General features: G+C 65.3%; 404 protein-coding genes, 2 tRNA genes, 1 other RNA gene and 1 pseudogene (2 of these 408 only partly in view). 235 read left to right on the forward strand and 173 right to left on the reverse strand.

Annotated features, from left to right (window positions below; translation table 11 throughout):
* The 9 genes from rpoB to C8C94_RS20685 all read left to right on the forward strand — a co-directional run.
* Positions 1-2,133: the 3' portion of a DNA-directed RNA polymerase subunit beta gene (gene rpoB, locus C8C94_RS20645; RefSeq protein WP_055398512.1), read on the forward strand. Its footprint begins 1,980 nt before the window's first position; 2,133 of the gene's 4,113 nt are visible here — the last part of the coding sequence; its start codon lies beyond the left edge, outside the window; it ends in the stop codon at positions 2,131-2,133.
* 21 nt (positions 2,134-2,154) lie between these two features.
* Entirely contained in the window at positions 2,155-6,390 is a 4,236-nt protein-coding gene (gene rpoC, locus C8C94_RS20650) for a DNA-directed RNA polymerase subunit beta' (RefSeq protein WP_055398513.1), read from the forward strand.
* A gap of 156 nt (positions 6,391-6,546) precedes the next feature.
* Positions 6,547-7,131, forward strand: coding sequence for a LemA family protein (locus tag C8C94_RS20655; protein ID WP_121422027.1), 585 nt, complete (start codon positions 6,547-6,549; stop codon positions 7,129-7,131).
* Between the two features lie 172 nt (positions 7,132-7,303).
* The gene (gene rsmB / locus C8C94_RS20660) at positions 7,304-8,632 is read left to right on the forward strand and encodes a 16S rRNA (cytosine(967)-C(5))-methyltransferase RsmB (RefSeq protein WP_121422028.1); all 1,329 of its coding nucleotides are present in this window, start codon (positions 7,304-7,306) and stop codon (positions 8,630-8,632) included.
* A 61-nt stretch (positions 8,633-8,693) separates the two neighbouring features.
* Positions 8,694-9,251, forward strand: a complete 558-nt coding sequence (locus C8C94_RS20665) for a DUF4390 domain-containing protein (RefSeq protein ID WP_121422029.1) — start codon at positions 8,694-8,696, stop codon at positions 9,249-9,251.
* Entirely contained in the window at positions 9,248-11,545 is a 2,298-nt protein-coding gene (locus tag C8C94_RS20670; RefSeq protein WP_121422030.1) for an ATP-binding protein, read from the forward strand. The genes C8C94_RS20665 and C8C94_RS20670 overlap by 4 nt, the downstream gene beginning before the upstream one ends.
* A 39-nt stretch (positions 11,546-11,584) precedes the next feature.
* Positions 11,585-12,268 carry a response regulator gene (locus C8C94_RS20675; RefSeq protein WP_121422031.1) on the forward strand — a complete coding sequence of 228 codons (684 nt, stop codon included), beginning with the start codon at positions 11,585-11,587 and terminating at the stop codon, positions 12,266-12,268.
* 66 nt (positions 12,269-12,334) lie between these two features.
* Positions 12,335-12,410 (forward strand) — tRNA-Phe (locus tag C8C94_RS20680).
* Positions 12,411-12,633: 223 nt separating this feature from the next.
* Positions 12,634-13,890 (forward strand): Hsp70 family protein, encoded by a 1,257-nt coding sequence (locus C8C94_RS20685; RefSeq protein ID WP_121422032.1) that lies wholly within the window; start codon positions 12,634-12,636, stop codon positions 13,888-13,890.
* Between the two features lie 133 nt (positions 13,891-14,023).
* Here the strand turns inward: C8C94_RS20685 and rsmI are convergent, their stop codons facing one another.
* Positions 14,024-14,983 (reverse strand): 16S rRNA (cytidine(1402)-2'-O)-methyltransferase, encoded by a 960-nt coding sequence (gene rsmI / locus C8C94_RS20690; protein ID WP_121422033.1) that lies wholly within the window; start codon positions 14,981-14,983, stop codon positions 14,024-14,026.
* Between rsmI and C8C94_RS20695 the strand changes: the two genes are divergently transcribed.
* The 3 genes from C8C94_RS20695 (at position 14,983) to C8C94_RS20705 (ending at position 16,764) form a co-directional block, all read left to right on the forward strand.
* Complete coding sequence (locus C8C94_RS20695) at positions 14,983-15,393, forward strand: YraN family protein (RefSeq protein ID WP_121422034.1); 411 nt, start codon at positions 14,983-14,985, stop codon at positions 15,391-15,393. The two genes, rsmI and C8C94_RS20695, sit on opposite strands and share 1 nt — an antisense overlap.
* Positions 15,394-15,493: 100 nt before the next feature.
* Positions 15,494-16,096: an SIS domain-containing protein gene (locus C8C94_RS20700; RefSeq protein WP_121422035.1), complete on the forward strand. Its 603-nt coding sequence runs from the start codon at positions 15,494-15,496 to the stop codon at positions 16,094-16,096.
* The gene (locus C8C94_RS20705) at positions 16,093-16,764 is read left to right on the forward strand and encodes a BON domain-containing protein (RefSeq protein ID WP_055398400.1); all 672 of its coding nucleotides are present in this window, start codon (positions 16,093-16,095) and stop codon (positions 16,762-16,764) included. Before C8C94_RS20700 ends, C8C94_RS20705 begins: the two co-directional genes overlap by 4 nt.
* 223 nt (positions 16,765-16,987) lie before the next feature.
* On the opposite strand, the gene C8C94_RS20715 is transcribed toward C8C94_RS20705, so the two are convergent.
* From C8C94_RS20715 to C8C94_RS20730, 4 genes are all read right to left on the reverse strand, one after another.
* The gene (locus tag C8C94_RS20715; protein WP_055398401.1) at positions 16,988-17,902 is read right to left on the reverse strand and encodes an NAD(P)-dependent oxidoreductase; all 915 of its coding nucleotides are present in this window, start codon (positions 17,900-17,902) and stop codon (positions 16,988-16,990) included.
* Positions 17,903-18,117: 215 nt separating this feature from the next.
* Complete coding sequence (locus C8C94_RS20720; RefSeq protein WP_121422036.1) at positions 18,118-19,254, reverse strand: PilT/PilU family type 4a pilus ATPase; 1,137 nt, start codon at positions 19,252-19,254, stop codon at positions 18,118-18,120.
* A 61-nt stretch (positions 19,255-19,315) separates the two neighbouring features.
* Positions 19,316-19,951 carry a Crp/Fnr family transcriptional regulator gene (locus C8C94_RS20725; RefSeq protein ID WP_055398403.1) on the reverse strand — a complete coding sequence of 212 codons (636 nt, stop codon included), beginning with the start codon at positions 19,949-19,951 and terminating at the stop codon, positions 19,316-19,318.
* A gap of 67 nt (positions 19,952-20,018) precedes the next feature.
* Positions 20,019-21,062: a type IV pilus twitching motility protein PilT gene (locus tag C8C94_RS20730; protein WP_055398404.1), complete on the reverse strand. Its 1,044-nt coding sequence runs from the start codon at positions 21,060-21,062 to the stop codon at positions 20,019-20,021.
* A gap of 37 nt (positions 21,063-21,099) precedes the next feature.
* On the opposite strand from C8C94_RS20730, the gene C8C94_RS20735 reads away from it, so the two are divergent.
* Entirely contained in the window at positions 21,100-21,819 is a 720-nt protein-coding gene (locus C8C94_RS20735) for a YggS family pyridoxal phosphate-dependent enzyme (RefSeq protein ID WP_121422037.1), read from the forward strand.
* Between the two features lie 6 nt (positions 21,820-21,825).
* Here C8C94_RS20735 and ltaE read toward each other — a convergent pair whose 3' ends face one another.
* The 3 genes from ltaE to C8C94_RS20750 form a co-directional block, all read right to left on the reverse strand.
* Positions 21,826-22,896 carry a low-specificity L-threonine aldolase gene (gene ltaE, locus C8C94_RS20740; protein ID WP_121422038.1) on the reverse strand — a complete coding sequence of 357 codons (1,071 nt, stop codon included), beginning with the start codon at positions 22,894-22,896 and terminating at the stop codon, positions 21,826-21,828.
* Positions 22,897-23,005: 109 nt separating this feature from the next.
* Entirely contained in the window at positions 23,006-24,253 is a 1,248-nt protein-coding gene (locus tag C8C94_RS20745) for a branched-chain amino acid ABC transporter substrate-binding protein (protein WP_121422039.1), read from the reverse strand.
* A gap of 54 nt (positions 24,254-24,307) precedes the next feature.
* Positions 24,308-24,958, reverse strand: coding sequence for a TetR/AcrR family transcriptional regulator (locus tag C8C94_RS20750; protein WP_063459232.1), 651 nt, complete (start codon positions 24,956-24,958; stop codon positions 24,308-24,310).
* 144 nt (positions 24,959-25,102) lie between these two features.
* On the opposite strand from C8C94_RS20750, the gene C8C94_RS20755 reads away from it, so the two are divergent.
* Entirely contained in the window at positions 25,103-26,713 is a 1,611-nt protein-coding gene (locus C8C94_RS20755; RefSeq protein ID WP_121422040.1) for an AMP-binding protein, read from the forward strand.
* 87 nt (positions 26,714-26,800) lie between these two features.
* Positions 26,801-30,073, forward strand: a complete 3,273-nt coding sequence (locus C8C94_RS20760) for a carboxyl transferase domain-containing protein (protein WP_121423011.1) — start codon at positions 26,801-26,803, stop codon at positions 30,071-30,073.
* 28 nt (positions 30,074-30,101) lie between these two features.
* On the opposite strand, the gene C8C94_RS20765 is transcribed toward C8C94_RS20760, so the two are convergent.
* Both C8C94_RS20765 and C8C94_RS20770 read right to left on the reverse strand, forming a co-directional pair.
* Positions 30,102-30,713, reverse strand: a complete 612-nt coding sequence (locus C8C94_RS20765) for a LysE family translocator (RefSeq protein WP_121422041.1) — start codon at positions 30,711-30,713, stop codon at positions 30,102-30,104.
* Positions 30,714-30,811: 98 nt separating this feature from the next.
* A complete protein-coding gene (locus tag C8C94_RS20770) occupies positions 30,812-31,618 on the reverse strand; it encodes an AraC family transcriptional regulator (RefSeq protein ID WP_121422042.1) in 807 nt (268 codons plus the stop codon).
* Positions 31,619-31,708: 90 nt separating this feature from the next.
* Here C8C94_RS20770 and C8C94_RS20775 point away from each other — a divergent pair, with 90 nt between their 5' ends.
* Complete coding sequence (locus C8C94_RS20775) at positions 31,709-32,848, forward strand: aminotransferase class V-fold PLP-dependent enzyme (protein ID WP_108498063.1); 1,140 nt, start codon at positions 31,709-31,711, stop codon at positions 32,846-32,848.
* Between the two features lie 33 nt (positions 32,849-32,881).
* Entirely contained in the window at positions 32,882-34,177 is a 1,296-nt protein-coding gene (locus tag C8C94_RS20780) for a DUF445 domain-containing protein (protein ID WP_121422043.1), read from the forward strand.
* 508 nt (positions 34,178-34,685) lie between these two features.
* Here the strand turns inward: C8C94_RS20780 and C8C94_RS20785 are convergent.
* The 4 genes from C8C94_RS20785 to purU form a co-directional block, all read right to left on the reverse strand.
* The gene (locus C8C94_RS20785) at positions 34,686-35,213 is read right to left on the reverse strand and encodes a hypothetical protein (RefSeq protein ID WP_121422044.1); all 528 of its coding nucleotides are present in this window, start codon (positions 35,211-35,213) and stop codon (positions 34,686-34,688) included.
* Between the two features lie 200 nt (positions 35,214-35,413).
* On the reverse strand, positions 35,414-36,919 hold the full coding sequence (locus C8C94_RS20790; RefSeq protein ID WP_121422045.1) for an FAD-linked oxidase C-terminal domain-containing protein: 1,506 nt from the start codon (positions 36,917-36,919) through the stop codon (positions 35,414-35,416).
* Positions 36,920-37,187: 268 nt separating this feature from the next.
* On the reverse strand, positions 37,188-38,096 hold the full coding sequence (locus C8C94_RS20795; RefSeq protein WP_055398416.1) for a LysR substrate-binding domain-containing protein: 909 nt from the start codon (positions 38,094-38,096) through the stop codon (positions 37,188-37,190).
* 13 nt (positions 38,097-38,109) lie between these two features.
* Positions 38,110-38,958 carry a formyltetrahydrofolate deformylase gene (gene purU, locus C8C94_RS20800; protein ID WP_121422046.1) on the reverse strand — a complete coding sequence of 283 codons (849 nt, stop codon included), beginning with the start codon at positions 38,956-38,958 and terminating at the stop codon, positions 38,110-38,112.
* A gap of 52 nt (positions 38,959-39,010) precedes the next feature.
* Between purU and C8C94_RS20805 the strand changes: the two genes are divergently transcribed.
* Complete coding sequence (locus tag C8C94_RS20805; RefSeq protein WP_199731312.1) at positions 39,011-41,323, forward strand: bifunctional diguanylate cyclase/phosphodiesterase; 2,313 nt, start codon at positions 39,011-39,013, stop codon at positions 41,321-41,323.
* Position 41,324: 1 nt separating this feature from the next.
* On the opposite strand, the gene C8C94_RS20810 is transcribed toward C8C94_RS20805, so the two are convergent.
* Complete coding sequence (locus tag C8C94_RS20810; protein ID WP_121422047.1) at positions 41,325-42,209, reverse strand: ChaN family lipoprotein; 885 nt, start codon at positions 42,207-42,209, stop codon at positions 41,325-41,327.
* Positions 42,210-42,282: 73 nt separating this feature from the next.
* Here C8C94_RS20810 and C8C94_RS20815 point away from each other — a divergent pair, with 73 nt between their 5' ends.
* From C8C94_RS20815 to C8C94_RS20910, 20 genes are all read left to right on the forward strand, one after another.
* Positions 42,283-44,268: a type IV pili methyl-accepting chemotaxis transducer N-terminal domain-containing protein gene (locus C8C94_RS20815; RefSeq protein ID WP_121422048.1), complete on the forward strand. Its 1,986-nt coding sequence runs from the start codon at positions 42,283-42,285 to the stop codon at positions 44,266-44,268.
* On the forward strand, positions 44,265-45,041 hold the full coding sequence (locus C8C94_RS20820; RefSeq protein WP_233573532.1) for a response regulator: 777 nt from the start codon (positions 44,265-44,267) through the stop codon (positions 45,039-45,041). The genes C8C94_RS20815 and C8C94_RS20820 overlap by 4 nt, the downstream gene beginning before the upstream one ends.
* 383 nt (positions 45,042-45,424) lie before the next feature.
* Positions 45,425-46,717, forward strand: a complete 1,293-nt coding sequence (locus C8C94_RS20825; RefSeq protein WP_055398425.1) for a nitrate/nitrite transporter — start codon at positions 45,425-45,427, stop codon at positions 46,715-46,717.
* 24 nt (positions 46,718-46,741) lie between these two features.
* Positions 46,742-48,160 (forward strand): MFS transporter, encoded by a 1,419-nt coding sequence (locus tag C8C94_RS20830; protein ID WP_121422049.1) that lies wholly within the window; start codon positions 46,742-46,744, stop codon positions 48,158-48,160.
* 37 nt (positions 48,161-48,197) lie between these two features.
* Positions 48,198-52,001: a nitrate reductase subunit alpha gene (locus C8C94_RS20835; protein ID WP_121422050.1), complete on the forward strand. Its 3,804-nt coding sequence runs from the start codon at positions 48,198-48,200 to the stop codon at positions 51,999-52,001.
* A 23-nt stretch (positions 52,002-52,024) separates the two neighbouring features.
* On the forward strand, positions 52,025-53,548 hold the full coding sequence (narH, locus tag C8C94_RS20840) for a nitrate reductase subunit beta (protein WP_121422051.1): 1,524 nt from the start codon (positions 52,025-52,027) through the stop codon (positions 53,546-53,548).
* 22 nt (positions 53,549-53,570) lie between these two features.
* Positions 53,571-54,272, forward strand: a complete 702-nt coding sequence (gene narJ / locus C8C94_RS20845) for a nitrate reductase molybdenum cofactor assembly chaperone (protein ID WP_121422052.1) — start codon at positions 53,571-53,573, stop codon at positions 54,270-54,272.
* Positions 54,269-55,003 carry a respiratory nitrate reductase subunit gamma gene (narI, locus tag C8C94_RS20850; protein WP_055398430.1) on the forward strand — a complete coding sequence of 245 codons (735 nt, stop codon included), beginning with the start codon at positions 54,269-54,271 and terminating at the stop codon, positions 55,001-55,003. Before narJ ends, narI begins: the two co-directional genes overlap by 4 nt.
* Positions 55,004-55,160: 157 nt before the next feature.
* Entirely contained in the window at positions 55,161-55,967 is an 807-nt protein-coding gene (locus tag C8C94_RS20855; protein WP_121422053.1) for a peptidylprolyl isomerase, read from the forward strand.
* A gap of 27 nt (positions 55,968-55,994) precedes the next feature.
* Positions 55,995-56,675: a carbonic anhydrase gene (locus C8C94_RS20860; protein ID WP_121422054.1), complete on the forward strand. Its 681-nt coding sequence runs from the start codon at positions 55,995-55,997 to the stop codon at positions 56,673-56,675.
* Between the two features lie 96 nt (positions 56,676-56,771).
* Positions 56,772-59,216, forward strand: a complete 2,445-nt coding sequence (locus tag C8C94_RS20865; RefSeq protein ID WP_121422055.1) for an adenosylcobalamin-dependent ribonucleoside-diphosphate reductase — start codon at positions 56,772-56,774, stop codon at positions 59,214-59,216.
* Entirely contained in the window at positions 59,213-60,544 is a 1,332-nt protein-coding gene (locus C8C94_RS20870; RefSeq protein ID WP_233573533.1) for an NnrS family protein, read from the forward strand. The genes C8C94_RS20865 and C8C94_RS20870 overlap by 4 nt, the downstream gene beginning before the upstream one ends.
* A gap of 24 nt (positions 60,545-60,568) precedes the next feature.
* Positions 60,569-61,240, forward strand: coding sequence for a nitroreductase (locus C8C94_RS20875; protein ID WP_121422056.1), 672 nt, complete (start codon positions 60,569-60,571; stop codon positions 61,238-61,240).
* A 47-nt stretch (positions 61,241-61,287) separates the two neighbouring features.
* Positions 61,288-61,701: a hypothetical protein gene (locus C8C94_RS20880; protein ID WP_055398435.1), complete on the forward strand. Its 414-nt coding sequence runs from the start codon at positions 61,288-61,290 to the stop codon at positions 61,699-61,701.
* 7 nt (positions 61,702-61,708) lie between these two features.
* Positions 61,709-62,272 (forward strand): hemerythrin domain-containing protein, encoded by a 564-nt coding sequence (locus C8C94_RS20885; protein WP_233573534.1) that lies wholly within the window; start codon positions 61,709-61,711, stop codon positions 62,270-62,272.
* Positions 62,273-62,463: 191 nt separating this feature from the next.
* Positions 62,464-64,680 (forward strand): glycosyltransferase family 41 protein, encoded by a 2,217-nt coding sequence (locus C8C94_RS20890; RefSeq protein ID WP_121422058.1) that lies wholly within the window; start codon positions 62,464-62,466, stop codon positions 64,678-64,680.
* Positions 64,681-64,750: 70 nt separating this feature from the next.
* Positions 64,751-66,151, forward strand: a complete 1,401-nt coding sequence (locus tag C8C94_RS20895) for a UDP-glucose/GDP-mannose dehydrogenase family protein (protein WP_121422059.1) — start codon at positions 64,751-64,753, stop codon at positions 66,149-66,151.
* Entirely contained in the window at positions 66,148-67,098 is a 951-nt protein-coding gene (locus C8C94_RS20900) for a UDP-glucuronic acid decarboxylase family protein (RefSeq protein ID WP_121422060.1), read from the forward strand. Before C8C94_RS20895 ends, C8C94_RS20900 begins: the two co-directional genes overlap by 4 nt.
* 132 nt (positions 67,099-67,230) lie before the next feature.
* On the forward strand, positions 67,231-68,298 hold the full coding sequence (locus C8C94_RS20905; RefSeq protein WP_121422061.1) for an AbrB family transcriptional regulator: 1,068 nt from the start codon (positions 67,231-67,233) through the stop codon (positions 68,296-68,298).
* A 177-nt stretch (positions 68,299-68,475) separates the two neighbouring features.
* Complete coding sequence (locus C8C94_RS20910; RefSeq protein ID WP_233573535.1) at positions 68,476-70,827, forward strand: tetratricopeptide repeat protein; 2,352 nt, start codon at positions 68,476-68,478, stop codon at positions 70,825-70,827.
* Between the two features lie 92 nt (positions 70,828-70,919).
* Here C8C94_RS20910 and C8C94_RS20915 read toward each other — a convergent pair whose 3' ends face one another.
* From C8C94_RS20915 to C8C94_RS20925, 3 genes are all read right to left on the reverse strand, one after another.
* Positions 70,920-71,219, reverse strand: coding sequence for a DUF3567 domain-containing protein (locus C8C94_RS20915; protein WP_055392879.1), 300 nt, complete (start codon positions 71,217-71,219; stop codon positions 70,920-70,922).
* Between the two features lie 194 nt (positions 71,220-71,413).
* Positions 71,414-72,580, reverse strand: a complete 1,167-nt coding sequence (locus C8C94_RS20920) for a DUF3108 domain-containing protein (protein ID WP_121422063.1) — start codon at positions 72,578-72,580, stop codon at positions 71,414-71,416.
* 20 nt (positions 72,581-72,600) lie between these two features.
* On the reverse strand, positions 72,601-73,383 hold the full coding sequence (locus C8C94_RS20925; protein WP_055396937.1) for an IclR family transcriptional regulator: 783 nt from the start codon (positions 73,381-73,383) through the stop codon (positions 72,601-72,603).
* 103 nt (positions 73,384-73,486) lie between these two features.
* Between C8C94_RS20925 and C8C94_RS20930 the strand changes: the two genes are divergently transcribed.
* The gene (locus C8C94_RS20930; protein ID WP_121422064.1) at positions 73,487-74,494 is read left to right on the forward strand and encodes a fumarylacetoacetate hydrolase family protein; all 1,008 of its coding nucleotides are present in this window, start codon (positions 73,487-73,489) and stop codon (positions 74,492-74,494) included.
* Between the two features lie 204 nt (positions 74,495-74,698).
* Positions 74,699-75,679, forward strand: a complete 981-nt coding sequence (locus tag C8C94_RS20935) for a tripartite tricarboxylate transporter substrate binding protein (RefSeq protein ID WP_121422065.1) — start codon at positions 74,699-74,701, stop codon at positions 75,677-75,679.
* A 120-nt stretch (positions 75,680-75,799) separates the two neighbouring features.
* On the opposite strand, the gene C8C94_RS20940 is transcribed toward C8C94_RS20935, so the two are convergent.
* From C8C94_RS20940 to C8C94_RS20950, 3 genes are all read right to left on the reverse strand, one after another.
* Positions 75,800-76,213 carry a VOC family protein gene (locus C8C94_RS20940; protein WP_121422066.1) on the reverse strand — a complete coding sequence of 138 codons (414 nt, stop codon included), beginning with the start codon at positions 76,211-76,213 and terminating at the stop codon, positions 75,800-75,802.
* Positions 76,214-76,356: 143 nt separating this feature from the next.
* Entirely contained in the window at positions 76,357-77,379 is a 1,023-nt protein-coding gene (locus C8C94_RS20945; protein WP_121422067.1) for a zinc-binding alcohol dehydrogenase family protein, read from the reverse strand.
* Positions 77,380-77,444: 65 nt separating this feature from the next.
* Complete coding sequence (locus C8C94_RS20950; RefSeq protein WP_121422068.1) at positions 77,445-78,584, reverse strand: alkene reductase; 1,140 nt, start codon at positions 78,582-78,584, stop codon at positions 77,445-77,447.
* A gap of 132 nt (positions 78,585-78,716) precedes the next feature.
* On the opposite strand from C8C94_RS20950, the gene C8C94_RS20955 reads away from it, so the two are divergent.
* From C8C94_RS20955 to C8C94_RS20975, 5 genes are all read left to right on the forward strand, one after another.
* Positions 78,717-79,640, forward strand: coding sequence for a LysR family transcriptional regulator (locus C8C94_RS20955; protein WP_121422069.1), 924 nt, complete (start codon positions 78,717-78,719; stop codon positions 79,638-79,640).
* 194 nt (positions 79,641-79,834) lie between these two features.
* Positions 79,835-80,560: an alpha/beta fold hydrolase gene (locus C8C94_RS20960; RefSeq protein ID WP_121422070.1), complete on the forward strand. Its 726-nt coding sequence runs from the start codon at positions 79,835-79,837 to the stop codon at positions 80,558-80,560.
* 122 nt (positions 80,561-80,682) lie between these two features.
* On the forward strand, positions 80,683-81,846 hold the full coding sequence (locus C8C94_RS20965) for an iron-containing alcohol dehydrogenase (RefSeq protein WP_121422071.1): 1,164 nt from the start codon (positions 80,683-80,685) through the stop codon (positions 81,844-81,846).
* A 164-nt stretch (positions 81,847-82,010) separates the two neighbouring features.
* Positions 82,011-83,102, forward strand: a complete 1,092-nt coding sequence (locus tag C8C94_RS20970; RefSeq protein WP_233573536.1) for an alpha/beta fold hydrolase — start codon at positions 82,011-82,013, stop codon at positions 83,100-83,102.
* 144 nt (positions 83,103-83,246) lie between these two features.
* Positions 83,247-83,927 carry a type 1 glutamine amidotransferase domain-containing protein gene (locus C8C94_RS20975; RefSeq protein WP_121422073.1) on the forward strand — a complete coding sequence of 227 codons (681 nt, stop codon included), beginning with the start codon at positions 83,247-83,249 and terminating at the stop codon, positions 83,925-83,927.
* Positions 83,928-84,105: 178 nt separating this feature from the next.
* Here the strand turns inward: C8C94_RS20975 and C8C94_RS20980 are convergent, their stop codons facing one another.
* The gene (locus C8C94_RS20980) at positions 84,106-85,008 is read right to left on the reverse strand and encodes a LysR family transcriptional regulator (protein ID WP_121422074.1); all 903 of its coding nucleotides are present in this window, start codon (positions 85,006-85,008) and stop codon (positions 84,106-84,108) included.
* A 180-nt stretch (positions 85,009-85,188) separates the two neighbouring features.
* Between C8C94_RS20980 and C8C94_RS20985 the strand changes: the two genes are divergently transcribed.
* The 5 genes and pseudogenes from C8C94_RS20985 (at position 85,189) to C8C94_RS21005 (ending at position 90,868) form a co-directional block, all read left to right on the forward strand.
* Positions 85,189-85,917, forward strand: a complete 729-nt coding sequence (locus C8C94_RS20985) for a pirin family protein (protein ID WP_121423015.1) — start codon at positions 85,189-85,191, stop codon at positions 85,915-85,917.
* 132 nt (positions 85,918-86,049) lie between these two features.
* A complete protein-coding gene (locus C8C94_RS20990) occupies positions 86,050-86,742 on the forward strand; it encodes a hydrolase (RefSeq protein ID WP_121422075.1) in 693 nt (230 codons plus the stop codon).
* Between the two features lie 160 nt (positions 86,743-86,902).
* Positions 86,903-88,804 (forward strand): annotated as a pseudogene (locus C8C94_RS20995) (amidohydrolase).
* Positions 88,801-89,214, forward strand: a complete 414-nt coding sequence (locus C8C94_RS21000; protein ID WP_370449753.1) for a DoxX family protein — start codon at positions 88,801-88,803, stop codon at positions 89,212-89,214. The pseudogene C8C94_RS20995 and the gene C8C94_RS21000 overlap by 4 nt, the downstream one beginning before the upstream one ends.
* Positions 89,207-90,868, forward strand: a complete 1,662-nt coding sequence (locus C8C94_RS21005) for an MFS transporter (RefSeq protein ID WP_121422076.1) — start codon at positions 89,207-89,209, stop codon at positions 90,866-90,868. Before C8C94_RS21000 ends, C8C94_RS21005 begins: the two co-directional genes overlap by 8 nt.
* Before the next feature lie 94 nt (positions 90,869-90,962).
* On the opposite strand, the gene C8C94_RS21010 is transcribed toward C8C94_RS21005, so the two are convergent.
* On the reverse strand, positions 90,963-93,059 hold the full coding sequence (locus C8C94_RS21010) for a molybdopterin-dependent oxidoreductase (RefSeq protein WP_121422077.1): 2,097 nt from the start codon (positions 93,057-93,059) through the stop codon (positions 90,963-90,965).
* A 130-nt stretch (positions 93,060-93,189) separates the two neighbouring features.
* Here C8C94_RS21010 and C8C94_RS21015 point away from each other — a divergent pair, with 130 nt between their 5' ends.
* A complete protein-coding gene (locus C8C94_RS21015; protein ID WP_121422078.1) occupies positions 93,190-94,338 on the forward strand; it encodes an ABC transporter substrate-binding protein in 1,149 nt (382 codons plus the stop codon).
* Positions 94,339-94,392: 54 nt separating this feature from the next.
* Here C8C94_RS21015 and argE read toward each other — a convergent pair whose 3' ends face one another.
* Complete coding sequence (gene argE / locus C8C94_RS21020; protein WP_121422079.1) at positions 94,393-95,553, reverse strand: acetylornithine deacetylase; 1,161 nt, start codon at positions 95,551-95,553, stop codon at positions 94,393-94,395.
* A gap of 77 nt (positions 95,554-95,630) precedes the next feature.
* Between argE and C8C94_RS21025 the strand changes: the two genes are divergently transcribed.
* From C8C94_RS21025 to C8C94_RS21040, 4 genes are all read left to right on the forward strand, one after another.
* On the forward strand, positions 95,631-96,842 hold the full coding sequence (locus C8C94_RS21025) for a M20 aminoacylase family protein (protein WP_121422080.1): 1,212 nt from the start codon (positions 95,631-95,633) through the stop codon (positions 96,840-96,842).
* 87 nt (positions 96,843-96,929) lie between these two features.
* A complete protein-coding gene (locus tag C8C94_RS21030; protein WP_121422081.1) occupies positions 96,930-98,027 on the forward strand; it encodes a M14 family metallopeptidase in 1,098 nt (365 codons plus the stop codon).
* Between the two features lie 204 nt (positions 98,028-98,231).
* Positions 98,232-99,272 (forward strand): LuxR C-terminal-related transcriptional regulator, encoded by a 1,041-nt coding sequence (locus C8C94_RS21035; RefSeq protein ID WP_121422082.1) that lies wholly within the window; start codon positions 98,232-98,234, stop codon positions 99,270-99,272.
* Positions 99,273-99,444: 172 nt separating this feature from the next.
* On the forward strand, positions 99,445-101,091 hold the full coding sequence (locus C8C94_RS21040; RefSeq protein WP_121422083.1) for a tannase/feruloyl esterase family alpha/beta hydrolase: 1,647 nt from the start codon (positions 99,445-99,447) through the stop codon (positions 101,089-101,091).
* Positions 101,092-101,155: 64 nt separating this feature from the next.
* On the opposite strand, the gene C8C94_RS21045 is transcribed toward C8C94_RS21040, so the two are convergent.
* The gene (locus tag C8C94_RS21045; protein WP_121423017.1) at positions 101,156-101,623 is read right to left on the reverse strand and encodes a nuclear transport factor 2 family protein; all 468 of its coding nucleotides are present in this window, start codon (positions 101,621-101,623) and stop codon (positions 101,156-101,158) included.
* 99 nt (positions 101,624-101,722) lie between these two features.
* On the opposite strand from C8C94_RS21045, the gene C8C94_RS21050 reads away from it, so the two are divergent.
* Positions 101,723-102,307, forward strand: a complete 585-nt coding sequence (locus C8C94_RS21050; protein ID WP_121422084.1) for a TetR/AcrR family transcriptional regulator — start codon at positions 101,723-101,725, stop codon at positions 102,305-102,307.
* Between the two features lie 27 nt (positions 102,308-102,334).
* Here the strand turns inward: C8C94_RS21050 and C8C94_RS21055 are convergent, their stop codons facing one another.
* A complete protein-coding gene (locus tag C8C94_RS21055; RefSeq protein ID WP_121422085.1) occupies positions 102,335-102,715 on the reverse strand; it encodes a tautomerase family protein in 381 nt (126 codons plus the stop codon).
* An 87-nt stretch (positions 102,716-102,802) separates the two neighbouring features.
* Between C8C94_RS21055 and C8C94_RS21060 the strand changes: the two genes are divergently transcribed.
* Positions 102,803-103,660 (forward strand): LysR family transcriptional regulator, encoded by an 858-nt coding sequence (locus C8C94_RS21060; RefSeq protein ID WP_121422086.1) that lies wholly within the window; start codon positions 102,803-102,805, stop codon positions 103,658-103,660.
* 37 nt (positions 103,661-103,697) lie between these two features.
* Here the strand turns inward: C8C94_RS21060 and C8C94_RS21065 are convergent, their stop codons facing one another.
* Both C8C94_RS21065 and C8C94_RS21070 read right to left on the reverse strand, forming a co-directional pair.
* Positions 103,698-104,294 carry a DUF922 domain-containing Zn-dependent protease gene (locus C8C94_RS21065; protein ID WP_233573537.1) on the reverse strand — a complete coding sequence of 199 codons (597 nt, stop codon included), beginning with the start codon at positions 104,292-104,294 and terminating at the stop codon, positions 103,698-103,700.
* Positions 104,291-105,925 (reverse strand): wax ester/triacylglycerol synthase family O-acyltransferase, encoded by a 1,635-nt coding sequence (locus C8C94_RS21070; RefSeq protein WP_121422087.1) that lies wholly within the window; start codon positions 105,923-105,925, stop codon positions 104,291-104,293. Before C8C94_RS21070 ends, C8C94_RS21065 begins: the two co-directional genes overlap by 4 nt.
* A 149-nt stretch (positions 105,926-106,074) precedes the next feature.
* Between C8C94_RS21070 and C8C94_RS21075 the strand changes: the two genes are divergently transcribed.
* Positions 106,075-106,329 (forward strand): acyl-CoA-binding protein, encoded by a 255-nt coding sequence (locus tag C8C94_RS21075; RefSeq protein WP_055397012.1) that lies wholly within the window; start codon positions 106,075-106,077, stop codon positions 106,327-106,329.
* A gap of 62 nt (positions 106,330-106,391) precedes the next feature.
* On the opposite strand, the gene C8C94_RS21080 is transcribed toward C8C94_RS21075, so the two are convergent.
* Complete coding sequence (locus C8C94_RS21080; protein ID WP_121422088.1) at positions 106,392-107,312, reverse strand: hydroxymethylglutaryl-CoA lyase; 921 nt, start codon at positions 107,310-107,312, stop codon at positions 106,392-106,394.
* Positions 107,313-107,523: 211 nt separating this feature from the next.
* Between C8C94_RS21080 and C8C94_RS21085 the strand changes: the two genes are divergently transcribed.
* A complete protein-coding gene (locus tag C8C94_RS21085; RefSeq protein ID WP_121422089.1) occupies positions 107,524-108,585 on the forward strand; it encodes an ornithine cyclodeaminase in 1,062 nt (353 codons plus the stop codon).
* A gap of 21 nt (positions 108,586-108,606) precedes the next feature.
* Here C8C94_RS21085 and C8C94_RS21090 read toward each other — a convergent pair whose 3' ends face one another.
* Genes C8C94_RS21090 through C8C94_RS21100 form a run of 3 tightly spaced genes read right to left on the reverse strand, consistent with a single transcriptional unit; the run spans position 108,607 to position 110,901 of the window.
* Complete coding sequence (locus C8C94_RS21090) at positions 108,607-109,311, reverse strand: nitroreductase (RefSeq protein ID WP_121422090.1); 705 nt, start codon at positions 109,309-109,311, stop codon at positions 108,607-108,609.
* A 17-nt stretch (positions 109,312-109,328) separates the two neighbouring features.
* Positions 109,329-109,736, reverse strand: a complete 408-nt coding sequence (locus C8C94_RS21095; RefSeq protein WP_121422091.1) for a polyhydroxyalkanoic acid system family protein — start codon at positions 109,734-109,736, stop codon at positions 109,329-109,331.
* The gene (locus C8C94_RS21100; RefSeq protein WP_121422092.1) at positions 109,729-110,901 is read right to left on the reverse strand and encodes an aminopeptidase; all 1,173 of its coding nucleotides are present in this window, start codon (positions 110,899-110,901) and stop codon (positions 109,729-109,731) included. The genes C8C94_RS21095 and C8C94_RS21100 overlap by 8 nt, the downstream gene beginning before the upstream one ends.
* Before the next feature lie 73 nt (positions 110,902-110,974).
* Between C8C94_RS21100 and C8C94_RS21105 the strand changes: the two genes are divergently transcribed.
* Positions 110,975-111,640, forward strand: coding sequence for a DNA-3-methyladenine glycosylase I (locus C8C94_RS21105; protein ID WP_121422093.1), 666 nt, complete (start codon positions 110,975-110,977; stop codon positions 111,638-111,640).
* 4 nt (positions 111,641-111,644) lie between these two features.
* Here the strand turns inward: C8C94_RS21105 and C8C94_RS21110 are convergent, their stop codons facing one another.
* Genes C8C94_RS21110 through phnF form a run of 5 tightly spaced genes read right to left on the reverse strand, consistent with a single transcriptional unit; the run spans position 111,645 to position 115,411 of the window.
* Positions 111,645-112,844, reverse strand: coding sequence for an MFS transporter (locus C8C94_RS21110; RefSeq protein WP_121422094.1), 1,200 nt, complete (start codon positions 112,842-112,844; stop codon positions 111,645-111,647).
* Positions 112,845-112,883: 39 nt separating this feature from the next.
* The gene (gene arsC / locus C8C94_RS21115) at positions 112,884-113,306 is read right to left on the reverse strand and encodes an arsenate reductase (glutaredoxin) (protein ID WP_121422095.1); all 423 of its coding nucleotides are present in this window, start codon (positions 113,304-113,306) and stop codon (positions 112,884-112,886) included.
* Complete coding sequence (gene phnN, locus C8C94_RS21120; RefSeq protein WP_121422096.1) at positions 113,303-113,917, reverse strand: phosphonate metabolism protein/1,5-bisphosphokinase (PRPP-forming) PhnN; 615 nt, start codon at positions 113,915-113,917, stop codon at positions 113,303-113,305. The genes arsC and phnN overlap by 4 nt, the downstream gene beginning before the upstream one ends.
* Complete coding sequence (locus C8C94_RS21125; RefSeq protein WP_121422097.1) at positions 113,914-114,642, reverse strand: DUF1045 domain-containing protein; 729 nt, start codon at positions 114,640-114,642, stop codon at positions 113,914-113,916. Before C8C94_RS21125 ends, phnN begins: the two co-directional genes overlap by 4 nt.
* Complete coding sequence (gene phnF / locus C8C94_RS21130) at positions 114,629-115,411, reverse strand: phosphonate metabolism transcriptional regulator PhnF (RefSeq protein ID WP_121422098.1); 783 nt, start codon at positions 115,409-115,411, stop codon at positions 114,629-114,631. Before phnF ends, C8C94_RS21125 begins: the two co-directional genes overlap by 14 nt.
* 75 nt (positions 115,412-115,486) lie before the next feature.
* Here phnF and phnG point away from each other — a divergent pair, with 75 nt between their 5' ends.
* From phnG to C8C94_RS21190, 12 genes are all read left to right on the forward strand, one after another.
* The gene (gene phnG / locus C8C94_RS21135; RefSeq protein ID WP_121422099.1) at positions 115,487-115,999 is read left to right on the forward strand and encodes a phosphonate C-P lyase system protein PhnG; all 513 of its coding nucleotides are present in this window, start codon (positions 115,487-115,489) and stop codon (positions 115,997-115,999) included.
* On the forward strand, positions 115,996-116,634 hold the full coding sequence (gene phnH / locus C8C94_RS21140) for a phosphonate C-P lyase system protein PhnH (RefSeq protein WP_121422100.1): 639 nt from the start codon (positions 115,996-115,998) through the stop codon (positions 116,632-116,634). The genes phnG and phnH overlap by 4 nt, the downstream gene beginning before the upstream one ends.
* Before the next feature lie 2 nt (positions 116,635-116,636).
* A complete protein-coding gene (locus C8C94_RS21145; RefSeq protein ID WP_121422101.1) occupies positions 116,637-117,740 on the forward strand; it encodes a carbon-phosphorus lyase complex subunit PhnI in 1,104 nt (367 codons plus the stop codon).
* On the forward strand, positions 117,737-118,657 hold the full coding sequence (locus tag C8C94_RS21150; protein WP_121422102.1) for an alpha-D-ribose 1-methylphosphonate 5-phosphate C-P-lyase PhnJ: 921 nt from the start codon (positions 117,737-117,739) through the stop codon (positions 118,655-118,657). The genes C8C94_RS21145 and C8C94_RS21150 overlap by 4 nt, the downstream gene beginning before the upstream one ends.
* The gene (locus tag C8C94_RS21155) at positions 118,654-119,115 is read left to right on the forward strand and encodes a GNAT family N-acetyltransferase (protein ID WP_121422103.1); all 462 of its coding nucleotides are present in this window, start codon (positions 118,654-118,656) and stop codon (positions 119,113-119,115) included. Before C8C94_RS21150 ends, C8C94_RS21155 begins: the two co-directional genes overlap by 4 nt.
* On the forward strand, positions 119,112-119,900 hold the full coding sequence (gene phnK / locus C8C94_RS21160; protein WP_121422104.1) for a phosphonate C-P lyase system protein PhnK: 789 nt from the start codon (positions 119,112-119,114) through the stop codon (positions 119,898-119,900). Before C8C94_RS21155 ends, phnK begins: the two co-directional genes overlap by 4 nt.
* A complete protein-coding gene (gene phnL / locus C8C94_RS21165; protein ID WP_121422105.1) occupies positions 119,897-120,628 on the forward strand; it encodes a phosphonate C-P lyase system protein PhnL in 732 nt (243 codons plus the stop codon). Before phnK ends, phnL begins: the two co-directional genes overlap by 4 nt.
* A complete protein-coding gene (locus C8C94_RS21170) occupies positions 120,625-121,779 on the forward strand; it encodes an alpha-D-ribose 1-methylphosphonate 5-triphosphate diphosphatase (RefSeq protein WP_121422106.1) in 1,155 nt (384 codons plus the stop codon). The genes phnL and C8C94_RS21170 overlap by 4 nt, the downstream gene beginning before the upstream one ends.
* A 112-nt stretch (positions 121,780-121,891) precedes the next feature.
* Complete coding sequence (gene phnC / locus C8C94_RS21175) at positions 121,892-122,752, forward strand: phosphonate ABC transporter ATP-binding protein (protein WP_121422107.1); 861 nt, start codon at positions 121,892-121,894, stop codon at positions 122,750-122,752.
* 46 nt (positions 122,753-122,798) lie between these two features.
* The gene (gene phnD, locus C8C94_RS21180) at positions 122,799-123,746 is read left to right on the forward strand and encodes a phosphonate ABC transporter substrate-binding protein (protein ID WP_055399982.1); all 948 of its coding nucleotides are present in this window, start codon (positions 122,799-122,801) and stop codon (positions 123,744-123,746) included.
* A gap of 34 nt (positions 123,747-123,780) precedes the next feature.
* Positions 123,781-124,587, forward strand: coding sequence for a phosphonate ABC transporter, permease protein PhnE (phnE, locus tag C8C94_RS21185; protein WP_121422108.1), 807 nt, complete (start codon positions 123,781-123,783; stop codon positions 124,585-124,587).
* A gap of 13 nt (positions 124,588-124,600) precedes the next feature.
* A complete protein-coding gene (locus C8C94_RS21190; protein ID WP_121422109.1) occupies positions 124,601-125,185 on the forward strand; it encodes a phosphonate degradation HD-domain oxygenase in 585 nt (194 codons plus the stop codon).
* Positions 125,186-125,221: 36 nt separating this feature from the next.
* Here C8C94_RS21190 and C8C94_RS21195 read toward each other — a convergent pair whose 3' ends face one another.
* Positions 125,222-125,683, reverse strand: coding sequence for an Lrp/AsnC family transcriptional regulator (locus tag C8C94_RS21195; RefSeq protein WP_055399988.1), 462 nt, complete (start codon positions 125,681-125,683; stop codon positions 125,222-125,224).
* 97 nt (positions 125,684-125,780) lie between these two features.
* On the opposite strand from C8C94_RS21195, the gene C8C94_RS21200 reads away from it, so the two are divergent.
* Entirely contained in the window at positions 125,781-126,749 is a 969-nt protein-coding gene (locus C8C94_RS21200) for an EamA family transporter (RefSeq protein WP_121422110.1), read from the forward strand.
* Here the strand turns inward: C8C94_RS21200 and C8C94_RS21205 are convergent.
* From C8C94_RS21205 to C8C94_RS21230, 6 genes are read right to left on the reverse strand one after another with little or no spacing between them, the layout of a single operon-like run.
* A complete protein-coding gene (locus C8C94_RS21205) occupies positions 126,694-127,092 on the reverse strand; it encodes a RidA family protein (protein WP_055400021.1) in 399 nt (132 codons plus the stop codon). The genes C8C94_RS21200 and C8C94_RS21205 overlap by 56 nt on opposite strands.
* Entirely contained in the window at positions 127,092-128,747 is a 1,656-nt protein-coding gene (locus tag C8C94_RS21210; protein ID WP_121422111.1) for an AMP-binding protein, read from the reverse strand. Before C8C94_RS21210 ends, C8C94_RS21205 begins: the two co-directional genes overlap by 1 nt.
* A gap of 5 nt (positions 128,748-128,752) precedes the next feature.
* Positions 128,753-129,949: an acyl-CoA dehydrogenase family protein gene (locus tag C8C94_RS21215; RefSeq protein WP_121422112.1), complete on the reverse strand. Its 1,197-nt coding sequence runs from the start codon at positions 129,947-129,949 to the stop codon at positions 128,753-128,755.
* A 4-nt stretch (positions 129,950-129,953) separates the two neighbouring features.
* The gene (locus tag C8C94_RS21220; protein ID WP_121422113.1) at positions 129,954-130,808 is read right to left on the reverse strand and encodes an enoyl-CoA hydratase family protein; all 855 of its coding nucleotides are present in this window, start codon (positions 130,806-130,808) and stop codon (positions 129,954-129,956) included.
* Positions 130,805-131,296: a MarR family winged helix-turn-helix transcriptional regulator gene (locus C8C94_RS21225; RefSeq protein WP_121422114.1), complete on the reverse strand. Its 492-nt coding sequence runs from the start codon at positions 131,294-131,296 to the stop codon at positions 130,805-130,807. Before C8C94_RS21225 ends, C8C94_RS21220 begins: the two co-directional genes overlap by 4 nt.
* A 6-nt stretch (positions 131,297-131,302) precedes the next feature.
* Positions 131,303-133,654 carry a bifunctional salicylyl-CoA 5-hydroxylase/oxidoreductase gene (locus tag C8C94_RS21230; RefSeq protein WP_121422115.1) on the reverse strand — a complete coding sequence of 784 codons (2,352 nt, stop codon included), beginning with the start codon at positions 133,652-133,654 and terminating at the stop codon, positions 131,303-131,305.
* A 113-nt stretch (positions 133,655-133,767) separates the two neighbouring features.
* Here C8C94_RS21230 and C8C94_RS21235 point away from each other — a divergent pair, with 113 nt between their 5' ends.
* The 3 genes from C8C94_RS21235 to C8C94_RS21245 all read left to right on the forward strand — a co-directional run bounded on the left by C8C94_RS21235 (position 133,768) and on the right by C8C94_RS21245 (position 135,878).
* The gene (locus C8C94_RS21235; protein ID WP_121423019.1) at positions 133,768-135,036 is read left to right on the forward strand and encodes a class I SAM-dependent methyltransferase; all 1,269 of its coding nucleotides are present in this window, start codon (positions 133,768-133,770) and stop codon (positions 135,034-135,036) included.
* A 29-nt stretch (positions 135,037-135,065) separates the two neighbouring features.
* Positions 135,066-135,389 carry a DUF1840 domain-containing protein gene (locus C8C94_RS21240; protein WP_121422116.1) on the forward strand — a complete coding sequence of 108 codons (324 nt, stop codon included), beginning with the start codon at positions 135,066-135,068 and terminating at the stop codon, positions 135,387-135,389.
* Between the two features lie 99 nt (positions 135,390-135,488).
* Positions 135,489-135,878, forward strand: a complete 390-nt coding sequence (locus tag C8C94_RS21245) for a nuclear transport factor 2 family protein (protein ID WP_055400003.1) — start codon at positions 135,489-135,491, stop codon at positions 135,876-135,878.
* A 28-nt stretch (positions 135,879-135,906) separates the two neighbouring features.
* Here C8C94_RS21245 and C8C94_RS21250 read toward each other — a convergent pair whose 3' ends face one another.
* From C8C94_RS21250 to C8C94_RS21290, 9 genes are all read right to left on the reverse strand, one after another.
* Positions 135,907-136,935, reverse strand: coding sequence for a tripartite tricarboxylate transporter substrate binding protein (locus C8C94_RS21250; RefSeq protein WP_121423020.1), 1,029 nt, complete (start codon positions 136,933-136,935; stop codon positions 135,907-135,909).
* A gap of 181 nt (positions 136,936-137,116) precedes the next feature.
* A complete protein-coding gene (locus C8C94_RS21255; protein ID WP_121422117.1) occupies positions 137,117-138,103 on the reverse strand; it encodes a tripartite tricarboxylate transporter substrate-binding protein in 987 nt (328 codons plus the stop codon).
* Between the two features lie 412 nt (positions 138,104-138,515).
* On the reverse strand, positions 138,516-139,763 hold the full coding sequence (locus C8C94_RS21260) for a phenylacetate--CoA ligase family protein (protein WP_121422118.1): 1,248 nt from the start codon (positions 139,761-139,763) through the stop codon (positions 138,516-138,518).
* A gap of 224 nt (positions 139,764-139,987) precedes the next feature.
* Entirely contained in the window at positions 139,988-140,800 is an 813-nt protein-coding gene (locus C8C94_RS21265) for an ABC transporter ATP-binding protein (RefSeq protein WP_055400025.1), read from the reverse strand.
* A gap of 221 nt (positions 140,801-141,021) precedes the next feature.
* Entirely contained in the window at positions 141,022-142,350 is a 1,329-nt protein-coding gene (locus C8C94_RS21270) for an ABC transporter substrate-binding protein (protein WP_121422119.1), read from the reverse strand.
* A gap of 52 nt (positions 142,351-142,402) precedes the next feature.
* Complete coding sequence (locus C8C94_RS21275) at positions 142,403-143,479, reverse strand: branched-chain amino acid ABC transporter permease (protein WP_121422120.1); 1,077 nt, start codon at positions 143,477-143,479, stop codon at positions 142,403-142,405.
* Between the two features lie 28 nt (positions 143,480-143,507).
* Positions 143,508-144,437, reverse strand: coding sequence for a branched-chain amino acid ABC transporter permease (locus C8C94_RS21280; RefSeq protein WP_055400015.1), 930 nt, complete (start codon positions 144,435-144,437; stop codon positions 143,508-143,510).
* A gap of 16 nt (positions 144,438-144,453) precedes the next feature.
* Positions 144,454-145,239: an ABC transporter ATP-binding protein gene (locus C8C94_RS21285; protein ID WP_055400027.1), complete on the reverse strand. Its 786-nt coding sequence runs from the start codon at positions 145,237-145,239 to the stop codon at positions 144,454-144,456.
* A 38-nt stretch (positions 145,240-145,277) separates the two neighbouring features.
* Entirely contained in the window at positions 145,278-147,224 is a 1,947-nt protein-coding gene (locus tag C8C94_RS21290; RefSeq protein WP_121422121.1) for a long-chain fatty acid--CoA ligase, read from the reverse strand.
* A gap of 243 nt (positions 147,225-147,467) precedes the next feature.
* Between C8C94_RS21290 and C8C94_RS21295 the strand changes: the two genes are divergently transcribed.
* The gene (locus tag C8C94_RS21295) at positions 147,468-149,231 is read left to right on the forward strand and encodes an ExeA family protein (protein ID WP_121422122.1); all 1,764 of its coding nucleotides are present in this window, start codon (positions 147,468-147,470) and stop codon (positions 149,229-149,231) included.
* A 2-nt stretch (positions 149,232-149,233) separates the two neighbouring features.
* Entirely contained in the window at positions 149,234-150,064 is an 831-nt protein-coding gene (locus tag C8C94_RS21300; protein ID WP_121422123.1) for a general secretion pathway protein GspB, read from the forward strand.
* 182 nt (positions 150,065-150,246) lie between these two features.
* On the opposite strand, the gene C8C94_RS21305 is transcribed toward C8C94_RS21300, so the two are convergent.
* The gene (locus C8C94_RS21305) at positions 150,247-151,425 is read right to left on the reverse strand and encodes an ABC transporter substrate-binding protein (protein WP_121422124.1); all 1,179 of its coding nucleotides are present in this window, start codon (positions 151,423-151,425) and stop codon (positions 150,247-150,249) included.
* A 178-nt stretch (positions 151,426-151,603) separates the two neighbouring features.
* Here C8C94_RS21305 and C8C94_RS21310 point away from each other — a divergent pair, with 178 nt between their 5' ends.
* Entirely contained in the window at positions 151,604-152,326 is a 723-nt protein-coding gene (locus C8C94_RS21310; RefSeq protein ID WP_176889117.1) for a Crp/Fnr family transcriptional regulator, read from the forward strand.
* Positions 152,327-152,349: 23 nt separating this feature from the next.
* On the opposite strand, the gene C8C94_RS21315 is transcribed toward C8C94_RS21310, so the two are convergent.
* Positions 152,350-154,053 carry a methyl-accepting chemotaxis protein gene (locus C8C94_RS21315; RefSeq protein ID WP_121422125.1) on the reverse strand — a complete coding sequence of 568 codons (1,704 nt, stop codon included), beginning with the start codon at positions 154,051-154,053 and terminating at the stop codon, positions 152,350-152,352.
* 396 nt (positions 154,054-154,449) lie between these two features.
* Between C8C94_RS21315 and C8C94_RS21320 the strand changes: the two genes are divergently transcribed.
* The 6 genes from C8C94_RS21320 to C8C94_RS21345 all read left to right on the forward strand — a co-directional run bounded on the left by C8C94_RS21320 (position 154,450) and on the right by C8C94_RS21345 (position 161,904).
* A complete protein-coding gene (locus C8C94_RS21320) occupies positions 154,450-155,346 on the forward strand; it encodes a DUF4394 domain-containing protein (RefSeq protein WP_121422126.1) in 897 nt (298 codons plus the stop codon).
* A complete protein-coding gene (locus tag C8C94_RS21325) occupies positions 155,343-155,999 on the forward strand; it encodes a methylamine utilization protein (protein ID WP_199731314.1) in 657 nt (218 codons plus the stop codon). Before C8C94_RS21320 ends, C8C94_RS21325 begins: the two co-directional genes overlap by 4 nt.
* Entirely contained in the window at positions 155,996-158,365 is a 2,370-nt protein-coding gene (locus C8C94_RS21330) for a bifunctional diguanylate cyclase/phosphodiesterase (protein ID WP_199731315.1), read from the forward strand. The genes C8C94_RS21325 and C8C94_RS21330 overlap by 4 nt, the downstream gene beginning before the upstream one ends.
* Positions 158,366-158,684: 319 nt before the next feature.
* Positions 158,685-159,512, forward strand: coding sequence for a pseudouridine synthase (locus C8C94_RS21335; RefSeq protein WP_121423022.1), 828 nt, complete (start codon positions 158,685-158,687; stop codon positions 159,510-159,512).
* A 55-nt stretch (positions 159,513-159,567) separates the two neighbouring features.
* Entirely contained in the window at positions 159,568-160,833 is a 1,266-nt protein-coding gene (locus C8C94_RS21340) for a triacylglycerol lipase (protein ID WP_121422127.1), read from the forward strand.
* Positions 160,834-160,968: 135 nt separating this feature from the next.
* Positions 160,969-161,904 (forward strand): hypothetical protein, encoded by a 936-nt coding sequence (locus tag C8C94_RS21345; protein ID WP_055400141.1) that lies wholly within the window; start codon positions 160,969-160,971, stop codon positions 161,902-161,904.
* Between the two features lie 266 nt (positions 161,905-162,170).
* On the opposite strand, the gene aqpZ is transcribed toward C8C94_RS21345, so the two are convergent.
* Entirely contained in the window at positions 162,171-162,866 is a 696-nt protein-coding gene (gene aqpZ, locus C8C94_RS21350; RefSeq protein ID WP_055400143.1) for an aquaporin Z, read from the reverse strand.
* A 322-nt stretch (positions 162,867-163,188) separates the two neighbouring features.
* On the opposite strand from aqpZ, the gene htpG reads away from it, so the two are divergent.
* Both htpG and C8C94_RS21360 read left to right on the forward strand, forming a co-directional pair.
* Entirely contained in the window at positions 163,189-165,165 is a 1,977-nt protein-coding gene (gene htpG / locus C8C94_RS21355) for a molecular chaperone HtpG (RefSeq protein ID WP_055400145.1), read from the forward strand.
* An 80-nt stretch (positions 165,166-165,245) separates the two neighbouring features.
* Positions 165,246-166,487 carry an ISL3 family transposase gene (locus C8C94_RS21360; RefSeq protein WP_121419550.1) on the forward strand — a complete coding sequence of 414 codons (1,242 nt, stop codon included), beginning with the start codon at positions 165,246-165,248 and terminating at the stop codon, positions 166,485-166,487.
* 172 nt (positions 166,488-166,659) lie between these two features.
* Here C8C94_RS21360 and C8C94_RS21365 read toward each other — a convergent pair whose 3' ends face one another.
* Positions 166,660-166,968 carry a hypothetical protein gene (locus C8C94_RS21365; RefSeq protein ID WP_055400148.1) on the reverse strand — a complete coding sequence of 103 codons (309 nt, stop codon included), beginning with the start codon at positions 166,966-166,968 and terminating at the stop codon, positions 166,660-166,662.
* A 470-nt stretch (positions 166,969-167,438) separates the two neighbouring features.
* Between C8C94_RS21365 and C8C94_RS21370 the strand changes: the two genes are divergently transcribed.
* Complete coding sequence (locus tag C8C94_RS21370; protein WP_233573538.1) at positions 167,439-170,723, forward strand: IPTL-CTERM sorting domain-containing protein; 3,285 nt, start codon at positions 167,439-167,441, stop codon at positions 170,721-170,723.
* A 143-nt stretch (positions 170,724-170,866) separates the two neighbouring features.
* Here C8C94_RS21370 and C8C94_RS21375 read toward each other — a convergent pair whose 3' ends face one another.
* The 10 genes from C8C94_RS21375 to C8C94_RS21420 all read right to left on the reverse strand — a co-directional run bounded on the left by C8C94_RS21375 (position 170,867) and on the right by C8C94_RS21420 (position 179,781).
* Positions 170,867-171,580 carry a response regulator transcription factor gene (locus C8C94_RS21375; protein WP_055400168.1) on the reverse strand — a complete coding sequence of 238 codons (714 nt, stop codon included), beginning with the start codon at positions 171,578-171,580 and terminating at the stop codon, positions 170,867-170,869.
* 208 nt (positions 171,581-171,788) lie between these two features.
* Positions 171,789-172,847: a serine/threonine protein kinase gene (locus C8C94_RS21380; RefSeq protein ID WP_121422129.1), complete on the reverse strand. Its 1,059-nt coding sequence runs from the start codon at positions 172,845-172,847 to the stop codon at positions 171,789-171,791.
* A 44-nt stretch (positions 172,848-172,891) separates the two neighbouring features.
* On the reverse strand, positions 172,892-173,986 hold the full coding sequence (locus C8C94_RS21385) for a DUF2855 family protein (RefSeq protein WP_121422130.1): 1,095 nt from the start codon (positions 173,984-173,986) through the stop codon (positions 172,892-172,894).
* Positions 173,987-174,071: 85 nt separating this feature from the next.
* A complete protein-coding gene (locus C8C94_RS21390) occupies positions 174,072-175,508 on the reverse strand; it encodes a bifunctional serine/threonine-protein kinase/universal stress protein (protein ID WP_121422131.1) in 1,437 nt (478 codons plus the stop codon).
* Entirely contained in the window at positions 175,505-176,263 is a 759-nt protein-coding gene (locus C8C94_RS21395; protein WP_121422132.1) for a metallophosphoesterase, read from the reverse strand. Before C8C94_RS21395 ends, C8C94_RS21390 begins: the two co-directional genes overlap by 4 nt.
* Positions 176,264-176,397: 134 nt before the next feature.
* Entirely contained in the window at positions 176,398-176,784 is a 387-nt protein-coding gene (locus tag C8C94_RS21400; protein ID WP_121422133.1) for a DUF1304 domain-containing protein, read from the reverse strand.
* A 3-nt stretch (positions 176,785-176,787) separates the two neighbouring features.
* The gene (locus C8C94_RS21405; protein ID WP_121423023.1) at positions 176,788-177,204 is read right to left on the reverse strand and encodes an organic hydroperoxide resistance protein; all 417 of its coding nucleotides are present in this window, start codon (positions 177,202-177,204) and stop codon (positions 176,788-176,790) included.
* Between the two features lie 72 nt (positions 177,205-177,276).
* Positions 177,277-177,741: a MarR family winged helix-turn-helix transcriptional regulator gene (locus tag C8C94_RS21410; RefSeq protein WP_121422134.1), complete on the reverse strand. Its 465-nt coding sequence runs from the start codon at positions 177,739-177,741 to the stop codon at positions 177,277-177,279.
* A 270-nt stretch (positions 177,742-178,011) separates the two neighbouring features.
* Complete coding sequence (locus C8C94_RS21415; protein WP_121422135.1) at positions 178,012-178,845, reverse strand: crotonase/enoyl-CoA hydratase family protein; 834 nt, start codon at positions 178,843-178,845, stop codon at positions 178,012-178,014.
* Positions 178,846-178,932: 87 nt separating this feature from the next.
* The gene (locus tag C8C94_RS21420) at positions 178,933-179,781 is read right to left on the reverse strand and encodes a 3-hydroxybutyryl-CoA dehydrogenase (RefSeq protein WP_121422136.1); all 849 of its coding nucleotides are present in this window, start codon (positions 179,779-179,781) and stop codon (positions 178,933-178,935) included.
* A 129-nt stretch (positions 179,782-179,910) separates the two neighbouring features.
* On the opposite strand from C8C94_RS21420, the gene C8C94_RS21425 reads away from it, so the two are divergent.
* Positions 179,911-181,500 (forward strand): GMC family oxidoreductase, encoded by a 1,590-nt coding sequence (locus C8C94_RS21425; RefSeq protein WP_121422137.1) that lies wholly within the window; start codon positions 179,911-179,913, stop codon positions 181,498-181,500.
* A 188-nt stretch (positions 181,501-181,688) separates the two neighbouring features.
* Positions 181,689-182,426, forward strand: a complete 738-nt coding sequence (locus tag C8C94_RS21430; RefSeq protein ID WP_121422138.1) for a hypothetical protein — start codon at positions 181,689-181,691, stop codon at positions 182,424-182,426.
* A 27-nt stretch (positions 182,427-182,453) separates the two neighbouring features.
* On the opposite strand, the gene C8C94_RS21435 is transcribed toward C8C94_RS21430, so the two are convergent.
* The 3 genes from C8C94_RS21435 to C8C94_RS21445 are packed head-to-tail and all read right to left on the reverse strand — an operon-like array spanning position 182,454 to position 185,166.
* Complete coding sequence (locus tag C8C94_RS21435; protein ID WP_199731317.1) at positions 182,454-183,806, reverse strand: GAF domain-containing protein; 1,353 nt, start codon at positions 183,804-183,806, stop codon at positions 182,454-182,456.
* Positions 183,803-184,318: a hypothetical protein gene (locus tag C8C94_RS21440; RefSeq protein ID WP_121422140.1), complete on the reverse strand. Its 516-nt coding sequence runs from the start codon at positions 184,316-184,318 to the stop codon at positions 183,803-183,805. The genes C8C94_RS21435 and C8C94_RS21440 overlap by 4 nt, the downstream gene beginning before the upstream one ends.
* Positions 184,315-185,166, reverse strand: a complete 852-nt coding sequence (locus C8C94_RS21445) for an ABC transporter permease (RefSeq protein WP_121422141.1) — start codon at positions 185,164-185,166, stop codon at positions 184,315-184,317. The genes C8C94_RS21440 and C8C94_RS21445 overlap by 4 nt, the downstream gene beginning before the upstream one ends.
* Positions 185,167-185,256: 90 nt before the next feature.
* On the opposite strand from C8C94_RS21445, the gene C8C94_RS21450 reads away from it, so the two are divergent.
* From C8C94_RS21450 to cynS, 6 genes are all read left to right on the forward strand, one after another.
* Positions 185,257-186,465: a PAS domain-containing sensor histidine kinase gene (locus C8C94_RS21450; RefSeq protein WP_121422142.1), complete on the forward strand. Its 1,209-nt coding sequence runs from the start codon at positions 185,257-185,259 to the stop codon at positions 186,463-186,465.
* Positions 186,462-187,157: a response regulator transcription factor gene (locus tag C8C94_RS21455; RefSeq protein ID WP_121422143.1), complete on the forward strand. Its 696-nt coding sequence runs from the start codon at positions 186,462-186,464 to the stop codon at positions 187,155-187,157. Before C8C94_RS21450 ends, C8C94_RS21455 begins: the two co-directional genes overlap by 4 nt.
* A gap of 146 nt (positions 187,158-187,303) precedes the next feature.
* Positions 187,304-188,710, forward strand: a complete 1,407-nt coding sequence (locus C8C94_RS21460; protein WP_121422144.1) for a CmpA/NrtA family ABC transporter substrate-binding protein — start codon at positions 187,304-187,306, stop codon at positions 188,708-188,710.
* Position 188,711: 1 nt separating this feature from the next.
* Entirely contained in the window at positions 188,712-189,581 is an 870-nt protein-coding gene (gene ntrB / locus C8C94_RS21465) for a nitrate ABC transporter permease (RefSeq protein WP_099731375.1), read from the forward strand.
* Positions 189,571-190,455 carry an ABC transporter ATP-binding protein gene (locus C8C94_RS21470; protein ID WP_121422145.1) on the forward strand — a complete coding sequence of 295 codons (885 nt, stop codon included), beginning with the start codon at positions 189,571-189,573 and terminating at the stop codon, positions 190,453-190,455. The genes ntrB and C8C94_RS21470 overlap by 11 nt, the downstream gene beginning before the upstream one ends.
* Positions 190,456-190,569: 114 nt before the next feature.
* On the forward strand, positions 190,570-191,013 hold the full coding sequence (gene cynS, locus C8C94_RS21475; protein WP_121422146.1) for a cyanase: 444 nt from the start codon (positions 190,570-190,572) through the stop codon (positions 191,011-191,013).
* A 271-nt stretch (positions 191,014-191,284) separates the two neighbouring features.
* Here cynS and C8C94_RS21480 read toward each other — a convergent pair whose 3' ends face one another.
* The 8 genes from C8C94_RS21480 to C8C94_RS21515 all read right to left on the reverse strand — a co-directional run bounded on the left by C8C94_RS21480 (position 191,285) and on the right by C8C94_RS21515 (position 199,414).
* A complete protein-coding gene (locus C8C94_RS21480; protein ID WP_121422147.1) occupies positions 191,285-192,055 on the reverse strand; it encodes an anti-sigma factor domain-containing protein in 771 nt (256 codons plus the stop codon).
* Positions 192,052-192,618, reverse strand: a complete 567-nt coding sequence (locus tag C8C94_RS21485) for a sigma-70 family RNA polymerase sigma factor (protein WP_121422148.1) — start codon at positions 192,616-192,618, stop codon at positions 192,052-192,054. Before C8C94_RS21485 ends, C8C94_RS21480 begins: the two co-directional genes overlap by 4 nt.
* A gap of 107 nt (positions 192,619-192,725) precedes the next feature.
* Positions 192,726-193,304, reverse strand: coding sequence for a DUF3455 domain-containing protein (locus tag C8C94_RS21490; RefSeq protein WP_055396334.1), 579 nt, complete (start codon positions 193,302-193,304; stop codon positions 192,726-192,728).
* Positions 193,305-193,461: 157 nt separating this feature from the next.
* Positions 193,462-194,787: an FAD-dependent oxidoreductase gene (locus C8C94_RS21495; RefSeq protein WP_121422149.1), complete on the reverse strand. Its 1,326-nt coding sequence runs from the start codon at positions 194,785-194,787 to the stop codon at positions 193,462-193,464.
* Positions 194,784-195,941, reverse strand: coding sequence for an acyl-CoA dehydrogenase family protein (locus C8C94_RS21500; protein WP_121422150.1), 1,158 nt, complete (start codon positions 195,939-195,941; stop codon positions 194,784-194,786). The genes C8C94_RS21495 and C8C94_RS21500 overlap by 4 nt, the downstream gene beginning before the upstream one ends.
* A 43-nt stretch (positions 195,942-195,984) precedes the next feature.
* Positions 195,985-196,554: an OsmC family protein gene (locus tag C8C94_RS21505; protein ID WP_008905298.1), complete on the reverse strand. Its 570-nt coding sequence runs from the start codon at positions 196,552-196,554 to the stop codon at positions 195,985-195,987.
* Positions 196,555-196,640: 86 nt separating this feature from the next.
* Entirely contained in the window at positions 196,641-197,552 is a 912-nt protein-coding gene (locus C8C94_RS21510; protein ID WP_056745584.1) for a sulfurtransferase, read from the reverse strand.
* 233 nt (positions 197,553-197,785) lie between these two features.
* Entirely contained in the window at positions 197,786-199,414 is a 1,629-nt protein-coding gene (locus tag C8C94_RS21515) for a sigma-54-dependent Fis family transcriptional regulator (protein ID WP_233573539.1), read from the reverse strand.
* Between the two features lie 108 nt (positions 199,415-199,522).
* Between C8C94_RS21515 and purT the strand changes: the two genes are divergently transcribed.
* The gene (gene purT / locus C8C94_RS21520; RefSeq protein ID WP_121422152.1) at positions 199,523-200,725 is read left to right on the forward strand and encodes a formate-dependent phosphoribosylglycinamide formyltransferase; all 1,203 of its coding nucleotides are present in this window, start codon (positions 199,523-199,525) and stop codon (positions 200,723-200,725) included.
* A gap of 64 nt (positions 200,726-200,789) precedes the next feature.
* Positions 200,790-203,201 carry a bifunctional diguanylate cyclase/phosphodiesterase gene (locus C8C94_RS21525; RefSeq protein ID WP_121422153.1) on the forward strand — a complete coding sequence of 804 codons (2,412 nt, stop codon included), beginning with the start codon at positions 200,790-200,792 and terminating at the stop codon, positions 203,199-203,201.
* On the opposite strand, the gene C8C94_RS21530 is transcribed toward C8C94_RS21525, so the two are convergent.
* From C8C94_RS21530 to C8C94_RS21545, 4 genes are all read right to left on the reverse strand, one after another.
* Positions 203,176-204,111: an ATP-binding cassette domain-containing protein gene (locus tag C8C94_RS21530; RefSeq protein WP_121422154.1), complete on the reverse strand. Its 936-nt coding sequence runs from the start codon at positions 204,109-204,111 to the stop codon at positions 203,176-203,178. The two genes, C8C94_RS21525 and C8C94_RS21530, sit on opposite strands and share 26 nt — an antisense overlap.
* Positions 204,112-204,228: 117 nt before the next feature.
* Entirely contained in the window at positions 204,229-205,365 is a 1,137-nt protein-coding gene (locus C8C94_RS21535; protein WP_121422155.1) for a GGDEF domain-containing protein, read from the reverse strand.
* A 24-nt stretch (positions 205,366-205,389) separates the two neighbouring features.
* On the reverse strand, positions 205,390-206,871 hold the full coding sequence (locus C8C94_RS21540; protein ID WP_055396354.1) for an AMP nucleosidase: 1,482 nt from the start codon (positions 206,869-206,871) through the stop codon (positions 205,390-205,392).
* A gap of 68 nt (positions 206,872-206,939) precedes the next feature.
* A complete protein-coding gene (locus C8C94_RS21545; protein ID WP_121422156.1) occupies positions 206,940-209,012 on the reverse strand; it encodes a bifunctional diguanylate cyclase/phosphodiesterase in 2,073 nt (690 codons plus the stop codon).
* A 164-nt stretch (positions 209,013-209,176) separates the two neighbouring features.
* Here C8C94_RS21545 and C8C94_RS21550 point away from each other — a divergent pair, with 164 nt between their 5' ends.
* From C8C94_RS21550 to C8C94_RS21570, 5 genes are all read left to right on the forward strand, one after another.
* Positions 209,177-210,457, forward strand: coding sequence for a DUF4010 domain-containing protein (locus tag C8C94_RS21550; protein ID WP_121422157.1), 1,281 nt, complete (start codon positions 209,177-209,179; stop codon positions 210,455-210,457).
* Positions 210,458-210,490: 33 nt separating this feature from the next.
* On the forward strand, positions 210,491-211,894 hold the full coding sequence (gene dbpA / locus C8C94_RS21555) for an ATP-dependent RNA helicase DbpA (RefSeq protein WP_121422158.1): 1,404 nt from the start codon (positions 210,491-210,493) through the stop codon (positions 211,892-211,894).
* Between the two features lie 389 nt (positions 211,895-212,283).
* Complete coding sequence (locus C8C94_RS21560) at positions 212,284-213,027, forward strand: GntR family transcriptional regulator (protein WP_121422159.1); 744 nt, start codon at positions 212,284-212,286, stop codon at positions 213,025-213,027.
* Positions 213,028-213,147: 120 nt separating this feature from the next.
* Positions 213,148-214,158, forward strand: coding sequence for a tripartite tricarboxylate transporter substrate binding protein (locus tag C8C94_RS21565; protein WP_121422160.1), 1,011 nt, complete (start codon positions 213,148-213,150; stop codon positions 214,156-214,158).
* A gap of 3 nt (positions 214,159-214,161) precedes the next feature.
* Positions 214,162-214,980: an amidohydrolase gene (locus C8C94_RS21570; RefSeq protein WP_121422161.1), complete on the forward strand. Its 819-nt coding sequence runs from the start codon at positions 214,162-214,164 to the stop codon at positions 214,978-214,980.
* Between the two features lie 54 nt (positions 214,981-215,034).
* On the opposite strand, the gene C8C94_RS21575 is transcribed toward C8C94_RS21570, so the two are convergent.
* The 4 genes from C8C94_RS21575 to C8C94_RS21590 all read right to left on the reverse strand — a co-directional run bounded on the left by C8C94_RS21575 (position 215,035) and on the right by C8C94_RS21590 (position 218,569).
* Positions 215,035-215,724 carry an ankyrin repeat domain-containing protein gene (locus tag C8C94_RS21575; RefSeq protein ID WP_121422162.1) on the reverse strand — a complete coding sequence of 230 codons (690 nt, stop codon included), beginning with the start codon at positions 215,722-215,724 and terminating at the stop codon, positions 215,035-215,037.
* Between the two features lie 41 nt (positions 215,725-215,765).
* Positions 215,766-216,260, reverse strand: a complete 495-nt coding sequence (locus tag C8C94_RS21580) for a heme-binding protein (RefSeq protein ID WP_121423024.1) — start codon at positions 216,258-216,260, stop codon at positions 215,766-215,768.
* 139 nt (positions 216,261-216,399) lie between these two features.
* Positions 216,400-217,032, reverse strand: coding sequence for a response regulator transcription factor (locus tag C8C94_RS21585; protein ID WP_121422163.1), 633 nt, complete (start codon positions 217,030-217,032; stop codon positions 216,400-216,402).
* Positions 217,022-218,569: a sensor histidine kinase gene (locus C8C94_RS21590; RefSeq protein WP_121422164.1), complete on the reverse strand. Its 1,548-nt coding sequence runs from the start codon at positions 218,567-218,569 to the stop codon at positions 217,022-217,024. The genes C8C94_RS21585 and C8C94_RS21590 overlap by 11 nt, the downstream gene beginning before the upstream one ends.
* 146 nt (positions 218,570-218,715) lie before the next feature.
* On the opposite strand from C8C94_RS21590, the gene C8C94_RS21595 reads away from it, so the two are divergent.
* Together C8C94_RS21595 and dtd are read left to right on the forward strand one after the other, a co-directional pair.
* Complete coding sequence (locus tag C8C94_RS21595; RefSeq protein ID WP_121422165.1) at positions 218,716-219,666, forward strand: cation diffusion facilitator family transporter; 951 nt, start codon at positions 218,716-218,718, stop codon at positions 219,664-219,666.
* The gene (gene dtd, locus C8C94_RS21600; RefSeq protein ID WP_121422166.1) at positions 219,663-220,115 is read left to right on the forward strand and encodes a D-aminoacyl-tRNA deacylase; all 453 of its coding nucleotides are present in this window, start codon (positions 219,663-219,665) and stop codon (positions 220,113-220,115) included. Before C8C94_RS21595 ends, dtd begins: the two co-directional genes overlap by 4 nt.
* 40 nt (positions 220,116-220,155) lie before the next feature.
* Here dtd and C8C94_RS21605 read toward each other — a convergent pair whose 3' ends face one another.
* The 5 genes from C8C94_RS21605 to C8C94_RS21625 all read right to left on the reverse strand — a co-directional run bounded on the left by C8C94_RS21605 (position 220,156) and on the right by C8C94_RS21625 (position 225,791).
* Positions 220,156-221,373: an MFS transporter gene (locus tag C8C94_RS21605; protein ID WP_121422167.1), complete on the reverse strand. Its 1,218-nt coding sequence runs from the start codon at positions 221,371-221,373 to the stop codon at positions 220,156-220,158.
* Between the two features lie 83 nt (positions 221,374-221,456).
* Positions 221,457-222,197, reverse strand: a complete 741-nt coding sequence (locus C8C94_RS21610) for a sulfite exporter TauE/SafE family protein (RefSeq protein ID WP_121422168.1) — start codon at positions 222,195-222,197, stop codon at positions 221,457-221,459.
* A 123-nt stretch (positions 222,198-222,320) separates the two neighbouring features.
* The gene (locus tag C8C94_RS21615) at positions 222,321-224,123 is read right to left on the reverse strand and encodes a hypothetical protein (protein ID WP_121422169.1); all 1,803 of its coding nucleotides are present in this window, start codon (positions 224,121-224,123) and stop codon (positions 222,321-222,323) included.
* A 187-nt stretch (positions 224,124-224,310) separates the two neighbouring features.
* The gene (gene ybeY / locus C8C94_RS21620; RefSeq protein ID WP_121422170.1) at positions 224,311-224,772 is read right to left on the reverse strand and encodes an rRNA maturation RNase YbeY; all 462 of its coding nucleotides are present in this window, start codon (positions 224,770-224,772) and stop codon (positions 224,311-224,313) included.
* A gap of 62 nt (positions 224,773-224,834) precedes the next feature.
* Complete coding sequence (locus C8C94_RS21625; protein WP_055396485.1) at positions 224,835-225,791, reverse strand: PhoH family protein; 957 nt, start codon at positions 225,789-225,791, stop codon at positions 224,835-224,837.
* 47 nt (positions 225,792-225,838) lie between these two features.
* Between C8C94_RS21625 and ruvA the strand changes: the two genes are divergently transcribed.
* From ruvA to C8C94_RS21655, 6 genes are all read left to right on the forward strand, one after another.
* Entirely contained in the window at positions 225,839-226,414 is a 576-nt protein-coding gene (ruvA, locus tag C8C94_RS21630) for a Holliday junction branch migration protein RuvA (RefSeq protein ID WP_121422171.1), read from the forward strand.
* Between the two features lie 71 nt (positions 226,415-226,485).
* Positions 226,486-228,408: a trypsin-like peptidase domain-containing protein gene (locus tag C8C94_RS21635; RefSeq protein WP_233573541.1), complete on the forward strand. Its 1,923-nt coding sequence runs from the start codon at positions 226,486-226,488 to the stop codon at positions 228,406-228,408.
* Between the two features lie 9 nt (positions 228,409-228,417).
* Positions 228,418-229,476 carry a Holliday junction branch migration DNA helicase RuvB gene (gene ruvB, locus C8C94_RS21640; RefSeq protein WP_055396394.1) on the forward strand — a complete coding sequence of 353 codons (1,059 nt, stop codon included), beginning with the start codon at positions 228,418-228,420 and terminating at the stop codon, positions 229,474-229,476.
* 35 nt (positions 229,477-229,511) lie between these two features.
* Positions 229,512-230,798, forward strand: a complete 1,287-nt coding sequence (locus C8C94_RS21645) for an efflux RND transporter periplasmic adaptor subunit (RefSeq protein ID WP_121423026.1) — start codon at positions 229,512-229,514, stop codon at positions 230,796-230,798.
* A 6-nt stretch (positions 230,799-230,804) separates the two neighbouring features.
* Positions 230,805-232,043 carry an ABC transporter permease gene (locus C8C94_RS21650; RefSeq protein WP_121422172.1) on the forward strand — a complete coding sequence of 413 codons (1,239 nt, stop codon included), beginning with the start codon at positions 230,805-230,807 and terminating at the stop codon, positions 232,041-232,043.
* A complete protein-coding gene (locus C8C94_RS21655) occupies positions 232,043-232,780 on the forward strand; it encodes an ABC transporter ATP-binding protein (protein ID WP_121422173.1) in 738 nt (245 codons plus the stop codon). The genes C8C94_RS21650 and C8C94_RS21655 overlap by 1 nt, the downstream gene beginning before the upstream one ends.
* A gap of 106 nt (positions 232,781-232,886) precedes the next feature.
* Here C8C94_RS21655 and C8C94_RS21660 read toward each other — a convergent pair whose 3' ends face one another.
* Complete coding sequence (locus tag C8C94_RS21660; RefSeq protein ID WP_233573542.1) at positions 232,887-234,731, reverse strand: lysoplasmalogenase family protein; 1,845 nt, start codon at positions 234,729-234,731, stop codon at positions 232,887-232,889.
* Positions 234,732-235,068: 337 nt separating this feature from the next.
* Here C8C94_RS21660 and C8C94_RS21665 point away from each other — a divergent pair, with 337 nt between their 5' ends.
* Together C8C94_RS21665 and C8C94_RS21670 are read left to right on the forward strand one after the other, a co-directional pair.
* On the forward strand, positions 235,069-236,454 hold the full coding sequence (locus C8C94_RS21665; protein ID WP_121422174.1) for an ATP-binding cassette domain-containing protein: 1,386 nt from the start codon (positions 235,069-235,071) through the stop codon (positions 236,452-236,454).
* Positions 236,455-236,480: 26 nt separating this feature from the next.
* A complete protein-coding gene (locus C8C94_RS21670; protein ID WP_055396404.1) occupies positions 236,481-236,885 on the forward strand; it encodes a hypothetical protein in 405 nt (134 codons plus the stop codon).
* A 20-nt stretch (positions 236,886-236,905) separates the two neighbouring features.
* Here the strand turns inward: C8C94_RS21670 and C8C94_RS21675 are convergent, their stop codons facing one another.
* Genes C8C94_RS21675 through C8C94_RS21700 form a run of 6 tightly spaced genes read right to left on the reverse strand, consistent with a single transcriptional unit; the run spans position 236,906 to position 241,544 of the window.
* Entirely contained in the window at positions 236,906-238,072 is a 1,167-nt protein-coding gene (locus C8C94_RS21675; RefSeq protein WP_121422175.1) for a DSD1 family PLP-dependent enzyme, read from the reverse strand.
* On the reverse strand, positions 238,056-238,697 hold the full coding sequence (locus tag C8C94_RS21680) for a histidine phosphatase family protein (protein WP_056059569.1): 642 nt from the start codon (positions 238,695-238,697) through the stop codon (positions 238,056-238,058). The genes C8C94_RS21675 and C8C94_RS21680 overlap by 17 nt, the downstream gene beginning before the upstream one ends.
* Positions 238,698-238,720: 23 nt before the next feature.
* The gene (locus C8C94_RS21685; RefSeq protein ID WP_121422176.1) at positions 238,721-239,332 is read right to left on the reverse strand and encodes a DUF4136 domain-containing protein; all 612 of its coding nucleotides are present in this window, start codon (positions 239,330-239,332) and stop codon (positions 238,721-238,723) included.
* 55 nt (positions 239,333-239,387) lie between these two features.
* On the reverse strand, positions 239,388-240,356 hold the full coding sequence (gene ttcA, locus C8C94_RS21690) for a tRNA 2-thiocytidine(32) synthetase TtcA (RefSeq protein WP_199731319.1): 969 nt from the start codon (positions 240,354-240,356) through the stop codon (positions 239,388-239,390).
* A 4-nt stretch (positions 240,357-240,360) separates the two neighbouring features.
* On the reverse strand, positions 240,361-240,732 hold the full coding sequence (locus C8C94_RS21695; protein ID WP_008907163.1) for a dihydroneopterin aldolase: 372 nt from the start codon (positions 240,730-240,732) through the stop codon (positions 240,361-240,363).
* Positions 240,733-240,758: 26 nt separating this feature from the next.
* The gene (locus C8C94_RS21700; RefSeq protein ID WP_121422177.1) at positions 240,759-241,544 is read right to left on the reverse strand and encodes an SDR family oxidoreductase; all 786 of its coding nucleotides are present in this window, start codon (positions 241,542-241,544) and stop codon (positions 240,759-240,761) included.
* A 15-nt stretch (positions 241,545-241,559) separates the two neighbouring features.
* On the opposite strand from C8C94_RS21700, the gene C8C94_RS21705 reads away from it, so the two are divergent.
* Positions 241,560-242,678 carry a class I SAM-dependent methyltransferase gene (locus C8C94_RS21705; RefSeq protein ID WP_121422178.1) on the forward strand — a complete coding sequence of 373 codons (1,119 nt, stop codon included), beginning with the start codon at positions 241,560-241,562 and terminating at the stop codon, positions 242,676-242,678.
* Positions 242,679-242,832: 154 nt separating this feature from the next.
* On the opposite strand, the gene eutC is transcribed toward C8C94_RS21705, so the two are convergent.
* The 6 genes from eutC to C8C94_RS21735 are packed head-to-tail and all read right to left on the reverse strand — an operon-like array spanning position 242,833 to position 249,659.
* Positions 242,833-243,690, reverse strand: coding sequence for an ethanolamine ammonia-lyase subunit EutC (gene eutC, locus C8C94_RS21710; protein WP_121423027.1), 858 nt, complete (start codon positions 243,688-243,690; stop codon positions 242,833-242,835).
* Positions 243,687-245,096, reverse strand: coding sequence for an ethanolamine ammonia-lyase subunit EutB (locus C8C94_RS21715; protein ID WP_121422179.1), 1,410 nt, complete (start codon positions 245,094-245,096; stop codon positions 243,687-243,689). The genes eutC and C8C94_RS21715 overlap by 4 nt, the downstream gene beginning before the upstream one ends.
* Positions 245,097-245,122: 26 nt before the next feature.
* The gene (locus tag C8C94_RS21720) at positions 245,123-245,899 is read right to left on the reverse strand and encodes a DeoR/GlpR family DNA-binding transcription regulator (protein WP_121422180.1); all 777 of its coding nucleotides are present in this window, start codon (positions 245,897-245,899) and stop codon (positions 245,123-245,125) included.
* 10 nt (positions 245,900-245,909) lie between these two features.
* Positions 245,910-247,577, reverse strand: coding sequence for an ABC transporter permease subunit (locus C8C94_RS21725; RefSeq protein WP_121422181.1), 1,668 nt, complete (start codon positions 247,575-247,577; stop codon positions 245,910-245,912).
* Positions 247,574-248,581 carry an ABC transporter ATP-binding protein gene (locus tag C8C94_RS21730; RefSeq protein ID WP_121422182.1) on the reverse strand — a complete coding sequence of 336 codons (1,008 nt, stop codon included), beginning with the start codon at positions 248,579-248,581 and terminating at the stop codon, positions 247,574-247,576. Before C8C94_RS21730 ends, C8C94_RS21725 begins: the two co-directional genes overlap by 4 nt.
* Before the next feature lie 52 nt (positions 248,582-248,633).
* Positions 248,634-249,659: an ABC transporter substrate-binding protein gene (locus tag C8C94_RS21735; RefSeq protein WP_121422183.1), complete on the reverse strand. Its 1,026-nt coding sequence runs from the start codon at positions 249,657-249,659 to the stop codon at positions 248,634-248,636.
* Positions 249,660-249,876: 217 nt separating this feature from the next.
* On the opposite strand from C8C94_RS21735, the gene hisN reads away from it, so the two are divergent.
* Positions 249,877-250,683: a histidinol-phosphatase gene (gene hisN / locus C8C94_RS21740; protein WP_121422184.1), complete on the forward strand. Its 807-nt coding sequence runs from the start codon at positions 249,877-249,879 to the stop codon at positions 250,681-250,683.
* Positions 250,684-250,715: 32 nt separating this feature from the next.
* On the forward strand, positions 250,716-250,910 hold the full coding sequence (locus C8C94_RS21745; protein ID WP_121422185.1) for a DUF2905 domain-containing protein: 195 nt from the start codon (positions 250,716-250,718) through the stop codon (positions 250,908-250,910).
* A gap of 18 nt (positions 250,911-250,928) precedes the next feature.
* On the opposite strand, the gene otsA is transcribed toward C8C94_RS21745, so the two are convergent.
* The 3 genes from otsA to otsB are packed head-to-tail and all read right to left on the reverse strand — an operon-like array spanning position 250,929 to position 254,893.
* Entirely contained in the window at positions 250,929-252,305 is a 1,377-nt protein-coding gene (gene otsA, locus C8C94_RS21750) for an alpha,alpha-trehalose-phosphate synthase (UDP-forming) (RefSeq protein ID WP_121422186.1), read from the reverse strand.
* A gap of 48 nt (positions 252,306-252,353) precedes the next feature.
* Positions 252,354-254,159 carry a glycoside hydrolase family 15 protein gene (locus C8C94_RS21755; protein ID WP_121422187.1) on the reverse strand — a complete coding sequence of 602 codons (1,806 nt, stop codon included), beginning with the start codon at positions 254,157-254,159 and terminating at the stop codon, positions 252,354-252,356.
* Positions 254,156-254,893, reverse strand: coding sequence for a trehalose-phosphatase (gene otsB / locus C8C94_RS21760; RefSeq protein WP_121422188.1), 738 nt, complete (start codon positions 254,891-254,893; stop codon positions 254,156-254,158). Before otsB ends, C8C94_RS21755 begins: the two co-directional genes overlap by 4 nt.
* Positions 254,894-255,125: 232 nt before the next feature.
* On the opposite strand from otsB, the gene trxC reads away from it, so the two are divergent.
* Positions 255,126-255,563, forward strand: a complete 438-nt coding sequence (gene trxC / locus C8C94_RS21765; protein ID WP_121422189.1) for a thioredoxin TrxC — start codon at positions 255,126-255,128, stop codon at positions 255,561-255,563.
* A gap of 14 nt (positions 255,564-255,577) precedes the next feature.
* Here the strand turns inward: trxC and C8C94_RS21770 are convergent, their stop codons facing one another.
* Genes C8C94_RS21770 through C8C94_RS21785 form a run of 4 tightly spaced genes read right to left on the reverse strand, consistent with a single transcriptional unit; the run spans position 255,578 to position 257,968 of the window.
* Positions 255,578-256,051 (reverse strand): DoxX family protein, encoded by a 474-nt coding sequence (locus C8C94_RS21770; RefSeq protein ID WP_055396428.1) that lies wholly within the window; start codon positions 256,049-256,051, stop codon positions 255,578-255,580.
* On the reverse strand, positions 256,051-256,833 hold the full coding sequence (locus C8C94_RS21775; RefSeq protein WP_121422190.1) for a DNA-binding domain-containing protein: 783 nt from the start codon (positions 256,831-256,833) through the stop codon (positions 256,051-256,053). The genes C8C94_RS21770 and C8C94_RS21775 overlap by 1 nt, the downstream gene beginning before the upstream one ends.
* Positions 256,824-257,672 (reverse strand): DUF692 domain-containing protein, encoded by an 849-nt coding sequence (locus C8C94_RS21780; protein ID WP_121422191.1) that lies wholly within the window; start codon positions 257,670-257,672, stop codon positions 256,824-256,826. Before C8C94_RS21780 ends, C8C94_RS21775 begins: the two co-directional genes overlap by 10 nt.
* Before the next feature lie 2 nt (positions 257,673-257,674).
* A complete protein-coding gene (locus tag C8C94_RS21785; protein ID WP_121422192.1) occupies positions 257,675-257,968 on the reverse strand; it encodes a DUF2282 domain-containing protein in 294 nt (97 codons plus the stop codon).
* A 212-nt stretch (positions 257,969-258,180) separates the two neighbouring features.
* Here C8C94_RS21785 and C8C94_RS21790 point away from each other — a divergent pair, with 212 nt between their 5' ends.
* Positions 258,181-258,726: a sigma-70 family RNA polymerase sigma factor gene (locus C8C94_RS21790; RefSeq protein ID WP_121422193.1), complete on the forward strand. Its 546-nt coding sequence runs from the start codon at positions 258,181-258,183 to the stop codon at positions 258,724-258,726.
* Entirely contained in the window at positions 258,723-259,364 is a 642-nt protein-coding gene (locus C8C94_RS21795) for an NrsF family protein (RefSeq protein WP_121422194.1), read from the forward strand. Before C8C94_RS21790 ends, C8C94_RS21795 begins: the two co-directional genes overlap by 4 nt.
* A gap of 35 nt (positions 259,365-259,399) precedes the next feature.
* On the opposite strand, the gene C8C94_RS21800 is transcribed toward C8C94_RS21795, so the two are convergent.
* Positions 259,400-259,858: a GNAT family N-acetyltransferase gene (locus tag C8C94_RS21800; RefSeq protein WP_121422195.1), complete on the reverse strand. Its 459-nt coding sequence runs from the start codon at positions 259,856-259,858 to the stop codon at positions 259,400-259,402.
* 129 nt (positions 259,859-259,987) lie between these two features.
* Entirely contained in the window at positions 259,988-261,241 is a 1,254-nt protein-coding gene (locus tag C8C94_RS21805; RefSeq protein ID WP_121422196.1) for a multifunctional CCA addition/repair protein, read from the reverse strand.
* Between the two features lie 45 nt (positions 261,242-261,286).
* On the opposite strand from C8C94_RS21805, the gene C8C94_RS21810 reads away from it, so the two are divergent.
* Entirely contained in the window at positions 261,287-261,742 is a 456-nt protein-coding gene (locus C8C94_RS21810) for a hypothetical protein (protein ID WP_121422197.1), read from the forward strand.
* Between the two features lie 305 nt (positions 261,743-262,047).
* On the forward strand, positions 262,048-262,275 hold the full coding sequence (locus C8C94_RS21815; RefSeq protein ID WP_121422198.1) for a hypothetical protein: 228 nt from the start codon (positions 262,048-262,050) through the stop codon (positions 262,273-262,275).
* Between the two features lie 44 nt (positions 262,276-262,319).
* Here C8C94_RS21815 and C8C94_RS21820 read toward each other — a convergent pair whose 3' ends face one another.
* The 3 genes from C8C94_RS21820 to C8C94_RS21830 form a co-directional block, all read right to left on the reverse strand.
* Positions 262,320-262,628 carry an NIPSNAP family protein gene (locus C8C94_RS21820; RefSeq protein WP_121422199.1) on the reverse strand — a complete coding sequence of 103 codons (309 nt, stop codon included), beginning with the start codon at positions 262,626-262,628 and terminating at the stop codon, positions 262,320-262,322.
* An 8-nt stretch (positions 262,629-262,636) separates the two neighbouring features.
* A complete protein-coding gene (locus C8C94_RS21825; RefSeq protein ID WP_121422200.1) occupies positions 262,637-263,329 on the reverse strand; it encodes a glutathione S-transferase family protein in 693 nt (230 codons plus the stop codon).
* Between the two features lie 126 nt (positions 263,330-263,455).
* Positions 263,456-264,028: a 5-formyltetrahydrofolate cyclo-ligase gene (locus C8C94_RS21830; RefSeq protein WP_121422201.1), complete on the reverse strand. Its 573-nt coding sequence runs from the start codon at positions 264,026-264,028 to the stop codon at positions 263,456-263,458.
* 14 nt (positions 264,029-264,042) lie between these two features.
* On the opposite strand from C8C94_RS21830, the gene C8C94_RS21835 reads away from it, so the two are divergent.
* Positions 264,043-266,028 (forward strand): lytic transglycosylase domain-containing protein, encoded by a 1,986-nt coding sequence (locus C8C94_RS21835; RefSeq protein WP_121422202.1) that lies wholly within the window; start codon positions 264,043-264,045, stop codon positions 266,026-266,028.
* Positions 266,029-266,119: 91 nt separating this feature from the next.
* Positions 266,120-266,719, forward strand: coding sequence for a DUF4124 domain-containing protein (locus tag C8C94_RS21840; RefSeq protein ID WP_121422203.1), 600 nt, complete (start codon positions 266,120-266,122; stop codon positions 266,717-266,719).
* Between the two features lie 137 nt (positions 266,720-266,856).
* Here the strand turns inward: C8C94_RS21840 and C8C94_RS21845 are convergent, their stop codons facing one another.
* The 11 genes from C8C94_RS21845 to C8C94_RS21895 all read right to left on the reverse strand — a co-directional run bounded on the left by C8C94_RS21845 (position 266,857) and on the right by C8C94_RS21895 (position 282,112).
* Positions 266,857-267,789: an MBL fold metallo-hydrolase gene (locus C8C94_RS21845; RefSeq protein ID WP_121422204.1), complete on the reverse strand. Its 933-nt coding sequence runs from the start codon at positions 267,787-267,789 to the stop codon at positions 266,857-266,859.
* Positions 267,790-267,951: 162 nt separating this feature from the next.
* Positions 267,952-270,006: a hypothetical protein gene (locus C8C94_RS21850; protein ID WP_121422205.1), complete on the reverse strand. Its 2,055-nt coding sequence runs from the start codon at positions 270,004-270,006 to the stop codon at positions 267,952-267,954.
* A 463-nt stretch (positions 270,007-270,469) separates the two neighbouring features.
* Positions 270,470-272,689 carry a hypothetical protein gene (locus C8C94_RS21855; protein ID WP_147433291.1) on the reverse strand — a complete coding sequence of 740 codons (2,220 nt, stop codon included), beginning with the start codon at positions 272,687-272,689 and terminating at the stop codon, positions 270,470-270,472.
* Positions 272,690-273,042: 353 nt separating this feature from the next.
* Complete coding sequence (gene rbsD, locus C8C94_RS21860; RefSeq protein WP_121422207.1) at positions 273,043-273,432, reverse strand: D-ribose pyranase; 390 nt, start codon at positions 273,430-273,432, stop codon at positions 273,043-273,045.
* Entirely contained in the window at positions 273,429-274,373 is a 945-nt protein-coding gene (gene rbsK / locus C8C94_RS21865; protein WP_121422208.1) for a ribokinase, read from the reverse strand. The genes rbsD and rbsK overlap by 4 nt, the downstream gene beginning before the upstream one ends.
* Positions 274,370-275,392: a LacI family DNA-binding transcriptional regulator gene (locus C8C94_RS21870; RefSeq protein WP_121422209.1), complete on the reverse strand. Its 1,023-nt coding sequence runs from the start codon at positions 275,390-275,392 to the stop codon at positions 274,370-274,372. The genes rbsK and C8C94_RS21870 overlap by 4 nt, the downstream gene beginning before the upstream one ends.
* A 58-nt stretch (positions 275,393-275,450) precedes the next feature.
* Entirely contained in the window at positions 275,451-276,443 is a 993-nt protein-coding gene (locus C8C94_RS21875; protein WP_121422210.1) for an ABC transporter permease, read from the reverse strand.
* On the reverse strand, positions 276,440-278,104 hold the full coding sequence (locus C8C94_RS21880) for a sugar ABC transporter ATP-binding protein (protein WP_121422211.1): 1,665 nt from the start codon (positions 278,102-278,104) through the stop codon (positions 276,440-276,442). Before C8C94_RS21880 ends, C8C94_RS21875 begins: the two co-directional genes overlap by 4 nt.
* Positions 278,105-278,191: 87 nt before the next feature.
* A complete protein-coding gene (locus C8C94_RS21885; protein WP_121422212.1) occupies positions 278,192-279,145 on the reverse strand; it encodes a sugar ABC transporter substrate-binding protein in 954 nt (317 codons plus the stop codon).
* A 466-nt stretch (positions 279,146-279,611) separates the two neighbouring features.
* Entirely contained in the window at positions 279,612-281,294 is a 1,683-nt protein-coding gene (locus C8C94_RS21890) for an AMP-binding protein (protein WP_099731323.1), read from the reverse strand.
* A 74-nt stretch (positions 281,295-281,368) separates the two neighbouring features.
* Positions 281,369-282,112 carry a hypothetical protein gene (locus tag C8C94_RS21895; protein ID WP_121422213.1) on the reverse strand — a complete coding sequence of 248 codons (744 nt, stop codon included), beginning with the start codon at positions 282,110-282,112 and terminating at the stop codon, positions 281,369-281,371.
* Between the two features lie 97 nt (positions 282,113-282,209).
* Here C8C94_RS21895 and C8C94_RS21900 point away from each other — a divergent pair, with 97 nt between their 5' ends.
* The gene (locus tag C8C94_RS21900; RefSeq protein ID WP_121422214.1) at positions 282,210-283,100 is read left to right on the forward strand and encodes a triacylglycerol lipase; all 891 of its coding nucleotides are present in this window, start codon (positions 282,210-282,212) and stop codon (positions 283,098-283,100) included.
* Between the two features lie 944 nt (positions 283,101-284,044).
* Here the strand turns inward: C8C94_RS21900 and phhA are convergent.
* The 5 genes from phhA to C8C94_RS21925 all read right to left on the reverse strand — a co-directional run bounded on the left by phhA (position 284,045) and on the right by C8C94_RS21925 (position 289,225).
* A complete protein-coding gene (gene phhA, locus C8C94_RS21905; protein WP_121423028.1) occupies positions 284,045-284,884 on the reverse strand; it encodes a phenylalanine 4-monooxygenase in 840 nt (279 codons plus the stop codon).
* 65 nt (positions 284,885-284,949) lie between these two features.
* Complete coding sequence (locus C8C94_RS21910) at positions 284,950-285,918, reverse strand: tripartite tricarboxylate transporter substrate binding protein (RefSeq protein ID WP_121422215.1); 969 nt, start codon at positions 285,916-285,918, stop codon at positions 284,950-284,952.
* A gap of 73 nt (positions 285,919-285,991) precedes the next feature.
* Positions 285,992-287,104, reverse strand: a complete 1,113-nt coding sequence (hppD, locus tag C8C94_RS21915; protein WP_056059508.1) for a 4-hydroxyphenylpyruvate dioxygenase — start codon at positions 287,102-287,104, stop codon at positions 285,992-285,994.
* A gap of 186 nt (positions 287,105-287,290) precedes the next feature.
* On the reverse strand, positions 287,291-288,280 hold the full coding sequence (locus tag C8C94_RS21920; protein ID WP_121422216.1) for a lipase secretion chaperone: 990 nt from the start codon (positions 288,278-288,280) through the stop codon (positions 287,291-287,293).
* Positions 288,281-288,283: 3 nt separating this feature from the next.
* Positions 288,284-289,225, reverse strand: coding sequence for a triacylglycerol lipase (locus tag C8C94_RS21925; protein ID WP_055396875.1), 942 nt, complete (start codon positions 289,223-289,225; stop codon positions 288,284-288,286).
* A gap of 166 nt (positions 289,226-289,391) precedes the next feature.
* Here C8C94_RS21925 and C8C94_RS21930 point away from each other — a divergent pair, with 166 nt between their 5' ends.
* The 6 genes from C8C94_RS21930 to fabB all read left to right on the forward strand — a co-directional run bounded on the left by C8C94_RS21930 (position 289,392) and on the right by fabB (position 295,355).
* Positions 289,392-289,874 (forward strand): Lrp/AsnC family transcriptional regulator, encoded by a 483-nt coding sequence (locus C8C94_RS21930; RefSeq protein WP_055396873.1) that lies wholly within the window; start codon positions 289,392-289,394, stop codon positions 289,872-289,874.
* Between the two features lie 221 nt (positions 289,875-290,095).
* A complete protein-coding gene (locus C8C94_RS21935) occupies positions 290,096-290,833 on the forward strand; it encodes a GNAT family N-acetyltransferase (RefSeq protein WP_055396871.1) in 738 nt (245 codons plus the stop codon).
* A gap of 114 nt (positions 290,834-290,947) precedes the next feature.
* A complete protein-coding gene (locus tag C8C94_RS21940) occupies positions 290,948-291,832 on the forward strand; it encodes an HlyC/CorC family transporter (RefSeq protein ID WP_055396869.1) in 885 nt (294 codons plus the stop codon).
* A complete protein-coding gene (gene lnt / locus C8C94_RS21945) occupies positions 291,832-293,454 on the forward strand; it encodes an apolipoprotein N-acyltransferase (protein WP_121422217.1) in 1,623 nt (540 codons plus the stop codon). The genes C8C94_RS21940 and lnt overlap by 1 nt, the downstream gene beginning before the upstream one ends.
* Positions 293,455-293,613: 159 nt before the next feature.
* Positions 293,614-294,135 carry a 3-hydroxyacyl-[acyl-carrier-protein] dehydratase FabA gene (gene fabA / locus C8C94_RS21950; RefSeq protein WP_008907199.1) on the forward strand — a complete coding sequence of 174 codons (522 nt, stop codon included), beginning with the start codon at positions 293,614-293,616 and terminating at the stop codon, positions 294,133-294,135.
* Positions 294,132-295,355 carry a beta-ketoacyl-ACP synthase I gene (gene fabB, locus C8C94_RS21955; protein ID WP_121422218.1) on the forward strand — a complete coding sequence of 408 codons (1,224 nt, stop codon included), beginning with the start codon at positions 294,132-294,134 and terminating at the stop codon, positions 295,353-295,355. The genes fabA and fabB overlap by 4 nt, the downstream gene beginning before the upstream one ends.
* A gap of 160 nt (positions 295,356-295,515) precedes the next feature.
* On the opposite strand, the gene C8C94_RS21960 is transcribed toward fabB, so the two are convergent.
* On the reverse strand, positions 295,516-296,433 hold the full coding sequence (locus C8C94_RS21960) for a LysR family transcriptional regulator (RefSeq protein WP_010462640.1): 918 nt from the start codon (positions 296,431-296,433) through the stop codon (positions 295,516-295,518).
* A gap of 214 nt (positions 296,434-296,647) precedes the next feature.
* Between C8C94_RS21960 and C8C94_RS21965 the strand changes: the two genes are divergently transcribed.
* The 7 genes from C8C94_RS21965 to C8C94_RS21995 all read left to right on the forward strand — a co-directional run bounded on the left by C8C94_RS21965 (position 296,648) and on the right by C8C94_RS21995 (position 304,299).
* The gene (locus tag C8C94_RS21965; RefSeq protein WP_121422219.1) at positions 296,648-297,724 is read left to right on the forward strand and encodes an asparaginase; all 1,077 of its coding nucleotides are present in this window, start codon (positions 296,648-296,650) and stop codon (positions 297,722-297,724) included.
* Between the two features lie 460 nt (positions 297,725-298,184).
* Complete coding sequence (gene glyQ, locus C8C94_RS21970; protein WP_010462637.1) at positions 298,185-299,090, forward strand: glycine--tRNA ligase subunit alpha; 906 nt, start codon at positions 298,185-298,187, stop codon at positions 299,088-299,090.
* Positions 299,091-299,111: 21 nt separating this feature from the next.
* Complete coding sequence (glyS, locus tag C8C94_RS21975) at positions 299,112-301,253, forward strand: glycine--tRNA ligase subunit beta (RefSeq protein ID WP_121422220.1); 2,142 nt, start codon at positions 299,112-299,114, stop codon at positions 301,251-301,253.
* Positions 301,254-301,305: 52 nt separating this feature from the next.
* Complete coding sequence (gene gmhB, locus C8C94_RS21980; protein WP_121422221.1) at positions 301,306-301,917, forward strand: D-glycero-beta-D-manno-heptose 1,7-bisphosphate 7-phosphatase; 612 nt, start codon at positions 301,306-301,308, stop codon at positions 301,915-301,917.
* Positions 301,918-301,982: 65 nt separating this feature from the next.
* Positions 301,983-302,759, forward strand: coding sequence for a 1-acyl-sn-glycerol-3-phosphate acyltransferase (locus tag C8C94_RS21985; RefSeq protein WP_121422222.1), 777 nt, complete (start codon positions 301,983-301,985; stop codon positions 302,757-302,759).
* A gap of 11 nt (positions 302,760-302,770) precedes the next feature.
* Entirely contained in the window at positions 302,771-303,739 is a 969-nt protein-coding gene (locus C8C94_RS21990) for a M48 family metallopeptidase (protein ID WP_121422223.1), read from the forward strand.
* Positions 303,740-303,876: 137 nt separating this feature from the next.
* Positions 303,877-304,299 (forward strand): rhodanese-like domain-containing protein, encoded by a 423-nt coding sequence (locus C8C94_RS21995; protein WP_121422224.1) that lies wholly within the window; start codon positions 303,877-303,879, stop codon positions 304,297-304,299.
* Positions 304,300-304,496: 197 nt separating this feature from the next.
* Here C8C94_RS21995 and lysM read toward each other — a convergent pair whose 3' ends face one another.
* Positions 304,497-304,982 (reverse strand): peptidoglycan-binding protein LysM, encoded by a 486-nt coding sequence (gene lysM, locus C8C94_RS22000; protein WP_055396847.1) that lies wholly within the window; start codon positions 304,980-304,982, stop codon positions 304,497-304,499.
* Between the two features lie 179 nt (positions 304,983-305,161).
* Between lysM and C8C94_RS22005 the strand changes: the two genes are divergently transcribed.
* On the forward strand, positions 305,162-305,929 hold the full coding sequence (locus C8C94_RS22005; protein WP_055396845.1) for a type III pantothenate kinase: 768 nt from the start codon (positions 305,162-305,164) through the stop codon (positions 305,927-305,929).
* Between the two features lie 192 nt (positions 305,930-306,121).
* Here the strand turns inward: C8C94_RS22005 and C8C94_RS22010 are convergent, their stop codons facing one another.
* From C8C94_RS22010 to C8C94_RS22020, 3 genes are all read right to left on the reverse strand, one after another.
* A complete protein-coding gene (locus C8C94_RS22010) occupies positions 306,122-306,898 on the reverse strand; it encodes a hypothetical protein (RefSeq protein WP_121422225.1) in 777 nt (258 codons plus the stop codon).
* Between the two features lie 56 nt (positions 306,899-306,954).
* Positions 306,955-307,617: a TetR/AcrR family transcriptional regulator gene (locus tag C8C94_RS22015; RefSeq protein ID WP_121422226.1), complete on the reverse strand. Its 663-nt coding sequence runs from the start codon at positions 307,615-307,617 to the stop codon at positions 306,955-306,957.
* 229 nt (positions 307,618-307,846) lie between these two features.
* Positions 307,847-308,452, reverse strand: coding sequence for a phasin family protein (locus C8C94_RS22020; protein WP_055396839.1), 606 nt, complete (start codon positions 308,450-308,452; stop codon positions 307,847-307,849).
* A gap of 227 nt (positions 308,453-308,679) precedes the next feature.
* On the opposite strand from C8C94_RS22020, the gene C8C94_RS22025 reads away from it, so the two are divergent.
* The 55 genes from C8C94_RS22025 (at position 308,680) to C8C94_RS22295 (ending at position 367,754) form a co-directional block, all read left to right on the forward strand.
* Complete coding sequence (locus tag C8C94_RS22025) at positions 308,680-310,665, forward strand: SDR family oxidoreductase (protein ID WP_121422227.1); 1,986 nt, start codon at positions 308,680-308,682, stop codon at positions 310,663-310,665.
* A 111-nt stretch (positions 310,666-310,776) separates the two neighbouring features.
* Positions 310,777-311,871: a dTDP-glucose 4,6-dehydratase gene (rfbB, locus tag C8C94_RS22030; RefSeq protein ID WP_121422228.1), complete on the forward strand. Its 1,095-nt coding sequence runs from the start codon at positions 310,777-310,779 to the stop codon at positions 311,869-311,871.
* Complete coding sequence (rfbD, locus tag C8C94_RS22035) at positions 311,868-312,758, forward strand: dTDP-4-dehydrorhamnose reductase (protein WP_121422229.1); 891 nt, start codon at positions 311,868-311,870, stop codon at positions 312,756-312,758. Before rfbB ends, rfbD begins: the two co-directional genes overlap by 4 nt.
* A 14-nt stretch (positions 312,759-312,772) precedes the next feature.
* Entirely contained in the window at positions 312,773-313,657 is an 885-nt protein-coding gene (rfbA, locus tag C8C94_RS22040; protein WP_055396830.1) for a glucose-1-phosphate thymidylyltransferase RfbA, read from the forward strand.
* Positions 313,658-313,663: 6 nt separating this feature from the next.
* Entirely contained in the window at positions 313,664-314,209 is a 546-nt protein-coding gene (gene rfbC, locus C8C94_RS22045; protein WP_121422230.1) for a dTDP-4-dehydrorhamnose 3,5-epimerase, read from the forward strand.
* A complete protein-coding gene (locus C8C94_RS22050; protein ID WP_121422231.1) occupies positions 314,206-315,399 on the forward strand; it encodes a DUF1972 domain-containing protein in 1,194 nt (397 codons plus the stop codon). The genes rfbC and C8C94_RS22050 overlap by 4 nt, the downstream gene beginning before the upstream one ends.
* Positions 315,400-315,467: 68 nt before the next feature.
* A complete protein-coding gene (locus tag C8C94_RS22055) occupies positions 315,468-316,406 on the forward strand; it encodes a glycosyltransferase family 2 protein (RefSeq protein WP_233573543.1) in 939 nt (312 codons plus the stop codon).
* A 72-nt stretch (positions 316,407-316,478) separates the two neighbouring features.
* Complete coding sequence (locus C8C94_RS22060) at positions 316,479-318,197, forward strand: GspE/PulE family protein (protein WP_199731331.1); 1,719 nt, start codon at positions 316,479-316,481, stop codon at positions 318,195-318,197.
* Positions 318,190-319,398 carry a type II secretion system F family protein gene (locus C8C94_RS22065; protein ID WP_121422233.1) on the forward strand — a complete coding sequence of 403 codons (1,209 nt, stop codon included), beginning with the start codon at positions 318,190-318,192 and terminating at the stop codon, positions 319,396-319,398. The genes C8C94_RS22060 and C8C94_RS22065 overlap by 8 nt, the downstream gene beginning before the upstream one ends.
* A gap of 26 nt (positions 319,399-319,424) precedes the next feature.
* Entirely contained in the window at positions 319,425-319,868 is a 444-nt protein-coding gene (gspG, locus tag C8C94_RS22070; protein ID WP_055396821.1) for a type II secretion system major pseudopilin GspG, read from the forward strand.
* A 50-nt stretch (positions 319,869-319,918) separates the two neighbouring features.
* Positions 319,919-320,413 carry a GspH/FimT family pseudopilin gene (locus tag C8C94_RS22075; protein ID WP_121422234.1) on the forward strand — a complete coding sequence of 165 codons (495 nt, stop codon included), beginning with the start codon at positions 319,919-319,921 and terminating at the stop codon, positions 320,411-320,413.
* On the forward strand, positions 320,410-320,862 hold the full coding sequence (locus C8C94_RS22080) for a prepilin-type N-terminal cleavage/methylation domain-containing protein (protein WP_055396819.1): 453 nt from the start codon (positions 320,410-320,412) through the stop codon (positions 320,860-320,862). The genes C8C94_RS22075 and C8C94_RS22080 overlap by 4 nt, the downstream gene beginning before the upstream one ends.
* Positions 320,859-321,470 (forward strand): prepilin-type N-terminal cleavage/methylation domain-containing protein, encoded by a 612-nt coding sequence (locus C8C94_RS22085; protein WP_121422235.1) that lies wholly within the window; start codon positions 320,859-320,861, stop codon positions 321,468-321,470. Before C8C94_RS22080 ends, C8C94_RS22085 begins: the two co-directional genes overlap by 4 nt.
* Positions 321,470-322,384 carry a general secretion pathway protein GspK gene (locus C8C94_RS22090; RefSeq protein WP_121422236.1) on the forward strand — a complete coding sequence of 305 codons (915 nt, stop codon included), beginning with the start codon at positions 321,470-321,472 and terminating at the stop codon, positions 322,382-322,384. The genes C8C94_RS22085 and C8C94_RS22090 overlap by 1 nt, the downstream gene beginning before the upstream one ends.
* Entirely contained in the window at positions 322,381-323,382 is a 1,002-nt protein-coding gene (locus C8C94_RS22095) for a PilN domain-containing protein (protein ID WP_121422237.1), read from the forward strand. The genes C8C94_RS22090 and C8C94_RS22095 overlap by 4 nt, the downstream gene beginning before the upstream one ends.
* Positions 323,379-323,933, forward strand: coding sequence for a type II secretion system protein GspM (gspM, locus tag C8C94_RS22100; RefSeq protein ID WP_199727039.1), 555 nt, complete (start codon positions 323,379-323,381; stop codon positions 323,931-323,933). Before C8C94_RS22095 ends, gspM begins: the two co-directional genes overlap by 4 nt.
* Positions 323,930-324,433, forward strand: a complete 504-nt coding sequence (locus C8C94_RS25940; protein ID WP_228897412.1) for a hypothetical protein — start codon at positions 323,930-323,932, stop codon at positions 324,431-324,433. Before gspM ends, C8C94_RS25940 begins: the two co-directional genes overlap by 4 nt.
* Positions 324,434-324,469: 36 nt before the next feature.
* Positions 324,470-326,863 (forward strand): type II secretion system secretin GspD, encoded by a 2,394-nt coding sequence (gene gspD / locus C8C94_RS22110; RefSeq protein ID WP_121422238.1) that lies wholly within the window; start codon positions 324,470-324,472, stop codon positions 326,861-326,863.
* A gap of 74 nt (positions 326,864-326,937) precedes the next feature.
* Positions 326,938-327,390 carry a hypothetical protein gene (locus tag C8C94_RS22115; RefSeq protein ID WP_121422239.1) on the forward strand — a complete coding sequence of 151 codons (453 nt, stop codon included), beginning with the start codon at positions 326,938-326,940 and terminating at the stop codon, positions 327,388-327,390.
* A 172-nt stretch (positions 327,391-327,562) separates the two neighbouring features.
* Positions 327,563-328,507, forward strand: coding sequence for a hypothetical protein (locus C8C94_RS22120; RefSeq protein ID WP_121422240.1), 945 nt, complete (start codon positions 327,563-327,565; stop codon positions 328,505-328,507).
* Positions 328,508-328,533: 26 nt separating this feature from the next.
* On the forward strand, positions 328,534-329,748 hold the full coding sequence (locus C8C94_RS22125; RefSeq protein WP_147433292.1) for a VCBS repeat-containing protein: 1,215 nt from the start codon (positions 328,534-328,536) through the stop codon (positions 329,746-329,748).
* Positions 329,729-330,667: a peptidyl-prolyl cis-trans isomerase gene (locus C8C94_RS22130; RefSeq protein ID WP_233573544.1), complete on the forward strand. Its 939-nt coding sequence runs from the start codon at positions 329,729-329,731 to the stop codon at positions 330,665-330,667. The genes C8C94_RS22125 and C8C94_RS22130 overlap by 20 nt, the downstream gene beginning before the upstream one ends.
* Before the next feature lie 182 nt (positions 330,668-330,849).
* Entirely contained in the window at positions 330,850-331,806 is a 957-nt protein-coding gene (locus tag C8C94_RS22135; RefSeq protein ID WP_233573545.1) for a glycosyltransferase family 2 protein, read from the forward strand.
* A gap of 2 nt (positions 331,807-331,808) precedes the next feature.
* Positions 331,809-333,032, forward strand: a complete 1,224-nt coding sequence (locus tag C8C94_RS22140) for a glycosyltransferase family 4 protein (protein ID WP_121422243.1) — start codon at positions 331,809-331,811, stop codon at positions 333,030-333,032.
* Positions 333,032-333,952 carry an NAD-dependent epimerase/dehydratase family protein gene (locus C8C94_RS22145; protein WP_121422244.1) on the forward strand — a complete coding sequence of 307 codons (921 nt, stop codon included), beginning with the start codon at positions 333,032-333,034 and terminating at the stop codon, positions 333,950-333,952. Before C8C94_RS22140 ends, C8C94_RS22145 begins: the two co-directional genes overlap by 1 nt.
* Positions 333,949-334,773 carry an ABC transporter permease gene (locus C8C94_RS22150; RefSeq protein ID WP_233573547.1) on the forward strand — a complete coding sequence of 275 codons (825 nt, stop codon included), beginning with the start codon at positions 333,949-333,951 and terminating at the stop codon, positions 334,771-334,773. The genes C8C94_RS22145 and C8C94_RS22150 overlap by 4 nt, the downstream gene beginning before the upstream one ends.
* A 4-nt stretch (positions 334,774-334,777) precedes the next feature.
* Positions 334,778-336,001, forward strand: coding sequence for an ABC transporter ATP-binding protein (locus tag C8C94_RS22155; protein WP_121422246.1), 1,224 nt, complete (start codon positions 334,778-334,780; stop codon positions 335,999-336,001).
* Complete coding sequence (locus tag C8C94_RS22160; protein WP_199727037.1) at positions 335,998-336,897, forward strand: lysophospholipid acyltransferase family protein; 900 nt, start codon at positions 335,998-336,000, stop codon at positions 336,895-336,897. Before C8C94_RS22155 ends, C8C94_RS22160 begins: the two co-directional genes overlap by 4 nt.
* Complete coding sequence (locus C8C94_RS22165) at positions 336,894-337,910, forward strand: bifunctional 2-polyprenyl-6-hydroxyphenol methylase/3-demethylubiquinol 3-O-methyltransferase UbiG (protein ID WP_121422248.1); 1,017 nt, start codon at positions 336,894-336,896, stop codon at positions 337,908-337,910. Before C8C94_RS22160 ends, C8C94_RS22165 begins: the two co-directional genes overlap by 4 nt.
* Positions 337,911-337,912: 2 nt before the next feature.
* Entirely contained in the window at positions 337,913-338,563 is a 651-nt protein-coding gene (locus C8C94_RS22170) for a DapH/DapD/GlmU-related protein (RefSeq protein WP_228897400.1), read from the forward strand.
* A 74-nt stretch (positions 338,564-338,637) separates the two neighbouring features.
* Positions 338,638-339,261, forward strand: coding sequence for a lytic transglycosylase domain-containing protein (locus tag C8C94_RS22175; RefSeq protein WP_370449755.1), 624 nt, complete (start codon positions 338,638-338,640; stop codon positions 339,259-339,261).
* Between the two features lie 220 nt (positions 339,262-339,481).
* Positions 339,482-340,585, forward strand: coding sequence for a glycosyltransferase family 4 protein (locus C8C94_RS22180; protein WP_029413975.1), 1,104 nt, complete (start codon positions 339,482-339,484; stop codon positions 340,583-340,585).
* 84 nt (positions 340,586-340,669) lie between these two features.
* The gene (gene argB / locus C8C94_RS22185; protein WP_055396782.1) at positions 340,670-341,560 is read left to right on the forward strand and encodes an acetylglutamate kinase; all 891 of its coding nucleotides are present in this window, start codon (positions 340,670-340,672) and stop codon (positions 341,558-341,560) included.
* Between the two features lie 173 nt (positions 341,561-341,733).
* A complete protein-coding gene (locus tag C8C94_RS22190; protein ID WP_055396780.1) occupies positions 341,734-342,426 on the forward strand; it encodes a response regulator transcription factor in 693 nt (230 codons plus the stop codon).
* 90 nt (positions 342,427-342,516) lie between these two features.
* The gene (locus C8C94_RS22195) at positions 342,517-343,968 is read left to right on the forward strand and encodes a sensor histidine kinase (protein ID WP_121422250.1); all 1,452 of its coding nucleotides are present in this window, start codon (positions 342,517-342,519) and stop codon (positions 343,966-343,968) included.
* A gap of 177 nt (positions 343,969-344,145) precedes the next feature.
* Complete coding sequence (slmA, locus tag C8C94_RS22200) at positions 344,146-344,808, forward strand: nucleoid occlusion factor SlmA (RefSeq protein WP_121422251.1); 663 nt, start codon at positions 344,146-344,148, stop codon at positions 344,806-344,808.
* A gap of 185 nt (positions 344,809-344,993) precedes the next feature.
* The gene (locus C8C94_RS22205) at positions 344,994-345,722 is read left to right on the forward strand and encodes a TetR/AcrR family transcriptional regulator (protein ID WP_121422252.1); all 729 of its coding nucleotides are present in this window, start codon (positions 344,994-344,996) and stop codon (positions 345,720-345,722) included.
* 4 nt (positions 345,723-345,726) lie between these two features.
* Complete coding sequence (locus C8C94_RS22210; protein WP_121422253.1) at positions 345,727-347,523, forward strand: acyl-CoA dehydrogenase C-terminal domain-containing protein; 1,797 nt, start codon at positions 345,727-345,729, stop codon at positions 347,521-347,523.
* A 45-nt stretch (positions 347,524-347,568) separates the two neighbouring features.
* Positions 347,569-348,006 (forward strand): DUF2147 domain-containing protein, encoded by a 438-nt coding sequence (locus C8C94_RS22215; RefSeq protein ID WP_056745869.1) that lies wholly within the window; start codon positions 347,569-347,571, stop codon positions 348,004-348,006.
* Positions 348,007-348,073: 67 nt separating this feature from the next.
* Entirely contained in the window at positions 348,074-350,476 is a 2,403-nt protein-coding gene (locus tag C8C94_RS22220) for a 3-hydroxyacyl-CoA dehydrogenase/enoyl-CoA hydratase family protein (protein ID WP_121422254.1), read from the forward strand.
* Between the two features lie 32 nt (positions 350,477-350,508).
* On the forward strand, positions 350,509-351,018 hold the full coding sequence (locus tag C8C94_RS22225; protein ID WP_056059404.1) for a DUF4442 domain-containing protein: 510 nt from the start codon (positions 350,509-350,511) through the stop codon (positions 351,016-351,018).
* A 12-nt stretch (positions 351,019-351,030) separates the two neighbouring features.
* Positions 351,031-352,230 carry an acetyl-CoA C-acyltransferase gene (locus tag C8C94_RS22230; protein ID WP_116748882.1) on the forward strand — a complete coding sequence of 400 codons (1,200 nt, stop codon included), beginning with the start codon at positions 351,031-351,033 and terminating at the stop codon, positions 352,228-352,230.
* Between the two features lie 289 nt (positions 352,231-352,519).
* Positions 352,520-353,410 carry an alpha/beta fold hydrolase gene (locus C8C94_RS22235; RefSeq protein WP_121422255.1) on the forward strand — a complete coding sequence of 297 codons (891 nt, stop codon included), beginning with the start codon at positions 352,520-352,522 and terminating at the stop codon, positions 353,408-353,410.
* A 27-nt stretch (positions 353,411-353,437) separates the two neighbouring features.
* Complete coding sequence (locus C8C94_RS22240) at positions 353,438-354,310, forward strand: acyl-CoA thioesterase II (protein ID WP_121422256.1); 873 nt, start codon at positions 353,438-353,440, stop codon at positions 354,308-354,310.
* Between the two features lie 74 nt (positions 354,311-354,384).
* Positions 354,385-355,161 carry an enoyl-CoA hydratase gene (locus tag C8C94_RS22245; RefSeq protein WP_056745366.1) on the forward strand — a complete coding sequence of 259 codons (777 nt, stop codon included), beginning with the start codon at positions 354,385-354,387 and terminating at the stop codon, positions 355,159-355,161.
* Positions 355,162-356,240: 1,079 nt separating this feature from the next.
* Positions 356,241-356,978, forward strand: coding sequence for a TetR/AcrR family transcriptional regulator (locus tag C8C94_RS22250; protein WP_121422257.1), 738 nt, complete (start codon positions 356,241-356,243; stop codon positions 356,976-356,978).
* A gap of 28 nt (positions 356,979-357,006) precedes the next feature.
* Positions 357,007-357,936, forward strand: coding sequence for an SDR family oxidoreductase (locus tag C8C94_RS22255; RefSeq protein ID WP_121422258.1), 930 nt, complete (start codon positions 357,007-357,009; stop codon positions 357,934-357,936).
* Entirely contained in the window at positions 357,933-359,546 is a 1,614-nt protein-coding gene (locus C8C94_RS22260; RefSeq protein ID WP_121422259.1) for an acyl-CoA carboxylase subunit beta, read from the forward strand. The genes C8C94_RS22255 and C8C94_RS22260 overlap by 4 nt, the downstream gene beginning before the upstream one ends.
* A 23-nt stretch (positions 359,547-359,569) precedes the next feature.
* Positions 359,570-360,700: a DNA alkylation repair protein gene (locus tag C8C94_RS22265; RefSeq protein WP_121422260.1), complete on the forward strand. Its 1,131-nt coding sequence runs from the start codon at positions 359,570-359,572 to the stop codon at positions 360,698-360,700.
* A 53-nt stretch (positions 360,701-360,753) separates the two neighbouring features.
* Positions 360,754-361,929, forward strand: coding sequence for an acyl-CoA dehydrogenase family protein (locus C8C94_RS22270; RefSeq protein WP_121422261.1), 1,176 nt, complete (start codon positions 360,754-360,756; stop codon positions 361,927-361,929).
* 190 nt (positions 361,930-362,119) lie between these two features.
* Positions 362,120-362,932 carry an enoyl-CoA hydratase/isomerase family protein gene (locus C8C94_RS22275; RefSeq protein WP_121422262.1) on the forward strand — a complete coding sequence of 271 codons (813 nt, stop codon included), beginning with the start codon at positions 362,120-362,122 and terminating at the stop codon, positions 362,930-362,932.
* A gap of 109 nt (positions 362,933-363,041) precedes the next feature.
* Complete coding sequence (locus C8C94_RS22280; RefSeq protein ID WP_121422263.1) at positions 363,042-364,976, forward strand: biotin carboxylase N-terminal domain-containing protein; 1,935 nt, start codon at positions 363,042-363,044, stop codon at positions 364,974-364,976.
* The gene (locus C8C94_RS22285; protein ID WP_121422264.1) at positions 364,973-366,145 is read left to right on the forward strand and encodes an acyl-CoA dehydrogenase family protein; all 1,173 of its coding nucleotides are present in this window, start codon (positions 364,973-364,975) and stop codon (positions 366,143-366,145) included. The genes C8C94_RS22280 and C8C94_RS22285 overlap by 4 nt, the downstream gene beginning before the upstream one ends.
* A 14-nt stretch (positions 366,146-366,159) precedes the next feature.
* Complete coding sequence (locus C8C94_RS22290; protein WP_121422265.1) at positions 366,160-367,041, forward strand: 3-keto-5-aminohexanoate cleavage protein; 882 nt, start codon at positions 366,160-366,162, stop codon at positions 367,039-367,041.
* Positions 367,042-367,058: 17 nt separating this feature from the next.
* Positions 367,059-367,754, forward strand: a complete 696-nt coding sequence (locus tag C8C94_RS22295) for a DUF1643 domain-containing protein (RefSeq protein ID WP_147433293.1) — start codon at positions 367,059-367,061, stop codon at positions 367,752-367,754.
* Between the two features lie 133 nt (positions 367,755-367,887).
* Here C8C94_RS22295 and C8C94_RS22300 read toward each other — a convergent pair whose 3' ends face one another.
* Complete coding sequence (locus C8C94_RS22300; protein ID WP_121423033.1) at positions 367,888-370,059, reverse strand: 3-hydroxyacyl-CoA dehydrogenase NAD-binding domain-containing protein; 2,172 nt, start codon at positions 370,057-370,059, stop codon at positions 367,888-367,890.
* 182 nt (positions 370,060-370,241) lie between these two features.
* The gene (locus tag C8C94_RS22305; protein ID WP_121422267.1) at positions 370,242-371,447 is read right to left on the reverse strand and encodes an acetyl-CoA C-acetyltransferase; all 1,206 of its coding nucleotides are present in this window, start codon (positions 371,445-371,447) and stop codon (positions 370,242-370,244) included.
* A 145-nt stretch (positions 371,448-371,592) separates the two neighbouring features.
* Between C8C94_RS22305 and C8C94_RS22310 the strand changes: the two genes are divergently transcribed.
* Positions 371,593-371,895 (forward strand): hypothetical protein, encoded by a 303-nt coding sequence (locus tag C8C94_RS22310; protein ID WP_225581100.1) that lies wholly within the window; start codon positions 371,593-371,595, stop codon positions 371,893-371,895.
* Positions 371,896-371,979: 84 nt separating this feature from the next.
* Here C8C94_RS22310 and C8C94_RS22315 read toward each other — a convergent pair whose 3' ends face one another.
* The 7 genes from C8C94_RS22315 to C8C94_RS22345 form a co-directional block, all read right to left on the reverse strand.
* Complete coding sequence (locus C8C94_RS22315) at positions 371,980-373,143, reverse strand: acyl-CoA dehydrogenase family protein (RefSeq protein ID WP_121422268.1); 1,164 nt, start codon at positions 373,141-373,143, stop codon at positions 371,980-371,982.
* 127 nt (positions 373,144-373,270) lie between these two features.
* Positions 373,271-374,437: an ABC transporter substrate-binding protein gene (locus tag C8C94_RS22320; protein WP_057229165.1), complete on the reverse strand. Its 1,167-nt coding sequence runs from the start codon at positions 374,435-374,437 to the stop codon at positions 373,271-373,273.
* Positions 374,438-374,556: 119 nt separating this feature from the next.
* The gene (locus C8C94_RS22325; protein ID WP_121422269.1) at positions 374,557-376,413 is read right to left on the reverse strand and encodes a long-chain fatty acid--CoA ligase; all 1,857 of its coding nucleotides are present in this window, start codon (positions 376,411-376,413) and stop codon (positions 374,557-374,559) included.
* A gap of 6 nt (positions 376,414-376,419) precedes the next feature.
* A complete protein-coding gene (locus C8C94_RS22330) occupies positions 376,420-377,241 on the reverse strand; it encodes an ABC transporter ATP-binding protein (protein WP_121422270.1) in 822 nt (273 codons plus the stop codon).
* Positions 377,238-378,077: an ABC transporter ATP-binding protein gene (locus tag C8C94_RS22335; RefSeq protein WP_121423034.1), complete on the reverse strand. Its 840-nt coding sequence runs from the start codon at positions 378,075-378,077 to the stop codon at positions 377,238-377,240. Before C8C94_RS22335 ends, C8C94_RS22330 begins: the two co-directional genes overlap by 4 nt.
* A gap of 210 nt (positions 378,078-378,287) precedes the next feature.
* Complete coding sequence (locus C8C94_RS22340; RefSeq protein WP_121422271.1) at positions 378,288-379,364, reverse strand: branched-chain amino acid ABC transporter permease; 1,077 nt, start codon at positions 379,362-379,364, stop codon at positions 378,288-378,290.
* A gap of 270 nt (positions 379,365-379,634) precedes the next feature.
* Complete coding sequence (locus tag C8C94_RS22345; RefSeq protein ID WP_121422272.1) at positions 379,635-380,510, reverse strand: branched-chain amino acid ABC transporter permease; 876 nt, start codon at positions 380,508-380,510, stop codon at positions 379,635-379,637.
* A 635-nt stretch (positions 380,511-381,145) separates the two neighbouring features.
* On the opposite strand from C8C94_RS22345, the gene C8C94_RS22355 reads away from it, so the two are divergent.
* On the forward strand, positions 381,146-381,634 hold the full coding sequence (locus C8C94_RS22355) for a thioesterase family protein (RefSeq protein ID WP_055393746.1): 489 nt from the start codon (positions 381,146-381,148) through the stop codon (positions 381,632-381,634).
* Positions 381,635-381,810: 176 nt separating this feature from the next.
* Positions 381,811-382,374 carry a polymer-forming cytoskeletal protein gene (locus C8C94_RS22360; protein WP_055393748.1) on the forward strand — a complete coding sequence of 188 codons (564 nt, stop codon included), beginning with the start codon at positions 381,811-381,813 and terminating at the stop codon, positions 382,372-382,374.
* Between the two features lie 63 nt (positions 382,375-382,437).
* On the opposite strand, the gene C8C94_RS22365 is transcribed toward C8C94_RS22360, so the two are convergent.
* The gene (locus C8C94_RS22365; RefSeq protein WP_121422273.1) at positions 382,438-382,860 is read right to left on the reverse strand and encodes an acyl-CoA thioesterase; all 423 of its coding nucleotides are present in this window, start codon (positions 382,858-382,860) and stop codon (positions 382,438-382,440) included.
* 131 nt (positions 382,861-382,991) lie between these two features.
* On the opposite strand from C8C94_RS22365, the gene C8C94_RS22370 reads away from it, so the two are divergent.
* Positions 382,992-384,851 (forward strand): ABC transporter ATP-binding protein/permease, encoded by a 1,860-nt coding sequence (locus tag C8C94_RS22370; protein ID WP_121422274.1) that lies wholly within the window; start codon positions 382,992-382,994, stop codon positions 384,849-384,851.
* A 138-nt stretch (positions 384,852-384,989) separates the two neighbouring features.
* Entirely contained in the window at positions 384,990-385,922 is a 933-nt protein-coding gene (locus tag C8C94_RS22375) for a 2-hydroxyacid dehydrogenase (RefSeq protein WP_121422275.1), read from the forward strand.
* Positions 385,923-385,988: 66 nt separating this feature from the next.
* On the opposite strand, the gene C8C94_RS22380 is transcribed toward C8C94_RS22375, so the two are convergent.
* Entirely contained in the window at positions 385,989-387,230 is a 1,242-nt protein-coding gene (locus C8C94_RS22380; RefSeq protein ID WP_121419550.1) for an ISL3 family transposase, read from the reverse strand.
* A 138-nt stretch (positions 387,231-387,368) separates the two neighbouring features.
* Here C8C94_RS22380 and C8C94_RS22385 point away from each other — a divergent pair, with 138 nt between their 5' ends.
* The gene (locus C8C94_RS22385) at positions 387,369-387,725 is read left to right on the forward strand and encodes a nucleotide pyrophosphohydrolase (RefSeq protein ID WP_199731334.1); all 357 of its coding nucleotides are present in this window, start codon (positions 387,369-387,371) and stop codon (positions 387,723-387,725) included.
* A 147-nt stretch (positions 387,726-387,872) separates the two neighbouring features.
* Here C8C94_RS22385 and C8C94_RS22390 read toward each other — a convergent pair whose 3' ends face one another.
* From C8C94_RS22390 to C8C94_RS22400, 3 genes are read right to left on the reverse strand one after another with little or no spacing between them, the layout of a single operon-like run.
* The gene (locus C8C94_RS22390) at positions 387,873-388,910 is read right to left on the reverse strand and encodes a DctP family TRAP transporter solute-binding subunit (RefSeq protein WP_121422276.1); all 1,038 of its coding nucleotides are present in this window, start codon (positions 388,908-388,910) and stop codon (positions 387,873-387,875) included.
* 40 nt (positions 388,911-388,950) lie between these two features.
* Positions 388,951-390,249, reverse strand: coding sequence for a TRAP transporter large permease (locus C8C94_RS22395; RefSeq protein WP_121422277.1), 1,299 nt, complete (start codon positions 390,247-390,249; stop codon positions 388,951-388,953).
* Positions 390,246-390,803: a TRAP transporter small permease gene (locus tag C8C94_RS22400; RefSeq protein ID WP_121422278.1), complete on the reverse strand. Its 558-nt coding sequence runs from the start codon at positions 390,801-390,803 to the stop codon at positions 390,246-390,248. Before C8C94_RS22400 ends, C8C94_RS22395 begins: the two co-directional genes overlap by 4 nt.
* 261 nt (positions 390,804-391,064) lie before the next feature.
* Between C8C94_RS22400 and C8C94_RS22405 the strand changes: the two genes are divergently transcribed.
* The 6 genes from C8C94_RS22405 to C8C94_RS22430 all read left to right on the forward strand — a co-directional run bounded on the left by C8C94_RS22405 (position 391,065) and on the right by C8C94_RS22430 (position 396,412).
* Positions 391,065-391,997 (forward strand): LysR family transcriptional regulator, encoded by a 933-nt coding sequence (locus C8C94_RS22405; RefSeq protein ID WP_055400828.1) that lies wholly within the window; start codon positions 391,065-391,067, stop codon positions 391,995-391,997.
* Between the two features lie 192 nt (positions 391,998-392,189).
* A complete protein-coding gene (locus C8C94_RS22410; protein ID WP_121422279.1) occupies positions 392,190-393,086 on the forward strand; it encodes an amino acid ABC transporter substrate-binding protein in 897 nt (298 codons plus the stop codon).
* 114 nt (positions 393,087-393,200) lie between these two features.
* A complete protein-coding gene (locus tag C8C94_RS22415; protein ID WP_121422280.1) occupies positions 393,201-394,100 on the forward strand; it encodes an amino acid ABC transporter substrate-binding protein in 900 nt (299 codons plus the stop codon).
* A 108-nt stretch (positions 394,101-394,208) separates the two neighbouring features.
* Positions 394,209-394,967, forward strand: coding sequence for an amino acid ABC transporter permease (locus tag C8C94_RS22420; protein ID WP_055400823.1), 759 nt, complete (start codon positions 394,209-394,211; stop codon positions 394,965-394,967).
* A 1-nt stretch (position 394,968) separates the two neighbouring features.
* A complete protein-coding gene (locus C8C94_RS22425; protein ID WP_055400821.1) occupies positions 394,969-395,634 on the forward strand; it encodes an amino acid ABC transporter permease in 666 nt (221 codons plus the stop codon).
* Between the two features lie 40 nt (positions 395,635-395,674).
* Positions 395,675-396,412, forward strand: coding sequence for an amino acid ABC transporter ATP-binding protein (locus tag C8C94_RS22430; protein ID WP_055400819.1), 738 nt, complete (start codon positions 395,675-395,677; stop codon positions 396,410-396,412).
* A 107-nt stretch (positions 396,413-396,519) separates the two neighbouring features.
* Here the strand turns inward: C8C94_RS22430 and C8C94_RS22435 are convergent, their stop codons facing one another.
* Positions 396,520-397,440: a MurR/RpiR family transcriptional regulator gene (locus C8C94_RS22435; protein WP_121422281.1), complete on the reverse strand. Its 921-nt coding sequence runs from the start codon at positions 397,438-397,440 to the stop codon at positions 396,520-396,522.
* 99 nt (positions 397,441-397,539) lie between these two features.
* Between C8C94_RS22435 and C8C94_RS22440 the strand changes: the two genes are divergently transcribed.
* From C8C94_RS22440 to C8C94_RS22465, 6 genes are all read left to right on the forward strand, one after another.
* Positions 397,540-398,721, forward strand: a complete 1,182-nt coding sequence (locus tag C8C94_RS22440) for a M20 family metallopeptidase (RefSeq protein WP_121422282.1) — start codon at positions 397,540-397,542, stop codon at positions 398,719-398,721.
* A 46-nt stretch (positions 398,722-398,767) separates the two neighbouring features.
* Positions 398,768-399,757 carry a tripartite tricarboxylate transporter substrate binding protein gene (locus C8C94_RS22445; RefSeq protein WP_055400813.1) on the forward strand — a complete coding sequence of 330 codons (990 nt, stop codon included), beginning with the start codon at positions 398,768-398,770 and terminating at the stop codon, positions 399,755-399,757.
* 98 nt (positions 399,758-399,855) lie between these two features.
* Positions 399,856-400,923, forward strand: a complete 1,068-nt coding sequence (gene pyrC / locus C8C94_RS22450; RefSeq protein WP_370449756.1) for a dihydroorotase — start codon at positions 399,856-399,858, stop codon at positions 400,921-400,923.
* On the forward strand, positions 400,908-401,678 hold the full coding sequence (locus C8C94_RS22455) for a DUF3025 domain-containing protein (RefSeq protein ID WP_121422283.1): 771 nt from the start codon (positions 400,908-400,910) through the stop codon (positions 401,676-401,678). The genes pyrC and C8C94_RS22455 overlap by 16 nt, the downstream gene beginning before the upstream one ends.
* A gap of 193 nt (positions 401,679-401,871) precedes the next feature.
* Positions 401,872-402,753 carry a protease HtpX gene (gene htpX, locus C8C94_RS22460; RefSeq protein ID WP_010462430.1) on the forward strand — a complete coding sequence of 294 codons (882 nt, stop codon included), beginning with the start codon at positions 401,872-401,874 and terminating at the stop codon, positions 402,751-402,753.
* 195 nt (positions 402,754-402,948) lie between these two features.
* The gene (locus tag C8C94_RS22465; protein ID WP_121422284.1) at positions 402,949-404,517 is read left to right on the forward strand and encodes a methyl-accepting chemotaxis protein; all 1,569 of its coding nucleotides are present in this window, start codon (positions 402,949-402,951) and stop codon (positions 404,515-404,517) included.
* Between the two features lie 43 nt (positions 404,518-404,560).
* Here C8C94_RS22465 and C8C94_RS22470 read toward each other — a convergent pair whose 3' ends face one another.
* Positions 404,561-405,640, reverse strand: coding sequence for a GlxA family transcriptional regulator (locus C8C94_RS22470; RefSeq protein ID WP_121422285.1), 1,080 nt, complete (start codon positions 405,638-405,640; stop codon positions 404,561-404,563).
* A gap of 126 nt (positions 405,641-405,766) precedes the next feature.
* Between C8C94_RS22470 and C8C94_RS22475 the strand changes: the two genes are divergently transcribed.
* On the forward strand, positions 405,767-407,110 hold the full coding sequence (locus C8C94_RS22475) for an amidohydrolase (RefSeq protein ID WP_121422286.1): 1,344 nt from the start codon (positions 405,767-405,769) through the stop codon (positions 407,108-407,110).
* Positions 407,111-407,140: 30 nt separating this feature from the next.
* On the opposite strand, the gene C8C94_RS22480 is transcribed toward C8C94_RS22475, so the two are convergent.
* From C8C94_RS22480 to C8C94_RS22530, 12 genes are all read right to left on the reverse strand, one after another.
* A complete protein-coding gene (locus C8C94_RS22480; protein WP_121422287.1) occupies positions 407,141-407,683 on the reverse strand; it encodes a VUT family protein in 543 nt (180 codons plus the stop codon).
* Complete coding sequence (locus tag C8C94_RS22485) at positions 407,680-409,398, reverse strand: NAD(P)/FAD-dependent oxidoreductase (RefSeq protein WP_121422288.1); 1,719 nt, start codon at positions 409,396-409,398, stop codon at positions 407,680-407,682. The genes C8C94_RS22480 and C8C94_RS22485 overlap by 4 nt, the downstream gene beginning before the upstream one ends.
* A gap of 177 nt (positions 409,399-409,575) precedes the next feature.
* Entirely contained in the window at positions 409,576-410,652 is a 1,077-nt protein-coding gene (locus tag C8C94_RS22490) for a lysylphosphatidylglycerol synthase domain-containing protein (RefSeq protein ID WP_121422289.1), read from the reverse strand.
* A gap of 21 nt (positions 410,653-410,673) precedes the next feature.
* A complete protein-coding gene (gene clsB / locus C8C94_RS22495) occupies positions 410,674-411,912 on the reverse strand; it encodes a cardiolipin synthase ClsB (RefSeq protein ID WP_121422290.1) in 1,239 nt (412 codons plus the stop codon).
* Positions 411,909-412,682 carry an endonuclease/exonuclease/phosphatase family protein gene (locus tag C8C94_RS22500; protein ID WP_121422291.1) on the reverse strand — a complete coding sequence of 258 codons (774 nt, stop codon included), beginning with the start codon at positions 412,680-412,682 and terminating at the stop codon, positions 411,909-411,911. The genes clsB and C8C94_RS22500 overlap by 4 nt, the downstream gene beginning before the upstream one ends.
* Before the next feature lie 218 nt (positions 412,683-412,900).
* Complete coding sequence (gene cysK / locus C8C94_RS22505) at positions 412,901-413,818, reverse strand: cysteine synthase A (protein WP_055399638.1); 918 nt, start codon at positions 413,816-413,818, stop codon at positions 412,901-412,903.
* 233 nt (positions 413,819-414,051) lie between these two features.
* On the reverse strand, positions 414,052-415,110 hold the full coding sequence (rtcA, locus tag C8C94_RS22510; RefSeq protein WP_121422292.1) for an RNA 3'-terminal phosphate cyclase: 1,059 nt from the start codon (positions 415,108-415,110) through the stop codon (positions 414,052-414,054).
* Positions 415,111-415,114: 4 nt separating this feature from the next.
* Entirely contained in the window at positions 415,115-415,750 is a 636-nt protein-coding gene (locus C8C94_RS25510) for a hypothetical protein (protein WP_147433294.1), read from the reverse strand.
* A gap of 3 nt (positions 415,751-415,753) precedes the next feature.
* Positions 415,754-416,980: an RtcB family protein gene (locus C8C94_RS22515; RefSeq protein ID WP_121422293.1), complete on the reverse strand. Its 1,227-nt coding sequence runs from the start codon at positions 416,978-416,980 to the stop codon at positions 415,754-415,756.
* Positions 416,981-417,002: 22 nt separating this feature from the next.
* A complete protein-coding gene (locus C8C94_RS22520; RefSeq protein WP_233573548.1) occupies positions 417,003-417,749 on the reverse strand; it encodes a hypothetical protein in 747 nt (248 codons plus the stop codon).
* A 24-nt stretch (positions 417,750-417,773) separates the two neighbouring features.
* Positions 417,774-418,913 (reverse strand): slipin family protein, encoded by a 1,140-nt coding sequence (locus C8C94_RS22525; RefSeq protein ID WP_121423038.1) that lies wholly within the window; start codon positions 418,911-418,913, stop codon positions 417,774-417,776.
* Between the two features lie 313 nt (positions 418,914-419,226).
* Positions 419,227-419,290: transfer RNA gene (locus tag C8C94_RS22530), tRNA-OTHER, on the reverse strand.
* A gap of 347 nt (positions 419,291-419,637) precedes the next feature.
* On the opposite strand from C8C94_RS22530, the gene rtcR reads away from it, so the two are divergent.
* Complete coding sequence (gene rtcR, locus C8C94_RS22535) at positions 419,638-421,296, forward strand: RNA repair transcriptional activator RtcR (protein ID WP_121422294.1); 1,659 nt, start codon at positions 419,638-419,640, stop codon at positions 421,294-421,296.
* 112 nt (positions 421,297-421,408) lie between these two features.
* On the opposite strand, the gene C8C94_RS25515 is transcribed toward rtcR, so the two are convergent.
* Positions 421,409-421,705, reverse strand: coding sequence for a hypothetical protein (locus C8C94_RS25515; RefSeq protein ID WP_147433295.1), 297 nt, complete (start codon positions 421,703-421,705; stop codon positions 421,409-421,411).
* A gap of 47 nt (positions 421,706-421,752) precedes the next feature.
* Positions 421,753-422,418 carry a peptidoglycan recognition family protein gene (locus C8C94_RS22540; RefSeq protein ID WP_158603839.1) on the reverse strand — a complete coding sequence of 222 codons (666 nt, stop codon included), beginning with the start codon at positions 422,416-422,418 and terminating at the stop codon, positions 421,753-421,755.
* Positions 422,419-422,714: 296 nt separating this feature from the next.
* On the opposite strand from C8C94_RS22540, the gene rnpB reads away from it, so the two are divergent.
* Positions 422,715-423,054, forward strand: an RNA gene (rnpB, locus tag C8C94_RS22545) — RNase P RNA component class A.
* A 110-nt stretch (positions 423,055-423,164) separates the two neighbouring features.
* On the opposite strand, the gene C8C94_RS22550 is transcribed toward rnpB, so the two are convergent.
* The 6 genes from C8C94_RS22550 to C8C94_RS22575 all read right to left on the reverse strand — a co-directional run bounded on the left by C8C94_RS22550 (position 423,165) and on the right by C8C94_RS22575 (position 429,781).
* On the reverse strand, positions 423,165-424,397 hold the full coding sequence (locus tag C8C94_RS22550) for a M48 family metallopeptidase (protein WP_121422296.1): 1,233 nt from the start codon (positions 424,395-424,397) through the stop codon (positions 423,165-423,167).
* Positions 424,398-424,399: 2 nt separating this feature from the next.
* Complete coding sequence (locus C8C94_RS22555) at positions 424,400-425,668, reverse strand: YjgN family protein (protein WP_055399620.1); 1,269 nt, start codon at positions 425,666-425,668, stop codon at positions 424,400-424,402.
* A 371-nt stretch (positions 425,669-426,039) separates the two neighbouring features.
* On the reverse strand, positions 426,040-426,825 hold the full coding sequence (locus C8C94_RS22560) for an rRNA pseudouridine synthase (RefSeq protein WP_121422298.1): 786 nt from the start codon (positions 426,823-426,825) through the stop codon (positions 426,040-426,042).
* A gap of 158 nt (positions 426,826-426,983) precedes the next feature.
* Complete coding sequence (locus C8C94_RS22565) at positions 426,984-428,657, reverse strand: MBL fold metallo-hydrolase (RefSeq protein WP_121422299.1); 1,674 nt, start codon at positions 428,655-428,657, stop codon at positions 426,984-426,986.
* A gap of 95 nt (positions 428,658-428,752) precedes the next feature.
* The gene (locus C8C94_RS22570; RefSeq protein WP_147433296.1) at positions 428,753-429,022 is read right to left on the reverse strand and encodes a hypothetical protein; all 270 of its coding nucleotides are present in this window, start codon (positions 429,020-429,022) and stop codon (positions 428,753-428,755) included.
* 54 nt (positions 429,023-429,076) lie between these two features.
* Complete coding sequence (locus tag C8C94_RS22575) at positions 429,077-429,781, reverse strand: glutathione S-transferase N-terminal domain-containing protein (protein WP_121422301.1); 705 nt, start codon at positions 429,779-429,781, stop codon at positions 429,077-429,079.
* Positions 429,782-429,897: 116 nt separating this feature from the next.
* Between C8C94_RS22575 and dapF the strand changes: the two genes are divergently transcribed.
* The 21 genes from dapF to murC form a co-directional block, all read left to right on the forward strand.
* Positions 429,898-430,779, forward strand: coding sequence for a diaminopimelate epimerase (gene dapF / locus C8C94_RS22580; RefSeq protein WP_121422302.1), 882 nt, complete (start codon positions 429,898-429,900; stop codon positions 430,777-430,779).
* On the forward strand, positions 430,776-431,465 hold the full coding sequence (locus C8C94_RS22585; protein ID WP_055399608.1) for a DUF484 family protein: 690 nt from the start codon (positions 430,776-430,778) through the stop codon (positions 431,463-431,465). Before dapF ends, C8C94_RS22585 begins: the two co-directional genes overlap by 4 nt.
* Before the next feature lie 45 nt (positions 431,466-431,510).
* A complete protein-coding gene (locus C8C94_RS22590) occupies positions 431,511-432,488 on the forward strand; it encodes a tyrosine recombinase XerC (RefSeq protein ID WP_121422303.1) in 978 nt (325 codons plus the stop codon).
* Between the two features lie 190 nt (positions 432,489-432,678).
* Positions 432,679-433,350, forward strand: a complete 672-nt coding sequence (gene lepB / locus C8C94_RS22595; RefSeq protein ID WP_121422304.1) for a signal peptidase I — start codon at positions 432,679-432,681, stop codon at positions 433,348-433,350.
* Positions 433,351-433,428: 78 nt separating this feature from the next.
* On the forward strand, positions 433,429-434,661 hold the full coding sequence (locus tag C8C94_RS22600) for a class I SAM-dependent rRNA methyltransferase (RefSeq protein WP_121422305.1): 1,233 nt from the start codon (positions 433,429-433,431) through the stop codon (positions 434,659-434,661).
* Between the two features lie 126 nt (positions 434,662-434,787).
* Complete coding sequence (locus C8C94_RS22605) at positions 434,788-435,849, forward strand: GTP-binding protein (protein WP_121422306.1); 1,062 nt, start codon at positions 434,788-434,790, stop codon at positions 435,847-435,849.
* 181 nt (positions 435,850-436,030) lie between these two features.
* Positions 436,031-436,828, forward strand: a complete 798-nt coding sequence (gene dksA / locus C8C94_RS22610; protein ID WP_082437502.1) for an RNA polymerase-binding protein DksA — start codon at positions 436,031-436,033, stop codon at positions 436,826-436,828.
* A 43-nt stretch (positions 436,829-436,871) separates the two neighbouring features.
* Complete coding sequence (locus tag C8C94_RS22615; RefSeq protein ID WP_121422307.1) at positions 436,872-438,635, forward strand: STAS domain-containing protein; 1,764 nt, start codon at positions 436,872-436,874, stop codon at positions 438,633-438,635.
* A gap of 181 nt (positions 438,636-438,816) precedes the next feature.
* Positions 438,817-439,383 (forward strand): ATP-dependent protease subunit HslV, encoded by a 567-nt coding sequence (gene hslV, locus C8C94_RS22620; protein ID WP_055399580.1) that lies wholly within the window; start codon positions 438,817-438,819, stop codon positions 439,381-439,383.
* A gap of 107 nt (positions 439,384-439,490) precedes the next feature.
* Positions 439,491-440,816: an ATP-dependent protease ATPase subunit HslU gene (hslU, locus tag C8C94_RS22625; protein ID WP_121422308.1), complete on the forward strand. Its 1,326-nt coding sequence runs from the start codon at positions 439,491-439,493 to the stop codon at positions 440,814-440,816.
* Positions 440,817-441,069: 253 nt separating this feature from the next.
* Complete coding sequence (mraZ, locus tag C8C94_RS22630) at positions 441,070-441,498, forward strand: division/cell wall cluster transcriptional repressor MraZ (protein ID WP_008903734.1); 429 nt, start codon at positions 441,070-441,072, stop codon at positions 441,496-441,498.
* A gap of 8 nt (positions 441,499-441,506) precedes the next feature.
* The gene (rsmH, locus tag C8C94_RS22635; protein ID WP_055399576.1) at positions 441,507-442,433 is read left to right on the forward strand and encodes a 16S rRNA (cytosine(1402)-N(4))-methyltransferase RsmH; all 927 of its coding nucleotides are present in this window, start codon (positions 441,507-441,509) and stop codon (positions 442,431-442,433) included.
* A gap of 1 nt (position 442,434) precedes the next feature.
* On the forward strand, positions 442,435-442,755 hold the full coding sequence (gene ftsL / locus C8C94_RS22640; protein WP_055399574.1) for a cell division protein FtsL: 321 nt from the start codon (positions 442,435-442,437) through the stop codon (positions 442,753-442,755).
* On the forward strand, positions 442,752-444,497 hold the full coding sequence (locus C8C94_RS22645) for a penicillin-binding protein 2 (RefSeq protein ID WP_121422309.1): 1,746 nt from the start codon (positions 442,752-442,754) through the stop codon (positions 444,495-444,497). The genes ftsL and C8C94_RS22645 overlap by 4 nt, the downstream gene beginning before the upstream one ends.
* Positions 444,494-445,999: a UDP-N-acetylmuramoyl-L-alanyl-D-glutamate--2,6-diaminopimelate ligase gene (locus C8C94_RS22650; protein WP_121422310.1), complete on the forward strand. Its 1,506-nt coding sequence runs from the start codon at positions 444,494-444,496 to the stop codon at positions 445,997-445,999. Before C8C94_RS22645 ends, C8C94_RS22650 begins: the two co-directional genes overlap by 4 nt.
* Positions 445,996-447,459 (forward strand): UDP-N-acetylmuramoyl-tripeptide--D-alanyl-D-alanine ligase, encoded by a 1,464-nt coding sequence (gene murF / locus C8C94_RS22655; protein WP_121422311.1) that lies wholly within the window; start codon positions 445,996-445,998, stop codon positions 447,457-447,459. The genes C8C94_RS22650 and murF overlap by 4 nt, the downstream gene beginning before the upstream one ends.
* A 51-nt stretch (positions 447,460-447,510) precedes the next feature.
* Entirely contained in the window at positions 447,511-448,689 is a 1,179-nt protein-coding gene (gene mraY / locus C8C94_RS22660; RefSeq protein ID WP_055399566.1) for a phospho-N-acetylmuramoyl-pentapeptide-transferase, read from the forward strand.
* Positions 448,686-450,722 (forward strand): UDP-N-acetylmuramoyl-L-alanine--D-glutamate ligase, encoded by a 2,037-nt coding sequence (gene murD, locus C8C94_RS22665; RefSeq protein ID WP_370449757.1) that lies wholly within the window; start codon positions 448,686-448,688, stop codon positions 450,720-450,722. The genes mraY and murD overlap by 4 nt, the downstream gene beginning before the upstream one ends.
* On the forward strand, positions 450,719-451,993 hold the full coding sequence (gene ftsW, locus C8C94_RS22670) for a putative lipid II flippase FtsW (RefSeq protein WP_055399564.1): 1,275 nt from the start codon (positions 450,719-450,721) through the stop codon (positions 451,991-451,993). Before murD ends, ftsW begins: the two co-directional genes overlap by 4 nt.
* Before the next feature lie 49 nt (positions 451,994-452,042).
* Positions 452,043-453,221, forward strand: a complete 1,179-nt coding sequence (gene murG / locus C8C94_RS22675) for an undecaprenyldiphospho-muramoylpentapeptide beta-N-acetylglucosaminyltransferase (RefSeq protein ID WP_370449758.1) — start codon at positions 452,043-452,045, stop codon at positions 453,219-453,221.
* Positions 453,218-454,077, forward strand: the 5' portion of a protein-coding gene (gene murC / locus C8C94_RS22680) for a UDP-N-acetylmuramate--L-alanine ligase (protein ID WP_055399560.1). Its footprint extends 574 nt past the window's final position; only the first 860 of its 1,434 coding nucleotides appear in the window; its start codon is at positions 453,218-453,220; its stop codon lies off the right edge, out of view. The genes murG and murC overlap by 4 nt, the downstream gene beginning before the upstream one ends.

Below are 454,077 nucleotides of genomic sequence, written 5' to 3' on the forward strand. Positions count from 1 at the left end.
ATGGACGTGTCGCCCGCGCAGATCGTGTCGGTCGCGGCTTCGCTGGTGCCCTTCCTGGAACACGATGATGCGAACCGCGCGCTGATGGGCGCCAACATGTCGCGCCAGGCCGTGCCAGTGCTGCGTCCTGAAAAGCCGCTGGTGGGCACGGGCATCGAGCGCGTGGCTGCCGTGGACTCGGGCACCGTCGTGACGGCGACCCGTGGCGGTGTGGTGGACTATGTGGATGCGACCCGTATCGTGATCCGCGTCAACGATGCCGAAGCCGTGGCCGGTGAAGTGGGTGTGGACATCTACAACCTCATCAAGTACCAGCGTTCCAACCAGAACACCAATATCCACCAGCGCCCCATCGTCAAGAAGGGCGACATGCTGGTCAAGGGTGACGTGATCGCCGACGGCGCATCGACGGACTTCGGCGAAATCGCCATCGGCCAGAACATGCTGATCGCGTTCATGCCTTGGAACGGCTACAACTTCGAAGATTCGATCCTGATCTCCGAACGCGTGGTGGCCGAAGACCGCTATACCTCGATCCACATCGAGGAACTCGTGGTCATGGCGCGTGACACGAAGCTGGGCGCTGAAGAAATCACGCGCGACATTCCGAACCTGTCTGAGCAGCAACTGAACCGCCTGGACGAGTCCGGCATCATCTACGTGGGCGCCGAAGTGCAGCCTGGCGATACGCTGGTCGGCAAGGTCACGCCCAAGGGCGAAACGACGCTCACGCCTGAAGAGAAGCTGCTGCGCGCCATCTTCGGCGAGAAGGCTTCCGACGTGAAGGATACCTCGCTGCGCGTGGACCAGGGCTCGTCGGGCACCGTGATCGACGTGCAGGTCTTCACCCGCGAAGGCATCCAGCGCGACAAGCGCGCCCAGCAGATCATCGACGATGAACTCAAGCGCTTCCGCCTGGACCTGAACGACCAGCTGCGCATCGTGGAGGCTGACGCCTTCGACCGTATCGAAAAGCTGCTGAACGGCCGTGTGGCCAACGGCGGCCCGCAGAAGTTGGCCAAGGGCACGAAGATCGACAAGGCCTACCTGTCTTCCGTCGAGAAGTTCCACTGGTTCGACATCCGCCCGGCTGAAGACGAAGTAGCTACGCAACTTGAGTCCATCAAGAACGCGCTGGAGCAGACGCGCCACAGCTTCGACCTGGCTTTTGAAGAAAAGCGCAAGAAGCTCACGCAAGGCGACGAGTTGCCAGCTGGAGTGCTGAAGATGGTCAAGGTGTACTTGGCCGTCAAGCGCCGTCTGCAGCCAGGTGACAAGATGGCCGGCCGCCACGGTAACAAGGGTGTGGTCTCCAAGATCGTTCCGGTCGAAGACATGCCTTACATGGCTGACGGCACACCTGCCGATATCGTTCTGAACCCGCTGGGCGTGCCCTCGCGGATGAACATTGGTCAGGTGCTGGAAGTCCACCTGGGCTGGGCCGGCAAGGGCATTGGCCAACGCATCGGCAACATGCTGCAGGAACAGGCCAAGGCCGCCGACATGCGCAAGTTCCTCGAAGAGGTGTACAACTCGCGCGGCCGCACGGAAGACCTGTCGCTGCTCAGCGATGACGACGTGATGGCCATGGCTGCCAACCTGACCAACGGTGTGCCTTATGCGACGCCCGTGTTCGATGGTGCTTCGGAAGAAGAAATCAAGGACATGCTCAAGATCGCCTACCCAGACGACATTGCAGAGCGCAAGGGCCTCACGCCCACCCGCACGCAGGCGTACCTGTTCGATGGCCGTACGGGCGAGCGCTTTGAGCGTCCGACCACCATTGGTTACATGCACTACCTGAAGCTGCACCATTTGGTGGACGACAAGATGCATGCCCGCTCGACCGGTCCTTACTCGCTCGTCACGCAGCAGCCGCTGGGTGGTAAGGCGCAGTTTGGTGGCCAGCGTTTCGGGGAAATGGAAGTGTGGGCGCTGGAAGCATACGGCGCCGCCTACGTCCTGCAGGAAATGCTGACCGTGAAGTCCGACGACGTGGTGGGCCGTACCAAGGTGTACGAATCCATTGTCAAGGGCGAACACGCCATCGAAGCCGGCATGCCGGAATCGTTCAACGTGCTGGTCAAGGAAATCCGTTCGCTGGGCCTGGACATCGAGCTGGAACGCTCCTAAGCAGAAAAGGAAAGAGTCACTATGAAATCGCTACTCGACCTGTTCAAGCAATTCACGCCGGACGAGCATTTCGATGCCATCCGCATCGGCATGGCTTCTCCCGAAAAGATCCGTTCGTGGTCTTTTGGCGAAGTGAAGAAGCCCGAAACCATCAACTACCGCACTTTCAAGCCCGAGCGCGACGGCCTGTTCTGCGCCAAGATTTTTGGTCCCATCAAGGACTACGAATGCCTGTGCGGCAAGTACAAGCGCCTCAAGCACCGCGGCGTGATCTGCGAGAAGTGCGGCGTTGAGGTCACGCAGACCAAGGTGCGCCGCGAGCGCATGGGCCACATCGACCTGGCCGCGCCCTGCGCCCACATCTGGTTCCTGAAGTCGCTGCCATCGCGTCTGGGCCTGGTGCTGGACATGACGCTGCGCGACATTGAGCGCGTGCTGTACTTTGAAGCTTATGTGGTGACCGACCCCGGCATGACGCCGCTGAAGAAGTTCAGCATCATGTCCGAGGACGACTACGACGCCAAGCGCAAGGAATACGGCGATGAATTCATCGCCAAGATGGGCGCTGAGGGTATCAAGGACCTGCTGGAATCCATCGACATCGACATGTCGATTGAGCGCCTGCGTGGCGACCTCACCGGCTCTGAAGTCAAGGTCAAGAAGAACGCCAAGCGCCTGAAGGTGCTGGAAGCGTTCAAGAAGTCGGGCATCAAGCCCGAGTGGATGGTGCTCGAAGTGCTGCCCGTGCTGCCACCGGACCTGCGTCCGCTGGTGCCGCTGGACGGCGGCCGCTTTGCGACCTCCGACCTGAACGACCTGTACCGCCGCGTCATCAACCGCAACTCGCGTCTGCGCCGCCTGCTGGAGCTGAAGGCCCCTGAAATCATCGCCCGCAACGAAAAGCGGATGCTGCAGGAAGCTGTTGACTCGCTGCTGGACAACGGCCGCCGTGGCAAGGCCATGACGGGCGCCAACAAGCGCGCGCTGAAGTCGCTGGCCGACATGATCAAGGGCAAGTCCGGCCGTTTCCGCCAGAACTTGCTGGGCAAGCGCGTGGACTACTCCGGTCGTTCCGTGATTACCGTGGGCCCAACGCTCAAGCTGCACCAGTGCGGCCTGCCCAAGCTGATGGCGCTGGAGCTGTTCAAGCCTTTCATCTTCTCGCGCCTCGAAGCCATGGGCATCGCGACGACGATCAAGGCCGCCAAGAAGGAAGTCGAATCCGGCACCCCCGTGGTGTGGGACATCCTGGAAGAGGTGATCAAAGAGCACCCCGTGATGCTGAACCGTGCGCCTACGCTGCACCGTTTGGGTATCCAGGCCTTTGAGCCCATCCTGATCGAAGGCAAGGCCATTCAGCTGCACCCCCTCGTTTGCGCGGCCTTCAACGCCGACTTCGACGGTGACCAGATGGCTGTCCACGTCCCGCTGTCGGTGGAAGCGCAGATGGAAGCCCGCACGCTGATGCTGGCCTCCAACAACGTGCTGTTCCCTGCGTCGGGCGAACCCTCCATCGTTCCTTCGCAGGACGTGGTGCTGGGCCTGTACTACGCCACCCGCGATCGCATCAACGGCAAGGGTGAAGGCTTGGTGTTTGCCGATACCGGAGAAGTGCAACGTGCTCTGGACGCTGGCGAGGTCGAACTGGCCGCCAAGATCACGGTGCGCATGACCGAGTGGACCAAGAACAAGGAAACGGGCGAATTCGTTCCGTCCACCTCGCTCGTGGAAACCACGGCCGGCCGTGCGCTGCTGTCCGAGATTCTTCCCAAGGGCCTGCCGTTCTCCAACATGAACAAGGCGCTCAAGAAGAAGGAAATCTCGCGCCTGATCAACGTCTCGTTCCGCAAGTGCGGTCTGAAGGAAACGGTCGTGTTCGCCGACAAGCTGCTGCAAAACGGCTTCCGTCTGGCCACGCGCGCCGGCATCTCGATCGCCATTGATGACATGCTGGTGCCGCCACAAAAGGCCGGCATCATCGAGCGTTCCGAGAAGGAAGTGAAGGAGATCGAACAGCAGTATGTGTCCGGTCTGGTCACCTCTGGCGAGCGCTACAACAAGGTGGTGGACATCTGGGGCAAGGCCGGCGACGAAGTGTCCAAGGTGATGATGGCCCAGTTGTCCAAGCAGAAGGTCATGGACCGCCACGGCAAGGAAGTGGACCAGGAGTCCTTCAACTCCATCTACATGATGGCCGACTCTGGCGCTCGCGGTTCTGCAGCCCAGATTCGTCAGGTGGCCGGTATGCGGGGTCTGATGGCCAAGCCAGACGGTTCGATCATCGAAACGCCTATCACCGCGAACTTCCGCGAAGGTCTAAACGTGCTGGAGTACTTCATCTCCACCCACGGTGCCCGTAAGGGTCTGGCCGACACGGCGCTGAAGACCGCCAACTCGGGTTACCTGACCCGCCGTCTGGTGGACGTGACGCAGGATCTGGTGGTGACCGAAGAAGATTGTGGCACTTCCAATGGCTCGCTGATGCGCGCCATCGTCGAAGGCGGTGAAGTGATCGAATCGCTGCGCGACCGTATCCTGGGCCGCACGGCGGCTGAAGACGTGCTGCACCCCGAGAACCGCTCGGTGCTGGTCTCGGCGGGTGTCATGCTCGACGAAGACCTCATCGAAGAACTCGAAGCGGCTGGCGTGGACGAAGTGAAGGTTCGCACGGCACTGACCTGCGAAACCCGCTACGGCCTGTGCGCCAAGTGCTATGGCCGCGACTTGGGCCGTGGCGGCCTGATCAACCTCGGCGAAGCCGTGGGTGTGATTGCTGCCCAGTCCATCGGTGAACCCGGCACGCAGCTGACCATGCGCACGTTCCACATCGGTGGTGCCGCATCGCGCGCTGCCATCGCATCGAGCGTGGAAGCCAAGTCCAACGGCGTGATCGGCTTCAACGCCACGATGCGCTACGTGAGCAACACCAAGGGTGAGCTGGTGGTGATTGCGCGTTCGGGTGAAATCATCATCCACGACGAGCATGGCCGCGAGCGCGAACGCCACAAGGTGCCTTACGGTGCAACGCTGACGGTGAAGGCCGACCAGACCATCAAGGCTGGCACTATCCTCGCCAACTGGGATCCGCTGACGCGCCCCATCATCACCGAGTTCGCCGGTCAGACCAAGTTCGAGAACGTCGAAGAAGGTCTCACGGTGGCCAAGCAGGTCGACGAAGTGACCGGCCTGTCCACGCTGGTGGTGATCGATCCGAAGCGCCGTGGCGCTGCCAAGGTCGTGCGCCCGCAGGTGAAGCTGATCGACGCCCAGGGCAACGAAGTGAAGATCCCTGGCACCGACCACTCGGTGACCATCGGCTTCCAGGTCGGCGCTCTGATCCAGGTGCGCGACGGCCAGGATGTGGGCCCCGGCGAAGTGCTGGCGCGTATTCCGGTCGAAGGTCAGAAGACCCGCGACATTACCGGCGGTCTGCCCCGTGTGGCCGAGCTGTTCGAAGCCCGTACGCCGAAGGACAAGGGCACGCTGGCCGAGATGACAGGTACCGTGTCGTTCGGCAAGGAAACCAAGGGCAAGGTCCGCCTGCAGATCACCGACCCTGAAGGCCATGTGTTCGAAGAACTCGTGCCCAAGGAAAAGAACATCCTGGTGCACGAAGGCCAGGTGGTGAACAAGGGCGAATCAATTGTGGACGGCCCGGCCGACCCACAAGACATCCTGCGTTTGCTGGGTATCGAAGAGCTGTCGCGCTACATCGTTGATGAAGTGCAGGATGTGTACCGCTTGCAGGGTGTGAAGATCAACGACAAGCACATCGAGGTGATCGTTCGCCAGATGCTGCGCCGCGTCGTGGTCGAGAACGTTGGCGAGTCCAACTACATCGCCGGTGAACAGATCGAGCGTTCCGAGATCCTCAACACCAACGATGCGTTGCAGGCCGAAGGCAAGATCCCCGCGACCTACAGCAACCTGCTGCTGGGTATCACCAAGGCTTCGCTGTCGACCGACTCGTTCATCTCGGCCGCTTCCTTCCAGGAAACGACCCGCGTGCTCACCGAGGCTGCCATCATGGGCAAGCGCGACGAGCTGCGTGGCCTGAAGGAAAACGTGATCGTGGGTCGCCTGATCCCGGCCGGTACCGGCATGGCCTATCACCAGGCACGCAAGGCCAAGGACGCCATGGACGACGCTGAGCGCCGCGCCATTGCCGAAGCCGAAGCCGCCGAGATGGAAGCCCAGGGTGAAGCAACGGAAGTCGAGGGCAGCACCTCCACCGCGACCGACGCAGCCGCTGACTAAGCCTTCGGGCCGCCTCTGAAAAGCTCCCGTCCTGTCCCTGGCAGGCCGGGAGCTTTTTTCTGGAACCCGCACTTCGATCTTTCGTAGTCTTCGCCTTTCTCCCTCATTTCCTTATCGGGCCGTAACGCGTGGTGCACGCGAGGACGGCAACTGTGCATGTGGTCATCGCCCCTTTTCTGGATTGTTTTTGCCATTGCCGCTTTTTGGGCGCTGGGCGCCTACAACCGCCTGATGCGGCTGCGCTCGGCCGTTGTGCAGGCGTTTGGCAGCTTTGACGCTCACATGGTGCGCCAGCTGTCTTTGATGGGTGAGTATGGTGCGGCGCAAGCCGTACAGCAGGCCCCCTCGGCAGGTGGCACGGAGCCAGAGATGGCGGCACTGCAAGGCGCCACCACCCAGCTGAGCGCATCCTTGGCCATGGCGCGGGCGCGTCCCTTGCAGCCAGACGCGGTGGCCGCCTTGGCGGCAGCGCGCGAGGTGCTCCATGCGTCCTGGCAGAAGGCCACACACAACAGTGGGCAAGCGACCCGCGCGCAGACGTCTGTGGCTACCGCCGCTGCGGACGCGCCGCCCGTGTCCCCATCTCTGTGGCAGGTTCGGTGGGACGAGCATGTTCTGCAGAACGACCAGGCGATGCGTGTTTTCAACGAAGCGGTGTTGCACTACAACGCTGCCATTGCCCAGTTTCCAGCCAACCTGCTGGCCTGGGTGTTCGGATTCAAGGCCGCCCGCAGGCTGTAGAAAGGTTGCCAGGACCACAATGAACCCACCCGCACCACGACAACAACCCCCACGCCCTGCGTCCCGCCCCGGGCCTAACAAGCGAGCCGACCGAGCCAACAATGCGCCAGCCCGTGACCGGACGCTTTCCGGCCCGGGCGGCGCCAGTCGCCCGGGGACGGGCGGTCAGCCCGTGGCGCTATGGCAACAGTTGGAGGCTGTGGCCAGTGCCTTGCAGGCCATTCGCTCCGGGCAGTCGGGCACCGCAGCACTGGCGGCGGTAGACACAGCTCTGCGCCCTGGGGTGCAGTCTCTCCTGTTTCAGGTGCTGCGCCAGGCCGGACGGGCGGAGGCGTTGCGCCGCCAGATGGTTGCACGCACGCCTCCACCGGCCCCGGATGCGCTGTTGTGTACGGCGCTGGCGCTGTGCTGGAACCCTGAGGAGTCGCCGTACGAGCCGTTCACCTTGGTGAACCAGGTGGTGGAAGCGGCCAAACGCAGCGCGTCCACGCGTGCGCAGGCTTCATTCCTCAACGGTTGCTTGCGCCGCTTTCTGCGCGAACGCGAAGCGCTGGTTGCCCGCACCGATGGCGATCCGCTGGCCCGTTGGAACCATCCGGTGTGGTGGGTCGAGCGCCTGCGCAAGGACCATCCCCACCACTGGGAGCAGATTCTGCAGGCCAACAATACCCACGCACCGATGACGCTGCGAGTCAATGCACAAAAAAGCACTCTAGCGCTTTACCAGAAAGCGCTGGAAGCTATCAATTTGGAAGCAATTCCGTCTGGGAGTGTAGGACTGGTGTTGCAGCACCCCGTGCCCGTGCAATCGCTGCCGGGGTTTGAAGAGGGCTGGGTCTCGGTGCAGGATGCCGCAGCCCAGATGGCTGCGCCCCTGTTGCTTGAAGGTCTGGACCTCACCCGGCCTGTGCGGGTGCTCGACGCCTGTGCGGCGCCCGGGGGTAAAACCGCCCACCTTCTGGAGTGGGCAGGCGTTGGTGCGCCGATACAGGTCACTGCGCTGGAGATCGATGCCACCCGCAGCGCGCGCATTGGTGAGACCTTGCAGCGCCTGGGGCTGCGCGCCCAAGTGGTGGTGGCTGATGCGGCGCATCCGCAAGACTGGTGGCAGCAGCATTGCGATGGTGCGCAGTTCGATGCCATCTTGCTGGATGCGCCCTGCACGGCCTCGGGCATCGTGCGCCGCCATCCGGATGTGCGCTGGCTGCGCCGCGAGAGCGATATTGCGCAGCTTGCAGGCCTGCAGGCCCGGTTGCTCAAGACCCTGTGGCCCCTGTTGCGCCCTGGCGGACGGCTGCTGTATTGCACGTGTTCCGTGTTCCGTGCCGAAGGCGACGACCAGGTGCAAACGTTTCTTGCACACAACACCGATGCGCAATTGCTGCCGTCGCCGGGTCATTTAATCCCCGCCAACGGGGACAAGCCCGGAGCTGTCCCGGACAATCAGTCGGGTGACCACGACGGATTTTTTTACGCACTGTTGCAAAAATCGCCGCAATGAGTTCCGTGGGGCTCGTTGGGTGGCGATCTGTGCGCTCTTTCTCTTGGTGGCATGGGCCGCAATGGTGCAGTCGGCTATCGCTGGTCAGCCGGTGGACCCCGAGGTGGGCGAACTTCGGCTGGACCGTGCCGAGGATGGCCTCTACCTCAGCACCACACTGCAATTTGTGCTGCCGGAGCTTGCCGAGGATGCGCTGTACAAGGGCATTCCTATGTTCTTCGTGGCCGAGGCCCAGGTTTTGCGAGACCGCTGGTACTGGTCTGACCGCCAAGTGGCTGAAACCACCCGCTATCTGCGGCTAAGTTACCAGCCGTTGACGCGACGTTGGCGTCTGAACATCTCCCCGGTACCTTTCACCAACAGTGGCCTGGGTGTGGTTTTGGGGCAGAATTTTGACAGTTATGCCGATGCGTTGTCGGCCATTCAGCGCATTTCGCGATGGAAGATCGCTGAACGCGATGTCATTGAGTCAGATGCCGTCCATACGGTCAATTTCCGGTTTCGGCTTGACATGTCGCAGTTGCCCCGACCCTTCCAGATCGGGGCCGTGGGGCGCTCGGGCTGGAATCTCCTGGTGTCCCGCAGCCAACGCCTGACTGCAGAGACCGTCGCCAAGTGAGCCCTCCAGAGTCTTCCCAGACGGGAGCTTCCGCGTCGGCCCATGCCGCCGCACGCCAGTCGCGCGCCGTGCGCTGGGCCGTGGGGGTTGGGGCCGCCATCATGTCGGCTATCGGCATGGTGCTGTTGTTCCTGCTCACCCTGGCCACCAACAACCGCGCGCTGTACGAGCGCAACTACGCTTGGCTCTTTGGCGTGAACGTTTTGGTGGCCGTGCTGCTGCTGGCCGTGCTTGTGTGGGTGGCGGTGCGCCTGGGCATGCGCTTGCGCAAAGGGCGCTTTGGCAGTCGACTGCTGGTCAAGCTTGCGGCCATCTTTGCGCTGGTGGGGCTGATGCCGGGGCTGCTGATCTATGTGGTGTCCTACCAGTTTGTCACGCGTTCCATTGAGAGCTGGTTCGATGTGAAAGTGGAGGGCGCTCTTTCAGCGGGGGTGAACCTGGCCCGTGTGTCGCTGGATTCACTGGCCGCCGACATGGCCTCAAAAGCGCGCAATGCCAGTGCCCAAGTGGCGCAGGTGCCTGATGCTGCGGCTGGTCTGGTGCTGGAGCGCATCCGCGACCAGCTGGGAGCCACCGATGTCGTGCTCTGGAATGCTGCGGGCCAGGCGGTAGCCAGTGCAGGTCAATCGCGCTTTAGCCTGAACCCTGACCGGCCCGGCGTGGCGTTGCTGCGCACCGTGCGGCAGCAGCGCGCCACCGCGCAGATCGAGGGCCTGGACGATATTTCGGACCCTGCCGCGGCACAGAATGCGCGCGTCAAAGTGCTGGCGCTGGTCAGCAGCCCCAGCGTCGGCTTGCTCGTGGAGCCCCGATACCTGCAGGCCACGTTGCCCCTGCCGCCTGCGCTGGTGGCCAACGCCATTGCCGTGCAGGAGGCCAACCGCGAATACCAGGAGCGAGCCCTGGCCCGTGGGGGGCTGCGGCGCATGTATGTGGGCACGCTTACGCTGAGCCTGTTCCTGGCTGTCTTTGGTGCCGTTTTGCTGGCGGTGCTGCTGGGCAACCAGCTGGCCCGCCCGCTGCTGGTGCTGGCCGAGGGGGTGCGCGAGGTGGCTGCTGGCAATCTCAGCCCCAAGGCTGCATTGCAGGGCAAGGATGAGCTGGGTGGACTCACACGCTCTTTTGCACTGATGACCCAGCAGTTGTCCGACGCCCGCCATGCCGTGGAGCAGAGCATGGGCGAGGTCGATGCCGCACGCGCCAACCTGCAGACCATCCTGGACAACCTCACGGCGGGGGTGATCGTGCTGGATGCCCAAGGTTTGATCCGATCGTCCAATCCGGGGGCCACCCGCATCCTGCGGGCACCGATGGCGGCCTATGAGGGGCGACCCCTGTCGGAAGTGCCAGGGCTCGCCGAGTTTGCGGCGTCGGTGCAAGGGCACTTCGACGCTTTCCTGGGCGACCACGAACGCCATGGACTGGACCACTGGCAGCAGCCTTTTGAGCTGCATGCGTCTTCTGGCGGCGTCGGGCAACACGCTACCAGCCTCGTCGCGCGGGGTGCCGAACTGCCCGATTCGGCCAGACTGTTGGTTTTTGACGACATTTCGGAAATTGTTTCTGCCCAGCGCGCGCAGGCTTGGGGTGAGGTGGCGCGGCGCCTGGCGCACGAAATCAAGAACCCGCTCACCCCCATCCAGCTGTCTGCGGAGCGGCTGGAAATGAAGCTCTCTGGCAAGCTGCCCGGCCCTGAACAGGCCATCCTCGCCAAGTCCGTCAAGACCATCGTGGACCAGGTCGATGCGATGAAGCGGCTGGTCAACGAATTCCGCGATTACGCACGCCTGCCTGCTGCAGAACTCCATGCACTGGACCTCAATGCCCTGGTGGCCGACGTGCTCCATCTTTACGGCGAAGAGAACGCCGCCGTGCGCGTAGAAGCCGAGCTGGACCCTCGTTGCCCCTCTATCGCAGGCGATGCGCAGCAGCTGCGGCAGGTTGTGCACAACCTGCTGCAAAACGCGCAAGACGCCACCGAGCAGGCGCGCGCTGGAACCTCGGAGCCCGTGCCTCCGGTACGCATCAGCACTCGCTGGAGTGAGTCCTCGCGCCGCGTGCGGCTCACGGTTTCTGACAGCGGGGGGGGCTTTCCTGCGCACATCCTGCAGCGCGCCTTCGAGCCCTACGTCACCACCAAGCCCCGGGGCACCGGCCTGGGTCTGGCCGTGGTCAAAAAGATTGCCGATGAGCACGGTGCGCGCATTGACTTGTCGAATCGGACCGAAGATGGCGTATTGCGGGGGGCCCAAGTGTCGTTATCATTCGCCCCTGAACCAGCGGTGGCGTCATAACAACACCGCCCCGCAGTACCCCAAGGCGCTTCAACACACATGGCAAACATTCTGGTGGTCGACGATGAGCTCGGCATTCGTGATCTGCTGTCGGAAATCCTGAACGACGAAGGTCACAGCGTAGACCTCGCAGAAAACGCCACCCAGGCGCGCACGGCCCGGGCAGGCAACACCTACGACCTCGTGCTGCTCGATATCTGGATGCCGGACACCGACGGGGTTTCGTTGCTCAAGGAATGGGCAACAGCGGGCGTGCTGACCATGCCCGTGATCATGATGAGTGGCCACGCCACCATCGACACCGCCGTAGAGGCCACCCGGATCGGCGCCTTCTCGTTTCTTGAAAAACCCATCACCCTGCAAAAGCTGCTCAAGGCGGTGGAGCAGGGCCTGGCACGCAACGCTGCCCACCAGTCCGCCCCGGTGGCTGCGGCCCCAGCGCCCGTCCATACCCCGGCCGACCCCACGTTTTCGCAACTGCCTGCTGTGTCGGCCATCATGGCTGGCGTCGAGGCTGGCCCGCACGCGCACCAGGGGTTTGACCTGGACCGCCCCCTGCGCGAAGCGCGCGATGGTTTTGAAAAAGCCTATTTCGAATTCCACCTGGCCCGCGAAGGCGGTTCCATGACGCGCGTGGCCGAAAAGACGGGCCTGGAGCGCACGCACCTTTATCGCAAGCTGCGCCAGCTGGGGGTCGATCTCGGCCGGGGCAAACGCGGGTAGGCTTGCAAGAAATTATTGGCGGTTTCGCCAAAACAGCCTTTTTTTCTGGTTATAATTTGAGGCTCAGGCCCGGTAGCTCAGTCGGTAGAGCAGAGGATTGAAAATCCTTGTGTCGGTGGTTCGATTCCGCCCCAGGCCACCAAATAAAAGCCCTTGATTTTTGCTAATCAAGGGCTTTTTCCATTGTGCATGCGGTGTCCACGGCGCTGGGTCGTGCCTCGGAGGGGCTTTGGACGGGTCTCCTGTCGCGCCACCAAGCTGCCCAGAGCATTCTTCTCGCCGCAGCGCCGCATCCGATGTTTGCGTTCACCGAGGCTGTGGCCGGTGTGCGTTGAACACTTCCTCATCGCTTCGACACTTCACCCATGCCCCTCCTGAAGGACACCACCCTCGGTATCGACTTTGGCACTTCCAACTCCGCGATGGCCGTGCGCCAGGGGTCGGGTTTGGCGCGGATGATTGCGCTGGAAGGGAGTGCGCACACACTGCCCACCGCACTGTTCTTCAACGCAGAGGATCACCGCACGCACTTTGGTCGCGATGCCGTGGGCCAGTATCTGGCAGGCACCGAGGGGCGCCTGATGCGGTCGCTCAAGAGCCTGCTCGGTAGTGCGCTGCTGCAGGACAAGACGGCGGTGCACAACAAGATGGTGAGCTACCAGGACATCATCAGCCTCTTCTTGCGCATGCTGGTGCAAAAGGCGCGCGATGAGCTGGGCGGCATGCCTGCCCGTGTGGTGATGGGGCGGCCGGTGCATTTTGTGGATGGGGATGCCGACCGCGATCAGCAGGCGGAAGATGCGTTGCGCCAGGCTGCGCTGGATGCGGGGTTTGCCGAGGTGTCGTTCCAGCTGGAGCCGATTGCCGCAGCGCTGGACTACGAGCAGCGTATCGCGCACGAGTCGCTGGTGCTGGTGGTGGACATTGGGGGAGGTACCTCGGACTTCACAGTGGTGCGGTTGGGGCCGGAGCGCATGGCGCGTGCCGAGCGCGGCAGCGATGTGCTGGCCACCACCGGCGTGCACGTGGGTGGCACCGACTTTGACCGGCGGCTGAGCCTGGACCTGTTGATGCCCTTGCTCGGGTTTCGGCACACCGGGCCCACGGGGCGCGAGGTGCCCAGCCGGGTGTTTTTTGACCTGTCCACCTGGCACCTGATCCAGTGGCTGTACTCGCCGCGTGCACTGCGCGATGCGCAGAACCTGCGCACCGACTATTCCGATGCACGGCTGCACGCGCGGCTCATGCGGGTGCTGCACGAGCGCCTGGGGCACCGCATGGCCAACACGGTGGAGCAGGCCAAGATTGCGGCCTCGCTGGCCGATGCCGAAGCGCCCATGCCGCTGGACTGGATCGAGGCCGGGCTGGGCGCCGCCGTCACTCCCGAGGGGCTGGCGCAGTTTCTGTTGCAACCCCTCGAACAGGTGGTCGCCTGCGCGCAGGAATGTGTGCAGCTGGCGGGCCTGGGTGTGCAGGGGCTGGATGCGATCTATCTCACCGGGGGCTCGTCGGCCCTGCGGCCGCTGCGGCAGGCGCTCAAAGCGGCGTTTCCCGACACTCCCCAGGTGGAAGGCGATTTGTTTGGCGGGGTGGCGGCCGGGTTGGCGGTGTCAGGGCGATAGATCTGGAGGGGGGGGGCGGCACCAGGGCCGGTGGTGGATTCGCTGTGGCGGATGAAATGCTATTAAAAATATAGCTATCAGCGCTTGTCCATCAAGCGCCAGGTGCCAATTTGGCCCGAAACCCGAGGTGTTATCAGCTCCCGGCGTCGCCTGCTTCGTCCTCATCTTCCCCGCTCGCGCCGCTGCGCTTCCACGCCAGGGCCGTGTCGTACAGCACATTGCGTGATGCACCCGTGATCTCGGCAGCCAGGCGCACGGCGGTTTTCAGCGGCAGCTCCTGCACCAGCAGGCGCAACACCCGCAGGCTGGCGCCATCGTCGCTGGCCACCGCCACCGGGTGCAGCAGCACCACAAACTCGCCGCGCGAGCGCTGGGGTGCGCCGTCCAGCCAGGCTGTCAGCTCCCGGGCGGGCCGCGTGGTCACGTCCTCGAACTGCTTGGTCAGCTCCCGTGCCAGCGTTACCGGACGATCACCCAGCACCGCCAGGGCCTGGGCCAGCTCGTTGATGCGGTGGGGGGCTTCAAGCAGCACCACGCAGCGCGGCTCCAGGGCCAGCTGCTGCGCAATCACCGTGGCGCGTTCGGCGTTCTTCACGGGTAGAAACCCTGCGAACACAAAACCGCCATGTTCAGTGCTGTGGGCCACTGCGCCTGCCACGCTCAGCGCTGTGGTGATGCTGCTGGCGCCGGGTAGGGGCACGGCCCGCAGGCCCGCCGCCTGCACGGCGGCCACGAGCCGGGCGCCAGGGTCACTCACGCCGGGCGTGCCGGCGTCACTCACGTAGACCACGCGCTGGCCCAGCTGCAGCCGCTGCACCACGTTCTGCGCGGCCTCCGCCTCGTTGTGCTGGTGCACCGCCAGCAGCTGTGCGGCGCCCTTGTCGATGCCGTAGGCGCGCAGCATGGACTGCGTGTGGCGCGTGTCTTCGCAGGCCACGGTGTCGGCCATTTGCAGCACGTGCAGCGCGCGCAGGGTGATGTCGGCCAGGTTGCCGATGGGCGTGGCCACCACATACAAGGCGCCCTCGGGATAATGCTGCGCAGCCGCCGCTTCGCGCGCGGCGCCCTGGGCTGAAGCGAAAGATGCGCTCAATGAAATTCCTTGGAAAGAGAAAACCGGCGGGGGGCTCTGGCCCGGCTGCCCCCGCCGCCACCACGCGCGAACGCGGCAATGTGGCGGAGGACCAGGCCTTGGCCCATCTGCAGGCGGCTGGCCTGCAACTGGTGGTGCGCAATTATCGGACGCCCGGACGCGGCGGTGGCGAGATTGATCTGGTCATGCGCGAGCGCGACGGCACGCTGGTGTTTGTCGAAGTGCGCAGCCGGGCGGGCAGTGCGTTTGGCGGCGCGGGGGCCAGCATCGGTGCCACCAAGCAGCAGCGCATCATTTTTGCGGCCCGGCACTACCTGCTGCGCCTGCCGTCGCCGCCGCCCTGCCGGTTTGATGTGGTGCTGGTCGAGGCTTCGGTGCAGTGGCTCAAGGCGGCCTTTGATGCGCAGTGACCCCATCCGTTCCCTGTCCCCCATTCGGGCTCCAAAGCAATGCCAGTGACTACGGTTTGCTACAAAAGCTGTAACACGCGGCGGGTATCATCGAGCCCTCATGCTTGAGCAACGCATCCAACAGCATTTCATCGACAGCGCCGACCTGAAGTACCAGGCCGCGCAGGTTTTGAGCCATCCCATCGCCGCCGCCGTGCAGGCCGTCCTGGCCTGTGTGACCAGCGGCGGCAAGGTGCTGGCCTGTGGCAACGGCCCCTCGGCCGCCGAGGCGCAGCAGTTCGCTGCGTTTTGCGTGGCGGGTTTCGAGCGCGAACGCCCCGAGCTGGCAGCGCTGGCCCTGACCTCGGACAGCACGCTGCTGACGGCCGCCACAGGAGGCAGTCACGACGCCGCCCAGCAGTTTGCCCGCCAGGTGCGTGCGCTCGGCCAGGCCGGTGACGTGCTGCTGGCACTGTCGGTGTCCGGCAACGACGCCAACCTGCTGGCCGCTGCCGAAGCCGCCCACGAGCGCGACATGACCGTGGTGGTGCTGACCGGCCGCACCGGCGGCAAGCTTGCCGCCATGCTGCGCGAAACCGACGTGTTGATCAGCGTGCCCCACGACCGCGCAGCGCGCGTGCGCGAAGTCCATGCCCTGGTGCTGCATTGCCTGAGCGATGGTGTGGACGCCCAGTTACTTGGTGAACAGGAGAATCCGCTATGAAGCAAACAACCATGAACCGTACCCAGCGCACGGTGTGCACCGTGCTGGCCGCTGCCGCCCTCGCTGCAGGCCTGTCGGCCTGCGCGCCGCTGATCGTCGGGGGCGCCGTGGTGGGTGGCGTGATGGCCGTGGACCGCCGCACGGCGGGCACCCAGATCGAGGATGAAGGCATCGAACTGCGCGCGGCCAACCGTATCCGCGAGACGTTTGGCGACCGCGTGCACGTGAACGTGACGAGCTACAACCGCCAGGCCCTGCTGACCGGCGAAGTCCCCAATGCGCAGGAGCGCCAGGCCGTCGAGCAATTGGTGTCGCAGGTGGAGAACGTGCGCTCGGTGGTGAACGACCTGACCATCACCACCTTCTCCAGCACCCTGAGCCAGCGTTCCAACGACACCTTCATCACCGGCAAGGTCCGCGCCAGCCTTGTGGACGCGCAGGACATCTCGGCCAATTCCTTCAAGGTGGTGACCGAGCGCAACGTTGTCTACCTGATGGGCCGTGTGTCGCAGCGCGAAGCCAACCGGGCCACCGAGATTGCGCGCGGGGTGAGCGGCGTGAGCAAGGTGGTGCGTGTGTTCGAGATTGTCTCGGAAGAAGAACTGCGCCGCATCGCTCCGCAGCCTGCACCCGTCACCACGGATGACACCAAGCCCTCTGGGGGCTGAAGGCCGTTTAGCAGGCTTGGCGGCCAGCACAGCCAACCACCCGTGCAGCAAAAATCCCGGCCCGCATCCTGCGGCCCGGGATTTTTTCTTGGGGATTTTGCCCCGCGCGCTGCGGCGTGAAACCGGCGCTGCACAAGCCAGCGCGCCCGTGGAACCGGCTTTGCCGGGCCACCGGGTGCGTCCCCCCTCAGGGGGGAAGGCGCGAAGCGACTCAGGGGGGAGCCTATTTCAACCGCTGGATGAGGGACGATGTATCCCAGCGGTTGCCCCCCATTTTCTGCACATCGGCATAAAACTGGTCCACCAGGGCCGTCACCGGCACGCGTGAACCGTTGCGCTTGGCCTCATCGAGCACCAGGCCCAGGTCCTTGCGCATCCAGTCCACGGCAAAGCCAAAGTCGAACTTGCCGTCCACCATGGTCTTGCCACGGTTGTCCATCTGCCAGCTTTGGGCGGCGCCTTTGCCGATCACGTCGAGGACCTGTTTCATGTCCAGCCCCGCGTTCTGGCCAAAGGCCACGGCCTCGGACAGGGCCTGCACCAGCCCGGCAATACAGATCTGGTTGACCATCTTGGCCAGCTGGCCCGAGCCACTGGCACCCAGCAGCGTAAAGGCACGCGAGAACGCCATGGCTACGGGTTGGGCTGCCTCGAAGGCTGCGGCATCGCCGCCGCACATTACGGTGAGCAGGCCGTTCTGCGCGCCAGCCTGGCCGCCCGACACGGGGGCATCCACAAACTGCAGGCCCAACGCCTGGGCGGCTGCGTACAGCTCGCGCGCCACCTCGGCCGATGCCGTGGTGTGGTCCACAAAAATCGCACCCGGCTTCATGCCCGCAAAGGCGCCGTCCGCACCCAGCGTCACAGAGCGCAGGTCATCGTCGTTGCCCACGCAGCAGAACACGATGTCTGCCCCGGCAGCGGCCTCGCGCGGCGTTGCAGCATGTTTTGGGGCCTTGGCGCTTGCGTACTCTGCGCACCAAGCTATTGATTTGGTAGCAGTGCGGTTGTAAACCGTGACTTCATGCCCGGCCAGGGCAAGGTGCCCTGCCATCGGGTAGCCCATCACGCCCAGGCCCAGAAAGGCGACCTTGCGGGAAGGGGTGGCGTCGTAGTTGCGGGGGTTGGTGCTTGGCATGGGCGGTGGGCAGAAAAAGGGTGAAACGAAAAACCGGGGGAGGAAACCGACGAACGCGGGGGCAAAGGCGCGTGCCGAAAGCCCTGAGCCTCAAGCGCCCCAAGACGCATGCCAAGGGCGAGGCCTCGCCAGTGCCACCGTGGAACGGGCTTTGCCCGGCCACTGGTGGCGTCCCCCTCGGGGGAAGGCGCCGCAGGCGACTCAGGGGGGCTTCGTCAGACTATCGCGAAATGCTCGGTGCCCGAAGCCAGGTCTGGCGACTTGGCGCGCTGGCTGTTGAGCTTGATCTGCAGGCGCAGGTCATTGAGCGAGTCGGCGTTGCGCAGCGCGTCTTCGTAGCTGATCACGTGTGCCTCGTACAGGTCGAACAGCGCCTGGTCAAAGGTCTGCATGCCCAGGTTGCGGCTCTTTTTCATGATCTCCTTGATCTCGGAGACATCGCCCTTGAAGATCAGGTCGGAGATCAGCGGCGTGTTCAGCATGATCTCCACCGCAGCCGCACGGCCCTTGCCGTCCTGCTTGGGGATCAGGCGCTGCGAGACCATGGCGCGCAGGTTCAGCGACAAATCCATCAGCAGCTGCGCGCGGCGCTCTTCAGGGAAGAAGTTGATGATGCGGTCCAGCGCCTGGTTGGCGCTGTTGGCGTGCAGCGTGGCCAGGCACAGGTGGCCGGTTTCGGCAAAGGCCACGGCATGTTCCATGGTCTCGCGGTCGCGGATTTCGCCCATCAGGATCACGTCGGGCGCCTGGCGCAGCGTGTTCTTGAGGGCCGCTTCCCAGCTGTCGGTATCCAGCCCCACTTCGCGCTGCGTGACCACGCAGTTCTTGTGTGGGTGCACGAATTCCACCGGGTCTTCCACCGTGATGATGTGGCCGAACGAGTTCTCGTTGCGCCAGTCCACCATGGCGGCCAGCGTGGTCGATTTGCCCGAGCCCGTGGCACCCACCAGGATGCACAGGCCGCGCTTGGTCATCGTTACTTCCTTGAGCACCTGCGGCACGCCCAGGCCGTCGATGGTGGGCAGCGTGAGCGGAATCGTCCGCATCACCATGCCCACGTGTCCTTGCTGGATGAAGGCGTTGACGCGAAAGCGGCCGATGCCGGAGGGCGAGATGGCGAAGTTGCACTCCTTGGTGCGTTCAAAGTCGGCCACCTGCTTGTCGCTCATGATGGCTCGCGCCAGCGTGAGCGTGTGGTTGGGGGAGAGGGGCTGGGGCGACACCTTGGTCACCTTGCCATCCACCTTGATGGCGGGTGGAAAGTCTGCGGTGATGAACAAGTCGCTGCCGTTGCGGCCCACCATCAACTTGAGCAGGTCATTGATGAATTTACTGGCCTGATCGCGTTCCATCAGAAGTTCTCCCGGGGCTGTTCGTCGGCTGGACGATCATTGATCTTGTCGTGGCGCATCATTACTTGTGGTTGTCGCTCAGGCGCGCACTCACCACACGCAGGCGCAGCGACAGCTTGCGGGCCAGCAGTGCAATCAGGCTGGCTGCAAGCTGCGGGTCCTTGGTCATCATGTCGTCCATGGCTTCGGCGCTCAGCACGGCGATCTCGCAGTCAGTGAGCGTGGTGCAGGCCGAAAAGCGGATGCCGCTGTCGAGCAACGACATCTCTCCCAGGATGTCACCGGGCCGCGTCTCGGCCAGGCGCAATTGCTCGCCCCAGGGCTGCACACGGTCCACGGCGATAGTGCCCGTGAGCAGCACCACCATGAAATTGCCGTACTCGTCCTGGCGGATCACATCGCGGTTGGACGGGATGGCCGCAAATTCGAAGAAGCGCTCCATGCGCTCCACGGCGTCCTTGTCCAGGTGCGCCATGTACTTGTCCTTGGCCCACAGCCCTTGCAGCAGCTTGCCGCCTCGGCTGGTGGGCAGGCGTTTGGCGCCTACTTCCACGGCACGTGCCTCCCAGGGCACCAGCATCGAATCGTCTACGCCCTGGCCAGCAAAGGCCGTGGAGAACAGCACGGAATCCGTGTGGTCCTCCGCAGGCTTGCCGCCCCGGGTTTTCATTTTCAGAAGGCTCAGAATGCCTTTCATATCGGGCTCCGGTATGCGGCGCCTGCCGGGGCCGCAAAGTCGTTCATGGGTGTGTGCTGCGCGGGACTCAGCCAGGGAAGTTCTCGGGGATCTTGGCCTTGCTGCGGGCCTCGGCCGGGCTGATGATGTTGCGGCGCACGAGGTCGGTGAGGTTCTGGTCCAGCGTCTGCATGCCCACGCTGTTGCTGGTCTGGATGGTGGAGTACATCTGCGCCACCTTGGCCTCGCGGATCAGGTTGCGGATGGCGCTGGTGCCCAGCATGATCTCGTGCGCGGCCACGCGGCCCGAGCCGTCCTTGGTTTTGCACAGTGTCTGCGAGATCACGGCCTGCAGCGATTCGGACAACATCGCACGCACCATTTCCTTTTCTTCGGCCGGGAACACGTCGATGATCCGGTCAATCGTCTTGGCAGCGCTGGAGGTGTGCAGTGTGCCAAACACCAAGTGGCCCGTTTCCGCCGCCGTCATGGCCAGGCGGATGGTTTCGAGGTCGCGCATTTCACCCACCAGAATGGCGTCTGGGTCTTCGCGCAGTGCGGACTTCAGCGCCGCAGCGAACGACAGCGTCATCGGCCCCACTTCGCGCTGGTTGATCAGGCACTTCTTGGATTCGTGCACGAACTCGATCGGGTCTTCCACCGTGAGGATGTGGCCGTATTCGGTTTCGTTGAGGTAGTTCACCATGGCCGCGAGCGTGGTGGATTTGCCCGAGCCCGTAGGTCCGGTCACCAGCACCAGGCCGCGCGGCTTGAGGGCCAGGTCGCCGAAGATCTTGGGTGCGTTGAGCTGCTCCAGCGTCAGGATCTTGCTTGGAATGGTCCGGAACACGGCGGCGGCGCCCCGGTTCTGGTTGAAGGCGTTGACGCGAAAACGTGCCAGGCCTTCGATTTCAAACGAGAAGTCGACTTCCAGAAACTCTTCATACGTCTTGCGCTGCGCGTCGCTCATGATGTCGTACACCATGGCATGCACCGTCTTGTGGTCCAGCGCATCGACGTTGATGCGCCGCACATCGCCGTGGACCCGGATCATGGGCGGCAGGCCTGCGGAGAGGTGCAGGTCGGAGGCCTTGTTCTTGACGCTGAACGCGAGCAGTTGGGTAATGTCCACGGAATCCCTCTATCGTTTGGTACGCTTGCCAAACATTATGACCACGATTGCTAACAACCTCCAACAGGTTCTGGGCAGGATGGCGCAGGCGTGCAAAGCCGCCGGGCGCGATCCGGCCAGCGTTTCCTTGCTGGCCGTTTCCAAGACCTTTGGCGCCGATGCGGTGCTGGAGGCCGTGGCCGCCGGCCAGCGCGACTTCGGCGAAAACTACATCCAGGAAGGCGTGGACAAGATTGCGGCAGTGCGCGCCGCCTTGCCCGATGTGGCGCTGCAGTGGCACTGCATAGGCCCCATTCAGAGCAACAAGACCCGCCTGGTGGCCGAGCACTTTGATTGGGTGCATACGGTGGACCGGCTCAAGATCGCCGAGCGCCTGTCGGCCCAGCGGCCCGATCACCTGCCGCCGCTGCAGATATGTATCCAGGTCAATATCGATGGAGGCCCCACCAAGTCAGGGGTGGCTCCTGCTGAAACGCTGGAGTTGGTGCGGGCTGTCGCAAAACTGCCACGGCTGGTGGTGCGGGGGCTCATGAGCATTCCGGACCATGCTCCTGAATTTGAAGCGCAACTGGCAATCCACACCAGCGCCAAGAGGCTTTTTGACCAAATATCTGCCTTGGGCGAACCGGGCCTGGGGAAGTTCGACACCCTGTCCCTGGGCATGACGGCCGATCTGGAGGCCGCCATCCAGGCGGGCAGCACGCTGGTGCGTGTGGGCACCGGTGTGTTTGGTGGACGGGCCTACCCCGCCGCTTGAACGGGTTCAGCCCGGCAGCGTGAAGCGCGCCACGCAGTCCAGCGCCGCTGTCGCATCCGCCTCACTCACATCCAAGTGCGTCACCCAGCGCAGCCGGGTGGCGCCGCCATACAGGCTGCTGGTCACGCGCACGCCGTGCTGCGCCAGCCAGCCGGTGAAGGCTGGGGCCACCTCCGCGTGCAGGTCGGTAAAGAGGATGTTGGTCTGCCACGGCAGCACGGTGAGCTTGCCCTGCAGCACGGGGTGGCTGCGGTTGGCTTCGGTCAGCCCTTGGGCCAGCCGGTCCAGGCGGGCGTGGTCTTCCGCCAGGCGCCGCACATGGTGCTGCAGCGCGTAGTGGCCGGCAGCCGCCAGCACACCCGCCTGCCGCATGCCACCGCCCAGGATCTTGCGGGTGCGGCGCGCCTGCCGGATGAAGTCGCGCGAGCCCAGCACCAGCGAGCCCACGGGCGCGCCCAGGCCCTTGCTCAGGCACAGCGATGCGGAATCAAAGTGGCTGCACAGCGCGCGCGCTTCCGCATACACATCGGTGCCGTTGCGCGCGGCATTGGCCGTGGCGGCGTTGAACATGCGTGCGCCGTCCAGGTGCATGGCCAGCCCCCGGCTGCGCGCCAGTTGGGCCACCTCGGCGATGTAGGCGGGCGGCAGCACCTGGCCACCGGTGGTGTTCTCCAGTACCACGAGGCGGGTGCGGGCAAAGTGCGGGTCGTCGGGCTTGATGGCGGCCGCGATGTCGGCAATGCGCAAGGTGCCGTCGGGCTGCGTTTCCACGGGCTGGGGCTGGATGGAGCCCAGCACCGCCATGCCGCCCGCCTCCCAGCGGTAGGTGTGCCAGCTCTGGCCCACGATGGCCTCGTCGCCGCGCTGGCAGTGGCCCCACAGCGCGATCAGGTTGGTCTGCGTGCCCGAGGGGGCGAACAGCGCGGCCTCAAAACCCAGCAGCTCGGCGGCATGGTCCTGCAGTGCGTTCACTGAAGGGTCGTCGGCAAACACATCGTCGCCCAGCGGGGCCTTGAACATGGCCTCGCGCATGGCGGGCGTGGGCTGGGTGACGGTGTCGCTGCGAAAGTCGGGCATGGGCGCGGTCCTTGTGGGTCGGGTCAATGAATGCAATGACCGGCCATGGTAGCGGCGGCCTGTGGCGGTTGCCGCTGTGGGGATTTCGGCGCCCTTCGGCGCCGTGGCATCAAGGCCGCGTCATCTTGCACTCGGTGCCTTGGGCTATTTCATTGCCGGTGTAGGCCGCATCGGTGCGAAAGCCATAGTTGGTGCCTTCCCAGCCCACCTTCACGGCCTTGCCGTCCACCGGTGCGATGGTGTTGACCACCTGGGGTAGCAGCAGCTGGTGGTCTTCGCCGCGCATGCGCACGGGGCCCACCACCGAATCAATCGTCAGGTCTTCCAGCGCGCGAGCCACTTTCACCGGGTCGGTGGACTGTGCCTTGTTGATGGCGGCGGCGAGGAAGCGCGGCGTCATCTCGATGCGTGGCGCGAGGAAGTCCTTGCCCGTCTTGGCCTTGTAGGTCTTGGCCAGCGCGTCCACCTTGGGGGTGTCGGCTTGGCCGGGGTGCCATTCGGCCACCCAGGTCAACTGGCCCTGCTTGGCCTGCGACACCGCCAGCACCGTGCCGGGGATGGAGCCCGCGCTGTGGTTGAAGTAGCGCAGGTTGTATCCCGCGTCGCCTGCCGCCTTCAGCAGCAGTGTCATGTCCTGCCCCCAGTTGCCGGTGATGACCGAGTCGGCCTCAGTGCTCTTGACCTTGGCGAGGTAGGGCGCAAAGTCCTTCACGCGGCCGATGGGGTGCAGTGCCTCGCCCACAAACTGGATGTCGGGCCGCGCCAGGCCCACCATCTCGCGGCCATAGTGCGCCCACTGCTTGCCGTGCGCGTAGTCCTGGTTCAGCAGGTACACCTTCTTGATGTCCGGCTGCTTCTTGATGTAGTTGGCGATGGCCTTCATCTTCATGGCCGTGTTGGCCTCGAACTGGAAGTGCCAGAAGTTGCAGGCCTTGCCCGTGAGCTCGGGGTCGATGGAGGAGTGGTTCAGCACCAGGATCTCCTTGCCCGGGTTGCGCTGGTTGTGGCGCGCTGCCGCCTGCACCAGTGCTGTGACCACGGAGGAGCCCGAGCCGCCCGTCACGATGGCCTTGGCCCCCTGGTCAATGGCGGCCTGCAGCGCGCTTTGGCTCTCTTGCGCCGAGAGCTTGCTGTCGAACTGCAGCAGCTGCAGCTTGGTGCCCTTGAGCACGCCGCCCTTGGCGTTGATGTCCTCGATGGCGTACTGCGTGTGCGTGAGCATCAGCTCGCCCACATTGGCGAACGGGCCCGACAGCGGGTCGATGTAGGCAACCTTGAAAGTCTCCTGCGCGCTGGCGGCTGTGCCGATCAGCAGGGCCGCCGCAGCTGCCAGGGGGGTGAGGAACACGGTTTTCATGGGTTTTGTCTCCGGTGGTTGTTGTGCTTGGATGTAGGGGCGCTGCGGTGCGCGTCAGGCTGGGTTGCGCTTGCGGGTGCGCCGCAGCCCGAGCACGCGCCAGGCCAGCTGCGCCAGCTCCTGCGCCACCTCGTCTTGCGATAGGCGGCCGTCAGGGCGGTACCAGTTGTAGAGAAAGCCGGGCAGGCTGCAGGCGGCCAGGGCGGTGATCTTGGTGTCGTTGAACTCGAACATGCCGTCGTCGCGTCCCTGTTCGAGCAGCGCGCACAGCCGGTCATAGAAGTGGTTCGCCAAATCCTTCTGCGCCGCCAGGTACTCGGGCCGGTACACCTGCGGCTCGCGGTACGGGAAGAAGGCCGAGGGGTGGTGCTCCAGCGTGGCGCGGATCAGCCGCTCGATGCCTTCCGTCACCTTCACATGGGCAGGCCGGTCATCGTCCGCCGCAAAGTCCATCGCAGTGAAACACGCCACGGCAGGCGCCCACGACAGCGTCTCGAAGATCTCCTGCTTGTTGCGAAAGTAGTAGTACACAAAGGGCTTGGTCACGCCCAGCTGCTGCACGATCTGCTCAATGGTGGTGTTGGCGTAGCCCTGCGCATCAAACAGCGCCTCGGCCGCACGCAGGATGCGCTCGCGCTTCTCGTCCGACCCGGCCGTGGCGGCCTTCTGGCGGCCGCTGGCCTGCACGGGGGGCTGCTGGTTCATCGGTGTCCTTTGCGCGACGTTGAAGTTATACCCATGGGTAGCATTGTTCTACCGAGCGGTATATATTGGCAAGACGCTGGCGGGTGTGAGCACCTAGCAAAAACCCCAAGAACCAGCGATTCCAGACACCTTGGAGACAACGCCATGCCTTCTGCCGCACCGCAGCTGCCGCTGCACGAACACCTGCGCCGCCACGCGCGCGAAACGCCCGACCGCATCGCCTACCTCTGGTACGGCCAGCCCCTCACGTGGGCGCAGCTTGATGCGGCCAGTGATGCATTTGCCGCGCGCCTGCAGGCGCTGGGTGTGGCCAAGGGCGAGCCCGTGGCACTGTTCATGAATAACTGCCCCCAGTACGTGATGGCGCACTACGGCATCCAGAAGATCGGCGCCATCGTCTGTCCTTGCGGGCCGCTGAACAAGGAGCATGAGCTGGAGTACCAGCTCACCGACCTGCAGGCGCGCGTGATCGTCGCGGCCGATGTGCTGCTGCCCGTGGTGGACAAGGTGCGCGCCAAGACCGCGCTGCAGCAGGTGTTTGTGGTGCGCTATGCCGAGCTGCTGCCCGAGGGCTCGCCCAGCATCGACGTACCCGCCGAGCTGCTGGCCATGCGCGCCGCCATGGCGCCTGCTCCCACGGGCTGCGAAGACTTCCTGGCCGCCACCCGCACCGGTGCGCGGCCCGCGCCCGTGGCGTTGTCGATGGATGACATCTCGCTCATGACCTACACCTCGGGCACCACCGGGTTACCGAAGGGCGCCATGCTGAGCTACGGCAACGCCACGTTCAAGACCGCCGCATCGGCGGACTGCAATGGCATGACACCGCACGAAACGCTGCTGGCCGTGGCGCCGCTGTACCACATCGCCGGCATGGTGATGGGCGTGAACCTGCCGGTCTACACCGGCGCCACCGCCGTGCTGCTGTACCGTTTTGACCCGCTGGGCGTGGCCCAGGCGCTGGAGCGCCACCGCGTGACCTGGTGGTACAGCATCGCGCCCATGAATGGCGCGCTCATGCAGGTGCCCGGCGCACGCGAGATGGACTGGAGCGCGCTGCGCCGCAACCCGGTCACCAGCTTTGGCATCACCTTCACCGAGGCGCTGGCCCAGCAGTGGCAGCAGTTCGCACCCAACTGCATTGCGCACGAGGCGGCCTACGGGCTGTCCGAAACGCACACCGTGGACACCGCCATGCCGGTGGACGCGATCCGCTGGGGCACCCAGGGCAAGCCCGTGCCGGGCAACACCCTGCGCATCGTCGACCCCGACACCGGCGCACCGCTGGCCGTTGGCGAGGTGGGCGAGATCACCATCCACGGCCCCGGCAACTTCAAGGGCTACTGGAACAAGCCCGAGGCCACGGCCAAGACCCTGCGTGACGGCTGGGTCTACACCGGCGACATGGGCAAGATCGATGCGGACAGCTACCTCACCTTCATCGGCCGGTTCAAGGAAATGATCAAGGTTTCGGGCTACAGCGTGTTCCCCGAAGAGGTCGAGACCCTGCTCATCAAGCACCCCGCCGTGGCCCAGGCCGCCGTGATTGGCGTGCCCGATGCGGAAAAGGGCGAGGTGGTGCGCGCCTTCATCGTCAAGAAGTCCGGCCAGGAGGTGGACGCCGCCGGCTTGGTGGCCTGGTGCCGCGAGAACATGGCGCCCTACAAAGCCCCGCGCGAGGTGCGTTTCATCGACGCACTGCCCGCCACGGGCGCTGGCAAAGTGCTGCGCCGCCTGCTTCGGGATATTGCGTGATTGAATGAGAAATTGGCTGCTGGCGCCTGATGAATATGCGCTGGTAGCTATACAAAACATAGCGACTGCCCTATGCCATCTTCTGTTCTGTTCACCAAAGTGCTGGTTGCCAACCGTGGCGAGATCGCACTGCGCACTGTGCGCGCCCTGCACGACCTGGGCATTGCCAGCGTGGCCGTGTATGCCGACGATGACGCCACCAGCCCCCATGTTCACGCAGCCAGTGCGGCCGTGGCACTGGGCGCCACCGGCCCGGCGGCGTACCTGGACGGTGCGCGCCTCATCGCCATTGCGAAGGCGCAGGGCTGCGATGCCGTGCACCCGGGCTACGGCTTCTTGAGCGAGCGCGCCGACTTCGCCCGCGCGTGCGCCGACGCCGGGTTGCGCTTCATCGGCCCCACGCCCGCACAGCTGGCGCTGTTCGGCGACAAGGCGCAGGCCCGTGCGCTGGCGCAGCAGCAGGGCGTGCCGCTCATGCCCGGCACGCAGGCGGCGGTGACGCTGCAGGAGGCGCAGGCCTTCTTCGCGCAGCACGCCCATGCTGGCATCGTCATCAAGGCCATCGGTGGCGGCGGCGGGCGGGGCATGCGCGCGGTGGCGTCGGCCGATGACTTGCCCGCTGCCTACGCGCGCTGTCGCAGCGAGGCGCAGGCCGCCTTTGGTGTGGACGGTGTGTACGTGGAGCGCCTGATGGGCAACGCCCGCCATATCGAGGTGCAGGTGCTGGGCGACGGGCGCGAGGTGATCGCGCTGGGCGAGCGCGAGTGCACGCTGCAGCGGCGCTTTCAGAAGGTGGTGGAGATCGCGCCCAGCCCTTCGCTGCCCGCAGTGTTGCGCGAGCGGATCACCACCGCCGCACTGTCCATGGCGCGGGCGGTGCAGTACGAAGGCCTGGGCACCTTCGAGTTTCTGGTGGACTTGGCGTCGAGCGACCTGCCGTTTGTCTTCATCGAATGCAACCCACGCCTGCAGGTGGAGCACACCATCACCGAAGAGGTCACCGGCGTGGACCTGGTGCAGGCGCAGATTGCGCTGGCCGCGGGCCGCACGTTGCAGGACATCGGCCTCGACCCTGCCGCACCGCCTGCCGTGTTGGGCTTTGCCGTGCAGTGGCGCATCAACGCCGAGACGCTGGACGCACAGGGCAACGCCACCCCCGGCAGCGGCACGCTCAGCCGCTTCGACCTGCCCGCAGGCCCCGGAGTGCGCGTGGACACACACGGCGCAGCGGGCGCCACGCCGTCGCCGCACTACGACACGCTGCTGGCCAAGCTCATCGTGCACACGCGCAGCCCGCGTTTTGCCGATGCGCTGCGCCGCTCGCAGCGCGCGCTGGCCGAGTGCCGCATCGACGGTGTGGCCACCAACCTCGCGCTGCTGCAGGCGCTGGCAACACGGCCCGAAATGGAGAGCCAGCAGGTGCACACACGCTGGCTGGAATCCGTGCTGCCTGCATTGCTGGATGCTTCCAAAAACATAGCTGCTAGCGCTTATCCATCAAGCGCTAGCGGCCAAAAAGACTCAAATTCCTCAATGCCCGTACCCGAAGGCGCTGTGCTGGCCCCCATGCCCGCGCGCTTGGTGCAGCTGAGCGTGGCCGAGGGCGATGTGGTCGCCGCAGGCGCCGAGCTGGCCGTGCTTGAAGCCATGAAGATGGAGCATGTGCTGCTGGCCCCACACGCGGGCCGCGTCGGCGCGCTGCTGGCCGTGGCCGGTGGCTACGTCGCGCAGGGGCAGCCGCTGCTGGTGCTGGACGCGGTGGATGAGGCGGCCGATGTCGAAGTGCAGGGCAGCGCTGCGCACGACCCCGACCACATCCGCGCCGACCTGCAACGCGTGATCGACCGCCACGCCTTCACGCTCGACGCGGCGCGCCCCGACGCCATGGCCAAGCGCCACGCGCAAGGTGGCCGCTCTGCGCGCGAGAACATTGCCGACCTGTGCGACGACGGCAGCTTCATCGAATATGGCGCCCTCGCCATCGCCGCGCAGGCGCGCCGCCGCAGCAAGGAGGACCTCATCGCCAACACGCCCGCCGATGGAATGGTCACGGGCATTGGCGGCATCAACGGCGCACTGTTTGGCGAGGAGAAATCCCGCGCCGTGGTCATGTCGTACGACGCCACCGTGCTCGCAGGCACCCAGGGCGCGCGCAATCATGCCAAGACCGACCGCATGCTCGGCATCGCGCTGGCGCAGAAGCTGCCGGTGGTGCTGTTCGCCGAGGGCGGCGGCGGGCGCCCGGGCGACACCGACATGCCCGTGGTGGCGGGGCTGCATGTGCACACCTTCGCCAGCTACGCCGCGCTGTCGGGCCAGGTGCCGGTGATCGGCATTGCCGCAGGCCGCTGCTTTGCGGGCAACGCGGCGCTGCTGGGCTGCAGCGACGTCATCATTGCCACACGCGCCAGCAACATCGGCATGGGCGGCCCGGCCATGATCGAAGGCGGCGGGCTGGGCGTGTTCAAGCCCGAGCAGATCGGCCCGAGCCGCGTGCAGCATGCCAACGGCGTGATCGACGTGCTGGTCGATGACGAGGCTGGAGCGGTGCAGGCCGCGCGCGACTACCTGTCGTTCTTCCAGGGCCGCACATCGCAGTGGTCCGCACCCGACCAGCGCCTGCTGCGCGCTGTGGTGCCCGAGAACCGCCTGCGCGTGTACGACACCCGCATGGCGATGGCAGGCCTGGTGGACGAGGGCAGCCTGCTGCTGCTGCGCACTGGCTTTGGCGCGGGCATCCACACCGCACTCGCGCGCATCGAAGGCCGCCCCGTGGGCCTGCTGGCCAACAACCCGCAACACCTGGGCGGCGCCATCGACGCCGATGCGGCCGACAAGGGCGCGCGCTTCATGCAGCTGTGCAACGCGCATGGTCTGCCCATCGTGAGCCTGGTGGACACGCCCGGCTTCATGGTCGGCCCCGAGGTCGAAGCCACGGCCCAGGTGCGCCACGTGAGCCGCCTGTTCGTCACCGCCGCCAGCCTGCGCGTGCCTACCTTCAGCGTGGTGCTGCGCAAGGGCTACGGCCTGGGCGCCATGGGCATGACGGCCGGGGGCTTCCATGCGCCCGTGTTCACCGTGGCCTGGCCCACGGGCGAGTTCGGCGCCATGGGGCTCGAAGGCGCCGTGCGCCTCGGCTTTCGCAAGGAGCTGGAGGCGCTGCCCGAGGGCGCCGAGCGCGATGCGCTGTTTGCCAAGCTGCTGGCCAAGTCCTACGCCAATGGGGAGGCGATGCACATGGCGGCCACGCTGGAGATCGACGCGGTGATCGACCCGGCGGACACGCGGGCCTGGCTGGCGCGGGGGTTGGCATCGGCGCAGGTGGCTCCGCTGGGTCCACGTTGTATCGATACCTGGTGAAGCAGCACGGCACCTGGCACGGTGGTGCCTATCGGTGCATCAGGGCGAGCTTTGCGCCGAGCCCGACAAACGCGGCCGCAAAGCCGCGGCGCAGCCACACCAGCGTGCCGGGGCGCTGCAGCACCTGGTCACGAAACCGGGCGGCAAAGACGCCATAGCCCAAGAACACCACAAAGGTCATGGCCATGAAGACCAGCGAGAGCTGGACCATGCGCCACGCGGGCTGCGCTTCACCCGGTGCGATGAACTGCGGCAGAAAGGTGAGGAAGAACAGCGACAGCTTGGGGTTAAGCAGGTTGATCAGCATGGCTTCCGCGATACGCCCACTGGTTGTGCGTGCGGGCGCGTCAGTGCGAACCTCCAGTGTGGCGGGCGAGCGCCACGTGGCCCAGCCCATGTAGACCAGGTAGGCGACCCCCGCGAAGCGCAGGACTTCGAATGCCGTGGCGCTGGCGTTGAGGAGCGCGGCCAGCCCGGTGATCGCCGCCAGCAGGTGCGGCACGATGCCGAGCGTGCAGCCCAGCGCCGTCACGGCGGCGGCCCGCGCGCCGCCCGAGAGTCCGGCCGCCACGGTCAGCAGGGTTCCTGGCCCCGGCGAGACGACCACGATGAGCGAGGTGATGAGAAATTCGATGCCCATGGCGAGAGGCCGCGCGGCGGCGGCGTGAAGTGGCGATGCCCGCAGCATCCGCCAACCCCCGCACAACGGTCTTGAACGAAATTGCAGGGGCCGGGCTGTCAGCCGCGTGCGCGAACGTAGGCGCCCGGTGTGATGCCAAAGCTGCGCGTGAAAAGGCGCGTCAGGTGGCTTTGGTCGGCAAAGCCACTCGCTGCGGCGACATCGGCGAGGGGCGTACCCGCACCCATCAGATGGCGCGCAAGCTGCAGTCGGCGCTGCAGCAGGTAGGCGTGTGGCGTGAGGCCCGTGGCCTGGGCAAATTGGCGCACAAGCTGGTAGCGGCTCAAACTTGCTGCATCGGCCAGTTGCGCGAGACTCCAGGGCGCGGTGGGATCGTCGTCCATCATGGTGCGAGCCCTGGTGATGGTCGCGGCGGATTGTTGGTGGCCCTTCGGCCGCAGCAGGCCGCCCAGCACCTGCAACAAGCATTCCTCCACATGCAGCGCTGCGGCCGAGTGGTTGGGGCGGTGGGTGGCCGCGTCGAACAGCGCCAGTACCTGGGCCGCCAGCCGCGCATCGCGCATCGTCGGAGCATGGAATTCGAAAGCGGAGCCGAGCGGGCCCGGATGCACCTCGGCCGCCAATGGCGCCACCAGGGCAGGCTCCAGGTAGAGCATGCGCCAGGCGCGTCCACGCTCGTCCAGCGGCATGCCATCGTGGACTTCGCCGGGGTTGACCGTGATGGTGTCGCCTGGGCCCGATTCCACAATCCCCCGGCCGCTGGCCGATTTCTGCGCACCCCGCTCGATCACGCCGAGGCCGAACTGCAAGTGCATGTGCCTGCCGAAGACGAGGCGGGAGTCGGCCTGCATTGCTTCGATGCCGGGCAGTGCGGTGGGCAGGAATCGGAAGGGTTTTTGCTGCATGGCGCGCGGCCTTGGGGTGGCGCGGGGCCATGATAAGCTGACCTGATCGTCCCTTTTTCCTAGCCCAGTTTCACACGCGGAGACTCCTCTATGCCCGGCCTTTTGCCCGATATCGACCCTGATGGTTTGCTCGAATTTTCGGTGGTCTACACCGACCGCGCGCTCAACCACATGTCCAAGCGCTTCACCGGCGTGGTGCAGGACATCCTGGGCACGCTCAAAGAGGTCTACCACGCCCACACCGCCGTGCTGGTGCCCGGCAGCGGCACCTTCGGCATGGAGGCCGTGGCGCGCCAGTTTGCCAACAAGGAAAAGGTGCTCATCGTGCGCAACGGTTGGTTCAGCTACCGCTGGACGCAGATCTTTGATGCCGACAAGGGCTTGGGGGGTGGTTCCGTGGTGTGCAAGGCGCGCCAGCAGGGCAGTGGCCCGCAGGCGCCCTGGGCACCATGCCCCGCTGAAGAAGTCGCCGCTACCATCCGCGCTGAAAAGCCCAAGGTGGTGTTTGCGCCCCATGTGGAAACGGCCAGCGGCATCATCCTTTCGGACGACTACATCCGCACGCTGACGGCAGCTGCGCATGAGGTGGGCGCGCTGTTTGTGCTGGACTGCGTAGCGTCGGGCGCGATGTGGGTGGACATGCAGGCCACGGGCGTGGATGTACTCATCAGCGCACCGCAAAAGGGCTGGAGCGGATCGCCTTGCTGCGCCATGGTGATGCTGTCCGAGCGTGCGCGCGAAGCCATCGAGGGCACCACGAGCAGCAGCTTCTCGTGCGACCTCAAGAAGTGGATGCAGATTGCCGAGGGCTACGAAAAGGGCCAGCACGCGTACCACACCACCATGCCCACGGATGCACTGGTGCGCCTGCGCGAGGTGATGGCCGAGACGCGTGAATACGGATTTGCCAAGGTGCGTGACGAGCAGATCGAACTGGGCGCCAAGGTGCGCGCGCTGCTCGAATCGCGTGGCTTTCCCAGCGTGGCGGCAGACGGCTTCAAGGCGCCCGGCGTGGTGGTGAGCTACACCACCGACCCCGGCATCCAGAACGGCAAGAAGTTCATGGAAGTGGGCCTGCAGACGGCTGCGGGTGTGCCGCTGCAGTGCGATGAGGGGCCGGACTTCAAGACCTTCCGCATTGGCCTGTTTGGCCTGGAGAAGTGGCACAACGTGGACCGCACCGTGGGCCACTTGTCAAAGGCGCTGGACCAGATTGCGGCGGCGGCCTAACGGGTTGCGGTCTAGGTCGGCGGGCTTGCCCGGATGAAGCCAGAGACTGACAGCGCAACCGTCGCCCTGCGGCGTGCCAAACGGCAGGCGCTGGGACTGTTGCTGCTGGTGACGGCCGTGTTCATCGCCACCAGCGTGGTGGAGCGCGGCCTGCTGCTCAACTGCATCAAGGCCATGGCCGAGGCCGCCATGGTGGGCGCGCTGGCCGACTGGTTTGCGGTGGTGGCGCTGTTCCGGCGCCCGCTGGGCCTGCCCATTCCGCACACGGCGGTCATTGCGCGCAACCAGGCGCGCATCGGCCGCAACCTCGCCACCTTTGTGCGCGACAAGTTCCTGGATGTGCCCTCGCTGGTGTCTCTGATCCGCCGGCACGACCCCGCCGAGCGGCTGGCGCAGTGGCTCACTGCGCCGGGCAACGCCGCGCTGCTGGGCCACCAGGCCACGCGCCTGGCATCGGCTGCGCTGGAGATGGTGCAGGACGCGCAGGTGGAGCGCTTCATCCACAAGGCCGCGCGTGCCTTGATCGGGCAGGTGGACATGTCGCGTGCGTTGGCAGCGGTGCTCGACACCCTGACCCACAACGGCCGTCACCAGGCGCTGCTGGACGACGTGCTGGCCAAGCTCATCGAACTGCTGCAGAACGAGCAGACCCGTACCTGGGTCGCGCAGTCCATCGTGGCCTGGCTCAAGAAGGACCACCCGCGCACCGAGAAGTTATTACCCAGCGACTGGCTGGGCGACAAGGGCTCGGCCCTGCTGGCCCGCGCGCTGGAGAGCCTGATGGCCGATGTGGCCGCCAACCCGCAGCACGCACTGCGTGCGCAGTTTGATGTGGCGGTGCAGCGCTTTATCGAGCGCCTGCGCAGCGACCCGGAATGGTCGCGCAAGGGCGAAGAAGTCCGTACCTGGCTGCAGACCGATGCCACCGTGGGCGGCTATGTGCAGGCGTTGTGGCTGGATCTGCGCGGAGCGCTGCAGCGTGATTTGGCCGATGCCGATTCGGTGGTGGCGCGGCAGGTGGGCAAGCTGGGGTTGTGGCTGGGGGAGTCGCTGGCGGGGGATGCGGCGCTCAGGCAATCGTTCAATGACCGGCTTGAGCGGTGGGTGGAGGGACTGGCGCCGGATGTGTCGGCGTTTATTGCGCAGCACATTGAGGACACCGTGCGGCGATGGGATACCGAGGAGATGACGCAGCTGGTCGAGCTGAACATTGGGAAGGATTTGCAGTACATCCGTATCAACGGCACCGTGGTGGGCGGGTTGATCGGGCTGGTGCTGTTTGCGGTGTCGCACGCGGGGGAGATTTGGCGGGCGGTGGTGGGCAGCTGACCACTCGTTCGGGCTGAGCCTGTCGAAGCCAGGGCGTGCTGGTTCGAAAAGCATGCTGGTGTTGAGGGCGGAGGCCGGGACTCGCCCCGGCGGGCGAGGTACTTGTTCTTTGCTTCGTCAAAGAAAAGTACCCAAAAGAAAGGCGCCCCCCAGTCTGCGACCCCTTCGCTGTGCGAAGGGGCAAACCTGCGTCGGGGCGGCTGCGGGGTGCGCCGTGGAACTCGCTTTGCTGCTGCGCAGCGCCGCTCGGACAACCACGGCGAGTCAGTTCACGAGGCATGCGCGCTCCGACGCGCATGCTCACCCCGCAACCGCCCCGCCGCAGGCGCAGCCAGCAGGGGGCGAACAGCCACACTGGCCATTGCTTCGCTCGGCCTCGCGGTCGCGGCGCGAGGCGCCCGTGTTTGTTCTGACTGCTACCGACCAAGGGCAGCTGGCGCAATTGAGAAAAGCAACTACTACGTGGAGGAACCCCTTACCAGGGCACCTCCAGTGATCGATCTGAATCTCAGCTCTTGCGCTTTGCTTTGAGAGACGCCGTTTTGGGCCAGGTGTCACCCTGATCAAGACTCATGGAGCTTTCCCAGGAGAAGGAGTCTGGAGTGATCTCGAAGAAGCGGATTTTTGTGAGCACACGGTGCCCGTTAGGTAGGGTGGCGATGGCATCAAGGAGCATTTCGCCGTCCCTGCATATCCCATGCCACTCAGTAGGTACTGCTGGTTGAAGTGCCTGTAGGCCGACGATCTCCCAACGCTTTGTAGTTTCAGAATATGTTCGCAGGGTGACGAATGATGAGACAGGCGCGCCGGTCGGACCAAGCGCCTTGAAATCGTCCATGATCATCCTGCCCTCATTCAGATGAACGGCATTCCACAAGGCCGAGTAGTTGAGCGCAGGAGTTCCATCCTCCTTGTATCGCGTCGCCTCGACATTCCAATGGCCAATGAGGAAATCAAACTCCTTTGCTTCGGGTGCCGGGCCTTGAAGATAGCGCAGCACTTCTGGTGGCACGTTTTGAACTTGTGGATTGGTCATACGAGGAAGTTGGTCGTGAGATGAATAAGGCTTAGCGCAATGCGTCCTACGGTGTCGCGAGATGCTCTTCGCATGCCTTCTCTTGAACGTAGCTTGAGCCTGAGCTAGTGCCTCAAAAATTTGCAAAGACACTGGCACAAATTTACAGCAAGCCCCACACGCCCGTTTTGCACTTTCTCTGAGCCAAAGGCGGCCACCCTTCAAAACCTCGGCAAATCCGGATGCTTGATCGCCCCTCCGCGCACCAGCATCTTCCCGTACTCCGCACACCGGTTCAGCGTCGGGATCACCTTCCCCGGGTTCAGCAACCCCGCCGGGTCAAACGCATGCTTGAGCCCGAACATCTGCGCGCTCTCCTCCGCAGAAAACTGCACGCACATGCTGTTGAGTTTCTCCACACCCACACCATGTTCACCCGTCACGGTGCCGCCCATGGCCACGCTGGTTTCCAGAATCTCCGCGCCAAACAGTTCGCAGCGGTGCAACTGGTCGGCGTCGTTCGCATCGAAGAGGATCAGCGGGTGCAGGTTGCCGTCGCCCGCGTGGAACACGTTGGCACAGCGCAGCTGGTATTTCTTTTCCATCTCCTGGATGGCCAGCAGGATGTCGGCCAGGCGCTTGCGCGGGATGGTGGAGTCCATGCACATGTAGTCGGGGCTGATGCGGCCGCTGGCGGGGAAGGCGTTCTTGCGACCGCTCCAGAAGCGCAGGCGCTCGGCTTCGTCGTTGCTGACCGAAATGGCGGTGGCGCCTGCAGCGCGCAGCACGTCGCTCATGCGGCCAATTTCTTCCTCTACCTCTTCGGGTGTGCCGTCGCTCTCGCACAGCAGGATGGCTTCCGCAGTCAGGTCGTAGCCCGCGTGCACAAAGTCTTCGACGGCGGCGGTCATGGGCTTGTCCATCATCTCCAGCCCGGCGGGGATGATGCCGGCCGCGATGACCGCGGCCACCGCGTCGCCCGCTTTGCGCACGTCGTCAAAGCTGGCCATGATGCAGCGCGCCAGCTGGGGCTTGGGGATGAGCTTGACCGTCACTTCGGTGGTCACGGCCAGCATGCCCTCGCTGCCGATCACGGCGGCCAGCAGGTCGTAGCCGGGGGCGTCGAGTGCCTCGCTGCCGAACTCCACCGGTTCGCCTTCCACCGTGAAGCCCTTCACCTTGAGCACGTTGTGCACCGTCAGGCCGTATTTCAGGCAGTGCACGCCGCCCGAGTTCTCGGCCACGTTGCCGCCGATGGTGCAGGCGATCTGGCTGCTGGGGTCGGGGGCGTAGTAGAGGTTGTAGGGTGCCGCCGCCTCGCTGATCGCCAGGTTGCGCACGCCACACTGCACCACGGCCGTGCGGCTTTCGGGGTTGATGTCGAGGATGCGGTTGAACTTGGCCAGCGACATCGTCACGCCCAGGGCGTGCGGCATGGCGCCGCCCGACAGGCCCGTGCCCGCACCGCGCGCCACCACCGGCACCTGCAGCCGGTGACACACCTGCAGCACTGCCTGCACCTCGTCATACGTTTCGGGCAGGCACACCACCAGCGGGCGCTGGCGGTAGGCGGTGAGGCCGTCGCATTCGTAGGGCGTGGTGTCCTCGTTGTGCCAGAGCAGTGCGTGGGCGGGCAGCACGCGGCCCAGGGCCTGGACAACCTCGGCCTGGCGCGCGGCGCGTTCGGCGGGTGTTGGGAGCGGGGCGGAAGAAGTGGCGGTGATCATGGCAGCCACTGTAGGGGATGGGGACGGGCGGGGTGTGAGGTTTTCTGCAGGTGTTTGTGAAAAACACCGAGTCGCTCACTAATTGATAGCTTCTAGCGCTTGATGGACAAGCGCTGGGGCTGATTTTTTCCTGAATTTGGTGGAGGAGGGCGCGGCTCGGGTGAGGGCAGCCGAGCAAGGGCCGCCCTGCAGCGAGGGCTGCGTCCCCCTTCCGGCGCAGCCGAGAGAACGGGGAAGGCGCCAAAGGCGACTCAGGGGAATGCCTCGACTACGCCATGGTTTTGCGCAGCCACTCGGCAAACGCCGCGCATTCCCACCGGTCCATGGTGCCGGTGCGCCAGCACAGGTAGTGGGCGTGGGGGCTGGCAGTGTCGGTGTCAAACAGGCGCACCAGCGTGCCGTTCTCCAGCCACGGTGCGCCGAGTTTGAGGCGCACCAGTGCCACGCCCATGCCGGCGGCAGCGCCGTCACACATCAGGCCGATGTCGTTGAACTGCGAGCCCTCGCTGGGCTCGGCCCAGTCGAGGCCCGTGGCGGCAAACCAGGTGCGCCAGGGCTCCAGCGGGCTGCGCAGCAGGGGCACGCCCTCCAGGTCTTCGGGGCGGTCAAAGGGCCCGTGCTCGCGCACGAACGCGGGCGAGGCCAGGGGCGTGACCACGTCGCGGGCCAATTCCACATGCTCCACGTCGGCATAGTGGCCGGGGCCAAAGCGCACCATCAGGTCTGCATCCTCGGCCACCACGTCCAGCAGCGGGATGGACACCTGCAGGGCCAGGTCGATCTCGGGGTAGGCCTCGGTGAACTGGCGCAGGCGGGGGATGAGGATGGTGCGCGCAAACGTGGGGGTGACTGCCAGCTTGAGCCGCCGGCGCCCGGGCGCGGCCGCCTGGCCGGGGAACCGCTGCAGCGCACCCAGACCCTCGCGCACGTGGGCCAGGTAGGCGCTGCCCTCGGTGGTGAGCGAAAAATCGGCCCGGCCAAACAGCCGCACGCCCAGGATCTGCTCCAGCTGCTTGACGCGGTGGCTGACCGCGCTGGGCGTCACGCAAAGCTCGTCAGCCGTCTGCGTCACGCTGCGCAGGCGGGCCAGAGCCTCAAACGTCAGCAGGCACTGGATGGGCGGAATGCGCCGGGCTGCGCTGCTGAGGAAGGAGGAGGACGGGGCTGCCGTGGCCATGGGGCAGAACGGGTTAGCGGAAGACGACGGTCTTGTGGCCGTTGAGCAGCACGCGGTGCTCGCTGTGCCACTTCACGGCGCGGGCCAGCACCTGGCTTTCGGTGTCGCGGCCCCGGGCCGTGAGGTCTTCCACGGTGTCGGTGTGGTCGGCGCGGGCCACGTCCTGCTCGATGATCGGGCCTTCGTCCAGGTCGGCCGTCACATAGTGGGCCGTGGCGCCGATCAGCTTCACGCCCCGGTCATGCGCCTGGTAATAGGGCTTGGCGCCCTTGAAGCTGGGCAGGAAGCTGTGGTGGATGTTGATGGCCCGACCGGCCAACTTTTGACATAGGTCAAGAGAAAGTATCTGCATGTAACGGGCCAATACCACCAACTCGGCCCCTTCGCCCTCGATAATCTCAAGCTGCTTGGCTTCGGCCTGGGCTTTGATGCTGCCCGTCAGCGGGATATGGTGGAACGGCACGTTGTAGCTGGCCGCCAGCTGGTAGAAGTCGCGGTGGTTGCTGATGATGGCGCGGATGTCGATGGGCAGCAGGCCACTCTTCCAGCGGAACAGCAGGTCGTTGAGGCAGTGGCCCTCCTTGCTGACCATGAGCACGGTTTTCATGGGCGCAGCTGTTGCGTGCAGGCGCCAATGCATGTTGTAGGGTTCTGCAAACGTGGCCAGGCGGGCCTTGAGCGTTGCGTGATCGTGCTGGTCGCAGGCAAACTGAACGCGCATGAAGAACAGGCCGGTGGCGTGGTCGTTGTACTGCGCGGCTTCTTCGATGTTGCCGCTGTGCTCCAGCAAAAAGCCCGAAACGGCATGCACCAGCCCCAGGCGGTCGGGGCAGGACAGGGTAAGGATGTAGGCGTTGGTCATAGCGGTGCGATTGTCGCAGCATGGCCTGAGCGCTTGTCGAACAGGGAAATCAATGACCAATCCGGGCGATGCGTCGCGTATTGTCCCCTGGCGGGGAATGCTGCTGTACCTGGTGCTGGGGGTGGCCTGGGTGTTTGTGGGCGACGCGCTGCTGGCCCGGTGGGTGAGCGACCCGGTGCTGCTCACGCGCTTTCAGACCTGGAAGGGCTGGGGCTATGTGCTGCTGACCAGTGGCCTGGCCTGGTGCATGCTGCGCAGCATGCGCCGCGCCGAAAAGGTGCGCGTGGCCATGGCCAGGGAGTTGTCGCAGATCGTGCGCCACGTGCCCGCTGGCATTGCGCGTGTGGCGCCAGACGGGCGGTTCCTGTGGGCCAACAACCGCCTGTGTGATCTGCTCGGTGCGCCGCTGGCGCGGGTGTGTACCCTGAACTTTCGCGACGTGATGCTGGCGGCCGACCGTGACTGGGCGGCGGCCCAGTTGTCGCGCCTGCTGGCGGGCGAGATCGACCACTACGTGGGCGAACGCGAATGCCTGCGACCGGGCGATGGGCGCAAGGTGGCCGTGCTGTGCACGGTAACGCTGGTCCCCGAGGCCGATGCCGAGCCCGCCCACCTGGTCTGCGTGGTGCAGGACCTGGACGAGATCAAGGCCGCCCGCGCCGCACTCAAGAACAGCGAGGCCCGCCAGCGGCTGGCCGCCACGGTGGTGGACAACACCATCGAGGGCGTGGTGGTGACCGATGCGCAAAGCCGCATCCTGTCGGCCAACGCCGCCGTCACCCGCCTGCTGGGCTATACCGAGGAGGAACTGCTGGGCCAGACGCCGCGCGTCTTCAAGTCGGGCCGGCACGACAAGGCGTTTTACGACGCCATGTGGGGCACATTGCGCCAGACGGGCCATTGGCAGGGCGAGATCTGGAACCGCCGCAAGAACGGTGAGGTGTTTCCGGAGCACATGTCGCTGTCGGCCGTGCGCGACCCCGCCGGCCAGATCACGCACTACGTGTGCATGTTCACCGACATTTCTGAAGAAAAGGTGCAACAGCAGCGGCTGGAGTTCCTGGCGCACAACGATGCGCTCACGGGGCTTTCCAACCGCGCGTGGTTCGGCCACCAGCTGGAGCAGGCTGTGCTGGAGGCGCGAGCCAGTGGCGAGCACATCGCTGTGCTGCTGCTCAACCTCGACCGTTTCAAGGACGTGAACGACAGCTACGGCCATGCCACCGGTGACGAGGTGCTCAAGCACATCGCGCGGCAGGTGCAGTCAGCCTTACGGCCGGGCGACGTGATGGGGCGGCTGGCGGGCGACGAGCTGGCCGTGGTGGCGCGCCACCTGCGCCATGCCGACGGTGCCGCTGCCGTGGCGCGGCACCTGATCACAGCCGTGGCCGAGCCCTGGCGTTCGCCCGATGGCTTTGAAGTGGTGGCGGGTGTCAGCGTGGGCATCTGCATGTTCCCCGAGCACGCGAACACCACCGAACTGCTACTGCAGGGCGCCCATGCGGCGGTCTATGGCGCCAAGGCACGGGGCCGGGGGGCGTGGTGCTTCTTCCACGAGGCGATGACCCAGGCCGCGCGCGAGCGGCTGGCGCTGGAGTCGCGCCTGCGCCTGGCGCTGGCGCAGGGCCACCTGCAGATGTACTACCAGCCGCAGGTGGACATTGCCACCGGCCGCATCCAGGGCGCCGAGGCGCTGGTGCGCTGGAACGACCCGGTGGAGGGCCTGATCTCGCCCGCGCGCTTTATCCCTGTGGCCGAAACCTCGGGCGTCATCGGCCCGCTGGGCGAATGGGTACTGCGCGAGGTTTGCCGCCAGGGCCAGGCCTGGCGCCAGGCAGGCCTGCCCGACCTCACGCTCGCCGTGAACGTGTCGCCGCGCCAGTTCCACCTGACGGACCTGGCCGGTTGCGCGTCGGGCGCGCTGGCCGATTCGGGCTTTCCGCCCGAGCTGCTGGAGCTGGAGATCACCGAAACCGCCCTGGCCGAGCGCACCGAAGAGGCGCGCCAGGTGCTGATGCGTCTGCGCGCGCTGGGCCTGCGCATTGCGGTGGATGACTTTGGCACAGGGTATTCGTCGCTCGCGCAGCTCAAGCGCTTTCCGATTGACGTGCTCAAGATCGACCAGGGTTTCATCCGCGACATTCCGCAAAGCGAGGACGACATGGCCATCAGCGCCGCCATCATCGCCATGGGGCACAGCATGGGGCTGTCGGTGCTGGCCGAGGGGGTGGAGACCGACGGCCAGTTGGCCTTCTTGCGAGAGCGGGGCTGTGATGCGTACCAGGGCTACCTGTGCAGTCGGCCCGTGCCCGCCGATGACTTCGCAGCGCTGCTGCGGGCACAGCCCGTGACTGTGGCACCGTAGGTCACGGTGCTGGGCGCGCCGGGCGCCACTTCTCGCGCAGTTCTGCACAGGCATCGCGGGGTGGCAGGGCAGGGGTTTCAATCACCGCTTCCGCGTCGCCTGGTTTGTTTGCTCCATTTTTGATAGCTGTTTGTGATTGCCCAGATTGCGCCAGGGCCACTTTTGACACCAAACCGGCTGGCCAGTGGGTGGGCACTCCCAGGCTGCGCAGCACATGGCCGCCCCCGGCCACCAGCAGCACCGTCTGCCCGGGGCGCAGGGCCTGCTGGGCGGTGCGCGCCATGCTCGCGTCGCGGGCGATCTGGATGCGGGCCATGGGGGCAATTTGCGATTCCGGCAGCAGGCCGCAGTGGCCCTCGCGCAGCGCCTGGTGTTGCTGTGCCAGTGCGGGGGCGGGCAGGTGCTGGTCCCAGCGGGCCTCGCCCATCGCGGCGCGCATCTGGGCGCGCGGCAGGTTGCCACCCAGCACCGGCACGCCAGCGGCCACGGCGGCCATCACCACGGGGCCATAGGCCTTCCACGGCCAGGCGGCGTCGTTCCATTGCAGGGCGGCCTGGGCCTGGGCGTCGGTGGCGTCGCGCGGCAGGGCCTGCGTGCTGTGGCCGCTCTCGGCCATCTCCATCACCACGGCCGCCAACTGGCCTTTTGCGGCCAGCCACAACACGGTCTCGCGCTGCAGGCGCTGGTGGTCGGGCGCATCGTGCTGTTCGCCGAGCAACAGCACATCAGTGGGGAGCAGAGCCTGCAGGCGGTCGGGCCACGCGGCGAGTGGGGTGCTGGGGGGCGTGGTGCCCGTGCTGGCACAGCCAGTCAGTGCTCCCGTGGCTATCAGGGCTCCGGCCAGCAGCAGGCGGGCACAGAGGTGGGGGTCGGGTGGTCGTTGCATGGCGCCATGCTACGCGGGTGAGACTTGACCCAGGTCAAGAGTCGGCGCAAGCTCGGTGCCTACACTGCCCTGCATGCGCACCAAGCCCACCCTGTCCACCAAGCTCCTGGCCATGGGCGCGGGTTTTTTGCTGGTGGCGCTGGCCTCCATCAGCCTCACGCTGTGGGTAACCTGGAAGCTCGAAGGCGGCGCCGCCGCAGTCAACGAGGCCGGCCGCCTGCGCATGAACATGCTGCGCATGGTGCTGGTACTGCAGACCGAGCCCGCCGAGGCGGTGCAGGAGCGTGCCCGCCTGTTCGACGCCAGCCTGGACCTGCTGCGCACGGGCGACCCCTCACGCCCGCTGTTTGTGCCCTGGAGCGATGAGACCCGCGACCGCTTTGAATCCATCCGCACCCAGTGGGCCCAGGCGCGCAGCGGCTGGGTGACCCCATTGCCCCCCGATCGCGCGCAGATCTTGGCGCAAGCCGATGCGTTTGTGCAGCAGGTCGATGGTTTTGTGGATGCCATCGAGATCCAGATTGCAGGCTGGACGGCGGCGCTGCACCTGTTCCAGCTGTTCATGATGGCGCTGGCCATTGTTGCCGCCGTGACCTTCATGGCCGCAAGCTATCTGCTGGTCATCAACCCCGTGGCGCGCCTGCAGCAGGCCCAGGCCCGGCTGCGCCAGGGCGAGCTCGGCACCCGCCTGCCGGTGGAAACGGATGACGAATTTGGCCAGCTGTCGGCGGGCTTCAACCTCATGGCGCACGCCTTGCAGGCATCACACGACGAACTGGAGCACAAGGTGCGCCAGAAGACCGCCAGCATCGCCGTGCAGAACCAGCGCCTGGCCGCGCTCTACGAAGTCAGCGCGCTGGCCTCCACGGCCGGCAGCCTGGAGCTGCTGGCTCAGGGCTTTGTGCAGCAGATCCGCCGCGTGGCCGGGGCCGATGCTGCGGCGGTGCGCTGGTCCAACGAGGCCAATGAACGTTATGTGCTGCTGGCCGGTGACGGCCTGCCGCGCACCATGGCCGAGGGCGAGCATTGCTTGCACACCGGCAGTTGCCTCTGCGGCCAGCCGCAGGCCCAGGCGCGCACGCGGGTGATTCCCATCACGCCATCAACCACTGTCGTCTTGCCACATTGCCGCGAGGCGGGTTATGAAACCATGGTGACCATTCCGGTGCAGATGCAGCAGCGCTTGCTGGGTGAGGTGGACCTGTTCTTCCGTTCGCCCATTGAGCTGACCGATGAACTGCGCGATTTGCTCGAAGCCATGACGCGCCACCTGGCCAGCGCCATGGAAGGCCTGCGCGCCACGGCCCTGGAGCGCGAAGCCGCCGTGGCCGAAGAGCGCAGCATGCTGGCGCGCGAGCTGCACGACTCCATCGCCCAGTCGCTGGCCTTCCTCAAGATCCAGACGCAGCTGCTGCGCGACGCCGTGAACCGTGGCGACGAGGCCAAACGCGACCGCAGCATCAGCGAGCTGGATGTCGGCGTGCGCGAGTGTTATTCCGACGTGCGTGAGCTGCTTGTGCACTTTCGCACCCGCACCAGCGATGAGGATATTGAATCGGCCCTGCGCGCCACGTTGTCCAAGTTCGAGCACCAGACCGGCATGGCCACCACGCTGGGCATGGTGGGCCATGGCCTGCCGCTGGCGCCCGACCTGCAGATCCAGGTGCTGCACATGGTGCAGGAAGCGTTGTCGAACGTGCGCAAGCATTCGGGCGCCACGCGGGTGGACCTGCTCGTGCACCGGCATCCGCGCTGGCGCTTTGAGGTGCAGGACAACGGCAAGGGCTTCGACGTGGCCACCGTGCCACCCGATTCGCTGCATGTGGGCCTTGGCATCATGCGCGAGCGCGCCCACCGCGTGGGTGCCGTGCTGCAGGTTGAATCCACCCCGGGCCAGGGCACGCGCGTGTGCATCGAGCTGCCCACGGTGACCGCTGCCACCACCATGCCCTCCCAGTCTGCACCTCCGTCCGCAGCGGCCATAGCCCCCCAAGGCGCGGCTTCTGGCGAAGAACTCACACCCGCCGTGGCCGCAGGCCGGGTGGCCACCACCGCATGACCCCTACCACCGCCATCCCCTTGGGTCCCCCCGCCGGTGCGGGCCCCCAACCCCCCGCAGAGCCGCCTGTGACGCTGCTGGTGGTGGACGACCACACGCTCTTCCGCCGGGGGCTGATTGCACTGTTGGGGCAGGACGCGGGCCTGCTGGTGGTGGGTGAGGCGGGCGATGCCGCCGAGGCCCTGCGCCTGGCGCCGGAGCTGTTGCCCCAGGTGATCCTGCTGGACAACCACCTGCCCGGCGTGATGGGCGTGGACGCCATCCGGGGCCTGCGCGAAGTCTCGCCCTCCTCGCGCGTGCTCATGCTCACCGTCAGCGAAGACGGGCAGGACCTGGCCGCCGCACTGCGCAACGGCGCGCAAGGCTACCTGCTCAAGACCATCGACGGCGATCTTTTGGCCCAGGCCATCCGCCGCGCGGCCCGGGGCGAGCCCGTGGTGAGCCCCGAACTCATGGGCAAACTGGTGGCCGCGTTCCAGTCGCAAGGGGTGGCCGAAGCGGCAGCGCTCATCGCCCCAGCCGGGCCTGCCGGGGCGGGTGCGTCCACGCAGCCGCCCGAGGCTGCCAACAACGGCGCCGCGCCCCTGTCCCCGCGTGAGGAAGACGTGCTGCGCGAGATCGCGCGCGGTGCCAGCAACAAGGAAATCGCGCGCACACTCGACATCGCCGAGACCACGGTCAAGATCCATGTGCAGCACATCCTGCGCAAGCTGGGCCTGAGTTCGCGCGTGCAGGCGGCGGTCTACGCCTCAGACCGGCAGCGCGCGGAGTAGCGGGCTCGCTGCGCGCACGGCCGTGCGGTCGCTTGCGCGTGGTGTTTGCTATAATTTTAATAGCTATTGGCGCTTTCCTATCAAGCGCTACCAGCGGTTTGTACTGAAATTTTGCTGTGCACAGCCCGTCGCCGCTGCAGCATTGCTCCCATGGCCCTTGGTGCGCCGACCCTATCCTGCATTTCCTCTCACGAACCGGCCCGCAGCTGCACGCGCCTGCCTGGTCATCCATCCATAGTTCTTTCGGACGATGAGTCGGTGCGGTGGCGTAGGCCCGGACTAGTCCTTCTGCCGCGCCCCGGGTGTCCTTGCGAAGGATAGGCAGTGCGTGCCCAAAGCGGGACGATACCGCCAACCACAGAGAGAAGAAGAGGAACCGCGCAATGGCACATACCCCTTTGCCCCCGGGCGACAGCCCACAGCGCACCCGCCAGGCTTGGTCGGTGCTGATCGTCAGCACCTTCGCCTTCACGGTCTGTTTCATGGTGTGGATGATGTTCGGCGTCATCGGCATCCCTATCAAGAAGATGCTCAACCTGAACTCCACGCAGTTCGGGTTGCTCATGTCCATGCCTGTGCTCACGGGCTCGCTGGTGCGGGTGCCGTTGGGCATCTGGACCGACAAGTTCGGCGGCCGCATCGTGATGGCCGCCGTGATGGCCACCACCGTGCCCGCCATCTGGCTGATGGGCTACGCCACGGAATACTGGCACTTCCTCACCATCGGCCTGTTTGTGGGCTTGGCGGGGGGCTCGTTCTCGGTGGGTACGCCCTATGTGGCGCGCTGGTTCCCCAAGCACCGCCAGGGCACGGCCATGGGTGTGTATGGCGCGGGCAACTCGGGCGCGGCGGTGAACAAGTTCGTGGCCCCGGTGTTGCTGGTGGCGTTTGGCTGGACCATGGTGCCGCAGGTGTATGCGGCCATCATGCTCGGCACGCTGGTGCTGTTCTGGTTGTTCAGCTACAGCGACCCGGCCCACCTGGTGCCCAGCAACGTCAAGTTCACCGACCAGCTCAAGGCGCTGAAGGACCCCAAGGTCCTCAAGTACTGCCAGTACTACAGCATTGTGTTTGGCGGCTATGTGGCGCTGTCGCTGTGGATGGTGCAGTACTATGTGGGCGAATTTGGCCTGGACATCCGCGTGGCGGCACTGCTGGCCGCGTGCTTCTCGCTGCCCGGCGGTGTGCTGCGCGCCATCGGCGGCATGCTGTCTGACAAGTACGGCGCCCACAGCGTGACCTGGTGGGTGATGTGGGTGAGCTGGATCTGCCTGTTTTTGCTGAGCTATCCGCAGACCGACTTCACCATCGTCACCGTCAACGGCCCCAAGACCTTTCACATCGGCCTGAATGTGTACCTGTTCACGGGCCTCATGTTTCTGCTGGGCATTGCCTGGGCCTTTGGCAAGGCCAGTGTCTTCAAGTACATCAGCGACGACTACCCCCAGAACATCGGTGCCATCAGCGGCATCGTGGGCCTGGCCGGTGGCATGGGCGGCTTCATCCTGCCCATCCTGTTCGGCGCGCTGATGGACCTCACCGGCATCCGCTCCAGCGCTTTCATGCTGATGTATGGCGTGGTGTGGGTCTCGCTCATCTGGATGTACTTCACCGAAGTGCGTCGCACCGATCTGATGGCCACGCAGGCAGCACCGGCTGCTGCGGCTGGCCGCTGAACTTTCACTTTCCAAGGAAACACCATGTCTGCCACACCCGCCAGTAGGCGCCAGGGGCGTCTGCTCACCCTCTGGGCTCCTGAGGACAAATCGTTCTGGGAGCGCGAAGGCGAAGCCATCGCCAAGCTCAACCTGTGGATCTCGGTGCCCGCGCTGTTCCTGGCCTTTGCCATCTGGCAGGTGTGGAGCGTGGTCGCCGTGAGCCTGCCGGGCCTCGGATTCAAGTATTCGACCAACCAGCTGTTCTGGCTGGCCGCAGCGCCCGCGCTCAGCGGCGCCACGCTGCGTATCTTCTATTCGTTCATGGTGCCGCTGGTGGGTGGACGCCGCTGGACGGCGATCTCCACTGCCAGCTTGCTGATCCCTGCGATTGGCATCGGCTTTGCGGTGCAGGACAACACCACGACCTATCCCACCATGCTCATCCTGGCGCTGCTGTGCGGCCTGGGCGGCGGCAACTTCAGCTCCAGCATGGCCAACATCAGCTTCTTCTTTCCGAAGGAGCGCAAGGGCTCGGCCCTGGGTGTGAACGCGGGCCTGGGCAACCTGGGGGTGTCGGTGGTGCAATTTCTGAGCCCGCTGGTCGTCACGGCCGGCATCTTCGGCATCTTTGGTGGCGAAGGCCAGACCATCGTCAAGAACGGCCAGACCGTGCAGGTGTGGACGCAGAACGCCGCTTTCATCTGGGTGCCATGGATTGCGCTGACGGCGCTGGCCGCGTGGTTCGGCATGAACGACATCGCCGATGCCAAGGCTTCCTTTGCCGCGCAGGCCGCCATCTTCAAGCGCAAGCACAACTGGCTGATGTGCGTGTTGTACCTCGGCACCTTCGGCTCGTTCATCGGCTATGCAGCGGGCTTTCCGCTGCTCATCAAGAGCCAGTTCCCTGGCGTGAATCCGCTGGCCTACGCCTGGCTGGGCCCGCTGGTGGGCGCCGTGATCCGCCCCTTTGGTGGTTGGCTGGCCGACAAGCTCGGTGGTGCGCGTGTCACGCTGTGGAATTTCATCGTCATGGCCGTGGCCGTGATGGGTGTGACGTTCTTCCTGCCCTCCGGTGGCCCTGGCGGCAACGAAGGCCAGTTTGCAGGTTTCTTCGTGTGCTTCCTGGTGCTGTTCCTCACCACCGGCATCGGCAACGGCTCGACCTTCCGCATGATCCCCGTGATCTTCCTGACCGAAGCCATGCGCGGCGTGGACAAGCACAACGCCGCCGCTGTGGCCAGCGCCAACAAGGAGGGCAATACCCTGGGCGCGGCGACGCTGGGCTTCACCGCCGCCATGGCCGCCTACGGCGGGTTCTTTATCCCCAAGAGCTATGGCAGCTCCATCGCGCTGACCGGCAGCCCCCACGCTGCACTGTGGACGTTCTTCGCCTTCTATCTCGTTTGCATCGTGATCACCTGGTGGACCTACGCACGCAAGCACGCCGAGATGCCTTGCTAGTCAACCCCAGAACAGAAATCAGAAAAGGAGCCCTTCGATGAGCCATTTCCTCGATCGCCTTTCGTACTTCTCGCAGCCCCGCGAGACCTTTGCCCAAGGCCATGGCGAAACCAACGGTGAAGACCGCACCTGGGAAGACGCCTACCGCGACCGCTGGGCGCACGACAAGATCGTGCGCAGCACCCACGGCGTGAACTGCACGGGCTCCTGTTCGTGGAAGATCTACGTCAAGGGCGGCATCGTGACCTGGGAAACCCAGCAAACCGACTACCCCCGCACCCGCCCTGATCTGCCCAACCATGAGCCCCGTGGCTGCGCACGCGGCGCCAGCTACAGCTGGTACCTGTACAGCGCCAACCGCGTGAAGTACCCCATGGTGCGTGGCCGCCTGCTCAAGCACTGGCGCGCCGCCATCGCCCTGGCCAAGAGCCCTGTGGACGCCTGGGCCAGCATCGTCGAGAACGACGCCTCCAAGCGCGAATGGCAAAAGCAGCGCGGCCTGGGCGGCTTTGTGCGCAGCACCTGGGAAGAAGTCAACCAGATGATTGCCGCCGCCAACGTGTACACCATCAAGAAACACGGCCCTGACCGCATCATCGGCTTCTCGCCCATCCCGGCGATGTCGATGATTTCGTACGCAGCGGGTTCGCGCTACCTGAGCCTGATCGGCGGCGTGTGCATGAGCTTCTACGACTGGTACTGCGATCTGCCCCCCAGCAGCCCGCAGGTGTGGGGCGAGCAGACCGACGTGCCCGAGTCGGCCGACTGGTACAACAGCTCGTTCATCATTGCCTGGGGCTCCAACGTGCCCCAGACGCGCACGCCCGACGCCCACTTTCTGACCGAGGTGCGCTACAAGGGCACCAAGGTCGTGTCCATCACGCCCGACTATTCCGAAGTGGCCAAGCTCGGCGATTTGTGGATGCACCCCAAGCAGGGGACGGATGCCGCCGTGGCCATGGCCATGGGGCACGTGATCCTCAAGGAGTTCTACTTCAAGGACGGGGGCAAGGGCCGCAGCACCTACTTTGACGACTACGCGCGCCGCTACACCGATCTGCCATTGCTGGTGGTGCTCAAGGAAAAGACACTGCCCGATGGCCGCACGGTGATGGTGCCCGACCGCTATGTGCGCGCCAGCGACTTCCCCGGCCAGCTCGACCAGTCCAACAACCCCGACTGGAAAACCGTGGGCTACGACGAGCTGGGCCAGGTCACGCTGCCCAATGGTTCCATCGGCTTTCGCTGGGGGGCGGACGGCCGCCCCGACCAGGGCCTGTGGAACCTGGAGAACAAGGAAGCACGCACCGGCAACACCGTCAAGCTCAAGCTGTCGGTGATCGAAGATGGCGAGCAGGCCCACGACATTGCCGATGTCGCCTTCCCGTACTTTGGCGGCGTGGCAACGCCCAACTTCACGGCCAACGAACAAGGTGGCGACGTGATGGTGCGCCGCGTGCCGGTGTCCCACCTGGAGCTGGCCGGTCACGAAGCCCAGGGCCGCGTGATGGTGGCCACCGTGTTCGACCTGCTGGCGGGCAACTACGGCATTGACCGAGGCCTACCGGGCGAAGAGCCCGGTGGCGGTTACGACGCCGACCGCCCCTACACCCCTGCCTGGCAAGAGGCCATCACCGGCGTGCCGCGCGAGCAGATCATCACCGTGGCGCGCCAGTTTGCCGACAACGCCGACAAGACGCATGGCAAGTCCATGGTGATCATCGGCGCGGCCATGAACCACTGGTACCACAGTGACATGAACTACCGGGGCATCATCAACATGCTGATGCTGTGCGGCTGTATTGGCCAAAGCGGTGGCGGCTGGGCGCACTATGTGGGCCAGGAAAAGCTGCGCCCACAGACGGGCTGGACGGCGCTGGCCTTTGCGCTGGACTGGATCCGCCCACCGCGCCAGATGAACAGCACCAGCTTCTTCTACGCCCACACCGACCAGTGGCGCTACGAGAAACTGGGCATGGAGGAAATCCTCTCGCCCCTGGCTGACAAGAAGGCCTACCACGGCGCGCAGATCGACTACAACGTGCGCGCCGAGCGCATGGGCTGGCTGCCATCAGCGCCCCAGCTCAAGACCAACCCCATGCAGGTGGCCAAGGATGCCGCTGCAGCGGGTATGGACGCGAAGGATTACGTCGTCAAGTCTCTGAAGGACGGTACGCTCACGATGAGCTGCGAGGACCCGGACCATCCGTCCAACTGGCCGCGCAACATGTTCGTGTGGCGCTCCAACATCCTGGGCTCGTCGGGCAAGGGGCATGAATACTTCCTCAAGCACCTGCTGGGCACCACCCACGGCGTGCAGGGCAAGGATCTGGGCAAGGACGAAGCCAAGCCCGAGGAAGTGCAGTGGCACACCAACGCACCCGAAGGCAAGCTGGACCTGCTGGTCACGCTCGACTTCCGCATGAGCACGACCTGCCTGTATTCGGACATCGTGCTGCCCACGGCCACCTGGTATGAGAAGAACGACCTCAACACCAGCGACATGCACCCCTTCATCCACCCGCTGTCCACCGCAGTGGACCCTGCCTGGCAGGCCAAGAGCGACTGGGAGATCTACAAGGGCTTCGCCAAGGCCGTGAGCGAGGTCAGCGTGGGCCACCTGGGCGTGGAAAAGGACGTGGTGCTCACGCCCATCATGCACGACACGGCGGGTGAAATGGCCCAGCCCTACGGCGTGCGTGACTGGAAGCGGGGCGAGTGCGAACTGATCCCCGGCAAGACGGCGCCGCAGGTCACCGTTGTCGAGCGCGATTACCCCAACCTCTACAAGCGCTTCACCGCCCTAGGCCCATTGATGGACAAGGCAGGCAACGGCGGCAAGGGCATCGGCTGGAACACGCAGACCGAAGTCGGCCAACTGGGCGACCTGAACGGCCGCGTGAAGGAAGAGGGCGTGACGCAGGGCATGCCCCGCATCGTGACCGACATCGACGCCACCGAAGTGGTGATGATGCTGGCGCCCGAAACCAACGGCCACGTGGCCTGCAAGGCCTGGGAAGCCCTGGGCAAGCAGACTGGGCGCGACCACGTGCACCTCGCGCTGCACCGCGAAGACGAGAAGATCCGCTTCCGCGATATCCAGGCGCAGCCGCGCAAGATCATCAGCTCGCCCACCTGGTCCGGTCTGGAAAGCGAAAAGGTCAGCTACAACGCCGGCTACACCAACGTGCACGAGTACATCCCATGGCGCACCCTCACGGGCCGCCAGCAGTTCTACCAAGACCACCCGTGGATGCGTGACTTTGGCGAAGGCTTTGTGAGCTACCGCCCACCGGTGCACCTCAAGACGCTGGAAGAAGTGGAAGGCAAGAAGCCCAACGGCAACCGCGAGATCGCGCTGAATTTCATCACGCCGCACCAGAAGTGGGGCATCCACAGCACGTACAGCGACAACCTGATGATGCTCACGCTCAACCGGGGTGGCTCGGTGGTGTGGCTGAGCGAGGACGACGCGAAGGTCGCTGGCATCGTGGACAACGACTGGGTCGAACTCTTCAATGCCAACGGTGCCATTGCAGCCCGTGCGGTGGTGAGCCAGCGTGTAAACCCCGGCATGGTGATGATGTACCACTCGCAAGAGAAGATCATCAACACCCCCGGCTCCGAGATCACCGGCACGCGCGGCGGCATCCACAACTCGGTCACGCGCATTGTGCTCAAGCCCACCCACATGATTGGCGGCTATGCGCAGTTGAGCTACGGCTTCAACTACTACGGAACCATTGGTACCAACCGCGACGAGTTCGTGCTGGTGCGCAAGATGGACCGCGTGGACTGGCTCGACGACGAGCCCGTGTCCAGCACGGCAGCCCACGCCTGAAGCCGAAGACAAGGAGAAACACGATGAAAATTCGCGCACAAATCGGCATGGTGCTGAACCTGGACAAGTGCATTGGTTGCCACACCTGTTCCGTCACCTGCAAGAACGTCTGGACCAGCCGCCCCGGGGTGGAATACGCCTGGTTCAACAACGTCGAAACCAAGCCCGGCATCGGCTATCCCAAGGAGTGGGAAAACCAGGACAAGTGGAACGGCGGCTGGGTGCGCAACCCTGACGGCTCCATCGCCCCCCGTCAGGGCGGCAAGTGGAAGCTGCTCATGCGCATCTTCGCCAACCCCAACCTGCCCCAGATCGACGACTACTACGAGCCCTTCACGTTCGACTACGACCACCTGCAGTCGGCGCCTGAAACGAAGGCCGCACCCACGGCCCGCCCGCGCAGCCTGATCACCGGCAAACGCATGGAGAAGATCGAGTGGGGCCCGAACTGGGAAGAAATCCTGGGCGGCGAGTTCAGCAAGCGCAGCAAGGACAAGAACTTCGACGATGTGCAAAAGGACATCTACGGCCAGTTCGAAAACACCTTCATGATGTACCTGCCGCGCCTGTGCGAGCACTGCCTGAACCCGGCGTGCGTGGCATCGTGCCCCTCGGGCTCGATCTACAAGCGCGAGGAAGACGGCATCGTGCTGATCGACCAGGACAAATGCCGTGGCTGGCGCATGTGCGTCAGCGGTTGCCCTTACAAGAAAATCTATTACAACTGGCAGTCGGGCAAGGCCGAGAAGTGCATCTTCTGCTACCCCCGCATCGAAGCGGGCCAGCCCACCGTGTGCTCGGAAACCTGCGTGGGCCGCATCCGCTACCTGGGTGTGCTGCTGTATGACGCAGACCGCATCCAGGAAGCTGCCAGCGTGGAGCGCGACCGCGACCTGTACCAGGCGCAGCTCGACATCTTCCTGGACCCGAACGACCCGGACGTGATCAAGCAAGCCCGCATCGACGGCATCCCGGACAGCTGGATGGACGCCGCGCGCAACAGCCCCGTCTACAAGATGGCCGTGCAGTGGAAGGTGGCCCTGCCGCTGCACCCTGAGTACCGCACGCTGCCCATGGTCTGGTATGTGCCACCGCTCTCGCCCATCACGGCCGCTGCCAACGCGGGCCATGTGGGCGTGAATGGCGATATCCCCGATGTGTCGCAGCTGCGCATCCCCGTGCAGTACCTGGCCAACCTGCTCACCGCTGGCGATACCGGCCCTGTGGTGCGGGCGCTGGAGCGCATGCTGGCCATGCGCACCTACCAGCGCGACAAGCACGTGGAGCAGCGCCAGAACCTGGCCGTGCTCAAGCAGGCCGGCCTGTCGATGGCCGAGGTCGAGGAGATGTACCACGTGATGGCGATTGCCAATTACGAGGACCGTTTCGTCATCCCATCGGCCCACCGCGAGTACGCCGAAAACGCGTTCGACATCCGGGGCGGCTGCGGCTTCTCGTTTGGCAACGGGTGCTCGGATGGCGCCACCGAGACCAGCATGTTCGGTGGCAAGAAGCCCCGCACGATCCCGATCAAGGCCACGGTCTGATTGCACACAGGAAGGAATCACCATGTTCAAGAAGAACCCGACCTCTTTGCGCCTGACCCTGCGCGCCCTGGGCTACCTGCTGAGCTACCCCGATGCGCAGTTGCGCAGCGTGATGCCGCAGCTGATCGACGCGCTGCAGGCCGAGCAAGCCCTGACGGCTGATCGCATGGATGAGCTGAAGGCAGTGTGCGAGCACCTGGCTGCACTCGATCCGCTGGAAGCCGAGGCCCGCTACGTGGACAACTTCGACCGGGGCCGCCAGACCTCGCTGCACCTGTTCGAGCATGTGCATGGCGACTCGCGCGACCGGGGGCCTGCGCTCATCGATCTGCTGCAGACCTACGACAAAGCAGGTCTGAAGTTTGAAGCCGAAGAGCTGCCCGACCACCTGCCGGTGGTGCTGGAGTTCGCCTCCACCCAGCCGCCCGAAGTGGCCAAGGAGTTCCTGGGCGAAATGGCCCACATCCTGAACGCGCTGTTCAGTGCGCTGGTGGCAAGAAGCAGCCCCTATGCCAGCGTGATTGCTGCGGTGCTCGAAGTGTCGGGCCAGCGCGTGCAGTCGGTGGCGCTCACCCCCGAGCCGCCCATGGACGAGGTCTGGGCCGAGCCCGAAGCGTTTGGCGGTTGCAGCACCCAGGGCCAGGCCAAGCCTGACCAGCCGCAGCCCATGCATTTTGTTCGTACTCCCCGCGCCGAGCGGGCACCAGAAGGAGTCTCCGTATGACCGCCTGGCTTGACACCCTCTTGTTTGGCATCTATCCCTACATTTGCCTGGCCGTCTTTTTCATTGGTAGCTGGGCGCGGTTTGACCGCGACCAGTACACCTGGAAAAGCGATTCGTCGCAGCTGCTGCGCACCGGCAGCCTGCGCTGGGGCAGCAACCTGTTCCATATCGGTGTGCTGTTCCTGTTCTTTGGCCATACCGTGGGCATGCTCACGCCGCACTTCCTGTACGAAGGCTTTATCACTGCAGGTGCCAAGCAGATCATGGCGATGGTGACGGGCGGTATCGCGGGCGTGCTGGGCTTCATTGGCCTGTCCATCCTGCTGCACCGGCGCCTGTCGGATGACCGCATCCGCGCCACGTCCAAGACCAGCGACATCCTGATCCTGGTGCTGCTGTGGCTGCAACTGGCGCTGGGCTTGGCCACCATTCCGCTGTCGGCGCAGCATCTGGACGGCTCCATGATGATGAAGCTGGCCGAGTGGGGTCAGCGCGTGGTGACCTTCCGCAGCGGCGGCGTCGAGCTGCTGGCCGAAGCGGGTTGGATCTTTAAGGCCCACATGTTCCTGGGCATGACGATCTTCCTGGTCTTCCCGTTCACCCGCCTGGTGCATGTGTGGAGCGGCTTTGGCACGCTGGCCTATGTGCTGCGCCCCTACCAGGTGGTGCGTGCGCGCCGCCTGAACCTGCCACCCGGTCACACGCAGTCGCAAGACCGCCGTGGTGTTTGAGTTCGTATCGCATAAGGAGCACACCATGAGCGGATGTGGAACCGGTAGCTGCGGTTGCAGCACCAGTGCAACCAGTCAGAGCGCCCCCCAAAGCGTGCTTTCCCCCGAGCAAACGGCCGCTTACGAGGCGCTGTCTGCCACGGTAGGGGCGACTGTCATGGCAGACACGCCCGCCATGGCGGCCCCTCAGCCCACGGGGCTGGCCCCGGTGGCGCGCATCAACGGCGTGGCATTGAATTCAACGGCCGACTGGCTGGATGACGAAGCCTTGCGCCAGCGTGCCTGCACTGAACTGTTGCGCCAAGCGGCCCAGCAGGCGGGTTTGCTTTCAGCAGACGATGTGCCCGGCGTCGAGGGAGCTATCAGCACCGAGGCCTCCAACGCCATCGAGCAGCTGCTGGAGCGAGAGCTACCCATCCCCGACCCATCGGAAGAAGCCTGCCGCCGCTACCACGACGCCCACCCAGCGGCACACGCCCAGGGCGAGCGGGCCCAGCTGCGCCACGTGCTTTTTGCCGTGACGCCGGGCGTGGATGTGAAGCAACTGCGTCTGCGTGCCGAGGCCATGTTGATTGACTTGCGCTGTGCAGACGATGGTGGCGCCAAGTTTGCCGAGGCGGCTGCGCAGTGGTCCAACTGCCCCAGCGGCCAGCAAGGCGGCGACCTGGGCTGGCTGACCCGCGCCGACTGTGCCCCCGAGTTCGCCCGCGAGGTGTTTGGCAGCGCCGAGATCGGTGTGCTGGCACGCCTGGTGCACAGCCGGTTTGGCCTGCATGTGGTGGAGGTGGTGGCGCGCGATCCGGGGCAGCAGCCTTCGTTCGAAGAGGTGCGCCAGGCCATCGCCCTCACGCTGCGCCAGCAGGCCTGGGTGAACGCATTGAGGCAGTACCTGCAATTGCTGGCGGGCGCTGCCGTGGTGGAGGGCGTGGCACTGGACGCGGCCGATTCTCCGCTTGTACAGTAGTCGCATTGCACGCCATCTGATCGCACCATGCCCGACGAGCTGCTTGATCGCCTGCGTCGTTTTCACGACGACGCCTTTCCCCAGTACCGCGAACAGTTCCAGACGCTGGTGGACGAGGGGCAGCACCCCACCACGTTGTTCATCGGCTGTTCCGACTCGCGCCTGGTGCCCTACCTGTTGACCGGCGCGGGCCCGGGGGAGCTTTTCCTGGTGCGCAACGTGGGTGCGTTCATCCCGCCGTATGACGGATCTCACGGCCACCATGGCACCACGGCAGCCATTGAGTTTGCAGTGCTCAACCTGCAGGTGCGCCGCATCGTGGTGTGCGGCCACAGTCACTGTGGGGCTATCAAGGCGATGTATGGTGAGGTTTCGCCCGAAGCGCCCAACCTGAACCGCTGGCTGGACCTGGGGCGCGAGGCCCTGTTGCCCATGCAGGCGGGCCCCGAGGTGCTGCGCCGCACTGAGCAACGCGCCGTGGTGCTGCAGCTCGAACGCCTCATGGAGTACCCGATGGTGCGCAGCCGTGTGCAGTCAGGGCAGATCAGCCTGCACGGCTGGCACTACGTGATCGAGGAAGGAGAAGTCCATGTGTTTGATGTCAAGACGGGCGGTTTTGTGCCGGCCTCGCTGGCGGACAACAGCGGCACCGGCCCCTACCACCCTTACGTGGAGCATGATGGGCAAGTTCTTCTGGACGAGCTTTGACCTTGTCCGGCATTCTCGCGGCAGATCCGTGAGGAATGAGGCCCTCTTGATGGAACGCAAGACCTCACTGGCGTGAAACCCAAATCATCGGCCCCCATGAAACGCGAACCTCAGCCCCCCCTCAAGCCCACCTCGTCCCCGCAGCCCATCAGCCTGGATGTGCTGCGCGAGAAATACCTCAAACCTGGCGAAACCACCGCCGACGAGCTGTACCAGCGTGTGGCGCGGGCTCTGGCCTCGGTCGAAAAACCGGAGCTGCGCGACAAGTACGAAGCCTTGTTCCTCGCCAACCTGAAGGCGGGCGCCATCGGCGCGGGCCGCATCATGAGCGCGGCAGGCACCGACATACAGGCCACCCTCATCAACTGCTTTGTGCAGCCCGTGGGTGACTGCATCCAGGGCGTGGATGACGAAGGCTTTCCGGGCATCTACGAAGCGTTGCGTGAGGCGGCCGAGACCATGCGCCGTGGTGGGGGCGTGGGCTACGATTTTTCCCGCATACGTCCCAAGGGCGCACAGGTGAAGGCCACCGCCTCCATGGCATCGGGGCCGTGCAGCTACATGAACGTGTTCGATCAGTCCTGCTCCACCGTGGAGAGCGCGGGAGCGCGGCGGGGGGCGCAGATGGGCGTGCTGCGCATCGACCATCCCGATGTGCACGAGTTCATCACGGCCAAGCGCACGCCAGGGCGCTGGAATAACTTCAATGTGTCGGTGGGCGTGTCGGACGAGTTCATTGCAGCCGTGCAGAACAACGCACAGTGGGAGCTGGTGCACAAGGCTCGCCCCGGCGCTGCGTTGCTCGCCCAGGGCGCCCACCAGCGTGAAGACGGCCAGTGGGTGTATGCCACCGTGCCCGCGCGCGAGCTGTGGGACACCATCATGAAGTCGGCCTACGACTTTGCTGAGCCCGGTATCCTGTTCCTGGGGCGCATCAACGAAGACAACAACCTGCACTATTGCGAAGACATCGCGGCGACCAATCCCTGTGGTGAGCAACCGCTGCCGTCGTACGGTTGTTGTGACCTGGGCCCCATCATCCTCACCCGCTTTGTGCGCCACCCCTTTGGTTTTGGCGGCGTGGCGGCGTTTGACTTTGACGCGTTCACCAAAGCCGTGGCGCTGCAGGTGCGCGCGCTCGACAACGTGCTCGATGTGACCTACTGGCCGCTGCCGCAGCAGCGCGACGAGGCCATGGCCAAGCGCCGCATTGGTGTGGGCTTTACCGGCATGGGCAACACACTGGCCATGCTGTGCCTGCGCTACGACCTGCCCGAGGGCCGCACCATGGCTGCGCGGATTGCCGAGTACATGCGCGACGCAGCGTATGCCGCATCGGTGGACCTGGCGCGTGAGAAAGGAGTGTTTCCGAAGTTCGATGCCAACGGCTATCTGGCCGAAGGCACGTTTGCCAGCCGCCTGCCGGAGTCGCTCCAAGCTGCCATCCGCCAGCATGGCATCCGCAATAGCCATCTGCTCTCCATCGCACCCACGGGCACCGTGAGCCTGGCCTTTGCCGACAACGCTTCCAACGGCATCGAGCCGCCGTTTTCGTGGATGTACAAGCGCAAGAAGCGCGAGTCCGACGGCAGCACGACCGAATACGCGGTGGAAGACCATGCCTGGCGCCTGTACCGTGAGCTGGGCGGGGATGTGGAGGCGTTGCCGGACTATTTCGTCTCGGCCCTCGCCATGCCCGCCGAAGGCCACATCGCCATGATGGAGGCCGTGCAGCCCTTTGTGGACACGGCCATCTCCAAGACTGTCAACATCCCTGCCGACTACCCCTACGAAGGGTTCAAGGACCTGTACCTTCAGGCTTGGCGCGCCAAGCTCAAGGGCCTGGCCACCTACCGACCCAACGCCATCCTGGGGTCGGTGCTGGAGACCCACGCTGCACCTGCGCCCACGCTTGCTGCTGCGCCCATGGTGCCACCCGCACCCCCGGTGGATCCCATGCGCACCGTCATCGAAAGCCGCCCCCAAGGCGGTCTCTCTGCCGTGGCGGAGAAGCTCGAATACTGGACGCAAGAGGGGCACAAGACCCTGTACCTCATCGTGTCCTTCCTGCCCGTGCCCACGGGCGTGGGCAACGGTACGGTGGACCGCGCCATCGAGTTCTTCATGCCCGTGGGCCAGAGCGGCGAGTCGCAGCAGTGGATCACGTCCAGCATGCGCATGTTGTCGCTCGCAGCGCGTGGCGGCTTTTTGGAGCGGGCGCTGTCGGACATGCGCAAGGTCGCCTGGGACCGCGGCCCCGTGCGCCTGGGCACCCATCGCAAGGACGACGGCACGCTGGTGCCCATGTGGCACGACTCCGAGGTGGCGGCCATGGCCTATGCCATCCAGAACATCCTGGCGCGCCGCGTGGCCGACCCGGTACAGCAGCAGCTGCCGCTGGATGAGCCTGCACCGCCCCCGGTGGCAGTGCCCCAGGCCATGGCGGGCAAGAAATGCAGCGAGTGTGGCGCCCACGCCGTGATCCGCAAGGATGGTTGCGACTACTGCACGCAGTGCGGGCATCTGGGGACCTGCGGGTGACCTCTCGCCCCGTCATCCCCCTGCGCACCGCGTCGGGAAAACCGTCGCCGGAGATGCTGGCGTCGCTGGACAGGCAATGGCGCTGGCGCTATCTGATGCTGGCACCGCACCGGTTGGGGTTTTTCCTGGCCATGGTGGTGCTGGTGGTGTCAGGGGGGTGGTGGGCGTTGGTGCAGGTGGCGCGGTCCAGCGGTGGGTGGGGGCTTTACTATGCAGTGTCTCCCACACTGGTGCACTCGGCCGTGATGGCGTTCGGATTCATTCCCCTGTTCTTTTCCGGCTTCCTGTTCACAGCAGGCCCTAAATGGCTCGGGGTGGAGCCTTTGCCAGTGGAGGCGATTCGCGCACCGCTGGTGGCGCAGGCGGTGGGGTGGCTGTTGTGGCTGGCGGGCGCGCACCTGTGGGTGGGCATGGCGCTGGTCGGGTTGGCGATGGCGACGGCGGGCCTCGTCTGGATGACCGCGCAGTTCTGGGGGCGTGTGCGGCGCAGCCAGGCCGAGGACCAGTTGCATGCTCGCACCATCGCCTGGGCTTGTACGCTGGGATGCATCAGCCTTGTTGGGCTGTGGCTGGGGCTGGCCGTGGGCACCCATGCGCTCGCACGTGCCTGGGTCTTCACCGGCCTGTGGGGGTTTGTAGTGGTGGTGTATGTCACGGTGGCGCACCGCATGATTCCATTTTTCACCTCCAGTGCCATGCCCATGGTGCAGGCTTGGCGGCCTTTCTGGGTGCTGTGGCTGATGCTGGCGGCCGCCGTGCTGCAGGTGCTGGCGGTGTGGCTGGATTGGCTAGGGTTGCCTGCCAGCGCTGCGGGGCCGGCCTGGGGGGTGGTACACGGCACGCTGCAGTTGGTGATCGGGGGCGTGCTGGTCTGGCTGGCCTGTGTCTGGGGGCTGGTACAAAGCCTCAAGAACAGGTTGCTGGCCATGCTGCATATCGGTTTCCTGTGGCTCGGCCTTGCCTTTCTGCTCGGAGGGCTTTCGCGGTGGCTGGCGTGGGGCTATGGCATGGGAACCCTGGGCCTGGGAGCGCTGCATGCCCTGACCATGGGCTGCCTGGCATCGCTGATGCTGGCCATGGTGACGCGGGTGTCGTGTGGGCACAGTGGCCGTGCGCTGGTTGCTGACCACACGGCGTGGACATTGTTCTGGCTGCTGCAGGTGGCTACCGTGTTGCGCATTGCGGCAGAAGTGCCGGGCGTTTTTGGCATGGCGTGGGTGTGGGTGCTGCCGGTGGCGGCTTTCCTGTGGGCCGCCACCATGGGCGTATGGGGTGTGCGGCTGGGCCGGTGGTACGGTTGCCTGCGGGCCGACGGCCGGCCGGGCTGAAGAAGCTTCTTTCAAGGACCTGTGATGGCTGTCATTCCCTGGCCTTTGCACCATGCCCCCCGGCAGGTGCCAACGGCTGCGCTCCCGCCAGACGATACCGCCGCCATGGCCGCCGCGCTGATCCACTCGCGCCAGACCATCCTGCCTAAACGCCTGGCTGCTCCCGGACCCAGTGCGGGGGAACTGGCCCAGATTCTCAGCGCTGCGGCCCACGCGCCGGACCACGGCCAATTGACGCCCTGGCGTTTTGTGCTGGTGCCCGCCGCCGCGCGGCCGGCGTTGGCCGACGTGTTTGCGCAGGCTCTGTGCGAACGAGATCCTGCCGCCACGCCCGAGCAGGCCGAGCAGGCCCGCGAAAAGGCCTACCGTGCCCCGGTACTCATGCTGGTGGTGGTAGATAGCCAGTGCGGCGACCCCGCCATCGACCTGTCAGAGCGCTTGGTGTCCGCTGGCTGCGCAGTGCAGAACATGTTGCTCATGGCCACTGCACAGGGCTTCGGATCGGCCCTCACCAGCGGCAAGGCCCTCAAGTCCCCCGGATTGCGCGGCTTGTTCCAGCTGGACGCCTGGGAGCAGGCGCTGTGTTTTGTCAGCATTGGCACCGTGCAATCGCGCAAGGCGGCGCGTGCTCGACCTGTAGTAGACAGCTATGTGAGCACGCTAGACCCGCACAAGGGCGTGGTGCCAGGCTTCTGAGAAGACCAAGCCTCCCTCGCAGCATCTTTAATTCATCGAAATTTTTTATGAACATTTCCAGCTTCGACGATCTACTTGAGGCGGCACGCATGCAGCCTGAACCCCAGCGGCTCCTGTTCGTGTTTGCTGCCGTTGAATTGCCCGACGATGCCACCCCCGCGCAGCGGGCCCGGTTTGAAGCCGGGCAGGGCGGCGCGCTGGTGCCACTGATGTGCGTGGACAAGACGCCACAGGAGCTGCCTTCGTTCGACGCGCTGGTCGGTGAGGCCAGCCAGTTCACGGCCCCTGGCCACGACTGGGCCATGGTGTTCGCAGCCGCCATGTCGGGCACCCTGAACAAGGCGCCCACCAGCGCCGATGCCGAGGCGCCTTTGCAGCGCATGGTGGATGCGATCAAGGGCGGTGCGCATGGTGCCTACATCCCCTTCGACCGCCAGGGCCAGCCCGTGCGCTTTGGGTGAGGCGAGGATGGCGTCCACTTCTGCACCTGCTCGCCACGTTCCTGGCTTCAGCGCACCTGCAGTCGGGTTCGAAGAGCCCTTCGCCATGCTGGAGGCCTGCCACGAGCGCGTGCAGCGCACGCTGACACTGCTGGACCGCCTGCGTGAACATGTCCGCCAGCAAGGTGCCGATGAGAGCGCGCGCCAGGCCGCGCGCGATGTGTTGCGCTACTTTGATGTCGCTGCGCCATTGCACCATGAGGATGAGGAGCTCCATGTCTTCCCGCTGTTGCTGGCCCAGGCTGCACCGGAGATGAGGACTCTGGTGCAGCGGCTGCAACAGGACCATGTCGACATGGTGGCTGACTGGGCGGCGGCGCGAGTTCCGCTACAAGCGCTGGCGCAGGGGGAAATCGAAGGCTTCTCGGAATCGGCAGAGGCGATTTTTGATCGATTTGCGGCGCGCTATGCGAGCCATATCCACCACGAGGAGCGCCAGGCCTACCCAGCGGCGCTGCATCTTTTGGAGCCCGCTGTGCTGGGCAGGATGGGACAAGAAATGGCACACCGGCGGGGCGCGCCTGAGCGCTGAAAAGCTCCGCCAGTGCGCTCAGCGCGCCCAGAAAGAGGAGGCCACAGTACCCGCTTTCCATGGCGGTTTGCTTTGCGGTGGACTTGGCTGTTGTCCCTGGAGCCGCCCGGCTGGCGCTGGATGGCGGTTCGGTGCCGCGCAGGTGTTTACCATGGCGGGATGTCAATCTCTCATCTGTATCGGGAAGCACCTTGACCGACACAAAGAAACCCCATTTCGGGCAGTCCTTCAAGCCTGGTGCCATACCAGCCAGCCAGCCCAGTTTTAAATTCGGAATCAACTATGGAACGGGCTTGGTTGCGGGCGTTAGATCTGTGGAGTCGCCCCTCCCCGATGATGCGACGGCGTGCAACACCCGGGGCAATGAATGGCTGATGGCCAACCGGCCCGCAGACGCTATTCGCGCCTACGACCGGGCCATCGCTCTCAAGCCCGACTACGTTGACCCCTACTTCAATCGTGGCAACGCGCTGCTACGCCTGCAGCGCAATCAGGACGCGCTGGCTTCGTTCGATCAGGCCATTGCACTCTCGCCTGGGTTGGGGCTCGCACATTACAACCGGGGAACGGTCCTGCAAACCTTGGATCGGTTGCCGGAGGCCATGGAAAGCTACCGCAAGGTGCTGGCGATAGATCCTGCGAATGTGCAGGCGCGTTTCAATCTGGGCTGCATTCACCTGCAGATGAAGCAGTTTGATGAAACCCTGGAGTGCATGGACCAGGTGATCGAACGCGCACCCGAGATACCGGAGCCGCACAACAACCGGGGCACGGCTTTGCTGAGGCTGGGCCGGTATGCAGAAGCGGTTGCTGCCTTCAGCCGGGCGCTGGAGATCAACCCGCAGTCCGCCGAGGCGTACAACAACCGTGGCGAGGCGCAACTGCAACTGAGAAATCTGGAAAGCGCACTGGCGGACGTTAGCCGCGCGATCGAGCTTCGGCCCCAGCAGGGGGAGTCCAGATTCCTCATGGGTCGGCTTTTGCGGGAGATGAAGCGGTACGACGAGGCTTTGCAGCAGTTCTATCTGGCCCAGCGGCTGCCCGCTCCTTTGGCGATGCTGCAAAGCGAGATCGTTACCGCCAAGGTCCATGGCTGTATTTGGCAAAACCTGGAGGAAGAACTGCTTCAGCTCCAACAGGACATCCGGGCTAGGCAGCCTGTCCTTGAGCCATTCTCTGCCCTGTCCGTGTTCGACCAGCCTGCCCTCCACAAAGAGATTGCAAGCCGTCTTGTAGAACGCGATATGCCTGGCTCTGCAGCGTTGGGCGCGATTCCTGTTCGTGCGAGGGGCGATAAGATTCGCATCGGTTACTACTCTGCAGATTTTCGCAATCACCCCTCGGCGTACTTGATTGCAGAGCTGATTGAAGTGCATGACCGCGAGCGATTTGAATTGTTCGCGTTTTCGGTCAGTCCCCAGGTGCACGACAGCATGCGCGAGCGACTGGTGGTGGCCTTTGACCATTTTCTGGATGTGCGTGAGCGTACCGATCTTGATATTGCACAGCTTTCACGAGAGCTTGGTATCGACATCGCTGTGGATCTGATGGGCTTTACGCAAGCGACGCGTTTGAGATGTTTTTCCTACCGGTGTGCACCCGTTCAGGTCAGCTACCTGGCGTACCCTGGCACCATCGGCGCCAGTTACATGGACTATGTGATCGCCGACAAGGTGGTGATTCCTCCCCATGCCCAGGCCGACTTCACTGAAAAAGTGGTCTATCTGCCGCACAGCTACCAGGTCAACGACTCCCAGCGGAAAGTAGCTGACCGGACATTTTCCCGCGACGAACTGGGTTTGCCCGCCACTGGTTTTGTGTTTTGCTGCTTCAACAACAACTTCAAGATCCTCCCACCCACGTTTGACGGCTGGATGCGCATCCTCCATGCCGTTGAAGGCAGCGTCTTGTGGCTGCTGGAAGACAACCCGATTGCGGCGCGGAATCTGCGCCGAGAGGCGCAGGCCCGGGGGATTTCTGCAGACCGCCTCGTGTTTGCCAGCCGCGTGCCCATGGACCAGCATCTCGCCCGCCAGCGGATGGCCGACCTCTTCCTTGATACGCTGCCCTACAACGCGCACACCACCGCGAGCGATGCCTTGTGGGTAGGGCTGCCGGTTCTGACGTGTTCAGGACAATCGTTTGCGAGCCGAGTGGCGGCGAGCCTGTTGCATGCCGTGGGGTTGCCCGAGCTTGTCACCCAGACGCAGTCTGCATTTGAGGCCCGAGCCATAGAGCTTGCCCGCGATGTGGCGCAACTCAGGAGCATTCGGGACAAGCTGGAGGAACAGGGGCCCCAGTCGCCATTGTTCAATGCCCGGCTCTTTGCGCGGCATATCGAGTCGGCATACACCACAATGGTCGAACGCGCTCACCAGGGGCTGCCTCCCGATGTGATTGAGGTGTGAAACTTCACGGCGCCCTTCGCGTGGGCGCGAGCCCCATGCCTTGGATTTTTCAGTTTTTTTGCCCCCTTCCATGAATCTCACCTTGTTCGGAACCGGTTATGTGGGGCTCGTTACCGGCGTATGCCTTGCGGAGCTGGGCAATGATGTCCTGTGCATCGACACGGATGCCGAAAAAATTGCCACACTGCAGCGCGCAGAGGTTCCAATCTACGAGCCAGGGCTGCAGGAGTTGATCGTCGGCAATGTCCGCGCCGGCAGGCTGGCGTTTTCCACCGACATGGCGCGCGGTGTTGCCCACGGTGACGTGCAGTTCATCGCGGTGGGCACGCCCTCTGCGGACGATGGCAGTGCGGACCTGAGTCATGTGTTCGAGGTGGCGGGTGCCATCGCGACCCACATGACCAGCTTCAAGGTGATCGTCAACAAATCTACCGTGCCTGTGGGCGCGGGCGAAGCGGTGCACAAGGCCGTTGCTACTGTGCTTGCCCAGCGCTGGCCCGGTGCCCATCCAGCACCTGGCTTTGCGGTGGTCTCGAACCCGGAGTTCCTCAAAGAGGGCAGCGCGATCAACGACTTCATGCGGCCTGACCGGATCATCGTTGGATTGGGTGAGTCGCCTGAAGAACAGCGCGCTGGTGATCTCATGCGTGCGTTGTACCGCCCGTTCGGGCATGGCCATGATCGCGTTATCTGCATGGACCGCCGCAGCGCAGAGTTCACAAAGTACGCCGCCAACGCCATGCTCGCCACGCGCATCAGTTTCATGAATGAAATGGCCAATCTGGCAGATCGTCTGGGGGTGGATATCGAACCTGTGCGGGTGGGTATTGGCGCTGATCCGCGCATTGGTGACAGCTTTCTTTATCCCGGCGTTGGTTACGGTGGCAGTTGTTTTCCCAAGGACGTGACAGCGTTGCAGCGCATGGGCGATGACGTCGGGCTCCCGCTGCGGTTGTTGGCGGCGGTGGCGCAGGTCAATGAAGGACAGAAGCGGCAGCTGGTGGATAGGCTGGTGCAGCGGCTCGGCCCGGATTTCTCGGGCCAACGGCTTGCGCTGTGGGGGCTGGCCTTCAAACCCAATACCGACGACATGCGCGAGGCTCCCAGCAGGGTGCTGGTGCGCGAACTGCTGGAGCGTGGTGCGGTGCTGCAGGTGTTCGACCCGGTGGCTATGCAGGAGGCTCGCCGATGCCTGCAAGACGATTTGCAGGATCGGCCCGACCTGCTGGAGCGTATCCGTTATGCCCAAAGTCCTATGGATGCGGCGCGCGATGCCGACGCATTGTTGATCGTGACCGAATGGCAGGTGTTTCGCAGTCCCGACTTCGATGCCCTGCGGGCAGTCCTGCGGCAGCCGCTGGTCGTGGATGGGCGCAACCTCTACGAGCCTCGGTCCATGCGTGCTTTGGGGTTCGACTATCTGACGGTGGGGCGGAATGCGGTGGATGCACCTGGGGCCACCACACCATGAAGAAGGCTAAGTCAATCCTGGTGACCGGGGGCGCGGGCTTCCTCGGCTCTCATTTGTGCGAGCGTTTGTTGCAAGATGGTCATGGGGTGCTGTGCGTGGATGACTTTTCCACGGGCTCCGAAAAGAACATTGCCCACCTCCAGACTTCGCCGCGTTTTCGTTGGCTTCGGCACGATGTCACCCAGCCGCTGGCCGCTGAGGTGGACGAAATCTACAACCTCGCCTGCCCCGCATCGCCAGTGCACTACCAGGCCGACCCCGTGCGGACCCTGCGTACCAGCGTGATGGGGGCGCTGAACCTGCTGGAGCTGGCCCGCCAGTGCAGGGCCGTCATTCTTCAGGCTTCCACCAGCGAGGTGTATGGCGACCCCAGCGTGCACCCACAGCCGGAGTCCTACTGGGGCAACGTCAATCCCATTGGCGTGCGGGCCTGCTATGACGAGGGAAAGCGCTGTGCGGAGACCCTGTTTTTCGATTACCGGCGCCAGCATGGCGTGCGCACGAAGGTGGTGCGGCTGTTCAATACCTATGGCCCCCGCATGCGCCCGGACGATGGCAGGGTGGTCTCCAACTTCATCGTGCAGGCGTTGCGCGGCGCTGACCTGACCGTATACGGCTCAGGGGACCAGACCCGCAGCTTCTGCTACGTGGACGACATGGTGGAAGCACTGGTGCGCATGATGGCAACGCCGGACGAAGTGGCGGGGCCTGTCAACTTGGGGAATCCTGGGGAATTCACCATCCTGGAACTCGCCCTGAAGGTCCTTGCTCACACGGGGGCCGCCGCCCGGATCACCCACCACCCCCTGCCGGGAGATGACCCCCGGCAGCGGCAGCCCGACATCGCGCTGGCGCACCAACTGCTGGGCGGCTGGGAGCCCCGTGTGGATCTTGATGCTGGATTGCGCCAGACCATTGCTTACTTCAGAGGCGCTGGTGCCCCCTGAACCTGAAAGGCAAAGGGATGCGGCTTTTCACGTTGTCTCCCTTTCCCATTTGGACTGGTCGCCAGGTCGAAAGTGTCGGTATGGTGGCTGCAGGGTGTACTGGCCATCGACTGATGCCGTCTCACTTTCACCATGCCTGTGAATTCTTTCTTTCGCGTTCTTGTAACGCTTGTTCTGGCCCTTGCCGCCGCAGTCGGCTGCGTGGCTCTGCACACGCCCTTGCCCTGGATGATCGGCCCGTTGCTGGCGACTTCCGTCGTGTCGATCGCTGGCGGCCCTACGCAGAGCTGGGGGCCACTGCGCAATGCCGGGCAGTGGACCATTGGCGCAGCGCTGGGCCTTTATTTCACACCCCAGGTGGCGGCGCTGATCAGCGGGCTGTGGTGGGCCATCGTGCTGGGCATCGTGTGGGCGCTTTTTCTCGGCTGGCTGTTTGGTGCCTGGCTGTACAGGCTGCATGCACCGCGCATGCACGGAGTGCCTGCACCCATGCTGCGCGCCACCAGTTACTTCGCCGGTGCAATTGGTGCTGCGTCCGAGATGACCTTGCTGTCCGAGCGCGAGAACGCACGCACCGACTTGGTTGCAGCGAGCCACAGCCTGCGCTTGCTGATCGTCACCGTGACGATTCCCTTTGCCTTGCAGTGGAGCGGTCTGCATGGCCTGGACATTCTGCCGCCCACCGTGCGGGCGGTGGACTGGCCCGGCTTGGCGCTGATGGCGCTGCTGACGGGTGCTGGTGCCCTGGTGATGGACCGGCTGGGCCGTGCCAACCCCTGGTTTATGGGCGCCATGCTCGTGTCCATGGTGCTCACGATGGCGGGCATCAGCCTGTCCGCCGTGCCGGCGGCCATGGTGAACGCAGCGCAACTGGTGATCGGTGTGAGTCTCGGAGTGCGCTTTCGGGCTGACTTCCTGCGCACGGCTCCCCGGTGGCTTGTATCCGTAGCTGCCGGTACGCTGGTGTTGATGGGGGCGTGCACGTTGTTCGCGGGCCTGCTGGCCTGGGCCACGGGGTTGCCCTGGGTCACCTTGCTGCTGGGTACTTCGCCGGGCGGGATCACGGAGATGGCGATTACCGCCAAGGTGCTGCAATTGGGCGTGCCCGTGGTCACAGCGTTTCAGGTATGCCGGTTGATGGCGGTGCTGATGCTGGTAGGCCCGCTATATCGGCGTATTTATCCGGCAGCGGCGATCTGACCGAGGGGGCGCTCGCGTCACAATCTCCCTTTTATTGGCGCTGGAGGGTTGTCCTGGTGACGGCCGTTCCGCGTTTCTATCCGCTGCACACCCTGGATCATGAGCATTCACTACAACTTCGGAATACGCCCTCCCCAAGTGACAAAAGCCCAACTGGCTGCGTGGTTGGACCAGGCCATGCGAGCACACCAGGAGGGCGCTATTGCGCAGGCCAACCAGCTCTACAACACCATTTTGAAGAATGACCCCAAAAACGTTGGCGCCCTGCACATGCAAGGCGTTTTGGCGTACCAAGCGGGTCACTTGCAAATTGCGGTGGACCTGATCGGCCAGGCCATCAAGCTGGCTCCGGATGATGCTGCGCCGCACATCAATCGTGGGCTGGCTTTGAGCGCTTTGAAGCGCCATGACGAAGCACTGGCGCATTTTGAGCGTGCCACCAGCCTGCGCCCAGATTTCGCAGAAGCCTACGTCAACCGGGGGATCACGCTCAAGGAGTTGTCGCGGCCCGAAGACGCCATCGCAAGCTACGACCGGGCCATCGCCCTTCAGCCCAGACTGGCTGCCGCCCATAACAACAAGGGTAATGCCCTGCGCCAGGTGGAGCGGCTGGACGAGGCGCTGAAATGTTATGAACAGGCCTTTGCCCTGGACGGCCAGGATGTGGACGCGTGCCAGAACATGGGCATGCTGCACGCCGATGCCGGCCGTTCGGACGAGGCCCTGAAATGTTTCGATCAGGTTATTGCACTGAGGCCTCAGCACGCCGAAGCGCATAACGGCAAGGGGGCGATCCTGGCGCAAAAGGAGCAGTGGACGCAGGCCATTGCGCACTTCGAGGCCGCCATTCAGGGCAATGACAAACTGGTTCAAGCCCACAAGAACCTGGGGGTCGCGCAGCGCAGCCTTTTCCAACTGTCCAATGCGGTACAGGCTTTTCAGAAGGCTGCCCAACTGAGCCCACTCGACGTGGAGATCCTGGCGTTTCTAGCCCTTTCGTTGCTGGAGGCGGGGCGGTATGCAGAAGCACTTGCCGTCTACGACCAGGCGATTCGGTTGGCGCCTGAAAGGCCAGACCTGTACTACAACCGCGCAAACCTGTACGTCAGGTTCAATCGCCATGGGGACGCTGTCACGGACTACATGACGGTGTATGGCATCAAGCCAGACATTCAATATCTGGCGGGGTATCTAGCGAGCAACAGACTCAAAACAGGCGATTGGAGTCACCTGGCGAACGATATGGCGCAATGTGAGCGGGGCATCCGGGCCGACGAGCTGGTCGTGCAGCCCTTCATCGCCCTTTCGTTGTTCGACTCGCCCGAGCTGCACAAACAGGCAGCGCGAACTTCCGTGAAGCAGGAGTTTCCCGAATCCACTGTGCTAGGCGCCATCCCTGTGCACGCTGGCCGGAGCAAGATCCGGGTCGGTTACTACTCTGCGGATTTCCACGGCCACGCCACTTCGTATCTGATAGCGCAGCTTTTCGAAGTCCATGACCGTGAACGCTTCGAGTGGTTTGCGTTTTCGTTTGGACCTCCCGCGACGGATTCCATGCGCGCGCGTCTTGTCGCAGGTTTCGATCATTTCATCGATGTGCGCGAGCGCAGCGAGATCGATATCGCCCGCTTGTCGCGGGAGCTGGGCATCGACATCGCCATTGACCTGATGGGTTTCACCACGGGCTGCCGCTTTGGCATTTTTGCCCACCGCTGCGCCCCCATCCAGGCCGGTTATCTGGGCTACCCGGGGACGACCGGGGCAGACTATATGGACTACGTGATTGCCGACAAGGTGGTTGTGCCCCCCGACGCGCGGCGCCATTTCACCGAAAAACTCGTCTACCTGCCGCACAGCTACCAGGTCAACGACTCGCAGCGCGCGATCAGTGACCGGATGTTTACCAGGGAAGAGGCGCGGCTGCCTGCCACGGGGGGCGTGTTCTGCTGTTTCAACAACAACCAGAAGATCCTCCCGCAGGTATTCGACAGCTGGATGCGCATTCTGCAAGGGGTGCCTGACAGCGTTCTGTGGCTTCTGGCAGACAACCCTGCTGTGGAGGACAGCCTGCGGCGCGAGGCGCAGGCGCGCGGCGTGGCGGCCGAGAGGCTGGTGTTTGCACAGCGACTGCCTCTGAGCGAGCATCTGGCGCGCCACCGGTTGGCCGACCTGTTTCTGGATACCTTGCCCTACAACGCTCACACCACGGCCAGCGATGCGTTGTGGGCGGGTCTGCCGGTGCTCACGCGGCTGGGAGAATCGTTTGCGGCGCGAGTGGCGGCCAGCCTGCTACATGCTGTGGGCCTGCCGGAGCTTGTGACCCACAGCGCCGCCGAATATGAAGCCCTGGCGATCTCGCTCGCCCAGGACCCTGCGCGCCTGAAGGCGCTGCGCGACAAACTCCAAGCGGAAAAAGCCCAGTCCCCCTTGTTCAACACCCACCAGTTTGCGCGTGATATCGAGGCTGCCTATCTGGCGATGCATGAACGGCACCTGCAGGGGCTGCCGCCCGAGGTGATTGAGGTGTGACAACTGGGGGCGCTGCCCCAGTCTGCCGATAATGGAGGAAACCGATCTGGGCCTCCCGGGCCATCCAGGGATGGCTGCCGTGGAGGATCCGGTCAGTGCACCACGACCGGGTTCTGTGCCAGGCCCGCATAGCGGTCCAGCGCGTCTTCCACTTCTTCCTGTGTGGGGGTGTCGCGCTGCCAGGCCAGGATCTGCTCCTGGAACATCTCGGCCCAGGAGCCGTCCAGGTACACCTCTTTGCCGGAGCGTTTGTCCACGATTTCAAAGCCGTGGCGCGCGAGCTGGGGAACGGCGGGGGCGGTGTCGTTGAGCACCTGGGCGCTCTTTTTCTCCACGGCGTCGGGCAGCATGTGGACCACCACGAAGGATTCTGAGTCGTAGAGCATGTGCATCGTGTTCCCCTTGTCGATATAGATGTCAGATGACAGCGGGTGCGCAGAGTTCAAGTGGCACAGGCAAAGCCCGTGGCTTTTGTCCCCTTGCCGATGCAGTATTTCATGAAAACCCGGTGCTTCCGGTTTCGCGGGTCTATTTTGGTGGGATGGCGCTCCTGCGCAACACTTTTTAACAAGACCCCTCCAGACCATCAAGGCGGGCCGCTGCGGCTCAGTTGCAGGTCGGCGAAGTCGCCGTTGGCTTGGGTGAGCTTGATGCGTACCGGCAGATAACCCAGTGCGGGGGCCACCCACAGTTCGGCCTTCTGGTCGTAGTCCTTGCGGGGCAGGCGCTGCAGCTTGAGGGTGGGCGTGGCGCCGGTGGGCAGGCCCAGTGTTTCTGCACCTTCGATGGTGAAGGTCCAGCGGTCGGCGCTGCGCGCGCTCACCGTGGTGAGCGTGATCTGGGTGCCGGTCACAAACCGGGCGGGATCGGCGGCGAGCAGGGCACCGAGTTGGATGAACACACTCAGCCGGTCCTGCACCCCCGGGCCCACGGTGGCGTCCGGCGTGTTGGCGCTGAAGGTGACCCGGCTCTTGGTGTAGTCGAAGTGCGCTGCCTGCTCGCTGCGCGACCGGTCCGAGAACCGCTCCGGCAGCAGCCCCTGGGCCGTGATCGCACCCACACTGCGCTGCGCCCGGGTGCCAACCAAAAACGCGCTGATCTCCTGCCGCGCCTCGTAGCGGCTGCCATCGTGCTGCCACAGCAGCTCGGCGCGGGCGCTGTAGGCAAATTTCTTGGCCTGCCCACTCACGTCAAACGCCAGCCGTGTAGGCGGGGGCAGGCGCACAGGCGGTGGTGCCGTGTTGGGCGTGTGGTCCGTGCCAGCCCCGGGCGGGGCGATGTCCACGCCTGTTGTGGCTTCAGAGGGGAGAGGCGCTGATGATGCCTGGGCTGGTGCCGATGCAGGGGAGGCTGCCGTTGTGGGGAGCGTTTCCTCCACAACGGTCGAGACAGCTTCGGCGGGGGCGGCCAGCGCGACGTCTGCACCCGCCTCGGTGCTGGGGGCCGTGGCCTCGGTGGAGGGGGATGCAGGGGGTGGCGCCTGGGCGGCCGGGGGCTGGGGTGTTGCCCGTGCCTGTGGTTTGGGGCGCGCGGGCGGCTTGGGCGCGACCGCAGGTTTCGCCGCAATGGGGGCAACGGCTGCCACAGCTGCCACAGCGGCAGCGGGTGGCGGCGGGGCCGCAATGCTGCGCGTGCTGAACACTTTGCCGACAGGCGACCGGGGGCTGTCCCAAGCCAGCGGCACGCCGCTCAGAACCAGCCAGTGCAGGGCCAGCACCAGGACTGTGATGAGAAAGAGCGCGCGCCGTGGCATCTACCTGCGTGCCGGGGCCGTCAGGCGCTGCCCGCGCCCAGATCACTGGAGAGCTGGGCCGCAGCCGCGCGCAGCGGCGCGTCGATGGCGCCGCCCCACTCGGGGTCGAAGGTGGCAATCGAGCCCAGCGTGGTGATGCCCAACTCCAGGTGGCCGTCCGCGTCAAACACGGGTGCGCAGAACGCCACGATGCCGGGCAGCAAGGTATCTACCACCCGCGCGGCACCGCGTTCGCGTACCTCGGCGAGCAGGGTATTGACCTCGGTCATGGTCGAGGGCAGGTCGGTGCGGCGCATCTTCACGGCGCGGGCCAGCTCCTCCTTGAGCAGCGGCGCCACCACATCAGGCGCCATGTGCGCCGCAAAGCAGCGGCCGGTGGCCGACGACAACAGCGGCATTACGTCGCCCAGGCGCAGGTTGGCAGTGACAGCCTGGGGCGACTCCTCCCAGTGCACGATGGTCGGGCCGTGGTTGCCCCACACGGCCAGCGCCAGCGTGTGACCGATGGCTTCCATGAGCTCCGGCATGCGCTCGCGCGCCAGGCGCACGGCATCGAGCCGGGCCAGCGACGCCAGCCCCAGCTTGAGGGCGGCGGGGCCCAGGTCGTAGCGGGCGTTGCGCGGGTCCTGTGTGACCAGGCCCAGGCGCTGAAAGCTCACCAGATACCGGTGCGCCTTGGCCGCGCTCATGCCCGCCGAGGCCGCCACATCCTTGAGCATGAGCGGTCCGCGCGAGCGTGTCAGCCCCTCCAGCAGGGCAAAACCCACCTCGACCGATTGAATTCCTGCACGTTCTTTGTCCATGTGCACTAAAATTTGCGAGTTTTGTTTAGTTAAATCAATTTACCCAAGCGTAATTCGTGTTGGGTGAAGACTTTCAACCCCTTGAGACAAAGGTCCTGCCACCATGAAACTCGCTACCTACAAAGACGGCTCGCGCGACGGCCAACTGGTTGTCGTCTCCCGCGACCTGGGCACAGCCCATTATGCGACCGGCATCGCCAGCAAGCTCCAGCAGGCGCTGGACGACTGGGGCTTCATCTCGCCCCAGCTGCAGGACCTGTACGACCAGCTCAACAGCGGCCGCGCGCGCCACCCGTTCCCGTTCGACCCCGCCCAGTGCATGGCCCCGCTGCCCCGCGCCTACCAGTGGGCGGATGGCTCGGCCTACATCAACCACGTTGAACTGGTGCGAAAAGCGCGCAACTCCGAAGTGCCCGAAAGCTTCTACACCGACCCCCTGATGTACCAGGGCGGCAGCGACGACTTCATCGGCCCCTGCGACGACGTCGTGGTGCCCAGCGAAGCCATGGGCATCGACTTCGAGGCCGAGATCGCCGTCATCACCGGCGACGTGAAGATGGGCACCACCGCCGACCAGGCGCTGGACGGCATCCGCCTGGTGATGATTGCCAACGACGTGAGCCTGCGCAACCTGATCCCTGCCGAGCTGGCCAAGGGTTTCGGTTTCTTCCAGAGCAAGCCCGCCACCGCCTTCGGCCCTGTGGCCGTCACGCTGGACGAGCTGGGCGACGCCTGGGACCATGGGCGCGTGAACCTCACCGTGCAGTCCACCTGGAACGGCCGCAAGGTCGGCATGTGCGACGCGGGCCCCGAGATGACCTTCCACTTCGGCCAGCTGATCGCCCACGTGGCCAAGACGCGCAACCTGCGCGCGGGCTCCATCATCGGCAGCGGCACCGTGAGCAACAAGGGCGTGACCGACGCCAACGGCCGCACCGAATGGCCCAAGGGCTACAGCTGCATCGCCGAAAAGCGCTGCATCGAGACCATCCAGGACGGCAAGCCCAGCACCGAATTCATGAAGTTCGGCGACACCATCCGCATCGAGGTCAAGGGCAAGGATGGCGCGAGCCTCTTTGGCGCCATTGACCAGAGCATCGCAGCCCCCTGAGCCGCCTTCGGCGTCTTCCCCCTCAGGGGGACGCCACCCGTGGCCTGGCAAAGCCAGTTCCACGGTGGCGCTGGCCTTAGCGCGCGCCGGTTTCAAGCGTCGCGCGCATGTGCAGTCAGAAATACAAGAAAAAACAGGCTCTAGCGCTTATTGGATAAGCGTTAGCAGCTATTAATTTAATAGTTTTATATAGGAGACAACCCCATGCAGCGTAGAACCCTCTTGTCCGCCCTGGCCGCCGCAGGCGCCACCACCGCCGCCCCTTGGGCCCTGGCCCAGCAAGCAGCTTGGCCCGACCAGCCCCTGCGCTGGGTGGTGCCCTACCCCGCGGGCGGCGGCACCGACGTGCTGGCCCGCACCGTGGCCGAAGCCATGCGCCAGACGCTGGGACAGCAGATCATCGTGGACAACCGCCCAGGCGCCTCCACCAACATCGGCGGCCAGGCCGTGGCCACGGCCGAACCCGACGGCTACACCTTCATGTCGGCCGACAACGCCATCCTGGCCTACAACGAACACCTGTTCACCAAGCTGCCGTTCAACCCCGAAAAAGACTTCACCTACGTGGGCGGCATCAGCCGCTTCCCGCTGGCGCTGGTGGTGCATCCATCGTTCGAAGCCAAGACGGTGAAGGAGTTTCTGGACTACGCGCGTGCCAATCCCGGCAAGCTCAACTACGCATCGCCCGGCAACGGCTCGCCACACCACCTGGCGATGGAGATGTTCAAGAACCGCACCAAGACCTTCCTCACCCACATCCCCTACCGCGGCGCCGCGCCCGCGCTGCAGGACGTGATGGGTGGGCAGGTGCCGTGCATGTTCCTGGACCTGGCTGCCGGCCTGCCGGTGATCACTTCGGGCAAGGTGCGTGCCTTGGCCATCGGCTCGGCCAAGCGCGTGGCCGCGCTGCCGGACGTGCCCACCCTGGCCGAAGCCGGTGTGCCCAACACCGAGGTATTTGCGTTCCAGGGCATCCTGGCGCCCGCCGGTCTGCCCGCTGCGATCACGGCGCGCCTGAACGGCGACCTGAACAAGGCCCTGCTCAACCCCGCCGTGGTCAAGCGCATGAACGACTTCGGCATGGAAGCCCTGCCCGGCACGCCCGAGCAGTTCCGCGCCATGGCACGCTCCGAGTCCAAGCGCTGGGGCGAGATCATCAAGGCGGCAGGCGTGAAACTCGACTGACCCCCCTGAGCGGCTGCGCCGCTTCCCCCCAAGGGGGACGCACCCGGTGGCCTGGCAAAGCCAGTTCCACGGGTGCACTCGCTTGGCGACGCGCCCTCTGCGGGGGGGCTGCGGTGTTTCTTACTCCGGCAGGTGGCACACCGCTTCGATGTTGTTGCCTTCCGGGTCGATGACAAACGCGCCGTAGTAGTTCTCGTGGTAGTCGGGCCGCAGGCCCGGGGCTCCGTTGTCTTTGCCCCCGGCTTCCAGGGCGGCGCGGTAGAAGGCATCGACCTGGGCCCGCGTGGTGGCCCGCCACGCCAGGTGACAGCCCGTGGTCGCGGGCGGGCCGCCGTAGGGCGAGGGGCCATCGATGAACCACACATCCGCCTTCTTGCCGTCGGGCTCGGACGGAGCCGGGTAGGCATAGCCCAGCATGTTGGAGCCGTAGTTGCCTTCAAAACACAGGTTGTAGCCCAAAGGCGCGAGGGCAGCGGTGTAGAACGCCTTGGTGCGGGCGATGTCGGTGACACGAAAGGTCATGTGGTCCAGCATGGGAGGGACTCCTAGGGTTGTTGTGTGCGGTTTTATATCTGAAATACTGATATTAAACACAGTATTTATCATCTGGATACAGAACTCACCGCAGCCTCAAAGGCCGCCCCGCCCATGCCTCTGACTCATCGGACTGGCGCTCTTCAGGTCCACCCCTCCAGCACCAGCTTGCCCCGCGCCTTGCCGCTCTCGATGAGCGCATGGGCGCGTTTCAGATTCGCCGCATTGATGCTGCCCAACCGCTGGTCCAGCGTGGTGCGGATCAGCCCCGCATCCACCAGCTGCGCCACCTCGGACAGCAGCCGGTGCTGGCCGATCATATCGTCCGTGCCAAACAGCGCACGCGTGAACATCAGCTCCCAGTGCAGCGACACCGACTTGCGCTTGAACTTCGTCACATCGAGTGACACTGGGTCGTCGATCAGCGCGAACTGGCCTTGCGGCGCGATGGCCTCGACGATCTGGTCGAAGTGCGCATCGGTCTGCGTGAGGCTCACGATGATGTCCACCGTGGGGTGGCCGATGCGGGCCAGCTCTTGCGTGAGCGGCTGGCTGTGGTCGATGACGTGGTGGGCGCCCAGGTCGCGCACCCACTGCTGCGTTTCGGGGCGCGATGCGGTGCCGATGATCGTGAGGCTGGTGAGCCGCGCCGCAAGCTGCGTGAGGATGGAGCCCACACCACCGCTCGCGCCGATGATGAGCAGGGTCTTGTTGGTGGGCTGCTTGCCTGGCGCCACGCCCAGGCGGTCAAACAGCAGTTCCCACGCGGTGATGGTGGTCAGCGGCAGTGCGGCAGCTTCCGCAAAGTCCAGCGACTTCGGCGCGTGGCCCACGATGCGCTCGTCCACCAGATGCAGCTCGCTGTTGGTGCCGGCGCGCGCGATGGAGCCTGCGTACCAGACGCGGTCGCCGGGCTGGAACAGCGTCACCTCTGGCCCCACGGCGCGCACGATGCCGCTGGCGTCCCAGCCCAGCACCTTGTAGTCGGGGCCGTCACCGCTGCGCGAGCTGCTTTTGCGCACCTTGGTGTCCACGGGGTTCACCGAAACGGCATGCACCTCCACCAGCAGATCGTGGCCGGTGGCCACGGGGTCGGGCAGGGTGATGTCGAGCAGCGATTCGGGGTGGTCAATGGGGTGGGCGGTTTGGTAGCCGATGGCTTTCATGGTGGGTCCTTGTGTGTCGGTGGATGGGGGATTGGGAAAAGGGGCGGTGGCGGCCGGGGGCCGGGTCACGCCCATGCGGTGGAGGTCGGTTCCACGGCGGTTGTGTGGGCGGGGCCGTAGTCGCTGTAGCCCTGCTCGGTGCCGCCGAACAAGGTCGCTGGGTCAAATGCGGCCAGCGGCAGCCCGGCGGCGTAGCGCGCTGGCAGGTCGGGGTTGGCAATGAAGGGGCGGCCAAAGGCCACAAGGTCTGCCATGCCGGATGACAGGATCTGCTGCGCGCGCTCGGGCGTGTATTTGCCCGCCACGATCACGCGGCCGCTGTAGGCATTGCGCAAGGCCTGGCGGAAGTCATCGGGGATGCTGGGGGCATCGTCCCAGTCGGCCTCAGCCAGGTGGATGTAGGCCAGGCCCAGCGTGTCCAGCTGGCGCGCAAGGTGCAGCATGGTCGGAATGATCTCGGGGCAGTTCATGTTGCGCTGGGTGATGAACGGGGCCAGGCGCATGCCGGTGCGCTCGGCGCCCGCCTCGCTGGCCACGGCGGCGGCCACTTCGCGGGCGAAGCGGGTGCGGTTGTCCATGGTGCCGCCGTAGGCATCTGTGCGATGGTTGGACGTGGTGCGCAGGAACTGGTCGATGAGGTAACCGTTGGCCCCGTGGATTTCCACCCCGTCAAAGCCTGCCCGCATGGCGTTGGCAGCGGCGCGCCGAAAGTCGTCGATCACACCCGCGATCTCGGCGGTGCCCAATGCCCTCGGCACCGGGCTATCGACCATGCGGCCCACGCCGTCGTCACCCACCACCCAGACTTTGGCCTCGGGCGACAAGGCGGATGGCGCCACGGGCAGGCCATCGGCGTGGAAGCTGGGGTGCGACATGCGGCCCACGTGCCACAACTGCAGCACCATTCGGCCGCCAGCGGTGTGCACGGCATCCGTCACCCGGCGCCAGCCTTGCACCTGGGCTTCGGTATAGATGCCTGGCGTAAAGCTGTAGCCCTGGCCCTGGCGCGAAATCTGGGTGGCCTCGCTCACGATGAGCCCGGCGCTGGCCCGCTGGGCATAGTAGGTGGCCATCATCGCGTTGGGCATGTCACCGGGCTGGGTGCTGCGAGCGCGGGTCATGGGGGCCATCACCATGCGGTTGGGCAAGGTGAGGGGGCCAAGCGCCAAAGGGGCAAAAAGAGGAGATGTGGCAGGGCGGGTCATGGTCGAAGCGTGTGGAGTGGGCTGGACAGGCTTGTATGGTCGATTTGTCTTGTTTATTTTTAGATAGGCTGACGATTGAATGAATATTCAAAGAAAATTTGAAGATGGCCAGCTCAACGCCATGACCAAGACATGAAAAGCCTGCAAGACCTGGACATCTTTGTGCGCACTGTGGACAGCGGCAGCCTGTCGGCCACGGCCCGGGCGCTGGACCTGACACCGGCTGCAGCCAGCGCGGCGCTCAAGCGGCTGGAGGCCGAGCTGGGCGTGCTGCTGTTCGTGCGCTCCACGCGCAGCCTGCGGCTCACGCCCGAGGGCACGTTGTTTCTGGAGCACTGCCGCCCCGCGCTGGCCGCGCTGCAGCAGGTGCAGGGGCAGCTGGCCAGCGGCCGGGCGGGTGCGCTGAGCGGCACGCTGCAGCTGGCGGCGCCGTCCGACCTGGGGCGCAATGTGTTGTTGCCCTGGCTCGACGAGTTCCAAGTCGAGCACCCGGGCATCGCCGTCCGATTGCAGCTGTCAGATCGCATGGCGAATGTGTACAGCGAGCCGGTGGACGCCGCCTTTCGCTATGGCAAGCCCCAGGATTCGGGCCTGGTGGCGCTGCCGCTGGCGGCCGAGCACCGGCGCGTGCTGTGTGCGGCCCCGGCCTACCTGGCGGCCCACGGCGCGCCCCCCACCCCGCATGCGCTGGTGGACCATGACTGCCTTTGCTTCATGCTGGGCGAGGACGTGCACGACCGCTGGCGGTTCTGGGATGCGGCGGGCCAGGAGGCGCAGGTTCGTGTGCGCAGCCACAACGTGGCCAATGACGGCGATGCCGTGCGCCGCTGGGCCGTGCTGGGGCGCGGCATTGCCTACAAGTCGTACTTTGACGTAGCGCACGACCTGGCTGCCGGCCGTCTGGTGCCACTGTGCACCGACTGGACCACGGAGGCGGTCCCGCTGTTTCTGGTGGCCCCCAGCCGCAGGCAGCTCACGCCGCTGGTGCGCGCGCTGCGTGACTTCATGGCCACGCGGCTGCAGGCGCTGCTGCAGCAGCAAGAGGTCGCCTTCTGATCTTGGTGGGTCGCGGGAGAGGAAGAAGAGGGAGGGGGCGTGCCGCCGGCCGCCAATCGGTGGTCCGGATTCAGCGAGTGCCTGGGGCGGGACGGTTTTACGCTCCGGTCGGAGTGGGGCGCCAAGCCATCGCTCGCCCGCCTGGCGGCGCAACTGGCGCCCGGCATTTCTCCCCAAGACCCAAAGGCATCTTCATGAATATCGTTCTTTTGCACGGCAGCTGGCATGGCGCCTGGTGTTGGCACAAAGTGGTCCCGCTGCTGCAGGCCCGGGGGCATCAAGTGCATGTGCCTGACCTGCCCGCCCATGGCCGCCACTGGCGGGTGGCGCGGGGGCGCACCACGCTCTCGGCCATGGCGGCGCATGTGTGCCGGGTGCTCGATGCGCTGGATGGCCCGGCGCTCATCGTGGCGCACAGCCGGGGCGGCATTGTGGCGTCCACAGTGGCCGAGTTGCGGCACCACAAGCTGGTGGGCGTGACCTACCTGGCCGCTTACATGCTGCGCCATGGCGAGCGGGTGACCGACTTCTTCCGCCTGGACAAGGCCTCGCTGGTGGCGCGCCACATCCATGTCAGCCGCAGCACCTTGACGGACCACCTGGCGCCCGAGGCCTACCGCCCCGCGCTGTACGCCGATTGCTCGGACGCCGACGTGGCGCTGGCCCAGGCGCTGCTCACGCCCGAGCCCTCGCTGCCCGCACTCACCCGGCTTGCGCTGACGGTGCCGCGTTATGGCAGCGTGCCCCGGCACTACATCGAGCTGACGCAGGACCGGGCCGTGACCATCGAGCTGCAGCGCAAGATGATCGCGGCCTCGCCCTGCGCCACGGTGTCGTCCATCGAGGCGGGCCATTCTGCGTATTTCTCGCAACCCCAGCGGCTGGCGGACACCGTGCACCAGATTGCCGGTTTTCGCTGACGGGCCCGGGATGAGCGCGGCGGCCGCAGGGCTATCGCCCACGCGACGCCGCCCGGGCGCGGGTGCGCCGCACAATGCGACCCCCAACGGCGCATGCGCCGGCCTCGCCCAGAAAGACCCCCATGCTGAACTTCGACTTCCACAACCCCACCCACATCGCCTTCGGCCAAGGCCGCATTGCCGACCTGGCCAAGCTCGTGCCCGCTGCCGCCAAGGTGCTGATCCTGGTGGGCGGCGCCAGCGCCGAAAAGACCGGCACCCTGGCCGAGGTGCGCGCCGCGCTGGGCGAGCGCCAGCACGCCACCTTCAGCGGCATCGAGCCCAACCCCAGCTACGAGACCTCGATGAAGGCCGTGGCGCAGATCCGCGAAGGCGGGTTTGACTTTCTGCTGGCCGTGGGCGGCGGTTCAGTCATCGATGCCGTCAAGTTCATTGCGGCCGCCGTGCGCTTCGAGGGCGATGACCCCTGGGCGATCCTCGAAAAACATGGCCGCAACGTGAACGGCGCCCTGCCGTTTGGCGCGGTGCTCACGCTGCCCGCCACGGGCTCAGAGATGAACAACGGCGGCGTCATCACCCACCGCGCCAAGGGCGCCAAGCTGGCGTTTGGCAGCGTGCACACCTACCCGGTGTTCTCGGTGCTCGACCCCACCAAGACCTACACCCTGCCGCCGCAGCAGCTGGCCAACGGTGTGGTCGATGCGTTTGTGCATACGGTGGAGCAGTACCTGACCTACCCGGTCAACGCGCCCGTGCAGGACCGTTTTGCCGAAGGCATCCTGCAGACGCTGATCGAGATCGGCCCGCGCCTGCTGACTGCCCCCGAGCCTGTGTACGACGACCGTGCCAACCTCATGTGGGCCGCCACCATGGCGCTCAACGGCCTGATCGGCGCGGGCGTGCCGCAGGACTGGGCCACGCACATGATCGGCCACGAGCTGACGGCGCTGCACGGCATCGACCACGCGCGCACCCTGGCCATCGTGTTGCCCGCGCTGCTGAATGAGCGCCGGGTGGCCAAGCGCGCCAAGCTGCTGCAGTACGGCGAGCGCGTATGGGGCATCACCACCGGCACGGATGACGAGCGCATCACCGCCGCCATCGAGCGCACGCGCGACTTCTTTGAAAGCATGGGCATCGCCACCCGCCTGTCGGGCTACGGCCTGGGCGCCGACACCGTGGGCGCCGTGGTGGCGCAGCTGGAAGCGCATGGCATGGTGACCCTGGGCGAGCAGCGCGAGATCACGCCCGCCGTGAGCCGCCGCATCCTCGAAGCCGCGCTGTAAGCCGCCGCCGAGCGGGAGGGCGGGCGGGCAGACGCTCGCGCCTCCCGTGGTGCATTTCGCGCCGCGCAGCGGCGTTTCGTCGCAGGGCGCTGGAGCCCGCTGCGAGTGCTGCCTACAGTGCCGTCAAGCCGCCACCTCGGGCGGCCATTGACGAAAGGCGCACCGTGATCCTCATCCTCTTCCTGGCCCTCCGCACCACATGGCGGGTTGCCCGTGCCCCGCTGCTGGCTGCTTTTGTAGCGATGCTGGCCTGGGCCACCCCGGCATCGGCGCAATATGCCGGGCTGCGCACCCTGGTGGTCCCGGGTGCCGAGCCCGTGACCGTGGCCTTGTACTACCCCACCCCCGCCGTGGCGCGCACCCTGCCCATGGGCCCGTGGCGGCCCGTGGTCACGCCGGGCGCCCCGGTGGCAACCGCACCCCTCAAGGGCCTGATCCTCATCTCGCACGGCACGGGCGGCCATGAACTGGGCCACCACAACCTGGCCACACGCCTGGCGGCCGACGGCTATCTGGTGGCCGCGTTGCGCCACCCGGGCGACAACTGGGAAGACCGGTCGATGATTACCTCGGGCCGCTACTTCAGCGAGCGCCCCCGCCAGGTGAGCCGCGTGCTGGATGCGCTGCTGGCCAGCCCCGAATGGGGCCCCCGCATTCCGGCTGGGCGCATTGGTGCCGTGGGGCATTCGGCAGGCGGCTACACCGTGCTGGCCCTGGCCGGTGCGCAGGCCGAACCGGCCCGTGCGGCAGAGCACTGCCGCAGCGTGTCGGACGACCCCGGCTTTTGTAGCCTGGGCAAGCTGCCCGCCCGTGGCCAGACCGCCCAGACTACCAAGGAGGCCCCTGCGGCCGCCACCGCGGTATCCACACAGGCCGGCGCCCCCGCGCTCGATGGTCCGCTGGTCTCGGTGGCAGACCCCCGCATCCGCGCCGTGGTGGCCATGGCGCCCATGGCGGTGGTGTTCACGCCCCACAGCCTGAAGGCCATCAGCGTACCCGTGCGGCTGATGGTGGCCGAGCGCGATGCCGTGCTCACGGGCCCCTACCACGGCGGCTATGTGGCGGCGAATTTGCCGTCTGCACAGGCCAACACCGTGCCGGGTGCAGGCCACTTCGCCTTCATGGCCCAGTCTGTCTGGCCGCTGGCGTCCGAGGCGGGAGACGCCGCCGCCAACCCCGAAGGCTTTGACCGCGTGGCTTACCATGCCACGCTAGAGAACGAGGTGGCGGAGTTCCTGGCCAGGCAGCTGCGCTGAGATGCTGGGGGGCTTACAGCGCGGTAGTACCGTCCTGTAAGCCAATGCCGCAAACCTGCTTGCATCGCGGGACAACGGGCCCTATGGCTGGTACGGTGGTGGTTTGCTTTTTCCGATCAATCCCCTACAACGAAAGCGACCTCCATGGCACACATCCTCATGGTTCTGACGTCCCACGACCAACTGGGCGACACCGGCAAAAAGACGGGCTTCTGGCTGGAAGAGTTTGCGGCACCGTACTACGTGTTCAAGGATGCAGGCGTGCAGATCACGCTCGCATCGCCCCACGGTGGCCAGCCGCCCCTGGACCCCAAAAGCGACGACGAAAACGCCCAGACCGATGCCACGCGCCGCTTCAAGGCCGATGCTTCAGCGAAGCAGCAGCTGGCCAGCACCGTGCTCCTGTCCAGCGTGAAGGCCGAGGACTTTGACGCCGTGTTCTACCCCGGCGGCCACGGCCCCCTGTGGGACCTGGCCGAAGACGCGCAGTCCATCGCACTCATCGAAAAGACCTTTGCGGCCGGCAAGCCGCTGGCGCTGGTGTGCCACGCACCCGGCGTGCTGCGCCACACCAAGGCGCCCGACGGGTCGCCCCTGGTGAAGGGCAAAAAGGTCACGGGTTTCACCAACACCGAAGAAGACGCCGTGCAGTTGACCCAGATCGTGCCGTTCCGGGTGGAAGACATGCTCAAGGCCAACGGCGGTGTGTATTCCAAAGGCCCTGACTGGGCACCCTATGTGCTGACCGATGGCCCGCTGATCACGGGGCAGAACCCGGCATCGTCAGAGCAGGGCGCCCATGCCTTGCTCAAGCAATTGGGTTGATGAGGAAAAGGGGCTTCGGCCCCATATTTGCGCCGGGTGGACGCACCGGGTTATCCGTGTTCCACATTGGAAGCAAAAAGGGCTGCCAGCGCTTTATCTATCAGCGTAAGCAGCTATCAAATTGAAATTGATCGTGTGGTGATACCTGTCGCCAGCCCACGCAACGCTCTCGCTTCATTCAATACGGCAGGATGCCTGGCAACAGCGGGCGGTCTAGCCGGTGGCGCCACCACTTGAGTGCCTCGCCCATGTGCTCGGGTCGCCAGGCCAGCCAGAAGGTTTCGTCCGGGCGGGGCTCCTCCACCTGCAACTCCACCAGAATGCCGGTCTCCAGCTCCACGCGCACACAGGCGCGGGGCACAAAACCGTGGCCCAGACCTGCGGCCTGGCAAGCGATCTTGGCCTGCATCGATGGCACGGTGATACGGCGCTGGCCTGACAGCAACCCCACCGTGCGGTCGTTCAGCGAGCGCGCCCCGTCGCCCACCACCACGGCCGTGTGTTCCAGCAAGTCGCTGCGCGTGAGCGGCCGCTGCAGCTTGGCCAGCGGGTGTGTGGCCGTCACGCAAAAAGCGAAGGCCAGGCTGCCCACGGCCACCGCCTTGTAGCCACCCCCCGCTGGGCCTTCGCCTGCGGCCACGACGATGTCTGCGCGCCCTTCGCGCAGCGCCTCCCAGGTGCCTGTCAATGCTTCGCTGCTGATGCGCAGTCGGGTGCCGCAGTGCAGGTCTTCAAACGCGCAGATGTCCTGGTTGAACGCGTGCGTGGGGATGAGCGAGTCGTGCATCAGCCGCAGCTCGGACTCGAAGCCCGTGGCGATCTGCCGCATCCGCGATTCGAGCTGCTGCGCGGCGGCCAGCAGCCAGCGCCCCTCCTTGAGCATCTCTTGGCCGGCAGGGGTGAGCGTGACGCGCGGGCCGTTGCGGGTGAACAGGGCCAGGCCCAGCTGGTCTTCCAGCTTGCTCACGGCGTACGAGATGGTGGACGGCACCTTGTGCAGCCGCTCGGAGGCACCTGCAAACGAGCCGTGGCGGGCAATGGCGTCGATGGTTTCAATGGCTTCCAGCGTGAGTTTCAACATGGTCCAATTCCTTGATCTGCATCATCGAAATTATCGATGATGAGTTGGAAAACCTTTCAGCATACGCCCCGGAACGGCACGAGATACTTTCTTCACCGCAGCACTGAAGCCTTGATGAATAGGGCGGTGAGGCAAAAACCTCCCAGTGTGAATCACATCGACGAAGAAAGGACCTGCACCATGCTCGACATCCGCAAAGCCCAACACCGCGGCAACGCCAACCACGGCTGGGTCCATTCGCGCCACACCTTCTCCTTTGGCCACTACCACGACGCCAACCAGCAAGGCTTTTCCGACCTGCTGGTTATCAACGACGACCGCGTGGCCCCGGGCAAGGGCTTCGGCACCCACCCGCACCGCGACATGGAAATCTTCTCGTACGTGCTGGAAGGCGCGCTGGAGCACAAGGACTCCATGGGCACGGGCTCGGTCATCCGCCCCGGTGACGTGCAGATGATGAGCGCCGGCACCGGCGTGCGCCACAGCGAGTTCAACCACTCGGGCGTTGAGCCCGTGCATTTCCTGCAGATCTGGATCGTGCCCGGTGCCCGCGGCGCCGCACCCCGCTACCAGCAGGTGCACTTCAGCGAGGCCGACAAGCGCGGCCGCCTGCGCCAGATCATCTCGCCCGAAGGGGCCGACGGATCGCTGGCCGTGCACCAGGACGCCCGGGTCTATGCCGGCTTGTTCGACGGCAGCGAAGAGTCGGCCGATCTGGACGTGGGCCCGGGCCGCAACGTGTATGTGCACGTGGCCCGCGGCAGCCTGGAGGTGAACGGCGAGCGTCTGTCCGAAGGCGACGGCGCCCGCATCCGCGACGCTGGGGCCCTGCGCTTTGCCAACGGCGAAGGCGCCGAGGTGCTGGTGTTCGACCTGCGGCCGAACGAGTTGCCCACGATGCCGCACTGAGCGAATGGGGGGCCCTGAGGAGTGGGTGGGTGGGCGATGCCGCCCCTCACCTGCGCTCCGGCCCGCCGCATTGCCTTGTCTATTTTTTGTTTTTCTCGACGTCCTTCATCTTCAATTTCCAGGGAGTTCACCATGACCAACGCCAACACGACCGCCGCAGCCAACGCCACCGCCCGCCCCGTCGCCTACGCCAAGCCCGGCGCCACGCTGCTCAACGCCGACGACCACACCCTGGTCATGATCGACTTCCAGTCGCAGATGGCCTTTGCCACGCACTCCATCGATGCAATCACGCTGCGCTCCAACGCGGGCCTGGTGGCCAGCGCGGCCGCCGGGTTTGGCGTGGACACCATCCTCACCACCGTGGCCGAAAAGAGCTTTAGCGGCCCCATGTTCGAAGAAGTGACTGCACCATTCCCCAGCCAGGCGCTGCTGGACCGCACCTCCATGAACACCTGGGAAGACGAGGCCGTGATCGCACGGGTCAACGCCATCGGCAAGCCGCGCATCGTGCTGGCCGGCCTGTGGACCAGCGTGTGCATCGTGGGCCCCGCACTGTCGGCGCTGGACCAGGGCTTCGAGGTGTATGTGATCGCCGACGCCAGCGGCGACATCTCGGCCGAAGCCCACAACCGTGCCATGGAGCGCATGGTGCAGGCCGGCGCTCGGCCCATCACGGCATTGCAGTACTTGCTGGAGCTGCAGCGCGACTGGGCGCGGGGCGAGACGTACGACATGACGACGGGCATCGCGAAGAAGTTCGGCGGCGGCTATGGCCTGGGCATCACCTACGCCAAAACCATGTTCAACGCCCACGAAGGCTAAAAAAGGGTGCATTGGCCTACTGCGCGACCCGATCCCGCACCTGCGGTTCTCGCCGTACGCTTGTACGGCTGCGGTCCTCGATGCAGGCTAGGGCCGCTCGCTACGGCCACTGCACCCTTTTTGCGCTCTGCCATTGCTGAAATTCTCTGAGCCCCAAGACATGAACCAACCTGCCACCACTCCCGACCTCATCCTGCGCAACGGCCGCTTCACCACGCTGGACCGCGCCAATCCCACGGCCAGTGCGGTCGCCATTGCGCAAGGGCGCTTTACCAAGGTCGGTGACGACCGCGAAGTGATGGCGCTGGCCGGTGCGGGTACGCGGGTCATCGACCTGGGCGGGCGCAGTGTGCTGCCGGGGCTCATCGACAACCACCTGCACATCATCCGCGGCGGCCTCAACTTCAACATGGAGCTGCGGTGGGACGGCGTGAAGAGCCTGGCCGACGCCATGGCCATGCTCAAAGCCCAGGTAGCGGTGACGCCCGCGCTGCAGTGGGTGCGCGTGGTGGGCGGCTTCACCGAGCACCAGTTTGCGGAAAAGCGCCTGCCCACACTGGCCGAGCTGAACGCCGTGGCGCCGGACACGCCCGTGTTCATCCTGCACCTGTACGACCGCGCATTGCTCAACGGCGCCGCGCTGCGCGCCGTGGGCTATGGCAAGGACACGCCCGCGCCACCCGGTGGCGAGATCGTGCGCGACAGCGCGGGCAACCCCACGGGCCTGCTGCTGGCCAAGCCCAATGCGGCCATCCTGTATGCCACGCTGGCCAAGGGCCCCAAGCTGCCGCACGCCTACCAGGTCAGCTCCACGCGCCACTTCATGCGCGAGCTCAACCGACTGGGCGTGACCGGTGCCATCGACGCGGGCGGCGGCATGCAGAACTACCCGGATGACTACGACGTGATCCAGGAGCTGGCCGATGCCGACCAGCTCACCATCCGCCTGGCCTACAACCTGTTCACACAAAAGCCCCAGCACGAGAAGGAAGACTTCCTGAACTGGACGGCCACCTCGCACTAGAAGCAGGGCACGGACTACTTTCGCCACAACGGCGCGGGCGAGATGCTGGTGTTCTCCGCCGCTGACTTCGAGGACTTCCGCCAGCCCCAGCCTGAGCTCGCGCCCGGCATGGAAGGCGAGCTGGAAGAGGTGGTGCGCATCCTTGCGCAGAACCGCTGGCCCTGGCGCATGCACGCCACCTACGATGAGACCATCGAGCGCGCGCTCAACGTGTTTGAAAAGGTCAACCAGGACACACCGCTGGCTGGCCTGAACTGGTTCTTCGACTACGCCGAGACCATTTCGGAAAAGTCCATCGACCGCATCGCCGCCCTGGGCGGCGGCGTGGCCGTGCAGCACCGCATGGCCTACCAGGGCGAGTACTTCGTCGAGCGCTACGGTGCCGCCGCGGCCGAGGCCACGCCCCCGGTCAAGCGCATGCTGGCAAAGGGCGTCAATGTGTCCGCCGGCACCGACGCCACCCGCGTGGCCAGCTACAACCCCTGGGTGTCGCTGTCCTGGCTCGTCACCGGCAAGACGGTGGGCGGCCTGCAGCTCACGCCGCAGCGCAACTGCCTCACCCGCGACCAGGCCCTGCGCATGTGGACCGAGAACGTCACCTGGTTCAGCAACGAGCAGGGCAAGAAGGGCCGCATCGAGGCGGGCCAGCTGGCCGACCTCGTCGTGCCCGATCGCGACTTCTTTGCCTGCCCCGAGTCCGACATCGCCGACACCACGGCCCTGCTCACCGTCGTGGGCGGCAAGGTGGTCTATGGCGTGGGCGACTTCGTGCGCTTCGACGACGCGGCCCCGCCGCCCGCCATGCCCGACTGGTCGCCCGTGCGCACCTTTGGCGGCTACGGCGCCTGGGGCGCTCAGGGAGGGCCAGACGGTGCGCCGCTGCAGGCCGTGCTGCGCAACGCGGCGGCGAACTGCGGCTGTGCGAGCAACTGCAACCTGCACGGCCACGCCCATGCCACGGCCTGGAGCAGCAAGCTCCCCGTGTCCGACCTGCAGGGCTTTTGGGGTGCGCTCGGCTGCGCCTGCTGGGCGGTGTGACGGTGCAGCACGCATTGCAAAACGCCGGTACCGCGCCCTGGGTGCAGACGCTGGCGCTGCTGTGCCTGTGCGCCGCGTACCTGCAGGGCGGCATCGGCAAGGCCCGCAACTTTGCGGGCGCCGTGGCCGAGGTGCGCTCGCTCGGCCTGGCCCCCGCCGCGCCCATCGCTGCCGCCACGCTGGTGCTGCAGCTTTCGGCCTCGGCGCTCATCCTGTCGGGCTGGTACCGCTGGCTGGGGGCGCTCGCCCTGGCGGGCTTCACGGCGCTGGCCGCCTTGCTGGCAGACCGCTTCTGGGCCGCGCCGCCCGCCGAGCGGCAGCGCAGCGCCAACGCATTTTTTGAACACTGGGGCCTGGTGGGCGGCATGCTGCTCGTCGCCTGGCACGACCTCGGAGGCCGCCATGTCTGATCACCGCCCAACCAAACCCGACACCACCACCGCACCGGGCAGCTTTGCGCCGCTGGCCATTCCCGTCTTTGCGGTGCTGTGGACCGCCACGGTGCTGGGCAACATCGGCAGCTTCATGCGCGACGTGGCCAGCGCCTGGATGGTGACCGAGCTCTCGTCCAGCCCCACCGCGGTCGCGCTGATCCAGACGGCCGCCACGCTGCCCGTCTTTCTGCTCGCCATCCCTGCGGGCGTGCTGTCGGACATCCTGGACCGCCGCCGCTTCCTCATCGGGGTGCAGGTGCTGCTGGCGGCTGTCAGCGGAACGCTGCTCATCCTGGCCAACACCCACACGCTGACGGTGGAGTGGCTGGTGGCCCTGACCTTTGTGGGCGGCATCGGTGCCGCGCTCATGGGCCCCACCTGGCAGTCCATCGTGCCCGAGCTGGTGCCGCGCAGCGAGCTCAGGAGCGCCGTGGCGCTCAACTCGCTGGGCATCAACATCGCACGCGCCGTCGGCCCGGCGGCGGGCGGCCTGCTGCTGGCCAGCTTCGGCGCGGCCATGGCCTACGGCCTGGACGTGCTGAGCTATGTGTTCGTGATCGCCGCGCTGCTGTGGTGGAAGCGCCCCAAGGCCGAGGCCTCAGGCCTGAACGAGCAGTTCTTCGGCGCCTTCCGCGCCGGCGTGCGCTACGCTCGCGCCAGCCGCGAGCTGCATGTGGTGCTGCTGCGCGCGGCCGTGTTCTTCCTGTTCGCCAGCTCAGTCTGGGCGCTGCTGCCGCTGGTGGCGCGCCGCATGCTGGGCGGCTCGGCAGGCTTTTACGGCGTGATGCTGGGCGCCGTGGGCGCGGGCGCCATCCTGGGCGCCGTGCTGCTGCCCCGCTTGCGCAAACGGCTCGACACCGACGGCCTGGTGCTGCTGGCCTCGCTGCTGACCGCGGCCGTCATGGGCGTGCTGACCGTGGCCCCGCCCCAGTGGGCCGCTGTGGCGCTGATGCTGGTGCTGGGCCTGGGCTGGATCATCGCGCTGACCACCCTCAACGGCGTGGCCCAGGCCGTGCTGCCCAACTGGGTGCGCGGCCGAGGCCTGGCCATCTACCTCATGGTATTCAACGGTGCGATGGCCGCCGGCAGCCTGGGCTGGGGCCTCATCGCAGGGCAGGCCGGCTTGCCGGTCACGCTGCTGATGGGCGCGGCCGGCCTGGTCGTGGCGTCGCTTATCTTTCACCGCGTGAAGCTGCCTACCGGCGAGGCCGACCTGCAGCCCTCGAACCACTGGCCCGAGCCCCTGCTGGCGGAGCCCGTGGCGCACGACCGGGGCCCGGTGATGGTGCAGATCGAATACCGCATCGCCAAGCCCGACCTGCCCGCCTTCCTGCAGGCCATGCAGCACCTGTCCCAAGAGCGCCGCCGCGACGGCGCCTACGCCTGGGGCGTGGCCGAACACACGGGCGAGCCGGGCCGGGTCATCGAGTGGTTCCTGGTCGAATCGTGGGCCGAGCATCTGCGCCAGCACCACCGCGTGTCCAAGGCCGATGCCGACCTGCAAGCGGAGGCATTGCGTTTCCATGTCGGACCGGAGCGGCCGGTAGTGCACCACTTTCTGGCACTGACGCCGGGGGGCGTGGGTGAAGAGGGCGCCGCCCCGTCAACGAACGCTTCGCACGCACACTGAGGGGGATTTTTAGTTGGATTGGCCTGTAGCGCCAGTGGAATATGCGCTGAATGCTATCAAATTGATATCGACTCGGTTGCACAGATGAATGCGATCACACAGATGCCAACGTCGGCGTTTCCACGGTGCTGGCTTCCACCTCCACCAGGCAGTCATAAAACGTCGGCGCGCGGCCCAAGTCCGTGAGGGCCTGGCTGGTGACCTCGTTCACGTTGGTGCCGTTCAGCCCCAACTTGCGCCACCAGATGCCCAGGCCATTCACAACCCCGGGCCGTGCGCGGCGCGACACGGTGGCGTGGCACAGGTAGCTGCCCCGGTCGTTGAACACGCGCACCACGGCGTCGTTGGCAATGCCACGTGCTTCGGCATCGTCGGGGTGGATCTCCAGCACCGGGCGGCCTTCGATGTTGCGCAGGCTCTGCACGTTCACGAAGGTGGAGTTCAAGAAGTTGCGCGCGGGCGGCGAGATCATGGCCAGCGGGTAGCGGGCGTCCGTGCCCTGCAGTTCGTAGTTGGGCAGGTGGTCGGGCAGGCCGTCCAGGCCCTGCGCGGCCAGGCGGGCGCTGTAGAACTCGCACTTTCCAGAGGGTGATGGGAAGTTGCCTTCGGCGAACGGCGCATCGGGCAGCGCCAGCGTGGCAAAGCCTTGGCTTTCGAGCAGTGCGTAGTCCACTGCGTCGCCAAACGCCTGGCGGCACAGGGCCTCGTCGCTCTCGGCAAAACAGGGCTCGGCAAAGGCCATGCGCGCCGCCAGGTCGCGGAAGATCTGTGCGTTGCTGCGGGCCTGGCCCTGCGGTGCGATCGCGGGGCGGTTGAGCAGCACGTCGGTGTGGCCGTAGCTGAGGTGCACATCCCAATGCTCCAGCTGCGTGGTCGCGGGCAGGATGTAGTCGGCGTAGTCGGCCGTGTCGGTCTTGAAGTGCTCCAGCACCACCGTGAACAAGTCTTCGCGGGCAAAGCCTTGCACCACTTTGCTGGAGTCAGGCGCCACGGCCACGGGATTGCTGTTGTAGACCACGACGGCCTCCACCTTCGGGCCGAACGCGGGCGAGGCCTCGCGCAGCAGGTCGTCGCCAATGGTGGACATGTTGATGGTGCGCGGTATCTGGGCCGGCATCAGGTCGGGTCGCTGCAGCACGGCGCGCTGCGCGGGGAACTGGCCCGAGCTGGACAGCAGCACGCCGCCCGCGCGGTGGCGCCAGGCGCCCGTGAGCGCAGGCAGGCAGGCCACGGCGCGCACCGCATTGCCGCCGCCACGCACACGCTGCATGCCGTAGTTCAGGCGGATGGCGGCGGGCTTCGTCGTGCCGTAGTCCTTGGCCAGCTGGCGGATCTGTTCCGCCGGAATACCGCACACCTCGGCCGCGCGCTCGGGCGGCCATTGCAGGGCGCGCTCGCGCAATGGCTCCCAGCCCAGCGTGTGGCGCTCGATGTAGTCGTGGTCCAGCCAGTCGTTCACGATCAGCTCGTGCATCAGCGCCAGCGCCAGTGCGGCATCGGTGCCGGGGCGCAGGGCAATGTGCTCGTGGCATTTGTCGGCCGTCTCGCTCTTGCGCGGGTCGATGCACACCAGCTTGGCGCCATTGCGCTTGGCCTGCTGGGCATAGCGCCAGAAGTGCAGGTTGCTGCCGATGGAGTTGCTGCCCCAGATCAGGATGAGCTGCGATTCGGCAAAGAACTCCACCTTCATGCCCACCTTGCCGCCCAGGGTCTGCACCAAGGCCTCGGCGCCGGCCGATGCGCAGATGGTGCGGTCCAGTTGCGAGGCACCCAGCTTGTGGAAGAAGCGGCGGTCCATGCTCTCGCCCTGCACCATGCCCATGGTGCCCGCGTAGCTGTAGGGCAGGATGGCTTCGGGCGCGCGCGCGGCGATGGCCTGCAGGCGCTGGGCGATGTCGCTCAGCGCCTCGTCCCAGGTCACGGGCGCGAACTGGCCGGCCCCCTTGGCGCCCGTGCGCTTGAGCGGCGTGAGCACGCGCTCGGGGTGGTAGCTGCGCTCGGTGTACTTGCTCACCTTGGCGCACAGCACGCCGTCGGTGTGCGGGTGAGCGGGGTTGCCCTGTACGCGGGTGGCCACGCCGTTCTCTACAGTCGTCAACAGGGCGCAGGTGTCCGGGCAGTCGTGGGGGCAGGCGCCGCGCACCTGAGTCGGTACAGATAGAGGGGGATTTGCAGCAGAAGACGTGGGCATTTGGTAGGTTGATCGTTAAACTGGCAATCAGGGTTGGAACGGTTGTGCATATCTAGCCACCCTTCCAAGGAGGCTGCCTACCGGCAGCGCAGAGGGATCGCCCTCGATTCACAAGAGCAGAGATTTCACCATGAACCAACCGGTATTGGGTCGTAGACAGTTTTCCGTGGGCCTGGGCACTGCAGCGCTGGGGGGCTTCCAGCTGGCACACGCGCAAAGTGAAGGCCGGATTGTGCTGGGCCAGTCTGCTGCCTTCACGGGCCCCGCCGCGCAGCTGGGCGTGCAGTTCAACCTGGGTGCCAAGCTCTTTTTCGACCAGCTCAATGCGCAGGGTGGCGTGGGCAAGCGCACGGTGGAAATCCGCACGATGGACGATGGCTACGAGCCCGACCGCTGCGCCGAGAACACCCGCAAGCTCATTGCCGAAGACGTGTTCGCCCTGTTTGGTTACATCGGCACGCCCACCAGCCTGGCGGCGATGCCTATCTTCACCAAGGAAAAAGTGCCATTCTTTGGCCCCTTCACGGGGGCCGAGGCGCTGCGCCAGCCGTTCAACCGGCTGATCTTCCATGTGCGCGCCTCGTACTACGACGAAACCGCACTCATCGTGCGCCAGCTCACCAACCTCGGCCTCAAGAAGATTGCGGTGTTCTACCAGAACGACGCCTACGGCAAGGCCGGGCTCGATGGCGTGGCGAAGGCGCTGACCGAACTCAAGCTCTCGCCTGTGGCCACTGCCACGGTGGAGCGCAATTCGACCGACGTGAAAGCGGCTGTGGACAAGCTGGTGCCGGCCAAGCCGGATGCCGTGGTGCAGATCACTGCCTATGCCTCGGCCGCATCCTTCGTGCGCGCAGCGCGCAAGGCGGGCTTTGGCGGCACGTTCTACAACGTGTCTTTCGTGGGCACGCAGGCGCTGGCCGACGAGCTGGGCAAGGATGGCGCCGGTGTGGTGGTGTCGCAGGTCGTACCTTCGCCCTATCAGCCGTCGCGCCAGATTACCCGCGAGTTTCTGGAGGCCATCAAGAAGGGCGGCGACAAGGTGCAGGCCAACTACTCCAGCATGGAGGGTTTTCTGGCCGCCCGCATCTTCACTGAAGGCCTGCGCCAGGCCCAGGGCAGCGGAAGGCCCACCCGCGAGAGCCTGATCACCGGCATTGAGTCGCTGGGCAGCCAGGTGATTTCGGGCTTTCCGGTCACCTACAGCGCTACGAGCCATGCGGCATCGAAGTTTGTCGAGATGTCCATGCTGACGGGCGACGGCCGCGTGAGGACCTGACTGCAGCGCCGCAGGCCCCGGCGGAGGGCTCTGCGGCATCTATCTGCAAGGCGATCAGCCCAGTGTGCGTGTGCGCGCCAGTCCTTGCATGAAGGCCTCGCAGCGCGCCAGTTGCTCCAGGCTCACGTATTCGTCGGGCTGGTGGGCCTGCTGGATGCTGCCGGGGCCACACACCACGGTGGAGATGCCCGCGTTCTTGAACAGGCCCGCCTCGGTGCCAAAGGCCACCAGCGTGGTGTTCTTTTCGCCGCTCAGCTCATGCGCCAGGCGCGTGACCGGGTCGTCCTTGCTGCCCAGAAAACTCGGAATCTCGCAGATGGTCTCGAATTCAAAGCCTGCTGCGGGCGCCACCTTCTTCATCGCAGGCTCCAGCGACTTGGCGTAGGCCACCACCTCGGACTGCATCTGCGCGGCGTTGGCCGTGGGCAGGTCGCGGAATTCGTAGCGGAACTCGGCGTCGCGCGGCACCACGTTGTCGGCAATGCCGCCGTGGAACTGGCCCACGCTGGTGGTCGAGAACGGCACGTCAAAGCCCTCAAAACGGGGCTCGTTCTTTTCAAAGTCTTCCGCCATGTCGCGCACCCGGCCCACCACGCGGGCGGCCATCTCGATGGCGTTGACCGAATGCGGCGTGAGGGACGAATGCGCCTCCTTGCCGCGCACGCAGCACTTGTAGCGGTACACGCCCTTGTGTGCGATGGCGGGCACCATGCTGGTGGGCTCGCCCACGATGCAGGCCAGGGGCTTGATGTTGGCATCGCGCAGGTCGGCGATGAGCTCTTTTACGCCAAAGCAGCCGATCTCTTCTTCATAGCTGAAGGCCAGGTGGATGGCGAAGGGCGCGTCGCTGTTCAGGAATTGCTCGGCGTGCGAGACCGCAATGCCAATGAAGGCCTTCATGTCGGCGCTGCCGCGCCCGTACAGGTTGCCGTCCTTGACCAGAGCGCTCAGTGGGTCCATGGTCCAGTCCTGCCCGTCCCACGGCACCGTGTCGGTGTGGCCCGAGAGGATCACGCCCGCCGGCTTGCCTTCGCCCAGCGTGGCGAACAGGTTGGCCTTGGTCTTGTCCTCGTTGAAGGTCAGTCGGCTTTTCACGCCCAGCCTGGCCAGGTGGTCGCGGATGAAATGGATCAGCTCCAGGTTGGAGTGGTGGCTGACGGTGTTCATGCGCACCAGGGTTTGCGCGAGTTCGAGGGCGTGGGGGGAGAGTGTCATGTTGCAGTGCAAATAAACCCGGGGTGGCGCAAGGGGTGGTCAGCGGGCTAGACTGTGAGATCGTAAGGACACATATCATGAACGTTATCGACTCCATCGTCACCCAGGCGGCCAGTATTGCAGCGGTGCGCCGGGATATTCACGCCCACCCCGAACTCTGCTTTGAAGAGGTGCGCACCGCCGACGTGGTGGCGCAAAAGCTTACCGAATGGGGCATTCCCATCCATCGCGGCATGGGCACCACGGGCGTGGTGGGCATCGTGAAGGGGCGCGACGGGGGCGCCAACGGCCGCGCGATTGGCCTGCGCGCCGACATGGACGCACTGCCCATGCAGGAGTTCAACACGTTTGCGCACGCCAGCAAGCACGCCGGCAAGATGCACGCTTGCGGGCACGACGGCCATGTGGCCATGCTGCTGGCAGCGGCCCAGCACTTTGCCAGGCACCGCAACTTTGACGGCACTGTGTACCTGATCTTCCAGCCCGCCGAAGAAGGCGGCGGCGGCGCCCGCGTGATGATCGAAGACGGCCTGTTCGAGCAGTTCCCCATGGAGGCCGTGTACGGCATGCACAACTGGCCTGGCATGCCTGTGGGCACCTTTGCCGTCAGCCCCGGCCCGGTCATGGCATCGACCAGCGAATTCAAGATCACCCTGCGCGGCAAAGGCGGCCATGCGGCCCTGCCGCACACAGGCATCGACCCGGTGCCGATCGCCTGCGGCATGGTGCAGACCTTCCAGACCATCATCAGTCGCAACAAAAAGCCGGTGGACGCGGGCGTGATCTCGGTCACCATGATCCATGCGGGCGAGGCCACCAATGTGGTGCCCGACAGCGTCGAACTGCAGGGCACGGTGCGCACCTTCACCGTGGAAGTGCTGGACCTGATCGAGAAGCGCATGCGCCAGATTGCCGAGCACACCTGCGCCGCACACGACGCCACCTGCGAGTTCGAGTTTGTGCGCAACTACCCGCCCACCATCAACTCGCCCGCCGAGGCCGAGTTTGCCCGCAAGGTGATGGCGGGCATCGTGGGGGAGGAGCGTGTGCTGCCCCAGGAGCCCACCATGGGCGCCGAAGACTTCGCCTACATGCTGCAGGCCAAGCCCGGTGCGTACTGCTTCATCGCCAACGGCGACGGCGCGCACCGCGAGATGGGCCACGGCGGCGGGCCTTGCATGCTGCACAACCCGAGCTACGACTTCAACGACGACCTGATCCCGCTGGGCGCCACCTACTGGGTCAAGCTGGCCGAGGAGTGGCTGGCCCAGCCTGCTGACGCCGCCTGACACATAGATCCGAGCCATACCCGCCCTGGGCGCCCATCGCGCGCGCCGGGGTGTTTTGTTTCCACCCCCGTCTGAAAGTCCCTGTCCATGATCGGTCTCGTTGACGCGTTTTCGCCCAGTTACGCAAAGGCGCGCACAAAGTTTCTGGAGGCGGCCGCCGCCGCAGGCCTGCCCATCGAGTCACATGCCCACCCCTTGAAGGGCCGCGATGGTGAAGACCTGGCCATGGACGTGGTGCGCGACGGCCCGGCGGATGCCAAGAAGCTGCTCATCGTGAGCAGTGCCTGCCATGGCGTCGAAGGCTATTGCGGCAGCGGCGTGCAGGTGTTTGCACTGCACGACGCCGAGTGGCGTGCGAAGGCGCGCGACGCCGGTGTGGCCACGCTCTATATCCATGCGCTCAACCCGTATGGCTTTTCGCACGTGCGCCGCTTCACCCACGAAAACGTGGACCTGAACCGCAACTTCCAGAACTTTTCAAGGCCCCTGCCCGTGAACACTGCCTACCGAGAGGTGCAGCCCCTGCTGCTGCCCGAGCAGTGGCCACCTGGCCCCGACAACGTGGCCGCTGTGGAGCTGTACATCGCCACCAAGGGCGAAGCGGCATGGCAGGCCGCCATCTCGCAAGGCCAGCATGAGTTTCCGCAAGGGGTCTTCTTTGGCGGCACCGAGCCCACCTGGAGCAACCGCACGCTGCGCCAGGTGCTGCGCCAGCACGGTGCAGGTGCGTCGCACATTGCCTGGATCGACCTGCACACCGGTCTGGGCCCCAGCGGCCATGGCGAACGCATCTATGCGGGCAATGACGACGACGTGGCCGTGGCCCGCGCGCGGGCCTGGTGGGACGGCGGCGGCGCCACGCCGGTCACGTCCATTTATGACGGCTCGTCCACCTCGGCCTTCCTCACCGGCCTGATGTGGACCTCGATCTACGACGAATGCCCGCATGCAGAGTACACCGGCATCGCCATGGAGTACGGCACGGTGCCCGTGCTCGACGTGATGAACGCCATCCGTGCCGAGCAGTGGCTCAACCTGCACCCCGACACGCCCGCCGACAAGGCCGCCCAGATCAAGGCACAAATGCTGGCGGCCTTCTACACCGACACCGATGCCTGGAAGGGGCAGATCATCAGCCAGGCGCGGCAGTCGATGTTCCAGGCGGTGGAGGGGCTGGTTTCTTGAATACTTGGTGAAAAATGCACCTGGCGCTTATCCAGAAAGCGCAAGTAGCTATAAAAAATATAGTATTTCAGGTCCATGGGGCCTGGTTTTTACGAGGGAGCCGCTGGCGCATGGCGGCTACCATCGTTCCCAAAAACCAGGAGACCCCATGGCGCCACGCCCCCGCACACCCCCCATCCCGCACGCAGCAGAACACGCTGGCCCATGAGGCCGCCCAGCGTGGCACACGTGGCAGCGCAAGCGCAGCAAGCAGATCCCCTGCGCGCGCTCAGCCGCAGCCTGCTCCAGCTGGCTGAACAGGCCCAGCACGCGCCGCCGCAGGACCTGCTGCACCAGGCGCTGCAGACGCTGCGCGGGCTGGTGCCTTTTGATTCGGCGTGGTGGGGCGAGGTGTCGGCAGGCGAGTCTGGCGCAGGGGGCGGCGCGCAGGAGGTGCAGGCCGCGCCGCGCAACTGGCTGCACGGCAGCATCGGCCTGGCCCGGGGTTTTGCCGACGAGTGGAACGCCTTGTCCGCTGCGGACGATTTTGCGAAGCATTCCATGCGCCACCTGGGCGAGGTGATCCGCGAGCGCGACCTGGTCGGCGCGCCACCTGAAGACCCGCAGGTGATGGCCTTCGCAGAGCGGCACGGCCTGTACCACTGCATGGCCCTCACGGCCGAGCTGCCGCACAGCGGACTGCTGTTTTTTGTCTCGGTCTACCGGACGCCCACACGCAGCGAATTCACCGATGCCGAAACCGTGCTGTTTGGCGAGTTTGTGCTGCACCTGCTGCAGCACTGGCACCACCGGCTGCAGCGGTTGCAAAGCGATTCGCCACTCCGCCCGTGGGACAGCTTTGCGCTGGCCCAGCCCACGGGCGAGCTGCTGTTTGCGGGCTTACGCATCAGCCAGGCCTTGCGCGCGGCCTACCCGGAATGGGCGGGCACCCACCTGCCCCCGGCCGTGGTGCAGGCGCTGCCCGGCGCTCCTTGCAACCTGGTGCTGGGCAAGGCCTGCCGCCTGCGGCTGGAGCCCTGCGGCCCGCTGGTGGCGCTGAGCATCGCATCGCGCCAGCACAAGCAGGCGCTGGCCCCGCGCGAGCTGAGCGTGGCCATGCTGTACGCCCAGGGGCAGTCGCACAAGGACATTGCCGCCACGCTGGGCCTCACGCCCGCCACGGTGCGCACCTACCTGCGCACCGCTTACGCAGCGCTGGGTGTGCGCAACAAGCTGGAGCTGGTGTCGGCGCTGCGCAACGCGTAGGGCGGTGGCCCGCCGCTGTGCGGGCTCGGTAGTTTCCCGCTCCCTCTGCATTTGCAGAGGCCGCAGCGGCAGCTTCTTTTTCTATCGTCCGCACCGGAGTCCCAGAGACTGCGGTGGCGCTGCCGCCGCAAGCTGGGCTCCTGAGAACAACACACCACAGGAGACTTTCCGCATGTTCCCGCACCCCACCCGCGCCGCCGTGGCGCAACCCCGTCGCATCGCACTCGCGGCACCCTTGGGCCGATGGCCCGCGCGTGCGCTGAGCGGCCTGGGCGCCGCAGCCACCCTGGCGCTGACGGCCTGCGGCGGTGGCAGCGATGCCCCTGCGCCCCTGGCCAGCAAGCCCCTGGCAGAAGCTTGCGCTGCCTACACGTCAACCACCTTGCCCCATGGCGCCAAGCTCACGCGCACCGAGCTGCGCAAGGCCGAGGGCACGTTGCCCGACGTGTGCATCGTGCGCGGGCAGATCGTGTCCTCGCCCGACTCCACCATCAACTGGGCGGTGGAACTGCCCACGCTGGCGCAATGGAACAGCAAGACGCTGACCATCGGCGGTGGCGGCTTCGACGGATTTATCCCCACCGACGATCCGTGGTACCAGCAGCTGGTGGGCCCATCGGCCAATCCGTATGTGAAGATCAGCTCCGACTCCGGCCACCAGATCCAGGGTTTTGCCTGGGGCAAGAGCGATGTGGCGCTGCGCAACCATGCGTTCGACGCCAACCATTTTGTGCTGGAGGTGGGCACCGCCATCGCCACCGAGTTCTACGGCAAGCGTCCCGTGCGGCGCTACCACATGGGCCATTCCAACGGCGGGCGCTCAGGTCTGATCTCCACGCAGAAGTACCCCAAGGACTACGACGGCGTGGTGGCCATGGAGCCCGCCATCGCCCAGCAGGCGCACCAGGTCAACCTCGGCCCCACGGTGCTGCGCCACATCTTCAAGAGCCGCGAGAACTGGATGAGCCCCGCCAAGATCGCGCTCTACGCCAAGGCCGAGACGGCCGCGTGCGACGGGCTGGACGGTCTGAAGGACGGCATCATCGGCAACGTCGAGGCCTGCAACTACGTGCCCACCGAGCTGCTGTGCCAGGGCGCGGACAGCGACAGCTGCCTCACAGCCGGGCAGATCGAGTCCATCCGCCTCATCTACAGCGACCACAAGACGCCCGTGACCCTGTCGCGCGGCGCGGTGGGCTATCCGCGCTTTGGCCGGGGCGGCGCGTCCACGTCCGATTGGCAGTCGTACATGTTCGGCACCAGCTTCGATGCCCCCGATTCGTTCAACCACATGGCCGTGACGGCGGCTGCGCGCCTGGTGGAGGGCAACCCCAACGCCAACATCCTGAGCCACGACCCCACGCAGTACCAGGCGCAGTACAGCCGCCTGGCCGAGATGATCGACGGCACCGACCCGGAAATTGCTCCCTTTGCCGACAACGGCGGCAAGCTGCTGATCTGGTACGGCGCGGGCGACACCTGCGTGTCGATGTACCGCACGGTGGAGTACCTCGACACGGTGAAGCAGCGCCTGGGCGCCAGCAAGGTGCAGAGCTTTGCGCGCATGGTCACCTCGCCCTCCAACGGGCATGACCTGGACGGCGCGGGCACCGAGCCCCGCTCCATCGACCTGCTGGCCGCCATGGACGCCTGGGTGGAAAAAGGCACGGCGCCCGACAAGCTGGTGGCCACCAAGTTCGCACCCGGCACCACCACGCCAGTGGCCCAGCGCCCGGTGTGCGAGTACCCCAAGTTCCCGCGCTACAACGGCACGGGTGACGTGAGCAAGGCGGAGAGCTTTACCTGCTCGGTAACCTGATGGTGCAGGGGGCGGATGGCTGGCTGCGCTGCGGGTGTCCTGCGCGCAGCCCACGGTCTGGGGCTCACAGTCCCAGATCGCTCAGCCCCGCATGGTCGTCCGGCCGACGCCCGAGCGGCCAAAAGAACAGCCGGTCCGCCGCGTTGATGGGCCGGTCGTTGATGCTCGCGTGGCGCACAGCCATCAGGCCCGCATCGTTGAACTCCCAGTTCTCGTTGCCATAGCTGCGGTACCACTGGCCCGCGTCGTCATGCCATTCGTAGGCGAACCGCACGGCGATGCGGTGGCCGCTGAACGCCCAGAGCTCTTTGATGAGGCGGTAGTCCAGCTCGCGCGCCCACTTGCGCTCCAGCAGCTGCCGGGCGGCCTCGCGGCCCACGGGAAACTCAGCCCGGTTGCGCCAGCGGGTGTCCTCGGTGTAGGCCAAGGCCACGCGCGCCGGGTCGCGCGAGTTCCAGCCGTCTTCGGCCAGGCGCACTTTCTGGATGGCGGTTTGCAAGGAGAAGGGGGGAAGAGGCGGACGGGTTTCCATGGGCAGCACCTTGGGGTTGTGGTTCAAGAGGAATTGGTAGACAAGTCTGTCTACATCGCATCATAGCGAAATGTAGACAGACTTGTCTACAATGCCCACATGATTCCCCTGCCGCCTTCTGACTGGAAAGACCTGCCTGCCCGCGACCGCCTGCTCCAGACTGCGCACGCGCTGTTTTACCGCGACGGTATCCGTGCCACGGGCATCGACCGCGTGATCGCCGAGTCGGGGGTCACCAAGGTCACGTTCTACCGGCATTTCCCCAGCAAAAACGATCTCATCTGCGCCTACCTTGAATACCGCCATGCGGGCTGGATCGCATGGTTTTCTGCGTCCCTGGAGCGCCATGGGGGTGGAAAGCGTGGTGGTGCATCCGGCCTGAATGCGGTGGTGGCCACGCTGGCCGAATGGTTTGGCCGCGATGACTTCCGGGGCTGCGCCTTCATCAACAGCGTGGGCGAGCTGGGCGGCACGGTGCCGGAGGTGATGGAGATTGCACAGCGCCACAAGCGGGAGATGACGGACCTTCTGACCACCCTGCTGCCCCCCGGCGCCCACCGGGCGCAGACCGCGCAGGCCGTGACCCTGGTGGTGGAGGGCGCCATCGTGCGTGTGCAGATGGGCGAGCCGGTGAAGGCGGTGCTGGGCAGTGTTGAGCGCCTGCTGGCGGGCCTGGCCGCATAGCCTGCCTGCCCGGAGCTGCGCATCACCTCACGCGTACTGCGCCAGGCCGTGGCCGAAGGACCAGTTCTCCTTGGCCACCTCGACGATGTTGATGAACACGTCCTCGGGCCGCAGGCCTGGGTTCTCGCCCAGCAGCTGCGTGGTGCGCGAAAACAGCGCCTTTTTCTGCTCCATGCCGCGCGTGTTGTTGGCGGTGATCTGGATGAACACCACGTCGTCGCTGCGGGCCACGCCCAGGTAGGTGGGGCTGTAGCGGAAGTTGGAGGCGTCGTGCTCGGTGATGGTCATGAACTGGTCGTCCTCGGGCACGTTGAAGGTCTCGCGCAAGGCGCGGTACAGCGTGTCAAAGATCGCCTGCCGGTAGGCCGCAGGCTTGCCGGCGCGCATGGCAATGTGGATGAGGGGCATCGCAAGATCCTTTCTGAACAAGATGCTGGCGAAATCCTATCCATATGAATATGCTATGGATATCTATTTCAGAAATATCAAATTCAAATGGTTGAGCGATCCCTGGATCTGGATGCCGTCGAAGCCTTTGTGCGCATTGCCGAGCTGGGTAGCTTCACGCGCGCAGCCGAAGCCATGGGCACGGCGCAGGCCGCGATGAGCCTGAAGCTCAAGCGGCTGGAGGACCGGCTGGGCTGTCGCCTCATCGAGCGCACGCCGCGCCACGTGCAGCTGTCGGCCCGGGGCGCGGCATTTCTGGAGCATGCGCGTGAACTGCTGGCCGCGCACGACCGCGCGCTGGCCACGTTCGCTCAGGCCCGCCAGCGCCTGACCATCGGCATCAGCGACCATGTGGCCGGGCCGGAGCTGCCCGCGCTGATCGCCCGCATGAACCAGCAAGACCCACAGCTGCTCATCGAGATCCGCATCGGCTCGTCGGGCGACCTGCTGCAAAACTACGACCGGCGTGAGCTGGATGCCGTACTGGCCCGCATGCACGTGGGCCGCAGCGATGGCGAACTGCTGGCCGAGGAGCCCTTCGGGTGGTTCGCAGCCCCCGGCTGGCAGCACCGTGCGGGCGAGCCCTTGCCCCTGGCCACGCTGGCCGAGCCCTGCGGTGTGCGGGCGATGGCGGGGCAGGCGCTGGACACTGCGGGCATCGCCTGGGCCGAGGTGTTTGTGGGTGGAGGCGTTGCTGCCGTGGCGGCCGCCGTGATGGCCGGGCTGGGCGTGGCGGCACTGGCGCCGCGCATGCTGCCGCTGGGGGCGGTGGATGTGGGTGCCCGCCTGGGGCTGCCTGAGCTGCCGCGCCTGCCGGTGCTGCTGCACACACGCACCCACGACGGCCGCCCGCGCGATGCGCTGACAGCGTTGTCGGCGGCTTTTCGCAGCGCGGTGCGGGGTTAGCGCACAAGCCTGTACGCTTGTTGATGGACCCGGCCTTTCACTCCAGCCTGGCGCCTTGCGATGCGCCGTGCCGCGTGTCGCGGTCGTACTGCTTCTCGCGCTCGGCATGTTCTCGCAGCAAGCGGTGCCCCAGCGCGTTGGCCTGGCGCTCCAGCGTGGCGCAGTCCGGCGCGGCAGGTAGGGCGGCAATGCCTTGGTCAATCGCTTGCGCCGCATCGCGCCCGAACCGCACATGGCCCTCTTCGTGGTGCGACAAGGCGCGCAGGTACTGGTCGAAAAACGCCTGCTGGGCGGGCGTGCCACTGCGCAATTCGGGCAATTGCACTTCGGTGCGCAGCCGGGTGGTCACCTCGGTGATGGCGCAGCGGCCCGATGCCTCGCGCCACCAGCGAAAGGTCCAGCGCACGTTCCAGCGGGTGTAGCCGTGAAAGCGCTGGCCATCGACGGTGATGGGCGTGGCGGCGTTCAGCGCTTTTCGCAGGGTCTCGCCGGGCAGGGCGCGCACGGGGTAGGGCTGTTGGATATGTTCTTCTGTGACGGCGGCATGGGCGGCGCCCGCGCAGACCAGGGCCACCAGCACCCCGGCAAGGTCCACCAAGCGCGCCCTCAGCACCACCGAGGCTCCCCGTTTCACTCGCCCCAGGGCAGCATCAGCGTGAGCAGCGACAGCTGGTCAAACTCGGGCGCAAACGCGTCGATGATCTGCTGCGGCTCGGGGCAGAGCGTGGTGTCCGTGATCACGCCAAACTGCACACCACCACCGTAGCTCAGGATGGAGACACCGAGGCCAATGTCGCCCGACTGCGGCACCCAGAACATGCACTGGGTGACGCGTGAGCCGCACAGTGTCAGCTGCTCCTTGGGCCCGGGCACGTTGGTCATCACCGCCGTGGTCTTGCGGCCGAACAGGTTGAGCAGCGCATCCTGCGCGGGCTTGATCATCAGGCCAGCCACGGCCAGCATTGCAAACGCCAGGATGGGCTGGGTGCTGCCCTTGAGCGCGTTCATGCGCTTGCGCACTTCGTACACGCGCTCGACGGGGTTGGCCACGCCAATCGGCAGCACCAGCGGCACCAGCCCAAAGCGGTTGCCCAGCTTCCAGGCCTCTTCCATGGGGCGCAGATTGACCGGGATCATGGCACGGATCTCCTGCCCCGTGGGGTCGTCGCCCTGGCTGCGCAGGTAGCCGCCGATGGCGCCCGCCACGCACGACAGCAGCACATCGTTGATGGAGCAGTTGAGCGCCTTGCCGATGGCCTTGACTTCTTCCAGCGGGATGGGCGGGCACCAAGCCACGCGCTTGGCACTGCCGGGCTGGCCCTTCAGGCGCGTGGGTGAGTCGTCGGGCATCAGCGCCAGGGCAGCGGCATCGCTCACCAACTGGTAGGCCACGCGTGCCATGTCCATGGTGCCAGCCAGCCCATGGTGCATGGTCTTCTCGGGGTCGCTCAGCATCTTGAACGACTTGGCTGCGCCGTCACCGGCCAGATCCAGCGCCTTCACCGTCATGTCGGTAAAGGGCTTGATGAGCGCGTCCGCAATCCAGTCCTCGGCCGTGGCAGCCTGCTCGCGCTCTTTGCGGGTGCGCTTGGGCGGTTCGGCGCCGCCGTCCACGATGGACATGGTCACCGAGATCAGCGCAATGCCGTCCGCAATGCAGTGGTGGATGCGCACGATGAGCGCGCTGCCGGGCTGGCCGTCGTCACCCACAAAATCTTCGATCAGGTGCATTTGCCACAGCGGCCGCCGGGTATCGAGCGGCTGCATGGCGAGTTCACCCACACGGTCTTGCAGGGCGCGCTGCATGCTGTGGCCTTGTCGGTGGGGCAGCTTCTCGCGCAGCACATGCGCGGCGATGTCGAAGTTGCGGTCCTCCACCCAGGTGGCGCCCGCTGCGTCTTCCACCACGCGCTGGCGAAAGCGCGGGTACTGCAGCAGGCGCTGCTGCACGCGGTCGCACAGGGCCTCCCAGGTGATGCCGGGCGACAAGGTCCACACGCCGTTGATCATCATCAGGTTGCTGTGCGAATCCATGCGCAGCCAGGCGGTGTCGACCTTGGTCATGCGTTCGCCCGACAGGCCCAGCATGCCGGTGGCAGCGCGGCGCACGTTCTTCTGCACCACGGTGGCGGCCTTGCGGGCTGCGGGGGGCAGGGCCTGGGCGGCCTTGCGCGCCACCTCGGGGGCCTGGTTGCGCATCGTGCGCAGGGGGCTGGAGCCTTTGCCCGGAGTGGCTTTGCTGGGGGCTGGAATGCGGGTCACCATCGGATGTACACCTGTTGTTTGATTTTTGGGGACTTGCCTCTATGGATTGAGCGGTCCCAGACTGTGCTCAGCCCGTAAGATACAACGCAGCAAACCCTTGCCGACACCGTTCTTTCCCTCCCCCCAAAGATCTCAAGGAGCACACCGACATGGCCGACCTCAACGCCACCTTCGAAGCCGCCGTGGCCAATTCCAAGAACCTGAGCGAGCGTCCCGACAACGCCACGCTGCTCAAGATCTACGCGCTGTACAAGCAAGCCACCGCCGGCGACAACACCGAGAAGAAGCCCAGCTTCTCCGACATGGTGGGCCGTGCCAAGTGGGACGCGTGGGAAAAGCTCAAGGGCACGGGTGCCGACGAGGCCAAGCAACAGTATGTGGACCTGATCACCTCGCTGAGCTGATACAGCGGTACCCCAAAGCAAAAGGCGACTTCGGTCGCCTTTTGCTTTGGGGGCAAAGGTGCCTAACGCTGGACCCACCCCTTGGGCAGTCCCGCTTCCGGCGTCATGCCGTAGACCGGCTCTCCCGGCAGCCCCGCCTGCAGCGGCGCGCGTGCTGCCATCAGGCGCTCTAGGTCTACCCCCGTGGCAATGCCCATGGCTTCGAACATGAACACCAGGTCTTCCGTCACCACGTTGCCCGACGCGCCCGGCGCATAGGGGCAGCCGCCCAGGCCGCCCAGCGACGCATCAAAGGTGCGCACCCCCACGTCGTAGGCCGCTAGGCAATTGGCCAGGCCCAGGCCGCGGGTGTTGTGCATGTGGGCCGCACCGGCCTTGGCGCCCAGCTCGGCGCGCAGGCGCGTGAAGAGGCGGCGCACCTGGGCCGGGTTGGCCATGCCGGTGGTGTCCGACAGGCCCACCTCGTCGGCCCCGGCCTCTGCGCACAGGCTCGCGAGCCAGATCACGTCGTCCTCGGGCACCTCGCCCTGCAGGGTGCAACCAAAGGCGGTGGACAACCCCACCTCCACCAGCATGCCGGGGGCCTGCGCGTCGCGCAGGTGGGCCACGGCGCGTACTTCCTCGACCATGGCCTCGCGCGTCTTGCGCACATTGGCCAGCGAATGGGCGGCGCTGGCCGACACCGGCAGCGTGATCTTGTGCACACCTGCCGCGAGGGCCGCATCGGCGCCACGCAGGTTGGGGGCCAGCGCCATCACAGTGATGCCAGGGTGGGTCAGCGCGTGGCGCACCACCTCGGCCACATCGGCCATCTGGGGCAGCAGGCGGGCAGGCACGAAAGAGCCCACTTCAATCTCGCGCAGCCCGGCGGCCACCAGGGCGTCGATCCAGCGCAGCTTGTCGGCCGTGGGCATGGTGGCTTTGACGGACTGCAGGCCATCGCGCGGGCCGACTTCGCTGATGAGGACTTGGGGTTGCGTCATGGTGCGGAATGTTGTCGAACGTGCGTGGAATGTGCCGGATGCGGGAGGATAGCGCCCCCATGCCCCCATGGCGCGGGGGCCGACGATTGTGCAAAGTGGCAATTTGTTCTGCCATACCGGCAAACCACGCCACAACATGCGGCAGTTTGGGCAATTCCCATTGCTGCGTTGCTCCGGGACACTGCTTGTATCCCACCCGGAGACAAGCACCATGCCTTCCAAGAACCACTTTTCCACCCTCTACCTCAGTGCGCCCGATGTCATCGAGTTGGTGCAGCGCAAAGGCGTCGAGGCCTGCCTGCGCGGCATTGCCGACTACATCCAGTCCGACTTTCTGCGCTGGAGCGCGTTCGACAAATCCGCACGTGTGGCCAGCCATTCGCGCGACGGCGTGATCGAACTCATGCCGATTGCCGACGACCAGACCTATGCGTTCAAGTACGTCAACGGCCATCCCAAGAACACGCGCTGGGGCTTGCCGACCGTGATGGCGTTTGGCGTGCTGGCCGATGTAGCCACCGGCGCGCCGTTGCTGCTGAGCGAACTCACCCTCACCACCGCCCTGCGCACCGCCGCCACGTCGGCCGTGGCCGCCCGCGCCCTGGCGCGGCCTGGCAGCCGCACCATGGCGCTGATCGGTAACGGCGCCCAAAGCGAGTTCCAGGCGCTGGCCTTCCACCACCTGCTGGGCGTCACCACGCTGCGGCTGTTTGACACGGACCCGGCCGCCACCGCCAAGCTGCAGGCCAACCTGCAAGGCACGGGCCTGCGCACCGTGGTCTGCACCAGCACGGCCGAGGCCGTGCGCGGTGCCGACATCGTCACCACGGTGACGGCTGACAAGACCAACGCCACCATCCTCACGCCCGGCATGCTGGTGCCCGGCATGCACATCAACGCCGTGGGCGGCGACTGCCCCGGCAAGACCGAGCTGCATGCCGACGTGTTGCGCCAGGCCCAGGTGTTTGTGGAATACACCCCGCAGACACGCATCGAAGGCGACATCCAGCAGTTGCCTGCCGACTTTGTGGTGACCGAGCTGTGGGAAGTGCTGGCAGGTCAGCACACCGGCCGGGCCAGCGATGCGGCGGTGACGGTGTTCGACTCCGTGGGTTTTGCGCTGGAGGACTTTTCTGCATTGCGATTCTTGCGGGATGCGGCCACCGAGCTGGGCATGGGCCAACCCATCGAACTCATCCCCCAGCTGTCAGACCCCAAGAACCTGTTTGGGCTGCTGCGCACGCACAACCCCCTGCTGCGCGCTGTGGCCTGACGCCCGTCCGGTCACGCCCTCTCAGTCTCGCCACACCACACTGCTGGCCGGGTCGGCGCGAGTGGTGCGGAAATGGTTGGCCGGGTGGGCGGTATCTGCCATGCCAAACGAGATGCCGCAGACGATGCTGCGGTCCTCACCAATGCCCAGCACCTCGCGAAGCACGCCGGGGTAGGACGCCAGCGCCGCCTGCGCGATGGAGCCCACGCCCAGGCTGTGCGCGGCCAGCATGAAGTTGCTCACGTACGCACCGCAGTCCACCGCGCCATACACGCCCAGTGCCTCGTCGCTGGTGATGATGGCCACATGCGGTGCGCCGAACATCGCGAAGTTCTGCGCCGCCTGTTGCGCGGAGGCTTCGCGGTCGCCCTTGGCAATGCCCAGGGCTTCGTACAGGCCCCAGCCGCATTCGCGCCGCCGTTCCTGGTACACGCCCCGGTATTCGCGGGGCCAGGGCAGGTCGGGGTTGGGGGCTGCGGTGGTCATGTGCGACTGCAGTGCGCTGCGCAGGCGCTCCAGCGTGGCGCCGCTGGCTATGGTGAGCTGCCAGGGCTGCGCGTTGCACCACGATGCTGTGCGCTGCGCGGTGACCAGGATGGCTTCGATGGTGGCGCGCGGTAGGGGTTCGGGCAGAAACGCGCGGCAGCTGTAGCGGGTGTGGAGCAGCTTGGAGAGGGCGTCAAACGCCGGGCTGTGGGCGGCAGTGTCCGTGGCGGTGGATGTCATGGTGACGGCCCTGGTGGCTATGCCTTCTTGGTTTTTGCGGCAGGTTTGGCCGCCGCTTTGGTGCCCGGCTTGTCTGCACCTGCCTCGGCTGCGTGTTTCTTCTTGTCGGCAGCGGGCTTCTTGGCGCCGGGGTGGGGTGCGTTGAGCAGGGCATCGAGCTGTTCACCAATTTCGGCCTCGATGCGGTCCTTGAACGCGCCGAACAGAAAGCCCAGCTGCGCCTTCATCTCGAACTGGTGGGCATCCACGAGCAGCGTGCCCTTGACGCCCGAGCGGGTGAATGTAAGCAGGTCTTCCGTCTCGCCCTCTTCGTAGGTGCACTCCATGTCGAATTTTTCTTCTGCCTTTTCGGCCCAGGAGAAGGCGACCTTGCGGGCCTCCTTGAAGCCCAGGTGGTGGTCGCGGTGGATATGGATGTCAGGCACCGGGTGTCTCCTTGAGGTGTTGGGTATCAGATAGAAGGGCGCGCAGTGCCTCGTGCCGTTGTGGCTGGGGCTGCTGCGTCAGTTGCCGTACGGCATCATAAAACCGGGGCCAGTCGCGGCCCTCGCGTTCGAACAGGGCTTCGAACGCGGGCACCAGTTCATCGTAGGCAGCCTGGGCGGCAAAGCTGGCGTTGTTGGCCTTGGCCACCCAGCGGTCGTAGCCCGCCACCTGGGCGGTGGTGGCTTGGGGTGCCCCCCCGCTGGATGTGTTCAGCCATTGCGTGCGCAGGGCCGCGTAACCGGTGCGGAAAGCCTCCATTGCTTCACTTTTCATAGCTGCTAGCGCTTGATCATCCAGCGCTAGAGCTTCTTTTTGTTCGTAAATGGCTGCCAGCCGAGCGCGGGTGGCGCGGGTCAGCGCGCGGAAGGCGCTGCGCCGCGCCTCGCTGGTGGCAAAGGCCTTGCGGGCCTCCGGGGTGGACTGGGTTGCCAGCCACTGCGCAACGCCGATGCGCTCCACCGCCGTGGCAAAGGACTCGTTGAACAAGGTGTCGTTCTTGGCATAGACCACCTGGTGCGCCAGCTCGTGGAACAGCAGGCGCACAAAGTCGCCCTCGGGCCAGGCGACAAAGGTGGAGAGCAACGGGTCGCCGCCCGCCCAGTTCATATAGCCCAACGTGGAATACGCGGGCACGCCATACACCTCCACTTCCAGCCCCTGGGCGGCCAGCTCCGCTGCCTCGGCTTGCGCGGCAGCCTCGGTAAAGTAGCCCCGGTAGCCAATGCAACCCGTCACCGGGAAGCACCAGGTGTGCAGCATCAGGGAGTACGGCGGCGCGGCCACCACGTTCCAGACGGCGGCGGGGCGTTTGAGGTCCGCATAGCGGCGGTAGCTGGCGTTGTCAGGCAGGCCCAGCTCGGCCACGGCAAAGGCGCGGGCGCGCTGCGCCAGTTGCAGCCGCTCGCGCAGGGCGGGGGGGATGTCGGTGCGGGCGATCCAGCGGTCGATGGGCTCGGCCGCCTGCATGATCTGCATGTGCCCCTGCACCGATTGCCAGTAGTAGCCCAGCATGCTGCTGGGGCCGGTGGTGCTGGCGCAGCCCGCCAAGGCAAGGCTGATCATGAGGGGAGATACGGCTCGCAGATGGGGGAGAAGCTGGCGCATGCGGGCAGTTTATGGGCAGATCGCGCGGGGCGTTTGAAGGGGTGTCAGCAGTGTGGCCGGTGCAGTTTCTAGAATGCAGCGCATGACCGCTGAATCCGCCCCTGACCTGCCTGCCGGCCTGTTTGCCGACGAGGCCGATTGCCCACGCTGCATCTGGTGCCAGGCCACGCCTTTCTATCGCCATTACCACGACCACGAGTGGGGGTTCCCCGTGGCGGACGACCGGCGGCTGTTCGAGAAGATCTGCCTGGAAGGCTTTCAGTCAGGCCTGAGCTGGCTCACCATCCTGAACAAGCGCGAGGGTTTTCGCGCCGCGTTCGCGAACTTCGACGCCGAGCAGGTCGCGGCCTTCGGCCCCGCCGAAGTCGAGCGCCTGGTGCAGGATGCGGCCATCGTGCGCCACCGGGGCAAGATCGAGTCCACCATCAACAACGCGCGCCGCGTGCTGGAGCTTAAGCGCGAATTCGGATCGCTGGCGCACTACGCCTGGCGCTACGAGCCGGCCGCTGCCGACCGGCCCGAGCGGCTCACGCGCGAAGTGGCGCGCACGCTGTCCACTTCGCCCGCATCCATTGCCATGTCCAAGGACCTGAAAAAGCGCGGCTGGAGCTTTGTGGGACCCACCACGGTGTACGCCTTCATGCAGGCGATGGGTCTGGTCAACGACCACCTGGAAGGCTGCCACTCGCGCCCCGCAGCGCTCGCGGCGCGGAAGGCGTTTGTGGTGCCGCGCGGTTGATCGTTCAGACCCGCGCCACGGGACGCAGCAGCCACAGCGCTCCCAACGCGGCCAGACCCAGCAGTGTGGTGAGCCACAGGGCAGCTGCCCCGGCGCTGTCCAGCAGCATGCCAAACAGCACCGGCGCAAATGCCTGCGCCACGCGGGCGGGCACCATCATCAGGCCCTGGCGCGCGCCGTAGCCTGCTGGCCCAAACAGCACCAGTGGCAGCGTGCCCTTGGCAATGGTCAGTATCCCGTTGCCTGCTCCGTGCAGCACGGTAAATACTGCGGCAGCAGGCCCGCCCAGCACCATCAGCAGGCCCGCGCCCACGGGGTGTGCGGCGGCAGCCAGCTGGGCCGACAGCAGCGGGTGCAGGCGGCGCAGAAAACCAAACTCCAGCAGGCGCGCCGCCACCTGTGCCGGGCCCACCAGCGCCGCCAGGGCCACTGCCGCCTGCAGCGATGTGCCACTGGCCTGCAGCAGGCGAGGCAGGTGGGCTGCCATGGCGGTGCTCGTGAACCAGGTGACCGCAAACACGAAGGACAGCAGCACGGTGGTGCGCAGCGGGTGGGCTGGAGTGGGCGGGGCGGATACGGCCGGTTCTATGGTGGGCGCTGCGATGGCGTCCGTCGATGGTTCGGGGGTCTTTTCTGCAGCATTGGCGCGTGGCAGCCAGCCGTTGAGCGGCACGCCCACCAGCAAGTGCAATGCGGCCCAACCCGCACACGCTCCGCGCCAACCCCACTGCGTCTCCATCCAGGCCGACAGCGGCCAGCCCACGGTGCTGGCAAACCCCGCGATCAGCGTGATGCCGGTGATGGCGCTGCGCGCGCCCTGGCCGTACAGCCGCACCAGCGTGGCAAACGCTGCCTCGTACAGGCCCGATCCCATGGCCACGCCCATCAGCACCCACGCGGCAAACAGGCCCACCGGGCCTTGCGCCAGGGCCATGCCCGCCAGAGCAGCTGCAAACAACAGGTTGGTGCCCACCAGCACCGGGCGGCCGCCATGGCGGTCAATGGCTCGGCCCGCGAAAGGCCCGAGCAGCGCCGACACGATGAGCGCCACCGAAAACGCGGCGAACACGGTGGGTGTGGTCACGCCCAGGTCGCGCGCCATGGGCGCGGCCAGCATGGCGGGCAGGTAGTAGGACGAGGCCCAGGCCAGCGTCTGGGCCGTGCCCAGGCGCGCCACGGTCCAGCGTTGCGAGGCGGCGCTCATGCCGCGCGGTGGGCCACGGTGGGGGCGCGCGAGGTTGCCTCAGACACGCTGGCCCTGCGCGTTGATGACGACTTCGCCATCCTCCTTGGTGAAGGCGCCCTGCTGGGGGGCGGGCAGGATGTCGAGCACCTTCTCGGACGGGCGGCACAGCCGCGTGCCCAGGGGCGTGACCACGATGGGGCGGTTGATGAGGATGGGGTGCTGCAGCATCGCGTCGATGAGCTGTGCGTCGGTGACGCCCGGTGCGTCCAGTTGCAGCTCGGTGAAGATCGCTTCCTTGGTGCGCACGGCGTTGATCACCGGCTCGCCGGTCGCCGCAATCAGCGCCACCAGCGTGGCGCGGTCGGGCGGGGTCTTGAGGTATTCGATGACCTCGGGCTCCACGCCGCTGTTGCGGATCATGGCGAGGGTGTTGCGGGACGTGCCGCACTTGGGGTTGTGATAGATCGTGATGGTGGTCATGGCGTGCTGGAAAGTACGGAAACAATGGGCGAAAGTTTGCCACTGCGCTGGGGCCAGCCCGGTAAATTTTCCAACGCGTTCAGCAGCCGCTGGCCCGCATCGCCCAGCGCTCCGTCGTTGTGCACCTCCAGGCTGGCCGCGCCCGGCGGCGGGCTGTAGGCCAGCGCGCGCTGCACCCGGGCCTCCACCTCTTCGCGCGTCTCGCGGCCTCGCGCCCGCAGACGTTCGCGCAGCACCTGCGGGCTGGCAGTGATGTGCACAGCCACCAGGTCCGGGAACCGCGCCAGGGCCTCGGGCAAGTAGGCGCGCGAACCATTGAGCAGCACCCAGTTGCCTTGGGTCAGCGGCGCCAGTTGTGTATGCCGCACGCCGTAGCCCAGGCCGTTGGCTTCCCAGTGCAGGACAAAGGCCAGTTCGTGGCGCAACGCAAAAAACGCTTCTGGCGAAACACTTTCATGGGCTTCGCCGCCGGGCATGGCGGCACGGCTGATGGTGCGCTGCGCCCAGTGCACGGGGCACGGGGTGGGCAGGTGTGCCCGCAACCAGTCCAGCAAGCTGTCCTTGCCCGCACCCGAGGGGCCCATGCAGTAGATCAGGCGGCCTGGTGTCATGCGCCCATCTCCAGGTGGTCCAGCAACACAAAGTCGGCGCCGGGCGTGGGCTCTGCGAACAGGGCCAGGCTGTTGAATTTGAGGGTTGGCAGGTCCGAGAAGAACTCTTGCGCGGCATCCAGCACCAGGGCTTGTGTCTGTGTGTCTACCTGCGCCAGGCTGCCGGTGAGCGACAGGTGAAAGCGGAACTCGTCCAGCACAAACGGGTAGCCCCATTGCTGCAGCAGCGCGTCCTGCCGGGCAGTGAGCCCCGCCGAGCGGCGCCGGGCGAGGTCGGCGTCGGACAAGGGAGCGGCCAAGGGCTGCAGCGCCGTCACGCAGGTGGCGGCGGTCTCCTGGATCTGCGCATTGGCGGGGTGCAACGCCGGGGGCACCAGCGCCAGAAAGTCGTCGATGCGTTGCACCTGCAGGGGCGGAAGCACAAAGGGTTGCAGCCCGCGCGCCACGGACTGCACGGCCTGGTGCAGCGCGATCCAGTCGGTGCCGGGCGCCAGTGCAAACGGCGCCTTGAGCGTGGCGTGCCAGCCGTAGCGGCGGGGCGCCGCCGTCAGGCGGTGCAGGTCGTCCGCCGCCACGCCGTCGATGGCGAGCTGCTGCAGCGGCTGCAGCAGCGCGGCGCAGCGCCCCAGCCAATGGCTGCCGGCCAGCCAGCCCAAGCTGCCCGGGTTGGGTGCGAAATAGACCGCATAGCGGTGGTGGGCGGTGGTGGCTTCAGGGTTGTTCATCGTGGTCAATGGTCAGTTTCACGCGGTCGCCCGCAAACCAGGCGCGGGCCCATTCGATGGGCGTGCCTGCCAGGTCCACGTTCAGGCTCTCCACCTGCAGCACGGGGCGTGACGTGGGCTGGCGCAACTGGGCGGCCACTTCGGCGCTGGGCAGCTCGGCGGTGATGCGGCTTTCGCGGCGCGTGTAGTCGGCCACGCCGTGGGCGGTGAAGCCTGCGGTGATGGAGCCCGTTTCGCGCACAACGGCCGCCAGGTTCTCGAAGCGGGGCAGGGGAAAGTAGCGCTCGCTGATGTGCAGGGGCTGGCCCTCGGCGTCGCCTCGAACGCGCAGCGCCAGCAGCGGGCTGCGCGCAGGCACCTGCAGAGCCTTGGCCAGCACCGCCGTGGCGCGCGTGGTCTGGGCCTGCAGCACCACCAGGCTGCCGCGCAGACCGGCCTGTGCCAGGCCCTGCTGGTGGCGCGTGCGCTTGCCCAGCACCAGGTCCACCGCAAAGTCTTCGACATAGGTGCCACTGCCCTGCGTGATGCGCACCAGCCCTTGGCTGCACAGGCTGGCGAGCGAGCGGCGGATGGTGTGGCGGTTCACGCCGAACTGCTCGGCCAGCGCGTGCTCCGAGGGCAGTCGCTGGCCTGGCGGATAGACGCCGCTGCCGATGGCCTCGGCCAGCTCGGCGGCAATGCGCGTCCAGAAGCTGTCGCGCGCAGGGCGCAGTGGTGGTGCTTGCGGGACCTGCAACGGGGTCGTGAGAGAGGTGGTGCTGGCTGTCATGAAACCTACATGCGCGCTCTTTAAGCTGGCGCCAGTTGTTCAATTTGTCTATACAACTTTCAGGGTACCACTTCCATGTTTCAAGCCTTTGACAACCCGGGGCCGGGCCGCCCCCTGGGCCGCGCGCAGTGGATGGCGCTGCTGGCCCGGGCGCCGCTGGGGCTGCTCGAATCTGCGTTGCACGAGCACGCCACGCGCCCCGCGCGCTGGCTGCGTGCACCAGAGACCGGCCTGATGATGGTGCAGGGCCGCGCCGGTGGCACGGGCGAGCGCTTCAACCTGGGCGAGGTCACCGTCACCCGCTGCGCGCTGCGCGTGGCCGACGCATCGGACGCCGCCGAGGCCACCGTGGGCGTGGCCTACGTGCTGGGCCGGTCGCACCGCCAGGTGCAGCTGGCGGCCCTGGCCGATGCGCTGCTGCAAGACCCTGTTCAGCAACCGGTGCTGGACGCACAACTGCTCGAACCCATCCGCAACCACCTGCGCAATACCCAGGCCGAGCGCCAGGCGCGGGCCGCCAGCACCAAGGTGGACTTCTTTACCGTGGCGCGCGAGAGCGGTGCCGACAACGACGAGGACACCGAATGAGCACGACCCCCTTGGCATCGCTGGGTGCCGGATTCTCGAATGAAGCCTTTGGCAGCCAGGCGGTGTTCCGCGCAGTGCTGCAGGCGCTGTCGCACCCCGGCCGCACGGTGGCGGTAGAACACGACGCGCAAGCTCCTGCCGTGGGGCATTCCGCATCGGCTGCCGTGCTGCTGGCGCTGCTCGACAGCGACTGCACCTTGTGGCTCTCCCCCAAGCTGGCAGCCAGTGATGCCGGTGCCTGGCTGCGCTTTCACACAGGCTGCACTGTGGTGGCCGACGCTGCGCAGGCTCGTTTTGTGTGGGTGGCGCAGGGTGATGCGCTGCCTGCCCTGAACCGTCTGGCCCTGGGTACCGACATCTACCCCGATCAGTCAGCGACTTGCGTGGTCGATGTATCGCGTGCCGCCACCACGGCGGACGCGAGTGATGCGTGGCACTTGCGTGGCCCCGGCATCCAGGAGGTGGCGACCTTGCAGGTGGATGGTTTGCCCGACGACTTCGAGGCCCAGTGGGCGGCCAACCATGGGGTGTTTCCACGCGGTGTGGATCTGCTGCTGGCCACTGCAGACCACATCGTGGGTCTGCCACGCACCACGCGGGCAACGCGCGGTGCCACTGCCCTTCAGGAGGCCTGAGCATGTACGTAGCCGTCAAAGGCGGAGAAGCCGCCATTCTCAACAGCTACCAGTTGCTGGCCCGCCAGCGCAGGGGCGATGCCGCACAGCCTGAACTCTCGGTAGCGCAGATCCGCCAGCAGCTCAAGCTGGCCGTGGACCGCGTCATGACCGAGGGATCGGTGTACGACCCCGAGCTTGCGGCACTGGCCATCAAGCAGGCAGCAGGCGACCTGGTGGAAGCCATCTTTTTGCTGCGCGCCTACCGCGCCACGCTGCCGCGCCTGGGCACCACCTGCGCGCTGGACACCAGCCGCATGGTGCTGGACCGGCGCATCTCCGCCACCTTCAAGGACCTGCCGGGCGGCCAGGTGTTGGGCCCCACCTACGACTACACGCAGCGCCTGCTCGACTTCAAGCTGCTGGCCGAAGGCCCGGTGGCGCCGCCTGCCGCTGCGGCAGCTGCGGTGCCACCCGGCCCCACCCCGCGCGTGGTGGACCTGCTCAACCAGGAAGGCTTGATCGAAACCTGCCCCGTGCCCCCGGGCGACCCGGCGCCCACGGACCTGACCCGCGAGCCACTGCGCTTCCCCGCCAACCGCGCCACACGCCTGCAAAACCTGGCGCGCGGCGATGAGGGCTTCCTGCTCGCCATGGCGTATTCCACGCAGCGCGGTTACTCGCACTCGCACCCGTTTGTGGGTGAGGTGCGCCTGGGCACGGTGGCGGTGGAGATCGAACCCGAAGAGCTGGGCTTTGCCATCGACATTGGCGATATCGAGATCACCGAATGCGAGATGGTGAACCAGTTTGCGGGCAGCAAGAGCCAGCCCCCGCAGTTCACGCGCGGCTACGGCCTGGCGTTTGGCCACAGCGAGCGCAAGGCCATGGCCATGAGCCTGGTGGACCGCGCCCTGCGCGCGGATGAGCTGGGCGAGCCGGTGGAGTCCCCCGCGCAGATGCAGGAGTTTGTGCTGGGCCACAGCGACAGCCTCGAAGCCTCGGGCTTTGTGCAGCACCTGAAGCTGCCGCACTACGTGGACTTTCAGTCCGAGCTGGAGCTGGTGCGCAAGATGCGCGCCGCTGCCGCCCACCCCACCACCCCCGCTGAGGAGGATGCCGCATGAACTCGCCCCTGGAACCCGCCGTGATGGGCCTGCCCGCCGACGCCGCACCGGTGGACGGCCACTTCAACTTTGCCTACCTGGACGAGCGCACCAAACGCATGATCCGCCGCGCCATCTTGAAGGCCGTGGCCATCCCCGGCTACCAGGTGCCGTTTGGCTCCCGCGAAATGCCGCTGCCCTATGGTTGGGGCACGGGCGGCATCCAGGTCACCGCTTCCATCATCGGCCCTCAGGACTGCCTCAAGGTCATTGACCAGGGCTCGGACGACACGGTCAACGCGGTCAACATCCGCCGCTTTTTTGAGCGCACCACGGCCGTGGCGACCACCACCCGCACGCGCGAGGCCACGCTGATCCAGACGCGCCACCGCATCCCCGAGACACCGCTGGCCGAAGGCCAGGTCATCGTCTACCAAGTGCCGGTGCCCGAACCCATGCAACGCCTGGAGCCGCGCGAGACGGAAACGCGCACCCTGCACGGCCTGGCCGAGTACGGGCTCATGCACGTCAAGCTCTACGAAGACATCGCGCGCTACGGCCACATTGCCACCACCTACGACTACCCCGTGCTGGTCAACGGCCGCTATGTGATGGCGCCGTCGCCCATCCCCAAGTTCGACAACCCCAAGATGCACATGAACCCCGCGCTGCAGCTGTTTGGCGCGGGCCGCGAAAAGCGCATTTACGCCGTGCCGCCCTATACGCCGGTGGAGAGCCTGGGTTTTGAGGACCACCCGTTCGAGGTGCAACGCTGGGATGTTGCCTGCGCGCTGTGTGGCGCCACCGACAGCTTTCTGGACGAGGTCATCACCGACGACCAGGGCGGGCGCATGCATGTGTGTTCGGACTCGGATTACTGCCAGGAGCGCCAGGCGCAGCAGGCCGAAACTGCGCAGGTGGAAGGCGGCGCGGCATGAGCGCCGTGCACATTCGCGAAGCCCGGCAGGCCGACCTGGAGAGCGTGCTGGTGCTGTATGCCGCCATTGAAGACAGCCCGGCCGACGTGCTGACCCTGGAAGAAGCCGAGGCCGTATGGTCCCAGTTCGCCCGCTACCCCAGCTACCGCCTGTGGGTGGCCTGCGACCCCGCGCAGCACGGCGCCGTGGTGGGCACCTATGCGCTGCTCGTCATGCACAACCTGGCGCATCGGGGCACGCCCTCGGCCATCGTGGAAGACGTGGTGGTGGCACAGGACCAGCAGGGCCGAGGCATTGGCCGCCAGATGATGGCCCACGCCATGCAGCAGGCGCGCGACGCGGGCTGCTACAAGCTCGCGCTCTCGTCCAACGCCCGCCGCAAGGGCGCGCATGCCTTCTATGAATCCTTGGGCTTTGCGCAGCATGGCCTGAGCTTTGTTGTCGAGACCCTCACATGAATCACCCCGAACCTTCTGCGCCGCTGCTGAGCGTGCGCAATGTCAGCAAGCGCTATGGCGACCGCGTGGCGCTGCAAGGCGCGTCCTTTGACCTGTGGCCTGGCGAGGTGCTCGCCGTGGTCGGCGAGTCAGGCTCTGGCAAGTCCACGCTGCTCAACGCCATTGCGGCGCGCAGCGCACCGGACGAAGGCACGGTGCAGTTCCGCCAGCGCAGCGGTGAGCTGCAAGACGTGTACGCCATGACCGAAGCGCAGCAGCGCCTGCTGGCCCGCACCGACTGGGGCTTTGTGCACCAGAACGCCGCTGACGGCCTGCGCATGGATGTATCTGCCGGCGCCAACGTGGGCGAGCGCCTCATGGGCCTGGGCGAGCGCCACTACGGCCGCTTGCGCGCCACAGCCATGGAATGGCTGCAGCGCGTGGAGATCGACACGGCGCGCATCGACGATGCACCGCGCACGTTTTCGGGCGGCATGCGCCAGCGCCTGCAGATTGCCCGCAACCTGGTCACGCAGCCCCGCCTGGTGTTCATGGACGAACCCACCTCGGGCCTCGATGTGTCGGTGCAGGCGCGCCTGCTGGACCTGCTGCGCCAGCTCACCCGGCAAATGCAGCTGGCCGCCATTGTGGTCACCCACGACCTGGCCGTGGCCCGCCTGCTGGCACACCGCATGGTGGTCATGCAGCGCGGCCGCGTGGTGGAGGCAGGCCTGACCGACCAGGTGCTCGACGACCCCCAGCACCCCTACACCCAGCTCCTCGTTTCTTCGGTACTGCAGCCATGAACCAGCCTTCCATTGCGCCCATTCTCCAGATGCAAGGGGTGGCCAAGCGCTTCACCCTGCACCACCAGAATGGCATCGAACTGCCCGTGCTGGCCCAGGTGAACCTGGATGTACGGCCCGGCGAATGTGTGGTGCTCGACGGCCCCTCGGGCATGGGCAAGAGCACGCTGCTCAAGATGATCTACGCCAACTACCGGGTCAATGCGGGGCGCATCACCGTGCGCTCGGCCGATGGCGCCGTGGTGGATGTGACACAGGCCACGCCGCGTGCGCTGGTGCAGCTGCGGCGCGACACCGTGGGCTATGTGAGCCAGTTCCTGCGGGTCATCCCGCGCGTGTCGGCGCTGGACGTGGTGGCCGAGCCACTGGCGGAAGACGCCGGCGACGACCCAGCGGGCATCGAGGCCGCGCGCGAGACCGCCCGCCAGTGGCTGACCCGTCTGCGCATCCCTGAGCGGCTGTGGCACCTGCCGCCCGCCACCTTCTCGGGCGGGGAGCAGCAGCGCATCAACATTGCCCGCAACATGATCAAGCCCAAGCCGTTGCTGCTGCTGGACGAGCCCACCGCATCGCTCGACGCGGCCAACACCGAAACGGTGATTACCATGATTCGCGAGGCCGTGGCGCGCGGCGCGGCCCTGGTGGGCATTTTTCATGACGCACAGGTGGGCACTGCCGTGGCCACGCGCCGCGTGAACGTGGGTGACTTCCGGGGAGCATCGGCATGAATGCAACCGTGTTCAAGAATGCCCGCATGGTGCTGCCGGGCGAAGTGGTGTTGGGCAGCCTGCAGGTGGGTGGCGGGCGCATTGCGTCGCTGGACAGCGGGGCCACTGCGGCCTTGCAAGGCATCGACCTGGGGGGCGACTACCTGCTGCCCGGGCTGGTCGAAATCCACACCGACAACTTCGAGCGCCACCTGATGCCGCGACCCAAGGTGCAATGGGCCGAGATGCCCGCACTGCTGGCGCACGATGCCGAGATTGCCGCCGCAGGCATCACCACGGTGCTCGATGCGCTGGGCGTGGGCGAGGCCGATGTGGACAGCCTGCGCGGCAGCGCCTGGAACCGCGTGCTCGACACCATCGACACCTGCACCGAGCGCAACCTGCTGCGGGCCGACCACCACCTGCATGTGCGCTGCGAGCTGCCTGCGCCCAACACCATCGACCTGTTCGAGCCCTTCCACGGGCACCCGCGCCTGTCGCTGATCTCGCTGATGGACCACACCCCGGGCCAGCGCCAGTGGGAAAACATCGAGCAGGCACGCACCTACTACACCGGCAAGAAGGGCTGGAGCGCCGAGAAGTTCGAGCGCCAGGTGGCGCAAGCCGCCACGCTGCAGGCACAGTACGCCGAGCCGCACCGTGCGTACTTTGTGGATTACTGCCGCACGCACGGCATCTCGCTGGCCAGCCACGACGACACCACGGTGGCCCATGTGGAGCAGGCCCATGCCGAAGGGGCCGCGATGTCGGAGTTCCCGACCACACTGGCCGCAGCCCAGGCCGCGCACGAACGTGGCTTGCTCACCGTGATGGGCGGGCCCAACGTCGTGCGCGGTGGTTCGCATTCGGGCAATGTGGCGGCGGCCGACCTGGCGCGACGGGGGCTGCTGGACATCCTCTCGTCCGACTATGTGCCCGGCAGCCTGCTGAGCGCGGTGATGCGGCTGGTGCAGGACGACATCCTGCCTCTGCCACAGGCCGTGGCCACCGTCACCCACAACCCGGCCAAGGCGGCGGGCATGCTGGACCGGGGCGCGCTGGCGCCCGGCCTGCGGGCCGACCTGGTCCAGGTGCACATGGCCGAGCTGCCCGATGGCAGCCGCCAGGCCGTGGTGCGTGGGGTGTGGCGTGAAGGGCAGCGGGTTCTGTAGAGCGCGTGCAAGTCTTTCCTGACATCCAAACTTCTCCCAACTGTCAAAGCACTGTCACGCCCCACAACCAAACTCCAGTTGTCTAGACGACTTAACCCTCCAGGAGGCTGCCATGACCGCCGCACTGCACATCCACCAACTGAACAAGCACTTCGCCAACGGCAAACACGCCCTGCGCGACATCAACCTCACCGTGCAGCGCGGCGAGATGGTGGCGTTGATCGGTGCATCGGGCTCGGGCAAGTCCACCCTGCTGCGCCACGTGGCGGGTCTGGTGGTGGCCGATGCGTCCAGCGATTCGCTGATCGAGGTGGACGGCCGCTGCGTGCAGCAGGGCGGGCGCATCCACAGTGACATCCGCAAGGTGCGTTCCCAGGTGGGCTTTGTGTTCCAGCAGTTCAACCTGGTGGACCGCTTGCCCGTGTTGATGAACGTGCTGGTGGGCCTGCTGCACCGCACGCCCTGGTGGCGCGGCTGGCTGCGCATGTTCAAGCCGCAGGAGCGCGCGCTGGCGCTGGAAGCGCTCCACCGCGTGGGCATTGCCGAATGCCATGCACAGCGTGCGTCCACCTTGTCCGGCGGGCAGCAGCAGCGCGCGGCCATTGCACGCACGCTGGTGCAGGGCGCCAAGGTGGTGCTGGCCGACGAGCCCATCGCCTCGCTGGACCCCGAATCCTCGCGCAAGGTCATGGACATTCTGGCCCGCATCAACCGCGAGGACCGCTGCACCGTCATCGTGTCGCTGCACCAGGTGGATGTGGCCATCAAATACTGCCCCCGCGTGGTGGCGTTGCACCACGGCCAGGTGGTGTACGACGGCCCATCTGCGGCCCTCACGCCCGCACTGCTGCGCAGCCTCTATGGCGTGCACGCCGACGAAATTCTGTCGGATGCAGCGGGTGCCCCCACAGCACCCGTGCACTCCCCAACACCCGTCCCACAGTGGGCGCCCGCCATGGTCCAGGCCGCCTGAACGGTCTTTTTGTTTCTTTTCAATTCCTTTCTCTGGAGTTTTCAACATGTTCAAGAAACTGTGTGCCGCCCTGACGATCGGGCTGGGTTTGACCACGGGCGCGTTGGCCCAGGACATCAACTTCGGCATGATCTCGACCGAGGCCTCGCAAAACCTCAAGGCCGACTGGCAGCCCCTGCTGGATGACATGGCCAAGCAGACCGGTCTGAAGATCAATGCCTTCTTTGCATCCGACTACGCAGGCCTCATCGAAGCCATGCGCTTCAACAAGATGCAGGTGGCCTGGCTGGGCAACAAGTCGGCCATGGAAGCCGTGGACCGCGCCAACGGCGAAGTCTTTGCGCAGATGGTGAACGCCGACGGCACGCAGGGCTACTACTCGCACCTCATCGTGCACAAGGACAGCCCCCTGGCCACCCTGGATGACGTGCTCAAGAACGGCAAGTCGCTGAGCTTTGGCAACGGCGACCCCAACTCCACCTCGGGCTTCCTGGTGCCCGGCTACTACGCCTTTGCACAGAACAAGATCGACGCGAAGACGCACTTCAAGATCACGCGCAGTGCCAACCACGAGACCAACGCGCTGGCCGTGGCCAACAAGCAGGTGGATGTTGCCACCAACAACAGCGAGAACCTGGAAAAGATCAAGGAGCGCCAGCCCGAGAAATTCAAGGACATCAAGATCGTCTGGACCTCGCCCCTGATTCCGCTGGATCCGCTGGTGATGCGCAAGGACTTGCCCGAGGCCACCAAGACCAAGATCCGCGACTTCTTCTACAACTACGCCAAGACCGATGCGCGCGAGAAGGAGATCGTGATGAAGATCTCCAAGCTCTCGGGCTTCAAGCCATCAACGAACGCACAGCTCACCCCCATCCGCCAGCTGGACCTCTTCGGCAAGCGCAACAAGATCGAGGCCGACGCGACGCTGGCCGATGCTGACAAGAAGACCCGCCTGGCCGAGATCGACCAGCAGCTGGCGTCGTTGAAGTAATTCGTAGGTTTCTTGTTGCGGCCCGGGTGTCTCCATGTCCTCTGCTTTGAATCCCTCGCTGGCCACGCTGGCCAGCACCTCGTCGCCCAAGCGCAGCCTGGCCTGGTACCTGTCGTGGGGCATCCTGCTGGTGTTGCTGGCGGCGTCCTGGAAGGGCGCCGACATGCGCCCGCTCGATCTGTGGAACGACTCGGGCAACATGGTCAGCTATGCGGCGGAGTTCTTTCCGCCCAATTTTGCGCAATGGCAGATCTATGTGCAGGAGATGCTGGTCACGCTGCAGATCGCGCTGTGGGGCACGGCGTTGGCGGTGGTCACCGCCGTGCCGCTGGCACTGCTGGCCTCGTCCAACATCGTGCCCTGGTTGGTCTACCAGCCGGTGCGCCGCGTGCTGGACGCGTGCCGCGCCATCAACGAAATGGTGTTTGCCATGCTGTTTGTGGTGGCCGTCGGCCTGGGGCCTTTTGCGGGTGTCCTGGCCCTGTGGATCCACACCTCGGGCACCTTGGCCAAGCTGTTCTCCGAAGCCGTGGAGGCGATTGACCCGCAGCCCGTGGAAGGTATCCGTTCCACCGGTGCGAGCGCACTGCACGAAATCATCTACGGTGTGATCCCGCAGGTCATGCCGCTGTGGATCTCGTACACGCTGTACCGCTTCGAGGCCAACGTGCGTTCGGCTTCGGTGGTGGGCATGGTGGGCGCCGGGGGCATTGGGGTGGTGCTGTGGGAAATCATCCGGGGCTTCCAGTACGCCGAGACCTGCGCGGTGATGCTCATCATCGTGGTCACGGTGAGCGTGATCGACCTGGTGTCGGCCCGCATCCGCAAGGCACTGGTCTGACAAGGAGCACACCATGGCATTGAGCCTTGAAGACATCGCCCACCTGCTCGCCACCCAGGGCGTGAACCAGTACGGCCGCGAGGCGGTCAGCCAGCTGGAGCACGCACTGCAGTGCGCGCAGTGGGCCGAAAAATCGGGCGAAACCCCCGCGACGGTCGCGGCGGCCTTGCTGCACGACCTGGGCCACCTGCTGGCACCGGGTGGCAACACGGCCGAGCAGGACGACCTGCACCAGTACATGGCCATCCCGTTCTTGCGGGGCCTGCTGCCCGACGCGGTGCTGGAGCCCATCCGCCTGCATGTGGATGCCAAGCGCTACCTGTGCACCATGGAGCCGGGGTATTGGGAAACCCTCTCGCCTGCATCGCAGCACAGCCTGGTGCTGCAGGGCGGGCCCTTCACGCCCAAAGAGGCGATGCAGTTTGCGGCCCAGCCTTTTGCACAAGAGGCCATCCGCCTGCGCCGCTATGACGACCATGCCAAGGTGCCGGGGTTGGTCACGCCCCCGCTGGGCTACTACATGGCGCTGGTGCAGCGTCTGGTGACAGTTCCGGCAGCTGTTGCCGCTGCGGCTGAACTCGCCCCGGTGGCAGCGTAAAAAGCCGCGCGGCCAAGCCGAGGCCGCCCCTGCGCGTCAACCTCCCTTGTCGCCATTCACCCAGCCCAGGTCCAGCGGGCGGTCCTCGAACTCAGTGTTCAGTACCACCGTGCTGGTGGTGCGGGCCACGCCCGCGATGGCCTTGATCTCGTAGATCACGTCTTCCAGCGCGCGGGCGTGCGTGGTGCGGACCTTGGCCAGAAAGTCGTATTCACCCGCCACGCTGTGCAGCTCTTCGACCTGGGGCATGGCGCGCAGGCGGGGTGCCACGTCGCGGCAGTGGATGCCGCCATCGTTGCGGATGGCCACGAATGCGGTGAAGTTCAGCCCCACGCGTTCAGGGTCCACGCTGATCGAAAACCGGCGAATCACGCCCTTGTCCAGCAGCTTCTTCACGCGCTCGTGCACTGCGGCGGTGGACAGTCCCACTTCGGCCCCCACATCGGCATAGGAACGTCGGCCATCGGCGCCTAGCGCCGAAATAATTCTGGCGTCCATGTCATCTGTCTGAATATTTGCTTGCATAGCCGCTCGATTTTGGTAAAAATTCCGAAAACCTTGCGGTTTCCATAAATTATTCGGTCAGGTGAAGAATATGCCGGCAATTTTCAATGCGCAAGCCCGCGCACAGCGCAAAGGGGCGGTGGCCATGGCACTGCTGTTGGTCTACATCGTCTGGGGCACTACCTATTTCGCCATTGGTATTGCGCTGCAGAGCATGCCGCCACTGCTGATGAATGCGATCCGCTTCCTGTGTGCAGGGGGGGTGATGCTGCTGATTGCGCTGTGGCAAGGCCATGCATTGCCCACGTGGGTGCAATGGCGCAACTCGACGGTGGTGGGCGGCTGCATGGTGTTTCTGGCCATGAACCTGATGGGTTTTGCGCAGAAGCTGGGCATCGGCTCGGGCCTGATGGCCACGGTGGTCACCACCATGCCGATGTGGTTGGCGCTGTGGTCGCGCTGGGGCGGCGAGCGGGTGCCCTTCACCAGCTGGATCGGTCTGGCGCTGGGCGTGGTGGGCGCACTGCTGCTAGCGCTGGAGGGCGATTTCTCGGCCACCTGGCTCGGTGCGCTGCTGGCCTTTGGTGCACCTCTGTGCTGGAGTGTGGGCTCGTATGCGTCGCGCAAGCTCTCCTTGCCCGCACCTGCCATGGCATCGGCCGCGCAGTGGTTTGCGGGGGGCGCCATGGGGCTGGTGGTGGCGTTGTGGTTTGAGCCTTTGAGCGCCCTGGGCCAGGTCACTGCCAAGTCGTGGGCGGCGTGGGTCTATCTGCTGGTGTTTGGCACCTTGGTGGCGCTCAATGCGTACCTGTGGCTGCTGCAGAACACGTCGGCCGCGCTGGCGGGCAGCTATTCGTTCGTGAACCCTGCGGTGGCTTTGCTGGTGGGCGTGGCACTGGGGGGCGAGCTGCTCACGGGCTGGGTGTTTGCCGCGCTGCCGTTGATTGGTGCGGCGCTGGCGTTCATTCTGTACGGGCAAGCGCTGCAGCGGTGGCTGGAAAAGCTCAGTCCGGGATTACAGCGGTTGCTTCAATCTCGATCTTCGCGCGCTCTTCCATGAGCCCCGCCACCTGCACGCAGGCCATCGCCGGAAAGTTCTTGCCCAGCACCTCGCGGTAGACCGCGCCCAGCTCTTTCAAGCGGCTGTTGTATTCGTTGCGGTCGGTCACGTACCAGGTCAGCCGGACCAGGTGCTCGGGGCCCGCGCCGCCAGCCTCCAGCACCGCCCGCACGTTCAGCAGCGTCTGCCTCGTCTGGTCGATGAAGTCGTCGCTCTCGAACTGCTGCTGCGCATTCCAGCCGATCTGGCCGCCGGTAAAGACCATGGTGCCGCGTGCGGCCACGCCGTTGGCGTAGCCCTTGGGGGTGACCCAGCCTTCGGGCTGCAAAAGGGTGTTTTTCATCATGTTGTTTTTGTTGAAGAAGAAGGTGCGGCCACCGCGCCCTGGCGCAGCTTGAAACGCTGCAGCTTGCCGGTTTCGGTGCGGGGCAGGGCTGTGACGAACTCCACCACGCGCGGGTATTTGAACGGGGCGATGGTGGCTTTCACATGGTCCTGCAAGATCTTGACCATGGCGGCGTCGCCCGTGTGCCCGGGCTTCAAGACGCAGATGGCCTTGACCACCATGCCACGCTCCTCGTCGGGCACGCCGATCACCCCGCACTCGGCCACGGCGGGGTGGCGCAGCAGGGCATCTTCGACCTCGGGGCCGCCCACGTTGTAGCCGGCGGTGATGATCATGTCGTCGTCGCGCGCCTGGTAAAAGAAGTAGCCGTCGGCGTCTTGCGTGAACGCATCGCCCGGGTAGTTCCAGCCGTCCTTCACGTACTTGGCCTGGCGCGGGTCGTCGAGGTACTTGCAGCCCGTGGGGCCGATCACCGCGAGCTTGCCCACGGTGCCGCGTGGCAGCTCATTGCCGTCGTCGTCCACCACCTTGGCGGTGTAGCCGGGCACCACCTTGCCGATGGCGCCGCGCCGGCTCTCACCGCCGGGCGAAGAGATGAAGATGTGGAACATTTCGGTGGCGCCAATGCCGTCCGTCATGTCGAGGCCTGTCGCCTCCTTCCACAGCTGGCGCGTGGCGTCGGGCAGGCCCTCACCCGCGCTCACGCTGGTGCGCAGCTGGGGCAGGCCGATCTGCTTGGCGAACGGTGCCATCTGCCGGTAGAAGGTGGGGGCGGTGTAGCAGATGGTGACGCCCGCGTCGCGCATCAGCCGCACCATGGTTTCGGGCGTGTAGGGCTGGTCGGGGAAGTACACGCTGGCCCCGGCCCACATCGGAAACACCAGCAAGCCGCCCAGGCCAAAGGTGAACGCCAGGGGTGGCGAGCCCGCCACGATGTCATCGGGCGTGGCCTTGAGTACATGGCGCGGCCAGGCCTCGCAGCCTGCCAGCACGTCGCGGTGGGTGTGCACGGCAGCTTTGGGCGCGCCGGTGGTGCCCGAGGTGAAGGCCATCAGCGCGATGTCGTCGGCCGACGTGGGGCAGGGCGGCGTGGTGCCGGGTTTGCCCTGCGCGCGCTGCAGCAGGTCGGCCGCATCTGGCGCTGTGTGGAAGGGCACGATGGTGGCGAGCACGGGGTGCTGCGTCTGCGCGGCTTGCAGCTCGGCCAGCAGGCGGCCGTCGCACAGCGCCAGCGTGGGCTGGGCACGGTCGATGATGCTGCCCAGCTCCACCGCGCGCAGCAGCGGCATGGTGGCCACCGCCACCAGCCCCGCGTAGACGGTACCCAGCCAGGCCAGCGCCATCTCCACCGTGTTGCCGCCGCGCAGCAGCACGCGGTTGCCGGGCTCGAGGCCGTGGTCCTGCGTCAGTACCTCGGCAATACGCGCGGCCTCGGTGCGGGCGTCGCGGTAGGTGTACGTGCGGTGCGGGCCGCGCAACAGGGGGCGGTCGATGTGGCCCGCGCGTTCGGCCTGGTCGAACAGCGCCTGCACCAGGTTGGCCTGGTTGGCGATCTGCAGCTCCGGCAGGTCGTAGCGCAGCGTGGGCCAGGCCTCGGGTGCAGGCATGCGGTCGTGCACGAAATGGTCGGGCTGGGCGGAGGGCACCGTCATGGTCGTTACTCCTGCAAGAGGCTTTTGCCGATGATGAGTTGCTGCACTTCTGTGGCGCCTTCGTAGATGCGCAGCGAGCGGATGTCGCGGTACAGCGATTCGACCTTGCTGCCCACTTCCACGCCGCGCCCGCCGTGCAACTGCAGCGCCATGTCGATGACGCGCTGGGCGTTTTCAGTGGCGGTCATCTTCGCCATCGCAGCTTCGGCAGTCACGCGCGCCTGGCCCGTGTCGCGCAGCCAGGCCGCGCGGTAGGTGAGCAGTGCGGCGCTGTCCACCAGCGCGGCCATCTCGCCGATCTTGGCCTGCGTGAGCTGAAAGTCCGCCAGCGTCTGGCCGAACATGCGGCGCTGGCGTGCGTGGTGCACGGCCTCGGCCAGTGCGCGGCGCGCCATGCCCAGTGCGGCGGCGGCGACGGATGCGCGGAAGATGTCGAGCGTGCGCATGGCCAGCTTGAAGCCGCCGTTCTCGTCGCCCAGCAGCGCGGTGGCGGGCACGTTGCAGTTGGTGAACTGCAGCGTGGCCAGCGGGTGGGGCGCCATCACATGGATATGGCGCGAGGCGTCCAGGCCCGGCGTGTTCGCATCGACGATGAAGGCGCTGATGCCGCGCGTGCCGCCGCTCGGGTTGGTCTTGGCGAACACGCAGTAGAAGTCGGCGATGCCGCCGTTGCTGATCCAGGTTTTGGTGCCGTTCAAGCAAAAAGTGCCTGTAGCGCTAGTCGAATCTGTGCTGGCAGCTATGGTTTGCATAGCGCCCACATCTGACCCTGCCTCGGGCTCGGAGAGCGCAAACGCAGCGATCAGCTCGCCGCGCGCCACCCCCTGCAGATAGTGCGCCTGCTGTGCCGGGCTGCCGGCCAGCGTGATGGCGCCGCTGCCCAGGCCCTGCATTGCAAACGCAAAGTCCGCCAGCGGCGAGTGATAGGCCAGCGTCTCGCGCAGCAGCACCAGCGCGCGCGAGTCGAGCGCCGGCAGCGCGCCGCCGTGCGCGGCGGGCACGCAGTAGCGCAGCCAGCCGCCCGCGCCCAGGCGCTGCACCCAGTCGCGGCAGGCGGCGCGGTCGTCGGTTTCATCCACCTCTTGCGCGGCAGCCCAGGGCACCAGGCCCTCGGCCAGCGCGCGGTGGGCATCCTCAAAAAAGGGCAGGGCCAGGTGCGCCGTCGAGGGCGGGCGTGGGGCCGGGGGCGTTGCAACGTGCATGGGTTCAATCTCCCTGAAACACGGGCTTTTGCTTGGCGGCAAACGCCTCGTACGCACGCCGGAAGTCTTCGGTCTGCATGCAGATCGCCTGCGCCTGCGCCTCGGCCTCGATGGCCTGCTCGATGGTCATGCTCCACTCCTGGCTCAGCATGGTCTTGGTCATGCCGTGGGCGAAGGTGGGACCATCGGCCAGCGCGCGCGCGGTGGCCTGCACGTTGGCCAGCAGGTCAGCGCTCTCATACAAATCGTTGAAGAAGCCCCAGGCGAGACCCTCGTGCGCTGTCATCGCGCGGCCGGTGAACAGCAGTTCGCTGGCGCGGCCCTGGCCGATCATGCGCGGCAGCAGTGCGCAGGCGCCCATGTCGGCGCCGGCCAGGCCCACGCGGGTGAACAAGAACGCGGTCTTGGTGGCCTCGGTGCCGTAGCGCATGTCGCAGGCCAGCGCCATCATGGCGCCCGCACCGGCGCAGATGCCGTCGATGGCGCCCAGCACGGGCTGCGGGCAGGCGCGCATGGCTTTCACCAGGTCACCCGTCATGCGCGTGAACTCCAGCAGTTCGGGCATGGTCATGGTGGTCAGCGGGCCGATGATCTCGTGCACGTCGCCACCCGAGCAGAAGTTGCCGCCCGCGCCGGTGACGACGATGGCTTTCACATCGGTGGCAAAGCGCAGCGCGTAGAAGAAGTCGCGCAGCTCGGCATAGCTCTGGAAGGTGAGCGGGTTCTTGCGGTCGGGCCGGTTGAGCGTGACGGTGCCCACGCCAGCATCAAAGCTCCACGCGAAATGCTCGGCCACGTAGCGGGCCTCTGGGTTGAACTGCTCGCGCATGGGGTTGCTCGCCCCGATGAAGTGTTTCATTCGGCTGTCTCCAAAGAATTGTTTTGTGTGTGCTCTTTCACCTTGCCCAGCAGGCGGTACAAGGTGGCGATGTCGCGCTCGCCCAGCGTGGCGAAGGCCTCGACGATCCATTGCTCGTGTTGGCGTGCCATGGTGTTGAACTGCTCGCGGCCCTGCGGCCTGAGGCGCACCAGGTACGCGCGGCGGTCGCCTTCCACGTCCAGGCGCTCGACCAGCCCTTCGGCCACGAGCTGGTCGGTGATGCCGGTGATGTTGCCGCTCGTCACCATCATGCGGCGCGAGAGTTCCTTCATCTTCATGCCGTCCGGCGCCCGCTCCAGCTGCGCCATCAGGTCGAAGCGAGGCAAGGTGGTGTCGAACTGCGCACGCAGATGGCTGCGCACCTGCTTTTCGATGAGCTGGGTGCAGGTGAGCAGGCGCAGCCACAGGCGCAGGGCTTCGGGATGTTCGCTGGGGGCGGCGCCGTGCAGGCGGGCTTCGAGGTCCATGATGGTTTACTCGATTGCTTCTATTTTTGTAGCTGCTGGCGCTTGATTCACTAGCGCTTGTGCCTGCTTTTGCTTGGAAATTTCGCGCAGCATCTGGTCGCGGCCGCTGTGATACTGCACCGGCCAGTCGGTGTGTGTTGCGGCCACGGGGCTCAGCTGTGCGGCCGCGTGCAGCGTCCAGGCCGGGTCGGCCAGGTGGGGGCGGGCAATGGCACACAGGTCGGAGCGGCCGGCCGCGATGATGCTGTTGGCGTGGTCGGCTTCGGTGATCGCGCCCACCGCCATGGTGGCAATGCCCACCTCGTTGCGGATGCGGTCGGCAAACGGCGTCTGGTACATGCGGCCATACACCGGGCGCGAGTCGCGCGTGGTCTGGCCGGAGGACACGTCGATCAGGTCTGCGCCTGCGGCCTTGAACAAGCGCGCAATGGCGATGGCGTCGTCGGCGGTGTTGCCATCGGGGAGCCAGTCGTGGGCCGAGATGCGCACGGAGAGCGGCTTGTCGGCCGGCCACACGGCGCGCAGCGCGGTCAGCACCTCCAGCGGGTAGCGGCAGCGGTTCTCCAGGCTGCCGCCGTATGCATCGGTGCGCTGGTTGGTGGCGGGACTGACAAAGCTGGCTAGCAGGTAGCCGTGTGCGCAGTGCAGCTCCAGCCAGTCAAAGCCGCAGGCCATGGCGCGGCGGGCGCTGTCCACAAAGGCAGCGGTCAGGCGGTCCATGTCGGCGCGGGTCATGGCGGCAGGCGTCTGGTTCTGCGCGCCATAGGCGACGGGGCTGGCGGCCAGCAGGGGCCAGTTGCCGGCCTCCAGGGGCTCGTCGGTACCTTCCCAGCCGACACGCGTGGAGCCTTTGGGACCGCTGTGGCCCAGCTGCAGGCCGATCTTGGCCGTGCTGCTGCCGTGCACAAAGTTGACAACGCGCGCAAAGGCGGCTTGCTGTACGTCGTTCCACAGGCCGGGGCAGGCGGGGGTGATGCGGCCCTCGGGCGTGGGGCTGGTCATCTCCACCATCACCAGCGCTGCGCCGCCGAGGGCGCGCGCGCCCAGGTGCACCAGGTGAAAGTCCTGCGGTACGCCCTCGACTGCGCTGTAGGTGGCCATGGGCGAGACAACGATGCGGTTCTTGAGCGTGAGGCCCTTCAAAGTGAACGGCGTGAGCATGGGGGGAATCGCTGCCTTGCCACCCGCGAGCCAGGCCTCATAGCCCTCCAGCCACGCGGCATCGCGCAGCCGCAGGTTCTCGTGACTGATGCGCTGGCTGCGCGTGAGCAGCGAGTAGGTGAACTGCTCCACGGGCATGCCGGCGTAGCGCGCCACGTTCTCAAACCACTCGGTGCTGTTGCGCGCGGCGTTCTGGATCTTCAGCACCTCCACGCTGCGGCGCGCTTCATAGTGCTGCAGCACCTCGTCAATCGGCAAACCCGTGGCGAATTCGTTGGCGAGGTCAATGGCGTCTTCGAGCGCGAGCTTGGTGCCGCTGCCAATCGAGAAATGCGCGGTGTGCGCCGCGTCACCCATCAGCACGATGGGCACCTGCTTCCCGCCGATGGTCTCGCGGTGCACCCAGGTGTTGCAGATCACGCGCGGAAAGCGGATCCAGTTGGCCGAGCCGCGCAGGTGTGTGGCGTTGCTGATGAGTGCGTTGCCGTCCAGGTACTTCGCGAACAGCTTTTCGCAGAATGCAATGGCCTCGGGCTGCTCCATCTGGTCGAGGCCGTGCGCCTTCCACACCGCTTCGGGTGTCTCGATGATGAAGGTGGAGGTGTCGGCATCGAACTGGTAGGCATGCGCCTGGAACCAGCCATGCTCAGTCTGCTCGAAAGCAAACGTAAAAGCATCCAGCTTTTTGTGTGTACCCAGCCAGACAAAACGGCACTCGCGCAGGTCGATATCGGGCTGGTAGGTGGTGGCGTAGCGGGTGCGGATGCGGCTGTTGAGGCCGTCGCTGGCGATGACCAGGTCGGCGTTGTACTGCGCAGCCAGCGCCTGGTCGTCGGCCACGTCGGTTTCGAACACCAGCTCCACGCCCACCGCCAGGCACCGGTCCTGCAGGATGTTGAGCAGGCGCTTGCGGCCAATGCCGCAGAAGCCGTGGCCGGTGGAGCGCACGCTGCGCCCCTTGAAGAACACCTCGATATCGTCCCAGTGGTTGAACGCGTCGCCGATCAGGGCTGCCGTGGGCGCGTCGGCCGCCTGCAGGTTGGCCAGCGTCTGGTCCGACAGCACCACCCCCCATCCGAAGGTGTCGAACGGCCGGTTGCGTTCGACCACCGTGACGCGGTGCGCGGGATTTTGCTGCTTCATGAGCAGGGCGAAGTAGAGACCGGCGGGCCCACCGCCAATGCAGAGGATGTTCATGCCAAAATAGTTTAGGCTTAAACAAAACGCTGTCAATGGGGCCTTCCCGGCGAAACCCCTGATGCCATTGCGGGGTGTTGACGCAGTGCAGCAAATTTTTCAAGATGCGCCGCATGAAGCACTTGCTGCACACCTTGGAGGGGCGGCTGGCGGCCTTGCCGGTGCCGATGGCAGTCCAGTTGCCTGCGGGCCAGCAACTGGGCGCGCCCGAGCCCGCCGTCACCTTGCGCTTTCGTGACCGCATGGCACTGGTGGCGCTGGCCACGGGCGAGATCGGCAATGTGGGGGCTGCCATCGTCGAGGGGCGCGTGGCGCTGGAAGGCGGCATGCGCGACCTGATGGCCGCCGCTGCAGGCCTGGTGACCCGCGACCCGGCCCGCGACCAGCACCATGGTTGGTGGCAGAGGGGGCTGGCAAGGGCGCGGTCGATGGCGGTGCACACGCTGGCGCACGACGCGCGCCATGTGCAGTTTCACTACGACCTGTCGGATGACTTCTACGCGCTGTGGCTGGATCCGCGCCGCGTGTATTCGTGTGCGTACTACCGGTCCCCAGACCTGACGCTGGCCCAGGCCCAGGAGGCCAAGCTCGACCACATTTGCCGCAAGCTGCAGCTGCAACCGGGGGACCGGTTTCTGGACATTGGCGCGGGCTGGGGTGGCCTGCTGCTGTGGTCGGCCGAACACTACGGCGTGGATGCCACGGGCATCACGCTGTCGCGCAACCAGCATGCGCATGTGCAGCGGCGCATTGAAGAGCGTGGGCTGCAGGGGCGCGTGCGCATGCAATTGGTGGATTACCGCGAGCTGCAGGTGGAGCAGCCCTTCGACAAGATCGCGTCGGTGGGCATGTTCGAGCATGTGGGCCGCGCACATATGCTGCGTTACTTTGAAACCGTGGCCCGCCTGCTGCGCCCGGGCGGGCTGGTGCTGAACCACGGCATCACGGCCGGAGGCGCAGACAACGCGCAGCTGGGCGCAGGCATGGGTGACTTTATCGAGCAGTACATCTTCCCGGGCGGCGAGCTTTTGCATGTGAGCACGGTGCTGCACGACATGGCCCGCGCAGGCCTGGAGATGGTGGACACCGAGAACCTGCGCCCACACTACGCGCGCACGCTGTGGGCGTGGTCCGACGGGCTCGAAGCCCGATTGCCTGCAGCCCGTGAGGTGCTGGTCGCACAGGGTGGGGCGCAGCAGGGTGATAAGGTCTTGCGTGCATACCGCCTGTATCTTGCGGGCAGTGCCCTGGGGTTTGAGCGCGGCTGGATGGCACTGCACCAGATGCTGGCCATCAAGCCTGACGGAGATGTGGCCACCGGGGCCATGCCCGGCGCACAATCAGGCTATCCGTTCATTCGCGATTACATCTACCGCAGCTGAGTCTGCTTCTTCCACGAAAACGCTTCTCCATGCTCTACAAATTCAAATCCCGCGCCGCAGCCGATCTGATCATGCTGGAGCCGCAGGGCCGCCAGGTGGTGACCATCATGGGCAAGACACCCGGTGCCAGCGGCATCGTGACGGCCGCCCAGATCCCTGCCGCCATCGCTGCGCTGGAGTCCGCCGTGGCGTCCGAAGAGGCTCAGCAGGCGTCCGCAGACGCGGGTGGAGAGGACGAGGCCAGTGCGGAAGACCGCGCTGAGGCCGTGCGCCTGCGGCAGCGGGTGGCACCGCTGATCGACATGCTCAAGCGCAGTGCGGCGGCGGATGTGGACGTGGTCTGGGGCGTGTAGCGCCTCGTCTTTTGAGCCAGTGGGTTGCGGGCAGCTTCGTTCGCGGCGCATCTTCACGGAAGCCCCCTGCAGGTTTCTTCTTTCTCGTGCAACCCTCCAATGACCCGCGACCTTTCTCCGCTGGCCGTCGTCCAGGCTCAGCTGGACGCCTACAACGCCAAGAACATCGACGCCCTGTTGGCGACCTACGCCGAAGACGCGCAGCAGTTTGTCCTCCACGGAGAACGGCTTGCGCAAGGGCATGCCGAGATGCGCCCGCGCTTTCTGGCGCGCTTTGCCGAGCCCGACCTGCATGCACGGCTGCTGTCGCGCACGGTGGTGGCGAATGTGGTGGTGGACTGCGAATTGATCACGCGCAATTTTCCCGAGGGCCTGGGGACGCTGGAGATGCTGTGCGTGTATGAAGTCTTGAACGGGCGCATCGAGCGCGCCTCGTTTGCCACGGGTGAAAAGCGCCTGCAGCCCGCGCAGGCAGCCATCACGGGCTGACCCGCAGGCCCGTCACCACGGCAAGAGGTCAGTCCACCTTCGCCCCCGACGCCTTCACCACCTGCGCCCACTTCTTGTGTTCGTTGTCGATGTGTTTGGCAAACTCGGCGGGTGTGTTGCCACCCGGAATAGCGCCTTGCGCCACCAGCCGTTCTTTCATCGCCGGGGTGGCCAGTGACTTGGCCACTTCCTGCTGGATGCGGTTCACGATGTCCTGGGGCGTGCCCGCCGGGGCGAGCAGGCCGAACCAGGAGCTGGCCTCGTAGCCCTTGAGGGTCGGGCCTCCGGCCTGCTCCACTGTGGGAACGTCGGGCAGGGCGCTGGAGCGCTCTGAACTGGTTACGGCCAAGGCCGTGAGCTTGCCCGCTTTGATCTGCGCCATCGACGAAGGCAGGTTGTCAAACATCACGTCGGCGTTGCCCGCCACCATGTCCATGAGCGCGGGGCCGGAACCCCGATAAGGCAAGTGCAGCATGAAGGTGCCAGTCATGCTCTTGAACAGCTCGCCTGCCAGATGGATCGATGTGCCGTTGCCGCTGGAGGCCATGTTCATCTTGCCGGGGCTGGCCTTGGCGACGCGGATGAAATCCTGCACGTTGGCGATGCCCTGGGCCTTGGCCTTGTCGGCATTCATCACCATCACATTGGGCACCGCAGCCACCAGCGTGACGGGGACAAAGTCCTTGATGGGGTCGTAGGGCAGCTTGGCGTACAGCGCGCGGTTGATGCCGTGCGTGCCCACGGTGCCCATCAGCAGCGTGTAGCCGTCCCCCGGCGACTTGGCGACGATGTCGGCGCCCACATTCCCGCCAGCACCGGCGCGGTTGTCCACAATGAACTGCTGGCCAAACGCGCGCGAGAGTTCGGGCGCCATGGCGCGCGCCAGGATGTCGGTGGTGCCACCGGGGGCAAAGGGCACCACGATGCGCACGGGCTTGGTGGGCCAGGTGCTGGCTTGTTGTTGGCCGTGCGCAAGGGGCAGCAGGGCAGCGCAACCCAGGGCGGCGCAGGCCAGTGCCGCAACGGTGCGGCGGCGTGTATGGGGGCGTGTTGTCATGGCGGGGGCGTCCTTTCGCAGGTGTTTCGTATGCATGCAAAGCTTTTTACGCGGCGCGGCGCGATCCGTGCAGATGGATTACCCCAAGGTGGTGGCGCCGAGCTCGATGGCAGGCACAAAAAAGCCGCCTCGGCCAAGGCCGAGGCGGCTATTCCATCAATGACTGGAAGGAAAAAACTGATCAGTCTGCGTAGGTGCCTGCAGCCTTGATCACAGCGCCCCATTTGTCGATTTCGGCCTGTACAAACTTCTTGTGTTCAGCGGGTTCCATGCGCTTGTCGGTGACGACCACCGCGCCCAGGCCTTCTTGTTTCTTGATGAACTCGGGGTCCTTCAGTGCAAGCTTGAGGGCTTCGTTGATCTTGGTCACGACGGGAGCTGGCGTGCCCTTGGGCGCGTACAGGCCGTGCCAGATGCTGACGTTGAAGTCCTTCAGGCCCGACTCCGCCAGGGTGGGCAGGTCCTTCAGAGCCGGGGTGGTCAGGCGCTTGGGCGTGGTCACGGCGTAGGCCTTGACCTTCTTGCCTTCGATCTGTGGCGTGGTGTTGGTGGTCTGGTCGCACAGCAGGTCGATCTGGCCGCCAATCAGGTCGGTGATGGCGGGGGCCGTGCCCTTGTACGGCACGGGTGTCATGTCCACCTGCATGGCGCTCTGGAACATCAGGCCACACAGGTGCGACGCTGCGCCCAGGCCGGCATTGCCCAGGTTGATCTTGCCCTTGTTCTGCTGGATCCAGGCGGTGAGTTCCTTGAAGTTGTTCGCAGGCATGGTGGGCCGAGCGATCAGCGTCATGGGCACATCGTTGACCATGCCCAGGTATTCAAAGTCGTTGGGCACGCTGAACGACAGCTTGCGGTACAGCGCGGGCATGGTGGACATGCCAATGTGGTTGAGCAGCAGCGTGTAGCCGTCCGGCGCGGCGCGGGCTACGCGGGCTGCACCGATGGAGCTGCCGGCGCCGGCCGTGTTGTCCACCACCACAGTAGCACCCAGGGGCTTGCGCAGTGCTTCGGCCAGGTCGCGCGCCACGCGGTCGGTGGGGCCGCCCGCAGCAAAGGGAACCACGATGGTGATGGTCTTGTCCTTGGCGGGATAGTCTTGGGCGCTGGCGCCAAAAGCGGTGGCTGCGGCCGCAGCGATCAATGCAAGTTTCAGCGTTGTTTTCATGGGTCTCTCCTGTGAATGACGGGCCATGATAGCGAGGGGGGTTTGCAGGAACATTGCGGATATTACGTAGCACACAGGGGGCATGGTCTTTAACAAAAAGACGCCTGTAGCGCTTTTCTATAAAGCGCTGAATGCTACTGAATTGTGAGCAATGCTAGGGTAAACACTGCGCTATGACACCGCGCAAAGCGGGCACTTTTTGCGCTGACGCAAACCTTTGGGCGGAGCGGGAAGGGCCCACGTTTGCGCATTGACAGCACGCCCATGCCGCTCATCACTGAGACAGGCACGACCCGATGCCAGCGCCACCGTGGAACGCTTTGCCAGGCCACGGGCGGCGTTTCCGTTGGGGATAGAGGAGCTGCAGCCCCTGGCAGCTGCGGCTAGGCGCCGCAGGGCGCCATGGCGGAGGCTACTTATAGCTCCGCGCGTCCTCGATCACCTTGCCATCGTTGGGCAGCGTGCCAGGGGCCACCATCTGCACGTCGCCCCGCAGCTTGGTCACTTCGCGGATGGCGTCCGAGAGCTGGTGTGCCAGGCCCTCGGCGGTCTCCACGGTTTCCACCTGCAGCACCATCTGGTCGTTGGCCATCTCGCCGCTGACCACCAGGCGTGCGCGCAGCACCTGCGGAAAACGCTGTGCAATCGTGGCCACCTGGCCGGGGTGCACGAACATGCCGCGGACCTTGGTGGTCTGGTCGGCCCGGCCCATCCAGCCCTTGATGCGGGTATTGGTGCGGCCCGTGGGGCACTGCCCTGGCAGCACGGCCGACAGATCACCCGTGCCAAAGCGGATCAGCGGGTAGTCGGGGTTGAGCGTGGTCACCACCAGCTCGCCCACCTCGCCCTCGGGCACCGGGTCGCCGGTGCCGGGGCGCACGATCTCGACGATCACACCTTCATCGAGCACCAGGCCTTCGCGGGCCGAGGTCTCGTAGGCAATCAGCCCCAGGTCGGCCGTGGCGTAGCACTGGTAGCCAGCGATGCCGCGCTCGGCAAACCACTCGCGCAGCGATGGCGGAAAGGCCTCGCCCGACACCAGCGCCTTGGTCACCGTGGGCAGCGTTACACCCATCTCGGCGGCTTTTTCGACAATGATCTTGAGAAAGCTGGGCGTGCCGATGTAGCCCGCAGGTTGCAGTTCGGCCATGGCCTGCACCTGCTGCTCGGTCTGCCCCGTGCCGCCTGCAAACACCGTGCAGCCCAGAGCGTGTGCGCCGGTTTCCATCATCGAGCCCGCGGGCACGAAGTGGTAGCTGAAGCTGTTGTGGATCAGCTCACCGGGCCGAAAGCCTGCGGAGTGGATGGCGCGCGCCATGCGCCAGTAGTCGCGCCGCGTGCCTTCGGGTTCGTAGATGGTGCCGGGGCTGGCAAACACACGCGGCATGGCCGCGCCAAAACCCAGCGCGCTGAAGCCGCCAAACACGTTGGTCGCGCGGCCTGCCTGCTGGCGCTCCAGCAACTCGTACTTGCGCGTGACGGGCAGCTTTGCCAGGGCCGTGCGGCCGGTGATGGTGGTTGCATCCACGCCAGCCAGGATGCCAGAAAATGCGGGCGATGCCTTCTGGGCATGGGCGATCTGCTGCGGCAGCGCAGCCATCAGCGCCGCTTCGCGCTCTGCGGGGCTGCGTGTTTCCAGGGCGTCATAAAACGTGCTCATGCCTGGGGTTCCTTGTGAGGTGGTTTGAAGTGAAATTGGCCTCTGGCGCTTATCCATAAAGCGCAAGCAGCTATGAAAATAGGAGTGATCCGTTCAGCGTTTGAAAAGGTGCGGAGCCTGGAATACCGGCGCTGACGAAAGCCAGCGCCACCGCGCAAGGGCCGCCCCGCCGCGCTGGTGGCGTCCCCCTGAGGGGGAAGGCGCGCAGCGCCACAGGGGGCTCCTCAAGCCAACCAGCGCTTGCGCCGCTTGTAGCTTTTGACATCCTTGAAACTCTTGCGCTCGCCGCCGCCCACGCCCAGGTAGAACTCCTTGACGTCCTCGTTGTTGGCCAGGTCGCTCGCTGCGCCGTCCATCACCACGCGGCCGCTTTCCATGATGTAGCCGTAGTCGGAATACTTGAGCGCCATGTTGGTGTTCTGCTCGGCCAGCAGGAAGGTGACCTTTTCTTTGGTGTTCAGGTCCTTCACGATGTTGAACACCTCCTCCACGATCTGCGGCGCCAGGCCCATCGAGGGCTCGTCCAGCAGCACCATGCTGGGGTTGGCCATGAGCGCGCGGCCGATGGCGCACATCTGCTGCTCGCCACCCGAGGTGTAGGCGGCCTGCGAGGTGCGGCGCGTCTTGAGGCGCGGAAAGTAGTTGTAGACCTTCTCCAGGTTGGCTGCGATCTCGGCCTTGCTGGTACGGGTGTAGCTGCCCGTCATCAGGTTCTCTTCAATCGTCAGGTGGGCAAAACAGTGGCGCCCCTCCATCACCTGCACCACGCCACGCTGCACCAGGTCCGCGGGCGAGAGGTTTTCGATGCGCTCGCCGCGCAGCTCGATGGAACCCTTGGTGACCTCGCCCCGCTCGCCCTGCAGCAGGTTGGAGATGGCGCGCAGCGTGGTCGTCTTGCCCGCCCCGTTCCCCCCCAGAATGGCCACGATGGAGCCCTGCGGCACCTGCAGTGACACGCCCTTGAGCACCAGGATCACGTGGTTGTAGATGACCTCGATGCCGTTGACGTTGAGAACGATATTACTGTTGGAGTCCATGGTGTTGCCTTCCTGTACCAATCCAAAGAGCTGTTGCACAACCCTTTGGATTGGCGGCTGCCAAAGAGGCAACCGCTTTTCACTGGCCCTTGAAACGGTCGCTGCCCAGGCCAGGGCCACCGCGCAAGTGCCGCCCCGCCGCGCTGGTGGCGTCCCCCTTCCCGCAGCGCGAAGCGCTAAGAGAGAAGGGGGAAGCGGCAAAGCCGCTCAGGGGGATGTGCTTAGCTCTGGCAGTCCGCAGCGTCGCGTCGCGTCATCTTCTTGTCGGCCAGGTACTTGTCCGCACCGGCCTTGACCATGGGCTTCAAGATCTGCTCATCGGCCTGGTACCAGTCGGACGAGAAGTTGAACTTCTTGCCGTCCCAGGTGTGCACGCGCGCCCAGGTGGAGCCCATGTGGTCGGCGCAGCTGGTGGACAAGGGACGCATCACGTCCTTGAAGCCCAGCGCATCGAGCTTCTTCTGGTCCAGGGCCAGGTTTTCCATGCCCCAGCGCACTTGTTCGCCGGTCATGACCTTGCCCTTGCCAAAACGCTCTTGTGCGCGGCGCACCGATTCGACGGCCAGCATCTGGATGATCACGCCGCGCGTGTACAGCACCGAGCCCACTTCGTCCTTGGGCCCTGTGCCCTGGCCCTTGTCGTGAACGTTCTTCAGGATGTCCTGGATCACCTTGGGCTGCTGGCCCGAGGTGTTCAGTGCCAGCGCGTTGTAGCCCTTCGCGCCTTCGCCCACGTCACGCACATCGGGCTCGGCACCCGCCCACCACACGCCATACATCTTTTCGCGGGGGTAACCGGTGGCCTGGGCTTCCTTGAGGGCGGTGGAGTTCATCACGCCCCAGCCCCACAGCAGCACGTAGTCAGGGCGGCTCTGGCGCACTTGCAGCCAGGTGGCTTTTTGTTCCACGCCGGGCGCGGTCACGGGCAGCATCTGCAGCTCAAAGCCGTGCATCTTGGCGCGCTCTTGCAGCAGCGGGATGGGTTCCTTGCCAAACGGGCTGTCGTGGTACACCAGCGCAATCTTCTTGCCCTTGAGCTTGTCCAGGCCGCCATTGGCCTTGCCGATGTGCTGGATCAGGATGTCGGCGCCGGTCCAGTAGCTGCCCATGAACGGAAAGTTCCACTTGAACGCCTGGCCGTCCTGCGCCACCGACAGGCCGTAGCCCAGTGTCATCAGTGGGATCTTGTCCACGGGGGCTTTTTCGGTCAGCGCAAAGGTGATGCCGGTGGCCTGGGGGTCGAACAGAGACACGCCAGGGCGGCTCTTGAGGCGTTCGTAGCATTCCACGCCACGGTCGGTGGCATAGCCGGTTTCGCATTCTTCAAAGGTCAGCTTCACACCGTTGATGCCGCCGTCGCGGGCGTTGATCATCTTGATGTAGTCCTGCTTGCCGTTGGCCCATGGCACACCGTTGGGTGCGTAGGGGCCTGTGCGGTAGGACAGCAGCGGGAAGAACTGCTCCTTGGCTTGTGCGAGGGCGCTCGTCGCAATGGACGAGGCACCGGCAGCAACCACCGCAGCGGCGATCACGATTTTCGAAAGCTTCATGGATGTCTCCTTTGGATGAATGTGTTGAAGCACGGGAAAAACAGGCAGGGGATCAGTGGGGGAAAGGCCAGAGGCGGAGTTTTTGTTTGGCGGTGGACCACAGCTTGGCCAGACCATGGGGCTCCACGATGAGGAACCACACGATCAGTGCGCCGAAGATCATCAGCTCGGCATGCGAGACACCGGCGGTGGACACCTCGATGCCAAAGATCCCCATGAAGGCCGGCAGGAACTGGTTGAGCACGATGGGCAGCACCACGATGAAGGCCGCACCAAAGAAGCCACCCATGATCGAGCCGAGCCCGCCGATGATCACCATGAACAGCAGGCGGAATGAAATTTCCACCGAGAAGGCCGCAGGCTCCCAAGCGCCCAGGTGCACAAAGGCCCACAGTGCGCCGGCCATGCCCACAATGAACGAGCTGACCGCAAACGCGCTGAGCTTGGCGTACATGGGGCGGATGCCGATCACCGCCGCAGCCACGTCCATGTCACGGATGGCCATCCACTCACGCCCGATGGCGCCGCGCACCAGGTTCTTGGCCAGCAGGGCCACCACCACCAGGATGGCCAGGCAGAAGATGTACTTGCTGGTGGCGCTTTCGATCGGCATGCCCAGCACCTGCAGGTTGGTGACCGACACCGAGCCCGAGTCCGAGTTGTTGGTGAACCACTTGATGCGCAGGAACATCCAGTCACTGAAGAATTGCGCCGCCAGCGTGGCCACCGCCAGGTACAGCCCCTTGACGCGCAGGCTGGGCAGTCCGAACAGGATGCCGAAGAACGTGGCGCACAGCCCACCCAGGATGAGTGCCGGAATCAGCGGCATGCCCGGAAAGCGCACAAAGAAGTTGTAGGCCCCGTAGGCGCCCACCGCCATGAAGGCGCCCGAGCCCAGCGAGATCTGCCCGCAGTAGCCCACCAGGATGTTCACCCCCAGGGCCGCAAGCGCCATGATGACGAAGGGGATCAGGATGGCGCGGAAGATGTAGTCGCTGGCCAGCATGGGTACGACCAGAAAGGCGACAGCCAACAGCACCGCAATGGCGATGCGATCCTGCGCGATCGGGAAGATCTGCTGGTCGGCGCGGTAGCTGGTCTTGAACTGGCCGTTTTCGCGGTAGAGCATGGAAGTCTCCTGTTCTTGTTGTTATGGGTTACACGCGGTCGATGATCTTCTCGCCAAACAACCCTTGGGGGCGGAACAGCAAGAACACCAGCGCCAGCACATACGCAAACCAGATCTCGATGCCCCCGCCCACGAACGGGCCCAGGTACACCTCGGACAGCTTCTCGCCCACGCCGATGATCAGCCCGCCGATGATGGCGCCGGGCACAGATGTCAGGCCGCCCAGGATCACCACCGGCAGTGCGCGCAGGGCCACGGTGGTCAGCGAGAACTGCACACCCAGCTTGCTGCCCCAGATCATCCCGGCCACAAGGGCCACGACGCCCGCCACGCACCACACGATCACCCAGATGCGGTTGAGTGGAATGCCGATGGATTGCGCCGCCTGGTGGTCGTCGGCCACGGCACGCAGTGCGCGGCCGGTAGAGGTTTTCTGGAAGAACACCGACAGCAGGGCCACCAGCGCAGCGGCAATGGCGGCAGCAATCACGTCTTCCTTGTTGATCAGGATGCCGCCCTGGAACACCGTGTCAAAGGCAAAAATGGGCTCCTTGGGCATGCCCACGTCGATTTTGTAGATGTCGCTACCAAACAGCGTCTGGCCCAGGCCTTCAAGAAAGTACGTGATGCCCAATGTGGCCATCAGCAGCGTGGCACCTTCCTGGTTGACCAGGTGGCGCAGCACCAGCTTTTCAATCAGCCAGGCCACCACGAACATGATGGCGCCCGCAATCACGAAGGCGGCCAGGTTGGCCACGATGGGGTTGTCGATGCCGGTCCACTTGGGGATCCATTCGGCAAAGCGGGCCATGGCCAGCGCTGCGAAAAGCACCATGGCGCCCTGCGCAAAGTTGAACACGCCCGAGGCCTTGTAGATCAGCACAAAGCCCAGCGCGACCAGCGAATACAGCATGCCGGCCATCAGGCCGCCGATGAGGGTTTCAAGAAAGAATGCCATGTTGTTGTTCTCCTGGTCAGTGCGATGTGCCCAGATAGGCGCTGATCACGTCTTCGTTGTTGCGCACTTCGTCAGGGCTGCCGTCACCGATCTTCTTGCCGTAGTCGAGCACCACCACGCGGTCGCTGATGTCCATCACCACGCCCATGTCGTGCTCGATGAGCACGATGGTGGTACCGAACTCGTCGTTCACATCGAGGATGAAGCGGCACATGTCCTGCTTTTCTTCCACGTTCATGCCGGCCATGGGCTCGTCCAGCAGCAGCACCTGCGGCTCCATGGCCAGGGCGCGGCCCAGGTCCACGCGCTTTTGCAGGCCATAGGGGAGCTGGCCCACGGGCGTCTTGCGAAACGCCTGGATTTCCAGGAAGTCGATGATGTGCTCGACGTACTCGCGGTGGCGGATCTCTTCGCGCTCGGCCGGGCCGATACGCAGCGCCTGCATCAGCAGGTTGCTTTTGATCTTGAGGTTGCGGCCGGTCATGATGTTGTCGATCACGCTCATGCCCTTGAACAGCGCCAAGTTCTGGAAGGTGCGCGCCACGCCCATCTCGGCCACCTGGCGCGAGTTCATGTGCGAGAACGTCTTGCCCCGGAAGGTGATGGAGCCGTCCTGCGGCGTGTACACGCCGTTGATGCAGTTGAGCATGGAGCTTTTGCCCGCGCCGTTGGGGCCGATGATGGCGCGGATCTCGTGCTCTTTCACGTTGAACGAGATGTCGGTCAGCGCCTTCACGCCGCCAAACCGCAGGCTGATGTTCTTGACGTCCAGGATGACGTCGCCGATCTTCTTTTTGGTCATGGTGGGGTGTTGCTGCTCGGGCGGGTAGAGAGCGGGTTTCATGCTGCAGCCTTGACGGGCGCGAAGGTCTTTGTGTCCGACAGCTTCAGGGTGGCGCTCACGCTGCCCGTGCGGCCGTCCTCGAACTTGACCTGGGTCTCGATGTACTGCTCGGTGCGGCCTGCGTACAGCGCATCCACCAGCACCGCGTACTTTTCGGCAATGAATCCCCGGCGGACCTTGTTGGTGCGCGTGAGTTCGCCGTCGTCCGCGTCCAGCTCCTTGTGCAGCACCAGGAAGCGGCTGACCTGGCTGCCCGCCAGCATGGTGTCGGTGGCGAGGTCGGCGTTGACCTTTTCGATGCACTCGCGGATCAGCTCGTACACCTCGGGCTTTTGTGCCAGGTCGGTGTAGCCCGCGTAGGGCAGGTTGCGGCGTTCTGCCCAGTTGCCCACGGCGTCGAAATCGATGTTGACCATTACACACACCTTCTCGCGGCCGTCGCCCAGCGCGACCACTTCCTTGATGTGCGGGAAGAACTTGAGCTTGTTCTCCACATACTTGGGCGCAAACATGGCGCCATCGTTGGCGCCGCCCTTGATGCGGCCCACGTCCTTCACGCGGTCAATGATCTTGAGGTGGCCGTGTGCGTCGAGGAATCCTGCATCGCTGGTGTGGTACCAGCCATCGGCGGTGAGCACCTCGGCCGTGGCCTTGGGGTTCTTGTAGTACTCCTTGAGCAGGCCGGCGGACTTGACGAGGATCTCGCCGTTGTCGGCCACCTTGATCTCCACACCGCGAATCGGCACGCCCACCGTGTCGGCGCGCGCCTGGTTGTCGGGCTGCAGGCAGACGAACACGGCGGTCTCGGTGGAGCCATACAGCTGCTTGAGGTTGATGCCGATGGAGCGGTAGAACGTGAACAGATCCGGGCCAATGGCCTCGCCTGCCGTGTACGCCACGCGCACGCGGCTAAAGCCCAGGTTGTTGCGCAGCGGGCCGTACACCAGCAGGTTGCCCAGCGCGTACTTGATGCGGTCCAGGGTGCTCACGGGTTCGCCGTCCATGAGGGCGGGGCCCACCCGCTTGGCCACGCTCATGCAGGCGTGGAACATGGCGCGCTTGATGGTGCCTGCGTCTTCCATGCGGATCATCACGCTGGTCAGCAGGCCTTCAAAAATGCGCGGCGGCGCAAAGTAGTAGGTGGGGCCGACTTCCTTCAGGTCGATGGTCACCGTGCTGGCCGACTCGGGGCAGTTGACCACGTAGCCGCAGGCCAGCCACTGGGCGTAGCTGAAGATGTTCTGGCCGATCCAGGCCGGGGGCAGGTAGGCCAGCACTTCTTCGCTGCTGGTGAGCTTGTCGAACTCGGCACCTGCGCTGGCGCGGTCCAGCAAGGTGCTGTGGGTGTGTACCACGCCCTTGGGGTTGCCCGTGGTGCCCGAGGTGAAGAACATCGCCGCCACATCGTCGGGCTGGGCCTTGGCGACCTCGCTCTGGAACCACTGGGGGTTCTTGGCGACGTGCGCCTTGCCTGCTTCGATCAGCGAGTCCAGCGACGCCAGGCCCTGTTCCTCGTAGTTGCGCAGGCCCCGCGGGTCGTCAAAGTAGATGTTCGAAATCTGGGGGCACTGCTCGCGAATCTCCAGCAGCTTGTCCACCTGCTCCTGATCTTCCACCAGGCAAAAGCGCACTTCGGCATTGTTGAGCGGGAACACGCATTCGGCCCCCACGGCGTCCTGGTACAGCGGAACAGGAATCGCGCCCAGTGACTGCGCGGCCAGCATGGTGGCGTAGAGGCGGGGGCGGTTGGCGCCGATCACCACCATGTGTTCATGGCGCTGCAGCCCGGCCAGGTGCAGGCCGGCGGCCACCTGCTCCACCAGCCGCACCAGGTCAGCCCAGCTGTGGGTTTGCCAGATGCCATATTCTTTTTCGCGCAGGGCCGGGGCCGTGGGGCGCTCGGCGGCATGCTTGAGCAGCAATTGCGGGAACGTGGTCAACATTGCAGGTTCCTGAAAGTAAGAGGTGTCCGTCCGGTGACTGCCGGGAGCGCGGCCTTGTGGCTGCGTATCTGTGTATGGGATGGATGCTAGGACTGACTTTGACGTCATCTTGTCTTGCCGACGACAATTTACGGGAAACTACTCCTCGGGTAAAACCCTGACGCACTGCGAATGGCCGATTGGCGAGGGTGGCGGACGGGGTATCGCGGAACGCTTCACAGGGGGGCGGTATCCTCACGGGCTATGTACGCCCCGTTCTTCGGCCTTCAGCACCCGCCGTTCTCCATCGCCCCCGACCCCCGCTACCTGTTCATGAGCGAGCGGCACCGCGAGGCGCTGGCCCACCTGCTCTATGGACTGGATGCAGGGGGGGGCTTCGTGCTGCTCACGGGCGAGGTGGGGGCGGGCAAGACCACCGTGTGCCGCTGCTTTCTGGAGCAGATCCCGTCGCACTGCAACGTGGCCTACATCTTCAATCCCAAGCTCACGGTGCGTGAGCTGCTGCGTTCCATCTGCGACGAGTTCGGGGTGCCGCACAAGCCCACCGTGCCGGGTGGTGTGGAAACGGTCAAGGATTACATTGACCCGCTCAACGCCTCGCTGTTGGCGGCGCACGCCGCCGGGCGCAACACCGTGCTCATCATCGACGAGGCACAGAACCTCTCGGCCGACGTGCTGGAGCAGCTGCGGCTGTTGACCAACCTGGAGACCAGCGAGCGCAAGCTGCTGCAGATCATCCTGATCGGCCAGCCCGAACTGCGCGCCATGGTGGCCAAGCCGTCGATGGAGCAATTGGCCCAGCGCGTGATTGCGCGTTTTCACCTGGGCGCACTGAGCCCGCAGGAGACACAGCAGTACATCGCACACCGCCTGGCCGTGGCCGGGCTCACCGGGCCGCTGCCGTTTGACCGGGGTGCCCTGCGGCGTGTGCATGCGCTCTCGCACGGCGTGCCCCGGCGCATCAACCTGCTGTGCGACAGGGCGCTCCTCGGTGCCTATGCGGCTGGCGCGCGGCAGGTGAACCGGGCCATCGTCAACCGCGCTGCGCGCGAGGTCTTCGATGCGCCGGCCTCGGCCGCTGCAGCGCGCAGCGCCCGGCAGGCGGGACTGCCACGCTGGGCTCTGGCGGGCCTGGGTGCCGTGGCGGGTGCTGCAGCGGTGGCGGCGGCGGGCTGGGGCATGGGGGTGTGGCCTGCGCACCGTGGCGGCCCGCAGGTGGCCACCACTGGCCCTGGTGCCGCCGTGGCGCCGGGCGCGGCGTCCAGCTTGGGCGCGAAACCCCCGGCGGCTGCGGCGCCTGCGGCAGTGCTGCCCGCATCCGCTGCGGCTGCCTCCGCCCCGGTAGCTGCCGCGCCCGCTGTACCGGCGTCATCGGCGGCACCGTCTTCTGCGCTGGACCAATTTATGCAGGCCCAGCCTGCCACCGATGCGCCGGCCTGGCAGGCGCTGGCCTCGGCCTGGGGGGCGGCTTTGCCTGCGGGCGCCGATGCCTGCACTACCCTGCCGCGCGAGGGCTTGCGCTGCTACCGCAACCGCCGTGCGGGCCTGAACCTGGTGCGCCAGATCGACCGGCCCGTCCTGCTTGCGCTGTACCCGTCGGAAGAGGCCGAGGCCCCTGTCTCGGTCTTGCTGCGTGGACTGGACGGTGACAACGCCACGCTCGAAGGCGGCGGCCGCAGCTTGCGCGTGCCCGTGGCCGAACTGGCCCAGGTCTGGCGCGGCGAGATTGCCACGCTGTGGCGCGCCCCGGTGGGCATGCCCGACCGGGGCGAGATCACCGATTCACCGGCGGGCGCGGCCTGGCTGGACCAACGGCTGGCGAGCAAGGCCGCCGGTGGCTCGGGCCCCGGCAGCAAGCCGGTGACACCCGCTCAGCGCCAGTCGCGCATCCACCGGTTCCAGCTGGCCCAGGGCGTGACGCCTGACGGCCGCGCCGGCCCCCTGACCCTCATGCTGCTCAACCGCGCCACCGGCGTGAACGAGCCACGTCTGCGGAACACGCCTTAACCATGTCCTACATCCTTGATGCCCTGCGGCGTGCCGATGCCGAACGCGGCCGGGGCGCCGTGCCGGGCCTGCACACGCAGGCTGCGCCCACTTCTGGCGCTTCCTCCATGCCGGGTCAGGCCGGGCCGATCAACCTGTGGTTTGTCGCAGCGGGCGTGGTCGGAGCCGCTGCGCTGGCGGCCGGCGGCACCTGGTGGGCCCTGCGGCCCCAGGCCCCGGCTGTGGTGGTGGCAGCGGCCCCGGCTGTGCCAACGCCCGCTGCCGTGGCGCCCCCCGTGGCAGCGCCAACCCCGCCGCCGCCCCCTGTGCCCGCGCCGGAGCCTGCCCCGGCACCCGCACCCGCACCGATGGCACCGCTTGAGCCCCGCAGCGCGGACAAGCGCCCGGCAGACAAACGCAGCGCAGCACCTCAGCCACCCCCGCGTGAACGTGAGCGGCCCGTGGCCTCCGTGGTGGTGGCGCCTCCTGCGGCGGCCCGCGCCCCCGCAGCCGAGCTGCCCGTGCGCCCGCGCAGCCCGGCAGCTGCGCCCGCCCCCCAGGCCCCCTCAGCGCCTGCGCCACGGCCGTCACCAGACGCCGGAGTGGCACCACCGCCCGCCAGCCCCGTGTTTGCGCAGGGAGACCTGCCCGAGGCCTTGCGCACGCAGTTGCCTGCGCTCAAGGTGACGGGCGCCACCCATTCGAACAATCCGGCCTACCGCATGGCCATCGTCAACGGACAGGTGCTGCACGAAGGCGACCAGGCGGCACCCGGCCTGGTGCTGGAGAAGATCGAGCCGGGGCGTACCGTCTGGTCGTTCAAGGGCTATCGGTATGGGGTGGCGGCGCAGTAGAAAGAATATGAGCTAAAACAGCCTCTAGCGCTTATCCTGTAAGTGCTAATAGCTATCTATTTGATAGTTATTTTGTGAGGCGCTGTGCTTTCAACACCTGGCTCCACGCAAAGCGAGAGCTACGGTGGAGTCGGCGTCACCGGCCCACCAAAGTCCGGGAGACGGCGCAGCAACCCCGGGGATCACCGGATAAACCTGCCGTCGCGCCCCACCAGCGTCAGCTCCACAAACCGCGATGCATTGCGGTCGGGGGTGCTGGCGTTGATCTCGAAGCCACCCAGGTCCCACTTCTTGAGGTTCCAGGTGGCGTCGATGAAAGCGGCTCGTGTGGGGTTGCGGCCCGCGCGCTGCAGGGCCTCGGCAAAGACGCGGGCGTTGATGTAGCCCTCCAGCGCCAGGTGCGAGGGCTCGGCTGCGGCGCCCGAGGCCTTCCAGGCGGCCTGGAAGTCGCGCACCACCGGCATGACCACGTTGGAGGGCAAGGGCACGACCTGCGAAATGGCCATGCCCGTGGCATCTGCGCCCAGGGCCTTCACGGTAGCGGGGGTGCCCATCACCGACAGTGCATACAGCGTCACGCCGCGCTTGATGGCGCGAAACGCCTTCACGAATTCCAGCGTTGGCTTGCCTGCCAGGCCGATCACGATGGCTTCGAGGTTGCCGCTTGCCAGTTTGGTGGCTGCGGCGCCGGCATCCGACGCGTTGTTTTCGACCGTCACCGTCAGCGCCTCGGGCAGCTTGAGGCGGTCCATCGACTGTTTGGCGGCGGTAAAGATCTCTTTGCCGAACGCGTTGTTCTGGTAGACGATGCCGATGCGCTGGATGCCGATGGTAGACAGGTGTTGCACCAGCTTTTCGGCCTCGTCGGCGTAGCTGGCGCGGATGTTGAAAACACTGCGAGCCTTGGTGCGGCTCAGTTGCGCGCCGGTGAAGGGGGCGAAAAACGGAATGCCGCTCTCGATCACCTTGGGCAGCATGGCGTCGATCATGGGGGTGCCCATGCAGTTGAACAGCGCAAAGTACCCAGGGTCTGCCAGGAACTGCTCCACATTGGCCAGCGCCTTGGGCACATCGTAGGTGTCGTCCTGCGTGACCAGTTCAATGGTCTTGCCGTGGATGCCACCCCGTGCATTGATGCCCGCAAACGCTGCCTTGGCACCCTGGTGCATGGCCGACCCGAGATCGCCCAGCGGGCCGGTGAGGGCGGTGGACTGTGCAATACGGATGGTCCCTTCCTGTGCGCGGGCGCTGCCCAGCCCCAGCCAGGGCAGGCTGATGGTGGCGGTCGCGGCAGCCAGCAACTGGCGCCGGGCGATGTGGGACGGTGGGCGGGCGGTGGTCGGGGGCAGGTCGGCGGGCATGTGTGTCTCCTCAAAAGGCCCGGGCCTGCGCAGCGGCGGCCGGGGGAGGCGACATCATCCAATCACGATTGGCATTTTTTTGTCGGTCTGGCGACAATTGGGATCGTGGTATTCCCGCACTTCCCCATCGCGGCAGACTGCCCTTTTTCATGAGAACCTTCGCGCCATGGACTCACGCATGAACCAGGATCTGTCTTTGCACCAGCGTCGTCGGCCGCCCACGGCGGATGAGCTGGACGGCATTCCCTGGCTGCGACTGCTGCTGCCCGCCGAGCGCGAGCGCGCTGTGGCCTCGTTGCTGGTGGGGGATGCCAAGGCGGGCGACTATGTGTGCCGCGTGGGGCGCCCGGTGACCTACTGGTTTGGTGTGGTCGAGGGGCTGCTCAAGATGAGCACGGACAACGCCCAGGGCCAGACCATGACGTACGCGGGCCTGCCGCCGGGCGGCTGGTTTGGCGAGGGCACCACCATCAAGCGCGAGCCCTACCGCTACAACATCCAGGCGCTGCGCAAGAGTGTGGTGGCGGGGTTGCCGATTGACAGCTTTCACTGGCTGCTGGACCACTCCATCGGGTTCAACCGCTTTGTGATGAACCAGCTCAACGAGCGCCTGGGCCAGTTCATCGCCGCGCGCGAGATCGACCGCCTGAACAACCCCGATGTGCGTGTGGCCCGCAGCCTGGCGTCGCTGTTCAACCCGGTGCTGTACCCGGGCGTGGGCGAGGTGCTGCGCATCACTCAACAAGAGCTGGCTTACCTGGTGGGCCTGTCGCGCCAGCGCGTGAACGAGGCGCTGGCCGCGCTGGAGGCGCAAGGCGCCATCCGTGTGGAGTATGGCGGCCTGCGTGTGCTGGACCTTGCTGCGCTGCGGTCCAGCATCTTTCAGATCAAGGGCGGCTGACCGGGCCGGGGGCCCACCGTGGCTCAGCGGGGCAAGGACGGCAGCTTGCTGCGGGGCTGTAGGGATGCCTGCAGGCTGGAGCGCTGGGCGGGAGCCGGTACGGGAGATGCCGCCGGAGCCGCTGCCCCCCAGCTGTTGTCATCACCGCCGTCGCGCGTGAGGCGGAAGGTGCCCACCATTTGTGTGAGGCGCCCGGCCTGGTCCTTGAGGCTGTCGGCGGCGGCGGCGCCTTCTTCCACCAGCGCCGCGTTCTGCTGGGTCATTTCTTCCAGCGCACCCACCGAGTGGCTCACGTGGCCAATACGCTGGCTTTGCTCCTGTGTGGCGGCGGTGATCTCGCCCATGATGTCGGACACGCGGCGCACCGACAGCACCAGTTCCTCGATGGTCTTGCCCGCATGGTTCACCAGGGTGCTGCCTTCCTGCACCTGATCGACGCTGGTGCCGATCAGCGCCTTGATCTCGCGCGCAGCGTTGGCCGAGCGGCCGGCCAGGTTGCGCACCTCGCCCGCCACCACCGCAAAGCCCCGGCCCTGCTCGCCCGCGCGGGCGGCTTCCACGGCGGCGTTCAGCGCGAGGATGTTGGTCTGGAAGGCAATGCCGTCGATCACGCTGATGATGTCTGCGATCTTGCGCGAGCTGGCGCTGATGGTGTCCATGGTGCGCACCACCTGGCCCACCACCTCGCCGCCGCGTGTGGCGGCATCGGATGCGGTGGACGCGAGCTGGTTGGCCTGGCGGGCCGAGTCGGCGCTTTGCGACACGGTGCCGGTCAGCTCCACCAGCGAGCTGGCGGCGCTTTGCAGGTTGTGCGAGGTTTGTTCGGTGCGCTGGCTCAGGTCCAGGTTGCCCGAGGCCACTTCCGAGCTGGCGACCAGGATGGAATCTGCCGTCTGGCCAATCTCACCCACCAGGGTGCGCAGGCGTTCCTGCATGGCGGCGATGGCTTCGAGCAGGCGGCCGGTTTCGTCGTGGATGCGCACTTCGACCTGCGAGGTGAGGTCGCCGCGCGCAATGCGTTCGGCCACCACCACGGCGCGGCCAATGGGGGCCGTGATGCTGGTGGTGATGCGCCAGGCAATCAGCGCGCCCAACCCAATGGCCAGCAGCACCAGCAGCCCGCCCACCACGCGGGCCTGGCTCTGCGTGTGCTCGGCCGATGCAGTGGCTTCGGCATTCAGCGTGTTTTGCAGGTCGATGAGTTCGCCCAGTTTGGTGCGCCAGGCGGTTTCGGCGGGGGCCACGCGGGTCATCAGCGCCAGGGTGGCGCTCACGGTATCGCCGTCGTCGGCGGCCTTGATGGCTGTGTCCAGTTCGGGGCGGGTCTTCTTGCCCAGGGCCTGCACTTCGCCCAGCAGTTTGATCTCGGTGGGGGTGGCGTTGGCCGGGGTCAGCAACTCCGCCAGCGCGGCTTCCTGGGTCGCATACAGCTTGAGCGTCTTGGCCACAGCATCAATCTGTTCGCGGGCCTGTTTGGGGTCGATGTCGTTGAGCATGGCCGCCGACCGGCTCTGAATGCCCATGGCGCTCACGCTCTCCAGCATGCCATTGACCAGCTTGGCCTTGTTGGCGCCGATGCCGGTGATCTGGCGCATCTGCTCGTGCACCTTGCCCACCGAGAGCTGGCCCACGGCGGCCACCGCCACCAGCAGCACCAGCATGCAGCCAAAGCCCAGGCTCAGCCGGCTGGAAATCGACAGGGATTTGAGTGACGTTGCGGCCTGCATGGTGTTCCTTGGAGTCTCTGGGGACAATGAATCGTGTGGGGAGAACGAAGCAATAAGGGTGCCCGTGTCAGCCACCTGCTGAATGGCCTTGGTCTGCGTCCGGGTTCAAGGCAGTGTAGGCACAAATTACAAAATGTGTCATGACGCTTGCGGATAGTGGTATGCCCAATGTGCATGGGCTCGTTGTTACAAATTGGCGGGCAGTTTTTTGCCATTTGTGAAAGCGTATGGCGGTATTGTTGCTTCGCAAGATTGCAGATAGAACTGGTGTTTACGCCTGTATTTAAGGCATCATATGCTATACAAAATATAGCAATCCACTTTCCCTGGATTGCTCTGTGGCCACGCGGGAGTGGCCCATCAGGTATAAATCCGTTACAGATGTGAGGCCCCACGATGAAAGCTCTTTCCTTCCCTTTGGTGCGCCACATGGCTGCTGCAGCGCTGGTAGGCGCCGCGCTGGCGGGTTGCGCCACCGCGCCAGCGCCAGAGTCCAGCCAGCGCGAACTGGTCGTTGCGATCACGGCCTCGCACGAACTCATCACCTTCCACGCCGGCCAGCCAGACCGCATCCTGGAGCGGCGCCCCGTCACGGGCCTGCCCGCAGGCGAGCGGCTGGTGGGTATCGACTTTCGGGTGGCGCGCGGCGTGCTCTATGCGCTCTCGCAGGCGGGTCGCCTGTACACGCTCGACATTCCCACAGGCGCGCTGCGCCCCGTGGGGCCTGCACCGGCTGTCCTGGGCTTGCGGGGCTCGGCCTTCGGCTTCGATTTCAACCCTGCGGCCGACCGGATCCGTGTGGTGTCGAACACGGGCCAGAACCTGCGCCTGCACCCCGACACCGGGGCTGCCGTGGATGGCGACCCGGCCGTCGAGGGTGTGCAACCCGACCCGGCCCTGCGCTATGCGTGGAGCGACACCCACGCCGGCCGCAATCCCGACATCGCAGGCGCCGCCTATACCTACAACACCCAGGACAGCAAGATCACCACCAACTACGCCATCGACCGCACCCTCGGCGTGCTGGTGATGCAGGGCTCACGCGAAGGCACCACACCTGTGGTGTCGCCCAACACCGGTCAGTTGCGCACCGTGGGGTCGCTGGGGCTGCCACGGCTCACCGACGTGGCGTTCGATATTTCGGACGTCGGCAATACCGCGCTGATTGCGGTGCGCACTTCGGTAGACAGCCAGACGCGGCTGCACCTCGTGGACCTGCGCACAGGGGCCACCCGGCCGCTGGGCACCGTGGGTGAAGGCGCCCCCCTGCTGGGCATGGCCATCGAACCATGACAACCAGCTGCCATGCCCAGCGCACCAGGGCTTTGTCTGCGCTGACCGGCGTGGTTGTGGTGTTTGTGGCGTGTCTGGCAGGCCTGCCCACCGCTGCCCAGGCTGCCACAGTGCAGGTGGAGGTGCTGGATGCGGCGGGCAGGCCGCTGCCAGACGCCGTGGTGTTTCTCGAATCCGCCGATGCCCGCAAGGCGGTCAAGCCGCTGTCCGGTGCGGAGATGGCGCAGGAAAAGCGGCAGTTTGTGCCCGGCGTGCTCGTGGTGCCCGTAGGCACCGAGGTGCGGTTCCCCAACCATGATTCGGTGCGCCACCACGTCTATTCGTTCTCGCCGGCCAAGAAGTTCGAACTCAAGCTCTATACAGGCACGCCTTCCAACCCTGTGCTGTTCGACCGCCCTGGTGTGGCCGTGCTGGGCTGCAATATCCACGACCAGATGGTCGGCTGGATTGTGGTGGTGGACACCCCGTACTACGCCCGCACACCTGCCGCACCGGGCCGGGCGCAGATCGACAACGTGCCGCCCGGCACCTACACCTTGCGCACCTGGCACACGCGGTTGCCCGTGGGCGCGCCCGCGCAGGAGCAGGCGCTCACGGTGCCCGCCACGGGTGCTGCGGCGGCATCGGTGCGTTTGGCAGGGCTGCAGCCTTGAACCGGAAGAAGCTGTGCGAACTGGGGCGCAGCCTGATCTTGCGGCTGATTGGGCTCACGTTGCTGCTGTTGCTCATCGTGCAGGCTGCAGGTTTTGCCGTGGTGCGTGCCACCATCGAGCGCAATGCCCGTGCGCAGATTGCCCAGGCCCTGGACCTGGATGAAAACGTCTGGCGCCGTCTGTTGGAGCAGAACGCCGACAAGCTGCGCCAGGGTTCGGCCTTGCTGGCCGCCGACTACGGTTTTCGCTCGGCCGTGAATTCGGGCGACGAGGAGACCATCCAGTCGGTGCTCGAAAACCACGGCAACCGCATTGGCGCGGCGGTCACCGCGCTGCTGGGCACCGACCTGGAACTGCGCGCGGTCAGCCTGGCGGGCAACATGGAGGCGTTTCCAGCCACCTTGCGCGCGCTGGTGCCGCCGCTGGCCGCACAGCCGCAGGGCAGCCAGATCGCAGTGATGGGCGGCGTGCCCTACCAGTTCGTGATGGTGCCGCTGCGCGCACCGGTGGTCATTGGCTGGGTACTGATGGGGTTCCCGGTCAACCAGCCGCTGGCCGATGAGATGCGGCAGCTGCTGGCGGTGCACGTGGCGCTGGTCGTGAAGGGCGAGGACGGCAGGGCCAAGGTGCCCGTCAGCACGCTGCCGCCAGGCTCGCTGGCGCTGCTGCAGCGCGAGGGTGTTCCCTCGGGCGAGCTGCAGACGCCCGAGGGCATCCTGCTGGCGAGGGCCATTCGCCTGGACAGCGTGGGGGGCGAGGTGCAGGCGCTGCTGCTGCGGTCGGTGGAGGAAGTGCTCGCCCCCTACCGGCAGCTGCAGGTGCTGCTGGCCATCATCACCGTGGCGGGGGTGATGCTGTTTGCGGTGGGCACGGGGCTGGTCGCACAACGCCTGACCACGCCGCTGCGCTCGCTGCTGGCCGCCACGCAGCGGCTGTCGCGCGGTGAGTACGATGTGCCGCTGGAACACACCGACCGCAGCGACGAGATTGGCAACCTCGCACGTTCGTTCGATCACATGCGCAGGGACATTGCTGCGCAGCAAACCGAGGTCCGCCGCCTGGCCTATTGGGATCGCCTCACCGGCCTGCCCAACCGGGAGCGCTTTCGCGAGGCGGTGGTGTTGGCCATTGCACGCAGCACCGGCGGTGCGGTGCCCCCGCACCCGCTGGCCGTGCTCACGCTCGACCTGGACCGCTTCAAACACGTGAACGACGTGCTCGGCTATTCCTTTGGTGACCGCCTGCTGCAGGCGGTGGCCGAGCGGCTGCGCCAGCAGGTGCCATCGCCCGACAACATGGTCGCCCGCCTGGGCGGCAACGAGTTCGCCGTGCTGCTGCGGGGCGCCGATGCGGCCACCGCCCATGCCACGGCGTTGCGCATCACCCAATCGTTCGAAGAGCCGCTGGCCTTCGAGGACCAGACGGTGGACCTGAGCGCTGGCATTGGCATTGCCTGCTGGCCTGGCGATGCCGACGATGCCGACACGCTGCTGAGCCGTTCCGAGATCGCCATGTATGCCGCCAAGCGCAGGCTCAGCGGGGCACAGCAGTACGACGCCTCATTTGATTCGGCCAGCGCGCAGACCCTGTCGCTGCTGACCGAGCTGCGCCACGCGGTGGAGCACCACGAGCTGCGCCTGTACCTGCAGCCCAAGGTGCCGCTGCACGGGCAGCCCGGCCGGGCTGCCGAGGCCCTGGTGCGCTGGCAGCACCCGCAGCGCGGCCTGGTGCCGCCCATGCAGTTCATTCCGTTTGCCGAACAGACGGGGTTCGTGCGGCAGCTCACGCTGTGGATGTTCGAAGAGGTGGCGCGCCTGCTGGCCGACCCGCGCACCCAGGGCCTGGCGCTGCGGGTGTCGGTCAACCTGTCCACACGCGATCTGCTCGACCCGGAACTCAGCACCCGCCTTGCCGACATTCTGGTGCGCCATGGCGTGCCGGCCAGTGCCTTCTGCCTGGAGATCACCGAAAGCGCCATCATGGACGACCCCCAGCGCGCCGAGGCCATGCTCAACCGGCTGTCGGAGCAAGGCTTCAAGCTGTCGATTGACGACTTCGGCACCGGCTATTCCTCGCTGGCCTACCTCAAGCGCCTGCCGGTCCATGAGCTCAAGATCGACAAGTCGTTTGTGATGGGCATGGAGACGGGCGAGGACGACGCGATGATCGTGCGCTCGACCATCGACCTGGCGCACAACCTGGGGCTCACCGTGGTGGCCGAGGGGGTGGAAACCGCCGCCATTCTGGAGCGCTTGCGCACCTTGGCGTGCGATGAGGCGCAGGGCTATCACATTGCACGACCACTGCCGGTCGATGATTTCCTGGCCTGGCAAGAGGGGCAGGCGCATCAGGTGCGTCAGGAGTAAGTTTCTTTAGTTCTTGGTCTGCCAGGCCCCGCAGGCGAAAATACGCGCAATGTCTTCTCCTTCCAGTTCCCGCCCGCCTGCCGGCCCTGCTGCTGCCCCTGCGCCTGCTGCAAGCGCCAGCGCACCAGCGGCACCCGCAACCCGTCCTGTTCTCCGCCGTCCCGCCGTGGCCGCCAAAGCCGCTCCCGTCCGGCCCGCGCCGCCGCCGCGCGCTGCCAGGGCGCCCGCGCCCCCCAACTACCGCACGGCGTCGGGCTCGTTTGTTGCGCCCATCAAGCAAGCGCCCGAACGAGCGTCCGCGACGATCACCGCGAACGGCATGGTCAGCTCCCGCCTGAACAAGCGCATGGCCGAGCTGGGCCTGTGCTCGCGGCGCGAGGCGGACGACTGGATCGCCCAGGGCTGGGTGAAGGTCAATGGCCAGGTGGCCGCAATGGGCGTGCAGGTATTGCCTACCGACCGCATCGACGTAGACAAGGTTGCCCAGGGTTTCCAGGAGCAACGGGTCACCATCCTGCTGAACAAGCCCATCGGATATGTGAGCGGCCAGGCCGAGGATGGCCACACGCCCGCTGTGGCATTGATCAACCCCCGTACGCACTGGCGTGACGACCCCAGCCGCAACCGTTTTTCTCCGCCGCAGCTGCGTGGCCTGGCGCCTGCGGGGCGGCTCGATATCGACTCGGTGGGCCTCTTGGTACTGACCCAGGATGGCCGCGTGGCCCGGCAGATCATTGGTGAGGACTCCGAGATGGAAAAGGAGTACCTGGTGCGCGTCGTCTACCAGGCACCGGGTCAGGCGGTGCCACGCCATCCCAGTGAGCGCTCCGCGCCGCTGCAGGAGATTGACGAGCGCGATCCTGTCAGCACCAATGTGCAGGCGGTGTTTCCACCCGCGTTGCTGGCCCGGCTGCGCCATGGCCTGAGCCTGGACGGCGAGCCGCTCAAGCCCGCCAAGGTCGATTGGCAGAACCCCGAGCAACTGCGGTTTGTGCTGACGGAGGGCAAGAAGCGCCAGATCCGCCGCATGTGCGAGCTGGTGGGTCTCAAGGTGGTGGGGCTCAAGCGCATTCGCATCGGCCGCGTCACCCTGGGCAATCTGCCGGTGGGGCAGTGGCGCTACCTGTCTCCCAGCGAGCGGTTCTGAGTACCACCAGGCTCCCCGCGTCACCGCACTGCATCCCTTGAACGGAGCCTTCTCCATGCCTACCCCACCGCGACCGCGCGCTGATGCTGCCAACGCCGCCAAACTCCATCCGCTGCGCCAGTTGCGTGCGTCCGACTTGCGGGGAGTGGCGCGGTTGGCCACACAGGCCACCACGGGCATCAGCCGCGTGGCCGAGGGGGTGCACCAGTCGGTGCTGGGCACGCTGGGACTGCCTGGAGGGGCGCAGCCGGGCCAGGCGCGCGGCCTGACCGGGCTGGTCTACCAGAGCATTCGGGGCGTGACACGCTTGGTGGACGCGGGCCTGCAGGCAGGCCTGGCGCGGCTGGAGCCGTTTTTTGAACCCGATGCGCCGCTCACCGCAGTGCAGTGGGAGCGCGAGGCCGTGCTCGCCGCCCTCAACGGCGTGATGGGCGACCGCCTGCAGCGCGACGACAACCCACTGTGCACCCGCATGGGGTTCTACCGGGATGGGTTGCCTTTGGACCTGCCCGCCCTGGCCGCCAGCGGCGGGGCCACTGGCAAGCTCTTGGTGCTGGTCCATGGCCTGTGCATGAACGATCTGCAGTGGCTGCACCAGGGCCATGACCATGGCACCCACCTCGCGCAGGCGCTGGGCTATACGCCGGTCTACCTGCGCTACAACACGGGCCTGCACACGTCCGCCAATGGTGCCGAGCTGGCCGCCCAGCTGGAATCCCTGGTGGCGGCCTGGCCCGTGCCCGTGAAGGAGGTAGCGGTGCTGGCCCACAGCATGGGCGGCCTGGTGGCCCGCAGTGCCTGCCACCAGGCGGCGGCTGCGGGGCAGGGCTGGCTGGCGCTGCTGCGCCACCTCATATTTTTGGGAACGCCCCACCATGGCGCACCGCTGGAGCGCGCGGGGCACTGGGTGGACACCCTGCTGGGCAGCACGCCGTATTCCCGGCCGTTTGCCCGGTTGGCGCAGCTGCGCAGCGCGGGCATTACCGACTTGCGCCATGGCCATGTGCTGGAGGCCGACTGGCAGGGGCGTGACCGCTTCGTGCGGCACCCCGACCGGCGCACCCCCGTGCCCCTGCCCGAAGGGGTGGCTTGCCATGCTGTTGCCGCCACGCTGGCGGCGCGGCGCAGTCCGGCGGCCGAGCGGCTGGTGGGGGACGGGTTGGTGCCATTGCACAGTGCCCTGGGCATCCATGATGATGCGAAACGAACCCTGGGTTTTGCCAAGAGTCGGCAAGCCGTGTTCCACCGGATGGGCCACCTGGCGTTGCTGGGGGATGCGGGTGTGGCGCAGCAGCTGGAGCAATGGCTGCAGCCTGCGTGAAGACAAGCAAAAAACAGGCAACACGGCGGAACCGGAAAAGCGGTTCGGATGGCCTGTTTTTCCCCGCCAGCGGTCTTGCCGGGTGTGAGGCCACCGCTACCATTTGGCCACGAGATATGTAACAAGGAGAAGCTAGTGAGTGACGTGAAATACCGCCTGGTAACCCGCAGCGACTTTGACGGCCTGGTGTGCGCCGTGCTGCTCAATGAGCTCAACCTCATCGACGAGATCACCTTCGTCCACCCCAAGGACATGCAGGACGGCAAGATTGCCATCACCAGCCGTGACATCACCACCAACCTGCCCTATGTGCCCGGGGCCCATTTGGTGTTCGACCACCACGAGTCCGAAACCGTGCGCAATTCGGGGCGGCGCTCCGAAAACCACATCATCGAAGCCCATGCCCCCTCGGCAGCCCGTGTGGTCTACAACCACTACGGCGGCAAGGCGGCCTTTCCGCGCATCACCGACGAGATGATGGCGGCGGTGGACCAGGCCGACTCGGCCCAGTATTCGCGCGAAGACATCCTCGACCCCCAGGGCTGGGTGCTGCTGAACTACATGATGGATTCGCGCACGGGTCTCGGGCGCTTTCGCGAATTCCGCATCAGCAACTACGCACTGATGATGGATCTCATCCAGTACTGCCGCGACCACACCATTGAAGAGATCCTGGCCCTGCCCGATGTGCAGGAGCGCGTGCAGCTTTACCGCGAACACGCCCCCAAGGCCCAGGAGCAGTTGCAGCGCTGCGCCATCCGCATCGGCAAGCTGGTCGTGCTCGATCTGCGCGAGGAGGACACCATCTGGGCCACCAACCGTTTCATGATCTACGCGCTGTTCCCTGACTGCAACATCTCCATTCACGTGATGTGGGGGTTGCAAAAACAGAACACGGTGCTGGCCACCGGCAAGTCCATCCTGGACCGCAGCAGCCAGGTTCACATCGGCAACCTCATGCTGGAGTTTGGGGGCGGTGGGCATGCGGCAGCGGGCACCTGCCAGGTGGCCAATGACAAGGCCGACCAGATCCTGCAGTCGCTGGTGCAGCGCATCACGCTGGAAGGCTGACGGGGCAGGCCGCCACAAGGCCCGCATGGTTTGCATTCAACCGGAATGCCAGGCTGGAAGCTGCCGACAGTGCTGTAGCGCGGCAAGGCACGTCGCACCAGTGATCCCTTGCGCTTCGCGCCACCCACGGCGCACGAAGCTGGCGCGGCCCAGGCCAGTGCTCCCGCGCAAGGGCCGCCCCGCCGCGCTGGGAGCGTCCCCCTCCCGGCTCGCGCAGCGAGGCGAGAGAGGGGGAAGGCGCGAAGCGACTCAGGGGGTGTTTCACTTCAGTCGTCGCTCAGCAGCGCGCGGTAGATGGCGGCGCCCAGCAGTGCGCCTGCAATGGGCGCGGCCCAGAAGACCCACAGTTCCGACAGCGCATAGGCTGGGCCAAACAGCGCCGGACCGGTGCTGCGGGCCGGGTTGACCGAGGTGTTGGTCACCGGGATGGAGATCAGGTGGATGAGCGTGAGGCACATGCCGATGGCCAGCCCGCCAAAGCCGCTCGCCGCACGTTTGGCCGTGGCGCCCAGGATCACGATGAGGAAGATGGCTGTCAGCACGACCTCCGTCACCACGGCGGCCATCAGCCCATAGCCGCCTGGGGAGTGTTCGCCATAGCCGTTGGTGGCAAAGCCCCCGATGTCTGCGCCCGGCTTGCCCGTGGCAATGAGGTACAGCACGGCCGCTGCAGCAATGGCGCCCAGCACCTGGGCCACCACGTAGCCCGGCAGCTCGGACGCCTTGAACCGGCCCCCCAGCGCCAACCCTACCGACACGGCAGGGTTGAAATGCCCGCCCGAGATCGGCCCCAGCGCATAGGCCCCGGTCAGCACCGTGAGGCCAAAGGCCAGGGACACGCCGACAAAACCGATACCCAGCTGCGGGAAGGCGGCAGCCAGCACGGCGCTACCGCAACCGCCAAATGTCAGCCAGAACGTGCCGAGGAACTCGGCGGACCATTTTTTCAGGGATGTGGGCATGGCAAGAGGGCTCCGGAGGAAGGGGGGCAGAGGATGGGAAGGCGGCATCGCACCGAGCGCCTTCGGTGGCGTGCATCTTATGGGGTCTAAATGACAGAAAATGCTGTCAAATGCCTGCAAATTGTCAACAATCTTCAGCGCCGAAATGGCTGTGCGGGATGGCTTCGGTGCGGGCCGCGGGTGGTGAGGGGCGTGCGCCGCACAGTGCAACCCTTGAAATCACCGAGTCCGCCCCGAGGTGAACACGCGCGAATGCCTTTCCTGGCCTCCTGGGCGTGAAACGCGTTCTTTTTGCACCTTACACAGCAACCTCCAAGACACCATGAGCACAAAACAAACCCTGTCTTTCCAGGCCGAAGTAGCGCAACTGCTGCACCTGGTCACCCATTCGCTGTATTCCAACCAGGAGATCTTCCTGCGCGAGCTGATCTCCAACGCGTCGGACGCCTGTGACAAGCTGCGTTTTGAAGGCCTGAACAACTCCGCGCTGTTTGAAGACGCCCCCAACCTCGAAGTGCGGGTGACCTTCGACAAGGCCGCCAAGACGCTGACCATCACCGACAACGGCATCGGCATGAGCCAGCAAGAAGCCATCGACCACCTGGGCACCATCGCCAAAAGCGGCACCAAGGACTTCATGGGCCGTCTCTCAGGCGACCAGAAGCAAGATGCCCAGCTCATCGGCCAGTTCGGCGTGGGCTTTTACTCCGGCTTCATCGTGGCCGACAAGATCACCGTGGAATCGCGCCGCGCGGGACTGACGGCCGAAGAAGGGGTGCGCTGGATCAGTGGCGGCACGGGCGACTTCGAGGTGGAAACCATCACCCGCGCCCAGCGCGGCACCAGCATCATCCTGCACCTGCGCGACGACGCCGAGGAATACCTCAACGCCTGGAAGCTCAAGCAGGTCATCGCCAAGTATTCCGACCACATCAGCCTGCCCATCCTGATGGAAAAGGAAGAGTGGAAAGACGGCGAGCTGATCAACCCCAATGACGAAAACGGCGGCCGCCAGCCCGGCGGCATGGTCAAGACCGGCGAGTGGGAAACCATCAACAAGGCCAGCGCCCTGTGGACGCGCCCCAAGAAGGACATCACCGAAGAGCAGTACGCCGAGTTCTACAAAACCATCAGCCACGACCACGAGGCTCCGCTGACCTGGGCGCACAACCGAGTGGAAGGCAACACCGAGTACACGCAGCTGCTGTACATCCCCGCCAAGGCGCCGTTTGACCTGTGGAACCGCGACAAGAAGGCCGGCGTGAAGCTGTACGTGAAGCGTGTGTTCATCATGGACGACGCCGAGGCGCTGATGCCCACCTACCTGCGTTTTGTGAAGGGCGTGATCGACTCCGCCGACCTGCCGCTGAACGTGAGCCGCGAGCTGCTGCAGGAAAGCCGCGACGTGCGTGCCATCCGCGAAGGCTCGACCAAGCGCGTGCTCTCGATGCTGGAAGATCTGGCCAAACACGACAAGCACGACACCGCCGCCAATGCCGACGGCGTGACCGATGTGGTGGATGCCGACGACAAGGCCAAGGAAGGCAAGTACACGCAGTTCTACAGCGAGTTTGGCGCCGTGCTCAAGGAAGGCCTGGGCGAGGACTTTGGCAACCGCGAGCGCCTGGCCAAGCTGCTGCGCTTTGCCAGCACCACCAGCGACGCCGTGACGGTGGGCTTTGCCGACTACAAGGCCCGCATGAAGGAAGGCCAGGAGGCGATCTACTACATCACCGCCGACACCCTGGCCGCTGCCAAGAACAGCCCACAGCTCGAAGTCTTCAAGAAGAAGGGCATCGAAGTGCTGCTGATGACCGACCGCGTGGACGAGTGGGCGCTGAACTACCTGCACGAGTTTGACGGCACCCCGCTGCAAAGCGTGGCCAAGGGCGCGGTCGACCTGGGCACGCTGCAGGACGAAGCCGAGAAGAAGGCGGCCGAGGAAGCTGCCGAAGCCTTCAAGCCTGTGCTGGCCAAGCTGAAAGAAGCGCTCAAGGACAAGGCCGAAGACGTGCGCGTGACCACCCGCCTCGTCGATTCACCCGCCTGCCTGGTGGTGCAGGACGATGGCATGAGCACCCAGCTGGCGCGCATGCTCAAGCAGGCTGGCCAGCAGGCGCCCGAGACCAAACCTGTGCTGGAGGTGAATGCCGAGCACGCGCTGGTCAAGAAGCTCGATGGCAGTGTGCACTTCCACGACCTGGCGCACATCCTGTTTGACCAGGCCCTGCTGGCCGAGGGCGGCTTGCCTGAGGACCCCGCCGCGTATGTGAAGCGCGTGAACGCCTTGCTGGTATAAAAACTGGCTCTCTTCCGTTTCGGGTGGAACACTACAGTTCAAATAAATCCATTGACACCCCCTGAACAGGAGCCCTCCCGATGCAAGAAGCGTTGTTCTGCCAAGCGTTGGGGCTGGCCGCGCCCTGGGCTGTGGAGCGTGTTGCACTGGATGTCGAGCGCAGCCGCATCGACCTGTACGTGGTCTGGCAATCGGGCAGTGCCGCCTGCCCCGTTTGCGCCGCAGCTGAGCAGAAACTGCATGACCACCGCCAGCGCAGCTGGCGGCATCTTGATTTCTTTCAGTTCGAAGCCTACGTGCACTGCGCGCTGCCTCGCGTGTCATGCAGCGCCTGCAGCTCTACGACCCAGCTGAGTGTTCCCTGGGCGCGAGAGGGCAGCCGCTTCACGCTCATGTTCGAGGCTCTGGCTCTGACGCTGGCCCGTGAGATGCCGGTGGCCGCGTGTGCACGCATCCTGCGCTGTGCGGACAACGCCTTGTGGCGCCAGATCGATGCCCATGTCAGCTTGGCGCGCGCCAAGGAGAGCTACGCGGGTGTGGCGGTCATCGGTATCGATGAGACCAGCTGCGCCAAAGGCCACAGCTACATCACCCTGGTGCACGATCTTGAGCGGGCGCGACTGATCTACGCCACACCCGGCAAGGATGCCAGCACCGTGCAGCGCTTTGCGGCGGACCTCAAGAGCCACCAAGGCAGGCCCGAAGCCATCCAGGTGGTGTGCATGGACATGTCCAAGGCCTTTATCGCAGGAGCAGGCCAGCACTTGCCCCAGGCGGCCATTGCCTTTGATGGCTTTCATGTGGTGCAGATGGCCAACCGGGCAGTGGACGCAGTGCGGCGGGAAGAGGCCCGGGGCGAGCGCTGGCTCAAGAAGACCCGTTGGTGCTGGCTCAAGGACAAAGCCAAGTGGACGGACAAAGAGCAGGCAAAGATGGATTGGCTGCCTCGCACCCGATTGAAGACCGCCAGGGCGTGGCGGATGAAGGAGGCGCTGCGCGATGTTTACAGGAACTCAGACGCGGATGCCGCCAGCAGTGCACAGGCACTCAAGAAATGGCTGCACTGGGCGCAACGCAGCCGCTTGCAGCCCTTCAAGGACTTGGCCAAGACCATCCAGCAACACTGGGCGGGAATACTCCAGGCGTTTGATGCTTCTCATCTGCACACCGGCTATGTGGAGGCGGTGAACTCACTGTTGCAAGCAGCTAAGGCCAAGGCGCGTGGCTATGGCACCACCGATCACTTCATCGCCATGGCGTTCTTGATTGCTGGCAAGCTCACTCACCTGCCAGGCAGTCCTTTGCGAAAAGCAAGGGCCTGACCATGGCTCTGGTGGGGAATGTGGCGTTCCACCCGAAATGGAAGAGAGCCTAAAAACTAAGGCCAAATCGGCATCTGGCGCTCGTCCATAAAGCGCTAAGTGCTATAAAAATAATAGTAAAAACCGGTGGTGCCTGGCACCACCGTTTTTTTTATGGACATTCCAAAGCCGCTCAATCTTCGGGCTGGGCCTGCTCCAGGATGCGGCTGTGTGCCTGGTTGCGTTCCTGCGAGGGGGTGTCGATCAGCTCCTTGAGCGCGCCCTCTGGCAAACGCAGTCCCTTGCGCCGGTCGTTCTTGACCGGCAGGTTGCGCCAGCCCGACAGCACCAGCCAGTCCCACAGCTCCCTGGGCAGCGGATGGGTGACGGCCATCTTGACCTGCCCCCGCAGGATCACGGTGCCCACGGCGGGCAAAGGCCCCACGGGGGCGGGCTTGCGCTTCTGGCGAATGGAGAGGAGCGTGCGAAACATGTCCTTCATGGGTGGGCCAACTCGCGGTAGATCGAAGATGGCGCAGCATAGCCCAGGGGCCCCCAGCCGGTCCACCACCCGTGCTGCCAACCGGGGTGGCGTGCACCCGTGGTGCAAACAATACGCAATACCGTTCGCAACCGTTAACGATTGTTGCCGCGCGGATTGCGCCCCCGTCCGTCGATAAATTCCAACCCAGCCTTGGTCCGTGGCGGCCACGGTACATCCACGCACTCCCTGCATTTTTTGCCAGCCCCTCGGGGCCTGGTGAGGTTGCGGCGTGGCCGGAAGTCGGAGCCATTCACCTCAGGAGTATTTTGATGCTTTATCGATTGACGCGATCTTGGGAGGGCGCATGCGCCTTCTGGCGCGCGCGCACATCCAGTGGGCCCGCGCAGCCTGCTACAAGCCCTGCGCACAGCGCGGTACGCCGCTTCCGCTGGCTCTTGCTGGCGGGTGGCCTGTTTGCGGGTGCAGCCATGGCACAGTCTGCCGACCTGGTGGTCAACCATGCGGATTCGCCGGACCCTGGGCCCGCAGGCGGCATCTTCACGTACACGCTGCGCATCGACAACAACGGCCCCAACGGCGCCACCGGCGTCACGCTGACGGACACACTCCCCGTGGGCTCCACGTTCGTGGATGTGGCCACCACCGCAGGCACCTGCAGTCAGGCGGCTGGTGTCGTCGATTGCACGTTGGGCAATATCCCGTTCAACAGCAACCAGACCGTGACCATCCGGGTGCGGCTGCCTTCCGCCGGGGTCTGGACCAACACCGCCACGGCTGGCAGCGCCACGACCGATCCCAACACCAGCAACAACGTTAATAGCATCCAGGACACCACCGCCACGCAGGCGGCCGACCTTGCGCTGGTGGCGACACCTTCTGCCGCCAACGTGGTGGCCGGCCAGGCCTACAGCTACGCGCTGCAGGCTGCCAACAACGGCCCGAATGCCGCCGATGGCAGCCAGCGCATCATCTTCACGGTGCCGGCTGGCGCGTCGATCCGGTCCACGCCCACGGGCACGGGCTGGTCTTGCACGGCGTCAGGCGCCTATCCGCTCAACAGCGGTACGGTCACCTGCACCCGCGCCAGCTCGCTGGCCAATGGCGCGTCCACTGGGGTGCTGACGGTACCAGCCGTGTCCAACACCAACGGCACGGTGACGGCAGCCTTCGCGGTGAGCGGCTTGAAGCCTGACAACTCCACCATGCCCGACGGCAACACAGCCAACAACACCGCCACGGTGGACGTGAGTTCCACCGCCGGCGCGGACGTGTCCATCACCAAGACCCGCAACATCGCCAACGTGGCGGTGGGCTCCAACGTGGTCTACACGCTCACCCCGCGCCTGAACGGCGGCGTGTCCCTGGCGGGCGAACTGATCACGGTAACCGACACCCTGGATCCGGGGCTCACGCTGGTTTCGGCGGTCGGTACGGGTTGGACCTGCAACACTGCAATTGTTTGTACCCGTGCGGGCTACGCGGGTGCCAATTTCACCAATATGCCCACGATCACCATCACGGCGACCGCCACGGCTCCCGGCACGCTGACCAACACGGCGGGCATCAGCACGCCCGTGACTGACCCCGACCTCGGCAACAACTCTGCCAGCATCAACGTCGCCGCCAGCAATGACGCCGACATGCAGATGACAAAAACCGCCAATATCAATCCGGTGGTTCCCAACGTGCCCTTCAACTACACGCTGACTGCGCGCAATACTGGTCCACTGGCGGTGCCTAGCGGCCAGGCTATCACGGTGGGCGACGTCGTGCCCTCGGGAGTGACCCTTCAGTCGGCCAGCGGTACCGGATGGGCTTGCGACGCGTTGCCCTTTGCGGGTAACGGCGTGACGACCTGGGGCTGCACGCGCAGCGACGGTTTGAACCCCAACACCAATGCAACCCCTCTGGTCGTCACGGCCATCCTGACCGGTGCCGGTGCCGCCGTCAATAACGCCTGCGTGTCGCTGGGCGGTGGAGGCCGTGTGGACAGTAACGCAGGCAACAACTGCGCTGGCGCCTCCGTGACTGCCACGGCGACTGGCACCGATCTGCGCGTGGTGTCCAAGACCGCCGTACCCAACCCTGTGGTGGCGGGCCAGAACCTTACCTATGTCATCACGGTCGATAACGCGGGCCCGAACTCCGCCGACAACGTGACGGTCACCGACACCCTGGGCAGCCTGCTGAGCACGGGCGGCTTCCAGTCCGCAGCGGCTTTGCAAGGCAGCTGCACCACTTCTCCCAATGCCAGCGCTGCCGGTGTGGACCTGACCTGTAACCTGGGCACGCTGAACGCGGGTGCGCAGGCCACGGTGACGGTGGTCGTGCGCCCCACCATCGCGACCACGGGCAACCGCATCAACACGGCCAGCGTGCGCTCGCCGGATATCGGCGACACCAACCCGACCAATAACAGCGGCAGCGTGACCAGCCAAGTCACGGCCATGGTGGACCTGGTGGCCTCCAAGACCGCCACGCCCCTGAGCGTGCCCGCTGGCGCACCGATCACCTTCGTGGCCACGGTGCGCAACAACGGCCCCTCGACCGCCCAGAACGTGCAAGTGGTGGATAACCTGCCCGCCAACGCTGCCTTCATCAGCGCCAGCGCCTCCGGCGGCGGCAGCTGTACGACGCCTGCCGTGGGTGCCCCGGGTGGCACGCTGACCTGCACCTGGGGCAGCATCGTTAGCGGCTCGCAGAACACCGTGACCTATCTGTTGCGGCCGCTCGGCACGGCGGCAGGCGGCACGGTGGTCAACACCGTGAACGTGTCCACGTCCACGGCGGAGTCCGATCTGACCAACAACTCGGCCACCACCACCACCGCGGTCACTGCCGCGCAGCTGGACATCCTGGTGAACAAGGTGGACAGCGCTGACCCGGTAGACCTGGGCCAATCGACGACGTACACCATCACTGTGAACAACAGCGGCCCGTCGTTCGGCACCAATGTGGTGATGACCGACATCTTCCCCGCACCGGGCTCCTCGCCCACGGCCACCTTCAGCTACCAGGGCGCGCTCACGGTGAATGCAGGCGGCGCGTGTACCGAACCCACGATGGGGGCGACCAGCGGCACGCTGACCTGTAGCTTTCCGGGGCTGAGCAGCGGCCAGAGCGCCACCATCACCTACGTCATGCGCGCGGATACCCTCACCGTGGCAGGCGCGACGAGTGGCACGGCCTTCAACCAGGCCAGCGTGGTGGTGGAAGAGACCGAGACCACGATGGCCAATAACGTGGTGACCCACGACACCACCGCACGCCGTTTTACCGTGGCGACCGATCTGGCGCTGAGCAAGACTGCAGCCGCAGGGCCCCTGGCCCCGGGTGCCGCGATTGACTACACGCTGGTGGTCACCAACAACGGCCCGTTGGCCAGCGATGGCGCCCAGGTGGTGGATGTGTTGCCACCGGGAGTCACCTTCGTGTCCGGCACGGGCTGCGTCAATGCTGCCGGTACCGTGCGCTGCGCAGTGGGCGCACTGGCGGTGGGGGCGTCGCGGACCTTCACGATCAGCACCACGCTGGCGTCGCCCTACAGCGGGGCGCGCCCCCTGGTCAATACGGCCACGCTGGACGCACCGGGCGACACGAACCCCGGCAACAACACCGCCAGCGCGCCAACGGCGGTGTCGAACCTGCCTGCCAGCAGCATTCCCACGCTGTCGGAATGGGGCATGATTTTGCTGGCTGCATTGCTGGGCCTGATGGCCTGGCAGCACCCTGCCATGGGCCGCCGCCGGTAGCCCGACCGCCACCGCCGTCGCGATCCCTTCGCGGCGGCGGGCTGTACGCCAAAAGGCCAGCACGCTGCAAAGCGTGCTGGCCTTATTTTGTTGTTCAGGGAAGGAGCAGGTGGCGGCTTGTGCGCCGTCCTGCGCGCGGCGTTTCAGCCGCGTGGGTCCGCCAGGGCCACCGTGTCTACCGTGTCCAGCCGGTACCCCATGCCATAGATGGCCGTGATCGCATAGCCGTGGGCCTGCTGCGTCAACTGCAGCTTGGTGCGCAGGCGTGAAACGTGGGTGTCGAGCGAGCGTGAAGGTGCTTCGCTGCGCTCGCCCCACACCGCTTCGCGCAGGTGCGCGCGCGACAACAGGCGGCCCGCGTTGCGGAACATGAAAAGGGCGAGTTCGTATTCCAGGTTCTTCAGCGCCAGTGTCTCGCCGTGCAGGGACAACAGCCGCTTCTCCGGATCGAACCGGTAGGGGCCGAAGACCAGCTGCTGGCCCATGGCCTGCGGGTACGCCCGCCGCAGCAAGGCCGCAACGCGGGCGACCAGCTCCCCCACACGCAGGGGTTTGACCATGTAGTCGTCCGCGCCCCGGTTGAGCGCTTCGATCACGTCACGTTCTTCATTGCGGCGTGTGACCAGCAGGATGGGCAGTTGCTGGCCGACCATCTCGCGCAGGCGCTGGATGACCTCGATGCCGTCCATGTCCGGCAGGTGCCAGCCAGAGATCAGCAGGTCAAAGGTTTCATGCCGTGTGTCCTTGAGCAGGCTCGCACCGCTGGTATAGAAATGGCAGATATGGTGGTGGCGCTCAAGGGCGCTCCGGATCATGTCGGGCAAGAGGGGGTCGTCGTGCAGGACGGCAATGCGCATGGTGTCGGTCTTCGGGCGCAAGCGCCCTTCGCAAGTCAGAAAACGCCTTTCCAGGAAGGCGTCTCTGGATGTTGCGCGACATCGCTCCCCTGTGCACACGGGTTGACAATCGTTTGCAATGCCCGGGCGCCTCTGGCACCTCTCCGGGGCGCCGCAGCGGCCTGCACCACAACACACCGCAGCGCAGGCGGCTCAGTGCGCGTTCATCTCACGCCACCAGGGGCTCTTCCTGCATGGCCTCAATCTGCTCGATCAGCATGTCCACCTGCCCGCGCCAGTAGTCGCTGGTGCCAAACCACGGGAAGTTGACGGGAAAGATTGGGTCCTGCCAGCGGCGTGCGAGCCAGGCGCTGTAGTGGATGAGGCGCAGGGTGCGCAGCGGCTCGATGAGCGCCAGCTCGCGGCGGTCGAAGCTGCGGAACTGCTCGTAGCCGTCGATCAGCGCCCCGAGCTGGTGGGTGCGCTGGCGCCGGTCGCCCGAGAGCAGCATCCACAGGTCCTGCACGGCCGGGCCCATGCGGGCGTCGTCCAGGTCCACAAAGTGGGGGCCGCCCCGGCCCCACTCGTCCAGTGGCGTCCACAGGATGTTGCCGGGGTGGCAGTCGCCATGCAGGCGGATGGGGGTGGCATCTTTCAAGGAAAAATGGCCTTCTCCGCGCTCCTGGTGGATGTTGTTTGCTATCAATTTAAGAGCTGTATCGCACTGTGTTTTCCACGCGGCGGCCACGTCGAGCGGGATGATGTCGTTGCCCAGCAGCCAGTCGCGCGAGGCCTGGCCGAAGGTCTCCAGGTCCAGCACCGGCCGGTGCACAAACGGTTGGGCCGCACCTACGGTGTGGATGCGCGCCAGAAAGCGGCCGATCCATTCCAGCACCTCGAAGTCATCCAGCTCGGGCTGGCGCCCGCCGCGCCAGGGGCTGACGGAGAACGCAAAGCCATCGTGCTGGTGCAAAGTGGTGCCGTTCAGCACCAGCGGGCCCACGGCGGGCACTTCGGCGGCCATCAGCTCGGCGGCAAAGGTGTGTTCTTCGAGGATCTGGGCCTCAGACCAGCGGCCAGGGCGGTAGAACTTGGCCACCACGCGCTCGCCGTCTTCCAGCGTGGCCTGGTACACCCGGTTTTCGTACGACGACAGGGCCATGAGGCGGCCATCGCCATACAGGCCCACGCTGGCCAGCGCGTCCAGCACCTGGTCGGGGGTGAGGCGGGCGTAGGGATGTAGGTCGTTCGAGGCGTTGGCAGCGGTGTCGGGGGGCAATGGGGTCATGCCCCATTGTCGCCGCCATGCCCTTGACGGCCGGGCATAGCGTTTCAGCCAGGCAGCATCGTCGCGATATGTCCGGCGCGCGGGTCGCCGCTGCCCGCCAGCACGCTCGCAAACAGCGCCTGCGTGGCCTGGGGCCCTGTATGGTGCTGCACCACCAGCCAGGGCTGCGGCCCGGCCGACACGGCGGTGCTGAACTGGTTCCACGCCGCCACCAGGCGCTCGTTCAGGCCCTGAGCGCCCCAGTCGGTGTTGCGCTTCTTGACCTGGGCGGGGGCGAAGAACATCACCGGGCGCGGGCCGGGCAACTGGCCGGCGCCGCCCAGGTCCTGCACGTGGCTGGCGCCCACCGAGCAGCTGTAGGCCAGGCCCGTGAAGTGGGCGTGGATGCGCTGGCGCAGGCCCACGCTGCCCGCAAAGTCGATGTACACGCTGGGCGTCGCGCCGTCGATCTGGTCCAGTGTGTCGTAGGTGACCACGCGGCTGTAGCAGCCCAGGCTTTCGCAAAACGCCACATTGCCCGGCGAGGTGAGGCCAATGACCTCGATGCCGTCGCGCTGCGCCAGCTGGAAGGCGGTGCCGTAGGCCGTTTTGCTCGACGCGCTGGACAGCAGCATGCGCTGGGCGCCAAAGAACTGCTGGTCGGCCAGAAAATCGTCGATGAGCCACGAGGTGATGAACAGCGGCCGCAGCAGCGCCTGCACGTCCTCGTTGTCGGCGCGGTACAGCCCGTCGGTGCCGGTGCGCAGGTAGTGGTTGTAGACCGCATGCAGGCCCGCGCGGTGGGCGGCGCCGTCACTGAAGCCCGTGGGGTTGACGCGCTGGGGCGACAGCACGGCCTGACTGGCCATGGGCCAGTAGCCATAGAGGCGCTCGCCCACGGCCACCTCGGGGTGCTGTGACTCTGTCACCGTGCCAAAACCCCACACGGGCACGATGCCCCAGCCCGCTTCGCCGGTGGGGAAGAACTGCCAGTAGTTCAGCATGTCGCCCAGCGCGGCGTAGGTGATGTTGTTGGCCGTGAGGGCGAACGACTCGACCCGCACGCGGACCTGGCCGCCTTCCAGCGGGGTGTCGTCGGCGGTCAACAGGCGGGTGCTGGCCAGGTTGTCCTGGCGCACGAGGAGGGTGGTGGTGCTCATGCCGCCACGCTAAACGAAAGCCCGGCGCGGCTCAAGCGGGCCGCGCCACCTCGGCGACAGCGGGGCCCACTTCTTGAACAGGCGCTTAGCCCGGGAACGTCTGGCCCAGCTGCTCGAACGGCAGCGCCTGTTTGACCAGGATGACGGTGCAGGGCGCATCACGCGCCACGCGGATGGGCACGGTGTCGATGAAGCGCTGCATCTGCAGCCCGTGGGTGGCGGCGCCCAGGATCATCATGCTCACGTGGTTGCTGGCTGCATAGCGCACCAGCGCCTGGGCCACGTCGCCCGCTTCGAGCACGTGGTAGCTCACGGTGTGCCCGGTCAGGTCCAGGGCCTGGGTCCACTGGCGCAGGCGGGCCATGTGCTGGCGGTGCAGCGTGGTTTCACTGCGCTCGCTGTCGCTGGTGCTGCTGGCGCTGGGTGAGATCACCGTCACGCAGGCCAGCCGCGCGCCGGGGCGGATGCCCAGCGAGCGGGCCACGGCCTGGCGCAGCGAGTACAGCGTGGCATCGCTCACATCGGCATGGGGCACGGCGACCATGAGGATGGGTGTGTCTTCGATCTGCGCTGACGGCAGCGGGCTGGGGGTGTAGTGCATGCCCGCCGCACGCAGCCAGCGCTTGAAATGGGTGGAGAGCGGCGTGCGCTCGGTGCGTTCGCCGCGTTCGGTGATGCGCACCTGCTCGGGGTGGGACAGGTCGAACGCCAGGTGGGCGGCCGAGGGGTAGCGGTGGGAGGCCTCGGGCTCCAGGCAGCGCAGGATGACCTCCTGCAGCCAGGGCGGGATGTCGGCGCGGTGCTTGCGCGGTGGCGCGGGTGTCATCCACAGGCGCTGGCGCATGCCGCCGCTGGTGGTCGGGGCGCCAAAGGGCAGCTCGCCCGTGGCCAGCTCGTACAGCATCACGCCGATGGCAAAGATGTCGCTGCGCGGGTCGCCGCGCACGCCCACCACCTGCTCGGGGGCGATCCACGCGGGCGAGCCCACGGCCTGGCGCATTTCCTCGGCCAGCAGGTCGGGGTAGTGGGCGTGGCACGAGAGGCCAAAGTCCAGCAGCACGGCCGTGCCATCTTCTTTGATGAGCACGTTGGCCGGTTTGAGGTCGAGGTGGCACACGTTCTGCTGGTGCAGGCTGTGCGCCGCGCGCGCGGTGGCTGCGCCCAGGCGAGCTATTGTTTCGATGTCGCAGTGGTCGGGGGCATCCAGCCAGTGCTGCAGCGTCTGGCCGGGGATGTACTCCATCACCAGGTAGGGCAGGCGCACCAGGTCGCCCGCCGCCACATAACGCGGCACATGCGGGCCACTGAGCACGGGCAGGATCTGCAGCTCGACCTCGAAGCTCACGATGTTCTCGGCGCCATCGCCCGCCGTCATGCGCGGGATCTTCATCGCCATGGCAAAGCCGGTGCTGCGGCCTTCCTGTGCGTAGTCCACCGCATAGATGTGCGCCATGCCGCCCGCGTGGATGCAGTCCACCACGCGAAAGCCGTCGATCTCGGTGCCGGGTTCGAGCAGTTTCATTGACCATGCTCCAGCCTGTCGGCATAGAACGCGGGCAGTCCTGCCGCGCGGATGGCGGCGGCGGCGGCCAGGTGGTCGTAGGGCACGCGGTAGAAGGTGATCTGTTTGGCGGTGTCGTCGAACACGGCATACATGGCGCGCGCATCGCCGTCGCGCGGCTGGCCCACCGAACCCACGATGGCGAGCCACTGGCGGTGTGGCGGCACGGGCACGGGCACGCCGGGCTCGGGGGCAAAACGCATGAGCTTGGCGGTGGGCGTGAGGAAGTACAGCACCTGTTCGTGCACATGGCCGCTGAACACATAGCGGATGGCGGGGTCGAGGGCCTGGGCCGCCGTCATGCTGCGCTCGGCGGCGTTGGAGTCTTCCACATAGCGCCACTGGGCGGGCATGTCGGCGCTGGCGTGCACCAGCAGTGCGCTGTTGCCCAGCCGGGCGGTGAGCGGCAGCGATTGCAGAAACGCGATGTGGCTGTTGCCCAGCTGGTCGTGCGTCCATTGCGCGCCCAGCTCGCTGCGGTTGCGTGGGTTGGCGGGCGGCGCCAGGGCCATGGCGTCGTGGTTGCCCAGCACACACAGGGCGCCCTGCTGGGCCAGGTCGCGCACCTCCTCCACCACGGACACGGGCTCGCCACCGTAGCCCACCAGGTCGCCCAGCAGCGCAAACTGCTCGGCGCCCTGGGCGCGGGCGTGTTGCAGGCAGGCGGTGAGGGCCTGGCGGTTGGCGTGGATGTCGGACAGCAGGGCGATTTTCATGGTGTTGTCTCCAACCCCATCATCGCGCGCATGGCTGAATGGCAGCTTGCAGGTCGCCGTGCTTTCCCTGATTCAAAGAAAAAATAGCTGCCACCGTCCTTCTATAGGGCAGTGGCAGCTATTGATTTGATAGCTCAGAGGCTGCGCTGTACGGCGGGTTTTTTGTCCAGCGCCAGCACCAGGCCCAGCGCGATGATCGCGGGCAGCGCCTGGCTGAAGAAGATCTTGGGCGCTGCGGTGGCGGCACCAAACACCCCGGCCACGATCACGCAGGCCAGGAAGAAGATCTTGAACACCCGGTTGCCGGTGAACAGCCCCCAGAACAGGCCTGCCGCCAGAAAACCGTTGTACAGCCCCTGGTTGGCCGCCAGCGTGGTGGTGGCGTCCGCCAGCTCCTGGGTAAGGTTGAAGGTTTTCATGCCCAGGGGCTTGTTCCAGAAGAACATTTCGAGCACGAGGATGTACACATGCTCGATGGCCACCAGGGCCACCGCGATGCGGGGAAGCAACTGGCGGCCCATGGCTTACACCAGCGTGATGGTCACGTCGATGTTGCCGCGCGTGGCGTTGGAGTAGGGGCAGACCTGGTGGGCTGCGTCCACCAGCTTCTGGGCGGTTTCCTTGTCCAGGCCGGGCAGGCTGATGGCCAGGCGGGCGGCGATGCCGTAGGCGTTCGGGATGGGGCCCAGGTCCACTTCGGCGTCGATGGACACGTCCTGGGGCACGGGGATGCCGATCTTGCCGCCCACCGCCTTCATGGCGCCGATGAAGCAGGCTGCGTAGCCGGAGGCAAACAGCTGTTCGGGGTTGGTGCCGGTGCCGGCCGTGCCGGGCGAGGACAGCTTGACTTCCAGGCGGCCGTCATCGGTCTTGGCGGCGCCATCGCGGCCACCGGTCACGTGCGACTTGGCGGTGTACAGGACTTTTTCGAGCTTGGTCATGGTGTCTTCCTTGCGGTTGTTGCCCACTGGCGGGCGGTGGAGGGAATCGGTGTTTGTGTTGTCTGCAGGCCGTCAGCGTTGCTCGCTGAGCCGGTCCCGCAGTTGCTTGAGTTCGGTGGTCAGGGCCGTCAGCTCGGCAATCGAGCACTGGCTGCTTTGCAGCACACAGGGCGGGATGGCCTCGGCCTGGTCGCGCAGTGCGCGGCCTTGCGACGTGAGGGTGATGCGCACGCGGCGCTCGTCCTGCACATCGCGCAGCCGGGCAATGTGGCCCTGCGCCTCCAGGCGCTTGAGCAGCGGCGTGAGCGTGCCGGAGTCGAGAAACAGGCGCTCGCCCAGCTCGGACACCGTCACGCCATCCTGTTCCCACAGCACCAGCATCACGAGGTACTGGGGGTAGGTCAGGCCGATCTGGTCGAGCAGCGGTTTGTACAGCTTGGTCATCGCCAGCGAGGCGGAATACAGCGCAAAGCAGACCTGGTTGTCCAGCCGCAGGATGGCGGGGCTGGGAGTGTGGGGTGTGCTGTGGCTGGGCATGGGGTGAATTGTGGGTGTGAATTCAATTGTGCGCAATTGAATTGTGAAAAACTTTGTTAATGGATGGGATTGTGTGGGTGGGGGAGCGGCGCCGCGCCATCGGTGCTATTCGCGCGCTCCGCTGGCGCATGCGGGGGTGCCGCGTCCACGGCGCCCTCAGAGGGTGCTATCAATAGTGAAGCTGCTAGCGCATGATTTATCTGCGCTAGCGGTCGATTTGGCTTGAAATCTGGCGCGTGGTGGCTCTGGCGGCGACGCACCACCAGGACCTCAGCGTCCGCTGAACTGCGCGGGCCGGCGCTCGATAAACGCGCGCACGCCTTCGGCGGCGTCCTCGCTGTTGGCCAGAGCTTTCTGCACGGGGATGAAGTCCGCCACCGCAGCCGCCTGGCCTTGCTCGATGGCCTTGAGCACATTCAGGCGCGTGGCGACCACCGCGCGCGGCGCCTGGGCGGCAATGCGCTGGGCAATCGCCAATGCCTCATCCAGCTCCTGGCCAGCCGGCATGACTTTCTGCACAAAGTTCAGGCGGTACGCCTCGGCGCTGCCGAACTCGTCGGCCGTCAGCAGGTGCAGCAGCGCATTGCCCGTGCCCGCGCGCTCGGCCATGCGCAGCGTGGCGCCGCCTGTGGCCATGATGCCGCGCTGCACCTCCATCTGCGAGAAGCGGCAGTTGTCGGCCGCCACCACGATGTCGGCGCCCAGCATCAGCTCGATGCCCACGGTGAAGCAGATGCCCTTGACCGCCACCACCATGGGCTTGGTGCGGCGCCGGTAGCCGGGCAGGCCGTAGTCGTGCGGCTCCACCAGGCCTTCGGGGATGGCTTTCTCTCCGCGCTGCATGTAGGCGCTCACGGCGGGCAGGTCCAGTCCGGCCGTGAAGTGGTCGCCCATGGCATGCAGCACACCGACGCGCAACTCGGGGTCATCGTCGAGGCGGGTGTAAGCCTCGGCCAGCTGGCGGAACATGGGCGGCGTCCAGCCGTTGCGCTTGGCCGGGCGGTTGATGCCGATCAGCAGGACGTGGCCGAGCACCAGGGTGTCAATGCAGCCCTCGGGCGGGGGCATGGTGCTGGATGGTGTGGTGGTGTTTGCTTCTGACATGGCCGGGTCTCCTTTTCGTCTCCACGATTGAAAACCCGGCGCGCCGACTGCGCCGTCCCCAGGGGGACAACGCAGCGCGTTCAACGGTCAGTAGGTGTAAACACCTTGGCCCGTCTTGCGGCCCAGGCGGCCTGCGGCCACCATTTCCTTGAGCAGCGGGCAGGGGCGGTACTTGCTGTCGCCAAACTCGGTCAGGTACACGTCCATCACGGCCAGGCACACATCCAAACCGATCATGTCGGCCAGCGCCAGCGGGCCGATGGGCTGGTTGCAGCCCAGCTTCATGCCCGCGTCGATGTCCTCGGGGGTGGCCAGGCCCTCGGCCAGCACGAAGAAGGCCTCGTTGATCATGGGCACCAGGATGCGGTTGACCACAAAGCCGGGCGCGTTCTTCACGGTGATGGGGCTTTTGCCCAGGGCCTCGGCCAGGGCCTTCACGGCGTCGTGCGTGGCATCGCTGGTCTGCAGGCCACGGATGATCTCCACCAGCGCCATCATGGGCACGGGGTTGAAGAAGTGCATGCCGATGAACTTGTCGGCGCGGCTGGTGGCGGCGGCCAGCTTGGTGATGGAGATCGAGGACGTGTTCGATGCGATCAGCACCTCGGGGCCCACGAGGGCATCCACCTGCTTGAGGATCTTGAGCTTGAGTTCGTAGTTTTCGGTGGCGGCCTCGATCACCAATTGCGCGGCTTTGAGGTCGTCGTGGCTGGTGGAGGTCTTGATGCGGCCCAGCGCGGCGGCCTTGTCGGCCTCGGTGATTTTTTCCTTCTTGATCAGGCGGTCCAGGCTGCCGGCCACGGTGGCCAGGCCTTTTTGCACTGCAGCATCGGAGATATCAACCATCACCACGTTGATGCCCGACACCGCACAGGCCTGTGCAATGCCGTTGCCCATGGTGCCTGCGCCGATGATGCCTACGGTCTGAATCGTCATATAGAGAGCCCTCTTCAAAGTGAAACGGATGGCCGGAATGGTAAGGGGAATCGCACGACCGTTCGGTTATCGTGCGTCAAACCTGAACCAACAAGCCGCTGCGCAGCATGGCGGAGGAGACACAACAACATGTTTGACTACATCGTGATCGGTGGCGGCTCGGCGGGCTCCGTGCTGGCCGGCCGTTTGACTGAGAACCCCTCCGTGCGCGTCTGCCTGCTGGAGGCCGGGCCTGCCGACAAGAGCGTGCTCATCCACTGCCCGGCTGGGCTGGCCGTGATGGCCAAGTTCGAGCTGAACGGCTGGGGCTTCAACACCACGCCGCAGGCCGCGCTGAACAACCGGCGCGGCTACCAGCCACGCGGCAAGGTGCTGGGGGGCTCCAGCTCCATCAACGCCATGGTCTACATCCGGGGCCAGCACGCCGACTACGACCACTGGGCCGCGCAGGGCAACCCGGGCTGGGGCTGGGAGGATGTGAAGCCTTACTTTGTGCGTGCCGAGAACAACGAGCGCGGTGCCAACGATTGGCACGGCCGGGGCGGGCCCTTCAACGTGGCAGACCTGCGTGCACCCAACCGGTTCAGCCAATATTTCACTGACGCAGGTGTACAGGCCGGGCACCCGCACAACACCGACTTCAATGGCGCCACGCAGGAAGGCGTGGGCCTGTACCAGGTCACGCACAAGAACGGCGAGCGCCACAGCGCCGCCAAGGGCTACCTCACGCCGCACCTGGCGCGGCCCAACCTGCAGGTCATCACCGGGGCGCATGCCACGCGCATCCTGTTCGAGGGCACACGCGCCGTGGGTGTGGAATACCGCCAGGGCGGTACGCTCCAGCAGGTGCGCGCGGCACGCGAGGTGCTGCTGAGTGCAGGCGCGCTGCTGTCGCCGCAGCTGCTGATGCTGTCGGGCGTGGGGCCTGCCGCACACTTGCGGCAACACGGCATCCCGGTGCTGCACGACCTGCCGGGCGTGGGCCAGCACCTGCACGACCATCCCGACGTGGTGCAGGTGCTGGACGCACCCGAGCTCAAGGACCTGTTCGGCCTGTCACTGTCGGGCATGGCGCAGACGCTGCGCGGCATTGCCGAATGGCGCAAGCACCGCACGGGCATGTTGACCACGAACTTTGCCGAGGCGGGGGGCTTTATCAAGAGCGACCCATCCGAGCCAGCGCCCGACCTGCAGCTGCACTTTGTGATCGGGAAGCTGGTGGACCACGGGCGCAAGACCGTGTTCGGCCATGGTTACTCGGCCCACGTGTGCCTGCTGCAGCCCAAGAGCCGGGGCTCGGTCATGCTGGCCAGCCGCGACCCCATGACCTTGCCTTTGGTGGACCCGAACTTCCTGGCCGATCCCGATGACATGGCGCGCATGGTGCGTGGCTTCAAACGCACGCGGGAGATCCTCATGCAACCGGCGCTCGCGAAGTTCGGCGCCAAGGAGCTGGCGGCCTCGGCCAGTGCGCGCACCGATGCCGAGATCGAGCAGTTCGTCCGCCAGTACGCCGACACCATCTACCACCCCGTGGGCACCTGCCGTATGGGACCTGGGTCCATGGATGTGGTGGATGCCGAACTGCGCGTGCATGGCCTTGCGGGCCTGCGTGTAGTGGATGCGTCCATCATGCCGCGCATCGTGAGCGGCAACACCAATGCGCCCACGGTGATGATTGCGGAAAAAGCGGTGGACCTGCTGCGCGCCGCGCCGTGAACGATTTCACGTTTGGCGCCCGGAACGCGATTTTTAAGGTTTTCAAAGGGTCTGTTTAAGGAGTTTTTAACAGGCAAAAGCGCGGCGAATTTCTAGACTTCTTTGCATGGAAACGGGTGCATGGTGCACCCGGCCCGGCGCCCAAAAAAAGGTGCTGAAAGAGCCCAACGAGGCCATGAAAGAACGTGATGAAGATTGATGCCCGCGAAATTGCCGCACTGACCCAAGCCCAGCCCGCCGCCCCCCGCATGGACATGTACGCCAGCATCCACAAGGCGCTGCGCGCCTTCATGGCCGACACGCTGCTGGGCCTGGGCCGCATGGATGTCGAGGATGACCTGGAGTTTGCCCACACCTGCGACCGCGTGATGCAGCTGCTGGACCTGTGCCGCGCCCACCTGCACCACGAGAACCAGTTCGTGCACGCCGCCATGGAGGCGCGCCAGCCCGGCTCCAGCCAGAGCATTGCCGGTGAACATGTGGAGCACGAAGAGGCCATCACGGCCCTGGCAGACGGCGTGAACCACCTGATGGCCTGTGCCAAGCCCGCACGCCCCGCAGCCACCCAGGCCCTGTACCGCCAGCTGGCGCTGTTTGTGGCGCACAACTTCGAGCACATGCACGAGGAAGAGACTGCGCACAACCGCGTGCTCTGGCAGTGCTACACCGACGCGGAACTGGCGGGCGTGCACGATGCGCTGGTGGCCTCGATCCCGCCGCAGGAAATGATGGTGGTGGCCCGCTGGATGGTGCCCTACATGTCACCCGCCGAACGTACGGCCATGCTGTCGGACATGAAGCAACACGCGCCTGCCCCTGTGCTGGCCGCAGTGTTGTCGCAGGTGCAGCCGCACCTCACGCAGCCCGAGTGGACCAAGCTGATGCGCAGCCTGGGCCTGCCGGTGGTGCCGGGTCTGGTGCACTGACTTGGAGAAATCAGTGGCGTGAAGGCGTCAGGCGTCTTCCAGCACCACAGGGCGCAGCACGCACAGCCGAAAGCGCCCGCGCCCTGTTTTTTCGATGTGGATGTGCGGGCAGTTCTCCTGCAGGCGGCGCTGCAGCAATAGCAGGCGGGCCTCCAGGTTGTCGGCCACATCGGGCAGGCGCAGGGCGGAGTCCAGCCGCAGTTCGCGGTTGGTGAAGTCCACGCGCCCGGTGTGCTGGTGGTCGCGCAGCAGCTTCCAGACAATGGCGCCCGCCACGCCCTTGATCAAATAGTCGTCGTTGATGAACACGCTGTCGTTGGCCGCAAAGTGGCGCACCCGCAGCGCGCTGCCGCTCACCGGCGGTGCCGCAGTCGGAGTAGGCAGCGGCTCGGGCGCATCGGGCGCGGCCTGCAGCAGGTCGATGGCGGCGGCCAGCTGGCCCGCAATCGCCACCAGCAGGTCTTCGTCCTCGAAGCCAAAGCGCATGTCCTCGGGGCTCTCGGCAAACAGCACACCCAGCAGGCGCCCGGTCGACAGCAGTGGTACCGCCACCTGGCTGTGCGGCTCTGGCAGCCCGGGGTAGGGGATGTCCAGGCCGCGCAGCGGGGGCGCATCGGGTGTGGCATGCGCGTCCATGCTTTCGCGGATGGCATGGCTGTACAGGGCGGCGTGCGTCATGTGGCTGATGCGCACCGGCGTTCGCTCGCGCGCAGCCATGCCGATCACTCCCTGGCCCAGTCGGATTTCTGACCCCACGCCCGACGTGGCATAGCCGCAGCTGGCCACCGTGTAGAGCTGCTGGGCGCTGGCGTCCAGCATCAGCACCATGGCGTGCTGAATGCCCAGCTTGTCCTGCAGGCCCTGCAGCGCGCCTTGCAGCAATTCATCCAGCCCCGAGCAGCGCGCGATGCTCTCGCTGCACAGACGCAGCGTGTGCAGCAACCCGGAACGCGGCGCCGGTGCCGGCAGGCCTTCGCCCGCTACCGATTCGATGCGCTCCACAGCGTAGATGTCGGCCCCTTTGAGTTCAAACACCTCGGCCATGCCCGCATGCGACGCAATGCCCGCCAGCTGCGCGCGCATGCTCTCGAACACCGGCCCGCTGTCCTCGGTGCGTTCGTACAGCAGGTGCAGGCGGTAGAAATGGGCGGTGACTGGGTCCAGCACCAGCACCGACGCGCGCGGGTTGCGCAGGATGTTCTGGCGGGTCTTGTTGAAGAACTGGAACGACAGCGCCACGTGCGCCGCATCCACATAGACCACCTGCGAGATGTAGGCCACGTTGGGTGTGCCGTCAGGGTCGCAGGTCGCCATGATGGCGGGAATCGCCCCCTCCAGGCAGGGGCGGATGCTGTGCAGGGACGGCGCTGCGGAGCTCATGGCTGCAGTACGGGTGGCGTGGGTGGTGCGGGCAGCGCACACAACTCCGCGCCTGCGCGCGGGCCTGGGGTCTGGTCGAACGCGCTGGTGGGAGTGAAGGTCACTGCGACCACATCCTGCAGCGGTGCTGCCAGCATGGCGCCCACATACTGCGGCCCATAACCCACCCGGCCCACCTCCTGCACCATGGACTGCAGGTAGGCCTGCAACACCGGCAGGTCGCCATCAGTGGCCGGGCGCTGCGTGGCCCGGCGGGCCTTGAGCTGCAGCGTTTGGTGGGTGGACGGCACGCTGAACACCACGGCAATCTCTCCGGTGTGCGCAATGTCCTGCAGCAACTGTTCGGACTGGCTGCGCCGCAGGTACACCGTGACCTCCAGCCCATCGCCGCTGATGCGACTGCCCACGGCCCGCATGATGCTCGGCCGCAGGGCCGCATCGCGTGACGCCACGATGGCCGACACGCCTTTGGCCACCATGGCGATATGGCTGGGGCCGAGCAGCGCGGTCATGCCTTGAAGCGTTTGCGGGTCAGGGCCAGAGCCACCCAGAAGGCCACCACGGTGGTCACCACCAGCACCAGGCCGTGGCGCAGGGGGTGGGCGGGCCACTGGTCCATGAACAGCGGGCGTACCAGCTCGACCGCGTTGGTTAGCGGCAGCCAGTCGGAGATGGTGCGCACGATGGGAGGCAACTGCTCGCGCGGGAAGAACACACCCGAGAGAAACATCATGGGCGTGAGCACCAGCGTGAAGTAGTAAGTGAAGAAGTCATACCCCTTGGCCAGCGCATTGAAGATGAGCGCGATGCTGGAGAACATCACCCCCACGAACAGCAGCACCGGCCAGGCCACCAGCAGCTTGGGGCTGTGGCTGATGGAGAGGGCCAGCATCACGCCCAGGATGGCGGTGACGGTGAACAGCGCCTTGAACGCCGCCCACAGCATTTCGGCCTGCACCACATCGTCGAGGCTCACCGGCGCGTTCATGATGCCGTCCCAGGTCTTTTGCACATGCATGCGCGAGAAAGCCGAGTACAGCGCCTCAAAGCTGGCCGCGTTCATGGCGCTCATGCAGATGGAGCCGCTGGCCAGGAACAGGATGTAGGGCACCTTGGTGTCGCCCGCCGCGCCGCCCACATTCACCTGACCCACCAAGGCCCCCATGCCGTAGCCAAACGCCACCAGCCACATCAGCGGCTCGGCAATGTTGCCCACCAGGCTGGGGATGGCCAGCTTGCGCCAGACCAGCAGATTGCGCAGGAACACGGGCCACCAGCGCACGGACAGGCTGGGCGGTCGCCATACCGACGGCGGGGGCGGGGCCACGGGGGCCACGGAGGACGGGGTAACGGTTTGCATCCGCTTATTGTGCGATGTTGGCGGGCGGGCGCACAGTCCCCGATGTGTTCCTGGTCACCACCTGGGCACGGCCATTGCTTGGGTGCCCCTATGCCCACCCATGTCCTGAACCTGCCTGCCGGTGCCAGTGCCCTCTGGCAAAACCGCCTGGGGTTGCTGCTGGAGTCCACGGGCGAGGGCGTGTTTGGCATCGACCTGGCGGGCAACTGCGTGTTCATCAACCGGGCGGGCGCGCAGATGCTGGGTTTTCCGGCCGAAGAGGTGATGGGCCGCAACATGCATGCGCTCACCCACCACAGCCACCCCGACGGCAGCCCGTATGCGGATGGCGACTGCCCCATCTTCAACGCGTTCCGCCAGGGCCTGCCCTGCCGGGTGGACACCGAGGTGTTCTGGCGCCGCGATGGCTCGGCGTTTGCCGTGGAATATTCGAGCCACCCCATTCTGGAAGGCGATCAGGTGCAGGGAGCGGTGATCGCGTTTGTGGACATTACCAGCCGCAAGCGTGCCGCCGATGAGCTGCAGCGCGCGCACGACGATCTGGCACGCGCCAATGATGAGCTGGAGCGCCGCGTGGCCGCGCGCACACAAGAGCTGTCGCAGGCGCTGGCGCAGCTGCGCGAGCTGTCGGCCTACTCGGAGCAGGTGCGCGAGGACGAGCGAACGCGCATCGCCCGCGAAGTGCACGACGAGCTGGGCAGTCTGCTGGTGGCGCTGAAGATGGATGTGAACTGGCTGCACAAGCGCCTGGGCGAGCAGGGCGAGCGCACGCCCGAGGCCGCGGGCGACATGCGCACCCAGATGCGCTGCAAGTGCCAGAACATGAGCCGCCTGATCGAAAACGCCGTGGACAACGTGGGCCGCATCATCACCGACCTGCGCCCCAGCATCCTGGACCACCAGGGGCTATGGGCAGCGCTGGAGTGGCAGGCACAGGAGTTCGTGCAGTCGGCCGAGCTGGAGCTGGCGTGGCAGATGGAGGTGCCTGCCACCTTGCACTTGCCCGAGCCTGCAGCCATCGCTGTGTTCCGCATCTTCCAGGAGATGCTGAGCAATGTGGGTCGCCACGCGCAGGCCAGCGCCATCGACATTGCCATCGACGTGCAGGACGAGATGCTGCAACTGCGCGTGCGCGACAACGGCGTGGGCGCCACCCGCCAGGCCCTGGAGGCGCCCACCGCCTATGGCGTGATGGGCATGCGCGAGCGGGCACGGCAGCTTGGGGGCCGGTTGAGCATCACCAGCGAGCCGGGGCAGGGCTCGTGCCTGCAATTGCTGATTCCTCTGGAGCTGTCATGAATTCCGTGGTTCGCGTATTGATCGGGGATGACCACCGCATCGTGCGGGAGGGGCTCAAGCAGGTGCTGGGCGACCCGGCCAATGGCGTGCCCGAGATCACTGTGGTCGCCGAGGCCACACAGGGCAGCGAGGTGCTGGAACTGGTCGCCGCCCTGCAAGGGCCCACGGGAACACCGGGGCTGGACCTGGTGCTGCTGGACATCGCCATGCCAGGCATGGACGGCCTCGAAGTGCTGCAGGCGCTGCGCAAGGCCTGGTCTGCATTGCCGGTGCTGATGCTCAGCACCTACCCCGAGCGGCAATACGCGGTGCGCTGCATCCAGATGGGCGCGGCGGGCTACCTGCACAAAAGCGCCGATCCCGACGACATGGTGGCCGCTGTGCGCAAGGTGGCCGCTGGTGGGCGCTACCTGACGGAAGCGACCGCGCAAGCCCTGGCAGGTGCACTAGAACGCACCTGGGTGGTGCGCACCGCCCAGCAGGGCACGCCCGCCGGAGTGGACGCGCTCTCCTATCGGGAGCACCAGGTGTTCCGCCTGCTCACTGCCGGGCAGAGCGTGAGCGAAATTGGTGCGCAGCTCAAGCTCGCGCCCAACACGGTAAGCACCTACCGCGCCCGCATCCTCGAGAAGACCGGCGCGCGCAACGATGTGGAGCTTGCGCTGCTGGCGCGTGGCGCACCGGCAGAGTGAATTCGGTGCGTTGCACGACCGATTTGTAGTGCTGGCCCTACACGCTGTAGACACCACACCCACGAATTCATGACAGCGGGCCGACTCCGGCAAAAACTGGCCCGCGCTTTGCGTAACGCCTGGCACCAACTTCTTCGAGGTGTGCCATGTCCGAATTCTTCTCGCCCTACGATGCCGACCGCCCGTTGATGCTGAAATGCAGCTGTGGCCGCGATCACACGGTGGCCGACCACCACGCCGAGGTATCAGCCGATGCCGCCGCAGCCACCCTGCGCCAGCGTAGCATGACAAGCGAGTTCGAAGCCTACAGCAACGAGTTCATCGAGGCCACGCTGGTCAAGGCCATTTTTCCGCAAGATGCGGTGCGCCGCCGCTTCCTGAAGGCCGTGGGCAAAAGTACGGCCATGGCAGCCATTGCCAGCGTGCTGCCCGTGGCCAGCATGCAGGCCATGGCGCAAGAGAAACAGGGCGCACTGGAGAAGACCAACCTCAAGATCGGCTTCATCCCGATTACCTGCGCCACCCCGCTGATCATGGCCCACCCGCTGGGCTTCTACAGCAAGCAGGGCCTGAGCGTCGAAGTCACCAAGACGGCTGGCTGGGCGCTGATCCGCGACAAGATGATCAACAAGGAGTACGACGCTACGCACTTCCTGAGCCCTATGCCGCTCGCGATCTCCATGGGCCTAGGCTCCAACGCCACGCCCATGAACGTGGCCACCATCCAGAACGTGAACGGCCAGGCCATCACGCTCGCCCTCAAGCACAAGGACAACCGCGACCCCAAGAACTGGAAGGGCTTCAAGTTCGCGATCCCGTTCGAGTACAGCATGCACAACTTCCTGTTGCGCTACTACCTGGCCGAGGCGGGCTTGAACCCCGACACCGACGTGCAGCTGCGTGTGGTGCCTCCGGCTGAAATGGTGGCCAATCTGCGTGCGGGCAATATCGACGGCTTCCTGGGCCCCGATCCTTTCAACCAGCGCGCCGTGTTCGAGGAAGTCGGCTTTATCCACCTGCTCACCAAGGACCTGTGGAACGGCCACCCCTGCTGCGCCTTCGGCACCAGCACCGAGTTCATCCAGAAGAACCCCAACACCTTTGCTGCGCTGTACCGCGCAGTACTCACCTCGGCCGCCATGGCGCGTGACCCCAAGAACCGCGAACTGATCGCCAAGGTGATTGCGCCCCAGGCCTACCTGAACCAGCCTGAGGCCGTGATCAACCAGGTGCTCACCGGCAAGTTTGCCGACGGGCTGGGCAAGATCCAGAACGTGCCCGACCGCGCCGACTTCGACCCCATGCCCTGGCAGAGCATGGCCGTGTGGATGCTCACGCAGATGCAGCGCTGGGGCTACATCAAGGGCGATGTGGACTACAAGCAGATCGCCGAAAAGGTGTTCCTCATCACCGATGCGAAAAAGCAGATGAAGGCGCTGGACCAGAAGGTGCCCGAAGGCGCGTACCCCAAGTTCAAGATCATGGGGCGCGAGTTCGATGCGGCGAAGGCGGCCGAGTACGCCAAGAGCTTCCCCATCCGCAAGGCGGCATGACATGACTCCCGCCAAGAACCTCAACCTGCGCGCGGGCCTGTTGTCCGTGCTCATCTTCCTGGCCCTGCTGGGGATCTGGTACATCGCCACCGCTTCTTCGGGCGCGGGCAACAGCACGGCCGGCATGACCGCCGAGCAGATCGAGTACGCCAAGATGATGGGCAAGGACCCAGGCGCCAGCGCCAAGGGCAGCGGCTTCCCCTCACTGGCAGAGATGGGCCGTACCGTGTGGGGGCACGTGTCCAACCCGTTCTATGACAACGGCCCCAACGACAAGGGCATCGCCATCCAGCTCGCGCATTCGCTGGGCCGGGTCGCGTTAGGGTTTGGCCTGGCCTGCTTGGTGGCGATACCGCTCGGTTTCGTCATCGGCATGTCGCCGCTGCTGCGCCGTGCGTTCGACCCGTTCATTCAGGTGCTCAAGCCCATCAGCCCGCTGGCGTGGATGCCGCTCGCTCTCTACACCATCAAGGACTCATCGATCTCGGGCATCTTCGTGATCTTCATCTGCTCGGTGTGGCCCATGCTGGTGAACACGGCGTTTGGCGTGGCATCGGTCAAGCGCGAGTGGCTCAACGTGTCGGCCACGCTGCAGGTCAACCCGCTGCGCAAGGCCTTCCTGGTGATCTTGCCCGCCGCAGCGCCCACCATCCTCACGGGCATGCGCATCAGCATGGGCATCGCCTGGCTGGTGATCGTGGCGGCCGAGATGCTGGTGGGCGGCACGGGGATTGGCTACTTCGTGTGGAACGAGTGGAACAACCTGTCGCTCACCAACGTGATCTTTGCCATCCTGGTGATTGGCGTGGTGGGCATGTTGCTCGACCTGGCCTTCGGCCAGCTGCAGAAGGTGGTGACCTATGTGGAGTGATGTCGCCCAGCGCCCGGCTATTCCAGCCCCTCTTTCCACTGACGCCGCTGAAACACCGTACCGAAAGGCCTCTGCCGTGACCCAAGGCTTTCTCCAGATTGACCGGCTGAGCAAGGCTTTTGTGCCCGCCAAGCCGGTGTTTGCTGATGTGTCGTTCACGCTCGACAAGGGCGAGTTCGTCTGCATCATCGGCCACTCGGGCTGCGGCAAGACCACCATCCTGAACGTGCTGGCGGGGCTGGACACCGCCACCTCGGGCACCGTCATCATGGACGGGCGCGAAGTGGCCGGCCCCAGTCTGGACCGGGGCGTGGTGTTCCAGAGCCATGCGCTCATGCCCTGGCTCACGGTGCGCCAGAACATCGCGTTCGCCGTGAAGTCGCGCTGGCCCGACTGGAAGAAGAGCCAGGTGGATGCGCATGTGGAGAAGTTCGTAGCGCTGGTGGGCCTGAGCCCTGCCATTGACAAGAAGCCGTCGCAACTCTCAGGCGGCATGAAGCAGCGCGTGGGCATTGCGCGCGCGTTCTCCATCCAGCCCAAGATGCTGCTGCTGGATGAACCCTTCGGCGCACTCGATGCGCTCACGCGCGGCACCATCCAGGACGAGCTGATGGCCATCGTGCGCCAGACGCAGCAGACGGTGTTCATGATCACGCACGATGTGGACGAAGCCATCTTGCTGGCCGACCGCATCCTGCTCATGAGCAACGGCAACGAGACTCCCGAGGGCTACCGCCCCGGCGGCATCGCCGAGGTGGTGGTGAACCCGCTGCCACGCGAACGCACGCGCACCAGCCTGCACCACCTGGACGGCTACTACGCGCTGCGCAACCACATCGTGGACTTTCTCGTCACCCGAGCCAAAGCCCACTGATCTTTTGAATAACCAAGCCCTGTCGTGTTGCCCCTTTGGGGGTGGCAGGGAGTGCTGCACCCTGAAGTTCCTGTTCCCTCTTCCAAAACCCCTCCAACCGAAGGAGCCATCACCATGAACCGCAACGACGTTACCGAAAAGATCATCAGCACCAAGGTCGCCAAGGGCCTGCAATGGGAGGCCATTGCCAAGAAGGTCGGCCAGTCCAAGGAATGGACCACGGCCCTGTGCCTGGGCCAGATGACCGCTACGCCTGAGCAGGCCAAGATCGTCGGCAAGATCTTTGGCCTCACGGCCGAAGAGCAGAAGTGGCTGCAGGTGGTGCCCTACAAGGGCTCGCTGCCCACGCTCGTGCCCACCGACCCACTGATCTACCGCTGGTACGAGGTTGTGAGTGTGTACGGCACCACCATCAAGGAGCTGATCCACGAAGAGTTTGGCGACGGCATCATGAGCGCCATCGACTTCAGCATGGACATCCAGCGCGAAGCTAATCCCAATGGCGACCGTGTCAACGTGGTGTTGTCCGGCAAGTTCCTGCCGTACAAGCAGTATTGAACCCCCTGAGTCGCTTCGCGCCTCGGTGCGTCCGCCAGAGGCTGCCGCTCTTCGTTGCCGTCCAGGCCTGCGCAGGCAGGCCTGGAGCCGCGGCACTCAGCCCCTTTTCTCGAATTGCTGCGCAATTGGGGAAGGGGGTCACCGCCAGCGCCCGCCAGCGAAGCGCCGCCTGTGCGGCTTGGCGGCCCTTGCGCGGCGGTCGCTGGTATAGGCCGTGCTCGTTACACCGGCGTGGGCCTATGCATTGCGCCGAGTGGGGTAACGAAGACAGTCAGAGCACCTTGACGGCGCGGCCGATGAACTGGATGGGGCCTGTGGGCTTGCCAATCGGCGAGCCCGTGGGCGGTTCCAGCGTCAGCTCGAACAACTGGTTGGGCTGCAGCGGCGGCAGCTTGTCCAGCGGGATCTGCAGGGGCTGACCGGGCTGCACCAGGCCCAGCGATACGGGGCCGCTCCAGCCGTCGGCCTTGGTCCAGAACTCCAGGGCCTTGTCGGCCGGTACTTCGGCCATACCCAGCGGAATCAGGTTGATCTGCCGGGGCGAGCTGGCCTGCACCACCCAGCCCGGGGCCTTGTCCTGCGGCGCGACCAGCACCACCATGAACTGCGGCGGCGCGGCCACTGGGGCGGTGCGGGTGACGAGCACTGCCGCGAGCACCGCCGCCATGGCAAAGCCCGAGCCGGCGAGGGCTCGCCACAGGCCCAGGTGGTCCCACCAGCGCACGGATGGCTTGCGCTCGGTTTTTGCGCGGGGTTGGGCGGCAACGGGTGTCGCAACCGGCTGCGCGCTGGCGGCCTGCAGCGACTGGTCGATGCGCGCCCACAAGGCAGCGGGCGGCGCGATGGGCTCCGCCAGCTGGGTCAGCGGCAGCAGGCGGGCCTCCCATTCGGCCACCGCCTGTTGCAATGCCTTGTCACCTGGCAGGCGTTGCTGCACGCCCTGGCGCTCGGCAGCGGGCAGGGTGCCCAGCACGTACTCGCCGGCCAGCACGCTCAGGTCTTCCGGCAAGGGGGGGGCCGGTGTGTTGCGCACGTCGGTCATGCCATGCACTCCCGCAGCGATACCAGGCTGCGCCGGATCCACGCCTTCACGGTGCCCAGCGGCGCGCCGAGGCGCTCCGCAATTTCGCCGTGCGAGCAGCCGTCCACATAGGCGTGCAACACGCAGTTGCGGCGCGCGGGGTCCAGGGCCTCCAGGCAATGCTGCAGGCGGCCCAGGCTGGCGCTCAGCGCAAAGGCTTCCTCGACCTCATGGTGGGCCTGCACAGACATGTCGGCCTCCAGGGCTTGGGTGGTGGTGTCGTCCACATCAACGTGGCGGCCCGCGTCGCGCACGGCGTTCAGGGCCAGGTTGCGCACCACGCTGTAGATCCAGCCGCGAGCACTGCCCCGGCGCGCGTCGTAGCTGGCGGCGCGCGTCCAGATGTTCACGCAGGCATCGTGCACGATGTCCTCGGCCAGCGCGCGCTGGCGCACGATGCGCAGCGCCACGCCCAGCAGCCGCGCGCCCTCCTGTTGGTACAGGCGGTGCATGGCCTGCCGGTCGCCGGCTGCGCAGGCGGCCAGAGCGGCTTCGTAGTCAAAATCGCCAGGGGTGTCGGGCACGGTGTGCAGGCAGCGGGGCCGCGGCTAGAGGGTGGGCGCATCGTAGCCGCAAACCCGCCACCGCCTGGCGGTAGCCCCCGCTGGGCAGGGGATTGCGTGTGTGTGGTTTACGCGGCCTTCCAGAAGATGTAGTCGGCCTGGTACTTCACGATCTGGCGCTCGCCCTTGTTGGCGGTGGTGCAGGCAGCAGCGGGTGCCACTCCGCCCTTGAGGGCCACACGCTGGATGAAGGTCACGCCGGTCATGGCGCCCGAACCCATGGCGGGGTTGGCCTTGACGAGCTGGTAGGGCAGGTTGCCCGTGCCCGATGGCGCCACGGCCAGCTGGGTGGCAGTCAGCTTGGACCCATCGCTCGACTCCCAGGTGGCCGGCGGGCCGTAGTAGGTGCCCACTTGTTTGCCGCTGCGGTCATTCAGCACGGCCTTGGGGCCCACGAACACCCATTCGGTCTGGCCGGGCATGTTGGCCTTGTCGCGGCATTCGTAGGTGATCTCGCCCACGCCCACGGTTTCCATCGCCACCTTGTTGCCAGCCGGCACCTTGATGCTGTCGGGCAGGCTGTCCTGCGAATACATGGATTTGGAGGACGACGACATCATCGAACCGCAGGCGCTCAGCAGCACGGCGGCGGCAATGGCGCCCGTCAGGGGCAGCAGGCGGGAGATGGGGGACGTGTGGATGGTCATGGCGTTTCTTTCTGGTCTGTGGGTTGATAGGACAGCAGCAACAAGATGCGCTGCTGTAGGTACTACCCACGAAAACGCCGTTTGGATGCAGTGGATGCCAAAAAATTTTTTGCCGGTGCCAGCCCGGGCAAGATTGCCGCCCGGGCCCGAGGCTGCCTCAATGCAGGGTCAGTGGCCGGGTGGTGGTCTTGACCCGCACCACGGCCGCCCGGTGCTCATAGGGGGCCACCGGTTGACCCAGGATGGCGGCCGCCAGCGTGCGCGCCTGCCGGGCAATCGGTTCGATGTAGCGGCTGCACTGCCCGTCGATGCTGATGCAATCGCCCAGTGCATGGATGCGGGATACGCTGGTTTGCAGGGTGCCTGCGTCCACCGCAATGCCATGGGTCCAGTCAAGCCCTGCACTCTGCGCCAGGCGGTGGGGGGGCAGCAGGCCTGCAGCCACCACCACTTCGTCCGCCGCAAAACGCCGCCCGCTGGTGGTGGAGACGCGGTAGCGCGAGCCCACGCGTTCCACCTGCTCCACCTGCAGACCGCCTTCAAAGCGGATGGACAGGTCTTTCCAGGCGTCCAGCAGCTGCGGGCCCGCCTGCTGGTCGTGCCAGCGCGCCAGTGGTTCGGTGGCCGTGTCCAGCAGCGTGATGTGGTGGCCGCCCAGTGCCAGGTCGTTGGCCAGCTCACTGCCGACCAGGCCCGCGCCGATGATGAGCACGTCCTTGGGCTGGTCGCCCAGGTGCTGGCGCAGACGCTGGTAGGCGTCCAGGTGGTTGATGCGCCAGCACAGGCTGGCGGGCAAGCCCGGAGGCAAGGCGGCCTGCGCACCGTGGGCCAGCACCAGGTGGCCGTAGCGCAGCACGCCCCGCGTGGTGCGCAATTGGCGGGTGTCGGCGCAGATGCGCACGGCATGGGTGTGGGCCAGCAGGGTGACGCCCAGGCGGTGCGCCGCATCGCGACCGGTTTCGGACACCAGGGCCAGCGGGTCCAGCTGGCGCGCCATGGCCACCGACAGCAAAGGCTTGTCGTACCGGTCGCCCGCGCAGGCCGTCACCAGGGTGATGGGCAGCGTGGCGCTGTGTTGGCGCAGGGTTTCGGCCAGTTGCCAGCCTGCACGGCCCGCGCCGACGATGACCACGCCCGGCTCGCCACGCACGCGGAGGGAGGCGGCTGGCGCTGCGCTGGCCTGCGCCCGCAGCGCCTCCAGCGTGGGGGCTTCGTACGGAGAAAAATCGGCCTTGGTCACTCCACACAGCGGGCAGGCCCAGTCGTCGGGTATGTCCGCCAGCCGCGTGCCCGGCGGCAGGCCGCCATCGGGGTCGCCGTCGGCCTCGTGGTAGACGTAGCCGCAGGCGTTGCAGATGTAGCTTTGCCAGGGCGCCTGGGCGGCCGTGTCGGCAAACGCATCGCACAGCGCCTGCGATGCCGCGCTCAACACGAACTCGGAGGTAACCGACGGCGTGGTGGCGGTGGGGAGGGCGGGTGTCATGCAGGCATCTCCTCGGTGCTGAGCCGGGCGATCTCCTTGCGCAGGTGCTTGATGGCGGGCGTGACGATGGCCACAAAGTGCGACTCGCGCACGCGCCGCTGCACGTCCGAGCTCATCAGGTAGCCGCGCGCACCCTGGTGCATCAGGGCCGACTGGGCGGCGCGCAGGCACAGCTCCGCACCATGGGCACGGGCGTCCAGCACATCGATGAAGAAATCAGTGCTTGTGTCGAAAGGGGTCTGGGCCAGTTGAATGACGCGTGCGGTCAGTGCATCCAGCTCGGCCTGCAGGGCATCGGGCCGGTCTTCCAGGAACTGGTTGACGTGGCCCAGTTGGGCCTCCACCGCCCACATCGAGTCGATGGCGCCCTGGGTGATGCCCACGGCCATGCCACATTGCAGCATCACAAACGCAGCGCGGATGCGGGCGATGAAAGGCCGGGTAGGGTCGGCCATGGTGTCGGCCGTGCCGATGAAATGGTCCTTGAGCCGCAGTGCATAGGTGCCCGTGCCCTCCATGGCGGAGAAGCTGGGGCATTCGCGCATCTCCACGCCGGGGGCATCGCAGCGCAGCAGGAACATCACCTCGCGCTGGCTGGCCGCACCGTCGGCCTCCACCACCGCCGCAATCGCGCCGCAGTAGTGGTCGGGCCCCAGGTTGCTCACCCAGGGCAGGGTGCCGTTGATGAGGTAGCCCCCCTCCACGGGCGTGGCCTTGAGCAGCAGGCTTTCGATTTGCGCGTAGCTCTTCATGGGGTTGGACAGCGCCGTGCCGCCCATGCCTGCGCCGCTGGCGTGGCGCTGCAGCACATCTCCCATCAGCGCGGGGTTACCCGACTGCTGCAGGTACAGCCCGCACACCGCCTGGCACCACATCATGAAGCCGGTAGCGCCGCACACGCGCGAGGCCTCGGCCATGGCGCTGATGGCCAGGCCGTAGTCGGCCGGGCCCGCCGTGCTGTCCAGGTGCGCGCTCATCGCGCCCACGGCGGCCAGCTGCCGCAGCTCGGCGCACGGGTAGTAGCCGGTGCGGTCAATCGCCTCCACCTGCGTGGCCAGCGGGCCCTGCGCAATCTGGCGCACGGCGGCCAGCAGCGCATCGCCCCGCAGGGCGCCGTCCAGGTGGAGTTGGGGAGGGAGGTCGGCGGGGTTCATGGGGCTCCTTGGGTGCGCAGGGCGGGCTTGGTGGCGGGGCTATTTAGTCCGCGAGGCTGATTTCGAACGGAATGGGGTTGCGCATGCTGTTGGCCACGGGCGAGTAGAAGTTGGCGTGCTGCACGATCTCGTCCAGCACCTCGCGCGGCGCATCGCCTTCCACCAGCACCTTCACGCGGATCGCCTGAAAGCCCATCTCCGGCGGCGTCTTCTGCAATGCGCCACCCGCACCCCAGGCGGCGGGGTTGCCGATGTCGCCTTCCATGAACACCTCGATCTTGCTGAGCTTGACCTGCTTCCAGGTGGCCACGGCAGTGATGCCCACGGCCAGGCAGCCGCCCAGGCCCGACAGCACGATCTCGCCGGGCGCAGGCGCCGTGTCCTGGCCGAACAGGTGCAGGGGCTCGTCCACCACCACCGGCGCGTGGTTGCCCACATAGCTCAGCGAGCGGTACTGCCCCTCCATCACCGTATGGACCTTGTTGGTACCCCGGCTGGCAGGGTTGTTGCGGCCCTTGTCGGCAAAGGCCATCAGCCCGTCGCGGTCGATGGGGCGCAGGTGTGTGTGCACGGTGGTGACGGGGGCAGAGGGTTCCAGCAGATCGGTGGACATGGTGTTCCTTGGAGAAAGAGAAGGGAATGCAAAAAAGAAGGACAGGGTTCGCAGCGGGCCATGCCCGCTGCAACAACGCACGGTGCTCAGGCCGCCAGTGCCAGCGCAGGCTTTTTGGGGAACTTGACCAGCGGCAGCCCGCTTTCGATCGGCAGCTTGTCGTCGCGCGACCATTCGTTCCACGAGCCGAAGTACATGCGCACATCGGCAAAGCCCGCCTGCTTGAGCGCCAGGAAGGTGTTGGACGCGCGTGCGCCCTTGAAGCAATACAGGTACACCGTGTCCGCCGGGCTGATGCCCGCCGTGGCGCATTCGGCGCGCACTTCGTCGGGCGACTTGAACACCGGACCCTGGGGCGAGGGCTTCATGAAGCGGTACCACTCCAGCCACTTGGCGCCCGGCAGGCGGCCTTTGCGCGGCGCAAAGTCCTTGCCATAAGGGCTGGAGCTGTCGCCAATCCACTCGTCCACATCGCGCACGTCCAGCAGCACGGTGTCGGTGCCCAGGGCCTCGATCACATCTTCCTTGGTCAGCATCACATCGGTGGTGGCCAGCTGGGTGGGGAAGATGGCGGGCGTGGGCACCACGGCCTCGGTGGAGACGGGCAGCTCTGCCGCCTTCCAGGCCGAGTAGCCGCCATTCAATACCTTGACCTTGGGGTAGCCCAGCCAGGTCAGCAGGTAGTAGCCCCGGCACGACTGGCCGTAGCCGCTGTTGAGCGCATCTTCATAGAACACGGCCGTCTCGGCGCCCGACAGGCCGATGGCGCCCAGGTGCGCGGCAAAGGTGTCTTTCAGCTCCTGCAGGCCTTGGGGCGTGGAGGTGGCCAGGTACGTGAATGTCTCGCGCAGGTTCACCGCGCCGGGGATGTGCCCCAGGGCATAGGTGTCGGCGTCGCGGGTGTCGATCAGCACCACAGGTTCTGCGGCTTGCAGGGCCAACAACTGGGTGGGTGAGATGAGGACGGCGTCGGAGGCGGTGGCGGTCACGGTGCTCATGGGAAACCTTTCGATGCGGTGGTGGGCGGGATGCCTGCCTTCCTTATCGCAACAGGTGTGCCAGAGCTTGGGAATGCAAAGAAATTTGAATGAAATAGGCTGCTAGCGCTTATTGGTAAAGCGCTGACAGCTATTGATTTGATAGTATTTTTTGCCGACTATCACCAGAGCGCAGCCTGTCCAACGCGGATGCTGAACACTGTGTCTACAAATTGTTGACACAGTGTTGGGCGTCACTTCAAGCCTGCTTTGCGCAGCCGGTAAGCGAACTGCCGGAGCGTCAACCCCAGGCTCTGCGCCGCGCGCGATTGGTTGCCGTGGTGTTCGACCAGCGCGGCCTGCAGCACCTGAACGCTGTGGGACTGGGCCGAGGCGTAGTCGCGCACTAGCGGTGCTGCGGCGATAGGGGTAGACGGCATCTCGGCCTGAATCTGCTGAATGGGCGCCGGTGCGGGTGGCAAAACCACAGCCGCAGCGGGCAGAAACCGGTCCAGCTCGCCACGCGTTACCAGCGTGTCATTGGTCAGCAGCACCAGGCGTTCGATCACATTGCCCAGCTCGCGGATGTTGCCGGGCCAGGGGTGTTCTTCCAGCCGCGCCAGCGCGTCGGGCGAGAGGTTCACGTTGCGCTGGTGCGCCTGGTTGGCGCGGCTCACAAAGTGCAGCGCCAGCGCGCGGATGTCTTCACGCCGCTCGGCCAGCGAGGGCAGATGGATCGGAATCACGTGCAGGCGGTAGTACAGGTCCTGCCGAAAGCGCCCGGCCTCCACATCGGCCGCCAGGTCGCGGTGGGTGGCCGCCACCAGGCGCACGTTGACCTTGACCTCGCGCTGCCCGCCCAGGCGCACCAGCGTGCCCTCCTGCAGCGTGCGCAGCAGCTTGGACTGCAGGGCCAGCGGCAGCTCGCCAATCTCGTCGAGAAAGATGGTGCCGCTGTCGGCCTGCTCGAACCAGCCCGCGCGGGCTGTGCTGGCGCCGGTGAACGCGCCTTTTTCGTAGCCAAACAGTTCGGATTCGAACAGCGCGTCCGGAATGGCCGAGCAGTTGACCTTGATGAAGGGTCGGTCGCGCCGCCCGCTGGCCAGGTGCACGGCGCGTGCGAACAGCTCCTTGCCCGTGCCCGACTGGCCCAGCAGCAGCACGGTGGCCTGGGTTTGCGACACGCGCTCCAGCTCGCTCAAGGCCTGCAGCAGCGGTGGCGAGCTGCCTATGAGCCCGTAGCGCGCGCTTTTGGTGTTGAGCGCGTTGGCCAGCACGGCATTGCGCGCCTCCAGCTGCCGCGTCTGCTCTGCCACCAGGGCTTCCAGCTGCAGCAGCTGCCCGACCAGCGTGGCCAGCACGCGCAGCACCGCCAGGTCGTCGTTCAGGTGGCGCTGGCGGCTGCGGATGCGGTGGCAGGCCAGCACGCCGATGGGCGCGTTGTTGACCTCGATGGGCAGTGCGATGAAGGCCACCGTCTCGGGCGGCAGCTGGCTGCGCTCCACTGCGCGTGCCAGAAACAGCGGTTCGGCATCAATGTCCTGCACGATGGCAGGCTGCCCCGTGGCCAGCACGCGGCCTGTGATGCCCTCGCCCCAGGCGTACCGCCCGCGCTGCACCTCGGCCTGGGTGAGGCCGTACGCATGCTGGATGGAGGCGGTGCGCGGCGCGCCGGCTGGGGAGGAGGGAGCGTTGTCCACCAGCACGATGCGCCCCCGGTTCAGGCCCAGCAGCTCGCTCATCAGGTGCAGCATTTCGCGCAGCACCAGGCCGGGCGCCAGGCTGCGGCCGATGAGGCGCATCACCTCGCGCATCAGCAGCAGCTCCTGGGCGTGCCAGTCGGTGGGGCTGTGCGAGCGGGCCGTGCTGGAAGGGGAGGGCATGGGCGGTGGGGGCATGTCAGGGCGATTGCAAGTTCTGCGCCCGGGTGCATTAAAGTCGCCTGCGTCCCGCCATTTACCGACTTTTTCACCTTCTCGAAAGCCCCCACCATGACCACCCTCGGAACCCCTCTGTCCCCCCATGCCACCAAAGTCATGCTGCTGGGCTCGGGCGAGCTGGGCAAGGAGGTGCTGATCGCGCTGCAGCGCCTGGGGGTGGAAACCATTGCCGTGGACCGCTATGAGAACGCGCCCGGCCAGCAGGTGGCCCACCACGCGCGCACCATCACCATGAGCGACCCGGCCCAGCTCAAGGCGCTGATCGAAGCCGAACGGCCCCACCTGGTGGTGCCCGAGATCGAAGCCATCGCGACCCCCATGCTCGAAGAGCTGGAAGCCGCGGGCACCGTGCGCGTGATCCCTACGGCCCGCGCCGCGCGCCTGACCATGGACCGCGAAGGCATCCGCGTGCTGGCCGCCGAGACGCTGGGGTTGCCCACCAGCCCGTACAAATTCTGTAATTCGCTCGAAGAGTTGCAGGCCGCGATTGATGGCGGGATTGGTTACCCCTGCATCGTCAAGCCCGTGATGAGCAGCTCGGGCAAGGGCCAGAGCAAGATCGACGGCCCCGCCGACGTGCAAAAGGCCTGGGACTACGCCATGGCCGGTGGCCGGGTGAGCCACGGCCGCGTGATCGTCGAGGGCTTCATCGACTTTGACTACGAAATCACCCAGCTCACCGTGCGTTCGGTGGGCGCCGATGGCCAAATCACCACCAGTTTCTGCGACCCCATCGGCCATGTGCAGGTGAGCGGCGACTATGTGGAGAGCTGGCAGCCCCACGCCATGCACCCGACTGCACTCGAACAGTCGCGCCAGATCGCCAAGGCCGTGACCGACAACCTGGGCGGCCAGGGATTGTTTGGCGTGGAGCTGTTCGTCAAGGGCCAGGAAGTCTGGTTCAGCGAAGTGAGCCCCCGCCCGCACGACACGGGCCTGGTCACGCTGTGCACCCAGCACCAGAGCGAGTTTGAGCTGCACGCCCGCGCCATCCTGGGCCTGCCCGTGGACACCAGTCTGCGCAACCCCGGCGCCAGTGCCGTCATCTACGGCGGTGTGGAAGCCCAGGGCATCGTGTTCGACGGCGTGGAAGAAGCGCTGCGCGTGCCGGGCACCGACCTGCGCCTGTTCGGCAAGCCCGAGAGTTTTGTGAAGCGCCGCATGGGCGTGGCGCTGGCTCGGGCTCAGAATGTGGACACGGCGCGCGCGAACGCCAAGCTGGCGGCGAGCAAGGTCAGGCCCCGCGTGGCCTGATAGCCTGCGGCCGCAGTTGCGGCGGGCCGGTGCGACGACGGCGCTTCTGTGAAGGAGAACCCCTGTGAGCCTGAGTGCGCGGATCCTGTGGCTGGTGCTGGCAGCCTCTTTGTTGCCTGTGCCGGCCCTGGTGTGGCTGCTTTTGGAGTTCCGGGTGGCCACCACCGGACAGGCGCGCGACCGACTGGTGGCCAGGGCAGGCATCATTGCCAGCGACCTGGACGACAAGATCGCTGGTACCGGGCAACTCCTGTTTGGCCTTGGGCGCGTACCCCTGCTGGCGGCGGGCGACAAGGGCGCCTGCTCTGATTTCCTGGCAGATGTCCTCAAGGAACATCCCCAGTACACCGGCATCCTCACCATCCAGCCCGATGGTTCCCTGTTCTGTGATTCGCTGCGCAGTGGCCGTACGCTGGACCTCCGGGACCGCAGTTACTTTCAGCGTGCGCTGACAGCCTCCGGGCCGGTGCTGGAAGCGGTCATAGGCCGCCTGACGGGCAAGGGGGTGCTGCAGGTGGCCTACCCGGTGCGCGATGCGGGAGGCGCGTTGCGCTTCATCCTGCTGGCCTCGCTCGACATGCAGGACTACGGGCAGGCCACGGTGCATGCACAGCGCTATGAGCGTATGCATCTGCAGGTATGGAATGCCGACGGTTCGGTGGTCATGGACTTCCGCCGGCCGGAGGTGGCGCCGCTGACCCTGGGGGACGCCGAACGCACTTTCATGTTGCAAGCGGTCGAAGGGCATGCCGTGATGGAGGGGGCCGATGGCGTGCGTCGCGTCTGGGTGCGCGCCCAGTTGCCGCGCGCACAGGGCTCGGATCTGCGTCTGGCCCTGGCCGTGCCCGAGGACGACCTGCGTGGCCCGGTGGAGCGCCAGTTCCGGCGCGCACTGCTGGGGGTGCTGGCGCTGGCGGTCATCGTGTTCGTTGCTGCTTTTCTGTTGGTGGAATTTGCGGTGCGCCGCCATGCCATGCGCGCCATACGTGCCATTGGCCGCATGGATGCTGGCAACTACGCCGAACCCATTGGTACACCCTATCCCCCGGGAGAGCTGGGGCAGGTGGCCCGGGCACTGGACCGGATGGCGGAGTCCCTGCTGCGCCAGCAGCAGTCCATCGCGCAACACACGGAGACGCTGGAGCGCCAGGCGCGGCGAGACCCCCTGACCGACTTGGCCAACCGCTACAGCCTCACGGAGCGGCTGGACGCGGCGTTGGACCGGGCGCGGGAGCAGGGCCACTGCGTGGCCGTTCTGGCCATGGACCTGGACCGGTTCAAAGGAGTGAATGACAGCCTGGGACATGCACGGGGCGATGCCTTGCTCAAGGAGGTGGCGGCCAGGTTGCAGGGTTGTGTGCGTCCTGGCGATGTGGTGGCCCGGCCGGGTGGGGATGAGTTTGTGGTGGTGCTGCCCGACCTGCCGGACCCGGCGGTGGTGGAGCCCATGGCGCGGCGCATTGTGCGGGCGCTGACCCTGCCTGTGGAGACCGGCACGTCCAGCTGGTTGCTGGGCACCAGCCTGGGGATTGCGGTCTTTCCACAGGATGGGGACTCTGGCGACCTGTTGTTGCGCAATGCAGACGTGGCCATGTACGACGCCAAGGACCTGGGGGGGAACCGGCTGGCTTTCTTCAGCCCGCACATGACGGAGGTGTTGACGGAGCGCCTGCGGGTGGAGGCGGGCCTGCGCCATGCCATCGAGCACGACGGGCTGCGCCTGCACTATCAGCCCATCATGGATGCGCGGACGGGGCGCGTGTCGTCGGTGGAGGCGCTGGTGCGGTGGGCGGACCCGGAGCGTGGGCTGGTGTCTCCGCTGCAGTTCATCGGTATTGCGGAAGAAACGGGGCTGATCGTGCCACTGGGCGAATGGGTGCTGAACGAGGCCTGCGCGCAGGCACGTCGGTGGCTGGATGCCGGTTGGGGGGAGATCCCGGTGGCGGTGAACCTCTCGGCCCGTCAGTTCCAGGAGCCCGAGCTGGACCAGGTGGTGGCCCGCGCCTTGCAAAGCACCGGGTGCCCACCCCGGTTGCTGCAATTGGAGATCACTGAAAGCTCGATCATGGAGCCCGTGGAGGAGGCCCTGCAGACCATGCAGCGCCTCACCGCGCTGGGCGTGCAGCTGGTCATCGACGACTTCGGCACCGGCTATTCGTCACTGAGCCAGCTCAAGCGGTTTCCGGTGCGCAAGCTCAAGATCGACCGCTCTTTCGTCAACGACCTGGGGAGCAATGACCGGGGCGAAATGCTGGTGGACGCCATCGTGGCCCTGGCGCAAAAGTTGGGCCTGCGCACGGTGGCCGAGGGCGTGGAAACCGAGCACCAGGCCCAGTGGCTGACCCGGCTGGGCTGCGACGAACTGCAGGGTTACCTCTTTTCCCCGCCTTGCGCGCCACAAGACCTTGAAAACTGGTGGCAGGGCCGGGTGGCAGGCCCTCCCGCCGGCCCTATTCCCGGATCTGCCGCCCCGTGAGCTTGAGGAACAAATCCTCCAGATTCGCAGGCCGGTGCAGCGTGCGCAGGTGGCCATGCTGCCCCAGCGCCTGCAACAGCGGCTGGGCGTTCTGGGTGTAGAAAAACACCGTCTCGCCGCTGATCTCCACGCGCGCGGCCAGGGCACGCAGCGCGGCGTCTTCGGACATCTGCACGGCCCCCACGCCGAACACCTCCACCACATCCGGCTCCAGGTGCTGGGCGATCAGCTCGCGCGGGCGGCCTTCCGCAATCTTGCGGCCGTGGTCCAGCACCAGCAGGCGCGAGCACAGGCGCTCGGCCTCGTCCATGAAGTGGGTGGTCAGCAGGATCGACTTGCCTTGCTGCAGCAGCAGTTGCAGGCGCTCCCACATCAGGTGGCGGGCTTGCGGGTCCAGGCCGGTGGTGGGCTCGTCCAGCAGCAGCAGGCGCGGGTTGTTGACCAGGGCGCGCGCCAGCGACAGGCGCCGCTTCATGCCGCCCGATAGCTCGCCCGGCTTGGCATCGGCCTTGTGGGTGAGGGCTGCGAACTCCAGCAACTGGGGTGCACGCTCGTCCATCAATGCGCCCTTCAGCCCAAAGTAGCGGCCGAACACGCGCAGGTTCTCGGCGCAGGTGAAGTCCGGGTCGAGGGTGTCGAACTGCGTGACCACACCCAGCTGCGCCTTGATGGCCAGCGCATCGCGTGGCATGTGCAGCGGTGCGGTGCCGGGCTTGGAGGTGAAATGCACTTCGCCGCCATCCGGTGACGCCAGGCCCAGGCACATGCGGATGGTGGTGGTCTTTCCAGCACCGTTGGGGCCGATGACGCCCAGGCATTCGCCGGGAGCAATCGCGAAGGACACGTCGTCCACCACCGTGGTCTCGCCATAACGTTTGCGCAGGTGCAGAGCTTCAAAAAGTGCGGTCATGGGGCGATTGTGTGCGACGTGGGCATACCCGGTGTTGCGCGCAGTCGTTGTAGCAAAAATCAACACTTAGCGCAGGTGGATAGTGCACTGATTGCTATCAAAAGAGGATCAATTGGCTCAGTCCGCTGCGACCAGCCGCCCACGGCCCGCCGTCTTGGCTGCATAGAGGGCGCCGTCGGCACGGGCCATCAGTTCCGCCAGGGCGGCCTCGCCGGGCTGCAGGACGGCCATCCCGGCGCTGTAGTCCAGCGCAAAGCCCAGCTCGGCCACACTGGCTGCATGCAGGCGCCTGCGCAGTCGCCGGTCCAGGGCCAGTCCGGCGGGCTCGCTGTTGTGCAACAGCAGCACACCAAACTCCTCGCCACCCAGGCGGCCCACCAGGTCGCCGCTGCGGCAGGTGTCGCCCAGCAGACGGGCAAACAGTTGCAGGGCGCGGTCACCAGCCTCGTGGCCATGGGTGTCGTTGACCTGCTTGAAGTGGTCCAGGTCCAGCATCATTGCCGTCATGGGCAACTGGTGGCGTGCGGCGTGGGCCAGCAGGCTGCTGCCTTGGGTGGTGAAGCCGCGCCGGTTGAGCACGCCGGTGAGGCCGTCGGTCATCGCCAGCGTGCGCAGCTTGTGTTCAGCCTCCGACCGCCAGGCCACCAGCAGGGCGACCGTGCCGAGTACCAGGCTCACGTTGGTGGCCACGGCGGCAGCGAGGTTGACAGGATGGGGAGTGCGAAAGCTGGGGTACTGGTCGGTGAAGGCGCCCAGCATGCCCCGCGCCAACGTGAACGCGGCCGACGTCAGCAGGCAGCCCAGCAGCAGGCTGCGCCAGCGCAGGTTGGCCTCGACCACCGGCGCCAGGGTGGCGCGCGCAACGATGCACAGGATGGTGGCCAATACAAAGTTGGCCCAGCCCACGCGCCAGGCGTAGTGACCAAAGCCCAGGGTGTAGCCCAGTGGGGCGGCTATCACCAGCACCAGCAGCAGGCGGCGCAAGGGACGGGGGCCCAGCCATTCTTCGAGCGCCCGGTACAGCATCCACTGTGCGGCCGCGTTGCAGGCAATCGACACGGTGGAAAGGGTCTGGTCCCACAGGGTGGATGAGGCAATGATGGCCGCCCAGGCCACGGCCTGCAGTAGCATGCTGGCCTGCACATGGCGGGCCGCGCGGCTCACGTCCCGGCCCATGATCAGCGGCAGCGCGGCCGAGATCATGAACAGGTTGGCCGCCATGACCGTCATCAGCGTGAGGAAATCCAGTGGCATACGCAGTGGCCCCGGGGCCTGTGTTTACTGAAAAGCGACCTCGGCAAAGCTGCGCAGCTTGCGGCTGTGCAGGCGGTCCACGCCGCCGTTGCGCAGGATCTCGATGGCGCGCATGCCGATGCGCAGGTGCTGGTCCACCCGCTCGCGGTAGAAGTGGTTGGCCATGCCGGGCAGCTTGATTTCGCCGTGCAGGGGCTTGTCGCTCACGCACAGCAGGGTGCCGTAGGGCACGCGAAAGCGAAAACCATTGGCGGCGATGGTGGCGCTTTCCATGTCCAGCGCCACGGCGCGGCTCTGGCTGAAACGGCGCTGGGGCGTGTTGTCGGGCAGCAGCTCCCAGTTGCGGTTGTCGGTGCTGGCCACGGTGCCGGTGCGCATCACGCGCTTCAGGTCGGCGCCGCTGATCTGCGTGACATCGGCCACGGCCTGCTGCAATGCGAGCTGGATCTCGGCCAGCGCCGGGATGGGCACCCACAGCGGCAGGTCTTCGTCCAGCACATGGTCCTCACGCACATAGGCGTGGGCCAGCACGTAGTCGCCCAGCTGCTGACTGTTGCGCAGGCCCGCGCAGTGGCCCAGCATCATCCAGGCGTGGGGGCGCAGCACGGCGATGTGGTCGGTGATGGTCTTGGCGTTGGCGGGGCCTACACCGATGTTGACCATGGTGATGCCGCTGCTGTCTGCGCGCACGAGGTGGTAGCCGGGCATTTGCGGCAAGCGCGGCGGGGCTACGCCCAGTTCGTCGCCGGGCTGGGCACCCAATCCCACGCGGCGGGTGACCACGTTGCCCGGCTCGATGAAGGCGATGTATTCACTGTCGGGCTTGGCCATCTCGGCGTGGCCCAGGCGCACAAATTCGTCGATGTAGAACTGGTAATTCGTGAACAGCACGAAGTTCTGGAACCACTCGGGCGCCGTTCCCGTGTAGTGGCGCAGGCGGTGCAGCGAGTAGTCCACGCGCGGCGCGGTGAACAGCGACAGCGGCTGCGCCTCGCCCGGGCGGGCCTGCCAGGTGCCGTTGGCGATGCCGTCGTCCATGGCAGCCAGGTCGGGCAGGTCGAACACGTCGCGCATCAGCATGCGGCGCTCGGGCGTCAGCGTGCCCTCGATGTGGTCGTGCTCGGCAAACGAAAAATGGATCGGAATGGGGTGGGCGCTGGTGCCCACTTCCAGCTCCACGTTGTGGCTGGCGCGCAGCAGGCGAAACTGCTCGGCGTAGTAGTGAGCGAACAGGTCGGGCCGGGTGAGGGTGGTTTCGTAGCGCCCAGGGCCTTCCACAAAACCATAGGCCAGCTTGGTGTCGGCCCGCGCCACGGTGGTGGTGTGCACCCGTACAAAGGGGTAAAACGCGCGCACGGCGCCTTCGGGCGTTTCGCCTGCCACAAAACGCTGCATGGCGTCGCGCAGGTGGCCAATCTGTTGCTGGTAAATGCGCTGCACCTGGGCCAGTGCGTCGGCCGGGTCGGTGTGGCGGGTGGGGGCGATGAAGTCGGGGATGAGGGGCATGCCCCTATTGTCCACAAGCCGGGAACGTGTCTGTGTGACGGCCCCGGGAAGGGATCGGAAACAGGTTCTTACACCGGCAAATCGCGCATCCAGCGCTGGAGCGCCACGGCATCCAGCGGCACCGACACCACATGCCCCTGGATCAGGTCACACCCCAGGCCCTTGAGCAATTGCACCTGCGCCGGGGTTTCCACCCCTTCGGCCACGGTTTTGAGCTGCAGGCTGCGGGCCATCTGAATGACGGCCGTAACGATGGCCACGTCGTCGGGATTGCCGGGCGTGTCCACCACAAAAGACCGGTCGATCTTGAGGCTGTCGATGGGGTAGCGCTTGAGGTAGGCCAGCGACGAATACCCCGTGCCAAAGTCGTCGATCGAGATGCCCACGCCCAGCGCTTTGAGGGCATTGAGGGTGTCCAGCACCTGGCCGGTCTGGTGCATGAGCACGGATTCGGTCAGCTCAATCCCCAGGTACTGCGGCGCCAGGCCGGTATCGCGCAGCGCCGCAGCGATTTCGCCAGCGACATCGCGCTGGCGAAATTCGAGGGCAGACAGGTTCACCGCCACGGGCACCAGGGCCAGGCCCTCGTCCTGCCATTCCTTGAGCTGGCGGCAGGCCTCGCGCATCACCCAGCGGCCGATGGGGGTGATGAGGCCGCGCGATTCCGAAAAGGTGATGAACTCGTCCGGCCCCACCAGGCCGCGCTGCGGGTGGCGCCAGCGCACCAGAGCCTCCAGCCCCTGCAGGGAGCCGTCTTCCAGGCTGATCTGGGGCTGGTAGTGCAGCACAAAGGCGTTGTCCACAATGGCCTCGCGCAGAAGGCGCTCGTGCTGCAGCACGTCGATGGCGCTGGCTTCCATGCTCAGGGTGTAGAACTGGCGGTTGCCGCGGCCGCTTTCCTTGGCGTGGTGCATGGCTGCATCGGCGCAGCGCAGCAGTGCATCGCCGGTGGTGGCGTGTTCGGGGAAAAGGCTGATACCGATGGAGGGGGACACCGTCAGCGGCACCTGGCCCAGGGTGAACACGCCGTGCATGGACGCAAGCAGCTTGTCGGCCACCCGGGCGGCATCGTCGGGGCCCTGCACATCGGTCAGCACCACCACAAACTCATCGCCGCCCAGCCGCGCCACCACGTCAGCGTCGCGCACGCCCTGGCGCAGGCGTTCGGCCACGTTGCACAGCAGCTGGTCGCCTGCATGGTGGCCCAGCGAGTCGTTCACCGTCTTGAAATGGTCAAGGTTCACAAAAAGCACGGCCGCACGGCCGTGGCGCCTGCGGGCCAGCGACAGCACCTGCGACAGCTGCTCCATCAGGAAGTGGCGGTTGGGCAACTGCGTGAGCGTGTCGTGCAGCGCAATGAAGGCCTCGCGTTCCTGGGCCTGCTTGCGGGCCGTGATGTCACGCACCACCACGATGCGGTAGTCGGCATGGTGCAGTGGCATGGTCTTTCCCACCACCTCCACGGGAATGACATGACCGTCCTTGTGGCGGATGGTCACTTCGTAGGGGTCTTCGCGCCCGGTGCGCGTGTAGTCCAGCGCCACGGCCCTCCATTCGGGACTGATGAAGTGGAAGATGGAAAACCCCACCACCTCCTGCAGCGCATAACCCGTCAGGCGGGTGAGTGCCTCATTGCCGTCGGTGATGATGCCGTCGCGGTGGAACACGATGGCCTCGTCCGTGGCCTCGGTGAACTTGCGCATGCGCTCTTCGCTCTGGCGCACTTGGCGCTCCGCGCGCCAGCGCTCGGTGATGTCGGTGATCAGAACGAACGAGCCCAGCTGCTGCGCGCTGGCGTCAAAGTGCGGGATCAGGTTGACCTCGATCATGCGGGCCTCGCCATTGGGCAAGGTCTGCTCACGTGTGTACTTCACATGTTCGCCGCATGCGGACCGTTCCACATGCGGCTGGATGGCCAGCCAGGCCTTGTCGCCGATGGCCTCCTGCACCGTGAGGCCCAGGATGGACTCGGTCGTGTGGCCGTTGTAGGCGGCATAGCCTTGGTTGGCGAACTGGCAGCACAGGCCGGGCAGGTTGTAGTAGGCCATCAGCGCGGGCACGGAGTCTGCAATCAGCCGCAGCAAAGCATCGCTGGAGCCACGGGGGCCAGGGGTGGGGGCTGCGTTGGTGATGTCTTGCATGGGCAGGCGCTGATGGGTTTTGTTATAGCCGATAGACCTGACAGCAAGGCTTGGGGCAACTCCCCATGCAAGTTTGCTGCGCGGGTGGGTGGGTTGCGGTGGGTCTTTCTGTCACCATGGGGCATTGCCAGAAGAACAAAAGACAGGAAAGGTGCAGGAGTTCCATGCAGGAGTTCGGAGGTTTTTCCTCAGCGCTGGCCGTGCTGGCGAGCGCAGCGGGGTGCGGGTTGCTGATGGGTATTGAGCGCGAGCGTCGCAAAGGGGCGGGGCCCGACCGGGCGCTGGCCGGGGTGCGGTCGTTCACCCTGGCTTCCCTGGGGGGCGCGGCAGCTGCGCTCACGGCGGTTCCTGTGCTGGTGGTGGTGGGGGCCGTGTTGGTAGCGGCCCTCACGGTGGTGGCCTATGCGCGCGACCGCTCTGGCGACCCTGGCGTCACCACCGAGATCGCCTTGTTTCTGGCCTATCTGATCGGGGTGACCTGCGCGCGCGACCAGTTGCTGGCCGCCGCCCTGGCGGTGGTGGTGACGGGGCTGCTGGCGTTGCGGGACGTGTTGCACCAGTTTTCCAACCAGTGGCTGCAGCCCGGCGAGGTGCGCAGCGGGCTCATTCTGGCCGCCTTGGCTTTGCTGGTGTATCCACTGGCCCCCAACACCCCCCTGTGGCAAGACGTGCTGAACCCGCAGGTGGTGGTGCGCCTGGTCATCGTGCTGCTGGTGATCCAGTCGCTGGCGCACTTGGCCAAGCGACTGATGCAGGCGCGCCATGCCGTGGCGCTGTCGGCGCTGGCCTCCGGGTTTGTGTCGAGCACCGCCACCATCGGCAGCCTGGGTATGGAGGTGCGAGCGGGCCGGGCCACGGCGCACACCAACGCAGGCGCTGCGGTGCTGTCGTGTGTGGCCACCATGGCCCAGATCGTGGTGGTGGCCGCCACCGTGCAGCCGCAGTGGCTGGCGCGGCTGTGGCTGCCCGCGCTGGCGGGCGGGTGTGTGGCGGCCGCCGTGGGATGGTGGGGCGGGCGCGGCGCGGCGCACCTGTCTGCGAAGGCTATGGACGCCGGTGCGGAGGTGGCGGTTGCTGTACCCCCTGACACCCCTATGTTCAAGCTGCGCGATGCCTTGCTGATTGCGGCTCTGCTCACTGGCATTCAGGCCGGTGTGCAGGGGCTCACGGCGTGGCAAGGCGACGCGGGCATGCTGGCAGGCGCGCTGCTGGCGGCCTTGGCCGACGTGCATGCCGCCACGGCGGCCGTGCTGGTGCGCGGCGGCCCGCACAGCGCGGCCGCACCCGCCATCGCGCAGGCCCTGATGGCCGCGCTGCTGGTGCATGCAGGCAGCAAGTGCGCGGTGGCCCTGGCCAGTGGTGGCTGGCGCTACGCGCTGGCTGTGGCACCGGGCGTGCTGGCGCACACCCTGGCTTTTGTGGGGGTGTTGGCCCTGCAGGCATAGCGGCTGGTGAAGGCGGGGCCGGATAATCGACCCATGACCTCCAAAGAAAACCAAGCCCGCGCTGATTTCAGCGCGCTGGCCCTGAGCCCCGCCACGCTGGCCAACCTGCAGCAGCTGGGCTACACCACCATGACCCCCATCCAGGCGGCCAGCCTGCCGCCCGCGTTGCTGGGTAAGGACCTGATCGCCCAGGCCAGCACCGGCAGCGGCAAGACCGCCGCGTTTGCCCTGGCCCTGCTGGCCAACCTCAACCCCCGCCGTTTTGCGGTGCAGGCGCTGGTGCTGTGCCCCACGCGCGAGCTGGCCGACCAGGTGACCACCGAGATCCGCCGCCTGGCGCGGGCCGAAGAAAACATCAAGGTCGTGACCCTGTGTGGCGGCGTGCCGCTGCGCGCCCAGACACTGAGCCTGGAGCATGGCGCGCACATCGTGGTGGGCACGCCCGGCCGCGTGATGGACCACCTGGAGCGCCAGCACCTGTCGCTGGAAGCGCTCAACACCCTGGTGCTCGATGAGGCCGACCGCATGCTCGACATGGGCTTCTTCGACGACATCGTCGTGGTGGCCAAGCAGTGCCCCAAGGAGCGCCAGACGCTGCTTTTTTCGGCCACGTACCCCGAGGGCATCGCCAAGCTCAGCGCCCAGTTCATGAAGTCGCCCGAGCAGATCACGGTGCAGGCCCAGCATGCCGAAGGCAAGATCGAGCAGCGCTGGTACGAGGTGAAAAACAGCGAGCGCCTGCACACGGTGTCGCAGCTGCTCAACCACTTCCGCCCAGAATCGTCCATCGCCTTTTGCAACACCAAGCAGCAGTGCCGCGACCTGGTGGGGGTGCTGCAGGCCCAGGGCTTCAGCGCGCTGGCGCTGTTTGGCGAGCTGGAACAACGTGAGCGTGATCAGGTGCTGGTGCAGTTTGCCAACCGCAGTTGCTCGGTGCTGGTGGCCACCGACGTGGCCGCGCGGGGCCTCGACATTGCCAACTTGGCCGCCGTGATCAACGTGGATGTGACGCCCGACCCCGAGGTGCACATCCACCGCATTGGCCGCACCGGCCGGGGCGATGCCGACGGCCTGGCGCTGAACCTGGCCAGCCTGGACGAGATGGGCTCCGTGGGCAAGATCGAGCAACTGCAGGGCCGCGAGTCGCGCTGGTTCCCTGTGGCGGACCTCACGCCCACGGGCAGCGGCCCGCTGGTGCCGCCCATGGTCACCATCCAGATCATCGGTGGCCGCAAGGAAAAGATCCGTGCGGGCGACGTACTGGGCGCGCTCACGGGCGAGATGGGCTACACCCGCGAGCAGATCGGCAAGATCAATGTGAACGACTTCTCCACCTACGTGGCGGTGGACCGCGCCATCGGCGCCCAGGCCGCCCAGCGCCTGAACCAGGGCCGCGTGAAGGGCAAGACCGTGAAGGCGCGGCTCGTCACGGACTGAGAGGCTGAGAGTCTTTTATCCATGCCCGCCTTGCACGCGAAAACGCCCCGGCTCGTCGTTGCAAATGCTCGCCATAGCCCGAGCTGTGGCTGTGCTTTGCGCCTAGATCCGAGGCGTTTTCGCGCGCCTTTCGGGCACGGCTAAAAAACCCTCAGCCTCTGAGGCGCTCACGTGGGGCCAGCGCCGCTGCGCGGAGGCTGGCTGCGCTGGTGGCAGGTGAAAGTTTGGGTGAAAAATGCCGCCAGCGCTTGATGGGTGTCATTTGTTGCTATCTGTTTGATAGTGACCAGGTTCTGCCCGGCGGCGGATCATTTCCGCAGCTGTTTTTTCACGCCGCCTGTGACATCTACGCATTGCATCAAGACCTATAGAAGACTATAGTTCTTGGCATGACCACATCCCACAAAGTTGTTGCCTTTGACAGTGCCCCGGGCCTGAGCCGCTACGCCGCCCTGGCCGCCGCCCTGCGTGCCCGCGTGGTGGCAGGGGAGTGGCCACCCGGCTCGGCCCTGCCGGCAGAAAGCCTGCTGGCCACCGAGCACCAGGTGGCGCTGGGCACCATGCGCCGTGCGCTGGAACTCCTGGTGGCGCAAGGCCTGGTAGAACGCATACACGGCCGGGGCACCTTTGTGCGCCAGGGGATTGCCGGTGCGTCGATGCTGCGCTTTTTTAGGTTTGACAGCGGCAGTGGCGAAATGCCACGCTCGCGCATCCTGTCACGTCAGCGCGTGGCGGCCCCGGCCGTCGTGGCCCGCAGGCTGGGCTTGGCCACGGGCGAGATGGTGCTGCGGCTGCAGCGTTTGCGCCTGCTGGCCGACCAGCCCTGTCTGCTGGAAGAGCTGTGGTTGCCGCTGGATGTGTTTGCTTCCCTGGCCGAAGGCAGCACCGCCGAATGGGACGACCTGCTGTACCCCATGTTCGCGCGGCGCTGCGGCGTGCATGTGCACCGTGCCGTGGACGACATTGGTTTTGCCGTGCTGACAGCCGCTCAGGCCATCCCCCTGGGGCTGGCCGCAGGCCATCCGGGCGTGGTGGTGCAACGGGCCGCCTACGACCTGGGCGGGCGCTGCGTCGAATGGCGCACCACGCGCGGCGATGCCCATGCCTTTCACTACACCGTGACCATTACATGAACGACAACCGCGGGGGTGTCCGTGGCCTGGCAAGCCAGTTCCACACCCCCTGCTGGACTTGGGGCGCCAGCTTCCTGCGTGTCCCCCTGAACGCCTGAAAACTCAACCAAGGAGACCTGTATGCCCCCTCTGTCCGATCCTCTGAACCCCCCTGGTCTGTCGCGCCGCGCGGCGCTGGCTGCTGTGGGCGCCACCTTGGCCGCCCCCTGGGTGCACACCCGCGCCGCGGGCGTGGGCGGCGGACGCACCGTGACCCTGGTTGTCTCTTACCCGGCAGGCGGCGGTGCCGACCTGATGGCCCGCATCATCGCGCCCCGCATGGCCGAGGCGCTGGGGCAAGGCGTGGTGGTGGACAACAAGCCCGGCGCCAGCGGCCAGCTGGCCGCATCGGCCGTGGCCCGCGCCACGCCGGATGGCACCACACTGCTGCTCGATGCATCGTCGTTCGCCGTCAATCCATCGCTCTACCCCAAGCTGCCCTACGACAGCAACACGGCCTTTGTGCCACTGGCCGTGTTGGCGACCTTTCCGAACGTGCTGGTGTGCCACCCGGGCTTCGGTGTCAATTCCGTCAAGGAAGTCATCGCACGCGCCAAGGCCAAGCCCGAGGACGTGGCCTATGCGTCGTCCGGCAATGGTTCGGCCCAGCATCTGGCGGGGGCGTTGTTTGAAGAGCGCACTGGCGTGCGGCTGTCCCACATTCCCTACCGTGGGGGCGGCCCTGCCATGAACGACGTGATGGGCGGCCAGGTGCCGCTGTTCTTTGCCAATGTGGCCTCGTCACTTGGCCACATCCAGGCGGGCAAGCTGCGGCCGCTGGCAGTGACCAGCGCCGTGCGCGCTCGCTCGCTGCCCGATGTGCCCACCATGGCGCAGGCCGGCGTGGCCGACTACGAAGTGCTGGAGTGGAACCCCGTGCTGGCTCCGGCGGGCATTGCGCCCGAGGCGCGCACGCAGCTGGTCAACGCCATCCGCAAGGCGCTGGCAGACCCTGAGGTGCTGGGCCGCATCCGCGCGCTGGGCGGCGATGCCTTTCCCGATGCCACCCAGGCCAGTGCGGGCAAGTTCATCCAGGCCCAGCAAGTGCAGTGGGGCAAGGTCATCCGTGAGCGCAAGATCGTGGTGGGCTGACCGATGGATGTGTTGGCCACATCCGCGCCGTTGCGGGATGCCCAGGAGGGATGGGACACGCACGTCCATGTGTTTGATGCCGCCGCCCCGGTCCAGGCCGGGCACTACCAGCCTGCGCACCAGCCTCTCGAACGCATTGAGGCAGAAGCCGCGAAGCTGGGCGTGGGCCACCTCGTGTTGGTGCAGCCCAGCGTGTACGGCACCGACAACCGGCTGATGCTCGACGCCCTGGCGCGCGAACCGGGTCGGCACCGCGCGGTGGTGGTGGTGGATACCGACATTGCCGACAGCGAACTGCACACCATGCACGCACTGGGCGTGCGCGGCGTGCGTTTCAATCTGGTGTCCCCCGTGGGCAACGGGGCGCAGGCCATGCAGGCGCTGGCGCCCCGCCTGAAGGCGCTGGGCTGGCATGTGCAGTGGTATGCAGCACCCGCACAACTCGCGCAGATTGCCCAGCTGCATGCGCAAACGGGCCTGCCCTGCGTGCTGGACCATCTGGCGGGAATGCACGCCGCCGTGGCGCAGGACGATGCGGCCTGGCAGGCACTGGCAAAGCTGGCCGACTTGGGGGCATGGGTCAAGCTGTCGGGCTGGTACCGCCTGCAGGCTGCGGTGCCCTACGCCGAACTGCACGGCGCGATCCGCCGCGTGGCAGGGCTGATGGGTGAGCGGCTGGTGTGGGGTTCGGACTGGCCCCATACGGCGTTTGCTCCGCACGCCATGCCCGCTTACGCGAGTGTGTGGGAGCCGGTGGTGGATGCCCTGGGCTCGGCGCGCGCCGACAAGGTGCGCATGGCGGGCGCTAAGCTGTACCGCTGAAGCGAAGTGCGTATGGGGGCATTGGCATGGGTGCTTCCCGCACCCGCCGTCTCTTTACCTGGCGCCTGCCGTTTCCAGCATCCGCACCATTTCGCTGAAGCCGCGCTGCCGTGCAAGTTGGAGCGGCGTGTTGCCCTGCCGGTCGGTCAGCGTTTGGCTCGCACCCGCCCGCAACAGGGCTTGCAGGGTGGCTTGGTGGCGCGGGCCGCCGTTGCCCAGCACGATGGACTCGATGAGCGCCGTCCAGTGCAGGTTGTTCACATGGTCGAGCGGCGCGCCAGCGGCGATCAGCTGGCGCACCACGCCGTCGTGTCCCAGGTGGGCAGCGGCGATGAGCGCCGTGCCGTCGTAGCGGCTGGTCACCTGTTTGGCGCTGGCGCCCAGTTGCAGCAGCACGCGCAGCGTAGCCTCGTCGTCGGCCACGCCGGCAATGGTCACGGCGTCATAACGGTCGTTTTCCAGCAGATCCAGGCCAGCGCCTGCTTTGGCAAGGGTGCGGATCGCTTCGGCCTGCCGCGCGTAGGTGGCCACATGCAGCGGTGTGCGGCCGTAAGCGTCGCGTGCGTTCAGATCACCCTTTGCGGCAATCAGCTTGTTCAACGTCGGCATGTCACCCCGCGCCGCAGCGGCATGCAGGCCCTGGTAGGCCGCTGTTTCGGCCGCCGTCGGAGGCACCTGGGCCTGGGCCGTGGTGGCACAGGCCAGTGCAGCGGCCAGTGTGAGTACAAGGTTCCAGTGCTTCACGGGTGTCTCCGATGGCGTGCGTTGCAGGTGTGGGCGGGGGGTTACTTCAGCAGATCCTGCACCTTGGCGATGCCGGCCACGGCGCATTGCTCGTCCAGGTGGCCGCCAGGTGCGCCGCCCACGCCCACGGCGCCGATGACTTCGTTACCCACCTTCACCGGCACGCCACCGCCCAGCAGCAGGTAGCCAGGGATGTTCACCAGGTTGGCAGCAGCGGGGTTTTTCTGCGCGCCTTCCATCATGGCCAGCGTGGTGTTCTTGGCCGATGCCGAGGTGTAGGCCTTCAGGCGGCTGGCTTCCAGCGTGTGGGGGCCTGCGTTGTCGGCGCGGTGCACGGCGCGCACGGTGCCTGCGCGGTCCACCACGGTGGCGGTCACGTTGTAGCCGTTGGCGCTGCAGGTGGCGACGGTTTGCGCGGCGATCTGCGTGGCCAGGTCCAGCGAGATGTTCTTTTCGGTGCGTACGCCTTCGGCGCTGGCCGCTGTGGCGATCAGGGACAGGGTGAGGGCGGCGATGGTGGCGAGGCGGTTTTGCATGGTGTTCTCCGGTGTTTTTGACGTCGGCACCACCCGTTGTGGCGCCGTGGGAGAACTGTAGAAAACGCTGCGGTTTTCAGCCATTCGGGCGGCTACGCGCGGGCCTCCGTAAAACTACGGAAGGCCTTGGCGAAGCAGCTCAGGATGCCGCATCCACCAGCGCCGCATACCGCCGTATCAGTTGCGCCAGCGACTCTGCCCCCAGCTTGCCAAACAGGTTGGCGCGGTGCGTTTCCACCGTGCGGGGCGACAGCTCCAGCGCGCGGCCGATTTCCTTGTTGGTCAGCCCCTCGACGATCAGGCCCAGCACCTCACGCTCGCGGGCCGACAGTTGCGCGAAGCGCTCGCGCGCCTGCTGGTCGGCCTGGTGGCGCTCGCGGGATCGCACATGCTGGCGCACGGCGTTCTGCAGGGCTTCGATCAGCACTTCGTCGTCCACGGGCTTTTCGAGAAACTCCGCCGCCCCGGCCTTGAACGCGCGGCGGCACATCTCCACCGTGCCGTGGCCGGTCAGCAGGATCATGGGCTGGTCCACGCCCTGCGCGAGCAGCTGCTCCAGCACCGTGAGGCCGCTGATGCCGGGCATGCGCACATCGAGCACGATGGCGCCGATGCTGGCGCGGTCAAACCCTGCCATGAAGGACTGCGGGTCGGCCCAGGCCTGTACGCGCAGGCCCACGGTGCTGATGAGCAGGGAGAGGCTGTCGCGCACGGCGGCATCGTCGTCCACCAGGTGGATCAGGGGCGAGAGGGATGGCGCGCTATCGGTCATGGGCGGGCGGTGCGGTGGGCAGGGTCAGCACAAACTCTGCGCCCCGTAGGTCTTGGGCTGGCGCAGCGGCCTCAGGCGCCAGGGCCAGCTGCGCGCCCATGGCCTGCGCCAGGCTGTCGCACAGTGTCAGGCCCAGTCCCAGCCCACCCGTGCGTGTGGTGTAGAACGGCTCGAACAGGCGCTGGCGTGCCTCGGGTGGTATGCCCGGGCCGTGGTCGCGCACCGACAAGGCCACGTGCCCGGTATCGGTGCGTGCCATGGCAATGTGCAGCTGGCGTTCGGTGGCTGGCACCTGTTCCAGGGCCTGCAATGCATTCATCAGCAGGTTGTGGATGATCTGCTGCAGGGCCACAGGCTCGGCCAGCACGGTGGGCAGGTCGGGGGCGGTGGTCACGCTGGGCACCACACCCCGCTGGGCCAGCTCGGGCTCTAGCAGGTGCAGCGCGTCGTGCACGGCCGTGGGCAGCGCCAGCGGCTGGGCCTGGCCTGCCAGGTCGGGGCGCTCCACCAGGCGGCGCAGGCGACCCACCACGGTGGAGGCGCGGCGTGCCTGCTCCACCGCACGTGCCATGGCCGTCTGTGCGGTGTCGAGATCAGGCGGCTCATCGGCCAGCAGGCGCTGGGCGGCCTGGGTGCTGGACAGCAGGGCCGTCAGTGGCTGGTTCAGCTCGTGCGCCATGCCGGCGGCCAGCTCGCCCAGTGTGTTCAGGCGTGCCACCTGGCCCAGGCGCAGCAGTTCTTCGGCCCGCTGGCGGGCCACGCGCTGGCGCCACAGTGCGCGGCCTGCAGCCCACAGCGCAGCGGTCAGCACGCACCAGCCCAGCATGCCCCACCACGGCAGCTCGTGCAGGCCCACGCTGCGGCGGGCCACCACGTCCAGCGGCTGGCTTTGTGCCGCCAACAGCTTGTGAAACTCGTAGGTGCGGCTCCAGGCGCCCACCTCGGATCGGCCCGGCTGTACGACGAAAGCCTCGCCATCGCGCTCCAGCGTCACGCGCACGGGGCTGGTGGTCCTGTCCATGGGCCACTCGTCCGTGGGAATGGTGCTGCGCAGGTCGATGTGCAGTGCGTAGCTGGCGGGCGTGCCTGCCAGAACGAGGTGATAGCGGCCTGCGGACAGGTTCAGCCCTGCCATGGCCGCATGGCCGGTGCGGCGTGAGGAGGCTTCAGCGGCCGCCAGTTCTGCCTGCAGTGCGGGGGGCCAATCACTCTGCGCTGTGCGCTGCAGCACCGCCAGAATTTGCGGGTAGACCGAAGGCAGTCGGGGCAGGGGGGATGCGGCGTCGGTGCCGTTGCTCGCTGCGGCGGTGGGCTGCAGCAACGCCAGCGTGGCCATGATGGCATCGTGCTGCACCACACGCTGGCTCAGTAGCCGGTGCACGATGCGCGCGTCGGTCTCGAACGCTGCGTGCAGTTGCTGCAAACGCGCGACGGCCAGCCAGCTGGCGCCCGCGCATGCGACCACGGCCCAGAGCAGCAGGCTGGGGAGATGCAGGGTGCGGTACGAGGGAAGGCGGCGGCGCCATGCCGGGGTCATGCGCGGATTCTGGCATGGGGGCTTGCGCGGGACGCGCTTCGCCGAAGGTAGCGCTGCCTGAGCAAACGGCGTAAAGCGGGTCTTAAGGCCGCTCTGGTGTAATTCCGGCTCGGTTCTTCAGCGCTACTCCTCCAATATCTCCACCCATGTCCAACCCTGCTCCAAAGCCTCACCAATGGCTCACACCCCGCAACCTGCTGTGGGCGTCTATTGCGGTGGCGGGGATCACCATCGCGCTCAAGACGCTGGCCTGGGTGGTCACTGGCTCGGTGGGCCTGCTGTCGGATGCGATGGAGTCGTTTGTCAACCTGGCCAGCGCCATGTTTGCGCTGGCCATGGTGACCGTGGCGGCGCGGCCTGCGGATGACGACCACCCCTACGGCCACCACAAGGCTGAGTATTTTTCGTCAGGGTTCGAAGGCATCCTCATCGTGGGGGTGTCGGCGGGCATCCTGTGGGCGGCCGGGCACCGGCTGATGGACCCGCAGCCCATCGAACAGCTGGGCTGGGGCCTGGGCCTGTCGGTGCTCAGCTCGGCGCTCAATGGCTTTCTCGCGTGGCTCATGTTCCGCTCGGCCCGCGAGTACCGCTCCATCGCGCTGGAGGCCGATGCGCGCCATCTCGTCACCGACGTGTGGACCTCGGCCGGTGTGCTGGTGGGCATTGCGGGCGCGGCCCTCACGGGCTGGCTGTGGCTGGATGCGCTGGCGGCGATTGCAGTGGCGCTGAATATCCTGAAAGAGGGCGTGGAGCTGGTGTGGCGATCCTCCCAGGGCCTCATGGATTCAGCGGTAGAGCCCGAGGTGCAGGCCACCATCGACGCCACGTTGCAGCAGTTTGTGCTATCGCAGGCGCCCGGTGCCGTGCGGTTTGACCATGTCTCCACCCGCCGTGCGGGCCAGCGCCAGTTTGTGGACATGCACCTGCACATGCCCGCCGACTGGACCCTGCGCCACGCCGCCGAGCTGCGCGGCCAGGTCGAGCGTGCGCTGATGACCGCCGTACCCGGCCTGCGCGCCACCATCGAGCTGCTGCCCACCGATGTGGAAGCGCATTTCGACGACCCCCGTGACGATTTGAAGGATGCCGTGAAGTGATCAGCGTATTGCAGCGTGTGCGCGAAGCGCGCGTAGATGTGAACGGGCAGACCGTGGGCGCCATCGGCGCAGGCCTGCTGGTGCTGGTGTGTGCCGAACGCGGTGACACGGAGATGGAGGCCGACAAGCTGCTGGCCAAGATCCTCAAGCTGCGCATTTTTTCGGACGCCGCAGGCAAGATGAACCAGAGCGTGCAGGACACCGGTGGCGGCCTGCTGCTGGTCAGCCAGTTCACGCTGGCGGCAGACACCACCGGCGGCAACCGCCCCAGCTTCACCCAGGCGGCTGCACCCGATGAGGGGCGGCGGCTGTACGACTATGTGGTTGCCCAGGCGCGCAAGGTGCACCCCAAGGTGGCCACGGGCCAGTTTGCCGCCGATATGCAGGTGCACCTCGTCAATGACGGCCCGGTGACCATCCCGCTGCGGATACCTCCTACAGCGGCTTAGTGGTCAAAAAAGATAGCATTCAGCGCTTGATGGATAAGCGCTATGGCCTTGTTTTCCTTTTATTTTCGAGAGAAACCAAGGGCGACACCGGCAGCACCCGGAACCCTGCCGACGCCAGCGCCAGCCAGGTGGCAATGGCCAGCATGACGGCCGTGTAGGCATCCCACCCCTGGCGCTGCGCCCAGGTGGCGACGATGCCAGTGAACCACTGCATCAGCGCCACACCCAGGAACATCGCCATGGTGTAGGCCGACAGTGCCCGGCCTGTGAGCGTAGGCGGATAGGAGGCCCGCACATCGGCGTACTGCAGCACGCCATAGCCCGACAGCAGGCCCATCAGCAAAATCAGCACCACGCTGGCCGCAGCGCTCCCGTGCAGGAACGCCAGCACCATGAACAGGCTCGCCATGAGCAGCGATGCATTGCCGATCCAGCGCCTGCGGCGGGCGATGCCCGGGTCCAGCCGACCGCCCAGACCCGGCGCGAAGAGGGCAATCAGCGAGAGCCCCAGCGCAACGTTGCCACTGTCCACCAGCGAGAGGTGGTAGCGGTCCATCAGCAGCGGTGCCAGCCACAGGCCGCGCAGCGACAAAAATGCGGCGTAGCCCGACATGCCCAGCAGCAGAATGCCCCAGGTGTGCGGCACGGTGAGCAGCTGGCCAAAGCCCAGCAGCGCCTGGCCCCAGGTTTCGCGCTGCGCCGGGGGAGGCACCAGCGGAGTGGGCTCGTGCACGCGCAGCCAGATCAGCAGCCACGACAGCGCGCTGAGCACCGCCAACACGGCATAACCCGTGCGCCAGCCGCCGCCGTGTTGCACCAGCCAGGCCAGCGGCGTGCCGGTGAACAGCAGGCCCAGGCCACCCACACCCATCGCCACGCCCGACAGGTAGGCAAACCGGTCCGCTGGAAAATGCCGTGCAATGAACAGCGTGCAGGCCAGAAACGCGGGCGAGCAGCCCACGCCGATCAGCAGTTGCCCTGCCATCAGCCAGGGGTAGGTCGGCGCGGTGGCCGAGAGCGCCGACCCCGCAACCGCCAGCGGAAACGCCGTGAGTACCGTGCGCCGCAGGCCGTACAGGTCCAGCCCCAAGCCCATCAGCAACTGGGCCACGCCGAAGGAAAGGCCAAACAGCCCCGCAAACGCGCCCAGCGACCCTGGCGAGAGCCCGAAGTCCGCCGTCAGTCCTTGGGCCACCATGGCCGTGGTGGTGCGAAAGGCCTGGCTCAGTGCAAACCCGCTGAGCAGCGCAAGCAGCATGGCCCACAGCGCACGCGGTGATGGCCGGCCGCTGTCCGCAGGAAAGGATGGAGATGCCGACGAGGACGGCAAGGGGCTGCCGCTCACTGCCGCCAGAAGAACAGAGCGGCCATTACCAGCCCGGTAGCCACAATGCCCCAGCGCAGCACGTTAGCAGGCAGCTTGCGCGCCACGCGTGCACCACCATACCCGCCTGCGGTGGCTGCCACCATCATCATCAGCGCCTGCGGCCACAGCACCACGCCGCCTGCCGCATAGATGAGCACGGCAATGGCGGTAAGGAGGGCCGACACCCAGTTCTTGAGGCCGTTCATAGCGTTCAGGTTCGTCTGCCCCAGCAGGCCGAACAGCGCCAGCAGAAGGATGCCCAGCCCGCCGTTGAAATAGCCGCCATAGGCAGCCACCGCCAGCACGCCCACCGTGGCCTTGGCGGTGGAGGGTTTGCCGCCCGCCAGCATCCGGCGCAGCTGCGGCCCGAATGCAAACAGCGCCGTGGCCGCCAGCAGCAGCCAGGGAACCACACGGCGGAAGGTGGCGTCGGGTGTGACCAGCAGCAGCGCGGCCCCGGCCGCGCCCCCGATGAGCGAGAGCACCACCAACAAGCGCATCGACAGCCCCGGCGGCGGGGCCGTGTCTTCGCGGAATCCCCATGCGCCGGCCATGTAGCCGGGCAGCAGGGCCACCGTGCCCGTGGCATTGGCCACCACAGGCGGCACGCCGGTGAAGACGAGGGCGGGCAGTGTCAGAAAACTGCCGCCTCCGGCGACGGCGTTGAGGGCGCCGGCAACGAAGGCGGCGGTGAGCAGCAAAGGCGTGTCGAGCATGCACCGATGGTAGGGGGTGGCGCCGCCACCATTGGCGACGGCGCGGGTGCAACACTTTTGCCTGCCGTGAGCCTCGTCGGGTGTTCAGCCCTGTCGCCAGTGGGGTCCCGGCTGCCGATGCAATCAGTACAGATAGGCGGCGTCGGCTGCGGCGGGTGTTACGCCATCCGTGGCACTGCTGGTGCCCACGGCCAGGGTGCTGGCATCACCGGACAGGGCGACGCTGGCACCGAAGCGTGCAAGTGCGCGCGGCTGGGGGGCCTTGAGGTAGGCCCTGTGCGCCCAGGTGGTGCCGTCACGGCGGTAGACATTGACGGCTCCGGCTGAATATAAGGCCTGGTTGTTGGGGTTGCCATTGATGCCAGAGGCGTTGCTTGCATCGTCGAGGTTGCCCACGGCAAGCATGCGGCCGTCCGCAGAAAGCGACAACATGACACTGTTTGTAAAGAACCCGTCGGCAGCCTTGACCGGCAATGCGGGCTGCTGCGTCCAGGCGTCCCCCGTGCGTGTGAATGTTCGCAGCTGAACGTCAGTACCTCCAGAGCGGTCCAAGACGGCCAGTGTGCTTCCGTCCCTGGACATTGCAAAGGGATTGTGCGAACCCGTCAGCGCACCTGCGGCAGGAACGCGCCACACCTGCGTGGGTGCACTCCAGACACCTCCGAGATGGGTCAGGACCGAGATGTCCTTGTCGGTGTTTGCCGCAAGCACGGTGCCGTCGCTGGACAGGGCTACAACCGCCCCAAAGCGGGCCATTGTCGGGTCGGCGCTGCTGCCTGGCAGGTGCGCCTGCTCGGCCCAGCCGCCGTTGTTGCGGGCAAAGGTGTGAACGGCTCCGACGCCGCCCCCAAAAATGGTTTCACCGGTGAAGGAGAGTCCACTCAACACGGCGGCAGACCCCGGGGTGAAGTTAGCACCTTCTTCGGGCGCTCCTACCGCCAGCAGGTTCCCGTCGGCTGACAGAGCCACGCTGAAGCCAAAGTGTTGGGGGGTGCATGGAAATACAGCCGTGCCAGAGATGTCCAGGCGGCTGCAGGTCTCGACTTTCGCAGCCGTGTTGCGGGCTTTAATATAGGCCTGCTGGCTCCAGGTGCTGCCGTTGTCCATGAAGATATACGCAGCCCCCGCGCCATATGCGTCGCGGTTGGCCGCATCGCCGTTGATGCCGCGTGCATTGCTTCTTTCCTCTGGTGCACCCACTGCCAGCGTGCGACCGTTGGCCGATAGTGCGAGGCTGGCGCCAAAGGCCATCTTTGCGGCCGGACTGCTGCCTTCCAGCCGCGCCCGCAGACCCCAGGCAGGGGCTGGCATGCCAACGCCTGGCATGCTGCGGCTGAAGATGTACACCGCGCCCGCCCCTGCCAGGCCGTCTGAACTGCCCTCGCGGGGCGACCCGACAGCCAGCGTTAAACCGTCGGCCGACAGGGCAATTGCGTTCGTGTAGGCGCCAAATCGCTGCGTCGGATCGCCGGCAGGCAGGTCGAAGCGCCCTATGGCCTGGGTGAGGTCGGGTGTTACCGCGCTCGTGAACGGGCCGCAGCCGCTCGCGTCGCAGGCGCGCAGCCGGTAACTCGCATTCACACGCTCGTGCAGCAGCCCCCCAACCTGTATGGGGAAGCTGGTGACGTTGTTGGCGGCGCCGACGCCGAATAGCGATTCAGGTTGGGGGCCTGCTGCGCCATCAGGGTCCTCGAACAGTTCGTAGCGCATCGCACCCGGGGTGACGGTCCAGCCCAAGTTGTAGGTCTTGGGGCCGTAGCTCGCCACGCTGAAGCCGGAAGGGGCCGGGAGTCCGGCGGGCTCCGATTCGCCACTGCCGCCCCCGCAGGCCGCCAGAACGAGTGGCGCCGCCAGCAGCAAGGCGCGATACAAGCATGGCAGGCCCGAATTCGCCACGGGCGCAGGGTGTCGCTGGAAATTGATCACAGAGAAGACTCCTGAAAAAAGGGGGAAGACAGGCAGGGCGCGCGGCGGGAGTGCCAACAGGTCTGCGAGACGCGCACTGGAGGAGTCAATCGTCGCTTATCAAGACAACGCCGAGCCCCGGCAGATGCGAGCACTTTGTACCAAATGGTAAAAAGTGCGCCGCTGCCCTCGGCAGCAGGGATAGCGTTCAGGAAGTCGCGTACGGGTCGGCAAAGCCCAACTCCTGCAGGATGGCGGTTTCATACTCCTCCATCTCCTCGGCATCTGCCTCACTGGTCTCGTGGTCCCAGCCCTGGGCATGCAGCGTGCCATGCACTAGCATGTGGGCGTAGTGTTCTTCCAGGCTTTTGTTCTGCTCTTTGGCCTCGCGCTCGATCACGGGGGCGCACAGCACCAGGTCGGCCGTTACCAAGGGCTCCTGGGTGTAGTCGAAGGTGAGCACGTTGGTGGCGTAGTCCTTCTTGCGGTACTCGCGGTTGAGCTGCTGGCCTTCTTCGGCCCCTACGATGCGTACGGTGATCTCGGCATCGGTGGCCAGCGCGTGGCGAATCCAGCGGGTGACCTTGTGGCGTGGCAGCACGGCGCGGTGCGCGGTCGCGCCTTCAAACTTGCCGAACTGCAGCGACAGAGAGAGTTGGTTTAAAGACATTTTTGCTTTTTTGGCCGCCAGCGCTTGATGGATAAGCGCTGAAAGCTATCAAAATGATAGTGCTAGTCCCGGCTGCGAGAAGCCGGGGCGCGGCGCGGTGCGTCGTAGGCATCCACGATGCGCGCGACCAGCGGGTGGCGCACCACGTCGGCCGTGGTGAAGCGGGTGACGGAGATGCCCTTGACCCGCTTGAGTACCCGCTCGGCATCGATCAGCCCGCTCATGGCCCCCTTGGGCAGGTCGATCTGGCTCACGTCGCCCGTGACCACGGCCTTGGCGCCAAAGCCGATGCGGGTGAGGAACATCTTCATCTGCTCGGGCGTGGTGTTCTGCGCTTCGTCCAGGATCACGAAGGCGTTGTTCAGCGTGCGCCCGCGCATGAAGGCCAGCGGGGCGATTTCCAGCGCGTTGCGCTCGAAGGCTTTCATCACCTTGTCGTAGCCCATCAGTTCGTACAGCGCGTCGTACAGCGGGCGCAGGTAGGGGTCGACCTTTTGCGCCAGGTCGCCGGGAAGGAACCCCAGGCGTTCGCCCGCCTCGACCGCCGGGCGGGTCAGCACGATGCGCTGCACGGCGCTGCGTTCCAGCGCATCCACGGCGCAGGCCACTGCCAGATAGGTCTTGCCGGTGCCGGCAGGGCCGATGCCAAAGGTGATGTCGTGGCTGGCAATGTTTTCGAGGTACAGGTTCTGTGTGGGCGTGCGGCCGCGCAGGTCGGCCCGGCGGGTGTTGAGCACGATGGCGCCCTCGGGCGCCTCCACCAGGGCGGAGTCTCCGGCCAGCATGAGCTGCAGGTGGTCCTCGGTGATCGGGCGTTCAGCCATCTCGTACAGCGCCTGCAAAAGCTCCATCGCCTGCGTGGCCTTCGCCTTGGGGCCGTCCACCTTGAACTGCTCATGCCGGTGCGCAATGCTCACCGAGAGGGCCACTTCGATGGTGCGCAGGTGTGCGTCGGCGGGGCCACACAGGTGCGTGAGCCGGGTGTTGTTGTGGGGGGTGAAGGTGTGGCGCAGGATCACGCGGATAATTCCCGTTGGATCGCCGCAGTGCGCGGCAAAGGACATCAATGATAGGCAAATTGACCGGCACCCTGCTGGAGAAGAATCCCCCCGAGGTGCTGTTGGACTGCCATGGCGTGGGCTATGAGGTGAATGTGCCCATGAGCACGTTCTACAACCTGCCCGCTGTGGGCGAAAAGGTGAGCCTGCTGACCCAGTTCATTGTGCGCGAAGACGCGCAGCTGCTGTATGGCTTTGCCACGGCGCCCGAGCGCCAGGCGTTCCGCGAGCTGATCAAGATATCGGGCGTGGGGCCGCGCACTGCGCTGTCCATCCTGAGCGGCATGGGCGTGGCGGATCTGGCCCAGGCCATCACGCTGCAGGAGGCAGGCCGCCTGGTCAAGGTGCCGGGCATTGGCAAGAAGACGGCCGAGCGGCTGATGCTGGAGCTCAAGGGCAAGCTGGGGGCCGACATGGGCGCTGCCCACGGGCCCGCTGCCAGTGACGCACAGGCCGACATTCTGCAGGCACTGTTGGCTTTGGGCTACAACGACAAAGAGGCTGCGGCGGCCCTCAAGGCCCTGCCACCAGAGGTGGGTGTGAGCGATGGCATCAAACTGGCACTGAAGGCGTTGGCCAGGTAGTGCACTTGCGGGTTTGTTGCGGCAGTTGTTTTCGTGTTCAATGGCGGTTTTGACCGGAGCGAGGGAAAGAAATGAAAAATGGAATGATGTGGCGGATGGGCGTTGCCTGGGGTGCGGCGCTTGCCTTGTTGGCCGGATGCGGCGGAAGCGGTACCGAGGCCAGCGCGCAAAAGGCGGCCTCTGTGCTGATGGTGGATGGCTGGGTGCAGCCCGCCAGCGTGGACCAGGGTGTCTCGAACATCAAATCCCGCAGCGCGCTTGTCACAGCGCCCACGCCTTCCCGGGTGAGCCTGGGAGCCTTGGATGCCTCCAAGACGGCTTCGCTGGGTGGCGGTATCGGCCCACGCCAGGTGGGTGCAGCGCGCGATGTGGTGGCCACCCGCGCCGCAGCCCAGACACAGCAGCAGTTGCAGTGGAAGCCCACCGCCACTGGCGGTAAGGTGGCTGCTATCAGTTTTTCGGCCGAAGGTGCGTACGGATTGCGCCTGGGCGTAGTGGTCAAGGCGCTGCCACAAGGCACAGTGCTGCGTGTGTACAGCCAGGCCAACGCCTCCAAGGTGTTCCAGATTTCCGGCCAGGAAGTGCTGCAGCGCATTGAGCGCAATGCGCAGGCGGGCGACACCACCCTGGACGGTCAGACCTGGTGGACGCCAGATACCGGATCGGACGAGGCCACGCTGGAGCTGGAGCTGCCCGTCGGTGCGGATGCCAGCACGGTGGACATCTCGGTGCCGCGCGTGTCGCACATCTTCGAGAACCTGTCGATCCCTACGGAGGCAGAACTCTCCACCAAGATCAACGAATCGGCTTCGTGCCACCTGGATGCCACCTGCTACGACACCTATGCGACGGAGCGCAATGCCGTGGCGCGCATGTTGTTCACGTCCGGTGCCAACACCTATCTGTGCACGGGCACATTGCTCAATGACAGCCGGTCTTCGGGCACGCCGTATTTCTTGACGGCCAACCACTGCATCTCCAAGCAGTCCGAAGCCGCCTCGCTGCAGACCGACTGGTTCTTCCGTTCGCCAACGTGTAACAGCCGCACCCTGTCGAGTGCCACCATCCAGCGCGTCAACGGCGCATCGCTGCTCTACGCCTCGGGTGCCATGGACATGGCCCTGCTGCAGCTGAACGACACACCTCCTGCAGGGGCCGTCTTTGCCGGTTGGGATGCGGGCACCCAGGCTTTGAGTACATCTGTGGTGGGTCTGCACCATCCCCGGGGCGACCTGCTCAAGGTCAGCCTGGGTACGTTGAACAGCCTGATTTCCTGCACTCCCACCAGTGAAACCCAGTTCCAGTGCAGCGGCACAACGGGCAACTACTACCAGGTGAACTGGACCCAGGGCACCACCGAAGGTGGCAGCAGTGGCTCGGCCTTGTTCAAGGGTGGCACACATGTGATCGGTACGCTCTACGGCGGCGGTTCCAGCTGCACGGCCACCACAGTCCCCGATTACTATGGCCGTTTTGACGTGGCGTTCAACGCAGCGCTCAAGAACTGGCTGTCGTCTGCCACGCCACCCACTGGCCCCACGGGGCGGGTGCCTGTCTATCGCTTCTACAACATTGCTGGCCTGGAGCATTTCTACACCAGCAACGTCGGTGAGCGGGATCTTCTGATCAAACAGTTTGGATCGAACTTCATCTACGAAGGCACGATCTTCTATGCGTATCCCATTGAGGGGGCCAACCTGTTCCCGGTGTACCGTCTGGTTGATTTGGCGCGCAATTTGCACATTTACACGGCAAACCCTGCGGAGCGAGACGGTCTGCGCCAGGCATTCCCGTCCGTGCAGCTTGAAGCCACTGCATGGTGGGGACAGGCTGCTCCGGGCAATGGTGCCGTGCCTGTCTACCGCTTCCGCAACCGCACCGTGGGAACCTATTTCTATACTGCCAGCCCTGCAGAACGCAGCTACCTCAACGCCAACATGAGCCAGCAGTACGTTGAAGAAGGCATCGGGTTCTACGTCTGGCCCGAAAAATAACAGGACTGCATGACGATCCAGACCGACGACTTCGCCCCCGCCCCCGCAAAACGCGTCATTTCGGCCGTGCCCGCATCGCCCCAGGAGGAGGCGATCGAGCGCGCGCTGCGCCCCAAGCTCCTGCAGGAGTACGTGGGCCAGGCGAAGGCGCGCGAGCAGCTGGAGATTTTCATCGGCGCGGCGAGGAAGCGGGGCGAGGCGCTGGACCATGTGCTGCTGTTTGGCCCGCCTGGTCTGGGAAAGACCACGCTCAGTCACATCATTGCGGCTGAGCTGGGGGTCAACCTGCGCCAGACCAGTGGCCCTGTGCTCGAAAAGCCCAAGGACCTGGCGGCGCTGCTGACCAACCTCGAAAAGAACGACGTTCTTTTCATTGACGAGATCCACCGCCTGTCGCCTGTGGTGGAGGAAATTCTCTACCCCGCGCTGGAGGACTACCAGATCGACATCATGATCGGCGAGGGTCCTGCGGCGCGCAGCATCAAGCTCGACCTGCAGCCCTTCACGCTGGTGGGCGCCACCACACGTGCGGGCATGTTGACCAACCCGCTGCGCGACCGCTTTGGCATCGTGGCGCGGCTGGAGTTCTACACAGCCGAAGAGTTGGCGCGCATTGTCAAGCGCAGCGCGGGGCTGCTCAATGCGCCCATGGATGAAGAAGGCGGCTTCGAGATCGCCCGCCGCTCGCGCGGTACGCCGCGCATTGCCAACCGGCTGCTGCGCCGCGTGCGCGACTACGCCGAGGTCAAGGGCGACGGGCGCATCACCAAACCCATTGCCGACAAGGCGCTGGCCATGCTGGATGTGGACCCGCAGGGTTTTGACGTGATGGACCGCAAGCTGCTGGAGGCGGTCATTCACCGCTTTGATGGCGGCCCCGTGGGGCTGGACAACATTGCCGCCAGCATCGGGGAAGAGGCGGGCACCATCGAAGACGTGATCGAGCCCTACCTCATCCAGCAAGGCTTTTTGCAGCGTACGCCGCGTGGGCGCATTGCCACGCTGGCGGCGTTCCGACACCTGGGGGTGGCGCCGCCCAAGGCGGCTGGCGGGCTGTTTTCTGAATGACGCAAGGCACAGCGCATGGCAACCAGGGCAGATCTGTGAATAGGCGCTGGTTTGCTGTTGCGTTGGGCGCTGTCGTGCTGGTGGTGGCTGCCTTCACCGGGGTGATGGCGCTGCGTGGTCCGCAGGTCGATGCCCTGTTGGTGCAGTCGGCGCCGCTGGTGCGCACGCTGCAGTTTTCGGCGCGCGTGGCCACGTTGTCGCGGGTGGATGTGGGCAGCACCGTCACAGGCCGCGTGGCCCAGGTGCAAGTGACAGAAGGCGCGCAGGTGCGCCAGGGCGACGTGCTGGTGCAGCTGGAGTCCGACGAGCTCGCGGCGGCGCTGGCGCAGGCCGTGGCGGCCGAACGCCAGGCGCAGTCCCGCCTGGTGGGCCTGCGCAGTAGCGGCCGCAGCGCTGCACAGGCAGCGCGCGCGCAGGCCAATGCCACCCTGCAAGCGGCCAGCGCCAGCCTGGTGCGGGTGCAGCAGCTGGTGGCCCAGGGGTTCTACAGCGCCGCGCAGCTCGATGAGGCGCAGCGCGCCGTCGATGTGGCCCAGGCGCAGCAATTGAGCGCGCAGGCACAGGTCCAGGCCAACGCCGATGCCGGCACTGACGTGGTCCAGGCGCAGGCGCAGCTGGCGCTGGCCCGGGCGGCCACGGTGGCGGCCCAGGCCCGCCTGGCACAGGCCACGCTGGTAGCCCCGGCCGATGCCCGCGTGCTGGTGCGCGACGTCGAGCCCGGGCAGATCGTGCAGCCTGGCAAGGCCTTGCTCAGCCTGGCGCTGGCCGGGCCCACCCAGCTGGTGGCCCAGGTGGACGAACGTTTTCTGGACCAGTTGCTGCCGGGCCAAAAGGCCTCGGTGGTGGCCGATGCCTTTGCGGGCCAGCGCTTTGCAGCACGTGTGCTCACCATCGCACCCTCGGTGGATGCCCAGCGCGGTGCCATCGAGGTGAAGTTTGCGCTGGAGCAGCAGGCCCCCGCCTTTCTGCGCGAGGACATGACCTTATCGGTCGAGGTAGAGACTGCGCGGCGCGAGCGGACCCTGGTACTGCCCCAGGCGGCCCTGCGCGGCCCGGTGGAGGGCGACCAGGCGACGGTGCTGGTGTTGCAGGGGGGGCGCGCCCAGGCCCACCCCGTGCGGCTGGGGCTGCGCACACTGGACGCTGTGGAGGTACTGGACGGCCTGGTCGAGGGCGACACCGTGCTGAGGGGCGGTGCCGTCCAGGCGGGCGACCGCGTGCGTGCCCGCCCGGTGGCCTGGTCCGCAGGTGCGGCCACCGCCGTTTCCCCCACCCCGGGGGGCGATGCCGGCTCCGCATTGACGAACGCCATGGGTCGCTGAGCCGCCATGTGGATCTGGCCTGGCTTCGAGTTGCGCGTGGCGCTGCGCTTTCTGCGCGAGGGCCGCATGCAGACCGTGCTCATCATCGTGGGGGTTGCGGCGGGGGTTGCGGTCATTGCCTACATCTCGGCGCTGATCAGCGGCTTGCAGTCGAACACCCTGGCCAAAACACTGGGCGCCCAGGCGCACATCACCCTGCGGGCGCCGGACGACCTGGTCATACCGGCAGCCCCTGCCTTGCCTGGCACCGCTGCGCTGACCGAAACCCAACCGCGTGCCCAGCGCCTGCGGTCGGTGGCCAACTGGCAGGCGCTGGTGCCGCTGCTGGAGCGCTTACCCGAAGTCGCCGGGGTCTCGCCCATGGTGTCCGGTTCAGGCCTGGCGCTGCGCGGCGAGGCATCGCAGGCCATTGCCCTGATGGGCGTGGACCTGGATCGCTATGACCGCGTGGTGGGGCTGCGCTCCAAGGTGGTCAGTGGCACGGCGCGGTTGTCACCGGGCGAGGCCATCGTGGGGTGCGAGCTGGCCTCCGACCTCGGTGTGCGCGTGGGAGACCGCCTCACCGTGCAGACGAGCGGCGCGGGCGGCACGGTGAGTGATTCGGTGCGCGTCACCGCGCTGGTGGACCTGGGGGTGAAAGACCTGAACCGGCGCACCGTGATCGTGCCGCTGCGCGCGGCGCAAAGCCTGCTGGCGCTGCCGGGTGGTGCCAGCCAGCTCGACCTGACCTTGAAGGACGTGTGGGTGGCACAGACCCTGGCGCGTGCGTTGCAAATGCAGTTCCCCTACAAGATCGAGAGCTGGCAAGAGAGCAATGCCCAGCTGGTGTCAGCACTCAATGCGCAGTCCATCAGCACCTCCATCATCCGGGGCGTGGTGTTGGCGGTGGTGGTGCTGGGCATTGCCAGCGTGCTGGTGGTCTCGGTAGTGCAAAAGGGCCGGGAGATCGGCATCCTGCGCGCCATGGGCGCCACGCGGGGCCAGGTGCTGCGCGTGTTTCTGGTGCAGGGCGCCGTGGTGGGGGCGCTGGGCTCGGCGCTGGGCCTGCTGCTGGCGGTGGGGCTGATCTGGGTGTTCACGCATTTTGTGCGGGGCTCGGATGGCCTGCCGTTGTTTTCGATCGCGCTGCCGCTGGGCATGGCATTGCAGATTGCACTCATTGCCTCGGTGTGTGGTGTGCTGGCGGCGGTGGCGCCTGCGCGGCGGGCAGCGGCGCTGGACCCAGCGCAAGCCATCAGGATGTGATGACCCAACCCGCCGCCCCCGAACTGATCACGCTCGATGCCGTGCGCAAGAGCTACAACCTGGGCCGCCCCAGCGAGGCCGAGGTGCTGCACGGCATCGACCTGCAGGTGCGCCGGGGCGAGTTCATCGCGCTGATGGGGCCTTCGGGCTCGGGCAAGAGCACGCTGCTCAACATCCTGGGCCTGCTCGAACGCATGACGACGGGCAGCTATCTGCTGGACGGCGAGGCGGTGCAGGGTCTGGACGATGCGGCCCTGACCCTGCGCCGGCGCAGCACCCTGGGCTTTGTCTTTCAATTCCACCACCTGCTGCCCGCTTTCTCCGCGCTGGAGAACGTGACGCTGCCGGCCCTCATGGCCGAAGGCCGCGTCAGCCCCGCCCACCGCGATCACGCGCGCAGCCTGCTCGACGCCGTGGGCCTGGCCCAGGCCATGGACAAGCGCCCCGCAGAGCTGTCAGGCGGCATGCAGCAGCGCGTGGCCATTGCGCGCGCGCTGGTCATGAACCCGCCGCTGGTGCTGGCCGATGAGCCCACGGGCAACCTGGACACCGCGTCCTCTGCCGAAGTGTTTGCCCTGCTGCGCCGTATCCATGCCGAGCGGGGCACGAGTTTTGTCGTGGTCACGCACGACCCCCGGCTGGCCGCGCGCTGCGACCGGCTGGTGGAGCTGATCGACGGCCGGATTGCCCGCGACGAGGCCATCACTGTGGGCGTGGAGCCTGCGCCCAGTGGGTGAGCTGCAGGCAGGTGATTTGCTATCAAATAAATAGCTATTCGTGCATGATGCTGAAGCGCTGGCGACAATTTTGGCTAAAAAACCATCGCACAGAACACACAGGTGCTCAGGAGGAGCGTGAAGCCGTCCCTGGGGCGATGTTCGGAGCCCTGTCCCTAGCCATATGCGTGCGGCCCTCTTCTCCGGTCACGCCCGTTCGCTGCACTGCGGTGGCAGGCACCGAGGCCTTGCTGGCCAGCCATCCACTGACGATCAGCGCCTGCGCCGCATAGTACGTGGCCAGCACCCAGACCTGCGCCATCGGCAGCGGCATCACAAACCGGTTGGTGGCCAGCAGCGAGTCGCTGAGCATGAAAAACCCGGCGCCGACCGCTACGAGCAGCGACGGCGCATCGCGCAACACCGTCGCCCGGCCGATGGCCTGGGCCGCCATCAGCGCGATCACCAGCACATAGGCCGCCACCGGCGCGCGCAGTGCAGGTGGCAGGCCACCCGCCCACAGAAAGGCGTACATGGCCACGCCAATGCCCAGTGTGGCGGCCAGCGCACCCCGGTGCGGAAACCACGCTTGCCCGCTTTTGAACAGCGCCACATAGAACAGATGCGCCACCAGAAAACTCACCAGGCCCGGGATGAAGAAGCCCTGGAACATGAGGAACACATCCCCGGCCAGCGATCCGGCCAGCGCGGCCGCGAGGAGAAGCAGGGTCTTTGGGTTAAATTGGCCTCTAGCGCTTGGCGAATAAGCACTGGCAGCTACCAAAACAAGAGCAAAAACCATCGTCAGCGGCTTGAACAGCCAATGCCATTCCATGAACCCCATCGCGCTGGTGGCGGTGGCCAGCGCGCCGCTTTGCAGCATCAGCGCCATCAGCACGGTGATACGTCCCTGCATCACTGCGCCCAGCGACCATTGCACCGTCAGCAGCACCGCAAACCAGATGGCGTTGCGCGCCAGCGGCGCCGCATCTGCCTGCCAGAGAAAAGCCGCCACGCCCGCCAGCAGCAGCGCGAACTGCACCAGCGCAAACCACTGCGCGGCGCGCGACATCGGCGGGTGGTACAGCTGCATCTGTGCCATGCTGAAGGCGGGCTTGGGAAAGCGCTCTGCCACATCGGCAGGCCGCCAGCCCGGAGGCTTGACCCAGACCTTGAGCTTGTCGAGCCAGCTGCGCGCATGCCAGCTGTCATGTGCCAGCCCTGCGTACACCTGCGCGTTGGCCCAGAGCGGGTCCCAGCTGTTCAGCAGGCCGCGCGTGCCGTACACACACTTCTCCTGGTCGTCTTCGTCCTTGAAGGTGCCAAAGACCCGGTCCCACAGGATCAGGATGCCGCCATAGTTCTTGTCCAGATAAGCGTCGTTCACCGCGTGGTGCACCCGGTGGTTGCTGGGGCTGCAAAACCAGCGGTCAAACCAGCCGAGCTTGCCCACCTGCTCGGTGTGCACCCAGAACTGGTAAAGCAGATCGATGAGCGCCACCACTCCAAACACCAGCGGCGGCACGCCCGCCAGTGCCATGGGCACATAAAAGATCCAGCCCAGCAGCGCGCCCGAGCTGGTCTGGCGCAGCGCGGTGGAGAGGTTGTAATCCTGGCTCTGGTGGTGCACCGCGTGCGCGGCCCACAACACGGCCGATTCATGCCCCATGCGGTGCAGCCAGTAGTAGCACAGGTCGTAGAACACCAGCGCCAGCAGCCAGCCGGGCAGGCTGGTCCAGAACGCATCGTTGCGCCACAGCGCCACGTGCTCGAACAGGGCCGTGTAGATGCCGATGCGCAGCAGCCGCGTGAACACTGCGCTGGTCTGGCTCAGCATGCCAAGGCTGATGCTGCTGACCGCATCGGCCATCCGGTAGGTGTTGCGCTGCCTTCTGTAGCCCACCGCCAGTTCGATGGCGATCAGCAAAAAGAAGACGGGGGTCGCAAGGACAATGATCTGGCTGGGGCTCATGCCGCATTGTCGGTATGCCGGGTCGGGGAGGGATTAGGGAAAGAACGGGTCGAAAGATCGGAGTTTCCACGCCTTGCAGGCGTGGCTGGGTTGGTGCCCATGCGCCCATGCGCCAGTTGCAAGGTGGCATGGCCGTTAAGCTGGGTGAAAGCTGCGCGTGCCATGATCCGCCCCCGAGCGCAAAAGGCGAGCAAGTTTGATACTTACCATTCCGTAAAATAGAAGTCTCCGCTGGCCCCTCTCGGGTGGCCCTTTCGTTCTTTCGTCAGTGCAAGCTGACCCGCCCTTCTGTCCGCAGACTTTCGCTGCAGACAGGCGCAACCCCCCAACAAAACACATGAACAGCAGCGCGCATTGCCTGAAGGCAGCGGGCTTTGGCGCAGCTTTTGGCGCCAAGGTGGTCCTGGTAGATATTGACCTGATGCTGCCACGCGGCAGCATCACTGCACTGCTGGGCCCGTCTGGCGCTGGCAAGTCCACCTTGCTGCACGCCCTGGCCGGGCGGTACGCCGACCATCCGCGCTTCACCGAATGGGGCAGCGTTGAGTACGAAGGAAGACCGCTGGGTGAGGGCAATCGTCCGCGCCTGGTGCAGCAAAACGCCAAGCTCATGGCGGCGACCGTGTTCCATGCCTTGGCCGACCCGGTGCGTGAACGCCTGGGCCGCTCGCCCGCCGAGGTGCGGGTCTGGTGCACTGAGCTGGTCCAGCGCATGGGCGTGCCCGAGCTGGCAGCCCTGTTCGACCAGCCCACGCTGGAGTTGCCCCCCTTGCTGCAAAGGGCCGTGGCCATCTTGCGCGAAGCCGTGGCCGAGCCAGCGCTCCTGATGGTGGATGAGCCCACGGCCGATCTCTCGGACTATGACGCCTATGTGCTGCTGGAACTGCTGCGTGAAGTGGCCCGCACCAGCACGCTGCTGGTGGTTCTGCACAATCAGCGCCATGCCGCCAGCCTGGCCGACCGCATGGCGCTGCTGGCAGGCGGGCGGGTGCAAGAGGCGCGTGGCATGGAGGAGTTTCTGTCTTCGCCCGTGTCCGCAGCGGGCCAGCAATTTGTGCGTACCGGCAGCTGCGCCGTGCCAGCGCCCGACGCCGACCCGGCCATGTTGGCAGAGGGCGTGATGCCGCCCCCGGACCTTGGCCATCTGCCTGCCCGCGTGCTCGCCACGCTGCCTGTTCCATCCACTGGTGCGCAGCAGCCCACGAACGGTAACGCGGCTCCTGCCCGCAGCGCGGCTGCGGCTTCAACCGCTGGAGCGCCCCATGGCTTTGCGTGGCTGGAGCCTGGTCGGCTTGCGGGTACCCCGCTGCCCGGGGTGGTGAACGACATGGACCATGACCTGGCAGCGCTCAAGCGCATGGGCATCAGCCGCCTGATCACTCTCACCGAACGCGATCTGCCGCAGGATGCGCTCAAGCGCCATGGCCTGGCCAACCTGCACCTGCCCATCCGTGACCACGAGGCTCCCAGCCTCGGGCAAATCCAGATGCTGCTCAAGCGCATGGAGACGCTCATGGCGCAGGGTGAGGTGCTGGCCGTCCATTGCCTGGCCGGGCGCGGGCGCACTGGCACGGTGTTGACTGCCTGGTGGATTCGCGAAGGGCTGACCGCCCAAGAGGCCCTGCGCCGCGTGCGCCTGCTGGACGCGCACTACGTACAAAGCGCCGAGCAGGAGGAGTTTCTGCAGCGCTATGAGGACGTCATCCTCCAAAAAATTGTGTAAACGACAACAAAAGAAGGAAAACTGCGATGAGTTTTGAAGTAGCACTGAGCAATGCAGCCGCCTCTGTTCCGGAGTGCGTGGCGGCCGGTTACGTGGACGTGGCATCGGGCATGCTGTTGTCCCTGAAAACGGTGGACTCTCACCCACAGCAGGTCATCGACCTGCTCGCCGCTGCCACGGCCGACATGTTCAATGGCCCCAATGTGAGCATGATCGAGCGCATGTTCAAAAAAGCGCGTGGGCTGGAGGACGACGGCTTCCACTATTTTCAGGAAATCATCGTCAACAGCGAGAACCTGATTCACGTCTTCCTGCGTGGCAAGACCAACCCCGAATACGTGGCCGTCTTCGTCTGCCGCAAGACTGCCAACCTGGGCATGGCCTTGACCAAGGCGCGCCTGACGATGCCGACGCTAGAGGCGGCGTTTTAAGCCCGTCCAGCGCGCGTGCTTTAGCTCAGGGCTCCGCGTGCATCCACCCGGATGATGCGCTCCACCGTACCCGTCGCCAAACCGCCGCGCACGCCGATCAAAAAGTCGTGCAGGTTCACCGTCGGGTCGCAATGGCCCGGGATGAGCCAGAGCATGTGGCCCAGGCTGGGCAGGCGGGCGTCGGGCGCGTCGGCATACAGCAGGCCGTGTTCGTCGCCGCCGTTGGCGTAGCGCAGGGTGCGGTCGGCGGGCAGCAGTGCCACGGTGGGCAGGCCAGAGTCGATGGCGTGGCTCTTGTGGCCTGCGTCGCACACGGCGTGGGTGTCGCGCACCGACACCACCTGGGTCTTGACGTACAGCGCATGTTCAAACGCGGGCTGCGCGGGATCGCGTTCGTTGCGCGCGTAATCTGCGTCCATGAACAAAAACGAGCCCGCCTGCAACTCGCCAAACACGCCGCTGGCGGCCTCGTGAACCAGGGTGCCTGTGCCTGATCCGGTAATCAGGGGCACGGGCAGCCCGGCGGCTTCGATGAGCTGGCGCGTGTGATCCGCCGCGCGAACGACAGCGGCGATGGTCTCGCGCCGACCCACGCTGCTGGCCAGGTGCTGGGCGCGCCCATGGTAGGCCTGCAGCCCCGCAAACCGCAGGCGAGGGCTGCGCGACACGGCCAGCGCGAGAGGTACTGCGGCCTCGCCCGGCGGCACGCCGCAGCGGCCCTGGCCCACGTCGATCTCGACCAGCACATCAATGCCCGCGTCGCTGCCGTGCTGCGCCATGGCTTCGGCCAGGCGTTCGATGCCATCGATGTGGTCCACGGCCACGCCCAGGCGACCGCCGCGTGCCGCCAGCAGCGCCGCCAGCCGCGCCACGCGGTGCAGCTTGGGCATGGCAATGACCTGGTTGGTGATGGTGATGTCATCCACCCCACCGGCGGCCAGCGCCTCGGCCTCGGCCACTTTCTGCACACACACGCCCTGGGCGCCGGCACGTTGCTGCAGCAGCGCGAGTTCGGCGCTCTTGTGCAGCTTGGCATGGGGGCGCCAGCGCACGTGGTGCTTGCGCGCGAAGTCGGCCATGCGCTGGATGTTGCGGTCCATGGCATCCAGGTCCACCACCAGGGCGGGGGTGTCGATAGCGTCCACCCGCTGGCCGATGGTGGATTGCAATTCAGGCGTGGTTTTCATCGCGCAGGACAATCTGGTCAAGGTGTTGGGTGTCCGCCCAGCCGACGAGGGTGAGGCCGTCAGGCGTCCACAGCAGGCGGTTGATGGCGGCGTTGGAGAGTTGCCAGGTGCGCGGCGCCTGGATGTCCTGGCGCGTGGCCAGGCGGTACAACACATCGAGCACGCCGCCATGCGCCACCATCACCACCTGCTCGCCCACATGCTGCTGCGCCAGCGCGGTCACGGTGCGTTCGATGCGGTCACGCAAGGTGACGAGGGATTCGCCGCCCTCAGGCGTGTAGTGGGGATCGCGCTTGCGCCAGCGCAATGCGTCCTCGGGCAGTTCGGCCTCGATCTCGGCAAACGTGCGGCCCTGGAAGTGCCCGAAGCTGCGTTCGCGCAATCCCGGCTCGGTCTTCAACGGGGCGCCTGTGGTGTGAGCCACGGCCTGGGCGGTGGCGTGCGCGCGTTGCAGGTCGCTGGAGTAGATGGCTGCAATCGGCTCGCCCACGAGGGCCTGCGCGACCTGGGCGGCCTGCCACAGGCCGGTGTCGTTGAGCGGGATGTCCAGGTGGCCCTGGATGCGGGTGTCCACGTTCCAGGCGGTTTCGCCGTGGCGGATGGCAACGATGCGGGTGGCGTGCATGCAATAGACAGGCGTATAGGGAATCAGTGTGAGGGCGGAACCAATGGCAGGCGTACTTGCCGTGGCCCCTCGGGCGGCTTCGGAAAGCCGTTGAGTGCGGCGTCGAACAGCACGCCATAGACGGCCGGATCGCTCACCCACACATCTTCGTGCACGGCGGAGGTTTCGTACACGACGGCCTGGGTGCTGGCGTCGCGCATCACGATGCTGACCGCGCGGCGGTGCAGGGGTGTGGGCTCGCCAAAACGCCACATGCCATGCACCCCCCAGCCCCGTCCATACCAGCCGCCCATGCCCCAGGGGCCGGGGCCGTAAGGGCCGTACGGGCGGAACGGGTCATAGCGCGGCACGGCGTCGGCCTGCACGCCCAGCTGCACCAGCAGGCGGGGCGCAGCATCGTCGCGCTGCAGGCCCGCGCGCGCCAGGGCCTGTTCGGCCAGTGTGGTGATGGTGTCGAACGAAGGGGCCTGCTGCGAAGGCAGGCGCTCAATGCGGTACGTGGCAGGTGCGGGCACGGCCGCCAGCGTTGAGAAGCTCTGCACCTGGCCCTCCACCACGCGGGTGGTGCTGCAGCCTGCGAGCAGGGTGACGGTGAGGCCCAGGAGCAGGGCGGGAATCCATCGGCGTTGTGTCATGGTCAGAGTGTCCTGAAACAAGGATCTCTGTGAGAGTGCCGCAGCCCGCCAGGGTTCACGACAGTTGCACCACCTGTACGCCGGGCAGCGATGGCGATGGCGCCGCAAACTCTTCCTTGTCAAAGGCCTTGTCGCCGTCTTCGCTGGCGATGCCGGTGGCCTTGGCGTTCTTGAAGTCGTACAGGCTGCCGTCCAGCAGGTGCGAGGGCACCACGTTCTGCAGGGCGTTGAACATGTTCTCCACGCGGCCGGGGAAGCGCTTTTCCCATTCGCGCAGCATCTCGCCCACCTGCTTGCGCTGCAGGTTTTCTTGGCTGCCGCACAGGTTGCAGGGGATGATGGGGAAGTTGCGGTGCGCAGCCCAGCGGGCGGTGTCCTTCTCGGCCACGTAGGCCAGCGGGCGGATCACCACATGCTTGCCGTCGTCGCTGACCAGCTTGGGGGGCATGCTCTTCATCTTGCCGCCAAAGAACATGTTGAGCAGCAGCGTCTGCAGGATGTCGTCGCGGTGGTGGCCCAGCGCGATCTTGGTGCAGCCCAGCTCATCGGCCACGCGGTACAGAATGCCCCGGCGCAGGCGGCTGCACAGGCTGCAGGTGGTCTTGCCCTCGGGGATCAGCTTCTTGACGATGCTGTAGGTGTCTTCGTTCTCGATATGGAAGGGCACGCCGGTGCTGGCCAGGTATTCGGGCAGCACATGCTCGGGGAAGCCCGGCTGCTTCTGGTCCAGGTTCACCGCCACCAGGTCAAAGTGGATGGGGGCGCGGGCCTTGAGCTTGAGCAGGATGTCGAGCAGCGCATAGCTGTCCTTGCCGCCGGACATGCACACCATCACCTTGTCGCCTTCTTCGATCATGTTGAAGTCGACGATGGCCTTGCCGACCTCGCGGCACAGGCGCTTTTCCAGCTTGTGGGTTTCGCGCTCGATCTTCATGCGGGCGGCGCCGCTGGTGGCTTCGGTGCTTTCCTCCGTCCAGCCAGTGGATTGGGCGGAAGTTGGGGCTTCATTCAATACTGCGCTCATGGGGTCACCACTGTCCTGTCTCGATGCGAATGGCCACTTCGCAGTCGTCAAAAATTTCGAGTTTGGCAATCTTCACCCGCACCCCCAGCACGCCGGGCAGCTGCATGAGGCGGTTGGCCAGCTTGCCGATCAGGCTCTCCAGCAGGTTCACATGCTCTGCTGTGCACTCGTCGATGATGATCTGGCGCACACGGCGGTAGTCCAGCACATGGCCGATGTCGTCGTCGCGCGGGGCCAGCGGCTGCACGCCCAGGCTCAGTTCGGCATCGACCTGGATGGGCTGGGGGTCGGTCTTTTCGTGGTCGAGGATGCCCAGGTTGGCGTCAAAGCGCAAACCGGTGAGCGTGAGGATCTGGGTGCCTGCAGCGGTGGTCATGAATAGGTCCTGGAGTGAGCGGGCGCTCACATCAAAGAGAAATCGCGGTCAAACTTCATCAGATGCTGGCCACCGTCGACCAGCAGCGTGGTGCCGGTCATCGACCGGTTCTCCAGCGCAAACTTCACCGCACTCGCCACGTCCTCGGCGGTGGACGAGCGGCCCAGGGGGCTGAGGGAGTGCAACTGGGCAAACTTTTCGTCGCTGAGCATGTGGCTGGTCAGCGTGAGGCCCGGCGCCACGCCCACCACGCGCACGCGCGGCGCCAGGGCGATGGCCAGCATGGTGCCCGCAGCTTCGAGTGCAGCCTTGGAGAGCGTGTAGCTCACAAAATCGGGGTTCTGGTTCCAGAGCTTCTGGTCCAGCAGGTTGACCACGGCGCCCTGCGCGTCGGCCTCGCCCTGGGCCGCGCGGTCGGCCACGTGCTGGTGCAGCGCCTGGGCCAGCAGCACGGGGGCGGCGGTGTTGCTGCGCAGGTGCTTTTCGAGCGCGGCAAAACCAAAGGTGGCGGCATTGTCATGCTCGAACAACGAGGCGCTGTTGACCACCGCATCGACACGGCCAAAGTGCGCCATCACGCGGGGCAACAAGCCGCGCACGGCGGCCTCATCCTCAAAATCAGCATCAAAATGGGCGCTAGCGCTTGTCAGTTGTGCGCAAGCAGCTACCGTATCGATAGCGTCCTGCTCGGACGACCGGTAGTGCACCGCCACCTGCCAGCCACCCGCCGCCAGGGCCAGCGCAATGCTGCGGCCCAGTCGCTTGGCGGCGCCTGTGACCAGAACGGTGCGTGGGTGGGAGGGAGTAGGCATGTGGGCTGGGAGACAATGCGGGCCGTGACCCAAAGACCCGACAGTTTAACGACCGCCCTGCACCAGCACATCACCCAGGCCATTGCCGCCGAGGGCGGATGGCTGGGTTTTGACCGCTTCATGGCCTTGGCCTTGTACACGCCCGGCCTGGGCTACTACGCCAACGATTCCACCAAATTCGGCGCCATGCCCGAGTCCGGCAGCGACTTTGTGACCGCGCCCGAGATGACCCCACTGTTCGGCCAGACGCTGGCCGTGCAGGTGGGCGAGGCGCTTGCCCAAACCGGCACCGACGAGGTCTGGGAGTTCGGCGCGGGCTCGGGCGCGCTGGCGCTGCAGTTGCTGGATGTGTTGGGCGATCAGGTGCAGCGCTACACCATCGTCGATCTGTCGGGCAGCCTGCGCGCGCGCCAGCAGGCCAAGCTGGTAGCCCACGCCCACAAGTTGCGCTGGGTGGATGCACTGCCCGAAAAGTTCAGCGGCGTGGTGGTGGGCAACGAGGTACTGGACGCCATGCCCGTGCAACTGCTGGCGCGCCACGGCGGCCAGCAGGGCGGTGTGTGGCATGAGCGCGGAGTGGCGGTAGCTCAGGACGGCAGTTTTGCCTGGGCCGACCGCCCCACCGACCTGCGCCCGCCCATCGACATCGAAGGCCCGCAGGATTACCTGACCGAGATCCACGCCCAGGGCGAAGGCTTCATGCGCATGCTGGCCGACCGGCTCACGCGCGGTGCAGCCTTCTTGCTGGACTATGGATTTGGCGAAGACGAGTACTACCACCCCCAGCGCCACATGGGCACCGTGATGTGCCACCAGGGCCACCTGGCCGATGGCGACCCGCTGGTGGCGGTGGGGCTCAAGGACATCACCGCCCACGTCAACTTCACCGCCATGGCGCTGGCCGCGCAGGAGGCGGGCCTGAACGTGCTGGGCTACACCACGCAGGCGCATTTCCTCATCAACTGTGGGTTGCTCCCCAAAATGGAGCAACAACCGCAAGTCCAGCGGGCGACAGCGGCCAAATTGATCATGGAACACGAGATGGGCGAGCTGTTCAAGGTGCTGGCCGTGGGGGCAGGCGAGCCCTGGGAACCCGTGGGGTTTGCGCACGGGGACCGGTCGCACCGGTTGTAGGCGGCGATGGCGGTTTTGCTCCCTCTCCCCTTGTGGGAGCGGGTTGGGGAGAGGGGGGCTTCGGTCAGGGCACTGCTGCTCATTTCCCCCTCTCCCCAGCCCTCCCCCGCGAGGGGGAGGGGGTTTCAGCGCGCTGGCTGAGGTCGCTGGGAAATCACGGTGAGTGGCCGGGAGGAGTGCTGGCTTTGCTTTCAATGCGGGGCTGCGTTGCGGTCGAGTCCCCAGCCCGCGCCGCCAGCGTCACCGCATCGCTGCGGTCTTTCAGCCCCACACCCGTCAGCCCCAGCTGCCGCGCCTCCTGACACAGCCACCACAGGCGCGCGGCGGCGGCGGCGGGGGGCAGACCCTCGGGCCGCACGTTGGAGATGCAGTTGCGCTGCGCATCGTTGCGCCCCACTTGCGGGTGCCAGGTGAGGTAGATGCCCAGGCTGTCGGGCGAACTCAGGCCCGGCCGCTCGCCGATCAGCACCGCCACCAGGCGCGCGCCCAGCAGTGCGCCCACCTCGTCACCCAGCGCCACGCGGGCCTGCTGGGCAATCACCACGGGGCCCAGCTGCCAGCCGGCGGGAGCCTGTTGGCGAATCGCGTCGATGAGCGGTGGCGCCTGCCGCGCCACAGCCAGGGACGAGAGGCCGTCGGCCACGACCAGCAGCAGGTCCACGGGACGGCCGCCGCCGTGCTGATCGCCCAGTGCGCGCAGCGCTTGTGCATCGGCGTCGCACAGGCGCCGGCCCAGGTCGGGGCGCAGCAGGTACGTAGCGCGGTCGGGGGCGGCGCTGTGCACGGGGAGCGTTGCGCAGCCCTGGGCCTGCAGCTGGGTGGCCAGCGCTTCGGCGTCCAGCGGGATGTGCACGGCATCGCGCGCCTGCGCATGGGTCAGGCCAAAACGCAGCAGCTCGGCCGTGGGCAGGGCTGCGCCCGCACGCCCCAGGGCCAGGCGCGCCTGGGTGTGGGCGCGGAGGTCGTCCCAGGGGTCGGGAGGGATGCCGTGTGGCGCTGGTTCGTGTGTCATGCGCCCAGCCTCCATTGCCGCATCTGTGCCAGCGCCGGGTGTTGATCGTGGGCAGGCAGCAGGCGTCCGCCTGCATCGGTGATGTGCATGCGCTGCAGCCAGGCGCCAAACTCGGGTGCGCACTGCAGGCCCAGCACCTCGCGCAGATACAGCGCGTCGTGGAACGAAGTACTCTGGTAGTTGAGCATGATGTCGTCCGCCCCCGGCACGCCCATGATGAAAGTCAGGCCCGCCGTGCCCAGCAGCGTCATCAGCGTGTCCATGTCGTCCGAGTCGGCCTCGGCGTGGTTGGTGTAGCAGACATCACAGCCCAGCGGCACGCCCAGCAGCTTGCCGCAGAAGTGGTCTTCCAGGCCCGCGCGGATGATCTGTTTGCCGTCGTACAAATACTCGGGCCCGATGAAGCCGACCACCGTGTTGGTCAGCAGTGGCGCAAACGCGCGGGCCACGCCGTACGCCCGTGCTTCGCAGGTCTGCTGGTCCACGCCGTGGTGCGCGTTGGCCGACAGGGCACTGCCCTGGCCGGTTTCAAAGTACATCACGTTGTCGCCCACTCCATCGCCAAAGTTTTTTCCGCGCCGCAGGGACAGTGCAGCCTCGCGCGCTTCTTGGAGCAGCGCCAGCGAAATGCCAAAGCTCGCGTTGGCCGCCTCTGTGCCCGCAATCGACTGGAAGACCAGGTCCACCGGCGCGCCTTGCTCCACCATCTGGATGGTGTTGGTCACATGCGTGAGCACACACGACTGCGTAGGGATCTGCAGCCGCTCGATCACATCGCCCAGCATGTGCACCAGCCCGGTGAGCGCTGCGATGCTGTCGGTGGCGGGGTTCACGCCAATCACCGCGTCGCCCGCGCCATACAGCAGGCCGTCGATCATCGACGCCGCAATGCCGCGCAGGTCGTCCGTAGGGTGGTTGGGCTGCAGCCGCACGGCCAGGTGGCCCGGCAGGCCGATGGTGTTGCGAAACCGCGTGACCACGCGGCACTTGCGCGCCACGGCGATCAAGTCCTGGTTGCGCATGAGCTTGCTCACGGCCGCTGCCATCTCGGGCGTGATTCCGGGTGCCACGGTGGCGAGCAGGGCGCTGTCGGTCTCGTGCGCCAGCAGCCAGTTGCGGAAGTCGCCCACGGTGAGGTGCGCGATGGGCGCGAACGCGGCGGCGTTGTGGGTGTCGAGGATGAGGCGCGTGACCTCGTCGCTTTCGTAGGGGATGAGCGCCTCGCTCAGAAAGCGCGTCAGGGGGATGTCGGCCAGGCACAGGCGCGCGGCCATGCGCTCCACAGCCGATGTGGCTGCCACGCCCGCCAGGGCATCGCCCGAGCGCAGCGGCGTGGCCTTGGCCATCACCTCGCGCAGGTCGCTGAACTGCCAGCGCTCGCCCCCAATCGTGTGCTGGTAGGCCATGGTGTGCTCTGCCCCCTGTGGATGTCTCAGGCCACTACGATGTGACAGCCCGCTGCCTGCAGTGCCGAGAAGGCAGGCAAGGACCGGGCACCCGCGTCGGTGACCAGCGTGCCCACGTCGGACAGGCTGGCATAGGTCACGCGGCTGGCTTGCCCCACCTTGCTGTGGTCGGCCAGCAGGATCAGCTCTTTGGACTGCGCGGCCATGGCGCGGGCCACGGCGGCCTCGTGGTGTTCAAAGCTGGTGGCGCCGCTGTGCACGCTGATGCCCACGGGCGAGAGCAGGGCCACATCGGCGCGGTAGCGGTGGATTTCGGCCACGGTGGTGTCGCCGTGCGTGGCCTGCACGGCGGGGGCGGTGCGGCCGCCGAGCAGGATCACGTCGTTGCGCGTGTTGCGCCCGGCGTCGGCCGCAGCGAGCTTGAGCGCCACGTTCAGCCCGTTGGTAATGATGGTCAGGCCCGACAGGCTGGACAACGCTTCGGCCAGCAGGGTTGTGGTGCTGCCCGCGTCAATGAACAGCGTTTGCCCCGGCTGCAGCAGCTGCAGGGCGGCGCGGGCGATGGCGCGCTTTTCGCGCGCACGCACCGCCTGGCGCACGGCCAGCGGGGGTTCGGGCTCTGGCCCCTGGGCCACCACGCCCCCGTGCACGCGCCGCAGAATGCCCTGCGACTCCAACGCGAGGATGTCGCGGCGCACGGTTTCGCGGGACACGTCCAGGTCTTGCGCAATGCGCTCCGTGCTCACCCGCGAGAGCGTGGACAGCAGGGTGCGGATGCGGAGGAAACGTTCTTCTTGCAGCATGGTGGCGATGTTAGGCGGGCTTGGAACCAGGTTTTCGGCGCTGCGTGCCAAAGTGCAGCAGCAACGCCAGCGACCCCACCACCGCCATGATGCAGGTAGAGAACGCTGCGGCCTGCGAGGTCAGCCCTGCTTCATCCAGCCGCATCACCGTCACCGCCCCCATGGGCAGCGAGGGCGTGATGAGGAAGATCACCGCCGACAGCGTGACCATGGACCGCATGAACAGAAACGCCAGCACCGCCAGCAGCGTAGGCAGCAGCGCGGGCAGGTACACATCGCGCAGCACGCGGGCGGTGCTGCCGCCCAGCACGGTGGTGGCGTCTTCCAGCGTGGTGGGCACGTTGCGCATGCCGGTCATCATGGTCATAAAGCCCTGCGTGTGGTAGTGGTAGTAGTTGCACAGCGCCAGCAAAATGGCCGTGCCATACAGCATGCCCCAGGGCCAGGTGGCGGTGTTGAAGGTGAACACATAGGCCAGCCCCAGCACCAGCCCGGGCACGCCCACCGGCAAGGCCGATAGCGCTGTGGCCGCCTGCGCCAGCCGCCCCGGCAGGCGGCGTATGCCAAAGCACAGCACAAACAGCATCGCTGTGCCCACGCTGGCGGCCAGGGCCGACACCCAGACGGAGGTCCACAGCGGCGCATAGCCCCCTGCAATGGTGATGTCGTAGTGCTTGAGTGTGAGGTCCAGCCGGTAGGGCCACAGCCGAATGAAGCTGGCCACCACCACCGTGAGCACGAGGGCCACGATGCTGCCCGCAATGCCCATGCAGGCGATGAAAAACGCGGTGTCGCGCCCCGGGCTGCGTGCGGGTGTGGGCGGCAGGGCCGATTCGGCACCTGCCCCGGCACGCTGTGCGGCCATGCGTTCGATGAACACCGATAACGCGGCGGGCGCCAGCAGCAGCATGCCCACCACCGCGCCCATGCCAAATTTCATCTGCCCGCTGACCTGGTTGTAGATCTCGGTGGCCAGCACGGCAAAATTGCCGCCAATGACCACGGCGTTGCCAAAGTCAGTGATGGTGATGGTGAACACCACAAACCCCGCGCTCAGCAGGCCGTAGCGGGCCTGCGGCAGCGTGATGTCGCAAAACTGTCGCCACGGCGTGGCGCCCAGCACCTCGGCGGCGTCGTAATGCCGGGCATCGCCCTGGCGCAGCGCGGTGCGCACGATGAGCACGGCCTGCGGCAGAGCATAGAGCACGTCCGCAATCAGCAGGCCCCAAAAACCATAGATTTCGGGCCGCACGCCTAGCATCTTGCCCACGATGCCGTTGCGCCCCAGCAAAAAGATGAGGCCTAGCCCCAGCACCAGCGAGGGCGCCAGCATGGGCAGCGCCAGCGCACCGGCCACAAAGCGGCGGCCCGGCATGCAGGTGCGCTCCAGGCCAAACGCCACCACAAAGGCCAGCACCAGCGTGACGGCCGTGGTCACCGCGCCCAGCAGCAGGCTGTTGGCCAGGGCACGCCACACGCCGGGGGTGTCGAGCAGCGCGGCGTAGTTGCCCCAGCCGATGCCACCCGTGTCCTGCACCAGGCTGCGCCAGGCAATGGCCAGCATGGGCACGCCAAAGAAAAGCACCAGCGCGGCCAGCGGCAGAAGCAGGCAGGCGCGCAGCAGCCAGCGCTCGCTGGCATGCATGGGCGGCAGGTGGAGGGCTGCGGTGGTGTTCATGCGTGCACCCAGGCGCAGTCCTTCGCGCTCACCGAGATGTCCACGTTCTGGCCAGCCTCCCAGGTGCTGGCGCTGCTGGATTCGGCCAGCAGGTCCAGGTCGTTCCAGCGCAGCAGCACCCGCTGGATGCTGCCGAGGAAGGTGGTGCTGATGACGCGGCCCGCGCCCTGCGCGCTGGCCTGCAGCTGCAGGCGTTCGGGGCGGATGCACAGCAGGGCGGATTCGGGCGCCATGCCTTCGGGGGCATCGCCCAACGCGGGCTGCAGCAGCCGTGCCTGGGCGGGCGGCAGCAGGTTGCTGTGCCCCATGAAGTTGGCCACGAAGCGGGTGCGCGGCGCCAGGTACAGCTCGCGCGGCGAGCCCGCCTGTGCAATGCGACCGCCCTGCATGCAGACGATGCGGTCGGCCATGGCCAGGGCTTCTTCCTGGTCGTGCGTGACCATGATGGTGGGAATGCCCAGGCGGCACTGCACCTCGCGCAGCTCATGGCGCAGGTCGGCGCGCACGCGGGCGTCCAGGGCCGACAGGGGCTCGTCGAGCAGCAGCAGAGAGGGGTTCACCGCCAGTGCCCGCGCAATGGCCACGCGCTGCTGCTGGCCGCCCGACAGTTGCGCCGGGTAGCGCGTGCCAAAGTCGGCCAGCTTCACCATGTCCAGCAGCTCGGCCGTGCGCGCCTGCACCACATCGGCCGGCGTGCGGCGGATGGCCAGGCCGTAGCCCACGTTCTGCGCCACCGTCATGTGCGGGAACAGCGAGTACGACTGGAACACGATGCCAAAGCCCCGGTCGCGCGCCGGCAGCGTGGCCAGGTCGCGGCCGCCCAGCGTGATGCGGCCGCCATCGGCAGGCAGCAGCCCCGCGATGATGCGCAGCAGCGTGGTCTTGCCGCATCCGCTGGGGCCGAGCAGGCACACGAACTCCGAGGCGCCCACCGCGAGGTGGATGCGTTCGAGCGCGACCTGGCCGTCAAAGCTCTTGTGCAGGTCGGTGATCTGCAGGGACATGGTGTGTGGTCCTCGGGGAGTGCGGTTCAGTGCAGCGGTTCGGTACAGCGGTTCAGCGGCCGATGGTCTTTTGCCAGGCGCTCAGGATCGCGTCGCGTTCCTTGGCGGACTTGGCAAAGTCCATGGGGTAGAGCACCTTGGAGAGGTCGGCGGGCAGGCCTGCCGCTGCGGCCGCCTTGGATTGCGGCACGCCGGGCACGGTGACGATTTCCTTGTACTTGGTGTAGAGCTGCGCCGCGCCGGGCGACAGCGTCCAGTCCAGAAAGCGCTTGGCGTCGGCCTTGTTCTTGGAGCTGGCCATCAGGCCCGAGGCTTCCAGCTCATAGCCCGCGCCGTCGGTGGGGATCACCATCTTGACCGGGTAGCCCTCGTCCACCGACTGCATGGCCGCAAACGCCAGCGAGGTGCCAATCGCAAACTCACCCGCCCGCGCGGCCTTGCAGGGGCGCGAGCCCGACTTGATGTACTGCGCCACGTTGCCGTCCATGGCCTTGATGAGCTTCCAGCCCTCGTCAGTGCCGCGCGACTGGATCAGCGCGGCGATCTGCAGGTAGCCTGTGCCCGAGGACACCGGGTTGGGCATGACGACCTCGCCCTTGTAGACGGGGTTGGTGAGGTCCTTCCACGACGTGGGCATGGGCAGCTTCTTGGCCTTGAGCACCTCGGTGTTCACACAGAACGCGGCCATGTAGCCGGTGGTGGTGAACCATTTGCCATCGGCGGCCTTGTCCTTGGCAGCCAACTTGTCGCTGCCCTTGGGGCTGTAGGGCTCCAGCAGGGCGGTGATGCGCGGGTCCAGCGTATTGGTCAGCGCCCAGCCCCAGATCACGTCGTGCTGCGGGTTGGCGGCTTCGGCCAGGATGCGCGCGCCCAGGTCGCCCGTGGACAGGCGCAGCACTTTGACATCCACATCGGGCAGGTCTCTCTTGGCCGCCGCCAGATATTCCTTGATCTCGTCTTCTTCGAGCGCGGTGTAGGCCGTGACGGTGCCCGCCTGGGCGGTGGTCAGCCCGCAGGCCAACGCGCCCAGCACGGGCAGCAGGCGCAGGGCGGCAAAGAGGGAGGAGCGTGTGCGCATGAATTTCTCCAGAACGGTGCGTTGCCAAAAAACAGTGCGGGGTCACCGCAGGCCAGGGGATTTGTTCACCAAATTTGTGCGTTTTATTGCACTTGTGCAAATTATTGTTTTTGCACGAAAATACACAAGCACTAAATATGCCAACCCGTTCATGCCGAGCGGAAGGCCCTTTTTCATTGCCCAACCACTGCCCGGACCTCTTCCCTTGACCCTTCCCATGAACACTTTGCCAACCCCCGTTTCCCCCTTCCTGGCCCTGGCGCACGCCCTGGTCGATGCGGCCCGTGTGCACTCGCTGCGGTACTTCCGCACCCCGCTGGATGTGCTGACCAAATCGGACGAGAGCCCGGTCACCATCGCCGACCGCGAGGCCGAGGCCGCGATGCGCGCGGTGCTGCAGGCGCAGGCGCCCACGCACGGCATCCTGGGCGAGGAGCATGGCCGCGAGCGGCTGGACGCCGAGTACGTGTGGGTGATCGACCCCATCGACGGCACCAAGAGTTTCATCACCGGATCGCCGCTGTGGGGCACGCTGGTGGCACTGCTGCACCAGGGCCAGCCCGTGCTGGGGCTCATGGATCTGCCGGTGCTGGGTGAGTGCTGGACGGGGCTGGCAGGCCAGCTGACGCAGTGCAATGGCCAGCCTGTGCGGGCCAGCGGGTGTGAACAACTGGCGCAGGCCCGCATCTACACCACATCGCCGGATGCCTTTGGTGCGGCCGACTGGCAGTGTTTTGATGCGCTGAGCCGCCAGTGCGCGCTGCGGCGGTTTGGCGGCGACTGCTATGCCTATGCCCAACTGGCGGGCGGGCATGTGGACCTGGTGGTGGAGGCGGGGCTGCAGCCGTACGACTACCTCTCGCTGGTCTGCCTGGTGGAGGGCGCGGGCGGGTGCATTACCGACTGGCAGGGCCGCGCGCTCACGGTGGCATCGGATGGGCGGGTGGTGGCGGCTGCCACGCCGCAGCTGCATGCCCAGGCGCTGGCCCTGCTGGCTGACCGGGTCGACCGGGCCACGGCGTAGCCGAATGCGGTGGCGCCTACACTCGGCGCACCATGTTCCGCTGGCTCCTCGTCATTCTCCTGGCCCTGATGTTCATCAGCTGGCTGTCGCCGCTGCTGCGCCGCCTGGGCTTTGGGCGCCTGCCGGGGGACTTCCGGTTTCGCTGGCTGGGGCGCGACTGGGATGTGCCGCTGGCGTCCACGCTGCTGCTGAGCTTCGTGGTCAGCCTGATCACCAAGCTGTTGTAACGGGCCGCAGCTGGGCGGCTACCCCGCCGCCTGCAATGCGTCCAGAAACGCCTTGCGCCACCAGTGCACGTCGTGCTGGCGTATACGGGCCATCAGCTTTTGATGGCGCGCCTGCCGCTCCACCAGCGGCATCTGCAATGCCTGCTGGATGCTGTCGGCCATGCCCTGGGTGTCGTAGGGGTTCACCAGCAGCGCTTCTTTCAGCTGCTCGGCCGCACCGGCAAAGCGTGACAACACCAGCACGCCCGGGTCGTCCGGGTCTTGCGCCACCACGTACTCCTTGGCCACCAGGTTCATGCCGTCGCGCAGTGGCGTGACCAGCCCCACGGCGGCGGCGCGGCACAGGCCCGGAACCCGCTTGCGGGCCACCATGCGGTGGATGTAGCGCACGGGCATCCAGTCCAGTTCGCCATAGTCGCCGTTGACAGAGCCACACAGACCTTCCAGCTCCTGGCGCAGGTCGGCATAGGCGTTGACGTCGTCGCGCGTGGGCGAGGCGATCATGATGAGCGTGGCGCTGTCGCGGTTTTCCGGGTAGCGGTCCAGCAGTTCGCGAAAGGCCCGCACACGTTGCGGAATGCCCTTGGAGTAGTCGAGCCGGTCAATGCCCAGCAGCAAGCGCCTGCGTGAATACTCGTCGCGCATGTTCTCGTAGGTTTCCACCGCGTCGGGCGCGTGCGTGAGGCGTGTGAATTCGTCCACGTCGATGCCGATGGGAAAGGACTGCACCACCACGGTGGCTCCAAAGGCGCGCACGCGCTTTTCGTCCACCTCTTCCGCGCTGCCTTCGTTGCGCACATAGCGCGTGAAATGCGACACGTCGGCCTCGCTCTGCAGACCCACCAGGTCGTAGGCAAACAGCGAGCGCATCAGCCACTCATGCTGCGGGATGGCCGCCATGATGAGCGGCGGCGGCATGGGAATGTGCAGAAAGAACCCGATGCGCTGCTTGCAGCCCATGGCCCGCAGCTCGGCCGCCAGCGGGATCAGGTGGTAGTCGTGCACCCAGATCACGTCGTCGTCGCGCAGCAGCGGCAGCAGCTTGCGCGCAAACATCTGGTTCACGCGGCGGTAGCCCGCGATGTAGCTGGCGTTGAAGTCGGCCAGGTCCAGGCGGTAATGGAACACCGGCCACAGCACGCTGTTGCTGTAGCCATGGTAGTAGCTGTCGTGGTCTTCGCGGCACAGGTCCACGGTGGCCAGGGTGACGGCACCTGCCTGCCGGGTGTGCAGTTCGCCCTCGCCGGGTGTGCCGCCTTCGACCACAGTGCCGCTCCAGCCGAACCAGAGGCCCCCGGTCTGGTTCAGGGCTTCGCCCAGGGCGACGGCCAGGCCGCCGGCGGCGGGTTTTCGGGGGTCTGCAAGGCGGTTGGAGATGACAACAAGACGGCTCATGGGTTCATCATCGTTGTGGATCGCCCCGGGCCGCTGTCGGACAGTGCCTCAAATCACGCTGTCCCAGGGGGCCGACAGGCGCACGGCGGCGTTGATGACGCCCACCATGGAGTAGGTCTGCGGAAAGTTGCCCCACATTTCCTGGGTCTCGGGGTGCGTGTCTTCGGACAGCAGGCCCAGCGGATTGCGGGCGGCCAGCATGGTCTCGAAGATGGCGCGGGCCTCGGCCTTGCGGCCAATGCGCGCCAGCGCGTCGATGCGCCAGAAGGTGCAGATGTTGAAGGCCGTCTCGGGCTTGCCGAAGTCGTCGGCCGCCTCGTAGCGGCGCATGTAGGGGCCATCGCACAGGCTCTTTTCCATGGCCTCCACGGTGCTCACAAAGCGTGGGTCCTTGGGGTCGATCAGGCCCACCTCGGCCATCAGCAGCACGCTCGCATCGAGTTCATGGCCGCCAAAACTCTCGGCGAACGCCTGGCGCGCTTCGCACCAGGATTTGTCGAGGATCTCGGCGCGCATCCGGTCGGCATGCTGCTGCCAGTGGCTGGTACGGTCGGTCAGCTGCAGGGTGGCGGCGATCTTGGCCAGCCGGTCGCAGGCTGCCCAGCTCATCAGCGCGGACGAGGTGTGCACCCGGGCGCGCGTGCGCAGCTCCCACATGCCGGCGTCGGGCTGGCCATACACGCGCACCGCGTTCTCGCCCACCTGTTCCAGCCGCGTGAACTCGGCCAGGCCCGCACGGTGCAGCAGGCGGTGGTCGTGGAACGCCTGGGCTGCGCCCAGCACGATGTTGCCGTACACATCGTGCTGAAAATGCTCGGCCGCCTGGTTGCCCACGCGCACCGGACCCATGCCCCGGTAGCCCGCCAGCTGCGGCACAAGGCTCTCGGGCAGTTCTTGCTCCAGGCCAATACCGTAAAGCGGCTGGATGTGGCCATCGCCGCCTTCCACCACCACGTTGCTGAGCCAGCGCAGGTAGTCCTCCATGGTGCCCACTTCGGAGATGCTGTTGAGCGCGCGCACCACGAAGAACGCATCGCGCAGCCAGCAGTAGCGGTAGTCCCAGTTGCGGCCGCTGTGGGCGGATTCAGGGATGCTGGTGGTCATGGCGGCCACGATGGCGCCGGTGTCTTCGTACAGCGAAAGCTTGAGCGTGATGGCCGCGCGGATCACGGCCTCCTGCCACTCCAGCGGCACGGCCAGAGCGCGGGTCCAGCTGCGCCAGTAGGTGGTGGTCTCCTGCTCAAACAGGCGCGCGGTGTCGGCAATGCCCTCCACCAGCGTCTCGTCCGCCCCCAGCAGAAAGTTGTGTTCGCGTGTGAGCACAAATGCCTGGCCCGACAGCACATGCGACACCGGCGCATCGGTGGACAGGCGCAGCGTCATGCTCTCGCCCACGTAGCGGATGTGGTTGCTGCCGCGTGTGATCTCGGGGGTAGTCTGGCCCCAGTCGTAGCGCACCTTGAGCGCCACACGGATGCGCGGCGCACCCTGGATGGGGCGCACCCGGCGCACCAGCGTCATGGGGCGAAAGTAGCGCGAGCGGCTGTAAAAGCGCGGCGCAAAGTCGGTGATCTCGATGCCGTGGCCCGCCTTGTCAAACAGCTGCGTGCGCAGGATGGCGGTGTTCGGCTCGTACCACTGGTGGGCCGATGCCAGGTCTTCCAGTTCGATCGCGAAGTGGCTGCCTTCGTCGCCGGGCTGCAGCAGGGCGTTGAACACCGGGTCGCCATCAAAACGGGGCAGGCAGCACCACACCATGCGGGCGTGGTTGTCGATCAGTGCGCTGATGGCGCAGTTGCCGATCATCCCAAGGTTGAGTGAGCCCGCTTGGGGATCGTTGGCTGCCGTGTTCATTGTTCGCGCTCCAAGGTCGTGCGTGCAGAAGAAAGCCAGCCGCGCAAGGCGGCGGATGTCATGCAGCGGTGGTGTGCCATGGTCGGCCCTTCGCCCACCTTGATGCCCCAGCCGCCTAGTGCCTGAACGGCGGCAAAGCCAGCCTCATCGGTGACGTCATCTCCCACAAAGACTGGGGTACGCCCGGCAAAGGGGGCCTGTGTCATGAAATCGAGAATGGCCTGGCCTTTGTGGACGCCCCGGGGCTTCACTTCAAAGACACATTTACCGCGCAGCAGTTCCACACCCTCCACCTGCTGCATGGCGCGCACGAGGGTGTCGTGGCACAACCCTTCCAGGTGGGGGGCCTGGCGGTAGTGCAGGGCCACGCTCGCGCGCTTGGGTTCTACCAGCAACCCCGGATAGTGCGCCGCAAGGTCGTACGCAGCCCGCAGAACGTTCTCCAGGTCTGGCGGCAGAACGGCAGGGTGGGATGTGTCGGTCAGTCGGTATTGGGCACCATGCTCGCTGGCCAGCGGCAGGTGCAGCGGGGCCAGAAATCCGTCGATGTCGGCCTCAGGCCGCCCGGTCACGATGGCCAGCGCGCCGTCCAGATGGGTGTACAGCGATGACAGCGTGGGGACCAGCCCGGAAGCGATGCGCACCGCCTCGGGGCGCGGCGCCAGCTCGGTGAGCGTGCCGTCAAAGTCCAGAAAAAGCGCATGGGCAGTTGTCAGTAGGGGGAGCAGCTGCATGGGCGAAACCTTATCAGACGCGGTGAAGCTGACCCGGGTGAAAGGGTGTTTCAGCGCTGGTAAACGCGCGCAAGGTGTGCGACGGGGTGCAACATCAAGACCCCAGGACTGCCAAGCCCGCTCTTGAAACGCCCGGCTTGTGCCGCCATGTGTAAGAACCTGTTGCGATCTCCGAAAAGATCTTGAGCAGGTTCTAAGAGGCCCGCTTTTTGCTCACACCGATTGCCGCACCATGACCGAAGCCCTGCACATCGTCTGCCCGCATTGCCACACCACCAACCGCGTGCAGCGCGCCGACCTGGGCAACGCGCCCGATTGCGGAAAGTGCCATCAGCGCCTTTTCGCGGGGGCGCCGCTGGAGCTGGATGCCACCAGTTTTGACAAGCATGTGGTGCGCAGCCACATCCCCGTGCTGGTGGACTTCTGGGCGCCCTGGTGCGGGCCTTGCCGCCAGATGGCCCCGGCCTTTGCGCAGGCCGCCCGCGAGCTGGAGCCAGGTGTGCGCCTGGCCAAGCTCAACACCGAAGACCACCAGGCCATCGCGGCGCGTTATGCCATCCGCAGCATTCCGACCATGATTTTGTTTCAGCAGGGGCGCGAGGTGGCGCGCGTTTCGGGCGCGCTGGGGGCTGCGGACATCGTGCGCTGGGTGCGAACAGCGGCAGTTTAAAAAAGACAGGCGCCTCAACGAATTCCGAGTGCCCGGTCCAGTGACACGTTGCCTGCGCCGCGCCCCACCAGGTACAGCATCAGCCCCGCCCATGACAGGTGCGTGGGCCAGGCATCGGGGTACACGAACACCTGGATGACCAGCGTCATGCCCAGCAAGGCCAGGGCCGACAGGCGCGTGAGCAGGCCCAGCACCAGAAGAACAGGGAACAGATGCTCTGCCACGGTGGCCATCTGCGCCGCCAGCTCGGGTGGCAGCAGGGGCAGCTTGTACTCGTCGCGGAACAGCGCATAGGCGCTGTCGGAGATGGTGAACCACCCCTCGACTTTGGTGCGCGCTGAAAGCCAGAAGATGCCTGCAATTGCCACGCGGTTGACCATCGCCAGCAGGCTGTGCGGGGTGAGCGAGGTGGCTGCATCGGCCAGGCGCGTCAATAGCTTGCGCTGGCCTTTGGCGGGTGCAGTGGGGAAATGTGTGCTGGTGGTCATCAGGGGCTCCTTGGCCTCGGGGTGAATTGGTGTGAGTCGGTGGGTATCAATGCGCCTGCGTCCAGCAAGGTGCCCATCAGGGCCGCAAAGTCTGCGGTGGGCTCGGCCGCAAGGGCTGAAGTGGCGGCGGCCTCCAGCGTCTGGCCTTGGGCGCAGGCGTCCAAAAAGGCCACTCCGGCGCGCGACAGTGGGCGCCACGTCACGGGTGCGTGGGGCCGGGTGAGCAAGGCCCCATCGCCGGTCCAGTCCAGCGGCTCTGTGGGGAGCAGACCTTCGCGGTGGCTCTGCCACAACGCGTAGGCGGGATGCTCGTCGCACCAGGCCCAGCGTGCGGCGGGGTGGGGGCGCAGTTGCACCAGGGGCAATGGATCGGGCGCCTGCTGTGCCAGCCAGTTGCGGTCCACTGCGGTGGCGTCTGCCGCCAGATGGCATTCGGTCCAGCAGCGGTCCAGGCGTGCCACGGCCGGCAGGTAAGGCAGCTCGGCCGCTGGTGCAAAACCGGCCAGAAAGTCAGCGAACTCCGCGCCGTAGTCCATCAGCAGTCCGTCAGCCGGCGGCTGCGTGCGGGCATACACCGCAGCGGCGGCGCGAAACCATTCTTCGCCCACCAGCTGGCACACCGTGGGGTAGCTGGCCTGCAGGGCATCAATGCAGCCCTTGAGCACGGTGTTGCGGTACACGGCAAAGCCGGGCTGGGATTCCAGCGCAGACAGCCACGGTGCGTGCTCGGCATGGCCGAGCAACGCGGCAGAGAAGCCGTCCTGGAATGCGCTCAGCTGCATGCTGCCTCCTCGGGCTGCGCCGCTGTGAGCGCGTTGTGGGCCTTGTCGCGCTCGGCCAGCAGTTCGCTGAAGGCGGGCAGATTGTCGTCGCGTTCGATGAGGGTGGGCACGGGACCTGTGCGCGCGATCACCTGCTCGTACAGCGCCCACACCACCGGGGCGATGGACGCGTCGTGGCTGTCGATCAGCAGGGCATCGCCATGCACCGGGTCGGCATGGTGGCCCGCCAGGTGGATTTCGGCCACGGCGTGCAGGGGAAAGGCGTTGAGGTAGGTCTGCGCGTCAAAGCCCAGGTTGTTGGCACTGACGTACACGTTGTTCACGTCCAGCAGCAGGGCGCAGCCAGTCCGCTGCACCAGCTCGGTCAGAAATTCGGTCTCAAGCCAGTCGTGGCCGTCGATGTGCAGGTAGTGCGTGGGGTTCTCGATGGCGATGGGGCGCTGCAGCGCATCCTGCGTTCGGGCGATGTTGTCTACGATGCGGTGCAAGGCGGCCTGCGTGCGCGGAAACGGCAGCAGGTCGGGCAGGTACTGCCCGCGCCACTTGGACCATGCCAAGTGCTCCGAGATGATGACTGGCTCCACCCGCCTTGCAAGGGCTGCCAGTCGCGCCAGGTGTGCCGCGTCGGGCGGAGTGTCGGCAGCAAGCGACAGCGATACGCCGTGCAGCGCCACGGGGTGGCGCGCGCGGATGGCCTCCAGCCAGGCCAGGCGGGGGCCACCCTCGGCCAGATAGTTTTCGGGGTGCACCTCCCACCACAGACCCGTGGCGGTGCAGCGCAGCGCCTCGTCATAGTGCTGGGGCTTGAGGCCCAGGCCAGCGGTGAGAGGGGATGCCATGATCAGCCCTTCATGGGCGTCAGCATGCCCATGCCCTTGGGCGTCTTGATCGTGGTGCAGGTGCCTGCGGGCACAAACTTCCAAGCGTTGCCCTGGTAGTCCACCTTGGCGGAGCCCGCACAGGTGGTGCCGGGGCCGGCGGCGCAGTCGTTCTTGCCAGCCATCGAGACGCCGTAGCACTTCTCCATGGCGGGTTTGGCGCCGTCCATGGGGGCGGAGGTGGTTTGGGCCATGGCGGCGCCAGAGGTCAGGGCTACAAGGGCAAGGGCGCCGAGGCTGAGGGTGCGAGTGGTCATGGTACGGTTCTCCGAGGGTTGGGTCAGGGTTGAATCCGATCGGGGTGCAGCGAGAGGCCGCGTTGAACTGCCCGATCTGCGTTGTAATTCGCGCAGCGCAACTTGCGGGTTACAGCGCTGTACAGAAAATTTCGGAGCGGCATGGCGAAACATTTTTTGCGATGCCTGTAACCCAATGGCTCCGGCATACGAATTTCTTGCAGGGAGACACCATGGAGAGTGTGGAAGAACGCCTGCGCGGCTTGTTGATGCAGGGGCTGGATGCCGACGCAGCCGCCTACCAGCGCTTTTTGAAAGAGCTGAGCGCCCACCTGCGCGCCTTTTTGCGCCGCCGCCTCGTTCAGCGGCCCGATGAGGTGGAAGACCTGGTGCAGGAGACGCTGCTGGCGGTGCACAACCAGCGCCACACCTACCGGCCCGAGATGCCGGTGACGGCCTGGGTGCACGCGATTGCGCGCTACAAGCTCATCGACTGGTTGCGCTCGCATGCCGTCAAAGAGGGGCGCAACGACCCGCTGGACGATGCCGACGAGTTGTTTGCCAGCAGCGACAGTGAGGCCGCCGAAGCCCGGCGGGACCTGGGGCAGTTGCTGCGCACGCTGCCCGACAAGCAACGGCTGCCGATTGAGTATGTGAAATTGGAAGGTTTGTCGGTGGTCGAGACGGCGCGCCTCACGGGGCTGTCGGAGTCGGCTGTCAAAGTCGGCGTGCACCGGGGGCTCAAGGCCCTGGCCGCCAAGATCAGGGGAATGGCATGAAAACCGATGAATTGATCCACTTGCTGGCCACCGATGACCGGCCGGTGCAGCGCAACGCGATAGAGCAGCGCTTTGTGGTGGCCGCACTGGCGGGCATTGCCGGCGCCGGGGTGCTGATGCTGTCCCTGTTCGGTCTGCGCCCAGATCTGCTGGCCACCATGGCGCTGCCCATGTTCTGGGGCAAGCTGGTGTTTGCCGCCGCGCTCGCTGCTGCCGGGCTGGCGCTGCTGCGCCGCATGGCCCGCCCTGGCATGGCGCTGGGCCACGCAGCCCTGTGGCTGGCCGTACCGCCGCTGGTGCTGTGGGCCATGGCCTTGTGGGCGTTGTCGCAGGTGTCCGCCGCAGAGCGCATGCCGCTCATCCTGGGCAGCACCTGGCGCACCTGCCCGTTCAATATCGCGGCGCTGTCGGTGCCGGCATTTGTTGCAGGCTTTTGGGCCCTCAAGGGCGCTGCCCCCACGCGCCTGGTGTGGACGGGTGCGGGCGCTGGTTTGCTGGCGGGTGCGCTGGGCGCCTTGGTGTACGCCCTGCATTGCCCCGAAATGGCCACGCCCTTCCTGGCTGTCTGGTATGTGGCGGGCATGGCCATCCCGACTGCGCTGGGGGCGGTGCTGGGGCCGCGCCTGCTGCGCTGGTGAGGAGGCGCGGCAAGTGTGCCAAGCGCCCTGGTGGTTCAGGCGCTGACGCGTTTGTTGTAGGCGCGGAAAACCGTGTCCAGCGTCCAGCCCAGCGATTCGTAGAGGGACTGCGCGGTGGTGTTGGTGTGTGCTGTGGTCAGGTCCATGCGCACCTTTCCATGGGTGCGGGCCGTGGCTTCTGCTGCCATCAGCAAGCTGCGCCCTGCGCCTGTCTTGCGGGCGGCGGGGGCCACGAACAGGTCGTACAGCGTGTAGATAGGGGCGGCCTCCACCGAGCAGAACGTGGGGTAGAGCTGGCAAAAGCCTACCGCCGTTTGCGTCGCATCCAGCGCCAGCAGGATCACCGACTCTTCACGCTCTAACCGCTCAGCGATGAAGGCCTTCGCTCCGGCCAGGTCTGGCGCCTGCTCGTAGAACTGCCGGTAGGCATCAAACAGCGGCGCGACGGTGTCAGCGTCGGCTGGGGTGGCAAGGCGGATGTGAACAGTGGTCATGGAGACGTTGGGATGGCTGTGCGGGCGCGAAACTGCACCAGGTTCTTGCAAGGCTGTACCCCGGATGGAATACAGGCGGACGCGGATTGTAGGAGGGGCTGTCCGCGTCTTGGGCGGTGGTGTGCAGGGTCAGGCAACGTCGCTGCGGGGCTGCAGCCACTGCGCCACCGCTTCCACCCGCGCCTGGTGGATCAACGCACCCACCTGCGGCCCAGCCACGCCCTTGGCAGCTGCCTGCGCTGCAATGTCGCGCGTGACGACCGATTGGACGGCCGCCAGCACAGCCGCCAGCCGCTGGCGCTGCGGGTAGGCGGATTCTTCAAACCCCAGCCGTCCGCGCGCATCGCATTCGCAGGCCAACAGGATGTCGGCGAACCGCTCGGGCTTGCGGATGGCGTCGCAGCGCTCCAGCAGGCGCACCAGCGCGGCGGCCGAGAGGTCGCCGCTGCGGTGGATGTTGCCGTGCTCGCGCGCCACCACATCGGCTGTCTCGCGGCAGTCCACGGGCACGCGCAGGCGCTCGGCCACGTCTTTCAGCAGCGCTGCACTGCGCTCTTCATGCCCGATGTGGCGCGGCAGCACATCAGCGGCCGTGGTGCCCTTGCCAAGATCGTGCGCCATGCAGGCAAAGCGCACGGTCAGCGGCGCCTGTAACCGGGCCGCCATGTCCAGCACCATCATCAGGTGCACGCCCGTGTCTACCTCGGGGTGGTACTCGGCCCGCTGGGGCACGCCCCACAGGCGCGCCACTTCGGGCAACAGCACCTGCAGCGCGCCGCACTCGCGCAGCACCTCGAACATTCGCGAAGGCTTTTCTTCCATCAGGCCCCGCGCCAGCTCCTGCCACACGCGCTCGGCCACCAGGTGGTCCACCTCGCCATGCGCCACCATCTCGCGCATCAGCTGCATCGTCTCGGGCGCCACCGTGAAGTCGGTGAACCGCGCTGCAAACCGCGCCACGCGCAGAATGCGCACCGGGTCTTCGCGGAAGGCGTCGGTCACATGGCGCAGCACCCGCGCCTCGATGTCTCTGGCGCCAGAATATGGGTCAAAAATGCCTCCAGCGCTTGTCTCATAAGCGCTTGTAGCTATTGCATTGATAGTGAGGTCGCGGCGGGAAAGGTCTTCTTCCAGCGTCACGTCGGGCGAGCTTTCCACCACAAAGCCCCGGTAGCCGCGCCCGCTCTTGCGCTCGGTGCGGGCCAGCGCGTATTCCTCGCGTGTCTCGGGGTGCAAAAACACCGGGAAGTCTCGGCCCACTGGCAGGTAGCCCAGCTCCAGCATCTGCTCGGGCGTGGCACCCACCACCACCCAGTCGTGGTCATTCACCGGCCGGCCCAGCAGCTTGTCGCGGACCGCGCCGCCCACCATGTAGATTTGCATCGGTGTAGTTTAGGACGAGCACTCGGCCGTATATTCCAGCCCACCATGTCCCTATCGTCCGAACTCACCATTGCCCAGCTCAACCCCGACGGCAGCGTGCCCGTGCCCACGGCGCCCGACGCAGCGGCCAACGCCGCCGCCGAAGCCCTGCAGCGCGAGGCGCAGCTCGAAGCCTTGAAAGCCAAGGTGGAGGACCTGCAAGAGATCTTGGCCAAGCCGCTCAATGAAATCCTGGCTGACCGCGACAAGTTCAAGGAAGCGATGGCCGCGTGGGACGCCTTCGGCGCCATGTGGATGCTGTCACAGCGCGCCATGAAGCGCGTGGCGCTGGATCTGGCTGCGCAGCAGGGTGTGAGCGACGAAGAGGTGGTAGCGCGTGCGCTGGCCTATGCCAACCAAGTGCTGAACGCGGAGGAGGAAGACCTGGGCGGCACCATTGCCCCGGCGCAGTTGGCGCACATTGCGCGGCACAAGGCGTTCTTGCGCAAGCAGTTCCGATAGCTCGTTGTTGGAGGTCTGGACGAACTGATCAGCGTTCTGTCTGTGAGGTGATGGACGTGCAATGAAAGGAGTGCGAGCTATGAAAAAACGTGTGACGGTTTTCACCTTTGCCTTGTCGGCTTTGCTGATGGGAGCCGCTCTTTGGCCGTACGCTCCTCCATTTGCTTACGGCAGAGAGCGCGACAGTTAGGGTGAAGCACCCGGGGCCAGTGGTTCAGGAGGCCGTCTTTCAGACTGCCTCGGGCTCGGAGGTTTCCTGCAAGAGGGGAAAGTCGGGCAGGTGCCCTATCGAACAATTGGTCAGGATGGAGGCGCGTCAAGCGCAACTCACTGTTTGGCACGATGGTGCGCGCGTGTTCCAGATCGCCGACAAGGAGCGGATCCTCTATCCATACGAAGCTGTCTACGATGGCCGCGCATTTCTATTCGCGATCGCAGCCATTGTCGCGCTGGTGGGATTGGGCCAGATGGCGATTCACATTGGCTGGGCTAACGAATATGACGATGAAGGCAAGCTGATCGTGCGCGAATAGACAGAGTCCTCGCGCTGGGCTTCCTACTGACCCGACCTGAAGTCTTAGTTGAACACCGGCCTGAAAAAACTCCGCTCATAACTCACGATGCACCCCGTCTCCTCGGCGTAGCGGAACGCTGCCTGGCACTCCGCGTCCTGCATCGACTGCTGGCGGTACACCTCGTAGGCCGCGAGGCTCTCAAACGTGAACAGCGCCAGCGCGATGTTGTTGGCGCCCTCGCTGGGCATGAAGTAGCCGTGGTGCTGGCCACCGAATTTCTCGACCAGTGGAATCCACAGCCTGCCATAGTGCTCGAACTCCTTGAGCTTGCTGGTGTTGAGCACGTAGCGCAGGTAGATGGTGACAGCCATGGCGATGCTCAGCCCTCGGTGTGGCGCAGGCGGTACGGCTCTTCGAAGTCCAGAAAGTCCTTCTCGGCCAGGGCTTCGTCGATCCAGGCTTTCACGCCGGGCAGTGCGCGCACGCGGTCTACATAGGCCTTGATGGGGGTGGGTACGGGCAGGGCATAAGAGTGCAGGCGCATGCACACGGGGGCAAAGTAGGCGTCGGCCACGGTGAACTCGCCAAACAGCATAGGGCCGCCGTGCTCCTGCAGCAGTGCACTCCACATCTCCACCAGGCGCTGGACGTCGGTGCGCACGCCGGCTTTGTCGCGCCAGATCAGCGCGCCGGCATCGGCCAGATTCGCCTCAATGTTCATGGGGCAGTTGCCGCGCAGGGCGGTGAAGCCGCTGTGCATCTCGGCGCAGACGCTGCGTGCGCGCGCACGGGCCTTGGCGTCCGCGGGCCAGAGCTTCTTGTCGGGGTGGGTTTCGGCCACGTATTCGGCAATCGCCAGGGTGTCCCACACGACCAGATCGCCATCGACCAGTGCAGGCACCTTGCCCGTGGGGCTCACGGGGCTCATCACACGCTTGAACTCCGAATCGGCGTCAAAGCTGTCGAAGCGCACGCGCACTTCTTCAAACGCAATGCCCGCCTGCTTGAGCAGCACCCAGGGGCGCATGGACCAGGAGGAGTAGTTCTTGTTGCCGATGTAGAGCTTGAACATGGGGACACCTGAAAAATGAAGGTCAGCCCGCCATGCTAGCGGCTGCGCGATGCGCCAGCGATGCCAAAAAAGGTCTGAATGATGCGCAGCGCGCATCACCGGGCCCCGAGGAGCCGGTCTGGCCGGTCAGACAGGCCAGACCACCCCGTTGTCGTTCAGGATGGCATCGAGCGGCAGGTCGAACTCCTCAGGCTCGAAATCATCCAGATAGCCATGGGTGAAGCCCAGACCCACGGTGAACGGCTTGGGCTGCAGCGTGGCCAGCGTGCGGTCGTAAAACCCGCCGCCATAGCCCAGCCGGTAGCCACCCGGCGCGTAGCCCACGCACGGAACAAACAGCAGTGTGGGCACGATGACCTCGGTGTCCTTGGGCTTGGGGATGCCGTAGGCGTCTTCTTCCATGGGACAGCCGGGGTACCAGGCGTGGAAGGTGAGGGTCTTGTGCTGCTTGTTGACCACGGGCAGGCCGATGCGGCGGCGCAGGGGCTCGTCCAGCAACTCGCCGTCTTCCTTCCAGCGGTGCAGGGCGGGCAGGGGGTCAAACTCGCCCTTGATGGGCCAGTAGGCGCCGATCACCGTATCCGGCCGGTTCACCAGCCAGATGCGCATCACCTGCTGTAACAGGTCGGCCCGCTGTAGGCGGTCCGGCAGGTTGAGGCGTTCTTCTATCAATGCGCGCCGAAGGGCTGCTTTGTCCATCAGATAATTCCCCCATGCAATTTCTCAGAGCGATTCTGACACCCCTTGTGGCCGCCACCCTGCTGGCTGCTACCGCGCCCCTTGTCATGGCGCAAAACCGTGGTGACGATACCCTGCTGGAGATGCAGCAGGCGTTCCGCAAGGGCGACCGCAACAAGCTCGCGCAGCTGCTGCCAGCGGCACGCGGCCATGCGCTGGAGCCCTGGGCTGCCTACTGGGAGCTGCGCGTGCGTCTTGGCGAGGCCTCGCCACAGGAGATCCAGTCCTTCATGCAGCGCTACGCCGGCACCTACCAGGAAGACCGCCTGCGCAACGACTGGCTGCTGCTGCTGGGTCAGCGCCGCGACTGGAGCCAGTTTGCCGAGCAGCACCCGAGCTACCGCATGTCGGACGACCGCGAAGTGCGCTGCTACGCCCTCCTGATCGACCAGATCAAGGGCACGGCACCAGCCACCGTGGCCGAGGACGTGCGCAGCAACTGGTATGCGATCCGCGACGCCGACGATGGCTGCACCCACGCCGCGCGCGAGCTGTATGGCTACAAGAAGCTCTCGGCCCTGGATGTGTGGCGCAAGGCCCGCCTGGGTGTGGAGGCCAACCGCCCCCGCGTGGTGCGCACGGCGGTCGAAATCGTCTCGCCGGAATCGCTGCCGCAAGTCAAGGATGTGCTCGATGCGCCCAGCAAGTACCTGCTCTCGCGCGCCACTGCCGCTGGCAAGGCCCGGCAGGAACTGGTGCTGCTGGCGCTGTTGAAGCTGGCCACCAGCGACCCGGACAGCGCGGCCTACCAGCTGGAGAACAAATGGGGCGTGCACCTCTCTGCCGAAGAGCGCAACTGGGCCTGGGGCGTGATTGGCAAGACCGCCGCGCAGAAGCTGGCCAGCAACGCCCATGGCTACTTCGCCAATGTGACCAAGGACAGCGACCTCAACGATGACCTGCTGGGCTGGAAGGTGCGTGCCGCCCTGCGCGCTGGCCAGTGGAAGGCCGTGGGCAAGGCGGTGGACGCCATGGGCCCTGAAGGCCGCCAGGACAGCACCTGGGTGTACTGGAAGGCGCGCTCGCTGCTGGCGGGCCGCGTGAGCGATGCCGAACGCGCCGAAGCACGGCAACTGCTCGAAGGCATTGCCGGAACGCGCGGCTTCTATGAGCAGCTGGCGCTCGAAGAGCTGGGCCAGCGCATCACCACGCCGCCCGCGCCCGCGCCCCTCACCGCCGAAGAAAAGGCCGCCGCTCGCGCCAACCCGGGGCTCAACCGCGCCCTGTACGCCATCCTGCTGGGCCTGCGCAGCGAAGGCGTGCGCGAGTGGAACTACACCACCAACCTGCACCAAAGCGGCGGCATGCCCGACCGCGAACTGCTGGCCGCCGCCGACTTCGCCTGCCAGCGCGAGGTGTGGGACCGCTGCATCAACACCAGCGAGCGCACCAAGAGCGTCGTGGACGTTACGCAGCGCTTTCCCACCCCCTTCCGCAGCGCGGTGGTGGAGCGTGCCAATGGCATCGGCCTGGACCCGGCCTACGTGTACGGCCTGATCCGCCAGGAAAGCCGCTTCATCATGGATGCGCGCTCGCACGTGGGCGCCTCGGGCCTCATGCAGGTGATGCCCGCCACCGCGCGCTGGACGGCCAAGAAGATCGGTCTGAACGGTTTCACGGCCGATCAGATCAACGACCGCGACACCAACATCACCATCGGCACCGCCTACCTCAAGCTCGCGCTGGACGACTTTGCGGGCTCCATGCCCATGGCCGCGGCCGCCTACAACGCAGGCCCCGGCCGCCCGCGCAGCTGGCGCAACGGCCCGGTGCTGGACGCCGCCATCTGGGCCGAGAACGTGCCGTTTGCCGAGACGCGTGACTACGTGAAGAAAGTGCTGTCCAACACCACCAACTACGCAGCCATGCTCACCGGCCAGCCCCAGTCGCTCAAGAGCCGCCTGGGCACGATCGGCCCGCGCGATGCGGCGTTGCCAGAGGTGAACAAGGATTTGCCTTGATGGGTCGGTGGTTGCTATAAATGGAAGAGCTACTGGCGCTTATCGGATAAGCGCTAGGGCCTATTTTTGCCAATATTTGGAGGGGTAAGCCATGAGAAAACTGGGTTGGGTGGCCATGGCCTCCCTGGCGATGGTTCTGGGCGCAGCAGCGCAGGCGCAGCCGGTGTACAAGTGGGTCGATGCCGACGGTAAAACCCATTACGGATCGCAGCCGCCGCCTACCTCGCAGGATGCCGAGCCGATGAAGCTGCAGAACAACAACGGCACCAGTGGCAGCGGTGGTGCAGGCAGCAAGGGCAGCGCCTCTTCTGCTGGCAAGTCGGCGGGTGCCACCCAGTTCAACCCCGACGGCACCAAGAAGATTCCGAAAGACGTCCAGGAATTTGGCGAGGGGCTGAAGAAGGCCCTGGGCACGGTGGACGGCAAGCAAGTGCCGCTCAACTGCGCCACCGCCGTGGACAACATCCACTACCAAGCCGACCTCATGCTGGAAGTGGGCCAGAAGAACGTGCGCGACGGTTACATGGCCCAGGCGGACTTTGACAAGGCGGCACCCAAGATCCGTGAAGCCAAGGGCAAATACAGCGTATCGGACTGCCAGGGCGCATCGGGCAACAAGAAGGCGTTCTACCAGTGCATGTCCAGCAGCAACAACCATGTGACGGGGTGCGACAAGCAGCACAAGCATTGAAGCCGTGCCGAGGCGCTGTGTGCCGTCCCCCAAGAGGGATGCCTGCAGCGGCTCGGTCAAGGGCGTGCCATGGCGGCACTGACTGAGGTGCGTTGCTGCGGTCAGCCGGGATGCCAAGGTCCGGGCGGACGTCGTATCTATGCGTTGTGCAGCATGTCGCCTTGGCGGGTGGCCGCACCGGACCGCACCAGTTCGTCGCTCAGGCTGCCAAGCCATTCAACCTCGGCCTGATCTGCAAAGTGGCGCTCGCGGAGCATGCCGAAGTAGGGCGTGGCCTGCGCCCAGGCAGCCAGGTCCTGGAGACTGATCTGCTGCCATTCCAACAGCTTGTATTTCAGCAGCACCTTGGCCGCATAGAGCGCATGTTTGCCCGGGTTGCGCACAAAACCGTCCAGGCGGCGGCGTGCGCCATCGATGGCACGGGGCGCATCGGCAAACACCGGCCCGTGGCCGGGGATCACGACCTGGGGTGATAGCTGCTCGATCACATCCAGCGTTGCGGCCACCTGGGCGAACGCGTCTTCGCCTTCCAACTCGGGAAACACCACGCCAAAGCCGTTTTCCCACAGCGCATCGGCCGAGATCAGCACACGGCCCTGGGGCTCGAACAAAACCACCGAATGCGGATCGTGCCCCGGCGCGGCATGCACCTGCCAGGGCTTGTCGCCCAGCAGTACGCAGGAGTCGGGCATGAGCAGCGTGTCGGCCCGAAAGGGTGGACATTCCTGGCCCGTCGGGGTGTAGCTCAGCGCATAGGCATCCCACTGGCGCACATGGTCGGCCTGGCCGGGCGGTATGGCTGTGAGCACGCCGGGCCAGGCTTTTTGCAGCGCGGCATTGCCACCGCAGTGGTCGCTGTGCAGGTGGGTGTTGAGCAGGCGATCCAGCCTGCGGCCCGCGAGAGCATCGCGCACCAGCTCCACGGTCTGCTCTGCGTGGCTGCAGTAGCCGGTGTCCACGATGGCCGTGTCGTGGTGGCCGACGAAGAGGATGTTGTTGGCCGAGAGCCAGCCGCGCTCCAGGACGGTGATTTCAGGGGGGAGCAGGTTGTGTGGCGCAGTAGTGGGCATGAAGGCGAGAGTGAAGGCTTTGCGGCGGGTATCAATACAAACGCTGCGCCGCAGTCTGCTGTCCAGCGTACTGCAGGTCCAGCGTGCCTGCAGTCCTCCAAAACCCGCATGCCCGCGCCATCGATGCCGCTCGGCGGGACAGCGGCATCTGGCTGCGCGTGGCTACTGTGGCAAGGTCACTTGCACCACCGCGTTGCGGGTGCTGAAGAACAGCTTGGAATCCCGCACGGCAATGCTCACCGGCGTGTGAATGATGCCAGGGGCCTCTCCGGCCAGGAAGCCCTTCCGTCCGGCTTGGCCAACCACGGTGCTGACTTGTCCGTCTTTCGCAATCTTGCGAATCACGCTGTAGCGAGGGTCCGTCAAGTACAGGTTGCCCTTGGCATCGGCGGCCAGGCTGGCCGTGCCGCCCCACGTGGTGCGGAAATCATCAAAATCCGTTCCCCAGGGGAGGGTCGCGGCGATCAGCAAGGTGGAGTAACCCGCCACAGTGAATTGCGCCCTGGCGGCCGGGCCATCGACATAGCCTGCGGGAAGGTCGGCGCGCCCTGCCACGGTGCTGACGACGCCTGCCGGCGTGATCTTGCGAATGGTGGGCCCGATACCCGTGAAGGCGTCATGCAGCCCGTCGACCACGTACAGGTTGCCATCGGCATCCAGGGTCATGTTGCCCAGAACAGAGAAGCGTGCAGCGCTGCCCTGCCCGTCCTGATGGCCGAGCACACCGGCACTGCCGGCCAGCAAGCTGGCGGTGCCTTGCGGGTTGATTTTCACGATGGTGCCGTTGACACCTGCTGCATAGACGTTGCCCGCTGCGTCTGCGACCAAGCCGTTCACGGGGCCGCCGTACTTGTACGAACGCCCTGCGTATTCGAAAGGCGGGAACCAGGGGGAAAGGTCCGCCAGCACCCTGATGGTGCCCTGGGGCGTGATCTTGTAGACGTAGCTGGGCTGGTTCGGCACCCAAGCGTGGGAGGCGGTGTAGAGGTTGTCATTGCCATCGACGGCCATCGCCCGCCATGACGGCCTGCTCTGCACTTCGGTCGGAACGGTGTCCCAGGTGAGCGGCAGGGTGCTGGTGCTGCCATCCGATCCCACTTTGCGCAGGGTGGTGATGCTGCTCGCGTCCCCCACATACAACGCCCCGGCTTTGGTAAAGGCCATGGCGAGGGGCGCGATGAAACGGGCCTGCGACCCTGGGCCATCGACGGGCACCGGCTTGGGATCGTACGGCGTGGCCTTGCCCGCCAGAACGGAAGTCGTTCCATCCAGGCGGAATTTCTGGATCCACGCCGACCGCGAGTTGCCCAGACTGACGATGAAACTGCCGTTCGCATCGATGACAAGGCTTTTGGCCGTCTGCGCATCGGGAATGCGCAGCACCGTCGAGACGGTGCCGTCCTCGCCAATGCGGCGCACGGCGATCGAGTGGTCTTGGGTCGTCTCATACGCCGGGGGGTATTGGTCGAGGGCGTACAGTTTTCCAGATGCATCCAGAGCCAAGTCGAGCAAGGTGCCAAACCGGGCAGTGGCGGCATCGCCGTCCGTGTTTCCTCGGGCGTCTGCCGAGCCGGCGACGTGAACCAAGCCACCTTGTGGTGTGTATTTCTGGATGGTGCTGCCAGCGACAATGAACAGTGCACCCGATGCATCCACGACAAACGTGGAGGGCAGGTTCCATTTGCGCTCCAGCGGCAGGGTGCTGACCACGCCCGCCGGGGTGATCTTGCGGAAGGGGCGGTCGCCACCACCGCTCAACACATAGAGGTTCCCCGCACCATCCAGCCGGAGTGCGTCCACACCACAGAGCGTTGCTACCTGCAGCGGGCCGTCGTCAATGCCGCATTCGCCGGGTTTTCCGGCCAACGTAGTGACCACTCCCTGGCTGTCGATCTTGCGCACGGTGTAGTTGTCCGCCACGTACGTGTTGCCCGTCGCATCGACAACCACCGCCGATGGGTTGTCAAAGCGTGCTGCCGGCCCCGGCCCATCGGCGTAGTTTGGGGGGTTGGCAAAGGAGAACGGGCGTGGGGGCTGCCCGCCCGCAACAGTGCTGACCGTGCCCGAGGCGGTCAATTTGCGCACCGCCTGGTTGGTGGAATCCGCCAACATCAGGTCGCCGGCAGATGTCAATGCGAGTGCCGGAGGGGCTGCAAACAGTGCATCGGCGGCCGCACCATCCTGGTAGCCGGTGCCCTGCGTAGCGCCGGCTACCATGCTGAGCACGCCTTTAGGTGCGGGAGGTGGCGGGGCTGCGTCTTCGCCGTTACCGCCGCCGCAGGACACGGCCAGAAGGGAGAGGCTCAGTGTGACCACAAGCCAGGAACGGACGGATGGGGTTTGTCGTGACTCGGTTTTCACAAATGAATGCTCCGCATAAAAGTAGACGTGGATTTCTTCAACACCGGGCTCTCCGGCTGCCAATTGATTTGCGCATGGATCCGAGAGTTTTATGTTTCAAACAGTTGCAAGCCAGCTCTGGGAGTTGGTCATCGCTATGGGGTCAATAACGCACTGCAGGGACCGCTTTGATTGGTTCGGCTCCAAGGTTCTGGTTCTACAAAATGCCTCTCCAACATAAGCGGTTTCCAGTCGCCATGGCAGCGTAGTGTGGCGTACGCGTGGTTCGCGCGCAGTAGCGTCGCTCGCCTGCTGTCTTCGCCAAACGGCCGTGTTTTCGCTACTTCGGAAGGTTCACCTGCGTTACTGCATTGCGTGTCGCGAGGTACAGCTTGGAATCCCGCACGGCAATGCCGATAGGCGTGTGAATGATGCCCGGAAGATCCCCTCCCAGAAAGCCTCGCTGCCCGGCACGACCGACCAGCGTGCTGACTTGGCCTTCTGTGGAGATCTTGCGAACCACGCTGTTGACAGGATCCGTGACGTACAGATTGCCCTTGGCATCCATTGCGAGGCTGGCTGTGCCGCCGTTTTCTCCATTGAGAGAGCCAAAGTCTTGCCCGATGTAAACCCCGCCAGCTGAGTAGCTGCTGTAACTGGCTGCCGCAAAGCGCGCGCTGCTGGCCGGCCCATCCACCAGACCAGCGGGCAGATCGGCCCTGCCGGCGACGGTGCTGACCATGCCGGCGGGTGTGATCTTGCGGATGGTGGGGCCAATCCCGGTGAACGCGTCATTGAGCCCATCCACCACATACAGATTGCCCGCCTGATCAAGGGTCATATTCCCCAGGATGGAGAAGCGCGCGGCGCTGCCCTGTCCGTCCACGTGGCCCAATGCGCCGGGACTGCCGGCCAGCAAAGTGACCTCGCCTGCGGCGATGATTTTGAGGATGACGCCATTGACGCCCGCCGCATAGACATTGCCTGCAGCGTCGGCGGCAACCCCATTGATGGCGGCAGCATATCTGTAGGTGTTGCCACCATGGACGAATGGGGGAACCCATGTGGACACATCTGCCAGGACCGAGGCTTGGCCGGTGGGGCTGATCCTGAAAACCAGATTGGGATCGCCAGGAAACGGTGCCGTGGAGGCCGTATAGATGTTGTCCTGCCCATCTACCGCCATGGCCCGCCAGGAGGGGTTCGCAAAGCCTGCAGGCCATTGGAGCGGGAGTGCGCTTGTGGTGCCGTCGGGGCGGACGATGCGCACCCTGCCAGCGTCGTAGTCGCCCACATACAGCGCTCCTGACTTCGCCAGAGCCATCGCCTGAGGAGCCTTGAACCGCGCATCTGTGCCCGGACCGTCTGCAGCGACGGCCTCGGGATTCGCCGCCGTGGGCTTCCCGACAAGGGTGGATCGGGTGCCATCGCGATGGTATTTTTGAATCCACGTGGATTGGACATTGGCGAGGCTGACGATGAAGTTGCCGCTGCGATCAACGACCAGGCTTCTACCCCCCGAAGCCGCAGGGACTGTGAGGGTCAGGGTGGACACGGCCCCGCTCTTGGCGATATGGCGAATGGTGACCGGGTCATGTCCATCCAGTGCATAAAGCTCGTTGGAGGCATCCAGTGCCAAATCGTGGAGGATGCTGAACTTGGCCGTCACGGCATCGCCATCGGCAGCACCCTGAATGTCTTGGTTGCCAGCGACATGGGTCACTTCTCCGGTGGGGGTAGATTTCTTGATGGAACTCCCGTGTGTGAAGTAGACGGTGCCGGAGGCATCTACGACGAACTTGGAGCGCTCCGGCTCCGGCAGTTCCATGGGCAGGGTGCTCGTGACGCCCGCAGGGGTGATCTGGCGAATCTTTGGGTAGGCGTAGCTACCCTGGCCGACATAGAGATTCCCGGCGCTGTCCAGCCTTATTTCGCGAGGAGCGCAGAGTGTTGAGCCCTGGGAGGGGCCGTCGGCATTGCCACACACGCCGGGTTTACCTGCGATGGTGGTGACGGCACCGGTGCTGTCAATCTTGCGCACCAGGTGGTTGGCTGTGTCCGCCACGTAGGTGTTGCCTGACGCGTCTGCTGCGACCGCTGTTGGATAGAAAAAACGTGCAGCTGGCCCCATGCCATCGGCGTAGTGGACAGTGACTGAGGGTGCAGGGGCCGGACTTTGGCCGCCTGCGAAGGTGCTGACGAGACCGGAGGTTGCCCATTTCCGGATGGCATGGTTGCCTGTGTCTGCCATCAGCAAATCACCTGTGGGCGAAAGCGAGAGTGCTGGTATCCCGGAAAAAAGCGCATCGGCGGCGGCGCCATCCAGGTAACCGGACCGGTGGGTGGCCCCGGCCAGCAGACTGAGTGCAGGTGTGGGCTCGGGGACTGGGGTATCTGGGTTGCCTGCGTCCGGACCACTGCCGCTACCGCCCCCGCAGGACGTGGCAAAGATGGAAAGGCTGAGCAAACCTGTCAGCCAGGGGAGGGCAGGCCGATGCTGTCGCGACATGGGTTTCACAAGTGGTTCCTCCCTGATGAACTTGAAGCGGGTCTGTGCCAAGGATGGGCCTTCTCGCTGCTGGTTGATTATGCGTAGGGAGCATGGAAGTACGTGTCTGTTTCAACCCGTTGCAAATGCAGCGCCAGACGCCAGACGCCAGACGCCAGACGCCAGACGCCAGACCCGTGGCCCGGCGTTCGGGGCCGCGTCGACGAACTACCCAGGCCACGGCCAGCGTTGGTGCAAAGTCGCAGGAGCCGGGTGTGGGAAAGGTGCCTCTGCAGTCACCGGGGAAACGTATGGTTGCGGGAGGTGGGCCGCGCTTTTCCCGCTGCTGCAACTCCAGCTCCGCTCCAGCTCGGGTCTACCGTGCTGGCTTGCCGACCCCCTTGAAGTGGCTCAATGTCGTGAGGTCAGAACGTCACGCCCGCCACCAGAATCACATTGGCATAGGGCGTGCACTCGCCTGTGCGCACCATCACGCGGGCCTGCTGGGTCAGGCGCTTGAACTCATCGTGCGATACGTTGCTAGGGACCACCGGAAGCTGGCACCACGTGGGCAACTGGCCACTGTTGCGCTCCATGGCTTCGGTGGCGATCACGGCTTTCTCGACCTGCATTTCTTCCAGCACCACCCGCAGCACATCGGCCACGGCCGGGATGCCCGGCGTGAGGGCCAGGTCAATGCGGCGCGGGCCATTGGGGATGGGCAGTCCCACGTCGCCAATCACCAGCATGTCGCCGTGGCCCAGGGTGGCGATGGCGTGGGAGAGTTCGGCGTGCAGCAGGGCGGTGCGTTTCACAGGGGGCTCCAGGCGGGCGGTTGGGGGCTGTGCGCCACGGCGGCGCGGGTAGGGATGGAGGGCTGGGCGCCGGGCTGGGTGACGCACAGCGCCGATGCTCGGATGCCTTCGCGCACGGCGGCGTCCAGCGGCTCGCCGCGTGCCAGCGCCACGGCCAGTGCCCCCAGGAAAGTGTCACCAGCGGCCGTGGTGTCCACGGCTTTCACGACCAGGCCGGGGTGGTAGCGGTTGCCTGCCGCATCGGCGGCCACGGCGCCCGCAGCGCCCAGAGTTACTACGACCTGTGCGGGGCCCTTGGCGCGCAGGGCTTGTGCGGCCTGCGCGGCATCTGCGGGAGTGGTCACGTTCTGGCCTGCCAGCGCGGCGGCTTCCACCTCGTTCACGACCAGTGTGTGCACCAGCGGCCACATCGCTTCGGGCAGGGGCTGGATGGGGGAGGGGTTGAGCACCACAGGGCAGCCCGCGGCATGGGCCATCGCGGCGGCGGCCAGCACCTGGGGCAGGGGCGTTTCAAACTGCAGCACCAGACCGCCTGCGCCTTGCAGCGCTTTGCCCAGCGCGGCGGCATCCAGCACAAAGCGGCCGTTGGCGCCGGGCACGACCACGATGCGGTTTTGCCCGCTGGCCTCCACGGTGATGGCGGCCACGCCGGTGGTGGTGTCGGTGTCGGTCTGCACGCCGCTGTGGTCTATGCCGTCGGCATCGAGCCCGGCGCGCAGGGTGTGGCCGTAGCCGTCATCGCCCACGCGGCCGAACAAGGCCACCTGGGCGCCCTGGCGCGCGCAAGCCACGGCCTGGTTGCCGCCCTTGCCGCCGGGCACCAGGTGCAGGGCGTCGGCCAGCACGGTCTCGCCAGGGCCCGGCGCGTGTTGCACCTGCAGCACCAGGTCCATGTTCAGGCTGCCGACGACGGCGATGCAGGGCGTGTGGGTAGTGCTCATGCCGCACCTCCGGGTGCATGGGCCGTGGAGGCGCGCACGTGCAGCTCGGGCTGCAGCATCACCTTGCGCGCATCCTGGCGCTTGCCGTCGATGCGTTCCAGCAGCATGTCCACCGCCAGTGCGCCGATGCGCTGCTTGGGCTGGGCCACGGTGGTGAGCGGTGGGCTGGTGAAGGCGGTGAGTTCGATGTCGTCAAAGCCGACGATGGACAGTGCCTCTGGTACGCGCAGGTCGCGTTCGTGCGCGGCACACAGTGCGCCCATGGCCATGAGGTCGTTACACACGAAGACGGCAGTGGGCGGCTCGGGAGCGCGCAGCACGGCGTGCATGGCTTCGTAGCCGCCCTGGCTGGTGAAGTTGCCGTGCCACAGCAGGCCCTCGCCGGTGCCGCAGCCCGAATCGGCCAGCGCGGTGCGCCAGCCAGCGATGCGCTGCTCGCTGGGGGCAATGCCTTCGGGGCCGCCAATGCAGGCAATGCGGCGGTGGCCCAGCGACAACAAGTGGCGCGTGGCCAGCAGGCCGCCTTGCATGTGGGCGGTTTCCACCAGGTCGCAGGGTTGCTGCTCGGCCAGCTCGATTTCGCGGTCCACCAGCACGGTGGGGATGGAAAGGCCCGCGAGCTGCGTGGGCAGCGTGGCGTCGTGGCCGGTCGAGACCACGATCAGCCCGTCGATGCGCCGCTCGGCCAGCACCTGCAGGTAAGTGCCCTGGCGGTGCGCCTCGTCGTTGGTGTTGCACAGGATGAGGTTGTAGCCCGCGCCAAAGCAGCGGTCTTCCACGCTGTGCACGATCTCGGCAAAGTACGGGTTGGAGCTGTTGGGGATCAGCATGCCCAGCGTGCGCGTGTTGTTGCTCTTTAAGCTGCGCGCGATGGCGCTGGGCACATAGCCCAGTGCGCGGATGGCTTTTTCGACCCGCTCGCGCCCCTCGGGACTCACGTGGCGTGTGCCGTTGACCACGTGCGACACCGTGGTGACCGATACGTCGGCGTGGCGCGCAACGTCTTTGATAGTAGCCATGCAAAAAGTGAGAAGTCGTTGGATGTGAGTGGAGTCAGACCGTGATTCAGTGCCTGATTCAGTGTGCCGTGCGGCGCTGGCGCAGCGTGTCCACGATGACGGCCGCCACGATCACAAAACCCGTGATGATGCGCTTGCTCGGCTCGCTGGCGCCCACCTGGGCCAGGCCCGCCTCCAGCACCGCAATGATCAGCACGCCAAAGGCCGTGTTGATCACCGAGCCGCGCCCGCCCATGAGGCTGGTGCCGCCAATCACCACGGCGGCGATCACCTGCAGCTCCATGCCCGTGCCCGCGTTGGGGTCTGCGGCTTCGAGCCGGGCCGACTGCATCAGCCCTGCCAGCCCCGCGAGCAGGCCAGTCATGGCGAACACGATGATGCGGATGGGGCGCGGGTCCACGCCTGCCAGGCGCATGGCTTCTTCATTGGTGCCAATGCCCACCACGCAGCGGCCAAACACTGTGCGCGACAGCACCAGCTGTGCCACCACCACCAGCACCACCGCCAGCAAGAAGGCAAACGAGATGCCGCCAAAGAAGGGTGCCGACAGCCACGAGATCGCGTCGCCCACGTACTGCGTGCGCGAGTCGGTGACCACATACGCGCTGCCGCGCACGGCTTCGAGCATGCCCAGCGACACGATGAACGAGGGCAGCCGCCATGCGACGGAAATCATGCCGGTGATGGTGCCGCACACCAGGCCCGTGGCCAGTGCCAGCGCGGCGGCGGCGGGCACCGTCCAGCCCCATTGCAGGATGGCGGCGGCCGAGGTGGCTGCGGCCAGCGCCATCACAGAGCCCACCGACAAATCGATGCCCGCGATGATGAGCACAAAGGTCATGCCCACCGCCATCACGGCCAGGGCCGGGATCTCGTTGGCGATGGTGATGAAGGTCTCGGCGCTCCAGAAGTATTCGGACAGCGACGAGAACAGCGCCACCATGCCTGCCAGCACGGCCAGCAAGCCCAGGTAGGTGCCCAGCTGGCTGCGCCAGACCGAAGCGGAGGAAGGCGCCGCAGCGGGCGCGGCAGATGCGGTGGGGGCGTTCATGCGGTCACAGGAGAAGAGGTTGAAGGGGTGGTGCTGGTGCGCCCGCCGGGCTCGGAGAACGCGGCCGCCAGCAGCGATTGCTCGGACCACTCGCCGCGCTCGAACACGGCCACCAGGCGGCCCGCGCTCATCACGCCGATGCGGTCGGCCATGGCCATGAGCTCGCGCAGGTCGGACGACACCATCAGCAGCGCGCGGCCCTCGGCGGCCATGCGGTCCAGCTCGCCGTACAGCTCGGCGCGCGCGCCCACGTCCACGCCGCGCGTGGGTTCATCCAGCAGCAGCACGCGGCCTTCGCGGTGCAGCCAGCGGGCAAATACCACCTTTTGCTGGTTGCCGCCCGACAGCTGCCCCACGGGCTGCTCGGCGCTGCGGCAGCGGATGCCCAGCGTGCGCACAAAACCTTGCACTAGGCGGTTTTCCAGCCCGCGCTGCAGCCAGCCGCCGCGCGACACGGTCGACAGGTCGGACAGCGTGGCGTTGATGCGTATGGGCTGCGACAGCAGCAGGCCCTGGGACTTGCGGTCTTCGGTGACCAGGCCCACACCGGCGGCGATGGCCTGAAGAGGCGAGGCGAAACCACGGGGAATGGTGCGGGGTGTGGCCTGGGATGCCGCTGATTTCTGGTTTGCTATGTTTTGTATAGCTGGTGGCGCTTGTTCATCAAGCGCTAGAGCCTGTTTTTGTTCATATTCCGGGTGCATCGTGATGCTGCCCCGGTCTGCCCGGTCCGCGCCAAACAGCAGGCGGACCAGCTCGGTTCGGCCCGATCCGACCAGCCCGGCAATGCCGAAGATCTCGCCCGCGCGCAGCTCCAGGCTCACGTCCTGCACGGCGGTGCCCCGGCCCAGGCCTTCGGCGCTCATCACCACCGGGCCCACAGGGCGGCGCGGGCGGTGGTCCAGGTCGCTCACCACGCGGCCCACCATGCGCTGCACCAGGTCGTCCTCGCTCATGCCCGCCATGGGGCGCACATCCACCAGGCGGCCATCGCGCAGCACGGCCACGCGGTCGGCGATGCGGCGCAGTTCTTCGAGCCGGTGCGATACATAGACGATGGCGACGCCGCGTGCGGTGAGGTGGGCGATCTGCTCGAACAGGTAGTTGGTCTCGCGCGGCGTGAGCATGGCCGTGGGCTCGTCGAGCACCAGGATGCGCGTGTCGTCCTGCAGGTTGCGCGCAATCTCCACCATCTGCTGCTGGCCAATGCCCAGCTGCGAAACGGGCGTGGCGGGGTCGATGCTGTCCAGGCCGATCTTGGCCAGCTGTGCGCGTGCGGCGGTGTGCAGCGCATCGCGCTGCAGCCAGCCCAGGCGGTGGGGCAAGCGGCCCATCAACAAATTTTCGGCCACGGTGAGCGTGGGCACCAGGCCCAGCTCCTGCATCACCATGCGCACGCCTTGGCGCTCAGCGTCGCGGCGCGAGGCGGGCGTGTAGGTCTGGCCACCGAGCAACATGCCACCGCGCGTGGGCTGCTCCAGCCCGCACAGGATCTTGGACAGCGTGCTCTTGCCTGCACCGTTCTCACCGGTCAGCGCCAGCACCTCGCCCGCAAACAGCTCTACGTTCACGCCATCGAGCACGGTGGCGGTGTAGTCCTTGCCTACGGCCTGGATGGCGAGCAAGGGCGGGGACTGAGGAGCGGGCGAGCGACTGGGCATGGAGGCTTGAAGTGGGCAGCTGCAGGGCGGTGGTTATCTATTGAGCGGCGAACAACGCCAGAAGGGCCTTGTTCGCCGCTCTCGGATTTACTTGCTGTCTTTCGTCACCAGCACCACATCCGTCTTTACCGTGGCGGGCAGCTGGTTCTGCGGCGTCTTGGCGGCCAGGGCCTTCTGTGCCAGTTCGATACCAAACACGGCCTGCTTGGCGGCGTACTGGTCGGCGGTGGCCAGCACACGGCCGTCGGCCAACATGGGCTTGATGGCGCCGATGTTGTCGTAGCCCACCACCTGCACCTTGCCGGTCTTGCCTGCGGCCTTCACGGCGGCCACGGCGCCCAGGGCCATGCTGTCGTTGCCAGCCAACAGGGCCACGAGGTCAGGGTGCTCGCGCATCATGCCGGCGGCCACGGTGTTGCCCTTTTCGATCTCCCAGTTGCCGGACTGCACGCCCACCACGGTGATGTTGGCGGCCTTCATGGCGTCCTGGTAGCCCAGGGTGCGCTGCTGCGCATTGAAGGTGGTGGACACGCCTTCGATGATGCCGACCTTGTCACCGGCCTTCAGCGTCTTGGCCAGGTGGTCGCCCACCAGCTTGGCGCCTGCGCGGTTGTCGGGGCCCACGAAGGGCACGGTGATACTCTTTTCCTTCAGCGCGTCGGCATCGAGCTGGTTGTCGATGTTGACCACGATGATGCCCCTGTCGATGGCCGCCTTGACCACGGGCACCAGCGCCTTGGAGTCGGCCGGGGCCAGCACGATGGCGCTGACCTTCTGCGCCATGGCTTGTTCGATCATCTTGATCTGCGCTGCCGTGTCGGTCTCGTTCTTGATGCCGTTGGCCACCAGCGTGTATTCCTTGGCGTGGGCCTTTTGGTGCGCCTTGGCGCCGTCTTCCATGGTGCGGAAGAACTCGTTGGCCAGCGACTTCATGATGAGCGCGATCTTCGGCTTGTCCTGCGCGAAGGCAGGGCTGGCCAGCAGGCTGCCCACAACGGCGAGGGCGGCGGCTGTCTGAACGGAACGGCGAGTGAACTGCATGGGTTTTGTCTCCAGGTTGGAATGTGGACAAAGGCAACGCTGAACAAGCCTCTCGCGCCCGGCGCATCCCTGGCTCAGGACGGTCTGCAGCGTTGCAAATCCTCGCGATAGCTACGGCTATCACTGTGGTTTGCGCCTTGCAGCCCATCCCGACCCAGGGCCCGCCGCATCGCGGAGGCTTATTCAGCGTCGCCCTAAGGCGACCGACAGCGTGGAGGGAAATCCCCGGCAGTGCCCCTAAAAAGGAGCGGCTACGGATGCCCGGTGCCTTGTCGCGATCTGGATGATAACGAAAGCAAACGTTTGCGCAAACGTTTGCTAATCAGTAAAAACCCGGAGATGCAGGCATTGGAGTACCCGGTGCAGACTGAGGGCTTGCATGGTTTGCGCCCAAGAAAAAGGGCGCCGAAGCGCCCTGGGTGAGGTGACAGGGGGCAGCGGTTGGCGCGCTGCCCCTTGAACTGCGTCAGGCCTTGCGCAATTCCCTGCGCAGGATCTTGCCCACATTGCTCTTGGGCAGTTCGTCGCGGAACTCGATGTACTTGGGGCGCTTGTAGCCGGTGAGGTTCTGGTGGCAGTAGTTGGCCACTTCGTCCTCGGTCAGGGCCGGGTCGTTCTTGATGATGAACACCTTGATGGCCTCGCCCTGCTTCTCATCGGGAACGCCAATGGCCGCGCATTCGACCACGCCGGGGCACAGGCTGATGACCTGCTCCAGCTCGTTGGGGAACACGTTGAAGCCGCTCACCAGGATCATGTCCTTCTTGCGGTCGATGATGCGGGTGTAGCCCTGCGGGTCCATGATGCCGATGTCGCCCGTGCGCATGAAGCCGTCCGGCGTGAAGGCCTTGGCGTTCTCTTCGGGCTGGTTGTAGTAGCCCACCATCACGTTGGGGCCGCGGATGCAGATCTCGCCGGACTCGCCCTGGGGCAGGCTGTTGCCTTCGTCGTCCTTGATGGCAATGTCAATGCCCGGCAGCGGCAGGCCGATGTTGCCACTGAAGGTGGTGCTGATCACCGGGTTGTTGGTGCCGATGGCGCAGGTCTCGCTCATGCCCCAGCCTTCGATCATGGTGCTGCCGGTCACTTTCTGCCACTGCTTGGCCGTGCCCTCGCTGGCTGCCATGCCTCCGGCCTGCGACACGCACAGGTGCGAAAAATCCAGGGTCTTGAACTGCGGGTTTTGCAGCAGCGCGTTGAACAGCGTGTTCACCGCAGGCAGCATGTGGAAGGGGCGCTTCTTGAGTTCGGCCACGAACTTCGGAATGTCGCGCGGGTTCGGGATCAGCGTGAGGCTGGAGCCTTGGCGGATGGCCAGCAGGCACAGCGTGAGCGCGAAGATGTGGTACAGCGGCAGCGCGGCAATGGAGTTGGCCTTGGAGAGGTCGCCCACCTTGGACAGTGCGGGCGTGAACCACGCCTCGGCCTGCAGCGTGGCGGCCACGATGTTGCGGTGGGTGAGCACCGCGCCCTTGGACAGGCCCGTGGTGCCGCCCGTGTACTGCAGGAAGGCGATGGAGTCGAGCGTGGCCTGGCTGGGCGCGAGCGACTTGTGCTCGCCCAGCGACAGCGCCTTCTTGAACGTGACGACCTTGCGGCCGTTGGACAGCGGCAGGTCATACGCAGGCACCATCTTGGCGAGGTGGCGCACGGCGAAGGTGATCCATTTGCCAAACCAGAAGCCCAGCAGGTCGCCCATGGAGGCCATCACCACATGCTTGACGGCCGTGTGGTCAATGACCTCAGCCAGCGTGTGGGCAAAGTTCTCCAGGATCACGATGGCCGTGGCGCCCGAGTCCTTGAGCTGGTGCTCCAGCTCGCGCGCGGTGTACAGCGGGTTCACGTTCACGCAGGTGTAGCCTGCGCGCAGCACGGCCGCCATGGTCACGCCAAACTGGGGGATGTTGGGCAGCATGATGGCCACGCGCGCACCCGGCTCCAGCCCCAGGCTCTGCAGATAGGCCCCCAGCGCGGCCGAGCGGCGCTCCAGCTCGCCATAGGTCATCCACTGGTCCATGCAGACCGAGAACGGGCTGGATGCGTGTTTGCGGAACGACTCTTCCAGCAGGTGGGCCACAGAGCGGTATTGCTCGGGCTTCACGTCGTGTGGGACGCCCGGGGGGTAGCTCTTGAGCCAGATCTTTTCCATGCGCTTGTTTCCTTGTGCTCGCCAAATGCCATTGATAGGTGGGCACAGATTGTGGAAGGCGGGCGCGTTGCGGGCTATCGGGCTTGTCCTAGTGTGTTGGCGAGCTGGGTCCCGCAGGTGACAGGATCGGCATCGAACAATTGGTCCATCAGCGCCCGCTCGCGCTGCTCGATGGTGGCCAGGAACTGCTCCACCCCGCCGCGCTGGCGAGCGAGCTGGCCGAAGGTGTCAAACCCTGCCTCCAGAAACCTCTGCAGCGCGCCCATGCCGGCCGCGTTGGCCGGGCCCCGCATCATGCGCAGCATCATCCGCAGGCCGGGGGTGCGCGTGAGGCGCGCCAGGTCATTCCCCATGGCCAGCACGCGCTGCAGCTGCTGCGCTCGTGCATGGCGCTGGCCCACAGTGCGCCAGGCTGCGGTGTAGCGGATGGCGTCGCTGGCTGCGTTGGCTTCATGCACCAACCACGCGCGGCCCATGTCCTGGTCCAGTTCCTCGGTCTGTGCGTGCAGCACGGCCAGGGCCACGGCGGTGGTCACCACTGGCTGGGGGAACATGGTCTGCAGCGTGCCCGCAATGCGGCCAAACTGCAGGTCGCGGTCGGTGTAGTCGGTGTCGCTGTACAGCTCTTCCAGAAAGAACCGCGCTGCCGGGCCAAACGCGGGCGAGCCCATCAGGTCCGCATAGGTGCTCCGAAAGCGCCGCGCCTGCAGGCTTTTGACGCTGCCCACCGCCGCCCCCAGCGCCGGGTCGCCCGTGCGGTGCAGGCGCAGGGCGGTCACGTCGGCGATGCAGTCGCGGATGGTCTGGGCGGCATCCATGGGGCGGGTTCCTTTCTGCGTTCTGCGGGGTGCGGTGTCGGGCGGTGGTCAGACCGCACAATGCGGCTGGTCCATTACAACATTTGCCCTCACCACCATGATTGCGCGCTGGCAACGAATCCTGCTCCTGTTCATCCTGCTGACCATGGCCGTCTGGCTGGTGTGGCAGTGGCCCTATTCACCGTTGCGTGCTGTGCTGGGGGCACTGGTGCCGCTAGGCATTTACCTGGTGGTGATGGCGGTGGAGTTTGTGCTGATGCACATCACCAACCGCACTGACGCTGCACCGCGCGCCCGCCTGTCGCAGGTTGTGGGTGCCTGGTGGGCGGAGGTGTGGGTAGCGTTGATGGTCTTTTGCTGGCGCCAGCCGTTTCGCCACCAGTCATTGCCCGATTGGCTGCCAGCGCAGCCCACCGGAAAGCGCGGCGTTGTGCTGGTGCATGGCTTCATGTGCAACCGGGGCCTGTGGCTGCCGTGGTTTGCGCCATTGCAAGCACGGGGACATGCCTATGTGGCGGTCAATCTGGAGCCGGTGATGGGGTCGATTGACGAGTACGCCGACATCATCGAAGACGCCGTGCGCCAAGTGACGGCGGCCACGGGGCAGGCGCCGGTGCTGTTGTGCCACAGCATGGGTGGCTTGGCGGTGCGGGCGTGGCTGCGGGCGCACCAGGCGGATGGGCGGGTGCACCGTGTGTTGACGCTGGGCACGCCGCATGGGGGCACGTGGCTGGGGCGTTTCAGCCGGGCGGTGAATGGGCGGCAGATGAGCTTGGCGGGGGACTGGGTGGTGGCCTTGCAGCGGGCGGAGCCTGCGGGGCGGGCTGCGTTGTTTACCTGTTGGTATTCGAACTGCGACAACATCGTGTTTCCGGCTACCACGGCGGCTTTAGCGGGGGCGGAACACCGGTTGGTGGAAGGGGTGGCGCATGTGCAGATGGCGTTTGACCCTGGGGTGATGAAGGCTTGTCTGGAGGAGATGGGTTGAGGGTGATTCTTTGGTTTTTTGGGCTGCTGGCGCCTGTCTATAAAGCGTTGGTAGCTATTGATTTTGCAGTGTTTTGTTGAGTGTGCTGATTCGGTGGTGTGCCTTTGTTGAGGGCGGAGGCCGGGAGTCGCCCGGCGTGCGAGTAACTTTCTTTTGCTTCGCCAAAAGAAAGTCACCAAAGAAAAGGCGACCCCCAGTCTGCGACCCCTTCGCGGTGCGAAGGGGCAAACCTGCGGCGGGGCGGTTGCGGGGTGCGCCGTGGAACTCACTGCGCTGCGGTGCAGCTTCGTTCAGACAGCCACGGCGAGTCAGTTCACGAGGCATGGGCGCTGCGACGCCCATGCTCACCCCACAACCGCCCCGCCGCAGGCGCAGCCAGCAGGGGTGGGGAGCCGAACATCCAAACAGCCGGACATCCATTCGGGCCATCGCTGCGCTCGGCCCAGTTTGCGCAGCGCGTGGCGCTTGCGCCCGCGAGACGGTGCCGAGCGCAGCGCAGCGAAGCAATGGCCCGTGTGGATGTCCCTCGGGTTCCCTTCTGGATGCGCCTGGGGCGCGCAGGGCGCGGGGTGGCGCGTGTGCCGAAGGACACACGCGCTTCGTGAACTGACTCACCGCAGCTGTTTGAGCGGAGCGCCGCAGGCGCGCAGCGAGTTCTGCGGTGCACCCCGTGACCGAGCACCCCAGGTTGCCCCGCAGCGCAGCGAAGGGGTCGCAGACAGCAGGGTCGCCTTTTCTTTGGTGACTTTCTTTTGGCGAAGCAAAAGAAAGCCACTGCGCCGCCGGGCGCACACCCCGGCCTCCGCCCTGAACCCAGGCACGCCTTCCAAACCAGCACGCCGAGGCTTCGAGAGCTTCAACCCGAATGGTTGAAGGATTGCTATAAAAATGGTAGCTATCAGCGCTCTATGGAAAGGCGGAAGAAGCCAATTTCATCTAAAGAATCAAGCCGCCACAGCCTCCCGCTCATCCGCAGCAAACTCTGGTAACCCCCGCAGCCGCTCATAGATCGGCGCAAAGTCCGCTGCTGTCATCTCAAACAGCTGCTCAAAGCTGTCGATCACAAAATACGTCTGCTGGTACGTATCGATCTTGTACCGCGTGCGCATGGTGCGCTCCAGTTGCAGCGGAATCCGCTGCGGCTCCGGGCTCTGGACCGAATACGCCAGCTCGCCCGACGAACTCAAAATCCCCGCCCCATACGCCCGCAACTCCCCCGCTTCGCGGATCAGCCCGAACTCGATGGTGTACCAGTACAAGCGGCTCAGCATCTCGCATGACCCCAGCCCCTGCGCCTTCAGCCCGCCCTGGCCGTAGCGCTGCACATAGTCCGCAAACACCGGGTTGAACAGCAGCGGCACATGCCCGAACAGGTCGTGAAAAATGTCGGGTTCGACGATGTACTCGAACTCCTCGGGCTTGCGGATCCAGTCCGTCACCGGGAACTTGCGGTTGGCCAGCAAGGTGAAAAAGGGCACCTCGGGGATCAGACCCGGCACTCCCACCAGCTCCCAGCCGGTCGCTTTGTAGAGGCGCTCGTTCACCTCTTCAAAACGCGGGATGCGGTCGCTCGCGCCCAGTGAGGGCAGGGCATCGATGAACGCCTGGCTGGCCAGGCCCGGCAGCAGGGCGCGCTGGCGCTCGTACAGACGGCGGTAGGTGTCGTGGTCGGCGGCGGTGTAGCTCGCGTAGTCCTGCGGGCAGGTGTAGTCCGCGTTGGCACGCGAGTAGTCGCCACGCGGTGGGCGGGTGGATTGGCCATAGACGACAGGGGCTTGTCCCATTTTTTTCTCCTTTGCCGCCATGGTCGGCGCACCGCGACGGGGGTGCGCACCAGCCCACGCGGCTGCTAATCGATCTTGATCTTTGCGGCCCGGATCAGGAACTCGTACTTGCTGTTTTCCGAGCGCACAAACTGCGCAAACCCGTCGAGCGTCAGCTCTTCGGGCGTGATACCCATCTTCTTGAACTTCTCCTTGCCAGCGGGCGAATGCATCGCTGCCGAGAACGCATTGGCATACCGGCGCGCGTCGGCATCGGGCAGCGAGGCGGGCGCGAACAGGCCGAACCAGGTCGACACGTTGAAGCCCTGCACGCTGTCGTTGATGCTGGGCACGTTCGGCAGCGCCTCATTGCGGCTCAACGTGGTTACACCCAGCGCCAGCAGCTTGCCCGACTGGATCTGCGGCAACGCCGAGGCCAGGTTGTCAAACACCATCAGCACCTGGCCGGATTCCAGCGCGGCCAGCGCGGGCTTGGAGCCCTGGAAGGGCGTGTGGCCCATCTTGGTGTTGGTGAGCGACTTGAACATCTCGGCCGAGATGTGGCCGATACTGCCGTTGCCGCCCGATCCGTACTTGGCCTGGTCCGGGTTCTTCTTGAGGTACTGCACCAGCTCCGGCGTGGTCTTGATCCCCAGCTTGGTGGCCTGCGCCGCGCTGACCACCAGCACGTTGGGCGTGCGGGCTACCAGCGCGATGGGCTTGAAGTCCTTGAGCGCGTTGTAAGGGAAGTTCTTGTACAGCCAGGGATTGACGGCGTGGGTGGCCACGGCGCCCATCAGCACCTGGTTGCTGGTCTTGGGTGATTTGGCGACCTGGTCCGCACCGGTACTACCACCCGCCCCCGGTTTGTTCTCCACGGTAATGGAGCCAAGCTGGGCTGCAGCACCCTCGGCCACGATGCGGGCCGAGGTGTCCAGCGGACCACCAGCGGGGTAGGGAACCACGATGGTGAGCGGGGCAGAGGGGCTTTGGGCCATGGCAAAGGTGGCCACACAGGTCAGGCCAACACTGAACAGGGTGCTACGGAGCGACATCGGGATCCTTATGAGTTCCGGGGAGCGCGCAGTATAGGCACCTGTTCAGGGTTAACCCTGGATGTCTGATGTCTTAGGTGTTCAACACGCCACGGCGGATCTGGTCGCGCTCCAGCGACTCGAACAGCGCCTTGAAGTTACCTTCGCCAAAACCATCGCGGTAGTCGCCTTCGCGCTGGATGAATTCGAAGAACACCGGGCCCAGCATGGGGGTGGAGAAAATCTGCAGCAGCAGGCGGGGCGTGCCGTCGGCCGTGGTGCCGTCCAGCAAGATGCCGCGCGACTGCAGTTCGGGCACAGGCTGGCCGTGGCCGGGCAGGCGGGTGTCCAGCATTTCGTAATAGACCTCGTTGGGCGCGGTGGCCAGCTGCACGCCGGCCATGCCCAGCTTGTCCACCACGTCCAGCAGGTTGTCGCAGATCAGCGCGATGTGCTGGATGCCTTCACCGTTGAATTGCATCAAGAATTCTTCGATCTGGCCGCCGCCCTGCTTCGATTCTTCATTCAGCGGGATGCGGATCTTGCCGTCGGGCGCCGTCATGGCCTTGCTGGTCAGGCCCGTGTATTCGCCCTGGATGTCGAAGTAGCGGATCTCACGGAAGTTGAACAGCTTCTCGTAGAAATTGGCCCAGAAGCCCATGCGGCCGCGGTACACGTTGTGCGTGAGGTGGTCGATGAGGTTCAGGCCATGGCCCACGGGGCGGCGGTCCACGCCTTCGATGAACTCGAAGTCGATGTCGTAGATGGACTTGCCGTCTTCAAACCGGTCGATCAAATACAGCGGTGCGCCGCCAATGCCCTTGATGGCGGGCAGGCGCAGTTCCATGGGGCCGGTGGGGATCTCGATGGGCTGGGCGCCCAGCTCCAGTGCGCGGTTGTAAGCCTTGTGCGCATCCTTCACACGGAAGGCCAGGCCACAGGCGGAGGGGCCATGCTCGGCACCAAAGTAGGCGGCCTGGCTGTGGGGCTCGCGGTTCAGGATGAAGTTGATGCCGTTCTGGCGGTACAGCACCACATCCTTGGAGCGGTGCTTGGCGACCAGGGTGAAACCCAGCTTTTCGAACACGGCCTCCAGCACGCCGGGCTGGGGCGAGGTGAATTCGACGAACTCGAACCCCATCAGGCCCATGGGGTTGTCCCAGGCTTCGAGCTGGGCGGCGGTTTCTTGCGGCAAGGCGGCGTTCATGGGGTGTCTCCGGCATTCGTTGAGGAATGTCATGGACTGTAGGCGCGCCCTGCCTCATGTTTCTGGCGAAATCAAGAGGTGTGGGCCTTCGATTTGCAGGAATGTTGTGAATGATCAAATTTCAGCGCAAGACGAGGGCGCTACCCCGGTATGTGGCGGCTGTCTCTTGCGTGGGGCCAGGGGAGCTCAGGAGCCTGACGCAGTAGGTGGCAGGCGCCGCAGCGCCAGGGCGGCGTCGATGCGTTGTTGCTCCTCGGCGGAGAAAAGCTGCTGGCGCAGTTGCTGCAATGCGGGGCCTTCGCCTTGTTGGCCGCGCGCCTGGTTGTACTGGTCAAGCCGCTGCTGCCAGTGTTGTTCTTCCCGGTCGAGCTGGGCCATGGCGTGGGCGGCGGCCTCGCCGTATTGCGCACTGCGGGCCGCGTGGCGGGTGCGTTCGTCGGTGTTTTGCGCGTTGAACGCGGCGGTTTGGGCGGCGGCGTTCAGGTGTTCGGTGGTGGCGGCGCGCTCGGCGCGGCGCACTGCAGGCAATTCGTTCTCTGCATCGCGCAGGGCCTGGGCGCGTTGTTCGGCGGTGAGCTGGGTGTTGCGGGCAATCTCCAGGCGTGCCAGGGTGTAGCGGTCCAGCTCCGCCTCTCGGGCGAACAGGGCGTCGTGTTCGGGGCCGTCAAAAAACTGCTGGCGCACTTTGTGGCGGGCTTCCAGCGCCTCCCGCAGGGCACCGGGGTCGTTGGGGTCCTGGGGCGGGCGCAGCTGGCCGAGCGCCACGCGGTAGTCCACGTAGCGCTCGGCCAGTGCCAATGCGCGTGTGGCCAGGGCTGCGGGGAAGTGTTTGCCCACCAGCGCGGCCAGGCGTTGTTTGAGTGCGGCGGGGTCTGTCGCGCCGTCCTCCAGGGCTTCTGTGAGCAGTGCCTCCAGCGTGTCGCGCAGGCCGTGCACCAGCAGGGGGTCTTCACCGCGGTCGGGGTCGGTGGCGCGGCGGATGGCAAAGAAGCTGCTCTCCATGGGCCGCGCCGACAGGCTCTGGCCTGCACCGCCGGTTGGCGCTGCCGCCGCGCCGGGCACCGAACGCGGGTCCACCGCGCCCGGCAGGCCTTGCTGCGAACCCGGCCACCACACCACGGTGGCCGTGGCGGCGACCAGGGCCACTCCTGCGGCGAAGGCGCGGGCGCGGTTCACGGCTTACAGGCCCTGTGCCTTGAGGCGGTTGGCGTGCTGGCGGTACAGCGTCACTGGGTCTGTGGAGAACCAGTCGCGCAGGCCCAGCAGCTGGTTCACTTCGTCGAGGTGGTTCTGCCGGTAGTCGCCCAGGTGTTTGCCCAGACGCGAGGAGCAGGCCGACACCAGGCCGTCGTTGGCTTCGCCGAAGACCAGGCCCAGCACGCCCAGCAGGGCATCGCTGGCATCCAGCACGTTGGTCAGGGTCTTGGTGCCCGTCCAGGAGTAGTAGCGCACGCCGTTGACGAGTTCTGCGCCGCTGCCGCAGCCAGAGGTGGGGACGCCTTGCGGAAAGCGTCGGTTGAAGGCGGCGGAACCGGCGGTGGTGAGCGAGTCCAGCGCGGCGGTGGGCATCTGTGGCAGGCCCGAGCCGCCCGAAGTCAGGTTGATCAGCGCGACCAGCGCCGACGCCGCCCCGTTGGCGATGGTTTCGGAGACCGAACCCGCGGGTGCCACGCCACGCATGATGTCCGCCACCCGCGATCCCCGGTTGACCCCACCGACCGAGGTCACCGAGGCAACCTTGCCCGGCGCCACCCCGGCCACGTAGCGCGCCGTAGGCCCGCCGTGTGAATGCCCCACCAGGTTCACCTTGGCCGCGCCGGTGATGGCCAGGATGGTGTTCACCTGTGCGAGCAGCTGCTCACCCCGGACTTCGGTGCTGTTGGCGGCCGACACCTGGGCCACGTAGACCTTGGCGCCGCCCTGGCGCAGGGCGTCAGGGATGCCGTAGAAGTAGTCGACACCCAGGGCCGAATCAAACCCGAAAAGCCCGTGCACAAGCACGATGGGGTAGCGGGTCTGGGTGGTGCCCGTCTGGGCTTGCGCGCTGGCGCCGACGAGCAGCAATGCGGCGGTCGCGGCCAGAACAAATCGCCGCAAAAAGCGGCTGAGGAATCCGGTCATGCAGTTGTCTCCATAGGTATGTTTTTTGTATTTGCAAAAAAAAAGAACGATCGTTCGTTTTTGCGAGGTTTATTCTTCTTTTCTTCGTGTGGAGTCACTATCGGGACATACCCGAGCCTGCAATTCAGAAGGCGCGAAAAGTCAAAACTTCATAAAATCTTGCGCCATGCAAGCTTTAAACGCACTCGACAAGCTGGACAGGGCCATCCTGCGCCGTCTGCAAGAAAATGGCCGTGAGACGTACGACGTCATCGGTGAGCAGGTGGGCCTGTCGCCCAGTGCGGTGTTGCGCCGCGTCAAGCGCCTGGAGGAAAGCCGCGTCATCGACCGGTACGTTGCATTGGTGCCCCCCGAGGCCGTGGGCCTGGGGCTGACGGCCTACCTCAACGTCCGGCTCGAAAAACACACCGAAAGCCACAAGCGCAACCCCATGGACCTGTTCCGCGCCAGCGTGCAGACCTGGCCCGAAGTGGTGGAGTGCGCGTCGCTCACGGGCGAGATGGACTACCTGCTGCGCGTGGTGGTGGCCGACATGGCGCACTACAGCCGGTTCATCATGGACACGCTGCTCAAACACCCCAGCGTGCAGGACTGCAAGACCAGTTTTGTGCTGGACCGCGTGAAGGCGACCACAGCCGTGCCGGTGTAAATAGGCTTTTGAACGGGTGCTGAAGGTGCCGCGAGCGTGACACCCCATGTTGCCCCGCGCCCCATGCCGCTATACCCTTGCGGGAAGCCGTTGGCGGAGGCGCCCAGCTTGCCAAGTGGGGCAGGAGTGCTGTGTGGAACAGGTTTGAGCTACCTCACTAATTTGTTGCAGCGCAGCATTTTTGCTGGAAATAATGAGGGAAAACCCTTATATTTGCAGCCATGATCGCAACCAAAGACTGGCTCAAGGCATCCTGGTATGCAGGCAGGGATATGCTGCGCCCGGTGATGGGCGAATCGCCTGCCCATGAAACTCGCGTCAAGCAGGAGGTCCCCGTGATGGTTCCCATTCGTGCCCTGGGTCCCTCCTACCGGGAGCGGATCACCCAACATTTGCTCCAGCTGGAGCCCGCAGACCGCTACCTGCGTTTTGGCTACGCCGCCAACGACGAGCAGATCCGGCGCTATGCCGAGCAGCTCGACTTCAACCGCGACGAGATCTTCGGCATCTACAACCGCCGCCTCGAACTGATCGCCATGGCGCATCTGGCCTTCTCGGAGCACCCAGAGTACAAACATTGCGCCGAATTCGGCGTGTCGGTGCTCAAGCAGGCGCGTGGCCGGGGCTTCGGCGCACGTCTGTTCGAGCGGGCCGTGATGCATGCGCGCAATGAAGGTGTGAACATGGTTTTTATCCATGCGCTCTCCGAAAACACCGCCATGCTGAAAATTGCCCGCAAGGCCGGTGCCACCGTGCGCCGCGATGGTTCGGAGTCCGAGGCTTACCTCCAGATCGAACCGGCCAGCCTGGACACGCGCATGACCGAGATGGTCGAGCAGCAGTTCGCCGAGGTGGATTACCAGATCAAGAAGCAGGCCAAGCAGTTCTGGGACTTTTTGGCCAGCGTGCAGGAAGTGCGCAGTGGCGTGCAGCACGCGCGCCACCAATCTGCTGAATAGTCGGTCCATCCATCCCAAGGTCGCGCTGCGCGGCCTGCGGGGTTTGCGTAGCGGGCCGTCACAACTATCCGCTATCCTAGGGGCCTGATTCACTACCGCACGTCGTGCACTCCAGTGTCTGACCCGCATCCCGCGCACCCCGGGCGACCACCCGAGAGGGAAGACAAGCGCACCTTCCTGCAGAAAGTGGCCGAGTTCATCCATCCGGGGCCAGACTCCACGGAAGAACTCATTGAGACCCTGGCCGAGGCCGAAGACAACCAGGTCATTGGGGCCGATTCGCGCGTGATGCTGGAGCGCGTCATCCGCATGGCCGACATGACGGCGGGCGACGTGATGGTGGCCGCCCCTCGCATGGACCTCGTCAACATCGACGCACCGTTTGACGAGATGCTGCACCTTGTCATCAACACCGCGCACTCGCGGTTTCCGGTGTACCAGGGCGAGCGCGAGAACATCATCGGCATCCTCATGGCCAAGGACCTGCTCAAGTTGCAGCGGGCGCCGGAGCTGAATATCCGAGCGCTGCTGCGCCCGGCCGCCTTTGTGCCTGAAAGCAAGGGCCTGAATGACCTGCTGCGCGAGTTTCGCGGCAACCGCAACCACCTGGCCATCGTGATCGACGAATTTGGCCGCATGGCCGGGCTCATCACCATTGAAGACGTGCTCGAACAGATCGTGGGCGAGATCGAGGACGAGTTCGACATCCCCGAAGACGACGGCGACATCTTTGGCCTGGCCGACCGCACCTACCGGGTGAGTGGCGACACCTCGGTGGAGCGGGTGTGCGAGGCGTTTGATGTGCTGGTTCAGGGCAGCGACCCCCATGAAACCTTCGAAACCATCGGCGGCCTGATTGCCCACGAAATGGGCCATGTGCCCAAGCGCGGCGAGCACCTGCAGCTGAGCGGCCTGCACTTCGTCGTGCTGCACACTAAGGGCGGCGCCGTGCGCTGGTTCAAGGTGTCGCGGGTCGAAGAAGCCAGCGCCAGCGACTGATGGCCCGAGCTACCTCCACGCCGGGGCTGCCGCTGGCCCTGCAGGCGCTGCTGGCTGTGGCTGCCGGCGTGGCGCAGGCGGCCTCGCTGGCCTGGCCCTGGAGCGGTAAACCCCTGTGGTGGCTGCAGATCGCCTCCATGGCGGTGCTGGCCTGGCTGGTGCGACCACATGCCACGGTGTCTGTCTCCTGGCAGCGCGGCGCGGCCATCGGTGGCCTGTTTGCCACGGCCTGGCTGGCCGGGACCTTCTGGTGGCTTTTCATCTCCATGCACACCTACGGCGGGCTGGCAGCGCCGCTGGCCGTGGCGGCGGTGCTGGGGCTGGCGGCGTTCCTCGCCAGCTACTACGCGGCGATGTTGGGGATTTTTTGCCGCCTGGCGCTTACCAGTAAAGCGCTAGCAGCTATCATTTTTGGAGCATTCTGGCTGGTGGCCGAACTGGCGCGTGGCACCTTGTGGACGGGGTTCCCCTGGGGCGCTGGCGGTTATGCCCATGTGGATGGGCCGCTGGCGGCGCTGGCGCGCTACGGGGGCGTCTATGGGCTGGGGGCGGTTGCTGCGATGCTGGCGATGGGGGCGGTGCAAGTGCGGCGCGCCGACTTCCGTGGCTGGCGCCTGTGGGCGCTGCTGCTGGCGTTGGGAGCAGCGCTGGCCCTGGCCACGGTAGACCGCTTCTGTGCCATCCATCTCTGCTCTACACCCCTGCAGCGCCCCGCGCCTTCCCTGAGTCTGGAGCTTCTGCAGGGCAATATCCCGCAGGACGAGAAATTCCAGTCGGGCAGCGGCGTGCCGCTGGCACTGAAGTGGTATGCCGAAGCGCTGCGCGACGCCAAGGCCGATCTCGTGGTGGCGCCGGAAACGGCCATCCCGCTGCTGCCCCAGCAGCTCATACCGGGCTATCTGGAAGGCATCCAGCAGCGCTACGCGCAGGGTCCGCAGGCAGCGCTGCTGGGCATTCCGCTGGGCGACGAGGCGCAGGGCTACACCAATTCGGTGCTTGGCATGAGCCCCGCCACCGGGGCCACGCCCTACCGCTACGACAAACACCACCTGGTGCCGTTTGGCGAATTCATCCCGCCCTTTTTCAGGTGGTTCACGGCCATGATGAACATTCCGTTGGGGGACTTCAACCGGGGTGTGGTGGGGCAGCCCTCCTTTGCCTGGGCGGGCCAGCGCATTGCGCCCAACATCTGTTACGAAGACCTTTTTGGCGAAGAGCTGGGGGCTCGTTTCATCGATCCGGCACAGGCGCCCACGGTGTTCGTCAACTTCAGCAATATCGGCTGGTTTGGCGACACCGTGGCCATTGACCAACACCTGCAGATCAGCCGCATGCGTGCCCTGGAGTTCGAGCGCCCCATGGTGCGCGCCACCAACACCGGCGCCACTGCCATCATCGACCACCGGGGTGTGGTGACGCACCAGCTGGCGCGCACTACACGCGGCGTGCTCAAGGGCGAGGTGCAAGGCCGGGGGCTGGATGCGCAAAGTGGCTGGGCCATCACGCCCTACGCCTGGTGGGTGTCGCGCTGGGGCCTGTGGCCGCTCTGGATGTTCGGGGCGCTGGTGCTGGCGCTTGGCGTGTGGGCCAGAAACAAGGACATGGGGGCGCGCCGCCATTGATCCAGGTCAGGCGCCGAGAGGGCGGGGCGGGTGGCTTGGCAGGCCATTGTTTAGAGGCAGCTCCCTATGCCTTGATAATAGAGCCCCGCAAGACGGGGCTGTATTGCATACAACGATGATTTGAGGCGGGCCAACCGCTGTTCTGGAGCACGACTGAAAATGGCAGATTCCTTTTCCTACGAACAACTGATCGCCTCGGGCGAGGGCCGGCTGTTCGGCGCCGACAGCGGGCGCCTGCCGCTGCCGCCCATGCTGATGTTTGACCGCATCACGCACATCGACAGCGATGGTGGCGCGCACGGGCTGGGAAAGATCCGCGCCGAGCTCGATGTCAAGCCCGACCTGTGGTTCTTTGCCTGCCACTTTCAGGGCGACCCGGTCATGCCCGGCTGCCTGGGGCTCGATGCCATGTGGCAGCTCATCGGTTTTTACCTGACCTGGCTGCAGCTGCCCGGCCGGGGCCGTGCGCTGGGTGCAGGCGAGGTCAAGTTCACCGGCGAAGTGGGCCCGGACGTGAAGCTCGTCACCTACGAAATCGACATCAAGCGCGTCATCAAGCGCAAGCTGGTCATGGCCATTGGCGATGCCCGCCTGCTGGCTGATGGCAAGGAAATCTATGTAGCCAATGACCTGCGCGTGGGCTTGTTCAAGCGCGAGGAAGACGGCAAGGACGCAGCATGACCACCAAGAAGCGCGTAGTCATCACCGGCGCGGGCATCGTCTCGTGCATTGGCAACGACCTGGCCACTGTGGAAGCCTCCCTGCGCGAAGGCAAAAGCGGCATCAAGGCCGTCGAAAAATTCACCGAGCTGGGCCTGCGCAGCCAGGTGGGTGGTGCGCCTGAGATCGACATCGAGGCGCGTATCGACCGCAAGCAGCTGCGCTTCATGGGTGATGCGGCCGCGTATGCGCAGATCGCACTCGAAGACGCCATTGCCCAGGCGGGTCTTACGCCTGAGCAGGTGAGCCACCCGCGCACCGGCCTCATCATGGGCTCGGGCGGCGGATCGCCTGCCAACCAGATCGAGGCGGCCGACACGCTGCGCGAAAAGGGTATCCGCCGCGTCGGGCCCTACCAGGTCACGCGCTGCATGAGCTCCACCGTCTCTGCCTGCCTGGCCACCAACTTCAAGGTCAAGGGCATCAACTACTCCATCACCTCGGCCTGCTCCACCTCGGCCCACTGCATCGGTGTAGCCGCGCAGCAGATTGCCTGGGGCATGCAGGACGTGATGTTTGCGGGTGGTGGCGAGGAATTGAGCTGGGGCATGTCGCTGCTGTTTGATGGCATGGGAGCCATGTCCAGCAAGTACAACGCCACGCCCGAGAAGGCCTCGCGCGCCTACGACGCGAACCGCGACGGCTTCGTGATCGCCGGCGGCGGCGGCGCCGTGGTGCTGGAAAGCCTCGAACACGCCCAGGCGCGCGGCGCCACCATCCTGGCCGAAGTGGTGGGCTTTGGCGCCACCAGCGATGGCGAAGACATGGTGGCCCCCTCGGGGGATGGCGCCATTGCCTGCATGCAGCAGGCCATGGAAGGGCTCGACGCCCCCATCGACTACATCAACACCCACGGCACCTCCACGCCGGTGGGCGACATGCAGGAAGTGCGCGCCATGCGTGCACTGTTTGGCGACAAGGTGCCTCCGTTCTCGTCCACCAAGTCGCTCACTGGCCACTCGCTGGGTGCGACGGGTGTGCAAGAGGCGATCTACTGCGTGATCATGCTCAATAAGGGCTTTATCGCCGGTTCTGCCAATGTGGAGACGCCCGACCCGGCACTGGGCGATATGCCCTTGGTCACCCAGACGCGCGACGCGCAGCTGACCACCGTGCTGTCCAACAGCTTCGGTTTTGGTGGCACCAACGCCAGCCTGGTGCTGCGCCGCTGGAACGACTGACCGCAGCCTTCCCACACCAAACGGCCTGCCTGTCTCCGGACAGGCAGGCCGTTTTCACGTGGGACTTGCGCAAATTGGGATGTGGCACCAGCCTCGCCCTGGGGCGAACCGCTGGCCTGAGCCCTTTTTAGCACCAGTCATGTCATGGGCTACCGGGCCGTCAGCGCCGTGCGGGCTTGGGGTTGGGTTGCAGGGCTTCGTGCAGCAGGGTGGGCAGCATGGCCAGCATGCGCGTGGCCTGCAGGCCCGGCGGCAAGGCCCGTGCGTGGTAGCTGTACAGCGACATGGGCGCCAGCTCGTGCAGCTCCTGCGCCACCATTTGCGCGGGGTCGAGTCCCTTGGCAGTGAGGAAGTCCACGACCGTCCAGCCCATGCCCCGGCGTACCAGCTCCAGCGCCAAGCGCGAGGTCTGCACCTGAATCCCTGGTCCAGCGGGCGATCCCAGCCGTTGCGCAATCTCATCAATGGCCTGGCGCATGGGGTCGTCGCCCACCAGGCGGATCACGGGCACTTGCGCCAGCCGCGCCCCCGGGGTGGCGGCGCGGGGCGCGCGGGCCCACACGCTGGTCGCCACCGCCAGATACAGCCTGCCGCTGACCAGCAGGTCGCTCGCAATTTGCGGGTGCGGGTGTTTGTAGAAGCCCAGGCAAAAGTCCACGCTGCGCGTGAGCAGCGCCTGCGTCATCTGGTCCTGGTGGATGGTGCGCACCTCCACGCCCACCTGCGGATGCTGCTCGGCATGGTGTTGCAACAGGCGCGGCAGAAACTCGTGGGTGATCGACGGGATCGCCCCCAGGCGTACATCGCCCGAATCGCTGGTGGCCAGGTTGCGCGCGGTGCGCTTGAGTGCGTCCAGCTGCCGGTAGATGCCAGTGGATTCGGCCGCCAGCACCTGGGCCTCGGGGGTGGGGGTCAAGCCCGAGGGTGTGCGGTTGAACAGCCGGTAGCCCAGCTGCAGCTCGGTGTGCGCAATGGCCTTGCTGACCGCCGAGGGCGTGATGCACAGCAGGCGCGCCGCTGCGCTCATGTTGCCGGTCTGCAGCACGGCCTGAAAAACTTCCAGTTGCCGCAGGTTCATTCCAGCGCTGCTCCGGTGTGTGTGCCTGTGCGACCCGAATACTGGGATCGGGTGGAGGTGTTGGGGGTGTGAGTGAAATTCATAAGGGTGGGTCAATTATTCCGCATGACTGTGTTCTGCTTTCTCATAGGATGCGGCACCGCTTCACGGGCGGGTTTTGCAAAGAGCGGCGCAACGCGCGTCGCCAACCCCAAAAAAATCAGGAGACACCCTCATGCGCATTTCTTCCTCCCCCACTGCCAGCCGCTGGCTTGCTGGCCTGCTGCTGTCGGCCGCGTCCGCTGTGGCCATGGCCCAGGCTGCCAAGCCCAATGTGGTGGTGCTGGCCACCGGCGGCACCATTGCAGGTGCTGGCGCCTCGGCCGCCAACAGCGCCACCTACGCTGCTGCCAAGGTGCCGGTCGATAAACTGCTGGCAGGCCTGCCCGAGCTGGCCAATGTGGCCAAGGTGTCCGGTGAGCAGGTGTTCCAGATCGCGTCTGAAAGCTTCACCAACGAGCACCTGCTGCGCCTCGGCCAGCGCGTGTCGGCCCTGGTCAAGCAGGCGGATGTGGACGGCATCGTCATCACCCACGGCACCGACACGCTCGAAGAAACCGCGTACTTCCTGAACCTCACCGTGCGCACCAACAAGCCCATCGTGGTGGTGGGCTCCATGCGCCCCGGCACGGCCCTGTCGGCCGACGGCGCGCTGAACCTGTACGACGCCGTGACCGTGGCCGCCAGCAAGGACGCCGCTGGCAAGGGCGTGCTGGTCACGATGAACGACGAGATCCAGAGCGGTCGCGACGTGAGCAAGACCATCAACATCAAGACCGAGGCTTTCAAGAGCCAATGGGGCCCGCTGGGCATGGTGGTGGAAGGCAAGAACTACTGGTTCCGCGCGCCGGTCAAGCGCCACACCACCCAGTCCGAGTTCAACATCGACGACATCAAGGCGCTGCCCGCCGTGGACATCGTCTATGGCTACAGCAACATGAACACCACGGGTATTGAAGCCTACGGCAAGGCTGGCGTGAAGGCGCTGATCCACGCCGGTACGGGCAATGGCTCGGTGGCGGCACAGGCGGTGGATTCGCTCAAGGCACTGCGTGCTGCGGGCGTGCAGATCGTTCGCTCGGCCCGCGTGCCCGACGGTTTTGTGCTGCGCAATGCCGAGCAGCCCGACGACAAGTACGACTGGGTGGTGGCCCACGACCTGCGCCCCCAAAAGGCCCGCATCCTGGCCATGGTGGCCCTCACCAAGACCAACGACAGCAAGGAACTGCAGCGCATTTTCTGGGAGTATTGAGAAGACCCCCTGAGGCGCTGCGCGCCTTCCCCCTGAAGGGGGACGCCCCCAGCGCGGCGGGGCGGCCCTTGCGCGGGGGCACTCGCCCAGGCAGCGCCCTGTGGTGGCGCTCCGGCCAGCGTGATGGATAGTTGATTTGACTTGGCGCACAACACGTGCGCCGACGGGCTACCCGCAAAGGTGGTCACTGGTACGCAACGGGCTATAGCCTGCGTGACTGGTTGGGAAGGCTGGTGCTCCAAAAGGGCTCCGGCCTTTTTTCATGGGCGCGGGCCGATGTTGCTGGCGCTGCCGCAGCACGTGCGGCTGCGCGCCGTAAAATCACTGGTTTGCGCGCGCGAGGCCCGTCCTTGCTACCTTTTGGGGTGGCAGGCGCCGGGGCTGGCATCCGCACCGCCTTTTCTTCTTTTTCCCCTTACTTGCTCGGCCCTGGCTTGCCAGTGCCTCAGCCAAAGACGCCATGTTGACATTCCAGCAAATCATTTTGAAGCTGCAGTCCTACTGGGACGCGCAGGGTTGCGCCCTTTTGCAACCCTATGACATGGAAGTGGGCGCCGGCACCTCGCACACTGCCACCTTCCTGCGCGCCATCGGCCCCGAGCCCTGGAAGGCCGCCTACGTGCAGCCCAGCCGCCGCCCCAAGGATGGCCGCTACGGCGAGAACCCCAACCGCCTGCAGCACTACTACCAGTACCAGGTGGTGCTCAAGCCCGCACCCGCCAACATCCTGGAGCTGTACCTGGGCAGCCTCGAAGCCCTGGGCTTCGACCTGAAAAAGAACGACATCCGCTTTGTCGAAGACGACTGGGAAAACCCCACGCTCGGCGCCTGGGGCCTGGGCTGGGAGGTGTGGCTCAATGGCATGGAGGTGACGCAGTTCACGTACTTCCAGCAGGTGGGCGGTATCGATTGCAAGCCTGCCACCGGCGAGATCACCTACGGCCTGGAGCGCCTGGCCATGTACCTGCAGGGCGTGGACAACGTCTACAACCTCAAGTGGACCGACACCCTGAGCTACGGCGACGTGTACAAGCAAAACGAGGTGGAGCAGTCCACCTACAACTTCGAGCACAGCGACGCGGACTTCTTGTTCACCGCCTTCAACGCGCACGAAAAGCAGGCCAAGTACCTGATGGAGCAGCAGCTGGCGCTGCCCGCGTACGAGCAGGTGCTCAAGGCCGCGCACAGCTTCAACCTGCTGGATGCACGCGGTGCCATCAGCGTGACGGAACGCGCCGCCTACATCGGCCGCATCCGCAACCTGGCCCGTGCCGTGGCGCAGAGCTACTACGAAAGCCGCGAACGCCTGGGCTTCCCGATGGCGCCCCGCGAGTGGGTGGAACAGATGACGAAGAAGGCTGCGTGAGCGCGCGGAAAGAACAAGAACATGACGACCCAAAACCTCCTCGTTGAACTGTTTGTCGAAGAGCTGCCGCCCAAGGCGCTGCAGAAGCTGGGCGATGCCTTCGCCACCGTGCTGGGCGACCAGCTCAAGGCCCTGGGCCTGGCGACGGCTGCCTCGGTGGTCACGCCCTTCGCCTCGCCACGCCGTCTGGCTGCGCATGTGACTGCCGTGGCCGACAAGGCCGCTGACAAGGCCGTGCAGCAAAAGCTGATGCCCGTGACCGTGGGCCTGGACGCCAGCGGCAACGCCACCCCCGCGCTGCTCAAAAAGCTGCAGGCGTTGGGCGCCGATGTGTCCAACCCCGTAGCCGCTGTGGCTGCCTTGAAGCGCGCGCAGGACGGCAAGGCCGAAGCCCTGTTCTACGACAGCGTGGTGGCCGGTGCCACGTTGGCGGCGGGCCTGCAAAAGGCGCTGGATGAAGCCATCGCCAAGCTCCCCATCCCCAAGGTGATGAGCTACCAACTTGAAACCGACTGCGAGCTGCCCGGCTGGACCAGCGTGAACTTTGTACGCCCCGCACACGGCCTGGTCGCGCTGCATGGCAGCACGGTGGTGCCCGTGAAGGCGCTGGGTCTGACCGCTGGCAACAGCACCACCGGCCACCGTTTTGAAGCCGCCGTGTCGCCCGTGGTGCTGGCCGATGCCGACAGCTACGCCGCCACGCTGAAGAAGGATGGCGCCGTGATCGCCAGCTTTGCCGAGCGCAAGGCCGAGATCGCGCGCCAGCTGGCCGCTGCTGCTGCGAAGGTGGGCAATGGCGCCCGCCCCATCGAAGACGAGGCGCTGCTCGACGAAGTGACCGCGCTGGTCGAGCGCCCCAACGTGGTCATCTGCCAGTTTGAAGAGCAGTTCCTGGGCGTGCCGCAGGAATGCCTCATCCTCACGATGAAGGCCAACCAGAAGTACTTCCCGCTGCTGGACGCTGCAGGCAAGCTGACCAACAAGTTCCTGGTGGTCAGCAACATCAGCCCCGAAGACACGAGCTTTGTGACCGGCGGCAACGAGCGCGTGGTGCGCCCCCGTTTGGCCGATGCCAAGTTTTTCTTTGATCAGGACCGCAAGAAGACCCTGGCCTCGCGCGTCGAGGGTCTGGGTAAGGTCGTGTACCACAACAAGCTAGGCACGCAGGGTGAACGCGTGGAGCGCGTGCGGGCCATTGCCAAGGTCATTGCCACGCGACTGGGCGACGCTGCTCTGGTGGCCGATGCCGACCTGTCCGCGCAACTGGCCAAGACCGACCTCGTGACCGACATGGTGGGCGAGTTTCCTGAGCTGCAGGGCATCATGGGCGGCTACTACGCCCTGAACGACGGCCTGGGCGAGACCGTGGCGCACGCCATCGAAGACCACTACAAGCCGCGTTTTGCGGGCGACGCACTGCCGCGCAATATGGCGGGCGTGGTGGTGGCTCTGGCTGACAAGCTCGAAACCCTGGTCGGCATGTTTGGCATTGGCAACCTGCCTACGGGCGACCGCGATCCGTTTGCGCTGCGGCGCCATGCACTGGGCGTGATCCGCATGCTGGTCGAGAAGGATTTGCCGCTGGATCTGACGGCACTGCTGGCCGGTGCCGTGCCCGCCTTTGGCGACAAGATCACCGACGCCTCGGCGCAGCTCGCCGACTTCATCTACGACCGCCTCGCCGGCAGCCTGCGTGAGCAGGGCTACAGCGCCCAGGAAGTCGACGCGGTGCTGGCCCTGCGTCCGCAGCGCCTTGCACTGGTCGAAAAGCAACTGGCCGCAGTGCGTGCCTTCGCCGCCTTGCCCGAAAGCCCCGCCCTCGCTGCTGCCAACAAGCGCGTTGGCAACATCCTTAAGAAGGCCGAGGTCGAAGGCCCGGTGGACGCGCACGTGAACCCCGAGCTGCTGCAGGAAAAAGCCGAGCAGGACCTGTACGCTGCCCTGCAGCGCTTCGTGCCCGAAGCCAACGCCCAGTTCGATGCTGGCGACTACACCGCATCGCTGCAGACCCTGGCCGTGCTGCGCGCGCCTGTAGATGCGTTCTTTGACGATGTGATGGTCAACGCCGAGCAACTGGATGTGCGGATGAATCGCCTGGGTCTGCTCAAGATGCTGCACAACGCGATGAACCGCGTGGCCGACCTGTCCCGCCTGGCGGTTTGACCGGTTTGCACAAGCTGCTAGGCTGGCGGTTCTCACAAGGTAAACCCCTCCTATGAAACTCGCCATCCTCGACCGCGACGGCACCCTCAATCCGCTGGCGGACGACTACGTTACCGCTGCCGACGAGTGGACCGCTGTGCCGGGCGCGCTCGAAGCCATTGCGCGCCTCAACCATGCGGGCTGGCATGTGGTGGTGGCCACCAACCAGCCGGGCCTGGGCCGGGGCTTGTTTGATGTGGTGGCGCTCAACGCCATTCACGCCAAGATGCACCGTCAGGTGGCGGCGGTGGGCGGGCGCATTGATGCCGTTTTCTACTGCCCCCACGCGGCCGATGAGGAGTGTGCGTGCCGCAAGCCCGCCCCCGGCCTGCTGGAGCAGATCAGTGACCGCTATGGGGTGGAGCGTGAGGATGTGCAGGTGGTGGGCAGCTGCACCGCGCACCTGCAGGCAGGCGCCGCACTGGGCGCACAGCTGCACCTGGTGTGCACGGGGCAGTCGGCGCAGGTGCACCCCGGTGGCCCCTTGCCAGTGGGGGTTCCGCCGGGCACGCGCGTGCATGCCAGCCTGGGTGATTTTGTGGACCAGCTTTTGCCTGCTGTGCAGCCCGCTGCGGCACCCCTGGCGGCGACACCCCTGCCAGCGCCTGGCGGCGCTGCTTTCTAATGCTATTACTTTAATAGCTGTTAGCGCTTGATAGATAAGCGCTGGCGGCCAAAATGACCACAAAAATGGCCTTTCTCCGTTCCGTCATTCACCTTCTCTGGATGGGCATCACTGTGGTGCCCTATGCGCTGACCATCATGTTGGGCACGCTGCTGGGCGTGCGCGGCAAGCCGCTGTACCGCATCGCCCGCGCGTGGCTGTCACTGTGCATCAGCGGTGCCCGCGTGATCCTGGGCATCCGCGCCAACGTGATCGGCATGGAGAACCTGCCGCAGGGCGAGAACGCGGGGGCGGTGCTGCTGGTCAAGCACCAGTCCACGTACGAGACCTTTCTGATGCCCGCGATCATGCCGCGCCCCCTGGCCTATGTGTTCAAGAAGGAGCTGCTGCGTGTGCCGTTCTTCGGCTGGGCCATCGGCCGCCTCGACATGATCCACATCGACCGCGACCAGCGCACCCAGGCCTTCCACAAGGTGGTGCAGCAGGGCAAGGACCTGTTGGCCCAGGGCATCTGGATCATCATGTTCCCCGAAGGCACGCGCATTGAGCGTGGGCAAAAGGGCAACTACAAGACCGGCGGCACCCGCCTGGCCATCGACACCGGCGCGCCAGTGGTGCCAATTGCTGTGACGTCCGCCAAGGTCTGGCCGCGCAAGGCGTTCATCAAGCGCCCGGGCGTGGTGGATGTGTCCATCGGCAAGCCCATTTCCAGCGTAGGCCGCAAGCCCGACGAGCTGATGCGCGAAGTGGAGGCCTGGATCGAGGCCGAGATGCGCCGCCTGGACCCTGATGCGTACCCTGCCGTGGTCATCGCCCCGCACGGCAAGGCGGGCGAGAAGTAGGCCAGAGCGTGATGCAGCGGCTTGTGCAGTTGGCGCTCGACTTTTTCGACCCGCCGGTCGCACCGGCAGGACCGGCTGCGGCGCCGGGGGTGAAGGCTGCAGATTCCAAGAAAAATCTGCCTCCAGCGCTGGATGGGCAGGCGCCAGTAGCTCCTAAATCAGTAGTGAATCGGCCTGCTGCACCTGCTGCACCTGCTGTACCGCTGCCATCTCTGCTGTCTCCGGCCGAATTCCGCCACCCGCAGGCCAGCCGCGAAGTGCTGCTGGGCGACGCCGTCGTGGCCTATGCGCTGCAGCGCGCGCGGCGCCGCACCATCGGCTTCACCGTGGGGGCCGATGGGCTGTCGGTACGTGCGCCCAGCTGGGTCACCCTGTCGGGCGTGGATTCTGCGCTGCGCGAGAAGTCCGAATGGATCCTGCGCAAGCTGTCTGAGGCGCGCGAGCGCCACCAGCGCATGGAAGGCGGTCGTATTGTCTGGGCCGATGGCGCCGTGTTGCCCTATCTGGGCGAGCCTTTGACCGTGGTGCTGGACCCGAGCCACGGTTTTGCGGGCAAAGGCGGTGCGCTGGTGGCGGGCACCGATGTGGTGCCACCCAGCCTGCACATCGGCCTGCCCCACAGCGCCAGCCCCGCGCAGATCCGCGACGCCGTGCAGGCCTGGCTCATGCGTGACGCGCGCCGCCACTTCACGGCCCGGCTCGACCATTTCGCCCCGCTGCTGGGTGTGCGCTGGGCCAGCCTGCGCCTGTCGAGCGCCAACACCCGCTGGGGCAGTGCCAAGGCAGACGGCTCCATCCGCCTGAACTGGCGCCTGCTGCACTACCGCCCGGCCATCATCGACTACGTGGTGGCGCACGAGCTGGCCCACCTGCGCGTGATGGACCACAGTCCGCGCTTCTGGGACACCGTGGCCACCGTGGTGCCCGACTATGCGCAGCTGCGCAGCCGCTTGCGGGATGAGCCCGCGCCTTTGTGGTGAATCCCCCTGAGTCGCCTTTGGCGCCTTCCCCCTAGGGGGACGACGCCCTCGCTGCGGGGTGGCCCTTGGCTTGCGTCCCTCGCACTGGTCGCGCCCAGTTCAAACGTTTTGCCTAGTGCCCAGAAAGGATCCAAACCATGACAAATACGCTCTCCTCCGTTTCTCCCGCCGACGGCTATGCCGGTGACGTGACGCCCCAGCAGGCCTGGCAGTGGGTACAGGCCGGCCAGGCCGTGCTGGTGGATGTGCGCAGCGACGCCGAACGTGAATGGGTGGGGCAGGTGCCCGGCGCCATCGCCGTGGCGTGGAAGCAGTGGCCGGGCATGGTCATGAACGCGGATTTTGATGCGCAGATGCGCACGGCCGTGCCTGAGGGCGCCCGGGCTGTGCTGCTGTGCCGCAGCGGCGTGCGCTCCATCGCCGCCGCGCGCCGCGCTACTGAGCTGGGCATCACGGCCTACAACATCCTGGAAGGTTTTGAGGGCGACGCCGATGCGCAGGGCCAGCGTGGCAAAAAGGGCGGCTGGCGTTTTCACGGTCTGCCGTGGAAGCAGGGTTGATGCTCCCAAAAAAATAGCTGCCAGCGCTTTATAGATAAGCGCTGGCAGCTGGCTCTAAAGCTTGACTTGCCCCGGCGTTCCGTTTGTCTCGGGCGTCGGTACGCCCCCGACTCAGGCCAGTGCACCCGTGGAACCGGCTTTGCCGGGCCACCGGGTGTGTCCCCCTTGGGGGAAGGCGCCGCAGGCGACTCAGGGGGTTACTTCGCCTGCGGGATTCGGAGTTTCTGGCCGGGGTAGATCTTGTCGGGGTGGCTCAGCATGGGCTTGTTGGCCTCGAAGATCACGGGGTACTTGTTGGCGTCGCCATAGAACTTCTTGGCAATGGCGCTGAGCGTGTCGCCGCGCACCACGTCGTGGTACTGGGCTTCGGGCTCGGGGTTGGTCACATCCATCAGGTTCTCGACGCTGGTCACGCTGGCCACGTTGCCGCAGCACAGGGTGACTTTTTCCTTGGCCGCCTGCGTGGGGGCTGTGCCCTTCACGGTGACTTTGCCTTCGGGTCCTTCAAAGGCGACCTGCACATTGCTGGCGCCCAGGTTCTGGGACGCGATGTAGGTCTCGATGGCCTTGGATGCCTTGGCGTTGAGTTCATCTTGCGTGGGGGCTGCTGCCGTGGCGGCCTGTGCTTCTTTGCCGCCGAACAGCTTTTCGCCGGCTTCCTTGATGAAACTGAAAAGACCCATGTCGTACCTCCTAATGTTGCAGAAACAGGAAGGACCACTGTAGCGGCAATGGACGGCTGCGTCGTGTCGGACACGGGCGCGACACGATTTTTCACAATTTGTGGGAGGGCAGGGGTGGTGCAGCCGGGGCTGTCGCCCTCGGGCAGAGGTGCATCGCAAAACTCGGGATAATCCGCCGCATGACTTTTCTGGCCATCGACGTCGGTAACACCCGTCTCAAATGGGCGTTGTACGACGCTCCCCGCCCCGGGGCTGCGCTCATTGCGCATGGCGCCGAGTTTCTCGACCACATCGACCGCCTGGCTGAAGGTAGCTGGGAGTCGCTGCCCCACCCGGAGCGCATGCTGGGCTGCGTGGTGGCGGGCGATGCCGTCAAACGCCGCGTGCAAGAGCAGATGGAAATCTGGGATGTCACCCCCTCGTGGGTGGTGTCGTCGGCGCAGGAGGCGGGGCTCACCAACGGCTACGACCATCCCTCGCGCCTGGGCTCGGACCGCTGGGTGGCCATGATCGGCGCGCGCCACCATGTGTTGGCACGTGGCCCGGCGCGGCCGCTGGTGGTGGTGATGGTGGGCACGGCGGTGACGGTGGAGTGCATCGACACCGAGGGCCGCTTCATGGGCGGCCTCATCCTGCCCGGCCACGGCATCATGCTGCGCGCGCTCGAATCGGGCACCGCCGGCCTGCATGTGCCCACGGGTGAAGTGCGCCCGTTCCCCACCAACACCAGCGATGCACTGACCAGCGGCGGCACCTACGCCATCGCTGGTGCCGTGGAGCGCATGTACCAGCACCTGCTGCAGCACTGTGGTCAGGAGCCTGCCTGCATCATGACCGGCGGCGCCGGATGGAAGATGGCGCCCAGCATGACACGGCCGTTCGAGCTGGTGGACAACCTGATTTTTGACGGCCTGCTGGAGATTGCCGCGCAGCGGTTCGGGGGCTGAAGGCTTTTGAGCTCCGCATCCATAGCAGCGCGACACGGCAATCTACTGCAAACCTCTGTGCAAAACTGGCGCTGCGCAGGCCAGAGACACCGAGCAAGGGCCGTCCCGCAGCGAGGGTGTCGTCCCCCTTCCCGAATGGCGTAGCCAGTCGAGAGAAGGGGGAAGCGGCAAAGCCGTTCAGGGGGATGCCTCTTACTCTTCTTCCAGTTCAGCCCGCGCCATCTCCACATCCAGCCGCTCCATGGCATCCATGGGTTCAGCGGCGGCGGCCTTTTCGTAGAGCGCGGTGGCTTCCTGCATTTTCTTGTCGCCCTCCAGCATGACGAGCGCATTGGCGTACTCGATCATCGCGATGGCCGATCCCGGGTTGAGCTTGAGGGCTTCCTGAAACAGCTTGAGGCCCGTGTCCTTCTTGGCGCCATAGGTCATGCCGCCAATCAGTGAGCCCACCTTGTCGATCACCTCGGCATGGAAGGCGCCCAGCGCAATGCGCGCATCGGCGTGTTTGGGCGACAGGGCAATGGCCTTCTCCAGCGAGTCCTTCACCTTGCCACCCAAGCCCTGCGCCAGCGCCTTGGCCACGCTGATGCCCTGGCTGTAGCGGCCCAGTGCGTAGGCATGCCAGTACCAGGCGTTGGCGTTGTCGGGCTCCTTGGCGGCCTGGGCCTCCGCCCGTTCGGCCACTTGCATGAACAGGTCCAGGCGCGCCTTCTCCTTCGGCTCCAGGTAGTTGGCATAGATGGAGGTGGCCTTGTTGGCGGCAGTGATACCCGCGCCACCGGCAGCCAGGCCCGCTGCCGCAGCTTTCTCAAAATCACCGTTGTGGAACAGCGCCCAGGCTTCCAGCACGGCAGCCTCCTTGGGGCAGGGTTCGGCATCACCGCCATGCAGTCGTGCCCAATGCTTCTTGACGCTCGCAGCGTCAAATTGGTAGTCGCCGGCGTGGGGGAAGGGGGTCCATTTGGCCATGGTGTGTGTCTCCGGAAGTTCTTGTTGGTGGGTGTCTGTGGCGGGTGGGCCGTGTATCAGCCTGGCGCTGGTGCGTAGGCGCCGACCAGCTGCAGCAGGTGGGCGCGCTGGCCGCTTTCGAGGTAGGGCATGAGCAGGTTCAGCACATGGTGGGCTCCGCGCAGCAGCGCGGCCTGGGCGCTTTCGGGCTCCAGTGCACGGCGTGGGTCGCGCACGTATTCGAAGCTCAGCCAGTAAGTGAGCACCACGACCATGCTGGTGGCGGTGGCCTCCAGTTCGCGCGAGTCGATGTGCAGTGCATCAGCGCGGCCCATGCCGTCGAGCATGGCGCGCACGGCGCGGGTCTTGTTCTTGAGGATGGCCTGGAAGTGGGTTTCCAGGCGCCGGTTCTTGGACAGCAGGTCGTTGAGATCGCGGTACAGGAAACGGTACTGCCAGATCAGCTCGAACAGCGAGTGCATGAAGAACCAGGCGTCCTCCACATTGCGCACACCATCGGCGGCGGCCAGCAGTTCGGTCAGCGAGGTTTCGTAGCGATCAAACAGCGCGTTGATCAGCTCGTCCTTGGCCGGGTAGTGGTAGTACAGGTTGCCGGGGCTGATGCGCAGCTCGGCCGAGATCAGGGTGGTGGAGACGTTGGGCTCACCGAACCGGTTGAACAGGTCCAGCGTCACTTCCAGAATGCGTTCTGCGGTGCGGCGTGGCGCTTTCTTCACCATGTGTGCGGGCCCCTTCGCGTCGTTTGGCGTCGTTGTTGCGTTGTCTCTGATGGCTACTCTAACCCACGCGGTCATGCTGCAGTGCGACATGAACGTGGGGTGCGTATGCAGTACCTAGGCTGCTTGTAGCGCACTTCATGGGTTTCACCAAAAAAAGAAAAGCGGTCCAAACGCCTTGGCGCGTGGACCGCTTGGAGCGGGCTGGGTGCTTGCCGGTGGCAAGCCGTGATCAGCTGGCCGATGGCGTGCTGGTGGCTGCGTCGGCAGCAGCACGTGTCGCGGTCTTCTTTGCAGCCGCCTTCTTGGCGGGGGCCTTGGCTGCAGGCTTGGCGGCGGCCTTTGCTGGAGCCGCCTTCTTTGCCACTGCCTTCTTGGCGGGAGCCTTGGCTGCGGGTTTGGCGGCTGGCTTGGCAGCAGCTTTGGCGGGTGCAGCCTTGCTGCCCTTGGCCAGGGCGTCCACACGGGCGCTCAGGGCTTCCAGGTCGCGGGCCGAGGGCACTCCCAGCTTGGCGAGGGCCTTGGCCACGCGGTCTTCAAAGATGTTTTCGAGCTTGTCCCACTGGCCCTGGGCCTTGGAGCCGATGTCGCTGGCCATGGTGGTCACGCGGCTGGTGGCTTCGGTGATCTTTTCTTCGGCCACCGCCTGGGTCTTGCGCTGGATGGTCAAGCCTTCCTTGACCAGGGCTTCAAACACCTTGCCGCCTTCTTCCTGCGCCTTGGAGAAGGCACCCAGGCCTGCCAGCCAGATCTGCTGGGCGGAGTCCTTGACGGTGCTGGACAGTTGGGCGTTGCTCTTTTTCTTGTCAGCGCTGAGTTTCTGCAGTTTCTTGACCATAAGGCCTCCGTGGTGCGGTTGGTTGGGTTTGCCGGGGCGGGTTGCCTTCGACGCATGGCCGCACTGTACGCCGCACGGCGCGACAGGTGTAGGCGCGCGCTCCTAAAAATGTAGAGCGTGCCATCTAGCGGGGGCGTTCGCTGGCCGCCTAGCATCGGCGCGGGTTTCTGCTGAATCGGTGCGCGCAGGCCTTGGGCAAGAATGAAGCTATCTCAGAGGAGTTATCCATGCAGTATTTCGTGACGGGGGCAACGGGGTTCATTGGCAAGCGGCTGGTCAAGAAGCTGCTGGAGCGAAAGGGGGCGGTGGTGCATTTCCTGATCCGCAAGGAAAGTGCGGACAAGGTGGCCGACCTGCGTAGCTTCTGGGGTGTCGGGCCCACGCGTGCGATCCCTGTGTTTGGCGATCTCACCGCGAAGAAGCTGGGCGTGGCGGCAGACGACGTGAAGAAGCTCAAAGGCCAGATCGACCATTTCTACCACCTGGCGGCGGTGTACGACCTCTCTGCTGACGAAGAAACCCAGGTGGCCGTGAACATCGAGGGAACGCGCAACACGGTGGACCTGGCCAAGGCGATTGATGCCGGGCATTTCCACCATGTCTCCTCCATCGCGGCTGCCGGGCTGTACGAAGGCGTGTTCCGCGAGGACATGTTCGAAGAAGCCGAGGGCCTGGACCACCCGTACTTCCAGACCAAACACGAGAGCGAAAAGATCGTGCGCCAGGACTGCAAGGTGCCCTGGACGGTGTACCGCCCGGCCATGGTGGTGGGCGACAGCCAGACCGGCGAGATGGACAAGATCGATGGCCCCTACTACTTCTTCAAGCTCATCCAGCGCCTGCGCCAGTTGCTGCCGCCCTGGATGCCCACCGTTGGCTTGGAAGGGGGGCGCGTGAACATCGTGCCGGTGGACTTTGTGGTGAACGCCCTCAACGTCATCAGCCACCAGAAGGACATCACCAAGAAGTGCTACCACCTGGTGGACCCAGTGGGCTACCGCGTGGGCGATGTGCTCGACATCTTCAGCCGCGCCGCCCATGCACCGCGCATGAACCTGTTCGTCAACGCTGCGCTGCTGGGCTTCATTCCCAAGAGCGTGAAGAAAAGCCTGATGGCGCTGGCGCCCGTGCGCCGGGTGCGCAACGCGGTGATGAAGGACCTGGGCCTGCCCGAGGACATGCTCACCTTCGTGAACTACCCCACGCGCTTTGATTGCCGCGAAACGTTGGCCGCGCTCAAGGGCTCCGGCGTCACCTGCCCCAATCTCAAGAACTACGCTTGGCGGCTGTGGGACTACTGGGAGCGCAATCTGGACCCCGAGCTGTTCATCGACCGCACGCTCAAGGGCACGGTGGCGGGCAAGGTGGTGCTGATCACCGGTGGATCGTCCGGCATTGGGCTGGCGGCAGCGCACAAGTTTGCCGAGGCAGGCGCCACCACCATCATCTGCGGGCGTGACCAGGACAAGCTCGACGAGGCCTGTGCCGAAGCCAAGGCCAAGGGTTACCAGTTCATCGCCTATTCGGCAGACATTGCCGACATGACCGACTGCGACCGTTTTGTGCAGTTGCTCATCGGCAACCACGGCGGTGTGGACTTCCTCATCAACAACGCGGGCCGCTCCATCCGCCGCGCCATCGAGTCGAGCTACGACCGCTTCCACGACTACGAGCGCACCATGCAGCTGAACTACTTCGGCTGCCTGCGCGTGACCATGGGCTTTCTGCCCGGCATGGTGGCTAAGCGCAAGGGCCATGTGGTCAACATCAGCTCCATCGGCGTGCTGACCAACGCGCCCCGCTTTTCGGCCTATGTGGCCAGCAAGGCGGCGCTGGACGCGTGGACGCGCTGCGCATCGAGCGAGTTTGCCGACCAGGGCATCACCTTCACCACCATCAACATGCCCCTGGTGCGCACGCCCATGATTGCGCCCACCAAGATCTACAACAACGTGCCCACGCTGAGCCCCGAGGAGGCGGCGGACATGATCGCCCAGGCCTGCATCTTCAAGCCGGTGCGCATCGCCACGCGGCTGGGCATCACCGGCCAGCTGCTGCACGCGCTGGTGCCACGCGTGGCGCAGATCACCATGAACACGAGCTTTCGCATGTTCCCAGACTCCACCGCCGCCAAGGGCAGCAAGGACGCCAAGCCGCAGCTGTCGGCCGAGGCCGTGGCGCTGCAGCAGATGATGCGAGGCATCCACTTCTGATGACCCGCCGGCCCGGGCAGAAATACCCGCGTTGAACTCTGTTACCCGGGGGCCGGGCGGGGTGGGATAATCGTGGGTTCTGCCGAGCAGGCATTTCACACGGCCCTCCCTATGATTCTGGTTACTGGCGGCGCGGGTTTCATCGGCGCCAACTTCGTTCTTGACTGGCTTGCTGCCTCCAGCGAGCCCGTGGTCAACCTCGACAAGCTCACCTACGCGGGCAACCTGCACAACCTGGACAGCGTGCAGGGTGACGCGCGCCACATCTTTGTGCAGGGCGACATCGGCGATACCGCCCTGGTGGCCCGCCTGCTGGCCGAGCACAAGCCCCGCGCCGTGGTCAACTTCGCGGCTGAATCGCATGTGGATCGCTCCATCCATGGCCCCGAGGATTTCATCCAGACCAACATCGTGGGCTCGTTCCGCCTGCTGGAGGCCGTGCGTGCCTACTGGAGCGCGCTGCCCGAGGGCGAACGTGCCGCCTTCCGCTTCCTGCATGTGTCCACCGACGAGGTCTACGGATCGCTGGCCCCCACCGACCCGGCCTTCGCCGAGACGCGTGGCTTTGAGCCCAACAGCCCTTACAGCGCCAGCAAGGCCGCCAGCGACCACCTGGTGCGCGCTTGGCACCACACCTACGGCTTGCCGGTGCTCACCACCAACTGCAGCAACAACTACGGGCCCTACCACTTCCCCGAAAAGCTGATCCCGCTGATGATCGTCAACGCACTGGCCGGCAAGAACCTGCCCGTGTATGGCGATGGCATGCAGGTGCGCGACTGGCTCTACGTAAAGGACCACTGCAGCGCCATCCGCCGCGTGCTGGAGGCCGGCGCGCCCGGTGAGACCTACAACGTGGGTGGCTGGAACGAGAAGCCCAACATCGAGATCGTGAACATGGTCTGCAGCCTGCTCGACGAGTTGCGCCCCCGTGCTGACGGCCAAAGCTACCGCACCCAGATCACCTATGTGAAAGACCGTCCAGGCCACGACCGTCGCTACGCCATCGACGCCCGCAAGATCGAGCGCGAGCTGGGCTGGAAGCCCGCCGAGACCTTCGACACCGGCATCCGCAAGACCGTGCAGTGGTACCTGGACCATGCGGACTGGGTGGCCAGCGTGCAGACCGGCGCCTACCGCGACTGGGTGCAGACCCAGTATGCGCAGGAGGCCTCCGCTGCGGCTGTGACGGGCGCCACTGCATGAACATCCTGCTGTTTGGCAAGGGTGGCCAGGTCGGCTGGGAGCTGCAGCGCAGCCTGTCGGTGCTGGGCACTGTCACGGCGTTGGACTTCGATAGCACCGAGCATTGCGGTGACTTTTCCAACCCCGCTGGCGTGGCCGAAACGGTGCGCGCCCTGCGACCCGATGTCATCGTCAATGCCGCCGCCCACACGGCCGTGGACAAAGCTGAGAGCGAAGCCGAGTTTGCCCGCACCCTCAACGCCACCACGCCCGGAGCCCTTGCGCAGGAGGCCGCGAAGCTGGGTGCTTGGCTCGTGCACTACAGCACGGACTATGTTTTCGATGGCAGCGGCAGCCGCCCCTGGGTGGAGACCGATACACCCGCCCCGCTGAGCGTTTACGGCCGCACCAAACTCGAAGGCGAGCAGCTCATTGCAGAGGCGGGCGCCAAACACCTGATCCTGCGCACCAGCTGGGTCTACGCAGCACGCGGCGGCAACTTCGCCAAGACCATGCTGCGGCTGGCGCAAGAGCGTGAGCGGCTGACGGTGATTGATGACCAATGGGGTGCGCCCACCGGTGCCGACCTGCTGGCCGATGTGACCGCCCACGCGCTGCGCCACCTGCAGCAGCGCCCGCAGGATGCAGGCCTGTACCACTGCGTGGCTGCGGGCGAGACCAACTGGAATCAGTATGCAAAATACGTGCTGGCGCAAGCCCAGAAAACGCAAATAGCTACAAAAATAATAGCAAAAGAGGTCGCGCCTGTGCCCACAAGCGCATTTCCCACACCGGCCGTGCGCCCCCACAACTCGCGCCTGAGTACCCACAAGCTGCAGTCCACCTTCGGTTTGCAGATGCCCCATTGGCAACAGGGCGTGGCGCGCATGCTCACGGAAATTCTCTGAACGGACCCCAGACCATGACGCAACGCAAAGGCATCATCCTCGCAGGAGGCTCCGGCACACGGCTGCACCCGGCCACGCTGGCCATCAGCAAACAACTGCTGCCCGTTTACGACAAGCCCATGATCTATTACCCGCTCAGCACGCTGATGCTGGCGGGCATCCGGGACATCCTGGTTATCAGCACCCCGCAGGACACGCCGCGTTTTGCCCAGCTGCTGGGGGATGGAAGCCAATGGGGCTTGAACCTGCAATACGCGGTGCAGCCCAGCCCGGACGGCTTGGCGCAGGCGTTTGTGATCGGGGAGTCTTTTCTGGATGGGGCTCCGAGCGCCCTGGTGCTGGGAGACAACATCTTCTACGGGCACGATTTCCATGAACTGCTGGGCAACGCTCAACAGCGCTCTGCGGGTGCCAGCGTGTTTGCCTACCATGTGCACGACCCGGAGCGTTACGGTGTGGCCGAGTTCGATGCCCAGGGCAAGGTGTTGTCGTTGGAGGAAAAACCTGCTCAGCCCAAGAGCAGCTATGCCGTCACAGGCCTCTACTTCTACGACAACCAGGTTGCGCAGATGGCCCGGAGCTTGAAGCCATCGCCACGCGGCGAACTGGAAATCACCGACCTGAACCGGCTGTACCTGGAGCAGGGGCAGCTCAATGTCGAGATCATGGGCCGCGGCTATGCCTGGCTGGATACTGGCACCCATGAAAGCCTGCTGGAGGCCAGCCAGTTCATTGCGACGCTGGAGCATCGCCAGGGCCTCAAGATTGCCTGCCCCGAGGAAATTGCCTGGCGCGCCGGCTGGATCGACAGTGCCCAGTTGCAGCGCCTGGCACAACCTCTTGCCAAGAACGGCTACGGCCAGTACCTCCAGCGTTTGCTGAACGACAAAGTCTATTGATCCCCCATGCACTCCATCCGGCAATCCATCCCAGACGTTGTCCTCCTTGAGCCCAAGGTGTTCGGCGATAGCCGTGGTTTTTTCTACGAAAGCTTCAACCAGCAGGCCTTCCGGGAGGCCACGGGTGTCCAGTGCGATTTTGTGCAGGACAACCACAGCCGCAGCAGCCAGGGTGTGTTGCGGGGCCTGCACTACCAGTTGCCCCCCAGGGCGCAGGGCAAGCTCGTGCGCGTGGTGCGTGGCGCTGTGTTTGATGTGGCAGTGGATATTCGCAAGGGGTCACCCACCTTTGGCCAGTGGGTGGGGGCCCTGTTGACCGAGGACAACCACCGGCAGCTTTGGGTGCCGCCGGGGCTTGCTCACGGTTTTCTGGTGTTGTCCGAATCGGCTGACTTCCTTTACAAGACCACCGACTACTACAGCCCGGAGCATGAGCGCTGCATTCGCTGGGACGATCCAGAGCTTGCCATCGCCTGGCCAGCGGTGGAGGCCGCCATTCAGCTTTCGGCGAAGGATCAGGCGGGGCGCTGGTTCGCTGAGGCAGACCTTTGACGACGGCGCAGGGGCGTGCAACGGGTGGATCTCCGGACCGCCCTGCCAAGCTGCGGATCGCCCTGTTGGGAGCCAGGGGCATCCCCGCGAGCTATGGGGGGTTCGAAACCTTTGCCGAACAACTCTCGATACGCCTGGTGGAGCGTGGCCACGAGGTCACTGTGTATGCAGAGACCAGCGAGTCGTCCGTCGAAGACACCTTCTACCAAGGTGTTCGCGTACGCCACAAACGTCGGCCCCGGTGGGGAGCTGCATCGGTCCTGGCCTACGACTGTGCCTGCCTGTGGGACGCCCGGCGGGGGTACGACCTGGTCTACATGCTGGGGTATGGCGCTGCGTGGGCCTGCTGGTGGCCCCGGGTTTTTGGGGTTCCGGTCTGGATCAATGTGGACGGACTGGAGTGGGCCCGCAGCAAATGGGGGAGGGTTGCACGCATCTACCTGCGCTGCATGGAGTGGGTGGCCAGCCGGGTGGCCACGCGCCTCATCGCCGATGCCGAGGCCATTGCACAGCGGTTCCGCGAGACTTATCCCAAGGGGGCTCCGTCGAGCTTCATTGCCTACGGCGCCGAACTGGTGCAGGACCGGGACGTGGACCCTTCCGTGCTTTCTGCCTGGGGGCTGAAGCCCCGCCGCTACATGCTGGTCGTGGCGCGCCCGGAGCCGGAAAACCATATCCTTGAAATCGTTCAAGGCTATGAGATGCACGGCGGTGACTGGCCGTTGGTCATCGTAGGGGATGTGTCCGGTGCCACGGCCTACCAGCAACTGCTGAGGCAACATGCCAGCGACCGCGTGCGTTTCTTGGGGGGCATCTACGACACCGGGCAGCTCGCAAGCTTGCGTGTACATGCGGCCTGTTACCTGCACGGGCACTCGGTGGGGGGGACGAACCCTTCGCTGCTCGAGGCACTGGCCTGCGGAAACTGGGTCATTGCGCATGACAACCCGTTCAACCGCGAAGTGGCACGCGATGCGGCCGACTACTTTGCCACCCCCGAGCAACTCGCTCGCAGCCTGGACCTAGTGGTTGGCCAGTCGGACGCCATGCTGCCGCAGCGAAGCCAGCGCGCCCGCGATATCGTGGCGGAGCACTACACCTGGGAGGGCATCGCAGATGCCTACGAGGCGCTGATGCTTTCAGAATGCCGGCCCCACAGCGCTGCAACAACCAGCACGGGGACCGTGTGACTGAGCCGACTCATCGATTGGCCTCACGCGGAGGGGCGGGCGGGGCTGCCCCGTCGCAGTCACCGCTGGTGGATGTGCTGCTGGCTACGTACAACGGGGCGAAGTATCTCCGTGCCCAGCTCGATTCGCTGTTGGCCCAGACCCACCAGAATTTCCGCCTCCTCGTCAGCGATGACGGGTCTTCGGATGACACGCTTGCAATCCTGGAGAGCTACCGGGTGCGCTTTGGAGAGCGTTTGGTACTTGTGCCCAACCCCCACCATGGGCAAGGGCTGGTCCGAAACTTTGAGAATCTCATGGTGGCCAGCCTGCATGATGGTGTGGCTGCTTGGGTTGCTTTCTCGGACCAGGACGATGTCTGGCTCCCTCCGAAAATCGAGCTGTGTCTCCAAGAAATGGTGCGAATGGAGCAAGAGGGTGGTGCGGAATTGCCTTGTCTGGTGCACTCCGACCTGACGGTGGTGGATGAGCACTTGGGCGTGATTTCGGAGTCCTTCGCCACATACCAACGTATGGACCCTCTGCAGTGCTCGCCACTTTCGCTGCTCAGCGTGAACCAGGTGACGGGATGCACGATGATGGTGAACCGCACCCTGTTGCGAATGGCCTTGCCCCTCCCGCAGGACACCATCATGCACGACTGGTGGTGTGGCCTGGTGAGTGGAAGCGGCCATAGGCGTTTTGTGCCAACCCCGCTGATCCTGTATCGCCAGCATGGCGCCAACCAGGTAGGCGCCAAGGATCGTAGCCTGAAGACGCGTTTGCTCCGGCTGTTGACGAATGGCCAGAGGATCGTCCGGCGTGTCCGGGTGCTGGGTGGGGCTACCTATCTGCAGGCGCAGGCGCTGCAGCTGCGATTGCGCGCCTTGGGGCTGGATGAAGGCTACGTGTCAGAATACCTTGCGTGGAGGGATGGGCCTCTGAGGGCGAGAATTTTTGGGTATCGCGAATATTATGTGGGCCCCGAATTGGATCGATTAAGCCGCTGTTTGCTGTGGTTCAAGTGATTCACTCCGCCCGAGTGAGACAAGTCGGGCCCGGGTATTGGGTGGTTGGAAGAATGTTCAAAGGCGTTGGTAATGAAGCTCTCGGCTGAAATTGGTGAAGTGGAAAGCGTCGATATCGCTGCGCCCAGGCTCGGTGAGATGCTCCTTGCGGACCAGAAGTTGTCGCGCAATGACCTGGAGAGGGCGCTAGAGGTCCAGCGTTCCATGGGCGGTCGCCTGGGGCGCCTGCTGATCAGTCTGGGGCTGGTGTCTGAGGTGGATGTCTACTCCGCACTGTCCCGGCAGGCCGGATTGCCTTTGGTGCGTCAGGACGCTTTCCCAAAGGAAAAGCCGGAAACTTCGCGGCTGAACACCAGCTTTTTGCTGGCCAACAACCTGCTTCCTTTGGGAAATGCAGAGGAGGCTGAGTTAACGCCGGATTTCGCATCGGTGGATCCGAAGAGCGCGGCATTGCGCGATGCATTGCGCCTGGTCTTTGGGGATGTGCCCAGGGTCTTTTTTGGCCTGGAGTCTGAAATATCCAGTCAGCTCAATGCCTGGTACGTCCAGGAGTCGGAGCCGGAAGGAGAAGCCGTTGCGGACCAGTTTGAGGCTTCGGAATTCATCGAGCACCTGAGGGACATGGCCTCGGAGGCCCCCATCATCCAGCGCGTGAGCCATATCCTCTCCCAGGCCGTGGCGGCCCAGGCCTCCGACATTCACATCGAAACCTACGAAGAAAAATCGGTGGTCCGGATACGGGTGGACGGCGAGCTGTACCCCATTGACGAGATTGATAACAAGGATGCCCCCGCTGTGGTGTCCCGCATCAAGATCCTTTCGCAGCTGGACATTGCGGAACGCCGGATGCCGCAGGACGGGCGCACCAAGCTGCGCGTGCATGGCAAGGAAATGGACTCTCGCGTGTCCACCATTCCCACCATGTTTGGCGAATCGGTCGTCATGCGCTTGCTGGAAAAGAACTTCGACCTGCTCTCGTTGGAGAGCCTGCACTTCACGCCACCCACTTTGAAAACCATGCGTCAGCTGCTCAGCGTGCCACATGGGATCTTTCTGGTGACAGGTCCCACAGGCTCCGGGAAGTCCACCACGCTGTATGCCTCCATGCAGGAACTGGAGGGCGAGAACCTCAAGATTCTGACGGTGGAAGATCCGGTGGAGTACCGGCTGCAATGGCTCAACCAGGTGCAGGTCCAGCCCCAGATCGGGCTGACCTTTGCGAAGGTGTTGCGATCCTTTCTCCGCCAGGATCCTGATGTGATCATGATCGGGGAAATGCGCGATGGCGAAACCGCAGAAATTGCGGTCCAGGCGGCATTGACGGGCCACTTGGTCATGTCCACCCTGCACACCAACAGCGCGCTCGGGGCCATCGTGCGGCTCATCAACATGGGTGTGGAGCCCTATCTGATCACGGCGTCCGTCATTGGCGTGCTGGCGCAGCGCCTGGTGCGCAAGCTGTGTGAGGAATGCAAAGCGCCGTTGCTGCCGGACCAGGCGCAGGCGGCCGCAGCCTCCCTGGGCATGGCCATGGAGGAGGGCCAGGTCATCTATCGGTCCGTCGGTTGTTCTGCATGCCGGGGGACCGGCTACCGAGGGCGGTTGGCTGTTCATGAATTGCTGGTAATGTCAGAAGACGTAAAAAAAGTGGTGCTCGAAAGAGGTTCTTCGTTGGGGGGCGGAGATGGCGCCTATGCCGGGGGGAACTTGTTGCAGGATGGCGCCACCAAGGTCTTCAAAGGTCTGACGACTGCGGAAGAAGTCCTGCGCGTTGCGCGTCAAAATGATTGAATTTCAATACGATGGAATCACGTCCGATGGCAAGGCCTGCCAGGGGACGATCCGCGCGCTGAACGTGGAGACCGCGCGACTGCGACTCATTGGGCAGGGCGTGACGCCGGTTCGTATTGCAGACGAGTCGGCAGCAGTTGCCCAAGATGAGCCGCAAAGCCGGGGGGGCAAGCTCAAACGTGGCGAGATCCTTTTGTTCAGCCGCGAGATGGCCCACCTCAAGCAGGCCAACATGCCGCTGGACAAGGCGCTGGTCATGCTCAAGGAGACGGCCAACACGGAGCGGCTGAAAGCCTTCATTGCCAAGGTCGAGGAAGGGGTGCGTGGCGGTAAGTCTCTGTACCAGTCGCTGCTGCCGTTTGAGCGGGATCTTGGGCGCCAATATCTGGTTCTGATTCGGGCGGGGGAAACTTCTGGTTCGCTGCATGTGGTTCTGAAAGAACTCACAGTGCAACTGGAGGCAGAAGACAAGCTTCGCAACTACGTCATTTCCTCCATGACGTACCCCGTCATCTTGCTGATTGTTGCGGTGCTGTCCGTCGTGATGCTCCTGGCATTTGTGGTTCCCCAGTTTCGGGAAATTTTTGATTCCATGGGCGACAAACTGCCTTACTCCACGCGCTTGGTGGTCGATCTCAGTGATCTGATCCGCTCGCACTGGATGGCAATCCTGTTAGGCTTGACGGTGGTCTTGTTCCTGGGCTCCCGCTGGGGCGCGACGCCTGCGGGGCGGTTGCGCGTTGACAGTGTGCTGTTGGACCTCCCCCTGTTCGGCAAGGTGTTGCGGAATCTGCAGTTTGCTATTTATTTCCGCACCTTCGGCATCTTGCTGCAGCGGGGTGTACCCATGGTGGATGCGTTGCGCATTGCTGTGGACACACTGACCAATACCGCATTGCGCAAGGATATTGAACCTCTGGTGGGCATTGTAAAAACAGGCAAACGACTTTCCACAGGGTTTGTCTCTCCTTACTTCGGGAAATCTAGCACCCCGCAGCTTATTCGGGTTGCTGAGGAAACAGGGCAGCTTGATATTACTCTGCTGGGTTTAGCAGATCGTTACGAGGATGAAGGTCGGCGTACCATGGGGCGTGTTTTGGCAGCCATGGAGCCCTTGATTATTATTGTTTTGGGGGCCTTGGTTGCCTTCATTATTATTGCGATTCTGGGTGGCGTTTTGTCGATCAACGACACAATTTGATTCTGGATTATTTGAGAGATTTTGAAATGAATGTAGTGAATTTTGAACACAAAGCAATGGCGCGAGCGCAGCGTTCCTCCGGGTTCACGCTGATTGAGTTGCTGGTGGTTCTGGTGATTCTGACGTTGCTTGCCGGGCTGGTGGGCCCGAAGGTGCTTGATCAACTCGGCGGTGCCAAGTCCAAGACGGCCCGCATTCAGATCTCGGAAATTGAGCAGAGTCTGGACCTTTTCAAGCTGGATGTCGGCCGTTATCCCAATGATGCGGAAGGGCTGCGTGCCCTGGCAGAGCGGCCTGCAACGGCCCAGGGATGGAATGGTCCCTACCTGAAGAAGGGCCTGCCTTCTGATCCTTGGGGTGCCGCCTATTTGTACAAAAACCCGGGACGCAATGGCGGGCCCGACGTGTTCTCTCTGGGGTCCGACGCCAAGCCGGGCGGTGACGGTGAGAACGCGGACGTTTTTAACTGACGCTCTGTTGCGCTTTCCACTCCCCAGTGCCGTCTGGTGACTTGTTTCGCATGAGCCGCCCTTTGTTGGCGTCAGACCTCCGCATCCGTGGCTTCACGTTGTTGGAGATGCTGGTCGTGCTGGTGCTGGCTGCCATTACTGTCTCCGTGGTAGGGGCGGGCGGGCAGGCGTACATGGAGCGGTCACGCTACAACCAGACGGTACGGGATGTTTCCAGCCAATTGAACAAAGCGCGTGCGCTCAGCGTCCAGGAAGGCCGTTCGGTGACCGTGACCTACCAGTCAGACATTCGCAGGCTGGTGGTTGACGGGCGCCTGGCCCTGGAGGTGCCTGCATCACTGGTGGTCCAGTGGGAAGCGATTGAACGCAATTCGCGGACTGGCAAAACTGCAACTGCCGTGGGAGAACCTATTTTTGTGTTCAATTCCGACGGCGGCGCACGTGGCGGGCGGCTTGCAGTGCTAAGAGGTGGGCAGGGCGTCAGCTTTCGCGTGAACTGGCTCCTTGGGACGGTGGAGCAATCCATGGTCGCGGCCCAGTCATGACCGTGACGTGCTGTCTGTTGCCCCTGATTGATCCTATTTTCAAGTCATTCAGGCGAGCGCCACGGAATCAACGGGGGTTCAGTTTGCTGGAGGCCTTGGTCGCCATGGCAATTGCTTCCATTGCGCTGGCAAGTCTTTACCGCAGCGTGGGGCAAGGCTCCAAAAATGTGGTGGATGTGGAGGCTCGGGTGGAGGCCTCTCTCGTGGCCAGGTCGGCAGTGGCTGCTGGAACCTTTGCAGAGGATTTGATGCGACAGGATTCCGGGCGGGCAGGCGATTGGAATTGGCGGATTCAGGTGGCGCCCGAACCGGTCCAAATGATGGACGAGAGTGGTCGCCCGGTGGCCGGGCCACCTGTGCGTGCGGCAAGGGTGACCGTAGAGGTCAGTAAAGATGGAGTGACGGCTGTCACATGGACCACATGGAAGCCCTACAGGTCTGCACCATGACCCACTCTTTTCGAAAAACTTCCCATGGTTTTACCTTGTTGGAGTTGCTGGTCGCATTGGCCGTGACGTCCGCAGTGGTCGCTCTGATGTTTGCGGGCGTGGGAGTCATCGGGCGTTCGGAAGAGCGCAACCAGCGCGTCATTGAGCGCTCTGAACGCATGTTGGTGGTCAGCCAATGGCTTGGGCGCAAGTTTGACACCCTGCGCTTGTTGAGTCGGCGCGACGAAAACATCTTTGTGAATTTTTTTAGCGGAAATGCTGCGGGTGCGATCTGGGTGGCGCCATTGCCGGAGCGGGGGGATGCTGGGGGGCTCTATGTATTTCGCATGAGCCCCCTGCGCCATGCCGATGGGCGCGTCGATCTGTCGGTAGAAGCCGTTCCTTATGACGGAGCACTGATGGCGCTGGACTGGGGCAAGGCTTTGCGCGAAACACTTCTGTCGGATGTGCGAACGCTTCAGTGGCATTACCAGGACGGGCTGACGGGTCTGTGGACTCAGCAATGGGACTCTGCCAAAGCGCAGTACCCCGCACGTATCCGGGTGGAAATTGCCGATGCGCGCGGAGACTGGCCTCCTCTGGTGTTCCCTCTCGCGAGGGCAAGGTGATGAAGCGGTCGAAACACGGCAGCCGGGGCGCAGCGCTGATTCTGGTGCTGTGGCTGGTTGCGTCCTTGTCATTGGTGGTGATGGCGAGTTCACGGGGGATTCGCCAGCAAACGCAGCGCGCAGGGCTGGATTTGGAACGCTTGCGCGCTGAGTCCGTGCTGGACGCCGCGATCCAACTGACTGCGCAGCGAATGATGACCGAAAAGACCGCAGACAGTTGGTACCGCATTCAACGTTTGCCAATGGGGTCGAATGACATCTGGGTGGAGATCACGCCCTCTGGAGGGCTGGTAGACGTTAATGTCGCCAGCGAAGCTTTGCTGCAGGCGCTCTTTCAAAGAGCTGGAGGGCTCTCCTCGGGGGAGGCTGCCATCTTGACCTCACGTGTGCGGGACTTCATCGACCCTGACGACACGCCAGGTGGGGTGGGCGGGGCTGAGGCTGCCCAATACCGCGCTGCTGGCTGGCCCTCCCTGCCTCGAAATGGCGCGCTGGATGACCTTTCGGAACTGAGATCAGTCCTGGGAATGACGTCTGAGCTCTATGAGATAATCGCGCCCCACTTGGGTATCAATGGGCAGCAACGCATCGAAATCGATTCAGCCCCTCCCGCCCTGATCGACGTCCTCACGGGACAGCCAGGTTTGGGGGCGCGCATTCACAACTCCCCACCGGAAACGCGGGCTGGCGTGCTTTTGACAGGAGCTGCAGCCGAATTTTTCTCGCCTGCCCGCGCTGGAGGCGGTCTGACAGTGCGCCTCAATGCTTTTGTGCGGGCTGAAGGTGATCGCTGGTGGCAGCGTGAGGCATGGATCGATCTCAGCGAGCGTCCCGGTGGTCTGACGCCCTGGACAACGCTCTCTTTGGAGCCGACACGCCGCTTAAACAAGTCGGAACAGGAATTCAAGCCATGACAGGTTGGGGGCAGCTATCTCTTCGTGCGCAAAAAACACTGGACCGAATGGCATGGGGTTTCGGTGATCTCAAGCGCGTTCTCATGGAGCATGGCGCCTGGCCTGCAGTCGCGAGTGCAGCCATTGCGTCCGACGGAGGGCGTTGGACCATCACTGGAACCCGTGCCCGCAAGCGCGCCAACAACCGAAAGGCTTCCAGCCTGCTGGTACCGGAGTCCGGCTGTCTTTGGGGCACCGTGCAGTTGCCGGATATGCCGCGGCGCTCGTTGGCAGGCGGCGTCGAAGAAGCCCTGTGGCGGGTCTCTCCCATGCCGCCGGAACAGATTGTGGCGGCATGGTGGGCAGAACCTCAAGCCCAAGGTGGTTGGATGGTGGAGTGGGGCATGTGCCGACGCAACACCCTGGCCGAGCAATTGACGCAGCACGGGTTTGCCGAAAATGCCCCTGTGTATCTGATGCGCCAGGGACGCGCGCTTCCCGTCCGTACAGCGGCGTGGCAAAAGCAGTACAACCGCCAGCGTTGGATGGATTGGTTGGGGGTGGGGCTGGTGCTTGTCCTGCTCGCCGCACTGTCATTGCCGGCACTCATGCCTCTGGTCTTGAAGCGCCAGGCGGTGGTCCGCGCTGTGGAGCACGTCAACATGCTGGAGCCCAAGGCGGCTCCCTTGCGCCAGAAGATGGATGAACTGCGCCGCCAGGCAGACTTGGCGGAAGAGCTTCGCAAGAACATCAGTACGGACCTGCCTCTCGCCAGTGTCGTGGATGCGCTTTCCGCCGCTATTCCTGCCGACACCTGGCTGGATCGCATCGAAGTCAACGGTAGCGAAATCCGGATCACGGGCTTGACGGCTAACGCTACCGAACTTATTGGGCATCTAGGGCGCCAGCCTGGCTTGGTGGATGTGCGCGCCACCGGGGCAAGTGTGCGCGACGGCACGCTGAATAAAGAGCGCTTCACGTTTGAAATGCGCTGGCGGGGCGAGGGAGCAAAACCATGAAAATGAATGTATGGCGCCGTCATTCGGTGGTTTTGCTGCTGGTGCTGTTTGTTGGCGCCTTGGCTTGTGCCGCTCTGATTTACAGCACTCTCTGGGCGCGTTACAACAACGCCCTGCAACAACTGGAGCCCCGCAGCGAACGCCTGGAAGGGGTGGTGAACGCCGGCGCTGAAATCGAAACCCTGCTCAGCGCTGCAAGCAGTACAGTGGCCCCGCTGGTGCACCCTGCTGGCGAAACTTCTCAAAACGATATCCAGCAGAAGCTTCGCCAGATGATCATGGCTTCTGGCGGCACGCTGGTTTCGTCCCAAGTCGCACTGGAACCTGGGGTGGATGGCAAGCTGGCGCGCATACGCTTGACGGCAACCGTGAATGGTGAATGGGTCAAGTTGGTGAGTTTTATGGAAAGTCTTCAGACGCACCGCCCTCCTTTCTGGGTGCGCACCGCCAACATCACGCGTGAGGGGGCAAGTTCTGGCGCGGGTCCGCAAAATGCACGCCTGTCTTTGCAGCTGGAGGCCCCCTTGGCACCAGAAAAGGCCAAGCCATGATCAAACCTTGGTACGTCGGCCCCGTCCTGGGTGCCGTAGCTGTGGCTGCGAGCGCTTACTGGTGGCATACCGAAAAAGAGCGCTGGAACCCGCCGCAAGCGCGCCGGCCCGATCTTCCAAAGGTTGAGCCCATGCCCCCTGTGATCAAGGTCCGGGCAAAGCAGGCAGTGGAGCGCCCCTTGTTGTGGGCATCGCGGCGCCCGGTGGCGGTGGAAGAAAAAAAGACCAGTTTGGTCACGGAGTTGCTGCAGGCGCGCCTCACTGCAGTATTTGAGTCTGGCAAGGAGCGTGTGGCCATCTTGCAGCGCCCCGATGGCAGCACCCTCAAGATCACCGGGGAAACCAAACCCTGGCGAGTTGAGTCCTTTGATGGCCGCAAGGCTCTCTTTGTGTCAGCTGATGACCAACGTGTAGAGCGCCCGCTGGAAGCGGGAAGTGCGGCGGCCGTGAAAGCCGGACCGATCGGTGACCGCCTGCGCAGGCCTGCAACAAATCAATAAGCCCTAGCGGCGTACCCCAATATTGGAGCTATCTCTATGAATATTCGGCCATCCATCCTCTTGCTCGCATTGCTGGCGGCAGGCTGTGCCAGCACGCAGGGAGGTCCTGCGGCGTCCGGAGTTGCGGACTCCAAGGTCGCAGTTGGCGGAGCACCGGGGCCATTGCAGCCTGTTGCAGCTGCGGCTGCGCCAGTGGCGCCAAGCCCTGCACCGGCAGCGTCAGCACCCAAGGAGCAGGCGCAAAAGAATGCTTCTTCCAGCACCAAGCTTTATCCTGGCAACGACCAGTTTTTCAAGCGCGACAAGGCGCCTGCGATCGATCCCGTGCTTGCCAAGGGCGACAAGGTGGCACTCAATTTCGAGAATGTCACTGTCAGCAACTTGGCTACAGCGTTGCTAGGAGACCTGCTCAAGCTCAACTACACCATCGACGCTGGTGGCGAAACGGTGGTGAGCCTGCATACGCGCCAGCCGCTGCTGCGCAGTCAGGTTCTGGATGTGCTGGATGCGGTGTTGTTGCCCCACGACTTGGCCATCGTCCGTGACAACGCGGGGGTCTACCATGTGACCAAGCGTACCGTTACCGTGGGCGCGCGCCCGGTGGTGGGGGCGTCCAAATTCAAGGATCTGTCGGGTGCCGGGACGGTAATCGTTCCCTTGAACCACATTGCAGCGGCCGAGATGGCCAAGATTCTGGCGCCTATCGCACCCCGTGAGGCCATCGTCTACGTGGACTCCCTGCGCAACCTGCTGGTGCTGCAGGGCAGCAAGGCCCAGTTGGGTGGTTGGCTGGAAATGGTGGAAGCGTTCGACGTGGACTTTCTCTCTGGCATGTCGCTGGGTGTGTTCGTGTTGGAAAACGCCAACGTCAACGTGGTACGGGATGCCCTGCAGGCGATGCTAGGCTCCGACAAATCCTCCGATCCCTATGGGGGGGCTGGTGCCGCACCTGCGGGGGGGGCGCCTAGCACGTCGGGTGCTGCTGCAGGTGGTGCGGCCGCAAGTGGTGGTGCCAGCGGTGCCGGCGCCCAGATGGCGACCCCCTTGGGTGGTTTGATTCGCGTCTTTCCCGTTGAGCGCCTGAACGCCCTGGTGGTGGTCACGCCGCGCAGTCACTTGTTGGCCCAGGTGGAAACCTGGATCCGGCGCCTGGACCGTCCGACCGATACGCTGGAGGCCAGCCTGTTTGTGTATCCGGTGCAAAACGGCTCGGCATTGCAGTTGGCGGAAATGCTCAATGGCCTCTTTGGTGGGCAGTCCGGGCAAGCCGGCTCGGGTGGCGTAGCGGCGGGCTCGGCGCCCACGCAGTTCTCTCGGGGGGCGGGGGGCTCCGGTCTGGGTACGGGCAGCACTGGCAATACGGGCAGTTCCAGTGGTCTCTATGGCAATAGCAGCAGCTCCGGCACGGGTAGTAGTCCTATGAACGCCGCGCTGGGTGCTGGCGGAAACAGATCTTCTTCGAACAACACATCCCTTACGTCAACGAGTCAATTGGATGGCAACGTGCGTGTGGTTGCGGACGAGAAGCGCAATGCACTCCTGATTCGCGCTCCGCGCACCGAATACCGCCGCATCGAGCAGGCATTACGCGAACTGGACAGGGCTCCAATGCAGGTGTTGATTGAGGCCAGCATCGTGGAGGTGAGCCTTACGGGCAACCTGGAATATGGCGTTGAGTGGTACTTGCAAAACGGTCTTAGCCGGGGGCGTCAAGGCGAGGCGCTGCTGGACTCCAACAACAGCAGTGGCATAGGCGCCAAACTGCCCGGTTTTTCGTACACCATCAGCAAGGCGGATGTGGTTCGCGCTACGCTGAACGCCGTTGCCACAAAATCGCAGGTGCGGTTGTTGTCCAGTCCGTCTATCTTGGTTCTGAACAACCACACTGCCAATATTCAGGTCGGTCAGCAGCAACCCATTCTGAGTTCAACTGCGGCTGCTACGGGGAGTAGTTTCATTACTCAGTCCATAACATACAAAGACACTGGGGTGCTGCTCTCCGTTACGCCATCCGTCAATGCAGGCGGTTTGATCTCTATGGATATTTCTCAGCAGGTGACGGATGTCGGGGCAAGGGATGAGGTGACCCAACAACGCTCTTTCCAGACTCGGCAAATTCAAACGCGTGTCGCAGTGCGTTCCGGTGAGTCCATCGTCCTAGGCGGTTTGATCCGTGAAAATGACAGCAACACGCGTAGCGGTTTGCCAGGGCTTGCAGACGTCCCATTGTTGGGTGCGCTGTTCTCTAATACGTCAAACCTGCGTGATCGCACGGAGCTGTTGGTGCTAATGACGCCCCGCGCCCTTGAAGACGATGATCAGCTGCGTTCGGCCAGTGCGGAGATGCGCGAACGCATGCGCTCCTTGTCCTTGCAGGCTCAGCCAATGAGTTTCCGCCCCCCAGATGCCCCGTTGCAGCCCTCGCGCTGAATGCGCTTGGCTGCTATGGCTCTAGCCAGCGTGGCGCTTCCCATATATAGATAGTCAATCAGGAGATTCTTTGCATGACAAAACCTGTTACCCGCCGTCATCTTGTCGTGACCCTGGCAGCACCTGCTGTGCTGGCGGTGCTTTTGGGCTGTACGGCCACTGGTGGCACAGTGGTGTCGGCCGAAGATGACCAGGCAGCACTTTTAACGCGCGCAAAAGCGTATTGGGGGCTCATTCAGAAAAATGACCGTGTAGGCGCTTGGGCCTATGAGGAGCTGTCCAAAGACCCGAATGCAACGCTCGAGGCCTACCTCAAGCGTGGTGGCATTGCTTTTGACGCCGTAGAGGTCCGTGGCGTACGCAGCATTGACGGCGACCGCGCACAGGTCAATGTGTGGATGCGCTACTCGTTGCCATTGCTGCGCGTGAAAAAGCAAGAGGCTGCCGCCGAAGACGAATGGCGCCGCATCGCTGGCGTGTGGCACCATGTGCAGCGCCGCAGTGTCATGTTTCCAACAGCCCAGTGATACTTCGTTGTTTGAGTGCAACAAACGAACGTGCAGTGGGTTTCTCGTGGAAATAGGTTGAAAAAATCAAAGGTATCAGTATAAGATTGCATCAACCCAAACGGAGTACGGATGGGTTGCAGATCCCGCACAGGGTGGGAAAGCTTCCTTCAATTATCTAAGGACTGAGAAGATGAAAAAATTTGCAATGGCAGCCGTTGCAGCCGCTGCGCTGAGTGCTGGTGTGGCGCAGGCGTACACCGTGGGTACGTTCAGCAATGGTTTCGTGGTTCCTAACGTGATCCACAACGGCGACACCGATACCACTGCTGTGGGTATCATCAACCAAACCGGCGGCGTTGTTCCCGTGTTCTGGACGTTCTTCGATGCGAACTCCAACCACGTGACCGATGGTTGCTTTCCCTTGACCAACAAGGACTACGAGCCCTTCATCTGGTCGCAACAATCCGGTACCGGCTTGGCTGGCACTCGTGGTTACCTGGTGTTCGCTGTGGGTGCCAACACCGTTGGTACTACCACTGCAGCTAACGCTTGTAATGTGGCTAATGCCGCTGGTGGCATGGGTGTGGGTGCTATTGGTGCCAATGCTTTCCAAGTGAACACTGCCGCGCAGGACGTTGCATTTGTTCCAGTTATCGACGGCCCTCTGACCTTGGCGACAGGTTCCGATCTGACGACCCTGGGCCCGCTGAACCTGCTGGCTGTTTCTGGTGCGCGTGCTGTGCCCGTTGGTCCAAACGCTACGCCTGCTTTCAGCATGCGCTACGCAGTTGACGGAACTCTGGATGCTGGTCTGGAAACCCGCATTGTGGTGTGGTCGACCGGTGATCACCGTGGTACCCACACGGTTAACATGTACGACGCGGCTCAAAACCGTAAGTCGGTGAACTTCGCTCTGGCTGAAGCCGAACTCTCGTTCTTCAACCCAGAAACGATTCCTGGCCGTCCTGCCAACTTCACCGATGGTTTCATCGAGTGGAGTCCAGTGGCAGCGCCTGCAGTGGGTGCTCCTTCTTCCGGCACCCTGTACACCCTGGGTGGTTCCGTCTTCACGTACAGCCTGATCAGCGCACCTGCTTTCGGTGCTGTGCAATCGGTTCTCGGTTCGCACAACTAATATTTCTTGATGCATGTGGCACCTCGGTGCTGCATGCAGCAAAAGAAATAAAACTTGGCAACATCCTTTGGGTGTTGTCAAAAAAATGGCGCCAAACTGGCGCCATTTTTTTTGCTTGTGGAGTTTTCATGAAATTGTCACGTTCTGTTCACTTTTGCTGGTTGGGTGTGGTGGCGTGCCTAGTGATGATTGCGGGTTGTCAGATGCAGCCAGTCGCGGGTGCGGGGGCCGTCGCATCCCCGGCCGTACAGGCGCCCCAAGGTGGGATCGACCGTATCAAGATTGAAGCCCCCATGGTGTGGGGGGGGGAGGCGCGTTGTTTTGCTGCTATGGGTTGCCGCCTCGTAATGATTGAGCACGAGGAAGGGAAGGTGGCCTTGCACAAAATTGATGGCAGAACCTCGCGTTTGTTGGATCGTCAAACGGTGGCGTATCACCCGGACTCTGCGATCTGGCTGTCAGACAGCTTGGTCGCAGCGGCGGTGGAGGCCACAGGCAGTTTGGATATCTTTCGCATTGAGGGTGAGCGCATGGTGCGTGTCCACCAGGCGGTCGTGGGTTTTGCGCCGCGAGATGTGATTCTGGTCAACGCCTCGCAAGGGCAGTACAAATTCCTGGCGACGCCTTACAGTGGTAAGGAAGTGTCGTGGATCGACTGGCATGAGGACAATCGCCAGGCCGCTACGTCAAAAAAAACCCGCTGGTGCGAGGCTCCGTGGCATCCAGTGCGCGTGAGCAAACTTCCTGGCACACAAGGGGGGGGTATTGCGGTGGCGTGTCTGGATGATCGCAAAGTAGTGGCGGTGTCTGATGCGGATTTGCTGGCAACACCGCGTGTTCTCGCAAGCTTTGCTGCCATCGCACGCCAAGCCCGGCCGTCACCGTCGGGCCATTGGCTGTATGTGTCGTTGGAGACGGGTTCGCGCAACGCTCGCATCAACATGCAAAGCGGGGAACTCCAATGGATCCAGTCCCCTCTGACCGGCAGTGTTTCGGTAGCGCCGTTGTCCGACGATCTCGTGGTTTGGGGTGAAGATGCAAAGCTTTATCTGCAGCGTCTTGATGCCGACGCCAAGGTGCTGGAAACGCGGTGGTTGAAGACCGGTGGGTTCTCCACCGGCTTGCAACTGATTGATCTGGATGGTGATGGTGAGCGTGATCTGGTAGTGCTCAACTCGGTGGATGCCGTGGTGGACGTAATTTACGGCCCACTGTGGGACCGTGCGGCTGAGCGCCTTTGAGTATGTGTTCTTCTTAAATATTGCTATGAGTCATTTTTCGCAGAACTTGAATTGGCCCCGCGCTTTTGTTGCTGTTGCTCTGGCAGTCGCAGTCTCTACGGCTGGGGCTGGGGAGGCGCTGGTGCGCTTTGCCAATGGTGAAACCATTACCAAGGCTGATTTGTCCGTGTATCTGGACCGTCGAGTGGATTTGCGCTCCACCAGCCGGAACGTCTGGGGTGTGCAAACCACCTTGCGGGAAATGGCCTTGGTCCGGGCATTAGCGTTGGAAGGTACCGCAATGGGCCAGCCCCGAGAAGAGGGCAGGGAGGCGCAGCGTTTTGATGATGTTTATGCCCAGGCTGTGTATACCAAGCTCGCGCCAGCCTGCAAGCCTCCGGCGGACGAAACTGCCGCTCGCCAGTTCTTCCAGGATCATCCCCAGGCTTTTAGGGTGCCTCCCATGGCGCGGTTGAGTCGCGTGATTCTCCCGGCTTCTGAGTCCCTTGAGGGTGAGCCCGCAGCGGCATGGTTGATGAAGCAAGCCCAGGCAGTGGCCTCCGGTGCAAAATCGTTTGACGATTTGGCCAAGCAGGCGGAATCCGTGTACAAGCTTGATGCCCAGGGAGATCTGGGTTGGGTTACCCTTTTTGAAGAAGACGCTAGCGTCCTGCGTGTGCTGGCCACTACCAAGCAGGGTGAAATGGTAGGTCCAATTCGGGAGGGTGATTTTGCCTATCTCTTTAAAGTAGACGAAAAACGTGAAGGCCGCCAGCTGGCCTGGGGTGATGTGGCGGTTTCCGTGCCCACCCGCGCAGTCACTTACTGCCGCCAAGAGGGAAGCAAGAAAGTCCGGGAGGATCTTTTCAAGAAGTACGGGGTGGATTTGGATGGTGCTGCGATCAGGGCCATGTTCTCGAAACAGTCTGCAGCAAATTAGCGGGCGTCCGGAGCCTTGGGGGTTGGCGGGCACGGCTGATTACAAAGGGTGCACAGTACAATGGCAGGTTTTGCGGATCGCTAGGCCTGTCGCCCTGAGTCGCTGTCAGGCGCAGGGCATATGACGCCGTACCCTGAGCGAGCCCTTGCTGCACCTAGACAATGACTGAAATACGCGCCTCCGTGTTGATCCCCGTCAAGAACGGAGGGCCCTTGCTGGGTGAAGTGCTGGATGCTGTGCTCTCGCAGCAAGCACCTTGGCCATTCGAGGTTATCGTGGTGGATTCCGGTTCATCCGATAATTCTGTGGAATGTGCCCGGCAGCGTGGTGTTCGTGTAGAGACCATTCCTGCTGCAGAGTTCGGCCACGGCCGTACCCGCAATCTACTGGCTTCCATGGCAAGGGGGCAGTTTCTGGTGTTTATCACGCAAGACGCGCGACCTGCGGGCCCCAAATGGCTGTATAACATGGTGCAGGGCTGCGATGCTGAGCCAGGCGTCGCGGGGGCTTTTGGTCCTCATCGAGCCCATCCCCAAGCGCGGCATGTTACGCACTGTGAGCTGAATCAGCATTTTGCCGGCTTTGGTGACAAGCTGTCTGTGGTTCGCCTTGAAGACCCCGCCCGGTTTGCCAGAGATCCTGGTTATCGCCAGTGGCTGCACTTTTTCTCCAGCAACAATTCATGCATTCGCCGCTCGGTGTGGGAGCAATTGCCTTTGCCAGAAGTGGCATTTGCAGAGGACCAGACATGGGCGCTGCGCGCCATTGAGGCGGGGCACGCGAAGGCCTTTGTGCCAGATGCGGTGGTCTACCATTCGCACGATTTCGGTGTGTGGGAGACGTTGCAGCGCAATTTTGACGAAGCACGCTCATTCCATCTCTACTTTGGCTATCGCATTCAGGACAGCTTGGCGCAGGCTTTGAAGTCTGGTCTGTACTTGGCTAAGCGGGATCTTGGCTGGTTGCGCAGCGGGGGGCTGCAGGGCTGGCGCCTTTGTAAAAATGCGATTTACATGGGCTTCATTGAAATGGCGAGGGTTTCGGGACAATACCTGGGCACGCACCATGACCGTTTGCCCGCTTGGCTGCTGCGCTCGGTGTCGCGCGATGAGCAATTGCAGCGTGCGGGAGCTGTCTGACCATGGCGTTGAATCTGTCCAAGAAGATTTGGCGTGTGAAAGAAATGGCGCGCAAGGAAGGCGTTTTTGCCGCCCTGCGTGCTGTGGTGCGTCGCCTGCGCCAAGGCCCAGGGAGGTATGTGGATGTCTTTCGCCACTACGACTTTGCCCTGCCTTATGTCTTGCCTGCCCAGTCGGGTGAGGCCAAGCCGGGCACCTTGCTGTGGTTCATTCCTGACTTCAATGTCGGGTCCGGTGGCCATCTGAACATCTTCCGCACCATCTGGCATCTGGAGCAGATGGGCTACACCTCCAGTATCGTGATCGGCAAGCCCGTCATGCACCACGATGCGCAGGAGGCCCGCGAGGCCATTCGGAAGCACTTCTTTCCGCTTCAGGCGCAGGTGTTGTTGGGTCTTGAAGATCTGCCGCCGTGCGAATTCTCCGTTGCTACGGGATGGGACACTGCCTACACCGTACGCGCCTTTACGGGCGCGAAGCACAAGCTCTACTTTGTACAGGACTACGAGCCGCATTTTTACCCCGTCGGGTCGGAGTCGGTCCTGGCACAGAATACTTACAGCTTTGGATTTTTCGGCATCACGGCGGGCGGCTGGCTGGCCAGCAAGTTGGCGAACGAATATGGCATGACCACCCACCCGGTAGGTTTTGGAGTGGAACTAGAGCGTTACCGGCGCTTGCCGCGCAGGGAGCCGGAAATTCGCCGGGTTTTCTTCTACGCGCGTCCCCCCACGCCCCGCAGGGCGTTTGAGTTAGGACTTCTGGTGCTGAATGCAGTGTGGGAGCGAATGCCCGACGTCCAGTTCGTACTGGCAGGCTGGGACACGGCTGGCTATCACATTCCGTTTCCACACCTGGGGTGTGGAACCGTGGCGCTCGATGATCTGCCGGATCTCTACAGCCAGTGCGATGTGGCGCTGGTTCTGTCGCTCACGAATGCATCGCTGTTGCCCCTGGAGTTGATGGCTTCGGGTTGTGCTGTGGTTTCGAATCGGGGGCCCAATGTGGAATGGCTCCTCAATGAAGACGTGGCCGCTTTGGCGGAGTCTTCGCCCGAGGGGTTGGCGGATGCAGTCTGTGACTTATTGCAGAACGATGAACGGCGCCATGCCTTGAGCGCGCGGGCCGAAAAGTTTGCGCGGGCGCAGACTTGGGACATGGTTGCGAAGGACTTTGTAGCAGCCCTGCTGCACGCGCGCACCCAGCAGCAAGTGGAGGCTTCCTGATGCGTTGCGCGATTCTGGGAGGTGCTGGGTTTCTGGGGCGCCATATTGGGCGTGCCATGGCGTCGGAAGGCGCAGAGGTGTGGTCGGTAGACCGGTCATTGTCGGCTGCGGGTAGTGCTCCCTGGCTGGCGGGAGAGGTGCAGGCAGATTGTTTTGACCTGCCCTCCTGGTGGGATGTGGTGGGGGGGGCAGACGTGATTGTTCACCTCGCTTCCTCCACGGTGCCGGCCACGGCCAGTGAGGACCCCATCCAGGATGTCCAGACCAATCTGGTGGGAACCTTGCGCCTTCTTCAGGAATTGCGCAAAAAGGCCGCGCGCCCCAAGTTGCTGTTTGCGTCATCCGGTGGGGCGGTGTACGGGCGGCCGCAGTATGTGCCTTTGTGTGAGGCCCACCCCACCATGCCCATGGGGGCCTACGGCGCCACCAAACTGGCGATTGAGCACCACTTGCGCATCGAAGAGGCACAGCATGGCCTGCCATGCCGGATTCTGCGTTTGAGCAATCCCTACGGTGAGTGGCAGCAACCCCATGGGGTCCAAGGTGTGATTGCCGTTTTTGCACACCGTGCGCTCAATGCGCAACCGCTGGATGTGTGGGGGGACGGGTCCGTGGTGCGCGATTTTGTTTACGCTGCGGATGTGGGATATGCGTTCGCAGCAGCGGCGCGCCATGAGGGGGAGACCCGGATATTCAACATTGGCGGTGGTGCAGGGCACAGCGTCAACGATATTGTGCACACACTGGAGCAGTTGTTGGGGCATGCCGTAGAACGGCGTGTATTCCCTGCGCGTGCTTTTGACCCACCGGTCAATGTGTTGGACATTCAGCGTGCCCAGAACGAGCTGTTCTGGAAGCCGACGATGGCTTTCGAGGACGGGGTGGCCAAATCGGTCGAATGGTTGCGGACGGTAGCATGACGCGCCCTGTTTCCCATTCCACTGGGGTCTCATCGGCAGCGCCGCGCAATGCGCGCCAGTTGTGGGTGCTTTGGCGGTACTGGATGGTGCGCGAGTTCAAGACGCGCTATGCCGGTTCGGTATTGGGTTTTGCCTGGGCTTTTGTTCAGCCCGTAGCCACGCTGGCTATCTTCTATGTTCTTTTTGGCTTGGTGCTGGCGGTGCGGGTGCCCGGGCTGGACGTGAACAATGGGTATCTGCTGCACCTTCTGGCAGGGCTTGCAGTCTGGCTGCCCTTTACCGATGCCATTGGCCGGGGGGTTGGGTCTTTGGCGGCGTACGAGGATTTTCTGCGCAAGCAGCCTATGCCTGCGGAGATACTGCCCGCAGTGTCCGTTGGCGGCAGCCTGCTCGTTCTGGGTATTGGCTATGCGCTGTTGATTGTCTTGTCGGTGGTGCAGGGTGTGGGGCCTTACGCGTCACTGGCTTGGCTACCGATTCTGGTGCTGGCCCAGATTGCGCTGACCTTTGGTCTTACGTTGCTGCTGAGCATGGCCCACTTTCTGTGGCGTGATGTGGGCTCCATGGTGGCCTTCGCGCTACAGCTCTGGTTCTACCTGACACCTGTCGTATACCCCCTGTCCCAGGTGCCGGAGAAATTCCACAGCTGGTTCCTTTTCAACCCCGTAGCGTGCCTGGTCCTGATGGTGCAGAGCACTGTATTGCATATGCCGGTACCGCCGGGAACCCCCGTGGCCTTGGCCGTATGGGTGTTGTTGCTGGGTGGAGGGGGGTGGTGGTTCTTCCGCTCCATGAAGTCTGCACTGGGCGAGGCCTTGTAAAGCCATGACGATCCGCTTTGAAGGCATTGAAAAGACCTATATGGTCTACAGCCGTCCGCAGGACCGGCTTTGGGAGTGGGTGACGCGTAAGCAGCGCCACCGTATACATGTCGCTTTGACCGGGGTGGATTTTGAGGTGCAGGCCGGCGAAACGTTTGGCCTCATCGGTGAAAACGGTGCGGGCAAAAGCACCTTGCTGAAAATCGCGGCAGGCACCATCCGTCCCACCCGTGGGCAGGTGTTTCAAGAAGGCCGCGTTGCCGCGTTGCTGGAGCTTGGCGCGGGGTTTCACCCGGAGGAGTCCGGCTACGACAACATCCGCTTCATGGCCGCGTTGCATGGGCTGGAGGGCACCGCCATGGAGGACTTCATTGTCCGTGCCACTGCGTTCTCGGAGTTGACCAAGGAGACGCTGGAGCGGCCGGTGAAGACCTACTCATCGGGCATGTTCATGCGGCTGGCTTTTGCCGCTGCGACGGCCATCGATCCGGATGTATTGATCGTGGACGAGGCGCTCTCCGTGGGCGACCTGCATTTCCAGAAGAAGAGTCTCAATCGTATTCTGGAGCTTCGTGAGCGAGGCGCCACGGTGCTTTTCTGTTCCCACAACCTGTATCAGGTACGAAGCCTCTGTCAGCGGGCGGCATGGATACACGGTGGTCGCGTGCAAGCGATCGGAGCGACCGAGGACGTGGTGACCGCCTACGAATCCCATGAGCGACGCAGGTATGCCCACCTGCGCGTCGAAGCCCATGAGGCTGCAAAAAAGGATGAAGCGGCGCAGCCCGCAGCGGCGTCTTCGTCGGGAGCACCGCTGGTAAAAATCGCAGGCCTGACGATCGAAACGGGGGACGGCATCAACCCTGCGCAGGTGGATTCGTTTCAGGATCTGTCGGTAGAGATCGAGATCGAGTCCTATGCTGACGCGCCGTTTCATGTGTTGTTTGCAATTGTTCGCCCGGACAAGGACAACGTTTTTGGCACGAGCACGCAGTTTCGTGCCGAGGGTAAGCCGCTGCAGGGCACTGGCAGCCACCGCATTCGCGCCAGGTTCCCACGCTTACCGCTCCTGTCGGGTGAATACCTCTGGAGCGTCTATGTCCTGGATGATTCAGGTATCCAGGTGCTGGACATGGCGGAACTTATCCAGCCCTTTACCGTGCTGAACCAGAAGCACCGGGAGTTTGGTGTTGCCTGGCTGGAACACGAATGGGTGCTGGTGGAATGACGCGAGCCTGGTCTCTGGACCTGCTATTCCCTTTCATTGCCCGGCTGCCTACGACCCTGCCCTGGCGGCTGGCCGGGCGGATAGGGCGGGAATCAGCTGCGGAGCGCGAGCACCTGCTGCGCTGGCTCGAAAGCTTGTTTGTCCGGGTCTTCCCGCAAGCCACGGGGGGGCAGCATGCGCAATGGGCTCGTGCCCACTTGGACATGTTAGCGCAGGAGATGGTGGATGCCATGGCCTTCAGCCGCCTGGGCCGTTCCGGAGGGCCGACCATTGATCTGCAAGGTGCCGAGTTTGCCAAAGGCCTGGCTCGCCAAGGCAAGGGCTTCATACTGGTTCTCAATCACTATGACCGGCTTCTGACGGCCCCGGTTGCTTTGGCGAGGGAGGGTGTCGCCACCAATGTTCTGACCATGCCGGTCTTGGACAACCCGGAGCTTGAGGCTGCGCAGCGCCGTTTTTTGCTGCGAAAAATTCAAGGCTATACCGAGGTGACCGGTGGAAAATGGCACACCACGAGTGAAGGGCTGCGCCCGGTGCATGAAAGCCTGCGGGCGGGGCAAGCGTGGGTGATTCTGGCTGATGCATGGCGACCTGAGTTTGGCCGCTTGCGTGGTAACCCTTTTCTGGGCGGAAACCTGAGTCTGCCCACAGGTATTGAGCGTCTGGCGCAATCCACGGGCGTTCCGCTGCTGCATGCTGTGACTTATTCCCGACGCCCTGACCATCTGGAGGTTGTCGTCGAGCCATTGCCGGAAAATCCCAGGCAGGCGATCGATAGAGTCATCCAGCGGCTGGAGCAGGATGTTCTGGCCCGGCCTTGGGCATGGTGGCAGTGGGGATTGTGGGATCAGATGTGGCAGCCCGAACCGGCGCCAAAGGCGGAGGGAAATGCATGACCAATATTGAGCGATACGACTACGCATTCGACCCGGATGGTGAGGAGTGGGCCGCTCGGTTGCTGCGCCGCGTACCACCAGGTGGCGGCTCGGTCTTGGAGCTTGGGCCGGGCCCTGGCGCCATGACCCGTGTTCTCCTGGCTCGGGGCTATCGCGTCACGGTGGTGGAAAACGACCCCGAGGCGCTGGAAGTGCTCAAGACACTGGACGTGGAGGTCATCCCTGGAAATCTGGACAACACCGACTGGCTGGATGCGCTCAAGGGTCGGCAGTTTGATACGGTGATGGCGTGTGATGTGCTGGAACACCTCAGAAAGCCCGAGGATGTGCTGCAGCGGTTGAGTGAGTTGGTCGCTCCCATGGGCTGTCTACTGATTTCCGTTCCGAACATCGCCTATGCCGGGGTTCTGGCTTCTATGCGAAGCGGCATCTTTGACTATTCCGACAAGGGCCAACTGGACAGGACCCATGTCCGTTTCTTTACCAAACGCAGCATGGAGAAGATGTTGCTGGACTGCGGATGGGCTCCCCGGGTCTGGGAAGCCAATAGGGTACCCGTTGAATGCAGCGAATTCGCCGGCTACTGGAGCGCCCTGTCGGGCGACCAGCGCCAGGCGTTGTTGGCTGGGTGGCAGGACTTTGACGTCTACCAGTGGATGGTGGTGGTCACGCCTTCTGTGGATGCCCCAACGTGGGAGCTGAAAGAGGCTCGGGGCATGGCGGAAAGCTTGCGCGACGAGTTGCAAGCACTGACGGTGCTGCACCAGCGCGAACGAGCTTCGTTGCTGGAGCACCAGAAGGCCTTTGCGGAAGCCAAGGACCTCATTGGGAAACTCCAGCAAGAGATCAATGAGTTGCGCACAGAGGTGGGTTCGCTGCGATCCGAAAAGACACTGGTGGAGTCTGAGCTTGCGACCACGCAAATAGCGTTGCAGGCCAGGACGGCGGAACTGAACGATCGCGCATGGCGCAGCCGTTGGCGCAGGCTCATGGGCTCGCATCACAGCCGGTGAACATGACGGACATGCTGCTGGGAATTCCTGCTTTCACGGCGTCACACGCAGGTGTGGATCGCATGGGCGCCGAATGTCGGATCGACCCGTCCGTCTCGGTCATGCGTTTCGGCCAGCGCTCCGATGTCTTGTGCCTGGCCGACGGGGTCAGTATCTATGCCCAGACACGGCTGGTGCTGGGCGATGTGGTAGCAGATCCCTGCGTGGGTATCCGCATCGGAGCCCGTACCATCGTCAATGTGGGAGGCTACCTGTCGGGTGAAGGTGGCCTGGAGATTGGTGAGGATGTCCTGATTGGCCCCCATGCCAAGCTGCTGTCTGCCGGCCATGCCATCGATGGGGGGGATGTGGTGATTGCGCGCAACCGAATCACCCGGGCAAGAATCGTTGTGGAAGACGGCGCCTGGATCGGTGCTGGCGCGATTGTTCTAGAGGGCGTGACGATTGGCCGTGGCGCGGTCGTGGCAGCCGGGGCGCTGGTACGACAGGATGTCCCGGCGGGCATGGTGGCTGCAGGTATGCCCGCCCGGCTGATCCGTTCAAGGCGGGGGGAGGCATGGCCGGAGCCTGAGCCCGAGGCAGCGGCCTCCTGGTTTCAACGGGTCGGTGCTGGGCTGAAAAGTTTCTTTCGCGAAGGGCGCGAGGTCAAATGAGAACCATGAGTCTGTTTTGGAAGGAGTCTGACGAGCGCGACCTCCCATCGCTTGGGACGGTCATGCGTGGTGTCATGCTCTTGGTTTTTCTGCTTGGGGGATGGTTGCCATCCTCCTGGGCGAACCAGGTGTGGGAGTTTGTGGATGGGGAGGGCGTAACCCACATCGGCAATGTGCCTCCTTCGGCGGCTACGCGGGGTGTGATCTGGCTCAGCCGTGTGCCTCCCGCCTCGGTGGTGAAGGGCAAGGATCGCAGCCCCTCTGCACTGCAGTTTCCAGGCTATGACGACGTCAAGCAGCACCTGGAAGCGGCGGCGGTGGCGCAGTCGCTGGACCCCGCATTTGTGATTGCCGTCGCGGCAGCAGAGTCGGCCTTCAATGTGAAAGCCGTTTCGCGCAAAGGTGCGTTGGGGCTGATGCAGGTCATGCCGGCAACGGCTGAGCGTTATGGGGTTGCAGCGCGCCCTTCGTCAGACGGAGAGCATGCCGCGATGGAACCCAAAGTGAATGCGCAGATTGGCACCCGCTACCTGGCCGATCTGCTGCGCATGTTCGATGGCGACAAGGAACTGGCGCTGGCGGCGTACAACGCAGGGGAAGGTGCCGTGATCAAGTATGGTCGGCGCATCCCTCCGTATCCCGAAACGCAGCAGTACGTGGAAAAGGTGATGCGTTTTTACCGTGGCTTGCTTCGGTAGTGGCCCCGGGTTCTGACCGCATGAACCTCTCCATGGCCCCCTCGGGGTTGTCGGGGGGACGGCCTGATTCAGGCTCGGACCTTCGTGGTGGCGTCTTGCCAGGTTCTCCTCACATGGCATCCTTGCAGCATGCCAACAGCCCCAGCCCGCTGGGATGGGGCTGCGTGGATAGCGCTTTCTTACAGGCACTGGGACCGAGTGCGGGTACCATCGGCCGCTCATGATCTGGTTATCTGTGGTGGCATTCATCGTTGCAGCGTTGGCGGCAGGGTTCATCGTGCGGTGGATGCACAGCCACGCTTCCGTGTACGGCAACGGCATGCCCCAACGCTTTCATCTGGGGGACGTTCCCCGCTTGGGGGGCGCCGCACTGCTTCTGGGCATTGGGTGCAGTTGGGGCCTTGGTGTTCTTCAATCTACCCATTGGGGTGATCCTGGCTCGCTGAAGCTCGGAGCTTGGGTGGGGGGTTGGCTGGTGGCCTTGCTGCCCGCCGCGCTGGGCGGCATTGCGGAGGACATGACCCAGCGCCTGTCCGTGCGTTACCGGTTGAGCCTGACCGGTGCATCCGGCGCTCTGGCGGTGATCCTGCTGGATCTGACCTTGCCGCGCATGGGGTGGCCCTGGCTGGATTCTTTGCTGGCCGCTGCTCCGTGGCTGGGCGTTGCGGTGGTTGTTCTGGCGGTTGCGGGACTTCCCCATGCATTCAACATCATTGATGGCTACAACGGCCTGGCGGGCATGGTGGCTCTGATCGTTTGCCTGGCGCTGGCCCATGTGGCCCTGCAGGTGGGGGACCGTGCGCTGGCTGCGCTGTTGGTGTCCACGGCGGCGGCGACGGGCGGGTTTCTGGTCTGGAACTACCCGCGCGGCATGCTGTTCGCGGGGGATGGCGGTGCCTACGTGTGGGGCGGCGTGATCGCCCTGGCCAGCATTTCCCTGGTGCAGCGCAACGCCGATGTTTCGCCCTGGTTCCCCATGCTTTTGTTGATCTACCCCGTATGGGAAACGATCTTCTCGATTTACCGCAAGACCGTGCGGGGCGTTTCCCCCGGCGTGGCCGATGCGCTGCACTTCCACCAATTGATTTACCGTCGCATTGTTCGGGGTGTCTTCCATGACGATGAATCGCGCAGGGTGTTGATGCGCAATAACCGCACATCCCCCTACCTGTGGGGCTTCACCTTGCTGACGGTGGTGCCTGCGGTACTGTTCTGGAGCAATACCCCGCTGCTGATGGCGTTTTGCGGCCTGTTCGTCATCAGCTATGTGATGGCCTACCTGGCCATTGTGCGTTTCAAGGTACCCAACTGGTTGCGCCACTGACGGCGGGTGCGCGGGCAAACCCAGCGCGCCGCGCGAATGCGGCACAATTTGCGCCTTACCGTTTTCTCTGGATGGCCCGCCTCCATGACCGACCTTCTTTCGATTGCCCCGCGCGACAAGGCTGAAATCCTGGCCCAGGCGCTGCCTTACATCCGCAAGTTCCATGGCAAGACCATGGTCATCAAATATGGCGGCAACGCCATGACCGACCCCGCGCTGCAGGCCGACTTTGCCGAGGACGTGGTGCTGCTCAAGCTCGTGGGCATGAACCCCGTGGTCGTGCACGGCGGCGGACCTCAGATTGAGACGGCGCTGAACCGCCTGGGCAAGAAGGGCGAGTTCATCCAGGGCATGCGCGTGACCGATGCTGAGACCATGGAAGTGGTCGAGTGGGTGCTGGCCGGCGAGGTGCAGCAGGACATCGTGGGCCTGATCAACCAGGCCGGCGGCAAGGCCGTGGGCCTGACGGGGCGCGACGGCGGCATGATCCGTGCGCAGAAGCTCAAGATGGTGGACAACAAGAACCCGTCCATCGAGCACGATGTGGGGCAGGTGGGAGACATCGTCTCCATCGATCCGAGTGTGGTCAAGGCGCTGCAGGACGACGCCTTCATCCCCGTCATCAGCCCCATCGGCTTTGGTGAGAACAACGAGAGCTACAACATCAACGCCGACGTGGTGGCCAGCAAGCTGGCCACGGTGCTGCAAGCTGAAAAACTGATGCTGTTGACCAACACGCCCGGCGTGCTGGACAAGGCGGGCAATCTGCTCACAGACCTGACGGCCCGCGAGATCGACGCGCTGTTTGCCGACGGCACCATCTCTGGCGGCATGCTGCCCAAGATTGCGGGAGCGCTGGATGCTGCCAAGGCCGGCGTGAACGCAGTGCACATCATTGATGGGCGTGTGCCGCACGCCATGCTGCTCGAAATCCTGACCGACCAGGCCTACGGGACCATGATTCGTAGCCATTGAAATGGTCCATCCCTCTGAGTCGCTTCGCGCCTTCTCCCTGCTCTCGCTTCGCGGGGTGGGTGACGTCGCCAGCGCCAGTACAAGGTATTGGGGGGCCTTGCGCGGCGGCCGCCGGATGAGGCTGCGCCAGCCTATCGGGCATGCTGCTATGCACAGCGAACAAGTGGGTTGATATGCGACTCTTGCTGGTCGAAGACGATGTGATGGTTGCCAGCGGCATCAAGCTGGGGTTGACTGACGCGGGGTACGCCGTGGACTGGGTCGGAAGCGGTGAGCGCGCCGAAGAGGTGCTGCGCACCGAGTCGTTCGACGCGGCCATCATCGATATCGGCCTGCCGGCTATGGACGGGCTGGAACTCACCCGCCGCCTGCGCCGCCCTGATATGGCAAGCCCCGCCCTGCCGGTACTGATCCTCACCGCGCGCGATGCACTGCACGACCGCGTGCAGGGGCTGGACCTCGGGGCCGACGACTACATGGTCAAGCCCTTCGAGTTGCCTGAACTGCTGGCACGCCTGCGCGCCCTGCTGCGCCGCTCGCAGGCCGCGACCACAGCGGTGTTGAGCTTTGGCCCGCTGGAGCTGGACACGGCTGGCCGCCGCGCCAGCATCCGCACCGGGGACGGGGAGCAGGTCATTGAGCTCGGTCCGCGTGAATGGACTGTGCTGGAGTACCTGCTCATCAATGCCCCCAAGCCTGCCAGCAAGGACAAGCTTCTGCAGGCTCTGACGGGTTGGGACAAGGAGATCACGCCCAACGCGGTGGAGGTCTACGTCTCCCGGCTGCGCGGCAAACTGGAGCCGCATGGCGTGGCGCTGCGTTCGATCCGCGGGTTCGGCTATCGGCTTGAACTCCAGGCCGCCTGAGCGGAACCGGCCTGGCTGAAGCCGTCGGTAAGGATCATGATGACGCCGCCGGACCGAGCCATCCCTTCCCCACGCCCCGGCCTGCGTGCCATGACCTCCGACCTGCGCAATCGGCTGCTGATCTTGCTGGTGCTGCCTTTGTGCGCGCTGGCTCTGGTGGGCGTGTGGCTCGACTACCGCTCGGCCGACGAGGCCGCCGGGCGGCACGACCAGCGGCTGCTGCGGCTGTTGCCCGCACTGGCAGATTCGGTGCTGGCCCCGTCCATCCGTGACCACGAGCCGCCCTTGCTGCTGCTGGCGCCTCCGGTCGAAGACTTTCTGCGCCAGAACACCGGGTTTGCGGGTTACAGCGTGCGCGACATCTCTGGACGCCTGCTGCTGGGCGACGACTGGGTGCACAGTGCCGTGCCCACCACCCATGCGCCCGAATTCCACAGCGTTGAGTTTGGCGGGGTGACCTATAGGGTGGCGGTGCAGCGTGGTCGCACCGGGGCTGGCGAACTGGTAGTGGCGCTGGCCGACGGGTCTGACCCGCGCCAGCAATGGGCGCAGCAGCTCCTGCTGCGGGTGCTGCTGCCCAACCTGGTGCTGGTGGCCGCCGCCGCGCTGGCCATCCACTGGGCTGTGGGCCGGGCCTTCAAACCGCTGGTGGACTTGGCCGAAGCGGTGGAGCACCGTTCGCCGCGTGACCTGAGCCCTATCGACGAAGCCTCGTCTCCCGCCGAGGTGCGCCCGCTCGTGCACTCGCTCAACCGCCTGTTTGCACTGGTCAATGCGCAGGCGGAAGGGCAGCGCCGCTTTGTGGCCGATGCGGCGCACCAGCTGCGCACCCCGCTGGCGGGCCTGCAGGCACAGGTCGAAGCCTGGGCCATGATGGCCAAGGCCGCGGCACCACCCCGGGTGTCCTTGTCAAATCTTGAGGGAAAATTGCCGCTAGCGCACGATGGGCAAGCGAAAGGTGCTATTGTTTTAGGAGTTGACCAGATCGAGAAGCTGCGCAATGCCACGCGCCGCACTTCGCAGCTTGCCCACCAGCTGCTGGCACTGTCGCGCGCCGATGCGCGCAGCCTGGACGCGCAGCCGCCCCAGCGCGTAGATCTCAAGGACCTGTGCGAAACCCTGCTGGAGACCTTTCTCGACCCAGCCACCGGCAAGGGGCTGGACCTGGGGCTGGAAGTCCAGCCCGTGCATGTCACCGGCCATGGCTGGCTGCTGCGCGAGTTGTTGTCCAACCTGGTGGACAACGCCATCAAGTACACCCCGGCGGGCGGCATTGTGACCATACGCTGTGGCATGCGCCAAGGGCGCGCAGGGCCGCCACGTGTGTTCATCGAGGTGGAAGACGATGGGCCTGGCGTGCCCGATGCCGAGCGAGGGCGAGTCATGCAGCGTTTTTACCGGGTGCCCGGTACGGTGGGCGAGGGCACGGGGCTTGGGCTGGCCATTGCCGACGAAATTGCGCGCGTGCACCGCGCTGCCCTCACGCTGGGCACCGGCCCGCTGGGGCACGGCCTGCTGGTGACTGTGGTGTTTCCGCTGTAAATCGGCGTAGCGGCAACTGCTCTCGCCCGTGCCCATGGGGCCGCCCCAGGGCCTGTGCGAGAATCATTTCCACACATGATTTACGCCCTGCCGCAGGCCGGTGCATGCCCACCTGGCATGTGAACCCGGCGCAGGGTGCCCTTGGCCGCATGGCCTTACCCCAGCCCTTGTCCCTGCATGTCTGAACTTTCGCCCCTCCCCGAGCCAGCCAGTACCGACGACGGGGGCGAAACTCCGGCTGCGCGCAAACGGCCCAAGCCGGGTGAGCGGCGCGTACAGATCCTGCAAGCGCTGGCGGCCATGCTCGAGCAACCCGGGGCAGAGCGCATCACCACCGCCGCGTTGGCGGCGCGTCTTTCAGTCAGCGAGGCCGCGTTGTACCGCCACTTCGCCAGCAAGGCGCAGATGTTCGAAGGGTTGATCGACTTCATCGAGCAGACCGTGTTCACCCTGGTCCAGCAGATTACCGGCCGCGATGTACCCGATCCGGACCAGTCTGCCGAAGTGGGCACGCGCCAGGCTGCGCGCATCGTGGCGTTGCTGCTGCAGTTTGGCGAGCGCAACCCCGGCATGGTGCGCGTGATGGTGGGCGATGCCCTGGTGTTTGAGCACGAGCGCCTGCAGCAGCGCATGAACCAGTTTTTTGACCGCATCGAATCCACCCTGCGCCAGTGCCTGCGCCCGGCGGTGGCGGGCTCTGCCACGCCCACTGTGGATGCCCAGGTCGCGGCCAGCGTGCTCACGGCGTTTGCCGTGGGGCGCCTGCAACGCTACGCGCGCTCGGGTTTCAAGCGCCTGCCGTCGGAACATCTGGAAGCCAGCCTGGCGCTGATCCTCTGATACCACCGCCTAGGTGCCGCCTGCCGTGGGCGGCCCCGTGGCGGGGGCGGAAGCGATGGGGTGGGGCAGAGGGTGGCACCGCCGCAACGAATGGTTTGGGTGGGCCTCCCTATTTTTTCCGGGGGTTTTGGTCGGGCGGAGAATTTGCTGCAGAATAGAACGAACGTTCGTTTTTATTTGCCCGCATGTCCGCCACCTCTTCATCCAGCCAGGTCACCCGCATCCCGCGCGCTCGCAGTGGTACCGGCCGTGCCTTGCAAAAAGGCCAGCAGACCAAGGCGGCCATCGTCGAGGCCGCGCTGGGCTTGGCCACGCACATCGGGCTGGAAGGCCTGTCCATCGGGGCGCTGGCCGATGTCACGGGCATGAGCAAGTCGGGCGTTTTCGCCCACTTTGGCTCCCGCGAAGAGTTGCAGATCTCCGTCATCCGCGAATACCACACCCGCTTCGAGCAGGAAGTGTTCTACCCCGCCATGTCCGCCCCCCGTGGCGTGGCGCGTTTGTCGGCGCTGTTCGACAACTGGATGAAGCGCACCTCCATCGAAATCGACTCGGGCTGCATTTACATCAGCGGCGCGGTCGAGTTCGATGACCGTACCGGCCCCGTGCGCGATGCGCTGGCCAGTTCGGTGCTGACCTGGCATGCCGCCATGCGCCGCGCCATCGAGCAGTGCAAGGAACTGGGCGAACTGCGTGCCGACACCAAGGAAGAGCAGATGCTCTTCGAGATCCACGGCCTGATCCTCGCGCTGCACTACGAGGCGCGGTTCCTGCAGACCCCGGGCTCCATCGACCGGGCTGTCGTGGGCTTTCACAACATTCTGGCGCGTTACAGCGCGCCGACAGCGGCAGCCAAGGCACCCACAGTGGCGCGCCGCAAAGTTTCCAACCAAACCACCACATCCAAGGAGTAAACCCATGCCTACCTATACGCCGCCGCTGCGCGACATGCAATTCGTCATGCACGAAGTGCTCAAGGTCAGTGATGAATTCAAGGCAATGCCACCCCATGCCGAGGTGGATGTGGACACCATCAACGCCGTGATCGAAGAAGCCGGCAAGTTCGCCGCCGAAGTGACCTTTCCGCTCAACATCAGCGGCGACACCGAAGGCTGCGTGCTCGACAAGGCCACGCACGAAGTCAAGCCCCCGTCGGGCTTCAAGGACGCCTACGCCAAGTACGTCGAAGGCGGCTGGGCGGCGCTGTCGTGCGACCCCGCCTATGGCGGCCAGGGCCTGCCCTTCGTGCTGAACCAGTGCCTGTACGAAATGATGAACTCGGCCAACCAGGCCTGGACCATGTACCCCGGCCTGTCGCACGGCGCGTACGAAGCCCTGCACGCCCACGGCACCGAAGAGCAAAAGGCCCTGTACCTGCCCAAGCTGACCAGCGGCGAGTGGACCGGCACCATGTGCCTGACCGAACCCCATTGCGGCACCGACCTGGGCCTGTTGCGCACCAAGGCCGAACCCCAGGCCGACGGCACCTACAAGATCACCGGCAACAAGATCTTCATCAGCGCCGGCGAACACGACATGACCGCCAACATCGTGCACCTGGTGCTTGCCCGCCTGCCCGATGCGCCCAAGGGCAGCAAGGGCATCAGCCTGTTCGTCGTGCCCAAGTTCAACATCAATGCCGACGGCTCGCTGGGCGACCGCAACCCCATCTTCTGCACGGGCCTGGAGCACAAGATGGGCATCCACGGCAACGCCACCGCGCAGATCGCCATCGACGGCGCCATCGGCACCATGGTGGGCCAGCCCAACAAGGGCCTGGCCGCCATGTTCGTGATGATGAACGCCGCCCGCCTGGGCGTGGGCAACCAGTCGCTCGGCCTGACCGAAGTGGCCTACCAGAACGCACTGGCCTACGCCAAGGACCGCATCCAGATGCGCAGCCTGTCGGGCGTGAAGGCCAAGGACAAGGATGCCGACCCCATCATCGTGCACCCCGATGTGCGCAAGATGCTGCTCACCGCCAAGGCGTACGCCGAAGGCGGCCGCGCACTGCAGATCTTCTGCACGCTGCTGCTGGACAAGGTGCACAGCCACCCCGATGAAAAGGTGCGTGCCGAATCCGAAGAGATGGTGGCGCTGCTCACCCCCATCGTGAAGGCCTTCATCACCGACAACGGCCACATCAGCACCAACGCGTGCATGCAGGTCTTCGGCGGCCACGGCTTCATCAAGGAATGGGGCATGGAGCAGTACGTGCGCGACAACCGCATCAACATGATCTATGAAGGCACCAACACCATCCAGTCGCTGGACCTGCTGGGCCGCAAGATCCTGGGCAACAACGGTGCCACGCTCAAGAAGCTGGGCAAGCTGATCGGCAAGCTGGTGGAAGAAGAAGGCGTGAACGAGAAGATGGCCGAGTTCATCAACCCCGTCGCCATGCTGGGCGACCAGATGACCAAGTTCACCACCGAGATCGGCTTCAAGGGCATGCAGAACCCCGACGAAGTGGGCGCCGCCGCCGTGGACTACCTGCGCGTGGCCGGCCACCTGGTGTTCGGCTACCTGTTCGCCCGCATGGCCCAGGTCGCCCTGCGCGAGATCGGAGCCGGCAACACCGACCCGTTCTACGGCGCCAAGCTGCAGACCGCGCGCTTCTACTTCGCCAAGCTGTTCCCCGAAACGGCGACGCTGATGCGCACCGCCCGCGCCGGCAGCAAGGTGCTGATGGACACCGATCTGGCCCTGGCCTGATCGGCGCCGGATGCGGATTTCAAGCCTTTTTGCCAGGGAGCGCAGATGTTCAAAGCGGTAGCAGCTATTGTTTTGGTAGCGGGTGCGCTACCGGCCTGGGCGCAGATGACGCCCGAAGGCCTGTGGCGCAACATCGATGACAAGACCGGCGAGGCCAAGGCCGAGATCCGCATCCGCGACATTGGCGGCGGCGTGCTGCACGGAGCGCTGGAAAAGCGCCTGTCCAAGGATGCCAAGCCCGATGAGGTCTGCGACGAGTGCTCGGACGACCGCAAGGGGAAGCCCATCCTCGGGCTGGAGATCATCCGTGGCGCCAAGAAGGCCGACGGCAAAGAGGTGTGGGAGGGCGGCAAGATTCTCGACCCCGAGAACGGCCGCAACTACACCCTGCGCATGACCCCCGTCGAGGGCGGCAAGAAGCTCGAAGTGCGCGGCTCGATCGGCCCGTTCGGCCGCACGCAAACCTGGATCCGCGTCCAGTAAACCCCATTCCCGTGGCCTTGCGCGCCCCCTGCGGTGTTGCGCAACGCCCCAACCAGGAACCCAACCTATGTCCCGATTCCAAGTGAAAAAAGTCGCCGTACTCGGCGCAGGCGTGATGGGCGCGCAGATTGCCGCCCACCTCGTCAACGTGAAGGTGCCCGTGGTGCTGTTCGACCTGCCCGCCAAGGAAGGCCCCAAGAACGGCATCGTCACCAAGGCCGTTGAAGGCCTGAAGAAACTCAAGCCCTCTCCCCTGGGCGTGGCCGACGACGCGGCGCTGATCCAGCAGGCCAACTACGAAGAGCACATGCACCTGCTCAAGGAATGCGACCTCGTGATCGAGGCCATTGCCGAGCGCATGGACTGGAAGCTCGACCTGTACACCAAGATTGCTCCCCATGTGGCCAAGCACGCCATCCTGGCGTCCAACACCTCGGGCCTGTCGATCACCAAATTGAGCGAAGTGCTGCCCGAGAGCATCAAGCCCCGTTTCTGCGGCATCCACTTCTTCAACCCCCCGCGCTACATGACGCTGGTGGAGCTGATCAACACCCCCACCACCCAGCCAGAAGTGCTGGACCAGCTCGAAGCCTTTGTGACCAGCGGCCTGGGCAAGGGCGTGGTGCGCGCGCACGACACGCCCAACTTCGTGGCCAACCGCGTGGGCATCGCGGGCATGCTGGCCACGATGAAGGAAGTCGAGAACTTCGGCCTGACCTACGACGTGGTGGACGACCTCACGGGCAAGAAGCTCGGCCGTGCATCCAGCGGCACCTTCCGCACCGCCGACGTGGTGGGTCTGGACACCATGGCCCACGTGATCAAGACGCTGCAGGACAACCTGAGCATTGAGACCGACCCGTTCTACGAAAGCTTTGGCACGCCCGCCGTGCTGAAAAAGCTGCTGGAGCTGGGCAACCTGGGTCAGAAGACCAAGGCCGGTTTCTTCAAGAAAGTCGGCCGTGATGTGATGCGTTTCGAGCTGGAAAGCGAAGAGTACGTGCCCGCCGGCCAGAAGGCCGACGAGGTGTATGCCCGCATGCTCAAGAAGCCCGCTGCCGAGCGCCTGCGCCTGCTGCGCAACGCCGAAGGCGCGCCCGGCCAGTTCCTGTGGGCCATTCTGCGCAACAGCTTCCACTACGCCGCCGTGCACCTGGCCACGATTGCCGACAACGCCCGCGATGTGGACCAGGCCATGCGCTGGGGCTTTGGTATGAAGCAAGGCCCCTTCGAGCTGTGGCAGGAAGCCGGTTGGCTCGAAGTCGCGAAGATGATCCAGGAAGACATTGACGCTGGCAAAGCGCTGTGCAAGGCACCGCTGCCTGAGTGGGTGTTCAAGGGCCCCGTGGCCGACGCCGGTGGCGTGCACACCGCGCAAGGTTCGTGGAGTGCATCGCAGAACAAGTTTGTGCCCCGCCGCCAGCTGCCCGTGTACGAGCGCCAGATCTTCCCCGAGGCCCTGCTGGGCGAAACCAGCCTGCCCGACTGGCGCACCGCCGGCACCACCATTGCTGAATCGAAAGCCCTGCGCACCTGGACGCTCGACGGCCAAGTGCTCATCGCCAGCATCAAGAACAAGATGCACGCCATCAGCCCCGAGGTGATGGAAGCGCTGATGGAAGCGCTGGAACTGGCCGAGTCTGAGTACCAGGGCATGGTCATCTGGTCTGGCGACGCGCCTTTCAGCGTGGGTGCGGATCTGGAAGCCACCATGCCCGCCTTCATGGTCGGCGGCGCCGATGCGGTGGAAAGCATCGAACAGGAGCTGCAAAACCTGATGATGCGCATCCGCTATGCGCAGGTGCCCGTCGTCGCGGCTATCCATGGCATGGCGCTGGGCGGCGGTTGCGAGTTGGCTGTGTATTCCGCCAAGCGTGTGGCCCACATGGAAAGCTACATCGGCCTGGTCGAAGTGGGCGTGGGCCTGGTGCCCGGCGCTGGCGGCCTGACCTACATCGCCCGCCGCGCGGCCGAGAACATGGCAGCTTCCACATCCAAGGACATCCTGCCTTTCCTGACCGAAGGCTTCACCGCCGCCGCCATGGCCAAGGTGGGCACCAGCGCTCTGGAGTCGCGCAAGCTGGGTTACTTGCTGGACAGCGACGTGATCGTGCCCCACAAGGATGAGCTGCTGTTCGTGGCCATCAACGAAGCCAAGTCCATGGCTGCGAGCGGATGGCGTGCACCGCACAAGCGCCTGTTCCCCGTGGCGGGCCGCAGCGGCCTGGCCACCATCAAGGCCCAGCTGGTGAACATGCGCGACGGCGGCTTCATCAGTGCCTACGACTTCAAGATCGGCGCCATGATCGCCGAGGTGGTCTGTGGCGGCGATGTGGATGCGGGTTCGATGGTGAGCGAGGAATACCTGCTCACGCTGGAGCGCAAGGTGTTCTGCCACCTGATCGCCCAGCCCAAGACGCACGAGCGCATCCTGGGCATGTTGTCCACCGGCAAGCCGGTTCGCAACTGATCCGGACGTCGATGGATAACCGGTAGACCGACATGAGCGAACACGCCCCCAACAAATTGCAGCGCTCGCTGATGCGCCTGGACGAGGCCCCCGCCTTCATGCGCGGGTTCGTGCAGAACATCATCCTGCGCCGGGCTGTGCCCTTTACCGGCACGGCCGGGGTGAAGTTCGTGTCGCTCACGCCTGAGCGGGTCGAAGTGCACCTTGCCAACGAGCACCGTGTGCAAAACCACATTGGTGGTGTGCACGCCTCGGCCATGAACCTGCTGGCCGAAACGGCCACCGGCATGGTCGTGGGCATGAACGTGCGCGACGACTGCCTGCCGCTGGCCAAGGAGCTGAGCATGGCGTTCAAGAAGCGCGCCACGGGCGGCTTGAAGGCCGTGGCCACGCTCACCGCCGAGCAGCGCGCCGCCATGCGGGCCAGCGACAAGGGCGAGGTGCAGGTGAAAGTCACCGTCACCGACGAAGCCGGTGTGGAGCCGGTCGAATGTGTATTTACGTGGGCCTGGGTTCCTTCCAGCCGCCCCCCCAAGAATTGAAGGAGTTTCACCATGGCTCAAAAACAAGTCCAGGACGCCTACATCGTCGCCGCCACGCGCACGCCCATTGGGCGCTCGGGCCGCGGCTATTTCAAGAACACCCGCCCCGACGATCTGCTGGTCGCCGCGATCAAGAGCGCCATGCTGCAGGTGCCCACGCTGGACCCCAAGGCGATTGAAGACGCCATCATCGGCTGCTCGTTCCCCGAAGGCGAGCAGGGCATGAACATGGCCCGCATCGCCGTGGGCCTGGCGTTTGACCACCCCGTGGGCGGCGTGACCGTGAACCGCTTTTGCGCATCGGGCATCACCGCGCTGCAGATGGCGGCTGACCGCATCCGCGTGGGCGAGGCCGACGTGCTGATCGCCGGCGGCGCCGAGTCCATGAGCCTGGTGCCCATGGGCGGCAACAAGCCCTCGTTCAACGCCGAGATCTTTGCGAAGGACGAAAACGTGGGCATCGCCTACGGCATGGGCCTCACGGCCGAAAAGGTCGCCCAGCAGTGGAAGGTGAGCCGCGAAGCGCAAGACGCGTTTGCCCTCGAATCCCACCTGCGCGCCATCAAGGCGCAAAAGGCCGGGGAGTTCAGCGACGAAATCACGCCCTTCGAAATCGTGGAGCGTTCGCCCAATCTCGCTACCGGCGAAGTGGTGGAAAAGCGCCGCACCGTGAGCCTGGACGAAGGCCCTCGTCCTGATACGTCCCTGGAAGGCCTGGCCAAGCTCAAGCCCGTGTTTGCGGCACGTGGCAGTGTCACGGCGGGCAACAGCTCGCAGACCAGCGATGGCGCCGGTGCCCTCATCGTGGCCAGCGAAAAGGCCGTGAAGCAGTTTGGCCTGACGCCCCTGGCGCGTTTTGTGAGCTACGCAGCGCGCGGCGTGCCGCCCGAGATCATGGGCATTGGACCGATCGAAGCGATTCCTGCGGCCCTGCGTTATGCGGGTCTCAAGAGCGATGACATTGGCTGGTACGAGCTGAACGAGGCGTTTGCGGCCCAGTCGCTGGCGGTGATCAATACGCTGGGCCTGAACCCTGCGAACGTGAACCCCATGGGTGGCGCGATTGCATTGGGGCACCCGCTGGGGGCGACGGGTGCGATCCGCGCAGCGACGGTGGTGCATGCGCTGCGTCGGCACAAGCTGAAGTACGGCATGGTCACGATGTGTGTAGGTACCGGCCAAGGCGCCGCCGGCATCATCGAAGCTTTGTGAGTTAGCTGGCTACTGCGCGGGCCATCTGCGTCGTTGGGCGGTGCTCGGAATCCTCACGTACAGGAAGTACGTTCCGGTTCCTGTGCTCCGTCCGCCTAGCAGCTGATCCCGCTCGCTACGCCCTTGAGGGTGGGGTATGAAGGCAGGGGGAAGTGCGGTGATAGACGTTGGTTGCTTTCACTGACCCCCCAACCCGTTCGGGCTGAGCCTGTCGAAGCCGGGGCCCATCCTCAGCGATAGTTTTCTTTTTCAAGCCGACGCAGATCGGTTTCGACACAAGGAGACAGACATGAACAAGCAAACCTTGCAGGTCAACGGTGCAGTGTCGCTGGCACTGCGTGTCTACGAACCCGAGGGCGCACCGCGCGCCAGCGTTGTCATCGGCGGCGCGATGGGGGTGCGGCAGTCGTTCTACGAGGCCTTTGCGCTGTGGATGGCGCAGCAGGGGTTTCGGGTCACCACGTTCGACTACCGGGGCCACGGCGATTCGCTGCAGGGCGCCATGCGCGATGTGAAGGCGGATCTGTTTGATTGGGCGCAGGACTATGAGGCGGTCATCACAGCCGCCAAGGCTGCGCTGCCGTCGCAGCCGCTGTATTTGCTGGGCCATAGCCTGGGCGCGCAGTTGCCGGGCTTGCTGAAAAAGCCCGAACAGGTGGCGGGCCTGCTCAGCGTGGCTGCAGGCAGCGGCTACTGGCGTGACAACGCGCCGCAGCTCAAGCGCATCGTTCCGTATTTCTGGTGGGTGCTGGTGCCGCTGGCCACGCGGCTGTGCGGGTACTTTCCGGGGCGCACGCTCAAGAAGGTGGGCGACCTGCCTGCTGGGGTGATCCTGCAGTGGCGGCGCTGGTGTCTGGACCCTGCTTACAGCGTGGGGGCAGAGGGGCCTGCGGTGGCGCAGAGTTATGGCGCGGTGCGGTTCCCGGTGCTGGCGCTGTCGATGGCGGACGACGAGCTGATGACCTTGCGCGGCACGCACAACCTGGTGAACCTGTACGCCAACACCGAACGCCGGGTGGAGAGCATCACGCCGGCCGACCTGCAGGTGCGGCGCATTGGGCACTTTGGTTTCTTTCGCGACCAATTCCGCCAAAGCCTGTGGCCGCGCGCAGCGGCTGCGCTGGCCACGCTGGGCGGCGGCGTGATGCCCCACGGCGAAGTCTCCGGTACGACGGCCTGAGCGGTCGTTTCGCGGCACACTTGCAGCATGACTTCCTCTTCATCCATTTCTTCGTCTGCGTCTTCGTCCTCCGCTACCCACCCGCTGGACGAGGCGCTGCAACTGACGGCCTCGTCCGCTGCGGCGGGCCAGTACGAAGGGCAGACCCATCCCGGTTACTGGAACATGGTGGGCCCGTTTGGCGGCATCACCGCTGCCACGCTGCTGCAGGCCATCTTGCAGCACCCCGATCGGCTGGGCGACCCGCTGTCGCTCACAGTCAACTACGCGGGCGCTTTGACCGCTGGTGCGTTCACGGTGCAGGCAACTCCTGTTCGCACCAATCGCTCCACCCAGCACTGGACGCTGTCGATCCTGCAGGCCGGTGCCGACGGCGCGCAGGTGGTCACTACCACGGCCACCGCCGTCACGGCCGTGCGCCGCGAGACCTGGAGCGTGGGCGATGTGCCCATGCCGCAGGTGCCCCCACCTGCAGAGCAAAAAGCCATCGTTGCCCCCTTGGGCGCTGTGGAGTGGCTCAACCGCTATGAGATGCGCCCCATCGCTGGCTTCATCCCGCGCACCTGGGACGGCAGCGGCGACCACAGCCTGACCCAGCTGTGGATGCGCGACACACCACCGCGGCTGATCGACTTCGTGGCGCTGTCCGCATTGGCTGATGTGTTCTTCCCCCGCGTGTGGCTGCGCCGTGCGCGCCAGGTGCCTGCGGGCACGGTGTCGATCACCGTGTACTTCCACGCCACGGCAGAGCAGCTGCAGACCACGGGCACGGGCTTCCTGCTCGGCCAGGCGCGCGGGCAGGAGTTCCGCAACGGTTTCTTTGACCAGACCGTGCAGCTGTGGAACGAGGCTGGCACCATGCTGGCCACCAGCCATCAGATCGTTTACTACAAGGAATAGGAAGTCGGTCTGTTGCCCTGTGCCGTACCGCATTCCTCTCGTCCCAATCCATCCGACCCGGAACCTCCATCACCATGACCGAAGCCACCCAAGACATCCTCGTCCACTCCGAAGCGGGCGTGACCACCATCACCTTCAACCGCGTGGACAAGAAGAACTCCATCACGCGCGACATGTACGCCGCCATGGCTGATGCGCTCGACGCCGCCAAGGCCGATGCCAGCGTGCGCGTGGTGGTGTTCCAGGGCGATGTGGCGATCTTCAGTGCGGGCAATGACATTGGCGATTTCTTGCAGCAGCCGCCCGCCACGCAGGACTCGCCCGTGTTCCGTTTTCTGCGCGGCATCGCCACTTTCCCCAAGCCCGTGATCGCTTCGGTCTGCGGCCCGGCCGTGGGCATCGGCACGACCATGCTGTTCCATTGCGACCTGGTCTATGCGGGCGACAACGCGGCGTTCTCCATGCCATTCGTCAATCTGGGCCTGTGCCCCGAGGCCGCATCCAGCCTGTTGGTGCCGCAGATGCTGGGGTACCACCGCGCTGCGGAAGCCTTGCTGTTGGGCGAGCCGTTCATGGCCGAAGCCGCGTTGGAAGTGGGGCTGGTCAACCGCGTGGTGCCGCCGACCGAGTGCAATGGCGTCGCACAGGCGCAGGCGAAGAAGCTGGCAGCCAAGCCGTTGTCGTCGCTCATCGAAACCAAGCGGTTGATGAAGGGTGGGCAGACGGCGAAGGTGCTGGAGGTGATGGCGGAAGAGGGCGAGAGCTTTGGGCGCATGTTACGTGAGCCTGCGGCGCGGGAGGCGTTTTCGGCGTTTATGGAAAAGAGAAAGCCTGATTTCAGCAAGAGCTGAAATCAGGACGCCGCGTGAGCGGCGAGGACCGCGCAGCGGGCCGGAGATCTTTCGCTAAAAGCGCCGGCCGGATTCCGGAGCTCTCTGGGTTCTCGGATTTTGGTCAATTTGGCTACTGGCGCTTATCTAGCAAGCGCTAGCAGCTATTGTTTTTGTAGTTTTGAGTCTTTTCTCAACCGTTCGGGCTGAGCTTGTCGAAGCCTTGGCGTGTTGATTTGAAAAGCATGCATGTGTTCAGGGCGGAGGCCGGGTTGTCGCCCCGGCGGGCGAGTATCTTTCTTTCGCGTCGCCGAAAGAAAGTCACCAAAGAAAGGGCGACCCCCAGTCTGCGACCCCTTCGCGGTGCGAAGGGGCAACCTGCGTCGGGGCGGTTGCGGGGTGCGCCGTGGAACTCGCTTTGCGCTGGCGCGCGCCGCTCGGACAACCACGGCGAGTCAGTTCACGAGGCATGGGCGCTGCGACGCCCATGCTCACCCCGCAACCGCCCCGCCGCAGGCGCAGCCAGCAGGGGTGGGGAGCCGAACAGCCGAACAGCCACACGGGCCATTGCTGCGCTCGGCCCCGCCTGCGCAGCGCGAGGCGCTTGCGCCCGCGAGATGGTGCCGAGCAAAGCGATGGCCCGGATGGATGTCCGACTCGCGGGTTCCCTTCTGGATGCGCCTGGGGCGCACAGGGCGCGGGGTGGCATGCGCGTCGGAGCGCGCATGCTTCGTGAACTGACTCACCGCAGTTGTCCGAGCGGAGCGCCAAAGGCGCGCAGCGAGTTCTGCGGTGCACCCCGTGACCGAGCACCCCAGGTTGCCCCGTAGCGCAGCGAAGGGGTCGCAGACAGTAGGGTCGCCCTTTCTTTGGTGACTTTCTTTCGGCGACGCGAAAGAAAGTTACTCGCATGCCGGGCGACTCCCGGCCTCCGTCCTTTGCACAAGCACTCCATTCGATTCCAAATACATAACAAATCAGGGATGAATCGCAAGCGCCGCACCTCAAACAGCACCCCATCGCAATGAGTATCAGACAAGTCATCTATTTTTACAAAGCACTTGCTTGCTAAAAATAAACAGTTTTGCTATCGTGCCTGCATGGATTCACCCGTGCCGCGCACCAGCGCCATCGCCCCCGCTCCCAAGAAACCACCGGCCCGCACTGGCAGCAAGGCGGTAGCTTCCTCCGACGCCAACGCAGTCGCTGCAGAGGCAACCCCCACCCGCCGCCCCCGCGGCCGCCCCCGCAAAACCGCCGAAGAACTCGACGACGGTAACCGCCGTCGCAAGCTCATGGACGGCGCGGCCAAGCTCTTTCGCACCCAGGGCTTTGCCGCCACCAGCACGCGCGACATTGCTGCGGCGGCAGGCATGCACAGCGGCTCGCCGTTCTACCACTTCGAAAGCAAAAGCGCGCTGCTCTACGCCGTGATGAGCGAGGGCATGACCATGGCCACGCAAAGCCAGCAGCAGGCACTCGATGCGCTGCCCGCCGCGGCCACGCCGCGCGAGCAATTGCACACGCTCATTCGCCACCACTTTGAGATCCTGCTCGGGCCGCGCAGTAGCTTCATCCCAGTGATGCTTTACGAGTGGCGTTCGCTCACGCCTGCGCAGCGCAAGGGCATTGCCCGCATCAAGGACAGCTACGAGGCCACCTGGATGCCTGTGCTGGAAGCGCTGACACAGCAGGGTGCGCTGCAGGCCGAGCCCGGTGTGGCGCGGTTGTTCATCTTTGGGGCGCTCAACTGGGCGGTGCAGTGGTTCTCGCCCAAAAAGGGCAAGTCGCTCGACGCGCTCACCGACGAGGCGCTGGCCTTGTTCATCCGCTCATAACAAACAACCCCACCAAGGCAGAGTCACCATGGCCCCCACCGCGCGCAACGCCTACCAGTCTGTGTTTGCTCCGGGCCTGTTCCAGGGCCAGGTGGTGGTGGTCACCGGTGGCGGCTCGGGCATAGGCCGTTGCACGGCGCACGAACTGGCGCACCTGGGCGCGCATGTGGTGCTGGTGGGGCGCAAGCCTGAGAAGCTGCTGGCCGTGGCCGAAGAGATCACTGCCGATGGCGGTCGCGTGTCCTGCCAGGTGTGCGACATCCGCTCGGAAGAAGGTGTGGTCGCGCTGGTGCAACAGATCCTTGCTGCGCAGGGCCGCATCGATGCGCTGGTCAACAACGCGGGCGGGCAGTTCATGTCGCCGCTCGAATCCATCAGCGCCAAGGGCTGGGAGGCTGTGTTGCACACCAACCTTACCGGCGGCTTTTTGATGGCGCGTGAGTGCTACCGGCAGTGGATGGCGCAGCACGGCGGCTCAGTAGTCAACATCGTGGCCGACATGTGGGGCTCCATGCCGGGCATGGGGCACAGCGGGGCTGCGCGCGCGGGGATGGTCAGCTTGACGGAAACGGCAGCGCTGGAATGGGCGCACAGCGGTGTGCGCGTGAACGCCGTGGCGCCGGGTTACATCGCCTCCAGCGGCATGGACAACTACCCGCCCGAGGCGGCAGACATGCTGCGTGCCATGCCGCGCACGGTGCCGCTCGGGCGCTTTGGCAACGAGGCCGAGGTGTCGGCGGCCATCACCTTTTTGCTCAGCCCGGCAGCCAGCTTCATCAGCGGCACCACGCTGCGGGTGGACGGCGCGAGGCCCCAGGTGCGTATGGGCTGGCCGCAGCGCCCGCCTGGTGCCACCGCCGCAGCACACCCGGCTGTGCGGCCATTTGACGGCTTTCACCGCGCGCAGGTGCCGCAGGTGTTTGCACCTTCCCACACCCCCAAGACCGAGGCCGCATGACCGCCGTCTTCACTTCCCGATTCAACCCAGGCAGTGCCGAGGCCACGCAGCGCCGCGCAGCACTGCAGGCCCGCTTGGATGCGCTGCGCGCGCTGGAAGAGCGTGCCGCCGCAGCATCGGCCCGGTCGCTGCCCCAGTTTGAAAAACGCGGCCAGCTGCTGCCGCGCCAGCGCGTGGCGCTGCTGCTGGATGCGGGTGCGCCCTGGTTGCCGCTGTGCACGCTGGCGGGCTACCTGCAGGATGTGAAAGACGCCGAGAAGTCTGTGCCCGGTGGCGGCATGGTCGCGGGCATCGGCTTTGTCAGTGGCGTGCGCTGCATGGTGGTGGCCAGCGATTCGGGCATCGAGGCGGGTGCCATCCAGCCCATGGGCCTGGAAAAGATCTTGCGCGTGCAGGAGATCGCGCTGCAAAACCGCTTGCCGTTCATCCACCTGGTGGAGAGCGCAGGCGCCAACCTCATGCGCTACCGGGTGGAGGGCTTCGTGCACGGCGGCACGCTGTTCCGCAACCTCGCGCGGCTGTCGGCGGCGGGCATTCCGGTCATCACTGTGCAGCACGGCTCGGGCACCGCAGGCGGCGCCTACATGCCGGGGCTGTCGGACGTGGTCATCATGGTGCAGGGCCGCTCGCGCGCCTTCCTGGCCGGGCCGCCGCTGCTCATGGCTGCGACGGGCGAGATTGCGACGGAAGAGGAACTGGGCGGTGCCGAGATGCACACCGCCGTCTCGGGTCTGGGCGAATACCTGGCCCAGGACGACCGTGAGGCCATCGGCCTGGCGCGCGATGTGGTCGCGCAGCTGGGCTGGAACACGGCCCCGCGACCCAGCGCGCCCGCACCTCTCTTGCCGGCAGACGACCTGCTGTCCCTGATGTCTGCCGACCTGCGCCAACCCGTGGACATGCGCGAGGTGATGGCGCGGCTGGTCGACGGCTCGGAACTGCTCGAATTCAAGGCCCGCTACGGCATGGCCACCGTCTGCGCCCAGGGCCACATCCAGGGCCATGCGGTGGGCTTCATCAGCAACAACGGCCCCATCGACGTGGCAGGCGCGAACAAGGCCACGCATTTCATCCAGTGGATGTGCCAGCTGGGCCACCCCATCATCTACCTGCAGAATACCACGGGCTACATGGTGGGCAAGGACAGCGAGCAGGGCGGCATGATCAAGCACGGCAGCAAGATGATCCAGGCCGTGACCAACGCCACCGTGCCGCAGATCACCATCCAGTGCGGCGCCAGCTTTGGTGCGGGCAACTACGGCATGTGCGGGCGGGGTTATGCGCCGCGCTTTCTGTTCAGCTGGCCCGGCGCCAAGACGGCGGTGATGGGCGGCGAACAGGCTGCGCGCACCATGCAGATCGTGACCGAGGCGGCGCTCGCGCGCAAAGGCATCACGCCCGACCCGGTCGAATCGCAGGCCCAGTTCGACAAGATCGTCGCCATGTTCGAGGCCCAAGCCGATGCGTTCTACACCAGCGGTCTGCTGCTAGACGACGGCGTGATCGACCCGCGCGACACGCGCGCCGTGCTGGCGTTTTGCCTGGATACCTGTGCCGAGGCGCAGGCGCGCACGCTGCGGCCCCTGAGCTTTGGCGTGGCGCGGATGTAAGCGCTGAGCAGGCAATCCCTACGATGGCCGAGCCTCTCAAATACCTGCTGAACGACACCGTGCCGCCGTGCATTGCGGCCATGGTGCGGCGCGCGTGGCGCAAGTTCGATACCACCGCGTTTCTGCAGCAGGTAGAGCCCGGCTACGAATCGCTGGAGCTGATGGCGCGCGGCCAGCGCATTGCGCAGGCACTGCATGCTCACCTGCCGCGAGACGTGCCGCGTGCGCTGGGCGTGCTGGTAGATTCGATGGACCCACCCATGGGCCTCGATGCCGCCGGCGAGCCCGACGCGGGTGACCGCCCGTACAGCGCCTTTTTGTACCTGCCGCACAGCATCTACGTCGGCACACACGGCCTGCCGCATTTCGAGGCGGCCATGGCCGCGCAACACGCGCTCACCCAGCGCTTTACGGCAGAGTTCTGCATCCGCCCCTACCTGCTGCACCACCAGGGAGCCACGCTAGCGCGGCTGCGCGACTGGGCGCAGGACGACAACGCCCATGTGCGCCGTCTGGTGAGCGAAGGCACGCGGCCCCGCCTGCCCTGGGCGCCGCGTTTGCCTGCATTCCAGAACAACCCGCAACTGGCCCTGCCGTTGCTCGATGCGCTCAAGGATGACCCATCGTCCTACGTGCGTCGCTCCGTGGCCAACCACCTGGGCGACATCGCCAAGGACCACCCCGACCTGGCCGTGGGTACCGCGCGCACCTGGCTGCAAGGCGCACTCGCCCCGCGCGAGGCCCTGGTGCGCCACGGCCTGCGTTTTCTCATCAAACGCGGCGACGCTGGCGCGCTCGATGCCCTGGGCGTGGGCCATGCTGTGGCGCTGGACGTGCGGGCCGCGCGCGTGCTGCCCGCCCGCGCACGCATTGGCGACAAGGTGCGCATCGAGGCGGAGCTGCACAACCCCACACCCCAGCCCCAGCGCGTGCTGGCGGACCTGAAGGTGCACTACGTCAAGGCCCACGGCGGCGCGGCGCCCAAGGTGTTCAAGCTGCAAACGCTGGACATACCTCCCGGCGCCACCGTGGCGGTGGGCAAGACGCTGTCGCTGCAGCAGATGACCACACGCACCCACTACCCCGGCGCGCACCAGGTGGAGCTGGTGCTCAACGGGCGGCCCCAGCCGCTGGGGCAGTTTCAGCTTTCGTGATCGAGGTTTGCAGGCACACAAACATACAAACGCAACAGCAGGAGACAAGCACCATGCAGTTCACACACGAGCACCGCGAGATCCAGAAGACCCTCAAGCGCTTCATCGACGAAGAGATCAATCCCCATGTGGACGAATGGGAGGCTGCTGAGATCTTCCCCGCGCACGAGGTCTTCAAGAAGATGGGCAACCTGGGCCTGCTGGGCCTGTGCAAGCCCGAGGAATACGGCGGCCAGGGGCTGGACTACTCCTACAGCCTGGCCATGGCCGAGGCGTTGGGCCACATCCACTGCGGCGGCGTGCCCATGGCCATTGGCGTGCAGACCGACATGTGCACCCCGGCGCTGGCCCGCTATGGCAGCGAAGAGCTCAAGCGCAACTTTCTGGCCCCTGCGATTGCGGGCGACATGGTGGGCTGCATCGGCGTGAGCGAGCCTGCGGCGGGCAGCGACGTGTCGGGCATCAAGAGCGTGGCGCGCAAGGACGGCGACGACTACGTGATCACCGGCCAGAAGATGTGGATCACCAACAGCCTGCAGGCCGACTGGATGTGCATGCTGGTGAACACCGGCGAAGGCCCCGTGCACAAGAACAAGAGCCTGGTGATGGTGCCCATGCGCGATGGCCCGGGCGGCAAGCTCACCAAGGGCATCGAGGTGGCGCAAAAGATCCGAAAGATCGGCATGCACAGCAGCGACACCGGCTTGATCTACTTTGACGAGGTGCGCGTGCCGCAGCGTTACCGCATCGGTGCCGAGGGGCAGGGCTTCATCTACCAGATGCAGCAGTTCCAGGAAGAGCGCCTGTGGTGCGCCGCCAGCACGCTCGAATCGCTGAACCACTGCATCCAGTGGACCATCGACTACGCGCAAGAGCGCAAGCTGTTTGGCAGCACGCTGGCCGACCAGCAGTGGGTGCAGTTCAAGCTGGCCGAGCTCAAGACCGAGGTCGAAGCGCTGCGCGCGCTCACCTACCGCGCCTGCGACCTGTATGTGAACGGGCAGGACGTGCTGGAGCTGGCCAGCATGGCCAAGCTCAAGGCCGGCCGCCTGAACCGCGAGGTGCCCGACACCTGCCTGCAGTTCTGGGGCGGCATGGGCTACACGCTGGAGAACAAGGTCTCGCGCATGTACCGCGACGGGCGGCTGGCGTCGATTGGCGGGGGGGCCGACGAGGTGATGCTGGGCATCCTCGCCAAGCTCATGGGCATTGCGAAGCGACCCGTATGAGAGGCAAAAGGTTGTCCCTGCAGCGTGATGCGCGCGCAGTACTGCCCCTCTCCCCTCGCGGGAGAGGGGTTGGGGAGAGGGGGCTGATTTGGCGCTGCCTCCCAGTCCGGCTCCCCCTCTCCCCAGCCCTCTCCCGCGAGGGGCGAGGGAGTGAATGCAGCCCGCTGAGCGCGAGCAATGGAGCACGCAAATGACCGCTACTGTTTTGCTCATCGACCGCAATCCGCTGCGCAGCGGTAGCGTGGAAACCTGGACGCTCAACGACCCCGCCAGCCGCAATGCGCTTTCAGAAGCCATGGTGGACGCCCTGCTGGCCGCGTGCGAACGGGCAGCGGCCGATGCCGACTTGCGTGGCGTGGTGCTACGAGGTGCCGGTGGTCACTTCTGCGCGGGGGGCAGCCTGGGCGGTTTTTCCAAGACCATCGGCCAGCCCCTGGCTGCCGGCGAAGCCGATCCACTGGTGCCACTGAACCGCCGCTTTGGCACGCTGCTGCAGGCGCTGTGTGCGCTGCCGCAGTGGTTCATCGTGGCGGTCGAAGGCGCTGCGATGGGCGGAGGTTTTGGCTTGGTGTGCTGCGCTGACCAGGTGCTGGCCCACCGCGGTGCGCAGTTCGCCACGCCCGAGGTCACGTTGGGCATCGTGCCTGCGCAGATCGCGCCCTTTGTGGTCCGGCGCCTTGGCCCGCCTGCTGCGCGGCGGTGTTTGCTGACAGGGGAGCGCTGGGATGCTGCTGCCGCCCTGCGTTTGGGCCTGGTCGATGACGTGGTGGAGGGCGACATGGATGCGGCTGTACGGGCTGCCATCGCACGCCACGCCGCCGCCGCACCCCAAGCTGTAGCCGCCACCAAACGTTTGTTGCTGGCCCAACCCGAAACGCCGTTGCCCGCGCTGCTTGACGAAGCGGCAATTGCTTTTTCGCAGGCGCTGCGTGGCCCCGAGGCTCCGCAAGGGCTGGCGGCGTTTGCTGCGCGCAAGGCGCCTCCCTGGAGTGCGAAGCCATGAAAAAAATCCTCATCGCCAATCGCGGCGTTCATGCCGCAGGCATGGCGAAGCAAATTGCCCGCGCACGCGAAGCGTGCAGGCGGGCGATGGAGCCGCGAGGGCACAGCCTATGAAAAAGATCTTCATCGCCAATCGCGGCGAAATCGCCCGCCGCATCATCCACACCGCCCACCGCATGGGCATCGAAACGGTCGCGGTCTATTCCGACCCCGATGCCAACGCCCTGCACGTGCGCGAAGCCACCCAGGCCGTAGCGCTGGGTGGCGAAACCAGCGCCGACACCTACCTGCGCACCGACAAGCTGCTGGCCGCCGCCCGTGTCACCGGCGCAGATGCCGTGCACCCCGGCTATGGCTTCCTCAGCGAGAACGCCGACTTCGCCCAGGCCGTGGTCGATGCGGGCCTGACCTGGATTGGCCCCCCGCCCGGCGCCATCCGCGCGCTGGGCAGCAAGGCCGGGGCCAAGGCGTTGGCCCAGTCGCAGGACGTGCCCTGCCTGCCCGGCTATGCGGGCGACGACCAGAGCGACGAACGTTTTGCCGTTGAGGCTGCGCGCATCGGCACGCCCCTCATGGTCAAGGCCGTGGCGGGTGGGGGAGGGCGCGGCATGCGCCTGGTCACCGACCTGTCGCAGTTGCCTGCCGCACTGGCCAGTGCCCGGTCGGAGGCGCTGGCGGGTTTTGGCTGTAGCGACCTGCTCATCGAACGCGCACTGCTGCAGCCGCGCCATGTGGAGGTGCAAGTCTTTGCCGACTCCTACGGCGCGTGCATCCACCTGGGCGAGCGCGATTGCTCGGTACAGCGCCGCCACCAGAAGATCATTGAAGAGTCCCCCAGTCCGGCCGTGGACGCAGCGCTGCGCGAGCGCATGGGCGCCTGCGCCGTGGCGCTGGCACAGGCCGCTGGCTATGTGAGCGCTGGCACGGTGGAGTTTTTGCTGGATGGTGAAGACTTCTTCTTGATGGAGATGAACACCCGCCTGCAGGTGGAGCACCCGGTGACCGAAGCGCTCACGGGGCTGGACCTGGTGGAATGGCAAATCCGCGTGGCGCGGGGTGAGCCGCTGCCGCTCACGCAAGATCAGGTGCATCTGCAAGGCCACGCCATCGAAGTGCGCCTGTGTGCCGAAGACGCGCACTTCCGCCCCCACACCGGCCGTGTGCTGCAGTTCAGCGCACCACCGGCTACCGCGTTTGAACGGGCCGCGCCGGGCGCGCTGCGCTTTGACCACGCGCTGGAGGAAGGGGCAGAGGTCACGCCTCACTACGACGCCATGCTGGGCAAGCTCATCGTGCACGCGCCCACGCGGGCCGAGGCCGTCGCCGCGCTGGTCCGAGCGTTGCAGGGCACCCGCGTGCTGGGCTTGCCCACCAACCGCGCGTTTCTGGCGGCCTGCCTGCAGCACCCCGTGTTTGCCAGCGGCCAGGCGCTGGTGCCGTTCCTGGCGGAGCATGCCCAGGAGCTGCAGCAGTTGCTATCAAATGATGAGCTATCAGTGCATATTCCTTCGGCGCTATCGGCCATTTTTGCTTCAAATCCGACGTCGGACCTGCCTTGTGCCATGGCCCGGCCCCTGCGGCTGCGCCACCAGGGCGAGGTGCACTCCATCGCCGTACGCGAGCTGGGCGGTGGGCGGCTGCTGGTGGAACAGGCAGGGGCGGAGCCTGTGACTTTACAACTGCCCCAGCGCGGTGTGCACTGCGTGGCGGTGGGCCCCCGGCGCTGGCACTGGCACACCGGCGGCGTGGACGGCTGGGTGGAAGACGCATCGTGGGAACCCGCTGCGCGCGCGGGTGCGGCGGGCGGTGCGACGGAGCTGCGCGCGCCCTTCAACGGCAAGGTGGTCGCGCTGCCTGTGGCCGCAGGCCAGGCGCTGGCGGCGGGCGACACCGTGGTGGTCATCGAATCCATGAAGCTCGAACACAGCCTGGCCAGCCCCGCAGCCATCACGCTGGCCGAGTTGCTGGTAGCGCCCGGCCAGCAGGTTTCGCCCGGCCAGGTGCTGGCCCGCTTTGCACCCGCCACGCAAGGAGCGCCCGCATGACCGCCACGTCCGACGCGACCCCTGTGAGCAACGAAGACCGCACTGCCCTCACCGACACCGTCACTCGCTTTGCGCGCACCGAGATCGCACCGCATGTGGACGCGTGGGACGCGGCCGGTGAATTCCCCCGCAGCCTGTACCTCCGCGCGGCCGACCTGGGCCTGCTGGGCCTGGGTTACCCCGAGCAGTACGGCGGCACGCCCGCCACCTACCAGCTGCGCCTGCCACTGTGGCGCGCGCTCAGCCGCCACGGCGCCAGCGGCGGCGTGCTGGCCAGCCTGCTGTCGCACAACATTGGCTTGCCGCCCGTGCTGGCCCATGGCAGCGACGCGGTGCGTGCCGAGGTCATTCCACCGGTGCTGGCGGGCGAGCAGATTGCCGCACTGGCGATCACCGAACCCGGTGGCGGGTCCGACGTGGCCCAGCTCAAGACCACCGCGCGGCGCGAGGGTGATGAGTACATCGTCAACGGCGAAAAGGTGTTCATCACCTCTGGCATGCGCGCGGACTGGATCACGGTAGCTGTCAGAACGGGAGAAGCTGGAAGCAAGGGCAGCGCAGGCATCTCCATGCTGCTTATCCCCGGCCACAGCATAGGCCTGTCGCGCAGCAAGCTCGACAAGATGGGCTGGCTGTGCTCCGACACCGCCCACCTGCGGTTTGACAACGTGCGCGTGCCCGCCCGCTACCTGCTGGGCGAAGAGGGCGCGGGCTTTCGCATCATCATGACCAACTTCAACGGCGAGCGTTTTGGCCTGGCCGCATCGGCCCTGGGCTTTGCCGAAGCCTGTTACGACGAGGCCCTGGCCTGGGCGCGCCAGCGCAAGACCTTTGGCGCCGCGCTGGTGGAGCACCAGGTCATCCGCCACAAGCTGGTGGACATGCAGATGCGCATCCAGTCCACCGCCGCATGGTGCGAAACCGTGGCCGCGCAGGCCGATGCGGGCCACACCGGCCCCGAGTGGGTAGCGAACGTGTGTCTATTGAAGAACCACGCCACCCAGACCATGCAGTTTTGCGCCGACCAGGCCGTGCAGATCCTGGGCGGCATGGGCTTCATGCGCGGCACCGTCAGCGAGCGCATCTACCGCGAGGTCAAGGTCATGATGATCGGCGGCGGTGCGGAAGAAATCATGAAAGACCTGGCTGCCAAGCAGCTCGGCATTTGAAGGAGACACGCCCCATGCACAGCACCGACCACGGCAACAAAGCCATCATCACCTGCGCCATCACCGGCGTGCTGACGGACCCCGGCCAGCACCACGTGCCCGTCACGCCCGAGCAACTGGCAAAAGAAGCCCGCCGCGCCTACGACGCTGGCGCCGCCGTGGTCCACGTGCATTTCCGCAACCAGGAGCCCGGCAAGGGCCATCTGCCCAGCTGGGACCCACAGGTGGCGCGCGACTGCGTGCAAGCCATGCGCGAAGCCTGCCCCGGTTTGATCATCAACCAGACCACCGGCGTGGTCGGCCCCAATTACCAAGGCCCGCTCGACTGCTTGCGTGCCACCCGCCCCGAGATGGCCGCGTGCAACGCCGGCTCGCTCAACTACCTGAAGGTGCGCAGCAACGGCACCTGGGCCTGGCCGCCCATGCTGTTCGACAACCAGCCCGCCAAGGTCAAGGACTTCATCAACGTGATGCTGGAGACCGGCACGTTGCCCGAGTTCGAATGCTTTGACGTCGGCATCGTGCGCTGCGTGGAAATGTATGTGCAGACCGGCATGTACACCGAGCGCCTGCCCGAATACAACTTTGTGATGGGCGTCGAATCCGGCATGCCTGCGGACCCGGATCTGCTGCCCATATTGCTCAAGCTCAAAATCAAAGACGCCCCCTGGCAAGCCACCGTCATCGGCCGCAGCGAGATCTGGCCCGTGCACCAGCGCGTGGCCGAACTGGGCGGGCACCTGCGCACGGGGCTGGAGGACACGTTCTATCTGCCGGATGGGACCAAGGCGGATTCGAATGGGCCGTTGATTGAGAAGCTGGCGGAGTACGCGCGCAACGCGGGACGGGAAGTGGCTTCGCCGCAGGAGGCGCGGGGGATGTTGAGGTTGTTGTGAGCGAACTGGTACCCGCCATGAGCCCTCGGTTCATTGCCGCGCGTCAACTTAAGGAGCGATTCGCCGCCTTCGGCCATTTCTACGAATTGCCAACGGACGCAGGCCCCGTGCCTTGTCGCAGCGTTCTGGAACTGGTCTCGCATGCGCGGGCCGCATCTTTGGGTGAAGGGCGGCGAGGCCTGCCCAACGCCGTTTTCGTGATGATGAATCCGGGCTCGTCCTGGCCCTTGCAAGGCGGCTGGGATGGCGCCGCGCCGCGCAGCACCCCCAAACGTCTGGTCTTGGCCAAGCCCGACACAACGCAATACCAAGTGATGCGGGTGATGGACCGCATGAGGTGGGAACAGGTCCGCGTCATCAACTTGTCCGACCTGCATGAATCGCGTAGCAGCGAGTTCGTGCGCCGCTATCCCGCCCTAGGCCAAGCCCATTCGATCTTCTCTGCCGGGCGCCGTGGTGAGCTGGCGCGTGAACTGCAACGCCAGGACGGGGCTCCGCTGGTGTTGGCTTGGGGCGTGCATCCCCGTCTGGCTCCGCTCATCGCGCAGGCGCTGCCGTTGTTGAAGGAGGCTGGGCCGTGCTTGGGCGTGCAGCGGCCCGACGTGGCGGGCGGCGGGTACTTTCACCTTCTTCCCCAGTTGCAGGGCGACAAGCTAGCTAGGGTCGATGCGTTGTGTGAGCAGTTGCATCCTTGCAAATTGATCGTGGAGTAATCAATTTGCAAAGAAGGCCCTTTTGCTTTCTAGTGAAATGGGGTTGTGGTGCTTGATGTGTAAGCGCCGCAAGATATCAAATACGTAGCATTTCAGGCCTGAATAGGCTTGACCACGAATCCGTGCTCCGGCGTCACAACGCGGGCCTGAACTTCTCGATCACCTCCCGCACTTTCGCATCCATCGCGAAGCCCTCGCTGTGCTTTGCCGCGAGCTCATCCGCCCGGTGCAGGAAGGCATCCACGCCTGTGCCGTAGATGAACTGCATCGCCCCTCCCGTCCACGCCGGAAACCCAATCCCAAAAATCGACCCGATGTTCGCGTCATGCACGCTGGTCAGCACGCCCTCGGCCAGGCAGCGCGCGGTTTCGATGGCCTGGCGGTAGAGCAGGCGGTCCTGAATCTCCTGCACGCTCCATTCCACGCCGGGCTTTTCGAACAGAGGTTTCAGCTCCGCCCACAGGTGCTTCTTGGCGCCCGCGGGGTAGTCGTAAAAGCCGCCGCCACCGGCGCGGCCGGGGCGCTTCAGCTCTTTGACCATGCGCTCCACCAGCAACTCGCCGGGCGTGGCGGTGTAGGTCTTGCCTTCGGCCGCGTAGTCGGCGCGGGTCTGGTCCAGAACGTGCACGCTCAGGGTCAGCGCGGTTTCGTCCAGCACGGCCAGCGGGCCCACGGGCAGGCCGGCCTGCATGGCGGCGTTTTCAATGGCGGCGGCGGGGATGCCTTCGCCCAGCATGGCGGCGCCTTCCATCACAAAGGTGCCGAAGGTGCGGCTGGTGTAGAAGCCGCGGGAGTCGTTGACCACGATGGGCACTTTGCCCAGGGCCTGCACGTAGTCGAAGGCGCGGGCCACGGTTTCGTCATCCGTTTGTTTGCCGCGGATGATTTCCACCAGCTTCATCTTGTCCACGGGGCTGAAGAAGTGGATGCCGACAAATTTCTCGGGCCGGCTGCTGGCCGTGGCCAGGCCGCTGATGGGCAGGGTGGAGGTGTTGCTGGCAAAGAAGCCGCCGGGCGCAAGTTGCGGCTCGGCTTCTTGCGTGACCTTGGCCTTGAGGTCGCGGCTTTCAAACACAGCTTCGATGATGAGGTCGCAGCCCGCCAGGTCGGCCGCGCTGGCGGTGGGCGTGATGCGGGCCAGCAGCGCCTGCTGGGCTTCGGCGGTCATGCGGCCCTTGTCCACGCGGGCCTGGGTGAGTTTGGCGCTGTAGGCCTTTCCGGCCTCGGCCTTCTCCGCGCTCACGTCCTTGAGCACGGTGGCGATGCCCCGGCTGGCCTGGGCCCAGGCGATGCCTGCGCCCATCATGCCGGCGCCCAGGATGCCGACCTTTTGGGGTTTGTAGCGCGGGGCCGTGCCCGGGCGCGACTTGCCGCTCTTGATCGCGTTCATGTCGAAGAAGAACGTGTTGATCATGTTGCGCGCCACGGGGCCGGTCATCAGGCGGGCGAGGTAGCGGCTTTCGATGCGCAGGGCGGTGTCGTAGTCCACCATCGCGCCTTCGACCATGGCGGCGAGCGCGGCCTCGGGCGCGGGGTAGCGGCCGCGCGTGGTCTTCTTGAGCATGGCGGGCGCGACGGTGAGGGCGCCTGCAATCTTGGGGTTGGCGGGCGTGCCGCCGGGCATCTTGTAGTTCTTGTCGTCCCACGGCTGCACGGCGTGCGGGTGGGAGGCGATGTGGGCCAGCGCGGCGGGCAGCAGCTGATCGCGCGTGGCCACCAGCTCGTGCACCAGTTGTAGCTCCAGCGCTTCGGCGGGGTTGAAGAGCTTGCCTTCCAGGATGTAGGGCTGCGCACCCATCAGGCCCAGCAGGCGCGTCATCTTGGTCACGCCGGTGGCGCCAGGCATCAGGCCCAGCGTGACCTCGGGCAGTCCGAACTGGATCTTGGGGTCGGCCACGGCGATGCGGTAGTGGGCGACCAGCGCTACCTCCCACCCGCCGCCCAGCGCCGCGCCGTTGAGGCAGGCCACCACCGGGATGCCCAGCGTTTCGAGCGTGCGAAAGTGCTTCTTCATGTGCTCGATCTCGCCAAACGCGCTGGGCGCATCGGCGGGCGTGAGGCGCATGGTGGCCTTGAGGTCCGCACCGGCAAAGAAGCTGGTCTTGGCCGATGCCAGCACGATGCCTTTGAGCGCAGTGCCCAGGCGTTCGCGGTCGCCCAGCACCTGGGCCGTGACCTCGCCCAGCTCTTGCTGCCACTGGCGGCACATGGTGTTGACGGGGGAATTGGTTTCGTCAAACGTGATGACGGCGACCTGGCCTTCGGTGCCCTGGGCGGGGATGAGTTCGTAGCGGATGGTTTGCATGCTGATGTCTCCGAATCTGTAATGCGGCATAGCGCAGCTATGGGGCGCTGCCTTAGATGAAGCGTGGCCGAGGCCAGCGGACGCCGTGGAACTGGCTTTGCCAGGCCAGTGGCGTCGTCCCCTTCCCATCGCGCAGCGATGAGAGAAGGGGGAAGCGGCGCAGCCGCTCAGGGGGTTGTTCCTCATACGCGCTCAACGATGGTGGCGATGCCCATACCGCCGCCCACGCACAGCGTGGCCAGGCCGTAGCGCTGGCCCCGGCGGTGCAGTTCGTCAATCAGGGTGCCGAGGATCATGGCGCCCGTTGCGCCCAGCGGGTGGCCCATGGCGATGGCGCCGCCGTTCACGTTGACCTTGTCGTGCGGTACGCCCAGCTCGCGCATGAAGCGCATGGGCACGGCGGCGAAGGCCTCGTTCACTTCGAACAGGTCGATCTGGTCGATGGTCATGCCCGCGCGGGCCAGCGCCTTTTTGGCGGCGGGCACGGGGCCGGTGAGCATGATGGTGGGGTCGGCGCCGCTGAGCGCGGTGGCCACGATGCGCGCGCGCGGCGTGAGGCCATGGGCCTTGGCGGCAGCCTCGTTGCCGATGAGCACGGCGGCGGCGCCGTCCACGATGCCCGACGAGTTGCCCGCGTGGTGCACGTGGTGGATGCGCTCCACCTGCGGGTAGCGCTGCAGCGCCACGGCGTCAAAGCCCATGCCGCCCAGTTGCTCGAACGAGGGCTTGAGCGCACCCAGGCCTTCCAGCGTGGTCTTGGGCTTGATGAATTCGTCTTCCGCCAGGATGGTCTGGCCGATGAAGTCGCGCACGGGCACGACAGAGTTCTTAAAGTAGCCCGCGGCACGCGCGGCGGTGGCGCGGCGCTGCGATTCGAGTGCGAAGGCGTCCACGTCGGCACGGGTGTAGCCGTCCAACGTGGCGATCAGGTCGGCGCCGATGCCTTGGGGCACGAACAGCGTTGCGGAGTTGGTGGCGGGGTCTTGCGCCCAGGCGCCACCGTCGGAGCCAATGGGCACGCGGCTCATGCTCTCCACGCCGCCGGCCACCACCAGGTCCTCCCAGCCGCTGCGCACCTTCTGCGCGGCCAGATTCACGGCTTCGAGGCCCGAGGCGCAGAAGCGGTTGACCTGCACGCCCGCACAGCGAAAGTCCCACCCGGCCTTGAGCGCGGCCACCTTGGGTAGCACCGAGCCCTGCTCGCCCACGGGCGAGACGATGCCCATGACGACATCGTCCACCGCCGCCGTATCAAAGCGGTGGCGCGCTTGCAGTTCGGTCAGCAGGCCCACCAGCAGGTCGATGGGCTTGACCTCGTGCAGGGTGCCGTCCTTCTTGCCCTTGCCGCGCGGGGTGCGCAGCGCATCGAATACATAGGCTTCGGTCATGAATGGTCTCCGGTGGTTTCTCTAAACTTCAAGCAGTGCGGCGGTAAAGCCGCTAGGCTGGCTCACGCCACTACAAGGTGCTTTCTGACGCGGGTGCAGTGGTTTTTGCACTATCTTTCGGCGGTTGCTATCTACATTTCTGGCTATGGAACGAAATACATCCCCTGCATTGCAGCGCATCGCGCGCAGCGCCATCGAATACGACGACACGCGCGAAGGATTTGCGCTGGAGCACCATGTCGTGCTGGCGGCATCCAGTGCGCTGGCGGTGGCGGCCTTCATGGCGCCCAGCCGCAGCTCAGCAGCCATACGCGGCATTGGTGCCGGCTTGCTGCTGATGCGTGCGCTGAGTGGCAGCCAGGGTGTACGCTCCTGGCTGAATGTCACCGACCGCCGCCCTGGTGCGCCGCTCAGCCCCGAAGAGGCCCGCGCCGCCTGGTATCTGTAGCTGCATTCGGCGCCCACTTGTGCGTTGTGAAGGGCGTTGTGCAGGGCATCGTGCACTGCGTTATTCACGGTGCGGTGCATTCCGTTATTTGCCCATGCCCATGGCCCGCGCAATCACTTCTTTCATGATCTCGTTGGTGCCGCCATAAATGCGCTGCACGCGTGCGTCGGCATAGGCGCGGGTGATGGGGTATTCCCACATGTAGCCATAGCCGCCAAACAGCTGCACGCATTCGTCCATCACCTTGCACTGCAGGTCGGTCGTCCAGTACTTGGCCATGCTGGCGGTTTCGGTGTCGAGCTGATCGCGCACGATCAGCTCACAGCATTTGTCCACGAACACGCGGGCCACCTGCACCTGCGTTTGCAGCTCGGCCAGGGTGTGGCGGGTGTTCTGAAAGGACGCCACGCTCTGGCCAAAGACCTTGCGCTGCTTGACGTAGTCCAGCGTCCAGTCAATGGCGGCCTGGGCGGCGGCCACGGCGGTGATGGCGATTTGCAGGCGCTCCCAGGGCAGCTGCTCCATCAGGCAGATGAAGCCACGCCCTTCCATGGCGGGGCCGCCCAGCAGGTTGTCCACCGGCACCTGCACGTCGTTGAAGAACAGCTCGGACGTGTCCTGCGCCTTCATGCCCATCTTCTTGAGGCGCTGGCCTTTTTCAAAACCGGGCATGCCGCGCTCCACCAGCAACAGGCTGGTGCCCTTGGCCCCGGCCGCCGGGTCGGTCTTGGCGACCACGATCACCAGGTCGGCATGCCAGCCGTTGGTGATGAAGGTTTTGCTGCCGTTCAGCACATAGTGTGATCCGTCCGCACTTTTGATGGCCGTGGTCTTGATGCCTTGCAGGTCGCTGCCCGCAGCCGGCTCGCTCATGGCGATGGCACCCACCACGGCGCCGCTGGCCATCTGCGGCAGGTACTTCTGTTTCTGGGCTTCAGTGCCGTAGTGAAGGACGTACGGCGCCACGATCTCGCTGTGCAGACCAAAGCCGATACCAGTGGTGCCTGCACGCGCCAGCTCTTCCATCTGCGCCACCGAATACAGCTTGTCGGCCCCGGCGCCACCGTATTCCTCGGGCAGGCTCATGCACAGAAAACCGTTGGCGCCCGCCTGGCTCCACACCTCGCGCGCCACATAGCCCTGGTCTTCCCAGGCGGCGTGGTGGGGCGTCACCTCTTTGTCGATGAAGCGGCGAAAGCTGTCGGCAAAGGCCTGGTGGTCGGGCTGGAAGAGGGTGCGTTCGATCATGGTGGGGCAACCAGGTTATTTATGCAAAGTTACTGCTTGGTTAAATTCTGCCACCGACTGAGCCCGGATGCACCCCCTGAAACGCAAAAGCCGCCCGAAGGCGGCTTGAAGGAGGTGGGTCAGGCGCTCATGGCTTGACGTAGTCGGAGACCACCTTCCACTTGCCATCGGTGATCTGCGACAGGCGAGAAAGATCGCTGCCCAGGCGCTTTTGTGGGCCAAAGGTGCCCTCGGCGCTGCCGAACATGTCGGGTGGAATCACCATGGTGTCCATGGCCTTGATGAAGCTGTCGGTGCTCAGGTTGGGGCCTGCCTTCTGGGCCGCCTTGATGAAGGCGTCGATGGCGTTGTAGCCGTAGACCGAGAACACGGTGGGGTCTTCGTTGAACTTGGTCTTGTACTTGTTGGCCCAGAAGCGGATGGGCTGGCTGGCTTCATCCAGGTAGGGGTGCTGCACCGTCATGGTGGCGTACAGGCCGTCCATGGGCTTGCCGCCCAGCTTGTGGATGAGGTCGGTGTAGGCGGCGCTGGAGCCCAGGAAGGTGGGGTTGAAGCCCGTCTTGCGCGCCTCGCCAATCGTGCCGATGGTCTCGCGGATGATGGTGCCCAGGATCACGAAGTCGCATTCGGACGACTTCATCTTGGCGACCTGTGAAGAGAAGTCGGTGGCGCCGCGCTTGTACGAGGTCTTCTCGGTGAAGTCCATGCCCATGGACTTGAGTGCCGCCTCGCCCCCGCGCATCACCTCCAGGCCAAATTCATCGTCCTGGTAGATGGTGCAGATCTTCTTGGCGCCCTTTTCCTTGATGAGCTTGGGGGCTGCCAGGCGGATCTGGTCGTAGTAAGTGGCGGCAAACGAATACTTGAGCTTGTGGAAGGGCTCGTACATTTCCCGAGCGGCCGTCACCGGGAAGAAGTTGATGACGTTCTTGCTGAACTGCACGGGCATGGCGGCCAGGTTTTGCGCCGTGCCGATGTGCGCCACCATCATGAAGATCTTGTCCTGGTTCACGAGCTTCTGCGCGGCCAGCACGGCTTTCTTGGGGTCGTAGCCCGAGTCTTCCACCTTCAGGTCCAGCTTGCGGCCATTGACGCCGCCTTGCTCGTTGGCCTCGTCCACGCGCAGCATCATGCCCAGCCGCACCTGCTTGCCAAAGCCCGCCAGCGGGCCGGACAGATCCTGGATGGAACCCAGCGTGATGGTGTCCTTGCTCACGCCCTGGCTGGGCTGCGCCTGTGCAGCACCTCCGGCCATGGCCACGATGGCCAGCGCGGCAATGTGATGAAGTTTCATGGCACGTCTCCTTTGGTTGGATCGAACTCGGTTGCTCGTTATAGAACGATGCCCGGGGTGGGGCACCAGCACTTTCCCTATCCTGATGGGCGTGGCCTGTGGTTGCGTGACGTGCGCACCTACCGGTACATCGCCTCAATCTGCGGTGCGTACTTCTGCTGCACCAGCTTGCGCTTGAGCTTCATGGTGGGTGTCAGCTCTTCATCCTCGGCCGTGAGTTGCGTATCGAGCAGGAAGAACTTCTTGATCTGCTCCACTCGGGCGAACTTGGCGTTCACGCGGTCGATTTCGCCCTGGATCAGCTCCTGCACCTCGCGCGTGCGGGTCAGGCTGGCGTAGTTGGAGAACGGCACGTCGTTGTCCTGAGCGTACTTCTCCACGTTCTCCTGGTCGATCATGATGATCACCGTGAGGTAGGGCAGCTTGTCGCCAATCACCACCGCATCGGTGATGTAAGGGCTGAACTTGAGTTCGTTCTCCAGCTCGCTCGGCGTGATGTTCTTGCCGCCCGCCGTGATGATGATGTCCTTCATGCGGTCGGTGATGCGCAGGTAGCCATCAGCGTCGATCAGGCCCACATCGCCCGTGTGCAGCCAACCTTCGGGGTCGATGGTTTCGGCGGTTTTCTCGGGCTGGTTGAGGTAGCCCTTGAACACATTGGGGCCACGCACCAGGATTTCTCCCGTGGCGGGGTCGATGCGCACCTCGTTGTAGCTGGCCGCGGGGCCGATGGAGCCGGGTTTGATGCGGCTGGCCGGCACACCGGTGGAGGCGCCGCAGGTCTCGGTCATGCCCCACACCTCCAGCATGGGCACACCCAGCGCCAGGTACCACTTCACCAGATCGGGCGAAATGGGCGCTGCGCCCGTGACGAGGAAGCGCGCACGGTGGATGCCGATGAGCTTGCGCACATTGTTGAGCGCCAGAAAGCGCGCCAGCATGAACTGCGCCTTCAGCAAACCGCCCACCGGCTGTCCGGCCAGCACCCGATCTGCGATGCGGGTGCCCACGCCAATCGACCAGGCATAGGCCGCCTGCTGCATGCGCGTGGATTCCTTGAGCGCGATCATCACGCCCGAATAGAACTTCTCCCACACCCGGGGTACGGCGGTGAACACCGTGGGCGCGATCTCTCGCACGTTCTCGGGCACGGTGTCGGGGTTCTCCACAAAGTTCAGGCGCGCGCCGGTGTAGAGCGAGAAGTACTCGCCGCCCATGCGTTCGGCAATGTGGCACAGCGGCAGAAAACACATGGTCTCGTCCGCCTCGCTGCGCGATATCAGCGTGTTGTAGCCGCGCACGGTGTAGGTGAGTGCGGCGTGTGTGTGCATGGCGCCCTTGGGCTTGCCCGTGGTACCCGAGGTGTAGACCAGAATGGCCACGTCTTCGGCACGGCAGGCCTTGACGCGTTGCGTCAGTGCGTCGGGGTGCTGGGCGTTCCACGCACGGCCCAGTTCGCGCAGGGCTGTGAGGCTCAGCACATCGGCGTCGTGCAGGCCGCGCAGGCCCTCCATGTCGAACACAACGATCTTGCGCAGCAGGGGCAACTGGCCACGCACCTCCAGTGCCTTGTCGAGCTGCTCGTCGTCCTCCACAAACAGCACGGTGGTGCGAGAGTCTTCGCTCAGGTAGTGCACCTGCGCCGCCGCGTCAGTGGGGTAGATGCCGTTGGCCACGCCGCCGCAGCTCAGCACGGCCAGATCGGCCAGCACCCATTCGATGTTGGTGTTGGACAGGATGGATGCACATTCGCCGGGCGCAAAACCCAGCGACATCAGGCCGCCCGCAATCTCCCGCACGGCTTCGGCCGTCTGGTCCCAGGTCCAGCTCTTCCAGATGCCCAGCTCCTTCTGGCGCATCCACACGCGCGGGCCGCGCTCGGCCACGGCGTTCCAGAACATGGCGGCGATGGTGTCGCCTGCGAGCACGTCGGTGCCTGCGGGCTGGATGTGATCGAGGTCCCAGAGGTTGGACATTTGCGCTTATCTCCAGGTCTTCTTTTTCTTCCAGCGCCGCTCTCCGCGCACGCCGACATCTTTCATCCCAAGGTAGAACTCCTTGATGTCGTCCTTTTCGCGCAGTCGCTCGCAGCTGTCTTCCATCACGATGCGCCCGTTCTCCAGCACGTAGCCGTAGTCCGATGCGTTGAGCGCCATGTTGGCGTTCTGCTCGACCAGCAGGATGGTGGTGCCGCGCTCACGGTTGATGCGCACCACGATTTCGAAGATCTCCTTGGTGAGCTTGGGGGACAGGCCCAGGCTGGGCTCGTCGAGCAGGATGAGTTCGGGGTTGGCCATGAGCGCACGCGAGATCGCGAGCATCTGCTGCTGCCCTCCCGAGAGCAGGCCCGCGTCCTGCGCGGCGCGCTCCTTCAGGATGGGGAAGTAGCCATACACCGTTTCGATGTCGCGGGCCACGGCGTCGGCATCGCTGCGCGTGTAGGCGCCCATGAGCAGGTTGTCGCGCACCGACAGCAGCGGGAACACCTCGCGCCCCTCGGGCACGTGCATCAGGCCCCGGCGCACGATCGCTGCCGGGTCGTTGGCAGTGATGTCGGCGCCCGCGAATTCGATGGAGCCCTTGCGCGGGTCGATGATGCCGCTGATGGTCTTGAGGATGGTGGTCTTGCCCGCGCCATTGCTGCCCAGCACGGCGGCGATCTCGCCGCGCCGCACCTGCAGGCTCACGCCGCGGATGGCCTTGATGGGGCCGTAGGCACTCTCCACGTTCTGCAGGCGCAGCAAGGGTTGGTCAGCAGCAGCTGCTGCTGCGGATGTGTTGACGGCGGCAAGTACGGCGTTCATGCCCGAACCCCCATTTTTGAACCCGCCGGACGCCGCAGGTTGCTCACGTCGTCGATGGTGCCCAGGTACGCCTCGATCACGCCGGGGTGCGATTGCACCTCGCGCGGTGAGCCCATGGCCACCACCTCGCCCTGGTTCATGGCCAGCACGCGGTCGGACACCTTGGAGACCAGTGACATGTCGTGCTCCACCATCAGCACGGTGATGCCCAGCTCGTGCTGGATGTCCTGGATCCAGAAGGCCATGTCGTCAGTCTCCTCCACGTTCAGGCCCGACGAGGGCTCGTCGAGCAGCAGCAACTGCGGCTCGGTGCACAGCGCACGGGCCAGCTCCACCACCTTGCGCACGCCGTAGGGCAGGCCGGCGACCATGGTGTCGCGGTAGTGCTGCAGGTCGAGAAAGTCGCCGATCTGCTCGGCCTTCTCCCGGGCCTGAACTTCGCCTTCACGCACCTTGCGCGTGAAGAACATCTCGGCCCACAGGCTGCTGTGCTGTCGGGTGTGGCGGCCGATCAACAGGTTGTGCAGCACACTCGCGTGCTCGAAGAGTTCGATGTTCTGGAAGGTGCGTGCAATGCCCAGGCCTGCCACCTTGTGCGGCGGCTGGTCGGTCAGCGGCAGCAGGGCCCCGCCCGGGCCCGCATAGGCGATGGTGCCGGTGGTGGGCGTGTAGATGCGGCTGATGAGATTGAACACCGTCGTCTTGCCCGCGCCGTTGGGGCCGATGAGGGTGAACACCTCGCCACGGCGCACGTCAAAGCTCACGTTGTTGACCGCGAGCACGCCGCCAAAGCGCACACTGAGGTTCTGGGCGCTGAGCAGGATTTCGTCAGTCATGGGTACAGCAATTTGGGTCATTTCACTGGTCCAGTGTGCTGAATGCCGTCCGCAGCCTTTGCGACTGGCGTGACCAAGGCCAGTGCCCCCGCGCAAGGGCCGCCAAGCCGCGGATGCGGCGCTTCGCTTGCGTGCGCTGGGGGCGTTCCCCTCCCGAATCGCGCAGCGAATCGAGAGAGGGGGACGGCGCGAAGCGACTCAGGGGGTGCTTCATTTCAAGCGATCCGATTTTTGGAACGACTTCTGCCGCTTGAACAAGCCCTTGCGGTAGAACGGGAACATCTGCAGCCAGGTGCGCACCTTGAGCCAGCGGCCATACAGGCCCATGGGTTCGAACAGCACAAAGGCGATCAGCACCGCGCCGTAGACCACCGCCTGCAGGCCCGGTGCCTGGCCGATGGCGGCGGGCAGCCAGTCCTTGCTGAGCGAAATCATCTGCGGCATGGTGATGAGGAAGATGGCCCCCAGGAACGCTCCATGCACCGATCCCAGCCCGCCGATCACGATCATCAGCAGCAGGTCGATGGACTGCAGGATGTTGAACTGGTCGGGCGAGATGAACTGCAGCTTGTGCGCGTACAACGCACCGCCGATGCCTGCAAGTGCAGCCGATATGGAGAACGACAGCGTCTTGTAGCGCGCGAGGTGGATGCCCATGCTCTGCGCGGAGATCTCTGAATCACGGATGGCGACAAACGCGCGGCCTGTGGGTGAGCGCAGCAGGTTCAGGATGGCCAGCGTGCTGACCACCGCAATCACAAGGCACAGAAAGTAGAACGACTCTGTGGTCTCGAACGAGTAGCCCGCGATTTGTGGCGGCACCAGGTGCTTGCCGGAGTTGCCGCCTGTGACCGACTCCCACCGCGCGAACACCTCTTCCACGATGAAGCCGAAGGACAGCGTGGCCATGCCCAGGTAGATGCCTTTGACGCGGAGTGCCGGCAGTCCCACCACCACGCCCACAGCCGCCGACAGCCCCGCCGCGCAGGCCAGCGACAGCGCAAACGGCCAGCCCATGCCCGTGAGCACCGCCTGCGTATATGCCCCCACGCCCAGAAACGCTGCATGCCCCAGCGAGAACAAGCCGGTGAAGCCCGCCAGCAGCATCAGCCCCAAGCCCACGATGGCGTAGATGAGCACGAAGGTCAGCTGTGCCAACCAGTATTCAGGCGCCACCCAGGGTGCGGCGACCAGGGCCAGGCACAGCAGGCTGTACCAGAACACATGCCCGCCATGTTTGGCCAGACGTATGTCTTGCTCGTACGAGGTCTTGAAGATGAAATGCATGGTTTAGAGCGTGTTATGCCCTTTGACGTGCCCACGAAAGCCGGGGAAAGGCCCGGCAACTAGGCGCAGGACGCGCTGCGGTATGGATACCGCAAGCGTTCTGCAACAACGTGGCCGGGCCTTTCCCCGGCTTTCCCGAAGGGTTGGACCAAAAGGCCAGCGCTCGCGGCGTTGCAGCCCTTGCCAAGGCCCCGGCCTTGGCTGCGGACCGCGTCTTGCGATCACGGGCCTTTTGGTGCAACGTGGGTACGTAAAAGGGCATAACACGCTCTAGACCTTCTTTCTCAGCTTCTCGCCGAACAGTCCGTTGGGTTTGACCATCAGCATGATCAGCACCACGATGTACGCGGCTGTGTCCTTGAATCCATCGGGCAGATAGAAACCCGAGAGCGATTCGACAATGCCGATCACCAGCCCGCCCACGATGGCCCCGGGCAGGCTGCCGAAGCCGCCCACCACGGCGGCGGGGAAGGCCTTGAGCCCGATCAGCCCCATGTTGGCGTGCACAAAGGTGATGGGCGCCAACAGCAGCCCGGCTACCGCCGCCACCGCCGCGGCAAGCCCCCAGGCCAGGCCGTTGAGGCGCTGCACGGGAATGCCCATGTAGTAGGCCGCGAGCTGGTTCTGCGACGCGGCCTGCATGGCAATGCCCAGCTTGCTGTAGCGGAACATGGCAAACAGCAGCACACACAGCACGCCCGTGGCGCCGATCACCACCAGTTGCTCGGCGCTGACCACCAGCTCGCCCAAGCGCAGGGACTGGTCCTTGTAGGGCACGGGCAGCGTGTGGGTGTCGGTGCCGATGTTGGGGATCATCGTGACAAGGCCGCGCAGCACGTAGCCGATGCCGATGGTGAGCATGACGATGGAGAACGCGGGCTGGCCCAGGATGGGGCGGATCACTGCGCGCTCCAGCACCGTGCCAAACAGCCCCATGGCCAGGATGCTGGCGAGCACCGCCACCCAGAAGGGAAAGCCCAGCACGGTCATGAGCGCCAAGCCACAGAAAGCGCCGAGCATCATGAGTTCGCCCTGGGCAAAGCTCACGGTCTCCGTGGCTTTGTAGATAAGCACGAACCCGAGCGCGATCAGCCCGTAGATGCACCCCTGCGAGACACCGCTGATCAACAGTTGCACAAATTGCACACTGGCTCTCCAGAATAAGTGATGCGCGAAGCGGGTAAATGCGGGGTGTATGCCTCGTGGGCATGGGATGGCCGCATCGTCGCTTGCGCAGGTCCTGCAGAATATTTATACAAAGCGATTGCTTTGTATAAATAATGGTGCACGCGCGCTGTGCATACCGCACTCGGGGGTAACCCTGATGGGGTGGGCGAGCGGGTAGCGGCGGATATTGACGCAGTGCTGCACCCTGCGCAATAGGAGTAACGTCGGGTGGGTGAACAGGTTCTGACGCCGGGCCACAGGAGAGCCATATGTCCGCAGAGGTTGAAGCGGAAGGTTGTGTCACGCTGGTGACATGGCGCAGGCCCGATGTGCGCAACGCGGTGGATGCCAGCACAGCCCGCACCAGCACGCTTTGCCGCCGAAGGGCTGCCGTTACGGCGAGCCTTGCTGCAGGAATAGGCGGGCGGCCGCGAATGCCTGGCCGAAGCACTGCGCGGCGCCTCGCGGTTTGCCGCAGGGCAAGTGCGCCACGGCCAGTTTTAAGTAAAAATAGCCTCTAGCGCTTATCTATTAAGCGTGAGAAGCTACAAAATCAGGAGCATCTGGATGGTTTCGATTGCACGCACCATCCCGCAGTGACCCCCAGGAGACCCATGAGCAAATCCACCGCCACCCCAGCCCCGCAAGCCTTTGAGCCCGAGTTCATCGCCGGGCTCAAATCCATCTTTGAAGAAAAAATCGTGTTCAACCAGGTGCTGGGCCTGAAGATCACGTCACTGGCACCCGATGGTGTGGTGGGTCGCATCGACATGAAACCGGACCTGGTGGGCCACTATGCCTACAACCGCATCCACGGCGGCGTGATCAGCGCAGGGCTCGACGCCATGGGCGGGCTGGCGGTGATGGCCGCGATTGGCGTCAAACACCTGGACGAAGCACCCGAGCAGCGCCTGCACCGCTTTGCCAAGCTGGGCACCATCGACCTGCGCATCGACTACCTGCGCCCCGGCATTGGCAGCCACTTCGAATTGCGCGCGCAGGTGCTGCGCCTGGGTTCGCGTGTCGCAACCACGCGCATGGAGTTCCTGGGGCCGGATGGGCAGATCATGTCGGCCGGAGCTGCGGCTTACATCGTCTCTTGATTGGGGCGCGCTCCTGAGCCGTCTCGCCACGGGGCGTTGCCATGCACCGGATGTGTGATCCCGCAAGCCTTGCAAGCGCATGCTACGAGAGAACCGTTTGGTTACCGTTCTTGCGTAACCAGGGCATCTTTCACGGGGCGCGATACCTACGATGACTCTCTTTTCAAGGAGATCTGATGGCCGTGCAAAACCCCTTCTTTGGCAAGCGTGAACCCGAGTCGTTCCAACCCCGCAACAGCACCACTTCAGGCTCCGTATTGGGGAGCTCAGCGGCGAGCAGTTCTGCGGCTGCACAGCCGGTGGCCAGCCCTGCTGCCCCCAAGGCCGCCAGCAGCAGCGACAGCTCGGGCAGCAAGCTCACGGTGGGCCCGAACATCAAGCTCAAGGGCGTGGAAATTACCGATTGCGACACCCTCGTGGTCGAAGGCACGGTGGAAGCCACCATGGATTCGCGCGTGATCCAGATTGCTGAGCATGGCGCCTTCAAGGGCTCTGCCGAGATCGACATTGCCGAGATCCATGGCGAGTTCAACGGCACACTCACCGTGCGCCAGAAGCTGGTGATCTACAGCACCGGCAAGGTCAACGGCAAGATCCGCTACGGCAAACTGGTGGTGGAAGAGGGCGGTCAGCTGGCGGGTGAGATCGAGGCCGGGTTCTCGCCCTCGTCATCCAGCAGCACTCTGCAGCGCACGGCAGCTCCTCTGCGCACCGAACCGGCCACTGCACTGGCCGCCTGACCGGTCCAAGAAGGCGTCCGCGCACCGCCAGGCGCGGTTTGCGCGATCCGACCTTCCGTGTTCTCACGCCGGCGCGTTGTGCTTGGGCACCGGGCGCGGCCTGCCCTGGTCGTCGATGGCCACATAGGTCAGGCGCGCCTCCGTCACCTTCACATACCGGCCCTGGTCGGTAAACCGTTCGGCATACACCTCCACCTCCACGGTGACCGAGGTGTTGCCCACCCGCGTGATGGACGAGAAGAACGACAGGATGTCGCCCACGCGCACGGGCTGCTTGAAGATGAATTCGTTGACGGCCACCGTGGCCATGCGGCCCTGGATGTAGCGCGCGGGCAGCACAGAGCCCGCCAAGTCCACCTGCGCCATCACCCAGCCGCCAAAAATGTCGCCATTGCCATTGGTGTCGGCGGGCATGGGGATGACCTTGAGCACCAGTTCCTTGTCGGTGGGCAATGCGGCGGGTGGTGGGCTGAAAACGGCAGACATGGGCACAATCTCGGTTGGGGCTGAGCCAATCCTTGTCGGAACCTGGGGTTTTGCAAGGCGGCTGGCCCGCAAAAAAACCACCTTGGCATCAGCCGGGTCGGTAAAAACAACAACAACCGGAATTGTCCCCCATGCGCCACCTTGGCGAAACCGCCCCCCCCACCCCTGGCACGCCCGCGCCCCCTAAGTCCGACTGGGTCACGCTGAGGCGGCTCCTCCCTTACCTGTGGCAATACAAGTGGCGCGTGGTGGCGGCGATTGTGTTCATGGTGGGCGCCAAGCTGGCCAACGTCAGCGTGCCGCTGCTGCTCAAGACACTGGTGGACGCGATGGCGTTCAAGCCTGGTGACCCCGCCGCGCTGCTGGTGGTGCCGGTGGGCTTGCTGGTGGCGTACGGGGCGCTGCGCCTGTCCACCTCGTTGTTCACCGAGCTGCGCGAGCTGGTGTTTGCCAAGGCTACGCAGGGTGCGGCGCGCTCCATTGCGCTGCAGACCTTTGAGCACCTGCACGCGCTGAGCCTGCGCTTTCACCTGGAGCGCCAGACCGGCGGCATGACGCGCGACATCGAACGCGGTGTGCGCGGCATCGAGTCACTGATCTCGTTTTCGCTGTTCAACGTGTTTGCCACCTTGATCGAGGTGATCCTGGTGTTGAGTGTGCTGGCCGTCAAGTTCGATGCCTGGTTTGCCTGGATCACGCTGGCCGCGCTGGTGCTGTACATCGCCTACACCGTGCTGGTGACCGAGTGGCGCACCAAGTTCCGCCGCGAGGCCAACGAGTTCGACTCGGCAGCACACTCCAAGGCCGTGGATTCGCTGCTGAACTACGAGACGGTCAAGTACTTCAACAACGAAGGCTTCGAGGCCCGCCGCTACGACGAAAGCCTTGAGCGGTTGCGCCTGGCCCGCCTCAAAAGCCAGACCACGTTATCGATGCTCAACACCGGCCAGCAGCTCATCATTGCCGTGGGCCTGGTGGCCATGCTGTGGCGCGCCACACAGGGCGTGGTCGATGGCCGCATGACGCTGGGCGACCTCGTCATGGTCAACGCCTTCATGATCCAGCTGTACATCCCGCTCAACTTTCTGGGCGTGATCTACCGCGAGATCAAGCAGAGCCTCACCGACCTGGACAAGATGTTCACGCTCATGGACAAAGAGCGCGAAGTGGCCGACGCACCCGGCGCCCAGCCGCTGGCGGGGCTGAGCCAGCCCACCGTGCGTTTTGAGAACGTGCACTTTTCCTACGACGTGCGCCAAGGCAGCGACCTCAGCAGCGGCCGGCCCATCCTGCAGGGCATCAGCTTCGAGATCCCGGCGGGCAAGACGGTGGCGGTCGTGGGGCCTTCGGGTTCGGGCAAGTCCACACTGGCCCGGCTGCTGTTTCGCTTCTATGACATCCAGCAGGGGCGCATCACCATTGCGGGGCAGGAGATCCGCAGCGTGACTCAGGCGAGCGTGCGCCAGGCGATTGGCATCGTCCCGCAGGACACGGTGCTGTTCAACGACACGGTGGCCTACAACATCGCCTATGGCCGCACCGGTGCCAGCCAGGATGAGATCGAAGCCGCCGCCCGTGCCGCACGCATCCACGACTTCATTGCCAGCACGCCCAAGGGCTACGCCACCATGGTGGGCGAGCGCGGGCTCAAGCTCTCGGGCGGTGAAAAGCAGCGCGTAGCGATTGCCCGCACCTTGCTCAAGAACCCGCCCATCCTGATCTTTGACGAGGCCACCAGCGCGCTGGACTCCGCCAACGAACGCGCCATCCAGGCCGAGCTGCAGGGCGTGGCGCAGAACAAGACCACGCTGGTGATTGCGCACCGCCTCTCCACCGTGGTGGATGCGCACGAGATCCTGGTCATGGACGCGGGCCGCATCATCGAGCGCGGCACGCACGCGCAACTGCTGGCCCAGGGTGGCCGCTACGCGAGCATGTGGTCTCTCCAGCAGGAGGCCCCCCCTGAGTCGCCTGCGGCGCCTTCCCCCTGAGGGGGACGACGCCATCGCTGCGGGGCGGCCCTTGCTAGGCGTCCCGCGCCTGGGCCGCGCCGGTTTTGTACGCTCTGCGCGAAGCGCACGATGCAAAGCGTAGCGTCCCGTTTTCTTTTTTCGAGATTGCACTATCCCATGAAGCCTGTACTGCTTGCCCTCATGTTCCTGTCCGAAGAACATCGCGCCCAGATGGCGCAGTCGTTCGAGCTGGTCTACGCGCCCGACGCTGCGCAGGCCGCAGCCGCCATTGCCGAGCATGGCGCGCGCATCACCGTGGTCCTGACCATCGGCGCCACGGGCCTCTCAGCCGCGCAGATCGATGCATTGCCCGCGCTCACGCTGATTTGCGCGCTGGGCGCAGGCTACGAGAACATCGCCGTGGCCCACGCCAAGGCGCGGGGCGTTGTGGTGGCCACGGGCGCGGGCACCAATGACGACTGCGTGGCCGACCACACCTGGGGCCTGCTGATTGCCGCGCAGCGCCGCATCCTGCCGCTGGACAAGGCCACGCGCGCAGGCATCTGGCGCACGGCCCTGCCGCTGCCGCCCAACGTGTCGCACAAGCGCCTGGGCATCGTCGGCCTGGGCACCATCGGCAAGAAGATCGCACAGCGCGCGCTGGGCTTCGAGATCGAGGTGGGCTACCACAACCGCAGCGCGCGCACCGATGTGCCCTACCGCTACTTTGGCGATGTAAAGGCGCTGGCCGAATGGTCGGACTTCCTCGTGGTCGCCACGCCCGGTGGCGCGGGCACCAAGCACCTGGTCAACGCAGACGTGCTGAATGCCCTGGGCGCGCGCGGCGTGGTGGTCAACATCGCGCGCGGCAGCGTGATCGACACTGCCGCCCTGGCCGCCGCGCTGCGCGAAGGTCGCATTGCGGCAGCAGGCCTGGATGTGTACGAGAGCGAGCCCGCGCCCCCGGCTGAACTGCTGGACCTGGACAACGTGGTGCTGACACCCCATGTGGCGGGCTGGTCGCCCGAGGCGGTGCAGGCTTCGGTGGACCGTTTCCTGGAACACGCTCGCCGCCATCTGGCAGGCGAGGCGCCGGTGTCTCCGCTCTGAAATTTGAATGAAAAATGGCTCTCTTCCATTTCGGGTGGAACGCCACATTCCCCACCAGAGCCATGGTCAGGCCCTTGCTTTTCGCAAAGGACTGCCTGGCAGGTGAGTGAGCTTGCCAGCAATCAAGAACGCCATGGCGATGAAGTGATCGGTGGTGCCATAGCCACGCGCCTTGGCCTTAGCTGCTTGCAACAGTGAGTTCACCGCCTCCACATAGCCGGTGTGCAGATGAGAAGCATCAAACGCCTGGAGTATTCCCGCCCAGTGTTGCTGGATGGTCTTGGCCAAGTCCTTGAAGGGCTGCAAGCGGCTGCGTTGCGCCCAGTGCAGCCATTTCTTGAGTGCCTGTGCACTGCTGGCGGCATCCGCGTCTGAGTTCCTGTAAACATCGCGCAGCGCCTCCTTCATCCGCCACGCCCTGGCGGTCTTCAATCGGGTGCGAGGCAGCCAATCCATCTTTGCCTGCTCTTTGTCCGTCCACTTGGCTTTGTCCTTGAGCCAGCACCAACGGGTCTTCTTGAGCCAGCGCTCGCCCCGGGCCTCTTCCCGCCGCACTGCGTCCACTGCCCGGTTGGCCATCTGCACCACATGAAAGCCATCAAAGGCAATGGCCGCCTGGGGCAAGTGCTGGCCTGCTCCTGCGATAAAGGCCTTGGACATGTCCATGCACACCACCTGGATGGCTTCGGGCCTGCCTTGGTGGCTCTTGAGGTCCGCCGCAAAGCGCTGCACGGTGCTGGCATCCTTGCCGGGTGTGGCGTAGATCAGTCGCGCCCGCTCAAGATCGTGCACCAGGGTGATGTAGCTGTGGCCTTTGGCGCAGCTGGTCTCATCGATACCGATGACCGCCACACCCGCGTAGCTCTCCTTGGCGCGCGCCAAGCTGACATGGGCATCGATCTGGCGCCACAAGGCGTTGTCCGCACAGCGCAGGATGCGTGCACACGCGGCCACCGGCATCTCACGGGCCAGCGTCAGAGCCAGAGCCTCGAACATGAGCGTGAAGCGGCTGCCCTCTCGCGCCCAGGGAACACTCAGCTGGGTCGTAGAGCTGCAGGCGCTGCATGACACGCGAGGCAGCGCGCAGTGCACGTAGGCTTCGAACTGAAAGAAATCAAGATGCCGCCAGCTGCGCTGGCGGTGGTCATGCAGTTTCTGCTCAGCTGCGGCGCAAACGGGGCAGGCGGCACTGCCCGATTGCCAGACCACGTACAGGTCGATGCGGCTGCGCTCGACATCCAGTGCAACACGCTCCACAGCCCAGGGCGCGGCCAGCCCCAACGCTTGGCAGAACAACGCTTCTTGCATCGGGAGGGCTCCTGTTCAGGGGGTGTCAATGGATTTATTTGAACTGTAGTGTTCCACCCGAAACGGAAGAGAGCCTGAAAAATGGCTCTAGCGCTTTATGGATAAGCGCAAGCAGCTATCAAATAAGGAGTTATGGCAATGCCCCTGGATGTCGATGCCTTGCAGGCGCGGCTGCGCGCCTTTGCCGCCGAGCGGCAGTGGCAGCCGTTTCACACCCCCAAGAACCTGGCGATGGCGCTGATGGTGGAAGCGGCAGAACTGACCGAGATTTTTCAGTGGATGACCCCCGAGCAGTCGCTGGCGGTACGTGATGACCCGGCGCTCACGGAGCCCATTGCCGATGAGGTTGCCGATGTGCTCCTGTACCTGCTGCAGCTGGCAGACCACGCGGGTGTGGACCTGGCGCAGGCGGTGGAGAACAAGCTGCGCAAAAACGCCGTCAAACACCCGGCGCCGCGCGTTGGGGGTGCGGCCGTGGGTGGTCGTGATATTTAGATGAAAAGTGCCTCTGGCGCTTTACTGGTAAGCGTTGAAAGCTATCAATAGTGAAGCAAATGGCTCGCACCCTGCAACGATCCAGCGACAGCAAAAAGCCCCGCGAGCGGGGCTTTTGTTGGAGGCTTTGGCGAACCAGCGCCTGACTTATTGCTTGCGGGCCGCAATCGCCTTCTCGGCCGAGGTCACCAGGTCGGCACCAATCTGGCCCTTCCACTTGTCATATACCGGGCGTGTGGCCTTCACAAAGGCGGCGCGTTCGGCGGGGCTCAGCTGGGTCACCGTCACGCCCAGTGCGGCGATGTCCTTGAGCAGAGGTTTGTCGGCTTCGACCACGCCCTTGCGGGCGAGAGCGATTTCTTCCTTGCCGGCGTCGATGGCGGCTTGCTTGACGATCTCGCGGTCGGCTGGGGTCCAGCTGTTCCAGATCTCCTTGTTCACCACAAAGATCAGCGGATCGTTCACGTAGCCCCACAGCGTGATGTGCTTTTGCGCCACGCTGTGCAGCTTGGCGGCGGTGAAGATGGACAAGGGGTTTTCCTGTCCGTCCACCGCGCCGCTGGCAAAGGCGGGCTGTGCGTCGGCCCAGCTCATCTGCGTGGGGTTGGCGCCCAGGGCGGTGAAGGTGTCGAGGAACAGCGGCGAGCCCACCACGCGGATCTTCAGGCCCTTGAGGTCTTCAGGGGTCTTGATCGCCTTCTTGGAGTTGGAGATTTCGCGGTAGCCGTTTTCGCCCCAGGCCAGTGGCATCACACCGGCCTTGTCCAGCGTGGCGAAGATGCTCTTGCCCACGTCGCCCTGCGTCACAGCGTCCACGGCTGCGTAGTCGGGGAACAGGAAGGGCAGCGAGAACAGGTTGAGTTGCTTGACCTGGGGCGACCAGTTGATGGTGGAGCCCACGGCCATGTCGATCACGCCCTGGCGCAGCGCGCTGAATTCACGCGTCTGGTCGCCCTGGATCAGCGACACGCCGGGGTAGAGCTTGATGTTGATGCGGCCATTGGTGCGCTCGCGGACCTTGTTGGCCCACAGCTCGCCGCCCTTGCCCCAGGGGAACGCGGGGCCCAGCACCAGCGACATGCGGTATTCGCTCTTGTACGCAGTTTGTGCGATGGCGGCAGGTGCGGTGAAGGCCAGGGCGGCTGCAGCGGCCACGGCAGAGGTAAGGAAGGTGCGCAGTTTCATCGGTTGTCTCCTTGTTGGATGGTGAATGGGTGAGGAAAAATCAGTAGCCCAGCCGCTGGGGCAGCCAGAGCGCAATCTGCGGAAACACGACGACCAGCAGCATCGCCAGCGTCATGGCCAGCACCAGCCAGACGACCCAGCGGGTGGTCTGCTCCATGCGTACACCGGCAATCTTGCTGGACACCATCAGGTTCACGGCCATGGGCGGGGTGAACTGGCCGATGGCCACCGTGAGGGTCAGCACCACGCCGAACCACACCACGTCCCACTGGTAGTGCTGCATGATGGGCATGAGCAGGGGCACAAAGATCAGGAAGATGGAGATGCCGTCGAGGAACATGCCTGCGATCAGCAGCATGACGATCAGCACGCCGAGCACACCCTGCTCGCTCAGCCCCGACTGCACGATGGTGCGGGTGATGGGGTCGATCACTCCCAGGGTGGACAGCGAGAACGCAAAGATGCCTGCCAGCGATACCACCACGAGGATCACGGCCGACAGTTCACCGGCTTCGCGCAGGATGGTGAACAGGTCGCGCACACGGATTGTGCGGTGAATGCACATGCCCACAAACAGGCCGTAGAACACGGCCACCACAGCCGCTTCGGTGGGGGTGAACCAGCCGGCACGCATGCCGCCCAGAATCACCACCGGCGCGGCCAGCCCCCACGCCGCCTCGCGCAGGCTGCGCCAGAACGGCGGGCGGGGCATGTCGGCTTCAGCGCCACCCATCTTGTGGCGCCGTGCCAGCCACACGGCGGGCACGATCAGCGCAATGCCCGCCAGGATGCCTGGGAACATGCCTGCGGCAAACAAGGCGGGCACCGAGGCGCCCGGCACCAGCACCGAATACACGATGAACGCCACCGAGGGCGGGATGAGGATGTCGGTGGCTGCTGCGCCCGCCACCACACTCGCCGAGTAGGCAGCGGGATACCCGGCGCGCGCCATGGCGGCGATCATGACGCCACCCACCGCCGCTGCGGTAGCAGGGCCCGAGCCGGAGATGCCGCCCAGGAACATGGCCACGGCAATCGCCACCAGCGGCAGCATGCCGGGCCCTCGGCCCACGATGGACACCGCAAAGTTCACCAGCCGCAGCGCCACGCCTGAGCGGTCGAAGATCGAGCCCACCAGCACAAACATCGGGATGGCCAGCAGCGGGTATTTGCCCAGGCCTGCGTAGAAGTTCTGCGGCACGGCCAGCAGGCCGAACCAGGGGGTCTCGGCATTGGCGACGGCAATGGCCGTGGCGCCCGCCAGACCCAGGGCCGCACCAATCGGAACGCCCAGAAACATCATTCCCAGGAAGGCGACAAACAGCAGGGTAGCGATCACGGGCGGGCCTTCGGTGCGGTCGATGCGGCCGATGCACGCCGCAGGCGGGCAAACAGTTGCAGTGCCCGGGCTGTGGTCAGCGCGCACAGCACAGGCAGCCAAACGGTGTACCACCACTGCGGCACACCGATGCCGGGCGATGTCTCTTCAAACCGGTAGTCGTCCCACACCACGCGGATGCTCAGCACCGTGATGAGCCCAAACAACAGCGCCACCATGAGAGCACCAAACTGCGCCAGCACCTGACGCCGGTGCTCGGAGCCGCCATCGGCAAAGAACTCGATGCGTATGTGCAACTGGCGCGCCACGGCGGCAGAGCCGCCGACCATGGCCAGCACGATCATCAGGAACACCGATATTTCTTCGGTCCAGGCGAAGGACGCATCGGTGAAATAGCGCAACACCACGTTCACAAAGGTGATGAGCGCCAGGGCGGCCATGGTCAGGACGATGAGCCAGTCTTCCAGGCGCAGGGAGCGGGGTTCGTCAGCGGCAGCGGGCGCTGCAGGCACTATGGGCGCAGAGGGCTGCCCATCGGGAGTGGAGGTGGACATGAACGCGGGGAGTCAGAAGAACACGGGGCAAATGCCGATCTTGCTGCCCGGCGGCGTTGTGCACCTGGGGCGTTGACCGAGGGAGAAGCGGGGTAGACGCGCTGGGTATTATGCGTCGCTCGCTATGCATGCACAGCATTGGTGCGGGGGCCAGCGCAGCCGGGAGACGCGCATGGAGCCGAGGGCCGCAGGCGCGCGGGCCTGTGGAAACCCTGATGCCCGGTGCCAGCACGTTGCAGCGCCCGCGCGGATAATGCGCCGATGGAAACCAAGTGGCTTGAAGATTTCGTCAGTCTTGCGGAAACCCGCAGCTTCAGCCGGTCAGCGCAGCTGCGGCATGTGACGCAGCCCGCGTTCTCGCGGCGCATCCAGGCGCTGGAAGCCTGGGCTGGCACCGATCTGGTGGACCGCAGCTCTTACCCCACCCGACTCACTCCGGCTGGCAAGACCCTGTACGACCAGTCTCTGGAAGTGCTGCAGGCGCTGCAGAACACGCGTGCCATGCTGCGGGCGCACACCAGCGCGGGCAAGGACATGATCGAGTTCGCCGTGCCGCACACGCTGGCGTTCACGTTTTTCCCGGCCTGGGTGTCGAGCTTGCACGACAAGTTTGGGCCGTTCAAAAGCCGGCTGATTGCGTTGAACGTGCACGACGCCGTGATGCGCCTGGTGGAGGGCGGGTGCGATCTGCTGATTGCCTACCACCATCCTTCGCAGCCCTTCCAGCTGGATGCCGACCGTTACGAGATGGTGAGCCTGGGGCAGGAAGTGATCTCCCCCTACAGCAAGGCCGACGCCGACGGACAACCCGTGCACCGCCTGCCGGGCCGGGCCGGGCAACCACTGCCCTACCTGGGCTACGCCCCGGGCGCCTATCTGGGGCGCGTGACCGAACTGATCCTGAAGGAATCCGGCACGCCCATCCATCTGGAGCGCGTGTACGAAACCGACATGGCCGAGGGCCTCAAGGCCATGGCGCTCGAAGGCCATGGCGTGGCCTTTCTGCCGCACAGCGCCGTGAAGAAAGAACTGCGTTCGCGCCGCCTGGTCAGTGCAGCCCCGGTCGATAGCGAAGGCCTGCAGATGACCATGGATGTGCGCGCCTACCGCGAAAAACCAGCGGGCAAAGAGGCCCCCAAAGGCACGGCCCAGGCGCTGTGGATGTACCTTCAAGCGCAGGCAGGGTCATGCTAAGGGTAAATACGGATATAAACACTTTGCATAGTTGCGCGCGCAAACGGCATTGGAATTTCACGGTAACGACACGTACAGTCGGCGCCATCGCTGGGTCGGCTGCCGCAGCGTGTGCCGTCTAAGAGCAGATTCTTAGTCCCCACGGTGGCACGAACATTGCGAATCCGATCCATCCACTCACCGAGACGCCGTATGAAAGTTCAGCATTGGGGAATTGCCTGGGGCCTTGCCGCTGCAAGCTGCGCTTTCGCGGCCTCTGCGCAGGCCTCGGTGCTTGAGCGCATCGGTGCCGGCGGCAAGCTGGTGATTGCGTACCGTGAATCGTCGGTGCCTTTTTCGTACATCGACACCCAGTCCGGCAAGCCGGTGGGTTATGCCATGGATCTGTGCCTGCGCCTGGCCGAGGTGGTGCGCAAGAAAACCGGCAAGAAGGACATGGAGGTCGAGCTTGTAGCGGTCACGCCGGCCAACCGTATCGCCATGATCGAGCAGGGCAAAGCCGACATGGAGTGTGGCTCTACCACCAACAACGCCGAGCGGCGCCAGAAGGTTGCGTTCACCATCCCCCATTTCATCACCGGTGCGCGGCTGCTGGTGAAGACCTCCAGCCCCATCGACCGTGTGGAAGACCTCAATGGCAAGAAGCTGGTGTCCACCAAGGGCACGACACCGCTCAAGGCCGCCGATCAGGCCAACCGCGAGCGCCTGATGGGGATCACCATTGTTGAGGCGCCGGACCATGCCAAGGCGGTCGAGATGGTCGAGAAGGGCGAGGCCGATGCTTTTGTGATGGACGACGTGCTGTTGTATGGCCTGGCCGCCGGGCGGCCTGACCCCAAGGCGCTCAAGGTGGTGGGCCGCTTCATGACCACCGAGCCACTGGCCATCATGCTGCCCAAGAACGACCCCGAGTTCAAAAAGCTGATTGATGAAGAGATGCGCCGCCTGATCACCAGCCGGGACATCTACCCCATTTATGACAAGTGGTTTAACAAACCCATCCCTCCCAACAACACGGTGCTGAACCTCCCGGTCAGCTACTTGTTGCGCGACTTCTGGAAATACCCCACCGACCAGGTTCCGTTCTGACTAATATCCCGGTCGAGGTTTCTGTTTTTGGAGAATGCGACCTGTCGGCACTGCCGGCGTGGGCGAATCTCTAGAATCCCCCCCGTTTTTAGCTTCACACACAAGGAGATACCAATGAAGAAGCATTTGCTCGCGGTTGCCGTGACCGCCCTGGCTGCAGGTAGCGCTTTCGCTCAAGCCACCGATACCCTGGCCAAGATCAAGGCCTCGGGTAGCGTGACGCTGGGCGTTCGCGAATCTTCCGGTCTTTCCTACACCCTGGGTAACGGCAAGTTCGTGGGCTTCCACACTGAAATGGGCGAAGTTGTGCTGGCCGACATCCAGAAGCAACTGGGCCTGCCCAAGCTGGATATCAAGTACCAGCCCGTAACCTCGCAAAACCGTATTCCCCTGGTGACCAATGGCACCGTGGATCTGGAGTGCGGCTCCACCACCAACAATGCCGCCCGCCAGAAGGATGTGGCCTTTGCCGTGACCACCTACGTGGAAGAAGTGCGCACCGTTGTCAAGGCCAACTCGGGCATCTCGTCCATCAAGGACCTGAACGGCAAGACCATCGCCACCACCACGGGCACCACTTCGGTGCAAACCCTGCGCAAGCATGAGCGTGCTGGCGGCATCGACTTCAAGGAAGTCTTTGGCAAAGACCACGCTGACAGCTTCCTGATGTTGGAAACGGGCCGCGCCGATGCGTTTGTGATGGACGGCTCCATCCTGGCTGCCAACATCTCCAAGTCCAAGAACCCTGCCGACTACAAGATCGTCGGTGAAGTTCTGAGCGTGGAGCCTATCGCCTGCATGCTGCGCAAGGACGATCCAGCCTTCAAGAAGGCCGTGGACGACTCCATCAAGCGCCAGATTGCAGACGGTTCGCTGGCCAAGCTGTACGACAAGTGGTTCATGCAACCGGTGCCACCGACCAACACCAAGATTGGTCTGCCGATGTCCGACGCTACCAAGGCAGCATGGGCATCGCCCAATGACAAGCCCATGGAAGACTACGCAAAGAAGTAATTTTCTGAACGCTTGTGCCCCTTCGGCCAACCGGTTTGAAGGGGCTTTTTTGTTGGGCTCGCAAAGGGTTGCGCCCAACGCAATACCAAGAATTTAAGGGGTGCTCCTATGAGTTGGGATTGGCAGGTGTTCTGCCAGGACACCATGGACAGGGAAGTCGTGCAAAGCTGCTTTGGCAAGGGCGGCGATATCACCTACCTGGACTGGATGCTGTCGGCCTGGGGTTGGACGGTGTCTGTTTCGGTGCTGGCCTTGGTGCTGGCGCTTGTGTTGGGTTCCTTGATTGGGACGCTGCGTACCTTGCAGGACCGGCCCATGATCGTGCGCTTGGGCAATGCCTGGGTCGAGCTGTTTCGCAATATTCCGTTGCTGGTGCAGATTTTCCTGTGGTACCACGTGCTACCCAGCCTGTTTCCGGTGCTCAGGGGCGTTCCTGGCTTTGCGCTGGTGGTGCTGGCGTTGGGCTTCTTCACGTCGGCACGTATTGCCGAGCAGGTGCGCTCCGGCATTCAGGCGTTGCCACGCGGCCAGCGGTACGCAGGTCTGGCCGTAGGCTTCACCACGTTCCAGACCTACCGCTATGTGCTTCTGCCCATGGCGTTTCGCATCATCATCCCGCCGCTGACCAGCGAGACGATGAACATCTTCAAGAACTCGTCCGTGGCGTTTGCCGTGTCGGTGGCTGAACTCACGATGTTTGCCATGCAGGCGCAGGAAGAAACCTCGCGCGGCATCGAGGTCTACCTGGCGGTGACGACGCTGTACATCATCTCGGCTTTTGCCATCAACCGCATCATGGCCTTCATCGAAAAACGCGCACGCATCCCTGGCATGGTCGTGAGCGGCGCGGCCGGAGGGGGGCATTGATATGAATATCGATTTCTCCTTCTACAACTGGGAGCTGATCTCCAACTTCGTGCTCAAAGGGCTGTATTTCAGCCTGCTGCTCACGCTTATCGCCACCATCGGTGGCGTGATCTTCGGCACGGTGCTGGCGCTCATGCGCCTGTCGGGCAAGAAGTGGCTGGATGTTCCTGCGACCATCTACGTCAACGGCATGCGATCCATTCCGCTGGTGATGGTGATCCTGTGGTTCTTCCTGCTGGTGCCAGCCATCATCGGCCGCCCCATTGGCGCGGAAGTGTCGGCGATCATTACCTTCATCGCCTTTGAAGCGGCCTACTTCAGCGAAATCATGCGCGCTGGCATCCAGTCCATCCCACGCGGCCAGGTGTATGCCGGCCAGGCGCTGGGCATGACGTACGGCCAGAACATGAAGCTGGTGGTGCTGCCCCAGGCGTTCCGCAACATGCTGCCGGTGCTGCTCACGCAGACCATCATCCTGTTCCAGGACACGTCGCTGGTCTACGCCATCGGTGCCTACGACATGCTCAAGGGCTTTGAAGTGGCGGGCAAGAACTTTGGTCGTCCGATCGAGGCATACCTGGCCGCTGCGGTTCTGTACTTCATCATGTGCTACGCGCTGTCCTGGGCGGTCAAGCGCCTGCACCAGAAGATCGCGATCATCCGCTGATCGATGCTGGTGCAAAAGAGATTGGATTGAGGAAAAAGAAATGATCGAACTCAAAAACGTATCCAAGTGGTATGGCCCGGTGCAGGTGCTCAACGAATGCACGGCCACCATCCAAAAGGGTGAAGTGGTGGTGGTGTGCGGCCCCTCGGGCTCAGGCAAGTCCACGCTGATCAAGACCATCAACGCGCTCGAACCCTTCCAGAAGGGCGAGATCACGGTGGACGGAATTGCACTGCACGACCCCAAGACCGACCTGCCCAAGCTGCGCAGCCGCGTAGGCATGGTGTTCCAGCATTTCGAGTTGTTCCCGCACCTGTCGGTGACGGACAACCTGACCATTGCGCAGATCAAGGTGCTGGGCCGCAGCGCGGACGACGCCAAGAAGCGCGGCCTGAAGATGCTCGAACGTGTGGGCCTGATGGCGCACAAGGACAAGTTCCCCGGCCAGCTCTCGGGCGGCCAGCAGCAGCGTGTGGCCATTGCGCGCGCGCTGTCGATGGACCCCATCGTGATGCTGTTCGACGAGCCCACCTCCGCGCTCGACCCCGAAATGGTCGGTGAAGTGCTGGACGTCATGGTGGGCCTGGCCAACGAAGGCATGACCATGATGTGCGTGACCCACGAAATGGGCTTTGCCCGCAAGGTGAGCAACCGCGTGATCTTCATGGACGTGGGCGGCAAGATCCTGGAAGACTGCTCCAAGGACGACTTCTTCAACAACCCCGACGCACGCCAGCCGCGTACCAAGGACTTCCTCAACAAGATCCTGCAGCACTGAACGGTGCTTGCACGCCCGTGCCGCAGGGGTTTGGGGCTACAAAAAAGCGCTCTCCGGAGCGCTTTTTTCATGGGGCCACCCAAGGCTGAACGACTGCTGCGCGCAGGCTAACGCTTGCCCCGCCGACCGGCTGGCGGGTGGCCTTCCACGATGAGCTGCGACTCGAAATCCGTCCACAGATCATCGCGCCGCTTCAGTGCCTCGGACACCGCCTTGTGCCGCAGCTGGGCCACGGCCGACACCAGCGCGTTGCACAGGAAGAACGCGGCGGTGTACGAGTCGAACGGCGATGCGTTGGACGTGCGCACCTGCAGCCGGTGGTGGGACAGCGCGGCCAAGGGCGCTGCGGCGCTGTCGGTGATCGCCAGCACGTGGGCCCCCGCGTCGCGAAAGCGCTGCGCCACTTTCACCGGCCCGCTGGCGTAGCGGCGGATGCTGAAGACCAGCAAGGCATCTTCGGGCTGGATCCACAGCAGCTGGTCGGTGGCGTCCACCGCGCCAGCCCCCAGTTCGTGCACGCCCGGGCGGCACATGTTCAGGTGCAGCGCCAGCCAGGCGGCCACTGGGGCGCTGTTGATCTGCGCCAGCACAAAGATGCGTCCCTTGCCCTGTGCAATGCGCGCCACCATGGCCTCGAAGGCCGCCATGTCCAGCCCGTCGCGCGTGGTGGTGAGGTTGTGCTGGTCGTGCAGCAGCGCATCGTCCACGCACTGTTGCAGGCTGCGCCGGGTGCCGATGGTGACGGGTGCGCGCTGCCCGGCCGTTTGCAGCAGGGCGGTGACCTCGGCCCGCGCCTCGCGCTGGGCCTCGGCATAGCTGTCGTAGCCCAGCTTGGCAAACAGCCGCACCACGGTCGATGCACTGGTGCCAGTGCGCGCAGCGAGGGCGGTGGCGGACTCCAGCAGGGCGTGGGGGTAGTCGCGCCCCAGGGCCTCGGCCAGCGCCCGTTCGCTGGCGGTCAGGTCGGCGTCCTGGCGGGCCAGCCGCTCGGTCAGCAAGGCGCTGGATTCGTGCAATGATGATTTCATAAAATTCTCATTCGTGCAAAATACGTTGCAGAACCCCGGGTCGCGTGCAACACTGCGACCCAAATTTTGCCCCTACCTGGGGCTTGCCCAAGGACAACGATGCTCAATACCCTGAACGAAGGTCTGCTGCCGGTGCGTGCGCAGGTCCTGGACTGGCTGGCCAGACAGCAGCAGTCCATGCAAGACCTGTTGCAAAAAGTGGTCAATATCGAGAGTGGCAGCCGCAATGAGGCGGGCGTGACGGCCGTGGCGCATGCCCTGGCCGAGCGCCTGCAGGCGGCCGGTGTGCCGGTGCAGTTTGAGCCCGTGCCCGGCTATGGCGTGCTGCTGCATGCGCAGGTCAACCCGGCAGAGGGCGCTGCAGCCGATGGCGCGCCCATCATCCTCATGGGGCACATGGACACGGTGTTTCCAGATGGCACCGTGGCCAAGCGCCCCTACCGCGAAGAAGCGGGGCGCGCCTACGGCCCCGGCGTGGCCGATATGAAGTCCGGTCTGGTGCTCAACGTGTTTGTGGCCGAGGCCTTTGCGCGCTGTGGCGGCCTGCAGGCGCCGCTGCACCTGTTCTTCTCGTGCGATGAAGAGATCGGTTCGCCCGCCACGCGTGACCTCATCATGGCCCGCGTGCGGGGGGCGCGTGCCGTGTTCAACGCCGAGCCCGGCCGCGTGAGCGGCAACGTGGTCACCAGCCGCAAGGGCTCGATGGTGGTGGAATTCGAGGTGCAGGGCGTGGCCGCGCATGCAGGCATCAACCACGCCGCTGGCGCCAGCGCCATCGAAGCCCTGGCCCGCAAGACCTTGGCGCTGCATGCGCTGACCGACCCAGCCACGGGCGTCACCTGCAACGTGGGCGTGGTGCAGGGCGGCATCGTGCCCAACATGGTCGCCCCACACGCACGCGCCGAGGTGGACCTGCGCTTCACCGCCGACACCGACCCCGACCAACTGCTGGGGCGCGTGCGCGCCATCGTCGAAGAAGAGTCCGTGCCCCGCACCCAGGGCCACATCACCACCACGCGCCGCACGATGCCCATGAAGCCCACACCGGACGACTTGCTGGCGCTGTACCAGCAAGGTGCACGCGCGCTGGGCTTTGAGGTGCAAGGCGAGTTCACCGGCGGTGCGGCCGACAGCGGCCTGACTGCGTCTGTGGGTGTGCCCACGCTGTGTGCCACGGGCCCGGTGGGCGGACATGCACACACCGAACGCGAGTACTGCGAGCTGTCCACCTTTGTGCCGCGCGCGCAGGCCGTGGCGCTGGCCGTGCTGTCACACCCTTGATTCTTTCCGTATCTTTTCAACCTGTTTCTTGAGTTCTTTGACCGCCATGAACACCACACCTTCCCGCCGCCACCTTCTGACCACCGGACTGGGCCTTGCCGGCCTGGCCGCGCTGCCCGCCATGGCACAAGATAAGTTCCCTTCGCGCCCGATCACGCTGGTGGTGCCGTTCCCGCCCGGTGGGTCGGTGGACATCATGGCGCGCCAGTATTCCGAGCCGCTGTCGCGCGTGCTGGGCGTGCCCATCGTGGTGGAAAACCGCGCCGGCGCGGGTGGCTCGGTGGGCGCGCAGTATGTGGCGCGCTCCAAGGCCGATGGCTACACCCTGGTGGTGTCGTCGCAAAGCAGCCACCTGGCCAACCCGCTCACCCAGCCCAAGATCGGCTACGACCCCGTCAAGGATTTTGAAAACATCGCCATCCTGGGCCGCCAGCCCAACGCCCTGGTGGTGCACAGCAGCCTGCCTTTCAAGACCTTCAAGGAGTTCATCGACTACGCCAAGAAGAACCCCGGCAAGCTCAACTATGGCAGCGGTGGCGTGGGCAGCATGGGCCAGCTCAACGTGGAAATGCTCAAGGTCTCCACGGGCGTGTTCACCACGCACATTCCCTACCGTGGGGGCACGCCGCTGATCACGGGCGTGCTGGGCAACGAGGTGCAGTTCATCCTCGACAACCTGGTCATCATGCTGCCGCACATCCAGGCGGGCAAGGTGCGCGCCCTGGCCGTAGCGGCCGACCAGCGCCTGCCCCAGCTGCCCGATGTGCCCACCATGGCCGAGGTCGGTCACCCCGAGCTGAACCTTACCTCCTGGACGGGCCTGGCCGCGCCTGCTGGCACGCCTGAAGCGGTGGTGCAGACGCTTTACAAAGCCGTGCGCCAGGTTGCCACATCGCCCGCCATGGTGACGAACCTCAAGGAGCGCGGCGTGATCGTGCCCGAAGAGATGCCGCCCGCCGCGTTCGAAAAGATGATGGCAGAGCGCCTGGTGAAGTTTGGCGACGTGGTGCGCAAGGCAGGCATCACCGCCGAATGACGCGGTGTTGCTCTGAACTTTAAGTGTTTTTGGCTGCTAGCGCTGAATGGATAAGCGCTAGCAGCTATCAAAACAATAGTTGATAAGCCGATGGGACAATGCTGCCCATGACAGCCGCACTCCACTCCCCCACCGCGCCCACCACCCTCACCATCACCCGCCCCGACGACTGGCACCTGCACGTGCGCGACGGCGAGCCCCTGCACACCGTCGTGCCCCACACCGCCGCCCAGTTCGGTCGCGCGATCATCATGCCCAACCTGCGCCCGCCCGTGACCTCGGCCGAGCAGGCACTGGCCTACAAGCAGCGCATCCTGGCCGCCGTGCCCGCCGGCATGAGCTTTGAGCCGCTGATGACGCTATACCTCACCGACAACCTCCCGCCCGAGGAAATCGTGCGTGCCAAGGCCGCAGGCGTGGTCGCCTGCAAGCTCTACCCCGCAGGCGCCACCACCAACAGCGACGCGGGCGTGACGGACCTGCGCAAGACGTACAAGACGCTCGAAGCCATGCAGAAGGCCGGCATGCTGCTGCTGGTGCACGGCGAGGTGACCAGCAGCGACATCGACCTGTTCGACCGCGAAGCCGTGTTCATCGAGCAGCAGCTCATCCCGCTGCGCCGCGACTTCCCCGAGCTGAAGATCGTCTTCGAGCACATCACCACCAAGGACGCGGCGGACTACGTGGCAAGTGCCGATCGCTTCACCGCCGCCACCATCACCGCGCACCACCTGCTGTACAACCGCAACGCCATCTTCATCGGTGGCGTGCGCCCGCACTATTACTGCCTGCCCGTGCTCAAGCGCGAAACCCACCGCGTGGCCCTGGTGCAGGCCGCCACCAGCGGCAGCAACAAGTTCTTCCTGGGCACCGACAGCGCGCCGCACCCTGCGCACCTCAAGGAACATGCCACCGGCTGCGCGGGCTGCTACACCGCCCACGCGGCCATCGAGATGTACGCCGAGGCGTTCGACAACGCCGGTGCGCTCGACAAGCTCGAAGGTTTCGCCAGCTTCCACGGCCCCGACTTCTACAGCCTGCCGCGCAACACCGGCAGCATCACCCTGCGCCGCGAGTCGTGGACACCGCCCGATAGCTTTGCGTTTGGCGAAGCTGAGCTCAAGCCCCTGCGCGCTGGTGAAGCCCTGCCGTGGCGGTTGGTGTAAGCGAAGCCTTCGACGCCATTGACTGGAGCGCCCCCTGGCTGGCGCCGTTGCGCAATCTGGGCCAGCCCGTGGCGCAGCAGCTGCAGCACGATCCTGCAGTGCACCGGGCGTTGCAGGCCGCAGCGCCGCCAGCGTTGCCGGTGGGTTTTGTGCCCCAGTCCGAGCTGCCCGAAGGCACGGCCTACGAGCAGTACATCTGGGACACCCGCCGGGTGCCCACGCGCGACAACCTGCACGACTTCTTCAACGGCCTGGTCTGGCAACAGTTTCCGCACACCAAGCGGCGCCTGAACGAGCTGCAGGCCCGGGCCATCGCCGCCGATGGTGTGCAGGCTGTGCGCGGGCCGTTGCGCGATGCGCTCACGGTGTTTGACGAGAACGGCGCCGTACTGCAAGCGCCGCCCGCGCTGTGGGAGGCGCTCAGGGCGCGAGACTGGCAGCGCCTGTTCATCGACCTGCGCCCGCTGTGGGGGCACGCCCGGCTGGTGGTGTTCGGGCATGCGCTGCTTGAAAAGCTGGTTATCCCTCGAAAACCCATGGTGGCGCATGTGTATCAGGCGCCAGTAGCTATTGAATCAATAGCAATTTTGGATGCTTGGCTGGCGCAGGAAGTTCAGCCGCAGCCGTGGTCTGCCAAGCCCTTCACCCCGTTGCCCGTGCTGGGCGTACCCGGCTGGTGGCCCCCTAACGAGACGCCGGACTTTTATGCCGACACGCAGGTGTTCCGCCAGCCCCGGGCTGTGTCAGGGGGCTAATTCCCGTCAACGCTTGTGTGATAAGGCCTGTGCGCGGGTTTGCACCTACCATAGCGCGATGAAATCGCGGCCATGGGGCTGCCAGGGGCGTGCAGTGGCCCCAGCAGCGGGTTCGGTGCTTGAAGCGCAGCACCCGGCCCCCATCTGAGCCAGCAAACACTTGTTGTTGTTTACCCCACGGAGAAACCATTCCATGAAGCGGATCCTTTTGTTTGTGATGACCAACCTGGCCGTCGTTGTCGTGCTGGGGGTGGTGGCCAGCCTGCTGGGCGTCAACCGCTACCTCACGGCCAACGGGCTCAACCTGGGCGCGCTGCTGGGCTTTGCGCTCGTCATGGGCTTTGGCGGCGCCATCATCTCGCTGCTCATCAGCAAGCCCATGGCCAAGTGGACCTCGGGCGTGCGCGTGATCGACGGCTCCGGCTCGCCCGACGAGCGCTGGATCGTCGAGACCGTGCGCAAGTTCGCCACCGAAGCCAAGATCGGCATGCCTGAAGTCGGCATCTTCGAAGGCGACCCCAATGCGTTTGCCACGGGCGCGTTCAAGAACTCGGCCCTGGTGGCGGTGTCCACGGGCCTGCTGCAAGGCATGACGCGTGAAGAGGTCGAGGCCGTGATCGGCCACGAGGTGGCCCACATCGCCAACGGTGACATGGTCACCATGACGCTGATCCAGGGCGTGATGAACACCTTTGTGGTGTTCCTGTCGCGGGTGATCGGCTATGCGGTCGACAGCTTTCTGCGCAAGAACGACGAGAGCAGCTCGGGCCCCGGCATCGGCTACTACGTGACCACCATCGTGCTCGACATCCTGCTGGGCTTTGTGGCCGCGATGATCGTGGCTTGGTTCAGCCGCCAGCGCGAGTTCCGTGCCGATGCAGGCGCTGCGCAACTGATGGGCCGCCGCCAGCCCATGATCAATGCCCTGGCCCGCCTGGGTGGCATGCACCCGGCCGAGCTGCCCAAGAGCATGGCCGCCATGGGCATTGCCGGTGGCATTGGCAAGCTGTTCAGCACCCACCCGCCCATCGAAGAGCGCATTGCTGCGCTGCAGAACGCGCAGCAGCAAGGCTGATCCGGTTCAACCTGGCCCTTGAAGGCCGCTGCAGGGGTTGCCCCTGCGGCGGCCTTTTTGTTTGTGGGTGGGTTGTTGGCCTTGTGGGGCGGCTCAAGGGCTTGTAACCTTTTGTCGATAACCAGTGGACACCCAATCCCGCATGCCGTGCGGGCAGCAGCGGGGTGCCGATCCTTACTCCCACGAGAACACCTTATGTCCATCTCCCACGCACGTGTTGCGGTCCGCCTGGCCCTGGCCTTTGGCGTTGTCTGTCTGGTCATGTCGCTCTCGGCCGCCGTCGGTATCTGGCGGCTGGCGGGGCTGCAGGACATTGCCGACGACCTGGGCGGCGCATCGTCCGAGCGTGCGCTGCTGGCGCGTGAGCTGCACGCCATCGTGGTGCTGAGTTCCGCACGCGCCGAAACACTGCTGGAGATCGACAACCCCGCCTACGCGGCGCGCATCGACGCGGACCGCAAAACCACGTCGGCCCGTTCGTCCGAAGTGCGCAAGCGCCTGGACGAGCTGGCGGCAGACCCGGAATCCCAGGCCTTGTTCGATGCCATCGACAAGGCCGGCAACGGTTTTCGCACGGTGCGGGACGACCTTGTCAAGCGCCGCAAGGCGGGCGAGGCCCTGCCGCCCGACGCCATTGCCAACCAGCTGCGCCCTGCGGCCGATGCCTATGCCGCATCGGTGAACAAGCTGGCCGAGTACCAGCGCCAGCGTGTGGCCGAGGCCCGCGAGGCTGCCGCCCGCAGCGAGAGCCAGGGCATCACGCTGCTGGCCGCAGGCTCGCTGGTGGGGCTTCTGCTGAGCCTGGCCTGCGCCTGGCTGCTGTCGCGCTCCATTCTGCAGCCGCTGGCCCATGCGTCCGAGGTGACCGACCGCATTGCCGAGGGCGACCTCACCTCCCCCGTGCCCGCGCCGCAGGCGGGCAGCCGCGATGAACTGCAGGCCCTGCTGGCGCGCCTGGGGGGTATGCAGGCGCGGCTGGCGGAACTGGTGGTGGGCATGCGCCAGGCCAGCACCTCGGTGGCCGGTGCCAGCAGCGAGATCGCGGCGGGCAACAGCGACCTGTCGGCCCGCACCGAGCACACAGCTTCCAATCTGGAAGAAATCGCCGCCAGCATGGAAGAACTGCTGGCCACCGTGCGCCACAGCGCCGACGCCGCAGCGCAGGCCAGCACCCTGGCCACCGGTGCCAGCAGCGTTGCCCAGCGCGGGCGCGAGGCAGTGGACCGCGTGGTGGGCACCATGGATGGCATCGCGCTGTCGTCGCGCCGCATTGCCGACATCACCAGCGTGATCGATGGCATTGCGTTCCAGACCAATATCCTGGCGCTGAACGCGGCCGTGGAAGCGGCCCGTGCCGGTGAGCAGGGGCGGGGCTTTGCGGTGGTGGCCAGCGAGGTGCGCAGCCTGGCCCAGCGTTCGGCCACGGCGGCCAAGGAGATCGGGGGCCTCATCAGCGACAGCGTGCGGCAGGTGGACGAAGGCACCAAGCTGGTCCATGCAGCGGGCGGCACCATGGGCGAGATCGTGAACTCGGTGCAGCAGGTGGCCACCATCATTGGCGAGATCAGCACGGCTGCGCGTGAGCAGACCACGGGCCTGAGCCAGGTGGGCGAGGCGGTCTCGCAGCTCGACCAGATGACGCAGCAGAACGCCGCGCTGGTGGAGGAATCGTCCGCCGCCGCGCAGGGCCTGCGGGTTCAGGCGCAGCAACTGGCCGAGCTGGTGGAGGCGTTCCGCCTGCCCGCTGGCAACGCGCTGCGCTGAGCTGAGCTGGGCAGGGCTGGGCGGAGAGCAGGGGCGTACCGCTCTACTTCACCTCCACCCGCCAGCGCCGCCGTGGCGCACGCAGCGCATGGCGCTTGCGGTACTCGGCCGGGGCCATGCCGGTGTAGCGCACAAAGATGCGCCGGAACGCAGCCGGGTCGGCGTAGCCGCAGGCCACGGCAATGCTGGGCACGCTTTCCAGCGTCACCTCCAGCATCACCCGGGCGCGCGCGCAGCGCAGGCCGTGCAGGTGGTCCAGCGGCGACTGCGACAGCTCTTGCTGAAAATGCCGCAGCAGGGTGCGTGTGCTCACCGATGCGGCCTCGGCCAGCCGGTCCAGCGAGTAAGGCTGGTCCAGGTGCGCCTCCATGAAGGCGATGGCGCGGGCCAGGGTGCTGTCACGCGTGGCGGGGATGTGCTGCTGTGCGTTGGCCTGCAGCGCCGCGCGGGCGCGCTGGTGGTCGGGGGCCATCACGGTCTCGCAGGCGGCGGCCAGCTCCGGCCCCAGCGCCTGGCGCACCAGGGCAATGGCCAGCAGGTTCACGTTGCTGGGCAGCGCGCAGCTCAGCCAGGGGCCATCGTCCGACAGGTCCTGGCCCAGGCTGTGGCCGATGCCCGGGAAGTCCCGTTCAAACCCCGCGATGTAGAACCAGGGCAGGCAGGCCTGGCGCCCATTCAGCCGCCCGCTTTGCGCCGCCAGCCAGGCGCCATTGCCCATGGTGAGCAGCTTTTGCCCTGCGTCCAGCGCAATGCCCAGCTGGCGTGACAGCGCCTGGTGGCGGGCTGCCACGGCACGGATGGCCGGGATGTCTGGCGCGTGGAACGAAGGGATGAACAGCGCCCGGGTGGGGGCCAGTGCCGCATCCTTGTCATCTGGCGCCGTGTAGGCTGCCAGGGGGCTCGGCAAGGGTGCCAGGGGCAGGCCCTCGGCGTCCAGCAGGCGCCAGGCAAGGCGGGGTGCTTGTGCACCCAGCCGCTGGCTGGCCAGCAGGTTGGCGCCGCGCAGCAGGTCGATGAGCTGCAGGGCACTGCCTGCGGCCGATTCGGGCAGCAGCGGGATGTCCACGCGGAACACCGGGGGCTTGGGCGGTGCCGAAGGCAAGGACGAAGGTGACGGTGGCATGGCGATATTGGCTCTGTGTATGGCGATTTTCGCTTGTCATGAAGGCAGCGTGCGCTTTTAGCATGAACGTGCTTTTCGCTTCCCCACCCAGGCCCTCGTGGCTGTTCACTCCCTACGGATCTGCCCATGCACAAACCCCTCTCTGCCATCGCACTTGCCGCCGGCCTCGTCGCCAGCGGGCTGACTTTTGTCTCTTCGGCCCAGGCCCAGGCGCTGGATGCCGCGGGCCTGCAGACCATCGACGCCGCCGTGAACGCCGTGGCGCCCAAGATGGTCAACTGGCGCCGCGACATCCATGCCCACCCCGAACTCTCGGGCCAGGAAGTGCGCACCGCCAAGCTCGTGGCCGAGCACCTCAAGAAGCTGGGCATGGAAGTGCAGACCGGCGTGGGCGGCACGGGCGTGGTGGGCACGCTCAAGGGCGGCCTGCCCGGCAAGGTGGTGGCCCTGCGCGCCGACATGGACGCACTGCCCGTGCTGGAGAACACTGGCCTGCCCTTTGCCAGCAAGGCCAAGGCCAACTACCTGGGCAAGGAAGTGCCCGTGATGCACGCCTGCGGCCACGACGCCCACACCGCCATGCTGATGGGCGCGGCCGAGGTGCTGGCGGGCATGAAGGCCCAGCTACCCGGCACGGTGAAGTTCATCTTCCAGCCCGCAGAAGAGGGCGCGCCGGTGGAGCCCGACGCCAATGGCAAGGTGCCCAGCTTCGGCGCCAAGGCCATGATCGAAGCCGGTGCGCTCAAGGATGTGCAGGCCATCTACGGCCTGCACATCACCTCCAACCTGCCCGGCGGCGTGGTGGGCTACCGCAGCGGCCCGCTGATGGCCGGGTCGGACAACATCACCATTCATGTGGAAGGGCGCGGTGGTCATGGCTCCTCACCCTGGGCCACCATCGACCCCATCGTGGCCGCCAGCCAGGTGGTGATGGGCCTGCAGACCGTGGTGAGCCGCCAGCTCAACATCAGCCAGGAACCGGCCGTGGTCACCATCGGCCAGATCCAGGGCGGCACCCGCTACAACATCATCCCCGACAAGGTGGAGATGATGGGCACGCTGCGCACGTTTGACGAAGACATGCGCCAGGAAGCACTCAAGCGCATCACCACCACGGCCGAGTCAATCGCTGCCGCCAGCGGCGCCAAGGCCAGCGTGCGTTTTGGCCCCGTGGCCTACCCCGTGACCACCAACCCAGCGCAACTCACGCAGGCGTCGCTGCCCGCGCTGAACCTGGCCATGGGCGGCAAGACCATGGTGATCCCCAAGGTGGCGGGCTCGGAGGACTTCTCGGAGTTCCAGAAGGTCGTGCCGGGCTTCTTCTACTTCCTGGGCGCACCGCCCAAGGGCAAGGAATTTGCCAAGGCGCCACCCAACCACTCCGCGCTGTTCGATATCGACGAGGACCAGCTGCCGACCGGCGCACGCAGCCTGGCCGCACTGGCCGTGGACTTCCTGCAGCGCAAGTAAGAAGCGAAAAGCAGAGGGGCGCCGCGCGGCTCAGGCCGTGCGGCGGGGCGAAGCCAGTCGGCTGCCGATGAGCAGGCGAAACGGCAGCAGCAGCGCCACGCCCAGCCCCAGCTTCACCGCGAGGTCACCCAGTGCCCAGGTGATCCACGGGTCGCTGGTGCCCCCAAACGCAATGCTCCAGAACACGGCGGTGTCCAGCACCGCTGCGAGCAGCGTGGCTACCAGCGGCGCGCGCCACCAGGTGCCATGGCGCAGACGGTCAAACACGCTGATGTCCAGCCACTGCGAGAGCAAAAACGCCGAGCCCGACGCGATGGCAATGCGCACCGGCGCCAGCACCAGCGAGGCCGCAACGGCCACCGCAAACCCCACCCACGCCACCCGCCGCGCCTGCTGCGGGCCGTGGGCGCGGTTGACCAGCTCGCTTACCAGAAAGGCCACCGGGTAAGTGATGGCACCCCAGGTGAGCCAGTCATTGAGGGGGAACTGGACCAGGATGTTGGACGCCAGCACCACGGCGGCCATGGCCAGGGCCGCTGCTGCGAACTGCAGCGGGGTGGGCGCACGCATCATGTGGCGGCACCGAGTAGGCTGCGCGCTACGGCTTCGCCGACCTTGATGCCATCCACGCCCGCCGACAGAATGCCGCCCGCGTAGCTGGCGCCTTCGCCCGCCGGGTACAGGCCCGGCGTGTTCAGGCTTTGCAGGTTCTCGCCACGCCCGATCTTCAGGGGCGATGAGGTGCGCGTCTCCACGCCCGTCAGCACCGCGTCGTGCATGTCAAAGCCCTTGATCTTGCGGCCGAACACGGGCAGCGCCTCGCGCAGCGCCGCGATCGCGTAGCCGGGCAGGGCGGCGTGCAGGTCGGTGAGAAGCACGCCGGGCTTGTACGAGGGCTCCACTTCACCCAGCTGCGTAGATGGCTTGCCCGCGATGAACTCCCCCACCAGCTGGCCCGGCGCGCTGTAGTCACGGCCGCCCAGCACAAACGCATTCGATTCCAGCTGGCGCTGCAGCACGCTGCCCGACAGCGGGTGGAACTGCCCGGCGGGCAGGGCTTCCACGCCATAGGTCTGGCCCAGGTGGGTCTCAAATGCCTGCGCGTCCTGCGGGTAGTCGCGTGGGTCGATGCCCACCACCATGCCCGCGTTGGCATTGCGCTCGTTGCGCGAATACTGGCTCATGCCGTTGGTCACCACGCGGTTGGGCTCGCTGGTAGCGGCCACCACGGTGCCACCGGGGCACATGCAGAAGCTGTACACCGCGCGCCCGTTGGCGGCGTGGTGCACCAGCTTGTAGTCGGCCGCGCCCAGCAGCGGGTGGCCCGCGTGGCGGCCCCAGCGGGCGCGGTCGATCACCCCCTGCGGGTGCTCGATGCGGAAACCGATGGAAAACGGCTTGGCCTCCATGGCCACGCCGCGCTGGTACAGCATGGCAAAGGTGTCGCGCGAGCTGTGGCCCAGCGCCATCACCACGTGGTCGGCACGCAGCTCGGTGGTCTCGCCCGTGGCCTGGTTCAGCACCTTCAGGCCGCGCAGGTGGCGGGCTTCACCGGTGCCTTCGATGATCACGTCCGTCACGCGCTGCTCAAAGCGGATCTCGCCGCCCAGCGCAATGATCTGCTCGCGCAGGTTCTCCACCACCTTTACCAGCTTGAAGGTGCCGATGTGCGGGTGGGCCACGTACAGGATCTCTTCGGGCGCACCGGCTTTGACGAACTCGTTCATCACCTTGCGGCCCAGGTGGCGCGGGTCTTTGATCTGGCTGTAGAGCTTGCCGTCGCTGAAAGTGCCTGCGCCGCCTTCGCCAAACTGCACGTTGCTTTCGGCATGCAGCTCGCGTTTGCGCCACAGGCCCCAGGTGTCTTTGGTGCGCTCGCGCACGGTCTTGCCGCGCTCCAGCACGATGGGCTTGAAGCCCATTTGCGCCAGCACCAGTGCCGCAAAGATGCCGCAGGGGCCAAAGCCCACTACCACGGGGCGCAGCGGCAGGTTGGCAGGCGCCTGGCCCACTGGGTGCCAGGCCATGTCGGGCGTGGGCTGGATGTGCGGGTTGCCTGCGAACTGCGCCAGCAATGCGGCCTCGCGCGCTGGCTGAGCCAGCGTGATGTCCACGATGTACACCGCCAGCAGGTCCACCTTGCGCGCATCAAAGCTGCGCTTGAAGACGTGCAGGTGGGCGATGTCGGCATCGGCGATGCCCAGGATTTGCGAGGCAGCGGCGCGCAGGGGCGCCTCGGGGGCTTCGGCCACGGTGAAGGGCAGCCGGATTTCGGAGAGTCGGATCATGTTCTTGCGGGCCCGTGTCGATCGGGCGGGTTGCAATGGCGTGGGGCCGCGATGATACGGGGTGCTCGCCACCCACGGAAGCCCTGGCGTGCAGGGGGCGTGGAGCCGTGTGCCTAAAAAACTATCAAATCAATAGCTGTTCGCGCTTGATGGATAAGCGATAGAGGCACTTTTGAATCATATTTTTCGAGCTGTTGGAACTTCATCATCGCTGCCCGACTGTTGGCGCCAGCGCAGCTCTGCCACACCAAAGGCTATGGCCGCCAGCACCAGTGGCCCAAAGTAATACAGCGCCCGGTAGGCCAGCAGGGCCGCCAGCACTTCTTCCTGCCCCAGCGCCTGGGTGGCCAGCAGCGCCACGCCCACGGCCTCCAGCACACCCAGGCCCGCAGGCACGCGCAGCACCAGCCCGGCCACCGCCCCCAGCAACACGGTGGCCAGCGCGGCGGGGTAGCTCACCTGGTGTTGCAGCACCGTCCACAGCGCGGCGCCCATCAGCATCCAGTTAGCGGCCGACACGGCCACCTGCCACAGCGCCACGGGCCAGCCGGGCAGCGGGAACGCGTGGCCTCTCAGCGTGAGGGCGCGGCCACTGCGCAGGGCACACAGCGCCACATAGGCCAGTGGCAGCAATCCCAACACGGTGCCGCCAAGACGCCACTGCCAGGACTCTACAGCCCACCCGGCCACCGCAGGCGGCTGCCACGTCCACGCCAGCACGCCAGCCAGCAACAGGTAACCCACCCAGTTCGTCACGATGCTGGTGCCCACCACCTGACCGATCGTGCCGGGGTCCACGCCACGCCGGTCGTACAGTCGGTAGCGCACGCCCACGCCGCCAATCAGCGAGCCCAGGTTGAGCGTGAACGGGTAGCTCGTCATGGCGATGGCCAGCGTGGTGGTGCGCGCCAAGCGGTGGCCGCTGCAATGGCGGCCCACCCAGTCAAAGCTGCCATAGGTGAAGTGGCTCAGCAGCGCCAGCGCGCCACCCACGGCCAGCGCGGTGGTGGGCAGGTCGCGCAGCGCCTGCAGCACGGCGGGCCAGTCTACGGTGCGCGCCTGCCGAAAGATCAGCCCGGCCACCACCGCAAAAAAAGCGGCAGCGAACCCCCGGGTGGCCCACGGCCACCAGGCCTGCTGCGGCCAGTGGCGCCAGCCGCGTGGGCTGCTACTGGTGCTGCTGCTGGGGGCAGGTGATGCCATGGCGTCGGCGGCGCCCGTCTGGGTGTCCGCGGGCAGTGTGGAGGTGGCCATGGCGGGGGCTCCGGGGCGCCGTCAGGTGGCCGCGCTGCTGGCGGGCTCGGCCGACGACGTGCCCGGGCTGGCCAGCGTGATCGTGGGCTCATGGTGGGGCAGCCAGCCCGCCCACGCCGGGAACCAGCGCATCAGGTGGTACACCGCATAGCTGCGCAGCAGACGCAGTCCATTCCAATGGCTGGGCGCTGCAGCTTCGATCTGCTTGCAACTGGTGTCCATCAGGTGCGACAGGCGGCGGTGCAGGTGGGCGTTGAAGTCGCGGTCCTGGATGATCACGTTGGCCTCCAGGTTCAGCGACAGGCTCAACGGGTCGAGGTTGCTGGAGCCCACGGTGGACCAGTCCTCATCCACCAGCGCAACCTTGCCGTGCAGCGGGCGGTCGCAGTATTCGTACACCCGCACGCCCGCGCGTTGCAGGTGGTCGTACAGCAGGCTGGCTGCCGTCTTCACGATGGGCATGTCGGGCTGGCCTTGCAGGATCAGCCGCACGTCCACGCCCCGCTTTGCGGCCCGCCGCATCTCGCGGATGAAGCGGTAGCCCGGGAAGAAGTAGGCATTGGCAATCACCACTCGGCTGCGCGCGGCGCGCAGGGCCACGCGGTACTGGCGCTCGATGTCGTTGGTGTGCTGCTGGTTGTCGCGCGTCACAAACATGGCGTTGGCTGTGCCTGCGTGGGGGCGGCCGGTAATGTCTGTGGCGTGGGGACGTTGGTGCGCGCTGCGGTCCAGCACCGCCTCGCGCGTGAAGCGGTGCATCTGCGCCACAACCGGGCCGCGTACCTGCACGGCGTAGTCCTGCTTGGCCTCGGGGCCGAAGTCGGCCATGTGGTCGGCTGAATAGTTGATGCCGCCGATAAAACCCAGCTGGCCGTCCACCACCACGATCTTGCGGTGCATGCGACGCAGCACGTTCAGCCGCTGCCCGAGAAAGCGGCGGCCCGGGTCAAAGATGCGAAAGCGCACACCGGCCTCAACCAAGCTGCCCACAAATGTGTCGGACAGGTCGGGCGAGCCAAAGCCATCCACCAGCACATGCACCTCGACACCGCGCTTGGCTGCGGCCAGCAGGGCGGCATGCAGTTCCTGCCCGATCTTGTCCTCGAACAGGATGAAGGTTTCCAGCATCACCTCGCGCCGGGCCTGGGCAATGGCGTTGAACACACGCGGGAAGAACTCCTCGCCGTTTTCCAGCAACTCGAAGTGGTTGCCCGGAACCCAGCGGGATGAGCGTGGCAGGCTGAAAGCAGGGCGCTTCATAGCAGGATCTCCGCCGCCAAAGGCGCATGGTCCGAGAGCTTGTCCCAGGGTTTTTTGGGCAGTGACAGCGGCGCATGCACAGCGGCGTTGCGCACGTAGATGCGGTCCAGCGCCAGCAGCGGCATGGAGGCTGGAAACGTGCGCACCGCACGGCCAAAGGCCTGCACAAACACCTCTTGCAGGCCCGCTTCGCGGTGCAGGATGTCGTGCGCGCGGTTGCGCCAGTCGTTGAAATCCCCCGCCAGCACCACGGGCTCGTTGGCTGGGAAGCTGCGCAGCAGATCGCACACACGCAGCAGCTGCCGCTGTCGATGGGATTCCTGCAGGCCCAGGTGCACGCAGACCGCATGCACCGGCAGGTGGTGGCCCGGCGGCTGCAACACGCAATGCAGCATGCCACGCCGCTCAGGCCCGCTGATGGAGATATCGTGGTTCTCGTAGTGCGTGATCGGAAACTTGGACAACAGCGCATTGCCGTGGTCGCCGTTGTCATACACCGCGTTGCGCCCGTAGGCGTATTGCGACCAGATGGTGTCCGCCAGAAACTCGTAGTGCGGCACTTGCGGAAAGTTGGAGAACCGGCTGGCATGGCGGTGGTGCGTGCCCAGCACCTCCTGCAGAAACACCAGATCGGCTGCCACATCCCGCACGGCATCCCGCAGCTCATGCAGCATGAAACGCCGGTTGAAGGTGGTAAAGCCCTTGTGCACGTTCACGGTGAGCACCTTGAACGCGATGGGCTGGGGATCGGTAGCGGCGGTGGTGGCCATGGGCAGTCAAACAATCTTTGGAGTGGGTCCCCCGCGAAGCCGCCGCGGTGTGCGCAATGGCCACCAGGGGCAGGCCGAGGGATGACTCGATTGTTTGGGCTGCACTGCCTTGCCGCTGTAGGACGGCTGGCCGTGGTTTTGTGCTGCTGGGGACGAAAAAAATGGGGCCTGATAGCCCCATTTCGTTCTGCAAAGTGCTGCCCTGGCGGCAGCGGCGCTTACGCCGGCAGGAACCCTTCGACCGACAGGTAGCGCTCGCCCGTGTCGTAGTTGAAGCCCAGCACCTTGGCGCCCGCAGGCAGCTCGGGCAGCTTTTGTGCAATGGCAGCCAGCGTGGCGCCCGACGAAATACCCACCAGGATGCCCTCTTCGCGCGCAGAGCGGCGTGCGTATTCACGGGCCGGTTCGGCATCGACCTGGATCACACCGTCGAGCAGGCTGGTGTCCAGGTTCTTGGGGATGAACCCCGCGCCAATGCCCTGGATGGGGTGGGGCGACGGTGCGCCCCCCGAGATCACGGGCGATGCCGTGGGCTCCACCGCAAACACCTTGAGGTTGGGAAACTTGGCTTTGAGCACCCGTGCCACGCCGGTGATGTGGCCGCCCGTGCCCACGCCGGTGATCAGCACGTCGATGCCATCGGGGAAGTCCGCCAGGATCTCCTGCGCCGTGGTGCGCACATGCACATCGATGTTGGCGGGGTTCTCGAACTGCTGGGGAACCCACGCGCCGGGTGTCTGCGCCTGCAGTTCTTGTGCGCGGGCAATCGCGCCCTTCATCCCCTTTTCGCGTGGGGTCAGGTCAAACTGCGCGCCATAGGCCAGCATCAGGCGGCGGCGCTCGATGCTCATGCTGTCGGGCATCACCAGAATCAGCTTGTAGCCCTTGACGGCCGCCACCAGCGCCAGGCCGATGCCGGTGTTGCCGCTGGTGGGCTCGATGATGGTGCCGCCTGGCTGCAGGGCGCCGGACTTTTCAGCGTCTTCCACCATCGACAGTGCGATGCGATCCTTGATGGAGCCGCCAGGGTTGCTGCGCTCGGACTTCACCCACACGTTGGCCGCCGGGCCAAACAGGCGGTTGATGCGCACGTGGGGCGTGTTGCCGATGGTTTGCAGAATGTTGTCAACTTTCATGGCGTCTCCTGTGAGTGGCAAAGAAGGGGGTTGATGCAATCCAGCCCTTCAGAACAAATCCGTTCGGGCTGAGCCTGTCGAAGCCGGCGCGCGACGGCGGGCTCCTCCACAAACTCGGGCGAACGGGTTCGCGGGCTGGCATGGCGGTACCACGCGCATTCTGAACCAGTTGTTCTACTGCCTGGGTGATATGGATATACCCAAGGTATCTCTCAAAGCCGATACAGACCGGCTTACAGCAGCGGGCTGATCTCCACCAGCATGGCTTTGTCCACCGGCGTGATTTGCACCCGCACCGGCAGCCCCCGCGCAATCGTCTGTGCGTTGGTCGCAGTGTGCTGCGTCACCTCGGTACAGGTATAGCGCGCGGCCCGCCCGCTGCGCCACACCGCCAGGGCCAGCGGCAGCATCCACTGGTCGGCCAGGTGCGGACCTAAGGCACCCGCGCTGCGCTGGTAGTCGCGCACCTCATCCACCAGCCGCTTGGCAACCTGCTCGGCCGACAGGCTGCGCTCGCCCAACTGGCAGAACACCTCGGTGATGTGCTCGTACTCCAGCGTGGCGATCAACGCGTTGCCCGGGCCCTCGTTCTGGCGCGTTGGGGGTTGGCGCAGTCGGCCGGATTCAAAGGTCCAGCCCATGCGCTGCCCCAGCGCGTCCAGCTCCCGCGTGGCAATGTTGCGCGCCAGGCCCGGCACCAGTGCCTCGCCCCACGCGTCTTGCAGCGGGCCGCGCTCCAGCACATCCACGGGCGTCAACGGCAGCGCTGCGGGCGTGATGTGTGCCAGTACCTCGCCGCCCCCGGCAGGGTAAAAGCCGCGCCGCTGCATTTGCAGATCCAGGCCCACGCCCAGCCGCCGCACCAGCGGTGCAAACGCCCGCTCCAGAAAATCAAACGGCGGCGCCATCGGGTTGTGCGTGCCGCCCGAGAGCTGCACGCGGCTTTCGCCATCGGCCAGCATCAACGCCGGCAGCACGGTCTGCAGCACCAGCAGGCAACTGCCCGCCGTGGCGATCTGAAAGCGGTAGTCGCCGGCGCGCACGGCACCGGGTGTAAACAACAAGGTTTGCGACCCCAGCTCGGCTCCCTCGGCCTGTCCGCCACACACAGCCACCGCCGCCTGCACGCAGGCCAGGTGCTGACGCATCAGGCCGGGTTTGGGGCGCCCGGCGCGGATGCGGGTGATGTGCAGCGGCCGGCCAGTGACCGTGGAAAGGGCCAGGCCGGTGCGAAGGATCTGGCCGCCGCCTTCGCCGGTGGAGCCGTCTAGACTCAAAATAAATTTGTCCATGTACCTAGTGTCCAGAGGACTTGGTATCAGCTTCGGCCGCGGCAAGATTTGAAAGAGCGCTATCGAGCTTTTGGAGATGCTCTTTCAGCAAGGACCGAGAGTGCTCTGCCTCGTCGCTCCACCACCATGGGAAAGACTGACTGTCACTCAGCGCTTTGACTGTAGTTGCTGCACTCTGGACCACGCAAATAACGTGCTCCTTGGAGACCAAGTGATGATTTGCTTGAAAGTGGATAAAGCTATTTCGCAGCTGATTCAACGCACCTATCCAATGATCTACTTCCTCGGTCAAGACTACGGTAAGGCTTTCATCGTGGTTTGCCTTTGCAGTTCTCTTAACGTCTGCGTAAAGCTCCATAAAGTAGTTCAAACGCACCTCCGGGTACTCACGGTTTAGTGTCTCGTCAGCTCGTTGCTCATCATGAGCTTTTAGCCAAGCCTTTGCATCTCTCTCGCGCCATGACGCTATCCCGTTGCCTTGGTTTAAGTAGCAGGACATAGCACCTTGTGCGGCGGAATGCGCTGCTGTCACGAACCATTTCGGTGAGCAGGCGATCCGATTCAGCCGCTCTGCTTGTTCCGCAGTCTGGGCTGTTGAGTCAATGACGTCATCCAGCATGCTTAGTTCGTAGTAGTTCATCGGTCACCCCTTCACACACACAACCTGCTTGAGCGTGTACACCACCTCCACCAGGTCTTCCTGCGCCGCCATCACCGCGTCGATGTTCTTGTATGCCATCGGAATCTCGTCGATCACGTCGGCATCCTTGCGACATTCCACGCCCTCGGTGGCGGCAATCTGGTCGGCCACGGTGTACATCTTCTTGGCCTTGGTACGGCTCATGGTGCGGCCAGCGCCGTGGCTGCAGCTGTTGAAGCTCTCGGGGTTGCCTTTTCCGCGCACGATGAAGCTCTTGGCCCCCATGCTCCCCGGGATGATCCCCAGCTTGCCTTGCTCGGCACTCACCGCGCCCTTGCGGGTCACGAAGACCTCTTGGCCGAAGTGCGTCTCACGCTGCACGTAGTTGTGGTGGCAGTTCACCGCTTCCACATGCGTTTCGAACGGCTTGGTGATCACCTTGCGCAGCGCGGCAATCACGCGGCCCATCATCACTTCGCGGTTGGCGGCAGCAAACTTTTGCGCCCACCCCACGGCCTTCACGTAGTCGCCGAAATACTGTGCGCCTTCCTCGAAGTAGGCCAGGTCTTTGTCCGGCAGGTTGCGTTGGTTCATCTCGGCGTCCTTCTTGGCCAGCTCGATGAAGTGGGTGCCGATGGCGTTACCCACCCCACGCGAGCCCGAGTGCAGCATCACCCACACGGACTGGTGTTCGTCCAGGCAGATTTCGATGAAGTGGTTACCCGTTCCCAGCGTCCCCAGGTGCTTGTAGTTGTTGGTGTTCTTGATGCGTGGGTGCGCTTCGCAGATTTCCTCGAACTCGTCCACCAGCCCCGCCCAGGCGCGGTCGGTTTCGGCGGGCGGGGTATCCCAGCTGCCTTTGTCGCGGCCCATGCGTTTGGGCGTCATCCCCACCGGCACGGCGCGTTCGATGGCGGCGCGCACGCCGGACAGGTTGTCGGGCAGGTCGCTGGCCGTCAGCGTGGTCTTGCACGCCATCATTCCGCACCCCAGGTCCACCCCCACCGCAGCGGGAATGATGGCCTTGAGGGTAGGCACCACCGAGCCGATGGTGGCGCCAATCCCCAGGTGCACATCGGGCATCACCGCCACGTGCTTGAACACGATGGGCAGGCGCGCGATGTTGCGCAGCTGGTTTCGGGCTTCTTCTTCCACGGGCACGCCGTTGGTCCACATCTTCACGGGCACGCCGTTCGGCACTTCGTATTGTTCGTAATTGTTGTTGTTCATATTGTTCTTTCGTCTTTGTTGTTCATTGAACCATTCCACGGGCTGCGGCCTGGGCATAGGTTTTCAGTTCGTCGTCGTTCTTCACCTGGCGGATAAAGGCCTCCATGTGTGCCTGCAATTCCTTGGGCCGGTTCAGGTAGTTGCCTTCGTGGCCGATGCCGTGCAATGCCGATACCTGCGCTTCGCGGAACGGCATGGCCAGCATCTCGCAGAACACCCGCCACATCGCGTCCTGCCACTCGGGGCTGTGCTTGGCGTTCCAGAACGTGGGCCACACGTCAAACCACATGTAGCTCACGAAGTAGAGGCGGTCGCTTCTGCTCCCGATCGTGCTCGGCTCGGCAGCGCTCAGGCGCGGGCCAAGGCAGTCGCGCCACAGGGTGGGTAGTGCCCGCACCATGCGCATCGCGTCGTCCAGCGGCACGGTGGGGTCGTTCACCATGTGCGGGATGTCGCCCGCGTTGTTGCTCATCACATGGTTCAGGCCCATTCCGACCTGATCGTCGCTGTACGGCGCCAGGTCGTTTCCTGCGTTGGCGAACAGCACGGTCTGGATGTGTGTCCATTGCAGCGGCGTGGCTTCGAACTCGGGCTCGTCGATATCCCAGTACCACTCTTGCCCGCCTTTTTCAGGCACGGGGCGGTCGAACAGGTAGCGCAAGGCTGCGTGGTAGACCGCCGAGTCCAGCCCTACGGACTCGCAACTCACTGAGATGGTTTCCCGGCCCAGGCGCCTTTCACGCGCTGTCAGTTTCTTCACTTTCATCATGGTCGTCTCTTTGTCTGTGGATGCTCAGCGCATCTTCACCAAGCCATTGAGCACCTGGTCCAGTCCACCAAACACCGATATCTTGTCGATGCGCTCGGCCACGCGTTCCAGCGTCTCCAGCTCCTTCATGCGCAGGGCGACGGGGTTGTCCTCCATCACCTTTGCCGTGTTGAGCAGCGAGCGCGTAGCGGCAGTCTCTTCGCGGCGGCGGATCACGTTGGCCTGGGCCTGTTTCTCCGCCTGCACCACCTGGGTCAGGATGGTTTTCATCTCGCCGGGCAGCACGATGTCCTTCACGCCCACGCTTTCCAGCTGCATGCCGTAGAGCGATAGCTTGGCGGCCATGTGCGCGGTCACCACGTCGTCGATCACCGTCTTGTTCTCCAGCAGCTCATCGAGCGTGCGGGTGCCCACGGCGGCGCGCAGCGCAAACTGCAGCTCGCGATACAGGTGATCGGCAGGCTTTTGCAACTGGGCAAAGGCGCGCAGCACATCGGTGTAGCGGAAGGTGGCAGACAGGTTCAGCCGCAGGCTCACCTTGTCACGGGTCATGATGTCTTGGCCTGATACCTCCACGGCTTGCAGGCGCAGGTCCACCAGCTCCACGGCGATGGTGCGGCCGTACTTCCAGAACGCGTAGGCGCCTGCGGGCAGCAGTCGATCCACCTTGCCGTCGATGGTGAGCAGCGCGCACTGGCCCTCGGGCACCTGCACCTGCAGCACGCCGGTCAATCCGGTCACGCTGCGCTGGCGCAGCTGGGTCTGGGTGAGGCGCGCCACCAGGGTAGCGGGCAGCTCGGGGCCAGCGTCGAGGTCGATCACCTGCACGTTCACCTCCACCAGGCCTTTCCAATAGAGGCGACGGGTGCCAGGGGGCAGCACTTCGACCAGCACACCGTTTTCGCTGCGCAGGCCCACTTGCTGCTCCGACAGGTTCACTTGCACGAACTCGGCAGCCACCACGGCAGACTCCTGCGCCATCAGGTAGTCGGCCAGGCCGTGGGTGAACGCAGGTTGTTCGAGGGCGAAGGTCTCTACGCGCAGTTGGTCCATGCCGGCAAACAGCCAGTAGGTGCCGCTTTGGAGCACGCGGTCAAAGCTGCCGTTGCGCAGCAGCAGGGCGCGTTCGTTTTTCTTCACGGTCACTCGTTGGATCAGCTTCATCATTTTTCTTCTCCTCGTTCTTTCGTTGTCGTTACTTCGTCGTTGTCGTCATGGCAATCAGGGTGCCGTTACAGCGATGGCGGGGGGTCAGCGGGCACAGCCAGGGCCTTGCAGTGCGCCGTGGTTGCTGCCCTGCAAGCAGGGCGGCAGCGTGGCTGGCTGCGGGCGCGGGCGGTGCCGGGTGCTGGCACAAACCGCCACCGGCTGACGGGGTCTTGCCTTGCGGTTGCGTCCAAAAACGCAACCCTGGGGCGACTCCCCGCGTTCGGCGGGTGGTCTTTCGACCGTTTCAAAGTTCCAGCCTTTCGGCCGGATGAATGGGCAGGAGTCGAACCTGCTACAGACCTCTTGCGAGGTTGCTCTACCAATGAGCTACCAATGGAGGCACGCCTGGAGTCGAACCAGACACCCCTTGCGGGATGGCTACCACTGCCGTGCCGTTACCCAGCATTTGCGATGTGCGGCATGCGGGGAATCGACAGGGCCTTGAGAGCCCGGATTCCCTGCACCGGCGGGGCGAACGTTGGTCCTAACCCCGGCCTGTGAGCGGTTACCGCTTGCGCTGGATGTCTTATCTATTGCCAGATGCGTGCCAGCCTGTGTTTTGTGATGCAAACTTTTTCAAGCTGTTGATTTGTAATGAAAAATTCTCGAAGGCGTTGGATGGGCTCTACGTGATAATTTGAATTAACTAGAATTGAAGCTATCAAAATAGATAAATGGAATGCGCAAAAACAAAGTCGTGATCGGTTTCCTGGGCACACAGCTCGACTCCGGCAGAGGCGCAGGGCGGTGGGAGAAGTGGCGCCCCACGGTGTCGCTGGTCCAGCATGAGGACGTGGTGATCGAGCGGCTGGAGCTGCTCTACACGCCCCCGCACCACGACCTGGCGCAACAGGTGTGCAAAGACATCGAAACCGCATCGCCCGAAACCACGGTGAACCTCGTGCCTTTGCCCATCGCCGACCCGTGGGACTTTGGCGAGGTGTATGCCAAGCTGTTTGACTGGACCCAGACCTACCGCTTTGACACCGAGCGCGAGGAGTACTGGACGCACATCACCACCGGCACCCACGTGGCGCAGATCTGCCTGTTTCTGTTGGTGGAGTCGCGCCGCATTCCGGGCGTGCTGGCGCAGACCTCACCGCCCAAGCGCCAGCAGATGGGCGACCCGGGCAGCTACGCGCTGATTGATCTGGACCTCTCGCGCTACGACGTGATCGCGCAGCGCTTTGGCGCCGAGCAGCAGGACGCGGTGCAGTTCCTCAAAAGCGGTATTGCCACGCGCAACGCGCGCTTCAACGCGCTGATCGACGAGGTGGAGCGCGTGGCGGTGCGCTCGCGCGCGCCCATCCTGTTCACCGGGCCCACAGGCGCGGGCAAGTCGCACCTGGCGCGGCGCATGTTCGAGCTGAAAAAGTCGCGCCACCAGGTGGAGGGCGAGTTCGTGGAGGTGAACTGCGCCACGCTGCATGGCGACGGCGCGGCATCCACGCTGTTCGGCCACAAAAAGGGCGCTTTCACGGGCGCGGCAGCCGACCGTGCGGGGTTGCTGCGCACGGCGCACAAGGGCGTGCTGTTCCTCGACGAGATCGGCGAACTGGGCCTGGACGAGCAGGCCATGCTGCTCAAGGCTGTGGAAGAAAAACGCTTCTACCCCCTGGGCAGCGACCGCGAGGTGGCCAGCGACTTCGAGCTGATCGCCGGCACCAACCGCGACCTGCGCACCGAGGTGGCAGAAGGACGCTTTCGCGAAGACCTGTATGCGCGCATCAACCTCTGGAGCTATGTGCTGCCCGGCCTGGCGCAGCGGCCTGAAGACATCGAACCTAATGTGGACCACCAGCTGGCCCGCGCAGGTGCCGAGCTGGGACGCAGCGTGCGCTTTTCCAACGAGGCGCGCGTGGCTTACCTGCGCTATGCCCAGTCGCCCGAGGCGCTGTGGACCGGCAACTTCCGCGACCTTTCGGCCAGCGTGACGCGCCTGGCCACGCTGGCCGACAGTGGCCGCATTGGCCTGCCCCTGGTCGAGGCCGAAATGGCCCGCCTGCGCTGGCTGTGGCAGCCCGCCAGCGACGCGCGCAACGGTTTGGCGTCCACGCCCGGCGCGTTGGGCCGTGACGATCTTGCGGACCTGTTGGGTGAGGAAGCGGTGGGAACCATGGACCTGTTTGATCAGCTGCAACTGGCGGCGGTACTGCAGGTGTGCAGCAACGCCCGCACCCTGTCGGACGCTGGGCGGCAACTGTTCCAGGCCTCGCGCACGCAACGCACGGTGGTCAACGACGCGGACCGGCTGCGCAAGTACCTGGCGCGGTTTGGGCTGGACTGGGAGCGGTTGACTACGGCGTCGTTCCCGTCATGGTTGGGACGATGCCATTAGACACAATGCGTGGTTCCGCTCGGTGTTTGCAGCGCAAGCCTCGGCCTTCACCCTGCGATGGCTGGCGGGGCAGCGCCCAGCCGCGCAGCAGGGCGGTGATGCGGGAAACGTCTCACTGCTCGCGCGCGAAATGGTGAGTCTGGCCATCTGTCCAGGTGATGATTCCTGTTCCCAGCAGGTCGAGCTGCCAGCGAAGTTGGCGTTCGCCCCGAGCGTTTACTGCGAACCCTTCCGCGTAGCAGCCAGACCAGTCACGTTGCGCGAACCCTTCTTCCGGGACGCGCTTGGCTTCGTGCAGAAAGTACGTCCTTAGTTCGGCTTCACTGAAGCGCGGTGCATCGCAGCGGTTACGTGTGCCTTCTTTGACGGCGAAACTCTGTACCCAATGAAGGTTGGATGGCTGTGCCACTGCGGACCCGCAGGCCCAACAAGACAAGAGGGTGATCAGCGCCACCCTCATTGGAACACCAGGCTCTTGGCCTCATCGGCCTGTTTGTAAGAGATGTCGGAGTGACGGTAAACGTCCGTTTGCAAGTCCAGCCCGTAGTGGCTACCCAATGCCTGCGTCAGCCATTTCAGCGATTCGGTCTGCTCTGCCGTGGGGCGCTCGAACAGTTTTGTCTTTGGGTCGAATTTGGCTACCACTTCAATGGCCACGGAGTCACCGTTGGTTGGATATCGATCGGGGTAGGCCTTGGCCTGCTCCCGGGTGTTGAGCGCTTTGACTTTGGCGCCGTAGCTTGCAGACGAGTTCATGAGCGTGTCGATCGCCGTTTTCTCTTCTTTGCTGCAGGTTCGGCTGTCATCGCATCGGGAGCGGATTTTCCCGACGCTGTAGACGCTCTGGTCCAGTCGCGCAGTTTGGTAAATGGTGCCGTCTTTTTCGATGTAGAAGTGCGCGCCGATCCCGTCGGTCTTGGCGTGTTCTAGATTCATGGTGCTGCTGTCGGTTTGGTGCAGCACGATGGCATCGACCCTGGTCATGGCGCCGTGTTCCAGTGCCGCAACGCGTTTATCGACTACGCGTGGGTCGACGATAAAGCCGTCCTTGATGATCAAATCTTCATTGACCCCGTGGCCACCCGGAACTCCTCCCGCATGGGTCGTTGCAGTCACGTTCATTGGCATTCCTCCTGATGTTGCTGTGGTGTCCGAAACAGGTCTGAGTGTCCCCATGGAGGACCCACGGCGCCATATGTGTGATTACCAGTGGGGCGGTGTTTATGGTTTCATCCTGTAAATAGACATTGCACGGCCTGTCACGATCTAGGACTCGCTGTCAATGGATGCAATGTTTGTGCACGCAAAGCGCGGAACGCGACTCAGGCGGGCGCACCCGATGGATTTTTGAGGGAAGTGCAGCTGGCCGATGTGGTGCAGCGCGCAGTGGCCAGGGGCGATGCGATAATCGCCAGCGTGAAGCGCGCCAGACCGCCGCTGGTGCAATCTGGGAAACCAGGCACTGGAGGAACGTCCGGACTGCACAGGACAGCGTAGCAGCTAACGGCTGCCCACCGTGAGGTGAGGATCAGAGCAACAGAGACGAGTCCCGGGGGAGTGCCGCAAGGCAAACCACCGGGGGTGAAACGGGCAATCTCTACGCGCAGCAATACCAAGTAGGCCAACGTTGATGTGGTTCCGCAGAGTTGGCGGGTAGGTAGCACCGAGCCGTGGTGGCGACACCCGGCCCAGATTAATGGCGGTCACACTGCGGGCAACCGTGGTGCACAGAATCCGGCTTATCGGCGCGCTTCACACTTTATTTCCCATCCCCGGTTTCCCCACCGCGGTTCCCAGGCCCTTCGCGCCTCAAGCTCTGCCAATGGCGGGAATAAGCCAGCCTTGCCCAGCAAGGGGCGAGGGCTGGCTCAGTTTTTCGTGCAATGGGGCGCATGCCCCTTTTCCAGCTCCGTGGCCCGCTCCACGGTGTCGGGATGGCTGCTGAGCAGCGACCAGACAGGGTGCGACGCCATCTCTTCGGCCGTCTTGCGCTGGCGCGAGCGTTCGGGGCTGCTGGCGCCGGGCTTGGCCGTGGGTGCGGCTGCCTGGTTCTGGCCTGCGTTCTCTTCTTCTTTCTTCTTGTTTTCTTCTTCTTCCTCTTCGTCGTGGGCAATGGCCAGCAGCAGCTTGCCCATGGGCGCCGTGGGCAAGGCCGTGTGGTTCATGAGGGCGATGGCGTAGCAGTCGGCTTCGCGTTCGTGGCTGCGGCTGTAGGCCAGGCCGGTGAGCACCGATGCGCCTGTGGACACCACCGTCGACACGTCCCCGAGCGCCAGGCCCAGGCCCATGTTGAGCACGCCTTGTTCCACCACCATGCGCGTGGTGTGGCGGTACACCACATGGCCGATCTCGTGGGCCAGCACGCCCACCAGGGCGTCGTCGGGCAGGCCCTGGTCGGTGGCTGTTTTCACGATGCCGTCGGTCATCACGATCTTGCCGCCGGGCAGGGCAAACGCATTGGCGCCCATGCCTGATCGGAACTCCAGCGACAGCGGCGGACGGTAGTCGGGGTAGCGGTGCATGGTTGTGGGCGTCTGCTGCACCAGGGCGTCAAAGCGGGCCTTGAGCTGCTCCTGCCGCTCCTTGGGGAGCTTGCTGGGCTTCAAGGTGCCGTCGTCCATCTGCTTGAGCACGTTCTCGGCCACGCTGGTTTCCCAGCCCAGGGGCACAAAGCGGGTGAGCTGTGTGGCTGCCCAGGGCGTGCCATAGCGGTAGAACAGCGTGAGGCCGATGACGGCGGCGGCTGTCACACCCAGCAGCACGGGCCAGCGGGTCTGCATGCGCTGGGCCAGGCCGGGGCGTTCGCCAGCGGCTGCGAGGGCGGCACGCCAGTCGCTCACGGCATCGATCTCCAGGCTGCCGTGGTCCCGCAGGTCCACGACCACCCGGGGCTGGGGCTTGTGTTCGTTCCAGGCCTCTGGCCAGCCCACGTCCTTCCAAGCGAACACGACCGGCTCGGCGCCCGGCTGTGAGAGCGGGTGGAGCACCAGCGACGGGCCCTGCGGCGTGGGCCGCAGGCTCCCCATCACGGGGCGGGCTCTGCTGCTCTGGCCGTCGAACCAGCGTCCTTGGAGCAGGTCTGTGTTCACGGGGGCGGGCATGCTCAACCGATGAGGTCCAGGCCAGCCGCATCGGCCAGCGCATCGCCCAGGCCGCCCTGTTGCTGGCGCACCATGGCGCCCGCCACCTGTTCCACGCCGCCCTTGACGTGCAGGGTGACGGATTCGCATTTCATGCGGTATTCACTCACCCGCGCAAACGGGCGGTAGAGGCCGAGCGTGAGCAGGGTGAGCAGCATGTTCTTGATGCGCAGCCCCACGTAGCTGCTGCTCTTGAGATGGCACTTGAACCGTGCCACATGGCTCACGCCGATGTTGTTCCACATGAGCTGGAACATGCGCGCCTCCCGGTAGGCGCGGGCGGGGGCCGAAGCCAAGATCAGCATGAAGATGCCCGCGATGATGGACACGATGATCACCAGAATCATCCACAGGCCCATGCGGCTGCTCTGACCGGCGAACAGGGCGATGGAGCTGCCCGCCAGCACGCCAATCAACACCGAGAACCCCACCACGGTCAGCACGAAAACGGCTACCGTGGCCAGCCACACCTTGACGAAATCCATGTACACCGGCTTCCAGCGGCCTTTTTCGGCGCCTACCTGGGCCTTGAGCACCAGCAGGCTCTTGTAGTTGTATTCCAGGCGGATGAAGCACAGCACGGTCAGCACCAGGCCCAGCAGCAGCAGGGCGCCCATGGCCGGGGTGAACGAAGGCATCTTGGGGTTGGCGGCTTCGTCCTCCACCTCCTGCAAGACGTCGGCCAGTTCGGGCGAGAGGATCTGCATGCCAAAAAACACGCCAAACCACACCAATGCCAGCGCAAACAGGGGCCAGCTCGCGAGGTAGACCTCTTTCCAGTGGGCGGTGAACTGCAGGCGCAGGCCGCGCCAGCGCGTGGCGCCCAGCCGAAAGCGCATGGCACTGCCCCAGATCAGCGGCGAGAGCACGGCGCCCGTCAGCAGCAAGACGCCCACGGCAGCATCCTGCCCCGTGTTGGCCGCGATGTTGTAGGCCAGGGTGATGAGCATCAGCAGCACAAAGCCCATCACCATCTTGCGCTGCTGCGCGGTGAATTCGAGGGGGCTGCCTGCCACCAGCGTGTGGCTGTAGAAATACTGCGCGGTGCGGCGCCGGGCCCAGGGGGTGTAGATGCCCAGCGTGACGATGGACAGCAGCACGTTGACGATCCACACCCGAAAGTATTCGCCCCCGCTGCCCGTGAACTCCATCGGGTGTGCATCGATGTTCTGCGGCATGAACGTAGACATCGGCCCCGCAGCGCTGTCTCTGTCTGATGAAACTTGGCTCATGAACTCCCTCCTGTTTGCCGCGCAGTGTAGCAGCGGTCAGTGGAAGAAAAATTTATGCCAAATTGGCCTCTGGCGCTTTTCCAACAAGCGCTGGAAGCTATGAATTTGATAGCTGCGAACTTGTCGCTTGGAAGCTGGGCTTACCGTTCGGGCCGAGCATGTCCAAGCTTGGCGCCGTGCTTCGACAAGCTCAGCGTGAACGGTTTGGGTTGGTCTGATACCGAACCCGTCGGCAGGGTCGCCAAGCGGACGGTCGCACCGACGTAGCCACGGGGCGCGCGGCCAGACCAGTGCCACCGTGGAACTGGCTTTGCCAGGCCACCGGTGGCGTCCCCCCGGGGGGGACGGCGCCGAAGGCGACTCAGGGGGATTCAAAATCTTTCCCAAGGCTGCAAATACCGCCACTGCCCTTCAGGCACCTTCGCCAGCGGCACGCGGCCGATGCGGATGCGCTTCAAGGCCACCACGGCCAGGCCCACGGCCTCGCACATGGCCGGGATCTGGCCGGGGCGGATGCCCTTGAGGGCAAAGCGCAGCTTTGTCTCGTTTTGCCAGCTCACCTTGATGGGCGGCAGCGGGCGGCCGTTGAACGAGAGGCCGTGGCACAGGCGCTGCAGCCCGTTCGGTGCAATGTCGCCTTTCACCTCCACGATGCACTCCTGCTCCAGCGACTCGATGTCTTCCGCCAGCTTGCGCGCGATGCGCTTGTCCTGCGTATAGACCACCAAGCCACTGGCCTCGGTGGGCAGCGGGGTGAAACATTCCAGCTGCTTGAAGTGGCGCTGCAGCACGCGGATGCCTGAGGCGTCCTCAGGCAGGTGGGTTGCCGGGCTCAGCAGTGTGGTGGCCGCAGTGGCGCCCTGGCTGCGGCTGGCATGGGCCGCCTGCCCGGCGGGCAGACCCAGGCCCGCTTCAAACCCCACTGGCTTGTGTAGCAGCAAGGTCACCGGGGTCAACTCCAGCAGGCTGGCGTCTGGCGCCACCGTCACGGCCTGGTCGGGGCGCACGCGTGCGCCGGGGGCTTCCACCACCTGGCCGTCCACGCTCACAAAGCCGCCTTCGACGAACTGCTCGGCCGTGCTGCGCGAGCAGTTCAGTTGGTCGGCCACACGCTTGGCCAGGCGGATGTGGGAGGGGTCGGGGTTCTTGTCATTCATGGGTTGGGGCGGCTTTCTTTGTTGGATGGATTGTGTGGGCACGCCTCTTGTTGTTCGTGGCGCGTGCAGTGGGCGCTCTCTCCGCCAGGGACGCCAAGCAAGGGCCGCCCCGCAGCGAGGGCGTCGTCCCCCGGATGGGGGAAGGCGCCGCAGGCGACTCAGGGGGCGAGCATTCTTATTCGCTCCACATGCGCCAGGAGCGAGCGCTGCGCAACGGGCCACATGCGCGGCGGCACGTCGGCGTAGGCGTGCCGCACCCAGTCTTCCATGCTGCCCTGGGGCAGCGCCTGCATGGCGGCCAGCACCTTGGCCTCGCGTGCCAGGCGGTGGGCCTTGAGCTTGGCGATGGCGCCACGGGCATCGCCCAGAACATAACCGTGCGCAGGCAGGATGAACTCCACGCCATGCTCGGCGCACAGGGCGTCGAGCTTGTCCAGCGAATCGAGGTAGTCGGCCATGTTGCCGTCGGGTGGGTCCACCACCGTGGTGCTGCCGTTCAGGATGTGGTCACCGCTGAACAGCAGGGCGTCTTCCACCAGCAGCAGGCACAGGTGGTTGGCGGCGTGGCCCGGGGTGTGGATGACCTGCAAAGTATGGGTAATATTGCCCTCTGGCGCTTGTCCATCAAGCGCGAGTAGCTCATTATTTTGTAGCGATCTGTCGGGTGTAAATGTGCTGGCCGTGCGCGCGGTGGGCGCCGAGGGCAGGCCCAGGATGGGTGGCCGGGCTTTGCCCGCCTGCACACACAGTGCCTGCAGCGGCGCGGCGCCCGGCGAGTGGTCGGGGTGCGAATGGGTGCACACGATCATGCGGATGTCACCGCCCGCCGCGCGCCAGAGCTTGTCCAGGTGTTCGGGGTCTGCCGGGCCGGGGTCGATGGCGATGTAGCCCGTGGCGGGGTCGCCCACCAGGTAGCTGTTGGTGCCGGGGCCGGTCATCACGCCGGGGTTGGGGGCGGTCAACCGCTGTACGTTGCGCAGCAGCGGCACGGGGCGCTCGGTTTGCCAGTCCAGCGGGTGCACGATCTGGCCGTCGGGGCACACCAGGGCCAGTTCGCCGTAGGGCATGTCGCTTTCCATGTACCGCGCTTCCTTGCCCGCCAGCGTGCCCGCGCGCGGGCAGCTGGTCCACAGGGGCAACTCGTGGGCCAGTGCATCAAACACGGCCTGGGTGGTGGCAAACGTGGCCAGCCGCTGCAGCGTGCGGATGGTCGGAAAGATCATGAAGAACTGCCCCGCCTCATGCCGCGCCAGCGCATCGGCCGGGCGCACCCAGACGGGCTCGAACTGCTCGGCCTCGTCCGCCACAGGCTCCTGGCCCTCGGGCATGCGGGCGACGAGAAATGGCACGTCGAAGCGGCGCGGCAGGTCGCGGTCGGTGATCCAGTGGGCCAGCATGAAAACGCTGTCGGCCGCCAGCCGCAGGCCGCGCGCGGTGCATTGCGCCACAAAGGGCTGGTGGCGGTCGATGGCGGCGATGTCCTGCGCATCGGCCATCAACCCCTTGCGGGGGCCGTCGGCATGGCGAGCCAGCAACACACCCAGTTCTTCAAAACTCTCGCGGATGGCGGCGATGGCCTGGGTGAGGTGCAGGTCGCTTTGCGTGGGGCGGCGGTCGGCGGCGGTGTGCGACTGCGCATCCAGCGCATCGATGCCCCCGCCCGGGAACACATAGGCGCCTGGTGCAAAGCTGGCCTTGTCGGAGCGCCGGGTCATGAGGACTTCGATGCCTCCCGCATGGCCGGGTGCATCGCGCAGCAGCAGCACAGTGGCGGCCAGGCGGGTGGCTACAGGTTCGCGGTAGGGGTGCAGTTGTTGGCTGGTGCGGGGCATCGGGCCATTATCGAGGGGAGGCGCGCCGTGTGCACACCTCCCACTTCGTTACGGCCCATGGGCCGTGCTACGGTGGGCGTGCTGGGATCGACCACTCAGCGCATCGCCCGCAACTGCTGCAGGCGCAGCAGCACCGCATCAATGACGGCGTTGGCGCCTTCCACGTCGCAGCTCCAAAGCATCTCCAGCAGCTCGATCAACGCGATGGCGTTGGTCTCCTGCAGTGCCGCCTGGGCAGCTGCCTGAAGGTTGTGCGCGCCCAGATCGTCCAGAACGTTGACGGTTAATCCCATGAGGTACTCCCTGTTTTTTTTAAGGAGGTCCATCGTAGGTGCGCGGCGGCCGTGCGGCAGGCTGGCGGGCATGATCAATATCAAGGGCGGGCGAGAAAGAAAGCGCCAGCGCGCACCCCTCTTCTCTCAACCGCGTGCCGGAATCGCCAGACCCCTGACCACCGCAGGGCGTGCCACAAACACGTCCAGCACGCGCTGCACGTCGGTGAACTGGCCAAACTCCACCAGGTCGCTCGCGCCGTAGAAACCAATCAGGTTGCGCACCCAGGGCAGGATGGCGATGTCGGCAATGGTGTACTGGTCGCCCATCACCCACTGGCGGCCCGCCAGGCGCTGGTTCAGCACGCCCAGCAGGCGTTTGGACTCGGCCACGTAGCGGTCGCGCGGGCGCTTGTCTTCATAGTCCTTGCCCGCAAACTTGTGGAAGAAGCCGAGCTGGCCGAACATCGGGCCCAGGCCGCCCATCTGCCACATCACCCACTGGATGGTTTCGTAGCGCGCAGCGGCCTCCTGCGGGATCAGCTGGCCGGTTTTCTCGGCCAAGTACAACAGGATGGCGCCGGATTCGAACAATGCCAGCGGCTGGCCGTCCGGGCCGTTGGGGTCGAGGATGGCGGGGATCTTGTTGTTGGGGTTGAGCGACAGGAACTCGGGCGAGGTCTGGTCGTTGGTGTCAAAGCTCACCAGGTGGGGTTCATACGGCAGGCCCAGCTCTTCGAGCGCAATCGACACCTTCACCCCGTTGGGCGTGGGCAGCGAATACAGCTGGAGGCGGTCGGGGTGCTGGGAGGGCCATTTGTGGGTGATGGCGAAGGCGGAAAGATCGGGCATCAAAGAGTCCTTGGCGGGTGGCAGCCAGAGCGGCGCCCAAAGAGCGCAAGCCTAATGGGGCCGTGAAACCGGCGCTGCCTGAGGTTATTGGCGGCCCACCGACGATAATCTGACGGATGCAGATTCGCTTTACCAAAATGCAGGGCGCGGGCAACGATTTCGTGGTGCTCGACGAAACGCAGGGCCGCCTGGGGCTCAGCACCGCCCAATACCGTTTTCTGGCCGACCGCCACTTCGGCGTGGGGGCCGACCAGATCCTCACCGTGCGTCCTTCGCCCGCTGACGGTATCGACTTCGAATACGTGATCCACAACGCCGATGGCGGAGAGGTGGAGCAGTGTGGCAACGGCGCCCGCTGCTTTGCGCGCTTTGTGCACGACAAAGGCCTGTCGGGCAAAGACACCCTGCGGGTGCAGACCCAAAGCGGCGTGATCGCCCCCCGCCTCACGCCCGATGGCCGTGTCACCGTGGACATGGGCCGCCCGCAGTTCGATCCCGCGCAGGTACCGTTCGATGCCAGCGGCCTGAGCCCTGTAGAGCAAGGATCAGGGCAAAAATGGCCTCTAGCGCTTGATGGTAAAGCGCTGGTAGCTACTGTTTTGATAGCGGTTGTCTCCATGGGCAACCCCCACGCCGTGCAACTGGTGGACAACGTGGACACCGCCCCCGTCGCCGAAGCGGGCCCTTTGATCGAGCGCCACGCGCGTTTTCCACAGCGCGTGAACGCAGGCTTTTTGCAGATCGTGGACCGCACCCACGTGCGGCTGCGCGTGTTCGAGCGCGGTGCTGGTGAGACCCTGGCCTGCGGCACGGGCGCCTGCGCCGCCGTGTCGGCCGGCATCCGCCTCGGCTTGCTCGATAACGAGGTGCATGTGGACACGCGCGGCGGCCGCCTCACCATTGCCTGGAGCGGTGCCGACACCGATTCCGTTTTCATGACAGGCCCCGCCACCACGGTGTTCGAAGGCCAGATCGATATTCCTGACACCCTCCTATGACGTCCCACATCCCACCGATCACCGAAGACGACATCGCCCAGTTCCTCACCAACACGCCGGGCTTTTTCGAACGCCATGCCGAGGTGCTGGCCAGCGTGCAGATCACCAGCCCCCACGGCGCGCGCGCCGTGAGCCTGCAGGAGCGCCAGGCCGAAATGCTGCGTGAAAAGATCAAGGGCCTGGAGCAGCGCATCATGGAAATGGTGCGTAACAGCACCGAAAACGCTGCCATTGCCAACAAGGTCCACCAATGGACCGGCAGCCTGCTGCAGGTGCGCGACCCGTTCGACCTGCCCCAGGCCGTGGTGGATGGTGTGCGCACCCTTTTCGACGTGCCCCAGGCGGCGGTCCGCGTGTGGGAGGTGGCCGCGCCGTACATCGACGCCGACTTCACCCAGGGCGCCAGCGAAGACGCCCGCGCGTTCGCCTCGTCGCTCACCATGCCGTTCTGCGGCCCCAACCTGGGTTTCGAACCCGCCGCCTGGCTGGCCAACGAGGCGGGCGAACCCGCCCAGTCGCTGGCCCTGCTGCCGCTGCGCGCAGGCGCCATCGACAGCGCCACGCCCGCCTTTGGCCTGCTGGTGCTGGGCTCGCAAGACCCGCAGCGTTTTGATGCCACGATGGGCACCGAATTTCTGTCGCGCATGGCAGAACTCGCCAGCGCCGCATTGCTTCGTCTGAAGTAGCCAGACGGCCAGCGGCCACTCTGCGGCGGCTCAGCCACGGTAACCATGTCTGACACGCCCACTGCGCCCACCACGCTCGACCCCCACGTCCTGCGCTACCTGGAGCACGTGCGCGTCGAAAAGCGGCTGGCAGCGCGCACGCTCACGCTCTACACCCTGGACCTTGAAAAGCTCGCGCAGTTTGCGGCGGCGGTCAGCGTGCCGCTGCTGCAGCTGCAGACCGCACACATCCGCCGTTTTGTCGCGCAGATGCACAGCGGCGGGCGCAGCGGGCGCGGCATTGCGCTCATCCTCTCGGGCTGGCGCGGTTTTTTCATCTGGGCGGGGCGGCAGGGGCTGATTCCGCACAACCCGGTGCAGGACGTGCGCGCCCCCAAGGCGCCCAAGCCACTGCCCAAGGCGCTGGGCGTCGATGACGCCGTCCGGCTGGCCGAATTCGACAACACCGGCGCCGACCCCTGGCTGGAGGCGCGCGATGCTGCGATGGTCGAGCTGCTCTACGGCTGCGGCCTGCGCGTGGGTGAACTCGCGGGGCTCGACGCCATCCCCAATGCCGACACCCAGCGCCAGGGCCGGGGCTGGGTCGATCTGCAAGCGGGTGAGGCCCATGTGTTCGGCAAGGGCAGCAAGCGCCGCAGCGTGCCCGTGGGGCGCGCGGCCACCGCAGCGCTGCAGGCTTGGCTGCTACTGCGGGCCACGCCCTTCGGCGGTGAAGGATCGGCGCGGCTTGACACCGCACTGTTCGTCGGCCAGCGCGGCAAGCGGCTCACGGCACAATCGATCTGGTTGCGCCTGCGCCAGCGCAGCCAGCAGGCGGGTTTGACCACGCCGGTGCACCCGCACATGCTGCGCCACTCGTTTGCCAGCCACCTGCTGCAAAGCAGCGGCGACCTGCGCGCGGTGCAGGAGCTGCTGGGCCACGCCAACATCACGACCACGCAGGTCTATACGCGGCTCGATTTCCAGCACCTGGCCAAGGTGTACGACGCGGCCCATCCTCGCGCTAGAAAGAAGCCCCCCTGAGCGGCTGCGCCGCTTCCCCCAAGGGGGACGCACCTGGTGGCCCGGCAAGCCGGTTCCACGGGTGCACTGGAATTGGCTGCGCTCACAGCAAGTGCTGGGGAGATCCGCACTGGCCTGTCTCACGGAACCAAGTTGCAACAGGGCGCATCCGAGCAGAGCGCTTGCTTTGAAGCTACTTGGAGTTGTCGTCATGCTGCTGAACTGGATCAAATCGAACCGTGGGTTCATCGTGTTGCTGCTGTGTTTCGGCATCTTTCGCACGGCGGTGGCGGACTGGAACCCGATCCCTTCGGGTTCGATGCGTCCCACACTGCTCGAAGGCGACGTCGTTTTTGTCAACCGCCTGGCCTACGACCTGAAACTGCCGCTGACCGACGTGGTGCTCGCCCGCCTGGGCGAGCCCGCGCGGGGCGATGTGGTCACCTTTTCGTCCCCACGCGATGGCACGCGGCTCATCAAGCGCATTGCGGCGTTGCCTGGCGACACCGTGGAGATGCGCGACGAGGTGCTGTACCTCAACGGCGAGGCGGCGCGCTACGACGCGCCCGAAGCGGTGACCGAAACCCTGGCGGAATGGGGCGCCCAGGTGCCCGCCACCCGCTGGACCGAGCACCTGCAGGGCCACGAGCGCCGTGTGCAGTGGCTGCAGGGCGTGACCGCGCACCGCAGCTTCGGCCCGGTGACGGTGCCGGAGGGCGAGTACCTGGTGCTGGGCGACAACCGCGACAACAGCGCCGACTCGCGCTACATCGGGTTTGTGCAGCGCCACCTGCTCATCGGCCAGGCGCGCCGGGTGCTGGTGTCGGCCGACATCCTTGCCAACTGGGCCCCGCGCCTGGGGCGTTTCGGTCACCCGCTCTGACGGCGGCGCTCTGTGCACAGGGCAGCGTCGCACGTACAGGGTCTGCCCGGGGCGCATTCACGCGACAATCGCCCCATCATGAAAACCCTTCGCCTTCGCCCTGGCAAAGAGCGCTCGCTCCTGCGCCGCCACCCCTGGATCTTCGAATCGGCCATCGCCAAGGGCGGCGGCGACAGCGGCGAGACCGTGCGTGTGGAGTCGCACGAAGGCCAGTTCCTTGCCTGGGCCGCCTTCAGTCCCAGCTCGCGCATTCGCGCGCGGGTGTGGAGCTTTGACGAAGCGCAGCGCATTGATGCTCCGTTTTTTATAGCTGCTTGTGCACGTTCCATCATCGCCAGAGCCCGATTTGACGTGCAAAGCGATGGTGTGCGCCTGGTGCACGGCGAGTCCGACGGCTTGCCTGGGCTGATCGTGGACCGCTATGGCGATACGCTGGTGGCGCAGTTCACCAGCGCGGGCACCGAGCGCTGGAAGGACGTGATCGCCGATGCCCTGCTGCGCGAGACGGGTCTGACCAAGCTGTATGAACGTTCGGACGCCAGCGTACGTTCTTTGGAAGGCCTGGAGCCCGCTACGGGCTGGCTGCGTGGCGGTGCACCCGCGCATGCGGGCGATGCTCCACCGCCGCTGGAACTGTCCATCCACGAACACCAGTGGCAACTGACCCTCAACATCGCCGAGGGTCACAAGACCGGCTTCTATCTGGACCAGCGCGACAGCCGCAAGCGTTTTGCCGACTACGCGCAGCGTTTGGGCTTCAAACACGTGCTCAACTGCTTTTGCTACACCGGCGGCTTCAGCGTGGCGGCGCTGGCGGGCATGCGTGCGGCAGGCACCGTGGCCGATGGGCATGTGACGTCCATCGACTCGTCCGGTCCTGCCTTGGAGCGTGCCCGTGCGCACGTGGCGCTCAACGGGTTCGACCCGAACCGCGCGAGCTTTATGGACGCCGACGTGAACGCTTCACTGCGCCAGTTCCTCAAGGAAGGCCAGCGTTTTGACGCCATCATCCTCGACCCGCCCAAGTTTGCGCCGACCGCAGCGCACGCCGAACGCGCGGCCCGCGCCTACAAGGACATCAACCGGCTGGCGCTGCAGCTACTCACCCCGGGCGGGGTGCTGTTCACCTTCTCGTGTTCGGGCGGCATCAGCGCCGACTTGTTCCACAAGATCGTGGCGTCGGCGGGCGCGGATGCGGGCGTGGATGGCTACATCCTGGAGCGCCTGGGCGGCGCGCCCGACCATCCGATGACGCTGGAATTCCCGGAAGGGGAATACCTCAAGGGCTTGGTCGTGATGCGCAAAGGGTGAGCCCGGCGGCGTCCGGCAGGGGCTTGACAGCCTCGGTACACTGAAAAAACGCCCCCTGTGCGGGGCCCTGCAGCCCGCAGCATCGGGCTGCAGCGCATGTATTTGATTCCCTTGAAAGACAGATTTATGGCACTGATCCCCGTCACTATCCTCACCGGCTTCCTGGGCTCGGGCAAAACCACGCTGCTCAAGCGCCTGCTCTCCGAAGCCCATGGCCAGAAGATCGCCGTGATCGAGAACGAATTCGGCGAAGAGAACATTGACAACGACATCCTCGTGACCGAGTCCACGGAGCAGATCGTGCAGATGAGCAACGGCTGCATCTGCTGCACCATCCGTGAAGACCTGCGCGAGACGCTGCAGTTGCTGGCCGCCAAGAAGCGCAAGAACCTGCTGGAGTTCGACCGCATCGTGATCGAGACCACCGGCGTGGCCGACCCGGGGCCGGTGGCGCAGACCTTCTTCATGGACGAAGAAATCGCCGAGACCTACCTCATCGACTCCATCATCACCCTGGTGGACGCCAAGCACGCACCCCAGCAACTCAACGACCGCCAGGAAGCGCGCCGCCAGGTGGGTTTTGCGGACCAGATCTTCCTGTCCAAGACCGACCTGGTGTCCAAGGACGAGACCGAGGCGCTGATCCATCGCCTCAAGCACATGAACCCGCGCGCGCCCATCAAGGCCGTGCATTTTGGCGAGGTACCGCTCAAGGAGGTGCTGGACCTGCGCGGCTTCAACCTCAATGCCAAGCTGGATATCGACCCGGACTTCCTCAAGGAAGAAGGCGACGGGCACGACCACCATGATCATGACCACGAACATGGCGAGCACTGCAGCCACCCCTCGCACCAGCATGAACATGGCCATGGTCACCACCATCACCACGATGACGATGTGAAGAGTTTTGTGTACCGCTCCGACCGGCCGTTCGACCCGGCCAAGCTGGAGGACTTCCTGGGGGCCATCGTGAATATTTACGGCCCGCGCATGCTGCGCTACAAAGGTGTGCTTAATATGAAGGGCACTGAACGCAAGGTGATCTTCCAGGGGGTGCACCAACTCATGGGAAGCGATCTGGGCCCTCAATGGGCCGAGGGTGAGGCGCGCACGAGCAAGATGGTTTTTATTGGCATTGACCTGCCCAAGGACATCTTCCTGCAGGGGCTGGAACAAAGCCTGGTCTGACCCTCATCGGGGCCTGTGCCGCCCAGGTGAGAACGGCGTGTTTGTGTTGTATCTGCAACGTTTTCGTTTGCGTCAGCCCAGGTCGATACAATCGCGCCCCGGTAAAACCCCGGAAGGCTTGCCACCCGCCCTTGGCTGCGAATGCAGCTAGGGCCCGCCCGTACTGCGAGGAGACCAGGAAGTGAAAGCCGACACCAGCAAATCCAAGGGGGCCACCAAGGCAACCCCTGCCGCGGCGAAAAGCGCCGCCGCCCCAGCGGCACCCAAAGTTGCTGCGAAGGCCACTGCCAAGGCTGCTGCGGCGCCCAAGGTGGCCGCACCCCCCGCCGTGGCGGCGCCTGCTCCGGCACCCGTGCTGCAAGCAGGCTCGCAGGTACCCGTGCGCACAACCCGGCCTTCTTCACGATTGGCCCAATTGACCGTACCATCCATGGCACAGACAGTGGCTTCGACCGCTGCCAAAGCCAGTTATCTACATACCATGCCCACGACCGCGCAAGCACAGCCTACGTATACGGCTGCCAAAAAAGACCCCAAGCTGGCGAACAACTGGAAAACCAAGTCCGCCGCTGAGTTGACCGATGCCGAAGTCATGGCCATGCCTGACGACGAGTACATGAACGACAAGCAGATGGCCTTCTTCCGCCTGAAGCTGGTGCAGCTCAAGCAGGAGATCCACAACAGCGCTGGTGAAACCACCGAACACCTTCGTGAAGACACCGTGGTGGTGCCCGATCCGGCCGACCGCGCAACGATCGAAGAGGAACATGCCCTGGAGCTGCGCACCCGCGACCGCGAGCGCAAGCTGCTCAAGAAGATCGAGCAGTCCATTGCCCGCATTGACGCAGGTGACTATGGCTACTGCGACGAAACTGGCGAACCCATTGGTGTGGGCCGCCTGATTGCCCGTCCCACTGCCACGTTGTCCCTCGAAGCGCAGCAACGCCGCGAACTCAAGCAGAAGATGTTTGGTGATTGACCGGGCCGCCTGGCCTGATCAACCCCCAAGCGCACCCTGAGCCATGAGCAAGGAAGAAACCGCCCCCGGAGGTCTGCTGTCGAAGGTGGTTCGGTTCGTGAAGAACCCGACGGTGAACTGGACCGAGCTGGACTCCATCCAGGACGACCGGGAGAGCCAGTACAGCAAGCAGATGCTCAAGGAGATGATCGAGCGCAAGCGCCGCAACGACTTCGTGCGGCGCCGCGAGTTCGATCAGCTGCGCAAGCTGCGTCAGCGCGAGGTGCTGCAGGGCCAGCGTGTGGAAGACGCCGCAGGGCGCCCCTCGTTCTTTCAGAGCAGCATGGCATCGCCCGACGAGCGGGCCGTCACGCTCAAGAAGATCGACGAGATCGAAGCGCAGATGTCGCAGCAGTGGTGGAAGAGCAAGCAAGGTGCAGAGGCTCCCACGCAACCTGGCGCCATGCCTGTTGCTGCCGACGCAGCTGCGTCCTCTGATTCCGCCCACGCAAGGGCGTATGCGCCCACGGCACCCGGCAGCCTGCCAGCGCCCCTCGAAAACAAGGCCGGTGTCCAGCCGCTGTTTGCCGATGACAGCATGGCCATTGGCCGGTTTGGCGGCACCGATGCGCAAATGCTCGCGGGTGCAGGTCCTGGCGAAGCGTCCTTCAGCCTTGCGGCAGCTACTGCGGTAACGCCAGCGCCCGCATCCGAACCGGAGGAATTCGTGCACGAACCCGATTTAGAAGAAGCTGCCATCCGGTTTGCCAATGGCGACCACGCCGGGGCTGAGTCCGGCCTGCTCGATGTGCTGGCCCAGCACCAGCAGGATGCGCCCGACGACCAGCTCGAAATCTGGATGACACTGTTCGACCTGTACCGTGCAACGGGCCAGCACGACCGGTTTGACACCCTGGCCATCGACTTCGCCGCCCAGTACAGCCGCTCCGCTCCGCTGTGGTTTTCCATGCCCGAGCAATTGGGCATGGCACCACCCGCCGCAGCAGCTGCGCCTGGAACGGCTGCAGCCGCACCGGCAGGCGCGGTGCGCCGCGATTTCAGCTGGAACGCGCCGCCCACGCTGGCTGTGTCTTCGGTGGCCGCACTCCAGGCCTCGTTGGCACGCGCCGCGTCGCCCTGGACCCTGTCCTGGGCCCGCTTGGGCGCTATCGACGACGCTGCCGTGCCTTTGCTGGCGGACCAGTTCACCCAGTGGGCCGAGCGTGATGTTCAGCTGGTGTTCTCCGGGGTAGAAAAGCTCAACGCCCTGCTGGATGCCAAAACCCAGTCTGGCGACCGCGCCACCAGCCCCGAGTGGTGGCGCCTGCGCATGGCGGCACTGCGGCTCATGGGCAAGCCGGATGAGTTCGAGCTGGTTGCGTTGGATTACTGCGTGACCTACGAAGTCTCTCCGCCGTCGTGGGCGTCGCCGCGCTGCGGGTATTCGGACAACGAAGGTGTGTCTTCGGGCTCGGCGCCTCTGGCGGCCGACAGTGACTTCATGGCCTCCGACCTGGGTGAGTTGTCCGCCCCCGCTCCGCTGGAGGCGGGCCCCGTGGCGCAGCTCAGCGGCTATATCGATGGTGATGCCACGCCATTGCTGGAGCCTTTCCAGGCCTTCCTGCGCCCGGGTGTGCCGCTGACCATTGCCTGCGACAAGCTCATTCGTGTGGACTTCGCGGCTGCGGGCTCGGTGCTCAACTGGGCGGCCGAGCAGCAGGGCCACGGCCATGTGATCCAGTTCCAGAACCTGCAGCGGCTGGTGGCAATTTTCTTCAACGTGATCGGTATCAACGAGCACGCTTGGGTGGTACCCCGAAAGAACTGAAACCTCCATGGGACGCACCACCAGTGCGGCGGAGCAACCCTTGCGCGCCGGCTGGGTGCGGGCCGTGATCGTTGCATAGTTTTTGGGTGGGCTGCGGGGCCACGGATTCGGTGGCTGCTCGTGGCAGTTAGCGTTCGGCTTCGCCTTGAAAGCGCTGCCCGTGCCCTCAACTGCCGCAGCTATGGACTCATCAAACGACAACCACCCGGTGTTCCACGGCACCACCATCCTGAGCGTACGCCGCCAGACGCCCCAGGGCGTTCAAGTGGCCATTGGCGGGGATGGCCAGGTCACCCTGGGCAACATCGTGGTCAAGGGCACGGCGCGCAAGGTGCGCAAGCTGCACCACGGCAAGGTGCTGGCCGGTTTTGCGGGCGCCACGGCCGATGCCTTCACCCTGTTTGAGCGCTTTGAAGCCAAGCTCGAAAAACACCAGGGCCACCTGGTGCGGGCAGCCATTGAACTCACCAAGGACTGGCGCACCGATCGCGTGCTGCGCCGCCTCGAAGCCATGCTCGCCGTGGCCGATCTGGAGGCCTCGCTCATCATCACCGGCAATGGCGACGTGCTGGAGCCCGAGCAGGGCATCGTGGCCATTGGATCGGGCGGGGCCTACGCGCACTCGGCCGCCAAGGCGTTGCTCAACCACACCGACCTCTCTGCGCAGGACATCGTCAAGAAGTCGCTGGAGATTGCCGGCGAGTTGTGCATCTACACCAACATGAACCACACCATCGAGACCTTGTAGGCAGAGTGCTTTTTGCAGGGCGGTCTTGACCGCATTTGATACGTTTTTGATAGCTGCTAGCGCTTGATAGATAAGCGCTAGAGCCCAATTTGACTGGAATTTTCGCCATGTCGTCCATGACCCCCCAGGAAATTGTCTCCGAGCTAGACCACCATATCGTGGGCCAGGCCAGCGCCAAGCGTGCCGTGGCCATTGCGCTGCGCAACCGCTGGCGCCGCCAGCAGGTCGAAGGCAGCCTGCGCCAGGAGATCACACCCAAGAACATCCTCATGATCGGCCCGACCGGCGTGGGCAAGACCGAGATTGCGCGCCGCCTGGCCAAGCTGGCCGATGCGCCCTTCATCAAGGTCGAAGCCACCAAGTTCACGGAGGTCGGCTATGTCGGCAAGGACGTGGATTCCATCATCCGCGACCTGGCGGAGATGGCCGTCAAGCAGACGCGCGAATCTGAGATGAAAAAGGTGCGCGCCCGCGCCGAAGATGCTGCCGAGGAGCGCATCCTGGACGTGCTGATTCCCCCGGCCCGCGCAGCCGCAGGCACCGAGCCCGCGGCTGACAACACGGCCCGCCAGGTCTTTCGCAAGAAGCTGCGCGAAGGTGCACTGGATGACAAGGAGATCGAGATCGACGTGGCCGAAGGCCGCCCCCAGCTCGAAATCATGGGTCCCCAGGGAATGGAAGAAATGGCCGAGCAATTGCGTGGCATGTTCAGCCAGATGGGGCAGGACAAGCGCAAGACCCGCAAGCTCAAGATTGCCGAGGCCCTGAAGCTCATTACCGACGAAGAGGCGGGCAAGCTCGTCAACGAGGAAGAGATCAAGACCCGCGCCGTTGCCAATGCCGAGCAGAACGGCATCGTCTTCATCGACGAGATCGACAAGGTGGCTGCGCGCCAGGAAACCAGTGGTGCCGACGTGTCGCGCCAGGGCGTACAGCGCGATCTGCTGCCGCTGGTGGAGGGCACCACGGTGTCCACCAAGTACGGCATGATCAAGACGGACCACATCCTGTTCATCGCATCCGGGGCGTTCCACCTGTCCAAACCCAGCGACCTGATCCCGGAGCTGCAGGGGCGCTTCCCCATCCGGGTCGAGCTGGAGTCGCTGTCGGTCAAGGACTTTGAGGCCATCCTCACGCAGACCCATGCGTCCCTGGTCAAGCAGTACCAGGCCCTGCTGGCCACCGAAGGCGTCACGCTCGAATTTGCGCCTGAGGGCATCACGCGCCTGGCGCACATCGCCTTTGAGGTGAACGAGCGCACGGAGAACATCGGTGCACGCCGCCTGTCCACGGTGATGGAGCGCTTGCTGGACGAGGTGAGTTTTGATGCGACTCGCCTATCGGGTCAGACCATCACCATTGACGCTGCCTATGTGGACGCCCGCCTGCAGACACTGAGCCGGGACGAGGACCTTTCACGCTACATCCTGTGACCACTCGGTCAAGCCTTGAGAGGTCACTTTCATAGGCCTCTCTAAGTGCTTATTTTTCAACGACTTTTGGCTTTTTAATCTCGGCAAAGTCGCGTCTAAGTCGTTGATTTCATTACAAAAGTTTGTTGGGCACCCTCTTGTTCGGTGTGCTTTTCCTGCTACAGTGCAAAAAAGTGCAATTAAGTGGTGAAAAGTGCCCTCAAGGTCCATTGCACGGACCCCCGAGGCGCAAAACCGAATTGGAAATCTGTCTGTGTTTCAAGGTGCCTCGTCGCTGAGTCTCGATGCGAAGGGTCGGCTGTCTGTGCCGACCCGGCATCGTGACGTCCTGGCGGCCACGGCATCCGGTCAGCTCACCATCACCAAGCACCCGCACGGCTGCCTGATGGTGTTTCCCCGCCCCGAGTGGGAGAAGTTCCGCGAGCGCATTGCCCAGCTGCCCATGTCCGCCCAGTGGTGGAAGCGCATTTTTCTGGGCAACGCCATGGATGTGGACATGGACGCCACGGGCCGCGTGCTGGTTTCGCCCGAGCTGCGTGAAGCAGCCGGTATCTCCAAAGACACCATGCTGCTGGGCATGGGCAACCATTTCGAACTTTGGGACAAGGCCACCTACGACGAGCAGGAGGCCAAGGCCATGCAGGGCGAGATGCCGGATGTCTTCAAGGACTTCTCCTTCTAAGGCGCGCTGTGACATCCCCCCTGCAACACACCACCGTCCTGCTCAATGAGGCCGTGGATTCTCTCTTGGGCGGCGCAAGCCCTGAGCCTGCGGGCACCTGGGTCGATGCGACCTTTGGGCGCGGTGGGCACTCTCGCCTCATCCTCCTTCGGCTGGGGCCGCAGGGGCGCCTTGTGGCCTTCGACAAGGACCCCGAAGCCATCGCCGAAGCAACGCGCATCACCGATGCGCGTTTTTCCATTCGGCACGAGGGTTTCCGCCATCTGGCCGATCTGCCGCCCGCCAGTGCTGCGGGCGTGCTGATGGACCTGGGGGTGAGCTCGCCCCAGATCGACAGCCCCGAGCGGGGCTTCAGTTTCCGTTTTGACGGCCCGCTGGACATGCGCATGGATACCACGCGCGGCGAAAGCGTGGCCGATTGGTTGGCCACGGCCGAAGTCGGTCAGATTGCGGAGGTGATACGTGACTACGGTGAAGAACGGTTTGCTGGCCCCATTGCAAAGGCGATTGTTGCTCGGCGCGAAGAACGGGGTCCTCTTTCAACCACCGCAGAACTTGCCGATCTCGTGGCTGGCGCGGTCAAAACCCGCGAAGCGGGCCAGAACCCTGCAACGCGCACATTTCAAGCTCTTCGGATTTTCATCAACGCCGAGCTTGAAGAGCTGCAACAGGCGCTAGAGGCCAGCCTCTCGGTGCTGCAGCCGGGCGGGCGGCTGGTAGTCATCAGCTTTCATTCGCTCGAAGACCGCATCGTCAAGCAATTCATCGCCAAACACTCCAAGGAGGTGTACGACCGCCGTGCGCCGTTTGCCGCGCCGCAGGCCATGAAGCTCATCGCGCTGGACCGCATCAAGCCCAGTGCTGCCGAAGTGGCCGCCAACCCCCGCTCACGCAGCGCCATCATGCGCGTGGCCGAGCGCACGGCGGTCGTCTGACATGACGAGGCTCAACGTGGTCCTGTTGCTGGCGGTGCTGGCCAGCGCGATCTATCTGGTGCACACCCAGTATGAATCGCGCCGCCTGTTCACCGAGCTGGACCGCGCTGTGGCCGAGGCCCGTCGTCTGGAAACCGAGCACCAGCGCCTGCAGGTGGAAAAGCGCGCCCAGGCCACGCCGCTGCGGGTGGAGAAGATCGCGCGTGCCCAGCTGAACATGCGCACGGCCACGCCGGCCATCACGCAGTATGTATCTGACCCACAGGGTGTTGCGGCGGCGGCTGCAGCGGCCGCATCGCAACCGGCAGGGGTGCAGCCATGAGCCGCAGCGTGCTCTACACCTCCAGTCCGCTGCTGGCCAGCAAGACACCGGTCTGGCGCAGCAAGTTCATCGTGGCGATGATTGCTCTGGGTTTTCTGGGGCTGGCGGGGCGCGCTGCCTATGTGCAGGTGTTTGGCAACGCGTTTTTTCAGCGCCAGGGCGAAGTGCGTTTTGCGCGCACGCTGGAGCTGCCCGCCAACCGCGGCAAGATTGTGGACCGCAACGGATTGATCCTCGCCTCCAGCGTGCCGGCGGCCAGCATCTGGGCCATCCCTGAAGACGTGGACCAGGACAAGCCCGAGGTGCGCGCCAAGCTCAAGCAGTTGGCCAAACTGCTCGACATGCCGCAGGCCGAGCTGCAGAAAAAGCTGGCGGATGAAGACAAGACCTTTGTCTGGATCAAGCGCCAGCTCGACTGGGATGTGGGCCAGCAGATTGCTGCGCTCGACATCAAGGGCATCTACCAGCGCAAGGAATACAAACGCCAGTACCCCGAGGGTGAAGCCGCTGCGCACGTGGTGGGCTTCACCAACGTGGAAGACCATGGCCAGGAAGGCATGGAACTGGCGTTCGACAAGGAGCTCGCGGGAAAGCCGGGCTCGCGCCGCGTGATCAAGGACCGCCTGGGCCGCGTGGTCGAAAGCGTGGGCGAAACCGTGCCGCCGGTCGATGGCAAGGACATGCAGCTGTCCATCGACAGCAAGGTGCAGTTCTTTGCCTACCAGAAGCTGCGCGACCAGGTGGCCGCGCACAAGGCCAAGGCGGGCAGTGTGGTGGTGCTCGATGCGCACACAGGCGAGCTGCTGGCGCTGGCCAACTACCCGAGCTACGTGCCCGACAGGCGCCAGAACCTCACGGGCGAACAGCTGCGCAACCGCGCACTGACCGACGTGTTCGAACCCGGTTCGACCATGAAGCCCTTCACCATCGGCCTGGCACTGGAGACGGGTCGCGTGCGTCCCGAAACCATCGTGGACACCACACCGGGGCGCATCAACATTACCGGCTCCACCATCTCCGACACGCACAACTACGGCGTGCTGACGGTGGAAGGCGTGATCCAGAAGTCCAGTAACGTGGGCACCACCAAGCTGGCCATGCAGATGCCTGCACGCGAAATGTGGGAGACCTTCTCAGCCGCTGGTTTTGGTCAGAAGCCGCAACTGCATTTCCCCGGTGTGGTGACGGGTCGTCTGCGCCCCTACAAGACCTGGCGCCCGGTGGAGCAGGCCACCATGTCGTATGGCTACGGCCTGTCGGCCAGCCTGTTCCAGATGGCGCGCTCGTACACGGTGTTTGCCAACGGTGGCCGGGTGATTCCCGCCACCATGCTCAAGACGGCCGAGCCCGCCGTGGGCGTGCCGGTATTTTCCGAGCGCACGGCCGACCAGGTGCGCAAGATGCTGCAGATGGCTGCAGGCCCTGGTGGCACCGGCCAGAAGGCCCAGACCGTGGGCTACTCGGTGGGCGGCAAGTCGGGCACGGCGCGCAAGCAGGTGGGCAAGAACTACGCTTCGGGCAAGTACCGCGCGTGGTTCACCGGCATGGCGCCCATCGACAAGCCCCGCATCATCGTGGCCGTGATGATTGACGAGCCCAGCAATGGCGTGTTCTACGGCGGTGCCGTGGCTGCACCGGTGTTCAGCGAAGTCGTGCAGCAGACGCTGCGCATGATGGGCGTGCAGCCCGACATGGCGGTCAAGCCACAGATCGTGGCCAACGCGGTGGAGGAATCGCTATGACGACGGTGCCTTTGCTCCAATCGGTGCACGATGCCGTGGCCTGGCTGCGCGAGCGGGTGACCGGCACCCTGCAGACCGACAGCCGCCAGATCCGTCCCGGCGATGGTTTCATCGCCTGGCCTGGTGCCGCTACCGACGGCCGCGCCCACATCGGGGATGCGCTGTCGCGCGGCGCTGTGGCTTGCCTGGTGGAGCACGAGGGTGTCGAGGCCTTTGCGCTGCAAGGTTTGCCCGTGGCGGCACTCCATGGCCTGAAGGCCGCCACCGGCCTGATTGCGGCCGACTGGTTCGACCAGCCCACTCAGCGCTTGGACGTGCTGGCCGTGACGGGCACCAACGGCAAGACCAGCACCAGCTGGTGGCTGGCCGAAGCCCTCAATGTGCTATCAAAAAATGAGCTTACTGCGCAAGGTGGATGCGCGCTGGTAGGCACTTTGGGCATGGGAACGCCACCGGCACTCACCAGCACGGGCATGACCACCCCCGACCCGGTGCGCTTGCAGCGCGCGTTCCAACAGTTCGCCGATGCGGGCCGCACGGCCTGCGCCATTGAGGCCTCTTCCATCGGCCTGGCCGAGCACCGCATGGCAGGCACGCGCATCCGTGTTGCCTTGTTCACCAACTTCACGCAGGACCATCTGGACTACCACCCCGGCATGGCGGCCTACTGGCAGGCCAAGAGCGCGCTCTTTGACTGGCCGGGCCTGCAGGCTGCGGTGGTCAACATCGACGATGCACGCGGCGCCGAGCTGCATGCCACGTTGGCAGACCGGCTGCTGGACCTGTGGAGTGTGTCCATCACCGGCCCCGCCCGTCTGGCGGCGCGCGACATCAGCATGGGCGAAGGCGGGCTGCGCTTCACCGTGGCCGAAGGTGTGCACACGCATGTGCTGCAGACCCGCGTGATCGGGCATTACAACGTCTCCAACCTGCTGGGCGTGCTGGCCGGGCTGCGCGCGCTGGGCGTGCCGCTGCAGCACGCGCTGTATGCCTGCGCCCAGCTTTCCCCGGTGCCGGGCCGCATGGAGCAGATCCACCACCCTGGCCAACCCCTTGTGGCCGTGGACTATGCCCATACGCCCGATGCGCTGGACAAGGCGTTGCAAGCCCTTCGCCCGATCGCGCAGGAGCGCGGCGGCCAGCTCTGGTGCGTTTTTGGCTGTGGCGGCGACCGCGACGCAGGCAAGCGCCCGCTGATGGGCGCGGTGGCGCAGCACCATGCCGACCGGGTGGTGGTGACCAGCGACAACCCGCGCAGCGAAGACCCTGCGGCCATCCTGCACCAGATTCTGCAAGGCACCATTGCTGGCAACACCGTGCGCGCCGAGCCCGACCGCGCCGCCGCTATTGCGCTGGCCATTGCCGAGGCAGCGCCCGCCGATGTGGTGCTGATCGCCGGCAAGGGCCACGAAGACACCCAGGAGACGGCCGGTGTGCGCCTGCCGTTCTCCGACATGGCCCATGCGCAGACCGCGCTGCAGGCCCGAGGAGCCCGTCCATGACCGCCACCCCTGGGGTGATGATGACCCTGGCGCAGGCTTTTGCGCTGCTTCAGCCGCGCATTCCCGCCGCCCGCCTGGTGGGCGATGGCGCCACGCCGCTCGCACGCGTGCACACCGACACGCGCACGCTGCAGGCGGGGGACCTGTTTGTGGCGCTCAAGGGCGAGCGGTTTGACGCCAATGCGTTCTTGCCCGACGCCCGCGCTGGTGGCGCCGCCGCTGCCATCGCCCATGGCGGCCTTGCCGCCGCAGGCTTGCCCGGCATCGAGGTGCCGGACAGCCTGGCAGCGCTGGGCGCGCTGGCTGCAGCGTGGCGGGCGCAGTTCAGCCTTCCGTTGGTTGGCGTGACGGGCAGCAACGGCAAAACCACGGTGACGCAGATGATTGCGTCCATCCTGCGCGCCTGGAAGGGTGAAGCTGCCTTTGCCACGCAGGGCAATTTCAACAACGACATCGGCGTGCCGCTGATGCTTCTGCGCCTGCAGGCCAGCCACGCCGCCGCCGTGATCGAAATGGGCATGAACCACCCGGGCGAGATCGCCACGCTGGCCGCCATGGCGCAGCCCACGGTGGCGCTGGTCAACAACGCGCAGCGTGAGCACCTGGAGTTCATGCACACGGTGGAAGCCGTGGCCCGCGAGAACGGCTCGGTGTTCGCCAGCCTGCCTTCCGACGGTGTGGCCGTGTTCCCTGCGGGGGATGCCTACACGGGCCTCTGGCGCTCGTTGGCGGCAGGGCGCCGCGTTGTCACTTTTGGCGACGGTGGCGATGTGGCCTGCGCGCAAGCTACGTGGGGCCAGGGCGCTTGGGCCGTCACACTGGCCACGCCACAAGGCGAAGTGGCCACCCACCTGCACATTGCGGGGCGCCACAACGTGACCAACGCACTGGCAGCCGCTGCCTGCACGCTGGCGGCGGGGGCGCCCCTGGCCGCCATCGCCCAAGGGCTGAATGACTTTGTGCCAGTCAAGGGCCGCTCGCGCGCTTTCAGCGTGCACTGCGCGGGCCGCGACATCACCGTGGTGGACGACACCTACAACGCCAACCCCGACTCCATGCGTGCCGCCATCGACGTGCTGGCCGAGCTGCCCGGCCCGCAACTGCTGGTGCTGGGCGACATGGGCGAGGTGGGCGACCAGGGCCCGCAGTTCCACGCCGAGGCCGGTGCCCATGCGCGTGCGGCAGGCATCCCCCTGCTGTTCGCGCTGGGCGCGCAGTCGGTGCACGCCGCCACGGCCTATGGAGGTGCCCGGCATTTCAACGATATGAGTGCGCTGCTGGTGGCAGTGCGCGATGCCCTGTCCACCGTGGGCAGTGTGCTGGTCAAGGGATCGAGATTCATGAAGATGGAACAGGTGGTGGAGGCGATTGCCGCCACTGCAGCCGCCGCAGCGCAGCCGCAAGAACAACAACAAAAGCAGAACCGGGCACTGGAGGGACACCATGGCGCAACACTCTGAAGTCACCCGTGTGGTGGCGGCACCCAAGGCCGTGCAAGCGGGGGAGGCCACATGCTGCTGATGTTGTCGCAATGGTTGCAGGGTCTGTCGCCCGAGTTCGGCTTTTTCCGCGTGTTCCAGTACCTCACGTTCCGCGCGGTGATGGCCGCCATGACGGCGCTGCTCATCGGCCTGATTGCGGGCCCCAAGGTGATCCGTGTGCTCACCTCGCTCAAGATCGGCCAGCCCATCCGGGGCTATGCCATGCAGACGCACCTGTCCAAGAGCGGAACGCCCACGATGGGTGGCGTGCTGATCCTGCTGTCGATTGCGATTTCCACGCTGTTGTGGTTCGACCTGTCCAACCGCTTTGTGTGGATCGTGCTCATCGTCACGCTGGGTTTTGGCGCCATTGGCTGGGTGGACGACTGGCGCAAGGTGGTCAACAAGGACCCCGAAGGCATGCGCTCGCGCGAGAAGTACTTTTGGCAGTCGGTGATTGGCTTGGTTGCTGCGCTGTATCTGGTGTTCAGCATTTCCGAAAGCTCCAACGCCAAGGTGTGGGAGCTGTTCGTGGGCTGGGTGCAGTCGGGCTTCTCGCTGGACCTGCCGCCCAAGGCAGGCTTGCAACTGCCGTTTTTCAAGGAGATCAGCTACCCGCTGGGCGTGCTGGGCTTCGTGATCCTGACCTACCTCGTCATCGTCGGCTCCAGCAATGCCGTGAACCTGACAGACGGCCTGGACGGCCTGGCCATCATGCCGGTGGTGATGGTGGGTTCGGCCCTGGGCGTGTTTGCCTATGTCACGGGCAGCTCGGTGTACTCCAAGTACCTGTTTTTCCCGCACATTCCGGGCGCGGGCGAACTGTTGATCTTCTGCGCCGCCATGGCGGGGGCGGGCCTTGCCTTCCTGTGGTTCAACGCGCATCCAGCCCAGGTGTTCATGGGCGACGTGGGCGCACTGGCGCTGGGTGCTGCGCTGGGCACCATCGCCATCATCGTGCGGCAGGAAATCGTGCTGGCCATCATGGGCGGCATCTTCGTGGTTGAAGCACTGTCGGTGATGCTGCAGGTGACCTGGTTCAAGTTCACCAAGAAGCGCTACGGAGAAGGCCGCCGCCTGCTCAAGATGGCGCCCCTGCACCACCACTTTGAAAAGAGCGGCTGGAAGGAAACGCAGGTGGTCGTGCGCTTCTGGATCATCACCATGCTGCTGTGCCTCATCGGCCTGTCCACGTTGAAACTGCGATGAACGCTGACGAGCCTCTCATCCGTCCCACGCCCGCCGAAACCGGGGCGCCCGATGCCGCGCGGCCGTTGGCAGGGCCGGGCGCGGACGCCGACGTGAATGCGCCCGCCGGTGACGACTTTTTTGCACCGGACCCCACGGAAACTGTCGATACCGATACCGATACCGATACCGAGGCGCTGAACACCGATGCGCAGCAGCCCAGCGTGGGCATTGCGGCTGAGCCGTCGTCCCGGGCTGGCGAACCCGTCGCCGCAGTGCCGCCTGAAATGGCCGCGCCGGACGTGACCCCTGCAGCCGGGAACGCACCCGCCAAGGGCCATACCTGGGACCCTGAAGCCGTGCCCGCCATCTCGGCTGCCAAGGCTGCCGCCGATTTCGTGGCGCAGATCTTTGCCGACGTATCGGCGCCCGAGGCCGCGCCCGTCGAGCACAGTGTCGACGTTGAAGGCGTTGACGCCCCGGGTGCATCCGGCGCAGAGGCCGAGCCGCAGGTCGCGCCGCGCGAAGCCATGGCCCAACTGCTGCAAGGTCAGAACATCCTCATCCTGGGGCTGGGCGCCTCGGGCCTGGCCATGGCCCGCTGGTGCGTGCGCTGCGGGGCCGAGGTCACCGTGGCCGACACCCGCGCTGCGCCGCCACAGCTGCCCCTGCTGCAGCAGGAGCTGCCCCAGGTGTGTTTTGTCGCCGGTGCCTTTGATGCCAGCCTGGTGGAAGGCCAAGGCCTGAACGCGGTCTACCGTTCTCCCGGTTTGAGTCCTGAGGCAATAGCTCCTGTTTTGATAGCTGCTAGTGCTTGTGGAATAAGCGATGGGGGCGAATTAAGTTTGTATTCCATGGCGCTGAACGCGCTGCGGGCATCCCATGGCTACGCACCGGCGGTGCTGGCGATCACCGGTACCAACGGCAAAACCACGGTCACATCGCTCACGGGCCAGCTCGTGGAGCGTTCGGGCAAGAGCGTGGCCGTGGCTGGCAACATCGGCCCCACGTTGCTCGATACCCTGGCGGGCCACATCGACGCCGGCACGTTGCCCGAGGTGTGGGTGCTGGAGCTATCAAGCTTCCAGCTCGATGGTGTGACCAACTTTGAGCCCACTGCGGCGACCGTGCTCAACATCACGCAGGACCACCTGGACTGGCACGGTGACATGGCGGCCTACGCGGCGGCCAAGGCGCGCATCTTTGGCCAGACGGGGCTCATGATTTTGAACCGCGAAGACGTGGCCGTGATGCAGATGCTGCCGCCTCCGGTCAAGGTCAAGCTGCAAAAGCCCCAGGTGCGTGAGCACCTGACCTTTGGCGCCGACATGCCCCGGCGCCCCGGCGACTTTGGCATTGAGGTCGTGAGCGGCATGTCCTGGCTGGTACGCGCGATGGACGCGGATGAAACCCGCAAGCGCGGCCGCAACGAAGTGGCGGAAGACCTGCACATCCAGCGCCTGATGCCCGCCGATGCGCTGCGCATCCGGGGTCGCCACAACGCGGTGAACGCGCTGGCTGCGCTGGCCCTGGCCTCGGCCGCAGGCTGCACCTTGGCCCCGCTGCTGTACGGGCTGCGCGAATACCGGGGTGAGCCGCACCGTGTGGAGCCCGTGGCCATCATCAACGGCATTGAGTACTTTGACGACAGCAAGGGCACCAACGTGGGTGCCACGGTGGCGGCCCTTACGGGCCTGGGCGCAGAGCGCCGCATCGTGGTCATCCTGGGTGGCGAAGGCAAGGGGCAGGACTTCTCGCCGCTCGCAGCGCCGGTGTCGCGCTATGCGCGCGCTGCGGTGCTCATCGGGCGCGATGCGCCGCAGATCCGCGCTGCGCTGCAGGACTGCGGTGTGGTACTGCTGGATGCCGAGACGTTGCCTCAGGCTGTGGCTCTGGCCACGCAGCGGGCCCATGCGGGCGATGCCGTGCTGATGTCGCCCGCCTGCGCCAGCTTTGACATGTTCAAGGACTACGAACATCGCGCACAGGTCTTCTGCGACGCGGTGCGCACGCTGGCAGACGATGCCGGGCAATCCCTGGAGGGCATGGCATGACGGCCGATGTGCGCAATTCCACATTGCTGCAGCGGGTGACCGGCTGGTTTGGCGGCCTGCCCGGCAAGGCGGCCGACGTATTGCCGGTGCGCGTGGGCGGCACGGAGTACCGCCAGTCGTCTAGCACGCCGGCCAGCGTGCTGGGCTTCGACCAGGCCCTGCTGTGGGTGGTGGTCGCGCTGCTGGCCTGGGGGCTGGTGATGGTGTATTCGGCCTCGATTGCCATGCCGGACAACCCGCGTTTTGCCAACTATGCCTCCACCCATTTTTTGACCCGCCACGCGATGTATCTGGTGATCGGGTTTGTGGTGGCCTTGCTGGCCTTCCAGGTGCCGATGGCGCTGTGGGAGCGTGCGGCGCCGTGGTTGTTCGTGGTCGCATTGCTGCTGCTGATCGCGGTGCTGATCCCCGGCGTGGGCAAGGTCGTCAACGGCGCGCGGCGCTGGTTGTCCATCGGACCCATTGGCTTTCAGCCCTCTGAAGTGGCCAAGTTTGCCGTGCTCATCTATGCGGCCGACTACATGGTGCGCAAGATGGAAGTGAAGGAGCGGTTTTTCCGCGCCGTGCTGCCCATGGGCGCTGCCGTGGGCATTGTGGGCGTGCTGCTGCTGGCCGAACCCGACATGGGCGCGTTCATGGTGGTGGCGGTCATCGCCATGGGCATTCTGTTTCTGGGGGGCGTCAACGCCCGCATGTTCTTTCTCATCGCCGGGGTGCTGGTGGCGGCTTTTGGCGTGATGATCGCCAGCTCGCCTTGGCGCCGCGAACGCGTGTTTGCCTACCTCGACCCCTTCAGCGAGGAGCACGCTCTGGGCAAGGGCTACCAGCTCTCGCACTCGCTCATCGCCATCGGGCGCGGCGAGATTTTTGGTGTGGGCCTGGGCGGCAGCGTGGAAAAGCTGCACTGGCTGCCCGAAGCGCACACCGACTTTTTGCTCGCCGTGATCGGCGAGGAGTTTGGCCTGGTGGGCGTGGTCACGCTCATCGTGCTGTTCTTGTGGATGACGCGCCGCATCATGCACATCGGCCGCCAGGCGATTGCCCTGGACCGCGTATTCGCTGGATTGGTGGCGCAGGGCGTGGCGATCTGGATCGGCTTTCAGGCCTTCATCAACATGGGCGTGAACCTGGGCGCGTTGCCCACCAAGGGGCTCACGCTGCCGTTGATGAGCTTTGGGGGGTCGGCGATCCTGATGAATCTGGTGGCGCTTGCGGTGGTATTGCGGGTGGATTATGAAAACAAGCTTCTCATGCGCGGAGGCCGCGTATGAGAAGTTTGTTTCACCAAAACGGGCTGCAGCAGCGCGCCAGCGCTGCCGAATGCGCAGCATTCGATGCGCGGAGGCCGCGTATGAGAAGTCTGGTTCACCAAAACAAGCTGTGCATTGCGCAAGCAATGCCAGGCACGCAGTGCCTCATGAGAGGGGGCCGCGTATGAGCGCGCAGAAAACTGCTCTGATCATGGCCGGTGGCACCGGTGGCCACATCTTTCCGGGCCTTGCGGTGGCCGAAGAGCTGCGCACGCGTGGCTGGCGTGTGCACTGGCTGGGCGCGCCCGGCAGCATGGAGTCGCGCATCGTGCCCACGCACGGTTTCGCCCTCGAACTGATCGACTTCTCGGGCGTGCGCGGCAAAGGCATCGTGACGCTGGCCCTGCTGCCGCTGCGCCTGCTGCGTGCCTTCTGGCAAGCCCTGCAGGTGGTGCGGCGCGTCAAGCCCGATGTGGTGGTGGGCCTGGGCGGCTACATCACCTTTCCGGGCGGCATGATGGGGGTGCTGGCAGGCAAGCCGCTGGTGCTGCACGAGCAGAACTCGGTGGCGGGCATGGCCAACAAGGTGCTGGCCGGTGTGGCCGACCGGGTGTTCACCGCCTTCCCCAACGTGTTCAAACAAGGCCAGTGGGTGGGCAACCCCCTGCGCACGCCGTTCACGCAGCAGCCCGGCCCGGCCGAGCGGTTTGCGGGGCGCACCGGTCCGCTGCGCCTGCTGGTGGTGGGTGGCAGCCTGGGGGCGCGCGCACTCAACGAGATCGTGCCAAAGGCTATTGCCCTGATGCCTGCCGACCAGCGCCCGCAGGTGATTCACCAGAGCGGCGCCACGCAGATCGACGCCCTGCGGGCCAACTATGCGGCTGCAGGGGTCGAGGCGGAGTGCACGCCCTTCATCGATGACACCGCCGGCGCGTTTGCGGCGGCCGACATCATCGTCTGCCGCTCTGGCGCGAGCACGGTCACCGAGATCGCTGCCGTGGGCGCTGCTGCCTTGTTTGTGCCGTTCCCGTCGGCGGTGGACGACCACCAGACCACCAATGCCAGGTTCCTCGTGGATGCCGGTGGCGGCTGGCTGGTGCAGCAGCGCGACCTGACGCCCGAAGGGCTGTCGCAAATGCTATTGAAATTGGAGCGCCCTGCGCTTGTAGATATTGCGCTGAAGGCCAAAAACATGCAAAAAATCAACGCCACCCGCGAAGTGGTGACTGCCTGCGAGGAGTTGGCATGAAACACGCGATTCGCCATATCCATTTTGTGGGCCTGGGCGGCGCGGGCATGAGTGGCATCGCCGAGGTGCTGTTCAACCTGGGCTACCGCATCTCGGGCTCGGACCTGGCCGACAGCGCCACGCTGCGCCGCCTGGAAGGGCTGGGCATCAAGACCTGCCTGGGCCATGCGGCTGCGCACATTGACGGTGCCGATGCCGTGGTTACATCAACAGCGGTCACGCCCGACAACCCCGAGGTGCTGGCAGCGCGCGAGAAAAAAATTCCCGTGGTGCCCCGCGCGCTGATGCTCGCCGAGCTGATGCGCCTGAAGCAGGGCATCGCCATTGCAGGCACCCACGGCAAGACCACCACCACCAGCCTGGTGACCAGCGTGCTGGCCGAGGCGGGCCTGGACCCGACCTTTGTGATCGGCGGCAAGCTCAACAGCGCAGGCGCCAATGCCAAGCTGGGCAGCGGCGACTACATCGTGGTCGAGGCCGACGAGTCCGACGCGTCGTTCCTGAACCTGCTGCCAGTGATGGCCGTGGTGACCAACATCGACGCCGACCACATGGAGACCTATGGCCACGACTTCGGCCGCCTCAAGGGCGCGTTTGTCGATTTTCTGCACCGCATGCCGTTCTACGGCACGGCCATCCTGTGTGTGGACAGCCCCGCCGTGCGCGACATCCTGCAAAGCGTGACCTGCCCCATCACCAGCTACGGCTTTTCGGAAGACGCGCAGGTGCGCGCCATCAACGTGCGCGCCGAGGCGGGCCAGATGCGCTTTACCGTGCAGCGGCGCAACGGCGTCACGCTGCCCGACATGGAGATCGTGCTCAACCTCGCGGGCGAGCACAACGTGCTCAACGCGCT

It is taken from the genome of Acidovorax sp. 94, assembly GCF_003634645.1.
GTDB lineage: Bacteria > Pseudomonadota > Gammaproteobacteria > Burkholderiales > Burkholderiaceae_C > Acidovorax > Acidovorax facilis.

Excerpts from the sequence above, each read along its gene's own strand:
- rpoC (WP_055398513.1), top strand. The coding sequence starts at position 2,155 with ATGAAATCGCTACTCGACCTGTTCAAGCAATTCACGCCGGACGAGCAT.
- C8C94_RS20655 (WP_121422027.1), top strand. The coding sequence starts at position 6,547 with ATGTGGTCATCGCCCCTTTTCTGGATTGTTTTTGCCATTGCCGCTTTT.
- C8C94_RS20665 (WP_121422029.1), top strand. The coding sequence starts at position 8,694 with ATGGTGCAGTCGGCTATCGCTGGTCAGCCGGTGGACCCCGAGGTGGGC.
- C8C94_RS20675 (WP_121422031.1), top strand. The coding sequence starts at position 11,585 with ATGGCAAACATTCTGGTGGTCGACGATGAGCTCGGCATTCGTGATCTG.
- C8C94_RS20685 (WP_121422032.1), top strand. The coding sequence starts at position 12,634 with ATGCCCCTCCTGAAGGACACCACCCTCGGTATCGACTTTGGCACTTCC.
- C8C94_RS20695 (WP_121422034.1), top strand. The coding sequence starts at position 14,983 with ATGAAATTCCTTGGAAAGAGAAAACCGGCGGGGGGCTCTGGCCCGGCT.
- C8C94_RS20700 (WP_121422035.1), top strand. The coding sequence starts at position 15,494 with ATGCTTGAGCAACGCATCCAACAGCATTTCATCGACAGCGCCGACCTG.
- C8C94_RS20705 (WP_055398400.1), top strand. The coding sequence starts at position 16,093 with ATGAAGCAAACAACCATGAACCGTACCCAGCGCACGGTGTGCACCGTG.
- C8C94_RS20715 (WP_055398401.1), bottom strand. The coding sequence starts at position 17,902 with ATGCCAAGCACCAACCCCCGCAACTACGACGCCACCCCTTCCCGCAAG.
- C8C94_RS20720 (WP_121422036.1), bottom strand. The coding sequence starts at position 19,254 with ATGGAACGCGATCAGGCCAGTAAATTCATCAATGACCTGCTCAAGTTG.
- C8C94_RS20725 (WP_055398403.1), bottom strand. The coding sequence starts at position 19,951 with ATGAAAGGCATTCTGAGCCTTCTGAAAATGAAAACCCGGGGCGGCAAG.
- C8C94_RS20735 (WP_121422037.1), top strand. The coding sequence starts at position 21,100 with ATGACCACGATTGCTAACAACCTCCAACAGGTTCTGGGCAGGATGGCG.
- ltaE (WP_121422038.1), bottom strand. The coding sequence starts at position 22,896 with ATGCCCGACTTTCGCAGCGACACCGTCACCCAGCCCACGCCCGCCATG.
- C8C94_RS20745 (WP_121422039.1), bottom strand. The coding sequence starts at position 24,253 with ATGAAAACCGTGTTCCTCACCCCCCTGGCAGCTGCGGCGGCCCTGCTG.
- C8C94_RS20750 (WP_063459232.1), bottom strand. The coding sequence starts at position 24,958 with ATGAACCAGCAGCCCCCCGTGCAGGCCAGCGGCCGCCAGAAGGCCGCC.
- C8C94_RS20755 (WP_121422040.1), top strand. The coding sequence starts at position 25,103 with ATGCCTTCTGCCGCACCGCAGCTGCCGCTGCACGAACACCTGCGCCGC.
- C8C94_RS20765 (WP_121422041.1), bottom strand. The coding sequence starts at position 30,713 with ATGGGCATCGAATTTCTCATCACCTCGCTCATCGTGGTCGTCTCGCCG.
- C8C94_RS20770 (WP_121422042.1), bottom strand. The coding sequence starts at position 31,618 with ATGCAGCAAAAACCCTTCCGATTCCTGCCCACCGCACTGCCCGGCATC.
- C8C94_RS20775 (WP_108498063.1), top strand. The coding sequence starts at position 31,709 with ATGCCCGGCCTTTTGCCCGATATCGACCCTGATGGTTTGCTCGAATTT.
- C8C94_RS20780 (WP_121422043.1), top strand. The coding sequence starts at position 32,882 with ATGAAGCCAGAGACTGACAGCGCAACCGTCGCCCTGCGGCGTGCCAAA.
- C8C94_RS20785 (WP_121422044.1), bottom strand. The coding sequence starts at position 35,213 with ATGACCAATCCACAAGTTCAAAACGTGCCACCAGAAGTGCTGCGCTAT.
- C8C94_RS20790 (WP_121422045.1), bottom strand. The coding sequence starts at position 36,919 with ATGATCACCGCCACTTCTTCCGCCCCGCTCCCAACACCCGCCGAACGC.
- C8C94_RS20795 (WP_055398416.1), bottom strand. The coding sequence starts at position 38,096 with ATGGCCACGGCAGCCCCGTCCTCCTCCTTCCTCAGCAGCGCAGCCCGG.
- purU (WP_121422046.1), bottom strand. The coding sequence starts at position 38,958 with ATGACCAACGCCTACATCCTTACCCTGTCCTGCCCCGACCGCCTGGGG.
- C8C94_RS20805 (WP_199731312.1), top strand. The coding sequence starts at position 39,011 with ATGACCAATCCGGGCGATGCGTCGCGTATTGTCCCCTGGCGGGGAATG.
- C8C94_RS20810 (WP_121422047.1), bottom strand. The coding sequence starts at position 42,209 with ATGCAACGACCACCCGACCCCCACCTCTGTGCCCGCCTGCTGCTGGCC.
- C8C94_RS20815 (WP_121422048.1), top strand. The coding sequence starts at position 42,283 with ATGCGCACCAAGCCCACCCTGTCCACCAAGCTCCTGGCCATGGGCGCG.
- C8C94_RS20820 (WP_233573532.1), top strand. The coding sequence starts at position 44,265 with ATGACCCCTACCACCGCCATCCCCTTGGGTCCCCCCGCCGGTGCGGGC.
- C8C94_RS20825 (WP_055398425.1), top strand. The coding sequence starts at position 45,425 with ATGGCACATACCCCTTTGCCCCCGGGCGACAGCCCACAGCGCACCCGC.
- C8C94_RS20830 (WP_121422049.1), top strand. The coding sequence starts at position 46,742 with ATGTCTGCCACACCCGCCAGTAGGCGCCAGGGGCGTCTGCTCACCCTC.
- C8C94_RS20835 (WP_121422050.1), top strand. The coding sequence starts at position 48,198 with ATGAGCCATTTCCTCGATCGCCTTTCGTACTTCTCGCAGCCCCGCGAG.
- narH (WP_121422051.1), top strand. The coding sequence starts at position 52,025 with ATGAAAATTCGCGCACAAATCGGCATGGTGCTGAACCTGGACAAGTGC.
- narJ (WP_121422052.1), top strand. The coding sequence starts at position 53,571 with ATGTTCAAGAAGAACCCGACCTCTTTGCGCCTGACCCTGCGCGCCCTG.
- narI (WP_055398430.1), top strand. The coding sequence starts at position 54,269 with ATGACCGCCTGGCTTGACACCCTCTTGTTTGGCATCTATCCCTACATT.
- C8C94_RS20855 (WP_121422053.1), top strand. The coding sequence starts at position 55,161 with ATGGCAGACACGCCCGCCATGGCGGCCCCTCAGCCCACGGGGCTGGCC.
- C8C94_RS20860 (WP_121422054.1), top strand. The coding sequence starts at position 55,995 with ATGCCCGACGAGCTGCTTGATCGCCTGCGTCGTTTTCACGACGACGCC.
- C8C94_RS20865 (WP_121422055.1), top strand. The coding sequence starts at position 56,772 with ATGAAACGCGAACCTCAGCCCCCCCTCAAGCCCACCTCGTCCCCGCAG.
- C8C94_RS20875 (WP_121422056.1), top strand. The coding sequence starts at position 60,569 with ATGGCTGTCATTCCCTGGCCTTTGCACCATGCCCCCCGGCAGGTGCCA.
- C8C94_RS20880 (WP_055398435.1), top strand. The coding sequence starts at position 61,288 with ATGAACATTTCCAGCTTCGACGATCTACTTGAGGCGGCACGCATGCAG.
- C8C94_RS20885 (WP_233573534.1), top strand. The coding sequence starts at position 61,709 with ATGGCGTCCACTTCTGCACCTGCTCGCCACGTTCCTGGCTTCAGCGCA.
- C8C94_RS20895 (WP_121422059.1), top strand. The coding sequence starts at position 64,751 with ATGAATCTCACCTTGTTCGGAACCGGTTATGTGGGGCTCGTTACCGGC.
- C8C94_RS20900 (WP_121422060.1), top strand. The coding sequence starts at position 66,148 with ATGAAGAAGGCTAAGTCAATCCTGGTGACCGGGGGCGCGGGCTTCCTC.
- C8C94_RS20905 (WP_121422061.1), top strand. The coding sequence starts at position 67,231 with ATGCCTGTGAATTCTTTCTTTCGCGTTCTTGTAACGCTTGTTCTGGCC.
- C8C94_RS20910 (WP_233573535.1), top strand. The coding sequence starts at position 68,476 with ATGCGAGCACACCAGGAGGGCGCTATTGCGCAGGCCAACCAGCTCTAC.
- C8C94_RS20915 (WP_055392879.1), bottom strand. The coding sequence starts at position 71,219 with ATGCACATGCTCTACGACTCAGAATCCTTCGTGGTGGTCCACATGCTG.
- C8C94_RS20920 (WP_121422063.1), bottom strand. The coding sequence starts at position 72,580 with ATGCCACGGCGCGCGCTCTTTCTCATCACAGTCCTGGTGCTGGCCCTG.
- C8C94_RS20925 (WP_055396937.1), bottom strand. The coding sequence starts at position 73,383 with ATGGACAAAGAACGTGCAGGAATTCAATCGGTCGAGGTGGGTTTTGCC.
- C8C94_RS20930 (WP_121422064.1), top strand. The coding sequence starts at position 73,487 with ATGAAACTCGCTACCTACAAAGACGGCTCGCGCGACGGCCAACTGGTT.
- C8C94_RS20935 (WP_121422065.1), top strand. The coding sequence starts at position 74,699 with ATGCAGCGTAGAACCCTCTTGTCCGCCCTGGCCGCCGCAGGCGCCACC.
- C8C94_RS20940 (WP_121422066.1), bottom strand. The coding sequence starts at position 76,213 with ATGCTGGACCACATGACCTTTCGTGTCACCGACATCGCCCGCACCAAG.
- C8C94_RS20945 (WP_121422067.1), bottom strand. The coding sequence starts at position 77,379 with ATGAAAGCCATCGGCTACCAAACCGCCCACCCCATTGACCACCCCGAA.
- C8C94_RS20950 (WP_121422068.1), bottom strand. The coding sequence starts at position 78,584 with ATGACCCGCCCTGCCACATCTCCTCTTTTTGCCCCTTTGGCGCTTGGC.
- C8C94_RS20955 (WP_121422069.1), top strand. The coding sequence starts at position 78,717 with ATGAAAAGCCTGCAAGACCTGGACATCTTTGTGCGCACTGTGGACAGC.
- C8C94_RS20960 (WP_121422070.1), top strand. The coding sequence starts at position 79,835 with ATGAATATCGTTCTTTTGCACGGCAGCTGGCATGGCGCCTGGTGTTGG.
- C8C94_RS20965 (WP_121422071.1), top strand. The coding sequence starts at position 80,683 with ATGCTGAACTTCGACTTCCACAACCCCACCCACATCGCCTTCGGCCAA.
- C8C94_RS20975 (WP_121422073.1), top strand. The coding sequence starts at position 83,247 with ATGGCACACATCCTCATGGTTCTGACGTCCCACGACCAACTGGGCGAC.
- C8C94_RS20980 (WP_121422074.1), bottom strand. The coding sequence starts at position 85,008 with ATGTTGAAACTCACGCTGGAAGCCATTGAAACCATCGACGCCATTGCC.
- C8C94_RS20985 (WP_121423015.1), top strand. The coding sequence starts at position 85,189 with ATGCTCGACATCCGCAAAGCCCAACACCGCGGCAACGCCAACCACGGC.
- C8C94_RS20990 (WP_121422075.1), top strand. The coding sequence starts at position 86,050 with ATGACCAACGCCAACACGACCGCCGCAGCCAACGCCACCGCCCGCCCC.
- C8C94_RS21005 (WP_121422076.1), top strand. The coding sequence starts at position 89,207 with ATGTCTGATCACCGCCCAACCAAACCCGACACCACCACCGCACCGGGC.
- C8C94_RS21010 (WP_121422077.1), bottom strand. The coding sequence starts at position 93,059 with ATGCCCACGTCTTCTGCTGCAAATCCCCCTCTATCTGTACCGACTCAG.
- C8C94_RS21015 (WP_121422078.1), top strand. The coding sequence starts at position 93,190 with ATGAACCAACCGGTATTGGGTCGTAGACAGTTTTCCGTGGGCCTGGGC.
- argE (WP_121422079.1), bottom strand. The coding sequence starts at position 95,553 with ATGACACTCTCCCCCCACGCCCTCGAACTCGCGCAAACCCTGGTGCGC.
- C8C94_RS21025 (WP_121422080.1), top strand. The coding sequence starts at position 95,631 with ATGAACGTTATCGACTCCATCGTCACCCAGGCGGCCAGTATTGCAGCG.
- C8C94_RS21030 (WP_121422081.1), top strand. The coding sequence starts at position 96,930 with ATGATCGGTCTCGTTGACGCGTTTTCGCCCAGTTACGCAAAGGCGCGC.
- C8C94_RS21035 (WP_121422082.1), top strand. The coding sequence starts at position 98,232 with ATGAGGCCGCCCAGCGTGGCACACGTGGCAGCGCAAGCGCAGCAAGCA.
- C8C94_RS21040 (WP_121422083.1), top strand. The coding sequence starts at position 99,445 with ATGTTCCCGCACCCCACCCGCGCCGCCGTGGCGCAACCCCGTCGCATC.
- C8C94_RS21045 (WP_121423017.1), bottom strand. The coding sequence starts at position 101,623 with ATGGAAACCCGTCCGCCTCTTCCCCCCTTCTCCTTGCAAACCGCCATC.
- C8C94_RS21050 (WP_121422084.1), top strand. The coding sequence starts at position 101,723 with ATGATTCCCCTGCCGCCTTCTGACTGGAAAGACCTGCCTGCCCGCGAC.
- C8C94_RS21055 (WP_121422085.1), bottom strand. The coding sequence starts at position 102,715 with ATGCCCCTCATCCACATTGCCATGCGCGCCGGCAAGCCTGCGGCCTAC.
- C8C94_RS21060 (WP_121422086.1), top strand. The coding sequence starts at position 102,803 with ATGGTTGAGCGATCCCTGGATCTGGATGCCGTCGAAGCCTTTGTGCGC.
- C8C94_RS21070 (WP_121422087.1), bottom strand. The coding sequence starts at position 105,925 with ATGGTGACCCGCATTCCAGCCCCCAGCAAAGCCACTCCGGGCAAAGGC.
- C8C94_RS21075 (WP_055397012.1), top strand. The coding sequence starts at position 106,075 with ATGGCCGACCTCAACGCCACCTTCGAAGCCGCCGTGGCCAATTCCAAG.
- C8C94_RS21080 (WP_121422088.1), bottom strand. The coding sequence starts at position 107,312 with ATGACGCAACCCCAAGTCCTCATCAGCGAAGTCGGCCCGCGCGATGGC.
- C8C94_RS21085 (WP_121422089.1), top strand. The coding sequence starts at position 107,524 with ATGCCTTCCAAGAACCACTTTTCCACCCTCTACCTCAGTGCGCCCGAT.
- C8C94_RS21090 (WP_121422090.1), bottom strand. The coding sequence starts at position 109,311 with ATGACATCCACCGCCACGGACACTGCCGCCCACAGCCCGGCGTTTGAC.
- C8C94_RS21100 (WP_121422092.1), bottom strand. The coding sequence starts at position 110,901 with ATGCGCCAGCTTCTCCCCCATCTGCGAGCCGTATCTCCCCTCATGATC.
- C8C94_RS21105 (WP_121422093.1), top strand. The coding sequence starts at position 110,975 with ATGCAGCGCATGACCGCTGAATCCGCCCCTGACCTGCCTGCCGGCCTG.
- C8C94_RS21110 (WP_121422094.1), bottom strand. The coding sequence starts at position 112,844 with ATGAGCGCCGCCTCGCAACGCTGGACCGTGGCGCGCCTGGGCACGGCC.
- arsC (WP_121422095.1), bottom strand. The coding sequence starts at position 113,306 with ATGACCACCATCACGATCTATCACAACCCCAAGTGCGGCACGTCCCGC.
- phnN (WP_121422096.1), bottom strand. The coding sequence starts at position 113,917 with ATGACACCAGGCCGCCTGATCTACTGCATGGGCCCCTCGGGTGCGGGC.
- C8C94_RS21125 (WP_121422097.1), bottom strand. The coding sequence starts at position 114,642 with ATGAACAACCCTGAAGCCACCACCGCCCACCACCGCTATGCGGTCTAT.
- phnF (WP_121422098.1), bottom strand. The coding sequence starts at position 115,411 with ATGACAGCCAGCACCACCTCTCTCACGACCCCGTTGCAGGTCCCGCAA.
- phnG (WP_121422099.1), top strand. The coding sequence starts at position 115,487 with ATGTTTCAAGCCTTTGACAACCCGGGGCCGGGCCGCCCCCTGGGCCGC.
- phnH (WP_121422100.1), top strand. The coding sequence starts at position 115,996 with ATGAGCACGACCCCCTTGGCATCGCTGGGTGCCGGATTCTCGAATGAA.
- C8C94_RS21145 (WP_121422101.1), top strand. The coding sequence starts at position 116,637 with ATGTACGTAGCCGTCAAAGGCGGAGAAGCCGCCATTCTCAACAGCTAC.
- C8C94_RS21150 (WP_121422102.1), top strand. The coding sequence starts at position 117,737 with ATGAACTCGCCCCTGGAACCCGCCGTGATGGGCCTGCCCGCCGACGCC.
- C8C94_RS21155 (WP_121422103.1), top strand. The coding sequence starts at position 118,654 with ATGAGCGCCGTGCACATTCGCGAAGCCCGGCAGGCCGACCTGGAGAGC.
- phnK (WP_121422104.1), top strand. The coding sequence starts at position 119,112 with ATGAATCACCCCGAACCTTCTGCGCCGCTGCTGAGCGTGCGCAATGTC.
- phnL (WP_121422105.1), top strand. The coding sequence starts at position 119,897 with ATGAACCAGCCTTCCATTGCGCCCATTCTCCAGATGCAAGGGGTGGCC.
- C8C94_RS21170 (WP_121422106.1), top strand. The coding sequence starts at position 120,625 with ATGAATGCAACCGTGTTCAAGAATGCCCGCATGGTGCTGCCGGGCGAA.
- phnC (WP_121422107.1), top strand. The coding sequence starts at position 121,892 with ATGACCGCCGCACTGCACATCCACCAACTGAACAAGCACTTCGCCAAC.
- phnD (WP_055399982.1), top strand. The coding sequence starts at position 122,799 with ATGTTCAAGAAACTGTGTGCCGCCCTGACGATCGGGCTGGGTTTGACC.
- phnE (WP_121422108.1), top strand. The coding sequence starts at position 123,781 with ATGTCCTCTGCTTTGAATCCCTCGCTGGCCACGCTGGCCAGCACCTCG.
- C8C94_RS21190 (WP_121422109.1), top strand. The coding sequence starts at position 124,601 with ATGGCATTGAGCCTTGAAGACATCGCCCACCTGCTCGCCACCCAGGGC.
- C8C94_RS21195 (WP_055399988.1), bottom strand. The coding sequence starts at position 125,683 with ATGGACGCCAGAATTATTTCGGCGCTAGGCGCCGATGGCCGACGTTCC.
- C8C94_RS21200 (WP_121422110.1), top strand. The coding sequence starts at position 125,781 with ATGCCGGCAATTTTCAATGCGCAAGCCCGCGCACAGCGCAAAGGGGCG.
- C8C94_RS21205 (WP_055400021.1), bottom strand. The coding sequence starts at position 127,092 with ATGAAAAACACCCTTTTGCAGCCCGAAGGCTGGGTCACCCCCAAGGGC.
- C8C94_RS21210 (WP_121422111.1), bottom strand. The coding sequence starts at position 128,747 with ATGACGGTGCCCTCCGCCCAGCCCGACCATTTCGTGCACGACCGCATG.
- C8C94_RS21215 (WP_121422112.1), bottom strand. The coding sequence starts at position 129,949 with ATGCACGTTGCAACGCCCCCGGCCCCACGCCCGCCCTCGACGGCGCAC.
- C8C94_RS21220 (WP_121422113.1), bottom strand. The coding sequence starts at position 130,808 with ATGAAACACTTCATCGGGGCGAGCAACCCCATGCGCGAGCAGTTCAAC.
- C8C94_RS21225 (WP_121422114.1), bottom strand. The coding sequence starts at position 131,296 with ATGGACCTCGAAGCCCGCCTGCACGGCGCCGCCCCCAGCGAACATCCC.
- C8C94_RS21230 (WP_121422115.1), bottom strand. The coding sequence starts at position 133,654 with ATGAACATCCTCTGCATTGGCGGTGGGCCCGCCGGTCTCTACTTCGCC.
- C8C94_RS21235 (WP_121423019.1), top strand. The coding sequence starts at position 133,768 with ATGAAGCACTTGCTGCACACCTTGGAGGGGCGGCTGGCGGCCTTGCCG.
- C8C94_RS21240 (WP_121422116.1), top strand. The coding sequence starts at position 135,066 with ATGCTCTACAAATTCAAATCCCGCGCCGCAGCCGATCTGATCATGCTG.
- C8C94_RS21245 (WP_055400003.1), top strand. The coding sequence starts at position 135,489 with ATGACCCGCGACCTTTCTCCGCTGGCCGTCGTCCAGGCTCAGCTGGAC.
- C8C94_RS21250 (WP_121423020.1), bottom strand. The coding sequence starts at position 136,935 with ATGACAACACGCCCCCATACACGCCGCCGCACCGTTGCGGCACTGGCC.
- C8C94_RS21255 (WP_121422117.1), bottom strand. The coding sequence starts at position 138,103 with ATGAAAACAACGCTGAAACTTGCATTGATCGCTGCGGCCGCAGCCACC.
- C8C94_RS21260 (WP_121422118.1), bottom strand. The coding sequence starts at position 139,763 with ATGAGCACGTTTTATGACGCCCTGGAAACACGCAGCCCCGCAGAGCGC.
- C8C94_RS21265 (WP_055400025.1), bottom strand. The coding sequence starts at position 140,800 with ATGGACTCCAACAGTAATATCGTTCTCAACGTCAACGGCATCGAGGTC.
- C8C94_RS21270 (WP_121422119.1), bottom strand. The coding sequence starts at position 142,350 with ATGAAGCTTTCGAAAATCGTGATCGCCGCTGCGGTGGTTGCTGCCGGT.
- C8C94_RS21275 (WP_121422120.1), bottom strand. The coding sequence starts at position 143,479 with ATGCTCTACCGCGAAAACGGCCAGTTCAAGACCAGCTACCGCGCCGAC.
- C8C94_RS21280 (WP_055400015.1), bottom strand. The coding sequence starts at position 144,437 with ATGGCATTCTTTCTTGAAACCCTCATCGGCGGCCTGATGGCCGGCATG.
- C8C94_RS21285 (WP_055400027.1), bottom strand. The coding sequence starts at position 145,239 with ATGACCAAAAAGAAGATCGGCGACGTCATCCTGGACGTCAAGAACATC.
- C8C94_RS21290 (WP_121422121.1), bottom strand. The coding sequence starts at position 147,224 with ATGTTGACCACGTTCCCGCAATTGCTGCTCAAGCATGCCGCCGAGCGC.
- C8C94_RS21295 (WP_121422122.1), top strand. The coding sequence starts at position 147,468 with ATGTACGCCCCGTTCTTCGGCCTTCAGCACCCGCCGTTCTCCATCGCC.
- C8C94_RS21300 (WP_121422123.1), top strand. The coding sequence starts at position 149,234 with ATGTCCTACATCCTTGATGCCCTGCGGCGTGCCGATGCCGAACGCGGC.
- C8C94_RS21305 (WP_121422124.1), bottom strand. The coding sequence starts at position 151,425 with ATGCCCGCCGACCTGCCCCCGACCACCGCCCGCCCACCGTCCCACATC.
- C8C94_RS21310 (WP_176889117.1), top strand. The coding sequence starts at position 151,604 with ATGAACCAGGATCTGTCTTTGCACCAGCGTCGTCGGCCGCCCACGGCG.
- C8C94_RS21315 (WP_121422125.1), bottom strand. The coding sequence starts at position 154,053 with ATGCAGGCCGCAACGTCACTCAAATCCCTGTCGATTTCCAGCCGGCTG.
- C8C94_RS21320 (WP_121422126.1), top strand. The coding sequence starts at position 154,450 with ATGAAAGCTCTTTCCTTCCCTTTGGTGCGCCACATGGCTGCTGCAGCG.
- C8C94_RS21325 (WP_199731314.1), top strand. The coding sequence starts at position 155,343 with ATGACAACCAGCTGCCATGCCCAGCGCACCAGGGCTTTGTCTGCGCTG.
- C8C94_RS21335 (WP_121423022.1), top strand. The coding sequence starts at position 158,685 with ATGGTCAGCTCCCGCCTGAACAAGCGCATGGCCGAGCTGGGCCTGTGC.
- C8C94_RS21340 (WP_121422127.1), top strand. The coding sequence starts at position 159,568 with ATGCCTACCCCACCGCGACCGCGCGCTGATGCTGCCAACGCCGCCAAA.
- aqpZ (WP_055400143.1), bottom strand. The coding sequence starts at position 162,866 with ATGCCCACATCCCTGAAAAAATGGTCCGCCGAGTTCCTCGGCACGTTC.
- htpG (WP_055400145.1), top strand. The coding sequence starts at position 163,189 with ATGAGCACAAAACAAACCCTGTCTTTCCAGGCCGAAGTAGCGCAACTG.
- C8C94_RS21360 (WP_121419550.1), top strand. The coding sequence starts at position 165,246 with ATGCAAGAAGCGTTGTTCTGCCAAGCGTTGGGGCTGGCCGCGCCCTGG.
- C8C94_RS21365 (WP_055400148.1), bottom strand. The coding sequence starts at position 166,968 with ATGAAGGACATGTTTCGCACGCTCCTCTCCATTCGCCAGAAGCGCAAG.
- C8C94_RS21370 (WP_233573538.1), top strand. The coding sequence starts at position 167,439 with ATGGCACAGTCTGCCGACCTGGTGGTCAACCATGCGGATTCGCCGGAC.
- C8C94_RS21375 (WP_055400168.1), bottom strand. The coding sequence starts at position 171,580 with ATGCGCATTGCCGTCCTGCACGACGACCCCCTCTTGCCCGACATGATC.
- C8C94_RS21380 (WP_121422129.1), bottom strand. The coding sequence starts at position 172,847 with ATGACCCCATTGCCCCCCGACACCGCTGCCAACGCCTCGAACGACCTA.
- C8C94_RS21385 (WP_121422130.1), bottom strand. The coding sequence starts at position 173,986 with ATGAGCACCACCACCCTCCTCGTGCGCCAGGACAACCTGGCCAGCACC.
- C8C94_RS21390 (WP_121422131.1), bottom strand. The coding sequence starts at position 175,508 with ATGAAACTGCTCGAACCCGGCACCGAGATCGACGGCTTTCGCGTGGTG.
- C8C94_RS21395 (WP_121422132.1), bottom strand. The coding sequence starts at position 176,263 with ATGAAAATCGCCCTGCTGTCCGACATCCACGCCAACCGCCAGGCCCTC.
- C8C94_RS21400 (WP_121422133.1), bottom strand. The coding sequence starts at position 176,784 with ATGGGCCGCCAGTTGCTTCCCCGCATCGCGGTGGCCCTGGTGGCCATC.
- C8C94_RS21405 (WP_121423023.1), bottom strand. The coding sequence starts at position 177,204 with ATGACCAAGCTCGAAAAAGTCCTGTACACCGCCAAGTCGCACGTGACC.
- C8C94_RS21410 (WP_121422134.1), bottom strand. The coding sequence starts at position 177,741 with ATGCCCAGCCACAGCACACCCCACACTCCCAGCCCCGCCATCCTGCGG.
- C8C94_RS21415 (WP_121422135.1), bottom strand. The coding sequence starts at position 178,845 with ATGTCAGAAGCAAACACCACCACACCATCCAGCACCATGCCCCCGCCC.
- C8C94_RS21420 (WP_121422136.1), bottom strand. The coding sequence starts at position 179,781 with ATGACGATTCAGACCGTAGGCATCATCGGCGCAGGCACCATGGGCAAC.
- C8C94_RS21425 (WP_121422137.1), top strand. The coding sequence starts at position 179,911 with ATGTTTGACTACATCGTGATCGGTGGCGGCTCGGCGGGCTCCGTGCTG.
- C8C94_RS21430 (WP_121422138.1), top strand. The coding sequence starts at position 181,689 with ATGAAGATTGATGCCCGCGAAATTGCCGCACTGACCCAAGCCCAGCCC.
- C8C94_RS21435 (WP_199731317.1), bottom strand. The coding sequence starts at position 183,806 with ATGAGCTCCGCAGCGCCGTCCCTGCACAGCATCCGCCCCTGCCTGGAG.
- C8C94_RS21440 (WP_121422140.1), bottom strand. The coding sequence starts at position 184,318 with ATGACCGCGCTGCTCGGCCCCAGCCATATCGCCATGGTGGCCAAAGGC.
- C8C94_RS21445 (WP_121422141.1), bottom strand. The coding sequence starts at position 185,166 with ATGCAAACCGTTACCCCGTCCTCCGTGGCCCCCGTGGCCCCGCCCCCG.
- C8C94_RS21450 (WP_121422142.1), top strand. The coding sequence starts at position 185,257 with ATGCCCACCCATGTCCTGAACCTGCCTGCCGGTGCCAGTGCCCTCTGG.
- C8C94_RS21455 (WP_121422143.1), top strand. The coding sequence starts at position 186,462 with ATGAATTCCGTGGTTCGCGTATTGATCGGGGATGACCACCGCATCGTG.
- C8C94_RS21460 (WP_121422144.1), top strand. The coding sequence starts at position 187,304 with ATGTCCGAATTCTTCTCGCCCTACGATGCCGACCGCCCGTTGATGCTG.
- ntrB (WP_099731375.1), top strand. The coding sequence starts at position 188,712 with ATGACTCCCGCCAAGAACCTCAACCTGCGCGCGGGCCTGTTGTCCGTG.
- C8C94_RS21470 (WP_121422145.1), top strand. The coding sequence starts at position 189,571 with ATGTGGAGTGATGTCGCCCAGCGCCCGGCTATTCCAGCCCCTCTTTCC.
- cynS (WP_121422146.1), top strand. The coding sequence starts at position 190,570 with ATGAACCGCAACGACGTTACCGAAAAGATCATCAGCACCAAGGTCGCC.
- C8C94_RS21480 (WP_121422147.1), bottom strand. The coding sequence starts at position 192,055 with ATGACCGACGTGCGCAACACACCGGCCCCCCCCTTGCCGGAAGACCTG.
- C8C94_RS21490 (WP_055396334.1), bottom strand. The coding sequence starts at position 193,304 with ATGACCATCCACACGTCCCCCATCTCCCGCCTGCTGCCCCTGACGGGC.
- C8C94_RS21495 (WP_121422149.1), bottom strand. The coding sequence starts at position 194,787 with ATGACACCCGCCCTCCCCACCGCCACCACGCCGTCGGTTACCTCCGAG.
- C8C94_RS21500 (WP_121422150.1), bottom strand. The coding sequence starts at position 195,941 with ATGAACCCCGCCGACCTCCCTCCCCAACTCCACCTGGACGGCGCCCTG.
- C8C94_RS21505 (WP_008905298.1), bottom strand. The coding sequence starts at position 196,554 with ATGTCCACCGATCTGCTGGAACCCTCTGCCCCCGTCACCACCGTGCAC.
- C8C94_RS21510 (WP_056745584.1), bottom strand. The coding sequence starts at position 197,552 with ATGAGCACCGTGACCGCCACCGCCTCCGACGCCGTCCTCATCTCACCC.
- C8C94_RS21515 (WP_233573539.1), bottom strand. The coding sequence starts at position 199,414 with ATGCCCTCCCCTTCCAGCACGGCCCGCTCGCACAGCCCCACCGACTGG.
- purT (WP_121422152.1), top strand. The coding sequence starts at position 199,523 with ATGACCACCCTCGGAACCCCTCTGTCCCCCCATGCCACCAAAGTCATG.
- C8C94_RS21530 (WP_121422154.1), bottom strand. The coding sequence starts at position 204,111 with ATGACCGCACTTTTTGAAGCTCTGCACCTGCGCAAACGTTATGGCGAG.
- C8C94_RS21535 (WP_121422155.1), bottom strand. The coding sequence starts at position 205,365 with ATGCCACTGGATTTCCTCACGCTGATGACGGTCATGGCGGCCAACCTG.
- C8C94_RS21540 (WP_055396354.1), bottom strand. The coding sequence starts at position 206,871 with ATGCCCCTCATCCCCGACTTCATCGCCCCCACCCGCCACACCGACCCG.
- C8C94_RS21545 (WP_121422156.1), bottom strand. The coding sequence starts at position 209,012 with ATGCAAGACATCACCAACGCAGCCCCCACCCCTGGCCCCCGTGGCTCC.
- C8C94_RS21550 (WP_121422157.1), top strand. The coding sequence starts at position 209,177 with ATGCAGGAGTTCGGAGGTTTTTCCTCAGCGCTGGCCGTGCTGGCGAGC.
- dbpA (WP_121422158.1), top strand. The coding sequence starts at position 210,491 with ATGACCTCCAAAGAAAACCAAGCCCGCGCTGATTTCAGCGCGCTGGCC.
- C8C94_RS21560 (WP_121422159.1), top strand. The coding sequence starts at position 212,284 with ATGACCACATCCCACAAAGTTGTTGCCTTTGACAGTGCCCCGGGCCTG.
- C8C94_RS21565 (WP_121422160.1), top strand. The coding sequence starts at position 213,148 with ATGCCCCCTCTGTCCGATCCTCTGAACCCCCCTGGTCTGTCGCGCCGC.
- C8C94_RS21570 (WP_121422161.1), top strand. The coding sequence starts at position 214,162 with ATGGATGTGTTGGCCACATCCGCGCCGTTGCGGGATGCCCAGGAGGGA.
- C8C94_RS21580 (WP_121423024.1), bottom strand. The coding sequence starts at position 216,260 with ATGCAAAACCGCCTCGCCACCATCGCCGCCCTCACCCTGTCCCTGATC.
- C8C94_RS21585 (WP_121422163.1), bottom strand. The coding sequence starts at position 217,032 with ATGACCGATAGCGCGCCATCCCTCTCGCCCCTGATCCACCTGGTGGAC.
- C8C94_RS21590 (WP_121422164.1), bottom strand. The coding sequence starts at position 218,569 with ATGACCCCGGCATGGCGCCGCCGCCTTCCCTCGTACCGCACCCTGCAT.
- C8C94_RS21595 (WP_121422165.1), top strand. The coding sequence starts at position 218,716 with ATGTCCAACCCTGCTCCAAAGCCTCACCAATGGCTCACACCCCGCAAC.
- C8C94_RS21605 (WP_121422167.1), bottom strand. The coding sequence starts at position 221,373 with ATGCTGCTTGCGCTGCTCAGCGGGTTTGCACTGAGCCAGGCCTTTCGC.
- C8C94_RS21610 (WP_121422168.1), bottom strand. The coding sequence starts at position 222,197 with ATGCTCGACACGCCTTTGCTGCTCACCGCCGCCTTCGTTGCCGGCGCC.
- ybeY (WP_121422170.1), bottom strand. The coding sequence starts at position 224,772 with ATGTCTTTAAACCAACTCTCTCTGTCGCTGCAGTTCGGCAAGTTTGAA.
- ruvA (WP_121422171.1), top strand. The coding sequence starts at position 225,839 with ATGATAGGCAAATTGACCGGCACCCTGCTGGAGAAGAATCCCCCCGAG.
- C8C94_RS21635 (WP_233573541.1), top strand. The coding sequence starts at position 226,486 with ATGAAAAATGGAATGATGTGGCGGATGGGCGTTGCCTGGGGTGCGGCG.
- ruvB (WP_055396394.1), top strand. The coding sequence starts at position 228,418 with ATGACGATCCAGACCGACGACTTCGCCCCCGCCCCCGCAAAACGCGTC.
- C8C94_RS21650 (WP_121422172.1), top strand. The coding sequence starts at position 230,805 with ATGTGGATCTGGCCTGGCTTCGAGTTGCGCGTGGCGCTGCGCTTTCTG.
- C8C94_RS21655 (WP_121422173.1), top strand. The coding sequence starts at position 232,043 with ATGACCCAACCCGCCGCCCCCGAACTGATCACGCTCGATGCCGTGCGC.
- C8C94_RS21660 (WP_233573542.1), bottom strand. The coding sequence starts at position 234,731 with ATGAGCCCCAGCCAGATCATTGTCCTTGCGACCCCCGTCTTCTTTTTG.
- C8C94_RS21665 (WP_121422174.1), top strand. The coding sequence starts at position 235,069 with ATGAACAGCAGCGCGCATTGCCTGAAGGCAGCGGGCTTTGGCGCAGCT.
- C8C94_RS21670 (WP_055396404.1), top strand. The coding sequence starts at position 236,481 with ATGAGTTTTGAAGTAGCACTGAGCAATGCAGCCGCCTCTGTTCCGGAG.
- C8C94_RS21675 (WP_121422175.1), bottom strand. The coding sequence starts at position 238,072 with ATGAAAACCACGCCTGAATTGCAATCCACCATCGGCCAGCGGGTGGAC.
- C8C94_RS21680 (WP_056059569.1), bottom strand. The coding sequence starts at position 238,697 with ATGCACGCCACCCGCATCGTTGCCATCCGCCACGGCGAAACCGCCTGG.
- C8C94_RS21685 (WP_121422176.1), bottom strand. The coding sequence starts at position 239,332 with ATGACACAACGCCGATGGATTCCCGCCCTGCTCCTGGGCCTCACCGTC.
- ttcA (WP_199731319.1), bottom strand. The coding sequence starts at position 240,356 with ATGAGCGCAGTATTGAATGAAGCCCCAACTTCCGCCCAATCCACTGGC.
- C8C94_RS21695 (WP_008907163.1), bottom strand. The coding sequence starts at position 240,732 with ATGACCACCGCTGCAGGCACCCAGATCCTCACGCTCACCGGTTTGCGC.
- C8C94_RS21700 (WP_121422177.1), bottom strand. The coding sequence starts at position 241,544 with ATGCCTACTCCCTCCCACCCACGCACCGTTCTGGTCACAGGCGCCGCC.
- C8C94_RS21705 (WP_121422178.1), top strand. The coding sequence starts at position 241,560 with ATGCGGGCCGTGACCCAAAGACCCGACAGTTTAACGACCGCCCTGCAC.
- eutC (WP_121423027.1), bottom strand. The coding sequence starts at position 243,690 with ATGACACACGAACCAGCGCCACACGGCATCCCTCCCGACCCCTGGGAC.
- C8C94_RS21715 (WP_121422179.1), bottom strand. The coding sequence starts at position 245,096 with ATGGCCTACCAGCACACGATTGGGGGCGAGCGCTGGCAGTTCAGCGAC.
- C8C94_RS21720 (WP_121422180.1), bottom strand. The coding sequence starts at position 245,899 with ATGCTGCAAGAAGAACGTTTCCTCCGCATCCGCACCCTGCTGTCCACG.
- C8C94_RS21725 (WP_121422181.1), bottom strand. The coding sequence starts at position 247,577 with ATGAACACCACCGCAGCCCTCCACCTGCCGCCCATGCATGCCAGCGAG.
- C8C94_RS21730 (WP_121422182.1), bottom strand. The coding sequence starts at position 248,581 with ATGTCCCTGCAGATCACCGACCTGCACAAGAGCTTTGACGGCCAGGTC.
- C8C94_RS21735 (WP_121422183.1), bottom strand. The coding sequence starts at position 249,659 with ATGCGCACACGCTCCTCCCTCTTTGCCGCCCTGCGCCTGCTGCCCGTG.
- hisN (WP_121422184.1), top strand. The coding sequence starts at position 249,877 with ATGAACACTTTGCCAACCCCCGTTTCCCCCTTCCTGGCCCTGGCGCAC.
- C8C94_RS21745 (WP_121422185.1), top strand. The coding sequence starts at position 250,716 with ATGTTCCGCTGGCTCCTCGTCATTCTCCTGGCCCTGATGTTCATCAGC.
- otsA (WP_121422186.1), bottom strand. The coding sequence starts at position 252,305 with ATGAGCCGTCTTGTTGTCATCTCCAACCGCCTTGCAGACCCCCGAAAA.
- C8C94_RS21755 (WP_121422187.1), bottom strand. The coding sequence starts at position 254,159 with ATGAACACGGCAGCCAACGATCCCCAAGCGGGCTCACTCAACCTTGGG.
- otsB (WP_121422188.1), bottom strand. The coding sequence starts at position 254,893 with ATGCAGCTGCTCCCCCTACTGACAACTGCCCATGCGCTTTTTCTGGAC.
- trxC (WP_121422189.1), top strand. The coding sequence starts at position 255,126 with ATGACCGAAGCCCTGCACATCGTCTGCCCGCATTGCCACACCACCAAC.
- C8C94_RS21770 (WP_055396428.1), bottom strand. The coding sequence starts at position 256,051 with ATGACCACCAGCACACATTTCCCCACTGCACCCGCCAAAGGCCAGCGC.
- C8C94_RS21775 (WP_121422190.1), bottom strand. The coding sequence starts at position 256,833 with ATGCAGCTGAGCGCATTCCAGGACGGCTTCTCTGCCGCGTTGCTCGGC.
- C8C94_RS21780 (WP_121422191.1), bottom strand. The coding sequence starts at position 257,672 with ATGGCATCCCCTCTCACCGCTGGCCTGGGCCTCAAGCCCCAGCACTAT.
- C8C94_RS21785 (WP_121422192.1), bottom strand. The coding sequence starts at position 257,968 with ATGACCACTCGCACCCTCAGCCTCGGCGCCCTTGCCCTTGTAGCCCTG.
- C8C94_RS21790 (WP_121422193.1), top strand. The coding sequence starts at position 258,181 with ATGGAGAGTGTGGAAGAACGCCTGCGCGGCTTGTTGATGCAGGGGCTG.
- C8C94_RS21795 (WP_121422194.1), top strand. The coding sequence starts at position 258,723 with ATGAAAACCGATGAATTGATCCACTTGCTGGCCACCGATGACCGGCCG.
- C8C94_RS21800 (WP_121422195.1), bottom strand. The coding sequence starts at position 259,858 with ATGACCACTGTTCACATCCGCCTTGCCACCCCAGCCGACGCTGACACC.
- C8C94_RS21805 (WP_121422196.1), bottom strand. The coding sequence starts at position 261,241 with ATGCAAATCTACATGGTGGGCGGCGCGGTCCGCGACAAGCTGCTGGGC.
- C8C94_RS21810 (WP_121422197.1), top strand. The coding sequence starts at position 261,287 with ATGTCCCTATCGTCCGAACTCACCATTGCCCAGCTCAACCCCGACGGC.
- C8C94_RS21815 (WP_121422198.1), top strand. The coding sequence starts at position 262,048 with ATGGAGGCGCGTCAAGCGCAACTCACTGTTTGGCACGATGGTGCGCGC.
- C8C94_RS21820 (WP_121422199.1), bottom strand. The coding sequence starts at position 262,628 with ATGGCTGTCACCATCTACCTGCGCTACGTGCTCAACACCAGCAAGCTC.
- C8C94_RS21825 (WP_121422200.1), bottom strand. The coding sequence starts at position 263,329 with ATGTTCAAGCTCTACATCGGCAACAAGAACTACTCCTCCTGGTCCATG.
- C8C94_RS21830 (WP_121422201.1), bottom strand. The coding sequence starts at position 264,028 with ATGGACAAAGCAGCCCTTCGGCGCGCATTGATAGAAGAACGCCTCAAC.
- C8C94_RS21835 (WP_121422202.1), top strand. The coding sequence starts at position 264,043 with ATGCAATTTCTCAGAGCGATTCTGACACCCCTTGTGGCCGCCACCCTG.
- C8C94_RS21840 (WP_121422203.1), top strand. The coding sequence starts at position 266,120 with ATGAGAAAACTGGGTTGGGTGGCCATGGCCTCCCTGGCGATGGTTCTG.
- C8C94_RS21845 (WP_121422204.1), bottom strand. The coding sequence starts at position 267,789 with ATGCCCACTACTGCGCCACACAACCTGCTCCCCCCTGAAATCACCGTC.
- C8C94_RS21850 (WP_121422205.1), bottom strand. The coding sequence starts at position 270,006 with ATGGTAGCCGGCGCTACGCAGGGCACCGGCTACCAGGATGGTGCGGCC.
- rbsK (WP_121422208.1), bottom strand. The coding sequence starts at position 274,373 with ATGAGCACTACCCACACGCCCTGCATCGCCGTCGTCGGCAGCCTGAAC.
- C8C94_RS21870 (WP_121422209.1), bottom strand. The coding sequence starts at position 275,392 with ATGGCTACTATCAAAGACGTTGCGCGCCACGCCGACGTATCGGTCACC.
- C8C94_RS21875 (WP_121422210.1), bottom strand. The coding sequence starts at position 276,443 with ATGAACGCCCCCACCGCATCTGCCGCGCCCGCTGCGGCGCCTTCCTCC.
- C8C94_RS21880 (WP_121422211.1), bottom strand. The coding sequence starts at position 278,104 with ATGCCCAGTCGCTCGCCCGCTCCTCAGTCCCCGCCCTTGCTCGCCATC.
- C8C94_RS21885 (WP_121422212.1), bottom strand. The coding sequence starts at position 279,145 with ATGCAGTTCACTCGCCGTTCCGTTCAGACAGCCGCCGCCCTCGCCGTT.
- C8C94_RS21890 (WP_099731323.1), bottom strand. The coding sequence starts at position 281,294 with ATGGAAAAGATCTGGCTCAAGAGCTACCCCCCGGGCGTCCCACACGAC.
- C8C94_RS21895 (WP_121422213.1), bottom strand. The coding sequence starts at position 282,112 with ATGGATGCCGCCCAGACCATCCGCGACTGCATCGCCGACGTGACCGCC.
- C8C94_RS21900 (WP_121422214.1), top strand. The coding sequence starts at position 282,210 with ATGATTGCGCGCTGGCAACGAATCCTGCTCCTGTTCATCCTGCTGACC.
- phhA (WP_121423028.1), bottom strand. The coding sequence starts at position 284,884 with ATGGGACAAGCCCCTGTCGTCTATGGCCAATCCACCCGCCCACCGCGT.
- C8C94_RS21910 (WP_121422215.1), bottom strand. The coding sequence starts at position 285,918 with ATGTCGCTCCGTAGCACCCTGTTCAGTGTTGGCCTGACCTGTGTGGCC.
- hppD (WP_056059508.1), bottom strand. The coding sequence starts at position 287,104 with ATGAACGCCGCCTTGCCGCAAGAAACCGCCGCCCAGCTCGAAGCCTGG.
- C8C94_RS21925 (WP_055396875.1), bottom strand. The coding sequence starts at position 289,225 with ATGACCGGATTCCTCAGCCGCTTTTTGCGGCGATTTGTTCTGGCCGCG.
- C8C94_RS21930 (WP_055396873.1), top strand. The coding sequence starts at position 289,392 with ATGCAAGCTTTAAACGCACTCGACAAGCTGGACAGGGCCATCCTGCGC.
- C8C94_RS21935 (WP_055396871.1), top strand. The coding sequence starts at position 290,096 with ATGATCGCAACCAAAGACTGGCTCAAGGCATCCTGGTATGCAGGCAGG.
- lnt (WP_121422217.1), top strand. The coding sequence starts at position 291,832 with ATGGCCCGAGCTACCTCCACGCCGGGGCTGCCGCTGGCCCTGCAGGCG.
- fabA (WP_008907199.1), top strand. The coding sequence starts at position 293,614 with ATGGCAGATTCCTTTTCCTACGAACAACTGATCGCCTCGGGCGAGGGC.
- fabB (WP_121422218.1), top strand. The coding sequence starts at position 294,132 with ATGACCACCAAGAAGCGCGTAGTCATCACCGGCGCGGGCATCGTCTCG.
- C8C94_RS21960 (WP_010462640.1), bottom strand. The coding sequence starts at position 296,433 with ATGAACCTGCGGCAACTGGAAGTTTTTCAGGCCGTGCTGCAGACCGGC.
- C8C94_RS21965 (WP_121422219.1), top strand. The coding sequence starts at position 296,648 with ATGCGCATTTCTTCCTCCCCCACTGCCAGCCGCTGGCTTGCTGGCCTG.
- glyQ (WP_010462637.1), top strand. The coding sequence starts at position 298,185 with ATGTTGACATTCCAGCAAATCATTTTGAAGCTGCAGTCCTACTGGGAC.
- glyS (WP_121422220.1), top strand. The coding sequence starts at position 299,112 with ATGACGACCCAAAACCTCCTCGTTGAACTGTTTGTCGAAGAGCTGCCG.
- gmhB (WP_121422221.1), top strand. The coding sequence starts at position 301,306 with ATGAAACTCGCCATCCTCGACCGCGACGGCACCCTCAATCCGCTGGCG.
- C8C94_RS21985 (WP_121422222.1), top strand. The coding sequence starts at position 301,983 with ATGGCCTTTCTCCGTTCCGTCATTCACCTTCTCTGGATGGGCATCACT.
- C8C94_RS21990 (WP_121422223.1), top strand. The coding sequence starts at position 302,771 with ATGCAGCGGCTTGTGCAGTTGGCGCTCGACTTTTTCGACCCGCCGGTC.
- C8C94_RS21995 (WP_121422224.1), top strand. The coding sequence starts at position 303,877 with ATGACAAATACGCTCTCCTCCGTTTCTCCCGCCGACGGCTATGCCGGT.
- lysM (WP_055396847.1), bottom strand. The coding sequence starts at position 304,982 with ATGGGTCTTTTCAGTTTCATCAAGGAAGCCGGCGAAAAGCTGTTCGGC.
- C8C94_RS22005 (WP_055396845.1), top strand. The coding sequence starts at position 305,162 with ATGACTTTTCTGGCCATCGACGTCGGTAACACCCGTCTCAAATGGGCG.
- C8C94_RS22010 (WP_121422225.1), bottom strand. The coding sequence starts at position 306,898 with ATGGCCAAATGGACCCCCTTCCCCCACGCCGGCGACTACCAATTTGAC.
- C8C94_RS22015 (WP_121422226.1), bottom strand. The coding sequence starts at position 307,617 with ATGGTGAAGAAAGCGCCACGCCGCACCGCAGAACGCATTCTGGAAGTG.
- C8C94_RS22020 (WP_055396839.1), bottom strand. The coding sequence starts at position 308,452 with ATGGTCAAGAAACTGCAGAAACTCAGCGCTGACAAGAAAAAGAGCAAC.
- C8C94_RS22025 (WP_121422227.1), top strand. The coding sequence starts at position 308,680 with ATGCAGTATTTCGTGACGGGGGCAACGGGGTTCATTGGCAAGCGGCTG.
- rfbB (WP_121422228.1), top strand. The coding sequence starts at position 310,777 with ATGATTCTGGTTACTGGCGGCGCGGGTTTCATCGGCGCCAACTTCGTT.
- rfbD (WP_121422229.1), top strand. The coding sequence starts at position 311,868 with ATGAACATCCTGCTGTTTGGCAAGGGTGGCCAGGTCGGCTGGGAGCTG.
- rfbA (WP_055396830.1), top strand. The coding sequence starts at position 312,773 with ATGACGCAACGCAAAGGCATCATCCTCGCAGGAGGCTCCGGCACACGG.
- rfbC (WP_121422230.1), top strand. The coding sequence starts at position 313,664 with ATGCACTCCATCCGGCAATCCATCCCAGACGTTGTCCTCCTTGAGCCC.
- C8C94_RS22060 (WP_199731331.1), top strand. The coding sequence starts at position 316,479 with ATGAAGCTCTCGGCTGAAATTGGTGAAGTGGAAAGCGTCGATATCGCT.
- C8C94_RS22065 (WP_121422233.1), top strand. The coding sequence starts at position 318,190 with ATGATTGAATTTCAATACGATGGAATCACGTCCGATGGCAAGGCCTGC.
- gspG (WP_055396821.1), top strand. The coding sequence starts at position 319,425 with ATGAATGTAGTGAATTTTGAACACAAAGCAATGGCGCGAGCGCAGCGT.
- C8C94_RS22075 (WP_121422234.1), top strand. The coding sequence starts at position 319,919 with ATGAGCCGCCCTTTGTTGGCGTCAGACCTCCGCATCCGTGGCTTCACG.
- C8C94_RS22080 (WP_055396819.1), top strand. The coding sequence starts at position 320,410 with ATGACCGTGACGTGCTGTCTGTTGCCCCTGATTGATCCTATTTTCAAG.
- C8C94_RS22085 (WP_121422235.1), top strand. The coding sequence starts at position 320,859 with ATGACCCACTCTTTTCGAAAAACTTCCCATGGTTTTACCTTGTTGGAG.
- C8C94_RS22090 (WP_121422236.1), top strand. The coding sequence starts at position 321,470 with ATGAAGCGGTCGAAACACGGCAGCCGGGGCGCAGCGCTGATTCTGGTG.
- C8C94_RS22095 (WP_121422237.1), top strand. The coding sequence starts at position 322,381 with ATGACAGGTTGGGGGCAGCTATCTCTTCGTGCGCAAAAAACACTGGAC.
- gspM (WP_199727039.1), top strand. The coding sequence starts at position 323,379 with ATGAAAATGAATGTATGGCGCCGTCATTCGGTGGTTTTGCTGCTGGTG.
- C8C94_RS25940 (WP_228897412.1), top strand. The coding sequence starts at position 323,930 with ATGATCAAACCTTGGTACGTCGGCCCCGTCCTGGGTGCCGTAGCTGTG.
- gspD (WP_121422238.1), top strand. The coding sequence starts at position 324,470 with ATGAATATTCGGCCATCCATCCTCTTGCTCGCATTGCTGGCGGCAGGC.
- C8C94_RS22115 (WP_121422239.1), top strand. The coding sequence starts at position 326,938 with ATGACAAAACCTGTTACCCGCCGTCATCTTGTCGTGACCCTGGCAGCA.
- C8C94_RS22120 (WP_121422240.1), top strand. The coding sequence starts at position 327,563 with ATGAAAAAATTTGCAATGGCAGCCGTTGCAGCCGCTGCGCTGAGTGCT.
- C8C94_RS22140 (WP_121422243.1), top strand. The coding sequence starts at position 331,809 with ATGGCGTTGAATCTGTCCAAGAAGATTTGGCGTGTGAAAGAAATGGCG.
- C8C94_RS22145 (WP_121422244.1), top strand. The coding sequence starts at position 333,032 with ATGCGTTGCGCGATTCTGGGAGGTGCTGGGTTTCTGGGGCGCCATATT.
- C8C94_RS22150 (WP_233573547.1), top strand. The coding sequence starts at position 333,949 with ATGACGCGCCCTGTTTCCCATTCCACTGGGGTCTCATCGGCAGCGCCG.
- C8C94_RS22155 (WP_121422246.1), top strand. The coding sequence starts at position 334,778 with ATGACGATCCGCTTTGAAGGCATTGAAAAGACCTATATGGTCTACAGC.
- C8C94_RS22160 (WP_199727037.1), top strand. The coding sequence starts at position 335,998 with ATGACGCGAGCCTGGTCTCTGGACCTGCTATTCCCTTTCATTGCCCGG.
- C8C94_RS22165 (WP_121422248.1), top strand. The coding sequence starts at position 336,894 with ATGACCAATATTGAGCGATACGACTACGCATTCGACCCGGATGGTGAG.
- C8C94_RS22170 (WP_228897400.1), top strand. The coding sequence starts at position 337,913 with ATGACGGACATGCTGCTGGGAATTCCTGCTTTCACGGCGTCACACGCA.
- C8C94_RS22175 (WP_370449755.1), top strand. The coding sequence starts at position 338,638 with ATGCTCTTGGTTTTTCTGCTTGGGGGATGGTTGCCATCCTCCTGGGCG.
- C8C94_RS22180 (WP_029413975.1), top strand. The coding sequence starts at position 339,482 with ATGATCTGGTTATCTGTGGTGGCATTCATCGTTGCAGCGTTGGCGGCA.
- argB (WP_055396782.1), top strand. The coding sequence starts at position 340,670 with ATGACCGACCTTCTTTCGATTGCCCCGCGCGACAAGGCTGAAATCCTG.
- C8C94_RS22190 (WP_055396780.1), top strand. The coding sequence starts at position 341,734 with ATGCGACTCTTGCTGGTCGAAGACGATGTGATGGTTGCCAGCGGCATC.
- C8C94_RS22195 (WP_121422250.1), top strand. The coding sequence starts at position 342,517 with ATGACCTCCGACCTGCGCAATCGGCTGCTGATCTTGCTGGTGCTGCCT.
- slmA (WP_121422251.1), top strand. The coding sequence starts at position 344,146 with ATGTCTGAACTTTCGCCCCTCCCCGAGCCAGCCAGTACCGACGACGGG.
- C8C94_RS22205 (WP_121422252.1), top strand. The coding sequence starts at position 344,994 with ATGTCCGCCACCTCTTCATCCAGCCAGGTCACCCGCATCCCGCGCGCT.
- C8C94_RS22210 (WP_121422253.1), top strand. The coding sequence starts at position 345,727 with ATGCCTACCTATACGCCGCCGCTGCGCGACATGCAATTCGTCATGCAC.
- C8C94_RS22215 (WP_056745869.1), top strand. The coding sequence starts at position 347,569 with ATGTTCAAAGCGGTAGCAGCTATTGTTTTGGTAGCGGGTGCGCTACCG.
- C8C94_RS22220 (WP_121422254.1), top strand. The coding sequence starts at position 348,074 with ATGTCCCGATTCCAAGTGAAAAAAGTCGCCGTACTCGGCGCAGGCGTG.
- C8C94_RS22225 (WP_056059404.1), top strand. The coding sequence starts at position 350,509 with ATGAGCGAACACGCCCCCAACAAATTGCAGCGCTCGCTGATGCGCCTG.
- C8C94_RS22230 (WP_116748882.1), top strand. The coding sequence starts at position 351,031 with ATGGCTCAAAAACAAGTCCAGGACGCCTACATCGTCGCCGCCACGCGC.
- C8C94_RS22235 (WP_121422255.1), top strand. The coding sequence starts at position 352,520 with ATGAACAAGCAAACCTTGCAGGTCAACGGTGCAGTGTCGCTGGCACTG.
- C8C94_RS22240 (WP_121422256.1), top strand. The coding sequence starts at position 353,438 with ATGACTTCCTCTTCATCCATTTCTTCGTCTGCGTCTTCGTCCTCCGCT.
- C8C94_RS22245 (WP_056745366.1), top strand. The coding sequence starts at position 354,385 with ATGACCGAAGCCACCCAAGACATCCTCGTCCACTCCGAAGCGGGCGTG.
- C8C94_RS22250 (WP_121422257.1), top strand. The coding sequence starts at position 356,241 with ATGGATTCACCCGTGCCGCGCACCAGCGCCATCGCCCCCGCTCCCAAG.
- C8C94_RS22255 (WP_121422258.1), top strand. The coding sequence starts at position 357,007 with ATGGCCCCCACCGCGCGCAACGCCTACCAGTCTGTGTTTGCTCCGGGC.
- C8C94_RS22260 (WP_121422259.1), top strand. The coding sequence starts at position 357,933 with ATGACCGCCGTCTTCACTTCCCGATTCAACCCAGGCAGTGCCGAGGCC.
- C8C94_RS22265 (WP_121422260.1), top strand. The coding sequence starts at position 359,570 with ATGGCCGAGCCTCTCAAATACCTGCTGAACGACACCGTGCCGCCGTGC.
- C8C94_RS22270 (WP_121422261.1), top strand. The coding sequence starts at position 360,754 with ATGCAGTTCACACACGAGCACCGCGAGATCCAGAAGACCCTCAAGCGC.
- C8C94_RS22275 (WP_121422262.1), top strand. The coding sequence starts at position 362,120 with ATGACCGCTACTGTTTTGCTCATCGACCGCAATCCGCTGCGCAGCGGT.
- C8C94_RS22280 (WP_121422263.1), top strand. The coding sequence starts at position 363,042 with ATGAAAAAGATCTTCATCGCCAATCGCGGCGAAATCGCCCGCCGCATC.
- C8C94_RS22285 (WP_121422264.1), top strand. The coding sequence starts at position 364,973 with ATGACCGCCACGTCCGACGCGACCCCTGTGAGCAACGAAGACCGCACT.
- C8C94_RS22290 (WP_121422265.1), top strand. The coding sequence starts at position 366,160 with ATGCACAGCACCGACCACGGCAACAAAGCCATCATCACCTGCGCCATC.
- C8C94_RS22295 (WP_147433293.1), top strand. The coding sequence starts at position 367,059 with ATGAGCCCTCGGTTCATTGCCGCGCGTCAACTTAAGGAGCGATTCGCC.
- C8C94_RS22300 (WP_121423033.1), bottom strand. The coding sequence starts at position 370,059 with ATGCAAACCATCCGCTACGAACTCATCCCCGCCCAGGGCACCGAAGGC.
- C8C94_RS22305 (WP_121422267.1), bottom strand. The coding sequence starts at position 371,447 with ATGACCGAAGCCTATGTATTCGATGCGCTGCGCACCCCGCGCGGCAAG.
- C8C94_RS22310 (WP_225581100.1), top strand. The coding sequence starts at position 371,593 with ATGGAACGAAATACATCCCCTGCATTGCAGCGCATCGCGCGCAGCGCC.
- C8C94_RS22315 (WP_121422268.1), bottom strand. The coding sequence starts at position 373,143 with ATGATCGAACGCACCCTCTTCCAGCCCGACCACCAGGCCTTTGCCGAC.
- C8C94_RS22320 (WP_057229165.1), bottom strand. The coding sequence starts at position 374,437 with ATGAAACTTCATCACATTGCCGCGCTGGCCATCGTGGCCATGGCCGGA.
- C8C94_RS22325 (WP_121422269.1), bottom strand. The coding sequence starts at position 376,413 with ATGTCCAACCTCTGGGACCTCGATCACATCCAGCCCGCAGGCACCGAC.
- C8C94_RS22330 (WP_121422270.1), bottom strand. The coding sequence starts at position 377,241 with ATGAACGCCGTACTTGCCGCCGTCAACACATCCGCAGCAGCAGCTGCT.
- C8C94_RS22335 (WP_121423034.1), bottom strand. The coding sequence starts at position 378,077 with ATGACTGACGAAATCCTGCTCAGCGCCCAGAACCTCAGTGTGCGCTTT.
- C8C94_RS22340 (WP_121422271.1), bottom strand. The coding sequence starts at position 379,364 with ATGCATTTCATCTTCAAGACCTCGTACGAGCAAGACATACGTCTGGCC.
- C8C94_RS22355 (WP_055393746.1), top strand. The coding sequence starts at position 381,146 with ATGAGCAAATCCACCGCCACCCCAGCCCCGCAAGCCTTTGAGCCCGAG.
- C8C94_RS22360 (WP_055393748.1), top strand. The coding sequence starts at position 381,811 with ATGGCCGTGCAAAACCCCTTCTTTGGCAAGCGTGAACCCGAGTCGTTC.
- C8C94_RS22365 (WP_121422273.1), bottom strand. The coding sequence starts at position 382,860 with ATGTCTGCCGTTTTCAGCCCACCACCCGCCGCATTGCCCACCGACAAG.
- C8C94_RS22370 (WP_121422274.1), top strand. The coding sequence starts at position 382,992 with ATGCGCCACCTTGGCGAAACCGCCCCCCCCACCCCTGGCACGCCCGCG.
- C8C94_RS22375 (WP_121422275.1), top strand. The coding sequence starts at position 384,990 with ATGAAGCCTGTACTGCTTGCCCTCATGTTCCTGTCCGAAGAACATCGC.
- C8C94_RS22380 (WP_121419550.1), bottom strand. The coding sequence starts at position 387,230 with ATGCAAGAAGCGTTGTTCTGCCAAGCGTTGGGGCTGGCCGCGCCCTGG.
- C8C94_RS22385 (WP_199731334.1), top strand. The coding sequence starts at position 387,369 with ATGCCCCTGGATGTCGATGCCTTGCAGGCGCGGCTGCGCGCCTTTGCC.
- C8C94_RS22390 (WP_121422276.1), bottom strand. The coding sequence starts at position 388,910 with ATGAAACTGCGCACCTTCCTTACCTCTGCCGTGGCCGCTGCAGCCGCC.
- C8C94_RS22400 (WP_121422278.1), bottom strand. The coding sequence starts at position 390,803 with ATGTCCACCTCCACTCCCGATGGGCAGCCCTCTGCGCCCATAGTGCCT.
- C8C94_RS22405 (WP_055400828.1), top strand. The coding sequence starts at position 391,065 with ATGGAAACCAAGTGGCTTGAAGATTTCGTCAGTCTTGCGGAAACCCGC.
- C8C94_RS22410 (WP_121422279.1), top strand. The coding sequence starts at position 392,190 with ATGAAAGTTCAGCATTGGGGAATTGCCTGGGGCCTTGCCGCTGCAAGC.
- C8C94_RS22415 (WP_121422280.1), top strand. The coding sequence starts at position 393,201 with ATGAAGAAGCATTTGCTCGCGGTTGCCGTGACCGCCCTGGCTGCAGGT.
- C8C94_RS22420 (WP_055400823.1), top strand. The coding sequence starts at position 394,209 with ATGAGTTGGGATTGGCAGGTGTTCTGCCAGGACACCATGGACAGGGAA.
- C8C94_RS22425 (WP_055400821.1), top strand. The coding sequence starts at position 394,969 with ATGAATATCGATTTCTCCTTCTACAACTGGGAGCTGATCTCCAACTTC.
- C8C94_RS22430 (WP_055400819.1), top strand. The coding sequence starts at position 395,675 with ATGATCGAACTCAAAAACGTATCCAAGTGGTATGGCCCGGTGCAGGTG.
- C8C94_RS22435 (WP_121422281.1), bottom strand. The coding sequence starts at position 397,440 with ATGAAATCATCATTGCACGAATCCAGCGCCTTGCTGACCGAGCGGCTG.
- C8C94_RS22440 (WP_121422282.1), top strand. The coding sequence starts at position 397,540 with ATGCTCAATACCCTGAACGAAGGTCTGCTGCCGGTGCGTGCGCAGGTC.
- C8C94_RS22445 (WP_055400813.1), top strand. The coding sequence starts at position 398,768 with ATGAACACCACACCTTCCCGCCGCCACCTTCTGACCACCGGACTGGGC.
- pyrC (WP_370449756.1), top strand. The coding sequence starts at position 399,856 with ATGCTGCCCATGACAGCCGCACTCCACTCCCCCACCGCGCCCACCACC.
- htpX (WP_010462430.1), top strand. The coding sequence starts at position 401,872 with ATGAAGCGGATCCTTTTGTTTGTGATGACCAACCTGGCCGTCGTTGTC.
- C8C94_RS22465 (WP_121422284.1), top strand. The coding sequence starts at position 402,949 with ATGTCCATCTCCCACGCACGTGTTGCGGTCCGCCTGGCCCTGGCCTTT.
- C8C94_RS22470 (WP_121422285.1), bottom strand. The coding sequence starts at position 405,640 with ATGCCACCGTCACCTTCGTCCTTGCCTTCGGCACCGCCCAAGCCCCCG.
- C8C94_RS22475 (WP_121422286.1), top strand. The coding sequence starts at position 405,767 with ATGCACAAACCCCTCTCTGCCATCGCACTTGCCGCCGGCCTCGTCGCC.
- C8C94_RS22480 (WP_121422287.1), bottom strand. The coding sequence starts at position 407,683 with ATGATGCGTGCGCCCACCCCGCTGCAGTTCGCAGCAGCGGCCCTGGCC.
- C8C94_RS22485 (WP_121422288.1), bottom strand. The coding sequence starts at position 409,398 with ATGATCCGACTCTCCGAAATCCGGCTGCCCTTCACCGTGGCCGAAGCC.
- C8C94_RS22490 (WP_121422289.1), bottom strand. The coding sequence starts at position 410,652 with ATGGCCACCTCCACACTGCCCGCGGACACCCAGACGGGCGCCGCCGAC.
- clsB (WP_121422290.1), bottom strand. The coding sequence starts at position 411,912 with ATGAAGCGCCCTGCTTTCAGCCTGCCACGCTCATCCCGCTGGGTTCCG.
- C8C94_RS22500 (WP_121422291.1), bottom strand. The coding sequence starts at position 412,682 with ATGGCCACCACCGCCGCTACCGATCCCCAGCCCATCGCGTTCAAGGTG.
- cysK (WP_055399638.1), bottom strand. The coding sequence starts at position 413,818 with ATGAAAGTTGACAACATTCTGCAAACCATCGGCAACACGCCCCACGTG.
- rtcA (WP_121422292.1), bottom strand. The coding sequence starts at position 415,110 with ATGGACAAATTTATTTTGAGTCTAGACGGCTCCACCGGCGAAGGCGGC.
- C8C94_RS25510 (WP_147433294.1), bottom strand. The coding sequence starts at position 415,750 with ATGAACTACTACGAACTAAGCATGCTGGATGACGTCATTGACTCAACA.
- C8C94_RS22515 (WP_121422293.1), bottom strand. The coding sequence starts at position 416,980 with ATGAACAACAACAATTACGAACAATACGAAGTGCCGAACGGCGTGCCC.
- C8C94_RS22520 (WP_233573548.1), bottom strand. The coding sequence starts at position 417,749 with ATGATGAAAGTGAAGAAACTGACAGCGCGTGAAAGGCGCCTGGGCCGG.
- C8C94_RS22525 (WP_121423038.1), bottom strand. The coding sequence starts at position 418,913 with ATGAAGCTGATCCAACGAGTGACCGTGAAGAAAAACGAACGCGCCCTG.
- rtcR (WP_121422294.1), top strand. The coding sequence starts at position 419,638 with ATGCGCAAAAACAAAGTCGTGATCGGTTTCCTGGGCACACAGCTCGAC.
- C8C94_RS22540 (WP_158603839.1), bottom strand. The coding sequence starts at position 422,418 with ATGAACGTGACTGCAACGACCCATGCGGGAGGAGTTCCGGGTGGCCAC.
- C8C94_RS22550 (WP_121422296.1), bottom strand. The coding sequence starts at position 424,397 with ATGCCCGCCCCCGTGAACACAGACCTGCTCCAAGGACGCTGGTTCGAC.
- C8C94_RS22555 (WP_055399620.1), bottom strand. The coding sequence starts at position 425,668 with ATGAGCCAAGTTTCATCAGACAGAGACAGCGCTGCGGGGCCGATGTCT.
- C8C94_RS22560 (WP_121422298.1), bottom strand. The coding sequence starts at position 426,825 with ATGAATGACAAGAACCCCGACCCCTCCCACATCCGCCTGGCCAAGCGT.
- C8C94_RS22565 (WP_121422299.1), bottom strand. The coding sequence starts at position 428,657 with ATGCCCCGCACCAGCCAACAACTGCACCCCTACCGCGAACCTGTAGCC.
- C8C94_RS22570 (WP_147433296.1), bottom strand. The coding sequence starts at position 429,022 with ATGCCCGCCAGCCTGCCGCACGGCCGCCGCGCACCTACGATGGACCTC.
- C8C94_RS22575 (WP_121422301.1), bottom strand. The coding sequence starts at position 429,781 with ATGCCCGATCTTTCCGCCTTCGCCATCACCCACAAATGGCCCTCCCAG.
- dapF (WP_121422302.1), top strand. The coding sequence starts at position 429,898 with ATGCAGATTCGCTTTACCAAAATGCAGGGCGCGGGCAACGATTTCGTG.
- C8C94_RS22585 (WP_055399608.1), top strand. The coding sequence starts at position 430,776 with ATGACGTCCCACATCCCACCGATCACCGAAGACGACATCGCCCAGTTC.
- C8C94_RS22590 (WP_121422303.1), top strand. The coding sequence starts at position 431,511 with ATGTCTGACACGCCCACTGCGCCCACCACGCTCGACCCCCACGTCCTG.
- lepB (WP_121422304.1), top strand. The coding sequence starts at position 432,679 with ATGCTGCTGAACTGGATCAAATCGAACCGTGGGTTCATCGTGTTGCTG.
- C8C94_RS22600 (WP_121422305.1), top strand. The coding sequence starts at position 433,429 with ATGAAAACCCTTCGCCTTCGCCCTGGCAAAGAGCGCTCGCTCCTGCGC.
- C8C94_RS22605 (WP_121422306.1), top strand. The coding sequence starts at position 434,788 with ATGGCACTGATCCCCGTCACTATCCTCACCGGCTTCCTGGGCTCGGGC.
- C8C94_RS22615 (WP_121422307.1), top strand. The coding sequence starts at position 436,872 with ATGAGCAAGGAAGAAACCGCCCCCGGAGGTCTGCTGTCGAAGGTGGTT.
- hslV (WP_055399580.1), top strand. The coding sequence starts at position 438,817 with ATGGACTCATCAAACGACAACCACCCGGTGTTCCACGGCACCACCATC.
- hslU (WP_121422308.1), top strand. The coding sequence starts at position 439,491 with ATGTCGTCCATGACCCCCCAGGAAATTGTCTCCGAGCTAGACCACCAT.
- ftsL (WP_055399574.1), top strand. The coding sequence starts at position 442,435 with ATGACGAGGCTCAACGTGGTCCTGTTGCTGGCGGTGCTGGCCAGCGCG.
- C8C94_RS22645 (WP_121422309.1), top strand. The coding sequence starts at position 442,752 with ATGAGCCGCAGCGTGCTCTACACCTCCAGTCCGCTGCTGGCCAGCAAG.
- C8C94_RS22650 (WP_121422310.1), top strand. The coding sequence starts at position 444,494 with ATGACGACGGTGCCTTTGCTCCAATCGGTGCACGATGCCGTGGCCTGG.
- murF (WP_121422311.1), top strand. The coding sequence starts at position 445,996 with ATGACCGCCACCCCTGGGGTGATGATGACCCTGGCGCAGGCTTTTGCG.
- mraY (WP_055399566.1), top strand. The coding sequence starts at position 447,511 with ATGCTGCTGATGTTGTCGCAATGGTTGCAGGGTCTGTCGCCCGAGTTC.
- murD (WP_370449757.1), top strand. The coding sequence starts at position 448,686 with ATGAACGCTGACGAGCCTCTCATCCGTCCCACGCCCGCCGAAACCGGG.
- ftsW (WP_055399564.1), top strand. The coding sequence starts at position 450,719 with ATGACGGCCGATGTGCGCAATTCCACATTGCTGCAGCGGGTGACCGGC.
- murG (WP_370449758.1), top strand. The coding sequence starts at position 452,043 with ATGCGCAGCATTCGATGCGCGGAGGCCGCGTATGAGAAGTCTGGTTCA.